The organism is Lentibacillus kimchii, assembly GCF_042666895.1.
Lineage (GTDB): Bacteria > Bacillota > Bacilli > Bacillales > Amphibacillaceae > Lentibacillus > Lentibacillus kimchii.
This window is the reverse complement of the sequence record NZ_JBHTGR010000057.1, coordinates 1-365078: the sequence shown is the minus strand read 5'-3', so window position 1 is coordinate 365078 and position 365078 is coordinate 1. Positions and strand designations below refer to the sequence as shown.

General features: G+C 42.2%; 384 protein-coding genes, 7 tRNA genes, 2 other RNA genes, 1 pseudogene, 1 riboswitch and 3 other annotated features. Of the genes and pseudogenes, 104 read left to right on the top strand and 290 right to left on the bottom strand.

Annotation, left to right across the window (positions count from 1 at the left end; translation table 11 throughout):
* The 34 genes from ACFQU8_RS14210 to ACFQU8_RS14045 all read left to right on the top strand — a co-directional run.
* A partial coding sequence (locus ACFQU8_RS14210) for an IS256 family transposase (protein WP_382361677.1) occupies positions 1-591 on the top strand: 591 nt, incomplete at its 5' end.
* A gap of 716 nt (positions 592-1307) precedes the next feature.
* Complete coding sequence (locus ACFQU8_RS14205) at positions 1308-3785, top strand: hypothetical protein (RefSeq protein ID WP_382361674.1); 2478 nt, start codon at positions 1308-1310, stop codon at positions 3783-3785.
* Between the two features lie 460 nt (positions 3786-4245).
* Positions 4246-4791: an HNH endonuclease signature motif containing protein gene (locus ACFQU8_RS14200; RefSeq protein ID WP_382361671.1), complete on the top strand. Its 546-nt coding sequence runs from the start codon at positions 4246-4248 to the stop codon at positions 4789-4791.
* A gap of 50 nt (positions 4792-4841) precedes the next feature.
* The gene (locus tag ACFQU8_RS14195; RefSeq protein WP_382361668.1) at positions 4842-5024 is read left to right on the top strand and encodes a hypothetical protein; all 183 of its coding nucleotides are present in this window, start codon (positions 4842-4844) and stop codon (positions 5022-5024) included.
* Between the two features lie 8 nt (positions 5025-5032).
* Positions 5033-5347 carry an HNH endonuclease gene (locus ACFQU8_RS14190; RefSeq protein WP_382361666.1) on the top strand — a complete coding sequence of 105 codons (315 nt, stop codon included), beginning with the start codon at positions 5033-5035 and terminating at the stop codon, positions 5345-5347.
* A gap of 4 nt (positions 5348-5351) precedes the next feature.
* On the top strand, positions 5352-5978 hold the full coding sequence (locus tag ACFQU8_RS14185) for an HNH endonuclease (protein WP_382361664.1): 627 nt from the start codon (positions 5352-5354) through the stop codon (positions 5976-5978).
* A gap of 568 nt (positions 5979-6546) precedes the next feature.
* A complete protein-coding gene (locus ACFQU8_RS14180) occupies positions 6547-6912 on the top strand; it encodes a hypothetical protein (protein WP_382361662.1) in 366 nt (121 codons plus the stop codon).
* Positions 6909-8591: a terminase large subunit gene (locus ACFQU8_RS14175; RefSeq protein ID WP_382361659.1), complete on the top strand. Its 1683-nt coding sequence runs from the start codon at positions 6909-6911 to the stop codon at positions 8589-8591. Before ACFQU8_RS14180 ends, ACFQU8_RS14175 begins: the two co-directional genes overlap by 4 nt.
* Before the next feature lie 18 nt (positions 8592-8609).
* The gene (locus ACFQU8_RS14170; protein WP_382361656.1) at positions 8610-9797 is read left to right on the top strand and encodes a phage portal protein; all 1188 of its coding nucleotides are present in this window, start codon (positions 8610-8612) and stop codon (positions 9795-9797) included.
* The gene (locus ACFQU8_RS14165) at positions 9797-10534 is read left to right on the top strand and encodes a head maturation protease, ClpP-related (protein WP_382361653.1); all 738 of its coding nucleotides are present in this window, start codon (positions 9797-9799) and stop codon (positions 10532-10534) included. The genes ACFQU8_RS14170 and ACFQU8_RS14165 overlap by 1 nt, the downstream gene beginning before the upstream one ends.
* A gap of 20 nt (positions 10535-10554) precedes the next feature.
* Positions 10555-11778, top strand: coding sequence for a phage major capsid protein (locus ACFQU8_RS14160; protein WP_382361650.1), 1224 nt, complete (start codon positions 10555-10557; stop codon positions 11776-11778).
* Between the two features lie 55 nt (positions 11779-11833).
* The gene (locus ACFQU8_RS14155; protein WP_382361647.1) at positions 11834-12121 is read left to right on the top strand and encodes a head-tail connector protein; all 288 of its coding nucleotides are present in this window, start codon (positions 11834-11836) and stop codon (positions 12119-12121) included.
* A complete protein-coding gene (locus ACFQU8_RS14150) occupies positions 12114-12446 on the top strand; it encodes a phage head closure protein (RefSeq protein ID WP_382361644.1) in 333 nt (110 codons plus the stop codon). Before ACFQU8_RS14155 ends, ACFQU8_RS14150 begins: the two co-directional genes overlap by 8 nt.
* Entirely contained in the window at positions 12446-12820 is a 375-nt protein-coding gene (locus ACFQU8_RS14145; protein WP_382361641.1) for an HK97-gp10 family putative phage morphogenesis protein, read from the top strand. Before ACFQU8_RS14150 ends, ACFQU8_RS14145 begins: the two co-directional genes overlap by 1 nt.
* Positions 12817-13209 (top strand): hypothetical protein, encoded by a 393-nt coding sequence (locus tag ACFQU8_RS14140; RefSeq protein WP_382361638.1) that lies wholly within the window; start codon positions 12817-12819, stop codon positions 13207-13209. Before ACFQU8_RS14145 ends, ACFQU8_RS14140 begins: the two co-directional genes overlap by 4 nt.
* Before the next feature lie 17 nt (positions 13210-13226).
* Entirely contained in the window at positions 13227-13802 is a 576-nt protein-coding gene (locus ACFQU8_RS14135; protein WP_382361635.1) for a major tail protein, read from the top strand.
* A 255-nt stretch (positions 13803-14057) separates the two neighbouring features.
* Positions 14058-14489, top strand: a complete 432-nt coding sequence (locus ACFQU8_RS14130) for a hypothetical protein (protein WP_382361633.1) — start codon at positions 14058-14060, stop codon at positions 14487-14489.
* 107 nt (positions 14490-14596) lie between these two features.
* Positions 14597-14929 (top strand): phage tail assembly chaperone G, encoded by a 333-nt coding sequence (gene gpG, locus ACFQU8_RS14125; RefSeq protein ID WP_382361630.1) that lies wholly within the window; start codon positions 14597-14599, stop codon positions 14927-14929.
* 252 nt (positions 14930-15181) lie between these two features.
* Positions 15182-19741: a hypothetical protein gene (locus ACFQU8_RS14120; protein WP_382361627.1), complete on the top strand. Its 4560-nt coding sequence runs from the start codon at positions 15182-15184 to the stop codon at positions 19739-19741.
* The gene (locus ACFQU8_RS14115; protein WP_382361624.1) at positions 19742-21292 is read left to right on the top strand and encodes a distal tail protein Dit; all 1551 of its coding nucleotides are present in this window, start codon (positions 19742-19744) and stop codon (positions 21290-21292) included.
* Between the two features lie 15 nt (positions 21293-21307).
* The gene (locus ACFQU8_RS14110) at positions 21308-21790 is read left to right on the top strand and encodes a hypothetical protein (protein ID WP_382361621.1); all 483 of its coding nucleotides are present in this window, start codon (positions 21308-21310) and stop codon (positions 21788-21790) included.
* A 3-nt stretch (positions 21791-21793) separates the two neighbouring features.
* Positions 21794-22012 (top strand): hypothetical protein, encoded by a 219-nt coding sequence (locus ACFQU8_RS14105; RefSeq protein WP_382361618.1) that lies wholly within the window; start codon positions 21794-21796, stop codon positions 22010-22012.
* A 101-nt stretch (positions 22013-22113) separates the two neighbouring features.
* Positions 22114-22719, top strand: coding sequence for a hypothetical protein (locus ACFQU8_RS14100; protein ID WP_382361615.1), 606 nt, complete (start codon positions 22114-22116; stop codon positions 22717-22719).
* 92 nt (positions 22720-22811) lie between these two features.
* The gene (locus ACFQU8_RS14095; protein WP_382361612.1) at positions 22812-23141 is read left to right on the top strand and encodes a YjcQ family protein; all 330 of its coding nucleotides are present in this window, start codon (positions 22812-22814) and stop codon (positions 23139-23141) included.
* Positions 23142-23227: 86 nt separating this feature from the next.
* The gene (locus ACFQU8_RS14090) at positions 23228-23614 is read left to right on the top strand and encodes a phage tail fiber protein (RefSeq protein ID WP_382361609.1); all 387 of its coding nucleotides are present in this window, start codon (positions 23228-23230) and stop codon (positions 23612-23614) included.
* Positions 23615-23632: 18 nt separating this feature from the next.
* Complete coding sequence (locus ACFQU8_RS14085) at positions 23633-25633, top strand: WD40 repeat domain-containing protein (RefSeq protein ID WP_382361606.1); 2001 nt, start codon at positions 23633-23635, stop codon at positions 25631-25633.
* 156 nt (positions 25634-25789) lie between these two features.
* Complete coding sequence (locus tag ACFQU8_RS14080; RefSeq protein WP_382361603.1) at positions 25790-29155, top strand: phage tail protein; 3366 nt, start codon at positions 25790-25792, stop codon at positions 29153-29155.
* Positions 29155-29322 carry a hypothetical protein gene (locus ACFQU8_RS14075; protein ID WP_382361600.1) on the top strand — a complete coding sequence of 56 codons (168 nt, stop codon included), beginning with the start codon at positions 29155-29157 and terminating at the stop codon, positions 29320-29322. The genes ACFQU8_RS14080 and ACFQU8_RS14075 overlap by 1 nt, the downstream gene beginning before the upstream one ends.
* Positions 29323-29388: 66 nt before the next feature.
* Positions 29389-29724 carry a hypothetical protein gene (locus ACFQU8_RS14070; RefSeq protein WP_382361597.1) on the top strand — a complete coding sequence of 112 codons (336 nt, stop codon included), beginning with the start codon at positions 29389-29391 and terminating at the stop codon, positions 29722-29724.
* Between the two features lie 20 nt (positions 29725-29744).
* On the top strand, positions 29745-30008 hold the full coding sequence (locus ACFQU8_RS14065; RefSeq protein WP_382361594.1) for a phage holin: 264 nt from the start codon (positions 29745-29747) through the stop codon (positions 30006-30008).
* Position 30009: 1 nt separating this feature from the next.
* Positions 30010-31071: a peptidoglycan recognition protein family protein gene (locus tag ACFQU8_RS14060; protein ID WP_382361591.1), complete on the top strand. Its 1062-nt coding sequence runs from the start codon at positions 30010-30012 to the stop codon at positions 31069-31071.
* A gap of 639 nt (positions 31072-31710) precedes the next feature.
* Complete coding sequence (locus ACFQU8_RS14055) at positions 31711-32418, top strand: cytochrome c biogenesis CcdA family protein (RefSeq protein ID WP_382361588.1); 708 nt, start codon at positions 31711-31713, stop codon at positions 32416-32418.
* 45 nt (positions 32419-32463) lie between these two features.
* On the top strand, positions 32464-32889 hold the full coding sequence (locus ACFQU8_RS14050; protein ID WP_382361585.1) for a Na(+)/H(+) antiporter subunit B: 426 nt from the start codon (positions 32464-32466) through the stop codon (positions 32887-32889).
* A gap of 76 nt (positions 32890-32965) precedes the next feature.
* Complete coding sequence (locus ACFQU8_RS14045) at positions 32966-33445, top strand: CcdC family protein (protein ID WP_382361582.1); 480 nt, start codon at positions 32966-32968, stop codon at positions 33443-33445.
* Between the two features lie 36 nt (positions 33446-33481).
* Here ACFQU8_RS14045 and ACFQU8_RS14040 read toward each other — a convergent pair whose 3' ends face one another.
* Positions 33482-33961 (bottom strand): DUF2621 family protein, encoded by a 480-nt coding sequence (locus ACFQU8_RS14040; protein WP_382361579.1) that lies wholly within the window; start codon positions 33959-33961, stop codon positions 33482-33484.
* A gap of 232 nt (positions 33962-34193) precedes the next feature.
* On the opposite strand from ACFQU8_RS14040, the gene ACFQU8_RS14035 reads away from it, so the two are divergent.
* The 5 genes from ACFQU8_RS14035 to ACFQU8_RS14015 all read left to right on the top strand — a co-directional run bounded on the left by ACFQU8_RS14035 (position 34194) and on the right by ACFQU8_RS14015 (position 39530).
* Positions 34194-35321: an ATP-binding protein gene (locus tag ACFQU8_RS14035; RefSeq protein WP_382361576.1), complete on the top strand. Its 1128-nt coding sequence runs from the start codon at positions 34194-34196 to the stop codon at positions 35319-35321.
* Between the two features lie 165 nt (positions 35322-35486).
* On the top strand, positions 35487-38201 hold the full coding sequence (acnA, locus tag ACFQU8_RS14030) for an aconitate hydratase AcnA (RefSeq protein WP_382361573.1): 2715 nt from the start codon (positions 35487-35489) through the stop codon (positions 38199-38201).
* 200 nt (positions 38202-38401) lie between these two features.
* Complete coding sequence (locus tag ACFQU8_RS14025; RefSeq protein WP_382361570.1) at positions 38402-38548, top strand: FbpB family small basic protein; 147 nt, start codon at positions 38402-38404, stop codon at positions 38546-38548.
* Between the two features lie 257 nt (positions 38549-38805).
* Complete coding sequence (locus tag ACFQU8_RS14020) at positions 38806-39231, top strand: acyl-CoA thioesterase (protein ID WP_382361567.1); 426 nt, start codon at positions 38806-38808, stop codon at positions 39229-39231.
* The gene (locus ACFQU8_RS14015; protein WP_382361564.1) at positions 39231-39530 is read left to right on the top strand and encodes a hypothetical protein; all 300 of its coding nucleotides are present in this window, start codon (positions 39231-39233) and stop codon (positions 39528-39530) included. Before ACFQU8_RS14020 ends, ACFQU8_RS14015 begins: the two co-directional genes overlap by 1 nt.
* 32 nt (positions 39531-39562) lie before the next feature.
* Here ACFQU8_RS14015 and yidD read toward each other — a convergent pair whose 3' ends face one another.
* The 3 genes from yidD to plsY all read right to left on the bottom strand — a co-directional run bounded on the left by yidD (position 39563) and on the right by plsY (position 41395).
* Positions 39563-39787: a membrane protein insertion efficiency factor YidD gene (gene yidD, locus ACFQU8_RS14010; protein ID WP_382361561.1), complete on the bottom strand. Its 225-nt coding sequence runs from the start codon at positions 39785-39787 to the stop codon at positions 39563-39565.
* Between the two features lie 6 nt (positions 39788-39793).
* Positions 39794-40723 (bottom strand): GTP cyclohydrolase FolE2, encoded by a 930-nt coding sequence (folE2, locus tag ACFQU8_RS14005; protein WP_382361558.1) that lies wholly within the window; start codon positions 40721-40723, stop codon positions 39794-39796.
* A gap of 90 nt (positions 40724-40813) precedes the next feature.
* Complete coding sequence (gene plsY / locus ACFQU8_RS14000) at positions 40814-41395, bottom strand: glycerol-3-phosphate 1-O-acyltransferase PlsY (protein WP_382361715.1); 582 nt, start codon at positions 41393-41395, stop codon at positions 40814-40816.
* A gap of 156 nt (positions 41396-41551) precedes the next feature.
* Between plsY and ACFQU8_RS13995 the strand changes: the two genes are divergently transcribed.
* From ACFQU8_RS13995 to ACFQU8_RS13930, 14 genes are all read left to right on the top strand, one after another.
* Positions 41552-42622: an ABC transporter ATP-binding protein gene (locus tag ACFQU8_RS13995; protein WP_382361555.1), complete on the top strand. Its 1071-nt coding sequence runs from the start codon at positions 41552-41554 to the stop codon at positions 42620-42622.
* Complete coding sequence (locus tag ACFQU8_RS13990) at positions 42619-44145, top strand: ABC transporter permease/substrate-binding protein (RefSeq protein ID WP_382361552.1); 1527 nt, start codon at positions 42619-42621, stop codon at positions 44143-44145. Before ACFQU8_RS13995 ends, ACFQU8_RS13990 begins: the two co-directional genes overlap by 4 nt.
* A gap of 176 nt (positions 44146-44321) precedes the next feature.
* Positions 44322-46274 (top strand): DNA topoisomerase IV subunit B, encoded by a 1953-nt coding sequence (parE, locus tag ACFQU8_RS13985; RefSeq protein WP_382361549.1) that lies wholly within the window; start codon positions 44322-44324, stop codon positions 46272-46274.
* A 45-nt stretch (positions 46275-46319) separates the two neighbouring features.
* Positions 46320-48761, top strand: coding sequence for a DNA topoisomerase IV subunit A (parC, locus tag ACFQU8_RS13980; protein WP_382361546.1), 2442 nt, complete (start codon positions 46320-46322; stop codon positions 48759-48761).
* A gap of 134 nt (positions 48762-48895) precedes the next feature.
* Positions 48896-49510, top strand: a complete 615-nt coding sequence (locus tag ACFQU8_RS13975; protein WP_382361543.1) for a TetR/AcrR family transcriptional regulator — start codon at positions 48896-48898, stop codon at positions 49508-49510.
* A gap of 68 nt (positions 49511-49578) precedes the next feature.
* Positions 49579-50721, top strand: a complete 1143-nt coding sequence (locus tag ACFQU8_RS13970) for an acyl-CoA dehydrogenase family protein (protein ID WP_382361540.1) — start codon at positions 49579-49581, stop codon at positions 50719-50721.
* 66 nt (positions 50722-50787) lie between these two features.
* Entirely contained in the window at positions 50788-52149 is a 1362-nt protein-coding gene (locus ACFQU8_RS13965; RefSeq protein WP_382361537.1) for an acetyl-CoA carboxylase biotin carboxylase subunit, read from the top strand.
* Positions 52150-52153: 4 nt separating this feature from the next.
* Complete coding sequence (locus ACFQU8_RS13960; RefSeq protein ID WP_382361534.1) at positions 52154-52366, top strand: acetyl-CoA carboxylase biotin carboxyl carrier protein subunit; 213 nt, start codon at positions 52154-52156, stop codon at positions 52364-52366.
* A gap of 56 nt (positions 52367-52422) precedes the next feature.
* Positions 52423-53205: an enoyl-CoA hydratase-related protein gene (locus ACFQU8_RS13955; RefSeq protein ID WP_382361531.1), complete on the top strand. Its 783-nt coding sequence runs from the start codon at positions 52423-52425 to the stop codon at positions 53203-53205.
* Between the two features lie 20 nt (positions 53206-53225).
* Complete coding sequence (locus tag ACFQU8_RS13950; RefSeq protein WP_382361527.1) at positions 53226-54755, top strand: acyl-CoA carboxylase subunit beta; 1530 nt, start codon at positions 53226-53228, stop codon at positions 54753-54755.
* 189 nt (positions 54756-54944) lie between these two features.
* Positions 54945-55415 carry a CBS domain-containing protein gene (locus ACFQU8_RS13945; protein WP_382361524.1) on the top strand — a complete coding sequence of 157 codons (471 nt, stop codon included), beginning with the start codon at positions 54945-54947 and terminating at the stop codon, positions 55413-55415.
* A 78-nt stretch (positions 55416-55493) separates the two neighbouring features.
* The gene (locus ACFQU8_RS13940; RefSeq protein ID WP_382361521.1) at positions 55494-59111 is read left to right on the top strand and encodes a dynamin family protein; all 3618 of its coding nucleotides are present in this window, start codon (positions 55494-55496) and stop codon (positions 59109-59111) included.
* Positions 59108-59974, top strand: a complete 867-nt coding sequence (locus tag ACFQU8_RS13935; RefSeq protein ID WP_382361518.1) for a 5'-3' exonuclease — start codon at positions 59108-59110, stop codon at positions 59972-59974. The genes ACFQU8_RS13940 and ACFQU8_RS13935 overlap by 4 nt, the downstream gene beginning before the upstream one ends.
* Positions 59975-60087: 113 nt before the next feature.
* The gene (locus tag ACFQU8_RS13930) at positions 60088-61395 is read left to right on the top strand and encodes a D-serine ammonia-lyase (RefSeq protein WP_382361712.1); all 1308 of its coding nucleotides are present in this window, start codon (positions 60088-60090) and stop codon (positions 61393-61395) included.
* 290 nt (positions 61396-61685) lie between these two features.
* Here ACFQU8_RS13930 and ACFQU8_RS13925 read toward each other — a convergent pair whose 3' ends face one another.
* On the bottom strand, positions 61686-63206 hold the full coding sequence (locus ACFQU8_RS13925) for an FAD-dependent oxidoreductase (protein WP_382361515.1): 1521 nt from the start codon (positions 63204-63206) through the stop codon (positions 61686-61688).
* Between the two features lie 151 nt (positions 63207-63357).
* Between ACFQU8_RS13925 and ACFQU8_RS13920 the strand changes: the two genes are divergently transcribed.
* Together ACFQU8_RS13920 and ACFQU8_RS13915 are read left to right on the top strand one after the other, a co-directional pair.
* Complete coding sequence (locus ACFQU8_RS13920) at positions 63358-63627, top strand: acylphosphatase (RefSeq protein ID WP_382361513.1); 270 nt, start codon at positions 63358-63360, stop codon at positions 63625-63627.
* 155 nt (positions 63628-63782) lie between these two features.
* Complete coding sequence (locus ACFQU8_RS13915; RefSeq protein ID WP_382361510.1) at positions 63783-64973, top strand: M14 family metallopeptidase; 1191 nt, start codon at positions 63783-63785, stop codon at positions 64971-64973.
* Positions 64974-65031: 58 nt separating this feature from the next.
* Here ACFQU8_RS13915 and ACFQU8_RS13910 read toward each other — a convergent pair whose 3' ends face one another.
* The 9 genes from ACFQU8_RS13910 to ACFQU8_RS13870 all read right to left on the bottom strand — a co-directional run bounded on the left by ACFQU8_RS13910 (position 65032) and on the right by ACFQU8_RS13870 (position 70211).
* Positions 65032-65238 (bottom strand): DUF6501 family protein, encoded by a 207-nt coding sequence (locus ACFQU8_RS13910; protein ID WP_382361507.1) that lies wholly within the window; start codon positions 65236-65238, stop codon positions 65032-65034.
* A 47-nt stretch (positions 65239-65285) separates the two neighbouring features.
* Positions 65286-66239 carry a peptide-methionine (S)-S-oxide reductase MsrA gene (gene msrA, locus ACFQU8_RS13905; RefSeq protein ID WP_382361504.1) on the bottom strand — a complete coding sequence of 318 codons (954 nt, stop codon included), beginning with the start codon at positions 66237-66239 and terminating at the stop codon, positions 65286-65288.
* An 83-nt stretch (positions 66240-66322) separates the two neighbouring features.
* Positions 66323-66826 (bottom strand): VrrA/YqfQ family protein, encoded by a 504-nt coding sequence (gene vrrA, locus ACFQU8_RS13900; RefSeq protein WP_382361501.1) that lies wholly within the window; start codon positions 66824-66826, stop codon positions 66323-66325.
* A gap of 205 nt (positions 66827-67031) precedes the next feature.
* Positions 67032-67253, bottom strand: a complete 222-nt coding sequence (locus tag ACFQU8_RS13895; RefSeq protein WP_382361498.1) for a YozE family protein — start codon at positions 67251-67253, stop codon at positions 67032-67034.
* 26 nt (positions 67254-67279) lie between these two features.
* Entirely contained in the window at positions 67280-68041 is a 762-nt protein-coding gene (tatC, locus tag ACFQU8_RS13890; RefSeq protein ID WP_382361495.1) for a twin-arginine translocase subunit TatC, read from the bottom strand.
* A gap of 86 nt (positions 68042-68127) precedes the next feature.
* Positions 68128-68298 (bottom strand): twin-arginine translocase TatA/TatE family subunit, encoded by a 171-nt coding sequence (locus tag ACFQU8_RS13885; protein ID WP_382361492.1) that lies wholly within the window; start codon positions 68296-68298, stop codon positions 68128-68130.
* A gap of 19 nt (positions 68299-68317) precedes the next feature.
* Positions 68318-68563, bottom strand: a complete 246-nt coding sequence (locus ACFQU8_RS13880) for a twin-arginine translocase TatA/TatE family subunit (protein WP_382361489.1) — start codon at positions 68561-68563, stop codon at positions 68318-68320.
* 176 nt (positions 68564-68739) lie between these two features.
* On the bottom strand, positions 68740-69234 hold the full coding sequence (locus ACFQU8_RS13875) for a dihydrofolate reductase (RefSeq protein ID WP_382361486.1): 495 nt from the start codon (positions 69232-69234) through the stop codon (positions 68740-68742).
* A gap of 20 nt (positions 69235-69254) precedes the next feature.
* Positions 69255-70211 carry a thymidylate synthase gene (locus tag ACFQU8_RS13870; protein WP_382361483.1) on the bottom strand — a complete coding sequence of 319 codons (957 nt, stop codon included), beginning with the start codon at positions 70209-70211 and terminating at the stop codon, positions 69255-69257.
* A gap of 147 nt (positions 70212-70358) precedes the next feature.
* Here ACFQU8_RS13870 and ACFQU8_RS13865 point away from each other — a divergent pair, with 147 nt between their 5' ends.
* On the top strand, positions 70359-71420 hold the full coding sequence (locus tag ACFQU8_RS13865) for a C40 family peptidase (RefSeq protein ID WP_382361480.1): 1062 nt from the start codon (positions 70359-70361) through the stop codon (positions 71418-71420).
* Between the two features lie 24 nt (positions 71421-71444).
* Here ACFQU8_RS13865 and ACFQU8_RS13860 read toward each other — a convergent pair whose 3' ends face one another.
* Positions 71445-72068, bottom strand: a complete 624-nt coding sequence (locus ACFQU8_RS13860; RefSeq protein WP_382361477.1) for an HD domain-containing protein — start codon at positions 72066-72068, stop codon at positions 71445-71447.
* Positions 72069-72438: 370 nt separating this feature from the next.
* Between ACFQU8_RS13860 and ACFQU8_RS13855 the strand changes: the two genes are divergently transcribed.
* A complete protein-coding gene (locus ACFQU8_RS13855; RefSeq protein WP_382361474.1) occupies positions 72439-72639 on the top strand; it encodes a cold-shock protein in 201 nt (66 codons plus the stop codon).
* Positions 72640-72731: 92 nt separating this feature from the next.
* Here the strand turns inward: ACFQU8_RS13855 and ACFQU8_RS13850 are convergent, their stop codons facing one another.
* The 8 genes from ACFQU8_RS13850 to ACFQU8_RS13815 all read right to left on the bottom strand — a co-directional run bounded on the left by ACFQU8_RS13850 (position 72732) and on the right by ACFQU8_RS13815 (position 77803).
* On the bottom strand, positions 72732-73238 hold the full coding sequence (locus tag ACFQU8_RS13850; protein ID WP_382361471.1) for an isoprenylcysteine carboxyl methyltransferase family protein: 507 nt from the start codon (positions 73236-73238) through the stop codon (positions 72732-72734).
* Positions 73235-74323: a type III polyketide synthase gene (locus ACFQU8_RS13845; RefSeq protein WP_382361468.1), complete on the bottom strand. Its 1089-nt coding sequence runs from the start codon at positions 74321-74323 to the stop codon at positions 73235-73237. Before ACFQU8_RS13845 ends, ACFQU8_RS13850 begins: the two co-directional genes overlap by 4 nt.
* Before the next feature lie 151 nt (positions 74324-74474).
* On the bottom strand, positions 74475-75614 hold the full coding sequence (locus ACFQU8_RS13840; protein WP_382361465.1) for a THUMP domain-containing class I SAM-dependent RNA methyltransferase: 1140 nt from the start codon (positions 75612-75614) through the stop codon (positions 74475-74477).
* Positions 75615-75738: 124 nt separating this feature from the next.
* Positions 75739-76125, bottom strand: an RNA gene (rnpB, locus tag ACFQU8_RS13835) — RNase P RNA component class B.
* A gap of 60 nt (positions 76126-76185) precedes the next feature.
* Complete coding sequence (gpsB, locus tag ACFQU8_RS13830) at positions 76186-76491, bottom strand: cell division regulator GpsB (protein ID WP_382361462.1); 306 nt, start codon at positions 76489-76491, stop codon at positions 76186-76188.
* A 169-nt stretch (positions 76492-76660) separates the two neighbouring features.
* On the bottom strand, positions 76661-77059 hold the full coding sequence (locus tag ACFQU8_RS13825) for a cytidine deaminase (protein WP_382361459.1): 399 nt from the start codon (positions 77057-77059) through the stop codon (positions 76661-76663).
* Between the two features lie 68 nt (positions 77060-77127).
* Entirely contained in the window at positions 77128-77484 is a 357-nt protein-coding gene (locus ACFQU8_RS13820; protein WP_382361456.1) for a DUF1798 family protein, read from the bottom strand.
* A 154-nt stretch (positions 77485-77638) separates the two neighbouring features.
* Positions 77639-77803 carry a hypothetical protein gene (locus ACFQU8_RS13815; protein ID WP_382361453.1) on the bottom strand — a complete coding sequence of 55 codons (165 nt, stop codon included), beginning with the start codon at positions 77801-77803 and terminating at the stop codon, positions 77639-77641.
* A gap of 153 nt (positions 77804-77956) precedes the next feature.
* On the opposite strand from ACFQU8_RS13815, the gene ACFQU8_RS13810 reads away from it, so the two are divergent.
* Positions 77957-78064 (top strand): spore protein, encoded by a 108-nt coding sequence (locus ACFQU8_RS13810; protein ID WP_382361450.1) that lies wholly within the window; start codon positions 77957-77959, stop codon positions 78062-78064.
* A gap of 86 nt (positions 78065-78150) precedes the next feature.
* Here the strand turns inward: ACFQU8_RS13810 and ACFQU8_RS13805 are convergent, their stop codons facing one another.
* A complete protein-coding gene (locus ACFQU8_RS13805) occupies positions 78151-79107 on the bottom strand; it encodes a DUF2515 family protein (RefSeq protein ID WP_382361447.1) in 957 nt (318 codons plus the stop codon).
* Between the two features lie 83 nt (positions 79108-79190).
* Here ACFQU8_RS13805 and recU point away from each other — a divergent pair, with 83 nt between their 5' ends.
* Together recU and ACFQU8_RS13795 are read left to right on the top strand one after the other, a co-directional pair.
* A complete protein-coding gene (gene recU / locus ACFQU8_RS13800) occupies positions 79191-79781 on the top strand; it encodes a Holliday junction resolvase RecU (protein WP_382361444.1) in 591 nt (196 codons plus the stop codon).
* An 18-nt stretch (positions 79782-79799) separates the two neighbouring features.
* Positions 79800-82628 (top strand): transglycosylase domain-containing protein, encoded by a 2829-nt coding sequence (locus ACFQU8_RS13795; protein ID WP_382361441.1) that lies wholly within the window; start codon positions 79800-79802, stop codon positions 82626-82628.
* 46 nt (positions 82629-82674) lie between these two features.
* Here ACFQU8_RS13795 and nth read toward each other — a convergent pair whose 3' ends face one another.
* The 11 genes from nth to ACFQU8_RS13740 all read right to left on the bottom strand — a co-directional run bounded on the left by nth (position 82675) and on the right by ACFQU8_RS13740 (position 94028).
* Complete coding sequence (gene nth, locus ACFQU8_RS13790) at positions 82675-83337, bottom strand: endonuclease III (RefSeq protein WP_382361438.1); 663 nt, start codon at positions 83335-83337, stop codon at positions 82675-82677.
* Positions 83338-83341: 4 nt separating this feature from the next.
* On the bottom strand, positions 83342-84019 hold the full coding sequence (locus tag ACFQU8_RS13785) for a DnaD domain-containing protein (RefSeq protein WP_382361435.1): 678 nt from the start codon (positions 84017-84019) through the stop codon (positions 83342-83344).
* Between the two features lie 234 nt (positions 84020-84253).
* Entirely contained in the window at positions 84254-85435 is a 1182-nt protein-coding gene (locus ACFQU8_RS13780; protein ID WP_382361432.1) for a pyridoxal phosphate-dependent aminotransferase, read from the bottom strand.
* A 4-nt stretch (positions 85436-85439) separates the two neighbouring features.
* On the bottom strand, positions 85440-85988 hold the full coding sequence (locus ACFQU8_RS13775; protein ID WP_382361429.1) for a cell wall elongation regulator TseB-like domain-containing protein: 549 nt from the start codon (positions 85986-85988) through the stop codon (positions 85440-85442).
* 295 nt (positions 85989-86283) lie between these two features.
* Positions 86284-89082, bottom strand: a complete 2799-nt coding sequence (gene dinG, locus ACFQU8_RS13770) for an ATP-dependent DNA helicase DinG (RefSeq protein WP_382361426.1) — start codon at positions 89080-89082, stop codon at positions 86284-86286.
* A gap of 54 nt (positions 89083-89136) precedes the next feature.
* Positions 89137-90126 carry a biotin--[acetyl-CoA-carboxylase] ligase gene (locus tag ACFQU8_RS13765; protein WP_382361423.1) on the bottom strand — a complete coding sequence of 330 codons (990 nt, stop codon included), beginning with the start codon at positions 90124-90126 and terminating at the stop codon, positions 89137-89139.
* Positions 90093-91301, bottom strand: coding sequence for a CCA tRNA nucleotidyltransferase (locus ACFQU8_RS13760; RefSeq protein WP_382361420.1), 1209 nt, complete (start codon positions 91299-91301; stop codon positions 90093-90095). Before ACFQU8_RS13760 ends, ACFQU8_RS13765 begins: the two co-directional genes overlap by 34 nt.
* Entirely contained in the window at positions 91282-92433 is a 1152-nt protein-coding gene (gene bshA, locus ACFQU8_RS13755) for an N-acetyl-alpha-D-glucosaminyl L-malate synthase BshA (RefSeq protein ID WP_382361417.1), read from the bottom strand. The genes ACFQU8_RS13760 and bshA overlap by 20 nt, the downstream gene beginning before the upstream one ends.
* Positions 92430-92846, bottom strand: a complete 417-nt coding sequence (gene mgsA / locus ACFQU8_RS13750) for a methylglyoxal synthase (RefSeq protein WP_382361414.1) — start codon at positions 92844-92846, stop codon at positions 92430-92432. Before mgsA ends, bshA begins: the two co-directional genes overlap by 4 nt.
* 12 nt (positions 92847-92858) lie before the next feature.
* Positions 92859-93659, bottom strand: coding sequence for a 4-hydroxy-tetrahydrodipicolinate reductase (gene dapB / locus ACFQU8_RS13745; protein ID WP_382361411.1), 801 nt, complete (start codon positions 93657-93659; stop codon positions 92859-92861).
* Between the two features lie 30 nt (positions 93660-93689).
* Positions 93690-94028: a nucleotide pyrophosphohydrolase gene (locus ACFQU8_RS13740; protein WP_382361408.1), complete on the bottom strand. Its 339-nt coding sequence runs from the start codon at positions 94026-94028 to the stop codon at positions 93690-93692.
* 151 nt (positions 94029-94179) lie between these two features.
* On the opposite strand from ACFQU8_RS13740, the gene ACFQU8_RS13735 reads away from it, so the two are divergent.
* Positions 94180-95052, top strand: a complete 873-nt coding sequence (locus ACFQU8_RS13735; RefSeq protein ID WP_382361405.1) for a YitT family protein — start codon at positions 94180-94182, stop codon at positions 95050-95052.
* Between the two features lie 98 nt (positions 95053-95150).
* Here ACFQU8_RS13735 and ACFQU8_RS13730 read toward each other — a convergent pair whose 3' ends face one another.
* The 50 genes from ACFQU8_RS13730 to ACFQU8_RS13485 form a co-directional block, all read right to left on the bottom strand.
* Positions 95151-95837 carry a zinc metallopeptidase gene (locus ACFQU8_RS13730; protein WP_382361402.1) on the bottom strand — a complete coding sequence of 229 codons (687 nt, stop codon included), beginning with the start codon at positions 95835-95837 and terminating at the stop codon, positions 95151-95153.
* A gap of 64 nt (positions 95838-95901) precedes the next feature.
* Complete coding sequence (locus ACFQU8_RS13725) at positions 95902-96147, bottom strand: sporulation protein YpjB (RefSeq protein ID WP_382361399.1); 246 nt, start codon at positions 96145-96147, stop codon at positions 95902-95904.
* A 39-nt stretch (positions 96148-96186) separates the two neighbouring features.
* Positions 96187-96786 (bottom strand): DUF1405 domain-containing protein, encoded by a 600-nt coding sequence (locus ACFQU8_RS13720; protein ID WP_382361396.1) that lies wholly within the window; start codon positions 96784-96786, stop codon positions 96187-96189.
* A gap of 74 nt (positions 96787-96860) precedes the next feature.
* A complete protein-coding gene (locus ACFQU8_RS13715) occupies positions 96861-97646 on the bottom strand; it encodes a menaquinol-cytochrome c reductase cytochrome b/c subunit (RefSeq protein ID WP_382361393.1) in 786 nt (261 codons plus the stop codon).
* Between the two features lie 18 nt (positions 97647-97664).
* Complete coding sequence (qcrB, locus tag ACFQU8_RS13710) at positions 97665-98339, bottom strand: menaquinol-cytochrome c reductase cytochrome b subunit (protein ID WP_382361390.1); 675 nt, start codon at positions 98337-98339, stop codon at positions 97665-97667.
* A 6-nt stretch (positions 98340-98345) separates the two neighbouring features.
* Positions 98346-98861, bottom strand: coding sequence for a QcrA and Rieske domain-containing protein (locus ACFQU8_RS13705; RefSeq protein ID WP_382361387.1), 516 nt, complete (start codon positions 98859-98861; stop codon positions 98346-98348).
* A gap of 185 nt (positions 98862-99046) precedes the next feature.
* Complete coding sequence (locus ACFQU8_RS13700) at positions 99047-99514, bottom strand: DUF2487 family protein (RefSeq protein WP_382361384.1); 468 nt, start codon at positions 99512-99514, stop codon at positions 99047-99049.
* Between the two features lie 184 nt (positions 99515-99698).
* Positions 99699-100250, bottom strand: coding sequence for a ReoY family proteolytic degradation factor (locus ACFQU8_RS13695; RefSeq protein WP_382361381.1), 552 nt, complete (start codon positions 100248-100250; stop codon positions 99699-99701).
* 36 nt (positions 100251-100286) lie between these two features.
* Positions 100287-101552, bottom strand: a complete 1266-nt coding sequence (locus ACFQU8_RS13690) for a tetratricopeptide repeat protein (RefSeq protein WP_382361379.1) — start codon at positions 101550-101552, stop codon at positions 100287-100289.
* Positions 101553-101650: 98 nt separating this feature from the next.
* Positions 101651-102946 carry a 3-phosphoshikimate 1-carboxyvinyltransferase gene (gene aroA, locus ACFQU8_RS13685; RefSeq protein WP_382361376.1) on the bottom strand — a complete coding sequence of 432 codons (1296 nt, stop codon included), beginning with the start codon at positions 102944-102946 and terminating at the stop codon, positions 101651-101653.
* A 23-nt stretch (positions 102947-102969) separates the two neighbouring features.
* Entirely contained in the window at positions 102970-104076 is a 1107-nt protein-coding gene (locus ACFQU8_RS13680) for a prephenate dehydrogenase (protein ID WP_382361373.1), read from the bottom strand.
* Complete coding sequence (hisC, locus tag ACFQU8_RS13675) at positions 104067-105173, bottom strand: histidinol-phosphate transaminase (protein ID WP_382361370.1); 1107 nt, start codon at positions 105171-105173, stop codon at positions 104067-104069. Before hisC ends, ACFQU8_RS13680 begins: the two co-directional genes overlap by 10 nt.
* Positions 105163-106266 (bottom strand): 3-dehydroquinate synthase, encoded by a 1104-nt coding sequence (aroB, locus tag ACFQU8_RS13670; protein WP_382361367.1) that lies wholly within the window; start codon positions 106264-106266, stop codon positions 105163-105165. The genes hisC and aroB overlap by 11 nt, the downstream gene beginning before the upstream one ends.
* A complete protein-coding gene (gene aroC / locus ACFQU8_RS13665) occupies positions 106266-107432 on the bottom strand; it encodes a chorismate synthase (protein WP_382361364.1) in 1167 nt (388 codons plus the stop codon). Before aroC ends, aroB begins: the two co-directional genes overlap by 1 nt.
* A gap of 187 nt (positions 107433-107619) precedes the next feature.
* Entirely contained in the window at positions 107620-108396 is a 777-nt protein-coding gene (locus ACFQU8_RS13660) for a CheR family methyltransferase (protein ID WP_382361362.1), read from the bottom strand.
* A gap of 115 nt (positions 108397-108511) precedes the next feature.
* Complete coding sequence (ndk, locus tag ACFQU8_RS13655; protein WP_382361359.1) at positions 108512-108958, bottom strand: nucleoside-diphosphate kinase; 447 nt, start codon at positions 108956-108958, stop codon at positions 108512-108514.
* 77 nt (positions 108959-109035) lie between these two features.
* Positions 109036-110007, bottom strand: a complete 972-nt coding sequence (gene hepT, locus ACFQU8_RS13650; RefSeq protein WP_382361356.1) for a heptaprenyl diphosphate synthase component II — start codon at positions 110005-110007, stop codon at positions 109036-109038.
* 31 nt (positions 110008-110038) lie between these two features.
* Positions 110039-110746 carry a demethylmenaquinone methyltransferase gene (locus tag ACFQU8_RS13645; protein WP_382361353.1) on the bottom strand — a complete coding sequence of 236 codons (708 nt, stop codon included), beginning with the start codon at positions 110744-110746 and terminating at the stop codon, positions 110039-110041.
* Positions 110747-110762: 16 nt separating this feature from the next.
* Entirely contained in the window at positions 110763-111530 is a 768-nt protein-coding gene (locus tag ACFQU8_RS13640) for a heptaprenyl diphosphate synthase component 1 (protein WP_382361350.1), read from the bottom strand.
* Between the two features lie 123 nt (positions 111531-111653).
* Positions 111654-111860: a trp RNA-binding attenuation protein MtrB gene (gene mtrB / locus ACFQU8_RS13635; protein ID WP_382361347.1), complete on the bottom strand. Its 207-nt coding sequence runs from the start codon at positions 111858-111860 to the stop codon at positions 111654-111656.
* Between the two features lie 123 nt (positions 111861-111983).
* Positions 111984-112256, bottom strand: coding sequence for an HU family DNA-binding protein (locus tag ACFQU8_RS13630; protein ID WP_382361344.1), 273 nt, complete (start codon positions 112254-112256; stop codon positions 111984-111986).
* 312 nt (positions 112257-112568) lie between these two features.
* Positions 112569-114047 carry a stage IV sporulation protein A gene (gene spoIVA, locus ACFQU8_RS13625; protein ID WP_382361341.1) on the bottom strand — a complete coding sequence of 493 codons (1479 nt, stop codon included), beginning with the start codon at positions 114045-114047 and terminating at the stop codon, positions 112569-112571.
* 184 nt (positions 114048-114231) lie between these two features.
* The gene (locus ACFQU8_RS13620; RefSeq protein WP_382361338.1) at positions 114232-114963 is read right to left on the bottom strand and encodes a hypothetical protein; all 732 of its coding nucleotides are present in this window, start codon (positions 114961-114963) and stop codon (positions 114232-114234) included.
* Positions 114964-114976: 13 nt separating this feature from the next.
* A complete protein-coding gene (locus tag ACFQU8_RS13615; RefSeq protein WP_382361335.1) occupies positions 114977-115174 on the bottom strand; it encodes a DUF2768 domain-containing protein in 198 nt (65 codons plus the stop codon).
* Between the two features lie 196 nt (positions 115175-115370).
* Positions 115371-115637 (bottom strand): stage VI sporulation protein F, encoded by a 267-nt coding sequence (locus ACFQU8_RS13610; RefSeq protein WP_382361332.1) that lies wholly within the window; start codon positions 115635-115637, stop codon positions 115371-115373.
* 61 nt (positions 115638-115698) lie between these two features.
* Entirely contained in the window at positions 115699-116736 is a 1038-nt protein-coding gene (locus ACFQU8_RS13605) for an NAD(P)H-dependent glycerol-3-phosphate dehydrogenase (RefSeq protein WP_382361329.1), read from the bottom strand.
* An 18-nt stretch (positions 116737-116754) separates the two neighbouring features.
* Complete coding sequence (gene der, locus ACFQU8_RS13600; protein WP_382361327.1) at positions 116755-118065, bottom strand: ribosome biogenesis GTPase Der; 1311 nt, start codon at positions 118063-118065, stop codon at positions 116755-116757.
* A gap of 217 nt (positions 118066-118282) precedes the next feature.
* Positions 118283-119419, bottom strand: a complete 1137-nt coding sequence (gene rpsA / locus ACFQU8_RS13595; RefSeq protein WP_382361324.1) for a 30S ribosomal protein S1 — start codon at positions 119417-119419, stop codon at positions 118283-118285.
* 70 nt (positions 119420-119489) lie between these two features.
* Positions 119490-120095 (bottom strand): lysophospholipid acyltransferase family protein, encoded by a 606-nt coding sequence (locus tag ACFQU8_RS13590; protein ID WP_382361321.1) that lies wholly within the window; start codon positions 120093-120095, stop codon positions 119490-119492.
* The gene (cmk, locus tag ACFQU8_RS13585; protein WP_382361318.1) at positions 120092-120787 is read right to left on the bottom strand and encodes a (d)CMP kinase; all 696 of its coding nucleotides are present in this window, start codon (positions 120785-120787) and stop codon (positions 120092-120094) included. Before cmk ends, ACFQU8_RS13590 begins: the two co-directional genes overlap by 4 nt.
* Positions 120788-120936: 149 nt before the next feature.
* Positions 120937-121584: a flagellar brake protein gene (locus ACFQU8_RS13580; protein ID WP_382361315.1), complete on the bottom strand. Its 648-nt coding sequence runs from the start codon at positions 121582-121584 to the stop codon at positions 120937-120939.
* A gap of 63 nt (positions 121585-121647) precedes the next feature.
* A complete protein-coding gene (gene ypeB / locus ACFQU8_RS13575) occupies positions 121648-122985 on the bottom strand; it encodes a germination protein YpeB (RefSeq protein ID WP_382361313.1) in 1338 nt (445 codons plus the stop codon).
* Positions 122986-123002: 17 nt separating this feature from the next.
* Positions 123003-123785, bottom strand: coding sequence for a spore cortex-lytic enzyme (sleB, locus tag ACFQU8_RS13570; protein ID WP_382361710.1), 783 nt, complete (start codon positions 123783-123785; stop codon positions 123003-123005).
* Between the two features lie 209 nt (positions 123786-123994).
* Positions 123995-124975: a YpdA family putative bacillithiol disulfide reductase gene (locus ACFQU8_RS13565; RefSeq protein WP_382361310.1), complete on the bottom strand. Its 981-nt coding sequence runs from the start codon at positions 124973-124975 to the stop codon at positions 123995-123997.
* A 150-nt stretch (positions 124976-125125) separates the two neighbouring features.
* Positions 125126-125707, bottom strand: a complete 582-nt coding sequence (locus tag ACFQU8_RS13560) for a genetic competence negative regulator (RefSeq protein ID WP_382361307.1) — start codon at positions 125705-125707, stop codon at positions 125126-125128.
* 212 nt (positions 125708-125919) lie between these two features.
* The gene (locus tag ACFQU8_RS13555) at positions 125920-126267 is read right to left on the bottom strand and encodes a hypothetical protein (protein WP_382361304.1); all 348 of its coding nucleotides are present in this window, start codon (positions 126265-126267) and stop codon (positions 125920-125922) included.
* Entirely contained in the window at positions 126248-126847 is a 600-nt protein-coding gene (locus tag ACFQU8_RS13550; RefSeq protein ID WP_382361301.1) for a CPBP family intramembrane glutamic endopeptidase, read from the bottom strand. Before ACFQU8_RS13550 ends, ACFQU8_RS13555 begins: the two co-directional genes overlap by 20 nt.
* Entirely contained in the window at positions 126834-128378 is a 1545-nt protein-coding gene (locus tag ACFQU8_RS13545; RefSeq protein ID WP_382361298.1) for a RecQ family ATP-dependent DNA helicase, read from the bottom strand. The genes ACFQU8_RS13550 and ACFQU8_RS13545 overlap by 14 nt, the downstream gene beginning before the upstream one ends.
* Positions 128379-128392: 14 nt before the next feature.
* Positions 128393-129436 carry a helix-turn-helix domain-containing protein gene (locus tag ACFQU8_RS13540; protein WP_382361295.1) on the bottom strand — a complete coding sequence of 348 codons (1044 nt, stop codon included), beginning with the start codon at positions 129434-129436 and terminating at the stop codon, positions 128393-128395.
* Positions 129437-129607: 171 nt separating this feature from the next.
* Positions 129608-131368, bottom strand: a complete 1761-nt coding sequence (locus ACFQU8_RS13535; protein WP_382361292.1) for an ATP-binding protein — start codon at positions 131366-131368, stop codon at positions 129608-129610.
* On the bottom strand, positions 131368-132084 hold the full coding sequence (locus tag ACFQU8_RS13530) for a response regulator transcription factor (RefSeq protein WP_382361289.1): 717 nt from the start codon (positions 132082-132084) through the stop codon (positions 131368-131370). The genes ACFQU8_RS13535 and ACFQU8_RS13530 overlap by 1 nt, the downstream gene beginning before the upstream one ends.
* Before the next feature lie 68 nt (positions 132085-132152).
* On the bottom strand, positions 132153-133349 hold the full coding sequence (gene ccsB / locus ACFQU8_RS13525) for a c-type cytochrome biogenesis protein CcsB (protein ID WP_382361286.1): 1197 nt from the start codon (positions 133347-133349) through the stop codon (positions 132153-132155).
* A 29-nt stretch (positions 133350-133378) separates the two neighbouring features.
* Positions 133379-135016 carry a cytochrome c biogenesis protein ResB gene (gene resB / locus ACFQU8_RS13520; RefSeq protein WP_382361283.1) on the bottom strand — a complete coding sequence of 546 codons (1638 nt, stop codon included), beginning with the start codon at positions 135014-135016 and terminating at the stop codon, positions 133379-133381.
* A gap of 26 nt (positions 135017-135042) precedes the next feature.
* Positions 135043-135618, bottom strand: a complete 576-nt coding sequence (resA, locus tag ACFQU8_RS13515) for a thiol-disulfide oxidoreductase ResA (RefSeq protein WP_382361280.1) — start codon at positions 135616-135618, stop codon at positions 135043-135045.
* A 54-nt stretch (positions 135619-135672) separates the two neighbouring features.
* Positions 135673-136416, bottom strand: coding sequence for a pseudouridine synthase (locus tag ACFQU8_RS13510; RefSeq protein ID WP_382361277.1), 744 nt, complete (start codon positions 136414-136416; stop codon positions 135673-135675).
* An 87-nt stretch (positions 136417-136503) separates the two neighbouring features.
* The gene (locus ACFQU8_RS13505) at positions 136504-137034 is read right to left on the bottom strand and encodes a spore maturation protein (RefSeq protein WP_382361274.1); all 531 of its coding nucleotides are present in this window, start codon (positions 137032-137034) and stop codon (positions 136504-136506) included.
* A 2-nt stretch (positions 137035-137036) separates the two neighbouring features.
* Positions 137037-137621 (bottom strand): nucleoside recognition domain-containing protein, encoded by a 585-nt coding sequence (locus ACFQU8_RS13500; RefSeq protein ID WP_382361271.1) that lies wholly within the window; start codon positions 137619-137621, stop codon positions 137037-137039.
* On the bottom strand, positions 137614-138717 hold the full coding sequence (locus tag ACFQU8_RS13495; protein WP_382361268.1) for a D-alanyl-D-alanine carboxypeptidase family protein: 1104 nt from the start codon (positions 138715-138717) through the stop codon (positions 137614-137616). The genes ACFQU8_RS13500 and ACFQU8_RS13495 overlap by 8 nt, the downstream gene beginning before the upstream one ends.
* Positions 138718-138843: 126 nt before the next feature.
* On the bottom strand, positions 138844-139440 hold the full coding sequence (gene scpB, locus ACFQU8_RS13490; protein ID WP_382361265.1) for an SMC-Scp complex subunit ScpB: 597 nt from the start codon (positions 139438-139440) through the stop codon (positions 138844-138846).
* A gap of 2 nt (positions 139441-139442) precedes the next feature.
* The gene (locus ACFQU8_RS13485; RefSeq protein ID WP_382361263.1) at positions 139443-140174 is read right to left on the bottom strand and encodes a segregation/condensation protein A; all 732 of its coding nucleotides are present in this window, start codon (positions 140172-140174) and stop codon (positions 139443-139445) included.
* A gap of 184 nt (positions 140175-140358) precedes the next feature.
* Between ACFQU8_RS13485 and ACFQU8_RS13480 the strand changes: the two genes are divergently transcribed.
* The gene (locus ACFQU8_RS13480; RefSeq protein WP_382361707.1) at positions 140359-140445 is read left to right on the top strand and encodes a YjcZ family sporulation protein; all 87 of its coding nucleotides are present in this window, start codon (positions 140359-140361) and stop codon (positions 140443-140445) included.
* A gap of 67 nt (positions 140446-140512) precedes the next feature.
* Here ACFQU8_RS13480 and ACFQU8_RS13475 read toward each other — a convergent pair whose 3' ends face one another.
* The 19 genes from ACFQU8_RS13475 to ACFQU8_RS13385 all read right to left on the bottom strand — a co-directional run bounded on the left by ACFQU8_RS13475 (position 140513) and on the right by ACFQU8_RS13385 (position 156659).
* Positions 140513-140893, bottom strand: coding sequence for a GNAT family N-acetyltransferase (locus tag ACFQU8_RS13475; RefSeq protein ID WP_382361260.1), 381 nt, complete (start codon positions 140891-140893; stop codon positions 140513-140515).
* Between the two features lie 317 nt (positions 140894-141210).
* Positions 141211-141666: a site-2 protease family protein gene (locus ACFQU8_RS13470; protein ID WP_382361257.1), complete on the bottom strand. Its 456-nt coding sequence runs from the start codon at positions 141664-141666 to the stop codon at positions 141211-141213.
* Positions 141667-141758: 92 nt separating this feature from the next.
* A complete protein-coding gene (gene lysA / locus ACFQU8_RS13465) occupies positions 141759-143063 on the bottom strand; it encodes a diaminopimelate decarboxylase (protein ID WP_382361254.1) in 1305 nt (434 codons plus the stop codon).
* A 143-nt stretch (positions 143064-143206) separates the two neighbouring features.
* Complete coding sequence (locus tag ACFQU8_RS13460; protein WP_382361251.1) at positions 143207-144682, bottom strand: spore germination protein; 1476 nt, start codon at positions 144680-144682, stop codon at positions 143207-143209.
* A gap of 58 nt (positions 144683-144740) precedes the next feature.
* The gene (locus ACFQU8_RS13455) at positions 144741-145169 is read right to left on the bottom strand and encodes a stage V sporulation protein AB (protein ID WP_382361248.1); all 429 of its coding nucleotides are present in this window, start codon (positions 145167-145169) and stop codon (positions 144741-144743) included.
* Positions 145159-145764, bottom strand: coding sequence for a stage V sporulation protein AA (locus tag ACFQU8_RS13450; protein WP_382361245.1), 606 nt, complete (start codon positions 145762-145764; stop codon positions 145159-145161). The genes ACFQU8_RS13455 and ACFQU8_RS13450 overlap by 11 nt, the downstream gene beginning before the upstream one ends.
* Before the next feature lie 153 nt (positions 145765-145917).
* Entirely contained in the window at positions 145918-146673 is a 756-nt protein-coding gene (gene sigF / locus ACFQU8_RS13445; protein WP_382361242.1) for an RNA polymerase sporulation sigma factor SigF, read from the bottom strand.
* Between the two features lie 8 nt (positions 146674-146681).
* Positions 146682-147119 (bottom strand): anti-sigma F factor, encoded by a 438-nt coding sequence (gene spoIIAB / locus ACFQU8_RS13440; protein ID WP_382361239.1) that lies wholly within the window; start codon positions 147117-147119, stop codon positions 146682-146684.
* Positions 147116-147469, bottom strand: a complete 354-nt coding sequence (gene spoIIAA / locus ACFQU8_RS13435) for an anti-sigma F factor antagonist (protein WP_382361236.1) — start codon at positions 147467-147469, stop codon at positions 147116-147118. The genes spoIIAB and spoIIAA overlap by 4 nt, the downstream gene beginning before the upstream one ends.
* 101 nt (positions 147470-147570) lie before the next feature.
* On the bottom strand, positions 147571-148746 hold the full coding sequence (locus ACFQU8_RS13430) for a D-alanyl-D-alanine carboxypeptidase family protein (protein WP_382361233.1): 1176 nt from the start codon (positions 148744-148746) through the stop codon (positions 147571-147573).
* A gap of 97 nt (positions 148747-148843) precedes the next feature.
* Complete coding sequence (locus tag ACFQU8_RS13425) at positions 148844-150151, bottom strand: pyrimidine-nucleoside phosphorylase (protein ID WP_382361230.1); 1308 nt, start codon at positions 150149-150151, stop codon at positions 148844-148846.
* Between the two features lie 8 nt (positions 150152-150159).
* Positions 150160-150975, bottom strand: coding sequence for a purine-nucleoside phosphorylase (locus ACFQU8_RS13420; RefSeq protein ID WP_382361704.1), 816 nt, complete (start codon positions 150973-150975; stop codon positions 150160-150162).
* Between the two features lie 25 nt (positions 150976-151000).
* Positions 151001-152179 carry a phosphopentomutase gene (deoB, locus tag ACFQU8_RS13415; RefSeq protein ID WP_382361227.1) on the bottom strand — a complete coding sequence of 393 codons (1179 nt, stop codon included), beginning with the start codon at positions 152177-152179 and terminating at the stop codon, positions 151001-151003.
* A gap of 144 nt (positions 152180-152323) precedes the next feature.
* Entirely contained in the window at positions 152324-153217 is an 894-nt protein-coding gene (gene xerD, locus ACFQU8_RS13410; RefSeq protein WP_382361701.1) for a site-specific tyrosine recombinase XerD, read from the bottom strand.
* A 5-nt stretch (positions 153218-153222) separates the two neighbouring features.
* Positions 153223-153495, bottom strand: a complete 273-nt coding sequence (locus ACFQU8_RS13405) for a DUF4227 family protein (RefSeq protein ID WP_382361224.1) — start codon at positions 153493-153495, stop codon at positions 153223-153225.
* 149 nt (positions 153496-153644) lie between these two features.
* Positions 153645-154103, bottom strand: coding sequence for a ferric iron uptake transcriptional regulator (gene fur, locus ACFQU8_RS13400; protein ID WP_382361221.1), 459 nt, complete (start codon positions 154101-154103; stop codon positions 153645-153647).
* Between the two features lie 99 nt (positions 154104-154202).
* Positions 154203-154850 carry a stage II sporulation protein M gene (gene spoIIM / locus ACFQU8_RS13395; RefSeq protein ID WP_382361218.1) on the bottom strand — a complete coding sequence of 216 codons (648 nt, stop codon included), beginning with the start codon at positions 154848-154850 and terminating at the stop codon, positions 154203-154205.
* Positions 154851-154937: 87 nt separating this feature from the next.
* Positions 154938-156110, bottom strand: coding sequence for an endonuclease Q family protein (locus ACFQU8_RS13390; protein ID WP_382361216.1), 1173 nt, complete (start codon positions 156108-156110; stop codon positions 154938-154940).
* 3 nt (positions 156111-156113) lie between these two features.
* Positions 156114-156659, bottom strand: a complete 546-nt coding sequence (locus ACFQU8_RS13385) for an NUDIX hydrolase (RefSeq protein ID WP_382361214.1) — start codon at positions 156657-156659, stop codon at positions 156114-156116.
* A 117-nt stretch (positions 156660-156776) separates the two neighbouring features.
* Here ACFQU8_RS13385 and ACFQU8_RS13380 point away from each other — a divergent pair, with 117 nt between their 5' ends.
* Complete coding sequence (locus ACFQU8_RS13380; protein WP_382361213.1) at positions 156777-157691, top strand: aldo/keto reductase; 915 nt, start codon at positions 156777-156779, stop codon at positions 157689-157691.
* 179 nt (positions 157692-157870) lie between these two features.
* Positions 157871-159121, top strand: coding sequence for a DNA polymerase IV (locus ACFQU8_RS13375; protein ID WP_382361211.1), 1251 nt, complete (start codon positions 157871-157873; stop codon positions 159119-159121).
* Between the two features lie 74 nt (positions 159122-159195).
* Here the strand turns inward: ACFQU8_RS13375 and ACFQU8_RS13370 are convergent, their stop codons facing one another.
* Complete coding sequence (locus ACFQU8_RS13370) at positions 159196-160158, bottom strand: MBL fold metallo-hydrolase (protein ID WP_382361208.1); 963 nt, start codon at positions 160156-160158, stop codon at positions 159196-159198.
* A gap of 292 nt (positions 160159-160450) precedes the next feature.
* Here ACFQU8_RS13370 and ACFQU8_RS13365 point away from each other — a divergent pair, with 292 nt between their 5' ends.
* Positions 160451-160636 carry an oxidoreductase gene (locus ACFQU8_RS13365; RefSeq protein WP_382361205.1) on the top strand — a complete coding sequence of 62 codons (186 nt, stop codon included), beginning with the start codon at positions 160451-160453 and terminating at the stop codon, positions 160634-160636.
* Entirely contained in the window at positions 160636-161559 is a 924-nt protein-coding gene (gene rnz, locus ACFQU8_RS13360) for a ribonuclease Z (protein WP_382361202.1), read from the top strand. Before ACFQU8_RS13365 ends, rnz begins: the two co-directional genes overlap by 1 nt.
* Before the next feature lie 44 nt (positions 161560-161603).
* On the opposite strand, the gene ACFQU8_RS13355 is transcribed toward rnz, so the two are convergent.
* The gene (locus ACFQU8_RS13355) at positions 161604-162848 is read right to left on the bottom strand and encodes a DNA polymerase IV (RefSeq protein WP_382361199.1); all 1245 of its coding nucleotides are present in this window, start codon (positions 162846-162848) and stop codon (positions 161604-161606) included.
* Between the two features lie 88 nt (positions 162849-162936).
* Positions 162937-164064: a M20/M25/M40 family metallo-hydrolase gene (locus ACFQU8_RS13350; protein ID WP_382361196.1), complete on the bottom strand. Its 1128-nt coding sequence runs from the start codon at positions 164062-164064 to the stop codon at positions 162937-162939.
* Between the two features lie 293 nt (positions 164065-164357).
* Between ACFQU8_RS13350 and prli42 the strand changes: the two genes are divergently transcribed.
* Positions 164358-164471 (top strand): stressosome-associated protein Prli42, encoded by a 114-nt coding sequence (gene prli42 / locus ACFQU8_RS13345; RefSeq protein WP_382361193.1) that lies wholly within the window; start codon positions 164358-164360, stop codon positions 164469-164471.
* Positions 164472-164576: 105 nt separating this feature from the next.
* Here the strand turns inward: prli42 and ACFQU8_RS13340 are convergent, their stop codons facing one another.
* The 7 genes from ACFQU8_RS13340 to ACFQU8_RS13310 all read right to left on the bottom strand — a co-directional run bounded on the left by ACFQU8_RS13340 (position 164577) and on the right by ACFQU8_RS13310 (position 172171).
* Positions 164577-165560 (bottom strand): aromatic acid exporter family protein, encoded by a 984-nt coding sequence (locus tag ACFQU8_RS13340; RefSeq protein ID WP_382361190.1) that lies wholly within the window; start codon positions 165558-165560, stop codon positions 164577-164579.
* Positions 165561-165652: 92 nt separating this feature from the next.
* Positions 165653-166084 (bottom strand): BrxA/BrxB family bacilliredoxin, encoded by a 432-nt coding sequence (locus ACFQU8_RS13335; RefSeq protein ID WP_382361187.1) that lies wholly within the window; start codon positions 166082-166084, stop codon positions 165653-165655.
* 146 nt (positions 166085-166230) lie between these two features.
* Positions 166231-167493, bottom strand: a complete 1263-nt coding sequence (locus ACFQU8_RS13330; protein ID WP_382361184.1) for a dihydrolipoamide acetyltransferase family protein — start codon at positions 167491-167493, stop codon at positions 166231-166233.
* A 25-nt stretch (positions 167494-167518) separates the two neighbouring features.
* The gene (locus ACFQU8_RS13325) at positions 167519-168502 is read right to left on the bottom strand and encodes an alpha-ketoacid dehydrogenase subunit beta (protein WP_382361181.1); all 984 of its coding nucleotides are present in this window, start codon (positions 168500-168502) and stop codon (positions 167519-167521) included.
* Between the two features lie 11 nt (positions 168503-168513).
* Positions 168514-169509, bottom strand: coding sequence for a thiamine pyrophosphate-dependent dehydrogenase E1 component subunit alpha (locus ACFQU8_RS13320; protein ID WP_382361178.1), 996 nt, complete (start codon positions 169507-169509; stop codon positions 168514-168516).
* 20 nt (positions 169510-169529) lie between these two features.
* On the bottom strand, positions 169530-170951 hold the full coding sequence (lpdA, locus tag ACFQU8_RS13315; protein WP_382361175.1) for a dihydrolipoyl dehydrogenase: 1422 nt from the start codon (positions 170949-170951) through the stop codon (positions 169530-169532).
* 119 nt (positions 170952-171070) lie between these two features.
* Entirely contained in the window at positions 171071-172171 is a 1101-nt protein-coding gene (locus tag ACFQU8_RS13310) for a Leu/Phe/Val dehydrogenase (RefSeq protein ID WP_382361173.1), read from the bottom strand.
* 360 nt (positions 172172-172531) lie between these two features.
* Between ACFQU8_RS13310 and ACFQU8_RS13305 the strand changes: the two genes are divergently transcribed.
* A complete protein-coding gene (locus ACFQU8_RS13305; RefSeq protein ID WP_382361170.1) occupies positions 172532-172762 on the top strand; it encodes a DUF2627 domain-containing protein in 231 nt (76 codons plus the stop codon).
* A gap of 32 nt (positions 172763-172794) precedes the next feature.
* Positions 172795-174144 carry an aspartate kinase gene (locus ACFQU8_RS13300; protein WP_382361166.1) on the top strand — a complete coding sequence of 450 codons (1350 nt, stop codon included), beginning with the start codon at positions 172795-172797 and terminating at the stop codon, positions 174142-174144.
* 112 nt (positions 174145-174256) lie between these two features.
* Here the strand turns inward: ACFQU8_RS13300 and spo0A are convergent, their stop codons facing one another.
* The 26 genes from spo0A to ACFQU8_RS13170 form a co-directional block, all read right to left on the bottom strand.
* Complete coding sequence (gene spo0A, locus ACFQU8_RS13295) at positions 174257-175039, bottom strand: sporulation transcription factor Spo0A (RefSeq protein ID WP_382361163.1); 783 nt, start codon at positions 175037-175039, stop codon at positions 174257-174259.
* Positions 175040-175293: 254 nt separating this feature from the next.
* Complete coding sequence (gene spoIVB, locus ACFQU8_RS13290) at positions 175294-176547, bottom strand: SpoIVB peptidase (RefSeq protein WP_382361160.1); 1254 nt, start codon at positions 176545-176547, stop codon at positions 175294-175296.
* Between the two features lie 200 nt (positions 176548-176747).
* Entirely contained in the window at positions 176748-178457 is a 1710-nt protein-coding gene (recN, locus tag ACFQU8_RS13285; protein WP_382361157.1) for a DNA repair protein RecN, read from the bottom strand.
* Between the two features lie 15 nt (positions 178458-178472).
* On the bottom strand, positions 178473-178922 hold the full coding sequence (ahrC, locus tag ACFQU8_RS13280; protein ID WP_382361154.1) for a transcriptional regulator AhrC/ArgR: 450 nt from the start codon (positions 178920-178922) through the stop codon (positions 178473-178475).
* Positions 178923-178941: 19 nt separating this feature from the next.
* Positions 178942-179766, bottom strand: coding sequence for a TlyA family RNA methyltransferase (locus ACFQU8_RS13275; RefSeq protein ID WP_382361151.1), 825 nt, complete (start codon positions 179764-179766; stop codon positions 178942-178944).
* Positions 179767-179806: 40 nt separating this feature from the next.
* Positions 179807-180400, bottom strand: coding sequence for a hypothetical protein (locus tag ACFQU8_RS13270; protein WP_382361148.1), 594 nt, complete (start codon positions 180398-180400; stop codon positions 179807-179809).
* A gap of 697 nt (positions 180401-181097) precedes the next feature.
* The gene (locus ACFQU8_RS13265) at positions 181098-181988 is read right to left on the bottom strand and encodes a polyprenyl synthetase family protein (protein ID WP_382361145.1); all 891 of its coding nucleotides are present in this window, start codon (positions 181986-181988) and stop codon (positions 181098-181100) included.
* Positions 181985-182224: an exodeoxyribonuclease VII small subunit gene (locus tag ACFQU8_RS13260; RefSeq protein WP_382361142.1), complete on the bottom strand. Its 240-nt coding sequence runs from the start codon at positions 182222-182224 to the stop codon at positions 181985-181987. Before ACFQU8_RS13260 ends, ACFQU8_RS13265 begins: the two co-directional genes overlap by 4 nt.
* Positions 182202-183566, bottom strand: a complete 1365-nt coding sequence (xseA, locus tag ACFQU8_RS13255; protein ID WP_382361139.1) for an exodeoxyribonuclease VII large subunit — start codon at positions 183564-183566, stop codon at positions 182202-182204. Before xseA ends, ACFQU8_RS13260 begins: the two co-directional genes overlap by 23 nt.
* On the bottom strand, positions 183556-184416 hold the full coding sequence (folD, locus tag ACFQU8_RS13250; protein ID WP_382361135.1) for a bifunctional methylenetetrahydrofolate dehydrogenase/methenyltetrahydrofolate cyclohydrolase FolD: 861 nt from the start codon (positions 184414-184416) through the stop codon (positions 183556-183558). Before folD ends, xseA begins: the two co-directional genes overlap by 11 nt.
* 15 nt (positions 184417-184431) lie before the next feature.
* Positions 184432-184812, bottom strand: coding sequence for a transcription antitermination factor NusB (nusB, locus tag ACFQU8_RS13245; RefSeq protein ID WP_382361132.1), 381 nt, complete (start codon positions 184810-184812; stop codon positions 184432-184434).
* A gap of 145 nt (positions 184813-184957) precedes the next feature.
* Positions 184958-185344: an Asp23/Gls24 family envelope stress response protein gene (locus tag ACFQU8_RS13240; protein WP_382361129.1), complete on the bottom strand. Its 387-nt coding sequence runs from the start codon at positions 185342-185344 to the stop codon at positions 184958-184960.
* A complete protein-coding gene (gene accC, locus ACFQU8_RS13235) occupies positions 185344-186705 on the bottom strand; it encodes an acetyl-CoA carboxylase biotin carboxylase subunit (protein WP_382361126.1) in 1362 nt (453 codons plus the stop codon). Before accC ends, ACFQU8_RS13240 begins: the two co-directional genes overlap by 1 nt.
* A 13-nt stretch (positions 186706-186718) precedes the next feature.
* Positions 186719-187228, bottom strand: a complete 510-nt coding sequence (gene accB, locus ACFQU8_RS13230; RefSeq protein WP_382361123.1) for an acetyl-CoA carboxylase biotin carboxyl carrier protein — start codon at positions 187226-187228, stop codon at positions 186719-186721.
* 259 nt (positions 187229-187487) lie between these two features.
* The gene (locus ACFQU8_RS13225; protein WP_382361120.1) at positions 187488-188087 is read right to left on the bottom strand and encodes a SpoIIIAH-like family protein; all 600 of its coding nucleotides are present in this window, start codon (positions 188085-188087) and stop codon (positions 187488-187490) included.
* A gap of 15 nt (positions 188088-188102) precedes the next feature.
* A complete protein-coding gene (gene spoIIIAG, locus ACFQU8_RS13220; protein ID WP_382361117.1) occupies positions 188103-188732 on the bottom strand; it encodes a stage III sporulation protein AG in 630 nt (209 codons plus the stop codon).
* Positions 188729-189367: a stage III sporulation protein AF gene (gene spoIIIAF / locus ACFQU8_RS13215; RefSeq protein ID WP_382361114.1), complete on the bottom strand. Its 639-nt coding sequence runs from the start codon at positions 189365-189367 to the stop codon at positions 188729-188731. The genes spoIIIAG and spoIIIAF overlap by 4 nt, the downstream gene beginning before the upstream one ends.
* A gap of 10 nt (positions 189368-189377) precedes the next feature.
* Positions 189378-190565 (bottom strand): stage III sporulation protein AE, encoded by a 1188-nt coding sequence (gene spoIIIAE / locus ACFQU8_RS13210; protein ID WP_382361698.1) that lies wholly within the window; start codon positions 190563-190565, stop codon positions 189378-189380.
* Positions 190566-190598: 33 nt separating this feature from the next.
* Complete coding sequence (spoIIIAD, locus tag ACFQU8_RS13205) at positions 190599-190991, bottom strand: stage III sporulation protein AD (protein ID WP_382361111.1); 393 nt, start codon at positions 190989-190991, stop codon at positions 190599-190601.
* A gap of 5 nt (positions 190992-190996) precedes the next feature.
* Positions 190997-191203, bottom strand: a complete 207-nt coding sequence (spoIIIAC, locus tag ACFQU8_RS13200) for a stage III sporulation protein AC (protein ID WP_382361108.1) — start codon at positions 191201-191203, stop codon at positions 190997-190999.
* 21 nt (positions 191204-191224) lie between these two features.
* On the bottom strand, positions 191225-191734 hold the full coding sequence (spoIIIAB, locus tag ACFQU8_RS13195) for a stage III sporulation protein SpoIIIAB (protein WP_382361105.1): 510 nt from the start codon (positions 191732-191734) through the stop codon (positions 191225-191227).
* Positions 191679-192656 (bottom strand): stage III sporulation protein AA, encoded by a 978-nt coding sequence (gene spoIIIAA / locus ACFQU8_RS13190; RefSeq protein WP_382361102.1) that lies wholly within the window; start codon positions 192654-192656, stop codon positions 191679-191681. Before spoIIIAA ends, spoIIIAB begins: the two co-directional genes overlap by 56 nt.
* A 122-nt stretch (positions 192657-192778) precedes the next feature.
* Positions 192779-193345 (bottom strand): elongation factor P, encoded by a 567-nt coding sequence (efp, locus tag ACFQU8_RS13185; RefSeq protein ID WP_382361099.1) that lies wholly within the window; start codon positions 193343-193345, stop codon positions 192779-192781.
* Positions 193346-193364: 19 nt separating this feature from the next.
* Complete coding sequence (locus ACFQU8_RS13180; RefSeq protein ID WP_382361096.1) at positions 193365-194426, bottom strand: M24 family metallopeptidase; 1062 nt, start codon at positions 194424-194426, stop codon at positions 193365-193367.
* A 15-nt stretch (positions 194427-194441) separates the two neighbouring features.
* The gene (aroQ, locus tag ACFQU8_RS13175) at positions 194442-194879 is read right to left on the bottom strand and encodes a type II 3-dehydroquinate dehydratase (RefSeq protein ID WP_382361093.1); all 438 of its coding nucleotides are present in this window, start codon (positions 194877-194879) and stop codon (positions 194442-194444) included.
* Between the two features lie 92 nt (positions 194880-194971).
* Positions 194972-195484 carry a YqhR family membrane protein gene (locus ACFQU8_RS13170; RefSeq protein ID WP_382361090.1) on the bottom strand — a complete coding sequence of 171 codons (513 nt, stop codon included), beginning with the start codon at positions 195482-195484 and terminating at the stop codon, positions 194972-194974.
* 260 nt (positions 195485-195744) lie between these two features.
* Here ACFQU8_RS13170 and ACFQU8_RS13165 point away from each other — a divergent pair, with 260 nt between their 5' ends.
* The gene (locus ACFQU8_RS13165; protein WP_382361087.1) at positions 195745-196119 is read left to right on the top strand and encodes an SA1362 family protein; all 375 of its coding nucleotides are present in this window, start codon (positions 195745-195747) and stop codon (positions 196117-196119) included.
* 14 nt (positions 196120-196133) lie between these two features.
* Here ACFQU8_RS13165 and ACFQU8_RS13160 read toward each other — a convergent pair whose 3' ends face one another.
* The 4 genes and pseudogenes from ACFQU8_RS13160 to ACFQU8_RS13145 all read right to left on the bottom strand — a co-directional run.
* A complete protein-coding gene (locus tag ACFQU8_RS13160) occupies positions 196134-197024 on the bottom strand; it encodes a patatin-like phospholipase family protein (protein ID WP_382361084.1) in 891 nt (296 codons plus the stop codon).
* Positions 197025-197089: 65 nt separating this feature from the next.
* Complete coding sequence (gene mntR / locus ACFQU8_RS13155; RefSeq protein ID WP_382361082.1) at positions 197090-197515, bottom strand: transcriptional regulator MntR; 426 nt, start codon at positions 197513-197515, stop codon at positions 197090-197092.
* Between the two features lie 143 nt (positions 197516-197658).
* Positions 197659-199494: a vitamin B12-dependent ribonucleotide reductase gene (locus ACFQU8_RS13150; protein ID WP_382361695.1), complete on the bottom strand. Its 1836-nt coding sequence runs from the start codon at positions 199492-199494 to the stop codon at positions 197659-197661.
* A 215-nt stretch (positions 199495-199709) separates the two neighbouring features.
* A pseudogene (locus ACFQU8_RS13145) lies at positions 199710-200528 on the bottom strand (ribonucleotide reductase N-terminal alpha domain-containing protein); the annotation flags it as partial.
* A 289-nt stretch (positions 200529-200817) separates the two neighbouring features.
* Here ACFQU8_RS13145 and ACFQU8_RS13140 point away from each other — a divergent pair.
* Complete coding sequence (locus tag ACFQU8_RS13140) at positions 200818-201201, top strand: rhodanese-like domain-containing protein (RefSeq protein ID WP_382361079.1); 384 nt, start codon at positions 200818-200820, stop codon at positions 201199-201201.
* Positions 201202-201263: 62 nt separating this feature from the next.
* On the opposite strand, the gene gcvPB is transcribed toward ACFQU8_RS13140, so the two are convergent.
* The 3 genes from gcvPB to gcvT are packed head-to-tail and all read right to left on the bottom strand — an operon-like array spanning position 201264 to position 205188.
* Positions 201264-202724, bottom strand: coding sequence for an aminomethyl-transferring glycine dehydrogenase subunit GcvPB (gene gcvPB / locus ACFQU8_RS13135; protein WP_382361076.1), 1461 nt, complete (start codon positions 202722-202724; stop codon positions 201264-201266).
* Entirely contained in the window at positions 202717-204066 is a 1350-nt protein-coding gene (gene gcvPA, locus ACFQU8_RS13130) for an aminomethyl-transferring glycine dehydrogenase subunit GcvPA (protein WP_382361073.1), read from the bottom strand. The genes gcvPB and gcvPA overlap by 8 nt, the downstream gene beginning before the upstream one ends.
* An 18-nt stretch (positions 204067-204084) precedes the next feature.
* Positions 204085-205188 (bottom strand): glycine cleavage system aminomethyltransferase GcvT, encoded by a 1104-nt coding sequence (gene gcvT, locus ACFQU8_RS13125; RefSeq protein WP_382361070.1) that lies wholly within the window; start codon positions 205186-205188, stop codon positions 204085-204087.
* Positions 205189-205356: 168 nt separating this feature from the next.
* Positions 205357-205458, bottom strand: a riboswitch (glycine riboswitch).
* Positions 205459-205596: 138 nt separating this feature from the next.
* Here gcvT and ACFQU8_RS13120 point away from each other — a divergent pair.
* The gene (locus tag ACFQU8_RS13120; RefSeq protein WP_382361067.1) at positions 205597-207240 is read left to right on the top strand and encodes a DEAD/DEAH box helicase; all 1644 of its coding nucleotides are present in this window, start codon (positions 205597-205599) and stop codon (positions 207238-207240) included.
* Position 207241: 1 nt separating this feature from the next.
* Positions 207242-208018 (top strand): YqhG family protein, encoded by a 777-nt coding sequence (locus ACFQU8_RS13115; protein ID WP_382361064.1) that lies wholly within the window; start codon positions 207242-207244, stop codon positions 208016-208018.
* A gap of 36 nt (positions 208019-208054) precedes the next feature.
* On the opposite strand, the gene ACFQU8_RS13110 is transcribed toward ACFQU8_RS13115, so the two are convergent.
* Positions 208055-208234 (bottom strand): YqzE family protein, encoded by a 180-nt coding sequence (locus tag ACFQU8_RS13110; RefSeq protein ID WP_382361061.1) that lies wholly within the window; start codon positions 208232-208234, stop codon positions 208055-208057.
* A gap of 64 nt (positions 208235-208298) precedes the next feature.
* Positions 208299-208802 (bottom strand): shikimate kinase, encoded by a 504-nt coding sequence (locus tag ACFQU8_RS13105; protein WP_382361058.1) that lies wholly within the window; start codon positions 208800-208802, stop codon positions 208299-208301.
* Between the two features lie 98 nt (positions 208803-208900).
* Between ACFQU8_RS13105 and comGA the strand changes: the two genes are divergently transcribed.
* From comGA to ACFQU8_RS13065, 8 genes are all read left to right on the top strand, one after another.
* Positions 208901-209920 (top strand): competence type IV pilus ATPase ComGA, encoded by a 1020-nt coding sequence (gene comGA / locus ACFQU8_RS13100; protein WP_382361055.1) that lies wholly within the window; start codon positions 208901-208903, stop codon positions 209918-209920.
* Positions 209877-210932, top strand: a complete 1056-nt coding sequence (gene comGB, locus ACFQU8_RS13095; RefSeq protein ID WP_382361052.1) for a competence type IV pilus assembly protein ComGB — start codon at positions 209877-209879, stop codon at positions 210930-210932. Before comGA ends, comGB begins: the two co-directional genes overlap by 44 nt.
* 15 nt (positions 210933-210947) lie before the next feature.
* A complete protein-coding gene (gene comGC, locus ACFQU8_RS13090) occupies positions 210948-211256 on the top strand; it encodes a competence type IV pilus major pilin ComGC (RefSeq protein WP_382361049.1) in 309 nt (102 codons plus the stop codon).
* Positions 211243-211665 (top strand): competence type IV pilus minor pilin ComGD, encoded by a 423-nt coding sequence (gene comGD, locus ACFQU8_RS13085; protein ID WP_382361046.1) that lies wholly within the window; start codon positions 211243-211245, stop codon positions 211663-211665. Before comGC ends, comGD begins: the two co-directional genes overlap by 14 nt.
* Positions 211652-211993: a hypothetical protein gene (locus ACFQU8_RS13080; protein ID WP_382361043.1), complete on the top strand. Its 342-nt coding sequence runs from the start codon at positions 211652-211654 to the stop codon at positions 211991-211993. Before comGD ends, ACFQU8_RS13080 begins: the two co-directional genes overlap by 14 nt.
* Positions 211974-212387, top strand: a complete 414-nt coding sequence (locus ACFQU8_RS13075; RefSeq protein ID WP_382361040.1) for a hypothetical protein — start codon at positions 211974-211976, stop codon at positions 212385-212387. Before ACFQU8_RS13080 ends, ACFQU8_RS13075 begins: the two co-directional genes overlap by 20 nt.
* Complete coding sequence (gene comGG, locus ACFQU8_RS13070; RefSeq protein ID WP_382361037.1) at positions 212359-212733, top strand: competence type IV pilus minor pilin ComGG; 375 nt, start codon at positions 212359-212361, stop codon at positions 212731-212733. The genes ACFQU8_RS13075 and comGG overlap by 29 nt, the downstream gene beginning before the upstream one ends.
* 187 nt (positions 212734-212920) lie before the next feature.
* A complete protein-coding gene (locus ACFQU8_RS13065; protein ID WP_382361034.1) occupies positions 212921-213163 on the top strand; it encodes a DUF2626 domain-containing protein in 243 nt (80 codons plus the stop codon).
* A gap of 104 nt (positions 213164-213267) precedes the next feature.
* Here ACFQU8_RS13065 and ACFQU8_RS13060 read toward each other — a convergent pair whose 3' ends face one another.
* On the bottom strand, positions 213268-213891 hold the full coding sequence (locus tag ACFQU8_RS13060) for an MBL fold metallo-hydrolase (protein ID WP_382361032.1): 624 nt from the start codon (positions 213889-213891) through the stop codon (positions 213268-213270).
* A 147-nt stretch (positions 213892-214038) separates the two neighbouring features.
* Between ACFQU8_RS13060 and ACFQU8_RS13055 the strand changes: the two genes are divergently transcribed.
* Positions 214039-214206, top strand: coding sequence for a DUF2759 family protein (locus ACFQU8_RS13055; protein ID WP_382361029.1), 168 nt, complete (start codon positions 214039-214041; stop codon positions 214204-214206).
* Positions 214207-214338: 132 nt separating this feature from the next.
* Here the strand turns inward: ACFQU8_RS13055 and ACFQU8_RS13050 are convergent, their stop codons facing one another.
* From ACFQU8_RS13050 to rpmG, 6 genes are all read right to left on the bottom strand, one after another.
* Positions 214339-215286, bottom strand: coding sequence for an ROK family glucokinase (locus tag ACFQU8_RS13050; RefSeq protein ID WP_382361026.1), 948 nt, complete (start codon positions 215284-215286; stop codon positions 214339-214341).
* Positions 215264-215497, bottom strand: a complete 234-nt coding sequence (locus tag ACFQU8_RS13045) for a YqgQ family protein (RefSeq protein WP_382361024.1) — start codon at positions 215495-215497, stop codon at positions 215264-215266. Before ACFQU8_RS13045 ends, ACFQU8_RS13050 begins: the two co-directional genes overlap by 23 nt.
* 89 nt (positions 215498-215586) lie before the next feature.
* Positions 215587-217146, bottom strand: coding sequence for a rhomboid family intramembrane serine protease (locus ACFQU8_RS13040; RefSeq protein WP_382361021.1), 1560 nt, complete (start codon positions 217144-217146; stop codon positions 215587-215589).
* A 92-nt stretch (positions 217147-217238) separates the two neighbouring features.
* A complete protein-coding gene (locus tag ACFQU8_RS13035; protein ID WP_382361018.1) occupies positions 217239-217427 on the bottom strand; it encodes a hypothetical protein in 189 nt (62 codons plus the stop codon).
* Between the two features lie 111 nt (positions 217428-217538).
* Positions 217539-218117, bottom strand: coding sequence for a 5-formyltetrahydrofolate cyclo-ligase (locus ACFQU8_RS13030; RefSeq protein ID WP_382361015.1), 579 nt, complete (start codon positions 218115-218117; stop codon positions 217539-217541).
* Between the two features lie 97 nt (positions 218118-218214).
* The gene (rpmG, locus tag ACFQU8_RS13025; protein WP_382361012.1) at positions 218215-218364 is read right to left on the bottom strand and encodes a 50S ribosomal protein L33; all 150 of its coding nucleotides are present in this window, start codon (positions 218362-218364) and stop codon (positions 218215-218217) included.
* A 175-nt stretch (positions 218365-218539) separates the two neighbouring features.
* Here rpmG and ACFQU8_RS13020 point away from each other — a divergent pair, with 175 nt between their 5' ends.
* On the top strand, positions 218540-218773 hold the full coding sequence (locus tag ACFQU8_RS13020) for a hypothetical protein (protein WP_382361009.1): 234 nt from the start codon (positions 218540-218542) through the stop codon (positions 218771-218773).
* A 9-nt stretch (positions 218774-218782) separates the two neighbouring features.
* Complete coding sequence (locus tag ACFQU8_RS13015; RefSeq protein ID WP_382361006.1) at positions 218783-219250, top strand: hypothetical protein; 468 nt, start codon at positions 218783-218785, stop codon at positions 219248-219250.
* A 118-nt stretch (positions 219251-219368) separates the two neighbouring features.
* On the opposite strand, the gene ACFQU8_RS13010 is transcribed toward ACFQU8_RS13015, so the two are convergent.
* The 10 genes from ACFQU8_RS13010 to ACFQU8_RS12965 form a co-directional block, all read right to left on the bottom strand.
* A complete protein-coding gene (locus ACFQU8_RS13010) occupies positions 219369-221426 on the bottom strand; it encodes a peptidoglycan D,D-transpeptidase FtsI family protein (RefSeq protein ID WP_382361003.1) in 2058 nt (685 codons plus the stop codon).
* 74 nt (positions 221427-221500) lie between these two features.
* Positions 221501-222772 (bottom strand): MFS transporter, encoded by a 1272-nt coding sequence (locus ACFQU8_RS13005; RefSeq protein WP_382361000.1) that lies wholly within the window; start codon positions 222770-222772, stop codon positions 221501-221503.
* A gap of 133 nt (positions 222773-222905) precedes the next feature.
* Positions 222906-223514 carry a superoxide dismutase gene (locus ACFQU8_RS13000; protein ID WP_382360997.1) on the bottom strand — a complete coding sequence of 203 codons (609 nt, stop codon included), beginning with the start codon at positions 223512-223514 and terminating at the stop codon, positions 222906-222908.
* Between the two features lie 208 nt (positions 223515-223722).
* Positions 223723-223795 (bottom strand) — tRNA-Phe (locus ACFQU8_RS12995).
* A 101-nt stretch (positions 223796-223896) separates the two neighbouring features.
* A tRNA-Ser gene (locus tag ACFQU8_RS12990) sits at positions 223897-223986 on the bottom strand.
* A 7-nt stretch (positions 223987-223993) separates the two neighbouring features.
* A tRNA-Ile gene (locus ACFQU8_RS12985) sits at positions 223994-224070 on the bottom strand.
* A gap of 38 nt (positions 224071-224108) precedes the next feature.
* Positions 224109-224184, bottom strand: a tRNA-His gene (locus ACFQU8_RS12980).
* Positions 224185-224198: 14 nt separating this feature from the next.
* A tRNA-Met gene (locus tag ACFQU8_RS12975) sits at positions 224199-224272 on the bottom strand.
* 336 nt (positions 224273-224608) lie between these two features.
* Entirely contained in the window at positions 224609-226234 is a 1626-nt protein-coding gene (locus ACFQU8_RS12970; protein WP_382360994.1) for a Na/Pi cotransporter family protein, read from the bottom strand.
* A 200-nt stretch (positions 226235-226434) separates the two neighbouring features.
* Complete coding sequence (locus ACFQU8_RS12965) at positions 226435-227094, bottom strand: NfeD family protein (protein ID WP_382360991.1); 660 nt, start codon at positions 227092-227094, stop codon at positions 226435-226437.
* A gap of 69 nt (positions 227095-227163) precedes the next feature.
* On the opposite strand from ACFQU8_RS12965, the gene ACFQU8_RS12960 reads away from it, so the two are divergent.
* A complete protein-coding gene (locus tag ACFQU8_RS12960; RefSeq protein WP_382360988.1) occupies positions 227164-227541 on the top strand; it encodes a hypothetical protein in 378 nt (125 codons plus the stop codon).
* A gap of 110 nt (positions 227542-227651) precedes the next feature.
* A complete protein-coding gene (locus tag ACFQU8_RS12955) occupies positions 227652-227936 on the top strand; it encodes a DUF2624 family protein (protein WP_382360985.1) in 285 nt (94 codons plus the stop codon).
* 56 nt (positions 227937-227992) lie between these two features.
* Here the strand turns inward: ACFQU8_RS12955 and ACFQU8_RS12950 are convergent, their stop codons facing one another.
* From ACFQU8_RS12950 to gpr, 36 genes are all read right to left on the bottom strand, one after another.
* On the bottom strand, positions 227993-228892 hold the full coding sequence (locus ACFQU8_RS12950; protein ID WP_382360982.1) for a deoxyribonuclease IV: 900 nt from the start codon (positions 228890-228892) through the stop codon (positions 227993-227995).
* Positions 228893-228907: 15 nt separating this feature from the next.
* A complete protein-coding gene (locus tag ACFQU8_RS12945) occupies positions 228908-230212 on the bottom strand; it encodes a DEAD/DEAH box helicase (protein WP_382360979.1) in 1305 nt (434 codons plus the stop codon).
* Positions 230213-230267: 55 nt separating this feature from the next.
* Positions 230268-231383 carry a Nif3-like dinuclear metal center hexameric protein gene (locus tag ACFQU8_RS12940; protein ID WP_382360976.1) on the bottom strand — a complete coding sequence of 372 codons (1116 nt, stop codon included), beginning with the start codon at positions 231381-231383 and terminating at the stop codon, positions 230268-230270.
* On the bottom strand, positions 231358-232077 hold the full coding sequence (locus tag ACFQU8_RS12935) for a tRNA (adenine(22)-N(1))-methyltransferase (RefSeq protein ID WP_382360973.1): 720 nt from the start codon (positions 232075-232077) through the stop codon (positions 231358-231360). Before ACFQU8_RS12935 ends, ACFQU8_RS12940 begins: the two co-directional genes overlap by 26 nt.
* Positions 232078-232178: 101 nt before the next feature.
* Positions 232179-232577 (bottom strand): cytochrome c550, encoded by a 399-nt coding sequence (gene cccA / locus ACFQU8_RS12930; RefSeq protein WP_382360971.1) that lies wholly within the window; start codon positions 232575-232577, stop codon positions 232179-232181.
* A gap of 201 nt (positions 232578-232778) precedes the next feature.
* Entirely contained in the window at positions 232779-233906 is a 1128-nt protein-coding gene (gene rpoD / locus ACFQU8_RS12925; protein WP_382360968.1) for an RNA polymerase sigma factor RpoD, read from the bottom strand.
* A 29-nt stretch (positions 233907-233935) separates the two neighbouring features.
* A complete protein-coding gene (gene dnaG / locus ACFQU8_RS12920; protein ID WP_382360965.1) occupies positions 233936-235756 on the bottom strand; it encodes a DNA primase in 1821 nt (606 codons plus the stop codon).
* Positions 235757-236182: 426 nt separating this feature from the next.
* Positions 236183-236989: a pyruvate, water dikinase regulatory protein gene (locus ACFQU8_RS12915; protein WP_382360962.1), complete on the bottom strand. Its 807-nt coding sequence runs from the start codon at positions 236987-236989 to the stop codon at positions 236183-236185.
* A gap of 11 nt (positions 236990-237000) precedes the next feature.
* Positions 237001-237630: a helix-turn-helix transcriptional regulator gene (locus ACFQU8_RS12910; RefSeq protein WP_382361692.1), complete on the bottom strand. Its 630-nt coding sequence runs from the start codon at positions 237628-237630 to the stop codon at positions 237001-237003.
* Between the two features lie 84 nt (positions 237631-237714).
* Positions 237715-239799, bottom strand: a complete 2085-nt coding sequence (gene glyS / locus ACFQU8_RS12905) for a glycine--tRNA ligase subunit beta (protein WP_382360959.1) — start codon at positions 239797-239799, stop codon at positions 237715-237717.
* Entirely contained in the window at positions 239799-240677 is an 879-nt protein-coding gene (glyQ, locus tag ACFQU8_RS12900; RefSeq protein WP_382360956.1) for a glycine--tRNA ligase subunit alpha, read from the bottom strand. Before glyQ ends, glyS begins: the two co-directional genes overlap by 1 nt.
* 378 nt (positions 240678-241055) lie before the next feature.
* The gene (recO, locus tag ACFQU8_RS12895; protein WP_382360953.1) at positions 241056-241799 is read right to left on the bottom strand and encodes a DNA repair protein RecO; all 744 of its coding nucleotides are present in this window, start codon (positions 241797-241799) and stop codon (positions 241056-241058) included.
* Positions 241800-241832: 33 nt separating this feature from the next.
* Entirely contained in the window at positions 241833-241973 is a 141-nt protein-coding gene (locus ACFQU8_RS12890) for a YqzL family protein (RefSeq protein ID WP_382361689.1), read from the bottom strand.
* Positions 241974-242065: 92 nt separating this feature from the next.
* Entirely contained in the window at positions 242066-242968 is a 903-nt protein-coding gene (era, locus tag ACFQU8_RS12885; RefSeq protein WP_382360950.1) for a GTPase Era, read from the bottom strand.
* Positions 242969-243120: 152 nt separating this feature from the next.
* On the bottom strand, positions 243121-243480 hold the full coding sequence (locus ACFQU8_RS12880) for a diacylglycerol kinase family protein (protein WP_382360947.1): 360 nt from the start codon (positions 243478-243480) through the stop codon (positions 243121-243123).
* Positions 243470-243934: an rRNA maturation RNase YbeY gene (gene ybeY / locus ACFQU8_RS12875; RefSeq protein ID WP_382360944.1), complete on the bottom strand. Its 465-nt coding sequence runs from the start codon at positions 243932-243934 to the stop codon at positions 243470-243472. The genes ACFQU8_RS12880 and ybeY overlap by 11 nt, the downstream gene beginning before the upstream one ends.
* Before the next feature lie 181 nt (positions 243935-244115).
* Positions 244116-245075, bottom strand: a complete 960-nt coding sequence (locus ACFQU8_RS12870) for a PhoH family protein (protein ID WP_382360941.1) — start codon at positions 245073-245075, stop codon at positions 244116-244118.
* A 2-nt stretch (positions 245076-245077) separates the two neighbouring features.
* Entirely contained in the window at positions 245078-246301 is a 1224-nt protein-coding gene (yqfD, locus tag ACFQU8_RS12865; protein ID WP_382360938.1) for a sporulation protein YqfD, read from the bottom strand.
* A 21-nt stretch (positions 246302-246322) separates the two neighbouring features.
* Positions 246323-246604: a sporulation protein YqfC gene (gene yqfC, locus ACFQU8_RS12860; protein ID WP_382360935.1), complete on the bottom strand. Its 282-nt coding sequence runs from the start codon at positions 246602-246604 to the stop codon at positions 246323-246325.
* 78 nt (positions 246605-246682) lie between these two features.
* Complete coding sequence (locus tag ACFQU8_RS12855) at positions 246683-247204, bottom strand: hypothetical protein (RefSeq protein WP_382360932.1); 522 nt, start codon at positions 247202-247204, stop codon at positions 246683-246685.
* A 30-nt stretch (positions 247205-247234) separates the two neighbouring features.
* Positions 247235-248239, bottom strand: coding sequence for a flotillin-like protein FloA (gene floA / locus ACFQU8_RS12850; RefSeq protein WP_382360929.1), 1005 nt, complete (start codon positions 248237-248239; stop codon positions 247235-247237).
* 24 nt (positions 248240-248263) lie between these two features.
* Positions 248264-249598 carry an NfeD family protein gene (locus ACFQU8_RS12845; RefSeq protein ID WP_382360926.1) on the bottom strand — a complete coding sequence of 445 codons (1335 nt, stop codon included), beginning with the start codon at positions 249596-249598 and terminating at the stop codon, positions 248264-248266.
* Positions 249599-249782: 184 nt separating this feature from the next.
* Entirely contained in the window at positions 249783-250235 is a 453-nt protein-coding gene (locus ACFQU8_RS12840) for a GatB/YqeY domain-containing protein (protein ID WP_382360923.1), read from the bottom strand.
* Positions 250236-250250: 15 nt separating this feature from the next.
* On the bottom strand, positions 250251-250424 hold the full coding sequence (gene rpsU, locus ACFQU8_RS12835) for a 30S ribosomal protein S21 (RefSeq protein WP_382360920.1): 174 nt from the start codon (positions 250422-250424) through the stop codon (positions 250251-250253).
* Between the two features lie 163 nt (positions 250425-250587).
* Positions 250588-251247 (bottom strand): deoxyribose-phosphate aldolase, encoded by a 660-nt coding sequence (deoC, locus tag ACFQU8_RS12830; protein ID WP_382360917.1) that lies wholly within the window; start codon positions 251245-251247, stop codon positions 250588-250590.
* 143 nt (positions 251248-251390) lie between these two features.
* Positions 251391-252149: a 16S rRNA (uracil(1498)-N(3))-methyltransferase gene (locus ACFQU8_RS12825; protein WP_382361686.1), complete on the bottom strand. Its 759-nt coding sequence runs from the start codon at positions 252147-252149 to the stop codon at positions 251391-251393.
* 1 nt (position 252150) lies between these two features.
* Positions 252151-253107 (bottom strand): 50S ribosomal protein L11 methyltransferase, encoded by a 957-nt coding sequence (prmA, locus tag ACFQU8_RS12820; protein ID WP_382360914.1) that lies wholly within the window; start codon positions 253105-253107, stop codon positions 252151-252153.
* A 159-nt stretch (positions 253108-253266) separates the two neighbouring features.
* The gene (dnaJ, locus tag ACFQU8_RS12815) at positions 253267-254385 is read right to left on the bottom strand and encodes a molecular chaperone DnaJ (protein WP_382360911.1); all 1119 of its coding nucleotides are present in this window, start codon (positions 254383-254385) and stop codon (positions 253267-253269) included.
* 297 nt (positions 254386-254682) lie between these two features.
* Positions 254683-256542 carry a molecular chaperone DnaK gene (dnaK, locus tag ACFQU8_RS12810; RefSeq protein ID WP_382360908.1) on the bottom strand — a complete coding sequence of 620 codons (1860 nt, stop codon included), beginning with the start codon at positions 256540-256542 and terminating at the stop codon, positions 254683-254685.
* Between the two features lie 34 nt (positions 256543-256576).
* Positions 256577-257167 carry a nucleotide exchange factor GrpE gene (gene grpE, locus ACFQU8_RS12805; protein WP_382360905.1) on the bottom strand — a complete coding sequence of 197 codons (591 nt, stop codon included), beginning with the start codon at positions 257165-257167 and terminating at the stop codon, positions 256577-256579.
* Between the two features lie 192 nt (positions 257168-257359).
* Positions 257360-258391, bottom strand: coding sequence for a heat-inducible transcriptional repressor HrcA (gene hrcA / locus ACFQU8_RS12800; RefSeq protein WP_382360902.1), 1032 nt, complete (start codon positions 258389-258391; stop codon positions 257360-257362).
* Positions 258392-258467: 76 nt separating this feature from the next.
* Entirely contained in the window at positions 258468-259628 is a 1161-nt protein-coding gene (gene hemW, locus ACFQU8_RS12795; RefSeq protein ID WP_382360899.1) for a radical SAM family heme chaperone HemW, read from the bottom strand.
* A 51-nt stretch (positions 259629-259679) separates the two neighbouring features.
* Entirely contained in the window at positions 259680-261491 is a 1812-nt protein-coding gene (lepA, locus tag ACFQU8_RS12790; RefSeq protein ID WP_382360896.1) for a translation elongation factor 4, read from the bottom strand.
* Positions 261492-261626: 135 nt separating this feature from the next.
* Positions 261627-261914, bottom strand: coding sequence for a hypothetical protein (locus ACFQU8_RS12785; protein ID WP_382360893.1), 288 nt, complete (start codon positions 261912-261914; stop codon positions 261627-261629).
* Between the two features lie 11 nt (positions 261915-261925).
* Entirely contained in the window at positions 261926-263098 is a 1173-nt protein-coding gene (gene spoIIP, locus ACFQU8_RS12780) for a stage II sporulation protein P (protein WP_382360890.1), read from the bottom strand.
* A gap of 109 nt (positions 263099-263207) precedes the next feature.
* A complete protein-coding gene (gpr, locus tag ACFQU8_RS12775; protein WP_382360887.1) occupies positions 263208-264305 on the bottom strand; it encodes a GPR endopeptidase in 1098 nt (365 codons plus the stop codon).
* Between the two features lie 183 nt (positions 264306-264488).
* On the opposite strand from gpr, the gene rpsT reads away from it, so the two are divergent.
* Entirely contained in the window at positions 264489-264755 is a 267-nt protein-coding gene (gene rpsT, locus ACFQU8_RS12770; protein ID WP_382360884.1) for a 30S ribosomal protein S20, read from the top strand.
* A 109-nt stretch (positions 264756-264864) separates the two neighbouring features.
* Here rpsT and holA read toward each other — a convergent pair whose 3' ends face one another.
* Positions 264865-265872 carry a DNA polymerase III subunit delta gene (gene holA / locus ACFQU8_RS12765; RefSeq protein WP_382361683.1) on the bottom strand — a complete coding sequence of 336 codons (1008 nt, stop codon included), beginning with the start codon at positions 265870-265872 and terminating at the stop codon, positions 264865-264867.
* A 337-nt stretch (positions 265873-266209) separates the two neighbouring features.
* Between holA and ACFQU8_RS12760 the strand changes: the two genes are divergently transcribed.
* Entirely contained in the window at positions 266210-266344 is a 135-nt protein-coding gene (locus ACFQU8_RS12760) for a YqzM family protein (RefSeq protein WP_382360881.1), read from the top strand.
* A 56-nt stretch (positions 266345-266400) separates the two neighbouring features.
* On the opposite strand, the gene ACFQU8_RS12755 is transcribed toward ACFQU8_RS12760, so the two are convergent.
* From ACFQU8_RS12755 to ACFQU8_RS12705, 11 genes are all read right to left on the bottom strand, one after another.
* The gene (locus ACFQU8_RS12755) at positions 266401-268680 is read right to left on the bottom strand and encodes a DNA internalization-related competence protein ComEC/Rec2 (protein WP_382360878.1); all 2280 of its coding nucleotides are present in this window, start codon (positions 268678-268680) and stop codon (positions 266401-266403) included.
* A gap of 4 nt (positions 268681-268684) precedes the next feature.
* The gene (locus ACFQU8_RS12750; RefSeq protein ID WP_382360875.1) at positions 268685-269248 is read right to left on the bottom strand and encodes a ComE operon protein 2; all 564 of its coding nucleotides are present in this window, start codon (positions 269246-269248) and stop codon (positions 268685-268687) included.
* A 52-nt stretch (positions 269249-269300) separates the two neighbouring features.
* Entirely contained in the window at positions 269301-269858 is a 558-nt protein-coding gene (locus tag ACFQU8_RS12745) for a helix-hairpin-helix domain-containing protein (protein WP_382360872.1), read from the bottom strand.
* Positions 269859-270056: 198 nt separating this feature from the next.
* Positions 270057-270809: a class I SAM-dependent DNA methyltransferase gene (locus ACFQU8_RS12740; protein WP_382360869.1), complete on the bottom strand. Its 753-nt coding sequence runs from the start codon at positions 270807-270809 to the stop codon at positions 270057-270059.
* A gap of 5 nt (positions 270810-270814) precedes the next feature.
* Positions 270815-271171 (bottom strand): ribosome silencing factor, encoded by a 357-nt coding sequence (gene rsfS, locus ACFQU8_RS12735; RefSeq protein WP_382360866.1) that lies wholly within the window; start codon positions 271169-271171, stop codon positions 270815-270817.
* Complete coding sequence (gene yqeK, locus ACFQU8_RS12730) at positions 271164-271748, bottom strand: bis(5'-nucleosyl)-tetraphosphatase (symmetrical) YqeK (RefSeq protein WP_382360863.1); 585 nt, start codon at positions 271746-271748, stop codon at positions 271164-271166. Before yqeK ends, rsfS begins: the two co-directional genes overlap by 8 nt.
* The gene (locus tag ACFQU8_RS12725; protein WP_382360860.1) at positions 271741-272304 is read right to left on the bottom strand and encodes a nicotinate-nucleotide adenylyltransferase; all 564 of its coding nucleotides are present in this window, start codon (positions 272302-272304) and stop codon (positions 271741-271743) included. The genes yqeK and ACFQU8_RS12725 overlap by 8 nt, the downstream gene beginning before the upstream one ends.
* A gap of 14 nt (positions 272305-272318) precedes the next feature.
* Positions 272319-272621, bottom strand: a complete 303-nt coding sequence (yhbY, locus tag ACFQU8_RS12720) for a ribosome assembly RNA-binding protein YhbY (protein WP_382360857.1) — start codon at positions 272619-272621, stop codon at positions 272319-272321.
* Positions 272622-272624: 3 nt separating this feature from the next.
* Positions 272625-273470: a shikimate dehydrogenase gene (gene aroE / locus ACFQU8_RS12715; protein ID WP_382360854.1), complete on the bottom strand. Its 846-nt coding sequence runs from the start codon at positions 273468-273470 to the stop codon at positions 272625-272627.
* Positions 273471-273482: 12 nt separating this feature from the next.
* On the bottom strand, positions 273483-274583 hold the full coding sequence (yqeH, locus tag ACFQU8_RS12710) for a ribosome biogenesis GTPase YqeH (protein ID WP_382360851.1): 1101 nt from the start codon (positions 274581-274583) through the stop codon (positions 273483-273485).
* Between the two features lie 2 nt (positions 274584-274585).
* Complete coding sequence (locus ACFQU8_RS12705; protein WP_382360848.1) at positions 274586-275101, bottom strand: YqeG family HAD IIIA-type phosphatase; 516 nt, start codon at positions 275099-275101, stop codon at positions 274586-274588.
* Positions 275102-275492: 391 nt separating this feature from the next.
* On the opposite strand from ACFQU8_RS12705, the gene ACFQU8_RS12700 reads away from it, so the two are divergent.
* The 8 genes from ACFQU8_RS12700 (at position 275493) to sigK (ending at position 281957) form a co-directional block, all read left to right on the top strand.
* Positions 275493-275633: a sporulation histidine kinase inhibitor Sda gene (locus ACFQU8_RS12700; RefSeq protein ID WP_382360845.1), complete on the top strand. Its 141-nt coding sequence runs from the start codon at positions 275493-275495 to the stop codon at positions 275631-275633.
* A gap of 171 nt (positions 275634-275804) precedes the next feature.
* Positions 275805-278141: a Na+/H+ antiporter subunit A gene (locus tag ACFQU8_RS12695; RefSeq protein WP_382360842.1), complete on the top strand. Its 2337-nt coding sequence runs from the start codon at positions 275805-275807 to the stop codon at positions 278139-278141.
* The gene (locus ACFQU8_RS12690) at positions 278142-278480 is read left to right on the top strand and encodes a Na(+)/H(+) antiporter subunit C (RefSeq protein WP_382360839.1); all 339 of its coding nucleotides are present in this window, start codon (positions 278142-278144) and stop codon (positions 278478-278480) included.
* Entirely contained in the window at positions 278473-279948 is a 1476-nt protein-coding gene (locus ACFQU8_RS12685; RefSeq protein WP_382360836.1) for a Na+/H+ antiporter subunit D, read from the top strand. The genes ACFQU8_RS12690 and ACFQU8_RS12685 overlap by 8 nt, the downstream gene beginning before the upstream one ends.
* A 6-nt stretch (positions 279949-279954) precedes the next feature.
* Entirely contained in the window at positions 279955-280431 is a 477-nt protein-coding gene (locus ACFQU8_RS12680) for a Na+/H+ antiporter subunit E (protein ID WP_382360833.1), read from the top strand.
* Positions 280428-280739 (top strand): monovalent cation/H+ antiporter complex subunit F, encoded by a 312-nt coding sequence (locus ACFQU8_RS12675; RefSeq protein ID WP_382360830.1) that lies wholly within the window; start codon positions 280428-280430, stop codon positions 280737-280739. The genes ACFQU8_RS12680 and ACFQU8_RS12675 overlap by 4 nt, the downstream gene beginning before the upstream one ends.
* Positions 280720-281097, top strand: a complete 378-nt coding sequence (mnhG, locus tag ACFQU8_RS12670) for a monovalent cation/H(+) antiporter subunit G (RefSeq protein ID WP_382360827.1) — start codon at positions 280720-280722, stop codon at positions 281095-281097. Before ACFQU8_RS12675 ends, mnhG begins: the two co-directional genes overlap by 20 nt.
* Before the next feature lie 152 nt (positions 281098-281249).
* Positions 281250-281957 (top strand): RNA polymerase sporulation sigma factor SigK, encoded by a 708-nt coding sequence (gene sigK, locus ACFQU8_RS12665; protein ID WP_382360824.1) that lies wholly within the window; start codon positions 281250-281252, stop codon positions 281955-281957.
* Between the two features lie 162 nt (positions 281958-282119).
* Here the strand turns inward: sigK and mtnN are convergent, their stop codons facing one another.
* From mtnN to cymR, 17 genes are all read right to left on the bottom strand, one after another.
* Positions 282120-282809, bottom strand: a complete 690-nt coding sequence (gene mtnN / locus ACFQU8_RS12660) for a 5'-methylthioadenosine/S-adenosylhomocysteine nucleosidase (RefSeq protein WP_382360821.1) — start codon at positions 282807-282809, stop codon at positions 282120-282122.
* Positions 282810-282843: 34 nt separating this feature from the next.
* Positions 282844-283491: a YrrS family protein gene (locus ACFQU8_RS12655; protein ID WP_382360818.1), complete on the bottom strand. Its 648-nt coding sequence runs from the start codon at positions 283489-283491 to the stop codon at positions 282844-282846.
* 98 nt (positions 283492-283589) lie between these two features.
* On the bottom strand, positions 283590-284066 hold the full coding sequence (greA, locus tag ACFQU8_RS12650) for a transcription elongation factor GreA (RefSeq protein ID WP_382360815.1): 477 nt from the start codon (positions 284064-284066) through the stop codon (positions 283590-283592).
* A gap of 99 nt (positions 284067-284165) precedes the next feature.
* Positions 284166-284807, bottom strand: coding sequence for a uridine kinase (gene udk / locus ACFQU8_RS12645; protein WP_382360812.1), 642 nt, complete (start codon positions 284805-284807; stop codon positions 284166-284168).
* A gap of 7 nt (positions 284808-284814) precedes the next feature.
* Positions 284815-285459, bottom strand: coding sequence for an O-methyltransferase (locus ACFQU8_RS12640; RefSeq protein ID WP_382360809.1), 645 nt, complete (start codon positions 285457-285459; stop codon positions 284815-284817).
* A gap of 100 nt (positions 285460-285559) precedes the next feature.
* Complete coding sequence (gene mltG / locus ACFQU8_RS12635) at positions 285560-286678, bottom strand: endolytic transglycosylase MltG (protein ID WP_382360807.1); 1119 nt, start codon at positions 286676-286678, stop codon at positions 285560-285562.
* A 165-nt stretch (positions 286679-286843) separates the two neighbouring features.
* Positions 286844-287128, bottom strand: a complete 285-nt coding sequence (locus ACFQU8_RS12630) for a DUF1292 domain-containing protein (RefSeq protein ID WP_382360804.1) — start codon at positions 287126-287128, stop codon at positions 286844-286846.
* A 2-nt stretch (positions 287129-287130) separates the two neighbouring features.
* Positions 287131-287559, bottom strand: coding sequence for a Holliday junction resolvase RuvX (gene ruvX / locus ACFQU8_RS12625; RefSeq protein WP_382360801.1), 429 nt, complete (start codon positions 287557-287559; stop codon positions 287131-287133).
* A complete protein-coding gene (locus ACFQU8_RS12620; protein ID WP_382360798.1) occupies positions 287560-287829 on the bottom strand; it encodes an IreB family regulatory phosphoprotein in 270 nt (89 codons plus the stop codon).
* 97 nt (positions 287830-287926) lie between these two features.
* Positions 287927-290569, bottom strand: coding sequence for an alanine--tRNA ligase (alaS, locus tag ACFQU8_RS12615; protein WP_382360795.1), 2643 nt, complete (start codon positions 290567-290569; stop codon positions 287927-287929).
* Between the two features lie 439 nt (positions 290570-291008).
* Positions 291009-292076, bottom strand: a complete 1068-nt coding sequence (locus ACFQU8_RS12610; RefSeq protein WP_382360792.1) for an AI-2E family transporter — start codon at positions 292074-292076, stop codon at positions 291009-291011.
* 48 nt (positions 292077-292124) lie between these two features.
* Positions 292125-292316: a hypothetical protein gene (locus ACFQU8_RS12605; protein ID WP_382360789.1), complete on the bottom strand. Its 192-nt coding sequence runs from the start codon at positions 292314-292316 to the stop codon at positions 292125-292127.
* Between the two features lie 61 nt (positions 292317-292377).
* The gene (recD2, locus tag ACFQU8_RS12600) at positions 292378-294705 is read right to left on the bottom strand and encodes an SF1B family DNA helicase RecD2 (RefSeq protein WP_382360786.1); all 2328 of its coding nucleotides are present in this window, start codon (positions 294703-294705) and stop codon (positions 292378-292380) included.
* A gap of 18 nt (positions 294706-294723) precedes the next feature.
* On the bottom strand, positions 294724-295395 hold the full coding sequence (locus ACFQU8_RS12595) for a tetratricopeptide repeat protein (protein WP_382360783.1): 672 nt from the start codon (positions 295393-295395) through the stop codon (positions 294724-294726).
* 46 nt (positions 295396-295441) lie between these two features.
* A complete protein-coding gene (gene mnmA, locus ACFQU8_RS12590; RefSeq protein WP_382360780.1) occupies positions 295442-296548 on the bottom strand; it encodes a tRNA 2-thiouridine(34) synthase MnmA in 1107 nt (368 codons plus the stop codon).
* Positions 296549-296564: 16 nt separating this feature from the next.
* Entirely contained in the window at positions 296565-297707 is a 1143-nt protein-coding gene (locus tag ACFQU8_RS12585; protein ID WP_382360777.1) for a cysteine desulfurase family protein, read from the bottom strand.
* A 29-nt stretch (positions 297708-297736) separates the two neighbouring features.
* On the bottom strand, positions 297737-298156 hold the full coding sequence (cymR, locus tag ACFQU8_RS12580) for a cysteine metabolism transcriptional regulator CymR (protein WP_382360774.1): 420 nt from the start codon (positions 298154-298156) through the stop codon (positions 297737-297739).
* Between the two features lie 154 nt (positions 298157-298310).
* Here cymR and ACFQU8_RS12575 point away from each other — a divergent pair, with 154 nt between their 5' ends.
* Together ACFQU8_RS12575 and ACFQU8_RS12570 are read left to right on the top strand one after the other, a co-directional pair.
* On the top strand, positions 298311-299597 hold the full coding sequence (locus ACFQU8_RS12575) for a replication-associated recombination protein A (protein WP_382360771.1): 1287 nt from the start codon (positions 298311-298313) through the stop codon (positions 299595-299597).
* A gap of 99 nt (positions 299598-299696) precedes the next feature.
* Positions 299697-300371: an RsfA family transcriptional regulator gene (locus ACFQU8_RS12570; RefSeq protein ID WP_382360768.1), complete on the top strand. Its 675-nt coding sequence runs from the start codon at positions 299697-299699 to the stop codon at positions 300369-300371.
* A 72-nt stretch (positions 300372-300443) separates the two neighbouring features.
* Here ACFQU8_RS12570 and ssrS read toward each other — a convergent pair.
* From ssrS to ACFQU8_RS12520, 10 genes are all read right to left on the bottom strand, one after another.
* Positions 300444-300628, bottom strand: a non-coding RNA gene (gene ssrS / locus ACFQU8_RS12565) — 6S RNA.
* Between the two features lie 113 nt (positions 300629-300741).
* Positions 300742-302505, bottom strand: a complete 1764-nt coding sequence (gene aspS / locus ACFQU8_RS12560; protein ID WP_382360765.1) for an aspartate--tRNA ligase — start codon at positions 302503-302505, stop codon at positions 300742-300744.
* Complete coding sequence (hisS, locus tag ACFQU8_RS12555; protein WP_382360762.1) at positions 302498-303787, bottom strand: histidine--tRNA ligase; 1290 nt, start codon at positions 303785-303787, stop codon at positions 302498-302500. The genes aspS and hisS overlap by 8 nt, the downstream gene beginning before the upstream one ends.
* A 101-nt stretch (positions 303788-303888) precedes the next feature.
* Positions 303889-304159 (bottom strand) — a binding site (T-box leader).
* Between the two features lie 49 nt (positions 304160-304208).
* On the bottom strand, positions 304209-304382 hold the full coding sequence (locus ACFQU8_RS12550; RefSeq protein WP_382360759.1) for a hypothetical protein: 174 nt from the start codon (positions 304380-304382) through the stop codon (positions 304209-304211).
* A 133-nt stretch (positions 304383-304515) separates the two neighbouring features.
* The gene (dtd, locus tag ACFQU8_RS12545) at positions 304516-304965 is read right to left on the bottom strand and encodes a D-aminoacyl-tRNA deacylase (protein ID WP_382360756.1); all 450 of its coding nucleotides are present in this window, start codon (positions 304963-304965) and stop codon (positions 304516-304518) included.
* A 26-nt stretch (positions 304966-304991) separates the two neighbouring features.
* A complete protein-coding gene (locus tag ACFQU8_RS12540; protein WP_382360753.1) occupies positions 304992-307193 on the bottom strand; it encodes a RelA/SpoT family protein in 2202 nt (733 codons plus the stop codon).
* A 217-nt stretch (positions 307194-307410) separates the two neighbouring features.
* A complete protein-coding gene (locus tag ACFQU8_RS12535; protein WP_382360750.1) occupies positions 307411-307923 on the bottom strand; it encodes an adenine phosphoribosyltransferase in 513 nt (170 codons plus the stop codon).
* Positions 307913-310240, bottom strand: coding sequence for a single-stranded-DNA-specific exonuclease RecJ (gene recJ / locus ACFQU8_RS12530; RefSeq protein ID WP_382360747.1), 2328 nt, complete (start codon positions 310238-310240; stop codon positions 307913-307915). The genes ACFQU8_RS12535 and recJ overlap by 11 nt, the downstream gene beginning before the upstream one ends.
* Before the next feature lie 138 nt (positions 310241-310378).
* Entirely contained in the window at positions 310379-312652 is a 2274-nt protein-coding gene (secDF, locus tag ACFQU8_RS12525; protein WP_382360744.1) for a protein translocase subunit SecDF, read from the bottom strand.
* Between the two features lie 49 nt (positions 312653-312701).
* The gene (locus ACFQU8_RS12520) at positions 312702-313010 is read right to left on the bottom strand and encodes a post-transcriptional regulator (RefSeq protein ID WP_382360741.1); all 309 of its coding nucleotides are present in this window, start codon (positions 313008-313010) and stop codon (positions 312702-312704) included.
* Between the two features lie 112 nt (positions 313011-313122).
* On the opposite strand from ACFQU8_RS12520, the gene spoVB reads away from it, so the two are divergent.
* Complete coding sequence (gene spoVB, locus ACFQU8_RS12515; protein ID WP_382360738.1) at positions 313123-314676, top strand: stage V sporulation protein B; 1554 nt, start codon at positions 313123-313125, stop codon at positions 314674-314676.
* Between the two features lie 106 nt (positions 314677-314782).
* Here the strand turns inward: spoVB and ACFQU8_RS12510 are convergent, their stop codons facing one another.
* Positions 314783-316066 carry an ArsB/NhaD family transporter gene (locus ACFQU8_RS12510; RefSeq protein ID WP_382360735.1) on the bottom strand — a complete coding sequence of 428 codons (1284 nt, stop codon included), beginning with the start codon at positions 316064-316066 and terminating at the stop codon, positions 314783-314785.
* A gap of 139 nt (positions 316067-316205) precedes the next feature.
* Here ACFQU8_RS12510 and ACFQU8_RS12505 point away from each other — a divergent pair, with 139 nt between their 5' ends.
* On the top strand, positions 316206-316583 hold the full coding sequence (locus tag ACFQU8_RS12505) for a TIGR04086 family membrane protein (RefSeq protein WP_382360732.1): 378 nt from the start codon (positions 316206-316208) through the stop codon (positions 316581-316583).
* Positions 316584-316659: 76 nt separating this feature from the next.
* Here ACFQU8_RS12505 and yajC read toward each other — a convergent pair whose 3' ends face one another.
* From yajC to ACFQU8_RS12370, 27 genes are all read right to left on the bottom strand, one after another.
* Entirely contained in the window at positions 316660-316947 is a 288-nt protein-coding gene (gene yajC / locus ACFQU8_RS12500; RefSeq protein ID WP_382360729.1) for a preprotein translocase subunit YajC, read from the bottom strand.
* A 20-nt stretch (positions 316948-316967) separates the two neighbouring features.
* The gene (gene tgt / locus ACFQU8_RS12495; protein ID WP_382361680.1) at positions 316968-318107 is read right to left on the bottom strand and encodes a tRNA guanosine(34) transglycosylase Tgt; all 1140 of its coding nucleotides are present in this window, start codon (positions 318105-318107) and stop codon (positions 316968-316970) included.
* Between the two features lie 40 nt (positions 318108-318147).
* Entirely contained in the window at positions 318148-319176 is a 1029-nt protein-coding gene (gene queA, locus ACFQU8_RS12490) for a tRNA preQ1(34) S-adenosylmethionine ribosyltransferase-isomerase QueA (protein WP_382360726.1), read from the bottom strand.
* A gap of 60 nt (positions 319177-319236) precedes the next feature.
* A complete protein-coding gene (locus ACFQU8_RS12485; protein WP_382360723.1) occupies positions 319237-319434 on the bottom strand; it encodes a DUF2905 domain-containing protein in 198 nt (65 codons plus the stop codon).
* Positions 319431-320432 carry a Holliday junction branch migration DNA helicase RuvB gene (gene ruvB, locus ACFQU8_RS12480; protein WP_382360720.1) on the bottom strand — a complete coding sequence of 334 codons (1002 nt, stop codon included), beginning with the start codon at positions 320430-320432 and terminating at the stop codon, positions 319431-319433. Before ruvB ends, ACFQU8_RS12485 begins: the two co-directional genes overlap by 4 nt.
* 12 nt (positions 320433-320444) lie before the next feature.
* Positions 320445-321050 (bottom strand): Holliday junction branch migration protein RuvA, encoded by a 606-nt coding sequence (gene ruvA / locus ACFQU8_RS12475; protein WP_382360717.1) that lies wholly within the window; start codon positions 321048-321050, stop codon positions 320445-320447.
* 106 nt (positions 321051-321156) lie between these two features.
* On the bottom strand, positions 321157-321888 hold the full coding sequence (locus ACFQU8_RS12470; RefSeq protein WP_382360714.1) for a YebC/PmpR family DNA-binding transcriptional regulator: 732 nt from the start codon (positions 321886-321888) through the stop codon (positions 321157-321159).
* 131 nt (positions 321889-322019) lie between these two features.
* The gene (locus ACFQU8_RS12465; RefSeq protein ID WP_382360711.1) at positions 322020-322547 is read right to left on the bottom strand and encodes a YhcN/YlaJ family sporulation lipoprotein; all 528 of its coding nucleotides are present in this window, start codon (positions 322545-322547) and stop codon (positions 322020-322022) included.
* Positions 322548-322613: 66 nt separating this feature from the next.
* The gene (gene nadE / locus ACFQU8_RS12460) at positions 322614-323360 is read right to left on the bottom strand and encodes an NAD(+) synthase (RefSeq protein ID WP_382360708.1); all 747 of its coding nucleotides are present in this window, start codon (positions 323358-323360) and stop codon (positions 322614-322616) included.
* A 32-nt stretch (positions 323361-323392) separates the two neighbouring features.
* Positions 323393-324343, bottom strand: a complete 951-nt coding sequence (locus ACFQU8_RS12455; protein ID WP_382360705.1) for a hypothetical protein — start codon at positions 324341-324343, stop codon at positions 323393-323395.
* The gene (gene safA, locus ACFQU8_RS12450; RefSeq protein WP_382360702.1) at positions 324336-325436 is read right to left on the bottom strand and encodes a SafA/ExsA family spore coat assembly protein; all 1101 of its coding nucleotides are present in this window, start codon (positions 325434-325436) and stop codon (positions 324336-324338) included. Before safA ends, ACFQU8_RS12455 begins: the two co-directional genes overlap by 8 nt.
* Before the next feature lie 169 nt (positions 325437-325605).
* A complete protein-coding gene (pheA, locus tag ACFQU8_RS12445) occupies positions 325606-326457 on the bottom strand; it encodes a prephenate dehydratase (RefSeq protein ID WP_382360699.1) in 852 nt (283 codons plus the stop codon).
* Positions 326458-326496: 39 nt separating this feature from the next.
* Positions 326497-327774 carry a GTPase ObgE gene (obgE, locus tag ACFQU8_RS12440; RefSeq protein ID WP_382360696.1) on the bottom strand — a complete coding sequence of 426 codons (1278 nt, stop codon included), beginning with the start codon at positions 327772-327774 and terminating at the stop codon, positions 326497-326499.
* Positions 327775-327786: 12 nt separating this feature from the next.
* Positions 327787-328311 (bottom strand): Spo0B domain-containing protein, encoded by a 525-nt coding sequence (locus tag ACFQU8_RS12435; protein ID WP_382360693.1) that lies wholly within the window; start codon positions 328309-328311, stop codon positions 327787-327789.
* Positions 328312-328417: 106 nt separating this feature from the next.
* Positions 328418-328708: a 50S ribosomal protein L27 gene (gene rpmA / locus ACFQU8_RS12430; RefSeq protein ID WP_382360690.1), complete on the bottom strand. Its 291-nt coding sequence runs from the start codon at positions 328706-328708 to the stop codon at positions 328418-328420.
* Between the two features lies 1 nt (position 328709).
* Positions 328710-329051 carry a ribosomal-processing cysteine protease Prp gene (locus tag ACFQU8_RS12425; RefSeq protein ID WP_382360687.1) on the bottom strand — a complete coding sequence of 114 codons (342 nt, stop codon included), beginning with the start codon at positions 329049-329051 and terminating at the stop codon, positions 328710-328712.
* Between the two features lie 61 nt (positions 329052-329112).
* The gene (gene rplU, locus ACFQU8_RS12420) at positions 329113-329421 is read right to left on the bottom strand and encodes a 50S ribosomal protein L21 (protein ID WP_382360685.1); all 309 of its coding nucleotides are present in this window, start codon (positions 329419-329421) and stop codon (positions 329113-329115) included.
* Positions 329422-329433: 12 nt separating this feature from the next.
* Positions 329434-329518: a sequence feature (ribosomal protein L21 leader region), on the bottom strand.
* A gap of 72 nt (positions 329519-329590) precedes the next feature.
* Positions 329591-330454 carry a site-2 protease family protein gene (locus ACFQU8_RS12415; protein WP_382360682.1) on the bottom strand — a complete coding sequence of 288 codons (864 nt, stop codon included), beginning with the start codon at positions 330452-330454 and terminating at the stop codon, positions 329591-329593.
* The gene (locus tag ACFQU8_RS12410) at positions 330441-331205 is read right to left on the bottom strand and encodes a peptidoglycan DD-metalloendopeptidase family protein (RefSeq protein ID WP_382360679.1); all 765 of its coding nucleotides are present in this window, start codon (positions 331203-331205) and stop codon (positions 330441-330443) included. The genes ACFQU8_RS12415 and ACFQU8_RS12410 overlap by 14 nt, the downstream gene beginning before the upstream one ends.
* Positions 331206-331305: 100 nt before the next feature.
* The gene (gene minD / locus ACFQU8_RS12405; protein ID WP_382360676.1) at positions 331306-332103 is read right to left on the bottom strand and encodes a septum site-determining protein MinD; all 798 of its coding nucleotides are present in this window, start codon (positions 332101-332103) and stop codon (positions 331306-331308) included.
* Complete coding sequence (gene minC / locus ACFQU8_RS12400) at positions 332096-332782, bottom strand: septum site-determining protein MinC (protein ID WP_382360673.1); 687 nt, start codon at positions 332780-332782, stop codon at positions 332096-332098. Before minC ends, minD begins: the two co-directional genes overlap by 8 nt.
* 42 nt (positions 332783-332824) lie before the next feature.
* Positions 332825-333364, bottom strand: coding sequence for a rod shape-determining protein MreD (gene mreD, locus ACFQU8_RS12395; RefSeq protein ID WP_382360670.1), 540 nt, complete (start codon positions 333362-333364; stop codon positions 332825-332827).
* A complete protein-coding gene (mreC, locus tag ACFQU8_RS12390; protein ID WP_382360667.1) occupies positions 333361-334242 on the bottom strand; it encodes a rod shape-determining protein MreC in 882 nt (293 codons plus the stop codon). The genes mreD and mreC overlap by 4 nt, the downstream gene beginning before the upstream one ends.
* A 12-nt stretch (positions 334243-334254) precedes the next feature.
* Entirely contained in the window at positions 334255-335292 is a 1038-nt protein-coding gene (locus ACFQU8_RS12385; RefSeq protein WP_382360664.1) for a rod shape-determining protein, read from the bottom strand.
* Positions 335293-335510: 218 nt separating this feature from the next.
* Positions 335511-336200: a RadC family protein gene (gene radC / locus ACFQU8_RS12380; protein WP_382360661.1), complete on the bottom strand. Its 690-nt coding sequence runs from the start codon at positions 336198-336200 to the stop codon at positions 335511-335513.
* A gap of 181 nt (positions 336201-336381) precedes the next feature.
* Positions 336382-337308 (bottom strand): hypothetical protein, encoded by a 927-nt coding sequence (locus ACFQU8_RS12375; RefSeq protein WP_382360659.1) that lies wholly within the window; start codon positions 337306-337308, stop codon positions 336382-336384.
* Between the two features lie 153 nt (positions 337309-337461).
* Positions 337462-338757, bottom strand: a complete 1296-nt coding sequence (locus tag ACFQU8_RS12370) for a bifunctional folylpolyglutamate synthase/dihydrofolate synthase (protein WP_382360656.1) — start codon at positions 338755-338757, stop codon at positions 337462-337464.
* 97 nt (positions 338758-338854) lie between these two features.
* On the opposite strand from ACFQU8_RS12370, the gene ACFQU8_RS12365 reads away from it, so the two are divergent.
* Together ACFQU8_RS12365 and ACFQU8_RS12360 are read left to right on the top strand one after the other, a co-directional pair.
* Positions 338855-339772: an ATP-grasp domain-containing protein gene (locus ACFQU8_RS12365; RefSeq protein WP_382360653.1), complete on the top strand. Its 918-nt coding sequence runs from the start codon at positions 338855-338857 to the stop codon at positions 339770-339772.
* Entirely contained in the window at positions 339747-340604 is an 858-nt protein-coding gene (locus tag ACFQU8_RS12360; protein WP_382360650.1) for an ATP-grasp domain-containing protein, read from the top strand. Before ACFQU8_RS12365 ends, ACFQU8_RS12360 begins: the two co-directional genes overlap by 26 nt.
* A 24-nt stretch (positions 340605-340628) precedes the next feature.
* On the opposite strand, the gene ACFQU8_RS12355 is transcribed toward ACFQU8_RS12360, so the two are convergent.
* Positions 340629-343274 carry a valine--tRNA ligase gene (locus ACFQU8_RS12355; RefSeq protein ID WP_382360647.1) on the bottom strand — a complete coding sequence of 882 codons (2646 nt, stop codon included), beginning with the start codon at positions 343272-343274 and terminating at the stop codon, positions 340629-340631.
* Positions 343275-343328: 54 nt separating this feature from the next.
* Positions 343329-343559, bottom strand: a binding site (T-box leader).
* A gap of 129 nt (positions 343560-343688) precedes the next feature.
* Here ACFQU8_RS12355 and ACFQU8_RS12350 point away from each other — a divergent pair.
* The gene (locus ACFQU8_RS12350; protein WP_382360644.1) at positions 343689-343877 is read left to right on the top strand and encodes a hypothetical protein; all 189 of its coding nucleotides are present in this window, start codon (positions 343689-343691) and stop codon (positions 343875-343877) included.
* Here the strand turns inward: ACFQU8_RS12350 and ACFQU8_RS12345 are convergent.
* The 13 genes from ACFQU8_RS12345 to ACFQU8_RS12285 all read right to left on the bottom strand — a co-directional run bounded on the left by ACFQU8_RS12345 (position 343874) and on the right by ACFQU8_RS12285 (position 359776).
* Complete coding sequence (locus ACFQU8_RS12345; protein WP_382360641.1) at positions 343874-344887, bottom strand: phosphotransferase; 1014 nt, start codon at positions 344885-344887, stop codon at positions 343874-343876. The two genes, ACFQU8_RS12350 and ACFQU8_RS12345, sit on opposite strands and share 4 nt — an antisense overlap.
* A gap of 120 nt (positions 344888-345007) precedes the next feature.
* Positions 345008-346084: a stage VI sporulation protein D gene (spoVID, locus tag ACFQU8_RS12340; protein WP_382360638.1), complete on the bottom strand. Its 1077-nt coding sequence runs from the start codon at positions 346082-346084 to the stop codon at positions 345008-345010.
* Positions 346085-346239: 155 nt separating this feature from the next.
* Entirely contained in the window at positions 346240-347529 is a 1290-nt protein-coding gene (gene hemL, locus ACFQU8_RS12335) for a glutamate-1-semialdehyde 2,1-aminomutase (RefSeq protein WP_382360635.1), read from the bottom strand.
* 21 nt (positions 347530-347550) lie between these two features.
* A complete protein-coding gene (hemB, locus tag ACFQU8_RS12330; RefSeq protein WP_382360632.1) occupies positions 347551-348531 on the bottom strand; it encodes a porphobilinogen synthase in 981 nt (326 codons plus the stop codon).
* 14 nt (positions 348532-348545) lie between these two features.
* Positions 348546-349316 carry a uroporphyrinogen-III synthase gene (locus ACFQU8_RS12325; protein ID WP_382360629.1) on the bottom strand — a complete coding sequence of 257 codons (771 nt, stop codon included), beginning with the start codon at positions 349314-349316 and terminating at the stop codon, positions 348546-348548.
* Complete coding sequence (gene hemC / locus ACFQU8_RS12320; protein WP_382360626.1) at positions 349316-350245, bottom strand: hydroxymethylbilane synthase; 930 nt, start codon at positions 350243-350245, stop codon at positions 349316-349318. The genes ACFQU8_RS12325 and hemC overlap by 1 nt, the downstream gene beginning before the upstream one ends.
* A gap of 21 nt (positions 350246-350266) precedes the next feature.
* Positions 350267-350983, bottom strand: coding sequence for a cytochrome c biogenesis protein CcsA (gene ccsA / locus ACFQU8_RS12315; RefSeq protein ID WP_382360623.1), 717 nt, complete (start codon positions 350981-350983; stop codon positions 350267-350269).
* A 123-nt stretch (positions 350984-351106) separates the two neighbouring features.
* Positions 351107-352471, bottom strand: coding sequence for a glutamyl-tRNA reductase (gene hemA, locus ACFQU8_RS12310; protein ID WP_382360620.1), 1365 nt, complete (start codon positions 352469-352471; stop codon positions 351107-351109).
* 207 nt (positions 352472-352678) lie between these two features.
* Entirely contained in the window at positions 352679-353260 is a 582-nt protein-coding gene (gene yihA / locus ACFQU8_RS12305) for a ribosome biogenesis GTP-binding protein YihA/YsxC (RefSeq protein ID WP_382360617.1), read from the bottom strand.
* Positions 353257-355578 (bottom strand): endopeptidase La, encoded by a 2322-nt coding sequence (gene lon / locus ACFQU8_RS12300; RefSeq protein WP_382360614.1) that lies wholly within the window; start codon positions 355576-355578, stop codon positions 353257-353259. The genes yihA and lon overlap by 4 nt, the downstream gene beginning before the upstream one ends.
* Positions 355579-355794: 216 nt before the next feature.
* Complete coding sequence (gene clpX, locus ACFQU8_RS12295; RefSeq protein WP_382360611.1) at positions 355795-357075, bottom strand: ATP-dependent protease ATP-binding subunit ClpX; 1281 nt, start codon at positions 357073-357075, stop codon at positions 355795-355797.
* A gap of 286 nt (positions 357076-357361) precedes the next feature.
* Positions 357362-358648 (bottom strand): trigger factor, encoded by a 1287-nt coding sequence (gene tig / locus ACFQU8_RS12290; RefSeq protein ID WP_382360608.1) that lies wholly within the window; start codon positions 358646-358648, stop codon positions 357362-357364.
* Between the two features lie 144 nt (positions 358649-358792).
* The gene (locus ACFQU8_RS12285) at positions 358793-359776 is read right to left on the bottom strand and encodes a tetratricopeptide repeat protein (RefSeq protein WP_382360606.1); all 984 of its coding nucleotides are present in this window, start codon (positions 359774-359776) and stop codon (positions 358793-358795) included.
* 337 nt (positions 359777-360113) lie between these two features.
* On the opposite strand from ACFQU8_RS12285, the gene ACFQU8_RS12280 reads away from it, so the two are divergent.
* A complete protein-coding gene (locus ACFQU8_RS12280; protein ID WP_382360603.1) occupies positions 360114-360347 on the top strand; it encodes a helix-turn-helix domain-containing protein in 234 nt (77 codons plus the stop codon).
* A gap of 134 nt (positions 360348-360481) precedes the next feature.
* Here the strand turns inward: ACFQU8_RS12280 and ACFQU8_RS12275 are convergent.
* The 7 genes from ACFQU8_RS12275 to racE all read right to left on the bottom strand — a co-directional run bounded on the left by ACFQU8_RS12275 (position 360482) and on the right by racE (position 364865).
* Positions 360482-360555 (bottom strand) — tRNA-Arg (locus ACFQU8_RS12275).
* A 14-nt stretch (positions 360556-360569) separates the two neighbouring features.
* A tRNA-Gly gene (locus tag ACFQU8_RS12270) sits at positions 360570-360640 on the bottom strand.
* 155 nt (positions 360641-360795) lie between these two features.
* Positions 360796-361308, bottom strand: coding sequence for a metallophosphoesterase family protein (locus tag ACFQU8_RS12265; RefSeq protein ID WP_382360600.1), 513 nt, complete (start codon positions 361306-361308; stop codon positions 360796-360798).
* A 9-nt stretch (positions 361309-361317) separates the two neighbouring features.
* Complete coding sequence (locus ACFQU8_RS12260) at positions 361318-361920, bottom strand: XTP/dITP diphosphatase (RefSeq protein WP_382360597.1); 603 nt, start codon at positions 361918-361920, stop codon at positions 361318-361320.
* Entirely contained in the window at positions 361917-362684 is a 768-nt protein-coding gene (gene rph, locus ACFQU8_RS12255; protein ID WP_382360594.1) for a ribonuclease PH, read from the bottom strand. Before rph ends, ACFQU8_RS12260 begins: the two co-directional genes overlap by 4 nt.
* 140 nt (positions 362685-362824) lie before the next feature.
* A complete protein-coding gene (locus tag ACFQU8_RS12250) occupies positions 362825-363937 on the bottom strand; it encodes a GerMN domain-containing protein (RefSeq protein ID WP_382360591.1) in 1113 nt (370 codons plus the stop codon).
* A gap of 115 nt (positions 363938-364052) precedes the next feature.
* Entirely contained in the window at positions 364053-364865 is an 813-nt protein-coding gene (gene racE / locus ACFQU8_RS12245) for a glutamate racemase (RefSeq protein WP_382360588.1), read from the bottom strand.
* Between the last annotated feature and the right edge of the window lie 213 nt (positions 364866-365078).

Here is a 365078-nt window from a genome sequence, read left to right as displayed (position 1 = left end):
GAGGTGTGGGAGGAGCTCGTTCAGCGCTTATATGATCGCGGTGTTGAACACGTCCTTCTTTTCATTTCGGACGGCTTGAACGGCATGACGGATGCGCTGCATCGCGTCTATCCCAAGGCTAAACATCAGGTGTGCTGCGTTCATGTTTCCCGCAACATCGCTAACAAAGTACGTGTGAAAGATCGTGCCGTCATTCTGGATGATTTCAGGGCTGTCTATGAGGCTGAAAGCCGCCAGGATGCTTTAAATGCCCTGGAACAATTTCAGAATAAATGGCATAAGACGTATCCACGTGCTGTCGATGCCGTGATGAAACAGGATCGCTTATTAACGTTTTATGATTTTCCGGCATCCATCCGATCCAGCATCTATACAACAAACCTCATCGAAGGATTTAACAAGGAAATCAAACGCTACGTCAAACGCAAAGAACAATTTCCAAATGAAGATGCCCTGGAACGTTTCCTGGTGACCCAGTTTTTAGATTATAACCATAAGTTCGGTATGCGGTGCCACAGAGGCTTCAAAAAAGCAAAGCCTGAATTACTGCAGATGTTTGAATCGCTGGAGGAACAAGTTTTAAACGACTAAAACACTGGCTAACTAAATTCAAAAGGGATAGGGTCATTTACACAAAATTATTGACGCCCCCTATGTTGTAGTTGAGGATGAACAAAATAGACAAGCATTAAGTATATATTTAGATAGTATTGTTGGTGTTCAATTATATAAAAGTGAACAAAATGAACTCAAAGAAGCGTTCAAATCTAATGGATTGAATGCAAGATCACTAGGAATTAATACATTAAATGGTTATTTAAAAGACAATGATATGTCGTATGTAATAAGTTCTAAAAGATCTAGTAAAAGAGAAAATGGAAAGACAAAATCATTTACATACTGGATAGTTGGTAAAATTACATATTAAAAGTGTATGCAAAAAAATGCAGTAACCCCTTAATAACAAATTGCATAAAATTGCATACAAAAATAATCGTTATAATTTTGGGGTCAAAAAGTGGAATCTCCCTATAATATAGAACATTCCATAAATTGACCCCAAAGATTAATTACATATTTATTTAAACTTTTGTCGGGTCTTAGGGTCGGGCAAAGGTAGTTTATTTTGAAACGCAGTGGAAAAATAGACTAGATGGTTAAGACCCTAACTATATAATACTTTCTTTCAAAAACCAACTTCCACAAATACAAACCATTTGTGTCAGTCGATTAAGAAAGAAACAAAGAATCGAGTATTATTAATTAAATTAAATCAAAATATATTAAAACAAAGGGAGAGAATTTAAATGTTTAACATGAATGATGCTAATCGTCAGGTACATATTTATAATCTAACAACGGATGCTTTCTATACTAATAAGGAGCAATCTATACATAATAGAAGAATGAAAACAATCAGATACAACAATTATCTTAAAAAATTAGAAAATGTAGATAATCGTATTAAATTTGCAAATAAGCGTAATCAATATCTAAAACAATATATTAAAGATACTATTGATAAAAATACAAGCGTCAGAGAGTTAGATGATAGCTTTATGACTGATAATGCTGTTATTAGTTTATTTGATAGTGTATTGACTAGGACATTGCAAATTAATGAAAATGAATTAACTACTGATTTGATTATAGTTGAGACGTATTTTGAAGGTATATTGCAAGACTTAATTAATGATGGATTTTATTATAATGGTGAGCATTACATATTTTTCAGTGCTAGTGCAGGTCAGACACGTAATAAGAGATCCATTTTTATCAAGGAATCAGTCTATAATAAGCATGAAGGTGCTTTGATGTGCGGAATGACTGAGAAGGAAATTAACGATAAAGGCGGTATTAATACAAATAAATTTTTAGCTTATAAAGCATTAACAGCTAGTAGTAGTAATGAATGGATTGATTTTGATATTAACCGTACAGTTGTTGTAGATGACTTAGAATATAACGTAAATAGTGATTTTGATCATATAGACATGGATGATTATTCAATTAATAGACAAAACATGAATGTAAATATAGAGCATACAGATGGCGCAGGAATGATCAATCCCGATATATCTGATAAAGCAATGATGGTACGTCTACCATTTATTAAAGGTTCATTGATACCCATGCCGTTCAAACAATTTGCACAAGAAAAAGCTAATACATACATTATTACAGATATCTATGGAGATCAACATGATATTCGTGATGTAGATGTAGTATTCACTAAAAGCCAGTTTAAGTTACATAAATATTATGAGAATTGGGCTGATTATCAAACTAGATTTTCTAAGTGGTCATGTCAAGCTGCTGTGATGAATGTTGAAGATACAAGTCGTACAGCAAGGTTCAACTACCAAATGCTACAAACATTAACAGATATTACAGATGATGAACTCAAAGATATCACAAAGCATACTGCAAACGATATAAAAAATATGGGTAGCAAAGATACTATGCTAAAAATTATGGGTGCTCATAAAGCTAACACACCATATCAGCAAGCCTTAAATAAATTGCCAGAGCTATTAGATGATGTATATAGTAAAGAGGTAGTTAAGGACAAGAAGAAATCATTAGTTAAAGAAGCTAGATCAGGTAAGTTTGATATTGAAGGTAAGTTTACCTACGCTCATCCAGATCTATATGCATTTTGTCAGTATTTATTCGGATTAGATGTTACTGGACTATTAGCAAATGGTGAGGTATTCACGAATCTTTATGATGAAGATAAATTAGATGTACTACGTAGCCCACATTTGTATCGTGAGCATGCTGTACGTAACAATGTAAAAGGTGATGAGTTGAGTAAATGGTTTATTACAAATGGTATATATTCGAGTATCCATGATCCGATTAGCCAGTTGTTAGCCGCTGACTGGGACGGTGATCAACTATTAGTAGTAGCAGATCAAACTATCGTAAACGCAGCTGAACGTAATACTCAAGATACAGTACCGCTGCATTATGAGATGGCAACAGCTCAACCTCAATACATAACAAAGGATAATATCTATGATAGCTTAGTTAAAGCATATCAGGCGAATATTGGTGTGATTAGTAATAACATCAGTAAGATATGGAATAGTAATAATGTTGATGTTGATGCTATAAAATGGTTGTCATTTGAAAATAATTTCGAGATTGATTATGCAAAAACCCTTGTACGTACTAAGAGACCAGATCGGATTAACGAACGTATTAAAAATCATGAGAATCAAAAATTACCATATTTCTTTACATATGCTAAAGACAAAGAAGAACATAAAGTAGTAGCAAGTAATAACAGTCCTGTTAATCGCCTGTATGACATTATTCCAGATAAAAAGATATACTTTAAAAAAGAGGTTGGTGAGTTAGATCCAGCCATGATGATGTATAATAAAAAAGTTAATCAGAATGACGAGTTAATTAAAGAGTATAAAAGGTTAAACCAAAATAAAAAATGGATGTTAAGTAATAACAGTGATGATGATCATGGTAACAGTCCATATGTCCATCAAGTTATTAAAGATGAGTTGCTCAAGTTTGGTGATCAGGAATATGTAACTGATGTATTAGTACAATATTTATATAGCAAACAGACTAAAAACAAAACAACATTATGGGAATGTTTTGGGGATCAGATTGTACATAACATAAATAACAATATAGAAAATAATGCAGGTAGTTGTGAGGATTGTAAGTCTACATATCGGATGAAGACAAAAATGCAGGTTAGATGTCCTAAGTGTCAAGGCAAAAAACGCAGCAAGAATCGTAATAAGAAGGTAAGTTAAGTAAAGGTGGTACAAATTTTGTCGAATAAAGTTAAATTTTCACTTTATTTATAGGAATATTAAGACATTAAAAGTTGTTAAAAGATAATATGCCTTTAGGGGAGAGGGCAGGTAGCTCTATTTACAAGCAAGGTGTCAACTGTCTTCTCCCTATATGATTCCTCCTATATATATTCGAATCATAAGAGATATTTAAAATTGTTTTTAAAAGGAAATGTACATACATAATTATTATTACATAGTTGATATTGAAAGTCAATGTATAAATGATAATAGTTTGTACATTTTTTGGGTTTTATCTCTTCCTTTAACCCACTAAAGTATATTTTGATTAGCCTGTCCATATCTGGGCGGGCTTTTTAATTAAGAAAATGCTTTAAGTTTATATGGAAGAATGACGCAAAAAGTGTACAAATCAGGAAAGTATACTTTAGTTAAAAAAATAAAAGGAGAGATTCAAATGAAAGGAATGGAAGTTAAAGATAAAAGTTATTTAAGTTTTGTGATAAATAAGGATAGTAAATTTAGAGAGTTAGAAAATTACAGTAACTACTTAGTAGATATTGTAAATGGTCGAGTATGGAACAAAACATCAGGTAAATATCTAATTGCTAATCCAACTAAGCAAACTGGATATGTATTAGTAGGTTTAAGAGATAATGATGGTCAAATGAGAACCATAGGCTTACACGAAGTAGTAATGGCAGCTTACTACAACGTTCAACCTAAGTCGTGGATTCCATACGATCTAGAGGTAAACCATATTGATCACGACAAATCTAATAATACCATAGATAACTTAGAGTTAGTAACTCGTAAGCAACAATATGATACATATGTTAGACAAAAGATGGGTGGTAACAAACGTCTAACCAAACCTGAAAAACAAGAGATACTACAAGCCTATCACATCTATAATGGTAAAGCAAGTGTATTTATAAATCAAGTAGCATTTGCAGTTGGTATTAGTAGGCGTAGTCTAAGTCGTATAGTTAATGGTAAATAGTCATTTCAAATTTAACATAATAACTAATCAATTTAAAGGGAGAGATATAAATGAGTGAAATCAAATTAGAAGATTACTTAACAAATGTCGATGAAGTATCAGGTGATAATACAAGTAAGTTTGTTTTAGAGTTTACAGTTACTGGTGAGCCATTGGCTAGGTATTTAGCAGAAAATGATTTAACTGAAAAGGTAAAGCAAACTGTTGAACAGATTAATATTGATAGAGGTTAGTGATGTAGATGGCACATGATTATGCTAAGAGCTTTTACAATTCTCGTGTTTGGCGCAAGACAAGAGATGCATATGCAGAGTCACAGTATTGGTTATGTGAACGTTGTTATCAGAATGGAATATTAAGTGAGGGTCAAATCGTTCACCATAAAATATATCTGACACCTGAGAATATTAATGATCCTGATGTAAGTCTTAACTGGGATAATTTAGAGCTATTAGATATTACATGCCACAACCAAGAACATTTTAAAACAGAAGATGTAGTGAGAGAAGGACTTACTTTTGATGAAAATGGTGACTTAATATCTAAGGAGAGATGAATATATGGTAGAAAGTAATAAAGAATGTATAGTTGAGTGGTGTAATAATAGTAGACATAACAGCGGAAATGGTTACTACAATAAAAGATGTAGAAGACATTATGATCAGTACAGGAAATATGGATATAACTTCAGAACTGACAATGATCCGAATGAAATAGTTGAACATGAAGAATATTCAGAACTAATCATAAGACAAGGTATAGAAATTGTTGAAACAGTTAAAGTCGATAAAGAAGATGTACCAATGATTAGTAGGTACAAGTGGTTACTACATGATAAAGGATATATCTTAACAAAAATCAATCAAACAACTAAGTATCTACATAGAATGATAATGAATCCTCCAGGGTATATGGAAGTAGACCATATTAATCTAGACAAGACAGACAACAGAAAGAGTAATATGAGAGTGTGTACACATATACAGAACACATGGAACAGACAAGGTAATGGTGTTGCTAAGATAACTGATAGACCATTGAGTAAACCTTATGTAGCAAGGATAACTATTGATGGTAAGCATATACACTTAGGATATTATAAAACATTTGAAGAAGCAAGACAACATAGAGTTGAAGCTGAACATAAGTATCATGGAGAGTATAGATATATTTACAGCGAGATTTAGTATCTAAGAAGGATGGAGACAATATGTCATGATTTTTATACTACTTATAGTAACGATGATGATAACAGCATTTGCATTGGACGATGGATATCATAAATGAAAGAGTATGATAATGGTGACTTAGTACCAACTAATGATAGGTGATTGATATAGTTTGTATCGATATGATTTGTAAGATAGATTACATAGATGTATCTGTGAGATGTTTTTATTGATATCGAGAGTGTTAGATCGTGAAATACATATAATTTATTGTGCAGCTTATGTGTAAGTTGTGCAGAGTATAGAGATATAATAAGGAAAGGAAGGTATAAATGGTAGGAATATTTTTGTTTATTCAATTAGTAATATTTTTAATTCCATTAGCTACTTATCCAATTTATTGTAAATAAAAAATAAAAAATTTAAAAAATAAAAGTCCCCCCTGAAAACTTAAGATAACCAAAGCCCGCTACACCGGCGCGGAACGTTAGCTCTGCTAGCATAGCAATTCGCGGATGGGGGGGTTAAGTATATTAAATATAAATTTAACAAAAATATAATAAAAGTTAGGAGGATCTTATGCAAAATGGTTAAACCTAGTGTTAAAAAACAAAATGAATCTATAAATGCAGAACGACAAAAGCTTATGGATATATTTACAGATATCCTTCCAGAAGATCAAATGGCAGTAGCTGAGAAATTAATTGATCGTATAGCTTTTATGTCTGAGACATTGAAGAATTTAGAGAATGATATCAAGAGTAAAGGTGCTACATATAAATTTCAAAATGGTAAACAAGAGATGATCATAGAGAATCCTTCTCAGAAATCTTATTCAACTTTAGTAAATAGATATACTGCTGCATGCAAAGAGTTATTTAATTTATTATCTAAAGAGCAACAGTCGAAAGTGGAAGATGACGGCTTTGATAGCTTCCTTGATAAGAAATGAGTAAAGTATATCTAAAAGACAATCCAATCATTACATATTATCAACAGATTAAATCAGGTGATGTAACTGTATCTAAAAAAGTTAGAAAAGTGTATGAGCATTTAGTTGAAGATATTGTTAATAATCCTGACTCTAATTATGAATATGATCATAACAAAGCTAGTCATGCTATTGAGTTTATTGAGCGATTCTGTAAACATTCAAAAGGTGCTATGGGTGGTAAGCCATTAATCTTAGAATTGTGGCAGAAAGCATTAGTAGCGTCTATGTTTGGTATCGTAAGTAAAGAAACAGGACTACGTAAATACAGACAGGTAATGTTAATCGTAGGTAGGAAGAATGGTAAGTCAGCTTTGAGTAGCGCAGTAGGATTATATCTTATGGTCGCTGATGGTGAATCTGGAAGTGAGATTGTGAGCGTGGCAACTAAACGTGAACAGGCTAAGATTATTTTTGAAGAAGCTAAGAGTATGGTTAAAAAATCACCTGTACTAAAGAGGCGTATTAAAACTAGAGTAGCAGATTTAACTAGTGGAGATCACACATTTAAACCTGTAGGTAGGGATAGCGATTCTCTTGACGGTTTAAACCTTAATGGAGCACTTATAGACGAGATACATGCTATGAAGACTAAAGAGTTATTTGATGTGATTAGTGATAGTACAACGGCTCGTGAACAACCTATGATATTTTTAACCAGTACAGCAGGTACAGTGAGAAATAGCGTGTATGACATTTTATTCGATGAAGCTTCAAGTATTATCAATGGATATGAAGACCCTGACGGATATAAAAATGAATCTATACTACCGATAATTTATGAACTTGATGAGAAAAAAGAATGGACTAATCCTGATATGTGGTACAAAGCAAATCCAGGTCTTGGTAGTATTAAACAGTATAGCCAATTACAAACTAAAGTTGAACAAGCTAAACATAATAGTATGTTAATCAAAAACTTAGTATGTAAAGAGTTTAACATACGTGAAACATCTACAGAAACATGGCTATCTTTTGAAGATCTTAATAATACAGATACATTTGATATTAATGAACTACAACCTAGATATGGTATAGCAGGTGTTGATATGTCACAATCAGTAGATTTAACTGCCGCTAGTGTACTATTTATGATACCTAATGATAATCGAATATTCGTAGAAAGTTGTTTCTTCTTGCCACGGGATCTTGTCAGTAAAAAAGAGACAGAAGATAAGATCCCTTATAGCCAATGGTATAAACAAGGATTACTAAGATTGTCTCAAGGTAATAAGATTGATTCTAATGATGTTATAAATTGGCTTATTGAGGTACAGGAAGATAAAGATATAATGTTACCTTATGTGGCTTACGATAGTTGGGGCACAGATTTATTTGTGCAAAGAGCTAAAGATACGTTTGGTGAACCTGCATTACTTCCAATCATACAGGGAAAGAAAACATTAAGCTCACCTATGCAGAACCTCGGTGCTTCTCTTCAGAAGAAACAAATAAATTATAATAACAATCCAATCATGAAATGGAATTTAAGTAACGTTAGCTATGAACAAGATAAGAATGGCAATATACAGCCGAGTAAAGGCAATAACCAAAGACGCAGAATTGATGGATTTGCTTCAATGTTAAACGCATATGTAGCTTTAGAAAATAACTATGATGAATACTTATCGTTAATCTAAACAGTCAGGAGGTGACTTATGGGATTTAAAGATATGTTTAAAAGAAAAGATGACAAAGTAAAAACAACTGAAAATTTTAAAATGATTACATCTAATCAAAATGGATTCTTTAATTGGAATGGTAACTTATATAAATCAGATATTGTACGTAGTGCTATTAGACCAAAGGTACAAGCGATAGGTAAAGCTACTGGCACTCATGTACAAGAGCGTAGTGATGGTGATAAGCATAATCCACATGCTCATATTAGATTTTTATTGGATGAACCTAATCCATACATGACAGGTCAAGTTTTGCAAGAGAAGCTTATAACGCAACTTGAGCTTAATAATAATGCTTTTGCATACATAAATAGAGATGAAAATGGTACTCCAATAGAATTATATCCTATTGTACCTATGGGTGTACAAGTTGTTACCGATGAAAATAATGTACTGTATCTAAGGTTTACACGAGATAATGGACAAGTTGTAACATTTAAATATAGTGACATTATACATTTACGTAAAGATTTTAATAGTGATGAGTTGTTTGGATCATCTAATGGTGAAGCATTAGCTAACCTGATGGAAGTAGTTAATACAACCGATCAAGGTGTTACCAAAGCTGTAAAAAATAGTAACGTTATCCAGTGGCTTTTGAAGTTCAATACAGCTATGCGACAAGAGGATATCAAAAAGAATACTAAGCAATTTATAAATGACTTTATGGATATTGATAATGAAGATGGTGCAGTAGGTGCAGCTGGGATTGATAGCAAGACAGAGGCGCATAGAGTTACAAACGATTCTTATGTTCCAGAGCATGAAAGTATAGATATATTTGTAAATCGTATCTATGCTTTTTTTAATACCAATAAAAATATTGTTACAGGTCAATATACTGAGGATCAATGGGTAGCATATAGTGAGTCTAATATTGTACCAGTATTAAAACAAATGTCAGAAGAATATACACGTAAGTTATTTAATCGTAGACAACGTGCAAGAGGACATAAGATTGTATTTAATAGTGAAAGTCTGTCATTCGCAAGCATGGAAACTAAATTAGGATTAACTGAATTAGTTGATAGAGGTGCTATGAGTATTAATGAGTTTAGAAGAATACTTAATATGCCACCTGTGGCTCATGGTGATGAATATGTCAGACGGCTGGATACAAGACCAGTTCAAGAAGATAATTCTGGAAATGGGGGTGATAACTAATGACAAAGCAAGTAAATGTTAAGGGAACAATTATTCCTAATGATGTTAAATTTATTTATGATTTATTCGATATTGATAGTACAAGTCCTAATGACATCAATGATGTGATTGATAATAATGGTGACGAAATAGAAGTTATTGTTAACTCTGGTGGTGGTGACGTATTCTCAGGTAGTGAAATTTATACTGCACTTAAAGATAGTAATCATAAAGTCACAGTTAAAGTCACAGGGATAGGTGCATCATCGGCTAGTGTAATAGCTATGGCAGGAGATGAAGTACAAATGTCTCCAACGGCTCAAATCATGATACATAATGTAAGTAGTGGTGCTCAAGGTGACTATAAAGAATTGAAACACGAATCAGATGTTATCAAAAATTATAATAAATCAATCGCTAGTGCTTATGTTAATAAGACTGGTAAAAGTGAGCAAGAGATTTTAAATCTGATGGACAAAGAAACATGGCTTACTGCACAGCAAGCTAAGGAACAAGGTTTTATTGATAAAGTTATGTTTGAAGATGATAATAATCAAAATATGAATCTTGTCGCTAGTAACAATGCAACTATTTTACCGCAAGCAGTCATTGATAAAGTTAAAAATGATAGATTAGATCAGGTCATGGAATATGGCGTGACAGATGATAAGTCACAAGAAGAAGATAATACAACAAATGATGTAACAATTGAGCAACAACAAGCTCAAGCAAAATTAAATTTACTAAAATTAAAATAATATTGAAAGGAAAGATTTAAATGGATTATAACAATTATATTGAACAACGTAACCAGCTAATGAATGAAGCAGAACAGCTTATTGGTGAGCAAAAGATTGAAGAATCTGAAGAAAAAATGAATGAGGTTAAGCAGCTTGATGATAACTATGAACAAGCTAAAGCTAAACAAGCAGATCTTAATGCTCTTAAAGATAATGAGCAAGTAGTTAATTTTGACAATAAAACAGAGAATGTAAAAGGTGGAAAAGAAATGGCTAATCTAGATAATACAAATTATGCAGGAGAGCAAGTAGATTATAAGACAGCATGGGCTAAACACATGATGAATCAAACTCTTAATGAACAAGAGCAACAAGTATTCAATGAAATGAATAATGCTTATACGCATGATACAGGAAATACTTCTACGCTTATTCCAGAGACCGTAGCGCAAGGTATATTCCAAAAAGCTCAAGAGCAATATCCTTTCCTAGAAGCAGTTAAAAAGTTTGCTGTAGAAGGTCATTTGACACTAAACAAACATGATGCTGTTAAGTCTGGTGACGCTAAGTTCTATGATGAAGATACAGAAACAGAACTTGAAGAAAATCAATTTGGTACATTGAATCTAACAGGTAAAGAGATTTCTAAAGCCGTTCAAGTATCATGGAAGCTTCAAACAATGAGTATTCAAAACTTTATGAATTTTCTCACTGATGAACTAGGTCGACGCGTAGGGATGGCTCTAGGAACAGCCGTTATTAATGGTAAAGGCGATGAAACAGAACCAGAAGGATTACTTACAAAACTTGAAGCAGAAAGTAAGACTCCACAAATTACTAAGTATACTGATGAAATTACATATCAAGACGTAACAAATGCTATCAGTAAAGTACATAGCACTTATCTAAATGATGTAGGTATCTATGCAAATAATGCTACTGTATGGAATCAACTGGCAAATATCACGGATGGCAATGGTCGTCCACTATTTATTCCTGAGCCAAGCGAATCTTCTATTGGCAGAATTTTCGGTAAGCGTGTGTTCGCAGACGCTGGAGTACCTGATAACTATATTATTATCGGATCTGCAAAAGATGGAATGGTATTTAATACTAATCGTCCATTTGAAATCGTAACTGAACAACATGCTCGTAAGCGTACTACAGATATGGTTGCGTACAGTATCGTGGACTCAGGCGTTCTTGACTCACAAGCATTTTCGGTACTGAAGAAAGGATCTGGTGGCGGTGGCAAATCCTAATAAGGACTCTTAGTAGTCCTTACCACCTATCCATTTTAAAGTAAGGTGATGATATATGGATATCGAAGATGTAAAACATTATATGCGAATAGATGGTGATGAAGATGATCAATTTATCTCATCTCTAATTGAAGCTGCTAAAATATATATACTCAATTCTACAGGTATTAAACCTGATGAGTCTGATGCTTTACACCAATTAGTTGTTAAAATTTTGTGTGTACATTGGTATGAAAATAGAGGGGCAAAGGATCTAGAGAGTCGTGCACCAATGGAATTTAGTGTTGAAAGTATTATGAATCAAATTGCACTTACAAGTAAGCCAAGTGATACTGATGGCTGAATTAAGTAGTGCAGGTAAGATGAACCAACGTATACATTTTAACAAAGTAACTCATGGCAAAAATGATTATGGTCAAGTAGTTGATAAAGAAGAAACAATATACTCATGTTGGTCTGAAATACGTTCACAATATTTACAAGACATTGAATCATCAATAGGCACTGATTTGGAAGACACTATAACCTTTATCATTCGATACACCAATAAGGACATTACAAATGATATGACAGTTAAGCATGGTGAGGATACATATAAGATCACTAAAATTACACCTGATATACAAGACAAAAAGTTTACAACTATTATTGCTAAGAAGGTGTCTTGATGGGTGTAGATATAGATAGTAAAAGTATTGAGAAAAATCTTAAACAGATGGCAGCTAAAGAAAAGAAAGTACGTAATAAAGCATTAAAAAAAGCGTCACAAGAGTTTGCAAGTAGTCTAGAGGATAATACACCTTATGATCCTGAAAGTGGAAATAAGAAGCACATGAAAGATGATGTAGTCTACAGTGGTGTAGATAGTGACGGTGAGGTAACAGTTGGATATGGTAGTGACACAGCACCTAGAGTCCATTTTGTAGAAACAGGTACTATCAATATTAGACCACAAGGATTTATGCAACAGACGCAAGAAAATTTTGAAAGTGAATTTAAGAATATTATGGAAAATGAAATTAAAGGAGGTCTAGGTCTATGACACTGCCTATTAAAATGGTCTATGACTTACTGTTAGACAGTCCAGATTTAACAAGTGTCGTAGACTCAGATCATATTTTTATGCTTGATGTACCAGAAGATAATCGAAGGGTAGATCATTTTCCTATAATTAGGATTAATGAGATCAATGATAAACAAAATGCTTTTGCATCTAACATGCCTAACTCCATTCAGATGACTGTACAAGTAGATGTATGGTCGAATGATTATAGTAAATTAGATACTATACAGTCTAAATTGGATAGCTATATGGCTGCTAATCAATGGGTGCAATATAGCGGTAGTATTGATATTGATCCAGATATTGATACTCCAAGATTATATAGACGGTACAGAGCAATACAGCAAATAAATAATAATAATAAATAGAAAAGGATGATTAAATTATGAGTACAATCGGATTTGAATCAATTGATATCGGGATCATGGACGAGGATGAAAATATTACAGATACGTATACACTAGATAAGCAGTCGGGCGGTGCAATTAACGCATCTATCTCTGGACTTGGCGCTGAGATGTCAACCGTTTATGCATCTAATGCTCCATTTTATATCTCAGCTTTAGGTACAGGGCAGCCAGAACTAGAATTACAAGTAGCAGATATCCCAGACGATGTACTATCCAAAATTAGTGGTGCAGATGAAGACGCAGACGGTATCATGAAGCTAGGGGATAAGACACAACCACCATTTGCTGCGGTTGTACTTAAAACACAAGGCATGGGCGGTGACGATATTTATGTATCGTTGCTTAAAGGTAAGTTTCAATTTCCAGACCAGTCCATGAGTACAGTTAATGATAGCGGCGCAGAGCCATCAGAAGATACAATTACATTTAATGGTGTTAGTCGTAACTCAGATGGTTATGTATATGCAAAGACGCGCTCATCTAATACAAACTTTAGTGAAAGTAGCTTTAGGGATTTTGCACTCCCAAAAAAGTCAGGGGGAACAGCTTAATAGATGATGAGACTATTATAGATGACGAGACTATTATAGATGAAAACGAGGAACTAATGAGCTTTTTTGGTAAAGTGGGATTAGATATGACGAGACATACCTAACCTTACTTTATGTTTATATACTGACATGAAGAATTTAACAAAATCTGATATAATATAACATAAGGGATAGGGTAGCTCCCGAAAGGCAGTATCCTGACTGCTTTCCCTTTAATATACATATCAGGATTAAACTTACAGGAGGTTTATTATAATGTTTAAAAAGTATAGACGAATTATATTTGTGTCTTTTACAGCACTAACATTAGCTATAATGCTTACTTTAATATTTTTTGGTGATCCAATTGCCGATACTATAAATAAAAAAGAGACTGAAGAACATAAAGCAGAAATGGCAGACATGGAAGTTGATAGCCAATTAAGAGGTAACGTAATGAGTATGGCTAATGCAGTCAAAGACGAAGTGCAAAATGATATGACTGAACAAGACACAAGAAAAAATGATAAATCTATAAATGAAAAAAGAATAGATAACTTTGACTATGATAAAAATAAGGAAATGGCAGAAAATGATCGTGAAGAAAAATTAGTTACTAATGCATACCTTCTCAAATCTAGCTATAGCTCAGGTGATGCAACAGTAGATGATGTGAAAGAAATTCACGACATAGCATACGGTGATTAAAAGAATAAGGGAAATACAGGTTAAGTCTAATAGGGCTTAACTTTTTTTATATTTGATCAAGTATAAAACTAATTAATTAATTAAAATAAAACAAAGGTGGAATATAGATGATTAAATTGACACTACGTAATCCAGAGACAGGGAAAAACAATACATATACTGAAACGTTTGTATCTTCTCGGCATTTACGTGAAGTAGTTGAATTTGGTACTAAGACAGAAAAAGGTGAATTGAACGAAGTAGAACAATTGGATGAAATGATTACCATTGTAGCTTCTGCATTTAGCAGCGAAAATGTTACATATGATTCAATCCTTGATGGACTTTCTTCAAATAAGTTAAATGAAACACTAGATGGGATTATGACTCAAATTCTTGGCGGAAGCGACGAAGACGATGAGTCGGGGAAGCAGAAAGCCGAACATACCAAGAGTCACTAGACAGTCTAGATGAGATGTACAGGGATCTTATCATAAATAATGGCTGGAAACATGTTGACATAGACAATATGGATATTAACCATTTTCTAAGGATCATGAATAATAAAGAAGATGATAAAGGTAATAGCAATAATAAGAAAAAAGATGATGTAGAAGAATGGTTTAAATCAATATAGGGTACTTCATAGCGGTATCCTATTTTTTTACGTAATAAATAATTTAAATTTTATGAAAAAAGGTAGGTGAGATGTTATGGCAACTGGCGGTAAACCTTTAGGTGAGATGACTGTTGGTATGTCTTTAGATGGTACTAATTTTAGTAAAACTTTAAAAGGTATCCAGAAACAAATCAAGACATCCCAATCAGCCATGAAAGCCAACATCTCTGTCTTAACAAGTGCTGGTGATCAATACGGTGCGTTAGAAGCTAAAGTAAATGGCTTAAATGATACTATGTCAGCCAATCGACAGAATATAGATCAACTCAGGTCTAAGTATGATGAGATGGCTAATACATATGGAGAAAACTCAGAACAAGCACAAAAATATGCCAAGCAGTTAAACGATGCTATACGTAAACAATCATCTTACCAGAAACAATTAGACAATACTAAGACTAAAATGAGTGATTTGTCTAGAGGTACTGAAGATTATAAAGAACGTATCAAACAATCGACTAGAAAAATTAATGCACAGGTTAAAGCTCATGAATCTCAGGGTGACGTTTATCAAGCAAACGCTTCTAAGTTGAAAGGTTTAAAAGAAAGCCATGAGTTGCAAGAACAAGTAGTTGAAAATGAGAAAGATAAATTAGAAGAATTAAAGCAGACATACGGTGAAAACTCATCAGAAGTAAGAGAACAAGAGACAGCATTAGAAGAAGCTCGTTCACAGTATACTCAATTAGGTAGTAGTATTGAGTCTATTCAAGATCAATATGGAAATCTTAATGAGAAGATGGCTGGAACTGCCGACAAATTAAATAAAGTCGGAGATAATATACAGAATACATCTGGTAAGGTTAAAAGTTTTGGTAGTAAGTGGACTAAAGCATCTGCTGCTGGTGTAGGTGCTATTGGTGGACTTACTGGTTCTATTGTAGGTTTAACTCAGAAAGTAATGGAAAATGCAGATAGTATCGATGAACAATCAAGAAAGATGGGTGTATCTACAGATTTTTATCAAGAGATGGACTATTGGGCACAACAGAATAGTGTATCGAATGAAAGCTTCCAGAAAGCTGTAGAACGACTTAACCAACGTATGGGTCGAGCAGCAGATGGAAATGACAAGTATTCTGATGCCTTAAAAGACTTAAATGTTGATATGGATAAGGTTAAAAAAGGTACATTAGATACTGAAGAAGCATTTGCACAGACAATTAAGACACTTAGTGAGATGGATGATGAGCAAGAGAAATCAGCCAAAGCCAGTGAATTATTTGGCACGAAACTTTCAAGAGAATTACTACCTGCGCTAAGTGATGGATCTCTTTCAATGGAAGAAGCAAAGGAACAAGCTCATGATATGGGAGTTGTCTTGTCTGATGAACAGATAGATGCTTCATCTAAATTTGAACAGTCTTTTGATAAAATCAAATCATCGATAGGTGGCGTAGCAAGTAAGATAGGCTTAGAGTTAATGCCTTATATGCAAGATGGACTGGATTGGGTACAAAATCATTTACCCGAAATAAAAGAAAAAGTAAAAGATACTACAGACAATATTATTAATGGTGTTAAAGATTTAGTAGAAGGATATAAAGACTTAAATCCTAAGACTAAAAAAGCCGTTAAATTAATTGGTGCTATATCAACTGTAGGCGGTCCCGCTGTAAGTACATTAGGACATTTAGCTTCAGGTATTGGCGGTGTAGCCAAAGTATCAGGTAGTTTAGTGTCTGGATTAGGATCTAAAGGTGGTAAAGGTCTACTCGGATCACTAACAGGACTTACACGTATGGGCGTTGTAGGTTTAGCTATTGGTGCAGTAGGTGGACTTACATATGGTATCAAAAAACTTATTGACAAAAATAAAGAATCAAAAGAAGTAAACCTTGATAACGCTAAATCATTATCTGACGAAGCATATCAATTAGAAAATGCAACAGATAAATTTGACAAATTAAAGAGTAAAGCTGATTTAACTAATGACGAATTAAAAGAAATTAATGATCTAAACCACAGAATATCTAACTCGTCTAATCCTGATGAAATAGCAGAATTAAAAGATAGGTATAATGAATTGGCTGATAAATCAGGTTTGAGTAAAGATCAACTTGATGAGTTCGTTAATGCTAATGATGACATTATTGAGCAAGCCCCAAATGTAAAAACTGCTGTATCTGAAAGTGGTAATGAGTTTGTTGAACATACAGATAAAGTACGTGATGACATAAAGGCTATGAGAGACTGGTCAGAAACTAAGCTAATTAATGAACAATCAAAGCTTCTTCAAAAAGAAAAAGATGCTCAAGATAAACTTAACAAAGCTAAAAAAGATCAGAAGCAGACGGAAAAAAGGTTAAACTTTCTTGCTGACCATAGGAATGACAGCAAAGAAGAACTTAATAATAAAATAGAAGATACTAAAGAAAAACTTAAAGATGTCAATCATCATTCAGAAAAAGGTAGAAAATTAGATGCTAAACTAAATGACCTGTTAGCTATTAAGAGAGATACTATTGGTGATACGATTGAGGATTTAGAAAAAGAACATAAAGAAAACAAGGAAATAATTCAAGACCAATATGATAGGCTTAACAAGCTACATGAAATAGACAGTCAAATGTCTAATATATATCTTAAGAATGCAGGCATCAAAGAAGAAGGTGTAGAAGGTCTAAAAGTTCTCGAAAATACTATTAAGAAACACGAAAAAGAAAGAACGAAATTACAGCAAAAGAGGAGAGAACAAGGTTATCTCAATCAGAAAGACAAAGATAGACTTCAATACTTAAATAATCAACTTAAAAAAGAAAAAGATTCTAGAAAGAATATTAAAGAAAACACAAATATGTACTCTGATATCAATTTTCTGATACAAAAAGGAAATGATAAGTTACAAGAAAGACTAAACAAACAAGCTAAATCAGTCCTTGAATCTGACAAACTAAATAATAGTGAAAAGAAAAGTATAAGGAAATCTGTTAAAAAGAATAAAGAACACGACAAAGAGATTCAAAAGCTCAAAAAGAAAAAGAAAAAAGAGGGAGCTAATAAGGACGAAATACAAAAGCAAATTAATAAGTTGAAGAATAAGAAAAAAGCCAACAATCAAAATATCCAAGATATTCTCAAAGAAAATGGTCTTTGGAATGACATTAAAAACGCAATACAAAAAGGCAAGAATAAGGAAGATAAAAAAGGCAATAGTGTCAAAAATACTAATAGTAATCTTGAAGTACAGAAATCTAAGGAACAAAAGGTTAATGATAAGACCAGAACAGGTATCGGTTTGGAACAAGACAGGACAGCCGAAGCTGGTAAAGACGTTAATAAAAATGTCGATGTGTTACCTACTCCAACTCTACTCGATTTTAATAATAAGGTTAAACAGTATCAGACTAAACCTGTAGGTATCAATAAAAGTTCTGCATTGGCAAATTTAAATGATGATGTAAGCAAACCAGTTAATAAGACTGTAAATCTAAGTGCCAAGCCTAATAATACTCAAATGGCTTTCCCTCTACTCGCACACGCTAAAGGTACAAAAGGTCATCCATACGATGGCGCAGCTTTAGTTGGTGATGGTAAGGGTAGTAACGCAGGTAGAGAACTTATTACACCACCTAAAAGTAAACCATTTTTATCACCTCCTACTGATACCCTAATGAATCTACCTAAAGGTACTCAGGTTACACCTGCAAAAGAAACTAAGCAAATGTTCCCACAGTATGCTAACGGTACTGATAATCATGTCGATGGTAGCTTTATCTTTAAGAAATTAGGCATGATGGGATTAGGTGATGGTCTTATCTCAGGTGGTATAGGTGATACCATTGCAAAAGTAACCAGAGATTCTTTAGATACGATGCGAGAAATGTTGCGTACTGGTAATAAACATTTAAATGAGTATTCACCTGCTAGCCAATCTGCATCAGCATGGAGACCACAGATAAAAGAAGCTGCAAAATTACTACATACAAGTCCAACAAGATCTGAAATTAATGGTATTATATCTCAGATTGCTTTAGAATCTGGCGGTAATCAAGACACTGTTCAGAGTTCGGATGTTTACGATATTAATATCGCGCAAGGGAATCCTGCACGCGGATTGCTCCAGTACATACCCGAAACATTTAGTGCCTATCAAGTACCTGGTCATCATGATATCTACTCAGGATTTGATCAGCTATTAGCTTTCTTTAATAATACCAATTGGCGTAAAGACTTGCCATACGGTAAGTCAGGTTGGTCACCAACAGGTGCTACTAAGTATGCAGATGGTGGCTTTTCAAGCACAGAGAAATTAGCACATATTTCAGAAAATGACAAACCTGAATCTATTATACCATTAGATAAAGGTAAACGTACACGAGCTGTGTCACTACTTAATAAAACCAAGAAAGCATTAGGTGTACCTGATGGCGGTAAAGTAGTAGTTAATAATGATAATGACGATGTAATTAAACGACAAGACAAGCAGTTAAATATGATGCAACAACAAATTAATCTACTTACACAACTACTGACTAAAGATCATGATATTGTTATTGATGGACAAGCGGTAGCAGAAACTGTTGATCCACACTTAGAAAAAATCAGAAATGAACGAGATGTAAAACAAAGTAGGGGAAGGGGTGATATGTAAATGTCTCCTAATATAAAAATAACATATGATGGTCAAGACTTAGAGAATGTCGTCACTACATCAGGTGGCGACATGTTTATCGTAGAGAATACTAAAGGCAGACAATTTGCTGATGTAGACTATGATACAACAAATATTGGTATTGGCAGAGAATATTATACAGATATGGGTATTAAGTCGAGGGAAATTAAAGTTGATGCTAATGCAGTAGACTCTAATCAATCTCTATTTAAAATATTAGAGAATTTGAACAATGCTTTATATAGAACTGAAGATGTACCTATCACATTTAGTGACGAGCCTGATCGTACATACTACGGCAGATTTACTAATGCAGATGCAAATGATGGATACAATGATGTAGCTCAGTTTACATTAACGTTCCTTTGTCTTGACCCTTACAAATATGGCAGATCAATTACACAATCTCTATCAAATACAACAATAGCCAATGGAGGTACAGTAGAAACATATCCAGTGTTTGATCTAGAAGTAACTAAGCAAACGTCACTCGTATCAATTAAAAACTATGATGATCAAGATGAAGAAGGTACGCCTAGAGAGATGGTGCTTGGTGTAGAGAGTGAAGCAGATGATAAAGAGGTAAATACAAAAAAACTTGTTATGCAAGATACTATGCAATCAACATCAGGCTGGACTCAAGCATCAAACATAGATAGTGGATCAATCTCAGGAAATATGACAACTGACGAGGATGGTTTTTATGCTGATAAGTGGGGTGATGAAAGTAGCAAATCAGATACTCATTGGAGCGATGATAATAATTTAGGTGACTGGGTTGGCCCCTCTTTAGAGCGTAGTTTAGATAATCCTATTCAAGACAGTTTCACATTAGAAGCTTTAATTGAAAACCAGAACGACAAAAATCCTGATGGAAGTCCAGTAGGTGAAGCACATACAGGTATTATGGAAATTTATATGCGTGATATTAATGATAATATGATAGCCAAGATTCAATTCGGTGATACTTACGGAAATAAAGTACAAAATAAAGCTGCGTTTGAAAAAGGTCGTGTCGATGCTTTAGGTGAAAAACGATGGGATTTTACACGTAAAGGCTGGAATGATTTTGATGGTAAGTTGTACGTCAAAAGAGATACTGATGACTTTATCGTAGAAGCATCAGTAGATAATGGTAACGGTGAATATGTTAAGCGTAAATCTTTACGCAGCAGACCAATAGCTGAAGGTGGAACACAAGATAGGAATCCACTTAAGACTATACAGGTAGCTATACGAAAATATAATGGTTCAATGCGTATGTATAATCGCATCAAACAGATTAAATTGTATGATAGTATAGGTGAGTTTGACTACTTATTAGATGATGATACAACACCTGTTCAGTTTAATCAGGGTGACAAAATTAAAATTGATATGTCTAACAACAAAATATTGCTTAATGGAGACCCTCAGCCTAACTTATTGCATTTTGATGCAGAGTATTTTTCATTAGTTGAGGGTCTTAATAATTTAAAATTATCAAATAACATTAAAGGAACAGTGACGTACAGAAACAGATATTTATAAAGGAGTGATTGATGAATGGCAACATTTAAAGTAAAAGAATTAATATCAAAATTAAAAGATGGTAGTAGAGCTATGAATACACGTCAGCCTGAAACGGAAGATCGTTTATCTAAAATTGAAAATAAATTGGACGGTATTGTGAGTGGTGATACGCCAGCAACTACTAGACTATCTGGGAGTAAAGTCGTGGAACAACTATGGAAAGAAGAGATAGTGATGGCAGGTACGTCGAAACAATCAAATGTATATATGTACAAAGATGTAGACGAAATATCAGTTTCTCTTTTTGAAGTTTTAGAAACACATCATTCTTATAGTCTAAAAGTCGACCAAGATACTCCTGCAGGTTTATTTAATCTAACTAATACAGATCACAACGGATTTAAGACCACATCTAATCGCACTAAAGTGGTAGGAGATGGTTTTAGATTTAAAGTAGATAATAAAAGCGATGGAGACCTTAAATATAATGTATCAATCACTATGTTTAGGAGGTAAATTATGAACGTAGAAAAGGTTATTAATACGTTACCAACTGACGAAGACAACAATGTAGTTATGGAATTATACAATTGTTTTATATCTCCCGAAGGTTTTATTAAACGATTTGATGGAAACGGTGCTTCTTTGTCTTATGAATGGTTATACAACCACAAAAAAACAACACCAACATGGAAAAACCAATTTGAATCATGGAAAGAACAAGGATTAATCGACTAACTGTTTGTCTAATGTGAAGTAACACCACGCCCTGACCGGCGTATTTTTTATAGAAAAATCACCTTTCTTGTCGTATTATGTGGACAGGGAGAGGTGATCGTTTGGAGATAGATGATTTAATTAGAGTTATAGTGGAACAGAACGAAGATTACAAAACAATGTTGCAATGGGCAATCAGCGGTATTATTTCGATACTTGTTATTTTTCTAGCAGCAAATTTCTTTGTGATGCAAAAGCTTAGAAAAAAGGAAATTGAAAAAGTGAAGCAAGAAATAATTACAGACTTAAAAGAAGATGATCTTAAACAAATAAAAAGTGAATTAAGTTCAGAAACTAAAAGTTTGACTCGAAATGAACTTAGTTCTGTATGGTATTCAATATATAATTTGCAAAACACTGTGGAAGATAAAAATACAGAAATAACAAGCCTTAAGATTGATCTTAAATTCTTAAAAGGTGACCTCCACGTTCAACAAGGTGTGTATGCTAATGCATATAAATCATATTTAAGCGCACTAAGAAATTGTTTGGAATTTAAGCAATGTGGATTAGTAGATGTCCTTCTTCAAAAAGTAGAGGAATCAGTTGATAATGTAGATAATTTGCTTGTCGGAGAAAAATCTGAATTCAGTTCAGTAGCTAAACTATTAAATTCTGAGCATGAAGAACAGGCTAAGAAAATTCAAGGAAAATTGAATCAATTATAAATCTTAAGCATTTTCATACGTCCACATACTTGCATATTTTTAATGGTTATAACTCCCCTTATTGTCGTATTATATAGACAAGGAGGGGTTAAATGGCAAATGATACTAATGATATTATTTTAGCTGTACTTAAATTTTTAGACGAATCTATGGATGATGAAAAAGTTGATTTTAGTAAAGTGAACGAGGAATCTTTAAATGTTACACATCCGAGATACTGTAAAGTATTATCTATGATGTTAGAAGAAAATCTAATAGCAGGATTAGCTCCTGTTAACTTTGCAGACAGGCAATATACAGAATATAAAGCTATCAATCCTAGAATAACATTAAAAGGTATTGAGTATTTAGATGAAAACACATTGACTAATAAAGGGTACAAAATATTAAAAGAGATTAAGGATTGGATTCCAATGTATTAACAACTGTATAAGTAACTTTAATTAAAATATTTAACACAAAGGCACTCACACGAGTGTCTTTTTATTATGGAAAGGAATGATGATAAATGGGAATGTCAACATATTTAGCAAAAAATATATTAGGTCACGTACTCTTAGGTGAAACGTATACACCACCAAATAAGTTATATTTAGCAGCTTACACAGCGAGTGGTGAGGTATCAGCAAGTAGTTATCAAAGACAAGAAGTTACATTTAAAAAGAAATCGAGCAATATGGCTGTAAACAATACAGACATCTATTTTCCAGTAGCGCAGGAAGATTGGGGCACAATCCATTATTATGTTCTATTAGACGATAAAGATAATGAATTAAATAGAGCATCAGCATATGTTAAAGATAGTGACGGTAATAAAGAACACCCTGTAGTCAATAAAAATGTCCAGTTTGGATTGTCTGAGGGCGACTATGAGATTGAAATACCAACAAAATAAAGAAAGGGTGATACATAGATGGCAAGACTAAATGCAAAAAACAATGTGAGTACAACATTAACATCTGACGTTAAAGCTAATGACACTAAGATAGATGTTAAATATGCATCTATCTTACCTAATGTACCTTTTAGATTAACAATAGATGAAAAAGAGGTAGTAGAAGTAACAGATATTAATGATAATACATTAACAGTTAAACGTGATGTAGAGGATGTATCAGCTAAAGATTACGATGAAGGTACTCTGGTAGAAGTAAATATGACGGCTGGAATGTATAATGAGTTAGCTACAGAACAAGATGCACAGAATAAGGCAAACAAAGCATTATCTGATGCAAAAACTTATACTGATAATAATTTACCTGATATAACATGGAGTAATATACCTAATAAGCCTAGTAAGTTTAAACCAAAAAGTCATACTCACGATATTACTGATATATCAGATTTACAAACCGAATTAGACAATAAAGAAACACCTTCTGATGCACAGAGCAAAGCTGACACTGCTTTGTCTAGTGCTAAAAGCTATGCTATCCCCTCTTCAGACAAAGGAGTTAAAAATGGTGTAGCTCAAATAAATAGTAGTGGTAAAGTTATTGATGCTAATGGCAATGAGGTAGAAGGTAAAGTAGCATCTGTAAATGGTAAGACAGGTGAAATAAGTTTAGATAAATCTGATATTGGTTTATCAAATGTAACAAACGATAAGCAAGCAACTAAAAACGAATTTGATAACCACGTAGGTGATAATACTCACGTAACATCTTCTGAAAAAAATAAGTGGAATAATAAGTCAGATTTTAGTGGTAGTTATAATGATTTAACAGACAAGCCTTCACTATTTAGTGGAGATTATAATGATTTATCAAATAAACCTTCTATTCCTAGCAAAGCTACAGATATTGATATGAATAACGGTAAAAGTGTACAAAGCGAGATGGATAATTTAAAGTCATCTGTCAGTAGTGGTAAAGACAAAATAGGCACAGCCATTACTGACAAAGATAGTAGTGTTTATGTGCCTAGTAGTCCTTCATTTCAACAACTAGCCAATGCTATTGGTAATATTGAAACAAGTAGTAGTGGTGGCAATTATGGTGTTGGCGATACTTTACCTACATCAAATATTAAACTCATTCTGAATGAAGTATGGACATTTTCAGGTCATACAGACAATGTTGAAGCAGTTGATATTGATAATAGTGGAAATGCTTATACTGCTAGTGCTGATGGGAAAGTAAAAAAGATAAATAGTTATGGTAATGAATTATGGTCATTTAGTGATTTTGAAAGTGGTCTCATTACAGATACAAGAATTGAAGATATTGTAGTAGATGATAATTCAAATATATTTGTAGGTGATAGCGAAAGTAATGTAACTAAAATCAGTAGCTTAGGTAACAAAGAATGGGAGTTTACTGGCCATTCTCTACATATAACGCATGTGGCTGCTGATAATAAAGGTAATGTTTATTCTGCCAGTCGTGACAACAGTATGAAGAAAATAGATGGATCAGGCAATGAAGTATGGTCATTTTCAGGTAATACAGGGACTATTGATGCAGTAGATGCTGATATAAATGGTAACGCTTATGAAGGCGGGCATGATGAAACAGTAAGAAAAATTGATAACTCAGGAAATGAAGTATGGAGTTATGATAACGGTGCAAGTGATATAACTGCTATAGCTGTAGACAATTTAGGTGATGTTTTTGTTGGTGATGCTAGTGGATCTGTAAAGAAACTGACATATAAAGGCAAAGAAGTTTGGGAATTTACACAACATTCGGATACTATAAATGGAATATCTATAGATAAAGATGGCAACATATATACAGCAAGTGATGATAATACAGTTAAAAAGATAGACAGCACTGGAAAACAGCAATGGACATTTAAAGGTCATGATAGTTCAGTAAATTCAGTAGCTATTGATAGCAATGATAATATTTATACAGCAAGTAGTGATAACACAGTTAAAAAAGTAGAACAAAGGTATAAAATATTAAATTAATACTAACGCCATAAGGCGTATTTTTTATGTCAAAAAAGGAGGTGACACCTTATCTTTAACAATAATAAGTTTAATGCCTTACCATTTAATGCATCAGAGGGCGGTGAAATATCTACTAATTCTAAGTGGATATTAGAAGCAAAGGTAACAACGACAATGATGTATCAAACAACTGCCAAGTCTACAATGGATTGGAAATCTCAGTCTAATTATCTATTGGTAAAGCGTACAATGACACACGATAGTTTTAATTGGCAATCATCAGTTAAACCATTATTACGTAAAACAGCAAAGGCACAATCAACATGGTTATGGAATATTGATACTAAGTCTAAAGAATTTTCAACTATTGACACATTGGCACAATCGGAATGGACTTTAAAATCTAACGAGTTATTAACTTATCTACGTAGATTTGAGCATAAACCACAACAAATAACTAAATCTGCACCTGTATTTATCTATGATAGGAATGAGACGCTACAACTTGTATTATCTGATGATACAATACCTTACAAAAAAGCGGAAGCACCAGAAGAATTAAATGGTGCAGTCACCATTAGTTTAGAGATAATAGCTAATAATCCAGATGTACAGAAAATCGAAAATGAGGGAAGATTAGTTACAAGAGATTCTGACGGTGATCTTAAAGAGTATGTTATACGTAAGGTTAAAGATAAAGATAAAGCTGGTAAGTCAACAAAAGTAATTGAAGGTGAAGGTGGAGAATACGATCTAATAGACGACTTCTTAGAGGCTTATACAGTATCATCAGCCCACCTAAAAGATGCTTTAGAGACTGTGTTACAAGGTACAAGATGGAATGTTGGTCATGTAGATGTATTCAAACAACAACGATCATTAGATCTTAAAAACATGTCTGTACGCAAAGCTGTTACTCAAATTGTCAATAAATTTGACGGTGAAGTTAAGTATCGTATCAATACTAAAGGCAGTCGTATTACAGGACGCTATATAGACGTTTATAAAAGTCGTGGTAAAGCACAGACAAGCCATAGATTTGAAGATGGTGTAGATATTGTATCATCTAGTCGTGAATTAGATTCCACACCTATCAAAACTGCTTTATATGCAAAAGGTAAAGCTGATGCAGATGGCAATAGGCTCACATTTGCAGATGTAGAATGGTCTAAAGATAATGGTGATCCAGTTGACAAACCAAAAGGACAACCATACGTAGGAGATCCCGAAGCTCTACAATTATGGGGCAGAGTACGTAAAGGTGGTAAGCAACATAAGTTTGGATTTTATGATGGACAAGAAGAAGATCCTGCAAGTTTATTGTTTAATGCTTATCAAGAATTACAAAAGAAAATCAGCCTGAACAAAACTTATGATACTGACGTACTTAATCTAGCTAAAATGTTAGGTGTCTCAGTCTATGATATACATTTAGGTGATACCGTAGAGGTAATTAATCGTAGTGTTTATCCAAATATTGTAACTAAAGCTACGATCATTGAATATATACATAATCTTAATGATAAGAGTAAATCGAAAATTAAATTAGGTCATTTTCGTAACGCTCTTGATCTAGCAGGACGAGTTAATGATGTTGAAAAAGACTACAACGAAAATAAGGGTAAATTTGAAAACAAACCTGACAAAATTAAAGAAGAAGTTGAAGCTGATATTGGTGAAGTTGGTGACAACTTAAACCATTTAGAAAAACAACTTAATGATGACCTTGAAGAAACATCAGAACGGCTTGATAAAGCTGAAGACAATTTAGATCAAGCTGAAAAAGAATTAGCTGATACGGTTGAAGATGTTGCTAAAGGCAAGAAACGAATTGATGATGCTGAAGATCAACTTGACCAGCTTGATAAAGACTTGGATAAAGCTAAAGGTAAATTATCATCAGCAGAATCAGACATATCCGACTTAAATGATAATCTATCAGATGCTAACAGAGACATAAGATCAACAAAAAGTGATTTAAATAATCTTGAACATAACTTAACAGATGCAGAAAAACGTATCAATTCAACTGAAAGCAGCATTGACGATCTTGAAAAAGACTTGGCAAACAGAGATGACGACTTTAATGATGTTTACAGTGAATTGAATGACTTAGACCGTGCACTTGATAATAAAGTCACAGTTGGAAATTCAGCCAAAGATATAAACAAGAATAATTCAAGAATACTTGGGAAAAATCTAATTATTAATGGTGATACAACTGTTACTGGAACGATAGGTGCAAAACATGCAACTATTAAAGATATAACAACTGAAAGCATGGAATCAATTGATGCGAAAATTAAGGATGCAACTATTCATGATGCCACAATAACAGGTATCCTGAATGGTAAATTAGCAACAATCAAAGACCTGAAAACACAAAACATGACTGCCATTAATGCAACAATGCGTGACACAACAATATCTGGAACATTAGACGGAAATCATGCAACACTCAAGGATATTGAAACGAAAAACATGAAAGCTGTTGATGCAACAATTGAAGATGCAACAGTTACAGGTGACTTTAATGCAGATGATGCGACATTTAATGATTTAACTGTTCGAGATATGAGGGCGTTTGATGCATTCATCAAAGATGCAACAATCATAGGTGAGTTTAAGGGTAAACTTGCAACAATTAAAGACTTGACTACAAAAAATATGAGAGCACTTAATGCAACGATTAAAGATGCAACCATTGTTGGTGACATTAAAGGCGTTGATGCTAAATTCTTAAATACGACAATTGCTAAAAGTAAAATTCTTGATGCTGACATTAGGAACGCTAAGATCACAGGACGACTTGACGGTGCAACAGGAACGTTTGATGGTACTGTTAAAGCAGGTAATATTGAAGGCGGTGAAATTGAAGGTGTCACAATCAAGACAGGCACAAAATATGATGCAAGAATGAGTGTCACTGAACAAGAAATAACACTGTATCAAGGTGAAGGTTTATTAAGTGAAGAACAAGATAAAATGCACATTGGATTCCGAGCTGAAGACGGAAGCAGAACAAATAAACCTTACATGATCTGGGGTTACGGTAACAATCTCAGCAAAGACAAAATGATAATGGAAAAAGGTTCAAAATATTTCTATATGCGTTACCTTACGAGCAGTGGCACATCAAGAATTAAATTCAACTATAACGGAAGTATTGGACTTGTAGCGAAGGGCACATTACATCTTGATGCAGATGATGGTGTTAATGCTAACACACGGATTCACGCTGAAGGATTTCATGAGAGATCATCACCTGATGTTAAGAAAGATATCAGCAAATATGATGAAGATGCACTTAACATAGTAAATAGTTCACAAGTTTACAGATTTAGATACAATCATGAAGACGAAAACCAAGACTTCAAAATTGGCTTAATGGCTAATGAAGCTAAAGCTGTTAGTGATTCAAATGAATCAAGCATTAGTATCGGCGATAAATCAAGCATACTTTGGAAAGCTGTACAGCAACTTTCAGGCAGAATAGAAACACTTGAAACAAAATTAAACAAATATCAGGAGGCTAATTAATGCAACAAAAGCAAGTAGATGCACAGCAGGTAATTGATAGCTTATCACAACAGGTATCGGAATTAACAAAAGAAAAAGCTATGCTTCAATCATTGGTATCACAATATGAAAATGAAGTTAGTCAATCAGACCAACAAAACCAAACAAATAATCAAGACAACTCATAAATTGGGTTGTCTTTTTTTATGAAATTAAAGGAGGACTAGATATACATATATGTTGGAGGTATTTAAATGTCGGATAACAACAATGATTGGTATTCAAAACGAGAAATTTTTGATCAATTGATATCCATGAAAGACGCTGTAAGTAGTTTAAGAACTGAGATGAAAGAAACACGAGCACTCATGAAACAATACAACGGTCTTAGAGATGAAGTGAATAATACAAGATCAGAAATAGATAAAACACGTAAAAAAATTGATGATGTACAAAATCAAATTGAAAATATTAAAGCCGAACAAAAGGGTAAAAAAACAGTTGGACAAGGTATACGTGATTGGGGTGCAGTTATATTTAGTCTAGTCACTCTAGGTATATTAATATCTAGATTTATAGTTAATTTATAGAAATAAAAGGAGATAATAATATGAAAAAAGCAATTATAAGATTAGTTGTATTAGCTATTTTATTAATTAATCAGATACTTACAACAATAGGATTTGATTCACTACCATTTTCACAAGATCAGATTTATGAAGGTGTATCTAGTGTAGCTACAGTTATTGGCACAATCTGGACTTGGTGGAAAAATAATAACATGACACCTGAAGCACAACACGCTGATAACTGGATGAAAGCACAGAAAAGAAAACATAAACAACAACAAAATAATATGAAAGGAAACGTTTAAAATGAATCTTAATATTGATAAAGATTTCTTAACAGGACTACCAGAAGATACATTTGAAAATGGAAAAGGTAATTATGAAATGGTTGTAGCTCATGAGACAGCCGTAGATGATGATTCAATTGAACGCAATAAAGGGGTTTTTGGTAATAATGGCTGGCAGGACATGTCGGCATATCCACATTTCTTTGTAGACCATACTGGTATATGGCAATGTGCTTCATTAGATTATCAAGCTTGGGGCGCAGGTCAACCTGCTAACAGTATGGCAGTCCATGTAGAGTTATGTAGACGGTCAAATGAAGATGAATTTGAACAGTCTATGAAATATTATACTCAATTAATAGCATGGCTACTCAATAGACGTAATCTAAAATTTAAGCATCTAGGCACATTCTATACGCATCAAGATGTGTCAGAAAATCTAGGTGGAACAAATCATCAAGACCCTGTAGCTTATCTTAAATCGCATGGTGTCTCAGTATCTGATTTGATTGATCAGGTTAAAGCATCAATGGACAGTAAAGATGTATCAGTTAAACATAGTGCATCTAAATCTAATCATCATTCAGACAATAATAATGGTGGTGCTAAAATGGTTAAGCTACCAGCTAGTGCTGATACGTGGAAAACATATAAATTAAATGTACAACCTGTATCTAAGAATAGTGACTGGAGTTTGACACCTGCAAGGTATGATGGACTAGAATATAAAATACTTGATGAGCCTTATAATAATGTCGTTACAATCGACACCAGCAAAGGTAAACGTAATATATACGTAGCTCCTGATACGAATGCAGAGATTGTAAATGGTAATGTATTATCTAATAATAGCAAATCTGGTAATGCAGGTAAGCTGAAAATTGTCGGTGTAAGTAACGCAGCTATTGTTATGGATAGTCCTAATCGTAATAATAGTAATAACTTAGGTACGGCTAGTTTAGGTAGTACATTGCCACTTAATGGATCAGTTAAAGGTAAAAATAGTTCTAGTGGCTATTGGGAAGTTAAATACGATGGTCAGTTAGGTTACATAACAGGTAAATACGGCAAGCAGGTATAATAGGGGTATATTTAGCCCCTATTTTCCTTTTATTTTAACCGTAATCCACACAGATTACACAGATCAAGCTGAGAGATTTTTTGTACTTTCACGACTAATTGGTCTAACTTAATATAAAAAAGTCTTTGAGCATGATCTATGTAACCTATAGATTAATAACAATTATTAATTATTTAATTTTCAGACGGAATTGATAATCCATGTAAGATAAACCAAAATTTTAATATGACATATCAATATTAGACAAGAATATATCATGTATGGTAAAGTTGTCACTACCAGTTAAGAGTGTTGTATATAACGGTTCAACCTTGATATGATAGGCTTATGGTTAATTTAGAAGTTAACCATCCAAGAAGAAAATTAATCAGATGATGCGTCAAATGAACAATCAGCAGCAAGGTAAATAATCGGACTTATTTATATAAGATAATAAGTTGTACAACCCCTGTGCAGGATGTTATAGCAGGGGTTTTAACCCGTATGCTTGTATATCGACAGCGACCATTCCTCTTCAATCAGCAACACAATCTTTAATTGTTTAACGTGAAAATGTTGGATTGTTGTCAAAACCAAGAACATTATGTGCGGTTGTTTTTGGTAAAATGCAAGCAGTTCCTACTGTAAGGGGGGATGGGCATGTCAGAAGAGATTAATGTCTTCATTGCATTCGGTGCAGGCTTTTTGTCGTTTATTTCGCCTTGTGTCCTGCCGTTGTATCCGGCGTTTCTTTCCTATATTACCGGTATGAGTGTTAATGAATTAACCAATGAAAATAAAATGCTGACACGGAAAAGTTTACTGCACACTGCTTTTTTTCTGCTCGGGTTTTCACTTGTGTTTATTATGCTGGGTTTCGGTTCGTCGGCTATTTCCGAGTTTCTTAAAGCGAATCAGGCTGTCATTAGGCAGATTGGTGCCGTTTTAATTGTGTTTTTTGGATTGGTTGTTGTTGGTGTCTTTAATTTCCAATTTCTTATGAAAGACCGGACAATAACCATTAAAAATCGCCCAGCTGGGTATGTAGGTTCCTTTATTATAGGTCTTGCTTTTTCGTTGGGATGGACGCCTTGCATGGGTCCTATTCTGGTCATTGTGATATCGCTGGCGGCATCCAATCCGGATATCGGCATGGTTATGATGCTTAGTTATATACTCGGTTTTTCCATTCCGTTTTTTATCCTGTCATTTTTTGTTGGTAAGATGGCATGGATTAAACGGCACAGTGCAAAGATTGTTAAAATAGGCGGTTATATTATGGTCTTCATGGGCGTCGCTTTGTACTTTGATTGGATGAGAGATCTGACGCGGTTTTTAGCCAGCTTATTTGGCTTTTCTGGATTGTAAGAGCCATTTAGTGAAGCAAATGATGGAAAAGAGGTTTTATCTGACATGTATAAGCCGAATGATTTGATTCTGAGAACAATGACATCACTTATTGCTTTCATATTATTAGGATTTTCAATTTATTTGCTGTTTGCAGGCCATAATTCACCAGGCGGTGGATTTATAGGCGGTTTAATGACATCTGCTGCCATTGTTCTTATGTATATGGCTTATGGCTCCAATATCATGAAAAAGGTATTACCGGTAAACTTTCTTAAAATGGCGCCTCTCGGCCTGTTGATTGCAGCTGTAACAGGGGTGGGATCTTTTCTGTTTAAACAGCCATTTTTATCCCATACATTTGCTGAAGTGCATATACCAGTTATTGGTGAAATGGAACTTGCGACTGCAACAATTTTTGATTTTGGTGTTTATCTGACTGTTCTAGGCGTAACAATCACCATTATTTTGACTATTGCAGACGATCGTTAACCGGCTGTAAATTTAAGTCTCTTTAGATAACTTGTCAAAGCTGAATAATTTGCCTTTAGGAAAGAGTTGATTAATCATGTTTTGGTTAATAGCAAGTACGCTGGTTGCAGCAATGATGGCAACTGCTATGATGGTTCTTCGACTTAAAGCTTCCAAGCAGCCGGCATCCGTTAAAAAAATCATATTGCCGCCGATATTTATGAGTACAGGAGCATTTATGTATCTTGTGCCAGCTTTTCGGCTGGATTTGTCCGAGATTGCTGAAGCACTCATAGTTGGCATTATCTTTTCTGTTTTCCTAATCAAGACATCCAAATTTCAAATAAAAGGTGAACAAATTTATTTGATCCCGTCAAAAGCTTTTGTTTTTGTTTTGATTGGTTTACTATTGGTTAGAATTATTATTAAAGTTATTATAGGCGCAACGATTTCGGTAGGGGAGACGAGCGGCATGTTCTTCCTTTTAGCCTTTGGTATGATTATATCATGGCGTCTGGCTATGCTCTATAAGTATAAAAAGCTGGAAAAGAAACTCAATCAACCTGAGTCGACATAAACATTTAAAAAGGCTGACCCCGTATGGTCAGCCTTTTTAAATGTTTTTGTTATAACGGTTTCGCCAATTTTTAGCGTAGTCAGATCGTGACAGAGGGAATAAATGCTCATACGGAGCAACGTTGATTTCCTTTTCTTTTAATTTTTTCCTTAAAAATTTATGATCACGTTTCGGTGTTGCTAAAATGTACCCTTCAATTAATATGTCAGACGTAATTGTATTGTATTGTTTGGCCAGCGCAACCTCACCAATCTTGCCGACAATCCTATGCCGGGCTACATCGCGGAACAGCTCAGGGACAGGACTGACTAATTCCTCTAATAGCAGTTTTTGATCTTTTCCCCACATATATTTTGTTTCATTGACATAATATGTTTCCCAGTCCATGTTAGAATGACCGTCTTGTTTTGGCAATTGCTTGAGGAATTTGCGGAACATAAAGAACCCGCCGATTCCCATCAGGATAATCAGTAAAAATCCCCATAAAACAATCAGATACTCACCAATAATACCCATATTATCACCTGTTTTTGTTTGTTAATCTGATATATAATATTATTTCCCTTTATATTTTGGTATTTGTAGGATATGATAGGAGTATGCAAATATTCCCATAAAGTGTAAAATTTCTACATTTTTATCTGTACAAAGTTTATATACATACAACTCTTTTATATTACATATTAGCATATTTTCCGTATTTTTGTCATATGAATAACTGACGAAATTCGAGAGAGGAGGCAATAGAATGACTAATCGCTACTACTGGCAATCACCAGGACACCATTCAAGAGACTATCATCATTCGGCATTATCGCCATCACCCATATTCAATAATCTGGCTTCGTTACCTGCACCAATTCTCCAGTGGATTGATCAGAATATGGGTGGGTTCATTACAGTACTTGATCAATACGGTATTATTCGATATATTTCGAAAACCGTTGAGCCGATATTGGGTCTTGCAGCAGAGGATCTGATAGGTACGACATGGCATCAATGGGTTTCGGAGGAAAATGCAACCTATTTAGAAGCAAATGTTGATAAGACACTGCAGGAACAAAAAACGTTTAATCTCGAGCTGCAGACTTGCGAAGGGAAACGTATGTCAACAGCTAACTTGCTGACGTCTGTAAAAGATGATAACCAAAAATTGTTTTATATAGTTGCAACCAAGGATAGGACCGATAAAAAAGAAGCCGAAGATATGATGGTTCACTCAGAAAAAATGTCCGTGGCTGGCCAGCTTTCGGCGGGCATTGCTCATGAAATCCGGAATCCGCTTACATCGCTGAAGGGTTTCCTGCAGCTATTGCAAGCTGGTGTAAAGAACGAAGAAGCGTTTTATCCTATTATGATTGATGAAATTGAAAAGATGGAGACTATCACATCAGAGTTATTGTTTATTTCCAAACCCATGACTGATCAGCAGGAACTACAGAATCTTTCAGAAATGATAGACGATGTTGCAACCCTTTTAAAACCACAGGCAGGGCTGAAAAATATTATTATTCTGCAAGAACAGAATCCAGGAGGCATGATCGAATGTGATCGTTCCCAGATTAAACAAGTGTTTATTAATCTATTTAAAAATGCCATTGAGGCCATGGACAATCCTGGATACATAACTGTAAAGGATCAATCGGATCAGGATAATATTATAATTGATGTTATCGATGAAGGTTCTGGCATACATGAGGATGTCATACATAAACTTGGGGACCCTTTTTTTACAACGAAACAAAATGGGACGGGCCTTGGACTGATGATTACCCAGCAGATTCTCAAAAATCATAATGGACGTCTGGATATTTTCCGAAATAACACTATTGGCAGTACATTTCGCGTCATATTCCAGAAGCTTAATAATAACTAAACGTTTGCAGATAGACTAGTAACTTATAAGGATTGCTTATCAGATATCATAATTTTTTTATATAGGTTTATTTTTCTTAAATCAATTGTCTTATAGATTGATTTCGAGTACGATATATTTAAAGGGATGGAATTGGCAAAATGGTAATGGGAAGGGGTCATCCTTATGAAAATTAATGCTAAAAAGCAGTTTGAGCTTAATGGCAAAACGTATAATTTTTATCAGCTCAAAGCAATTGAAGATGCTCAATTAGGCAGCGTATCCCGTTTGCCTTTCTCAGTTCGCGTGCTGTTGGAGTCACTCATGCGTCAGCAAGACGGGCATGTTATTAAGGACGAACATGTGGAAAGTTTATCTAAATGGGGGGCAGACACCGGTAAGGAAGCTGATGTGCCGTTTAAACCGTCACGAATAATCTTGCAGGATTTTACTGGTGTTCCGGCTGTTGTTGATCTGGCTTCGTTACGCAAAGCCATGGTTGATATGGGCGGTGAACCAGACAAAATCAATCCGGAAGTGCCTGTGGATTTAGTCATTGACCACTCAGTACAAGTGGATCAGTATGGGACACAGAACGCTTTAGCAGCTAATATGGATTTAGAATTTGAACGCAACATGGAACGTTATGAATTTCTGCACTGGGCGCAAAAGGCATTTGATAATTATCGTGCTGTCCCGCCCGCCACCGGAATTGTGCATCAGGTCAACCTGGAGTATATTGCAAACGTTGTTCACGGGATTGAAAATGCAGATGGAACGTATGATGCATTCCCTGATACACTGGTCGGTACTGATTCGCACACAACGATGATTAACGGTTTAGGTGTGCTTGGCTGGGGGGTTGGCGGCATCGAGGCTGAAGCAGGTATGCTTGGCCAGCCATCTTATTTCCCTGCACCGGAAGTGATCGGGGTTAAGTTTACCGGCAGCTTTCCGCAGGGCACCACAGCAACAGATTTGGCATTAAAAGTAACGCAAGTTTTGCGTGAAAAAAATGTGGTCGGAAAGTTTGTGGAGTATTTCGGGCCTGGATTGCAAGATATGCCGCTTGCTGATCGCGCTACAATTTCTAATATGGCTCCTGAATACGGAGCTACATGCGGTTTTTTCCCAGTTGATCAAGAATCACTGAACTATCTTCGCTTAACGGGACGAAGTGAAGAACAGATTGAACTCGTTGAAACATATTGCAAAACAAATGATCTGTGGTATTCGCCTGATCAGGCGGATCCTGAGTACAGTGAGGTTGTGGAAATTAACCTGTCAGAACTTGAACCGAATCTGTCGGGTCCCAAGCGTCCACAGGATTTAATCGCTTTATCCGATATGAAACAATCATTTAATCAAGCTGTTACAGCACCATTAGGCAACCAGGGATTAGGCCTTGATCAATCAGAATTTGCAAAAGAAGCTAAAGTGAATCATCCTGATGGCAAAACGTCGGTTATGAAAACAGGCGCTCTGGCAATTGCGGCCATTACATCGTGTACCAATACGTCAAACCCTTATGTCATGCTTGGTGCCGGACTTCTTGCGAAAGAGGCAGTCAAAAAAGGGTTAAAAGTTCCGGAATATGTCAAGACGTCGCTTGCGCCAGGTTCGAAAGTTGTGACACGGTATCTGGCTGATTCTGGGCTGCAGGAATATTTGAATCAGCTTGGTTTTAATCTGGTGGGTTATGGCTGTACGACATGTATCGGTAACTCCGGTCCGTTGCGCCCGGAAATCGAAGAAGCCATTTCAGAAAAAGATTTAACGGTTTCGTCTGTTCTATCCGGCAATCGGAACTTTGAAGGGCGTATCCATCCGCTTGTTAAAGCTAACTATCTGGCATCACCTCCATTGGTCGTAGCGTACGCACTTGCTGGAACTGTCGATATTGACTTGACAAAAGATCGTCTGGGAACCGATGGTAACGGAGAGCCAATCTATCTGAAAGACATCTGGCCTTCAATGGAGGATATTAAGAGCACGGTCCAAACTGTTGTAAAACCAGAGATCTTCCGCAAAGAATATGAATCTGTTTTTCATTCCAATGAGAAATGGAATAACATTCAAACTACCGATGAACCTTTGTTTGCGTGGGACAGTGAATCCACATATATTCAAAATCCGCCATTTTTTGAAGGATTGCCAGAAGAGGCGGGAAGCGTCAAGCCATTAAATAATCTTAGGGCAATCGGCAAGTTTGGTGATTCTGTTACAACAGACCATATTTCACCTGCCGGCGCTATCCCTAAGGATATGCCTGCTGGTCAGTACCTGCGCTCAAAAGGCGTATCGCCAAGGAACTTCAACTCTTATGGTTCACGCCGGGGGAACCATGAAGTGATGATGCGGGGAACGTTTGCTAATATCCGTATTCGCAATCTGCTGGCCCAGGGACAGGAAGGCGGTTATACGACTTACTGGCCGACTGGTGAACTGATGCCGTTTTATGATGCAGCTATGAAGTATCAGGAAGATGGCACAGATCTGCTTGTGATGGCCGGCAAAGATTATGGCATGGGATCGTCACGTGACTGGGCGGCTAAGGGTACGGATCTTTTAGGCATTAAGACAGTCATTGCAGAAAGTTTTGAACGTATCCACCGTTCCAACCTGGTTATGATGGGTGTCCTCCCATTACAATTTGAACAGGGTGACAGCGCTGATAAACTTGGCCTTACAGGCAAAGAAACGTTTAATGTTGAAGTTGATGAAAATGTCAAACCGCACGATCGCATTAAGGTCACGGCTATTGATGAAGCTGATAACAAAACTGAGTTTCATGTTATTGCGCGTTTCGATAGTGATGTGGAAGTTGATTACTATCGTCACGGGGGTATTCTGCAGATGGTATTGCGGAATAAGCTGCAATCAGATAGCATTGCCCAATAAGCGGTCATTAGAAAAGGCCAATACACCTGATATTTCTGGTGTATTGGCCTTTTTAATTTCTGAATGAATGACAAGTTTTGGCCATTCTGTCTTAATCTTTAATGCCTGCCATCTTCTGAATAAATTTTTATAAAAATGGCAACACTATTCTTAATATATGCTTTTTAACATTCAATAAAGCTTTAAGAGGAGTGGTATCAATGGCTTTAAAAAGACAATTATCCTTTGATGAACTTGTACAGGAAAATCGTCAGCAAATGTTGCAGGATGAATCAGTGCTTGAGAAGATCGAGCAAAATATGAAAGCGAACGTGAATCCCCCAATCGATGAAAGAGCGCCTGATTAGGAGCAAAAATGGCGTTTTTGTCTGTATACATATTTCCTGGGTTTTCGTAAAAAATTGAAAACGTGACATGTGGTCTTACTAACCCTGGAACAGGAGCAATTATGATGGACAAATACCCGCATAAGGACTACATGCTTGCCTCAGGTCATGCTTTAATGGCTTGGGGCTTTTAACACTTACGGGCAAAGCGCTTGATTCCTGTTTTAAAGTGATATGTGGTAATATGGCTTTAGACATCATAAAAGGGGGAAACAAGATTGCATAAAACAAATACGCCAATCGAGGTAAGATACCAGGAAACTGATCAAATGGGTGTCGTTTACCATGCTAATTACCTCATCTGGTTTGAAATTGGCCGCACCAAATATATCGAGAGTCTCGGCTTTACTTATATGGATATGGAAAACAATCATATTGTATCCCCGGTCACTGATGCGCAGGTTCAATTTAAACAGCCCGTTCGCTACGGTGAAGAAGCAGCTGTTGAAACATGGCTGGATGCTTACGATGGTGTTCGAACGGTTTATGGTTATCGAATTGTGAAGGAAAATGGTGAGACAGCTGTTACTGGAACAACCACACATGTGATTGTACATAAGGTATCCTTCCGTCCAATGCCATTGCGTAAGGCTTATCCTGAATGGCATCAAGCTTATTTAAAGCAATTGAACGGTGAAGCGTGATGGCATTTGGTATTAACAGACAGGAATTAAACAAGTGGAAAACAGCTGTTTCGCAGGATACGGTCAGCTTTTTAACGCATTACTGGATCGATGAACGATTTCCCGGCTGTGATACAGTTACAAAAGCCGGCTGCCGTGATATAGACAAACTGACAGCCTGGGGGAACCAGTATGGTTTACGGGCTGAGTGGATTGATATGGATGATGCTTATCCGCATTTTGATCTTTTTGGGGATAAGCAGGCATTTATCCTGCGGCAGGAAGCACAGTGGGACCAAATTAAACGCTTTAAATTATAGTAAAAGGCGCTGACATCAATCAGCGCCTTTTACTATTTTTCGTCCTTTTCCGGTACAGGATCAAGTCCGCCTGCGTGAAACGGATGGCATTTACTGATACGCTTGATGGTCAGATAGCCGCCTTTAAAGAAGCCAAAACGCTGAAAAGCCTCTAATCCGTATTGAGAACATGTCGGAAAAAAACGGCACGTTGGGGGCTTAATAGGACTGATAACTTTACGGTAAAACGTTATCAGTCCGATCGCAATATTTTTCATAGGCGATCAGCTTTGGCTCTGTTTGTCGAATGATACTGATGCAATGGCATCATGCATATGAATTGATTCTTCGTTGCGGCATTGAATTTGAAACCGGTTGACAAACGGCATTTCATATAAATCTGCAGCTACAAGACGTGCCAAATCCTCAACAAAACGTGGATTTTCATAGGCTTGTTCGGTTACCGTCTTTTCATCAGGCCGTTTGAGGACGGGGTGCAGTCTGGCACTGGCGTTGCTTTCTGCCGCTTCCAGAAGCTGTTCTTTCCAATCGATTGATGTTTCATCAAAGTCTTCTGCGAGTGATACAGTCATGCTTACTTCTCCGCGCTGATTGTGTGCGCCGTATTCACTAATTTCTTTAGAACACGGGCAGAGTGTCGTAACAAACGGTGCAAGGGAAACATCAATGGTATGGCCTGAGACGGCATCATAGTGTACCCGGATTGATGCGTCTGCATGATTCATGCCAGTGAGGCCTGATTGAGGACCGCGGCGTTCATAATACCAGGGAAAACTCACTTTTATCTCAGCATCATTTTGATCCAGACGTATTGCCAAGTCTCTTGCAAAATGCTTGAGCGTTTCGATATTAATACTGAAGCCACTCTCCTGAAGTGTCTGCAGCTGTTCTGTGAAACGGCTCATGTTCGTTCCCTTGCTGGATTTATCTATAGCTGAGGAAAACTCGAATGAAGCGATTGTTGTTTGGGTTTCCGGTTCCAGATTACTGGCAATGGTGATTGGGTGCTGTACATTCGCAATCCCGACAGCATCAAGGTCAAATAAAAAGTCTTTTTTTGTATTCTGTACATCAGTCATGCCGCTTTTTTCGTTTGGTTTTGTTCTGGGACCGGGCTCGACAGAACCAAATAGTTTATGACGCTGTGCTTTATCCGGCAGCTGTTTTTGAGCAAATTGTCTAGCTTTATCCATAACGATCTGTGACCCCTTCCAATTCGTAACTAAATTACAATATCAGTATACTAAACAAATGAAGCAGGATTCAATTTATCGGCTTTATCATTACATCCAGGTAATTTTCGGTTCCGTTTTATTTTTAATGCGTTTAATGTTTTCCCAGTGGCGATAAAACACAAAAACAGTTACAATGGCTGTGACGATGAACAAAGTCCAGTCGTGAAAGGCAGCGGAAGCAATAGTGGCGATAATGCCAGTAAGCATTGATGCCAGGGAAACATATTTAGAAATATATAAAGTTACAAGAAACGATCCCACCATAATAGCAAATAAAATTGGATTTATACCAAGGAAAATACCGCCGGATGTAGCAACGGCTTTTCCGCCTTTGAATCTGGCAAACAACGGATATGTATGGCCAAGCACCGCGAATAAGCCCACTCCCAGGCGAAATATCCCGGCATCGAACACTAACGGGAGTGCTGTTGCAATCGTACCTTTTAGAATATCAGCTGTTACGACAATAATTCCGGCTTTTATACCCAGGATTCGGAACGTGTTGGTAGCACCAAGATTGCCGCTCCCGTGCTGTCGGATGTCCAGATTGTAGCCCAGTTTCCCCACAATAATGCCAGAGGGTATGGACCCTAATAAGTAAGCGATAACAGCGTAAGCCAGAAATTCCATAGCAAACCTACTTTCCAAGTAATAATAACTCCAGACTATTTTACCACGAAGTCATGATACATAGAACCATTAATACGTCATAGATTCAAAATATTTCAGACAAAGACACAAAAAATTGTGCTATAATGATAAGAAAACTCTCTGAAGGAGAAATCTATGATTCAATTTGAGGATGTGCAAAAAGTTTATTCGGATGGCACGCAGGCACTTAATCATTTTTCCCTAAAAATAAATGATGGTGAACTGATGACGCTTATTGGCCCGAGCGGATGCGGCAAAACAACAGCGATGAAGATGATTAACCGTTTGAAGGAACCGTCATCAGGAAAAATATACATAAACGACGCGCCCGTAGAGGATTATCATATTCATGAACTCAGGTGGAATATTGGGTATGTGCTTCAGGAAATCGCCCTATTTCCGCATATGACGATTGAGGAAAATATCGCTGTTGTACCAGAAATGAAAAAATGGAGGCAGTCATCCATTCGGCAGCGAACAGCTGAACTGCTGGACATGGCTGGGCTGGATCCGTCTGTGTACAAACAACGCAAACCAAGTGAACTGTCCGGTGGTGAACAACAGCGTGCAGGAGTCATTCGTGCTCTGGCTGCTGACCCGGATATTATTTTAATGGACGAGCCATTCAGTGCTCTTGACCCAATCAGCCGTGAACAGCTGCAGCAGGATATCCGGCAAATACAGCAGGAAATTCAGAAAACGATTGTCTTTGTAACGCATGATATGGATGAAGCTCTGGCGCTCGGTGACCGAGTCTGTCTGATGAAAGAAGGGCAGGTGGTCCAGGTTGACACACCGCAGCAGCTGGTTCTTAATCCTCAGACCGATTTTGTGAAAACCTTTATTGGTGAACGCAAATCGCCATGGCAAACAGCGATTGATGTCATTGCCGATCGATCGGGGAACCATTCGATAACTGTTGCAGCATATGAAAACAGCGACTTTCCGCAAAAAGGAACCTATATCATATATGATACGGCTGATCAGTTTGCTGGTGCTGTCATCGATGGTCAGACAGTGAATACGATTTTAACATTGGAAAATAATATGACTCTGGATCAGGCGGCTGTAAAACTGCAGGAAAATCGGCAATCGGTATATCCCGTCCTGAAAGGCAGTGAGCTTATCGGCACCTTAACCTACTCTGATATCGTGGCATTTCTGAAACATGAAACCGCGAGAAAAGATGGGGTGGTCCGGTCATGAAAGATTTTCTTTCGGTTTTTCGCAACAGACAGGATATGCTTTTAGAGACGATCTGGGAACACCTGCAAATATCACTATTATCACTTATTATTGCCATTGTCATTGCTGTGCCGCTGGGATTGATTCTTACCCGGTATCACCGGATTGCGGAACCCATAATTGGGCTGTCAGCCATCTTGCAGACAATTCCCAGTCTGGCGGTCCTGGCGTTCTTAATTCCGTTTTTTGGAATAGGAACGACACCTGCTATCATAGCGTTAACGATCTATGGGCTGCTTCCGATTTTACGCAACACATATACGGGTATTCAAGAAGTGGATCCCGCGTTAAAAGAGGCAGCAACCGGTATGGGGATGAACTCATTTAAACGGCTGACAAAAGTAGAACTGCCGCTTGCCATGCCGGTAATTATGGCAGGCATCCGGACCTCTATGGTATTGATTGTCGGGACAACGACGCTCGCGGCACTTATTGGTGCGGGCGGTCTCGGTGAACTTATCCTGCTTGGAATTGACCGCGGTGCCGATCTGAATCTCATTTTGCTCGGCGCTATTCCAGCTGCTCTTTTGGCTATATTGCTTGATGTTATTTTGCGCGGCGTTGAACGCATTTCCAAAAGAGCGGGTTTTAAATCATTTATTATTATGCTTACTGTAGCTGGTTTAATTGTAGCTGCACCGTTTTTCTATTCACCTGCCAAACAGGCAGATATTACGATAGGCGGAAAACTTGGTGCGGAACCGGCTATTTTAATTAACATGTATAAACTGCTGATTGAAGACGAAACAGACTTAACAGTTGATTTAGAACCCGGTTTGGGAAAAACAGCCTTTGTTTTCAGTGCTCTTAAAAATAACAGTATTGATATTTATCCGGAATTTACAGGTACCGCTATTGTCACTCACCTGGAACAAGAACCGGCCAGTAATGACAAAAAGGAAGTGTATGAGCAAGCTAAGAAGGGTATGGAAGAGCAATACAATATGACACTGCTAAAACCAATGACCTATAATAACACATATGCGGTTGCAACAACTCAGGAATTGGCTAAAACGCATAATCTTGAATCTATCGGAGACTTGAAAAAGGTGGAAAGTAATATAACAGCCGGTTTTACTTTGGAATTTAACGATCGTTATGATGGCTATACAGGCATGCAGGATGTTTATAATCTTGCTATCAGTGATGTCCAGACTCTGGAACCAGGCATTCGACAGGAAGCGCTGAAGAATGGTGAAGTTGATGTGATTAATGCCTATGCTACCGACAGTTATATGGTTGATATGGATTTGACGATCCTTGACGATCCGAAAAATCTATTTCCCCCTTACCAGGGCGCCCCGTTATTACGTGATGAAACGCTGAAGAAACATCCGAAGCTTGCTGACGTTCTGAATAAACTGGGCGGACGTATGACAGATAATGAAATGCGTCAGCTGAATTACCGTGTGGATTATGAAGATAAGGACCCGGCTGATGTTGCCCGTGACTATTTGACTCAAGAAGATTTGCTGGACGATTAACGGCAGCTAGAGCGCATGGTGTGGGCTTAATGAGCATTTCGGCATAGCTGAAATGCCCGTTACTATTGGTCATAAGCTAAAATACAGTTTACAAACCGAAACGTTTGTTCTATCATTGAAATACTGATTGGATAACGTGTATGCTTGATTAAGTAAAAGAGAGGGGACAGGGCTTCATGGCAAACAAACCATTACAATATACAGATGAGTCGATCCATGTTCTGGAAGGGCTTGACGCGATTAGAAAAAGACCTGGTATGTATATCGGCAGCACTGACCAGCGTGGTCTGCATCATTTAGTATTCGAGATTGTTGATAACGCTGTTGATGAAGCACTGGCCGGCTATGGTTCGGTCATTAAAGTGACGATCCACCATGATAATAGTATTGCGGTTGAAGATACAGGCAGAGGCATTCCGACTGGTCTGCACAGCAGCGGCAGACCAACAACCGAAGTTATTTTCACCGTCTTGCATGCCGGCGGTAAATTTGGCCAGGGCGGCTATAATACAAGCGGTGGTCTGCATGGCGTTGGTGCGTCTGTCGTTAACGGGTTGTCTGAGTGGCTTGAGGTAACCATTTTTCGGGATGGCTATAGATATAAGCAGCGTTTTGAACATGGCGGCAAACCTGTCAGTTCTTTGGAAAAATTAGGCCAAACAAATAAAAAGGGAACCATCATTCACTTTAAACCGGATCCTGCGATTTTTACGACGACCACATATAACTATGAAACAATATCGGAACGGCTTAGAGAAGCGGCCTTTTTATTGAAAGGCTTAAAAATAGAACTGACAGACAAGCGGGACAATATGCAGGAAGTTTTTCAATTTCCTGATGGGTTAAAATCGTTTGTAACACACTTGAATGAAGAAAAAGATGCATTACATCCGGTTGTTTCGTTTGAAGGTGAGCAAGAAGGTATTGAGACGGACTTTGCTTTTCAGTTTAACGATGGATTTGCGGAAAATATGCTGTCGTTTGTCAACCACGTACGCACAAAAGATGGCGGCACACATGAATCCGGTGCAAAAACGGCCATTACGCGTGTCTTTAATGATTATGCCAGAAAAAATGCATTTCTGAAGGAAAAAGATAAAAATCTTGAAGGTACAGATATCAGGGAAGGAATGACGGCGCTTGTCTCTGTTCGCATTCCGGAAGAAAAGCTGCAATTTGAGGGCCAGACCAAAGATAAACTGGGTACACCAGATGCCAGGTCGGTCGCTGATGCTGTCGTATCGGAAAATCTCTCCTACTTTTTAGAAGAGAATCCGGAAGCAGCCGGCACCCTTATTCGTAAGGCTATGAAGGCAAAGGAAGCACGTGATGCTGCCAGAAAGGCACGGGAAGAGTCACGGTCAGGAAAAAGGAAAAAACGAAAAGACACACTTTTAAGCGGTAAATTAACGCCGGCTCAATCCAAAAACCCGGCGGATAATGAATTGTATCTTGTGGAGGGTGATTCGGCTGGCGGATCGGCCAAACAAGGACGTGATCGCAAATTTCAGGCCATCCTGCCATTACGCGGCAAAGTGATCAATACGGAGAAGGCGAAACTGCAGGATATTTTGAAAAATGAGGAAATTTCAACAATTATTAATACGATTGGCGCAGGTGTTGGCGGCGATTTCACATTGAGCGAGAGCCAATATGATAAAATTGTTATCATGACGGATGCTGACACGGATGGCGCCCATATTCAAGTGCTCCTCCTAACCTTTTTCTACCGGTACATGCGCCCGCTTGTAGAGGAAGGTAAGGTGTATATTGCCTTGCCGCCGCTTTATAAAATCAGCAAGGGAAAAGGAAATAAGGAGCAGACTGTTTATGCCTGGGACGATACAGAAATGCAAAAGACGATTAATGAATTCAAAAAAGGCTATACCGTGCAGCGCTATAAAGGTCTGGGTGAGATGAATGCTGATCAGCTGTGGGAAACAACGATGAATCCGGAAACACGTACATTAATCAGGGTCACCATTGACGATCTGGCCCGCGCCGAAAGACGTGTCACCACTCTGATGGGTGATAAGGTAGAACCGCGGCGAAAATGGATTGAAGGTCACGTCGAATTCGGAATGGAAGACGATGCCAACATACTGGAAAATGATCAAATTCATTCATAGAAATATAATGCAAAGGAATGGATAAAGTGCACAGGAGGAATTGGTTTGGCAAAAGCAGAAAATTTTTTGGATCTGCCGCTTGAAGAGGTGCTGGGTGACCGGTTTGGGCGCTATAGCAAATATATCATTCAAGAACGGGCGCTTCCGGATGCCCGGGATGGCTTGAAGCCTGTCCAGCGGAGAATTTTGTACGCAATGAACGAAGAAGGCAATACATACGATAAGAATTTCCGTAAGGCTGCTAAAACAGTCGGAACCGTTATTGGTAATTACCATCCGCACGGTGACAGTTCTGTTTATGAAGCAATGGTTCGCTTAAGCCAGGACTGGAAGGAACGCAGCAGTCTGGTAGAGATGCATGGCAATAACGGGAGCCTTGACGGAGATCCTCCTGCAGCCATGCGTTATACTGAAGCAAAACTATCAGAAATTGCTTCAGAAATGCTGCGGGATATTGGTAAAGAAACCGTTGATTTCATTCCTAACTTTGATGATACGATCTCAGAACCGGTCGTTCTGCCGGCAAGATTTCCTAATCTCTTAATAAATGGATCGACGGGTATATCAGCAGGCTATGCAACTGATATACCGCCCCATAATCTGGGTGAAGTAATTGACGCTGTGGTTAAAAGAATCGATAACCCGGCTGTTACCGTGGATGAATTAATGCAGGTTATGCCAGGTCCTGATTTTCCTACCGGGGGTATTATTCAAGGTGCTGATGGCATCCGGAATGCCTATGAAACAGGAAGAGGAAAGGTTGTAATCCGCGGGAGAACAGCGGTGGAGACGATTCGTGGCGGCCGCGAACAGCTAGCGATTGATGAAATTCCTTATGATGTTAATAAAGCAACCATGGTTAAAAAGATGGATGAATTGCGGATTGACCGTAAAGTGGAAGGTATAACTGAAGTACGCGATGAGACGGACCGAACTGGTCTGCGGATAGTTGTGGAGCTAAAGAAAGGTGCCGATAGTGACGGAATCCTAAATTATCTTTATAAAAACACGGATCTCCAAGTAACCTATCATTTCAATATGGTAGCCATTCATGAAAAAACGCCTGAACAGCTGTCGCTGCCGCAAATTCTTGATGCTTATATCGCACATCAAAAAGACGTTGTTACAAGACAAACTGTTTTTGATTTAAATAAGGCAAACGATCGTGCCCATATTGTAGAAGGCCTGATTAAGGCTATTTCGATTCTTGATGATGTGATTGCAACAATACGGGCATCTAAAGACAAGAAGGATGCCAAAAAACATATTATAGCTAATTATGATTTTTCTGAGAAACAAGCGGAAGCAATTGTAACCCTGCAATTATATCGATTGACGAATACAGATATTTCACAGCTTGAGGAAGAAGCAAAAACGTTAGCGAAACAAATTCAGGAGCTCGAAACATTGCTGGCCAGCGACAAAAAACTATTGCAGCATATCAAACGTGATTTGAAACAGATCAAGCGCACATTTACTGATCAGCGCCGAACCGTTATAGAAAATGAGATTGACGACTTAACCTTCGATATTGATGTTACAGTCGCGAAAGAAGATGTTGTTTTCTCGGTTACACGTGATGGTTATGTGAAACAGACGAGCACCCGTTCCTACAATGCTTCAAATGGGGAAGATCCCGGGATGAAAGACGGTGATCATCTTGCGGGGTTACTGGAGCTTAATACAACTGACCACATCCTCCTGTTCACAAACAAGGGGAAATATATTTATATTCCTGTCCATGAGTTGCCAGATATCAGATGGAAGGACCTGGGACAGCATATTTCTAACTTTGTCTCGATCGATCAGGACGAACGGATTGTCCAGGCTATTCCGGTGCGGGCATTTACAGAAAACCAGTATCTTATCTTTTTCACTCAAAACGGTATGGTTAAACGCAGTAAATTGTCTTTATATAAGGCCAGACGTTATTCTAAGGCACTGATTGCCCTTAATTTGAAGAATGATGATGAGGTTGTCAGTGTTCAGCAAACAGATGGCCGGGAACATGTTTTTGTTGCTACTGATACAGGATTTGGCCTTTGGTATGATGAATCAGAAATATCTGTCGTTGGACAGCGGGCTGCAGGTGTCAAAGCTATTAAGCTAAAAGAGAACGAAAGAGTTGTCAGCGGACAAATATTTGCAGAACAGGAAGGACCATCTATTGCAGTGATAACACAACGTGGAGCTGTTAAACGGATGAGACTGCGTGAGTTTGACAAATTCGATCGTGCCAGCCGTGGCCAGCTTATGCTTCGAGAATTAAAAACAAAGGCGCACCGTCTCAAGGGCCTTTATACAGTGACAGGTGGTGAAACGATTTATTTCCGGACAAGCCAGGACGAGATACACCATGTAGATCCGCTTGAGCTGACCGCGAGTTCCCGCTACAGCAATGGCTCCTTTGTTATTAATAGTGACAATCAAGGTGAGGTAACAGAGGTTTGGAAGGAAGCTTCGTATCAGAAACCTTTTGAAGACTGATGCTAAACAAGACAGGTTTACAAAATTCAGACCTGTCTTGTTTGTTTTTAAAACTTCTTCGTATTTTCAAAAAAATATGCTATACTAATCATGACAGTGAAGGGAGGCTGACGACGAACTTAAGACAAAAGATTATGGAAGAGGCTTTAGTCTTGTTTGATAAAAATGGTTTTCATGGGGTAACTGTTAGTGAGATTGTAGCGCAAACCGGCACGTCTAAAGGTGGCTTTTACCATCATTTTTACAGTAAAGATGAACTCCTGTTTGTCATCCATGATACGTTCATCACATATGCATTGGAACAGGCGATGATTGCCAATAAAACATACTTCGTCCCGACTCAGAAACTTCAGACCATCGTTAAGGAATTTGTTAAAACATTTGATCTTTACAAACCTTATATTTCGGTTTTTTATCAGGAAGATATCTATTTGAAATATGAGTATGAATGGCGCATAAGGGAGAAACGTGATTCGTTTAAACAAATCATTATAGAGGTTTTAAAAGAAGGACAGGAAACTGGTGAATTCAGGGATCGTATCCCCGTTGATATGACAGCTATGGCCATTCTGGGGATGGTCAACTGGACGTATAAATGGTATCAGCCATCTGGAGCGATGTCGATTGATGACATTGGTTCTGTTTATGTTGATTTAATATTACACGCTGTTTTGAAACCGGATTCACTGACAGAAAGCACCTACCAGGATCTGCTGCTTGCGAGTGTTAAAAAGGATTTAGATGGCTAATTTTTAGCGCCTGAACAGACCAACCAGTCGGTCTTATCAGAGCGAAAAATAAAGGAGAGAGAGCTGCCTTGAATTTTGAACTGACGAATGAACAGGCGATGATACGGGAAATGGTGCATGATTTTGCTCAAAACACCATAAGACCGCGTGCAATCGAAATTGATCGCGACGCTGTGTTTCCGCGTGACACATTCCGCGAGATGGGAGAACTTGGCTTATTAGGCATTCCATTCCCTGAAAGATACGGAGGGTCAGGCGGTGATACCGTTTCTTATGCGATAGCCGTTGAAGAGGTGGGAAGGGCATGCGGAAGCACTGGTCTCAGCTTTGCAGCAACTGTTTCGCTCGGTGCGAGCCCCCTTTATTATTTCGGAACAGAAGAGCAGAAGAATACGTTCCTGAAACCGATGGCTGAAGGCAAGGCGCTGGGATCCTTTGGCTTGACGGAGCCAAATGCCGGCTCGGATGCCCGTGGCACGACAACGACGGCAGCAGAAGATGGTGATGACTATATCATTAATGGTGAGAAATGTTTTATCACCAATGCAAGTTTCGCTGATACTATTATTGTAACCGCTATCACGGGAAAAACAAATGATAACAAAAATATTATCTCCGCCATTATTGTCCCTTCTGACACGGACGGTCTTAAAATTACGAGCAATTATGACAAAATGGGTGTCCGCGGATCGGATACGGCTGAAATTGTACTGGATAATGTCCGCGTGCCGAAAGCGAATTTATTGGGCGATCCGAAAAAAGGATTCAGTCAGTTTATGTATACATTGGATGGGGGTCGTATCTCGATTGCTGCACTGGGCCTGGGAATTGCGCAAGCGTCACTGGATCAGGGGCTCAATTATGCTACGGAACGCAACCAATTTGGCAAATCTATTTCTAATTTTCAAGCCATTCAATTTAAGTTGGCTGATATGGCTATGGAAGTAGAGCTTGCGCGGAATATGGTCTACAAGGCGGCTTGGCTGAAAGACCAGGATAAGCCGTTTTCTAAAGAAGCTGCCTTTGCGAAATTATATGCCACTGAGACAGCGGTCAGGGCAGCCAATCAGGCCATTCAGATTCATGGTGGTTACGGTTATATGCGCGAATATGAAGTTGAAAGGTATCTTCGAGATGCTAAATTATTGGAAATAGGCGAGGGGACATCAGAAATCCAGCGCATGGTGATTGCCAGACAATTAGGCTGCTGAATGGATGAAACTTCTGCGATCCGGTGCGAATCAGGAAGTGACGTTTATCGATTTAGGGGGGATGAGATGATTAAGAAATGCGTAATTGCCAATCGGGGCGAAATCGCCGCGCGGATTATCCGCACCTGTCATAAGCAGGGCATAACAGCGGTCGCTGTTTACTCAGAAGCTGATCGCGGGGCACCATTTGTTTCTCTGGCTGATGAAAGTTACTTCATCGGGCCATCGCGTGTTCAGGAAAGTTATCTCAATGCAGACAAAATTATGTCAGTTGCTGAAAAGAGTCATGCAGATGCTATTCACCCAGGGTACGGTTTTTTAAGTGAGAATGGTGCTTTTGCTGATAAGTGTGAGGCAGCTGGAATTCGGTTTATTGGGCCTTCAGGAAACGTTATAGAAACAATGGGTGATAAAATTGCTGCCAGAGAAGCGATGGAACAAGCAGGCGTTCCTGTTGTGCCGGGGACAGATGGCGCTGTCCAATCGGCAGAGGAAGCTATACAGGCTGCCAGCGATATTGGTTATCCTGTCATGCTGAAGGCATCAGCCGGCGGCGGTGGCATTGGAATGCAGGCTGTCGACTCTGCTGATGCATTAACAAAGGCGTTTGAGAGTAATTCCAAACGTGCCCGCACATTTTTCGGTAACGGTGCGATGTTTATGGAAAAAAAGCTGGCTAATGCGCGGCATATCGAAATACAGCTGCTGGCAGACAACTATGGAAATGCTGTCCATCTATTTGAACGTGAGTGTTCTATACAGCGCCGGAATCAAAAAGTGATTGAAGAAGCACCATCACCCGTTTTATCTGAACAGACGCGCCAAAAAATGGGGGATGCTGCTGTTAAAGCCGCTAAAACACTTGGATATGCCAGTGCCGGTACAATTGAATTTATGGTAGATGAGCAGGAAAACTTTTATTTTCTGGAGATGAATACACGCATTCAAGTAGAACATCCGGTAACTGAGGAAATAACTGGTCTGGATATTGTCAAGCTGCAGATCCTGATTGCTGAAGGCGAGCAGCTCCCGTTCACTCAAGACTCTATCACAAGGAATGGCCATGCGATTGAGGCGCGTATCTATGCGGAAGATCCGGACACTTTTTTACCTTCACCAGGCTATATATCTGAATTTAAACCTCCAGAAGGCTCGAAAATTCGTAATGAACTAACAGTTACCAAAGATTTTGATGTAACCCCTTTCTATGATCCGTTGATTGGGAAGCTGATTGCTAAGGGATCTGACCGGCAGGAAGCTATCAAACTATTACAAGAAGCGTTGCGTGACTACCGTGTCGATGGCATTAAAACGAATATTCCGCTGCTTATGGAGATTCTTGGCCACGAGCAATTTGCGAAAGGCAACACGACGACAGCATTTGTGGAAAACTATTATTTGACAAACGAAAAATCAAACCAGAGGTGATGACATGACGGAAATAAAAGCATCAATGGCAGGAAGTGTATGGAAAATTGAAATCAGTGAAGGCGCTAAGGTTGAGGCGGATCAGGATATTGTTATTCTGGAATCAATGAAAATGGAAATACCCATCCCATCTGAAGACAGTGGTATAGTCAAAGAGCTGAAGGTTGCTGAAGGTGACTTTGTCAATCAGGGTGATATTATAGCAGTTATTGAGTAAAATCCTTTCATGCGAGGACATGTTTTATCCTGTTTGCCATAGAAAGGAGAATCATTGTGGGGAAATACGTTAACTATGAGATACGGTATGATCATACAGCAGTGTTAACACTTAACCGGCCGGAAGCCATGAATGCGTTATCTGAAGAGTTGCTTTATGAATTAAACACACACATTGATAATATCAAGGCAACCGATTCAATTCGCTGCACGATTATAACAGGCTCCGGTGAAAAAGCATTCTGTGCCGGAGCAGACCTTAAAGAGCGAAAAGGTATGAGTGAACAGCAAACCATTGCGGCTGTTTCCGCGATTGGTGAAGTTGCGCGCAAAATCGAAATGATGGGAATGCCGGTTATAGCAGCTTTGAATGGATCAGCACTTGGCGGCGGTCTTGAACTGGCACTGGCTTGTGACATCAGAATTGCTGCTGACCATGCTAAACTCGGCCTTACCGAAACGTCTCTTGCTATTATACCAGGGGCTGGTGGAACGCAGCGGATGACGCGGTTAATTGGAGCAGGACAGACAAAACGGTTGATTTTTACCGCTGCTCGCATGACTGCTGCTGAGGCATTACAGCTGGGTCTGGTGGAACAAACTGCATCATCCGCTCAACTGCTTGACGAAGCTATGGAAATGGCAGGAGCCGTTGCGGCAAATGGTCCTGTTGCGGTAAAACAGGCTAAAACCGCGATTAATCAAGGCTCGCAGACGGATTTAGGAACAGCCCTTTCGATTGAACATTTATGCTACAAAGAAACCATTACGACTGACGATCGATTGGAAGGACTTCAAGCATTCCGGGACAAACGAAAACCTGTTTATCAGGGTTTCTAAGATGAGGAAGGAGGAGACAAATGGCTTATAGTGATGATTTAAATGAAAGAATCAACACAATCAGACAGGGTGGCAAAGAAAAATATCATCAAAAGAACAGTGAAAAAGGAAAATTATTTGTCCGGAAACGTCTTGAATTATTATGTGACGATGACATGGACATAGAAGATGGTTTTTTCGCCAATAATATGGACGATAATTTGCCAGCAGATGGTGTTGTCACTGGGATTGGCCGCATTAATGGTCAGGATGTCTGTGTTATGGCGAATGACTCAACGGTTAAAGCCGGTTCATGGGGCGCACGGACTGTGGAAAAAATCATCCGTATACAGGAAACAGCTTTAAGTCTCGAAATTCCAATGCTTTATTTAGTGGATTCTGCTGGGGCACGTATTACGGATCAGGTTGACATGTTCCCCGGCCGGCGGGGAGCGGGCCGCATTTTTCATAACCAGATTAAGCTGTCCGGCCGTGTACCGCAAGTATGCTTGCTCTTTGGCCCTTCCGCAGCAGGTGGTGCTTACATACCAGCGTTTTGTGATATTGTTGTTATGGTTCAGGGCAATGCTTCCATGTATTTGGGATCACCGCGAATGGCGGAAAAAGTCATCGGCGAACAGGTGAGTCTTGAAGACATGGGCGGCGCTGATATGCACTGCTCAGTTTCAGGTGTTGGTGATGTTCTCGTTAAATCTGAAAAAGAAGCCATCACCTATACACGTCGTTATCTGACTTATTTTCCAGCCAATTTTCGGCATAAACCGGCTGCTGGTGAGCCAGCGAATGCTAAGTCGTTCGAGACATCCATAACGGATTTGATCCCTGAAAATCAGAATGCTGCTTTCAATATGGCTGATTTAATCAATCAGATAATTGATGAAGATAGTTTTTGTGAAATTAAAAAGAAATTTGCTCCGGAGCTGATAACCGGTTTAGCGAGAATGAATGGAAAATCGGTAGGTATTTTAGCTAATCAGCCGCGAATGAAGGGCGGCGTATTGTTTGCTGACTCAGCGGACAAAGCAGCGAAATTCATCCAGTTGTGTGATGCGTTTAATATACCATTGTTATTTTTAATGGATATTCCAGGCTTTATGATCGGTACACAAGTTGAGCAAGCCGGCATTATCCGTCATGGGGCCAAGATGCTGGCTGCTATGAGCGAAGCTACGGTTCCCAAGATCTCTGTGGTTGTTCGCAAGGCTTATGGAGCCGGTCTGTATGCGATGGCGGGACCTGCCTTTGAACCTGACGCCTGCCTGGCTCTTCCAACAGCACAGATTGCTGTTATGGGACCGGAAGCTGCTGTAAATGCTGTATATGCCAATAAAATAGCCGAATTGCCAGAAGAAGAACGAGCTGAATTTATCAAAGACAAACAAGATGCCTATCAGGATGATATCGATATATATCGTTTGGCTTCCGAAATGGTTGTGGATGCTGTCATTAATCCTGATAATCTAAGAAATGAATTGGTCAAACGATTCCGTGTCTATGAAGCCAAAAACATCACATTCACGGACCGAAAACATAGTGTATACCCAGTCTAACGGGCTGAAAACTCTGGTTAAATTTATAGACCAGAGTTTTTTTATTCCACAGACTTAACAATAATTATATTATGTTAATTAAAAATGATAAGAGTGTAATGAAATGGTCCAAATATGATAAACTAAACAAAGGGATAAGATAAACAATCGATTCTAATTAAGAACGCAGCTAACAAGGAGTGAGCAGCCATGCTAATTAAAAATGTTATGATCACAGATGTCGTTTCAGTTAAAAAAGACTCGGCAATAAAAGAACTTCTAAAGACCTTGGTGACGAATCATATTGGTGGTGTGCCCGTTATTGATCAGGATGGCTATTTAACCGGAATGACCAGTGATGGTGACGTTATACGTTACTTGCAGCCAAAAGGGCGTAACATCTATGATGCTTTTTATATGGTGTTTTTTAATGAAAAAATGACATTCGAAGAGAGTGTTGAAACCCGCATGCAACAAGAAGTGCAGGAAATTATGAAAAAGAATATTTACACTGTTTACCCGGATGATAGTATTGAGCAGGCTTTATCAATATTTGCTGGTCACCACTTCAAAAAGATACCGGTGATTGATCACAGCAATACAGTGGTCGGTGTCGTTAGCCGCGGCGATATTATGCGCATGATCTCTAATCAAATTATTACACATGACAACGACCAATAAGGCCAGCTAACCTGTTCGCAGATACTGTTCTCTGGTATAATTAAGTATGATTGATCGTATTGAAGGGAAACGACTAGTATGATGCAAACTGAAATGAATGGAGCACAGTTAGCCGGTTTATATCAACTGATGCAAAAAAATGGTGATACAAGCAGCGCTGATAAAATTTTGCAGATTTATGAAAAATGGCGGCGCCAGGAATTTATGATCAGTTTTGCTGGTCATTTTTCTGCGGGCAAGTCATCGATGATTAATCATTTGCTGGATCGTTCACTATTGCCCAAAAGTCCAATTCCAACCAGTGCGAACATCGTCAAAATCAGATCAGGCGAAGGTAAGGTCCGCATTTATTTGAATAATGGACAGCTGCTGGAATATGAAGAGCCTTATAATATCGATATGGTTAAAGCGTATGCGACAAACAAGGGTGTGATTAAGGAACTCGAGATTGATACACCAGACACGATGCTGGTGAATGATGCTGTTGTTGTAGACACGCCCGGGATTGATGCCGCTGATGATACGGATCGAATGATCACGGAATCATCGCTGCATCTTGTAGATGCTCTGTTTTATGTCATGGACTATAATCATGTTCAGTCGGATGTTAATTTATATTTCCTGAAAAAAGTGCAAGATTATAAGATACCTGTTTATTTAATCATTAACCAGATTGATAAGCATGATGAACAGGAATTAACATTTCAGACATTTACCGAAAAAATTAAACAAACGTTTGATCAATGGGACATTAATCCAAGAGAAATCTATTATACGTCACTTATGGATTTGCATGCCTCGTACAATCAGCTTACTGATGTTAAGCAGGCATTGCAGACAATGATGGCCTCTGATTGGCATAAAGTCGATTCGGTCAGTCAATCAGTGCATTTAGTCGTTAATGAACACAAGACTTTTTTACAGGAAGCTTATGCGAGCGAGGAAAGTCCCGGTGAAGCGACGGCAGACGAATCACTCGCTAATGCTGAGGCCAGGCTGGAAGAGCTTAATGCTCAAATAAACGATTTAAACCAAAAGCCTGAAAGAATGCGCCAGGATTTTTTCGACACACTGAATAATACGCTTAAAAACGCCTACGTCATGCCGGCTGCATTACGTGACAGAGCACAAGCGTTTTTAGAATCTCAGCAGCGCGACTTTAAACGAGGTCTATTTGCCACGAAGAAAAAGACAGAGGCTGAACGGGAACAACGGACAAATACGTTCCTGACTGAATTACAGCAATCGATTGAGACATCCATTTTATGGAAAGTGCGTGATAAATGGCTGCGATTGCTGCAGGAATATGATCTGCATGACCAGGCGTTGACACAGCAAATACAGAATTTATCACTAACGTATGATGCCGATTCTCTTAAACAATTGATCAAACCCGGTGCTCAAGTAACAGGGGACTATATTCTGCATTACACTGAAGACATTAGTTCTGATGTGAAACAATCATTCAAACAAAAAGCTATACGGTTGTGGGATGACCTGTACGCTAAAATAGCTGACAAGACACAACAGGAACTGTCCGCCTATACGCCAGAGCAAGAACAGTTAGAACAAATTTGTCAGAAGAACAGGCAGGAAGAACAGCGGCAGAATACCTTGCAGGAAAAAGAGGAGGAAGTGGTTAATCTTTTAGAAGATCCTCAATCGGCAGCATACGATCCGGAACTATTGATGCGTGCATCGGCAGAAAAATATAAACGAGCTAGTACGTCTGAACAATTGTCTAACCTGGAATCACCTGAAGCTGCGGCAACTGAGACTGATGACCGTCCAGTCCAGGAGCCTGTCATAACGGGGGATCATATACTGGATGATCTGGATAAGACGATCAGAACCGTTTCCAGCTTGCCTGGTTTTCAATCATTAATCGAGGATCTGCAGCAAAAGCGTGACCGGCTTAAGAACCGCACATATACGATAGCGTTATTTGGTGCGTTCAGCGCAGGCAAATCAACCTTTGCCAATGCGCTGATTGGAGAAAATATTTTGCCATCAGCACCCAATCCGACAACAGCTGCTATCAATCGTATTCAACCGGTAACATCGACCTGCCCCCATGGGACGGTTGTCCTGCATTTAAAAGATGAAGCAGCTCTGGTGAATGATCTGAAAGCCATAACTAGTGCATTGAAACCTCAAGCAAATGATCTGCATTCCTTGTTGACATGGATCCGTGAGCAGGCTGTATATCAGGATGAGCAGCTGGCGAAGACCCAACAAGCTTATCTGAGGGCGATGCTGGATGGCTATCAGGCCAGTCAGCCATACATTGGGGAGTCTTTGACGACACACCTCGAGGAATTTGCGGATTATGTGACAGATGAGAAGAAAGCGTGTTATCTCGAATCTGTTGATCTTTATTATGACTGCTCACTGACCCGGGAAGGCATCACCCTTGTGGATACACCTGGCGCGGATTCGATCAATGCGCGGCACACAAATGTCGCATTCGATTATATTAAACAAGCTGACGCCATTTTGTATGTCACTTATTACAATCATCCGTTCTCCCGGGCAGATAAACATTTTCTGATGCAGCTTGGCCGCGTAAAGGACGCGTTCCATCTGGATAAAATGTTCTTTATTATGAATGCAGCCGATTTAGCAGAAGATGATTCGGAACAAAACATGGTGCAGCAATATATTAAAGAACAACTGACAGGCCTTGGTATTCGGATGCCGCGTATATTTCCGGTGTCGAGCAAACAATCTTTGAAAGATAAAATGAATAACGATGCCTTAAATCAGCAGATGACAGCATTTGAAGCATCCTTTAATCAATTCATTCATAATGAACTCACATCGCTGACTGTTCAGGCAGCGAACCGGGATATACGCCGGGTTAAACAAGCTGTTGATCATTATCTCCATTCAGCGCAAATGGATGCAACAGAAAAAGAACAAGCCCGTGCTGATTTATTACGTAAACAAGAATCTCTCAAGCAAGCGACTGAATCAATGGAAACGGCCATTTATGAGCAAAAAATCAGCCAGAAACTCCAAAAACAGGTGTACTATATTCTGGAACGGCTGTCCATTCGTTTTCATGACTGGTTCAAGGACTCATTTAATCCAACGACCATAACTGAATCAGGCAGTAAAGCGCAGACGCAATTAGCTGATAATTTAATGAATCTGCTTGATGACGTGGGCTATGATTTATTACAGGAATTACGCGCCGTCTCACTTCGAATAGAATCATTGATTCGCGATATGCAGCAAGAACTGTTTGAGCATTATAAATCCCAAAGCAGCTCGATTGATGAAGCATTTATACTGCCTGATGCTGAGCCGCCGGAATTGATGACACCAGAGTTTCAGCAAGCTTTTCTAGAGCTTGAGAGTTCTGATTTCGCTAAAGAACTGAAACAGTTTAATGGAACGAAAGCATTTTTTGTTAAAAACGAGAAAGAAACAATGATGACGGAGCTGTTCAATCGCTTATATCCATATGCTCAAAACTATATTGCTGTTTACGAGGAAAAAATGCGGGATGCTTACCTGCAGCAGTGGTCTCATATATTAGATGAGAGTAAACAGTTTATCTATCAGCAGATTGATAGTTACATCGCTAATCAGCTGCAAATGATCGATGATCCCTCGATAGATATTAAAACGCTGGAACAAAAGCATGATGCACTTACAACTGTCCAGGCCGAAAAGGAGGGGGAGACATGACCCGACAACATGAAAGACTTATGCTGGTTGATGGTATGGCTTTGCTTTTTCGCGGCTTCTATGCTACGGCATTCCGGGGCAGCGTTATGAAAACACCTGGTGGTATCCCGGCCAATGGGGTGTATCAGTTTATGCGTTATTTTCTTGATGCCGTTGATCGATTTTCACCAACGCATATTATTTGCTGCTGGGATATGGGAAGCAAAACATTTCGAACAGCCTTATATGAAGGATACAAAGGAAACCGGCCAGAACCGCCGGAAGACCTGCTGCCTCAATTTGACCTTGTTAAGGAAGTCGTTAACGCGTTTGGTATTCCCAACATCGGGTTGGAAAACTATGAGGCTGATGATTGCATTGGAACACTGGCAAAGCAATACGCGGAAGAACATAATGTGCTGGTCTTAACAGGGGATCAGGATCTGCTGCAGCTTGTTAATGATCGTGTCCAGGTTGCGATCATGCGAAATGGTGTGGGTAACTATGAAATGTTTGATTATCAAACATTTTTTCAGAAAAAAGGCGTCTACCCACAGCAAATTGTTGATTTAAAAGGACTAATGGGTGATACCTCGGACAACTATCCCGGTGTGAAGGGCATCGGTGAAAAAACGGCGCTTAAACTATTACAGGAATATGAAACGGTTGATCAAATGCTGGAAAATCTGGATGAGCTGCCAAAAGGCAGCCGCACAAAGATAGAGCAAAACGCAAGCATGCTGCATTTATCACGGCAGCTTGCCGCAATCAATTGTGATATTCCAGTAGCATGTGCCTCAGATCGTGCTGAGTGGTATTATGACGGGGAATCGGCGCGGCAGAAATTAGCTGATTTGTCATTTGACAGACTTATGTCAAAATAATTGAAACGCTATCATAATTTTTATAGAAAGTAAGAATTAAGTTTCATAATCGTGCATATCATGATAAACTTTTATTTAGGAATGTCTCTATTAAATTGAAGAAGGTGATTTAAATCGTTTATTCACAAGTAGAAATCGCTGAATGGCAACGGGAGTATCCGGTCTTAAAAAATGTCCTGAATTTAAAACCTGTCTTTTGGACGAATCCAAATTTCAAAGGTATAAACGAAGCATCTCTGCCTATAACGCGTGATGATATAGAAGCTGCGGAAGAACTTTGGCAGCGCTTTGCTCCTTTTATCGAAAAAGAATTCCCGGATACGCATGAGACACATGGCGTGCTTGAGTCACCTTTGCGGCCTATTCCTCATATGCAGGCAAGACGTCTGCCTGCAGTAGAAGGATCACTCTATCTGAAATGTGATAATGAATTGCCGATCGCCGGGTCAATTAAAGCGCGGGGCGGCATATATGAAGTACTGCAGCATGCGGAAAAGCTGGCACTTGATGCAGGCATTCTAAAAAAGAGTGATGATTATGCAGTTTTCAGCAGCGAACGATTTAAGACGTTTTTCAATCAGTATTCGATTGGTGTTGGTTCGACCGGAAACTTAGGTTTAAGTATCGGTATCATGAGTGCTAAACTTGGTTTTGACGTATCTGTTTATATGTCCGAAGATGCTAAACGGTGGAAAAAAGACTTGCTTCGGGAAAAAGGTGCCCATGTTCTGGAATATAAAGGTGATTTTGGTAAGGCGATTGCAGCGGGCAGGGAAGAAACAAACGCCAATCCGAAGGGCTACTTCGTTGATGATGAGGATTCCAAACATTTGTTTTTAGGATACAGTGTTGCAGCGCTGCGATTGGAAAAACAGTTACAAGAACAAAATATTCCGGTTGATGCTGAACATCCGTTATTCTTTTATCTGCCGTGTGGCGTCGGTGGTTCACCAGGCGGTCTGACATTTGGCCTAAAACAAATCTTTGGTGATCATGCGCATTGTTTTTTTGTGGAACCGACGCATTCACCATCGGTTTTGATCGGCCTTGCAACCGGGGAAATGGACCATGTCAGCGTCCAGGATTTTGGCATTGATAACAAGACTGAGGCAGACGGCATGGCAGTAGGACGTCCGTCTAAATTTGCAACCCCGATTACTGATCAGCTGGTAAGCGGCATTTATACAATTGATGACGATGAGTTATACCGTCTTCTGTCAATGCTTGCTGACAGTGAAGACATCTGGCTGGAACCATCCGCAACATCAGGTATAACCGGTCCTGAACACGTATTGGAATATTGCCGTGACCAGGAAATTGCTATGGATCAGGTAACACATGTCGCTTGGGCAACTGGCGGAGCACTTGTACCAAAAAATGATATGGAAACATTTTATGAAAAAGGCAAGCAGTTAAACTAAAATGTTCAAAAACATGTTTCATCCGAATGGGTTATAAAATTTAAATAGTATAGACTGTTGCAAAGTTATGGTGGAAGCGAGTAGAATTGGTATGGAGCGGGGCAATACACGTGTTCAGCAACGAGGATATTGCCTCGCTGAGTTTTATATCCGGGTTTACATAATATATATTATAGGAAGTAATGATTAAAATAAGTCAGCATCGTCTCAATAACAAGTATGCTTGTGATAGTGAGACAAGACAAAAAATCACGCTGGCATCTAATATGTTGCAGCGTGATTTATGTTCATTATTCCAGATTAACTTTATCTAATGATTCTTTTGCCGGACCTTCAATAACATCACCTGTAACATCATAACGTGATCCGTGGCATGGACAATCCCATGTCCGATCACCTGAATTCCAGTTAACTTCGCATCCTAAATGTTTGCAAGTCGTATCAACAGCGTACAGCTGATTATCTGAGTCTTTGTAGACGCCTGTTCGTTTTCCGCTAACTCTAGTTATGACGGCATCATCTGGTTTTAAATCCTTGACATTATCATTGGTGTATTCAAGTTTACCTTTAATGAGATGTTTAGCAACGTCCGCTGTCATTTTTGTGAATTCTCGAACAGATGGATCTGCCTCGAATCGTGACGGCGTGAAAAACTCCTGATAAGGGTTATCGTATTGAAGAATCTGATCACTAATTATTTTGGCTGCAATTGTTCCGTGTGTCATTCCCCATTTTCGGAAGCCGGTTGCAACAAATACATTTTCCTCATGTTTACTGACGGGTCCGATATATGGCAATTTATCCAATGTTGTTAAATCCTGTGCTGACCATCTGTAAACAAATTCAGATATCCCAAAATGTTTTTCAGCATAGGCTTGTAAAGCATCATAATGTTCAATTGTTGATTCGGCCTGTCCCGTCTTATGGCTGTCACCGGCAATCAGCCAGAATGTTTCGCCGTTTATGCTGGCTGACCGAATCGATCGCACCGGTGATTCAGCGCTTATATACATACCGCCTGGAAATGACTCCGGCACTTTAACAGCAATGACGTAAGAACGTTCTGGATACATGCGAACCGGATAAAAACCCTCCCCATCATAAAATGGGAAATGCGATGCCTGAATAATATAATTGGCGTTAATCCGGTGACCGTCTTGTGTCACAATAGATGGATGTTTATTGTATTCGATATCGGTTGCTGTTGTCTGTTCGTATAAAGTCAAGCCATTTTGAATGGCTTCATTTAAGAGACCTTTCAAATAATTCACAGGATGGAATTGGGCCTGATCATTCATTTTTAGCACTGATTTCACAGGAATATCCAGTTGTATGCTGTCAGTTAGTTCACCTGAGATGTTTAGCTTGTCATAAGCGTTTTTCTCGGCCTGCAGCTTAGCTGTATAATCTTCTGAATTCGTGAAAATATAAGCATCTTCCTCTTGATAATCACACGCGATGTTTTGGGCGCTGATGGTATCTGCAATAAATTGTTTGGCATCCATGCAGGCCTCATAATACAGAGATGCGTTTTCCGCGCCAAAGTGCTGGATGAGTTCATCGTAAATAACACCATGCTGAGCGGTTATTTTACCAGTTGTATGACCGGTAACACCGTTTAATACATTGCTGGCGTCAATTAACGTTACGTTCCGGCCCTCTTTAGTCAGAATATAAGCAGCTGTCAGGCCGGTGATGCCTCCCCCAACGATGGCAATGTCCGTCTGAATTGATTTATTGAGGTCTGGAAAATCAGGCAGTTCTGCAGAATCTCGCCAGAGTGCTTGTGGAAACTGCGGAAATTGAACCATCTTATATCAATCCTTCCGTGTATCACTACAATTTAGATGCTGATTTTTAGTTTTGGGCATCTAATGATAATTTATTCAGTTTAATGTGTTTTAAAAAAGGGGTTAAACGGTTATACAAAGATAGAACGTTTTTTTAAAGGAGTGACTTAAGATGCTGGCACACGCGATTGTTACCGGCCAGGTACAAGGAGTGGGCTTTCGATATACGGCACAACAGCATGCCGAACAGTATAATTTAAAAGGATGGGTGCAAAATCAGCCAGATGGTTCCGTCGAATTAGAAGTAGAAGGTGAAGATAGTCAGGTAGAATCTTTTCTGCAGAAACTCAGAAAAGGGTTCAGTCCATCTATTCATGTGCATGACATCGAGGTAACAACACAGCAGAAAGAACAGGGTTTTCGCAGATTTTCTATAAAGTAAATTTAAGCCGCTATCATATATGCCAGATAGCGGCTTAAAAAATCTGCTTTCAAAATTTTTCACTATAAGCTCCACATGCATGGCATCCCTTTTAATAAAAATTGTTTTAGTTCATATAATCGTTATGTGCCGATAAAAGCAAGGAGTGATGCTATGTGAAAATTGTCAGTCGCCCGAATGATACGCTGACCTATTACAGTAAGCTGTTTGATGTTCCTCTGATTTTGCTTGAACAAGCCAATCAGGGATTCGATGCCGAGGTGCTGCCGCGTGGCCAAACAGTTCAGATTCCTGGTTATGCCCTATTTTTTGAATCCAGTCCACGCCATACCTTAAAAACGATAGCTATTGAACGAAACATCCTCATTGATCAACTATTAGTAACCAATCAGCTGGTCAGCCCGGATGAACTGTCTCATTATGATCAGATTATTATACCAGAACCTGTCAACGATTTCATTATCACTGACTGTGATCATTATACATCGGCTAAGCTGGAGCGTGACATCCAGAAACTTATGGCGGTTTATCCTTTTATGCGTTCACAATCCGCCGGTTCTACGGTCATGGGAAAAACAATACCTGAATTAGGTATCGGTACCGGAGAAACGCATGTTCATCTCAATGGTTCGTTTCATGCTAATGAATGGATAACAACAGCTGTTATTATGCGTTTTTTAAATGAATATCTCCTAGCTTTGACAAATCAGCTCCCCATTAGGGGTATGAACCTCCACGCCTATTTTTTACAAACTCATTTATCAGTTGTCCCGATGGTGAATTTAGATGGCGTTGATCTGGTTATAGAGGGTGTTGAAGCAGCCGGTGCTTACCAGACCGAAGTCCTCACTTTAAACAATCAGAGTAACGATTTTGCAAATTGGAAAGCAAATATAACAGGCGTTGATTTGAATAATCAGTACCCGGCCTGTTGGGATACAGAAGCAAAACGAAAACCAGATTCACCCCAGCCAAGAGATTACCCTGGTTCCCATCCACTAACCGAGCCGGAAGCATTGGCAATGCAAGCGTTGACAGCGAAACGCGATTTCAAACGTGTTACGGCGCTGCATACGCAAGGCAAAGAAATTTATTGGGGATTTGCAGATTTGGAGCCCTCAGATGCGAAGGCCATAGCCCGAGAATACTGTCGTGTGAGTGGATACCGGCCAGTACAGAATTTAGACAGTTATGCAGGCTTTAAAGACTGGTTTATTCAGGAATTCAGACGTCCCGGTTATACCGTAGAGCTGGGAGCTGGTGTCAATCCCCTATCATTTGAGCAGTTTGAGAGCATTTATCAGGAAGCCTTGGGGATTATGCTGGCCAATTTATATGTATCATGACTTCGGCACGCAATCATGCCCAAGTCATGATGAGGAGTAACCGGCCTCGCGGGGCTCGTTACTCCAATTCTTTAAAATAATGTTTGTAAAATCCACCGACTCGCTGACTGTTATCAATAATAAAGTAAAATTCATCTGTTTCATTTTTCACAGCGTACTGTTTGCCTGGTGTTAGCTTATTATGAACAATGAATTTGTCAGCCGTTGCATGGACACATTCAATTGTTTTAAGGGGTTTGCTGTCTCCCCAATTCAAGTGTATCAACGCTATTCGCTCCTGTGTTGGTTTACATAATCATATTATAGTTACCCTTATTCGAACAGATACAAATAATTTCCGTACCCTTGTTCGTTCATGTCATCTTTCGGGATAAACTTCATGGCTGCCGAGTTCATGCAATAGCGCAAGCCCCCTGCTTCCTCTGGACCATCCTCGAAAACATGACCTAAGTGTGAATCGGCATCCCTGCTCCTTACTTCTGTACGAACCATGCCATGGCTTGTATCCGTATTTTCCTCAACGCGATAGGAATCTACAGGTTTCGTGAAGCTTGGCCAGCCACATGCCGCGTCAAATTTGTCACGTGAGGAAAACAGAACATCGCCTGAAATCAAATCGATGTATATCCCCTCATCCTCATTGTCCCAATAGGCATTCGCGAAAGGACGCTCAGTACCATTTTCCTGTGTGACATGATACTGAGTCGATGTGAGCTTATCTTTCAGCTCAGCCTTATCGGGGGTCTGGCGCCAATTCTTCTCGATAAAATCTTCACGGCCTGACCCCTTTTTATACAGGCGATAGTGAAATGATTGTTTCTTATAATAATCCTGATGTTCTTCTTCAGCCCGGTAAAATGGTTCAGCTGGCAGTATGGGTGTCACAATCGGTTTGGAAAATTTACCACTTGCGGCTAATCGCTCTTTTGACTTTTCGGCTAATTGACGCTGCCTGTCATTATGATAAAAAATAGCCGTTTGGTAAGATTCCCCTCTGTCATTAAATTGTCCACCGCTATCGGTCGGATCAATTTGCTGCCAGAATGTATTAAGGAGCTCATCATAAGACATTATCTCAGGGTTAAATGCAATCTGAACAGTTTCCACATGACCTGTTGTATCTGAGGCGACTTGCTCATATGTCGGATTTTCCACATGTCCGCCCGTATAACCGGAAACTATACTTTCAATTCCTGGTCTTTCATCAAACGGTTCGACCATGCACCAAAAACAGCCGCCTGCAAATGTCGCTAATTCGGTCGTCATAAAATACCTCCATAGATTCAGGATCACTCTAACCCTATTTTTTCGTTTTTAGCCAAAAAAATCAACCACTATGCCTGCTTGAATTAAATAAATAATTTAGGAGTTGATTCACCTGTTTTAATTCTGGGTGCAGCTGGTGAATCAAAAGTCTCTGCTCTATTTTCTGTGTCTGCCGTTGTTTCCAAAGGATCAATGCTGGTATTCTCCTGTTCAGGAAGATCGGGGATAACGTCATCTGCATCATCGTCCTCTGCCTCTGGATCACCTGTATCAGCGTTATTGTCGTTGCTTAATGTTCGCATCATTTTTATGAGAGGCGGCAAGTTTTTAACCATGGGCCCGTATTCCTGAATGATTGGGGCTGTTCTCTGGACCATACTTAATACTTGCTGTAGATTTCCTAATTTTTGTGAAAGACCGCTGATTCGTTCAGGCGACAAAAGACCTTGACCGCCCTGCCCCTGTGGTTTAAAAACCTGTTTTAAACCACCTTCTTCCGTTTGCGGAGGCTGAGGCATACCATTAGGAAACGCTCCTTGGTTAGGTGTCATAAAATTATTTGGCTGCTGTTGGATCGGCCAGACCATTTATATCCTCCCCTTATACTGATCACTTAGGTTATTGTACGTGTGATATAGAGGAAAGTGCAGACCAACATATATAAACATAAGCCTGAGTTTCGCTGATAAATTATTGCCCGGGAAACCGCGCAAGTCAGCATAATAAGACACTTCTGCTGCAAATGATCACGAAAAAACGACCATATTGTCTGAAAAGAATGATTTTCAGGACTTAATCCGGATTATCTAATTTATAGGCTTCCCAGAGTTGATCAAATGCTGCTAAGGCATCGGGAAAAGGACTATTAAACTCCAGATAATTACTAATTTCATAATAATCTGTAGATTGTTTTGGGAAGCTGTGATCATAAAAGAGCCACTCAGCCAAGCGGCTTTTGGCATTCGGCTCTTTTCCCCCTCGGTAAGTTAACGCATAATGATAAAATGAACGCATTTTCCATCCCCCATGCTGTTTAGATGTCAGGAATCACTATCTTCCATGAATTCCTGGTGCTGTTTCAGCTTTTTGCGATATACAAATCCGGACAGATAAATACTGATTTCATACAATAAAACGAGCGGAACAATCGCTACAAGCTGCAGGGTGAAGTCCGGCGGTGTGATCAATGCGCCGACAATCACAAGTATTAGATAGGCATACTTTCTTGATTTGCGCATAAACTGCGGTGTTAACATACCTAAACGGGTTAAAAACATCGCGAGAATCGGAATTTCAAAAAATAAAGCAAATGGAATGACAATCCTGAATAATAATTTAAAGTAACGATCATATGTAAAAATCTCATTGAACATACCGTCATTTAACGATAGAAGGAATGGGATAATCAGCTTCACAAAAATGGTGTAGCCAAAAGCCAGGCCTGCAATAAACAAAATAAAGATAACTGGAATATAAATTAAACTTGTTCGTCGCTCAGGCTTGGTTAATCCCGGTCTTATAAACAGCCATACCTGCAGACATAGGAGCGGCAGCGTCACGATCAACGCAGCAACGCCTGCCAGAGTTAAATAAACTGAGATTAAATCGGTTAAACCGGTCACACTTAATTTGAATGGCAGATCATCTTCAATGAAACCATAAATCCTGTCAATATAGATAAAGCCAACGGCAAAAAAGACAATAAAAAAAACAGCTGTAACGATCAGACGATTTCTGAGCTCGGACAGATGACCGACCACATCCATATCCTTATCTTCGCTGATTTGCTGATCCTCAGACATGCGTACACACTCCTAATATAAGCATAAAGAAGATGTAAGGCTGCCCCCTACACCTTTCTTATCTGCCCATCTCTTTTGGCTGATTGTCATTTTTTCTCGGAATCATCGGATACAATATCTTTCGCTGCATTTTTAAATTCTTTAAGTGAACTTCCGACTGCTTTTCCAATTTCAGGCAATTTAGATGGTCCGAAAACGACTAGAGCAATAACCAGAATTAATATAAGACCGGGGATACCAATACTGCCCAAACCCATTATTTATCACTCCACATGTTTATTTTTTCAGCTTATCTTTGTCTGTCTTATTTGCTCCATCAGATGTGTCACGCGTTAAGTCCTGAGCTGATGTCTTAAATTCACGCAAGGTATTGCCAGCGGCCTTGCCAATTTCCGGCAGTTTCTTCGGCCCGAAAATGACTAAAGCAATGACCAATACGAGGATCAATCCCGGAAAACCGATATTCACAAATACACACCTTCTTAAGGCAAAGTATGGACAACGTTTCACGCTTGCTGGCATACTTCTAAAAAGTTTTAATACTAGGGCAAGTTTAACATGGCAAACGACGTAAAAACAACTATTTATCAACTGTGCTCAGGATGTCATGACTGTTCACACACATAGTTTGTCCTGTTAGGAACAAAGATATTCGTACAGCCTGACCGGATTTTCTGATCAGGGAAACCAGCAGCGCTTCATGATTGATACCGGTCATACTGCAGGAAGTAATAATCATACGGGTTTCGGGCATTTTTCTCGCCAGTTTCCTGAGACGACAAGTGCCATTCCTGTTGCGAAAATTCTGGGAAATATGTATCACCAGGAAAAACATCATCAATCCACGTAATATACATACGGTCTGCATATGGCAGAAATTGTTTAAAAATCGTTTCACCGCCAATCACAAAAAACGATTCTGTCAGTGACTGTTCATGCCTGCTTAAGACAGTTTCGGGACGTCGAACAATTTCAATTCCCTCAGGAAAGGATCTCACTTGGCTGGAAAGAACGATATTGTTGCGATTGGGAAGCGGCCGACCAATGGATTCGAAGGTTTTCCGTCCCATAATAATGGTATGCCCAGTCGTGATTTGTTTAAAAAATTTCAAATCATTCGGTAAGTGCCACGGCATCTCACTCTGGTAACCAATCACATGGTTTCGGTCCATGGCTGCAAGCAGTGCTATCATCCGTTATCTCCCCTTTTTAATCAGACCGCAATCGGTGCCTTAATAGAAGGATGCGGGTTGTAATTAATAAGTGAAAAGTCATCTGTCGTGAAATCAAAAATCGATGACTTATCAGTGTTGATCGTGAGAGCCGGCATTGGTCCGGGACTGCGGCCGAGCTGTGTTTTCACTTGTTCAATATGGTTTGTATAAATATGAGCATCCCCCAACGTATGGATGAACTCACCTGGTTCCAGACCACATTCATAGGCAATTAAATACGTGAGCAATGCGTAACTCGCGATATTAAAAGGAATACCTATAAACATATCGGCACTGCGCTGATACAACTGGCATGATAAAGTTCCATTCGTGACATCAAACTGAAATAGCGTGTGACACGGTGGAAGCGCCATAGATGGCACATCTTCCGGATTCCAGGCAGAAACAATATGACGGCGTGAATCCGGATTATGCTGGATTGACTGAATAACATTATACAGCTGATCAATCGTTTCCTCTCGCGTTGTTTGCCATGCACGCCACTGTTTTCCATAAATGTTACCCAGATCGCCGAATTTTTCCGCAAAAGCCTGGTCATTCAGTATATTGTTCTTAAAGATTGCCATCTGTTCCTGATAGAGCTGTCTAAACTGATGATCCTTCTGCCTGCGATTTCCGAAATCTGTCATATCAGGTCCGTCGTATTCACTGCTTTCCACCCATTGTTTAAAAGCCCACTCGTTCCAAATATTATTGTCATGCTGGATAAGATACCGAATATTGGTATCCCCTTTCATAAACCAGAGAAGCTCGCTGGCAACAAGCCGGAAAGGTACTTTTTTGGTTGTTAATAACGGAAAACCATCGGATAGATCAAACCGCATTTGCCGGCCAAATACGGAATAGGTACCAGTATTGGTCCTGTCTGTTTTTTGTGTCCCGTGCTTCAATATATCCTGACATAAATTTAGATAACTTTGTTCACCTGTTAGCATTTTCCCACCTCACCAGTAATAATAATATAAAATACGACATTACAGCAAATTAATGTACTGTAACACAATCTTAACCCCCATGTTCCGCATAAGCACGCTGAACAGGACATAAACCTTTAAAAAGTCATACAAGAAAGGGGTTATTGCATGCTGAATGGGCCAATGCGTCATTTTGTAAAACAATCGGTCCTGTACACCTGCGTGTTAAGTCAGCCGCTCGCCTTTTATGCTGATGCATATCCTGCACTGCAACATGAGCAACTGGCTGAAGCTGAACAACTGCAATACGCTGATCATGATAAAGCAACCATAACGCTGCAGCAGAAAAGCCTCAAATCATCGTCCTCTGACCAGAAAATTGAAAGTAATGTTGTTTCTTTGACAGAACGTGCCCTGCAGAATTTCGAGGATCATCATGACCTGACAATCACCGAACAGGCAGACCAAAAAATATTAAATACGATTATTGAAAACGAAGACAACCGCTACAAAACACAGTTAGAAAACATGTCGGGATCCGTTCAGCCGAGTATGGATCAAGCCGATGTCAAAACGCTTCAGCTGGCGCTTGATCATTTTGATTATTACCAGGGTAACATTGATGGTTTATATGGACCGCTTACTCAAAAAGCAGTTAAAACAGCTGAAGAAGAACTTGATATGGATCTGATCGATCAAGAAGCTATGGAAGAGCTGTCTAAAGAAAACCAAAACAGTGAACCAGATGACAACGCGAACAACGGGAAAAAAGCAACGTCAACGCAAGACGAACAGGAACAAAAAAATCAAAAGTCAGAAAAAGCAGCAGAAACAGTGAATCAGGAACCAAAACAAGTTAAGGGACAGGATAATCAGCATCAGCAGGCTATCAAAGCGGCGCGTAACCAGATTGGGACACCGTATGACTGGGGCGGCGAATCACCAGACGGATTTGACTGCAGTGGCTTTATTCAATACATTTTTCAAATGGAGGATAAGTCTGTACCGCGCACAGTAAGCGAGATGTGGAATTTTACAGCACACGTTAACAGTCCATCAATTGGTGATCTTGTCTTTTTTGAAACATATAAACCTGGACCATCCCACATGGGCATTTACATTGGCAACGATCAGTTTATTCACGCCGGCGAATCACGTGGCGTGGAAAAAAGCAAACTAAGTAATTCTTATTGGAATGAACGGTATATAGGGGCAGGCAGCGTCCGGTAAGCTACCGTTATTGTTCGGGCAGACCTACGTCAGCTGCCCGATTCTGATATTCGATGTCTGCCACTCAGCGAAAAATTGCTGCAAAAATTGCGTCATAAACTGATGTCTCTGAGCAGCTATCGCTTCACCAGCATCCGTATTCATCATGTCTGTTAACTTGAGTAATTTATCATAGAAATGCTGAATCGTTGTGTATGGCTGCAGCGTTTCCTGATCATCCCAAAATGTTTGGCCGGTTGTTGCGCCATAAGCAAAAGCGCGGGCAATTCCAATCGCTCCGATCGCATCCAGTCTGTCTGCATCCTGAACAATTTTTCCTTCCAATGAGGCTGGTATCGCGCCTCTTGTAAACGAGACCTCTCTAATAGCCTCTTTGATTTGACTAATCTCGTTGCTTGAACAAGCAATTGATTGCAGCAGTTCCGTGATCTCCCTTTGCTGTTTTTCGCCGTCCGTAAATAACTTATGATCATCCGCGTCGTGTAGCCATGCAGCCGTTTCTGTAATGAATAAATCAGCTTGTTCCCGGACCGCAATGGATTGGGCCATTTGGGCAACCCGCTGCATGTGAAAAAAATCATGACCACTCACGTCTCGGTCAAATAAATTAAACACATAATTCCGTATAAGTAACAGTCTGTCCATCATTAAGACAACTCCTTCTCAGCTGGGATTCAACTGAGTGCTATGTGCCCTGTTAAAGTTTGTTTGAGCCATGGGCCTTTTATTGGTTCCAGTGTAACGCAATCAATGATATAAAACATCCTTTAGATTAAAAACGATGAGGCATGATTTCTTGTAATCATGGTTTAATTGCGAAAATATGGCATAATTTATTTCCATTTCTTGACTCCCCTATTTAATTGAGCTATAGTAAATATAAGCAAAGAAGATGCGGATTCATTAACGACAAACAGCTTCTATGAAACTGGATGTAAACGTGATCCAGCACTTCTGCAGGGGCTGTTTTTTATTCCGGTTATCTGCTTTGCATGAATGCTTTAGGAGGATTTCAATAATGGAAAATGGTGTTGTAAAGTGGTTTAATGCGGAAAAAGGCTATGGCTTTATTCAAGTGGAGGAAGGAAATGATGTCTTCGTCCATTATTCCGCTATCCAGGAAGAAGGTTTCAAAACACTCGAAGATGGCCAAAATGTGACGTTTGATATTGTTGAGGGTGACCGTGGCCCTCAAGCTGCAAACGTTGCTAAACAATAACTGACTGAGTCTCTGTATAACGGCGGTAATCTGACATAGATTGCCGCCGTTTTGTATTTGACTGTCTCACGTTTAAAATAAACAGACGGCCGTTAAGTTGTCCTGGTCAGCGCTTCTTCTTCATGGGGGATTCTGACGCGGACTAATAATAAATGAAGAACCGGAAACAGAAAGGCCGTTATTTGCGCTCCAACGAGCAGTGGAATAATAAACAATTCAACAGCCACGATAATATAATTTGGATGCTTAACAAATTTATAAGGACCTTTTTTAATGCGGGCGACTCCCGGGAGTACGATCACCTTTGTATTCCAAAACCGGCCAAGTGATTGAATACACCATACCCTGCTGGCCTGAACGGCCAAAAAGATACTTAGCAGGGTTAAATTAATACGCGCGGGTGACTGCGTCAGTGATATTTCAGCGATGATTGCCAGAAAAAAACTGCAATGAAGCAGAATAAACCATTTATAATGTTTTTCACCCTTTTCAATGCCTCCAAATCGCTTAAGCCATTTTTCATTGCTTCTGGCGATCAGCAGTTCTGTAATCCGCTGTCCTACTATGGCTATTAACAAAATCCACATCCATATTGTCATCTCTCATCCCACTCCAATAATAATAATTCTGAACTGAATCCCGGTCCCAGTGCTGATAAGATACTCGGGAACTTGTCACTGACCGGCTCCTGCATCCATCTGTCCAGCACATATAAAATGGTTGCAGAGGACATATTTCCATGATCCTGGAGCACACCATACGAATGCTTGAATAAATCAGAAGGCGCCTGCACGACGCCTGCCATAGCCTCAAGAACTTTCTTGCCGCCAGGATGAGCTATGTACGATTGAATGGATTGTGGTTCAATCCGTGATTTATGTAAAAATGTAGTCATATGCTGCTGCCAGAACGACCGCACGAGTGCGGGAATCTGCTTTGAAAAGATGACTTCAAGACCAGCATTGGTCACGCGCCAGCCCATGACATCATGGCTGTTCTTTTTAGTAGCTGAACTGGTATCAGCAATACGCGGCTTAGAACCTTTTCCATATGCCATTAGCGGCGAATCGTCCCCTATCACCAGTGCTGCTCCTGCACCGTCTCCGAACAGCGCCGTTCCAACAATGTTACTTTTTTGCACATCATCTTTTTGAAAGGTGAGACTGCATAATTCACAGCAGACAAGGAGCACATTCTGATCAGGGTGTGCCTTGATCCAATCATGAGCTCGCGCCAGACCGTTTGCACCTCCTGCACACCCAAGGCCCCAAAGCGGCATCCGTTTAACATCTTCCCGAAACGGGCGTTCACTCATCAAGAACGTATCCAATGATGGTGTGGCCAATCCTGTACTGGAAACAAATATAATCATATCGATTGCTTCATAGGGGACAGTCTGCTGCAAATACTGCTGGTTCGTTAAACAAGCATCAATTGCCTGCAGTGAATGTTTAACGGCAAGCTTTTGATAAAGCGTATTCTTCTCTTCGAATGAATGCGCTTGTTTGAACCAGTCTGCATCAACTGCTAACTGTCGTCTGTCAATTTGCGCATGGTCAAAGACTGGTAACAGCCGGTTAACCAATCGTTCTTCCTCACTGCTGAAAATGTTTTTAACCAAAGACTTAATAGATGCTTGAGTCATATCGTGTGGTGGGATCCCGATGCCTACTGAGCTAATCACTCGATGATCCTCCTTTATATGTTACAACCTAACCGTACCGTGTTAGATAGTTTGGCTATTTTCGGCAAAAATATAACACTTATCCAATAGATTATTTAAATAAAAAACAGGGGCGCTTTTGCCCCTGTTTTTGCGTAAAATGTACCATTTTTCATACGTTATTCTGTTTTTTTCCGAAGTACTGATAATAATCAGTCTGAATGAATCCGTTAAACAGTTTTCGTTTTTTTGTAGCTGTTTCGCCGTAGTATTTCTCAAATTCGGCAAATGCCGATAGGATATAGACACTCCATGAGGGGTGTGTGTGCATAATGCTGCCTAAATCTTGATAAAGTGAAGCAATTTCCGACTTGTCCCCAAGGCGTTCACCGTATGGCGGGTTCGTTACCAAATAGCCATTGGTCGCCGTAATTGTCAGATCACGTGCCTGCATTTGTTTCCAGGTAATCAGATCACCAAGTCCTGCCTCTTCAGCGTTACTTTTCGCAATGCCAATCAGCTTGTGATCGATATCCGATCCCCTAATGTTAAGCTTCTGATCGTAATTGGCTTTATCTTCTACTTCTTCAAAGGCTTCGTCCCAATAACGCTTCTTAATCCATTTCCACTCTTCAGAAGCAAAATCGCGATTAAAGCCAGGTGCGATATTCTGACCGATTAATGCAGCTTCGATCGGAATCGTTCCCGAACCGCTGAATGGATCAAGGAATGGTTCATCCGGTTTCCAATTCGTCAGCAGAACCAGGGCTGCTGCCATGGTTTCTTTTAATGGAGCTTCACCCTGCCCTGTGCGATAGCCCCGCTTATGTAATCCCGAACCAGATGTATCAATAGTCAATACAGCCTCATCTTTATGTATCGCTACTTCAACTTTAAATAGCGCACCCGTTTCAGCTAATTTTCCGGCTACACCGTACTTTAACTTTAAACGCTCCGCAATCGCTTTTTTGACGATAGCCTGACAATCGGGGACGCTGTGCAGCGTTGATTTCACTGACTTTCCTGAAACAGGGAATTTCCCCTCTTCAGTTATAAACTGTTCCCATGGCAATGCTTTTGTCGCTTCAAATAAGTCATCAAACGTCGCAGCTTCAAATTGTCCTATCTGCAGCTTGACGCGATCCGCACTCCGAAGCCATAAATTACTGCGAGGGATAGCTGATATGGGCGCATCATACATAACTTTGCCGTTATCAACCTGCACGTCATAACCTAATTGCTTAACTTCTTGTGCAACGACTGATTCCAGTCCCATAGCTGCTGTTGCTAGCAACCTTACTGTTTGTGCCATAACGTTTTTCCTTTCGTTTTAGAGTAAAAGCATAATCAGTTTACCACATGCTGGCGTCATTTAAAAAACCTTTCTGAACTGTATCAGAAAGGTTACCCGTTAATCGTTAAAAGACCATTGAATACTTGATAAGCCATGTTCTGTTCCGTGGTACTTTTGCGGTGGTCAGCCTTGTACATCCGGTCGTAATCATCTATCTACAGACATAAACCTATGCCTGTCCCTTTTTCGGTTCAATTCCCTAATCAAGGATGCCCCTACCAATATTTGGGTTGCTCACTCGTGGGGTTTACCGCGTTCCACCCGGACTGTTTCCAATCCAGCTGCGTCACTGTGGCACTTTCAAGTGTCATTATCCCTGTCATTTGATTTAGGATGTTCCACTGCCGTTAGCTTGTTCGGGCTACCCTGACTTATGACTTCATCAGGCACGAACACTACAGGCATCGCAGCCTGTGTGAGCATGGACTTTCCTCTGTATATGATAGATATACAGCGATTACGCAAGTACTCAATTCATTTCGTCATTCATTATAGCACAAATCTTAAACAAATACACTGGTAATTTTAATCATGATTCGGAATCTGTCGATTTTTTGCCGAAAACAGCTTTTTCAAGGTTGGACACACGTTTAAGTATATCGTAATTGACTTGGTGATTCGGTGCAGATGTGCGGCTTTTCGCCTGATCAGGCTGTTTTTTGAGCCGCTCATTCTCCTGCTGCAGTCTATCAATCTCCTGCTGGAAAGTTTCATAATCCTGTATAACTGTATCCAGAAATTCATCGACCTCTTCCTGATTGTAGCCTCGCATACCTGTTTTAAATTCTTTTTCCAGTATATCTTTTCCTGTCAGCTGAATCTGATTGGCACTCATTTCTCCGTTCACCTCAGACTGTCAATTATTCATGTATATAACAATACCTGTCCATAGGAATTTATATGACCTTATGATGTCATGTATGCCTAATTCAGTATAACATGATACCCGTTTGTTGTCTCATACCAACTTCACGCTTCACCAAATGGGGCTGAGCATGCTGGCCTCATTTGTCCATATCATCTGACTGGAATGAAAATGGCAGCAGATCATCAACTGTGACAGGCTTCGTTTCATTATTGTTGTTTGTTAAATAAATGACCGTGTCATGATCAAAAAATTCACTCATAACTTGACGGCATGAACCGCATGGCGGGACTGGCCGTTCTGTATCAGCCGCGACTGCCATCTCCGTGAACGTATACTCACCATCCGAAATAGCGTTGAAGATAGCTACACGTTCAGCACAGCAGCTGACTGGGTAGGCAGCGTTTTCAATATTGCATCCTGTATAGACCTTTCCAGATCCCGTTATTAGAGCAGCGCCAACTGGAAAACCGGAATAAGGAACATAAGCTCGTGCTTTCATTTCATTTGCATTATCCAGTAATGTCTGTGACCCCATCTTATTTCATCTCCTATAATGTGAGTGAGAGAATATTATAAGCAAAAATATGTGGTTTGTAAAGGGATTCAGACCTTTTTCAGTTCATTAAGCAGCTGATCCAGAATGAACTGGATGGAGTGATGAAATTCCATATACTGCTTGCGTCTCACGTCAACATAGTAACTGTTGAGCAGCAAAAGCTCCATATTCTCGCGTGTTGATGAGACCTGCTGCGGATGCATATTTATCTTTCGTTCTTTAACAGCCCTGAGTGCATTTTCCTCCCATTCGGCGAGTAGTGCATAAACAGGTTCTGTGCGCTTTTTAACCATTTCAAAAAAAGCTTTATCGAGTTTGCTTTCCGGTGGATTATTTGCCTCATAAATTGCTTTCAATTGATCAAGCTGTTCAACAAGCTGTCTGGTTTGCTGTTCTAACGTCATACCAATCCTATCCTCTGCTATAGTTTAATGGCCATTTCCAGTTTACCATTCAGATTGTTAAAAAACAGCCGGTATAACGACCTTTTCCTGAAATGGAGGCAAATTCAAATGAGAAGCAGTAACATGGCAGCTTCGAATATTAATGCAACTGATATTATTTATGCTGTTTAAAACGCGGCTGATAAGACTTCTCGAAACGTCCATCGCTAACTGTTGTTATTTTTTCTTCCATTAGATGTAATTGATCAGCTAGTTTGGTTAGTGCTTTTTCGGCTTCCTGCTTCTGCTTGGATTGGTGTTGTTTAAGAGGGATGGTCATTAGGAAAACATCTCCTTTTTTATAATACCTATAGTCGTATTTCGTGTTTTGCCCCCTATTCCCTTCCTGTCCGACAAAACTAGAAGAAGCATGCTAAAAACCGTGTAGATCCTTGTTTTTTAGACACACTAAAGACTGTTAGGAGGGAAGCATATGGGCAAAAAGAAACCATCTGAACAAAAAACAAACCGCCATCATCAGAAACAAGCAAACCGCAGCCGCGATAAAAAATTAGACGGCCCGAACCGCCCTTCAACCTGAAACGCATAAACATGGTACAGAAAATACGTGTCTAAATTAGGAAGAATGTCTTATAAAAAGGATTTGTGCTATCACAAATCCTTTTTTTACGTTAAAATATCTTTGACATGACTGTAAGCATACATCAGCCGTCGCCGGTTATAAAATTGCTTTTTAATTTGGGGATCTGGGGTTAAGGATACAGTGGCCAGCCACTTTGCTTGAACCCTTTTTCGTTTATTCCAGTCTCGCCGCCATTTATCCTGATGAGCAATGACCGGATAGACCGAACGCAGCAGAGGAGCGGCTTCTATCTCTATACCGCAATAGCGTTCATAATCCCGCCGTGAGCCGGTATGTTCAACTGACTGGGCAAATTCAAGCAACGGGCGGTAAACCTGCGGGTGGAACACAATCGAGGCGAGTGTTTTCCCCATTTCAATTCGTTTATTAATACTTGTAAAGTCATGAACGAATGCACCATATACATGCTGTGATGCTGTTGGCAGCAAAACAGCGTTTAAAAGGAAAAAATCCTGCAGGAAATATGCTGGACGCAGGAAAACACGGTACTTAAAATAGTCCTGCTTAATAACAGGATGCTCAATAACATTTTGCTCATTGATGATAAGCGCCAGCATTAGGCGCTCAGCATCCTGATGCTGCCAAAACACTTCCCACTCCTGTTGCATGTAGCGGGAAACCTGAAACGCCGGTAATAAATGAAACAGTGACTGCTGGGTATCTATCGAAAGCTGATAAAGCAATAATTGCGGATAGGCATCTGCAAAGATAAGCCAGTTAGAACGTTCATAAGTCATAAACATGCTCCAGCGCTGCCTGGCTGAAAGGATTGCTATAAAAGGGGACAGCCATAAGTCCGTCATATTCCAGCCTGCATTCCGGGAAACCATACTGGCCAAAAAAGCCCACTTAATTTCCGGAAAAGCGGCATAAAAACGCTGATAAGCTTTCGTACGAGCAATATTATCCACGTTGTGCTTATCGGTTTGGGATCGTATATAATGGATATAATCATGGTTGTGCCACCGGAAAGTTGTCATGCAATAACTCCTTTTTTACGTATATATAGTCAATGATTGGTTTTTTTGATATGATACTGTAATCAGGTTTAGGAGGCGTATCAGTGGATTATCCAAACGGCAAAAAAAGTCAGTATTCCCGCCGTCCATCGGCAGCAAATCAAACCATGAGCTTTAGTAATCGGGGGATGACACTGGAAGCGGATATAAACGCAACCAACACGTTTTATCGTGAAATGGATAAGGCTATGATCCATAAAAAGCCGACACCTGTTCAAATCGTTAACGTTCATTATCCCAAGCGGAGTGCCGCTGTTATTACAGAGGGCTATTTTAAGCAGCCTTCTACTACCGATTACAATGGCATATATCGTGGACAGCATATTGACTTTGAAGCCAAGGAAACAAAAAATAAGACTAGGTTCCCGCTTGGCAACATTCATGAACATCAAATAAGCCATATGAAATCGATAGCCACGCACGGCGGTATAACCTTTTTAATTATTCGTTTTTCTGTCTATAATGAAACCTATTGCATCCCTGCTGAAACATTTTTCCCATTCTGGGATAATCATTTAAATGGCGGGAAAAAGTCGATCCCGTATGAAACAATTCAGCGTCAGGGTTATCGCATTCCATTTCATTATCAGGCAAGAGTTGACTACCTGACCATTATTGATCAGCTTTACTTTTAGGTTGAAGGAGGATGCGTTATGGCGACAAATGGCCAGTCCCGCACTGCTAGAAGAAAACAGAAAAAAACGGCCAAAAAACCCACTTGGAAGAAAGTGCTTCTGATTATTGGTATTGCTGTACTCGCTATTGGTATCGGTGTTGGAGCACTGTTCACGTATTATATTGCCACAGCACCAGCAATTGATGCATCAGAACTCGAATCACCTTATTCATCTGAATTATATGATATGGACGGCGATTTTTTTGCAGATTTGGCAGGAAGCGAGCAGCGTACGAAAGTTGAATATGATGAATTGCCGCAAGTCTTGATTGATGCGGTTATTTCTACCGAAGATACACGTTTCTTTGAACACCATGGTGTTGATCTTTACCGGGTGGGCGGAGCTATCCTTGCCAACTTGAAAAATGGCTTTGGTTCTGAAGGTGCCAGTACTATCACACAGCAGCTTGTGGAAAAATCTTTTCTCTCACCGGAAAAGAAAATAAGTATTAAAGTACAGGAAATGTGGCTTGCCCTGAAGCTGGAGCGGCAATATTCCAAGGAAGAGATACTGCAATTTTACTTGAACAAGATTTATTATGGCAATCAGGCCTATGGTGTTGGAAGAGCAGCTGAGCTGTATTTTGGCAAAAGCGATCTCAGTAAACTGACATTGCCAGAGGCGGCTATTTTGGCTGGTTTACCGCAGAGACCAACGGGTTATAATCCATTTGAGCATCCAGATGTCATGAAGGATCGGATGCATACTGTGTTGGATCGCATGGTAGCTAATGACACTATAAAGGAAAGTGAAGCCAAAGAAGCCAAAGATGTGGACATCCCTTCGCTTCTGAGAGACAAAAAACCTGATCCAACGCCTTATCAGGCGTTTCTGCAGGAAGTGCGTGACGAGGTTAAAGAAAAAGTTGACGGCGCTGATATTTACACAGATGGGTTAAAGATTTATACAACGATTGATCAGGACGCCCAGGATCGTGTTGAATTCTTACTTTCTGATGATGCCGATAATCCAGTAAAATACCCTGAATCGATTGTCGATTCCCAGGATAAGGAACATAAAATGCAGGCCGGTATGACTGTTCTGGATACAAAAACCGGTGCTATACGCGCGATTGGCGGTGCCCGCGGCGGCCTTAAAAATGATGGGTATAACTATGCAACGGATATAGATCGTCAGCCAGGATCGACATTCAAACCAATCATGGATTATGGCCCAATCATCGAAAATGAAAAGTGGTCAACGTATCATCAATTAAATGATGATGGCCCCTATGATATTGCTGGAAGTGATGAAACAGTTACAACATGGGCAAGTCAGTATTATGGCTGGGTCAGCATGCGTTATGCTCTGCAGCAGTCACTGAACGTTCCAGCTGTTAAAACGTTTGATAAAGTCGGGCTTAAGCATGCTAAGTCATTTGCTCAAGGTCTTGGCATTTCAATTGGCGATACAGATATGAAACTAACCGATGGCATTGGCGGAGGCAAAATTGGCACGAATCCGCTTGAACTTGCGGGTGCGTACAGCGCGTTCGGTAATGATGGTGTCTATAACAAGCCTTATGCTGTGACAAAGGTAGAATTTCCAGACAGCGGCAGAACGGTTGAATTAACACCAGAGCCTGAGGCGGCGATGTCCGAATCAACGGCTTATATGATCACCGATATGCTGCAGACCGTCATTGAAGAAGGAACCGGCACACAAGCGAACGTACCTGGTTTGCCGGATGCTGGTAAAACAGGCACCACGACACGAGAAGGTGTGGATGGTTCACCGGATTCCTGGTTCAGTGGCTATTCGACAAATTATACCGTTTCGGTTTGGACCGGGTTTAATAATAATAATATAGCTGTCCCTGATACAAAAGTATCACAAGCGTTATATAAAAACATGATGGCGGAACTGTCGAAAGATACGGAGACAGCAGATTTCACCAAACCTGATTCAGTTGTGGAAGTACCCGTAGAAAAGGGTACAGACCCTGCCAAATTGCCTAGTGATTATACGCCGTCGTCTAAAATTGTAAACGAACTGTTTGTGAAGGGGACAGAACCAACGAAAACATCCGAACATTTTGAGGATCTTGATCCAGTCAGTGACTTGGAAGCTAACTATGATGAAGATGCCAATACGATTCAACTTGAATGGGACTACGATTCAGACGATGATGTTTCTTATGACGTCAGTGCGCGTATCGATGATGGCGACATGCAGAAACTGTCGTCAACCGATGATACGTCGATGGAAATTTCTGATGTGGAGTCAGATGCCGCATATGATATTCAAGTGGTAGCGAGAGATGATGATGGCCATACAAGTGATCCGGCTTCTGCGACCATTAAAGTGCCCGGAGACGAAGATGAAAATGAAGGAGAAGATGAAGGAGAAGATGAAGGAGATATCCCCGGTGTTAGCAATCTGAACGCTAAACGGGACAATTCAAATATAGATGTATCCTGGCAATATGATGGACCGCCAGCTCAATTTGAAGTTGCCGTGGCCGGTGGAAACAGCCAGCAGCAGACACAAACGGTCGCATCGAACGGAATCATCATTCAAGGCGTGCAGCCGGGTTCGTACACAATAACCGTGACCCCGATTGGTCAGAATGAAGGTAACAAGGGCGAATCGAACCGCACCCAGATTGAAATAGAAGATAATTCTGATAATCAGTCAGAGGGAAACCAGCAGGATAATAACAATCCTCAAAATGATAGTCAGAATGGAAATAACGATAACCAATCCGAGAATAACCAAAATAATGGTAATAATGATCAGGGAAATGGTGATGACGAAAATAACGAAAATGACGAAGATAACGAAGATGGCGGGGACGAAAATTGATCGTCCATTTAAAAAGAGACAGCTCCCAATTTTGGGAGCTGTCTCTTTAGGTTTTGGCAGCGTTTTTCTTTTTCATGCGTTTCTGCCCTTCCCTGCATAACGTCAAAAGCGGGCATTCTGAGCATTGCGGATTCTTGGCTGTACAATAATACCGGCCGAAAAAAATCATACGATGATGCGTATCCGCCCACTCGTCTTTTGTGACCTTTCGCATCAGCGTTTGCTCTACTTCCAGCACTGAATCCTTCCAGCGGCATATTCCTAAACGTTTAGCGACGCGTTCCACATGTGTATCGACGGCAATTGCTGGTTCGTTAAAGGCAACAGATGCGACGACATTAGCTGTTTTACGGCCGACACCTGCCAGTTTCATCAGTTCTTGTTTTGTCTTTGGCACCTCTCCGCCGTAATCATCAATAAGCATTTGGCAAAGCTTACGGATATTTTTGGATTTATTGCGGTATAAGCCAATCGATTTAATATCCTGCTGCAGCTCTTCTAAGGGAACAGCCAGATAATCCTCTGGTGTGGTATATTTTTGAAATAGTGAAGAGGTAACTTTATTGACTAAGTTATCTGTACACTGAGCTGATAGTACAACCGCAATCAGAAGTTCGAATGGATTCGCATGATCCAATTCACACTGTGCTTGCGGATACATCTCCTTCATTACATCCAGACAGTACTGAACCTGGGATTTGTTCAACATTCCCCTATTCCTCCTCGAGCCAATTATAATAAATCGATGTATCCCGTTCAGAGCTGCCGGAATCCTGTTTGGGCGCTTGTTTTTGATGGAAGGCTTTACTGCTTTGGCGCGCCTCTTCAACTGATTGAATACCTTTCTTCTTCCAGTCACGCAGAATACGATCAATATACTTAAAATTAAGTTTCCCCATTAATACTGATTCTCTCAAGCCAGCTTTTATAAGCTCAGGCGGCAGATTATCTTCATCAAGCCATGTATTGATCATTTCAATTTCAAAGGGTGATAAAGGCCGTCCAAACTCTTGTTCAAATAAGATAAAGATTGTTCCATCATTGTTTTCTTTCGCTTCCTGTTTTTCAGCAAATAACACTTCCCATAATGGATTAAGACTATACGCCTCAGTTATTTCGTTTTGCTCATTTCTAAATTGTTCAATGGATAAAAATTGCTGCTGAATAAGCTTGCGCAAAATATTAGCGCATTCCTTTTCAGTGATAGTTAAATGATTGGCCAAATCACCAGGCGTCGGAAAGTCATTTTTCTCATGTAAAAATCGCAGCAGCTGCAAAATAACCATGACTTCTCTTTCCGTCAGACCCAATGCGGCATATTTATCAAGTAATTGAACGGGTACAGGCACTTGGTTCAGTAAGATATCCTGATATGAAATAAATTTTGCCATACATGATACACCTCATTTCCAAGTATAGCACGATAAGGCCATGAATCTTAAACGAAGTCATTAAAAATGTGCTGTTATCATTATACGATCCCGCCGATATTTGTTAATACAGGCATTCACTTACATTCAGAACTGTCCGGCGAAAAAACCCTTGCACTTCAAGGGCAAGGGTTTTTCTGACAATGGTTGTTAAGACCCATAGGTTTCTGGTTTACAGATCGTGCGTTTCCAGTATTATGAATGCACTTCTGCAAATCGCCTGATTCGCTTGGCAGCTTCCTTCAGTGTTTCAGTTGAAACAGCATATGATAATCTTACGTTGCTCGGGGCGCCAAATCCGCTTCCCGGAACCAGAGCAACTTTTTCTTCCTCCAGCAAAGCTTTGACCCAGTCGTCAGCTGAATCAAATCCGCCTTTACGAACAGCTTCCTGTATGTTCGGGAATAGATAAAAAGCTCCTTTTGGTTTAACGCAGGAAATACCTGGTATATCCTTGAGCAAATCATACATGAGATTCAGCCGTTCATGAAATATCTCCCGCATTTGGTTAACTGGCTGATCGTCTGAACGGTAAGCGGCCAGTGCCGCATACTGAGCGATTGATGCTGGATTAGAGGTTGAATGGGATGCGAGACTGGTCATAGGCTGGATAATGTCCTTGGGCCCAGCGGCATAGCCAATTCGCCAGCCTGTCATTGCATGTGATTTGGACACGCCGTTAATAATGACTGTATTGGCTTTGAATTCATCAGATAGTGCCGCGACAGATACATGATCATCACTGGAATAAATTAATTTTTCATAAATTTCGTCAGAGATCATTAACACATTCTGCTGCACACAAACGTTTCCCAGCTGTTCCAGTTCCTGCTGATTGTACATCATACCAGTTGGATTGCTTGGTGAATTGATAATGAAAGCTTTTGTTCTCGGTGTAATAGCTTGTTTTAACTGATCAGGTGTGATTTTAAAGTCATTCTGTTCGTCAGCATTAACATAGACAGGCTGTCCTTCAGCTAATTTAACCTGTTCAGGGTAACTTACCCAGTATGGCGCGGGGACAATCACCTCATCTCCCTTATTCAGAAGCACCTGAAAAAGGGTGTACAAAGCATGCTTGGCCCCTGTTGTGACAATCACCTCATCAGAAGCATATGTCAGTTCATTATCACGTTTAAGTTTAGCTGTAATAGCCCCTTTCAATTCCGGTATACCGCCTGATGGTGTATATTTGGTTAACCCTTGACGCATCGCTTCCTCGGCTGCATCAAGAATATACGCGGGTGTATTAAAGTCCGGTTCCCCGACACCAAGTCCGATGACATCGTATCCCGCACTCTTCAGTTCGTTTGCCTTAGCTGTGATGGCCAGTGTAGCTGAAGGGGTTAATGATTTAACCCGATTTGCCAATTCCATTGAATCACTCTCCCTCGATTAGTTGATTATAACGCTGCAGCTTGATCTTTGTGCCGTCAAAAATAGAAAAAAGCGCCATAACATATCGATTTTTTGCGTCTTTATAGGTCGCTTCCCAAACCGGTTCTGGCCCATCTTCATCTTCTGCAGTGACACCCGGATCTATGCCGATCATTGTACATGATGAACATTCGCTGTTCCACTGATTTCGAATTGTTTCTTTGGAAACCATATCTGATTGTTGCACTGTGAGAGCTTCAGCCTGGTCCGTATCGAAAGGATAAAAAACGATCATTTTCCCCTTTTTCGCTTTTCCATAGACTGTGTAATAAGCTTTTTCACCATGATAACGCTGAATTTTATTAACGGTATTTAAGGACGTTTCTTTAAGAACCTGCTCCCTTACACGGTCAAAGTCGGCTGTACGGGAATCCTCGATGGTCTGATACAAATATACACCGAAAATAATACTCACTATAAGCAACAGACCTATGCTGCCGCACACCCATTTGAGCCACGCCGGAAACGTCATCCTGGTGATTTTATTAAACATTCTTCAATATATCCTGTTTGTGATATATCCGGCTTTGAATAACCATTATTTAGCCTCCGTTAATAAAGACTGTCAGCTTTATCATATTTTGCTACTTATACCGTTAATGGTGATGCAAACACTACGAGTAACGTTGAAATGAAATGAGCAGATTTGCATTTACAGCATACCGTATAACAAGCATTGCGGCAAATGTGTTTCCTTTAAATTTCAACAAAATTTCCGGCCCCATACTCTCTGGATACTGATGCAGTGCGACTGCATCAGTATTTTTCTTTGTGATCCGTCGCATTCGTTAAAACCATTCGGCTGCCTTTTTAATTAGTTCACGTGTCGAATCATACGTTTGTGGCACCGATGGGATAGAGTCGGTGAAGAACGTGCCATACTTTGCTTTTATAATACGTGCATCACAGACAAATACGATGCCCCGGTCACTGGCTGAACGTATAAGGCGTCCAAATCCCTGTTTAAACCGGATAACGGCGTTAGGCAAAGCCATGTCAAAAAAGGGATTCTTCCCCTCTTTTTGCAGCGAATTGGACTTGGCTTCATAGACAGGATGGTTTGGCGGTTCAAACGGCAATCTTACAATCACAAGACATGATAAGTCCTGTCCGGGGACATCAACACCTTCCCAAAATGAACTTGTACCTAAAAGAATGGACTGATTGAATGATTGAAAATTCTTTTTCAGTCTGGTCCTGCTGCCACTGGAAATACCCTGGGCAATTAGCATATACGTGTCAGTATCAATGGTTTCACTTAATAAAGCATAGGCTTTACGGAGCATATCATAAGATGTGAATAATACCAGCATACGCCCATCTGTTATATGCGCCAGAGAAATAATGGCTTCACATGTCGCTTGGATAAATGCCTCCTGATTTCCGTACCTTATGTCCGGAAAATCATTGGGAACCATGAGCTGCACCTGTTCCTGGTAGGGAAATGGTGACGGAATCTTGGCTGTCAGCAGATTTTCCGGAGAGAGCCCAAGTCTTTTCTGACTGTACGAAAATGAATTTCGAATCGACAGCGTTGCACTGGTTAAAACAATGCTGTCCTTTTGATTGAAAAGATCATTTTCCAGCAGTGCTGAAATATTGGTCGGTTCACTGTATAAATACACAGCATTTTTTGCGCCGTGCGCTTCAATTTCCATCCACTTCACCATCTGGTCATCCGATGTTAAGAAGAGTTGTTCCGCGCGGTCTATGATTGACTGAAGCGAATCCATGTGTTTAGGCAAGTCATTTGCATCACTGTGGTCAGCGGATCCTTCCAGTTTTTCTTTCAGCTGCGAAAGCATCTGAATCAGATCACGGAGATAAGATGTCAGCCTTGTGACCATTTCTTTTATGACTGACCAGGACGCATCGTCTTCTTTTTCTTCATAAAAGCGGTATTGTGTCCTTCCAATATCACTGAATGTTTTACGCGTCTTTTTCTGGTCGATGACATACTGAAACAGCATGCGGAACAAATCATCGAGTTCATATCTTGCCTTGCTATGAATAGCGTTCCATTTTTCTTCCGGAAAATAAACGGTTTCACTGCCTGACGCGCGCTGCAGCAGTTTGGCCAGCCAATTTTCACTCTTTGTTTCGCCAATTTGCGACAGAATATTCTGGGCATAGACATAATGAAGCCGCAGACCATAGTGTTTAGAGGCTGTTTCTTCCAAATGATGCGCCTCATCGATAATGGCTTTATCGTAGGATGGCAGCAATTGAAAGTCATTAAAGATGTCTGTGCACAGTAACGCATGATTTGTTATAACAATATCAGCCTGCTGCGCTCTTTTGCGGGCACGCTGATAAAACGAACGGGAGAACCACACTGATGACGGATCAGGCGGTCCCTCAGCGTCGGTTGAGATTTGCCGGTAGAACACATAGCCGCTGGAAGGAAGCTGAATTTCATCAATGTCCCCTGTTTCCGTTTCAGTCAGCCAGACAAGTATCATGGCTTTAGTAAGAGTGATGTCATAATTATCTGATTCCCTTGAGGCTAAAACCCGTTCAAACTTTTCCAGACTGATGTAGTGCTGTTTGCCCTTTAACAACGCGGCATCAAAAGAAAAAGGAACAAGTCTGCGAATGAATGGTATTTCCTCTTCAAGCAGCTGTGTCTGCAACTGGGTCGTATATGTGCTGATAACGACTTTTTTCTGTGTGGTTACAGCTTCATAGACAGCAGGCAGCAGATAAGCCAGCGATTTTCCAGTCCCGGTTTCTGCTTCGATCAATGCATGCTGCTTCGTTTGGAACGCATCGTATACTGTCTCGGACATGGTGCGCTGACCGGTCCGTTTTTCATAGTGCGTCATCTGCTGTTCCATTGTACCTTGCGTTTCATAAATGGCATCCAGGTATTCTCCAAAGAATGTGTCAACCTGCGGAAGGTCAGATTTGGCATTAGCCATGCTTTTAATCGCAAGTCCCCTGTAGACATCACTATCAGCACGCTTGTCAGATAAATAAGCAAGTCTCTGCCTCTGCTGGTCTAATAAATGGTATAAATCCGAGTCCAAGTCCTTTTCCAGCCACAGCAAATGATCTATTGTTTCATATGGCAGTGATCGCAGCTTCTGCAGCAAAGCTAATAATATGTGAGCTGTCATACGGGCATCGGTAATGGCACGATGCGGCTCATCATGATGAATTTGCAAGTAATCTGCCAGCTGCCCTAATTTAAATCCCGGAGCCTGGGGATAAAGAAAACGTGCAAGCTCGACTGTGTCTAACACAGCATTATGTAAAGCCGGAAAACCACTTGCAGTAAGCTCTTCGTTTAAAAAGCCGAAATCAAACGGCACATTATGAGCCACAAGGTAGCCTCCAGCAAATAAGTCAGTAATTTCTGCGGCCTTTTCCGCGAACACAGGTGCATTTTCCACGTGTTTGTCACAGATTCCTGTTAAATTGCTTATAAAGGCAGGAATTGGCATATTCGGATTTAAAAAAGTTGAAAAATCATCTGTTATGGTGCCATTTTCAATGACAACAATGCCTACTTCAATAATTTTATCTGGATTTACCGGTGAATGACCGGTTGTTTCTAAATCAATTACAACATATTTTTCATTCATTTTGCCACCTTACTCTCGTTAAACTTACCCAGGGAACATATGTATCATGCCCCGTTACGTAAGCCAGGAAATTTCACCGGAATACACGTTTTGCGTTTCACCAGCATCTGTCTGAACAAGCAATGCCCCATCATCTGCAATACCGGCCAAAACAGCTTCAAATACTGTCTGGTTTGTCTGTACTCTAATTCTTTCACCGATGCGGTATGCATATGTTTCCCATTTTGTTTTTATACCAGAAAAACCGATGTCAATGAAGGCATCGTACGTTTTCTCAAACGAGCGCAGCAGACTCTGAATCAGTGGAACAATCGGCTGGTCCTCACCTGTTTCTGACTTGATAGAAGCTGCCTGTTGTTTAAGGGGTGCAGCAAAATCGTAGAGTGTCTGATTGACATTCACGCCAATTCCTACAATGACATACTGAGTCCGGTCCTGTTCAGCCTGCATTTCAGTTAATATGCCAGCTATTTTTTTATGGTTGATAAGCAGATCATTCGGCCATTTGATAGCTGGCGCTGCTGCTGTTTGTTTTGTTATGACATCGGCAAGAACTGTTGCTGTTAAGAGTGTTAGCCGTGTTGCTGCAGCAGGCGTTATTGCTGGGCGCAAGATCAAACTCATCCATACACCCTTATTTTTGGCTGATTTCCAGGCACGGCCCATCCGTCCCCGGCCATTTGTCTGTTCGTCAGCTATGACCACCGTTCCATGTTCAGCATTGTTGCGGGCAGCTTGCTGGGCTATTTCCTGTGTTGATTCTGTCGATGTTTTATGGATAATTTTTTGGCCCAGCCATTCAGTCTCCAAACCCCATTGAATCGTATTTGGACTTACTTTATCCGGTGACTGAACAATTCGGTACCCTTTACGGGGAATACCCTCAATGACATAGCCATCCTTTTCTAATTCCTTCATATGTTTCCAGATAGCACTGCGCGAGATATGCAAACGGTCAGATAATAATTGACCGGAGATGTATGTACCCTCAGTCGTCGTTAATAGTTCAATTAAGTGATAACGGGTGGATTGCATTTTAACCATTCCTTTAAAGTTTCCTGACGGTTCGCAAGCTGTCCTGTCACAACCTGTTTTTCAAGCTGGTCAAGCGTTCTGCCAATCCAGCGGCCAGGTTCGTAAGCAGGAAAAACCCGGCGCAGTTCTGTTCCATCAATTTCCAGATCTTTCTTGGAATGGATGGGAAGTGAAGCTTCAATTTGCCTGACTGCATACGCTGACAAATCTTCAGTAAGCAGTATATTAACTAATCTGCAAAAATCACTATAAACATTCGCATCTAAACTATAGACAAGCCAGTGATCCAGCCCTTTGCTATGATAATACGACAGAGCTTCAGCTAAGGCAGAAGCGTCATGTTTAATCTGGTTAGAACATTTCCATTGCTTCACCCACTCTTGAATGGGTATGGCTGGTTCAATCCAGTGGAACAAGGCAATGACTGCCCCGAAAGACTTTAACGATTTCATATGCTGCGGTATACGCCCTGTTATAGCTGGATAATCTTTTAAAATGGGTAAATAGCCGGAGAGTGCTATTGTCTTAAAATAATGCATGCCTGTATTAATATACTGCCCTTCGAAGAATTTCGCTGTCTCCTGGGCAATCCGTTCTACAGCAATCGTTGCGATACCAGCATTCAACGTATTCATCGCTGTTAGAGTCGCTTCTTCAATCTGAAAACCAAGCTGACTGGAAAATCGGAGAGCGCGCAGAATACGGAGCGGATCTTCCCGGAAACGTTCATAGCTGTTTCCGACGGTACAAATCAAGCCCTTTTCCAAATCTTCCTTGCCATTGAATGGGTCAATCATGATCCCGTGTCGGTTCATAGCCAAAGCATTTATCGTGAAATCGCGTCTCTGCAGATCCTGATCAATTGTCTGAACAAACTGAACGGCGTCAGGATGGCGCTGATCTGAATAGTCATCTTCCACTCGGAATGTTGTGACCTCATAAGACTGCTGATCGTATCTTACAATCACTGTCCCATGCTGTAAGCCGACAGGGATGACTTTCTCAAACATTTGCTGAACTGTCTGCGGATGAGCAGATGTAGCAATATCAATGTCACCAATAGGCCGGCCAAGAAGCCAGTCTCTGAGGCAGCCACCAACAAAGTAGGCTTTGTGACCATTTAATTCCATTCGTTTCAGTATATCACATGCTTGTTCAAATTGTTTAGGTACCGGCACCTGCATCACCACTCATGTCACTGATAAGTTCATCATATAAATCAAGGTATTGTTTGACAATATCCCTTGAATAAAAGTGTTTTCGGGCATATGTCAAAGCATTTTGAGCATATTGCTTCTTTAAATCATCATCCTGAAGTAAGTAAACGGCATAGCCCGCAGCTGAATCGATATCACCGGGTTCAACAATAAACCCGGTTTCACCATGTTCGATCACTTCCGGAATACCTCCTGTGTTTGTGCCAATACAAGGTACTTCGCAAGACATAGCCTCCAGAAGAACCAGGCCAAAACTTTCTTTTTCCGACATCAGCAATTTTAAATCAGAAATTGATAGCAGATCACTGACATTTTTTTGTTTGCCTAAAAACAAAACGTGCTCGTTAAGTCCGAGTTCAGATACAAGCTGATACATTTCGGAGTATTCCGGACCATCGCCAACTAAAAGAAGTTTAGCCTTGACGTCATTTTTAATTTGCTGAAATGTGTAGATAACATCCTGGACCCGCTTAACTTTACGGAAATTGGAAATGTGAATGACAATTTTTTCATCTGCTGCAATGCCATATTGTTCACGGATTGATGGGTTGTCCGTTTTTGCATAATCGTCTTCATTGACAAAGTTATAAATGACCCGTATAGCTTTGTCAGCTTCAACAGTATTGTACGTTTGGTTGACAAGACTGTCGGAAACAGCTGTAACAGCATCAGATTGTTCGATGCCGTACTTAATCATTTTCTTGAGCGAATGATCAATGCCGAGCACCGTGATATCAGTCCCATGCAGGGTTGTAACAATCTTGACGTCATGTTTAGCGATACCTTTTGCCAGGATGGCACAGACAGCATGCGGCATAGCATAATGAACGTGCAGGACATCCAGTTTCTCCTGGTCGATGACTTCTGCCATTTTATTGGCAAGCGCAAGATCAAATGGCGGGTATTGAAACACCGGATAATGATTAAGTTCGACTTCATGGTAATAAATATTGGGATGGACCTCGTTTAGACGGAATGGCAGGCTGGACGTTATAAAATGGATTTCATGACCGTCTTTTGCCATCATCATCCCTAATTCTGTAGCGATAATACCTGAGCCACCGACTGTCGGGTAGCATGTGATACCTATTTTTTTCATGTGATAGGACCTTCCTGTTTCATTTCCTTAACACTCTGTCTTATATCATCCCGCTGTAGAGACTGGATTAGTATCTCAGCTGCTGCCGGGTTAGTTGCCAGCGGAATGAGATGAACGTCACATAAGCGCAACAGAGCACTGACATCCGGTTCATGCGGCTGTGCTGTCAGCGGATCGCGGAAAAAAATGACGATGTCCATGTCGTTATTGGCAATCTTTGCTCCTATTTGCTGATCTCCGCCAATGGGTCCGGATTGAAAACAATGTACCGATAAACCCGTCCCCTCGGCGATCTTTTCACCAGTTGTACCCGTGGCAAACAGGTTGTGTTCCTGAAGCGTGTGCCGGTATTTTTTGGAAAAATGAAGGATCTCCGGCTTCTTTTTATCGTGAGCAATCAATGCGATATTCATGGAACCACTCGCCTATTCAAGTATATTTTCCAGTCCATAAACAAGTCCGTTTAATGACATAACCGTGTTCACCGAAAGTTTAACCCCTTCCATAAACGATGCGCGGTTGTAAGAGTCATGTTTGATAGTCAGGGTCTGACCAGGGCCTCCGAAGTCAACTTCCTGATGCGCCATAAGTCCAGGCAGCCTGACACTATGAATGTGCACGCCATCCGTTTCAGCACCCCGTGCACCATCCATAACTTCTTTTTCGTCTGGATGGCCCTGCTGTTTGCTTTCTCGTGTTTCCTGCATCATCTGAGCCGTTTTAACAGCTGTACCTGAAGGCGCGTCCAGTTTCTGATCATGATGCTTTTCAATGATTTCAACATCCGGCAGGTATTTAGCAGCTGTTTTGGCAAATTGCATCATCAGGACGGCTCCAACGGCAAAATTGGGAGCGATGATACAACCAATGTTGTTTTGCGCTGCCAAATTCTCCAGTTCAGTAATTTGATCGTTCGTAAAGCCGGAGGTTCCCACAACTGGACGAATCCCCTGTAAAAGGGCTGCTTTTGTATGCTCAAAACCTGTCCCAGGCACAGTCAGATCGATCAAAACATCTGCATCCACTTTTTGAAAACATTGCTCAGGATCGTCAAAAATGGGGACATCTAAATCGGGAGCGCCATCAAGGTCGTTTAGGGTCTGGCCATTATTCTTTCGATCAATACAGGCAGCCAATTCGAACGTTTTGTTACGACTGACCATCTGTACAGCTTCGGAACCCATCTTTCCCCTGGGTCCGGCAATAACAATATTAATTGACATCATTTCATCCTCCTGTGCTGTTGAATGACGGTGTTAGTCTTTATGTGTCCAGCGATCGCTGTCACGTGTTTCGATTTTTTGCATTGACGTATCAAAAGCTTCAGATAGATCAATATCAAGTGAATTGGCGAAACAAGTTAAGACAAATAGGATATCACCAAGTTCGTCTTCGACCGTATTTACTTTTTCCGTTGTTTTTTTAGGCTTTTCACCATAATAATGATTGATTTCCCGGGCCAGTTCACCTGTTTCTTCACTTAGTCTGGCTATGAGGCTCAGCGGTGAAAAATACCCTTCTTTAAATTGGGATATGTAATCATCAACCCGTTTTTGCATTTGATCTGTCTGAAAAGCCGGGTGATCTGTCGTCATGTCCATCGCCTCTTTATTAGAAGTTAATCTGGTTTCATCTTAGCTAAAAGCAGCCATTTTGACAAATTATTGGCCTTTTTTGACTTGATTGCTTTTTACATGCAAGCTTATAATAAGCACTATCTGATTTAACAGGAAAGGAGGTTCTCGAATGCTGTTTGGGCTTAAGTTAAAAAATATCCTGTTTATTTTGCTTGGATCGGCTATTTTTGCGTTTGGTCTTGTACATTTTAATATGGAAAATAACCTTGGTGAAGGTGGTTTTACAGGGCTGACGCTGCTTTTCTATTTTCTGTGGAATTGGGATCCATCCATTTCGAATATCGTTCTTAATGTCCCGATCTTTTTCATTGGATGGAAATATCTTGGACGCAACACATTTATTTACACGATTATTGGAACCTTCGCTGTTTCCCTATTTTTGGACCTTTTTCAAATAAATCCTCTGCAGATTGATCTGCAGTCTGATATGACACTTGCATCCTTGTTTGCGGGGGTTTTTGTTGGCATCGGTCTGGGAATTATTTTTCGCTACGGCGGTACAACAGGCGGCGTTGATATTCTCGCAAGACTTGTCAATAAGTATGCCGGCTGGACAATGGGAAGAACCATGTTTTTATTTGATCTGCTGGTTATTGCAACCTCTATTATCACCTATTTGGATATGATACAGGGAATGTACACATTGCTCGCCGTTTACGTTGGCTCAAGAGTTATCGATTTTATTCAGGAAGGTGCTTACGCGGCCCGCGGGGCAACAATCATATCCGGACACAGCCAGGAGATCGCACAAGCCATTATTGAAAAAATGGACAGAGGCGTTACGGTCTTAGATGGACGTGGAAGTTACACAGGCGAAAAACGTGATGTCCTGTACTGCATTGTTGGCCGAAATGAAATCGTCCGGCTGAAAAACATGATTGATGCGATTGATCCCCAGGCATTTGTAGCTATGAGTCCCGTGCATGATGTTGTTGGAGAAGGCTTTACTCTGGACGAAAATAAAAATAAACTTCAGGACTGATGCGTCTCGTGTAACGGTTAAGCAAACAAAGAAAAATGGGCCGCAGACTCCAAATGCGCCCCATTTTTCCTGCAAGTATTATATTGTAAGCTGTGTTATCACTCACTGCTTGCGCTATAAATGAATATAAACCGAGCTAATTCAGCAACAGCGACAAGCGCAGCAGCCACATAGGTTAACGCAGCAGCATTCAGGACTTTCTTTGTCTCGCGCTCTTCATTATTGCGTATGACACCAGTTGATACGAGTTGTGTCATGGCTCGGCTGGAAGCATCAAATTCCACCGGCAGTGTCACCAGCTGGAAAAGCACAGCGGCAGACATGAAGACAATACCAAGTAAAATCATGTTGGTCATATCAAAAAATATGCCAGCCAATAAAAAGAAGATAGACAAATTGGAGCCCGTATTAGCGATTGGGACTAAAGCATGTCTGAATCTTAGAAACGCATAGTCCTGGTCATCCTGAATAGCATGTCCTACTTCGTGTGCAGCAATAGCGGAAGATGCCATCGACTGGCCATGATAGATGTCTTTGGAAAGATTGAGTGTCTTTTTTTGCGGATTGTAATTATCCGATAACGTTCCTTTTGTTTCCCGAATCTGTACATCATAGATACCATTCTCATTCATAATCTGACGAGCAACTTCAGCACCTGTCATACCAGATGATGTCGCTTTTTTGGAGTATGTTTTATACGTCTTTTTTACTTTTGATTGCGCCCATATCGGAATAATCATTAGAAGCGCTATATAAATTAAATAGCCGCCAATACCCTCGAGCATGTTCATTCCTCCATCACTTTTTATACTTCCGTAAATGTTATTCTAGGCTGTTAGTCAAAGACCGTCAACTATTTGAATTTTTATCAGATTGTTTCCGTTTTTCGGCTTTATACTTACGCCAGCTGACATACGTCAATGTAATGGCTATCGATCCGCCAACGATGCCTACTACCCAGTAAAACGGTACCATCGTCACATTGCCAGCAGCATCAGCTGGATGAGAATCTGCAAAGGCGATCATCGGTGCTGATAAAAGGCTGGCAGCCACTAAACACAGCGCAATTACCAGTAAACGCTTCAAGTCCTTCATGGTGTCACCTCACATAACATCTTCTCTACAATGTATGTGTTAATGAATCCATATATTACTTGTCATACTGCGATTTTTTGCCTTAATGGTTAAAATGTAAGCCAGCCCAATTGATACAATACTGAGCCAAAAGGTAAAATAGCCTATCTCATTCATATAAGTCATTAACGACGAGTAGACGGGCATCTGTCCAAAAACATAATCAATGATATCATTATGAAGAACCCACACAGCTGCAACAGCTATATGACGCCCTGCAATTTTATAAAACGGGGCATACAAGAGACCCTGAATTGCCATAGCGCCATGCGAGACCATCAGCATATAGCCCGGCCATCCCAGTGATCCTTCTACAGCTAATGTCAGTAAGTTCATAGCAACTGCCCAAACACCATATTTAAATAAACTTATCACGGCCAATGCTTCAATATAAGGAGCGTTCTTCCTGAAAAGAAAAAACAGCAGCACAATCGTAAAAAAGAGGGTGGCCGTCGGACTGTCAGGAACAAAAGGCAGAAAAAGGGCTGGCGTTTCAGCCATTTGATAACGATACCAATAAAATCCGTAAACTGTACCGAAAAAATTGATGATAAACAGCAACCATAATACCCGTTTATCACCCAATATGTATTTTATCATGACATATTCCTTTCTTATTAGAATAAAAACACCTTCACCAGCAGTGCTTGGCAAAGGTGTTTTTAACTGACAAGCTAGTTGTCATCCTCATCTTTATTCACGGACACTATAAATTCAGCAAGTGTCTGCAATTCTTCATCAGATCCTGAAAACTGACCTGCCGGCATAGATCCAATTCCATTTTGGGCAATGTCCTTAACCTCGTCAACAGAATGATCAACACCAATTAATGGTGGTGCCGACGCTCCTCCTTGAAGATCTTCACCGTGACAGCTCATACAATTATCCTTGAATACTTTATAGCCATCGGAATCCTTGTCAATATCTGTCTGTTCAGATGGCGGAATGGGCTGATTAGCCTCCGCCCGCTGTTCCCAATTAACTTCAGATGCCGATTCATAGGTCAGCCAAAAGACCGAAACAAGTGCCAGAAGCATCATGCCAACAGCAACGGGACGCCGATGGGGCCGTCTGCCCGGACCTTTATCCAGAAAAGGAGCTAATAGCAACCCGCCGAAAGCCAATCCGGGAATAACGATAATACCAATTAAAACGAATGGACCACTGGCAAAGTCATATTTCAGCAATTGATATAAAAATAAGAAGTACCAGTCAGGCAGTGGTATATAACCTGCATCAGTTGGATCAGCCATTCCCTCAAGCGGGGTTGGGTCGGCTATTGTGAGACAAAGAAAACCGACTAAAAATACAGATCCTGCCAGCCATTCTTTCAACAGGAAATTCGGCCAAAACGCTTCAGTCCTGCCAGGATACTCTGAGTAGTCTTTTGGTATATTCGGTTTGCGTTCAGCGGAGATACGGGAATCCCCGACAAACTTCATTCCTTTACCCTTATGCACAGCTCACCCTCCTCTTTATTATAATGGTCCGGATATTCCCTGCTTACGGATTAAGATAAAGTGTACACCCAGTAAAACGAACAATACAGCAGGCAGGAAAAAGACGTGAATCGCAAAAAATCTGGTCAATGTCTGGGCACCGACAATATCTTCATCGCCAGCAAGTAATGTTTTAAGTTCGTCCCCAATAAACGGGACGTCTGATGCAATATTTAATCCGACTTCAGTTGCAAAGTATGATTTGTTATCCCAGGGCAGAAGGTAACCGGTGAATCCCAGTCCAAGTATGCTGAAAAACAACAGGACACCAACCATCCAGTTAAGCTCACGCGGCTTTTTGTATGCGCCCTGGAAAAACACACGCAACGTATGTAGCAATAGCATGACGATTACCACACTGGCTCCCCAATGGTGCATTCCACGCACAATCTGGCCATGTGCCACTTCTGTCTGCAAATAGTAAACAGAACGCCAAGCATTTTCGATATCCGGTACATAATACATCGTCAAGAACATGCCGGAAAGTATTTGGATAACCACGACGAAAAAAGTCAGTCCGCCAAAACAATAAACAAATGCGGAAAAATGATGAGCCGGATTAACGTGTTCAGGGACTTCGTGGTCTGCCAAATCGCGCCATAATGGTGTTACATCAACGCGCTCGTCTATCCAATCATATAACTTTTGCAGCATTGCCCCTTAATCCTCCTCTCTTGGTACTGCCTTACCCAGAAACAACATACCATTTTCGACTTTTTGTTCATAAATATCTAATCCCTTTGGCGGCGGTGTTCCTGGAACATTTTCGCCATCCTTATAGTACAGCCCGCCATGGCAAGGGCAATAATACTTATCGGGATGGTCATCGCTGCCTTCCCATGAAACAACACAACCAAGATGTTTACAGATTGGCGAAAGCGCAACGATGTCGCCATTGTCATTTTTAAAAACCCACGCTGATTTAGTTACATCGGATTCATACCAGCCATCTTGCTGGCTTATCTCCCAGTCCACGCGCTGTGGTTCACTTGTAATATCATCGACGGCAATCTGAACGTTGCTGAAATCGCCATCATTTGTTTCTTTCTGCAGAACTGGATCAATTGCCATTCTTAATGGCGAAACGATTAAGCCAGCGGCCATAAATCCACCTACACCTGTAAGCGTGTAATTCAAAAACTGACGACGGGATACAGGTTGTTTGTCTTTGCTCATTAAATTTCCCCCCTCTATACATTTTTCACGGACCTTATTATATAATCAAATTACTAGGACACTGCTATCATAGCGTAAACTCTTGATCCGGTCAATATTTTCCATTTTCTGTACTGATTTGCAGTGTGCCTCTTCTTTAAGTATATCAGATGCTTGAGATGAAATCGAAAAAATATGCGTTTAATTCAAACTTTTTTCCAATAGGAACGTATTAACTTTGTTATTTCCTGCACCTGACTGCGCATAAAACTTTGCAGCTCATTTGATTTTATGGATTCGAAAGCAGCTGATTGAAGCCATAATAATGTTCCTTCCAACTCCTCTTCCCTGGTTTTCCAATCTGAATCCAGAGTGACAAAAAATATGTAGCTAAACGGCTGTGAGCGAATATCACTAACCCATGTGTGCAAACGATCCATTTCCGTTTTCTTATCTGCTGTTGCCAGATAAGCGAAATCCGGTGTTAAAACGACCCGGCCAGTCAGTTCCTTTTCAAGCTCGCGCGTGAATAAAGTGATCATATCGCGCTGAAATGCGTTGTGCTCAAGATTGGCATCATCTGACAACTGAAAGGGAAGCAATGGAATAATGGCAGTATCTACATATTCTTTAGCCTCACTATATTGCTGCAGATCTTCCTTAGTCCATTTCATAGTTTGCGTCTTTTCCTCCTGTCTATACATTTATTCTAAAATAGGTTATTTAACTTTATATTAGCCCACTGATACCAGGAAAAGCAACCTTAGAAACCCCTTTCATTGTCTGTCAGGAAACTTAAACTAAAAAATAGCCAGTATGACTGACTATTTTAATTACCTGCTGGCTATTCTGCTTTAATTAGCCATCCGTATTTTCTAACTTATGCAACTGCTTCACCCATTTATTGAAGTTTTGCTTATGACGCTTATCCAGAGCCTTATTGATGTTTTCTTGTATGGTTTTGAGCTGGTAGTCATAAATTGTTTTCTCTAATATTTTCTGTGCCCTTTCCTGATCCTCAGCGGTGATAAAATAATCATCCGGAAGAAACGGATTATCGATAAGTACGGCCGCATATAATGCATTCTGATTCTCATTCTGGAAGCTTAACTGAATATACAGAGGTGTGTTCTGATTCATACGAATATCATGAAACGCTTTTTCAGGGTCCGTCGTCACAAGCTGCTTTTTGTGAAAGCGAAAGGCTGTCTCAGTCGAACTGGTGCTGCTTATAATAAACCCTCTGGGACAGAATTTAGCTTCGCGCACAAAATGAACGTTTGACAGAAGTGTCTGGTGATTAAGGATATAATTGAGAATCCACACGCTTTCACGTTTTTTCAGTTGATAATGACTCAAAAACCATTCGATAAAACTCTTTTTATCCTGAACGGAAACAGGCGATTGCATCAGGATCGAGGCCTCCTCAAAATTAGTCCATGAACGTTAAGTATCTTGCGTATCCTTCAGACGCTCAACATACTCTTCAATGTCTGCATCCATTGGCTGGATAGCTAAATAAGCTTCAAATATTTGCAGAGCCGTTTCGATTCTTCCTTCTTCTGTCAGAAAATAGCCATATTCTTTCAGGAAATCGCTATCCTGGTTTAAATGATTGTATGCTTCCTGATAATGGGTTAATGCATTCTGATAAGATTCTAATTCATTATAGGCTCTTGCCAGTTCCCATTCATAAAGAGGATCGGTTGCCTCAGTATCCTGGACGCTGGTAATAAGCTCAACGATATCTTCGTGCTTGTCTTTTTGCTTTAGCAATTCAACCATAAATAACAGCGCCTCTTTATAATCGGGATCAAGGGCAATGGCTTCTCTAACCCACTTTTCACTTTCTTCATCTTTACCCAGCTGATGGGCTATTGACCCAGCAAAAAAGTACAGCTCTTTATTAAATTCATCAATTTGAATACCCTGTTTAGCTGTCTTAAAGGCCTCATTGATCATGCCTTCATCTTCATATGCTTTAGCCAGCTGATAATAGGCTGTATGATAATACATATCCTGTTCAATAACGCTCTGCCACGCTTTAATTGCTATATCACGGCGTCCTGCATGCAAGGCTGTGAAACCATATTTAAACATCGTATCCGGGTGTTCACTGTCAATATCCTGGTACAGTTCCAGTGCTGTTTCATATTCGCCGGATGCCGCATAGGCTTCGGCTAAACGGTCATTAACTGATATATTAGCCATTTCTTTTGTAACCTGAAGGACTTTTTCGTAATACGTAATAGCTTCCCGGTAGTCGCCATTCGAAAACAGCAGCTCGCCTAAAGCAAAATCAATAACAGGCTCAGTTGGTTCCTGCTGCTTGGCAGTTAACAGTTTTTGTTCCGCCACCTCAAACAATCCTTGAGCCTGATAGAGATCTGCCAGCTGGATAAGTGTCTGTACATAATCCGGGTCTTCTTCCGTGATCTCATTCAGCAAATTGATAGCTTCTTCGTCGTTATCCTGTTCGATATAGACATCTGCCAGCATAATTTTTATCTCGCTTTCAGCAGGAAAACGCTGCATGAGTTCTTCCAGCAAATCGGCTGCTTCAGCTAAAAAACCCCATTGCGTAAATAATTCAGCAATGGTAAATTTCTCCTCATCATCTGCCTTTGGCAAATAGTCCTCCAGCATTGAAATGGCTTCATCAGATTGTTGCGCCTCCATCAAATGAACGGCTTCCATAATGATAGGATCCATGGGGAACATCCTTTCTCTTTCACGGTAATCATATCAGTTTATCATACAGATCTGGGATGTATCTGTAAACAGAAAAGAATCTGCCTGAAACAGATTCTTTACCAATTACTTGTAAGCTTGCGCAAATCCCGAAAAAACCCGGGGTAAGAAATATCGATAGATGATGTATCATCAATCACAACGTCATGACTGGCTCTAAGTGATGCAACTGCAAGCATCATAGCAATCCGGTGGTCATTATACGCTGATGCCTTTCCACCGGTCAATCGCGAAGTTCCTCTGATTATCATACCATCTTCTGTCTGTGTAACCCGGGCACCGAGGCGGATCAATCCATCCGTGATGGCTTCAATTCGATCCGTCTCTTTCAAACGCAATTCACCCGCATCGCGGATAACTGTCTGGCCTTCAGCCTGTGTAGCAGCAAGAGCTATAATTGGCAGCTCATCAATGAGCTTCGGGATGATGTCGCCTTCAATAATGATGCCCTGAAGATTTTGCTGGGTTACCGTGACGTCACCAAACGATTCACCAGCCATCACTTGCTGGTTGGAGACTGTTATACTTGCTCCCATTTGTTTTAATACATCGATCACACCTGTACGCGTCTCGTTTAGTCCGACATTAACCAGCGTTAATTGGCTCCCCGGTACGATCGCTGCAGCTGCCATGAAAAAAGCGGCAGAGGATATATCACCGGGAACATGAACGTCTGTTCCTTTTAATGCAGTTTGATTTGTCAGCCGAATCCGGCCGTCTGTTTCACTTATGTCAGTTCCAAAAGCCCGGAGCATCTTTTCAGTGTGGTTTCGGGTGGGAGTCTTTTCGATCACTTCGGTCAGTCCATCAGCCAATAGCCCACCTAAAAGAACGGCAGATTTAACTTGAGCACTTTGGACAGGAAGTGTGTACTGCATTCCTTTGAGCCCTCCACCTCTAATTGCCATAGGTAACAATGATCCGGATGCGCAGCCGTCAATGCGGGCCCCCATTTTTTTGAGCGGCCTGACAACCCGGTCCATCGGCCGGGATGTCAGGGATGTATCACCATAAACCGTCGTGAACAGCGGGAGACCAGCCAAGACACCAAGCATCAATCTTGCCGTTGTTCCTGAATTACCAAGATTAAGCGGTGCAACAGGCTCTTTAAATGCGTCGGGACCGTTGCTGTGAATTTTCAGAGAGGTATCATTCTGTTCAATTTGTACACCCAGTTGTCTGAATGCATCAGCCGTTCGCATGCAGTCCTCGCCAGCCAAAAAATTTGTAATCACTGTTGTGCCTGTCGCAAGGCTTCCCAGTATAATGGCACGATGGGTTATTGATTTATCACCAGGTACTTGTATCTCCCCGATTAGAGGTCCTGATGCAGGGTTTAATACGGCATGTTTCAATGAGCCACCCACCTTTCATTCATTTACTCATCAAGCATCAAATCATAGCCTTGTTGCTTCAGCAGCTTATAACTTTTTAACTGTTCTTCTTTACTTGCAACACTTAAACGAAGCACGCCTGTTATCCCTTCGCGTATTTCAAGTATACGTATATTGGTAATGCTGATCTTTTCGGCTGCCAGCAGGTTAGCAACGGTTGCAATCGCTCCTGTTTGGTCACGTATGTCGACATATAGGTCATAAAAGGACGGAATCGCCCCCTGTTCCTGGGCTCCGAGTCCGTCCCGGTAATCTTTGGCCTGTTTTAAATAAGCCGTTAAGGCCGTCTTATAATCCTGCTCTAGCATTTGTTTAAGTGCTTCCATCTCCTCAATCCAATCATTAAGCAATTGAACGAGTTTTTCTTTATTGTGATAGAAAATATCCTGCCATAAATCCGGATTACCTGAAGCTATGCGGGTAACATCACGAAACCCGCCAGCGGCCAGCTGTGGAATAAATGCGTGTGTATCCCCCCATTTTTTGGCCTGCTGGACAAGGGCCGAAGCAATCAGATGTGGGAAATGGGAAATTACCCCGGTCATCTCGTCATGCTCGTTTGCCTCCAGTCTGATGATATGGCTTTTCGTTTCCTTGAGCAAATGTTCCAGTGACTTAACAGCATCTTCGGTACAATCTCTGGATGGAGCCAGTACATAAATGGCATTTTCGAACAGATGATCTTTAGCAGCTGTAATACCTTTTTTATGGGAACCGGCCATCGGATGTCCGCCTATAAACTGAATACGAGGATTCTGCAAATGATCAGAAGCATCAGCGATCGGCTGTTTAACAGAAGATACATCAGAAACGATCACATCTCGTTCAAAAGTCATTTGATCCAATTCCTGCAGATACTGAATGGTTTCTGTGATCGGCGTTCCTAAAATAATGATATCTGCTTGATATGCGCTGTCTGTCAGATCTTCACACGTTTCATCAATAACATGATTGATCAGAGCGTATGTGAGTGTCGTTTGATTACGATCATAACCAATAATATAATAATCCCCTGACTGGCGAAAACGCTTGGCCAGCGATCCCCCAATCAGTCCCAGTCCGATCATTAAAATTGTCTGTTTCACGACCATGTCCCCTCAGTAATCGCTGTATTAAGCTGGTACAAGACACGTTGGAGTTCTTGCATGTCTGTCTCGCTGCCAATCGTTATCCGTACGGTATCAGGCACACCAAGTCCTTCGCCTGCCCGGACAATAAAACCATGCTCAAGCAAATATTGGAATGTCTGCTCGCCGCTGATCGGCATGGATATAAGCAAAAAATTGGTATGAGAATCATAATAGTTCCATCCAATCGAATCGAGAAACGCTTCAAATGACCGTTTAATTGCCTGGTTGCGGGTGACGGTATCGTTAAGAAAAGCCTCGTCCTCCAGCGCAGTTATAGCCGCTTTTTGAGCAATCGTGGACGTATTAAATGGTCCTCTGACAACGTCAAGGTCCGAGATAAGGCCCGAATTCGCGATGCCATAGCCAATTCGCAAACCTGCGAGACCATACGCTTTGGAAAATGTACGCAGCACAATTACATTGTCATACTGCTGAAGATATTGTAAAATCCCCGGCTGAAATGTACTGTCGACATACTCCAAATAGGCTTCATCCAGAACGATTAGAACATCCTTTGGACATTGATCAAGAAAGTCATACAAATGATTACGAGGGATGAGGCACCCTGTTGGATTATTCGGTGAACAGAGCCAGATAACACTGGTTCTTTGATCAATGGCTTCCAGTATAGCAGAAAGATTATGATAGCCATTGACTGTTGGCACTTCTTTAACCTGAGCCCCCTCGACAAGGGCGTTATGTTTATACTGCGGAAAAGTTGGTGTTGCCATAACTGTATTCACACCCGGATACAGGAAAGCACGTGTGATAATCTGTACAATTTCATCCGTTCCACTTCCAAAAATAAGCTGATCTTCTGAAACTTTCAGCCTGTCAGCCAATACATGTCTTAATTCTCCCGTGTAGCCATCAGGATATAAATTGAAAGAGGACTGGTACCTGCTGAAATAATTAGTCACTTCCGGTGAATGGCCAAATGGATTTTCATTTGATGCCAATTTAACAATTTTATTCAGCCCGTATGTCTCTTTAACTTCTTCAATTTGTTTACCCGGCTGATAGGGTGTCATATCCTTTAATACCTGTTTACTTTTCATGTTGTTTACCCCCTTGTTCATTTGATGACAGCAGTTCGTTCTGGAATGTCCTCAAATAGCTGAGCATGTGACGATCATCTATTTCACACATAACGGGATGGCCGATTTTCTGCAACAATACCATTTGAATGGTGCCACTGACTGTTTTTTTGTCACTTTTCATTTTGGTGAAAATGGTCTCAGAATTAATTGACGGCCACTTCAGTGGGTACCCGTTAGATTTAAGCCACCTGTATATAGCGTTGTATGGCAGTTTAACGCCATATATTTTTTCACTGACCCAGATAGCAAACAGTAAGCCAATCGCAACGAGCTCGCCATGCGTCCAGCTGCCATAACCAAGTATTGTTTCCAATGCGTGTCCTAATGTATGGCCAAGATTTAAAAATTTGCGTTGATCCGTTTCATACTCGTCAGCCTCAACAATCGCTGCTTTAACATCAATGCCGCTTATCAGCTGATGGGACAGCTTTTCACTTGTCAATGCTGATAAATCATTCGCCATGACTGCTTCATACATCGCGCTGTCTGACAACAGTGCTTCCTTCAGCAATTCTGCATAACCAGATCTGATTTCCTGTTCTGTAAGAGTCGCAAGGGTTGTGACATCGTAAATGACCGCAGCGGGAGCGTGAAAGCTGCCAATCATATTTTTACCCTGTTCATGATTGATAGCTACTTTTCCTCCAACACTGCTGTCATGGGCCAGTATTGTTGTCGGCATTTGAACGTAGTCAATACCGCGCATAAATGTCGCTGCAACAAATCCGGCTACATCCCCGACAACGCCACCGCCAAGGGCAATTATGAGCGAATTTCTTTCGAGACCGAATTCAATCGCTTTAGTCTGGAGTTCATAAAAGACATCAATGCTCTTTGCGCTCTCTCCTGACTGAATTGTATGAACGGCAACATGCTTCTGTGACAAACTTCTTTTGACATCTTCTAAGTAATAGCGGGCAACTTTTTCATCCGTTACAATTAAAATAGATGGATACGTCTTAGGAAGATAGTCTGCAGTCCAGTGACGCAAATTCTCCCCGACATATACGTTATAGGTATGCGTTGCTGCCCTGACGTGCGTTACATTCACTAAAACCACCTTATTTCGTTGCGGTAGTCCTCGACGGCCTGTTTAAGTTTGGGAAATTGGTCATTTGGAAATTGTTCGGTCAGGGCATTCGCCAATTCAAAGGCAACAACATGTTCCATAACAACAGCTGCAGCAGGAACGGCACAGGCATCAGAGCGTTCAATGCTGGCGCTGAACGGCTCTTTTGTTTCAATATCAACACTCTTAAGCGGCTTATAAAGGGTTGCAATGGGTTTCATGACGCCTTTGACAACAATAGGCATGCCCGTTGTCATGCCGCCTTCGAATCCGCCAAGCCGATTCGTCTTCCGGTAGTAGCCCGTTGTTTCGTCCCAGGCGATTTCATCATGCACATCACTCCCATTTTGGCGGGCTGCCTCGAATCCCAGACCGAATTCGACACCTTTGAAGGCATTAATACTGACAACATTGCCGGCGATCCGACTGTCCAGCTTTCGATCATACTGTACGAAAGAGCCAATACCAGCAGGCATCCCTTCAACATAAACTTCCGTAACACCGCCAAGTGAATCCCCATCCTTTTTGGCTTGGTCGATGGCATCCATCATGGGCTTCTCAGCATTGTCGTCCAATGTGCGAACAGGCGATTCCTCAGAGATACGCTCCCGTTCAGCTGCCGCCAGGCTGGTATTTTCCTCTGCAGTAATACCGCCAATTTCTTTAACATAACCTGTGATATCGATTCCCAGTTGTTTCAAAAGCGTTTTGGCTATAGCACCTGCAGACACACGTGCAGCCGTCTCTCTTGCCGAAGATCGTTCCAGGACGTTTCGCATATCTCGATGACCGTACTTCAAGGCACCATTCAGGTCGGCATGTCCGGGCCTGGGACGTGAAACAGCCCGTCGTGATTTTTGCCTTTCTTCCGGAGGATCTTCGCCCATAATGTTGACCCAATGCCGAAAGTCATCATTATTTATGACGAGCGAAATGGGCGACCCCAACGTGTAACCATGCCGAACACCACTGGTGATTTCGGCTAAGTCTTTTTCAATTTGCATGCGTTTGCCACGTCCGTACCCTTTTTGCCGGCGCAGCAATGAGGCGTTGATATCTTCGCGGTGCAAAGGCATATTAGACGGTACCCCTTCTACAATGGTCGTCAGTTGCTTACCATGTGATTCACCGGCTGTTAAATAACGCATGAGACTTCCTCCTTTGCGATTTACACTATAGCATAGGAAATATAAAGGCTAATTGACCTTTCATAATCGAATAAACAAGATACAGATTAAAGTTTATCATACTATATCATAAATGATCTGTTTTTTGTTAAAATTCTCATTAAAAAACGTTTGACAAATTAGACAAACGCTTTAAATACTTTAAAGGTTATTCATTCTTTTGATAAAAAAATGTATCCTTTGAATCCAACCGATAGTTTTCTGGTTTAAATATTTGTTCGGTGCTCCCAACAAATAATACGCCGTGCTGCGTCAGAGAAGAGGCAACGTTTTTGTAGATAGTGGATTTTGCTGCTTCTGTAAAATAAATCAGGACATTTCGGCAGATAATCAAATCAACATTTGCTGGATAGGCATCCGCCAATAAATCATGCTTTTTAAATTGCACACGCCGTTTAATCGCATGATCAAGATGAAACTCATTTTCCTTTTGTATAAAATACTTTTGCCGCAAATACCAGGGCAATTCTCTTAATGATTGTTCCGGATATATCCCCTGTGCCGCTTTTTCCAGCACCCCATCGTCAATATCTGTCGCCAGAATCTGATAATCTGCCTGCGGAAAATTGTGATCAAGCATGATGGCGACGCTATAGGGTTCTTCACCAGTTGAACAAGCAGCACTCCATATGGTCAGCTTTTGCCTGCTTTTTAACAGCTGGGGCAGAATGGACGATCTTAATACATCCCACCGCTTGCTATTCCTATAAAAGTTGGAGACGTTAATCGTTATCCTATCAAGCAATTCATCAAGAAGGCTTTGGTTCTGGTCAATGGCTGATAAATAATGGTGAAATGTTTGAAAGCCGTTTTTATCCCGCAGCGATGTGAGCCGGCGTTTCATTTGTGTTTCTTTATATAAAGTTAAATCAATGCCGTGTTTCGCTTTCATTTCAGCCGCAAAATCCAGGTAGTCATCTGTCATAGTGAACGCCTCATTTATCATTTTTGCAATCGTTCTGTCCTTTTGTAAAAAGCCTCCGCAAAAAGGGAGGCTTTTTTCATCTTAAATCATGTCGCCAGGAAGCGGTCATGATGATTTAATAAATCCACTCACTGTCCTGTTTCGTATACGATACTGTGTCATCTTCCGGAAAGAACAGCTTCATTTCCTTTTCTGCGCTTTCAGCTGAATCAGATCCGTGAATAATATTTTTGCCGACGGAAATGCCATAGTCGCCACGGATTGTTCCCGGCGCAGCTTCAAGTGGCTTCGTATCGCCCATCATAGTACGTGAAGTTGTAATGACATGCTCACCTTCCCAGACCATGGCCAAAACAGGTCCAGACGTGATGAATTCAACTAATTCACCGAAAAACGGCTTGTCCGCATGTTCACCATAATGCGTTTTAGCTAGTTCAGTGGATATTTGCATCAGTTTAGCACCCACCAGCTTAAATCCTTTCCGTTCAAATCGGCTGATAATGTCCCCCGTTAAGTTGCGCTGTACGCCATCGGGTTTAATCATTAAAAATGTTTGTTCCATTGTCAACATCCTTTTTATGTATTTTGCTGCTGATTTCCCTGAAATTTTAACAAATTTTAAGGGAAATCACAATCAGTCTATGATCTGCGGCTGCCGATATACTTGGCAATGCGCTGTAATGTGAATTTCGCCTTATATTCGGGCAGACCTTCTAATTCCTGCAATGCCTTTTGTAAGTAGCGATCGCTCAAACGATATGATTGCGGGATTGCTTCACTTTCTTTCATTGTGACAAGTAATTGCTGCCATTCCTTATCGGACACCCCTGATGGTTCACTGAATGCCGCAGATAACTGCTGATAAAACGTTTCATCCTTCATGGCAAATAACATTGGCAAAGTCACATTGCCTTGAAGAAGATCATTGCCCGCAGGTTTACCTAATTCAGCCTCAGATGCGGTGATATCAAGTATATCGTCGATGATCTGATACGACATACCAATATAATAACCATAACGGAATAATTTTTCCTGATATGCTTCTGGAACATTGGCGGCGATTGCGCCCATTTTGCAGCTTGTGGCGATAAGCAGAGCTGTCTTTCGTTTAATTCGGCGCAAATAGTCACGCAAATTCTGATTCCAGTTATATTTGTCCTTAATTTGTTCAACTTCACCCGTTGAAAGTTCAACCATCGTTCTTGAAAGTGTATGATGAGCGTCAGGCTCCAAGAGAAATGTAATATACTCAAGTGCCCTGGCCAGAATGAAGTCGCCGGTATACATGGCGACACGGTTTCCGTATAATTGTTTAATGGTTGGTTTTCCACGGCGGATGGCCGCATCATCTATGACATCATCATGAACCAGTGATGCCATATGGATAAGCTCCAGCGAGACAGCAACTGTCTTAGCCCGTTCGATATCAAAACGCCCAAATTGGCCACACAACAGGACAAAAACAGGACGGATCCGTTTCCCCCCTGCCTGCAGCAATTTTGTGGAAGACTCGCGTAACAGATGATGGTCTGCTTGAATGGCTTCAATCAAGGCTTGTTCAATGGCATCAAGTTCTTTTTTTAAGTGTCCGTACGTTTTTGACAGTTTCATACATGTCACCTTTTATCATTTCATCATTTCATCATTCTTTCGTTCCCATGTGCATCGCTGCAACGCCGCCAGTATAAGACTTCACCCTGACATGTATGAAGCCAGCTGAAAGAAACATTTGTTTAAGCTTCTGCTTATCCGGAAAATGTTTAGCGGACTCCTGCAGCCAGGCGTATTCCTGATAACTTTTTGCAAGCATTTTCCCTAATAGAGGCATGATGAAACGGAAATAAAAATAATAAACCTGGCGGAAACCAATCAGGGTTGGCTGTGAGGTCTCCAGGCATACAACTGTCCCACCTGGTTTAAGAACACGATACATCTCTTTTAGGACAGCCATATAATCAGGTACATTGCGCAGACCAAAACCAATCGTCACATAGTCAAATGAGTTGGCGGCAAACGGAAGGTCCATCGCATCTGCTTGCATTAATGAGAGCTGACTGTACTGCAATGATTGATTTTTCTTTTCCGCTACCGAGAGCATATTCGAACTAAAATCGAGGCCAATGACTTCACCACTGCTTCCAACCTCTTCAGCAAGCGAAAGTGCCCAATCGCCTGTGCCGCAGCAGACATCCAGTGCACTGGCACCTTTTTCAACGTTCATGCGCTTCATGACGTCTTTTCGCCAGGCTTTATGCCGCTTAAATGAAATGATTGAATTCATGGAATCGTAATCGCCATAAATTTTTTCGAATACCTGATGGACGCGTTCTTCTTTTGTTTGCTGTTCCATGGATACCCTTCCTCCACTATTGTACTTGACTGTTTGTTGAAAGGTGCAAACGATTCCTTATGAGCGATACAGCAGACGTAAGATGTGCCGGGAACTGTGCCAGCTGTTTATCAATCACTGAGTTCTCTTTGCTGATAACAAGATCGATTGTGTCAAGAACCGTCTGATAATCTGTCACAGGGTTACTGGAAGACCAGGGGTCAAATGCCGTATCGAGACCGGAGGACATAATATGGTGTTTGATGGTCATCAACTTTTTAATAATGAGCCACTCGGCGGCGATACTGCTGAGCGCTGTTTCACCAACAAATTCAGCCATACGCATGATCAAACGCGATTCCAGTGTTTTAATAACATCAATAAATGCCTCTAGTGAATGAAACGTTTCATGATATAATTGCATTTTCAACTCATTAATTTCGGTGATCGAAGTCGCCAGAGCACGCGTCATACCAGTTTCTTCTGCTTCTGACAGAATCAAGTAATATAAACCGCTATAGTAGTCGCCGGCCAGCACAGATAATTGTTTTGTTTTTTCACTCTTATCACATGACACTGACTCATCTGTATCTGTTACCTGATCATGAGTGTCAAGCGCTATTTGAATTAGCATGGCTGTCACAATATAGTGTTGTTTTCTTTCTTCAGATACAGCTGATTGTTTCAGTATTGACGACATGACACATAATTTAGATTCATCCGGAGAGGGCGTCTTCACATACTGCTCGATATAGTCATGGTGCATTTTATCTTTTATGAGCGCTTTTAAATGGCGAATCTCCATGTCGGATGTATACAAAGCAACCACCTGAGCCCTTTCTCCTTTAATGAAATTACAAGGCTATTATAGCATAATATTGATTGGGTGCCATAATTAAAAATAAACTTGAGACAGCTGGGTTATCTTTTATTCATTGGTCATTTCACCATGGCTTGTCTGGATGACGGCTTTGCCCCTTACCTTGACAGCCGAAGTATGTTCGGTAAACTGGGCAATCATCACTTCATCCTTATCCAGTTTTTCGGAATGATGAAAACGCGTATCTGATCCTCTCGTCAATCCAATAACATTGACACCATCTTCCAGTGCTTTGACGACAACAAACTCTTCCATCACCTGCACCCCCTGCGTCCTAAAATTAAGCTCAGTCTGTGAAAACCGCAGCCAGTACGTATGTATTAAGAGAAAAAAGGGCACGCCGCCACGTGCCCTTTTCAGAACCCATGTAAGTATCGTTTATTTAACACTTTCCTTCAGGGCTTTTCCTGGTTTGAAGGCAGGAACTTTACTTGCAGGTATGTTAATTTCTTCGCCTGTTTGCGGGTTGCGTCCCTTCCGTTCAGAACGCTCACGTACTTCAAAGTTTCCGAACCCGATAAGCTGGACTTTTTCACCGTTTTTAAGTGAATCCATGACAGATTCAAATACTGCATCGACAGCCTTTGTGGCATCTTTTTTGGAAAGATCGCTTTTTTCTGCAACAGCATCAATCAAGTCTGTTTTATTCATGTCATTCACCTCCTCCCAAAAATAAACATTGATTCAGGAACAAAATACAAAAATATCTATTATCAGTTGTTCCCTATCCGTCTTTTTTATACGTCACATCACCAAATCAATTGATGACAAGGCTTATATTAACCGAGAATCGCACAAAATTCAACAATAAGTGCCTAATTCATAGGGTTTTGATTTAAAATCACTGCCTTTTTTTATGATTTAAGGGGGGGTGCCCATCAGAAAACTTATATTCATAAACGCTTGTGCTGACGTGTTTTAATAAATGCCAAAAAACAAAAAAATAGCAACTATGTATAGCTGCTATAAAATAATGGCGATAAGTCCACCCGAACCTTCGTTAATAATCCGCTCAAGTGTATCTCTTAATTTATATCGGGCATTTTCCGGCATAAGCGAAATTTTTGCTTGAATGCCTTCACGAACAATGGAACTCAGTGATCGACCAAAAATATCTGATTCCCAAATGGATAATGGGTCTTCCTCAAAATCCTGCATGAGATATCTGACTAACTCTTCACTTTGTTTTTCTGTTCCGATAATTGGTGCGAACTCAGATTCCACATCAACTTTCACCATATGAATCGATGGCGCTAAGGCTTTCAGCCGGACACCGAACCGTGATCCCTGCCGTATAATTTCCGGTTCGTCCATCTTCATATCTTCAAGGGTTGGTGCAGCAATACCATAACCTGTTTGCTTCACCATTTGTAAGGCATCTGCTACTTGGTCATACTCCCGTTTTGCATGGGCAAAAGTCTGCATGAGTTCGAGCAAATGCTCTTTGCCCCGAATCTCTTCACCGACGATTTCCTTAAGCACATCATCATACAAATATTCTGGTGCATGCAGATCGATTTCAGCTACTCCATCTCCCATATCCATTCCGGCCAGATTGGCTCTGTCAATATGATCATAAACTGTAAAATCGTTCATAATATGATCGACATCGCGCAGCCTGTGGATATTCTTAACAGTGGACTGAATGGCCCCCTGATAGTCTCGCTGCAGCCAGTGATCCTCATCAAGGACCATTACCCAGCTTGGCAGATTAACATTCACTTCAAGCACCGGAAATTCATAAAGCGCTTCACGCATGACATTATCGACATCATGTTCTGACATTGTTTCAATGTTCATTGCCAAAACCGGTATATCATACTTCTCTGTAAGATCCTGGCGCATAAGCTCTGTTTCCTGACTAGTTGGTTTGGTTGAATTGACGACCATGATAAAAGGTTTTCCAACTTGTTTCATTTCTTCCACGATCTGCTCTTCCGGCTCCCGATGATCTTCTCGTTCTATCTCGCCAAACGATCCATCAGTTGTCACAATCACACCAATTGTCGAGTGTTCCTGTATAACTTTTCGTGTGCCGATTTCAGCAGCATCATGAAAAGGTATAGGATCCTCATACCAAGGTGTGTTAATCATTCGCGGCCCATTTTCATCCTCAAATCCCTTGGCGCCGTCAACAGCATAACCGACGCAATCTACCATGCGGACATTCACATCAAGTCCTTCTTCGACATGGACTGAGACAGCCTGATTCGGAATGAACTTGGGTTCGGTGGTCATGATTGTTTTTCCACCAGCACTTTGCGGCAGCTCATCATGCGCTCGGCTGCGTTCACTTTCATCCGCGATATTAGGCAAAACCCCCAATTCCATAAAATTCTTAATGAACGTTGACTTTCCTGTACGAACAGCCCCGACGACACCAAAATAAATATCGCCATTTGTCCGTTTCGAAATATCTTTAAAAATATCAACCTTTTCCAAATGATCCCCTCCCGATCTCCTTTTGCAAAAATCAAGACAATTTTCGAATGATGACATTACAAGCCTATGACGTTGTCCTATTAAATTATGACTTCAATATGTTTAAAAAGAGAAATAATTAAGTTATAAATAATAAATCCCTTGCAACACACTATATGTCACAAGGGATTTATTATGCTATTTATCATTTATCATCCGCCAGATTGAAAACAGGGTCACCATTCTGAATCGTGTATGGAAGCGAATAAGCGGGTACAAATGGTGTGTTTTCCGCTAATATATAACGGATGTCATCACCCCGTTTATAAGCATTATCATACTCATTCAGCGCCCTTGTTAAATCAATCCGGTAATCAACGTACAAATCACCTTCTTTGTCCATGACAATAGGCAGATTCTCCTGTGAGTATGGACTCGTTACATAGGGCTTGGAATCCAGTCCCAATTTTTCATAATCCAATCGGAATACACCATCAGCAATCTCTTCACCAAAAGGCGGATAGGTATGTTCAGAACGATAGACGTTCAGTCGGGTTGCTACGTCCCTAATAGTATTGGAAATCCGCAGATCAATCAGTTTAACACGCGGATCATCATCGGGGGTAATAATCGTATATTCATAAGTGCCGCCATTCTCGTATGCTGTGCCTGGTATTTCTGTCATAATATTTTCCTGTTTTAATGGCTGAAAGTCAATCAGGTGCTTCCGGAATATAGGCGTATCCTCTGATTTGGTTCGAATTGGGAGCAATCCGTCTGTTTTTTCCTGGTACTGATTGACAGCTGATTGAACTTCTTCCAACTGAGATTCATTAGGTTTTTGATTTTTCGATAGTTCATCATCCGGGTAAAGACACCCGCTTAAAAGCAATAACATAAGACTTGAACACAAAAGCAAATAATATGTATTTCTCATGGTCTAACGCCTCCTATGCTGTTGGACCGCTGAACACGATGTATATAATGATAATCGCACCAAATATCAATGCAATATAGGCAAGAGCAGACACAATCCCGGCCAGGACACCTTTTAATTTATATCTGCTGAAAAGAATCAGTCCCATAGCCACAATCAGAAGGCCCATCCCAATGAATGAAATCCACATATTCAGCATACTTTCTGACACATTATCCACTCCTCCCATCAAAACACATTCCATATTATAACATATGACATGTCCACAAACACACAAAAATCCGGAATGAAGGGGGCTGTCTTCATTCCGGCCTGACTAAATAATACCCACCGCGGACTCTATCCAAGAATGCTTGTGCGTTTTATACTATGCGCGTGTATGGATAAATGTATACTCACTTGCCCAATCATGGCTGATTTTTAAACAGGTTATTAATCGATTGCATATCTGCCGGCATATTATTTTGGGTTATCGACTCAACAATTTTGTCCTCTTTCTCTTTTGAAACAGGGCTGTCTGCTAATGTTGCCAGACGCTGTACAAGAGACCTGATCGTCTCCTCATCTGAAAAATCTGTCTGATTAAGCGAATCCGCGACTTGGTATATCGCCTGAGAACTGATATCTGAATTTTGCTGGACCTTATCAAAAAGTTTGTCATGGAACTCACTCACACGCTCGCCTCCTTGCATTATCATCTCAAGCGCATTGTATGCAAAGATAGGCGATTAAGTGTTATGACAGATAATCTGTGCCCTGGAGAGCTGAAATGTCATCTAATTCCTCACGTTTACTCCGATTCATTAGCTGATCAACAACCTCCCTTGGCTCCTGATCAGCAAACAAAATCTTATAAAGACCTTCCGTAATCGGCATCTCAATTTCCTGCTTTTCAGCAAACTGGTAAGCCGCTTTCGTGGTCCGTGTTCCTTCAATGACCATTCCCATTTGGTCTACGACTTCATCCAGTTTATGGCCTTTGCCCAGCATATTGCCGGCACGCCAATTTCTGCTATGAGGGCTTGTACAGGTTACAATCAGATCCCCCACCCCTGGCAAGCCTAAAAACGTTAATGGGTTCGCCCCGAGTGATGCACCCAGACGGGTTATTTCGGCCAGCCCTCGTGTAATCAGTGCAGCTTTAGCATTATCACCATAGCCGAGTCCATCGGATATACCGGCGCCAAGGGCAATTATATTCTTTAAAGCGCCACCCAGTTCAAGCCCTGTGACATCGTTACTCGTGTACACCCGGAATGATTCATTGATGAACAAGTCCTGTGCAAATGCTGCATTATCTGTGTTCAGAGATGATACGGTTACCGTGGTCGGCAGACGTCTGCCGACTTCTTCCGCATGACTTGGCCCTGAGAGAACAGCTATGTCCTCCGTGTCATAATTAACCATTTCTTCGCCAATGACCTGGGATACACGTTTTAATGAACCTGGTTCGATTCCTTTTGTTGCATGGATAATAACCGGCTGCTGGATCAGGGTATTATTTAATTCCTCACAAACTTCACGAATGGCTTTGGTCGGAACAACCATAACGATGGCTGAGACGTCCTCAACAGCCTGGTCCAGTTTATGAAAAGCTCTGACTTGTTCTGGAACAGGTGCGTCCAGATACTGTTCATTCCTGTGCACTGTATTAATCGTCTCTGCTTGTTCTTTGCGGTATGTCCAAAGTCTGACGTCATGTCCCTTATCAGCCAGGACAATACTTAAAGCTGTTCCCCAACTGCCCGCACCTAATACTGCTACACGTGCCATAATGACTCCCCCTTATCATTAGTCTCGTTTTCGTGCATAGATTTTAATTGGCGTTCCAGTGAAACCAAATGCATCCCTGATACGATTTTCTAAAAATCGTCTGTAGGAAAAATGCACTGAATCGGGATCATTCACAAATACGACAAAGGTTGGCGGTTTAACAGCGACCTGTGTAGCATACAGTATTTTCAATCGCCGCCCTTTAACAGTTGGTGTTGGATTCATCGCAATGGCGTCCATAATGACATCATTTAAAATGTTGGTTGGGACCCTTTTTGCGTGATTTTCACTGACTGTTTTAACAGCAGGAATTAATGTGTGTATGCGTTTTGTGGTTTTGGCAGACAAAAAGACAATTGGAGCGTAACTCAAGTATTGAAACTGATCACGAATTTTTTGTTCAAATTCATTCATTGTTTTGTCATTTTTTTCAACCGTGTCCCATTTATTAACAACGATTACAACCCCTCGTCCTGCATCATGCGCGTAACCGGCTATTTTTTTATCCTGTTCCCTTATGCCCGTTTCGGCATCAATTAAAATAGCCACAACATCCGAGCGTTCAATTGCTTTTAAGGCTCTCATAACACTGTATTTTTCGGCGCCTTCATAGACTTTGCCACGTTTGCGCATGCCAGCCGTATCAATAATGACAAAGTCCTCACCATCCTTCCGAAAAGGTGTGTCAATCGCTTCTCTAGTCGTTCCTCCCTGCTCACTGACAATGACGCGTTCTTCGCTTAATAACGAATTGACCAGCTGTGATTTCCCTACGTTAGGTCTGCCGATTAAACTAAAATGAATGCTGTCATCATCCAATGATTCGTTCTGCATTTCCGGAAAATACGTTAGAACGGTATCCAGTAAATCACCAAGACCCAAACCATGCGTCCCCGAAATCGGGTAGGGATCTCCAAATCCGAGCGCATAAAATTCATAAATGTTTTCGCTCATTTCAGGATTATCAATTTTATTGATACCCATGACGACTGGTTTATTGGATTTATATAATAATGTCGCCACTTCCTCATCGGCAGCTGTTATGCCTTCACGTCCGTTCAATAAGAATATGACGACGTCTGATTCTTCAATAGCAATTTCGGCCTGGCTGCGCATTTGAACTATAAGCGGCTCATCGCTCATATCAATGCCACCTGTATCAATGACATTAAACGTTGTTGTCAGCCATTCGGCCTCGGCATAAATACGGTCGCGTGTCACGCCAGGTGTATCATCCACAATTGCAATACGATCTTCAACGAGACGGTTAAATATAGTGGATTTCCCCACATTTGGTCTCCCGACGATAGCTACGACTGATTTTCTCATGAAAGGAACATCCTTTCTAAATCATGTAATTCATGACTCTAATTTTTTTCATGGCTTTTATTAATTCTAGCAAAAGAACGGTTGAACCACAATCATTACAGGAAGGATATTATCTGAGGGCTGCTTTTTCTCGGAAAGAAGCGTCTTACCACAGTCTTCTAAATAACCAGGTCTGATCAAGAAAAAAGCTCTTTCCAGATGGAAAGAGCTTTTTTTCTTAATGTCTGTACTTATCTAATTTTTCGCCGATGAAATCACCAAGCTGAAACCCTGACTGGTCATCATCTTTTTCATATTGTTTTACTTCTGAAGCTTCCTGTTCCTGTTCAAGCTCTTTAATACTTAAAGAAATTCGCTCGTCCTGTTCATTGACATCAAGAACTTTAACTTGAATTTCCTGACCAACTTCAAGAACTTCCTGAGGTGTGCCAACATGCCTATTGGCAATTTGTGAAATATGAACCAGACCCTCAACGCCGGGGAGAACTTCCACAAATGCTCCAAAGTTTACCAGCCTTTTGACGGTTCCATCAAGAACATCGCCGCGGGAAATCTGATCTTCAACATTCTCCCAAGGTCCAGCGAGCGTGTTCTTACGTGAAAGAGAGATCCGTTCATTCTCCTCATCAACGGAGAGAACTTCCACATTAATCTTATCTCCTTCAGCAATAACATCAGAAGGTTTTTCGACATGCTCATGCGCTAATTGCGAAATATGAACCAGGCCATCAATGCCGCCGATGTCTATAAATGCACCAAAATTGGTTAAACGCTGGACAGTGCCTTCAATTACCTGCCCCTCACTTAAAGACTGCAGCACTTCCTGTTTTTCGGCTTCCATTTTATCAAGGACAACATCCTTATGGGATAAAATCACACGGTTCTGCTCTCTGTCAAGGTCAACAATTTTGACTGATAGTGACTGATTGATGTAATCGGAAAAATCCTCAACATAGTAAGTTTCTGCCAATGAAGCAGGCATAAAGCCCCGAACACCTACATCAGCAACGAGACCGCCTTTGACAATTTCTTTAATTTCCGTTTCGAATACGTCACCATTTTCATATTTTTCTTCCAGTGTTTCCCAGGCTTGTTCGGCATCCACTGCCTTTTTCGACAGAATAATTTCATCATCGTCATCCATTTTTTTGACGTAAAGTGTCAGCGAATCGTTTTCCTGCACAACGTCACTGGCCGTTTCAATGTGCAGACTTGACAACTCGCCAATAGGTACGATGCCTTCCGTCTTGTAGCCGATATCGACAAGAATTTGTTTATCTTCCACTTTTACAACGGTTCCTGTGACACGATCTCCTATATTTAACTGGGTTATTTCGTTACTGGATTCACTCATACCATTAGCCTCCTTAAAATACATACAACAAAAAACAAAACATCCTTTTTATAACTTCTAATATTTAGGGTTATTTGTCAAGTGATGCATCCTGAGAGCGATGATTTGTTATTAAATATCCAATCTCAGTCATAATCGCTTCTGCCGCTTCTTTAGCGGATGTTTTCTTTTCACGGTAGACATCCATATTCATTGGTTTGCCATAAACAACGGTCAACTTGCCACCTGGCTTATAAGGGCCAATAATAGCGCAGGGTACAATTGCCGCATTGGACCGTAAAGCAAAAAAACCAGCGCCGGCAAGCGGTTGACCCAGCTGGCCTGTACGGCTGCGCGTACCTTCCGGAAATAATCCAAGCGTGTGACCTTTTTCTAAAATGCTTAAACCTTCACGCAGCGCGTTTCGGTCCTTCATGCCTCTCTTGACCGGAAAGGCATTAATGCTTGTCAGCAGCCTGCCTAAAATAGGCTTTTGGAACAATTCCCCTTTAGCCATAAAATGAATATTTCTGGGGGAAGTGATACCGACAACAGGCGGATCAAGGTTGGAAATATGATTTGAACAAATGATCACCGGACCGTCCTCAGGGATATTCTCTTTCCCAATCACCTGAATGCGGTACAAAGGGTAAAACAGGTATGACACGGCCGTTTTGGCTATTGGATATAGATTCATTGTGCCGCTCCGTTATCCGCCAGCACCTTGCCGGCTTCCTGTAAAATAGCTGCTGCGACGTCATTGATCGACAAATCGGTCGTATCAAGGCTGATGGCATCTTCTGCTTTAATCAGCGGCGAGGCATCGCGTTTCGAGTCAATGGTGTCTCTCTGTTCAATGTCCTGTTTTAATCTCTCAAAATCAACGGAAAATCCTTTTTGGATATTTTCCTGATAGCGCCGTTTTGCCCGCTCCTCAACCGATGCACGCAAAAATATTTTCACTTCCGCATCAGGGATTACGTGTGTTCCGATATCCCTTCCATCCATAACCACGCCTCTTTTTTGAGCCAGTTCCTGCTGTCGTTCAACCATTTCCTGGCGCACACTTGCTTGTTTAGCTATGGAGGATACATTGTTGGTTACATTTTCTGAACGGATGGCATCGGTCACATCTTCACCATCCACGAAAACATGCTGATGGTCATGATCCTGCTCAAGTTCAATGCTGGTTTCAGACAGAAGCTGGGAAGTCATTTCTTCATCCTCAAGGGAGACCTGTCTGCGAAGTGCTTTCAATGTCAATGCACGATACATGGCACCCGTATCTATGTATATAAATGACAGCTTGTTTGCAACAATCTTGGAAACAGTGCTTTTACCTGCTGCCGCAGGGCCATCTATCGCAATTGCTATTGTATCATTTTCCATCGCTCTTTCCTTCCTCTCGAACCAAACGTGCTGCCAGAAGCAGTACCGTATCGTCTGGTTCAATTTGGGTTCATCTTCAAAGCTCCCCTTTAGTAAAAGGATAACATATTTTCTTCAAAAAGTTCTACTCTTATTTAAATTTTATTCCGTCAGGTTAGTTCCTTCTTTCGCGCATCCAATTGCTTCTCAAAACAAAACCGAATGATCGTCTGCTGATCATCTTGCTTAAGCGAAGTGAATTTCAGCGATATTTTTCTTATATCTTTGTCTAAATCAAGACGTGTGACCTCAGACAAGGCATGGATATAATGATAATCACCTGCATTCATTGGCAGAACCATCCAGACTGCGACCTCTTCACCAATGTCAAATCGCTGATGTTGCGGCACAATGACGGCCATGCCGCCGCCGCTCAAATCTGACGTCACAGTGGTGAATGAATTATTAGTTCCATGAATAGCCGCATCAACTGCAGTGTTAACGCGTATAAACTGACGACGCTGTACTGTTTTGATCGAAGCGTCTTCCGGTCGGCGAACAGCTAAAGCCGGCGGATTGTCATTAATTTTCGAAACAAGTGTCGTATCAAACATATGAACATTTTTATCTGCCCCGATATATGTGACTTTAAAAGAAGTCCCTTCAGCATAAATCATTGTTTGGCTGGACTGATCATCAATTGGAAGATCAATCATTAATTTGTTTGCTTGTTGATCAATAATACGACTGCGGCAGGTTTGTGTTTCATTTGTTTCTGGATTGATTGCCTCAAGTGTGAGTGATGTGCCGATTTCCATACCATTCCTCCTTCCGTAAACACTTAAGCCTATTATGCCAAATATAGCCATGAGAGAAAAGGTTTAGGAAGTATAATTCATTTCTGTTCCATTCAATTTTTTCACTTTTTCTTCTTTGCCATCCTTTGCGTTTATATATATCAGGTATGTTTCACCATCCATAACACCGAGAAACTCATAGACAAGCACGTCTTTATTATGATCGCTGTCAATCACTGCCATGTTTTCTTCGTTAATTGTGACATCCGGGTTAACTTTTTCTTTTGCCTCATCGATACTGAGCTCGGGCTCAAGTATATCCTGCTCTTTATGATTCGAGAAATAATTCCTTGCGCTCATCCCAAGCAAATCGCCATTATCCAGGGCTATCTTCATTTCAATGGTGTCAGAATACAGCCGTACACCATCCTGATTATAGACAAATGAATAAAAGCCGACATTATCATATTGATTACTGCTGACAGCCTCCATATTAGCAAAATCGTATTGGGCAAGATAACGCTTTGCCTTCTTTAATCCTTTATTCAAACTAATATGTTTCTTGTCTATTTCACGGTCAACGATTAGTGTCAGGGGATGCCCTCCTTTTTTTGTTATGTCAAGATGGCCTTTTTCATGGTCATTTTGATACGTTACGGTGTATAAAGGAATCTCCGCACCATCCCCGCTTTCCTTCACCGATAAATTATCCGGATTGTCGGCACCGAATAGCGTTTCCCCCGTTTTAATTGCCTTTTGCTGATCGATTGTTTCACCGTCCAGCTTCTTATAATCATGCTTTTCTGCTGACGTTTTTGTCAGGGCTGAATCAACGTTGCTTTTAGCATAGCCCTGCACCTTTTTTTCTACCGTTTCAAAACCATCAATGATACTGTTACCAGGTTTTTTATCCTGAGCAGCCAGAGCCTCTTGAACATCCATCCATTCAAGACCATCATTTAGTACGGTGTGCTGAACCTGTCTTATTTCATTCTTCAGCTCCCCCGATTGCTGATACAGATTCTGCAATGTTTTAATTTCCTTATCATTAAGCGGCTTCTTATCCAAGTCGCGTACAGCTGCCTCATAAGTGAAATCACCTATATCTGAAAGAAACGCTTTTGTTTGATTAAAGGGCATTAATGTTAATGGCAGCTGGCCAGCACTGGATGTTGCCTCCGAGGTCAAACGCCATATTTCAGCCATTTGTGGTGACAGCTGATCAACTGAGTTCATGGCTAGTGCCGTCCCTATTTTATTGTGCAGCAAATCCATATGATAGGAAAGTTCATGAAAAGCACGCTGATAATTGTTTTCCGCCTGCATCATAACGGTTTCTTTTTCTCGGTGTTCCTGATATCCCCAGAATCCTGTACCGGCAATTCCCAATGCCAAAACACCAATTAAGATCCATCGCAGCATCGTTATCTGACTCCTTTTTATTTAGCAAAGATGTGTTTTCCAATTTGTTTGATTTGTGGTCGTGACCAAATCCAGTCAGACGTTGCCGTTTTTGGGTTGAAATAGTAAATGGCATGTCCTGATGGATCCCATCCATTAGCAGCATCCAGAACAGCTTTCTTGGCTGTTTCATCTGGTTTCAGCCAGATTTGTCCGTCCGCAACCGCTGTAAAGGCTCCAGGCTGAAAAATGACACCGGAAACAGAATTGGGAAAGGATGAATTCTCCACTCGGTTTAAAATCACAGCCGCCACTGCAACTTGTCCAACAAAAGATTCACCACGTGCCTCACCGTGGACGGCATTCGCCATTAACTGAATATCATTTTGTGAATAGTCTTGCGGAACATTTGATGCATTTGGCTCCGCTTTATTATGATTATTGGTGTCTGAGTTCGTGTCAGATTGATTTGTGTTTTTTTTACCTCCGTAATATGTAAAGGCGTTTCCCTTATTTAACTGTCCGTGTACGAAATCTTTGTCATAGTCGCTCGCATCAGTCAGTTTTTCTTTGGCATGTGAGCCTGCCAGACCGTCTACTTCCATGCCAAATTCATCCTGGAAGTCACGTAAAGCCCAATATGTTCCCCAGCCAAAAACGCCGTCGATATCATCTTCATAAAATCCGAGATACTGCAGCCTTGCCTGAAGTTCAATAACATCTTCGCCAGCTGCGCCGTGTTGAATAACCTGGTCAGTGAACGCCTCGGCCGATCTGGTCATGCAGGGTAATGACAAACTGATAAACACAGCAGACAGCATTATGAAAAGAGGGATTTTTTTATAGGTCATGTTATATCCTCCTGCGTGTACCCTTGTGTATGCCATTATTTTTGTACGATATAACCTTTTTATGCATTTATTTGCAGCAAAAAAAGCCTTTGCATCGAACTGATGCAAAGGCCCTGAAAACTGTTTTTAGTCTCTGATCGTTTAATTGTCTGCAAACATGCAAAAACAACTTAAAATCGTTATGTTTTGTGTGTCATAGCTCTGGCAATTATGCCACCGTGTCTGCGGCCATTTTCAATAAAAATTTCATTATTATTATAGCCTGCCGCTACAACACCGGCAACATACATGCCAGATAAATTCGTTTCCATTGTTTCTTCATGAAAGTAAGGCCGACCCGTGGCCTTGTCGACGGTGATACCAGCATTTCTTAGAAAATGAAGGTCTGGCTGATACCCGGTCATTGCAAAAACGAAATCATTTTCGACTTCCTTTGTCTCGCTGCCGATTGTATAGAATACTTTATCAGTGGTAATTTCCTGGACATGTGCATTAAATTCCATCTGGACAATTCCTTTACGGACAAGTGAAGCAAATTCCGGCAATATCCACGGTTTTATACTTTCAGAGTATTCAGCACCACGATATAATACGGTGATATTAGCTCCGGCTTTGTGCAGTTCAAGTGTTGTATCAACAGTTGAATTTTTTCCGCCGATAACGACCACATTTTTATTATGATATGGATGAGCTTCTTTGAAGTAGTGAAAGACTTTTGGCAAATCTTCACCCGGAATACCCATATAATTTGGCTGATCATAATAGCCGGTTGCTATAATCACGTTTTCCGTTGTATACGTTCGGCTGATGCCGCTCTCATTCATCGTTATAATTCTGAAATGGTAATCATCAAGAGCATGGATGTCAGTAACGTTTTCAAATGAATGGATTCGCAGATTTTGCCGGTCAGCTACCTCTCGATAATACGCCAGTGCTTGGTTGCGAACAGGCTTTTGTTTATCGGTTATAAAGGGTATTCCACCAATTTCCAATTTATCACTTGAACTGAAAAAGGTCTGATGCGTCGGGAAACGGTGAAGCGTATTGACAATATTTTCTTTTTCGATAATAAGCGGGTTAAAGCCATGCTTCTGAAGCTCAATAGCACAGGACAGACCACAGGGTCCGCCTCCGATAATGATGGTGTGTTCTGTTTGCATGCGTATGGCACTTCCTTGTTTTATAGTACGATTTAAAACGCCTCTGCAACTATACATGATAAGCGTTTTTCCGTCATCCGTTATAATAAAAAACTCAAAAAGATAACAACCCCTCTAAAAGTGCTTTAGCAAGGACTGACAGGTTTTAGACTAACGGTGAAAGATTGTTATAATTTGCTCAACGGCAGACGAAGCCATAATCGGATCACCATATTCTTTTAAACGATAAGATGTTGCAATACTTGGCGAGGAAAATTCCGACATAATGGCGATTACATTCTCCCGATTATTATGCTGCAGATCTTTTTCGTGAAGCAGCATGTAATAAGCGTTATTCATATGATATATTTGACCGCCATTAATGTTTAATGGCTCTAAATAAGCGGCAACTTGAATGACAGCTTCAAAATCATGAAAAACGAAAATCAATTCTTTACTCTCATCCAGCATGACTTTCATCTCCACGAAATCATCATCCCAGCCGGAACTGCTTCCTTTTTGCGTCACAACAACGTGCATTCCCTGGGCCTGCATTAAATGAACCTGGATTAAAAGAACGCCCTCCAGTTCAAATCCCAGTTCAGTACTCGCCTCATGCATCATATCCGTAAACAGACTTTTTACATTTCCAGCATCATGCCATAAGTCGTCTCTCGTGAAACCGCGGTCGCTCAGGTCATCAAAGGTCAAAAAAATCGTAAATTGATTATTGGATACCCGTTCAATCCGCATTAAGCATCCCCCCCCTTCTTATAAAGGCAGTCCTGTTAAAACACTGGCGAATTCCTTCACTATATCATATGCCGCTGGTGTGATTGTTGAACATTACAATCATTATTTGTATTTCTGTCATGACTATGTTGAAAAATCATAAACTTGTGCTCTCGGCTCGTACTTGGCCAGTATGTCGTTTACGTCAGATTATGTATGGCTGCCCAAGCTGTTTACATATTGACAATGGTCGACCACAACGCTTCTCCCCAAAAATAGAACGCTGTTCCAAACAACAGCAGCAGGATAGCAATAACAGCCAGCAGTCTTGTCGACGCACGACTGATTTTTAGTTTCATAGGCGACTTTGATTTATTGTGCACATTACCACGAGGCGGTAAATCAAGGATATCAACATCATCTTCCTCATCCTCGCCAGGTAAACCCTGCAGCGTGACCTGCTCCTGCTGTTCTTCTTGTTCCTGATTAGTTTGCTGGTCTTGTTCACCTTCTTCAACGTCATTCACAAGTTTTCTTAATTCATCTGCCTGGTCGGTTGATTCACTGATCCGGTTCTCCATTATCTCCCCACCTCACTTTTTGCAAGCGAATAAACACCCCTTGCACAAAATCAATGGTAAAATGAGCGACGATCGTTACCATGATATTTTCAGTCAGCATAAACAGATAACCGACATAAAAGCTTATCAATAAAACTGAAACAAGCAAAACCGGTTTATGCAAGTAGCGAACGTGAATAAGTGCAAAAATCACACTGGCAGCCATATAACCAAATTCTGTCTGGATGACACCCCGAAATAATAATTCTTCCGCTACAGCAACTGTGACGGTTAGACCGAAAATACCTTTTATAGACCGGTTTCTAAAGATTCTATCATTAATCCCGCCGTCGTCATAGTACTTTTTTGGAAAAATAGCCATAAGGAGCCAGTCCACACAAACAATAAGCAGTCCGGGCAACAGCCCATAAAAGCCCATATCTGCTATCGACCAGCTGATATAGTCAAACCAGTCACCCATTTCGTCAAATAGCAAAAAACTCAAAACAAGACCCAGACTTAACAGCAGCAGCTGCGAAAAGAATAATTGCCTCGTTAATTCCTTATCCGTCAGCTGTTTTATAATATCACTTTGTTTCACCGCTGTATTCTCCAATAAGCAATAATTTTTTTAATTTAGTTTCCCACTTAAATGACGTGTCATCTGACTGTGTCTGCACCGGGTTCCATTGGTCAAATGAGAAACCGCAATTGCTGCAGCATCCATACAATGGCTCCTTGTAATCATCCTGAAAACGGCAGTAAAGACTCTCGCGCAAGCATGTATCTTCATGAATCCAGCTAAGCATGTCCTGAAGTTTTTGTTCTTTTAAAGTTGTCCTTTTTTCGATAAATTGTCTGATTTTCCGGATGGCCTCATCCTTATTTTCTGACTGTCTCAGTAACTGGTTCTGCTCGATCATGCTATGCTGTTCCATCTGATAACGCAAAAATCGCCATTGTGTCTCATTTATCTGTAATGCTTCCAGCAATTGTTCTTCAGAAGGCAACTGAGTCTGATCGCTGTATAAAGCATACACGTTTTTGACTAAATGGTCCAAATCCTCAATCGTTGGCAATTCGTTTTCAATAATCGATCTGGGGATGACGTCATCTCCTGGTGAATAGAGTAACAGACTGACACTTGATTGACCATCACGACCAGCCCTCCCAATCTCTTGCAGAAAAGATTCAAGCTGGAGAGGAAAATGGTAATGAATCACCAGCCGAATGTTCTGTTTATTAATCCCCATGCCAAAAGCACTTGTACAGCAAATAATATCGAGTTGTTCATTCATAAATTGCTGCTGAACCGTTACCCTGTCCAGCTGATCCATTCCGCCATGATAAAATGCAATCCGGTAAGAAGGAAAGTTATCTGATAGAAACATGGTGATTTCTTCGGTTTTCCGCCTGCTGGAAAAGTAAATTAATGTTGGTACACGATAGTGTTCAAATAAATCGGCCAGGTATTTTTGTTTTTCCCTGTCCCCATTAAGGTCTTGTACCATAAAGGCAATATTGTCCCGATCCATCGGGTAAGTATGCCTGATCATCTCAGGACGATTCAAAACGGTGGTGATATCCTGCTGGACGTCTTTCGTTGCGGTAGCACTCAGCGCTAGTACAACCGGATCTTTTAATTGCTGCAAGACATTGCTAAGCCGTAAGTAGTCCGGTCTGAATTCGTGCCCCCACTGTGAAATACAGTGCGCTTCATCAATAACAAACATATCAACTGTCACATGTTCCAAAGGTCTGATAACCTCATTCTGCTGCAAAAGCTCCGGCGACAAATAAATCAGCTTGTAGCTGTCTAATTGCTGCAAAACGCGTTTCTTTTCTATCGGATGCATAAAACTGTTCAGCGCGGCTGCCTGTTTAAACCCCATGGCTTTTAATTCTTTCACCTGATCTTCCATCAAAGAGATCAACGGTGACACCACAACTGTCAGCCCCTCGAGAAGTGTTGCAGGAAGCTGATAGCAAAGTGACTTTCCAGAACCGGTAGGCAGAATTCCAAGTACATCCCGTCCGCGTAGCACGTCAGTCATAATCTCCTCCTGACCAGTGCGGAATTCGTTCAGTCGAAATTGCTGTTTTAATTGATCCTTGAGGTTGAGATGTCCCATAATACCCTCCTTGGCTATGACAGGCTGTCTGCGGCCATAACAAGTCTTATCTGGAAATAACTGATCGTTTCTCTAACCTGTTCTTTTATCGCTTTAAGTTTAAAAGATGCTGAACCTTCAATCGCTGTACGTATTTCGGCATGTTCCTCCGGCGAAACATAATCGTCAAGCGGAAATGTGTCATCATAGAGGGCGATTTCAACCATGTGATCATAAATGGTGTTCAGCTTCAAATGGCGGACGCTGGCAATCTGCTGAGTGGTGTACTGTTTGTCCAATAGAGCTTTGGTTTTACTGGCTGAATTGGTCAAGGTTGTCGTTTGCGGCAAGTCAAAAAACAATTGACCCAACAGAGGATATGCTCGCGGATTCTGCTCGATCAATGTCATAAGATAATGCAAAATACCTGTTCTTACTAAAGGGACATCAATCTGTTCCAGCTGATAACGATCAGCCAGCTGAAATCTGCTCAAACCATAGTGACCATAACCGGTCAGACTATCAACAAATATGCCTGCGTCCCTTTTTGACAGAAACTGCAGCATGTGAAAAAGCTCTCCGTACAGCTTCTGCAAAAAAATGGACTCTTGCGCTTTCCATTGTTTATATTGCTTTTTAACCCAATCTGTCACATCACGTTTATCAATAATCGGGATAAAATGAAAATAATTCATCCGGCTATTTGTCATTGTTTGAATGATCAAGAGAAGCCGTTCCCAGAATACCAGTGTTTGTCGATGGTACGCCTGACCCCTGAAGGACTGCATAACTGAATCCGTTACGCTATCTATTTGTTCCTTGCTTTTCTTGGCTGGCAATGCCGTATTATCCGGTCTCAGTATAAGAAATCCTTCTTGGACCATTTTTCGCAGCTGGTTGTCGAATGTCTCTTTTCGCAGTGCTGGATAAATACCATAGAAGTGGTTTAATTGATAAATGTGGGCATCCTGAACTGTTTGAATGGACTTTTTGCCTGTTAATAAATGATACACAGCTGAGACGCTCCGCCCATCAAGAAATGTTTCAAAACATGTTAGGACGACCGCTTTAAACAGCACGCTGACCCCTCTCCTTTACTGACAGCAATCAAAAAAATTAAGCTACTTTCATCATAACATGTCACTGACAGATTGAAACGCTGTAACCTTTCAATTAATCGTGCACAGCAAATACCCAAGAACATCAGCATTATGTTATTTCCAAGGGAAACAGATACACAGTCATAACTGTCACGTCTGCAGCGGCAGATTGATTTCAAATGTTGTCCCTTCACCACGTTTACTTTTTACATCAATGGTTCCGCCATGGGCCTCAACAATATTTTTAGCTATTGCCAGCCCCAGACCAGTCCCTTTCTTTTCGCTATTTCGCGCTCGTGATTTATCAGCCTTATAGAACCGATCAAATACAAACGGTATATCTTCTTCAGGTATGCCACTTCCGTTATCTTCTATAGCGATATTCAGCACAGTTTCAGTCCCTTCAATTGACACTTTGACATAGCCGTTATCTTTGGTATGCCGGATGGCGTTATCAATTAAATTTGTAAGAACTTGTTCGATCCGATCAGCATCGATAATGACGGCAGTAACGCTCAAATGCTTTTCGGCAATTAATTCAACATGATTGTCATCTGCCAGGCCTTTGAATTTCTTTAAAATACGTTCAATAAAGGCATCGGTATCAATTTGTTCCTTATTCAGCTGGTTACTTCCTGCTTCCATACGGGCAAGATCGAGCAATTCATTAACGAGTCTGCCCATCCTCAGTGACTCTTCCTGGATGATCTGGGCCAATTCATTCTTTTCTTCTGTTGTCTCTGCCACATCATCGACAATCGCCTCGCTGTATCCCTGCAGCATCGAGATTGGTGTCCGCAATTCGTGGGAAACATTTGCAATAAAATCCTGGCGCATTTTATCCATCTGTCTCTCTTCCGTCATATCCCGGATAACTGCTACAGCTCCGCGTATCGTTGTATGATCATATAAAGGGGTCATGATCATTACCCATGTACGGCCTTGCGTATTGATTTCCCGAATAACTTCTTTTTCATCCTGAATAACACTGCTCAATGTTTCATTCAGTGGCTCGGGTGTGATCGGATTCTCATCAGAAGACTTGATTTCCTGTTCATAATTTAGATTTTGAATGAACTGCTGTGCCGGCGGATTTGTTAACAGCATATTACCATTACGATTTAGTGTAATAACGGCATCTGCCATGGAATTGACAATGCTCGAAATTTGTTCCTTTTCCTGCCTTAACGCATTAATATGAAAATGCAGCTGTCTGCCCATTCGATTAAAAGCCATTGCCAGCTCGCCGATCTCATCATGTGTCAAAACGGGAACTTTAGTATTAAATTCACCTCGCGTTAAATCTAACGCAGCTTCCCGCATTTTAATCAAAGGTTTTGTGATTCGGGTCGACAGGAAGAAAGCAAATACGATTGTTAAAATAATCCCAATACCTGCTGCCAGAAAAATGAGTTTCGTCGTTTCCGCTTTTGTTTTGTTAACGGTTTTCAAGGACTTATAAATATAGAGAGCTCTATCCTGTCCAATTGGCGTCCCAACAACCATTGCTTCAGTACCACTATTCGGCAGGACGGTCTCTTTTTGAATACTTTTAGTTTGACTTAATACTTTCTTCAGTTCTTCATCATTTCTCAGCCAGTCGGTGTCAGCCTCATTTAAGATAGCATCAGTACTGTCCAGGGTCTCCTCCCCTTTATCACGATTCATAATGACGATCCGGCTTGTCGAATCTTTCATGAGAGTCGCATTTTTCAAAGAAAAGCCCCTATCCTCAGATTGTTCAATCATCCGGGCCATTTTACCTGCTGACTGCATCATTTCATTTTCAGCTTCACTGACATGAAAAGATTCAAAGAATTCCAATAAAAGAATCGTTAAAATAAATAATACAAAAGAAACTAGCAATAAAATAGTTATTGCTAGCTTACCGACAACACTGCGCCAAAACATTAAGCATCAGCCACCTCAAATTTATATCCGACACCCCACACAGTTACAATCATATCGGCCGCAAGCGTGGATACGTACTTTAATTTTTCACGCAAGCGTTTGACATGTGTATCAACCGTCCGCAAATCACCAAAGAATTCATACTCCCACACTTCTTTTAGTAAAATTTCCCGACTGAACACTTTATCAGGTTCTTCAGCCAAAAAACAGAGCAATTCATATTCTTTTGGTGTCAGGCTTACTTCAGTGCCATCAGCCGTCACTTCATGAGCATCGTAATCAATCGTCAGATGCGGGAATACAAGCAGGTTCTTCGTGGGCTTTTCAGCTTCCTCATAATTATGGGCTGTGACACGACGCAATACAGCTTTAACACGCAACACCACTTCTCTTGGGCTGAAAGGTTTAACGATATAATCATCCGCACCTACCTCAAATCCCCGAACCCGATTGGATTCTTCACCTTTTGCTGTAAGCATGATAATTGGTGTATTTTTTTTCTTGCGCAGTTCTTTTGCTACATCAATTCCGTCAATTTCCGGCATCATCAGATCCAGTAAAATAACATCATAATCTGTATTTAGCGCAAGTTCGAGTGTCTGCTTGCCATCTTCTGCTTCTTCAGTCACAAAATCTTCTTTTTCCAGATACATTTTAACAAGCCGGCGTATCCGGTCTTCATCATCAGCAATTAAGATTTTTGGATTTTCATCCATTTTGACGCCTCCCTTTTCAAAAGTTTTACACGCCTTTTTTTATCGCGGATTCCGTAAAACTTTCACGATCAGGCATAGGAGTGGAGCCCTGCTAATACGAGGTTAACTGCAAGTAGATTAAACAGGATGACCACAAACCCAACGGTTGCGAGCCAGGCAGATTTTTCGCCGTGCCAGCCTCTTGATAAACGCAAATGCAAAAATGCGGCATAAAAGAACCATGTCACTAATGCCCAGACTTCTTTAGGATCCCAGCCCCAAAAACGGTCCCAGGCGATCTGTGCCCAAATAGCAGCAAATATAATACCGCCCAGTGTAAAAACAGGGAATCCGATAGCAACAGCACGATAAGAAATTTCGTCAAGCAAATCAGGTTTAACTTTTTTCAGGAAAGGCTGAATAGCGGCGCCGATTCGTTTGCGTAAAATCAATCGTACAATGCCGTATAATACCAGTCCCGTCAGAACAGACCAGATAATTGTATTTAATTTCCTTGCTGCTTCAACGCCTTGCATCCATCCAGGTGCGTCGAACACGGGTTCCATACGATCACCAGTCAGCAGTTCTCCTTCATTCGGGCCTGCAATCGGCGGCAGATGATAGTCAGTTGTGACTGTCTGTCCCTGTGCCTGTGATGAATACTCAAATTCTGCACTGTAGCCTGACAGATTAAAGGCTGTCGAGATGACGCTGAAGCCGATAAAGACAAACAAGCCAAATAAAATAATTTCCAGCCATGTTGTTCGTTTGCTCCGGACTGTTTGATCAATTTGTCTGATCAGATAAATGAGAGCTGCAACAAAACTCACGGCTAAAATCGCCTGTGCCAATGCTACTGTCGTAACATGAATATAGAGCCAGTGGCTTTGCAGAGATGGTATTAATGGTGAAATTTCAGTTGGAAACATACTTGCAAATGCTATCAGTATTAAAGCAATTGGCAAGGCGAACAGGCCTAATACATTCACCCTGTAAATAAAGTATATAACAATAAACGCGAACACCAGACACATACCAAAAAAAGTAACAAATTCAAACATATTGCTGACAGGCGCATGTCCGCTGGCCAGCCATCTTGTAATAAAATAAACGATTTGGGCAAGAAAACCGATGATCGTCAGTGTAATGCCAATTTTTCCACTGAATTCACGTCCGGTCTGCTTATTCTTTTGCCTGATGGTTGCACCAAAGAAAAAAGTAGCTATCAGATAAATGATGAACGCTGTATACAGCATCGTACTGCTGACTTCAATGTATGAACCCATTTATATCCTCCTTTGACGGGACGGTTAGGTTATTCCAGTTCCTGCTGGTCGTCAACCATATTTACATTGGTATCTTCAATAATCGATTCAATATCTTTTTTCAAACCGAACCAATTTTTGTTCGTATGACCGGCCACCATAATGCCCTCTCCTTCAGGACGCAGCCAAATCCGGCGATGCTGCCAGTACATACCCTGGCTGACACCAATCATGAAAATAAGAGCGCCTATGATAAAAAATGGAATTGTATAATCGTATTTTACACTCAAGCCGCTGGCAAAACGTGTATTAAAATTCTGGATACCTAATTTATAATCATTTTCTCCTGTGGCATCAACGTTTCTGCCTATACCAACAAAACTCATTTCCTCTTCTTGATTACCAGGTGGATCAACTGTAAATACGAAGGCTGGATTTCTAGGGTAGTTAGTCTTGGATGTAGGCTCGCCATCGTCCATTTTATAGTCAGGATAATATTGACTGACAGCTACACTGAGCCCGTTATCCAGCTGATATGTATTTTTCGGATCTGTCATATCAACCGTGAACGATCCGAGTGATTTTTCATCAGGGTCATCGGTTTCATGTACCTTGAAAGTCATACTCTGAAACTCATTTTTCTGAAAGCCTGATTGATATAATGTATATTTGTCAAACTTCATCGGCTGATTCATACGTATATCGCCTTCGTTTACCTTTTCAAGATCTGGGTCTTCACCCGCTACGTTTTCACCGGATTTTTTATAGATAACAGCATCGGTCTGGTAGTTTTCTTCCACCATTCCCCCTTGCTTGTCAATGGCCTCCTTAAAACGTTCATCATCTTCGTCATACGTTTCCACCTTAAAATTCTCATTCTTAATATAGAATTCCTCATTTGTACCGGGAATAACTGTTTGTTCGCCTTCCCGAACCCAGACGTACTCATCAAGATACATAAATGGGGTCATACGCAACAGTGCCGCGATCATAATAATAATAAGACCAATATGATTAACATAAGGCCCCCAGCGGGAGAAGCGTCCTTTTTCTGCCAGAATATGACCATTTTCCTCATATACTTTATAGCGCCGCTTTTTCAGACCTGTGACTAGTTTGTCCTTTTCCTCATCTGTTACATGCCCTGTCTCACTGTATAAACGCTGACGCTTCAAAAATTGCGTGTGTCGCTTTGGTCTTTGAGTTTTCAGTGCTTTGTGCAACGGAGCAAAGCGATCAATACTGCAGATGACAAGAGAAACCCCTATTGCTGCAATGATTAATAAGTACCACCATGAACCGTATAAATTATGGAAACCAAGCTGATAGAAAATCTTGCCCAGTATACCATACTCGGCTTCATAAAAAATCGACGGATCCTGGGAAGGTGCATCGGCTGGTATGTACTGTTCCTGGGGGAAAATCGTCCCAACACCTGAAGCAATGAGAGCAATAACAATTAACCAGACCGCCACTTTGACAGACGAGAAAAAATTCCATATCTTATCAACAATGGTTTTATTATATGTTCTGGAGCGGCGCGCACTCCCCTCATACCGCATATTAAGCAGCTTTCGCTGATCATTGCCGTCAATATGCTGATTTTCCTGTACGGGTTTACCGCACGCTTCACAAAGAACTGTTCCTTCGGGATTAACATGACCGCATTCACATTTTATTTCGTTCATTCATATCCCTCACAATTGCTTCATTCTTACTGATCAGGCTCAATATTTTTCAGATGCCCTTCGATTTTATCCAGTGTCAGTCCCCCTTCGACAACTTCTTCAATTTCTCCCTGAGGATTAATAAAGAATGTGGTTGGAAGCGGTTCAACATTATAAGCATTCATTACTTCCTCATCATCGTCGTAGGGAACTGGAAATGTTAAATCGTGTTTATCAATGAACTTATGCACGACAAATTTTGTAGCATCCAGATTGACAGCCACAATTTCAATGCCTTTATTCTTATACTCCGGATACAGTGACTCCATATAAGGCATTTCTTTTTCGCATGGTTTGCACCAAGTGCCCCAGAAATTCAGCATGACACCTTTGCCTCTCAGATCACTCAGCTGCACCGTTTCACGCTCATTATTGGCATTTATTTGGTCAAGTTTGAAATCAGGTGCCTGTTTGCCAACATCAACATCCGTTTCATCTTCACTAAGATTCGATATTAGTGCATATATAACAGCAATCAGCAACAAAATCAATACAACCGTCCGAAAAATAAGGCGATTCCTTTTTTTATGTTTTTTAGTATTGCGTGCCGGTGACTCTGCCATATTATTTCACCTCTCTGCGATTATACCATGATTTCGGACGAATGAATTTGTCTGTTATTTGACATTTTCATCATTTGCCAATAAGCGCATTTTTTTAATTTCATGCGGCGTGAGCGAGCGGCAATCTCCCGGCTTCATATGCTCCAGGGTTAACAGGCCATATTTTTCCCGTTTAAGTTTGCTGACTGCGTAGCCAAGTGCCTCCATCATCCGTCTTATATGCCGGTTTTTGCCCTCATGCAAGGTTAATTGAATAATCATCGTATTCTTACGTCTGTCTGTTTTCAGGATTTCATACCTGACCACTTTTAACCGGTCCCCCCCTGAGTCAACTCCTTTACGCAGCTTGTTCAATTCACGCTTATCCGGAATACCATCAATTTTGGCAACATAGACTTTATCAATTCCATAACTTGGATGCATCAGAAGATTAGCGAATTTGCCGTCATTTGTCAACAAAAGTATACCGGATGTGTCATAATCAAGTCTGCCAATAGGGTAAATACGCTCCGGCACGTTTCCTAAATAATCAGTTACCACCTTTCGCCCTTTGTCATCACGTAAACTTGAGATAACGCCTTTTGGTTTATAAAGCATGTAATACACCGGCTCTTCTTTCTCCAGCTGTATCCCATTCACTTCAATGTCATCTTTTGAGTGAACCTTGGTTCCCAGTTCGGTAACGCGTTTATGATTGACCCGGACTTTTCCATCAGTTATCAGTTTCTCCGCTTTTCTGCGGGATGTAACACCGCTTTGAGCAATCACCTTTTGCAATCGTTCCCATGAGTTTGTCATCATATCACCTGTATTCCCTAATACTGGATTAAACAGTCAAAAAAATGGCGTTAACTGTGTAACACATGTTAACGCTTCGCTAACAGTTCAACCAAATAGTAATGTTACCACAATAACTGAAGCAATTATACCAACAAGATCAGCTAATAGTCCAACTTTCAAGGCATAACGCATTTTACGGATGCCAACAGCTCCAAAATAAATGGTGAGAACATACAGTGTTGTATCTGTGCTGCCCTGCATAGTTGATGCAAGTCTGCCGATAAATGAATCGGGTCCATGCGTTCCGATTAGTTCGGTGGTCATACCTAGTGCCGCAGTTCCGGAAATGGGTCTGACCATTGCCAGTGGTATAATCTCCGGGGGAATGCCGATAAACAACAGAAAAGGCGAGATCAGTTCGATTAAAGCGTCCAATGCACCGGAACTTCGTAATATTGAAATGGCTACAATCATACCGACTAAAAAAGGAAGTAAAGAAAATGCCATCTGGACACCCTCTTTGCCTCCTTCGACAAATTTCTCATACGCCGGCACACGTTTCCAAACCGCAACAAACAAAACAATTAGAATAAAACTGGGAATCAGCCAGCTGCTGATGGTTGTGATAATCGCCATCGTCATTTCCTCCTGAGACTTCTGTAATAAAAAATGCGATCGATGATTAACGCACTGACTGAGGAGATACACGTTGCGATAATGGTGGTGCCAACAATTTCTGTTGGTGAAACGGAATCATATTGCATCCGTATAGAGATGATTGTCGTCGGAATAACTGTTAAACTTGACGTGTTCAAAGCTAAAAACGTGATCATAGATCGTGAAGCGGTATCCGATCCGCTTAATTCCTTCATTTGTTCCATGGCTTTTATCCCCATTGGCGTTGCGGCATTTCCCAAGCCAAAGATATTAGCCGTTATATTGGATAATATATAACCGATTGCGGGATGACCCTTTGGAATATCAGGGAAAATCCTAAGAATAACGGGCCGGAATAGCTTATCGAGAAAGGCGAGTATCCCTGCCTCTTCAGCTATTTTCATAATCCCTAGCCAAAATACAAGAATACTGATCAGGCCAATCGACAGGGTGACGGCTTCATCTGCACTCTCGAATAATGCTTCATTAACCTCGTCCATTGTTCCATTGATCATCGCGTAAATAATGCCTATACCCGCCATCAATACCCATATGATATTAACCATGCGGATCAAATCCTGTCAGTTTCTGATAAAGTGTTACGATTCCCTCCAGAATACCAGCTTTATGCCGCTCGTCATGGATAGACACCTCTTGAATCGGCACAGCATCAACAAAGTAAATGGTCTTTCCAATAACATCTTCTGTTGTTTGTGTATCTTTAGGCATGACAAACGATTGACTTTCAATCTGGCCTTGCTCCTTGTCATTAAGCGGTAATGTAACATCCTGGTGCAGATAGCCGTTAACCTGGTCACCGGTTTCTGCTATCTGATAAATGCTGGAACCTTTTTGATCAACCGGTGTCATCGTGTATTGTGAAAATCCCCAGTTAAACAGATTAATGTGATCACGCCAGTCATCAGGATCATCCAGCGTTACAGCAATCAATTCCATATCGTCTCGTTTAGCTGAACTGACCAGCGTCCGTCCGGCCGTTCTGGTGAAGCCGGTTTTGCCCCCATTCGCATCATCATACTTGCCAGTCAGCAATTTATGTTTGTTTTGCCAGGCATAAGCCCGGTCATTCGATTTATACTTGGTTGTTTCAGTTACTTGTCTGAAAATGTCATTGTCCATGGCATAACGCATTAGAAGGGCCATGTCGCGGGCTGTGGAATAATGCCCTTCTGCGTCTAGACCGTGCGGGTTTGCAAATGATGTATGCGTCATGCCCAGCCACGCCGCTTTCTGGTTCATCAAACGGACAAATCCCTCCATACTTCCGCCAATATGCTCACTTATAGCAACGGCTGCATCATTGCCGGAGCGAAGCAATAATCCATAAATAAGATCATTCAGTTTCATTTTCTCATCTTCTTCCAGATAAATGGAAGATCCCGTCGCATTAACAGCGCGATGGCTGATGGTTACCGTTTCATCCAGTTTCCCGGATTCAATCGCAACGATGGCCGTCATAATTTTTGTGATGCTGGCAATCGACTGTTCCTGATCGGCTTGTTTTTCGAATAGCACTCTCCCTGTGGATTGTTCCATTAATATGGCATTATTAGCTGATACATCTGGCTTTGCCTGTCCATGAGCCGGGCTTAAAAAAAGACTTGTGAGAAGAAAAACAAGTATTACGGCTGTATAACGCATATCCGATCCTCCTGCAAAACGCTGAATTTGTCCTTACAGTTTATGCAGATCGCATGAGATGATATGACTTTATCACTATAAACTCCCTGCATGGCCATGCAGGGAGTCAATAATTATCTATATGGTTCAAGTATGGTTGTGCTGATTTTTATGCTCTGAAAACTGTTCAAAAAATAAATCAGCTTCCTGTTCTGACTCTTCTGTGCTGATATCGTCCGGCAGAGGCGGCAATTCTTCCAGAGACGTTAAACCAAAATAAGTAAGAAATTCTTTTGTTGTGATGAATAATACCGGACGACCGGGACTCTCCTTTCTGCCCGCTTCATCAATGAGTTCCCGCGTCATCAGAGTTTGCACAGGGCGGTCACTTTTAACGCCGCGTATATCTTCAATCTCAGTTCGGGTAATGGGCTGCTTATAAGCAATAATCGCCAGTGTTTCCAATGCTGCCTGCGACATTCTGGTTGTTTGCGGTGTGTCCAAAAGCTTCTGTAAATACGAGCTGTGCCCGGGTTTCGTCGTCAAATGAAAAACGTCATGTGACTGAATCAGCAGCATACCCCGATCTGGCTGATCAAAATCGTTCTGTAACAGCCTCAGCAGATCGTTAACTGATTGTTCCTGAATATTAAGTACCTGCGCCAATTGCTTTGTCGTGACACCATCGTCTCCGCTCGCAAATAGCAATCCTTCAGCTATAGCTTTTAATTCATTGGTTTCCACGATTATTCCCCCACATAAAAAACGTACAGGTCATCAAGATGGGTTTCTTGTGTACAGGTGACCTGATTATTTTTCATAAGTTCTAAAAGCGCTATAAACGTAGCTACAATATGTGAGCGGGCCGGATAGTCAAACAATTGATCAAAGACAAGACCGTTACGGGATTGTTTCACAAGACTGAGCACGTCATTCATTCGCTGGCCTATCGGAATTTCTTCGCTTTTCACGGTTGTTTCCAGCGGCTCATCCCATTGCTTGCGTGCAAACATTTTTTCCAACGCGTGAAGCATATCATAAATGGACGTATCCCCTCTTGAAGGCGGTCTGGATTCAGCCTGTTCAGATAATACAGGCGATCTGGTGAAGAGCTGATTCGGCTCAGCCTCTTTAGTCTGCAATTGTTTGGCCGCATTTTTATATCTGCGGTATTCAATTAGACGCTGCATCAGTTCCTCACGCGGGTCTTCCATATACGCATCATCTTCCTCTGTCATTTCCTGACTCGGCAGCAGCATCTCGCTCTTTAAAGCAAGCAAAGTAGCAGCCATAACCAGGTATTCACTGGCAACGTTCAGCTCAAGACGTTGCATTGTGTGAATATAATGCATATATTGTTCCGTTATTTGCGAAACTGGAATATCGTATATATCAATTTCATACTGATTTATTAAATGCAGTAATAGATCAAGAGGACCTTCAAATGCATCGATTTTTACTTGATAAGACTGGTTCACTGCAGTTCCCCTCTTCTATCTCAAAATGCGGTTTCGTTAAGGATTGGATTAAAAAAATGGCAGGGTGACAGCTGACTTGATATAAATGCCCACACACCACAGGAATGCCAGCATAAGTTATTAATGTACGATAAATGTTATCAAAAAAACATTTATCCGTTAAGCAAAAAGGAGGAATAAGATTATGGCTAATGGCTATGGCGGCGGCAACTTTTCAATGATTGTCGTATTGTTCATTCTTCTTATCATTGTCGGTGCAGCTTGGTTCTAAATTGACTAAAGCCAACCGGCTCATCATGCAAAAGCCATCTCCAGGTTTATGTGGAGATGGCTTTTGCTTATTGTTTATCGTCATGCTGCTGCAGTTCGTTTTCATCTATACATTTATTAAGAAATGACTTTGTTAACTCATCAGCACAAACAGCGTAGTTATTGTCAAACATCGTTTCAATTTCTTTCACCATTTTCTGGCCGATTCCTGAATTGCGGTGTGAAGGGTTGACTGATACGTGCTGAACAACGGCATTAAGATCATTCTCAACACGAACACCTATCGCACCAAGCACATCCTCCTCTTTCCATAAGAAGAGATACCAATTCGGGTTGGTTTCATATTCTTTTATGGTTTGCTGTAATTTTTTAACGTCTTTTCCCTCGGGCATAAAAGATAATAATCCCATTGCAATCTTTTCATAATTTTTCTTATAACGAATTAACATACTTATCCCTCATTAAAATCATAACTTCCATATGGCACCAGCAAACCAAGTTTTAAGATACCCTGAAAATAGCCTGTCCTGTATCGTTTGCTGTCAGAATGTATTAACAGGCCTTCGATATGAAACGTAACCCTTCGGAAGTCTTCCCCGCTTTTTAAACAGTGAATCGATTAATGTTATGAGCATTGTTTTACCCTGCTCTATAAAACGAATACAAACCAGTAAACAAAAGCCCAAATGAAGCCAATACCCAGCAGTATAAACAATAACAGCAAATTTTTTTTACGCTGTTTCAAAAACATTCATCCTTTGCAAACTTAACCGTATTTTTCCCTTATCACATTAAAGATTGTATAACCATCCGATTGTTTTCCATTAAATCGGAAGGGAATCAGATTAACAAGCGCTACCCATGCGTTAAATAACAAAAACAACAGCAGATAGCGGTTTGGATAAAAAGGTAAAACGACAGAGCACAAAACAGCAGTTAAAGCACTTGTCACTGGTCCGAAAGCAGCCATTATAATCTGCTCATGCTTCCGATAGGGCGTTTGTCTTTCACTGGCTGCCATACCGCCCAAAAAGAACATAAGATGAATAAAAACGGCCATGTGCTTCAGCTTCATATGATACAGCAGATGACCTGTGCCAATTGATAAGGTGATACGATCAGCACTAAATAATCTTGCTGCCGCCGCATGCCCCAGTTCATGAAGGATGTTTCCAACTGGAGCAGCAATGAAAATAAGATAGATTAACAACTGGATGGTCATACAGCGTGCATTAGTCTGTCTTTTTTCTGCATTGTCATTCTTCCCCTTCTTCTTTTACCATTTTAGCTGACCTTTTCATAGAAAACAATCCATTACTCGTAGGAAACGTCATTTTTGACCATATCGTGATAGGTCTCACGTCTTATCACAAGCTGATCTTGGCCATTTTCCACAAAAACGGCTGCCGGATTGGGAAAACGATTGTAATGGCTTGCCATCGCATAACCATATGCTCCGGTTGAAAAAACAGCTAACGTATCAAGATGATCAACTGCGGGGACAGGTAAGTTCCAAATCAGCATATCACCTGACTCACAGCACTTCCCGGCAACTGAAACCGTATCCTCCAGAGGCTGTTCTGCCTTATTAGCAAGGACTGCATCGTATTCTGCCTGGTACAGCGCAGGACGTATGTTGTCTGTCATACCACCGTCCACTGAAATATAACGGCGCACACCAGGAATGTCTTTCATGGAACCAACCGTATATAAAGTGATGCCGGCATTCCCAGCGATAGACCGACCTGGCTCAATCCAGATCTCCGGTAAAGGAACACCGAAAGAAGCTGCCTGTTTTTTCACAGCCCCTATAATCTGTCTGACGTGCTCCGTGTAGGAAAGCGGCTGATCTTGTTTTGTATAGCGGATGCCGAATCCTCCCCCAAGGTTCAGCACTTCCGGAACAACACTGTACTGTTCCTGCCACGCAGCCAGTTTCTCAAAGAGCACGCGGGATGCCAGGACAAAACTGTCCGTTTCAAATAATTGCGATCCAATATGGCTATGCAGACCCAAAAAGTGCATGCGCGGCTGCTCCTGAAACTGCAAAAACGCCTGATCAGCCTGCCCATTTGTCAGGTTAAAACCGAATTTAGAATCGTCATTGCCAGTCTTAATGTACTGATGTGTATCAGGTTCAATACCTGGTGTGACACGCATTAAAACATTAATGTTCGTATCCTTTTCTTCAAGAAGATGTGTTATTAAATTAATTTCATGAAAATTATCAATAACGATACAGCCAATACCTTCTTCAATGGCCATAGCCAGTTCGGCATAACTTTTATTATTGCCATGCATGTGAATTCTGTCAGGAGGGAAATCTGCCTGAAGAGCTGTATAGAGCTCCCCTTGTGACACAACATCAAGACTTAAGCCTTCCTGTTTAATGACCTGAAGCATGGCGATGGAAGAAAAAGCCTTGCTTGCATAGGCTACCTGCGCCTTGACGCCATGCTCCTGAAAGGCCTTAACAAACGCACGGCAATTTTCCCGTATTAACGCTACATCATACACATATAACGGTGTTCCATATTTGCGGGAGAGTTGTATTGTATCCATGCCGCCTATAGTCAAATGGCCTGATTCGTTTATATTAAATGGATGATCCACTGTCATTTTCTCCCCCAATTCAATACTGAAAAATTAACTTACTGAAGTGTAAAATACTTTATCACACACAATCCAAAAAAAAAAGTCATGAAACCGTTTTGGGTGCATATGTAAGCAAGCCGCGCTCAATTAAAAAGCGCGGCACATCATTAAGGTTTCGGCTGTCGATAATCATTTCGCGGATGAACGATGTCTGGACGTTTGTTCGAATACGGTTTCGGAACGCGGAAGACAATGGCCTTCAGTCCAGCAGCATGAAACGGAATGAACGGCCACAGATAAGGTGTCCGAAGTGTTCTTATTTGAATCATATACAGCATATAAACCGTAACACCGGCAACAAAGCCAATCGAACCAAATAAAGCTGTTGCTGCAATTAAAAACCACCTCGCGATTTTATTGGCCACACCAAGCTCATAACTTGGCGTCACAAAGATGCCAACCGCACTAATCGATACATACAGAATGGTTTCCGGTCCGAACATACCGACATCAATCGCGATTTGCCCGATCAGTACAGCAGCAATCAGGCCCATCGACGTTGCCAGTGGTGTTGGTGTGTAAATCGCCGCCATTCGGAGAAACTCAATACCCAAATCTGCCATTATAAGCTGAAGCGCTATCGGAATATTTCCCTGTTCCTTGGGCCCAATGAATGAAAGTTCCTTAGGTAACAGTGATGGATCTGTTGCCAGTAACAGCCAAAAGGGCAGCAGAAAGATGGACAGCATAATGGCAATGAATCTTGACCAGCGGATAATCGTTCCAACTAGAGGTGTCTCACGGTATTCTTCTGCATGCTGAACATGGTGGAAAAAAGTTGCCGGCAGAATGATGACACTGGGTGATGTATCAACAATTATCAGAATATGCCCTTCCATCACATGTGTAGCTGCCACATCTGGACGTTCTGTATAACGGACTAGCGGGTATGCTTTCCATTTAGGATCAATAATAAACTCTTCTATTGTTTTATCCGTCATCGAAAGGCCGTCAACTTCAATTTTCGCGAGTCTTTCCTTGACTTCCTTGACAAGATCGGGGTCGGCAATATCAGAAATATAACTCAAACAGATATCTGTTTTAGAACGCTCGCCAACTTTCAGTATTTCCTGCCGCAGACGGGCATCGCGGATACGGCGTCGCGTTAAGGCCGTGTTTTCAATGATATTTTCTGTATAACCGTCACGCGAGCCTCTGACAACATGCTCTGTGTCAGGTTCTTTAGGCGGACGTCCTGGATAATTCCGGACATCTACAATAAACGCATAATCAATGCCATCAACAAACACTATCAATAAACCGGATAACATCTGGTCAACTGTTTCATCGAGTGATTTGGTCCGCTCCAGCTGCTCATTAATAATGCGATTTTCCACAATTTCCGGTACTTTTTTCGTATTTGTTTCAAAATCATTGATTTCAACAAGCTGGCGCATGATTTGCTGTATTGAGCTGCTGTCACAGAGCCCATTAACAAAATACAGTTGAACTTTCCGTTTTAAAATGATTATTTCCCGGAATTCAACATCATACGACTTTTCCAGACCAATATTATCACGCATGTATTGTTCATTTTTTTCAATCTTTGTGTATATAGGGTTTTTGGTTTGCTTTTGACTCATAATTTAACTACTCTCCATTTTTCTGACATTCATCGATATTCACGCAATAATCGAAAACTTATTCTGCAAAAATCAGCCATTGGAACAAAGAACCGCCTACTTTTCCAAAGACAATGGCCATTAAAAGCCATAACAATTTATCCTCCATCCGTATGCGTCTTGATAAAATCGGGAGGACATTCAGCACTTCCGTTAAAGCAGCTGCCAGCATGCCATTGAATATGCCGTGAAAACCTCCCCATACAATCAGCAGCAGAAAGGACTGATGCCAGATCATATCGGTGAACGACAAATAGATCCCAAACAGCGAACCTAAGATGATGCTGACAATATAGGCGGGAACTAAATGTTCTGTCTTACTTAACTGGATTAATCGCGGTATGATGCCCAAAAGCGTTATAAAGGCTACAAAACCACCTCCAACCGCGATCCCGGAAGCAAAACCAATCGTGATTTCCAGCAGATGACGTAACACGTTAATTATCATTTAACTTGTTCTCATAATGACTCAGGTACTGATCCATTTCCTGCTGGTAATTGAATATCTCTACTTCAAGAGGGCTTGGCTCTTCATTAAAGCGTTTTTGGAACCAGTGGTTGAAAAATAACAGCATTCCGGCACCGATTCCTAATGAATAGGGAATCTGCATCCAAAGCGGGTATGCATTCACCTCTCCAGTCAGCAGATAATGAAGCTTTTGCTGAACTTCCTGCATACTGACATCATAATGAAAGTTCATAATGGTCATAGCTGCTCCAATGAACAGAATAAGCCAGACAAACGCCACCACCAAAATGCTGGGCTTTTTAAACTGTTTCTGGACTCGGATAAGCGTATGTGTCGGTCCTACAAGCTGGAATTCGAGATCACTGCGGGTTTTGTTTAAATGATCAATAATTAAGAAACTGTCCACGATCACCACGTTTCGGTCTTTTTTAGTAACACGGTAAATGGGTGTACTTTCCAGTTCCTGCTGCAGCGGTTCAGATGCTGAAATATGCGCAATCTCTTTCAAGGTTATTTGTCCTAAGGATGTAATGCTAATATTTTTTTTCATACGTAAATAGACAACCTCTGACATATGCGGCTCATCCTTTTTACGATGTGGTATCAGCTAGTGTTTGTCATTAGAAGCAAAAGTATGTTTAAAAATGACGGTTTATCCAGCGATTCCAACCTGATGTTCAAAGGCATATAAAAAGGCTGCCCCAAACGTGTTGGAGACAGCCTTTTTTCACGAGTTCATGTTGATTTTCATGTCGTCTAATATTCTCTTTTCCAATCTTGACACCTGAACCTGGGAAATCCCCAGTCTGTCAGCCACCTCAGATTGTGTTCGGTCTTTATAGTAGCGTAAGTATAAGATTAATCGTTCACGTTCGTCCAGTCGCCTGATGGCTTCCTGCAGTGTCAACTTGTTAAACCACCCTGCGTCATCATCAGCAATTTGATCCATTAGCGTGATCGGAGCACCATCATTTTCGTACACTGTTTCATCAATTGAGTGTGGCGATTTGACAGCCTCCTCAGCATGGACGACCTCCTCAGAGGTTATATTCAGATCATCGGCGATTTCCAGGACAGTTGGCGTACGCCCAAGTTTTTTCGTCAGTTCGTCCCGTGTTTTACGTATTTTATTGCCTGTTTCCTTTAACGAACGGCTGACTTTGACACTGCCATCATCTCGAATGAATCGCTGGATCTCACCAATAATCATTGGAACGGCATATGTGGAGAATTTGACATCATATGATAAATCAAATTTATCAATCGCTTTTATCAGGCCAATACTGCCAATTTGAAACAAATCATCAGGGTCATAGCCGCGGTTAATAAACCGCTGAACAACCGACCAGACAAGTCTGACATTCGCTTCCACCAGCAGATCGCGTGCCTGTTTATCACCCTGCTGACTTTTATGAATGTTGGCTCTCACCTGTTCATCCGTTAAGGATTCCTGACGGTTATCATGTCTAACATTCACATCCATAGACATCTCTATTCAGTAACCGTTTTTTTTGATAAATGCTTCATCATATGCACCGTCGTGCCGTTTTCAGGTGACGATATAATCTCCAGATCATCCATAAAATTTTCAATAATTGTAAAGCCCATGCCGGATCTTTCTAATTCAGGTTTTGATGTGTAGAGCGGCTGCCTTGCCTCATCGACATCACCGATGCCTGTACCCCCATCTTTTATGAACAAATCCACTTCATCTTCATACAATACACAGTTTATTGAAACAAGATGCCCCGGTTCATTATTATAGCCGTGAATAATCGCATTTGTCACAGCTTCGGAAACGACTGTTTTAATTTCTGTCAGCTCATCCATCGTTGGATCCAGCTGCGCCACAAACGAAGCTACAGTTACGCGGGCAAATGATTCATTTTCACTGATACTTGTGAATTCAACATTCATTTCATTTTTCATGAAGCCACCCCCAAAGTCGATAACGCGTGTTCCTCGTTCTCCTCCAGACGAATGATTTTGAACATTCCGGACATATCAAATAACCGCTGAACCGGTGATGATATGGAACAAACAACCATTTCCCCGCCCAGCTGAAGTACTTCTTTATATCGGCCCAAAACAACACCCAGTCCTGAGCTATCCATAAATGTTACCGATTCAAGATTCAAAATGACATGTCTGACAGCGTTAGCATCCATCATGTCCTTCCACTCGTTACGCAATGGTTCTGCTTCATGATGATCCAGTTCGCCGGACATCCTCACAACAAGGACATCCTGCTTAACATCAAAGACAGTAGACAGACTCATTCCAGTTCCTCCTCCCTATTTCCGTCTGTATAATCTTTCGTCACAGGTATGATCAATTCCTGCTGTTTGACAAAAGAAGAAGAGTTTCGGCAAAAAAACCATTATTTCACCATTTGTTCCACAGTCCTCTTCAGCAGTGTAAAATAGGAAGCCTTTGGAACATCTTTATCAGCAATTAGCGGTATTTTTGATAAAGTTTCCTCCTGATTTTTAATAACTAATTCGCCAACCTCTTCACCTTTTTGAATTGGCAAACGCCAGTCAGATACGATACTGACTGATTCTGATACGTCTTTGTCTTCCTCACCCTTACGGTGGATCGTGCTGACTGATTCAGAGGTTACAACATCAATCGACTCATCCTCGGCCTTTAATGAGTCGAGCGTGGTTATAGCATCGCCCTTTTCGTACAATTTTTTTGTTTCATACTGATTAAAGGCATAATCAAGCATGCTGGTAATGCTGGCATTTCGTTTTTTGGTCGTTTCCGCTCCCATAACAACGGCAATCATTCGCATGTCGTCTCTTTCAGCTGTGGCTGTCAAACAATACTTAGCCTCGTTTGTATAGCCCGTTTTCAGTCCGTCAACATCTGGGTAAAATTTAACCAGCCGGTTTGTGTTGACCAGCCAGAATTCATTTTCTTCACCTTTTCGCAAATAATCTTCATAAATCGATGTATAATCGGTTACCGATTCATATTTTAATAACGCTTTCGCCATCACAGCCATATCTTGAGCCGTACTGTAGTGATTGTCGGCTGGCAGTCCAGTTGCGTTTTCGAAGTGTGTGTCTTTCAGCTCCAGCTTTTCAGCCTTTTCGTTCATTTGTTTAACAAAAGCGTCTTCGCTGCCGGCAATCCGCTCAGCTAAAGCCACACTTGCATCATTTCCAGAAGCCATTGCAATACCTTTAAGCAGATTGTCGACCGTCATTTCTTCTCCGGCTTCAAGAAATATTTGTGAACCTCCCATAGATGCTGCACGTTCACTAACCTGAATCGTTTCCTCCTGATCAATTTCGCCATTATCAAGAGCTTCCATAATAAGTAATAGAGTCATAATTTTAGTCATACTGGCTGGCGGCAGTTGCTCGTCCGCATTTTTATCAAACAATATTTTCCCGGTGTCACGCTCAATCATCATAGCTGACTTGGCGTCGGGTGCCAGGTCTGTTTGTTCCTCAGTGTTATCTTGTTCACTTTCCTCTGCTGAAACAGCCAGCGGCAGGCATAGAACTGAACCTATAATGCTAGTCAGTAAAACAAATTTCCTCATGGCTTAACCTCCAACACTTAATGTAGTTCTAGGATTGCCATATAACCGGGCTCTTATACAACAAAACGCATACTGTTGTTCAGTATGCGTTTAAAAATTATGATTCTGTAATCGTGTCATAGATGAGGGATGGTGCCTCAGCAGTTCCTGAAGCTATGGAAATGGTTGAATACAGCTTGTCTTTCACCTCTTCAACTTCGGGTGTGCTGGCATGAATGGTTAAAAGTGACTCCCCTTCGTCCACGTGATCACCTATTTTCTTGTTCAGCACAATACCAACTGATAAATCTATCGCGGATTCTTTTGTCGCTCTGCCTGCTCCAAGCATCATGGCAGCCTTGCCGATTTGGTCTGCTACAATCTCTGAGACTGTTCCGGATTGTTTGGCAGGCAATTCGATTCTATGGGCTGCTTGCGGCAGCAATTCAGGATGATCCACTGCATGGGCATCACCACCCTGCGAGCTCACAAAACGTTTAAATTGTTCTAAGGCTTTACCATTTGACAGGTTTTCCTTCAGACGTTCTTTCGCCTCATCGAGGGTTTCTGCTTTATTCGCCAAAACGACCATTTGACTGCCGAGCTCAAGGCACAAATCCGTTAAATCCGCCGGCCCATTGCCCTGCAATGTTTCAATAGCTTCTTCAACCTCAAGCACGTTTCCAACCGCATACCCCAGCGGCTGGCTCATATCTGAAATAACAGCCATTGTGCTGCGTCCTACGCGGTTGCCAATTGAGGCCATTGCCCGGGCTAATTCTCTGGCGTCGTTCAATTCTTTCATGAAAGCGCCATCTCCGGTCTTAACATCCAAAACAATCGCATCGCTGCCGGAAGCAATTTTTTTACTCATGATTGAACTCGCAATCAGAGGAATCGAATTGACTGTGGCTGTCACATCCCGCAAGCTATACAGTTTTTTATCAGCCGGTGCCAGATTACCAGTCTGACCCACGACAGCGAGTTTATTTTCATTCACAAGCTTGACAAATTCATCACTGGATACTTCCACGTGAAATCCTGGCACAGCCTCCAGTTTATCAAGTGTGCCCCCAGTATGTCCCAGACCACGTCCGCTCATTTTGGCCACCGGAGCCCCGAGTGATGCTACCAATGGTGCAAGAATTAATGTTGTCGTATCACCAACGCCGCCGGTTGAGTGTTTGTCAACTTTGATCCCATTAATAGCCGAAAGATCCATCTGGTCGCCGGATTCGACCATAGCAGAGGTTAGCTCCGCACGCTCTGCTTCCGTCATATCCTGGAGAAAGACAGCCATTAATAGAGCACTCACTTGGTAGTCCGGAATCTCGCCCTCGGTATAGCCATTGATAAAGAACCGAATTTCTTCGCTGGTTAAGCTTTGGCCATTACGCTTTTTTTCAATAATATCATACATTTGCATCGTATCACCTAACCCTGATTTGGTAGTGTACGGATAATTTCTTTCATGAATTTGAGAAATTCGTCCCGCACTTGTTCCGTCGTATCTATCACTTCCTGATGTGTCAGCGGCTGGTCAAGAATACCGGCCGCCATATTGGAAATACAGGAAATGCCTAATACCCGCAGTCCGGCATGTCCTGAAGCAATAACTTCAGGTACAGTTGACATACCGACAGCATCACCGCCAAGTGTCCGCAGCATCTTAACCTCAGCAGGTGTTTCATATACTGGTCCGGTATTACCGACGTAGACACCTTCCTGAATCGTCACGCCCAAGTCAGCAGCGCAAGATTTTGCATGCTGCAGATATGTTTCATCGTATACCTGTGACATGTCAGGGAAACGCTCACCTAAAGCAGCGTCATTTGGACCAATTAATGGATTGTCCCCCATATTATTGATATGATCTGTGATCAGCATTAAATTACCAGGCGTAAACGATTGGTTAATGCCGCCTGATGCATTGGTCACGATGACTGAATCAATACCAAGTTCCTTCATGACACGTACAGGAAACGTCACTTCCTGCATGGAATACCCTTCATAATAATGAAAGCGGCCCTGCATTGCTATAACACTTTGCCCTTCCAGCTCACCGGCAACGAGCTGCCCTTTATGTCCGGCTACCGTTGACTCCGGGAAATACGGAATATCTTTGTAGGAAAAGGTTACCGGATTTTCAATTTCCTCAGCCAATACACCAAGTCCTGAGCCCAATATCAGACCTAATGCGGGCTTCGCCGTTAACTGTGCACTAATATAGTCAGCCGCTTCGTTAATCATTGTCTTATCCACAGCGAACATCTCCTTATTTGATATCATTGAGAAAACTTTTTCCATGTTCAGGCATCTTAATAGCGAAATTGTCCGCTACGGTTGCTCCGATGTCAGCAAATGTCTTTCTCAGCGGCAATTCGTTTCCGGATGCAATACCTGTATGGTATATGAGAAGCGGTACATACTCCCGTGTATGATCGGTTCCGTGATGAATCGGATCATTACCGTGATCAGCTGTAATGATCAGCAAATCATCTTCGTTTAGCCGGTTTAGAACTTCAGGCAAACGTTCATCAAAAGCTTCCAGTGCCTGACCGTATCCCTCAGGGTCGCGACGATGGCCATACTTGGCATCAAAATCAACCAGATTCAAAAAGTTTAATCCAGTAAAATTCTCAGCCATCGAATCAACTAATTTTGTCATACCGTCCGCATTATCAGAAGTGCGAATAGCTTTCGTTATGCCTTCGCCGTCATAAATATCCGATATTTTACCCAGAGCGACTACATCATAATCCGCCTCTTCCAGTTCATTCATAACCGTGCGTCCAAACGGTTTCAGCGCGTAATCATGGCGATTGGCTGTTCGCTCGAAATGACCAGGTTCACCAACAAATGGACGCGCAATAACACGGCCAACCATATATTTTTCATCCAAAGTGAGTTCACGTACGATCTCACATATCTGATACAATTCATCTAATGGAACAACGTCTTCATGTGCTGCAATCTGCAAAACAGGATCAGCAGATGTATAAACAATGAGTGCTCCTGTCTTCAGCTGTTCCTGGCCCAATTCTTCAATGATAGCCGTCCCTGAGGCCGGTTTATTGCCGATAACTTTTCTGCCTGTCTTAGCTTCAATATCACTAATCAGCTCATCCGGAAAACCATCTGGAAATGTCCGGAATGGTTTCTGGATGTTCAAACCCATAATCTCCCAGTGACCGGTCATAGTATCCTTGCCGTTCGAATCCTCCTGCATTTTTGTGTAATGCGCTTTTGGCTTTTCCGCCTGTTCAACACCTTGAATTTCCCGGATATTGCTTAAGCCTAACTGGCCCATATTGGGCATATTCAGACCGTTCATCCGTTCTGCAATATGGCCCAGCGTATCGGCGCCAGCGTCATTAAATGATTTGGCATCAGGCGCTTCACCAATCCCAACAGAATCCATAACAATCAAAAAGATACGTTTAAAATCTTTCATTTTTTATACCTCCTGCTATTGTTTTCCCGATTTCATGTGTCATATGTTAACCCTTGTATGAGGTCTGACATCTAGTTAAACAGATCAGCTGTCCGACTGCCTGGTCTTGATCCACTTGTCTATTAAGCTTTCGTCAGTTAATCGTTACGCCCGTGGATGATAAGTCTGATAAATATCTTTGAGCCGGGCTTTTGTTATATGTGTATATATTTGCGTCGTTGATATGTCGGCATGACCGAGCATTTCTTGAACAGACCGTAAATCAGCCCCATTCTCCAGTAAATGGGTGGCAAAGGAATGCCTGAGTGTGTGCGGCGTAATTTGTTTTTTAATACCCGAATCTCGGGCAATTTCTTTTAAAATCTTCCAGAATCCCTGTCGTGAAAGCGGCCGGCCGTGTTGATTGACAAACAGTGCATTCTGATCCTGCCCCCGTTTGACGAGATGTCCTCTGCCGTGCTGCAGATAATAATCCATAGCATTTTTGGCTACATCTCCAAGCGGGACAATCCTTTCTTTAGACCCTTTCCCCATACACCGGACAAACCCCATTGTTAAATGCAAGTCGCTCACTTCCAGAGATACCAATTCCGTTACGCGCAATCCGGTGGCGTACATTAATTCAAGCATCGCTTTATTCCGCATCGCCAGAGGTGTGTGCCCGCTGATGGCTAATAGCGCTTCCACATCAGCCGATGATAAAGTAGCAGGCAGTTTACGTTCCTTTTTCGGTGTCTCGATATGTAGACTTGCATCATGATCCACCAGCTGTTCCCGAATGAGAAAATGATGGAATGCCCGGATTGACGAAATAGCCCTGGCAATGGTGGCGGATGATTTGCCATCATCCTTCAATTTATACAAAAAGCCAATAATATCGGAGCGTCCAATATCATTCCATTCTGATTTCCGGCTTACTTTTTCCACGTACGTTTTATAATTTTTCAAATCCCGCTGATAGGATGTTAACGTATTATCAGATACACCCCGTTCCACAAGTAAATAATGGAGAAAATCATCAAATGCGGGCTCCAGCATTGTCATTACTCCCCTAATCGCAGAAATAAATTCAGCCGATCAATAAAACTTCTGTCATCCATCTTCAAAACTTTGACAGATGGACCCTCTGGAGGATCATACCGGTGAATCTGCTCATATTCAGTATGCATATAGTGCAAACTAAAGTAAAAAAAGAATGTGCAGATTGTGAAAATAATAAATACCTTGACTATATCCCAGATTAATTGCCTCACGTGTGTCACCTCTTTTACATATCCAGTAAACAAGATATGCAGCAGAAGAATGACACTATACATAGGAACTGCGAGGCTAATACCAAAATAACCGATTACACACGAAAAGTAAATGCTTCAAAAACAGTAGACGGCCAAATGTGAGATTCAATCGATTATCGCACTATAGACAAAAAACCTTTTCCTGTGCAGAAAAGGTCATGTTTGTTCGTTTAACTTGTTGATTCAATGGCTGTCTCCTGACAATGTTTACAGATACCGTGAAATGTCAGCCGATGATCCTTTACTTGAAAATGCCAGTGATTTTCCACCAGCTTTTCCACGTCTCCCAGTAAGTCATCTGTAATTTCCTCAACCGCTCCGCATTCCGTGCAAACAAGATGATGATGAAAATGTTCAGCCCCTTCTTTACGAAGATCATAACGGGAAACACCATCACCAAAATTGATTCTATCAACAATTTTCAGTTCTGATAATAATTCCAGTGTCCGGTAAACAGTTGCCAGACCTATTTCAGGTGCCTTTTCTTTAACAAGAAGATACACGTCTTCGGCACTGAGATGATCCGTCTCACGCTCCAAAAGCACCCGTACAGTGGCTTCCCGCTGCGGTGTAAGCTTATAGCTTTGCGCATGGAGTTGTTTTTTTATCTGTTCCAGCCGGTGTTCCATGGCGACTCTCCTCCCTTTCGCCAATTATAGGACCGCACATAAAAGATGTCAAAATAAAATCATTATAATTCACTATTAATAACTGTTATTATATAATATTCATTGACTATTATAAAGGGATTTGATTAACAATTCCATAGCGCCATTCGCTACATAAGCTTCTAAAGCCGCTGCGGCCATAGAAATCACCAGCAATGAAGCGAAAACAATTGTATATTTGCCTAAGGGCTGCAGCACAGGCTGTGATATGGTCCGTGAGAAAAGCTTTCGTAATAAGGTCAGCGAAAACAGCATGGATAAACTGCCGGCAACAATATAAACTGGTATAACGAGTAAGTTCTGGGGTGCTATTGAAAGTGATGATAAAAGAAGACCGCTGCCCATGCCCAGCTGATTGACAATAAACCCGACAGAAAAACCGACGACAAGCCCTTTTAAAAACAGTAAAATCCAGACAACGGGGAGCCCAATAACTGAGAGACCTAAAACAAATAATAACAAGAGATATTTCACATGATAAAAAAAACTGCTTTTCCATATTTCATGACTGCCGATTTGTTCTCCATCTGCTATGCCGCCAAAAAAACGTTCGAGGTAGAAGAATAAATCCTGTTTTTGCACAAAGTTCATGCTGTTTACAATGATAGCTCCAAAAATGACCCCTGTTAAGAACAAGATGGTCATAAACATATAAATGGTAGCATGTTCTCGTACGTGATTCATGATAAGTGCGCGTTTGTTATACATCGGAATCCTCCATCGTTCTTATTAGTTGGCCTCTAGTAAAAACTATGAAGAATTCTGGACAAACATACCATTTTATTTTTCAGCGATTCAGGATGATGAGGTGATACGCCCGTATTGACCGCCCCCGCCGGCTTTAATTGATAATCTCCCTTCTCTCATATCAATAATAGCAGTTGCTAGTTTTTCTGGTATAATTTCGGTCAGCTCAGCAAAAGAGGCATAGTGAATCACATTCATTTCCGTCTGAAAATGATCCAGCAAGGTCCTGAATGTTTTCGGCCCAAGTTTTGGCAAATACTCCAATGGCACCTGGTACAGGTAAGGCGGACGCTCCCGCTTAACTTCAGCAGTACTGGCCAGCTCCTGAATCCGGTCTGACACACCTTTCACTAGTTTAGCTGATCCACAGCTGGGACATCTCCCGGCATCCGCGACCAATGGGGTTAGACACTGACTGCAGACGGTCGTATGATATTTCCCCAAGTATGGATTCATGCCAAAATTTCTGCTTATCTGCCGCCCTTCGACATTGTGCAGACTCCAGGCAAATTCTTTGAATGACGGCTCCTCCATTAAGACTTCCTGATACTCTCTGGCAATCTTCGGCAGTGAATGAGCATCAGAGTTGGATACAAATGGATAGTTATGCAATTCACTGATTTGATCAGCCATTGACGTATCCGAGCTGAGTCCCAGTTCAATGCCATCGATCAAGTCTGGATCAAAGACTTCTGTCAATGAGCGATGCACACCTTTCCCATACGTGCTCTTAAAAGGCGTGAACACATGGGCAGGGATAAATAAGCCGTTCAGTTCTTTCACCTTATACTGCAGCTCTTTTGCCGTGCCGTAATACCGCTGGGAACTTAACGTGATATTTTTCATGTTCGATGACAGCCACTCAGAAAAATGCTCCATGTCAGCCAGTGACGGAAGAAAGCACAGAACATGAATAGGGCCCTGACAATTGTCATCGTACACCTCGATTTCCGAACCAAGTATGAGCGTTGCATTTTCAAAACGAATACCGCCATCTGCCAGTTCCCGTGCATGACCTGCTTGTATAAGGTCCTTTATTTCCTGCTGGACAGCGGGCGCATGGCTGTCAATCACGCCAGCCATATGGATGCCTTTGTTCCGGCTTGTTTCTTTTAAAATATTGGTCAGCGTTAATGTTTTCGCCCCGGTAATTTTTACGGGATGGTTGTCCACATCCCGTCCAATATGAATATGCATATCTGCAAAAAATGACTTCAGCACTGCCTACATCCTTTCAAGTGTTTCCAAGTATAGTATGGCGTAGTTCGTTTTCGCATCATGGATCCGCTGCTCCCTAACATACTGTTTCGCCTCATCAAGCGTCAGCTCAAGTATTTCGATAAATTCATCTTCATCACCGGCAGCCGGATAATCCACAGGTTCCAGATCCTCCGCTAAATACAGATACATCATTTCATCAGCGAAACCGGGTGAGGTGTAAAACGACGTTATAAACCTCGGGGTGTTCACTGTATAACCTGTCTCTTCCTCTAATTCACGCAATGCTGTTACGGACGGTTCTTCTCCCTTCTCCAGCTTTCCGGCCGGAATTTCCACCAGCGATTTTTCCAATGGCTTTCGGAACTGTTCAACAAACACGATTTTGTTAGCCTTTGTTACCGGAATGATACCTACAGCACCCGCATGCTTAATCAGTTCCCGTTTGGATGTTTTTCCGTCCGGAAGCATCACATCGTCCACTTGAACTTTCACAATCCGGCCGTCATATATGGTTTCAGATTGTGTGGTTGTTTCCATAAATTTTTTCATAAATACCGCCCACCTTCTCGTAACGATCGTTTCTATTTTATCATATAGTTAATCATTGTACTTGCCAGGCCCCTTCTCTTACAATAGACATAACCAGAGCTCAATGGAGGTCTTATCATGAAAAAGAATCAGCTGGGACAATCAGGGATTTATGTATCAGAACTGACGCTGGGCTGCATGTCACTTGGAACAGACAGTCAGAAAGCAAAAGGAATTATTGACCGGGCTCTTGATGCCGGCATTAATCATCTTGATACAGCCGATTTATACGGTTTTGGGCGTAACGAAGAGATAGTCGGTGAAGCTATTAAAAATAAACGGGAACAGATTATTTTAACAACAAAAGTCGGTAATAACTTTGATCAAGCAAAAGAGGACTGGTTCTGGGACCCATCGCAAAAACACATTGAACAAGGCCTTAAAGATAGTTTGCACCGTCTCGGGACAGATTATATCGATTTCTATATGCTGCATGGCGGTAAAATCGATGATCCGATAGATGAAACCATTCAAGCGTTTGAAAATCTTAAAAAAGAAGGTTTGATCAGGGCTTACGGTATTTCCTCAATTCGCCCAAATGTTATCCGCGAATATGTGCAGCGTGCCAACATGGATGCGGTCATGATGCAGTATAATTTACTGGACCGCCGTCCAGAAGAGGAACTGCTGAACCTGCTGAATGAAAACGATATTAGTGTCCTGGCACGGGGGCCACTTGCCAAAGGCATGCTCAGCAACCGTGCAGACGAACAGATCAGGAAGAAGGGACAAAACGGTTTTCTCGATTATTCTTATGAAGAGCTGACCACTATTCATCAGACGCTGGAAAACATCAAAACGAGTGACTCACTGAATAGTCTTGCATTAAGCTATGTACTGAAGCACCCCGCTGTTGCGAGTGCTGTATTTGGTGCCAGTTCCGTCGAACAAGTTGACGACAATACAGCCGTTTCTCCGGTATTGACGGACGATACATACCAAACGATACAAAATAAAACAAAAGCTATTCAGTATACCAATCATCGTCAGTAATAATCGTATAACACATTAAAAAGGCGGCATCTGATATATAAGTCGATGCCGCTTTTTAATGTGTTATGACAACCGTCATTTCAAGAAAGTCGGTTGTCTGTTATGAATTGCCATTGCTTAAAGTCAGCAAGCTGATATACAATAGAGAACAAACGTTCCTTTTAATGAGGTGACCTTGCATGGATTATAGCCATTATTCGAGAAATGATGTGCTCTGTATTGATATCCGCTCCTTTTATGCAAGCATTGAAGCGGTTAAACGAGGACTTGATCCTATGACTGTGCCACTCGCTGTAGTCGGTGATGTCAACCGATCTGGAAGCATCGTTCTTGCCGCCTCGCCGCCACTGAAGCAAAAGCATGGCATAAGCAATGTCAGCCGTTTTTTTGAACTGCCTGACGATCCTGACATAATCATTGCGCCGGCGCATATGGCTGATTATTTGCAGGTATCACTGGAAATCACCAAGCTTATTCAGCAGTATGCACCGAAAGAAGCCATTCATCAATATTCCGTTGACGAAGTCTGGATAACCGTTAACGGGATGGATCAATTATTCGGCGGCCGGTGGCAAATTGCCAGGCGTATTAAACACGATATTTTAGAACACTTCGGGATGACCTGCTCTATCGGAATAGGCGATAATAAGTTCCTGGCTAAAGTTGTTATGGATCTGCATGCTAAAAGGCATGGTATCGCGGAATGCACCTATGAGGATATTCAAGAAAAATTGTGGCCATTTCCGGTGCAGGACGTGTGGGGGATTGGCAGACGAATGCAGCAGCATTTAAACCGGATGGGCATTGTAACACTCGGACAGCTGGCCCATTTTCCTCTGAAGCAGCTGACCAAACGTTTTGGTATCATGGGTGAACAGCTTTACTGGCATGCTTGGGGAATTGATTTGAGTCCGGTGTTCAGCCAATTTACCAAAACAGATCAAAAAAGCTTCGGACAAGGCATCTCCCTGCTGCGTGATTACACAGGTGACGAGGCGGCGACATGTATTCTCGATTTATGCGAGGAAGTATGCCGGCGGGCACGAAATAAACAGCAGGCTGGTAAAACCATTCACTTAGGCATCACATACGCTAAAGAAACACACGGCGGATTCAGCCGGTCACGGTCTGTTAGTATACCCACCAATATCACGATGGACGTCTATCACGTCTGCATGCAGCTTTTTCATGCGTTTTACGATGGCATAAGCAGCATACGACATGTCTATGTAACGCTTGGTAATCTGTACGAAGACGGCGAAACACAATTAAACCTTTTTGCTGATAAGTCAAAGAAAAAAGACATTGGCTATGTTATGGATGCTATTCGCGCGAAATACGGTCCCACCGCCATTCTCAGGGCAGCCAGCTACACGAACGCTGGGATCACGATCGAACGCAGCGGGAAAATCGGCGGGCACCAGGCGTGAAAGAGAACCAACTCATTACCGCAATGTCTTACTGTTTTCTGATATATGCTGCAGCACTGAATGTGCTCTTTCTATCAGGGAACAAGATGATAATGATAGATACCGTCTGTCAGCACCCTGGTGACCAATCCTCTGTCTTCAAGGTAATCCAGCTGGCCAATCGTCTCAGACATCGTCAGACTTAGCTGTTTTGTATATTTGTTCGGAAAAAGCTGCTGAGATAGAGCAAATGGTGTTTGGGCCTTTTCCTGCAACAAGTGATAAACACGCGCTGCCCGCTGCTCCTGATTCTGCAAATGGACAGGAATAATAGTGCTCACATCTGAAAAGATGTCCCCGTGTCCAGGATACACCGTTTGAATCCCGAGCGACTGGCACTTCAGCAGGTTAGAACGATACTGCAGCAAAGGCTGAGGACGCACGTCACTCGCAATTGGAGCTTCAAGCATTGGATTTGGGGAAATATGATGCAGCAAATGATCACCTCCGATAAAGGCCCCGTCACTTTCACGGAAAAACGATAAATGGCTTTGTGCATGACCTTTTGTTTCAATGACGTGCCAGTCATGATGACCAGGAAGCGTATCACCTTCATCGAGTGTCATTGTCAGCTCCCCTTTCCCGGCAAATTGCATCGTTCCGCTCAATTCACCCGAATGGACTGTCAATTCTTCAGGAACGCCACAAGCCACAAAAAGCTGTTTAAAAAAAGCCTCATGCTTCGCAAAGTACGCTTCATCACGTGATAAATAGACCCCGGTATTCCGGTGGGCTGCCAGCGTTTCAGCACGCGGAAATTGCTCGATTAAGCCTATATGATCCGGATGATGATGTGTTAAAATAATTTGTTCAATATCTTCAGGTGCATACCCTAACTGATGAAGCTGCGTTTTAAGGGCTTCCCACCCCTCTTTGGTTTTAACACCGGCATCGATGAGTGACAGTTTATCACCTTTAAGCAAGTAAACATGGACATCACCGACCGGAAATGGCGTAGGGATCGTCAGCTGACTGAGCGTATTATCAAGTATTTTCATAATCAGGCCTCCAAGTGATGAATGATGATTCAGTCATGCTGTCATTATAGCCTGTTTGCCAGAAAAAGTCACACATCGATTAGGAGCCGGACCAGGTCACGGCTTTCATAAAAAACTAAATCCTTGAATGGGAACAGGGTGAACGCTTATAGTTAACATTGCGTTAAGATATAATAAAATAAACGTTACGTTTCTTAAATAAGAACGACGTCGGTTGTCAGACTGTATAAGCTGAAGCGGCACTATCAGCTCTTAACAGGCATTTCAGTGTCATCACTCAGGAGGAATTAACGTGACGAAACTTTTTTCACCTATTACATTTAACAATGTTGAACTTAAAAACCGGATTGCCATGTCTTCAATGTGCATGTATTCCTGTGCAGATCAGGGCGGAAAAATCACGCCATTTCACATGACGCATTATATCTTCCGTGCAGCCATTTCTGGGCCAAAACAGTATGAACGGGGCTGGAAATAATGGAACTCGTTTTTCTTGGCACAGGGTCTGGTGTTCCTTCCAAAGAGCGGAATGTATCTGCCATTGCTTTAAAACTGCTGCAGGAACAAAACAGCATCTGGCTGTTTGATTGTGGTGAAGCGACCCAGCATCAGATTCTGCACACATCGATTAAACCGGGGAAAATCAGAAAAGTTTTCATTACACATTTGCATGGAGACCATATTTTTGGCTTACCGGGTTTTTTGAGCAGCCGATCATTTCAAGGAGGCAACGATCGTTTAACCGTCTATGGCCCCCGGGGAATCAGGGAATATATTGAAACAAGCCTCGCATCAAGTGGAACGACACTTACTTATCCGCTTTCGATTGTTGAATTCACAGAGGGTGATGTTTTCAAGGATGAACAGTTCCAGGTTACCTGCAAACTTTTGGATCACAATCTTCCAAGCTACGGTTTTCGGATTACGGAAAGTGATAAACCTGGCAAACTCCTCGTTGACAAATTAAAAGCGGCCGGAATTGAGCCAGGGCCGATATATCAGCAAATTAAAGAACATGAAACTGTCCAGACCGAAGAGGGGCAGATCATTCATCGTCAATCATTTATTGGCCCCGATAAAAAAGGCCGAGTGCTCACAGTTCTGGGTGATACACGCGAATCAGGCCAAAATCAGGCCTTTGTTCAGAACTCTGATGTACTGGTCCATGAAGCAACATTCGGAGACGACAAGGCAGATCTTGCTCAAGCCTATTTTCATTCCACAACAAAACAGGCTGCGGATCTTGCCCACCAAGCCAAGGTCGGAAAACTTGTACTGACACACGTCTCCTCCCGCTATCAGCAAGGTGATGATCAGCAGCTGCTCGATGAAGCGCGAACCATTTTCCCGAATACAGAACTGGCTGGCGATTTCACGTCGATAAATGTTGAATCCAAATAAGTCATATCAAAAAGGCGCTCCTGCTTGATTTACCGGCAGGAGCGCTAATGTTTATAATCATCGAGAAAATCTTTCTGGAAACTTGTCCGCGGCTCGTCTTTCCTTTCAGACGCCATCTGTATAAACGGATTTTTCCCATACTTTTGTGATAAGTAGTCAATCGCTTCATACAACGTTTCATTTTCAGCTTCCTGCTCATATGTGAACAAATCCAGCTGTTTACCAATGTTTTGTTTCTCATCAACATCCTGAACCGTAATACCCAACAAACGGATCGGCTCCAAATTCCAATGTTTTCGAAATAACTCATTAACGACGTGTAAAATATCTTCTTTGTGCTCAATAAATTGAGGCAGCTTCTGACTTCGGGTTATCGTCTGCCGATCATGATAACGAATCGTAATTTGCACACTCTTCCCTACAGCCTGCTTGCGTTTCATACGTCTCTCAACATTTTCAGCCAGCTCATGCATAAGGTTACGGATTGCCGCTTCATCAGTCGTATCTTCAGCGAGTGTCTGGGAGCTGCCAATACTTTTAAATTCATGAACAGCTTCCGGATCAACCGGACTCATATCCGCTCCATTCGCTTTGTTTTGCAGCCGTTCACCATTAATACCGAAGATTTGTTTCAATTGATAGCTGTCACTTGCAGCAAGATCACCGATTGTCGCAATATCGATGCTGCGAAGTTTATCTGCCGTTTTACTACCCACACCATGCATTTCTTCAATCGGGAGCGGCCAGAGTTTTTCATGAAGATCCCGCTTGCGCAAAATCGTGATACCCATCGGCTTTTGCATATCTGAAGCCATTTTTGCCAGAAACTTATTTGGGGCGATTCCAATACTGCATGGCAAGTCAAGTTCATCGTGAATTCGCTGCTGCAGGTTCTGAGCAACTTCAACCGGACTGCCATGCTGTTCAGTGCCGGTTATATCCATATACCCTTCATCAATCGAAACTGGCTGGATATAGGGTGTTATCTCTGCAAGCATTTGAAAAATTTCCTTTGATGCTGTCCGGTACCGGTCAAAGTTAGGACGCAGGACTATTAATTCCGGGCATAATTTCTTTGCCTGTCCAAGCGGCATTGTCGTTTTGACGCCTTTAGCCCGTGCCTCGTAACTGCTTGTTACGACAATGCCTTTGCGTTCTTCAGGATTGCCCGCAATTGCCACTGGCCTGCCCTTTAATTCTGGGTTATAGGCTGTTTCAACTGAGGCATAAAATGAGTTCATGTCCACATGAAAAATAACCCTGCCTTTTTTTGGAGACCATTGCGACATCATAAGACATCCTTTAAAAGCTGTTTCCGATAGTTATTATATCATATTCCCCAAAGAAGATGTTTTATTCTCTTAGCAGGCAAACTGACTATCGTTTGGCCGTTTCCTGTATAATCGCCGTTAGCATTTCTGTGATTTTCACAAGCTCATTAACAGGAATCCGTTCATCAGTTGTATGGATCGCCTCATAGCCAACAGCAAGATTAACAGTTGGGATGCCCAGTCCGGCTATGACGTTTGCATCACTGCCGCCGCCACTCTCTTTAAGGTGGCTGTCGCGCCCAACTGCTTCGGCAGCTTTTTTGGCTGTATCAACGACCTTATCCTCAGACTCTTGATGATAACCTGGATACATCACTTGCACATCCACTTCGGCACTGCCGCCATATTGTTCAGCAGCGGTTTCGAATGCTTCCTTCATAGCATTAACTTGCTTATCCATTTTTTCCGTACTGAGAGAACGGGCCTCAGCTACCACATCAACGCGGTCAGCTACAATATTGGTTTGCTTTCCGCCTTCAAACCGGCCGATATTAGCTGTCGTTTCCTCATCAATCCGGCCAAGCGACATTTTGGCAACAGCTTTGGCTGCCAGTGTAATCGCTGAGACACCTTCCTCTGGTGCAAGTCCGGCATGTGCTGTCTTTCCTTTCATAACAGCAAACAGCTTAGCCTGCGTCGGGGCTGTCACAACAATATCGCCGACCGGACCATTGCTGTCAATCGCATAGCCATAATCTGCCTGAATAAGTGATTTATCCAGTGCTTTAGCACCAACCAGCCCAGATTCTTCTCCAGCCGTAATGATAAATTGTATATCTCCATGCGGGATGTCTTTTTCCTGCAGTGTGCGAATGGTTTCTAAGATAGCTGCCAGCCCCGCCTTATCATCTGATCCAAGAACAGTCGTTCCATCCGAGACAATATAACCATCCTTGATGGCGGGTTTAACATCCTTGCCTGGAACGACTGTATCCATATGCGATGTGAAGTATATGGGATCTGCGTTACTGAGGCTGCCTTGCAAAATACAGCTCAGATTGCCAGCACCATGGCCAGTTGTTTCCTGACTGTTATCTTCTGTAACGTCCAACCCCAAATCGCTGAATTTTTGAATTAACTTATCAGCTATTTCTCTTTCCTGTTTTGTTTCTGAATCAATTTGTACCAGTTCAAAAAACGTGCTGATTAATCTCTCCTGGTTTATAGATATCATAATTTGCCTCCTGCTAACATTATAGACGATAACCGTGATGCTTGTTTGTATTATGCTGGATTCAAAAGTTTAATGATTCAAGTATCTGCGAAGCTGCCGGCTGTTTATTAATTATATGACACAATCTGTGGCGAAAGAATTCGCAAAAACAACTGCCCTTCATACGATCACAGACAGTTTATAGGTAGACCCCTGGTTTTAAACACCTATAAATTATATCACAGCCCTTGTTCTGTTGCATAATTAAAGTTAGAATATTAATTAAGAGACGGATTAAAGAAGGAGGCATTATAATGGCTGCAGGAAAAAAGTCCAAACGAGAACGCAGAATAAAAGTTGTTGTCTATCTTATGATTCTGGCCATGTTTGTTTCAACGTTAACAATGGGACTGTCAATGTTCATATAATAACAAATGTCTTATCTTCCGCACTGGCATAAAAATGGCCGAGGTACGGTTTAGATTACTACTGACAACACGATACCATCGGCCGTTTAAAGACTGGCATTCACGTTAACCCGGTCTTTTTTTATGCCCTTGGGCTTCATTAACATCACTCTCTTTAAACCGCTTCTTAACTAATAGATAATCTTCTATTTCATGAAGTAATTGATACAAGTTAGCCCGTGTTTCAAATTCTTTCTGCGTTGTCGGTAAGGGCTGCTGATCAAATATCTGCCGTAAACCCTCCAGTTCATTGAGATACACAACAGCCGTATTTCCGGGGTGAACAGCTTCCGCGAGCTGTTCAAAAAATCCGGAGACTTTAAAGGAAATCGTATATTGATCCGGCAGACGACTGACGAGGGGGAGCATCCTTTGTAATAATTCCAGCTGCTTTTGCCGCATCTTAAAATAATCGTAGTAGGGGTGATGCGCACGCAACAAATGATTTTCTTTGTCGAACAGTACCAGTTCCATAGCATCTTCCAGCAAATCTTCAGACTGCTGCAGTTCCTTGCCATCCCAGTTTTCATTTTTATTCCGTATGTACAGCGCAATTTCATTTAAGATAGTCTGGAAATAATGCTCCAGTTCGTCCTGTTTCTTTTTAAGCTGTTTATCCATACTTGGCATATAAAGATTCACAAGCAACGCGACGCCAATACCAACAATAATGACAAAAAACTGATCAACCAAAAATGTCACCGATAAATGCTGGGCCCCATACAAATTTAAAATAATAACTGAACTTGTTCCAATTCCCGGGGTCACCTTCAGCCAAACGAGCACCGGAATAAAACAAACGAGCATAGCACCGACAGCAATAGGGTTATACCCGAACAATTCAAAGAAAAGAACAGAAAGTACAGCAGCCACCACACAAGCCAAAAAACGCTGCCATGCCGTCATAACTGACCGTTTCCGGGAAGACTGGATGCACAGAATTGTTAATATGCCTGCCGAGATGAAATTTGAAAGCCCAAAAAGCTGCGCTAACGAGATAGAAATTGGTGTACCAATTGCTGTCTTAATCGTACGGGAGCCAATTTTCACCTTGATTCCCCTCCTGGTATGCTCAGACTGACCTTAAAACAAAATAAGGCTGACCCATTTCAATTGAGACAGCCTTATATGATCTTATACGTTTATATCTCACTGCAATGCTCATCAAATACTTGCTGTAGTTTGCTGACGACATCCATAGCACTATAACCTTCTATGTCAGAGCGCTCAAGCATTGTAACGAGCTCACCATTCTTGAGAAACGCAAAAGATGGTGACGAAGGCGGATACCCTTCAAAATACTCCCGCGCTTTTTCAGTTGCTTCTTGATCCTGTCCAGCGAAAACGGTTACCAGATGATCGGGCCGCTTATCATAATGAATCGCATTTGCTGCTGCAGGTCGTGCAACACCACCGGCACAGCCGCATGTTGAATTCACCATGACCAGCGTGGAGCCTTCGCGGTTCAAGGCCTCATCGACAGAGTCAGATGTTGTCAGTTCCTTGTATCCAGCGTCGCGGACGTCTTCCCGGGCGACATTTACGACATCGTTCATGAACAGATCGAAATCCATATGATCATCTATCCCCTTTTAAGTATTATCTTAATTGAATCTAAATTTATCCTATCAATTTTGTCCCGTGAGTTCAACGCATAAAGCTTGACGGCCTGTTGGAATGCTTCGTCTTCTGGTACCAGAAGACCAGCACACTGAATCACTTAATATAAACTGGTTGTTTCAGAGCTTATATTTTGCACAATTTCCTTCACACGCGCCAGGAATTGGCCCACAATCAATCCATCGAGCACGCGGTGGTCAAGAGACAAGCATAAGTTGACCATATCACGAGCGGCAAACATATCCCCAATCATGACCGGCCGTTTAACAATCGATTCTACTTGCAATATCGCAGCCTGAGGCGGGTTAATAATGCCCATCGACTGAACAGACCCAAAAGCACCCGTGTTATTAACTGTAAATGTACCGCCCTGCATATCTTCAGACGTTAGCTGCCCCGTGCGTGCACGATTTGCAAGATCAGTTATATCTCTTGCAATACCTTTAATGCTTTTTTCATCCGCTTGTTTGATGACTGGTACAAACAATTCATCATCCTTGGCAACCGCTATTGAAAGGTTTATATCGCGATGCTGGATAATTTGATCATCTGCCCATGAACTGTTTAGCTGTGGGTATTCCTTCAGTGCCTGAGCTACAGCTTTGACAAAAAAAGCAAAATACGTAAGATTGAAGCCCTCATTCTGTTTGAAGTTATCCTTCACCTGATCCCGGTAGCGCACTAATTCAGTCACATCCGCTTCAACAGCCATCCAGGCATGGGGTATCTCCTGAGCGGAACGTGCCATATTCTGTGCAATGGCTTTTCTGACCCCAGTAACAGGTATAGTCGAATCACCTGACTGCGTTGGCCGTTTTTGTGCAGCCGCCTGTTCTGGCTGTTGCACTTGGGCGGAACTGGATGCTTCGGTATCTTTGCCGGTTGCTGTTTGTTCCGGCTTCTTACCCGATGCAATCAACTGTTCAATATCCTTTCGAGTAATACGTCCACTCCGGCCAGAACCGCTTACTTGCTCCAAATCAATGTTATGTTCTTGTGCAAGCTTAAGGACAGCAGGCGAGTAGCGTTTTTTCATTGACTGATCGCCGGCAGATTCTTCAGATGATCCCTGTTTTTCTTCTGCTTGCCCGGAAGAAACAGCAGCCTCTTCATCCGAAGTATCCTCAGTTTCAATATAGCCCATAAGTTCACCGACTTGAAGGGTGTCACCTTCCTGAACACTAAGCTCTTGAATAACACCTGTGAACAATGATGGAACTTCAGCGTTGACTTTATCCGTCATCACTTCTGCAATTGGGTCATATTTGTTGACATGATCTCCTGAACTAATCAGCCACGAGCTGATTGTACCTTCAGTCACGCTTTCACCAAGCTGTGGCATGTTAATTTTTTCGGTTGCCATTCAAAATCGCTCCTTCTTATCCTGGTTAAAATTCAGCCAGTTCACGAATAGCTTTTTCGACCCTATCCGGATTCATCATGAAATATTTCTCCAGCTTTGGTGAGAAGGGCATGGCCGGTATCTCTGCTCCAGCCAGCCGCTGAACCGGCGCATCGAGATCAAACAGGCAGTTCTCAGCGATAATGGCGGCCACTTCACCAATAATACTGCCTTCTTTATTGTCTTCAGTAATCAATAGCACTTTGCCGGTTGCGGCTGCTGCCTGGATAATCGCTTCCTGATCAAGCGGGTAGACAGTCCGCAAATCGAGAATATGTGTGCTGATACCTTCTTCATCCAGCTTTTCAGCAGCCTGCATTGCAAAATGCACAGACAAGCCATATGTGATCACAGTAATATCAGAACCTTCACGTTTTACATCAGCCTTGCCTATGGGCAGAACATAATCATCATCCGGCACCTCATTTTTTAACAGACGATAGGCTTTTTTGTGCTCGAAGAAAAGCACTGGATCATTGTCACGGATAGACGCTTTTAAAAGCCCTTTAACATCGTATGGTGTCGAGGGCACAACAATCTTCAGACCAGGCTGATTAGCAAAGATCGATTCAAGCGATTGTGAATGATATAAGGCTCCGTTTATACCACCGCCATAAGGTGCGCGGATAGTCATGGGCACATGCCAATCATTATTGGAGCGATAGCGTGTTTTAGCTGCTTCTGAAATAATCTGATTAACAGCCGGCAGCATAAAATCAGCAAATTGCATTTCTGCAACAGGACGCTTGCCATACATAGCTGCTCCGATACCGACACCAGCGATAGCTGATTCAGCCAGGGGCGTATCAAGTACCCGCTGATTGCCAAAATCGTTATACAGTCCCTGAGTTGCTCCAAACACGCCCCCTTTTTTACCAACATCCTCACCCATAATAAAGACGTTATCATCACGTTTCATTTCTTCATGCAAAGCGGTGGTCACCGCCTGAATATAAGACATGACTGGCATTCGTTTCCCCCCTACACTTCCTCATAGACATATTTATGTGCTGACGCCGGTTCAGGATAATCTGCTTTTTCCGCATAGTCGGTTGCTTCATTTACGATGCTATCTATTTCAGTGCTGATTTTCTGTTCGGTTTCATCGCTCATAGCACCCGATTCTTTTAAATAAGCAGCATACGAAATGAGCGCATCGTTCTTTTTAGCTTCTTCGACTTCCGAACTTTCCCGGTATTGACTGTCATCGTCATCACTGGAATGTGCCGTGAAACGATACGACAGGGTTTCGATTAATGTTGGACCTTCACCATTAACGGCCTGTTCCCGCGCTTTTTTCACTTCATCATAAACCGCCAGAGGATCATTGCCGTTAACCGTTACGCCCGGCATCCCATAGCTTGCTGCACGGGCGGATATATTCTCACTGGCATACTGTTTATCGAGCGGAACCGAAATGGCATATTGATTGTTTTCCACCATTGTAATCACCGGCAATTTATGTACACCAGCGAAATTAAGACCCTCATGGAAGTCACCCTGGTTAGTAGAACCTTCTCCCAATGTGACAAATGAAGCAAACGTTTCGTCATCCATTTTAGCGGCAAGAGCAATCCCGACTGCATGCGGCACTTGTGTTGTTACAGGAGATGACTGAGTCACAATCCGGTTTTCCTTTTGTCCAAAATGACTTGGCATCTGCCGGCCACCCGAATTAGGATCATCTGCTTTAGCAAACGCTGACAGCATTAATTCTTTAGGTGTCATGCCAAATGCAAGGACTATCCCCAAATCCCGATAATAGGGTAAAACATAATCTTTAGTCCTGTCGAATGCGAATGAAGCACCAATCTGTGAAGCCTCCTGACCTTGACATGAGATAACAAACGGAATTTTTCCAGCGCGGTTTAACAGCCACATTCGCTCATCAAGTCTGCGGGCTAAAAGCATATGCCGATACATATCAACTGCCTGTTCATCTGTTAAACCTAACGATTCGTGGCGATTCTTTGCCATTGTTTTTCCTCCTCGTACCATTATCCATGAATTTGCTTGCCATCAACGGCCAATGCAGCTTCGCCTACAATTTCAGACAGGGACGGATGCGGATGAACACTTTGGCCGATTTCCCAAGGCGTTGCGTCCAGCACCTTGGCCAGACCAGCCTCAGATATCATGTCCGTAACACGCGGACCAATCATATGCACCCCGAGTAAATCATTCATACTTGAATCAGCAATCAATTTGACAAACCCCTCTGATTCCCCGTGTATCAGCGCTTTTCCGACGGCACTGAAGGGAAACTTGCCTACTCTTACATCATATCCCTGTTCCTGTGCTTGTTTTTCCGTTAAACCAACACTTGCAGCTTCCGGGTCAGCATAAATACATGATGGGATATTGTTATAGACAAGCGGCAATGGGTCTTTATCTGCCATATGTTCGACAGCAACGATGCCTTCATGCGAGGCAGCATGAGCCAGCTGCATGCCACCGATAACATCCCCGATGGCATAAATATGTGAATCCTTCGTCTGATAAACATCATTTGTGTCGATAACACCATTGCTGGTTGTTATACCGGTGTTTTGCAGTCCAATGTCCGATGTATTAGCTGAACGCCCAACAGATACGAGCATCTTATCAGCCGAAAACGTTTCTTGTGCATCATTTAGATAAGCATCAATCGTAACATGCCCATCTGTTTGCAATGTCTCTGGAAGCACTTGGGCCTCTTTTACAAACCGAACGCCTTTTTTCCCGAGCTGTTTCTCGGTTTCGTTAGCGATTGCTTCATCTTCTGTTGGCAAAATGTGTTCCAGATACTCGATAACTGTCACGTCAACATCAAAGTCGGCGAGCATCGATGCCCATTCAATTCCGATCACACCGCCGCCAACAATAATAATTGATGATGGTAGAGCCTCCATTTGCAAAGCTTCGTCGGACGTCAGCACATATTGGCCATCGATTTCCAGGCCTGGGAGTGACCTTGGCTCGGAACCAGTTGCTATCAGAACATTTTGTGCTGTAAGCATTGTATTCTCACTGCCATCGGCATACTCAACGGATATCGTACCAGGCATTGGCGAGAAAATACTTGGTCCCAAAATTCTGCCCAGTCCCTCGTATACATCAATTTTACCTTTTTTCATCAAACCTTTTACGCCCTGGTACAAGCTGTCTACAACCCGATTTTTTCGTTCCTGAACTTTGGCGAAATTAAGTGTAACATTCGTTGTATCTATTCCAAATTCGCCTGCTTCTTTCGTTTGTCTGAAGATCTCAGCACTTTGGAGCAAGGACTTGGACGGAATACAGCCGCGATGCAAACACGTTCCGCCCAGCTCACCTTTTTCGACAACGGCAACCCGCATATCCAGCTGCGATGCACGAATAGCTGCCACATAGCCACCAGTGCCGCCTCCAAGGATTATGAGATCGTATTCTTCTGACATGACCGATAAACCCCTCTCACATTGTATTGCTGGCGTTTCCTTCTCTTCCTGCATCATAAGCTGTTGCTTCGTTAAATGACAATTAAAATGTTCCAGTGGAAGCAACTGTTTTCCAATGATTAATTGCGTCTGCTCAGGATATTCTTATCAGTCGTTAAAAATTGACTGCGTGATGCATGCAATGATTGAATGCGTTCTTCTGCCATGCGATCGGCAGCAGCATAAGTTGGTATATTGTCACGTCTTGCTATCGAAAACACTTGCAATAAATTATCATAAATGGCTCCGACCTTTTTCATCGCCCGCTTTTCATTGTAGCCATTCAACTCATCTGACACATTAATGACACCGCCAGAGTTGAGAATGAAATCAGGCGTATAAACAATACCCATCTCGTGCAGTTTATCACCATGCGCATCCGCCTTAAGCTGGTTGTTGGCAGATCCTGCAATTGCCTTTGCTTTTAGCTGCGGTATCGTTTCATCATTGAGTACGCCACCCAACGCACACGGAGCAAAAATATCACAGTCTACACTGTAAATGTCATCAGGCGCAACCGCTTCAGCACCAAAATCGTCAACCACTCGCTGAACAGCCTGTTCATTAATATCTGTCACAATGATGCGGGCACCTTCCTGATGCAAATAATCACTTAAAGCATAAGCTACATTGCCGGCCCCTTGAACAGCAACTGTCCGTCCTTTCAAAGAGTCATCAGCAAATGCCTCCATTGCTGCTGCTTTCATACCTGTATAAAGCCCATAACCGGTAATAGGGGACGGATTACCTGAAGAACCTGATTCCTCAGGCGACAAACCTGCTACATAATCTGTTTCCACATGTATCAGATCCATATCCTCGACTGTTGTTCCCACATCCTCAGCTGTAATAAAACGACCATGCAAGCTTTCAATATAACGGCCAAAAGCACGAAACATTTCTGGATTTTTATCTTTATTCGGATCACCAATAATAACGGCTTTACCGCCGCCCAGATTCAAACCTGCCGCAGCATTTTTATATGTCATTCCCCTGGCCAGTCTCAGTGCATCATCTATAGCTTCTTCTTCAGAATTATATGTCCACATACGTGTACCGCCGAGTGCCGGCCCAAGTGTTGTATCATGTATAGCAATAATTGCTTTCAGCCCTGAATTTTTATCCTGGCAAAAAACGAGTTGTTCATAATCATCTGTTTCCATAGAATTCAATAGTTCCATCCTTGCATCTCCCTGCCTTCTATCTGAGTATTAGAACCAACTGCTGACAGATGCATATGTCATAATAGTACTATATCGCATATGAACACCAGTTCCAACCATTTTACTTTTGACATGCATCCCTCAACCTTATATTTAACCAAAGTTAACGCCGACTGTTCATTTTGAAAGCGCTTTATTTTAAAGTACCAAATCCTGAAACATATTGCAACCAGACAATCTGTTATACTAACAAATGATATTTATCCTGAAAAGTTAGTCAGACAGTTCATATTTTACCTAACTTTTGCTATACTGAGAGGAGTCTGTTTATACAAATTAAAAAGGTTTGGCCTTAGATGCATAAAAGGAGAACAAACTATGATTCGTATTATCGCAGTTCTGATGCTGCTCATTCCAGGCATTGTTTCAGCTTATGGTATTAAGCTGATGCGTGATGCGTTGTTCAGCGAATTTTATCCGATTTTTGTACATACAGACGTTCAGTTTGTTGTCGGCCTGCTGTTATTTCTTGGAGGAGTTGCATTTGTCGGCGGCTTCATCGTCCATCGCGACCGAAAAAAACGGGAGCAAGCGAAAAAAAATGACTAAATATGAGATTAGCCTAAACGGGGAGATGTCACATGAAAGTAGCTAAATTTGGGGGCAGTTCTGTAGCCAGCAGTGAACAAATAAAAAAAGCAGGATCGATCGTTGCAGAAGACACAGAACGTAAATTTGTCGTTGTTTCCGCTCCTGGCAAACAATTTGATACGGATACAAAGATCACAGATCGTTTAATTGAATTAAGTTATGTTGAATTTAATACGAAAGAATACAAGAGCATTTCAGATAAAATTATAGAACGTTTTGCTAAGATCGTCCATGAGCTTGATATTTCTAATGAGATTCTTACAGAAATTAGTGAAGCCATTGACACTGCAGCAAGCGTTGAAACAGCTGATCAGCAAAGAAAAACGGATATTTTAAAATCCATTGGTGAGGACAGCTGTGCTAAAATCGTCAGCAGGTATTTAAATACCATTGGTTTAAATGCGCAATATGTTAATCCAGAAGAAGCTGGTATTATTGTCAGTAATGAGCCGGGAAACGCTCAAATATTACCAGACAGCTACAAAACACTATACGAAATGCGAGAACAGAAGGGCATTATGGTTATACCTGGCTTTTTTGGCTTTACAACGGATGGTAAACTGATGACATTTTCCAGAGGCGGATCAGATATCACCGGTTCCATTGTGGCAGCAGGGGTCCAAGCTGATCTATACGAAAATTTCACCGATGTTGATTCTGTTTATGTTGTTGATCCGAGAATCATCCCAAACCCCGAAAAAGTAACGACATTGACCTATAAAGAGATGCGTGAGCTGTCATATTCCGGGTTTGGTGTTTTTCATGATGAAGCACTCATGCCTGCCTTTCAGGCGGAAATACCGGTTTGTATTAAAAATACCAACAATCCAGAAAGTGCAGGTACAATGATCGTTTCTAATAAAAATGAAGAATCAAGAGGTGTTGTCGGCATTGCCAGTGATACTGGCTTTTCCAATTTATATGTCAGTAAGTATTTAATGAACCGTGAACTCGGTTTTGGACGGCGCTTGCTGCAAATCCTCGAAGACGAAGGCATTTCATTTGAACATGCACCATCCGGAATTGACAATATGTCCGTTATTATAAGGGATGATGAGCTGACGGCGGAAAAAGAGCTCAGCGTCATCAACCGAATTCATGAGGAGTTGAATCCGGATACCATCTCAATCGATTATGGCTTTGCGATGGTTATGGTGGTTGGCGAAGGGATGATGAGTGCTGTCGGAATTGCCGAAAAATCAACAGCAGCATTTGCTGATGCCAATATCAGTATTGAGATGATCAACCAGGGATCATCTGAAGTATCGGTTATGTTTGGAATACGTAAAGATAAGCTTCATAAAGCTATAAAAGCGTTGTACAATAAATTTTTTAATTAACTGGCAGCCAGATCACAGAAAACGCCTTTCCTTATCAACTTGGCATTATTATTTGATAAAGGAAGGCGTTTTATATTTTGGTGTTATCGTTCAGTGAGTCTCTGTGAATCCGTCAGCTGGCCTTATGTTCCAGACGCAGACGATCAGCCACCATGGCGATGAACTCACTGTTGGTTGGTTTAGCTTTGGAAATATTAACGGTATAGCCAAATAACTGTGAAATTGACTCAACATTCCCCCGGCTCCAGGCCACCTCAATTGCATGCCTGATCGCCCTCTCTACGCGCGATGCCGTTGTATTGTACGCTTTTGCAATATCTGGATAAAGCACCTTCGTAATCGAACCCAAAAGTTCAATATCATTATAAACCATTGTAATGGCTTCTCTTAAGTACATATAACCTTTTATATGGGCCGGAACGCCAATTTCGTGAATAATACTTGTAATATTCGTTTCAAGATCTTTTTTATTGCGCTCCTGACTGTTTTCCCTTTTTGATATTGATGGCTTGGCTGTTTTAGCTCCCTTGACCTGGCGTATTTGCTCAGCTAAATTATCCAGTTCAAATGGTTTTAAAATGAAATAGGAAGCTCCCAGATCTCCTGCTTTTTTCATAACCTCCTCTTGCCCAAAGGCAGTAAGCATAATAACATTTGGACTATTTTTACGATTTGAATCACGAATTGTTTTTAAAACACCCAAACCATCAATATGCGGCATAATAAGGTCTAAAACGAGAACATCCGGCTCCTTTTTCTCCAGCATTTCCAGACATTCCCTACCATTATACGCAGTTCCGATAACGTTAATATCCTGAAGATCAGAAAAGTACTCTTCCATAAGTTCCACAAATTCTTTATTATCGTCCACTAAACAAACTGAAATTTCTTCCACACAAGTTTCCTCCTTTACTTCGAACCATCTCCATACAATATATTCGACATAAGATTGGAATATCCTTTTTTTATTATAAAAAAATTTCATATTTTTCCTTAATATGCATTTTTGCTCTGTATTTCTTTAAATATCGGTCTTATTTGACGAAATCTGACAAAAGTTGATATCTTTTGTTGGAAATGATTCCGATATAAAAAGGCTTGCCACAGGGTAAATCACTGCAGCAAGCCTTTGTTAAAGTTCAGCTTTCTTCAAGCCGCCTGGTTTCCTTGTTGTATTCCCTCGATACCAGCTTCTTGAAGCATCCATTCAATATGAACACCATATCCGCTTGTTGGATCATTTACAAATACATGGGTGACAGCACCGATGATCTTGTCATTCTGAATAATGGGACTGCCACTCATGCCTTGCACGATACCACCTGTTTCGTTCAGCAGTTCATCATCTGTAATCTCAATAACCATGCCTTTTTTGGCAGGATACTTCTGGGGGACACTGCTGACAACCTCAACGTCAAATTCCTGCACTTCTTCTCCTTCCAGAACAGTTAAAATCTTTGCCGGACCTTCTTCGACGTCATCTGGCGATGCAACCGGCATTGGTTCATCGTATGGACTATTCGATAATGATTTGTTAAGCTCACCAAAAACACCAAATGGCGTATTTTTTGTAATGTTTCCAATTTTTTCGTCTTCATTTGAAAATTTTGCTTGCTTTTCACCTGGGGTTCCACTGTTTCCTTTATCAATAGCCGTGACATTGGAACGCACAATGGTACCGTTATGGATCTCGATCGGCTTTTGTGTATCCATATCAGAGATAACGTGGCCAAGTGCACCATATTTTTTGGATGCAGGATCATAAAAAGACATCGTTCCAATTCCCGCGGCCGAGTCTCTTATATACAATCCAATCCGATATTTATCTTTAGCATCTTTTGCCGGTTCCATTGCTGTCTCAAAAGTTTTATTGTCCCGCTTAATGGTTATAGCCATTTCTTCATCGGATTTGCCTGCTTTTTGAACAAAAGGCTTAACATCTTCCATGTCTTCCACGTCTTTGCCATTTATCTCCAAAATCATGTCACCAACTTGAACATCGGCTTCTTCTCCAGGCGACATTTTTCCGTTTTCGCCTTCAATTTGATGATAACCGACAACAAGGACACCAAGCGTGTTAAGCTGTACACCAAGTGATTGACCACCGGGAACAATTTCTACATCTTCAAGTGCTGATTGATCGGCTTGCGTCATTGCTTCAGTCGCAGTTTGTTGAACAGGCATACGATTTTTGGATTGTTTTGCATAGAACACACTGGATCCAAATGCTTGAACATGTTCTGCAGAAGCGTCGGCCGGTCCGATATCATTGTTTGCTGAATGAGCCATAACCTGATCAGGAATGGAAAAGTAATGATTAAACGGTGAGATGAAAGGAATTGCCAAAACTGTTATGAGAAACAATATTCCTGCCATGAACCGTACTTTATTGTCATAATTCACCTAATTCACTCTCCTCCTCCTAACCCCATATCAATACTTTATCTCTGTACTTCTAATTTGACCGATCCGCTTGTGTTTTAAACAGGTCAAATTCAAGAAAAGATGTGTAACATTTCCTGTGACTGTGGGATCAGTGAACAAGGAGACAATTATTTAATTGTCTGGAAAAAAGAAGAGCCGAAAAATCCAATTCCGGCTCTTTATCCATGTTGTTTTTTGTAATTATCAGCCAGTTCGAGCAACTCTGTGGCGTGATCTTTGGCTGTATCCGTCAATTTAGTACCGGTTATCATTCTGCCCAGTTCTGTAATGGTGTCATCTGTCGATAACTCTTCCACAGTGGTTGAGGTACGGTCTTCTTCTTCATACTTTTGAATCAGCTTATGGGTATCAGCCATAGCTGCAACTTGAGGTAAATGCGTGATACACAAGACTTGTGATTGATTGGAAACTTCCTGAATTTTTTCAGCCATGGCCTGTGCAACCCTTCCGCTGACGCCGGTGTCTACCTCATCAAAAATAACACTGGTCACACCCTGATGTTTAGCGAACAATCTTTTTAATGCGAGCATAATACGGGACAATTCACCGCCAGATGCGACTTTGTGCAGCTGCTTTAGAGGTTCACCTGGATTGGTTGAAATCCGGAAGTGAATCACATCAAAGCCATTTCGATGAAGTTTTGTTGTTTCCCCAGATTTTTCAGATGTATTAAAGGAAACTGAAAAAGAGGCTTTTTCCAGATATAAATCTTTAAGTTCATGATGAATATCCTCTGTTAATGCATCAGCTGCTTTCTGACGCAAATCATGCAGCTGCTTCGCTTCCAGATAGGCATCTTCCCGTGTGTCAGCAATTTGCTGTTCCAATTTTGTTAAGTGGGTATCTTTATGTGTTATTTCTTCCAATTCCTCTTCTACCTGACCGAGGTATTCCAAAATGTCATTAACGGTTGAGCCATATTTTTTCTTGAGATGGCTGATTTCATTCAGACGCGATTCAATCTCATTCAGTCTTCCGGAATCATACTGCAGCGTTTCAGTGTAGGAACGTAGATCGTATACCAATTCCTCCATCAGGAAATAATGGTTAGACATTTCTTCAGCTTTTTCGGCAATAAAGGAATCATATTCACGGCTGTTTTGCAGTGCCTGATTAGCAGTGCTCAGCCATTCTAAGCCCCTCTGTTCACCGTAGAGAGCATTATAAGCATCCTGAAGACTGGTATAAATGCGTTCGAAATTGGCTAGCTGACTACGCTCTTCTTCAAGTTGTTTATCTTCATCCGGCACCAGATTAGCGCCTTCAATTTCGTTCTTCTGAAACGTGAGCAAGTCCAGTCGCTGTGTAATTTCCCGTTCATTTTCACTTAATTCTTTATAGCGTTTCTGCAACGTGGTTAATTTTTCATATAAATCCGTATATTCACTTTTTGTTTGGGAAATAGCTTTCTCATCGTATAGGTCGAGGAGTTGTATATGATTATCAGCATTCAGCAATGATTGCGTCTCATGTTGACTATGAATATCAATTAAGTACTTGCCAAATTCCTTCAATATAGCCAGTGTTACTAATTTGCCGTTAATTCTGCAAATACTCTTTCCTGCAGCTGTTATGGTACGATGCAGAACAACCATCCCGTCCTGGATATCGACGCCATAGATATCTGCAGTGTCCAATAAAGGCTGATTATCCGAATCAAGTGTGAAAAGTCCTTCGATTTCAGCCTTTTTTGTTCCGTGACGAACGTATTCAACAGAACCGCGTCCGCCTGACAGCAAATGGACGGCATCGATAATGATGGATTTTCCCGCACCCGTCTCACCTGATAAAACCGTTAAACCGTTTGTAAATGTGATTGAGACGTCATCAATAATAGCAAAGTCCCGAATCGCCAGCTCTGTAAGCATATAGTCACCCCGTCATTAGAGCATACTCAGGAAGCGTTGTTGGATCGCAGCTGAATCATCTTCTGTACGGCAAATAATTAAACATGTATCATCACCGCAAATCGTACCCATAATTTCATCCCACTCCAGATTATCAATCAAAGCACCAATGGCATGTGCATTTCCTGGAAGTGTTTTCAGTACAATGAAATGGCTTGTATACTCCATTTTCACAAACGCATCCTGAACCAGGCGTTTAAGTTTATCCAGTGGGTTAAAACGCTGATCGGCAGGCAAACTGTACTTATAATGGCCATTGGATGAAGGCACTTTGACAAGATGCAAATCCTTAATATCACGAGAAACGGTCGCCTGTGTCACATGATAACCAAGTGCTATCAGCTTATCCACAAGTGTATCCTGAGTTTCAATTTCGTTTTCAGTTATCAACTGACGGATTTTGATATGACGCTGAATTTTACTCATACAATATCCCCACTCCTGATTACTCTGTTGCTTTTGCCTGCAGTTCAGCATGGGCTGTTTCGACTAATGTTTCGATGTCAGTCCATTGCTTAATCGATGCCTGATCTTTTTTCCAGCCTAAATGGGCGAGAAATTCAATGTTTCCATTACCGCCTGTTATCGGTGAGTATGTCAGGTTTAACAGTTGATAACCTTCTCTTTCCGCAAAGTCAACTATCCTATTCAGCACCTCTGTATGAATCCTTTTATCATGGACAATTCCCTTTTTACCAACCTGGTCCCGTCCTGCTTCAAACTGTGGTTTAATTAGAGCGATTACATCACTGTCATACTGCAGCAGCTGCTTCAAAACGGGGAGCAGCAATCTCAGGGAAATAAATGATACATCTATCGCGGCAAAATCCGGGCAGCCGTACTGGATCATATCAGATGTAACATAACGAAAATTGGTCCGTTCCATAACAATAACCCGCTGGTCCTTACGCAGTTTCCATGCCAGTTGATTAGAACCCACATCAACAGCATAGCTGAGCACTGCGCCATGCTGCAGTGCACAATCGGTAAATCCGCCAGTAGATGAACCAACATCAATCATTGTTCTGTCCGCCAGTTCAATGGGAAACTTCTGTAATGCTTTGTCCAATTTTAATCCGCCACGTCCGACGTATGGCAATGCTTGTCCCTTAACATACAGTGGCATTGTCTCACTAACTTTTGTACCCGGTTTGTCTAAACGTTCTTCATTGTTAAAAACAAGCCCGGCCATAATGAGACGTTTAGCTTTTTCTCTTGTCTCAGCCAGATTACGTTCTACCAGCAGACTGTCTACTCGCTTTTTTATCATCTCAAAATACCCTTTTATTAATTTTTAGATTTGAAGGCAATTATTTTTTTTCATTTTTCTCAGCTCTGGGCAATATTTTGATTTTAAAATGGCTTTCGATAAAAGCAATCACGCGACCTGCGAAAAAAATCAGATCTGTTGATGAATTAATAGCAATATGCTTAGCTATAGCCTTGCCGCCTACCGTCAGAGCCGCAACAAGGCTTGTCAACACAACGGATAAGACAACCTGCAAGGAAGCACCATCATCCTGACCGTATAAATTGGCAACCTGCAGCACCACGGCAGAAGCAGCAGTTCCGCTTATAATGCCTGAGATATCGCCAATAACATCATTACAAAAACTGGCAAACTTATCAGCATTGCGGATAATGCTGACGGCCTCTTTGGCGCCAGTAATTTTTTCTGCTGCCATCGCGTGAAATGGTCTTTCAACCGCCGAAGTGGCGGCAATCCCCATCATATCAAAGATTACACCCAGAAACACTATTATAAAAACGGTGAACAATCCTATAAACCAAATAACATTACTGAGAACGGCTTCAGAAGCAATTGAAAAAATAGCCGCTAGCACAAACGTGATAACGGCAATACTAACACTGAATTTTAGTGATTTTCTAGTTCGCGGCTTCATTTTAACTCCTGTTTCATCAAATATGTATAGACAGGAATGGTCATTTAAAAGGCGAAAACTGCAGCTTAGGTCCAGTAGGTTTTCCCAGATAGGTACCCCATGTTGCCATATGGGCGGTTCCCCTTTAAACCTATCTCAGCTCCGTCGCCGGAAGCCGGACTGGATTACCACTTAGTCCACACTATAATGCCTTTTAAATGTCAATGAACAGTCTAGGAGTTTTCCTCAGCAACCTTTGGCCATTTCTTAGCCTCTTTTGCAGTGATGATTTCATAGGGGTACTGCAGCATTTCAGTGGCCACTGAAATGCCAATTAAGACCCTAATCCCCACACCACCACTCAAGGCAGGCTACGCTGTAAATAAGGTCTCCCTTCCCCTATTCCACAGGTTCATACCCCATTCCATAATGTGACCTAGGCTTAGGCCACACGACAGATATGGGCCTCCACGGTAATCGGGTCTACGCCCGCATGCCTTTGCGGATCGCCCGAAAACCTTAACTCCCAGCACCGACCCAAGGCTGGGCGCCTCAAGCCGACACAAGGAACTTCATCGATATGCCCTTTAGCGGATTTTTAGGCCCGCCTTCAGAAACGGAGGGCTGACTAGAATACTGCACCATTCCTTTACGTGTTTAATATAACATATTTACATAAAAAATACTAGTCAGGATTCTGCTCTATTTCCTGCCGGCATTAGTGATCGCGGTTACTGAAATAATCAGTCAGCGACTTCAAAAGTGATGTTTCGGCATTGGCACCATATAATGCATCATACGCTTTCTGGACATAATCCTGTTTCATGCTGGCAGCGCCCTCAAGACCCAGTAATCTGACATACGTATTCTTTTCATTCTCATTATCGCTGCCCACTGGTTTCCCTAACTTTTCCGGATCGCCGCTTACATCCAAAATATCATCCTGAACCTGAAAAATAAGTCCCAGATAATGAGCGAATTGATCCAGATAAGCCAGCTGTTCGGCTGTGGCTCCGCTAAGATAGGCTCCTGAATGTATCGCAAAACGGAACAACTCCCCCGTTTTGTTCAAATGAATGGTTTCCAGTTCTGCCAGTGTCACTGGTTTTTTTTCTGCTTCCATATCCAGCATTTGACCAGCTACCATTCCTTTAGGACCACTTGCCTCAGATAACAACTGAATTAGCTGCACTTTCTCCTCACTTGTTAAATACGCATCAGCAGCAATCACTTCAAAACCGAAAGTCAGCAGCGCATCACCAGCTAATACAGCCGTTGCATCATCATATTGTTTATGATTAGTCGGCTGCCCGCGGCGCAAATCATCATCGTCCATCGCTGGTAAATCATCGTGGATAAGTGAATACGTGTGAATCATTTCTAGTGCGAGAGCAGCAGATAGAGCTTTTTCTCTGTCATGATGGTAGGCTTCATAGCTTGCCATTAAAAGAACCGGCCGCATGCGTTTACCGCCAGCCCGTATGGAATATAGCATTGAATTTTTTAGACGCTCCGGTATATCCAAATTTTGCAAACGTTTTTGCAGTTCCTGTTGAATCAGCTGTTTCGTTGTATTGATGAAATCATTTAGTTCCTGCTGCACGATCATTCTTCCTCCTGCACATCAAAGGTCTCATATTGGCCGTGCTCATTCATGATTTTAGTCATCTTTTCCTGAACATTTGTTAATTTGTTATTGCACAGTTTAGATAACTGCATCCCTTCCTGGTAATAAGAAATAGCTTTTTCCAGCGGTACATCACCTTGTTCAAGTTTTTCCACGATTTTTTCTAATTGCTGCATAGCTTCTTCAAACGACAGATTAGCTTCTTTCTCCTCCTCCATAAGTCTCCTCCTTAATCTCTAATACACGGCAATCGAGCGTCCCATCAGCAAGTTTAACACTGATCTTAGCAGACTGTGCCGTTGATTCAACTGATCTCAGCAGCTCTCCTTCTGAGGTATAAGGAATAGCGTACCCGCGTTTCATGGTTTCCAGTGGATTCAGCAATGATAATTTTTCAAGTGTCTTTTGCAGCCTGGACGACTTTTCAGTCAGCTGTTGTGTTATTAGTCGATTGAGCTGCTTATTCAATTGGCCAACCTCTTGGGCAGTGCGATTAATTTGCTTTGTGGGGTGCGATCCCAAAAGACGCGACTTCAAATGGGTCAATGCCTCGTGTTTGCGGCGTTGTTCAAGGTTCACTGATTTGTCCAGGCGTTCGACAAGCTTATCCAGCTCTTGCTCTTTCTGCCGGATTAAATGTTCTGGATAACGAAATGCATATGACTGACTGATGCGCTGAACGTTTTGCTTAGAGGAAGTCAGCTGTTCTGTCATAGCCCGCGTTAATGATCGACGGTGCCCGTTTATACGATCCAGAAGTTCCAGCTGTGATGGCACAGCTATCTCAGCCGCTCCAGTTGGAGTTGGGGCACGCACATCGGCTACATAATCACTGATTGTGCTATCTGTTTCATGTCCGACGGCTGAAATAACAGGTATCGTACAGCGGAACAGAGCGTCCGCCACTTTTTCTTCATTGAATCCCCACAGTTCTTCAATTGAACCGCCGCCTCTACCGACAATCAGAACATCACAGTCTGTTTCCCTGTCAACCCGGCTAATGCCATCTACAATTGACTGTACTGCATTCTCGCCCTGAACAATAACAGGCAGAACAGTTGTCCGGGCAATCGGATACCGGCGCTTAATCGTCGTAATAATATCGCGCACAGCCGCACCTGTTGGTGATGTCATAATACCGATATGCTCCGGGAATGCCGGCAGTTCCTTTTTATGTTCCTGAACAAAATAGCCCTGCCGATTCAATTTCTCCTTCAATTGTTCAAATGCTAAATAGAGAGAGCCAAGGCCGTCCGGTTCCATTTGCTGAATGTATAGCTGGTATTGGCCGAATCGTTCAAACACACCGATTTCACCGCTTATCAGCACATTCATGCCATCTTCCGGACGAAATTTCAAACGGCGGTTATTGCCTGCGAACATAACGGCCTGAATCCGTGCGTTGTCATCTTTTATGGTTAAATACATATGGCCGCGGCTGTGACGTTTGAAATTGGAGATCTCGCCTTTTAGCCATATATGCTTTAAATGCGGGTCTGTCGCAAATTTCTGTTTGATATATTTTGTCAGCGCAGTGACTGTTAAATAGTTATCCTGCAAAATAGGACAGTCCTTTAGCGGCCTGAACAGTATTCTTCAGGAGCATCGTAATTGTCATGGGGCCTACGCCTTTTGGAACTGGCGTTATGTAAGATGCTTTTTCTGCTGCTGATGAGAAATCCACATCTCCGGTCAATGACCCGTCATCAAGGCGATTCATACCCACGTCAATAATAACGGCGCCTTCTTTAATCGCTTCACTGTTAATCATATTAGCCTTTCCAACTGCCGTAATAAGGATGTCAGCACTGGCTGCATAAGCTGTCAGCTGGTGTGTTTTGGAGTGGCAATACGTCACCGTTGCATCCTGGTTCAAAAGCAATTGTCCCACCGGCCTTCCGACAATACGGCTTCGTCCGATCACAACCGCATGTTTTCCCTTAACCGAAATATTATAGGCTTCGAGCATTGTCATTATGCCATAGGGCGTACAAGGCAAAAACGTAGCCTGTCCACTCATTAATTTGCCAATATTGACAGGATGAAAACCATCTACATCTTTATCAGGATGAATCGTCTGAATAACATTTTGCTCATCAATATGTTCTGGAAGAGGCAGCTGGACAAGTATGCCATGAACGGATTTGTCGTGATTTAATTCACGAATTGAATCCAGAAGTTCTTTTTCCGAAATCGCTGCTGGCATATCAATCACGTCAAATGAAATACCTGTCTGCTGGGTTGCTTTCTCTTTTCCTCTGACATAGGACTTGGAAGCGGGATCGTCACCAGCGATAATCACTGTCAAGTGTGGTATAACGCCATCCTGCCGCAATTGTGATACGTCCTCTGTTATCGTCTCCCTCAATTTGTGAGCGAGCGCTTTTCCATCGATAATATTAGCCGCCATCGTGTCAACTCCTTCCTATGCGATAACGTTTGATAACACACCATTGACGAATCTGCCGGAATTATCATCACCATATTTATGAGCAAGTTCGACCGCTTCATTAATGGCCACATTTTGCGGCACCTCATCCTGCCAGTCAAGTTCATAAACAGCAATTCGCAAAATCGTGCGTTCCACCGAGGCTATACGGTCGATGGTCCAATTTTCCAAATGCGTTATAATTGTGTTGTCAATTGCACTTTTATGTGCGGCTGCGCCTTTAACAAGATCCTGCAAATAAGGATCAATTTCAAGTGACTCAAGATAATCAGTCATAGCTTGTTCAGGGTTTTTGTCGTTTATATCCAGTTGAAATAGAATCTGCATTGCTTTTTCTCGTGCTGCATGCCGGTTCATCAGCCATAACTCCTTTAATTTATATCGTATTCAAATCATAACACGAACAGCTTTCTTAAAGCCAGACAGAGTATTATCCTATCAGAAGGCTGGTCATTTTACCAGACTTCACAAAAAAATAAGTCAAAAGATCATATCTTTTGACTTATTCCTGTTCGTCCGCACTTTCCATTTGTATGCCAACAACATGAACATTGATTTCAGCGATATCCAGATTCGTCATATTTTTTAATGTTTGACGAATGTTATCCTGAAGCTGTTTTGCCACATTTGGTATAGTGACACCAAAATTTAGGACGACGAACAAATCAATCAGAATGCCATTTTCAGTCAGATCAACTTTAACACCTTTACTATGCGCTTTTTTGCCAAACCGTTCCACAACATCAGTGGCAAAGTTACCGCGCATGGAAGATACCCCCGTTACCTCGGAGGCGGAAATCCCAGCGATTACTTCAATAACTTCCGGAGCGATCTCAACAACTCCCAAAGTTAAATCATCACTTACATTAACCAAAGGCTGTTCGCTCATCAGTCCTCATCCTTTTCTTTAATCGGATTTTCCTCAAGGAATCTCGTGTTAAAATCACCACTTATGAAAACGGGGTGTTCCATGATTTGATGATGGAATGGAATCGTTGTATCAACACCCTCAACAACAAACTCATCCAGTGAACGTCTCATCCGATCAATGGCCTCTGTACGTGTTTTGCCGTGTGTCACGAGCTTAGCAACCATTGAATCGTAAAAAGGCGGAATGCTGTAGCCCGTATAGGCTGCGGATTCAACTCTTACACCAAAACCGCCGGGTGGCAGATACAAGTCAATTTTACCTGGTGATGGCATGAAATTTTTAAATGGATTTTCCGCGTTAACCCGGCATTCCATAGCCCATCCTTCATACGTGATATCCTCCTGCGCAAAGGGGAGCGGTTCATTGTCAGCTACTCTTATCTGTTCTTTAACCAGATCAACCCCTGTTACCATCTCAGTGATCGGATGCTCAACCTGAATCCGAGTATTCATTTCCATAAAATAAAACGTCTCATCCGTCCGGTCAAAAATAAATTCAATTGTACCGGCACCAACATAATCAACAGCCTTTGCGGCCTTCACAGCAGCATCTCCCATTTTTTGGCGAATGGCAGGTGTGATCGCCGGTGATGGTGTCTCTTCAACCAATTTCTGCAGACGGCGCTGAATCGAACAATCACGCTCGCCAAGATGGATGACATGACCGTGTTTATCAGCCAAAACCTGAATCTCCACATGGCGAAAATCTTCAATATATTTCTCCAGATAAACCCCTGCGTTGCCAAAGGATTTTTCCGCTTCTTCCTGTGTAATGCGAATGCCATTCACAAGTTCTTCTTCAGTTCTCGCAACACGTATCCCTTTTCCGCCGCCTCCTGCTGTCGCTTTAATAACAACAGGATAACCAATTGTTTCGGCGACTGTTCTGGCTTCCTCTTCATTTTGAATAATACCTTCTGATCCTGGTACAATTGGGACATCAGCTGCCTTCATTGTTTCTCTGGCAACGTCTTTTACACCCATTTTTTGAATCGCTTCAGCAGATGGACCAATAAATGTAATATTGCATGCCTTGCAAATCTCAGCGAAATCAGCGTTTTCGGAAAGGAAGCCATAGCCTGGATGAATGGCATCAACTTCTGTCAGCGTAGCAACACTCATAATATTCGTCAAATTTAAGTAACTTTCAGAGGAAAGGGCTGGTCCAATACAATAAGCTTCGTCAGCCAGCTGCACGTGAAGCGCTTCTTGATCAGCTTCAGAATAAACCGCTACAGTGGTTATGTTCATTTCTTTACATGCCCGAATAATGCGAACCGCTATCTCTCCTCTATTCGCAATCAATACTTTTTTAATCAACTGAGACATCTCCTTACTTGGTCTTCACTCTGAACAATGGCTGCCCGTATTCAACCAGTTCACCATCATCCACAAGAATTTCGGTTATCTCACCGCTGACTTCCGCCTCGATTTCGTTGAATAGTTTCATGGCTTCAACGATACAAACAGTCGAATCATTTGCCACTTTCGTACCCTTTTTAACATAGGCATCACTTTCAGGTTCCGGTTTCGTGTAAAATGTACCAACCATTGGCGACACGATCTCATAATCAAAATCCGCTGCAGTTTGTGTCTCCGCATGAGCCTGATCGGTCTGCGAACTGCTTGTTGCTGGTGCAGCCTTAACTTCCGGCTCAGCTGCACTTACTGGTGCTTGCGATTCTGAAGTTGTACTGGCTGGGCTTACGTTTACAGCTGGCGGCATTTGTGCATTTGTCTTTTTCATCGTAACCGTTGTTCCGTCCGTTTCATAAGTGAATTCATCAATGGTTGATTGGTCAACAATTTTGACAAGTTCACGCAGTTCTTCAACTTTTAACATACAGGGCACTCCTTATTTACAGATTACTAATAGTGCGGATCGTTCCTTTTCATATTTTACGATAAATGGAATAAAAACTTCAAGTCGAGCAAGACACCATTTACGCAGATACTGCCTGAATTAATCATTCCCAGTATGAAGATTATACCAGTCATACGCTTATGATGCGACTATGGTGATGTGGTGGTGAAACAAAACAAAAACCGGAGGAAAAACCATCCGGTTCTCTTACATCGCTCTTTTAAGAATACAGAGACGTTTAATCTTCTGATGGCTGGACAACATCAACCGTTATCTCGCCGAATTCATCACGGACCATTTGCATAATATTCACAACTTCAGAATTACTTAACTGTTTGGTTTCTTTAACGCGAACATGGACCACATCATCGTCATGGCGCACAAGTACATCCTTATAGTCAGCTGCTGCGATAATGGAATTCTCTAAAATTGATTCCTTTTTCGATATCTCATTAAGCTGATTCATTTCATCCCTAGCCTTACTCTTTTCTTCAACGCTTGCCGTGCTGGAGGCTACTACGTCATCCAGCTGATCTTTCATTTCGCTCCGCTCATCCTGAATGTCCATACGGATGCTTGCGAACAACTGATCTTCACCTCTATTAGACATGTCCCCGACATCGGCTTCAGCTTCAGCATCCACTTCATCCTCATCTCCTTCATTTTTCGGTTTATCTGGAGATGATGCTTCATCGGATGATGCCTCCTCGGATGCCTTCTCATTCTGATCATTATAAGCCAGATCACCATCACTATCCGGCGACGTCATATAATAAACACTCAGGACGATCATCAAACTTAACATGGTCAAAAGCCAAACTGTCTGTTTTTTTAACATAATAATTCCCTCCTGTTATTTTGGCATGACAGATACTTTATGCGTTGCGACATCGAGAACACTGGAAATTGCGTCAACAACCCATTTCTCTACGGTGGCATGATCGACACCCTTTGCAACGATGAAAACCCCCCTTACATCTGGTTTTTCAGTCCGGACAAGCAGCGGCACTTCCTTATCACCACGGTTAATCAGCACCACTTCTGTTTCTTTTTGTGTATCTTCAATATCACGCGTTCCACCGTTTTCATCTGTTTCTTCAGTTACCTGCTGCCCGTTTATCAGATTTTTTTCAAATACTTTTACACTTGTTGAGTCGAGATTAACCATTACCTCTGTCTCTGAAACACCTTCAATTTGATTCAGCATGTGCTGCAAATCTTCCTCATAACTCTTTTCCACTTCATCCATTTCAGGTGAATCCGCTGCTTTATCCGATAGAGTTTCGTCTGCAGGCTGCTTGTCCGTCTCTTCCTGAACATCATCCATAGGCGTTTCCTGAGCTTCATCTGAAGACGAAAAGACATTGCCTATAATCAGCAGCAACAATCCAATTAAACCGATAATAAGAATATAGTTGAATTTTTTGGGCGGTTTGTCAGTTGAATCGGACGTCTGCAGCCACTTCTGTAAAAACTGTTTCAAGATGACCCCCCCTCCCCAATAATGGTGATTTTTTCTTTATCAATATCCCATACATTGTGCAGCAATTTTTTGATACCTTGTAAATCAATGGCGGCCTCATCTTTGTCACTTACACGATTTCCCTCTGAATCTATAACAATATCTTCAACAGCCTCCACCCCCTCCTCGTCCTGAGCTTTTTGTAATGTCACATCGACCTGCTCAAGGTGGTCGTTCAGATTTTCATATGTAAGATTCGTCTTCTGTGACATTTGCAGATCAATATCTGCTGCCTTTTGCTCATACTTCTGCTCCAGGGACTTGTTGGCCGTCTTTTTCAGTTGGACAGCCATCTCTTCTAAAATATATGCATGCTGGGAGTCTTGTATTTCATTTTTTTGTTTTTTAAGTAAATTTTCTGTCTCAGTTACCTGTTCCTGCTCTTCTTCAAGCTGCATGAAGGAACGCTCCAGAGTCTGTTTGACATCCATATCAAAAACATAAAACACAGGTTTTAAGAAGATGAGAATCAGAATCAGACCCACAGTCAATTTGACATATTTTTTCATTGATTTAGACGGAATCAGTAAATCAACAACCGATGCCAGCAGCAAAAATATGATGATCTGCGTGACCCATTCAATCAATACAGCCATTGCCTCACCCCTAACGCAAAAGAATGGTGATATTGCTTGCGATAACTAAAATGACAATTGATAAAAAGAACATTAAGGTGACTGCTAATAGACAGGCAAGAATTAACACAATGTATTTGCTGATAATATCGAGTGCTGTGATAACCGGACCATTTCCAACCGGCTGTAAAATGGCTGCTGCCAGCTTGTAAATCAGGGCAATTGTAAATATTTTAATAGCTGGGAATGCAGCAATTAAAATAATAATCACCACACCGACAATCCCGACAGCGTTCTTCAGCAATAATGAGGCACTTAAAATGGTATCAGCCGCATCTGTAAACGTTCGGCCAACAACAGGAATAAAGTTGCCGGTAACAAACTTAGTTGTTTTCATGGCCACACCATCCTGGACAGCACTGGTCGCACCCTGAACGGACATCACACCCATAAAAACCGTTAAGAAGATACCTAATGCACCTATCCCGACGTTTTTAAATAAATTAGCAAGTTTTGTAACTTTATAGGTGTCGCTCAAACTGCTTACGATCAATAAAAGAGCTGCTAGAAACAGTAAGGGCAGAATAAATTTGGAAACCAGAATACCGCTGGTGTTAATTAAAAAAATCACGATCGGGTGAAAAAAAGAAACGGTGATGACATTGCCCAGGGTGGCCATAATTCCCAAAACAAGCGGCAATAAAGCAATCATAAAACTGCTCATTGTCGAAATGGCGTCATTTGCATAAGAAACGGCTTGGTAAAAACTGTTCATAGCTAAATAAATGAGAACAATATAAACCACATAGTAGGCCACTTTGCTGACAGTGCTGTCTGCAAAAGCCGTTTGCATCGTTTGCAGGATAACGGAGAATAACGTCAGCACAAGCAGTGTTCCCAATAATTTTCCATTCAGAAGCAGTTCATGCCATAAATATTCAAACACCCCCCATAATACATTTTTAATCGAAAACGATCCGTTATCTTTTATGAACTCATAGATGCTCGTTTTCTCAAGTTCAGGAATATACCCGCCATAGTCATCAGCAAGTGTTTGCCAATAAGAGTCAACGCCATCAAGCGACATATCATCAAGAATCTGGTCTTCAGCCTTTTCCGGATCGGTATCCGTTTTATCCTGCGCAGCCGAAACGGTCCCATGACTCATCGTAAGTAACAGCAAGAGGAAGACAATGCCAGCAAATGGCTTACGTTGTATCACTTAGGGCATGACTCCTTTCCCGAACTGAATCTAAACCGAATTGACGAAGGTTAAAATAGCTTCAATGACCGCTTTAATAATGGGAACGGCTAATACTAATATAAAAATCTTCCCAGCAAGTTCAATTTTGGCTGCAACTGATTCAAGACCAGCATCTCTTGTAAGATTGGCGCCAATTTCAGTAATATAGGAGATTCCAATAATTTTTAAAATCGTGTCCATATACATGCCATCGACGTTCGCCTTAGATCCCAGTGACGTGATCATCTCAAAAATGATGCCAATTTGCTGCATGACAACCAAAAAAATCAAAATCGTCGTTATGAGAATTAAAATAAAAGCAAAAGAAGGATTGATTTCTTTTAAAACAACGTAAAGAAGACTGGCGATGATCCCAATCACAACGATTTGCACGATATCCATGAAGGCTACCCTTGGAAAAGAAAGACTGATTTAATCTGCTGAAAGAGATCGGAAATGCCGTCAATAACAATAACCAGTACAATGATAAAGCCGGCAAGCGTCGCAAATTGCGCAATTTCTTCTTTCCCCAGCTGCTTAAGTATTGTGTGAATGAGCGCAACAATAATCCCAATGCCGGCAATCTGAAACAGTATAGATGCATCCATCGCCATACGTGTACTCCTTTCCGTTGCCTAGATAAGCAGCAATACAATGAAAAGACCGCATAACAGACCTAGTGTTCGAGCCATTTTGCTGTATCTAAACTGTTGATCCCGGGCTTCATCAAGTTCCCGGTCCAGATGTTTAAGCGTCAGATAGATATGCTTTTGCTGCTGTTCAAAGTCGTGCTGCCCCAGCGTCCTGCCGAATTGTTTTAAAATTTCCCCTTCGCTGGAAGCAAACGCTGAACGCTTGATAAGGTCCTCGACATGCTTGTCCCAGATATCGTGCAAATCGGCATGCTGCCGCAAGGATGTTTCAATACCATCAAAAAATGAACCTGTCGGCTGTGGTATTTGAGTTGCAATGGTTGCAAATACATCCGGTAACGGTAACTGACTGTAAAGGATTTCGGCTTCAAGCATCTGCAAAGCGTTCTTCATTTGTCGAATGTCACGCGGTCTCTCATTCAGCCGTTTACTAATATCAAATCCAGCCAGTGTTGTCGTCCCTATGAAAAGAAGCGCGCCAATCCACTGCATCCGATACGCACCTCGATTTCTGCAAAAGATTCGTCTCATCCTGATTGTAGATTCGGTGGACATTACCCGGCCGTTTATGCCTGTCCAATATCACATAGCGTTCAAAAACATTCTGTCTAAACAATGGCTGTAACGACGGGCGCTTTTGCAAAGCCTCAAGTGAATTCCCATGAATGGTGCAGATAACAATAACCCCAGCATTCATAGCTTCCATTAAGGCCTGAACATCCGAGTCACGTCCGATCTCGTCCACAATAAGGACATCAGGAGACATCGAACGAATCATCATCATCATTCCTTCATCTTTCGGACAGGCATCCATTAAATCAGTTCGGGCACCTATATCATGCTGCGGAATCCCTTTTTTGGCACCTCCTATTTCCGACCTTTCATCGACAACGCCTACTTTATGGGCACCTGCTCCTTCCCAGCCTGTTCCAATCAAACGCGCCACATCACGAATTAACGTGGTTTTGCCTGTTTGTGGCGGTCCGATCAAAAGCGTGTTCAAGTAGTTCTCCTTATAGAGATAGGGGATGAGCGGCTGACCTGCACCCATTATTTGCTTGGCTATCCGAATATTAAAGAATGCTATGTGCTGGATTGCCTTAACATGCCCATGCAATGTATTGACTTTGCCGGATAACCCAACACGATGACCGCCTTCGATCGTGACATAGCCTTCGCGCAATTCATCTTCCATACGGTATAAAGAAAATTCACTCAGTTGGTTCAGCAAATAAATACTGTCTCTGCGATCAGGCTTAATATCAGACAGCCATTCGGTATGATCGTCAAAAATAAGTTCAACTGGTTGAGCAAGACGAAAGCGGATTTCCTGCATGCTGCCCCACCGATGTTGAAGTTTAGCCTTCATAGGAATACGAATTCTTTCGGGAAATAAACGCAAAATTTCGTCCATAACATGTCCTCACTTTTCGATAGCTTGTTATCAACTATATGTTTACAAGGCAAAATTATGACTTGCATAAACAATAAAAAAGCGATCCTGATAGACAGGACCGCTTTTAACGACTATTATTTTCATTTCTCATTAGCTCTTGATACATACTTACCTTCAGACGTATTAACCAGCAGTGTCTCGCCCTGATTAATAAAGAGGGGGACCTGGATAACGTAACCAGTTTCGAGCGTTGCCGGTTTCGAACCGCCGCTGGCTGTATCCCCCTTTAGTCCAGGTTCTGTTTCGGATACTGTTAATGCCACGTTTTTCGGAAGCTGAACACCGATCACATCTCCCTGGTACATGATGATCGACACTTCCATATTCTCTTTCATAAAGTTCAGTTCATGTTCGATTTGACTCGTTTGCAGATCCACTTGTTCGAATGTGTCAGTATCCATAAAGGCGTGTGTATCACCCGATGCATATAGATATTGCATTTTTCGGCTTTCTACGTGTGCCTGATTGACTTTTTCGCCAGCACGGAACGTTTTTTCCTGGATATTGCCAGTTCGCACATTTTTTAACTTGGACCGGACAAATGCAGCACCTTTTCCAGGCTTAACGTGCTGGAAATCAACAACCTGCCAGGCCTCACCATCAAGTTCAATGGTTAAGCCTGTTTTAAAATCATTAACTGAAACCATGTTACACACCTCCCTTAACCTATAACTGGACTAATTCTTTTTCAGCATTGGTCAGACGTTCATGACCGGTTTCTGTTATAACGATATCATCCTCAATACGGCAGCCACCCGTATTTGGAATGTAGATGCCAGGTTCTACGGTTACGACCATACCAGGTTCCAGTTTCATATCGGACCGGCTGGACAAGCTTGGACTTTCATGAACATCCATGCCGACGCCGTGCCCGGTTGAATGGCCAAAGTAATCGCCATAACCCTGTTCGTTTATATAGTCACGTGCTATGGCATCAGCTTCTTTTCCGGTTATCCCTGGCTTCAGACCTTTGACACCACGCTTTTGTGCCTCAAGCACCGTATTATAGATCTGCTTGAGCTCTGAACTAATTTCACCAACAGCAACCGTTCGGGTTGTATCTGAACAATAGCCGTTCAGAAGGGCACCATAATCCATCGTCACAAGTTCGCCGTTTTGAATCGTTTTATCTGATGCCACCCCATGCGGCAGCGCAGCACGATAGCCCGAAGCTACGATAATATCAAAACTGGATGATGTCGCCCCTTGCTGCCGCATAAAAAATTCAAGCTCATTGGAAATATCAATTTCTTTAACGCCTGGTTTTATATAGTCCTGAATATGCACAAACGCATCATCAGCTATCTTTGCGGCCTGTTTTAAGATGGTCAATTCATCATCTGATTTAATCCGGCGCAAATCCTCAACCAGTCCGCTCACAGGAACCAGTTCAGCCGTGAATATTTTCTTATACTGTTCATATTCCGAATAGGATGCATGATCCTTTTCAAACCCAACCCGTCCGACGTTCATTTGCTTCAATTGGTCATTAATTTCTTCATTCATCGACTGGGTATGTTTAACAACAGTGAAATGCGCTATTTGTTCCTTTGCCTGATCTATGTAACGGAAATCCGTAATAAACCGCGCATCGTTCTGACTGACGACAGCCGCACCTGATGTGCCCGTAAAACCGCTTATATATCTTCTATTGGCGGGGCTTGCAATCACAATTGCATCAAGCTGATTTTCTTCTAGTTTTTGACGAAGTCTGTTTAGCTTGCTCATCATTATCATTCCTTTCTATTCATTTTCCAGAAGAGCCCATGCTGCCAGACGATAACTATCCTTGCCAAAGCCAACAATCTGGCCGTAGCAGACGGCAGCAAGCATTGACTGGTGACGGAAGGCCTCCCGCTGATGCACATTCGTTATATGGACTTCAATAACCGGGATATCAATAGCTGCAATCGCATCACGCAGAGCGATACTCGTATGGGTGTAGGCACCTGGATTAAAAATAACGCCATCAAAGGCTGATGCATTGGCCTTATGCAGAGAATCAATTAATTCCCCTTCATGATTTGACTGAAAACAGTCCAATTCTCCTTCGTATTGCTGTACCAATTCTGTTAATTCCTTTTCAATGGACGCCAGTGTAACCTCTCCATAAATAGCTTTTTCCCGGCTACCCAGTAAATTAATATTAGGCCCGTTCAACAGTAAAAACCGTTGTTTCATTTAACACGCCTGCCTTCATCAAAATCAGATCAACATATTCAGTTTATCACAAATTCAGGTTTTTGAATAATACAACTCATAATGATAAGCCGTCACTCTGTTTGTTCTGTTTTGCTTTTTACAAAGGTATCATGATAATCATAAGATATGGAAAATCCAATAAACACTCCATATAAAATATACAGACAAATCGTTGAAACGATAGTGTCGGCGCTCAAATCCGTAACATAAGGTATGTTTGGAAAAATGGGTTTCAGAATATAAAATACGATAAACCACAGCACCACACCACAGAAAACGCCGATCCAAACCGAATTAATGGTTTTAAACGTGCCAAAATAGATTAATGCCACTAAAATGGAAATAATGCTAATCATTAAAATTGATATAACAGTGCCCAGCCAGCTGTCAACCCAGCCTGCTGCAGTCCATGAGCTCAGCAGATAATGCTTTGGAGCTATTTCTGAGAAGTTAAAATAGTATAAAATGACCCACATAACCCCACCGATTAAACCGCCGGCAAATCCTGTCTGCAGTGATCGGGTTAACACATTTGAACGGGACTCACGCTCAGTCTGATCAGACTTTTTTACCTGTCTTGGCATAACAACACCTCCAGTGATAGTGTTGCCCAAACGCGCGCGATTTCAATCACGCTAATTCCGTGCTTTTCGAGATTAGCCTATATGTGGTTTTTTACGCTTATTTTTAGTAAAATGCGTATAGAGAGAATTATGATTTAATAATGCATAATTTATACAAGAACGGAAACAATTAAAATAGCATTCGTTTTTTAATGCCGCATATGTTAAGTTCACTGTTTAAGTTTTTAGTATAATAAGACTAAAAAAAGGAGGACATCTCAGTGGCTAATCATAAAGGCTCCCTGGTTGTGTATGTGATAATTGGTCTAGCCGTTATCGGTGTTATTACCCAGCTTTTCAGCAACGCAGCCAGTTTTTTCACAACAGTCCTTACAATGGTTGGATTTGGGGTTGTTGTTTCCGGCCTGCTCTACTTCTTACTTTTCCGGAAAAAACAATCGTCCAACGATGCTAAAAAGTATAAACAAGCTGTGAAGCAATCAAAAGCCAAATATAGTCAGCAGCAGCAAACACCGCCAGCCACTTCCAAAGATTCACAGCGATTTGGCATAAAGAGGAAACCAACTAAACAAAAGTCACATTTACGTGTCATAGATGGCAGCAAATCAAAACGAAAAAATCGGGCCAGCTTTTAAAACTGGTCCGATTTTTAATCAGGCCAATAGGTTAAGAATTCATCGGCCCTTTCACGTCCGACCTTAACCAAATGATCTTTTGACGCATCTGTCAGAGAAAAATCAGTCGTCGCAACGTGATTCACTGGTATAAAAAGTATATTTTTTTTGTCGGTTTCTGAGATATAACGGGCATCATGCGCATTTAACATCGTCGAAAATAATGCTTGAAACATATCCAATGCATTTTTAACATCATGAGGTTCTTGCTGTCCTGGCTCATCACTTAATTTCATGCCTAAAATCGGTCGCTTATCCCGCCGCAGTTCATCCTGAAAAACCCATAACGGAAAATTGCTTAAAAGGCCGCCATCAACGATCAGACTTTTATTGTGCGTTTTCCCTGTTATTTTACTGGGTATAAAAAAATAAGGAAAACCCGCACTCATGCGCACTGCCTTTGAAATCGGAAAATTGGCTGGATTAATTCCATAAATGCGTTGCAGATCATCCGGAATAACAACAAGCTTTCCAATCGAAATATCGCTCGCCACTACTTTTAAATAGCCGGGTTTTAAATCGCCAAACGTGTAAACATTTTTTCTTGCAAGCAGCTGATAAATCCAATTTTCCAATTTTTCCCCTTTATTCAGACCAAGATGAAAGTAAAGATTCAGCCATTTCGAGAAGGGGATTAACGTCGTCCATTTAGGGGGATCTAACAGCTTGGCTGCATCCATTTCGCGAAGCCTGTCATCCATCTCCTGAATCTGGTAACCAGCTGCAATAAAGGCAGCTACAATGGCTCCAGCAGATGAACCAGCGACGCGTTCAAATGAATAATCATTCGCCGTTATTCGTTCCAATGCACCTAAGAAGGCATAGGCTTTAACTCCGCCGCCTGAAAAAACGCCATCAATTCTCATTTGTCTCTCTCCCGATTGGTCTTTATATAGTATATACTAAAAAACCGAACGGGGTGATTAAAACATTAATATGATGCATCATTTGTTTCAATATTTTTCAAGAGTTCCGTAACACGCTGATCGTCAGTCTCTAAATACTGCACCAGGTTCCCGATCCTGTCAAGGGAGTTCCAGCTGAGATGATGTTCAATTCCTTCCACATCATCATAAATTTTATCTTTATCAACACCAATAATTTCCAGAAATTCTTCCAGTAATTCATGGCGGTAAACCAATCGTTCCCCGAGTTTTTCACCTTTGGACGTTAAAACAAACCCTCTATATTTTTCATAATTCAAATAGCCATCCTTATCCAATTTTTGCACCATTTTTGTAACCGATGATGGATGCACCAGCAACGCTTCTGCTATATCAGATACCCGAGCATAGCCTTTTGTTTCCATTAAGTTATGAATTTGTTCAATATAATCTTCCATGCTCACTGTAGGCATCGAATCACTCACTTCTTTTCATAAATTTTTATCAGAGGCAACACTTTTTCTCTATTAATCAGGATACAGGATATGACTATGTATGGCAAGCCTGTTACTATGAAAATAGGAACCAGCTAAGAACTGGTCCCTTTTCATTGATCTTATAATCCGCATTTTAACTGGGCACCACAGCTTGTACATGTGTTGCAGCCGCCAATATCCTTAATACTTCCTTTTCGGCATATCGGACAAGTGTCACCGATATCCGATCCAATTGAAACATTCGTTTTGTCCAACTCTTCAATTGTATCCATCAGAACGACCTTCGATTTTTCTTCGTCAAAGAGTTCAGTTTGTTCACCTGAAGAGCTTTCTTCACCTTTCAGAGTCAGCACTTGTGTGTCACGACTGCCATCCACATAAACCGTTCCGCCTTTAGCACCGCCTTTATAAAGCCGGTGATAGACGCCTTCTACCTGATCAACGGTATAACCTCTTGGAGCATTAACGGTCTTGGAAATTGAACTGTCCACCCATTTCTGGATAACACACTGTGTATCCGCGTGTTCTTCCGGCGTCAAATCCATAGCTGATATAAACCATTGGGGCAGATGATCCGGATCCTGGTCAGGATGCTGGTCAAGATATTCCTGCACAATATCAGCATTAACCTCAATGAATTTTCCAAGACGTCCGCTTCGATAATAAGAAAAGGAAAAATAAGGCTCCAGTCCGGTGCTGACACCAGCCATTGTTCCAGTTGATCCTGTTGGCGCAACGGTTAACAAATGGGAATTACGGATCCCATATTCAAGAATGCCATTTCTAATATCAGCAGGCATGTCTTGCATATAGCCTGTATTAATAAAAGCTTTGCGCAAACGGTTTGTTTCTTCGTCCGTTTCACCTGTCAAAAATGGAAAACTTCCTTTTTCTTTGGCCAGTTCAATTGATTCGCGATAAGCTGTTTTCGCAATGGTTGCAAAAATGGCATCTATCAGCTGGTTACCCTCTTCAGAGCCATATTTTGTCTCACAATAAATCAATAAATCATGCAGTCCCATCACACCAAGTCCAACCCGGCGTTCGCCAAGTGCCTGTTTTTTATTTTCCTTAAGAAAATACGGTGTTGCATCAATCACATTATCCTGCATACGCACGCCTGTTTTGACTGTTTGCTCAAGTCTTCTATAATCAACTGTTTTCGCCTCTTTATCAACCATCTGGGCTAAGTTAACAGCTGCAAGGTTACAGACTGAGTAAGGTGCGAGTGGCTGTTCACCACACGGATTTGTTGCAACTACCTGATCACCATAGGCTGCTGCATTAGTCTTGTCGTTCGCATTATCGATAAAGAAAATGCCTGGCTCGGCGGCGTAAGTGGCGCAAATATTAATTAAATTCCACAGATCTCTTGCGTTTATACGGCGATAAACACGAACGCCATAGCCCATTTCCTTCCATTTACGAACATCACCAACCTCATGCCATTGTTCATTGTAAGCTTTCATTTCGTCACTTGTATAATTCTCGACATCGGGAAAACACAGTTCATAAACATCATCATTTTCAACAGCTTCCATGAAGTCCTGCGTGATACTCACCGAAATATTGGCGCCGGATAAAAACTCCGGGTTATGAACACTATACGTGCCGCCATTAGCCAGTTTTTGTTCCGCTTCACGCATGGCTTCCTGACTGAATCCACCCTGTCCCGGCATTGATCGGCAGTTAAGAATACCCTGATAAATATCAGCTTCTGTTTGTGTAAGCGGAGTGAACTGCAATTTTTCCGCGGCGCGATTTCGAATCTGTTCGTCTTCAGTATTTTCCAGTAAATATCTTAAAATGCGCGGATTCTGCATCTTGGAAATGATGAACTCAATAATATCGGGATGAGAATCAGCTAGCATAATCATTTGAGCCATTTTGTTGCGTCGATTCGCTGCATCAACTCTCCAGGTCACCCTGAAGTTCAGACCATATCTTACACATATAGTAATGTGTCCTCGCGCTTCGAAATCGCTTGATTTCTACTCTACTCGCTTACGTTAATACGTGCTTTCGATGGCCGTTGAACCTTCTTCCACTGGAAGCTTGGCTGCTGGTTGTCTTTGTCCGCTTGTTTGTTTTTTCGCTGTCACGCTTACCGTTTCCAGTTACGTTGTAGCCAACAAGCCATAAAAGAGTTTCCAGCAATTCACGAGGTTTAATTAGAGACGAGGCAACTCATTTTACCACGTCTGGATCCACCCTGTTCGACAAGATGAGTCAGCTTAGCGATATCATCGAGCCATGAGACCGATCCGGAAGATTTGCCATTGACTCCCCGGGCGAGTGTATTCCGTGGACGAAGTGTCGAACCGTTTGTCCCGACACCGCCGCCGCGTGACATGATTTCCATCACCTGTTTACGGTGTTCCGAAATACCCTCCCTTGAATCCTGAATATAGGGCATCACATAGCAATTGAAATACGTGACATCCGTATCTGCTCCAGCCCCATAAAGAACACGTCCTGCTGGAATGAAATTCATGCTGGTCAGTTCCTGTTTAAACTGTTCAAACCATTCCTGCTGTTTAGCCTGTGTTGTTTCCACGTTCGAAAGACCTGTCGCATTGCGCATAGCAATCTGTTCATAATAAACTTCCAAAGGCTTATCAATCACTTCGAGTGACCGTCTGACAATACCTGTGGCAGCTTCCTCTTCATCATCAAGCACAGAAACAAATTCTGAACCTATCTGGACCATAGCTGTTTGGTTGTCCCAGTTAACCGAATGAATAAATCCTAACCCCCGTGCCGGAAATTCAGGGTCGGATTTAACAGTTAATACGACAAAATCCCCTTCTTTAAGCGTCAGCTTTGCCGTATCTTTGAAAGCATACCGGTCAAGCATAACAAGCCGTGAAACACCTTTGTGTGTGAGCTTCATATCGCGGGTAATCGCATATACCTGCGGAAAACGTTTGATATCTTCATTCAGCATTCCCGTATCAATTTCGGCCCGGCTGTCGGCAGCTGTCGGCATAATGGATTTCACTCCTTCTTACTGTTATACTATAAATAAAGCATATCATCGAAACAATATCTAGTAAAGAAGATGTTTGAATGCTACGATATATGGTTTCTAAAAGCAAAAATAAGGTTATTTGTCAATCATGGAGGAAATAAACAGACGTTTTAAAAAAGAAAGTCTGAGCTCAAAAATTCTGTTAATCGAACCTGGACAGCCTTTTACAATAACAATACTTTGAAAAAAATAAGCATCCGCCATATAATAGCCAGGAGAGACTTTATGTAACAGGGGGATTCTTGGAATGGTGTTTTTAATCATACTCCTTGTAGCCATTTTTGCCTTTGGCTTGTTCCAATTTTTCAGACGGAAAACGTTTCTGAAAGTATTATCCGAACAACAATTCAAAGAAGGGTATCGAGTAGCACAGCTGATTGACGTTCGTGAACCAAACGAATTTGACAAAGGCCACATTCTTGGCGCCAGAAATATACCACTGACACAAATGAAACAACGGCTTATCGAAGTTCGAAAAGATAAACCAGTCTATGTATACTGCCAGGGAAGTTCGCGATCAGCAAGGGCTGCTCAGCTGCTTCACAAAAAAGGGTATGAAGATATCAGCCAGCTAAAAGGCGGCTTTAAGAAATGGACAGGGAAAGTGAAAACGAAAACCAAATATGACTAATTCATAAAACGTGACGAGGTTCCGAGTTCCCCGTCACGTTTTTTCATGCAGCACTGGTCCTATTAAGTTTTCTGATAACGCAAAATCGGTTTCCGGGCAGCGGTTGTTTCATCCATTCGCTTAACGGCCATCTCGTGCGGTGCTTCCTGAACTAATTCCGGATCGTCTTTGACTTCCTGCGAAATTTGTAACATCGCTTCAACAAAATCATCCAATGTTTCTTTTGATTCCGTTTCTGTTGGCTCTGTCATCATCGCTTCTTCGACGTTAAGCGGGAAATAGATGGTTGGCGGATGATGGCCGTAATCCAGCAGCCGTTTGGCAATATCCAGTGTCCGGACACCAAGCTGTTTCTGTTTTTTGCCCGATAGCACAAATTCGTGTTTGCAGTGCTGCGCATAAGGCAGTGCATATTCCGTTTCCAGCCGGCGCATCAAGTAGTTTGCATTCAGGACAGCATACTCACTGACCTTTTTCAAGCCTTCAGCGCCCATTGTACGAATGTAGGTATAAGCACGCAAATTAATGCCGAAATTGCCATAATAAGGTTTTATCCGGCCGATTGACTTCGGACGGTCGTGGTCAAACGTATAATAATCATCCGTTTTAATAAGAACCGGTTTTGGTAAATAAGGTTCGAACTCACTGGTTACGCCCACAGGTCCTGAACCGGGGCCGCCGCCGCCATGCGGTCCTGTGAATGTTTTGTGCAGATTCAGATGAACCACATCAAAACCCATATCCGCGGGTCTCGCATAGCCCATAATGGCATTTAGGTTTGCTCCGTCATAATAAAGTTTACCGCCAGCCTTATGGATAATATCTGCCATTTCCATAATGTCTGTTTCAAATAAGCCGAGCGTATTGGGATTGGTCAGCATAAATGCTGCTGTTTCGTCGTTAACCACTCGTTTTAAATCCTCAATATCTACCAGACCCTGTTCATTGGTTTTAACCGTAACAGCATCAAATCCAGCCACTGACACTGATGCAGGATTCGTACCATGTGCGGAGTCCGGAACGATCACTTTCGTACGCTTATAATCACCATTAGCTTCGTGGAATGCCCGGATCATCATCAGTCCGGTGAATTCACCTTGGGCACCAGCAGCTGACTGCAGTGAAAAAGCATGCATTCCTGTAATCTCGGCCAGCGACATCTGGAGATCATGCATCACCTCCAGAGCTCCCTGGACTGTGGACGGATCCTGCTGCGGATGAATGCTGCTGAAGCCCGGCAGTCTCGCTGCATCCTCATTAATTTTCGGATTATATTTCATCGTGCAGGAACCAAGCGGGTAAAAACCGGAATCGATTCCATAGTTGCGTTTAGAAAGCGCCGTATAATGCCGCATAATATCCAGTTCACTTACTTCGGGCAGGTCAGGTGCTTCCTGGCGGATATAAGCATCCGGGAATTCACTGTCCAAATCCACTTCCGGTACGTCCATTTCCGGCAGACTATACCCTGTTCGGCCTTCTTTACTCCGTTCAAAGATTAATGGAAAATCTGTTTTAGCCATGAATATCCCCCACTTCGTTCACAAATGTATCGATCTCTTCTTTTGTCCGGTTCTCAGTCACAGCCACCAGCATATGCTGGTTTAATTCTGGATAATCCTTGCCTAAGTCGTAGCCGCCAATAATACCATGCTGCAGCAGCTGATTATTAATAGCTGATACGTCACCTGGCACTCGGATCACCAATTCATTGAAAAATGGTCCGGAGAAAGCAACCGTCAAACCAGCAGCATTTAACTGTTGTTTAGCATAGCGGGCTTTTTGCATATTCAGGACGGCCATTTTCCTGAGCCCCTGTTTACCAATAGCACTTAGCGCCACAGAACTGGCCAGGGCGTTCAGTGCCTGATTGGAACAAATGTTGGAGGTGGCCTTATCTCTTCTTATATGCTGTTCTCTTGCCTGCAATGTCAGGACAAAACCGCGTTCACCGTCTTCATCAGTTGTCTGACCGACCAAGCGGCCGGGCACTTTTCGTTTTAGTTTATCCGTTGTCGCGAAATAGCCACAATGCGGTCCGCCAAATTGCGGCTGAATGCCAAATACTTGGGTATCGCCGACAACAATATCGGCGCCGAAATCGCCAGGCGGCGTTAAGTAGCCCAATGACAGCGGATTGCTGGATACGATAAACATTGCCTTGTTCACTTGACGAATCATGTGATTAATTTCTTCAAGCGGTTCAATTTGTCCGAAAAAGTTAGGATACTGAAAAGCGACCGCTGCCGTTTGGTCATCAATCGCGTTCTTTAACTGCTCCAGATCGGTCATGCCATTCCTGTGATCAATTTCAACAATATCAAGGTTCTGTCCTTTTGCATACGTTTGAATCACTTCCCGGTACTCGGGGTGGACTGTTTTAGAAAGAATGATTTTCTGGCGTTTTGTCTGCCCTGCAGATAATGTTACAGCTTCGGCCAGCGCTGTGCCGCCGTCATACATAGACGAGTTTGCGACTTCCATTCCGGTCAGTTCACATATCATAGATTGGTATTCAAAAATCGCCTGTAATTCACCTTGAGAAATTTCCGGCTGATAGGGTGTATATGCTGTATAAAACTCCGAACGGCTTATGACATGATCAACAACGGATGGAATAAAATGATCATAAACACCGGCACCGAGAAATGAACTGTAATCATTTAAATTAACATTGCGCTCCGCCATTCGTGTAAGATCTTTCATTAAAGCTGTTTCATCAGCTGGCTTTTTTAAATTCAGCTCGCCAGTAAACCGGACATTTTTCGGGATATCAGAAAAAAGCTCTTCAGCAGATGACACACCTATCGCAGCCAGCATTTCCTGTTTATCCGCTTCGGTCATTGGCAAATAACGAAATTCCATGACAAATTGTCCCCCTTATTAATCCCGTTTATAAAACGGTGTTTCCACAACGACTGCTTCTAATTGTTTTTTTCTCACTTCTATAGACACCACGGTTCCCAGGTCCGTATAGGCATGATTCACCAGTGCAAGTCCGATTCGTTTATGAAGAGTGGGTGACTGGGTTCCGGTTGTTACAAACCCGATCGCTTTATCACTATCGAAAACGCGGTAACCAGTACGCGGTATACCTTTATCAATCATTTCAAGACCGACAAGTTTCCGGTCCGGACCGTTATCCTTCTGACGTTTTAATACGTCTTTTCCAATGAACGCCGCTTCTTTTTTAACTTTAACCGCAAATGGCATGCCGGCTTCAACAGGTGTTATGTCTTCAGATAGCTCCTGACCGTATAAAGGCAATTTGGCTTCAAATCTTAATGTATCTCTTGCACCGAGACCAATCGGTTCGAGCCCATCTTCCCTGCCTTCTTCAAGAATCCGGTTCCATAAATCTCTTCCTTCAGCAGCATCCAGATATATTTCAAACCCATCTTCGCCTGTATAGCCTGTCCGCGACACGATTGCACTTGCTCCAACTGCTGTAAAGTGAACAGTATCTTCAAACCGAAAAGACTTTATGGCGCTTAAATCTGTATCAGTCAGCCGTTGTAAAATACGCTCGGCCTCCGGTCCCTGCAATGCCAGCTGTACATAGTTATCGGAAGAATCTTCAATCGTGACACCCGAGTCGTTATGGGATGTTAGCCAATTAAAATCCTTCTCCCTGTTGGCTGCATTAACCACGAGCATATAGAGATCTTCTTGCAGCTTATACACGATAAAGTCATCAATCGTGCCACCGTTTGTGTTACACATAAACGTATATTGACAGCGTTTTGGCGTTAACCTGGAAACGTCATTCGTCACCATTCTTTGCAAAAAATCTTCGCTGCCCATACCCTTAACCATGATTTCGCCCATATGGGACACATCAAACAATCCTGCTTTTGTCCGTGTTGTTTCATGTTCATGTTTGATGCCTGCAAATTGTACAGGCAAGTCCCACCCGCCAAAATCGATGGTTTTCGCTCCCCACTTCTCATATTCAGGATGCAGCGGTGTGCGTTTCAACTCAGTCATGCTTCTCACCTCATTTTTGAAAATTCGCTCAATTAGGGCGTAAAAATAGAGATTTTCCTGACTGGAAAATCTCTGTTCTTCAACCAGAAAGTTGCACATGGCTGTAAACGAATTCAAACCATGCTTGCTTCGTGGGTGGTTTACTTATGTAAACGCTCTCCAGAGCTGCGTCCTACAAGAGTCTTTTTTGCCTGAGAGATTCACACTGTGTGCGTGCTTGCTCCTTCGGCGTTACGGCAAGAACCCCGTAAGCTCTCCCCTTGTATTCATTCGCATTATGATATAGATTGTTTTGGTTATACTAAGTGCACAATGTCGCAAATCTCTATTTACTTGCATTATAGCACATGTATCTTCTCAACAGTAGGGCTAATCATAACTTAAATGCAACTAGGGGGCTGAAAAATAATGCAGACTGATATTCAATATGATTCGTCATTTATGGGTGAACTTATAAACCGTCTGGAATCAGAAGGGCCTTTTTCCTCATGGGAACTTTTCCAGATGAATTACCATGCAGCCCAGACGGCTATGATCCCCTCATTTAAAGGCCTAAAAGCGTTGGATTATTTACCACAAGTAACATTTCTGGATCACCAGGTATCATGTGCCAGAGATGTCATCGAAGAAATGAACGGCCGGGCTATTTTAGCTGATGAAGTAGGTTTGGGTAAAACCATAGAGGCTGGTCTGATATTGAAAGAATATATGCTCCGCGGCCTTGTCAAAAAGGCACTGATCATCGTTCCAGCTTCATTAGTCAATCAATGGTCCAGGGAACTGAATGAAAAATTCTATATTCCTGCAGTCACGTTCCAAAAAAGTCATCCATGGGACACGCATGATGTCATTATTACGTCAATCGACACAGCTAAACGTTCACCTCATCGCGAACAAATTCTCGAGCAGGATTATGATTTTCTCCTGGTCGATGAAGCTCACAAATTAAAAAACCATAAAACCAAAAACTTTGCATTTATAAAAGCTCTCAAGAAAAAATATTGCCTGCTGCTGACAGCCACCCCGGTACAAAACAAACTGGTGGAGATTTTTAATCTGGTATCTATTTTGAAACCAGGCCATCTGGGGAACTATGAGAGCTTTTTGGAACAATACGGACAAGACCGTCAAAACCTTAGCCAGGATGGTTATTTAAAGACACTGATTCAAAAAGTAATGGTGCGAAACACACGGAAGAATGCAGAATTGAATAACGTTAAACGCCATATTGAAACGGTCTGGGCTGATTTCACCGATGCCGAACGGGACGTTTATACGCAAGTCGAAAATGCAACTGAAACGCTGCCAGCTTTTGCGAGAATGACCTTGCTGCGAGAAATCTGTTCATCCCGTGAAGCCTGTTATTTATCGCTTAAAAAGATGATGACAGACGAAAACCAGGAATCGTTACTGCAACCTGTCTCAGAGGAAATTGAACAACTTCCCCAGCATGTCAAAGCTGCCAAAACGGTTGAATTAATCAGGCAAATCGGTGATGAAAAAATCATTATCTTCACAGAATACCGAGCAACGCAATTTTACCTGCAATGGTACCTGAATGAAAATGGCATTACCTCCGTTCCATATCGCGGCGGCTTTAAACGAGGCAAAAAAGACTGGATGAAGCAGCTGTTTGAGAATCATGCCCAAGTATTGATTGCCACGGAAGCTGGAGGAGAAGGGATTAACCTGCAATTCTGCAATTATATGATCAACTATGATCTCCCATGGAATCCCATGCGGCTGGAACAGCGAATAGGCAGAATTCATCGCTACGGTCAGGATAAAGACGTGCATATTTATAATTTGGCCATCCGGGACACATTGGAGGAACATATTATGACTCTTTTATATCAAAAAATTGACTTATTTGAACACCTGATCGGTCATTTGGACAGCATATTGGCTGAGCTGGATATTGGGAATCTGGAATCGGAACTTCAAACAATTTTCTCAGAGTCTGCATCGACTGGAGAAGCTAAGATCAAACTTGAAAATTTGTCTTCTGTTATCCAATCGACCGAGGATCAGGCTGCTGGAGGTGAACAATAGCATGGCTATTAACGATTTGCACCATTTTTTGACATCGTACTTTTCTGCTCACCATTGTTCTCTGTTGTATGATGACGCGAATATGCTGACCGTTCAATTAACGGAAAAAATGGATCGTGCGTTAATAAATCGCCCATTTTATTGGCATTATGTGAAACAAATGGGTTTTGCAGGAGAACCCAAACAGCTGACGGTTATCACAAACCCTGACAAACGTGACGGAAAACATGAATGGATCCATTACGGCAGTCCGCGTCTCCAGCAAATCACCAATCATTTGCTGGAACATGAAAAATTCACGAAATTGTACGAGCGCGTCAATGCAAACCAGAAAACGGCATTATATCCATGGCTTATTACCAATATCAAAATCAGCTATCAGGGAAAACAAAAGAAAGATGAGATCATATCCATCGGTCTGCACCTGATCAACGGTGCCATGAGACTGGAAATGATGGAAATGCTGCAGGAAAGATCAATGCAAAATGCCATTTCCGACTACTGTTACACCATTTCACCGATGATAAAACTGCAGAGTGGCTTTAGGCGTATCGAAAATGTGCTGATAAGTTATATACAAGATCAGGACCATGATTGGGCTGAGGCTTCACGGCAAAGAATGGATGAAGAAATGAATCTGCTTCGTCATTTTTATCAGGAAGAGGAACAACAGCAGGAGATGAATAAGGAAATCGGTGATATTAAAAAGCGCTACTCGCCCCGTATTTCCTTTGATGTTGTGAATGGCGGCATCTTTTACTTAACCGATAACCAATAAAAAACGAATTGACACGCTTCCCCTTTTAGAAGCATGTCAATTCGTCTTCTTTCTTGCCATTTTAAAAACAAAAGGAACCACGCCGAACCATCTGCTGCTGTAGGCAGATGCCTCTGTTGTATGCCTTGAACGCTTCTTTTCTTTCTCCTCTGCCGGCGTGTCCAGATAAGCTGTCATTTGCTGTGTCAAATATTTCACATAATCATTGATAGACATCGTTATCACCTAACAAATTTAGAATGTGTTTCTATACAATTAGCTTGCCAGAGTGCTTTAAGCATTATACATAACTTTGCGGTAAACGTTCCATAATGTCTGCTGCAATTATATCTGGTGTTTTCTGGTCGGTATGAACAGTCATATCAGCCAATGAACGATATACCGGGTATCTGCGTTTATACAGGTTATATCTGGCATGATCAGCCTGTCCCCACAAAGGTCTTGATACATCCTCACCCAGTCGCGTTAAAACTTCGGCAAAAGACGTATCCAGAAAGATAATCAGACCGTTGTTTTTCATAAGCATATGATTTTCCTTCCGTTCGACAATGCCGCCGCCGGTCGAAATCACATAATTTCTCTCCGGAACCCGGGCCAGCATTTCTGTCTCATAGCTGCGAAACACGCTTTCACCTTCCGCCTTAAAAATCGAAGCTATCTCCCCATATTGATCCACAATCATTTGATCTGTATCCAAATGAAACCTGGCTGACTTTTGCTTCAGCCAATCACCTACCGTACTCTTCCCGCTGCCCATAAACCCAATTAAATAAAGTGTCTTCACATTTTCAGCCTCCCTGAAAAAATTAAAAATAATCTTCGCGAAAAAAAGGATATTGCAGACGCCTGTCGAATATAGTCACTTGAAGGAGGTGAGAATGATTGGATATAGCTGCCGCAAAGTTGTCGAAAAACTTGCTGCAGTCAGCTGTTAATGCTAATGCCTCGGATATTCACTTCTACCCTTTAACCAATCACGTCAGCATTTTCTTTCGCGTGCATGGAAAACGTAACCTTCACAAAACCATTTCTGCAAGTCAATACCAATTGCTGCTCACATACTATAAGTTTACATCAGGGATGGATATAGGTGAAGTCCGTAAACCACAAAATGGCACGACCACTTACGAACAAATCAGCTGCCATTACGCACTGCGCCTCTCCACGCTTCCGATTAAGCACACTGAGAGTCTCGCTATCCGGATTTTGCCGCAGGAAAACAATCTGACGCTTGATAATCTTTTTCTATTTCCCGATCAGTTAACGCAGCTGAAAAAATGGATTACAAACAAAAGCGGCATCATACTGCTGACCGGTCCGACCGGCAGTGGCAAGACCACCACCTTATATGCCCTATTGCAAAAAATCCTCACTGAAGCATCACTTCAGACAATTACATTAGAAGATCCGATTGAAAAGGATATCGATAACATTTTACAGGTACAGGTCAATGAAAAAGCAGGTATGACTTACCAGACAGGGCTCAAAGCCGCCCTGCGTCACGATCCGGATATCCTGATGATCGGTGAAATCAGGGACAGGTTTACAGCAGAATTTGCATTTGAGGCATCCCTCACCGGCCACCTGGTTTTAAGTACACTGCATGCAAAAAATGCACGTGGCACAATCTCACGTTTACTTGACATGGGTATGAAGAAAAATGATCTGAGGCAATCATTGATAGCTGTTGCAGCACTGGAATTACTACCAGTTGACAGAAATCAGCAAACAACCAGACGGGCTGCCATTATGGAACTTTTGGAGGGCCCAGCACTGGAAAATACGATCAATGGAGGGGAACCACTATCGAATAACCAATTTCATACTTTTCAACATTTACGAAAGAAGGCGTTGGCCTATGGATTTATCACAAACGAAACCTTTTTGGAAGCCGGGCAGTAGGCCTCCGAAAAAAGATGTTCAGCTGCGCTTTTTACGTCGCCTGCTGCGGCTGTTCGATAATGGCTATCCCATTATTGAAGCACTTGAAATGCTTGAATGGGATCAGCAGCTGCAGTTCATTTCCTCATCTGTCATTCAATCCCTTAAATCCGGCAGTCAATTTGATGAAGCATTGGAACATGTCCGCTTCAACCGCATCATAACCGATTATCTGTATTTAGTCCGCCGAAACGGTGATCTGTCAGCCAATATCGAAAAGGGTATAGAGATGTTTGAACAGCGCCTGCTTTATATGAAGAAATTGCAGGAAACCACCCGCTACCCAGCTATACTGCTTATTATATTTGCGGTGCTGTTATACTTTGTCAAACAATCGGTTCTTCCTTCGTTTATCAGCTTATTCCAAAACAGCCAGGAAAATGCTTCAACCGTTATGCTGACCATGACTATCATCGATGTCGCCGGGCATATAGTTACAATCCTCGTCCTTATCGTTGCTGCTGGGCTTTTGATCTGGCGCTTCAGTCAGAAAAAAGTCGCCATTGAAAAACGCATCAAATTTTATAACAAGCTTCCTGTGTACCGGCAATATAAAAAAGTGGAAATATCTTTTTTATTTGCCGCCCACCTCAGCTCTTTACTGACAACAGGTCTCTCAATTAAGGAAATTTTAATGACGATGTCCCAGCAGAAAAAGCAGCCCATACTTGCTTACTACGCTTCACTGCTGACAGAAGAGCTATCCAAAGGTATTTATATTACCAGCCTGCTGTCCAGTTTACCTTTGATTGATAAGCAGATGGCCGCCATTTTCCAAAGAAATGCGGACAAGGACGCTCTGGAAAAAGATTTGGCCATTTATGCGGAATTTCAGATGGAGGAACTGCACCGTAAAATTATGAAAATCATCACTTATATTCAACCGATTTTCTTTTCTTTATTAGCCGGTTTTATCGTTTTTATCTACATAGCGCTTCTATGGCCTATGTTCCAATTAATCAATACTATCTAAAAGGAGATGTAAGTAATGTTTAAGAACCAACGAGGTTTCACATTAATTGAGATGCTAGTCGTTCTGATGATCATTTCTGTGCTGATTATCTTAATCATTCCGAATCTGGGGGAGAAAAGTGACGATGTTCATGATAAAGGCTGCGAAGCACTGGTCAGTCTTGTTCAGGCACAAGCCGATGCTTTCCATATTGATGAAAACCGTGATCCCTCTATGCAGGATTTATTAGATGGTAATTATATAACCAAAGACCAAAAAACATGTTCTAATGGGGCAAATTTGGCAATTGAAAATGGAACCGTCTCGTCTAATGGCACGCAATAACGGTTTCACTTTGATTGAGGTACTGTTTGTTCTGTCCATTTTATCAGTATTGGTTGTCATAAGTGCACCGCTTCACATATCGGTGTTGGACAAGCAAACTGAACAGCGTTTTCTGGAAACGCTGGATATGGATATCTTACATTTACAAAGTTTGGCTTATAACACTAGAGACTATTACAGGCTGACCTTTGAAGAAAATCGTTATTTTATTGATAAAAACAGCGCCACTATTCTTGAGCGGGAATTACCTGAAGGATGGCAAATTAAAACCCGGAAACTTAAAAATATTGCATTCAAACACACCGGAACGATACGTCAGCCGGGGAATCTTACCATTAAAACGTTATCCAATTCATATAAGCTTACCTGCCCGCTTGGAAAAGGACGGTGTTATGTTGCGAAACAATAAAGGTTTTTCATTCGTTGAATCCCTTGCAGCAGCAAGTATTCTCTTGATGGTCATCACAACACTGGTCCCGCTCTCAAGCCTGCTGTTTAGTGAAAGGATCAGCATGCAGCAGAAACAGACGATACACAACGAATTACATCATGAGCTGCAGCCTTTTGTGTGGGAGGAAGACCCGAGTCTCCCACACACCCTTTCAAAAACAATAAAAGAGACTGAAGCCTTTTTTCAATTCACAACTGAAAATGATTTAGTGAAAGGATGTGTAACCTGGGAAAATGCCAGCAAACGAACAGACCAATTTTGTTTATATGGATACCCGGAAAAATAAAAATGGGTTTTCTTTTATTTCCGTTTTTGCCATGGTGAGCATTGTGTTTATGACCATTCCTTTTGCTGCCTATCTTATTCAAACAATTGATTATAGGTCTTCCTATGATCAATTATCCGTCAATCAGTTTTTCTTATTTCTACGCGATGAAGCTGTTGAATCTGTTGGTGTGTCGGTCGAGTCACTCAGTCTAACGTTTGAACTGCGGGGCGAATCAGCGTCTATAATTGAGCAACATGATGATATGGTTGTCAGAAAAGCTGACAATGGCTTTGAAGTATTTCTCCGTCAGGTTCAGGATATCCGATTCGCCGCTGTGGAATATGGTGTTAACGTTTTTATAACAATGTTAAATGGTGATCAATTTGAAAAAACAATTATTTATTACAACTGACGGACAAGGTTTTATTTTTCCTTACGTCTTGTTTGTTGTATCATTGGCCTTGATTATTCTAACCGCAAGTATTCAGTCATATCAGAGTGAAATCAGTATTGCCTATAATCAGTCAGAGCAATTAAAAATCGAAACACTGATTCAAATGTCCAGGACACAACTTGCTAATGATCTAAGCAATCAGCCTGAATCTAACGGGGAAAAATCCTATAACTGGCCATATGGCGATGTTACAGTCAAATATACCAAACTAAACGACCAGACATACTGGCTGTACTTCCAGATAAAAACAGACAATGGCGCCAAACATAGTTTGCGCAACCAATTGACTGTCACGTCTGAATAAAATGGCCTTAAAATGGGATACTATCATTTACATTCTGTTTTGTAACGATATTAGAAAGAATAACAACAGCGCTAAAATGGCGCTAACACCATGAAAAAGGTCGTGTATACTGTATGATTCGTTTACATTATGCAAAAGGTCGTTTATAATACATTTATAAAGTTGAATTTAAAAGGAGGGGAAAAATATGGATCGTATGTTTCGCGTCCTGGCCTTTTGGACAGGTATCTTTACTGTCATGTTTTACATTGGCGACATGATCAACGTCGCATTGCTGTTTCTTATCCAAACAGCATTTTTCCTGACAGTAGGCTATTTGAAATTATCCGAACGTATGTATATGTATTTATTCGCAGCTTATTGTACCATATTTTTCGTCGGCTTCACTTGGTATTCAGAATTCATTTTAGTGCCGGGCATAGGAAGTTAACAACTCCTGACAACCCAACCGTAAAAGATAAGAAAACCCTGCTCACAGAAGCAATGCAGGGTTTTTCTTATCATGTCAGGTCTTAAGTGAAACATGCTGCCCGGCTAAACGGGAAAGAAAGGGTTATGCTGCTTTTCCTCCCCTATTGCAGTTTTCGGTCCATGTCCCGGACAGACGGTATAATCATCCGGCAATTGATAAAGTGAATGACGAATCGTCTGCTCCAGCTGTTCCAGATCGCCACCAGTCAAGTCCGTTCGCCCAATACCCTGATTAAATAACACATCGCCGCCAAGCACAAGCTTGTCATCAGAAAAAATAAAACTAACACTTCCCGGCGAATGCCCTGGCGTATGAACCACCTCAAATGGGATGCTCCCAATTCGCATATGCCCTGGAACCAAATTTTGTTCAGCTGGGCTTGCCACAATTTCACGCCCTAAAAGCAACGCGGATCCGTTAAGCTGCGGGTCCTCAAGCCAGGAGTTCTCGTCTGCATGGAGATAAACATCGATCTGAAAATCCATTCGTAATTGTTCAACCGCTCCAATATGGTCAAAATGGGCATGCGTCAGCAAAATGGCCTGTGGTTCAACACCTTCCTCAGCCAAGTAAGTTTTTAGTTTCTCGGGCTCGCCACCGGGGTCCACAATTAATGCGTCTGTACCATTATGGACCATGTAACAATTCGTACCTGCTGGACCAGCTGGTATTGTTTCTACGTTCATTGCGGTGCCTCCATTCAAAACATTCTTAAATTCATAGTGATTAACTCGACAAATCCCATTTTATAATATAGAATAAGTATAGAAAACGATTGAGTACATAATAATACAGATAGTTCTTATCGATTTGTAAGGAGGTTGGTTTTACAAATGGTTTTGGGAATTCTTTTTTTACTTGTTACAATTCTGGCAGTTATATCTGTCATCCGTCAGCTCAAGATTAAAAATTTATTCGCACTTGCCTTCTCAGGTATTTCTGTGTTGGTTTTTGGTTTCTTTTCGATTTCTACTATCATTTCCGAAATCGGTATCATCTAACAACGGTTCTCGTTTCTTCAATCCAGCGACATCCAAAGACTGATAGCCTTGTCGATTATTAAGAGAGCTGATTCCAGCGCCAATTATCTGGGTCAGCTCTCTTGATTTATCCTGTCACCAACCCGCCAGAACTTATAAATCCAGCTTTTGCTTAACCAAACCAGCAGCTCCGATCATACCGGCATCATTCTCCAGCTGAGCTGCTTTTAGATCACATATGACACTGACACGCTGCAAAGCATAATTCCGAAAGGCTGCATCAATCAGATCAATGAAATGATTTCCCGCTTTTGAAACACCACCGCCGATCAAAACCTTTTCGGGATTCATAAACGCCGCGGCGTTGGCAATTGCCATCCCTAAGGTATCAGCGGTATGCATAATAATTTCCCTTGAAGCGGCATCACCCTGATCAGCCAAATCAAAAATATCTTTTGCTGTGATGGCACCTTTTGCCTGATAGTGGCGAATAAGCTGGTTATTTGCACCTGTCTTGATTGTCTCCATAGCCTGGCGAACTATACCAGTAGCTGAAGCAACCGTTTCCAGACACCCTCTTCGCCCGCAGTTACATAAATAGCCACCAGGTTCAATGGTGGCATGCCCGATTTCACCGGCCATGCCATTTGCACCGTCAACAATATCACCATCGACAATCAAGCCACCGCCAACACCTGTCCCAATTGTTAAGGCTATAAGATTTTGTGCGTTGTCACCGGCACCCTTCCAATTTTCTCCCAAAGCAGCAACATTCGCATCATTAGCGACAAATACTGGCAAACCCGAAAGAGCACGCAGCTCCTCAGCAAGCGCCAAATCCTTCCAGCCAATATTAACAGCTTCATACACGTAACCGGTCGTACTGTCAATAAATCCGGGAGCTCCTATTCCAATTCCCTTAACAGCTGTTATATCAGATATATTTTGACTTAACGACTGCCAGATATCTGAAATAATAGATGCACCATCATTCATATGGCTGGTAGCTATTTCCCATTTATTTAAGATACGGCCATCTGTATCAACATTCCCTATTTTAATGCTTGTTCCGCCAATATCAATTCCGATTATTGATGTCATTCGTTTCTTCTCCTTTGGCACGACCAAGCCGGGAAATTTCACCTCTTAAAAGCAGCAATGCCTCCTGATACTCTTTGGTTCCGATACACTGAAGCCGGTATAATTCTTTTATTTCATCTTCCATCAATTCAAGATCAGCTAATCGGTCTCCAATATAGATAATTGTACCGAATTTCTTTAATAACTGCTGCACATCATAAATCGTCTTCACATCAATTCACCAACTCTTATTGTAATCATATCCGGATACAAGACTGCACTGCATAACCAGCACGCATCTTGCATGAGTCTGACCTATCTCTAAGACTGACGGTTATGGAGCTGTTCAAATAAACGTTGAATATCTTCATTATCAGGAGCCAGTTCATGTGCTTGTTCAATAGACTGTTTGGCTTTAGTTGTCGCATTTTGTTCATTATACAGAATGGCTAAATTATAATGCGCCTGTGCAAATGAATCATTGAGTTTAACTGATTTTTCTAAGTCTGTTTTTGCCTGATTAATCTGGTTCAGCTGGATATAAGCGAAAGATCGTTGAAATAGTAAATGACTCTCCAATTCTGTATCCAGATTATCCGACTTCTCCAGTCCGCTTGTTGCCAAATCAGCCGCTTTCTCATACTGTCCGTCTGATACCAGCTGTTGGGATTGCATCAGCTGATATGACGGATCATTCTTGTTATGATCAATGCCATAATTCACCAGACCACCTATAATCAAGACATATATAAGCAGGAATGAGATTTGGACAATCCAGTTTCGTCTGCCTGGCAAATGCATAATGGCTGAGGCAATAAAGCCAGCAATCAGCCCGCCAATATGGGCACCATTATCAACATGCGCCATACTTAATCCAAACACGATATTAATCACAATCAGGATCAATACATTCGTGCCTATCGTCCGGAAAAAGCGTTTTCCATGTATGCAGGCAAAAAACAAAAGAGCCCCGAACAACCCAAACAACGCACCGGATGCGCCCGCCGAAACAGTAGTTGTAAAGGCAAAACTTGCCAGTCCCCCGCCGATTCCTGCGAGGAAATAAATGACCAGAAATCTGAGTGATCCATATATCCGCTCCACAATCGAGCCCAAATAATAAACAGCCAGCATGTTCATTAATAGATGAACAAATCCAATATGGAGGAACATGGCAGTCACTATCCGCCACCATTCACCATTTTCAATAATCGCCGGATTATATTTAGCGCCAAAATCAATTAACGTCGCCGTCGATGTGCTATCGCCTTTTAACTCAAGCAGTAAAAAAATCAGAATATTTATAGCAAGCAGAAAATAAATCACAAAAGGCCTGCCATCGGAAAATAGCGCTTGATCATCCTTCTTTGGTTGCTTCATGCGGTCAGTTAATTTTTGCCGGGCGTTACGAATCTCAGTCTCTTTTTCCGTTTCTGAAAGGCTGGCTGATGAATCGTCATAAGCTGTTCCCAAGATCGTCTGCAGTTTTGCCAATTCCTCAGCCTGTGCATCATCAGATAAATAATAGACGCGCATCCTGATCGGGTTTTTTTCATTTAATTGCATAGGTTTTTTTAAAACATTCCAGTCATCTACGGGCGAATGCGCTGTAATATAAATATTATGTATTTCAATATGCTTGCCTTTGAGATACTGCTTCATTGTTTTCACTTTCTGAAAAACCTGACCTATATCCTGTTTTAAATGATTTTTCCAGTCATAGCCGCCATGAAACAGACGGATAACCTGCGACGTCTTCCCTTTGTGACGTTCAAGCCATAATTCTTCCGTTTGCTGATTCAAATGCAATGGTTCAAAACCTTCCTGATCTGTCAGATGACAGGCCAGTGTGTACATTATGTAGCTGTCGTCCAGGTCCATTCCCCTCTCCCCCTTAATCCATCATAACAAAAGCTTTGGTTTCTATATATGTAAAAGAAGCTGTTTCTCGACAGCTTCTTGATGGATAATTATTAACTGGACCGGCGCTGAAATAAGGCCGGTAAAAATTTGTCGCGGATCATCGGCATATTCATAGAAAGCGTTACGACTGCTTTGCGTAAAAAGCTAATGGCCAAAAGCGTATTGATGATACGATAGCGCCACCTGTAAACGAAAAACATGATGCTTGCGATTACGGTTAATACTGTGAAAATGCGCATTTCCTGACACCCTTTTCTCTCATATTGTATATATAGTCCTTCTCCAAACAAGAGAGATTATACATCAGGAGTGGCTTGAAAAGATATACTGCAAATTGAGAACCTCGCCGGTTAGCTTAAGTCCTGACTGTTCAAACCGCTTCCCTGTGACAGAAAACCGGTCTCTGTGATAATCGCGTCTACTGGTCTGTCAAATGATTCAGCCGGCAATTCATCAATAAGCTGCATATTTGCCGCCAAAGCCAGCTTGTAATTGGGAAAGTCCGACAAAAACCGATCGTAATAGCCACCGCCGAAGCCAATTCGATAACCTTTCCGGTCAAATACCATTCCAGGCACTATCAGTAAATCTATTGCCTGTTTCGTTAATTTTTCGGTTTGCTCTGGTATTGGTTCAAGCAAGCGATAATGCGCCGTTTCCAATTGATTATAATGGTGCATGATAAAAAAAGCCAGGCTTCGGTCTGAGGGATAGCTCTTAGGCACGGCTACCGTTTTCCCCTCTTTCCAGGCCGTTCGAATAATAGGCTCTGTACACCATTCAATGCCACGTGACATCGTGACACCTATAACATTGGATTGCTGCCAGAGGTCGGAAGACACAAGATGATCTGTCAGTGCGTTTTCAATTGCAGCACGTTCAGCAGACGGCATCGCTTCCAACTGCTGAATGATCTGTTTCCGCAACATGCTTTTGCCCACCTTATCACCTCACCCTGACTGATTTAAGCCCTTAAACTAAAAAGGTTCCTGCCTTGCAGTCTGGCAGGAACCCTTCACGTATGCATTATTTTGTCTCACGATGCAGTGTCTGTTTGTTTAATCTTGGGCTGTATTTCATAAGTTCTAAACGTTCCGGATTGGTTCGTTTATTTTTAGTTGTAATATAATTACGGTCGCCTGTTTCTGTGCAAGCCATTGTAATATTTACACGCATGTTTTTCCCTCCAAACTATAATAGCTATTTTAAAAAGCCATTCATCACATTTCAGACCTTTACTATAATAGCAGATGTTTGCTATATATTCAAGAACCAGGTATTGTTAAATTTTGACCATTTTGCTTTTCAATCATGTATGTTATAACAGTGATGGTAGAATGGAGGTAAAAATATGCTGTATGCTATTATTGCCATCACAGTTATGGCAGTTGTCCTGTTAATTTTGTCGTTTTTTATGAACGATAAAATGGCTGATCTGGAAAGTGAGCTGGAGCAGCTTTCAATTTCCATGATGCAGGAAAATTACCAGTTAAAGAAAAAAGTCAGTGTCTTGGAAGAGGAATTGCTTACGGACGATTTGTCCGATAAAACGCTACATAATACAGACAATGGCTCAGAAAGCTAGGTGACCTTAATGAAGCAAATTATACGCTCGTTTGCCTTGGGTCTGCTCACCGCTGGCATCATTATGCTGGGCACGTTCTATTTTGCTGGTGGTTCACAAGCTGATGCCGATGATATTGCGACAGATGATATGATTAAGCATATCAAGCAGGAAGGTTATCACGTGCTGACAGAGTCCGAGTATATCGATGCTTCAGTTAAATCAGATAATGACAGTAACGCTGATAAGCAGGATCAAGATGGAGACGCCAAGGACAAATCAAAGGATGATGCAAAAACATATACGCTAAAAGTTACATCGGGTACCGCTACCTCGGAAATCAGTGAAGAACTCGAGGAACATGGTATTATTGAGAACGCTCAGAAGTTCAGTGACTATTTGGAAGATGAAGGTTACAGTGAACAGATACAGCTGGGCAAATCCAATTTATCCGGGGACATGGATCGTAAGAAAATAGCCGAGACGCTTACAGATTAAGCTGTATTGCCACAGGCAATGCAGTTTTTTATGGACTCAATTTCACGCAGCCAAAATGCTTCTATTTAAAAAAGACCTAAACCCTTTAATAGGCGTTTAGGTCTTTTGGCGACAGTTATTAATCGTTATCCTCATGGTCTTCCTCAAAATAAGCATCTAAAATGCCATCGCCGATTTTTAAGTTGATATCGGAATCATCATTTTTTCCAACATGTGGCACGATAAGGGCAAAAGCGACTTCCGGGTCATCATATGGCGCATAGCCGACAAGAGCGGTATTATCCGTTTTCTTTCGATCACCATTTGGGTAATAAATATCATACTCAGCTGTTCCCGTCTTTCCAGCCGCATCATAGGGCTGATCAGCAAACTGTCTTGCGGCTGTTCCCTCGGATCCATTGAAGACACGATGGAATCCTTTTTGCACCCGGCTGATTTCACTGTCGCTCATTTGAATCCGATTCATGACCTCCGTATTTTTGCTTTTGTAAACCGGACCAAGACCTTCATCGTGCGGAAGGGGATTACGAATGTTCTTCATGAAATGGGGCCGTACACGATAGCCGCCATTTGCAATTGTTGAAACGTATTGCGCCATTTGCATGGTTGTATAGTTGTCATACTGTCCAATTGCCATGTCGAGCAGATTACCAGCTAACGGATTAGACCCTTCATAGCCGGTTGACTCATAAGGGAAGTCGACACCAGTTGGAACGCCTAAACCAAATTGAGCATAATAATTACGTAATTGATCAAATGTATCGTAATCAATATCAATTGCTTTGTTTCTCTGGTAGTTATATTCACCACCCATGCGCATGGCGATGTGAAACATATAAACGTTCGACGACTGTTCTAAGGCTTGCAGATCATTAACCATTCCCAAGTCCTTCCAAGAACTTTTCTCCTGTGAACCCTTGATTTTAATCCCGTCGTCATAAAATGTCTGGCCAGGTTCTATAGCTCCGGATTGGTAGCCAGCCAGGACTGTAGCCCCTTTAACAGAAGAGCCAAATGGATTCCCATCATACAGCGTTGCAGTTCCAATGTCAGAGAATTCATTTTTTTCATGGTTATACCTTTGACCGCTCGCTGCCAGAATATCACCGGTATTCGGATCCATAACTACCGCCATAGCCTTTTTTAATTCCTTATTCACACCAGGCTGATTTCTGACGGCTGTTTTCATTTCACTGCGCATAAGCTTATCAATTTTTTTCTGCAGCTCCATATCAACCGTCAATACAAGATCTTTTCCGCGTTTACCTTCAACAACGGTATCCGAGTCCACAATGTCACCGCTGCTGTCAGTTGTGTACTCAATTTTTCCTTTGCGGCCCCGCAGAGCGCTTTCATACTGTTCTTCCAGACCACTGTTGCCAACACGGTCATTCCGGCTGTATCCCCGTGTTAAGTAATAATCCTCTTTGGCCTTAGGTATGCCCTGTGACTGAGATGTGATCGATCCTGCGAAGTCACGGAATGTTTCATCATAAGGATACTTCCGGTCCCAATCAGTCGTTGCATTGACGCCGCCAAGATTATCTAAATGAGCCGAGACACGCGCAAATTCCTTAGCCGTTACATTATTATTTTTAATAACCTGTGGTGTCAAAGCCATCGCCTTATCCATTTCTTTTTTGATAGCCATCACTTCAAGCTGCCGTTCGGAGTAATCATCCAGGTTATCCTCATCAATTCGTTTAAGGATTTCTGTATAGGTTTCCCCATTATCCAGATCGTTTTTTTCTTTCTTAGACAGCAGATCTTTAGCTTTTTCAGTATTTTTTAAGTACCAATATTCCTTTTTGTCCCGCGTCGTAATACTGTCCAGATAGTTATCAGCGTCCATCGAAATGTAATCGACAAGCTTCTCAGCGGTCTCCAGCCTGTCTGCTGGCTGTGTCCCCTTTTCCGGTGTATATGTAATCGAATACTCGGCATCGTTACCGACAATCAGGTTGCCGTTACGATCATACATCTTCCCCCGGGGAACCGGCACTTTAGTATAATCACTCGTCGTCCGGTCAATCTCTGCCTGATACGCATCACCGTTGAGAATCTGAACAACGCCCAATTGAAGCACTAACACGGAAAACAATAAAAACACCGCAAAAAAAAGGATATTTAAACGAAAAGGAAGCGGTGCTTTTCGTTTCTTGTTCTTTTTTAACATATTACGCCTCTTCCTAAGCCTCTAACAGTTAGTCACCCCATTATATCATTTATTAGACCGAATTCTAAGTGTGTTCAGCGATTTTTTTCATCTGTTATGGGCTCTTTCGTTATACTTTCTTTTTTGCTTGTACTTTCCAGAGTAATATTCTTAATAAAGCCGTAAATGAACAGATGTCCCAGTCCAAATACCGCAAGCAAATAAGGTATAACCTGCTCAGCCTGAAATAAAAACATGGCTGCCAAAAATACGACGATTGCCGTGACTCTGCCAATGTTAACAAATAATTCACTGACAACAATGTATTCCACTCGCAGATCTTTTGCCTCCCGTGCTTTCCCGATAACATCATACGTTAAAGAAGCATATGGGACATTGACAATGGGATAGGCAATACCAATGAGCGCGGCATAAATCATCAATTGGACATAACTGGCATCGAAAACAATCGTGTATATAGAGAAATACAATATAAGCGCCCCCACCAGGATCGCTCTTTTTCTCATCGAGGGTTTCACCCATCTGGTTACGATGAAGTAAAGAATAAATGATGAGCCTGACAGAAGCAAATTAAACAGACCTAAAGCGAACTCGCTTTGGGTTGCAATAAAAACCAGAATGGAAATAACAAACGAAAAAATGCCTTCTCGAAGACCTTGTGAGACCTGAGCGTTAAGAATGTTTTTCCAATCCTTGTTATGACGACGTTCAAGTAAAACACGCCTGAAATGAAAAAGGCCTTCTGCTTGCCTGCGTTTCAGAAAAAAGCTGCATACAACCGCTCCAATGAATAGAATAAAGGATATGGCAAATACAGTATTATAGCCAATATTATCCTGCAGAGCAGCAATGATGGATCCTGCTAACAGCGGACCGATCATTCCCGCAAACGACTGAAGGACGCCAAGCAGACCATTAAAAAAGTCACGCGACTCAGGTTCAGTGATCTCAAAGGTAAGAACATTGAAGGCAAGCCAATAAAATCCGAGACCTACACCTAATACACTGCCAAGCAGGAAATTATAAGTGGCAGCATTATCCGCAATAAGTAAAACACTCAAAAAGAACAAGGATAAAAACGCAACCCCTAAACGCAAAACAATGATTCGATCAACCTTTTTAGCAATTTTTCCAGCCAGTATAAATGTGAGGGGCTGAAACACATAAATACCAAGGTTGTAAAAGGCAATTGTTACATAGTCCCCTGCCTGTTTCCATAAATAGACGTTAACAAAGGTATTGGAAAGGAAAATACTTAAAGAATAAAGACCGCCGATAATCAGCAATAAAATGAGGTCACGGCTTATATCAATTTTACCAGCTATATATTCCAGACTTTTGTGCATAACGATTTCTCCTTTTTGTTCAGTTGTAGTTTGAACAAATCGGTATCATATATGCACACCATAGTCCGGGCTTTGTACGGTGCTGAATTAACGCAAAAAAGACACGGGCTATTTCCCGTGTCCTTTGCGTTATTTATTTAGCTTCTTGATAATTTTTCTCAACTTGATCCCAGTTGACAACGCTCCAGAATGCAGCGACGTATTCTGGGCGTCTGTTTTGGTAATTCAAATAGTAAGCATGCTCCCAGACATCCAGTCCTAAAATAGGTGTCTTGCCTTCCATTAATGGTGAGTCCTGATTAGGTGTGCTCATAATTTCCACGTCACCATTATTCAGTACAAGCCAAGCCCAGCCGGAGCCGAAACGTCCTTTTGCTGCTGTTTCAAACTCTTCTTTAAATTCATCGAAGCTGCCATATTTTGCCTTAATTTTATCGGCAACTTCACCTGATGGCTGGCCGCCGCCATTTGGTGACATAACCTTCCAGAATAGACTGTGATTGGCATGTCCGCCACCGTTGTTGCGTACTGCCGTACGGATGTCTGCCGGAACAGCATCCAGATCACCAATCAGATCCTCAAGTGACTTGCTCTCAAGATCTGCTTTTCCTTCAATCGCAGCATTAAGCTTTGTTACATAAGTATTATGATGCTTCGTATGATGAATATTCATGGTTTCTTTATCAATCGTAGGTTCTAAAGCATCGTAAGCATACGGTAGTTCTGGTAATTCAAATGCCATTTTTAAACAGCCTCCTCTAATATTTGGACTAAAGGGATTGATAGCTACCCTTTAATTCCCAGCCTATCAAAGCGATTTAACCATTGCAAATGAAAGGTGCTGCCCCGCTCTTCCCCAATCTGCTAATCAAATAACCCAGTTTCTACCTAATATCATTTCTTTTTTGCGATAATAAAATAAAAACAAGCTTATAAGCCTGTTTAAAAGATGGCTCGGGACGGAATCGAACCGCCGACACACGGATTTTCAGTCCGTTGCTCTACCGACTGAGCTACCGAGCCATAATACTGTTATAGTCCATAAGGGGCCATAGTTTTTCATGAACAGCTGTATGCCAAGCAAATACCGCCAAGTCGCGGTCTTATCAAGCCAAATGGCAAAAAGGAGGTAGAGGGATTCGAACCCCCGCGCGGTTTGACCCGCCTGTCGGTTTTCAAGACCGATCCCTTCAGCCGTACTTGGGTATACCTCCATATGAGTGGTGGACCCTGCAGGATTCGAACCTGCGACCAATCGGTTATGAGCCGATTGCTCTGACCAGCTGAGCTAAGGGTCCGTATCATTAAGCAGCCTTGCATTTTCCTGAATCTCTTATGGGGCGACCGGTGGGGATCGAACCCACGCATGCCGGAGCCACAATCCGGTGCGTTAACCACTTCGCCACGGCCGCCGTTTAAACAATGATAGCGGCGGAGGGATTCGAACCCACGACCCTACGGGTATGAACCGTATGCTCTCGCCAGCTGAGCTACGCCGCCATATGACTTCACAGGAAAGGTTCAAACCTGTGATCAGTAGGTTAACAGCTGATAGGGTTACCCCCATAAGCTGTTAAACCATAAATGTGTATCAATAAAATGTTGTGGTCAAAAACTAATTTCAATTAAACGACGCAATATAATTTATCACATCCGACAGAATCTGTCAATCATTTTGGCCACTAAATCTTAAGAGTGCTTTTAATAATGATGTGTAATATGTAAACAACAACATTACTATAGCATCTCCAGACATAGTTTTCAATAAAAAAATCAATTACATCTTGATAAACCGCATCACCAAACTGTGTACCACAAACTCAAAACGAAGGGGATCTACTCACCTAAAACAGCATCTGCAATATTCGAAGCATGGTCACCAATCCGCTCAAGGTTACTGATAATATCAACAAATACAATGCCTGCCGAACCGGTGCACCGTCCTTCATTCATGCGAATAATATGCTTCTTGCGAAAAGTGCGCTCCATTCGGTCAATCTGATCTTCTTTCTGTATAACAGCCAATGCTTCTTCGCGGTCCATATTATCAAGAGCTTTTATGCTTTGCCTGACAGTCAGGATCGTTAAATCAAACATGTTGTTTAAATCTTGCTGAGCTTGTTCCGTCAGGTGAACCTTATTCGTAACTTTATACTCTATTAATTCAATAACATTTTCGAAATGATCACCCATACGTTCAATATCCCGCACAGAATCCATTAACACAGTATGTTTAGCACCTTCCATTTCCGACATTGATTCGCCGGATAAATCCACCAGATAATCTGTAATACGCCTGTCTAAATTATTGAGGGCCCCTTCAAATTGCATAGACATTTCCGAATGCTTCTGATTTTGTGTCGTTAGATATAAGTTCGTTTCCTCAAGCCCTTTAGAAGCAAATTCACCCATACGGATGATTTCCATTTTTGCTTGGTCCAAAGCTAATGTTGAGGACTGCTGAATAAAAATAGGGTCAAGATGTTTTGGCTTATACTCAATGACTGCATCATCACCTGGAATCATTTTTGTTACCATCCAAGCAAGTAATCCAATAAATGGAAATTGAATGATAAGGTTGACCAAATTAAAACTGCCATGGCTGAATGCAATTGTCATCTCCGGATTAAGGTCAAACACAGATTGTAAATACATAACAAATTGACTGAAAATACCGAGACACAGCAGGCCGATAGCTGCTCCGGCTAGATTGAAGATAACATGGACAAATGCGGTCCGTTTTGCAGCAACTGTTGCACCAATGGATGCGAGAACGGCTGTAATTGTGGTCCCAACATTATCACCAAATAAGACCGGTAAGGCAGCTTTCATACCAATAGCATCTTCAGCGAATAATCCCTGCAGAATACCAATTGTAGCTGATGAACTCTGAACTACAAATGTAAATAGTGTTCCAATGATGACACCTAAAATGGAGTGATCACTCATACTGACCGTCAGATCCTGAAAGGCTTGCAAATCACGCAATGGTGACATACCGCTGCTCATTAACTTCAAGCCAAAAAATAATGAGCCAAACCCGAATATAGCCTGTCCCACGTTGTTAACTTTTTGGTTTTTAAAGAAGAACAAAAGAAATGAACCAATTGCCATGATCGGAAGCGCATACTCATTTATATCAATACCAATAATAAAAGCCGTCACGGTTGTCCCAACATTCGCGCCCATAATAACACCGATCGCCTGTCTGAGCGTCATAAAACCGGCATTAACCAAACCAACGGTCAAAACCGTTGTCCCGGAACTGCTCTGTATTAAAATGGTGACAACTATACCAGCTAATACACCCATAAAGGGGTTGCTTGTCGTCTTATCTAATATATCTCTAAGCCTGTCACCAGCAGATTTCTGCAACCCCTCGCCTACGTATTTAATCCCCAGAAGGAAAATGCCGAGTCCGCCGATAAACTCAAATATCAGTGTTTGCACATCGATATTCAAAGATTATTCCACCCTTCGAATGATGCTGAAATCTGTCACATACCTCCCCTATTATTAAAGCCCATAAGCTAATTTGTAAAGGATATTTACGAAAACGCAGTATAAAATTTAGTTTCCCCTGCCACACAGTGTTTTTTACTCAAAATTTAAGGCAAAATTTTCATTATTTTCATGGCATACATTAAAAAACCTATGAATCGTCAAGAATCATAGGTGTGTTCCTGCTCATCTGTGCTTTTTTCCACCAGTATTTTTGTGCCATCAACCTGAACCACCTTGATCGCAGTATTTTTAGAAATCCACTCTGCATTAGACATGGCACTGTAATTATTGTCACTGATACGAACAGTTCCCACTGGGCGCAAATCGCTGAGTGTCTTCCCCCGCTGATTAAGCAGTTGTTTCTCATTCATATTCAGGGAATTGTATCCTCTCTCCTTTGTCAGCTGATCTTTCAACGTGATTTTTGACCACATATCCCTGCGTTTAAACACCTTTAAGAAAATAAGCGATGAAAATCCACCGATAATAACACCTATTGCCGCATATAAGCCAGCAAATATGTTGGGAGCAGCCAATGCAACAGCCAGAAGCATACATACCAGTCCAATGGCCGCAAGGGTACCGTCATTAACAGCTTTACCATCAATAACAATCAGTAATATTCCGGCAAGATAAATAATAAGCATCATGATAAAAGAGCCTGTTTCCACATAAACAGTGAAATAAACGGTCATAAAACCGATACCGAGCAGAGCAAAAAAACCGCGCATATTCACAAGCAGTTCACCAATTAAAAATAAGGTGCCAAATCCGGTTAACACAATCCCAAACCAGTCCATCGTTAAAATAGCCATCATAACACTCACCCCCTTTACCACATTTTATGGCCGTTCTGATATTACATTTCATTGTTAGGGGAAATTCATATGAAAAAAATAACAAAATTTCTTTTTATACTATGTATCATATTGTTTTTAGTAAGTATTTATAATGATTTAACCAACGGAACAGTGCTGCAGACTGATTTAAACAGTCACGATCATCAGCCAGAAAAACAATTACAACTAACAGCTGTTAAAGTCAAAGTACAAACAGGTGATACGGTATTATCAATTGTCGAACGGCTCAGTGACCAGGATCAATCAATGAATCAGCAGAATGTGTCACAGATTATGACTGATTTCAAAACATTGAATCCTGATACTTCCCCGCTCGAAGTTGAGGCAGGGGACTATTATTACTTCCCCGTATACGACACTAAGCAAGTCAGCATGTCAGTCTCCCTTGCTGCTCAAACGGTTTAAAAAGAAAAACAGGAAAAATTCGGTTCGTCATGACTTTTCAATTTAATAAGGTCATTTCACAGCCATCGTGCATATAATAAATACTAAATAACGGCAAAGGAGCCAAATCTATGTCGACATTTATCAAGCAAATGGTTCGCAGTAAGCTGCAGCAGCTTACAACAGATGAATTGCTTTACCATGCACAGAAATACCATTTTTCAATAAATCGCAAACAGGCAACCGACATAACAGCCTACCTGCAGCAAGCTTCTATCGATCCATTTGATCCGGCCAGCCGGGACAAAATGGTTCAGGAACTTGCACGTATTACAGATGATGAAACAGCTGATCAAGCTGAGACATTATTTCAGAAAATCGTAGCCGCCTATGGGCTTGACGATCTGTTTTCGTAAACAGACGAAACTTTTTCTAAATCAGTAACCATGCTGGATCTGTCCTGGCAGCATCGTTACTGATTCATGATCTTTTCCTTCAGGTTCGGATCAAATTGTCCGTGCTTAATCATGTCAATTTCAAATTGATAAGGGGGTTGTTTATGTTTCTTATCTTCACCGACAAACGGCGTTTCTAATATTTTAGGCAGTTGCTCCAGCTGTGGATGAGTAATCACATAATGCAGCGCATCAAATCCAATATAGCCAAATCCAATATTCTCATGGCGGTCTTTATGGGCGCCCCGTTCGTTTTTACTGTCATTGACATGGACTACTTTCAATCGGTCCAGACCGATCGTGTTATCAAAGTCATTCAGAATACCATCAAAGTCATTCACAACATCATAACCACCGTCATGTATGTGACATGTATCAAGGCAGATTGATAATTTTTCGTTATGGGTAACACCATCGATAATCCTCGCGAGCTCATCAAATGTTCGCCCGATTTCAGAACCCTTTCCGGCCATCGTTTCCAGTGCAATCTGGACATCGCTGCCGCCAACGTTATCCAGCACATTATTCAGGCCTTCAATAATCTTCGCAATCCCTTCATCAGCTCCAGCACCTACGTGTGATCCCGGGTGCAGTACAATTTGCTTGGCGCCAAGGGCATTGGTCCGCTCAATTTCACTGCGCAAAAAATCCACACCTAATTCAAATGTCGCGGGTTTTGTTGTGTTGGCTATATTGATGATATACGGCGCATGAACGACCACATCATCGATGCCATTCTCTTTCATGTGGGCTTTGCCGGCTTCAATATTTAAATCCTCTATCGGCTTCCGCTTTGTATTCTGTGGTGCACCGGTATATATCATAAACACGTTTTCACCATATGAAACGGCTTGTTCACTGGAACCTTTCAGCATTGTTTTCCCGTTCATTGATACGTGTGAACCAATTTTTAACATAATTTCACCCCAGCATTATTTTTTCGGATTTTGATTCATCGTCTTTTTGATTGTTTCTTTTTGTTTTTTCATCTTTTTCTTATAACCTGGTTTTACTTTTTTCGGCTTTTTCACTTTTTGCCATGCTGCCCCATCGGTTTGACTGGCAGTTTTTTGTCGGCGATTGCGTTCATTCCGTGATTTTGTTTGTTGCCATTCGCCGTTTCGAATGTCCCAGAATGTGAACGTTATTCCTTTTTGCTGCAGCTTGCCAATCAACTGATTATCAGCATCATGATAGAGGCTGATAACCGTTCCTTCCATACCGGCACGGGCTGTTCTGCCGGCGCGATGTACATAAAAGTTATCTTCTTTAGGCAACTGAGCATTTATGACATGGCTGACACCTTTGATATCAATCCCGCGGGATGCAAGGTCAGTTGCTACAATATATTGGTAATGCAGATTTTGTATCTCTTTAAAGGTCCGCTTCCGTTCCCTTGGTGATAAGCCGCCGTGAATAATGCCGACCTTCAGACCTTTTTGCTGCAAGGACGCTGCCAGCGCATCAGCTTCATCTTTTCCGTTTGTAAATATGATGGCCAAATAAGGCTGAATAGCACGAGAAATGCCATAGATCATGTCAGCGTCGTTCCGATGTTCAGCAGAAATAAGCCGATGCTCCAATGTTTCCGGCAACAAGGAATCATTGATTTTAACGCGCAAGGGATTTTCCATGTATTTACGATAAAAATGTTCCAGCTGCTCAGGAATCGTTGCGGAAAAAGCAAGAATCTGCAGGTCTTCTTTCGTCCGGATGAGTAGCTGATCAATATCTTGAATCAACCCTAATTCCAGTGAAAGATCAGCCTCATCAATAACGAAAGCCGAAGACGAATATATGGATACAGCTCCTGATTTAACAGCATCGAGAATTCTTCCAGGTGTACCCACAATGATGTGTGGCGGCTTTTTTAATTTATCCAGCATTTTCTGCCTGTCTGTCCCGCCAACAAGCAGCTTAGCTGACCATTCATCAGCCTTTTCAGCCTTTTGAATAATGGTTTTGACTTCATCGTATATTTGTGAAGCAAGTTCCCGCGTTGGTGCTGTTATAACAAACTGAACTTCCTGTTTGGCCGCATCAAGCCGGTTGAACAGCGGTAACAGGTATGTGTGCGTTTTACCAGAACCCGTCTGTGACTGGCCGATAACACTCGTCCCCTGCAAAATCGATGGCATCGCCTGTTGTTGAATCGGCGTCGGCTCATGAAAAGCCAGCTGATTAATGACTTCTTTTATGACAGGGTGAAACGATAACTGATTGAATTGGTTATCCATATAGCTGTACTCCTTTACTAGTGGTATACTGGCATATTAAAAAAACGATTTAATCTTAAATGAATTGGAATGGCTCTGTGTCAGCATGCGATACGATGATATCCACACCCCTGCCGGCAAAATAATCTGCTAAATACGACTGAGTAACATGTTTCATCACTTTTTCCACATGATGGCCCGGATCAATAACTGACAAACCTTTTTCCCAGGCTTCTTGCGCCGGATGGAATGTCATATCTCCGGTAATCAAAACATCAGCCCCCATCTGTTTTGCTTTGTGAAGATATTTTTCGCCGCTTCCGCCTAATACAGCGACCTTTTTAACTTTCTTGCTTAAGTCTCCCGTTACGCGAAGATGCGGCACCTCAAAAGCTGTCTTGACCTTTTCGCATAATGACGCGAGCGTCAGCTTATCAGCTAAGTCACCAATACGCCCAATACCATAGGCCTGACCACTGTTTTCCACAGGATAAATATCGTAGGCAGCTTCCTCATAGGGATGTGCAGCAGTCATAGCTTTCAGTACGGCAGATAATTTTGACGCCGGGAGTATCGTTTCAATCTTAACTTCATCAGCAAATGTCAATTTGCCCTGCGACCCAAGATACGGATCAGTCCCAGCCAGCGGTTTAAACATTCCCTGACCAGGGGATTGAAACATACAGTGACTGTAGGCACCTATATACCCTGCTCCTTGTTCACCCATAGCATCTCGTACAGCCGAGACATGTGTTTCGGGAACAAAAACAGCCAATTTAACCAGTTTTTCCGTGTGATTAACCTCCAGGATTGTCCGGTTTTCAATCCCCAGCTGATCACACAGCATATCATTGACGCCGCCTTGTGCAATGTCCAGATTCGTATGAGCAGCATACACCGTCATATCATGCTGAAGAAGTTTTTGGACCACGCGTCCTTTAGCTGTATCCGCATTCACTTGATTCATTGGTTTAAAAAGCAGAGGATGATGGGCTATAATCAGATCTACATCATGCTGTACAGCCTCGTCAACAGTTGACTCCAGTACGTCCAGAGTGACCATTATCTTCTTAACAGGCTTTTGAAAGGAACCGATTTGCAATCCGACATTATCCCAGTCAAAAGCCAGATGTTTCGGCGCCCATTTTTCCATTGCCGTAAAAATATCAGCGTTGCGTATGACAGCTGCCATCGTCTAAAACCTCCTCAATCCATGCTAATTCCTGTCTAACAGCCGCGAGTTTCCTTGTGTCCGGTTCTGCAGCTTGTTTCATTTGTTCAATAATCTGACGGCGTACAGCGCGTTCATAGTACCATTTCCGGTAAAACACATGCGTTTTCTGCTGCAGCAAATAAGGACCAAACAGTAATTGTTTTTCAGTCATAGGCACTGCTGCAGCATCTTTGTCAGCCACAATAATTTCATAAATATGCCCATTTTCTTCAATAATACCTTCATTTGTGATGGGATAGCCATGCTCCTCAAGCCAGTGACGAACAATCGGTACCGCTACGTTAGGCTGAGCAATAATACGACCAACATTACTGAGCCGATCCTGTCCATCATCAAGAATCGTTTTAATCAATGTTCCGCCCATACCTGCTAAAACCACTGAGTCAACTTCTCCACTCTCTAGAACGTCTAAACCATTCCCATGACGCACACTGACTCGATCCGTTAATCCGTGTTGGCTGATTGTTGCCTGAGCGCTTCTAAAAGGGGCGTCTGCCACTTCGCCAGCTACGGCTTCTGCCAGATCATCCTGCTGACATACATAGCAGGGAATATAAGCATGATCTGATCCAATATCAGCAAATCGGGATCCTCTTGTTATAAATGATGCCACATATTCTAAACGCTGAGAAAGCTGACTGGCCAAATTCATATAAACGTCCTCCGTCGACTCAACTTTAACATAAAAGAGAGTAAGCCTGCTGCCTAACCAGTAAGCTTACTCTTTTAGCACTAACATGATCCTGCTTCGTGTTACTTTTGCTTCGAAAGCCATTTTGCCACAGCTTCACGTTTGTCTCCCTTAACGACACCAGGAGGCATGTTACCAGGGCCCTCGGCAATAATGTTTTTGATGTCCTCTTTCGAATGGTCGCTGCCGATTGTATCCAGAGCAGGACCGACTTTGCCCGATAAATCCTGGCCATGACAGCTGGCGCAATTATTCTGAAAGACTTTTTCTCCATCAACAGATGTCTTTTTTCCAGAGGAATCATCGCCATTCTGATCCTCCTGGTCTCCAGCTTGCTCCTGCTGTTCATCATCTTCCTGAATGGCCTTTTGCTGATTCAACCCTACAAATGAAACAACAATAACTAATAGTATGCCTATACCAGCAATTAAAGCATAAGGAATAACGGCATTTTTTCGCATGGTAGCTCCTCCCTATGTATGTGATATGATTAGAAATGCCCAGCTAAATTCATTTTACTGCAAAACCGGGCAAGTTTAAAGGATAATGTGCAGCATTTTCCAAAAAAACAAATGACTGGAAAGAACGTCTGTCATAGGTTTGATACGTATGTATAACAGTCATTGCACACAAATCATTGTGCTCAATGACTGAACAGCGTGCTATTCCAAAAAGTCTTTCAGCCGTTTACTGCGGCTTGGATGTCTCAGCTTACGCAATGCTTTTGCTTCAATCTGCCGGATTCTTTCCCTGGTGACACCAAACACTTTTCCAACTTCTTCCAACGTCCGTGTTCTGCCATCATCCAGTCCGAACCGTAAGCGCAATACGTTCTCTTCACGGTCTGTCAGCGTATCGAGGACACCTTCCAACTGCTCCTTCAGCAGTTCATATGACGCATGGTCTGTCGGTGAAACAGCTTCCTGATCTTCAATAAAATCACCCAAATGTGAGTCATCCTCTTCACCGATCGGTGTTTCAAGCGACACAGGCTCTTGAGCAATTTTCAGGATTTCCCGGACTTTATCGGGGGAAAGTTCCATCTCCTGGCCGATTTCTTCAGGAGTTGGCTCTCTGCCATAATCTTGCAGCAACTGGCGCTGAACACGTATAAGTTTATTGATCGTTTCAACCATATGCACTGGTATCCGGATCGTTCGTGCCTGGTCAGCGATGGCGCGCGTGATCGCCTGCCGTATCCACCATGTGGCATACGTGCTGAACTTAAACCCTTTACGGTAGTCAAACTTTTCAACCGCTTTAATCAGGCCCATATTCCCCTCCTGGATTAAGTCGAGGAATAGCATGCCACGACCGACGTAGCGTTTGGCAATACTGACAACCAGACGCAAGTTCGCTTCTGAGAGGCGTTTTTTGGCCTCTTCATCGCCATCTTCAATTCTTGTTGCCAAATCGATTTCTTCAGCAGCTGATAATAAATCGACTTTGCCAATTTCTTTTAAATACATACGGACCGGATCATTGATTTTAATACCGAGCGGGACACTGATATCATTTAAATCAAATTCTTCTTCTTTGGCAATTTCCTGCATTTTAGGATCTTCCTCAGAGTCACCGATCACTTCCACACCCTGATCTGACAGGTACTCATAAAATTCATCCATCTGCTCTGAGCTCATCGAAAAACTGGACAGACGATCAGCAACTTCTTCATAAGCCAGTATGCCACGTTTCTTGCCCATCTCCAGCAATTGAGCTTTTGCTTGATCCAGTGTCATTTCATTATTAGAATTATTGTCTTTTGTTTGTGACGATTTGTTTTCGGCCATGAGTCCCCCTCCTTCCAACTACAGTCATTTTAGAGTCTCCATCGCCTCTGAATTTCAATCATTTGCATGGCAATCTCAGCCGCCTTAATGGGGTCATTTTGCTGTTCGGCAAGCTTTTGTTCCGTTTTTAACGATTGAATATCCTGTTTATTACTTTGCTCAGAACGTATAACCCGTACATAGTCATTAATTTCACTGGTTGTAATAGCCTCATGGACGGGGATCATTGCAATTTCTGTGACCATTTCCTTTAATCGACTGTCGGGCAGCATTTCCAGAAATGAGCTGACATCCGGCTGATAGCCTTCTTCGTAATAAGCATAAAGATATGTTATAATAACTTTATGATCCTCAATGGTAAAAGAGGCACCTATATCCTCCCGCACTTTTTCAGCGATGGACGCGTCCTGCAGCATGTATGCAATGAGTTGTCGTTCTGCGTTATGAAAAGCCGGACGCAGCTTCTCTGAACGATTTTTATTTTCTCCCTTACTAGTATAACTGTTCCTACTCTTTTTATCCTTGTCAAGTCCCATTTTTTCCCGATTTGCCTGAATTTCATTCAAGAGTGAGTCCATTGAGACAGAATAGGCTTCACTGACTTCTTTTAAATAATATTCCCGTTCCACGGCACTATCAATCGTTGCGAGGTGTTTCAGTACATTTTCAATATATTGTATGCGATCGGACTCAACACTAAGATTAAAGTCTCTTTTTAGATATTGCATATAGAAACTGGTAAACGTCATGCTTGAGGCAATAACGTTCTGCCGAAACGATTCTGCGCCGTATTCTGTGATGTAATCATCCGGATCCATATTTTCTGTCAAATTGGCTATTTTTACATGGCATCCGGCTTTTCGCAGAGTTTCTGAAGCTTTATAAGCAGCATCCGTCCCTGCTGCATCGGCATCATAACAAATAACAACTGTATCAACATACCGCCGCAGAAGCCTCGCCTGGGATTCAGTCAGAGATGTTCCCAGCGTCGCCACAGCATTTTCCACACCAGCCTGATGAGCAGCGATCACATCCATATATCCCTCAAATAAGACAGCTTCAGCTTGTTTGCGGATCTGTTTTTTAGCTAAATCAAAGTTGTATAGAATTTTTCCTTTATGAAACAGATCATTTTGCGGACTGTTCAGGTATTTAGGGTCCTGCTCAAATAATGTACGGCCGCCAAAAGCAATCGTTTTTCCCAAGTGATTACGGATAGGAAATATTACTCTGCCCTGAAAGTTGTCCACTAGAGTATTGTCATCATTGACAGATATTAGACCTGCCTTAGCCAAGTGCTGCTGGTGAAAACCTTTTTTCGCTAAAAACTCGGCTGTAAAATCCTTGACGTTTGGGGCAAACCCGAGTTGAAACGTCCGGATGGTCTCATCGGTAATACCACGTTCGCGTAAATAGTGATAGCCATCTTCGCCATTTTTCGTATAACGCAGAACATGGTGATAAAGTTTAGCAACCCATTCAGAGGCATCAAGGATGTTCTGATTTTCCTGCGACAGAGAAGCGCCAGGATTCTGGATGGCTTCCGGCACTTCAATCCCGCTTCTTTCCGCCAGAAACTTCAATGCTTCGCTAAACGTATAACCTTCTATTTCCATGATGAATGTCAACACATTGCCGCCTTTTCCACACCCGAAACAGTGAAAAATCTGTTTATCCTGAGTGACAGAAAATGAAGGCGTCTTTTCCCCATGAAAAGGGCAAAGGCCAAAATAATTACGCCCTTGCTTTTTTAGCTGAATATAGTCGCCAATGACATCAACTATGTCATTTGACTTGCGTACTTCCTCAATCGTATCCTCTGATACTTGGGCAGACATATGGACCACCATGCTTTTATATTTCGATAGTCATCCTGAAAATCCTTTGTTATTCGACAAATAATTTTACATATCGATAATTTTTTAACGGTCATTAACATTATGCACTAGTTTAATAGGTTTTTCTCTTGCTGTCAGACAGCAGCTATAATTCATCTGACGTGCATGTTTAGATCATACTCACCTCTATAGTTATATTCTATATGATGCTGCATTATTCCTTCTCTAATAACACGTTTACTCACAGAATGGAACTGTCACCCCAGACGTGTTCGCCAATGCTTATACTTTGAAACACAACAACCGATTATAATACAAACATCGAAAAAATGCCATAAAAATAGTTGAACAAGTTTTTTCCATTAAACAACTGGAAACAATTGAAGGTGTCTATCACTAAATTTTCGCCGCAGAGAAGGTCACGTTCTTTCGAATTCTTCAGCGCTGTCTGAACATACGCATTATCGTATTAGCCGTTTCTTCAACCGCCTTATACGACACATCAACAACCTCACAGCCTATTTTTTCAACGATCTCATCAAAATAAGCCAGCTCCTGCTGGATTCGGTCCATATTAGCATAAGTAGCCTGATCACCAAGCCCCAATGCTTTGAGCCGTTCCTTTCGGATATCATTTAATTTTTCCGCACTTATCCGTAAGCCAACGCACTTAGCAGGATCAATATCAAAAAGGACCTCGGGCGGGTCAACTTCCGGTACGATTGGGACATTAGCCACTTTCAGTCGTTTATGCGCCAAATATTGTGATAAGGGTGTTTTGGACGTGCGGGAGACACCGAGCAGTATAATATCAGCACGAGCAATCCCGCGCGGGTCCCTTCCATCGTCATATTTAACGGCAAATTCAATAGCTTCAACGCGTTTAAAGTAATCTTCATCCAATTGATGAACCAAGCCAGGCTCCAAGCGTGGTGTTTTGTTAAAGGTGCGCTTCATCGCCTTCATCATGGGTCCCATTATGTCAATGATTTCCAGCCCCATTTGACTGGCCGCCTCATTGACATACATACGCAGATCAGGATCCACGAGCGTAAAACCGATCAGCGCCTGATTTTCTGCCGCTATCTGTAATGTGTCATCAATCGTTTTTTTATCTTCCACATATGGGACGCGCTGTATTTTGTATTCCCCGTCATTGAATTGGCTTAAACCTGCCTTGATCACAAGTTCTGCCGTTTCTCCTACTGAGTCGGAAAGAACGTAAATATGTGGTTTATCTCCCATCAATATCCCCCCTACAAATGTTCATCCGTAATCAGTTCTACAAAGGCTTTAGTGATGGTTGTTTTGGTAATACGTCCGACCATTTCAGTGCCTTTCTCTGAGTCTTTGACAACAGGCAGCCCATCTATTTGCCTGTTCATTAGCTTTTTGGCAGCGTCAATCAGCTGATCATCGCCATAACAAACCGTGATATTGGGCATTCTGGTCATAATAATATGGACTGGAATAGCGTCTAATTCCTGATTGCCGATACTGGCACGCAACAGATCTTTCCTTGACACAACACCTGTCAGGCATGCATCTCTGTCGACAACAAAAATTGTTCCCACATCGTCGAGAAACATCGTCGAGATGGCATCATAGACAGTTGCTTCCTCTTTAACGACGACCGGTACTGATTGGTATTCGTAAACTTTAAATTTCTTAATCGCTTCAGTTAATAATTCAGAACCTGTTTTACCCGTATAGAAATAGCCAACCCTGGGTCTTGCTTCAAGGAAACCCGCCATTGTCAATATAGCCAGATCCGGTCTTAGAGTTGCACGCGTCAAGCTCAAATGTTCAGCTATATGTTCACTGGTGATCGGGCCATTGTCTTTCACAATCTCAATGATTTGTTTCTGTCGATTCGATAATTCCACTTTGTCACCACCTGTACGTGTCAATGTGACATACTGCTCATGACTATTATACACCTTACAATAAAGAAGAAAAAGACGCGTCAATCAAATGTGCTGTTTCCATTCGATTGCCGACAAATCCGCATAATCGTATATGAGACAAGCTATCTGATAAAGCATCGCAAGCCGGTTCTCACGTACAGTCTTCTCGTCTGTCATAACCATATTGTGGTCAAAGAAACGATGGATAGGCCCCTGGAGCCTGCTTAACTGCTCCAATGCTTCAGCAGCATCCTGATTATGAACCTTCTCATAATAATCGTCTTTAACAGCCAGATACGTGTCATACAGTTCTTGTTCGGAGTCTGTTGCCAAAAGGCTCCGGCTGACTTCTGTCCGGATAGCTTTAGCAGCAAGATTTAACACACGGACAAGCGCTTCCTGGACAGGTTTGAAATCCGGATTATTCCGTTCATGTGATAACTTTTCTGCTTTTGCTGCGATATAAGAGATGATCCCGATATCATCAGCCAGCACGGCTTGAATAACATCTGCCTCAAGCGATAATTCTTTAAGAAGGTGTGTCATACGATTTCTGATAAACTGATCGATCGCTGTTCGCGTTGCCTCAGACGCTTCCTGGCTCGAATCCATATCCATGTACTGCTGTTCAGCTAATGTCAGGAATGATTCGACAGACACATGCCAGTTCCATTCTTTTACAATTTTTAACAAGCCAGTTGTCTGCCGGCGCAGTCCATAAGGATCCTGAGAGCCGCTTGGTGTCAATCCGGCTGAAATACAGCCGACAACTGTGTCCAGTTTATCAGCCACGCTGACAAGTGCTCCTGCAGTTGTTTCCGGCAGCTTGCCGCCTGCCTGATCAGGTAAATAGTGTTCTGCTACTGCTCTTGCAACATCACTTTTTTCACCCGCATTTAACGCATATGTTTCGCCTATAATACCTTGTAAATTTGTAAATTCATTGACCATATTAGTTGGCAAGTCGAATTTACATATCTCCGCTGCTCTTATTGCGTTTGACCGTGTTTCTTCATCAAGATCAAGCCATTGCGAAAGTTTGTCGGTTATAGCTGTTACCCGTTTCACTTTATCGCCAATTGTTCCCAGTTTTTCCTGAAACACAATCCGGTTCAGTTTTTCTAAATAATAATCGATGGACTGTTTCTGGTCTTCTTCAAAAAAGAATTGCGCATCTGCGAGCCTCGCCTTAAGCACTCTTTCATTCCCTTTGACCACCGTATTCAAGGCATGTTCGTCTCCATTCCGCACGCCGGCAAAATGCGGGAGCAATTCACCATTCCCCGATTTGACCGGAAAATAGCGCTGATGTTCTTTCATCGACGTTATCAGAACATCTGGCGGGAGTCTTAAATAAGAATCGGAGAATGCCCCGATAAAAACGGTCGGGTACTCAACCAAATGAGTCACTTCCTGCAGCAATTCATCATCTTCCGGGATGGTAATTCCATTCGCCAATTCCGCATGCTGTAAACCGGAGACAATCATTTGCCGCCGCTTTTCAGGATCAGCAATAACATATTGCTGATGCAGGACTTCTTCATAGTCAGCAGGTGAGGCTAGTGTTACGGCATCGCCCAAAAAACGGTGCCCATAAGTCCGATTGCTCGTGCTCACACCGGTGATTTCAAATGGTATGACTTCTTCACCGAATAAAGCCACCAGCCAGCGTATTGGACGCGCATAGCGCAGTTTATGATCAGCCCAGCGCATCGTTTTCGAGAATTGGAGTGATGTCACAATATCACGAAACTGCGGCAATAGCTCCTCTGTCGGCCGTCCAATGACCTGTTTGGTTACAAAAATATAAGGTGTGCCTTGAACATCCTTCGTATAAATGTCGTCCACTGTTTTCCCCTGTCCTCTGGTGAAGCCGGTTGCTGCTTTCGTCCATTGTCCCTCAGCATCCTGGGCAATCTTCAATGATGGCCCTTTCACTTCTTCTTCCAGTGACGTCTGCGCCTCAGCCACATCGGTTATCTGGACAGCGAGCCTGCGCGGTGTGGAAAATGATTGAATGGATGCGTAAGCAATTCGTGAATCAGCCAGCCAGTTTTCCGCTTTTTCAAGCAGCTGTTTTTGCGCGTCAGCAACAAACCTGGCCGGAAGTTCCTCAAGCCCGATTTCTACTAAAACATTTTTCCCCATTATTGCTCCTCCTTTTTCAGCATTGGAAAGCCGAGCCGCTCCCGCTCTGCTACATAGGCTTTAGAAATTTCTCTGGCCAGATGGCGTATACGGGAAATGTAGCCGGTCCGCTCGGTAACTGAGATGACACCTTTTGCATCGAGTAAATTAAAGGTGTGTGAACATTTTAAAACGTAATCATATGCCGGGAATACCAGACCATTTTCCATCGTTCGCTTCGCTTCATTTTGATACATTGTAAATAGCTCAAAAAGCATATTTGTATCAGATTCTTCAAATGTATATTTCGAATGCTCATACTCAGGCTGGAAGAAGATGTCACTAACCGTGACACCATGCGTCCATTCTAAATCAAACACGTTATCCCGATCCTGTATATACGATGCGAGCCGTTCAATACCATACGTCAGCTCAACGGAAACAGGATCAGCATCAAGTCCGCCAACCTGCTGAAAATAGGTGAACTGTGTGATTTCCATGCCATCCAGCCACACTTCCCAGCCGAGACCTGCAGCTCCAAGGGTGGGGTTTTCCCAGTTATCTTCCACAAAACGGATATCATGTTCCAGCGGATCAATACCAAGTACCTTTAAGGAATCCAAGTACAATTCCTGAATATTTTCCGGTGATGGTTTCATAATAACCTGAAATTGGTGATGCTGGTACAAACGGTTTGGGTTCTCACCGTAACGTCCATCCGCAGGCCGACGTGACGGTTCAACGTACGCCACATTCCAGGGTTCAGGTCCAAGGCTTCTGAGCAGTGTCATCGGCGACATAGTACCTGCTCCTTTTTCCACATCATAAGCCTGCACTAATATACAATTTTGCTCTGACCAGTGTTTCTGCAGGGCTAAAATCATTTCTTGAATCGTCATTATTTGATCCCCTCCATTTCTCGCTCAAAAGTAAACACGCCTGCATTATAAAAAGCAGCTATCGAGGATCTGTTCCGATAACCTCTTAGACAGGCTGTTATATAAACATGAAAAATACCCCATCGCTATGTCAATCATTGAGACATAGGGACGGGGTATTCCGCGGTTCCACCCTATTTGCTCCTGTCAGGGAGCCACTTTATCCGCATCGCTCCGGAGTGCCATCCCTTATGGGCTGTTAATCCGGCTCTCACCATTCCGGACTCGCTTCAAAACAACTGTTCATAAAGTATTCGTCTCCATCAGCACAATTCCATACATAATAAAACTAAGTATAAATATCATACATAGCAACAGCAACATTGTCAAGTTTTCAGTCTAATAAAGTTTATCCAATTGTTTAAGAAATCGTTTTGATTTAAGGTAGTAGCCACCATACTGATCATAATACGCATCCAGGATATGTCGCAGCAGCTGTTTGTTTTCCGGCTTAACCGAAATACGGCCTACCCGCTGCAGTTCAACTTCGGAAAATATAAAAAACAGGCGTGCCAGATTATCGGAAATCTCAATTGCTTGCTGATCTTCATGATAACACCGGGAGCAAAGCAGGCCGCCTTCAGCGATGGAAAATGCAAAGGGGCCACTGGTGCCGCCACAATGGACACACTGATTAACAACAGGGGCAAATCCCCCTTTTTTGAATAACTTCAACTCATACATCATGATAGGGATACCGGCCTCATCATACGCCGCAATCCACTCCAGTGTTTGGTAAAGCTGATCAAACAGGTATGGGTCGGGTGAATAATTCTCTGTTAACTTATCGGTCAATTCAACAATATAAGCAGCATAGGCGGTTTTGATAATATCCTCGCGTATATGCCGGAATGAGTAACTAACGTCTCCCTGCTGAATTGTACTCAGCCCTGAATTAAGATAAACAAAAAAGACACCATATATGAATGGCTGCGTTATAGCAGCCATTCGACTTTTTGGTTTTTTGGCTCCTCTGGCTATTGCAGGAACTTTTCCTGATTGTTCACTAAACAGCGTCACAATTTTATGCGATTCACCATAATCTTGTGTTTTCATCACAATTGCCGGCATTTTTTCAAGCAAAACATATCACCTTCTCACAATGACAAATCGTCGTTACATGTTTGTGTTAATTGATTTATCGTTATGATATTTCTGCCCGTTTTCCTGGTAGTGCCCTTTTTCCAGCTCTTTTAACAATAAATAGGTTTCAATGTTTCCTGTTTGACTGAATAATTCCCAAGTAAAGCCGATCACAAGAAACCCGCCTTTCAATTGCATGTAATGTTTGCCTGCAGTATTAGATTCTCCATTAGTTGTTTGTACGATGAGTATTAATTTTTACCAAGTTAATATTCGTCATGGCGAAAACCGAATTCATGAAGTTGGGATTCACTGTTGCGCCAGTTTTTCTTGACTTTTATCCAAAGATCCAGATAAACCTTCGAACCGAGGAGTGCTTCAATATCTTTACGGGCTTTTTGACCAATTGTCTTCAGCATGGTTCCTTGATGCCCAATGATGATGCCTTTTTGTGATTTCCTTTCAGTAACAATTACTGCCTGAATAAAAACAGTATTCGACTGTCTTTCCTCAATGTTTTCAATAGCGACAGCAATTGAATGAGGAATTTCTTCGCGCGTTAATTCGAGCACCTTTTCACGAATTAACTCACTGATGATAAAGCGCTCGGGATGATCAGTGATGTGATCGGCTGGATAATACTGCGGGCCTTCCGGAATACGCTTTTTCAATTCGTCTTGCATTTGGGGTAAATTGTGACCTGTTAGCGCGGAAATCGGAATAATCGCTTCAAATAGATATTTGTCTTTATAATTTTCGATCAATTGTAGCAACTGGTCTGATTCAATCAGATCCGTCTTATTTATAATTAAAAACACAGGACTCGTAACCTGCTGCAGCCGGTCCAGAATGTACTGATCCCCCTTGCCATAGCCCTCTTCCGCGTTAACCATAAGCAAAACGGCATCCACTTCGTTCAAGGTATCTTCAGCAATCTTGACCATAAAGTCACCCAGACGATGCTTGGGTTTATGAATACCTGGTGTATCAATAAATACAAATTGCGCATCGTCAGTTGTGAGAACACCCTGGACACGATTCCGTGTTGTTTGTGCTTTATCACTCATAATCGCAATCTTTTCGCCAATCATTTGGTTCATAAAAGTCGATTTACCGACGTTGGGTCTGCCAATAATAGCAATAAACCCTGATTTAAATTCTTCTGACATGATGCAGCCTCCGAAATATGCCTCTTTACAGGGATGATAGTTTTTATGATACTGTAAATTTCAATATATTTCATGTGAATAGACAAAACATGCAAAAATAACGATAAGTTCTACATAAATTGCCAATCTGTGCGCCTGCGGGTTTGCGCGTCTTATCCAAGTTCAGGAAGAAAAATGATAATCCCTGCGACAGCAGCAGCAATTGCCGAGATCAAAACCGCCCCTGCTGCTATATCTTTAATCACTTTTGCTTGCGGATGTATGTTCGGCCTGAGATAATCGAGCATCTTTTCAACAGCTGTATTAAACAGTTCCGCTGTCAATACCAGACCAATAAGGAGTGAAATAAAAGCCCATTTTATAAGCGGCAGATGCAGTGCAAAGCCAGCTGCTATGACAGCTAATGCTACGATCGAGTGGATCCTGAAATTACGTTCTGTCCGGAAGGTTTCTTTAAGACCATTATAAGCTTGAAAGAGCCCAATCACAGATTTCGTGTGATTATCGTTCAAGGCCGAATTCACCCAGAATGTGCTCCTGCTTGCCGAACATCTCTTTTTCATCACGCTGATTCATATGGTCATAACCAAGCAGATGAAGAAACCCATGCACAGCCAAAAAACCCAGTTCTCTTTCCAGCGAATGACCATATTCCTCCGCTTGTTCCTTTGCTTTATCCAGCGAAACGATAATATCACCAAGGATGAGCGGAAGCTCCTTTCCGATAATTTCTGTCTCATCAGCCGTATTTTCCTGCAGAGCAAATGAAATCACATCTGTCGGCCGGTCCTGCTGGCGGTAATTCCGGTTAATTTCTGTGATTTGTTCATTGCTGACAAACGTCACAGATACTTCGGCCGCACTGGCCACACCCTCTTTTTCACCCGCGAATATTATGAGACGCTGAAGCAAATCTATATAGTCCGCTGCAACGGCTCTTGTTTGGTCCTGGAAATCAATATGCATGATTCAGCCTCCTCACATCAACACATGTAGGTCTTTTAAATATGGTCATAATAGATGCCAGGGTGCTGATTTATACGCCCTTCCAGCAGCACCATCACCAATAGGTTCGAAACCCGCATCGTTTTCATTGCCGTAAGTAACTAGCCCCCATAACAGCTGAGGTCTAATACTGCCGGCAGCACTAGGTCGTATTTTTGTAGGCTTCAATAATTTTTTGCACTAAAGGATGTCTGACAACGTCTGTTTCGTTCAAATGAACAATCGAGATGCCAGCGACGTCCGCCAATAACTGCTGAGCTGATTGTAAGCCGGATTGAGCACCATTTGGCAGATCAATTTGGGTGATATCGCCATTAACGATCATCTTTGAACCGAAACCCAGACGTGTTAAAAACATTTTCATTTGTTCCGGCGTTGTATTTTGCGCCTCATCCAGTATAACAAATGCATCATCAAGTGTCCGTCCACGCATATAAGCAAGCGGAGCAATTTCAATCGTATCACGCTCGATCAGGCGATTGGTGTGATCTCCTCCGTACACATCATGCAGGGCATCGTATAAAGGTCTTAAATACGGATCAACTTTTTCTTTCAGATCGCCTGGCAAAAAGCCCAAACTCTCACCTGCTTCGACAGTGGGGCGCGTTAAAATAATACGGTTAACTTCGCCGTTTTTTAATGCTTGAACAGCCATAACAACAGCCAGATATGTCTTGCCTGTACCGGCCGGTCCAATTCCAAAAACAAGATCGTCCGCCTTAATAGCATCAATATAACTTTTTTGACCCAATGTTTTGACGCGAATGGCTTTACCTTTTGCATTTTTTGTGATGTCATCCTCAAAAAGTGCGGCAAATTGATTAATTTTCCCTTTTTTTGCCAGATCAACAGCATAAACAACATCGCGTTCTGTAATGTCCAGCCCTTTCCTGACAATCGATAGCAGTGTAAGCAAAATATCTTCCACCAAGGCAATGTGTTCGTGATTGCCGGAAACACTGACATGTTCGCCTCTGGTGACGATTGATACGTCCAGCTGCTGTTCCAGTTGTTGTAAGTGTTTATCATTCGTACCAAACAAACCTAACGCTTCATTAGGATTTGTAAGCTCCAAATCGATTGTTTTCAGGTTATTCGGCATAATCAATCTCCTTGGTCTATTGGTTCATGTTTGACAATATCCTCTTCAACAGACATGTATAAGATTAGTTTAACTTTACCATTCTCGACTGTTTCTTGCAAAACATTATCAGACGTGATTACTGCCTCGGGCCCCAATTTTAATTGGAGTTCTTTTCGTGCCTGTTTAATGCCAGCTTCAACAGCTGCATCTTTATCTCTTTCTGTTTTATGGTATGTTTTTTCATTTAAAGTCGTTTCCATTAAACTTATAGGCAGTTTCCATTTAAACAAATAAAGATCCTTTTCCTGCCGTTCGCGTTGAACATCTGAAAAGTCCGGATCACCAAATCCCCATATAGGTATTTCTGTATGACCGATTTTTATATGGTATCTCTTTTCAGTATTCCCTGTTATCTGTTCAGAATTAACTTCTAAGGGAACGGTCACCTCTGTTTCATACCAGGTTTTAGCAGTTATCTCACCCTCGGCAGCAACGACTTCATCTGACTTGTCACTGGTTTCATCCGCCTCTTCATCGTCATTTTCTGCATCCTGCAGTTCACCAGAAACAAGCACATCTCCTGGCTCAACATAATCGTTCACCTGAACGAGTGGTCGGCCTTTTGAAACATACATTTTTTCAACAACGCCCGTTTTGGCGGCTACAAGATTGCGCGGTCCGTCAACCTCCTCCTCTTCCACAACCGTTTTTTCAACGCCTTCAAACAGAAAGCTTGTCCCTTGCTGTTCAACACCGATCCATAATAATTCAGGAATATCATTAATCAGATTTTGCTGAATGTCACTTGGGGAATCGAGTGTGAACGTCCATGTTCCCTGATAAATGCCATATTCATTCAATTGTTTACTGATCTTCTCCTCAATATCTGTTGGAACACCTGTAATACGTATTTCCCATATAATATTTGACAAACAAAAAAGCAGTATAACACTTAATAAAAGAGCAATTAAAATCTGTTTTCTGCGAATAAATTTCTTGAACAAAAAAGGAAAACCATGTCTGCCAGTAAATGATAATTGATAGCTCGTCCCCTGTTTCAAGCGTTTTATATCAGGTATAGCCTGTAACGTCACATTTCCGGAGCAGGTATTCTCAGATTTTTTTTCAATATCCCAGACGGCAATCCCCTGTTCACTGCATTTCTGAAAAAATAATTCCGGTTTGGCGCCTTTTACCAGAATGGTCACATAGCCTGTCAGTGAAGTGCCTTGTATATATTTCATGTCCTCCTCCTTAATCTGCTGTTAATCAGGCATAAATTTGACTTCTTCGATATTGCCTTCCAGCAATATTTCTTCAGGCAGCATCATTTTTAAGACAAATGCTGTCCCAGTAATTTGTATATACCCTTTGTTCGTTTTAAGCTTAAGCTCAGTTTCGGAATAAACCATTAGACCCTTATGATTTTCAATATAGATATGCAGCTGACCGATCATGGTGATCCGGGGTAACTCCATCATAACGTCAGAAGGAAGTGAAAAATGTTTAGATAGCCATGGACCAATTCGCTGTTGCCATTTTTTCACTGAAGCCTCCCCCCTTCTCTCACCATATATTTATGACTGTAAGGCTAGGATAAGAACAAAAAAAGAACCAATCCCGGACTACATCTGTCCGGAATTGGTTCTTTTGCTATATTTTTGTTTTCGTTGGGCAACTTGGCTTCGATATGGTCTAAGAGCCCGCGGCTGCCCCAGTACTTCCGACATAATCACACCGTTAACAATACCCTCTCGCGTCAAGTTATGACGCATCTCTTTTCGCATCACTTGCTGGGCTGATGTTAAACCTTCTGCCGTTTTCCTGGTATTATGCTGATCCGGCGCATGATAAGCTGGTTCCTGTGTTTGACTATTGCCAGCCGGATTCACATAGTCAGCGAATTGTTTTCGCTGCTCTTCTTGTTGTTCCTCAATAGATGCAGGCAAGTCAACTGGTTCAGGCTCACGTTCGAAATTCGCGCCTCCAGCTGTTTGCGTTTCACTGCCAGAAGAGGAAGACCGAGACGCCGTTTGATCACGGCGAGGACTCCCAGCATCTCCATCATCATGTTCCGTACTGTCTTTAAAAAAGTGGTTCGAAAAGATCGCAATGATGATGCCGATAATGGCTAAAATGATTTCCATCATAACCCTCCTATATCATCAAAGAGACCGTTATTCATTCCGATTGTTGTCATTTTTCTCGCTGTCATCGTCCGTTATTTTGCCAATCATATCACGCATATCCGTGTCAGCGTCGATATTCTTATAATTCATATAATCCATAACACCCATGTTGCCGGAACGCAGGGCTTCAGCAAGTGCACGCGGCACCTCAGCTTCAGATTCAACCACTTTAGCACGCATTTCTTGCACACGTGCCACCATTTCCTGTTCCTCTGCCACAGCCATTGCACGTCTTTCTTCAGCTTTAGCCTGCGCAATGTTTTTATCTGCTTCAGATTGGTCTGTCTGCAGATTAGCTCCAATATTTTCGCCAATGTTGACATCAGCAATATCAATTGACAGAATTTCAAACGCAGTGCCTGAATCCAGTCCTTTCCCTAAAACATTATGAGAGATAGCATCAGGATTTTCCAGAATATCTGTGTGCGCCTTAGAGCTCCCGATTGTACTGACAACGCCTTCGCCAACACGGGCGATAACCGTTTCTTCTCCGGCGCCGCCGACCAGTCGGTCAATATTTGCACGTACCGTAATCCGCGCTTTTGCTTTCACTTCAATGCCATCCATCGCGATACCCACAATAAATGGAGTCTCAATTACTTTTGGATTAACGCTCATGCCCACAGCGTCCAATACATCACGGCCAGCCAGATCAATAGCTGCCGTCCTTTCGAATGACAGTTCAATATTCGCTCTCTGGGCAGCAATCAGGGCATTGACAACTCTGTCAACATTTCCTCCTGCAAGGTAGTGACTTTCCAGCTGATTCGTGGACACACCCAGTCCTGCTTTATGAGCTTTGATCAGCGGATTGATGACTCTGGCCGGTACAACCCGGCGCAAGCGCATCCCAACGAGTGTAAATATGCCAACTTTCACCCCTGCAGCAAGGGCACTGATCCATAGAAGAACTGGAATAAATGTGAATAATATAGCCAGAGCAATTAAAATAATTGCAATAATGATAATCGGCATCAGTTGTTCCAGACCCAAATAAATCCCTCATTTCTTAATGATTTAAATTTCTCTTACAATCACACGAATCCCTTCAACTCTGACAACGCTTATTGATCTGTCTTTTTCAATAAATCCCCCCTCAGAAACAACATCAACCCGCTCATTGCCAATTAAGGCACTGCCGGACGGTCTTAGAGGTGTCAGCGTTTCGCCTGTGCAATTAAGAAGTTCTTCCCGGTTGTCTGTAGCCACATACCCGTGCTCGGTTGAGGTCTGATCAGTTAGTACAATACGGTTGAAAAAACTTTTTTCGCGGCTAATGGTTTTAAACAGGATAGCCGCGGCGATTAGCGTTACAACTAAAGCAATGCTGATACTCATCACCATTTCACCAAGATCCTGACCTGACATGATAAGCGACCCAATAACTGAAGCAACGCCCAGTATTCCAGCAATCCCACCTGACAGGAAGAATTCCGCAATGATAAGTCCAATACCCAGTATTAATAATATGACAGCTTCCATGCCAGCGAGGCCAGCGATGATATGGCCATAAAAAAATAAGATTAGTGCCAGTATACCAATACTTCCAGGAATACCAAAACCTGGTGAGAACAGCTCCACAATCAAACCAATGCTGGCTACTGATAAAAGAATCGGAACAACAACAGGACTCGTAATAAATCTTGCCAGATGTTCGGAAAAGGTCATTTCGACCTCTGTGACATCAGCATCGCTGTAGCCTAATTTATCCAAAAGTTCTGCACGGCTTTCAACTGTCCCATTTGAATAACCAATTTCTTTCGCTGTGCTTGCTTCAAGAGTCAAATATTTTCCTTCACCCGCTCCATATTTCGGCATATCGATACTTGGATCAGCCATCGCAGCAGCATACTGTGGATCGCGTCCATTCGATTCGGCAGCACTCTTCATAGCTGACAGCCACGCTGATTGGGCTTTTTTGTCAGCAGCTGTCCCGTCCTGGTTGATAACACCGCTTGCTCCCATAGTCGCCTGTGGTTTCATATAAATATTATCTGTATTCAGTGCTAAGAAAGATCCAGCAGACAGAGCTCGATTGGCTATAAAGGAAGTCGTCTCAATGTCCACCTTTTGGAAATTCTGAGCGATTTGTTCAGCGGCATTCACGGCCCCGCCTGGGGTATCAATTTTAAAAATAATATGATCCGCTTTATTCTCTTTCGCTTCATCAACCGCACGACTAAGGAATGCTTCAAGTCCCTTTTCGACCTCATCCTTAATCGGGATAACATAAACGTGCTCACTGTCATGACCACTTTCTGCGGCAAAGGACGGAAGCAGCATACCGGATAAAGCATATAATACACTAACGATCATTATCAGAAAAAATTGCCTGTATCCAGTCCCTTTCACCCAATTCCTCCTTCCTTTATACCAAATCACTCGCCATGCTTAATGATAGATGATTGTTTCAATTTAGACATTTGTTTAAAATCATAACATAAACCATTCATAATATTATAGGTTTTTTCACTAAAGAACTGATTCGACTAAACCATAGACGTTAAAAAAGTCTTACCGTAAGCCGGCAAGACTTTTAAAATGACTCTAAATGTTTTTGGACCAATTGGTTAATTTGAGCACCATCAGCTTTTCCTTTAACTTTTGGCATAACTGTGCTCATAACCTTGCCCATATCTTGTTTGGAAGTTGCCCCGACGTCTTCGATGGCTGCCTTCACAACTCGTTCCAGTTCTTCTTCGGAAAGCGGCTGGGGCATATATGTTTGAATAACATCAATTTCCGTTTCCAGTGGCTCAACAAGATCATCGCGGCCAGCTGATTTAAATTCTTGGAGGGAATCCTTCCTTTGCTTCAGCTCTTTTGAAAGTACCGTTAATTCCTCGTCTTCTGAAAGACTTTGCTTACCAAGTTTGATGGTTTCATTCTGCAATGAAGCTTTCAGCATGCGAATGACCGCAAGTCTGTCTTTTTCTTTGGCTTTCATTGCCTGTTTCATGTCCTCATTCAGCTGTTCCATCAATGCCATGGGCCTGCACCTTCTTTATTTGCGCTTTCTGGCAGCTTCAGACTTTTTCTTACGTCGCTCACTTGGTTTTTCGTAATGTTCACGCTTACGGTATTCCTTCAATGTACCACTTTTGGATACATCGCGTTTAAAGCGGCGAAGAGCATCATCAAGAGACTCGTTTTTACGAACGCGAGTTGTATTTGACATACTAATTTCCCTCCCTCCGAAGCACAAAACAAAAATAAAATAATACATGTATAACTTCAAGACTTATGTCAAACATGTCTGGATACAGTATAATATATTTAAGTCTTTAAATCAACTAAAAGTTTATAACCAAGACCGACTCAGAGGCACCTGCCTGTCGGAATCACTCTTCTGCACTGTCTATAATCGCAGCACCGGCGCTGGCACCAATCCTGGAAGCGCCAGCATCAATCATGGCTGTCATCGTTGACAGATCACGAATGCCGCCTGAAGCTTTAACACCCATAGCGTTTCCAACAGTTTTCCGCATCAATTGAACATCGCTGACAGCGGCTCCACCGCCCGAAAATCCTGTCGATGTTTTAACATAGTCGGCACCTGCCTGTTCAGCCAAGTAGCAGGCACGTACTTTTTCTGCATTCTCCAGAAGAGACGTTTCAATAATCACTTTTGTCAAAGCGTGTTCCTTTGCTGCAGCAATAACGGCCCCAATATCCTGCTGGACAGTTTCATCGTTGCCCGACTTTAATTCACCGATATTCATTACCATATCCACTTCAGTCGCACCATCTTTAAGTGCCTGATTTGTTTCAGCAACTTTGGATGCTGTCGATGTGGCTCCAAGCGGAAACCCTATAACAGTACATACTTTCACGTCTGTGTCATGTAAATAAGCATAGCAATATGGGACCCAGTAAGGATTAATGCAAACCGAGGCAAACCCGTACTCCCGTGCCTCTCTGACGACCTGGCTCATCTTGTCTTCAGTTGTATCAGGTTTTAATTGTGTATGGTCAATATATTTAGCTAGTTCCCGGCTCATTTTCTGATTCCTCCTAAATCATCAATGGTATCTCTTGAGTTTAACATATCGGTATCAGAGATGCAGGCGTTAACGCCGGCATGTACCAGATTCAGATCACAGCAAATCACGCAACGGCGAAAGAAACAGCACCTTGTTCGATATTAATAATACGCTGACTCTTCAAATTGGTAAGAGATACTTGCCAGCGCATATAAAGCAGCTGTTTCTGTGCGTAAAATACGCGGCCCCAGACGTACAGGGTAGAATGCATTTTGTTTTAACAAATCAGCCTCTTTTTCGGAAAAACCGCCTTCTGGACCAATAACAATCAGTACGCGTTCTCCCGGCCGCACGTTCTTGATATAACTGCTGAATAACTGCTGTGTTTCTTTTTTTGCCTCTTCCTCATAAGCGAACAATTTCAGATGATAGCCTGCATTCACCTCAGCCAGTTTCTTAAGATCACTGATCGGCTGAATAGACGGCATTTTATTACGCTGGCTTTGTTCACTTGCTTCTTTGACAATTTTATTAAATCGCCGCATCTTTTTGTCCATTTTTTTATCATCCCAGACAACAACTGTCCGTTCAGACCGGACAGGAATAAATGAAGCCGCACCCAGTTCTGTTCCCTTTTGCAGGACTGTTTCCATTTTATCGTTTTTTGGCAGTCCCTGGGCAATCGTCACTTCAACAGGGGATTCGGCAGATCCCTCCAGCCATTCCTTAACGACCGCGTGAACCACATTATTTGTAATGGACGTTATGGTTGAGGTGGCAGCTTGCCCGTTCGGATGGCTGCAAATAATCGTTTCACCCGTTTTAGACCTCATAACGCGGATGATGTGATGGGCATCATCACCGGTTATCACAATTTCGTTATCATTCCAATTTTCTGCTGGTACAAAATAGCGCTGCAACTCACGCACCACTCTCTTTTTGAGGCTTTTGTGCAACAATCGCGATCCAGTCTTCCATAGCACTCACACCAACAAGGTGAAAACCAGCCTCTTTCAGACCATCTTCCACCATCTGTTGCTTATCCTGAATGATGCCAGACGTGATAAAATAGCCGCCTGGTTTCAGGTTTTTCCAGGCATCAGGAATAAAAGTCACAATAATTTCCGCTAGAATGTTGGCTATAATAGTGTCAGCTTGTCTATCAACCTGATCGAGCAAATCATTCTGTTCCGCAAAAATCTTATCCTGGAGACCATTTAAATCACGATTAATCTGCGTGCTTTTAACAGCAACATCGTCGAGATCCAATGCATGAACGACCCCGGCACCGAGAAGACCGGCAGCAATACTTAGCACACCGGAACCACATCCTACATCGATGACGGTATCATTCGTATGTATATAGCACTCTGCAGCTTGAAGACTTAACAGCGTTGTCGCATGTGACCCAGTTCCAAATGCCATACCTGGATCAAGTTCAATCATAATTTCATGATCTGCTGGTTCATAGTCTTCCCAAGTCGGGACAATTGTCATTGTGTCAGATACGTTAACGGGATTATAATACTTCTTCCAAGCGTTCGCCCAATTTTCTTCGTTAACTTCGTTCAACACCTCAATTTGCGTCTTTCCGGTATCCACTTCATATGCAGGCAGTGCCTGAACAGCTGACTCAATATGCTTAATTGATTGCTGCAAGTCACTGTTTACCGGCAAATAGGCTGTAACATAAACGCCTGTTTCAGGATAATCAGCGGGATTCAATTCATATATCTCACCAAAAGAAGACCTTCGTTCCTTATTTAAATCGGCCGGATCATTAATAACCAGCCCATTAATGCCTGTCTCATATAGAATATTGCTAATTGGTTCAACAGCTTCACGGGTTGTATGTATACGTATTTCAGACCAGTTCACAATACAGCCTCCTGCTTTTCTGGCGATAGCAAACAATTAAAATTTAATCAAACCATTAGAATGAAAGGACTTCTGCCAGCACCCCCATTCTATAAAAATAATTCTTATTTAGGGGGGCGTTCAGAAGTCCCTCATAATCTTTCTTATGTCAGCCGGATGTTAATTTTTGAAGGCATTTTTGAAACGCTGGAACAACGAGCCTTGTTCGTCTGTGGCTTCATTTCCGCCAATTTCATTAAATTCTCTCAGCAATTCCTTTTGCCGATCAGACAGCTGGCTCGGTGTGACCACTTTAACTTCAACATGCTGGTCGCCTTGGCCATAGCCATGTACGTTAGGAGCACCTTTACCTTTTAATCGGAAGACTTTTCCTGTTTGTGTGCTCGCAGGAATTGTCAGCATCACTTTGCCGTGAACAGTCGGCACTTCAACTTCATCGCCAAGAGCTGCCTGTGCAAACGTAATTGGAAGTTCACAGTAGATATGGTCGCCATCACGTTCAAAAAACTCATGCGTGCGCACCTGAATAACGACAAACAAGTCTCCCGGCGGTCCGCCATTAACACCTGGCTCGCCTTTGCCGGCTACTCTGATTTGGTGACCTTCATCAATACCTTTAGGAATGGTGATGTGAATGCTTTTATTCGTCTTCACTTTGCCGTTGCCGCCACATGTATTACATTTTTCCGGAATGATTTTACCAGTACCATTACAATAATGGCATACACGGCGATTAACGACACGGCCAAATGGTGTGTTCTGCTCGGTATTTAATTGACCAGATCCCTGACAATGGGAACAAGTCTCCGTTTTCGTACCAGGTTTGGCACCGGAACCATCGCATGTGTCACATTCTTCTTCGCTTGGTATATTGATATCTGTTTCTTTCCCGAAGATGGCCTCATCAAAATCCAATGTCATGGTATACTGTAAATCAGCGCCTTGCTGCGGTGCGTTCGGATCACGTCTGCGTCCGCCGCCGAAGAACATATCAAATATATCACCAAAACCGCCAAAGTCACCGAAGCCTTGAGCACCACCAAATCCACCTTGGCTTTCAGCTCCAGCATGGCCGAACTGATCATATTGTGTTCGTTTTTGTTCATCACTCAGTACTTCATAAGCTTCTTTGACTTCTTTGAATTTTTCAGAAGCATCTTCTTCTTCACTGACATCCGGATGATATTTTCTTGCCAATTTGCGATAAGCTTTTTTTATATCGTCCTTCGAAGCATCTTTATCGACGCCGAGCACTTCATAATAGTCGCGTTTACTCACTTGTGCATCACTCTCCCGACACTATTCAATACATATTATCGTACCATTAATACCATTTTCATCGCAAATATTGGTATCATGGTCTGTTCATCAGTGAAAAAAGTCAAAGTCAAGAAAACCTGACTTTGACTTGGTTTTACTGAATAAAGGTCAGTTCGTCACCCTGTTGGAGGAGGAAATAGAAGTCTCACAGAAACGCTCATACTGCTGACAGACACGTGACGGGCACGCTTTCCTCCCCCCCTGCAGAGCTAACGTCATTGATCACGTTTTATGAAGCGACTATCATTTAGTCCCTTAACTGTTATTTTTGTTGTCTTCGTCATCATTTTCGTCATCATTGACGTCTTTATAATCCGCATCTTCGACATTGTCATCTGAATTTTGGCCATCATCTTGCTGACCTTCTTCAGATTGCTGTTCCTGAGCCATTTGTTCATACATCTTAACAGACAGCTGCTGGACTTGCTCTTGTAACGCATCTTTCTTTTCTCTGATCTGTTCAAGATCATCCGCTTCAATAGCGTCCTGCAATTCTTTTTTAGCATCTTCAGCTTTTTGTTTTTCATCATCTGTTATATTGTCGCCCAAGTCTTTGATCGTCTTATCAGTTGTGAATACTAACTGATCAGCTTCATTACGAAGATCGGCTTCTTCACGGCGTTTTTTGTCTTCTTCCGCATTCTGCTCTGCTTCTTTAACCATATCTTCGACTTCATCGTCTGACAGACCCGATGACGACTTAATGGTGATAGACTGTTCTTTATTCGTGCCTTTATCTTTAGCACTGACATTGACAATGCCATTTGCATCGATATCAAATGTTACTTCAATTTGCGGTGTGCCACGTGGTGCTGGCGGAATATCCGTCAGCTGGAAGCGGCCCAGCGTCTTATTATCGGCAGCCATTTCACGTTCACCCTGGAGCACGTGAATATCAACAGCCGTTTGATTATCAGCTGCCGTTGAGAAGACCTGAGATTCACTGGTAGGGATCGTTGTATTACGCTCAATCAGTTTTGTCGTAACACCGCCCATTGTTTCAATACCCAGTGACAGTGGTGTAACGTCCAGAAGCACAACGTCTTTGACATCGCCTTGCAGAACACCGGCTTGAATAGCAGCACCCATTGCAACTACTTCATCAGGGTTAACGCCTTTTGATGGCTCTTTGCCGATGTTTTTCTTGATAGCTTCCTGTACAGCAGGAATACGGGTTGAACCACCTACCAAGATGACCCTGTCGATATCTTTCGCTGCCATATCCGCGTCTTTAAGTGCTTGACGTGTTGGTCCCATCGTCCTCTCAACAAGATCTGTTGTGAGTTCTTCAAATTTAGCACGTGTCATGTTCATTTCAAAATGCAGCGGGCCATTTTCGCCAGCTGTAATAAACGGCAATGAAATTTGTGTTTGACTGACACCAGATAGTTCTTTCTTAGCTTTCTCGGCAGCATCTTTCATGCGTTGTTTAGCCATTTTGTCTTGTGAAAGGTCAATGCCATATTCTTTTTTGAATTCTTGAATCATATGATTCATTATCAATTCATCGAAATCATCGCCGCCCAGTTTATTGTCACCAGCTGTCGCAACAACTTCAAACGTACCTTCACCAATGTCTAGGATGGATACGTCAAATGTACCACCGCCAAGGTCAAAAACGAGAATTGTCTGATCCTGCTCTTCTTTATCAATGCCATAAGCCAGAGATGCTGCTGTCGGTTCGTTAATAATCCGTTCAACTTCCATTCCCGCTATCTTGCCTGCGTCTTTTGTTGCTTGACGTTCAGCGTCGTTGAAATATGCTGGTACTGTAATGACTGCCTTATCGACCGTATCTTCCAAATAATCTTCAGCATAAGATTTAATATGCTGCAGAATGATCGCAGAAATTTCTTGTGGCGTGTATTCTTTTTCGCCAATGGTTACTTTTTGATCAGTACCCATATATCTTTTGATAGACTCAATTGTATCAGGGTTTGTAATAGCCTGTCTCTTAGCTACTTCGCCAACCTGGCGTTCATCATTTTTGAAGGCTACAACAGATGGTACTGTACGATTACCTTCAGGTGTTGGTATAACGACTGATTCGCCGCCTTCCATCACTGCTACAACCGAGTTTGTTGTTCCTAAATCGATGCCAATTGTTTTACCCATAGTCAATCTCCTCCTTCAAAGCTTATCCAATAGATTATTTATTGACTTTGACCATAGCTGGCCGGATAACGCGATCTTTCAAATAATAACCTGTTTGCAACTCTTCTGTAACTACTTCTGAATCTGCTTGTTCATCTTCAACTTGCATAACGGCATGATGGATGTTTGGATCGAATGGCTTTCCAACCGATTCAATTTCCTCAACGCCCTGTGCCTTCAATGCGTCTTTCATCTGGTTATATACCATATTCATGCCATCAGCAAAACTTTTTGTATCATCCGGCACATCTGTCTGAAGCGCGCGTTCAAAATTGTCAAGAACTGGCAGTAATTCTTTCGCGAGATCTTCTGCCTGGTATTTGCGCTCTGACTCTTTTTCTTTTTGCGACCGTTTTTTGAAGTTGTCAAATTCTGCCTGAACACGGAGCAGCTGCTGATTTAAGTCATCCCTTTCCTGCTGGAGCTGATCCAATTCAGCCTGATTGGGCTTTTCGCCGTCTTCTGATGACTTCTCTTCAGAGCTCTCCTGATTATCAGCATCAATAACTTCTGCTGTAACGGTCTCTTCTGTTTCTTCATCCTTTTCGTCATTCTGATTCATTGTTTCCTGATTTTTATCTGCCATCCCTGCCACCTCCAGTATGAAATTTGCCAAGATAGAATATACCACGAAACATGTTGAATATAAACATATTGTTCCTAAAAAATATGACGTCATGCTAAACAGTCAATATTGGACAAAACAAGTGTTTTTGTCCATGTAAGAAGAAGACAGTTTCCTGATTTTCTTCTTTAACATTGACGGGTTGCAAGCATCTCAGTCATCAGGATGATACCACTCACCCAGTACGTCAGTCATTTCGGATGATATGGCATTCAACAAGGCAATCATCCGTTTATATTCCATCCGTGTCGGTCCGATTAATGCAATCGTTCCCGTTTGCCCATCATTCATGTCATATGTTGCTGTAATCAGACTGCATTCTTTAATCGCATCAACTTTATTTTCATGACCAATGGAAACTCTAATGCCATAAGAAGCATCTTTTAGCAAGTCTGCCAGTTTATCTTCTTCCTCAATCAGTGAATAAACCGAACGCACTTTATCAATGTCATTGAATTCAGGCTGCATCAGCAGATTTGTTTTACCGCCGAAATACAATTTGAACGTGTTTTCATTATCAAATGCCGCTTTCAGATAGGCAAGGGACGATTCGACATCTCCCATATACTTGCCCATTATATTAGCCATTTCACCATTTAGCTTATTGGGCATATTAATTAAAGGCACGTTATGCAATCGATCATTTAAAATGTTAACCATCTTTTCCAGATCTGATGCATCAATCATTTCCGGTACTGAAAACAAACGATGCTCCACATGGCCAGTATTGGTTACCAAAATAGCCACTGCAGTTGAAGGCGATAAAGAAATGATTTGCAGCTGTTTCACTCTCGTCTCAAACATTTCCGGCCCCAGAATAATGGAGGTATAGTTTGTTATCTCGGACAGAATCTCCGCAGAACTTTGGACAATCTGTTCAAATTGAAACAGCCCATTCTGCAGCCTGTTTCGGATAATCCGTCGATCGTCTTTCATTCTCAAAGGCGAAATCAGATGATCAACATAATACCGATACCCCAGTTCTGATGGAATTCGACCGGAAGATGAATGTGTTTTTTCCAGGAATCCCAATTGCTCTAAATCAGCCATTTCGTTCCGGATGGTTGCCGGGCTGTACTGAATGTCATTCTTCTTAGCAATCGAACGTGAACCAATAGGACGTGCTGATTCAACGAAATCATCAATAATGACTTGCAGAATCAGTAACTGTCTTTCTGTTAACATGAGGATCACCTCTGTTAGCACTCCGCCCTTCCGAGTGCTAATGCTAACCATAAATTATCAAATCCCGTTTTTTTTGTCAACGAACATGTTCCAGTTCCTGTTCATCCAGCAAGAATTGTTCAAAGACATCGTCACCAAACAACATACCCTTGTCAGTTAACTGAAGATTATTCCCGTTTTGCTGCAGCCAGCCTTTTTTACTGAGAAAAGCGAGAGCGTCATTGAAAAGCGTCTCCAGGGAAAATCCATATCGCGACATGAAACGGTCAGCATTAACACCTTCCGTCTTGCGCAAACCAAGAAACATCTCTTCTTCAATCATTTCCTTAAGACCTATCTCTTCAGTATGCACTACCGGCTTTCCGTCTTCCATAGCCTTCTGCACATAATCCGGAAGCGGCCCAATATTGCTCACTCGTTTGCCGGGCAGATAACCGTGGGCACCCGCTCCAAACCCGTAGTAATACTCATTATCCCAATAAACAAGATTGTGCTGGCTTTCAAAGCCTGGTTTGGCAAAATTGCTGATTTCATATTGCCTGGTTCCCAGATGGCGCATCGTTTTCTTTAAAATGTGATACATTTCAACTTCTTCTTCTTGTGGCGGACGATGCAATTTTCCTTTTTTATAACGGCGGTAAAAGGCCGTTTTGGGTTCGATCTGTAAAGCATATGCAGAATAATGCGGCAAATCAAATGCCACAGCTTCATCAAGTGTCTGCCTGAAATGCTCAACTGTCTGGTTCGGCAACGCATAAATCAGATCAAGACTTATATTATTAAAATGATGCTGCTGCAAACTATCAAGTGTCCGGTACACATCACTGACTGTATGCAACCGCCCAATCTCTTTAAGAAAAGCATCATCAAATACCTGAACACCTAATGAAATGCGGCTCACACCATAACTTTTCAGCAATTCGATCATATCACTATTAAAATCGCCGGGATTACCTTCGATCGTGAATTCAGAACAGCTGGATACATCAAATTTACTGCTGATCACCTGCAAGAGTGATCGCATCTGGTATATCGTTAAAGCAGTGGGGGTTCCGCCACCAATATAAATCGTTTTGACAGGATTATTCAGCCCGGGAACTTGTGTATTCATTTCCTGGGCAAGTGCCTCAATATAGTCTGTTGCCTGTTTTTCTTTATAAAAAGCTTTATTAAAATCACAATAGTAACAAATTTGCTGACAGAACGGTATATGAATATAAACCGATTGAGCCTCCATGATAATCTCCCTTACACAGAACAGGACAGGGCATGCCCAGTTCTGTCAAAATTAGTCGCCGTCGTCCATTCTCAATACAGCCATGAATGCTTCTTGAGGAATTTCAACTGATCCAACCATTTTCATACGTTTTTTACCCTCTTTTTGTTTTTCCAGAAGCTTGCGTTTTCGTGTCACATCGCCGCCATATAACTTCGCTGTGACATTTTTCTTCACGGCTTTAATGGTTGACCTGGCGATAATTTTATTACCGATAGCAGCCTGAACCGGCACCTCAAATTGCTGCCTGGGAATGAGGTCTTTCAGCTTATCAACGATGTGTTTTCCGCGTTCATAAGCAAAATCCCGATGAACAATAAAAGACAAGGCATCAATGGTATCGCCGTTTAAAAGAATGTCCATTTTAACCAGATCGGAAGGATGATATCCCATTATTTCGTAATCAAATGAAGCATATCCCTTAGTCTGGGATTTCAGCTGATTAAAGAAATCATAAACGATTTCCGACAATGGCATATGATAGACAATATTGACGCGGACCTCATCAAGATATTTCATGTCAGTAAACTGGCCGCGCTTTGCCTGAGCAATTTCCATGACAGAACCGACAAATTCATTCGGCACCATGATTGATGCTTCCACAAATGGCTCCCGGACTTCATAAACGAGCTGTGAATCAGGCATCATAGTTGGATTATCAACTTCAACTACATCACCATCTGTCTTTTCGACCTCGTAAATAACTGATGGAGCCGTCGTAATTAAATTAACATTAAATTCACGTTCAATCCGTTCCTGTATGACCTCCATATGCAGCATGCCCAGAAAACCACAACGAAAGCCAAATCCTAATGCTTGTGAACTTTCAGCTTCATACTGCAGTGATGAATCATTTAATTCCAGTCTCCCCAAAGCATCACGCAAATCACTGTATTGGTCAGATTCAACGGGGAACAGACCGCAAAATACCATTGGTTTCATTTGTTGATAACCAGGCAGCGGTTCACTGGCCGGATTCTTGGAACGCGTGATCGTATCACCGACTTTTGTATCGCTGACATTCTTGATGGAAGCTGTCAAATAGCCAACATTGCCAACCGTTAATTCCTCCTGGGCTATCGGATTAGGTTTAAAAACGCCCAGCTCATTAACTTGAAATTCTTTACCATTGGCCATCAGCTGGATTTTATCACCTACTTTGACTGAACCCTCTCTAATACAAATATAAGAGACAGCACCGCGATAAGAATCATACAGCGAATCAAATATTAGAGCTTTCAGCGGATTATCTGGCTTGCCAGCCGGTGCTGGTACATCGGCAACAACTCGCTGCAGAATTTCATCAACTCCTATATCATCTTTGGCTGATGCGAGTATAATCTCGTCCTTATCGATACCAATAACGTCTTCCAGTTCCTGCGCCACCCGTTCTGTATCGGCATTTGGCAAATCAATTTTATTGATAACCGGAATAATCTCCAAATCGTTATCAAGGGCGAGGTAGACGTTCGCAAGCGTCTGAGCTTCAATTCCCTGAGCTGCATCCACAACTAAAACAGCTCCCTCACATGCTGCAAGACTTCGGGAAACCTCATATGTAAAATCGACATGTCCGGGCGTATCAATTAAATGAAAGAGGTAGTCCTCGTCGTTTTTATCTTTATAATTCAGCTGCACGGCATTTAACTTAATCGTAATACCCCGCTCCTGCTCTAAGTCCATCGCATCCAAAAACTGCTCTTTCATTTCACGCTGTGTCAAGGCTTTTGTTTTTTCCAGAATGCGGTCTGCTAATGTCGATTTGCCATGATCGATATGGGCAATAATAGAAAAGTTGCGTACGTTCGCTTGTTTAATAGTCATATTGACCGTCCACTCCTACTTTATTTCCTGTTTCCTCCAACTTAACGAATCTGCACGGAAACCATGATAACTAGGTTTGATTATAGCAATAGCACGGCATACATTCAAGAAACAGCCACCTAAACAACAAGCACTTTAAAAAAATACCTGCACCAAATCATATGTCATACCAACGACTATTTCATAAAATCCCTTGACACCAGACTCTAAAAATTGAGCCGTTTTCTGTGTTAAATGGTCGGGTGAGTCAGACATCTCCGGTTCCTCTTCAGGCAATTCTTCAACAATTACCTGTTTTTCCTCAGCTTGTTCAACCGTTTTATCGGAATCAGTCTGGTTCGCCTGATTCTCACGGTCCATTCCAATGACCAGGCCTATTAAAAAAAACACGGCTAATGACAGCATGACAATAAGCGTACGCACAAGATCCCCCCCTATTCATCAGCATCCACTTTCTCAGCATCCCAGTAATAATCACTGAAAATATCAGCAACTGCATCAGCCGTCCGGTACAGCTCATCCAGATTATTTTCAATGCCTCCAATTTCCATCAGCATAGCGTTCGGTGATAGATCCTGATTATAGATTCCATTACTGCCAGCACCTTTTTTGGTAATGACACCTCTGCTGAGGCCTGGATATGTTTCTTCAATTCTCTTATGAAGCTCATTGGCGATTTCCAGATTATTATCATAATCCTCATACTTCGCCCCAACAACAAACATAATCCGGGCATAATCTTCACCGTCTATTTCTTTAGTCGTTTTGCCCCGTTTCATCGAATCCCGATGCACATCGAAAGAGTACTGCAAGTCGTCATTACCCGTGAACGCCTCCTCAACGACCTCTCTTGACGCCTGATAGGATTCATAGTATTCCAGATCCTGTTCGTTCAGTTCATGCATAATATCAGTATGATCTACTTTAGTCCCAATACCATTTGTCTCCAATTCATCAGCAAACCGCTCACTTACTTTGCCAACATTCACCTCATCGTGCTGAGCCTCATCACCATTGTCAGCATCGGGCAAATGAGGTAAAAATGATTCCCGATTATGCGTGTTGTAGATAAAGACAACATTACGATCTTTTGTGGTCGGTCCTTTTTTATCACCGTCTGTCTCTTCCTGATTTTTCTCCTCCTCAACTACTGCATCGCGTTCTTTTAAAATCTCATCCAGAGGAGGCGCTGACTCGACAGGCAAATTCGTATAATCTGTTCCTTCTCCAGCTACGATGATTTCATTCTGAAACGTTAGAAATCCCGGCAATTCCTGACCTAAAAGGCTCCGTGTATCACTTGGTTTGATATTGGTAGCCATTTCAAACAGCATATTGGAGATATCCGGCATTTCCTGATCTTCCGGATAGGCTTCTTCAAACCCTTTGTTCTCCATACGCATCAAGTATAAAAAAATCGAACTGTCCAAATCACTCGTCCAGTTGGTAATTGTGTTCGAGGAAAACCGGTAAGCCGGTGATACAGTCGTCAAAAAACCAATACCGATAAATAAAACAGCTACACAGATGATATAAAGACCGCTTTTCTGATAAAAATGCCGCAATAGTTTTTTGCGTTTTGGCTCTGATTTGTTGTTATGATCCATCGTCCCACTCCTCTTAAGAATGTCCCTTAGTAGAATCTATGACATTCATTCAGGAGATAGAACCAATTCTCTTAAATGCCAGAAATGATAGACAAATCAAAAGCGGCCTTCAACGGGAATAGTCTGCAGCATTATCAGCTGTTATGCTGCTATGCATGGCTGCATTTAATCCTTTAGCTATAACATCCGCCATATCCCTCATGAATCCGTCCACCTCTTTCGGAGTTACCATTAAATTGTAACCAGCTGGTGTTAGAACCTCCTCAATTAATGATTTTTTGTCTTGTTCAGATAACGTTCCAACGATTCCCAGAAATCGCTTCCGTTTTTCGTCATCAGGCAAATCATCATCAGTTAACTCCTTATGACCAAATGTTAATCCGGCAGGCGTTAATGAGTTGGCAGGTCTGTCTTTATCCCGCCATTCTCTGCCAAGGTGTTTTAGTATCAAATCAATGGTATCGCTTGTAATGGTGACAGCATCCACAACGGTTGGAACGCCAACAGCAAATACCGGCACGCCAAGTGTTTCCTGACTTAATTCTTTTCGTTTATTGTCCACACCCGAGCCCGGATGAATACCCGTATCAGAAATTTGAATGGTTTCATTCACACGATCAACCGAGCGGGAAGCAAGAGCATCAACAGCAATGACAAAATCCGGCTTGAATTTCTCTGCAATTCCAAAAATAATGTTGCTGGTCTCAATCCCTGTTACCCCCATCACCCCCGGTGTAACAGCAGCTACTGGCCGGTAACCGTCTGAGACTGTTTCGTGTTCCAGCTCAAACAAATGATTCGTGACAAGCACCTTTTCAACAGACATTGGTCCGAGCGCATCTGGTGTGATGTTCCAATTGCCAAGCCCGACAACTAATCCCGTACTGTCAGCTGGCACATGATGTTTCTTTAATAGTTCTTTTAATTCACTTGCAAATACATTAGCCGCGTTTTGCTGTTTTTGCGTATCCTGCTTTTTAACGCCATCAGCGTAAAGCGTAATGTAGGAACCTTCTTTTTTTCCGATCCGTTTTTCACCTTCTGCATTAATGTCAATATACGTTAGAGCGATGTCTCGCTCTTGTTTATCACGGACCGTGACACCCTTAATATCCTGCTTGTTTTCTTTGTCTTTTTCCACATACATATCACGGGACTCAACTGCCAAATCAGTTCGAACATTGAACAACTCGTCCTCTACAGTCATACAAACCCTCACTTTCATACATTTCTAAACGTGTTTATAGGTTTCACGTTTTCTGTGTAAATCATACAGACGCAAGCGATATCTATTGAAAAGGGGTAACGTGTCTGATAAAATATCCGTTGTTGTGCTAGAACTTAATGAGTTTTACAAGGTTTAAATGTATATTTTCAGGAGGTGACTTCATTGGCAAATATTAAATCAGCAAAAAAGCGTATTGACATTAATGAAAAAAACCGCATTCGGAACGCCGAATTCAAATCAGAAATGCGCACCTATATTAAACATTTGGATAAACTAATCCAGCAAAATGATGCAGAAGGAGCTAAAGAGGCCCTTCCAAACACTATCAAGAAAATCGATAAAGCTGTTCAGCACGGCGGTGTCCATAAAAATAGTGGCAATCGCGAAAAATCCCGTTTAACAAAAGAAATTAATAAACTGGGTGCCTGATGATTACAGTCAGTTCTGACTAATACAGCTAAGACTGTACATGTTACATGGTTGTTTTTAGCCATAAAAAAAGCGATCCTCCTATGGGGATCGCTTTTTTTATGGCTATTCAGCGGATTAGTTGATAGAGTAAAAGCTCAAAAGCAAGTTCTTTTTCCATTTTGCCCTGTTTGATTGCTGTATCGGTCTGTGTTAATTGATCTATAATCTTCTCCAACCCCTGAATTGTAAACTGACTCATTCGCTGGCTGGCCATTTTAATGACATACGGATGGGCACCAATTTGTTTTTGCATTTGAAATTGCGTGTATCCTTTGTGACTCATAAGCTTTACGCGCAAGATAGTCCGAAACTGAAAAGCAAGCAGTGCAATCAGCCCAATAGGATCTTCCTTCATTTTCTCCAGATCCTTATATATGGAAACAGCTCTGTGCAAATCACGATTGATAACAGCATCAACAAGCCGCAATGAAGAACCGGTTTCGGTATGTGAGATTAGATGATCAGCTATATCCTTGGTGATGACACCATTTCCGCCCGTAAAAGTCGCTAGCTTTGCCAATTCATTCTGAACCTGATACAGATTCGTTGACAGCTCTGACGCCAGCATATCCAATGCTTCTTCTTCAATTGAAACACGCATAGCACCGGCTAAATTGTTAATCCAGGATTTGAGTTCATACTCTTTGATTGGCTGACACTCAGCTGTAACAGCTGTTTGTTTCAGAACTTTACTGACTTTTTTGCGTTCATCAATTTTCTCATAGGGGGCAGAGAAGATAAGCACCGAATAGTCAACCGGTTGTTCCAAATAGTGAATTAAAGCATTTAAATCATGTTCAAAGGGGAGTTTATCCGGTTTGGGCTTTAAAAACGACGGATTGTCCGCCATAATTAGTTTAGTGCCTCCAAAAAAAGGGTAAGTTTCAGCGTCTGTTATCACATCCTGGATCGGTGTCTCCTGCAAATCGTAAACCACTAAATTCTCTTCAGATTCTTCTGTGAGAACAGCACTTTTAATGTACTTTGTTATATTTTGTATAAAATAAGATTCCGTTCCATATAATAAATAGACAGGTGCGATTTGTTCTTGCTTAACTCGTTGCAGTACATCCATATATGCCAAGATATTCACTCCAATGCGATATAAACAATCGTAAAGCTTAATGCACCGAATAGCAAACAGTTTTCACGTACGTAAGGAAAACGCTGAAGTGAGACATACATGCACTTAAAATGGCGGGGAACAGTTAATTCCCCGCCTATCATCTATAAATAAACGTTTAAAAGCCAGCCCTAGAAACGGACTTTTAAACGGTGTTTGGCCCTGCAGTTATTAGCATATCCCTGACTGATGAAAGTATAGATGTCAACTCTTGTTAATCATTTTCAGACTAAATGTGGATTTTTTTATGTATTTATTTTATACTTGGAATATATTAGGAGGGGTGACGATGAACGATTTTGAAAAAGATGTGCAGTCAAAAAATAATGATGTTGTCGACTCAATTAAAGGATTTGGATTCTCCTTCGTTTTCTTTGTTCTGATCTTTGCTATTGGTTCAGCCGTCAATTATTTCGGCTCATAATGGCAGCAAAAGAGACTGTAGATGATAAACAGTCTCTTTTTTGTTTGTATGACAGTCTATGGCTTAAAGACAGAAAAGGTTCCCTTTGACCCTGTGAAATGAAACTGAATGGCACCTTTCTGATCAGTTCTTAAAATAGTAACACCTGCCTCATCAAGTGTCTTGATAACACTCGGAGTCGGATGGCCGTATTGATTATTCTCACCGGCTGAAATCAGCCCATATGCCGGCTCTAACTGCTCGATAAAGCCGGGATCCGTAGACGTGTTACTACCATGATGTGCCACCTTCAGAACCGAGGGGTTCAAACCAGGATAATCACCCGCCAGCTGTCTTTCTGTTTCCTTTCCGATATCACCCGTAAACAACCATTCTTCTCCGCCCATTTGTGTATAGAGGACAAGTGAGTTTTGATCCTTATCATTTTTATCCGTATGGGGTGCTAATACCTGGAAGGTCTGTTTACCTACCGTCATAACGTCGTCAGTCGATGCACGGATCACCTCTGTCTCATTCCTTTCCAATGCCTTTGCAAGCTGTTTCGAAAAGACAAAATAATCACTTACAATGACACTGCCAACGGTCAGCTCATCGGCCATAAATTTCACACTGCCCATGTGGTCCATATGATCATGTGAAATAAAGACAGCATCCACCTGCGTTATACCCCGCGAATATAAATACGGACGAATAATTTGTTTGTATTCATTATCCGATGCAGCGTCATCGCCAAAAGATAACTCTGCCCCGGCATCCACAACTATCACACCTTGGCGATAAGGAAGTTCAATAACCATTGCACCCCCTTGCCCAATATTAAGCATGGTGAAATGACCTGCCGGAGAAAAATAAGGACGGAGCATAAGCAGCATTATAAGCGCGGTTATGAAACAACCGTACTTAAAGGCTTGCCACAGCTGGTTTAACGTCACTTTCTTCATAAAAATAACAAACAAAGTATAGTATACGAGCGCTCCGGCAAGCGGAAAGGAGCCAATCACCCAGGGAATGTATAAAGTCTGATCAATCCATTCAACAGATGACAGAAACATATCATGAATTGAAATAAATAATTGATCAGCATAAGAAACAAGCCACTGAGACACTGGAGCCACCAGCAGGATCCCGAACATAAAAGGAATAACAAACAGTGTGAAGTAAGGAACAACGATCAGATTTAAGGGTATAGACAGCGGATGAAATGTGTGGAAATAGGCTATCTGCAGCGGCAAAATCATCATTTGTGAGACAAAACTGATATTTAGAACGGTGAAAAAAGAACTGGTCGTTTGAGCAAGCCAGCTTCTGGATAAAAGCAGACCAAACGTGACGCAAAACGAGAATTGAAAACCGACATAATACAGCATATATGGATCAAACAGCACTAGCAGTAAAAAAACAATACTGAGAACGTCAGTCACGCTCAACGTCCACTTCCACTTATTAGCAAGCAAGAATAAAACAACCATAAAAGCTGCCCGCAGAACAGATGGCTCACCACCAGCAAGGAAGACATAGAGCGGTAAAAAGAAGATAACGATCCAGTGTGCTTTTTCTTTGGTGAGCAGATTCAATCTCACAAGCAGAAAATAGATTAAGGCGACAACGATACCAACATGGAGTCCGGAAATGGCCATCAGATGTGATAAACTCCACCGCTGAAAACGTTCCGTCATTTCCTCATCCAGCCCGGAATCATCACCAAATACAAGAGCATTTAACCATGAAGCAGTATCGGAACTAACCTTACTATCAACATACTTAATCAGATCACTACGCAGCTCATAAACCGTGTTCATCATTGAAGCCCCAGTACAGCTAATGTCCTGCGGCGAATCAAGTACCACTTGATAACGAATGTCCTGTGTCAGTAAATACCGCTGATAATCAAATTGACCGGGATTTTTGTTTGACGGCGGTATTTCGGGATCGCCCCGAATTGTACAGGTCGCACCAGATTTTAATTGCTTGCCTATATTTTTCGCATCATTAAAATGGACAACAAGAAATGTGTGGTCTGATCTGTCATCGGAGAGCTCAAAAGCAGTCCGGCTGTCAGATGTTTCTATGGGGCTGGTAATTTCTCCTGTAAAATTGGATTCATTCATGGGATACGTCTCACTGCTGCTCTGTGGTTTTTCTAACTGAGGGATATAAATTGAGGCTGACATGGCAAAGGCTAAGGAAATGAGGAGAGTAAGCTTCCCTAACCTATTGTAATAAACTAAATACAATAACCAAATAACAAATAAAGCCAGCAGCCATTTTTGGCCAAATAAGACTGTCAGAAAAGCAACCGTGACGCCCAAGGCAGGAAAATGCCAGAAACCTTTCATGCCTTCACCTATGAAACAAACCAGCAGCTTCAGCTTTTAACATTTCATAACGAGAGCGGTCATTCGTTTGCGTTTCAAGTTCCTGAAGCAGCCGGTCGACATACGCTTCTTTTTCCTGATACTCCTGATCAATCTGCAGATCCGTTAACACAACGTTATACGTTTCAACCCCGGCCTTTTTAAGCAATTCCATCGCATACGAATGGTTATTATAGTCTTCAGCATAATAAATTTTTTTGATGCCGGCCTGGATGAGTTGTTTGCAGCACTGCAGACATGGAAAATGGGTGACATAAATCTCGGAGCCATCCGTTGGGACACCGAACTTAGCACACTGCAGAAGTGCATTGGCTTCTGCATGAATAGTACGGGCACAATGCCCATCAATCATGTAGCACCCCTCGTCAATACAATGCACATCACCGGAAACACTTCCATTATATCCACCGGCAATGATGCGTTTATCTCTGACGATTGTTGCCCCCACCATAAGTCTTGTACAAGTGCTCCGCAATGCCAGAAGGTAGCTTTGCGCCATAAAATACTGATTCCAGGAAATACGTTCCATGATGATCGTCCTCCTTCTTCTAACTGAATAGATCCTCTCCATTATTGAAATACTAGGGAACTTGAATATCGTCCTTCAGAGATTCCAATGTCTTATCACCAATACCTGATACGTCCAGAATATCGTCGGCTGTTTTAAAATAACCATTCTCCTCTCGATACTGAATAATCGCTTCTGCTTTGGATGGACCAATGCCATTCAATTCTTCCAATTCTTCCTGTGATGCCTTATTAATTCGCATTTGCGACGTTTTATTGTTTGCAGATGCCGGTTTTGCATTGTCAGCACCGTCTTTCGGCACGTTCACAATCATTTCATCCTGCACTTTTTGAGCTAGATTGACCGTGGCCTGCTCAGCCTTTTCTGTGAAACCGCCGGCCATCTTAATAACGTCATTAACGCGGGTGTCAGATTCCACCTCATACACACCAGGTTCGTCCACCTCACCTTTCACATCTACCATAACACGCCCTTCTTCCGATACGTCATCTTCACTTGCTTTTGTGAGAGTACCTTCTTCCTCTGATGGCAAACTTGGGTCAGATACTGCCGTATCAGCACCCGTATTGTGGTTAAAAAGCAAAACCAGACCAATTATTAACACAATCACTAGCGGGAAACCAAACTTCTTAAGAGGGGTTAACAATGTATGCCGTCACATCCTTCGGGGAAAAGTCAGAGGTCAATCGGTTTAGCGTTTGGAAGCAGTTAATGGGGGGTTCTTCACGAGACGCTCTATACCTCTGGTTAATCTATTCGACATTCTCTGGCAAAATCCTTCTTAAACATATGAAAAGATCGGAAAAAATTATTCCGATCGTTTAACAGCCGTTATGAACAGTCTTTCAGCCTCGTTCTCATGATCATTCGGATGCAGTGAAAAATCGGCCGAAACAGATTGTATGTCAAAACCCGCTTGCTTTAACGCCTGATTATAAAAATCAATTGAAAAGGTCCTCTGATGATGCCATTCATCAAACCGGTTAAATTGCTCCTGATCTCTGACGAAAAAAGTCAGGTCATGATACATATCACCTGGCCCGTCACCTTCCTGACAAAACCATATGTATGAAATATCATCCGAAACAACAGCAAATGTCTGATTGACCAAATGGTGTTCAACATGAAAAAGGGAGTGGACATCAAAGACAAACAGCCCACCTTGTTTAAGTACGCTGGCTGCGTTTTCAAAGACCGTATAAACATCTTCTTCTTTCGTTATATAATTGATAACATCACAAAAACTGATCGCCATATCCTGATCTACAATGCCGTTCAGCTCACGTAAATCTTGCTGAAGCCACTGAACTGGGACATCAATTTGACTGGCACGCTGTTCCGCCACGCTCAGCATGGCACCTGAATTATCAACGCCCGTCATGCGATAGCCCAACTGGGAAAGCCTCGTGGTAATCTGGCCTGTGCCACACCCTAAATCGACAATTGAGTCAATATCCTTTCCACATGATCGAATTGTCTGACCTGTGAAGTCTATCCAATCATCGTATGGCGCATCTTCCATAAGCTGGTCGTAATAATAAGCCATTTGCTCATACGTCATAGCTGTCACCCATTCTGGCCGGCGTTAAGTTCAACTCGGGAAGCATCCCCCCATAAACGCTCAAGATTATAATACTGTCGTTCATCATGATGAAAAATATGACACACAATATCGCCCAGATCAACCAGGATCCAGCGGGCTTGATCAAAACCTTCCATGCGTATAACCTGGAGTTCCGCTTCGTCCATTGTGTCTTTAACAGCTCTCGCAATGGCCTGAACCTGACGTTCATTCGTTCCATGACAAATTAGAAAATAATCTGTCATCAGCGAAATATCCTCCATATCCAAAGCAATAATATCTTTTGCCTGCTTAGCATCACAGGCATCTGCAACCATTTGTATGACCGTTTGATTATCCATGACTGTTATTACCTCCGCTTAAACGTATCGTTAAATCATTATAAGCATAAAATGTATCGGGATAGACGGTTTTATGCTGACTGACTAAAAACTGAATCGTATTCCTTAAAGCCATCCAAGCTGCCTGATTTAAATCCGTTTCAGCCATCTCCCTGGCTTCCTCTACGCCGGGAAACGATCGGCCGGGTTCAATATAGTCCGCAACAAACAGAATCGTCTCCAGCAAGCTCATATCAGCTCTGCCAGTTGTATGATAATAAATAGCATTTCGTATGTCCTGATCAGCTACACCATGTTTTTGCTTAACGATCATGTAGGCTGCCGGACCATGCCACAGTTCATGATGGTAATCAAGCAGATCGGCTGGCAAATCATTATCCTGAATGATCCCGCGCAAATCTTCGAGCGGAAAATATTTAGCATAATCATGCAAAATAGCTGCTATCTCAGCTTTTTCAATTGAAGCCCCGTTTTTTTCCGCCAGTTGTTTGGCAACGTCAGCTACTCGAAGTGTATGATCGAAACGTGTCTGTTTTAAATGAGGTTTGACAATTTCAATAGCTTCATCTCTATTCATACAATCGGTTCTCCTTTATATAAGTTTCAACGCTCTCTGGGACCATGTACTTAATCGTTTTTTCGCTGCGCACACGGTTTTTTATTGCCGTTGAGGAAATTTCCATGAGCGGAACATCCATTGTCCGTATGGCATAGTGACTGTTAATCGTGTAGCCTTTGCGATTAACACCAACAAACGTCACCATCTCCAGCAGTTGCTCAATATGCCTCCAGCGCGGTAAGTTCTCCACCATATCAGCACCAATAATAAAATAAAACGATGTGTCAGGGTGAGCTTCCTGAAGCCATTTCATTGTATCAAAGGTGAAGGATTTTCCTAAACGATTCACTTCAGTCGTCTCAACTTTAAAAAGAGGATTGTCCGCCGTCACCCGTTCAAGCATCGCCACACGGTCCATTGTGTCAGCAGCAGCGCTTTCCTTATGCGGCGGTTCATACGAAGGCATAAACCATACCTCATCAAGCTGTTGAGCATGGCAGACGTCGTTAGCTATTATTAAATGACCAATATGCGGCGGATCAAATGTACCTCCCAATATCCCAATAGATTTCATACAGAAGTCACTCCTTAACCATTGCTTTTTGGAAGTACAATCTGCTTATGCTCATCCGATTCTTTATAAAGAACAATGGTGTGGCCAATGACTTGCACAACATAACTTCCGCTCCGGTCAGCAAGCTTTTCAGCTGCTGTATTTTTATCTTCCGGACAGTTCTGAAGCACACTCACTTTCACTAATTCCCGTCTCTCTAGCGCCTCGCTGATCTGGTCAGCCATATTAGCGTTGACACCTGTTTTGCCGACTTGAAAAACGGGTTTTAATGAATTTGCCTGTGAGCGCAAATAGCGTTTCTGTTTACCTGTCAGCATAGTTTATCTCCCTTCCAGTACTGTTTTTAACGTCTGTTCCATAGTTTCCGTTTTGACTTTTTCCGACGTCCATAATTCAAAGGCATACAGCGCCTGATAAAACAGCATCGTATGACCATGAAGAATGGCAGCCCCTTTCTGCTTTGCCTGCCGCAGAAATGCCGTTTCAATCGGCTGATAGACAATATCACTGACGATTGTGTCTTCCCTTAGGTTATCCAATGACAGAATAAGTGTTTTATCATTCGGTTTCATTCCGACATTCGTTGTCTGGATAATCAGATCATAATAGTGGAGTTGCTGCTCCGCCTCTTGTAATGTCAGAATAACTGAATGAACGTTATCATCGCCCAGTTCGGCAATAGGCTCGGCACGGGAATGCGTCCGGTTTGCAATATCAATCCGGGTCAGACCAGCTGTCACCAGCCCGTCAAATATACCACGGGCCGCTCCCCCCGCACCAATCAGCAAAACCCGGCTCGTCTGTTTCTGAAAAATAGCAGGATAATGCTGTTTCAAACTGGCCGTATACCCCAGTCCATCTGTATTATAGCCAACCCATTGCCCGTTTTCCTGTACGACCGTATTAACGGCTCCAACTGCTCGCGCATGAGCATCTAATTGATCCAGATATGGTATGATCTCCTGTTTGTATGGCACTGTTACATTAAAGCCGTCGAATGGTACATGTTTAATCTGCTGCAACTTTTCGGCCAGTAACTGTTCTGACGCTAGTTCGATGAGCGAATACTCACCAGGCAAGTCACTCTTTTGAAGAAATTGCCGGTGAAGCCATGGGGACATTGAATGTTCAATCGGATAGCCGATTAACCCTAATTGATAATACAACTGTCTCCCCCCCTATATCAGCGATTTCCGCAGTGATGTCTGAAAACCTTTAGGTGTATGAACCGTAACCGTGACGCCTCCGCCGGGAACAGCCACCCACCCTAAGCCAGGAAGCACAATATCTATATCCTCCTGCGGCAATTTGTGTGTCTGGGCTGTTAATTCCGGGAGTGTTTGCAATGTTTTCTCATCAGGCGGCGATAAAAGTTCTCCCTTATGTTTTGTCAGCAGATTATCGGCGTTCTCTAATTTAGTCCGATGGATCGTCAAATCATTGGCGAAATAACAAACAAACGATTGCCGCTCGCCTTTCACGAAATCAATACGGGCCAATCCGCCGAAATAAAGGGTCTGCTGGCTATTAAGCTGGTATACCCGCGGTTTCATTTCTTTTTTTGGCTTGATAATTTTCAGATCATGGTCTGAAACATAATGAGCAATCTGCTGCATGTTCACAATACCCGGCGTATCAATCATAGCTGTTTCATTATCAAGTGGCATTTCAATAAACCCAAGTGTCGTACCAGGGAAATAGGATGTTGTAATAACATTCGAATCCCCTGTCGTATTACGGATCAGCTGATTGATAAACGTGGATTTCCCCACATTTGTCGTGCCAACGATATAAACGTCCTGACCAGCCCGTTCCTCTTCAATGGCCGTGCTCAATTCAGTGATACCATAACCTTTTTGCGAGGATATTAAATAAACCCCTTCTACCGCAATACCGGCTTCTTTGGCCGCTGAACGCAGCCATTTCGTTAAACTGTTCCGGTTAACGGACTTTGGCAATAAATCCGTTTTATTCGCCGCCAGGAGAACACGCTTATTGCCGACAATACGCGGCAAACTGCTGATCATCGTTCCATCCGCGTCAAAAATATCCACCAAATGAACGACGAGACCCGGCTTGTCACGTATCTGGCTGACCATAGCCAAAAAATCGCTGTCCGTCATCGACACATCCTGTATATCATTATAGTGTTTTAAACGAAAGCAGCGTTTGCATAAAATGGTATCATTATTTAAGACTGAAGCAGGGGTATACCCGGCTTTCTCCGGATCAGTCGTTTGAATCGGCGCGCCACATCCAACACAGTATCTGTCTGTCATGATCATTCCTCCCAGCTTATCTTGCCTTTTTTCCGCATATAACTTAAAATTCGCCGCTCAATTTTTCGATTGAACCTGGTTGCTTTGCTGTCTGTCTGAGCGATCGGCGTAACTAAAATTGTCGAAAACCCTGCGAGATTCCCGCCCAGCACATCTGTTAACAGCTGATCACCAATGACTATGATGTTATCTTGACTCAGTTTCATCTCTTTGGCAGCCCGTTTAAAGGAATGGGGCAACGGTTTTCTGGCATTAAACAGAAACGGCGCGTTCAGCGGCTCGGAAAATTTTTTCACACGTTCCAGATTATTATTTGAGATAATCGTTATATGAATATGATGCTCATTCATCTGTCTGAACCACTCGGCTATTTTCGATGTTGCATGGGGTGCATCCCAAGCCACAAGGGTGTTATCCAGATCAGTAATGATACCTTTAACAGACTGTTCGTTCAAGGATTCGGGATAAATATCAAAAATGCTTTTAACATGTTTACTTGGCAAAAAATATTTTAGCAACAATCTACACCTCTTGCGAATAATAAAAACCGCTTTAATCAGGGTGAATCTTAACCAGACAACTGCAAATAACACAACAGGTACTTATTATAACGCACATCACTATGAGGTTTCCATTATAGTAAGCAATTCTCTGCCAAAAAATATATGTCATCCAGAAGTATGCCAAAAAACGTTCGACATTTTCTTTCATTTTTTGATTTGTGGATAAGTCTATCAACAAAATCCACACTGAAATATCAGCATTTTTCCCTTTAATTAGCCATTTGTGCACAAGTTATCTACAAGCGATTGTAGATAACTGCCAGCTTGTTCTAATAGCTGTTCCATGGTAAATTAATGTTAATCAATCCAGTAAAGCCCGGATAATCCAATATAAGGAGGGCTAACGATGGAGTATCTATCGAATGAACTGCTGATGGAATCCCATGACAAGGCAAACAGACTGAACTTAAGCCCCGACTTTATAAATTTGATTGAACAAGAAATTCAAAGACGAGGATTGACACACAAACTCAAAACACGCATCTGACTGTTCCAGTATATAAAACCCCCGCTGAGCGCGGGGCTTTTTATTTTCTCTTGAACAAGATTATGATAAGCTATTGATGACAACTTTTGCATGCGTATAAAACGTATATGAGATCATGCTTTCATTGATTCCGATAATGCCCTGACGATCTAGAGGAGGACGTCGATTCAGATGCTATTTACAGTATTAATTCCGCTTATACTGGCTTGTTTTATACCACTTATCAGTAAGTATAAATATACAATCCATACAGGCGTTTTCGTATTAATCATTCCACTAGCCATTTTTTTGTATTTCATCCGATTTATCGGACCTGATTTTCAGACAGTAACCAATACATATCCGTGGATTCCATCCCTTGGAATAAATCTGGACTTATACCTGGACGGTCTCAGTCTGCTATTTGCCTTATTAATAACCGGCATCGGGACACTTGTCGTGTTATATTCGATTTACTATCTCGATAAGAGTGAGCGTCTGGGTCACTTTTATGTCTATCTGCTCATATTCATGTCCGCCATGCTTGGTATTGTGTTGTCGGATAACGTGTTTGCCCTTTATACTTTTTGGGAATTAACATCAATTTCATCGTTTTTGCTGATTGGTTATTGGCATTTTAATGAACGGTCACGATATGGTGCTCTGAAATCGATGATGATAACCGTCTTTGGCGGCCTGAGCATGCTGGGCGGCTTTGCACTTTTATCCGTCATTTCTGGAACAACAAGCATTCAGGCTATGATTACAAATGCCGATACCATACTGGATAGTTCCTACATGCCGCTTGCGCTCGGTTTCATTTTGCTTGGCGCCTTTACAAAATCGGCACAGTTTCCGTTTCATATCTGGCTGCCTGATGCCATGGAAGCTCCAACGCCTGTCAGCGCGTATCTTCATTCGGCAACCATGGTTAAAGCTGGTATTTATTTAGTTGCCCGGTTTTCGCCAGTATTCGCTGATTTCGAGTGGTTCTTTATCATTGTGACCATAACGGGTATTGTCACACTGTGCTGGGCATCCTATATGGCTGTTCGCCAGACAGACTTAAAAGCCATTCTCGCATTTTCCACTATCAGCCAGCTTGGGATGATTATGGCAATGCTTGGCTTTGGAACAGGCGCAGCTATTTTCGCTGCTATGTTCCACATTTTAAACCATGCCACCTTTAAAGGCAGTCTGTTCATGGTTGCTGGTACGGTTGATCACGAAACGGGCACACGTGATATTCGAAAACTCGGGGGTTTGTATACGTTAATGCCCATCACAGCAACGCTTGCCTTATTCGGAACATTTTCTATGGCAGGCATTCCCCTGCCGTTCTTAAACGGGTTTTACAGTAAAGAATTGTTCTTTGAATCAAGTCTTGGCCTGGATGGGGGAACGCATGCTATAACGACATTTCTCGTTGAAGCTGTTCCATATTTGGCCGTTTTTGGCAGTATCTTTACATTTGTTTATGCATTGTACTTTTTATTTGGAACGTTCGGCGGCAAAACACAATTGCAAAAGCTGCCTAAAAAACCGCATGAAGCGCCGTTTGGCATGCTCTTAGCGCCCATGATTCTTGTATTGGGTGTGATTTTAATCGGTTTATTCCCAAATGCGGTGAATGGCACATTTATTGCCCATGCTGCCAAGGCTGTGTACGGGGGAGACGTAGTGGAGAATGTAAAATTCTGGCATGGATTTTTCAAGCCTGCGTTTCTTATGTCCCTTGTAGTTGTTGGGACTGGGATCGTTCTTCTTATCACAAGAACAAAATGGAACCGTATTTATCAGATATTGCCAGGCAGATGGAGTGTCACGAAGATTTACGATTGGATCATGGCTAAATTGGATAACTGGACAGAAAACGTGACGTCTTTTTACATGACTGGTTCACTCAGACAGTATATGCTTATTATCTTAAGCACCATATTTGTGGTCACAATTGGTTTCATGCTGATAACAAGCGGCTTTACGATTGATTTCAGCGACCTGGCACCAGTGTCAACCGTAGAAGTAGTTATTTCCCTGGTTATTACAGCTGCAGCGATTGGAACGATCTTTGCCAAGCGAAATGTGGCCGCTATATTAATCGCAGGTGTTGTTGGTTATGGCGTATCGCTTTTGTTCGTTATTTACCGAGCACCGGATCTCGCCTTAACGCAATTGGTCGTTGAAACAATCTCTGTGGCGTTATTCCTGCTTTGTTTTCACCACCTGCCGAATCTTAAAAAACAACATGAACCAATACGCACTAAGACGACCAATACGCTTGTGTCCGTCGGTTTTGGTGCCATGGTAACGCTTGTGGGAATTTCGGCTTACAGCAGTGACTGGTTTGAAACGATCTCAGATTACTTCGTGAAGACGGCTGATACCATTGGCGGCGGCCATAACATTGTCAATGTTATTCTCGTTGACATGCGCGGCTTTGATACATTATTTGAGATAACGGTACTGGGCATTGCTGTGCTGGCCATTTACTCGCTCATTAAATTAAAAACAGGCAAGGGAGACAAATAAATGGAGTTTATAATCTTAATTCTGGCAGGAATACTATTTGCCGCTGCTATATACAATTTATTGCAAAAACAGCTGCTTAGACTTGTTATCGGGTCTGTACTGCTTTCCCACGGCGCTCATTTATTTATACTGACAATGGGGAAATTGAAACGAGGCAGTCCGCCGATCCTGAGTGACGGAGTTGAGAACTACACCGATCCCCTGCCGCAAGCGCTGATTCTAACATCAATCGTTATCAGTTTTGGGATCACGAGCCTGCTTCTTGTTCTGGCATACCGCACAACTGAGGAGAACGATACAGATAATATGGAGCAACTAAGGGGTAACGAAAATGAGTAATTTTGCAGTTTTACCAATCATTATTCCGTTAATTTCGGGCATCATACTGGCCTTTTTTCCAAAAAAATTAGTCCTTGTCCGTCGGTTAACCAAACTATTTATTCTTATAAATCTGGCTGTTGCAGCTGGCATTGCCTGGCATGTATTTAACGAAGGAGCGCTTGTACTTGAAGTCGGGGGCTGGGCGGCACCATACGGAATTGTTATGGTCGCTGACAAACTGGCTGTTTTGCTTGTTTTAACAACAAACATTGTGGCCTCTGCCTGCGCCTTCTACGCGCCGTATTCCTTACCAAACAAAAAAGAACGCTACTATTTTTATTCGTTCTTTTTCTTTTTGATAACAGGTGTCTCGGGTGCCTTTTTGACAGGCGATCTCTTTAACTTGTTTGTGTTCTTTGAGGTCCTGTTAATGGCTTCGTATGCCCTGATTATTTTAGGCGGTGATAAAACACAGCTGCGTGAATCCATTAAATATGTATTCATTAACCTTTTCTCGTCTATGCTGTTTGTGACAGCTGTCGCGTTTATCTATGGGACGCTTGGAACTGTTAATATGGCCCAGATCGCCGATCGTGTGCAAGACGTTGATCAGCAAGGAATCCTGACAACCGTTAGTATTCTCTTATTCTTCGTGTTTGCCACAAAAGCTGCGTTGTTTCCGCTGTATTACTGGATGCCTAAATCATACGTTGTTCCGAACCCGGTCATCTCCGCATTGTTTGGAGCTTTGCTTACGAAGGTAGGTATTTATGCCATTATCCGCGTGTTTTCTCTAATCTTCATACATAAACCAGAACTCACGCACGAAACATTCATCTGGATTGCCGGCTTGTCAATGATTTTCGGAGTCATTGGGGCTCTATCTACCAATAACATCAAATTAATTATGGCTTATAATATTATTCCCGCCATTGGATTTGTCCTGATGGGTGTCGGCCTGTTTAATCAGGATGCTTTGAGTGGATCACTGTACTATTTAATTCATGATATGCTCATTAAAACAAGCTTGTTTCTCTTAGCAGGAACAATTACTTACGTTGCCGGAACATCTGATTTGCGGAAATTCAGCGGCCTGATTCACTACTATCCATTTCTGGGCTGGCTGTTATTTGTTTCAGGGTTCATTCTTGCCGGCATCCCTCCTTTCAGCGGCTTTATTGGTAAACTTCAATTAATAAGAGGAGCGCTGGCCGATAAACATATCGCAATTGTCATTATTGCCTTGTTGTCCAGTCTGCTGATACTGTATTCTATCATGAAGATTTTCATCAGAGGATTCTGGGGCGAAAAAGACACGGCATTCAAGCCGATATCAGTCAAAGCGCGGACAGCGCCAATTGTAATATTGACGGTTTTATCCGTATTTATGGGAATTGGAGCAGAATTTATTTACCCATCTGTTGAGTCGATAGCTGGGTACTTACTTGATCCGGAAGCTTATATAAATTCTGTCATGAAGGAGTAATGCTCTATGCCATTTCAAATCGTCATTAACGTGATCATTGCCGTCATGTGGATGTTTTTAAGTGAAAGTTATACGATCTCAAGTTTTATAATCGGCTACATTATCGGCATTTTCTTACTGCTGCTGCTTAACCGGTTTATTCCAGGAAACTTTTACTTAAGGCGCGTCTTTAAAATATTCAATCTGATTATACTGTTCATAAAAGAGTTAATCACATCAAATATTGATATTGTTAAACTTGTCTTTAAACGAAAACCGGAATTTGAACCAGGTATTTTTGCCCTGCCAATGGACGTCCAAACGGATTGGGAAATCACACTCCTGGCTAACTTAACAACCCTGACACCTGGGACACTGGCAGTAGCCGTTGCACAGGATAAGAGCCATTTATATGTTCATGCCATGAACATTGATGATATTGATGAGGAAATTGATGCTATTAAAAACACATTTGAAAAAGCGATCAAGGAGGTGACACGATGAACAGTGTTTTGAATTTCAGCGAAAGCGTATTAACCATTTCTGCGCTTATTAGTGTAGTGGCGATTGCTATTTCGCTGGTCCTGCTGCTTTACCGGATTATAGCAGGACCGACATCTGCTGATCGTGCTGTAGCCCTTGACGCCGTTGGAATGAGTATGATGGGCCTTACAGCTCTAATAGCCATCATTATCCCGACCACAACATTAAATGATGTCGTCTTAGTGATTGGTATCTTGTTGTTTATTGGTACAATCGGTATTGCGAAATATCTGGAAAAGGGTGTTATCATTGATCGAGACTTGGATTGAGGGAATTGCCAATATCATTATTGCTTTATTTTTGCTTTCAGGGTCATTTTTCCTGTTATCGAGCTCGATTGGAACCGTTCGATTTCCGGATGTTTATACGCGGCTCCATGCCACCACAAAAGGAGCTACATTAGGTATTGCAGGATTGCTTATTGGCGCCTTTATATTTATGTATGTTAAACATGATATTATCAGCGGAAAACTTTTGCTGGCTATTGTCTTTACGATGCTCACGTCTCCTGTTGCAGGCCATCTCATTTCACGAGCTGCTCACCGGTCTGGTATTAAACCTATTACAAAACATCAGCCAGATGAATACGAAAAAGCTATTCAGAAGCAAAAGGAACATCAGAAGTGACCCCCAGCGGGTCGCTTTTTTATTAACTTTAAACAGCTGTTTTCCCGTGCCACACATCCAAAGTTTATACTGGACAGACACAAAAACAGCACCTCCCTCATACAGTTAGTGTATGGGCCATAGCCCAGCTGACTCAAAAGGAGGTGCCTATCTTGTCGGGGATTTTAACTTTTCTTGGACTGCTGATTAAAGAAACGATTTTTTTTGTGTCCTATGTCAAAAACCATGCATTTCCTCAGCCACTTCCCCCAGAAGATGAATCCAAGTATATTCAGCAAATGCAGGAAGGTGATGAAGAAGCTCGCAACAAGCTGATTGAACACAATTTAAGATTAGTCGCACACATTGTTAAAAAGTTTGAAAACACTGGCGAAGATATGGAGGATCTTATTTCAATCGGCACTATCGGATTGATTAAAGGCATTGAAAGCTACTCGGCTGATAAAGGAACAAAGCTTGCAACGTATGCAGCACGATGTATTGAAAACGAAATTTTAATGCATCTGCGCGCACTGAAGAAAGTGAAAAAAGATGTGTCGCTGTATGATCCGATCGGGCAGGATAAAGAAGGCAATGAGATCAGTCTAGTTGATATCTTAGAAGCCGAAAACCAGAATATCATTGAATACATTCAATTAAATATGGAAATTGACAAAATGAATGATTACTTGGCCATTCTGGACACTCGTGAAAAAGAAGTTATTCTATACCGGTATGGGCTGAATAATTATCAGGAAATGACTCAAAAGGGAATTGCTAACATGCTGGATATTTCCAGAAGCTATGTATCGCGCATCGAGAAGCGTGCGCTTATGAAAGTCTTTCATGAATATTACCGCCAAGAATACCGCGAAACGTAACACCTGCTATGAACGCGTCGCCTGCTTGGAACCTAATCAGCTGGACTGAATACTAACATATGGAACTATTCTGCTACCTATGGTGTCGCTCCCTGCTATTACAATAACGAAAACGGCTGTAGGCAGGGAGTCTGAAAAATTTGCTGCAGGTGTTCAGTTTGATTATGGCGCTTTGATAATGGTCATGATCAAATTGGCTGCATTGCGTGCTGCCGTCTCTATAAACGCATCAAAGGAGATTGAGGAATCCCTTCCAGCAATATCTGATAACGCTCGAATAATAACAAATGGTGTGTCATACTGATAACATACTTGGGCAATCGCAGCTGCTTCCATTTCTGTTGCCAGTACAGAAGGGAAATTCCGCCGGACAGTATCTACTCTCGTCTGATCACTCATAAAAGAATCACCCGAGGCAATAACACCTTCATAAAAAGGTATGGCTAATTGCTTCATCGCTTGACCTGCCTGAGCTACTAAATCCGTATCAGCTTGAAACATTGCCGGCATACCAGGTACTTGACCATATGCATAGTCAAAGGCTGTGGCATTGACATCGTGATGGACAACCTGTGTCGAAACAATGACATCCCCGACCTGCATATTATCCGTAATGCCACCGGCCGAACCAGTATTAATGATCTGATCAGGTTGAAATTGTTCGTGCAAAATCGCTGTCGCCATCGCAGCATTTACTTTGCCAATGCCTGATTTCAATAATACCACGTCACGGTGATGCAGGTTTCCTCGCATAAATAAACAATTGGCAATCGTAACGGTTTCTGTGTCTATCATATTGCTTTGCAACAGAGCAACTTCCTCATCCATTGCACCAATAATCCCTATGGTCATGGTTACCTCCATCTCCTAAATATGCAGCAGACGTCTACTGCTTCTTATCGTTTTCTTTCAGCTTTTCAACTTTTGTCGGCTGCCAGCCTTCATTAGCAACCCACTTATTATACACGCGGTAAATGTCATCTTTATCTGAATCTGAAACCGTATTAATCACCTTCTGATCGTCATTCTGATTGTCATTCCGTTCAGCACACCACATGATAAGATCACTCTCATTTAAATCAGTGGCAGCTGCAGCAGCTTTTCGCATTTCCTGCCTGTCCTGTGAGCCATCATCATAATTCGTCGTATGGGATCCGGTCTGCTCGGTGCCTACGGGTTCCCAATCAGATGTATAAGCCTTTATCACATTATCATCAAAAGACTTGAGCTGTTCCCGTTCCTGTTTTTCATTCTCATTTTCGTCATCTGATTTAGAGTCGGGGTTCTCTCCCGTACTCTGTTTTTCGGATTCACTTTCGTCGTCAGCCGGATCTTTCTCCGTATCGGACGGTGAATCATCTGAAGTCTGTTCCGCAGTACCGCTTTCATTTGACTCATGTGACTCACTGTCACCACCAAAAAAGAGGAAACCCAGCAATACAATAACTAAAACTCCCGCTAATATCAGCAACAAAGACAGACGTTTTGTGTTTTTTCGTCGTTTTTCATATTTATCAACACGTGAGGATGCCACTGACTCTCCCCTCCTTGCTCTTATCGCAATTGATTAAACAACACAAGAAAAGCTCGCGGTATATCCGGGCTCTTCTTGTGTTGGATTCAGACTTGCGCCTACTCTACTTTCTCAATTTTAACAAGTATATCACCGCCGGGTGTGGAGACAGTTACTTCAGAACCGGACTCCTTCCCGATCAAGCTTTTGGCCATAGGCGAATCGTTAGAAATTTTACCTTCAAAAGGATCAGCTTCAGCACTGCCGACAATCGTATAGGTTTCCTCGTCGCCATCCGGCAGTTCTTTAAATGTAACGGATTTTCCTAATGTAACAACATCCGGATTTTCTGTATCATTTTCAATAATAACTGCATTGCGGATCATGTTTTCCACTTGCGCTATGCGGGACTCAACAAAAGCTTGCTCATCTTTCGCGGCATCATACTCGGAGTTTTCGGAAAGGTCTCCGAAATCCCGTGCAGTCTTAATGCGTTCAACGACTTCCTGCCTTTTTTCCGATTTCAGATATTCAAGCTCATTTTCCAGTTTTTCTTTCCCCTCTTGTGTCATATAGAAACTTTTCTCTGTTGCCATGAACAGTGACACTCCTTTATTGTCAAATAATTTAAACGTCATTCTGACTAATTACTAAAAACAACTATGGCAGATTTTTTTTAGATTTTCAATGCTTTTTCATTGATATTTTTCTGTATCCCGAGATAGAGACTGTTCGATTTTAGTGGCTATAATATCAATTGCCACATGGTTCTCACCGCCCTCCGGAATAATAATATCTGCATAGCGCTTGGTTGGTTCAACAAATTGCAAATGCATTGGGCGAACAATATTTTCATATTGTTCAATCACAGAATCCAGTGTTCGCCCCCTTTCTTTCATATCTCGGGACAGTCTGCGGATAATGCGGATATCAGCATCTGTATCCACAAATGTTTTAATATCCATTAAGTCTACCAGCCGCTGATCCTCTAATACTAAAATGCCTTCGAGAATGATCACTTGTTTCGGCTCAACTTTGATCACCTCATTAGACCTTGTATACAGCTTATAATCATATACAGGTTTCTGAACCGGTTCATGATTAAGCAGTTTATGAATATGACTGATTAATAAGTCATTATCAAATGCCAAGGGATGATCATAATTGGTATTCAGTCTTTCCTCAAATGGCAAATGGCTTTGATCTTTATAATAGTAATCCTGTTCAATAACCAGAATTGTTTTATCTTGAAAGCGCTGGCAGATTGACTGTGTCACAGATGTTTTCCCGCTGCCGCTTCCTCCGGCAACACCAATAACAACTGGCTTATCAGACATAAAACAGTCACTCCTTTCGTCCATCTTTGCTGCTGATCGCAATGCCATCTCCAATGGGAACAAAGGTCGTTGTAAAATCTGGATGGGATACCAGCCAGCTGTTATATGCGCGCAGTTTCTCCGCAATGGCCTGATATCTGGGATGCTGCTTCTCTTTATCAGCGACATAACCTTTAAACAAAACATTATCAGTCAGGATGAAACCATCAGAACGTAACAGTGGTGCGGCTAGTTCAAAAAAACGCTGATATTTACCCTTGGCAGCATCTATCAGTATAAGATCAAAGTAAACGTTGCTTAATGTCTCCAGCTTTTCCAGAGCATCACCATAAAGGACGTGAATATGATCCTGTTTCTGCCTGAGTTGAATATTTTGCTCTGCTCGTCTGTACCAGGCGTCATCTTTTTCAATGGTCCAAATTTCTGCTGACGGGTTGGCTTCAAGCATTCTTAATGCTGAATAACCAATTGCCGTGCCAATCTCCAGTATGCGCTCAGGCTTTGCTAGCCGGATTAACTGCATAACAAAATCCATCCCGAGAGGATCCATAATCGGTACCCTGTCACGCGCAGCTTCCTCTTCCAAATCCATCACCGATTCTGCAGGCGACGGAAGACAGCGCGTCAGGTAGTTCCTCAGCTTTTCGTCCATTCACTTTCTCTCCTTAGTCGTTTAAACGTCATCCTTAACGTGCCGCAACGGACATCTTATCTGAAACCAGGACGTGTCAACGTCCTGGTTATTCACGGAATTAATCAATATACTTTTCTTTTAATTGATTGTGCTCTTTATTTGTTTCAGAGTAATGAATGCGGCCTTTATCATCATGCAAAAAATACAAATAATCGGTATCGTCCGGTTCAACGGTGGCCTCAAGGGATGCAGCAGCGAAATTGGAAATCGGTCCGACGGGAAGTGAATGAATGCGATACGTATTATACGGCGAATCAACTTTCAGATCTTTTTTCAGCACTTTAGCTTTATGTTCGCCAAGTGCATATAATACGGTCGGATCCGTCCGCAGAGCCATTCCTTCATCCAGCCGGTTATAAAAGACACCCGCTATCTTCCGGCGCTGTTTATTCGAACCAGCTTCTTTTTGGACGAGTGAGGCCATTGTTAAAGCTTCATGGACCGATAAATCTTTTTCAGCTATATCATCCAAATAAGGCGTCACGACATTGCCTGTTTTTTCCACCATACGACTGATCACTGTTTCAACTGTTGGTTCTTTCGTGTAAAAGTCGTATGTTGCTGCAAATAAATAACCTTCCAGCGGTGTCTGGAGTTCCGGATTCAGGACATCTTCTGTCAAAATATCCGGGTACGTGTTAATTAATGATTTAATATAATCCCGGTCATTGACCTTGTCCAGGAAATCGGTTTTGCTAAATGGCAATTTATTCGCATAAATAGAAGCTATTTCCTTAATCGTTTTCCCTTCAGGTATTGTGACAGAATATATCGGGTCCTTCGCAACCCTGCCTTTATGCAGTGCCTTGATGAGCTTTTCAATATCCATAGAAGGGGAAAGCATGTAATTCCCCGCCTGAAGATTTGTCACGTTTTTCAGCTTTATGTAAAATTTGAATATCGTATCGTCCTTGATGAGCCCATTGTCTTCAAGGCGGGATGCAATATCCGATGTGGAGGAACCTGTCGGGATCTCAACCGCAATGTCCTCCTGGCTATCAGGATCAACCGGCTGTAAAGCAGATTTGACATACAAATAACCCGAGATACCACCGATAACTAATATCAGAATAGCTGAGATAATAATGATAGCGGCATACTTTCGGACGATTGTGGCATCCTTACTGCGTTGCAGCAGATTGTCTTTATAACTTCCTGACATTTTCTTTTTGGACATCCATTATCCCCCTCATCCGGCTTATGCTGCATAAATGTCAAGCATCGGCAGGGACCGGATTCAGCTTTCCGGACATTACTGATATTAATGTCTCAATTAATCGTTCACTCCGTCTTAAATAAAAGCTGATATCCCATCAAGATATCAGCCTGAAATCATTCGGCTTCATGTCTGATCCTCTTCATCAGCAATGGTATTGAGCATCTCCTCAACCATTTCCCATTCCTCATCAGACTCGATCGGGAAAAGAGAGAAATCCTCGTTCTGCTCATCCTCCTCATAGCGGAAGGCATATACTTCTACTTCGTCATTTTCCTGTTGCTCAGACGGCATAACTGCTAAATAAGAGTTGCCCGTCTCATCAACATCAAACGTGAATAACACGTCAAAAAGATGCTCTTCATCATTTTCATCAGGGATGACAATTCGTTCATTCTCTTCCAGTGCCATGACTACACTCCTTTAAATGTCTCTTGATCAAGATAAGTTTGCAAAATCATAACGGCTGCCATTTTATCAATAACTTTTTTGCGTTTTTGACGGCTCATATCCGCCTCAAGCAAAACGCGCTCTGCCGCCCGCGTCGACAAACGCTCATCCCAAAGCTGCACAGGTATATTAAACGCTTCCTTTACATGCTCAGCATAACGTTCAGAAGCTTCGCCGCGTTCACCGATCGAGCCATTCATATGCTTGGGAAGACCAACAACCGCTTTCGTTACCTCATGTTCTTTTATGATTTGTCCCAATTGACCATCGGCAGAGCAGATATCCTCTTCATCCCATTTGATAGTCGTAATACCTTGGGCAGTCACGCCTAAAGGATCACTTACTGCAACTCCGATTGTTTTGGAACCTACATCTAATCCGACAATTTTCATTTAGCTTTCCCTTTGCTGTTGTTTGAGATAAAATGTCACAACTTCCTCAATGACCTCATCCCGTTCAACTTTACGGATCAGATTCCGGGCATCCTTATATCTCGGAATATAAGCCGGATCACCGGATAATAAGTACCCTACAATCTGATTAATGGGATTATAGCCCTTTTCCTTAAGCGCCGCATGAACTGTGAGCAAGATATCATTTATATCATGATCAAAAGGCTCCTCAGAAAAATTAAACTTCATGGTTTTATCAATAGAGCTCATCGTGACACCTCATTCCGCATGTTTTACCTTTACTGGCTATTCTAACATGTCTATTTTACACATTATAGCTTTTATAGCAAATTGAATACAAGTTTGTCTAGACTTTTGAACGATTTGTAACATAATGATTCGCTGCTTTGAGAGCATCATTGATTTTTTCAGGCTGTTTGCCGCCGGCTTGGGCCATATCCGGACGGCCGCCGCCGCCACCGCCACATACTTCGGCTGCCTGTTTAATCAGATTGCCAGCATGAAAACCCTGATCAGTCAAATCATTTGTAATACCTGCAGCCAATTGCACTTTTTCTTCATTAGCTGCGGCAAGCAGGATAATCCCGGAGTCAAGCTTTTGTTTCAGGTCATCAACCATATCCCGGAGCTGATTCATATCTTTGGCATTGACTTGTTGTGCTAAAAGGGGAATGCCATTCACTGTTTCATATTGATCAACAAGGGATGATGTTTCCTGATTGGCCAATTTAGCATTGAGTGACTCATTTGTTTTATTTAGCGATTTTATGTCGTCATATAAACCTTTAACCCGTTCTGCGACTTTGTCCTCTGTGGTTTTCAGCAAATCAGCCGCTGTTTGTAATTGTATCAGCTTCTCATTGATAAATTGATAAGCCTGCTTGCTCGTAACGGCCTCCACTCTTCTTGTACCGGCACCGACGCCTGTTTCTGAAACAAGTTTAAATAAGCCAATCGTTCCTGTATTACTGACGTGACAGCCACCGCATAGTTCAATGCTGTAGTCGCCAATTTGAACAACCCGGACAACATCACCGTATTTCTCACCGAATAGTGCCATGGCGCCCATTTCTTTGGCCTCATCAAGCTTTTTGCGATCGATGACAACAGGCAGATTCTCCCAGATTTTTTCATTAACAATCTGCTCGATTTGCTGCAGTTCGTCCTGACTGACTGAACTAAAATGCGAAAAATCGAAGCGCAGACGATCAGGGGTTACAAGTGAACCCGACTGATTAACATGGTCACCAAGGACATCTTTCAGTGCCTGATGAAGCAAATGTGTCGCCGTATGATTTTTTATAATGCCTGTGCGGAAAGCATCATCGACCACTGCTGTTACCTTGTCACCCGAGCGAATGGTACCTTCTTTCACATGAATTTTATGGACATGCTGGCCTTTAGGCGCCTGCTGGACATCCTCAACCCATGCTGATGCACTGTTGGTATAAATCCAGCCATTATCACCGATTTGACCGCCACTCTCTGCGTAAAATGGTGTCTCTTTCAGAAACGTAAGTGCTTCTTCGCCCGCCTCAGCAGTATCGGCAAATGCTTGAGCCTTCACAATTGTCTCAATCGTTGTCACTGCTTCACGCTGGTCATAGCCGACAAACGCAGAGTCTATGTCCACTTCACCAAGTACGCCATCCTGAATCTGCATCGAATCCGTTTTTTGCCGAGCATTTCGAGCGCGTTCACGCTGTTTTTCCATTTCGCGTTCGAATCCTTGCTGATCAATCGTAAAATGATGCTCAGCTACATATTCTTCTGTCAATTCTTTCGGAAACCCATACGTATCGTACAACCGGAAGACTTCAGCACCCGGGAAGATGTCACTGCCCTTTTGCTGTTCTTTTTCGATAATAGCATTCAAAATATCCAAACCATCCTGCAGCGTTTCATGAAAGCGTTCTTCTTCTGCTTTAATAACATTTGCCACATGGCTGCTATCATTCAGGACATCCGGATAAAAGTCCTGCATAATGCTGCCGACTGTCGGGACGAGTTTATACATAAACGGCTCATCGATCCCCATTTGTTTAGCAAATCTGACGGAGCGACGGAGCAGACGGCGCAATACGTAGCCTCTGCCCTCATTGGAGGGAAGTGCTTTGTCACTGATAGCGAACGTAACCGTGCGAATATGATCAGCAATCACTTTAAATGCTGTATCATCCCGCTCGTTGTTGCCATATGTTTTTCCGGAGATCGTTTCTGTTTTCCGTATGAGCGGCATGAACAGATCTGTTTCAAAGTTAGTTGGCACATCCTGAATGACGGATACGATGCGTTCCAGCCCCATACCAGTATCGATGTTCTTTTTCGGCAGCGGGGTATAAGTGCCGTCAGGATTATGATTGTACTGGGAAAAGACGAGATTCCAAATTTCCAGATACCGCTCATTCTCACCGCCCGGGTACAATTCCGGATCGGATGGATCAGCCCCGTACCGTTCACCGCGATCATAAAAAATCTCTGAATTCGGGCCGCTTGGACCTTCGCCAATATCCCAAAAGTTTTCTTCAAGCCGGATGATGCGCTCTTTCGGAAGTTGGATCTGGTTAAGCCAGATATCGTAGGCTTCATCATCTTCCGGATGTACTGTCACGGCCAATCGTTCAGGATCAAAGCCAACCCATTTCTCACTTGTTAAAAACGCCCACGCAAACGCAATAGCCTCTTCTTTAAAATAGTCACCAATAGAGAAGTTCCCAAGCATTTCAAAAAATGTGTGATGTCTGGCTGTGAAACCGACATTTTCAATATCATTCGTTCGAATAGATTTTTGGGCGTTTACAAGCCGGGGATTATCCGGTACGACGCGTCCATCAAAATATTTTTTCAGGGTCGCTACACCACTGTTAATCCAGAGAAGTGTCGGATCATCCTGCGGTACAAGCGGTGCACTCGGCTCGATCTGATGGCCTTTTTCTTTAAAAAAATCCAAAAACATTTGACGCACTTGTGCTGACGTTAACTGTTTCATGCCCTTACCCTCCAGTAATCGTTAAGCTATTTTTCCGACTGAAAAACATACGCCCGCGTTATGTAACCGTTCATAAGAGTTAGCTGCTTTACAGTGGCATACAAGCTTGTACGAAATAAAAAATCTCCTCTCTAAATTTGTGTTAGAGACGAGATAACGTCGCGGTACCACCCTAATTATGAACAAAAGCATGTGCCTTCATTCATCACTCAGTCTGATAACGGTTTGGAACCGGCGGGAATTAGCCGCACTCAGGTTTAGCTTCCATGATTCAACGTCCGGGATTTCTTACAGCCTGTGGAAATCCCTCTCTATACATCACCGCTGACCTTAGCCTGGCCGGAAATGCTTTGAACGGAGGCTCATGTACTCAGAACCATCTGCGCATTAGATTATTTCGCTTATTATGCTGATAGTATAGTCAAGATTTTGCTGATTGTCAATTATTGTACCGCTCCCGCAAAAAATGCGACATGACAACTTTTAAAATGACCAGAAGCGGAACAGCTAATATCATGCCTATAACACCGCTTACCTGCCCGCCCAGCAATAGAGCAAAAATAATGGCGAGCGGATGGATCTGAATACTTCTGCCAACGATAAACGGCGACAGAAGATTGCCCTCAATCAGCTGGATAAGAAAAATACTGACTAAGACAAACAACGTTAATTTTCCGGAAATCGTTGCCGTGATCGCCACAGCTGGAGCAGCACCAATAATTGGGCCAAAGTAAGGAATAATATTCGTCAGCCCCATAATGATAGCTAGAAGCAAGGCATACGGGATGTCCCAGAATTTAAATACTGCATATGCCGCTAAAGCGACAAACAAACAAACAATAACCTGGCCCCGAATGTAATTGCCCAGTCCATTATCTATCGCCCGAATCAGTTCTCCAGCGTGCGCGTGATATTTTTGCGGAATCCACTTTTTGCCGTGTCGTTTAACAGTCGCGAAATCCTTCAGAAAGTAAAATACGATCACAGGGATCACCGTTATGACAATGATCATATCAAAAACTTTCGTAAAACGTTTCACCAAGTCCGTCAGCAAATTCTCAATATGGGCTTCAGCTTCATAAACAAGTTCATCCATTTTATCATGCACCGCTTCTGGTAAAAACGCTGTGTAGTCATATAGGTTGTAAATGAATTCGCGGTACATGCCAATCAGCTGGGGCAACTGCTCCTGCAGTTGATTCAATTGCTGAATAAAGGCAGGATAAACTCTGTAACCCAAATAGCCAAGACCCCCGAAAAAAAGGATATAAATCAGCAATATGGCCAGACTTCTTGGTATATGGCGTTCATAAAGTTTATCAATAACCGGATACAATAAATAAGCAATTAAGGCTGAAACTAAAAACGGGAGCAATAAATGCCACAAAAACGCTGCAATAGCCCCATATACCGGGAACAGTTTAACAAGCAGAAAAACGAATAAGAATACAAATATTCCTGTTACTGTCCAGAAAAGAAAATTCAATGGTTTATTGTCCTGGAACATATAAAGCACCCCCAGGAACAACATGATCAACTGATCGTGTGAGAACCGTTACCATTGAATTCTGCGCTCATTTTCCGTAAATAAATCATCCAGGGAACTTAATGACCCATCTGATTCCACCTGGTGGATTGCCAGTCGGTTATGTATTACGGACAGTTCAATAAAGCAATTCCAGCAGTAATAGTGCCGCGCCCCGATTTTTCCAATATTTTTCCCATTACAATTCGGGCAAACGAACATGGTAAAAGCTCCTTTTTATTAGGTCAGCTTTCACCAAATAACTGGTCGCTATACATCGCTGTCACATAAAATCGTAAGGCGATATAGCCGCTTCATCATTTTCTTCTGGCTGTTCATCGGATGAACCATCTACCAGCCGCTCCTGCAGTTTCTCAATTAAAGACGTATAGCGCTGATTGGTATCCTGACGTTTAACGCCATCTAAAAAAGCCTGCTTGTCGCCACAAATAACTAAGGATTGTTTGCTCCGGGTGATCGCTGTATACAGTAAGTTTTTCTTCAGCATACGCCGGTAGACAGGAAAAACCGGCAGCATAACAATCGGAAATTCGCTCCCTTGGGATTTATGAATGGAAATGCAGTAAGCGAGTGTTATATTAATATAATCTTTTCGCTCAAAGCTAATCTCCTTGCCTTCAAAGTCAATCACGAGCTGTTCAACATGATCGACATTTTCGTTTGCTGAAAATATGGCAGCAACTTCGCCAATATCCCCATTGTAAATCCCGTCTTCCGGCTGATTAACAAGCTGCAGCACTTTATCACCGACCCGGAACACAGCATCTTGTGTGCGTGCTTCACGCTTCTGCGGCGATGCTGGATTAATCAGTGCTTGCAAATGCTGATTAATCATCGTAATACCCGCCTGTGAGCGATACATGGGAGCCAGAACTTGTATATCCTTTACATCAATTCCCTTTTTTTGCGCACGATCAAAAACCGTTGTCACCACATCAATCAGCTGTTGTTCATGACAGGAAATAAAACTGAAGTCCTGAGCTTTTTCCAGAGCATGATGATCACAGGCGTCCTGTTTAATCGCATGTGCCAGCTCGATAATTTTCGATCCTTCTTTTTGCCGGTACACATCCTGCAGACTAACATAAGGAATCTGCCCACTCGTCAAAAGATCAGCCAGAACCTGGCCAGGCCCAACAGAGGGAAGCTGATCCTCATCCCCCACCAGCAGTACCTGCATATCATCGGGAATCGCCTTAAACAGGCTGTTTGCCAGCCAGATATCAACCATGGAAAACTCATCAACAATTAAATAACGGCCTTTAAGCGGATCATAGTCATCTTTTTCAAAGCCGTTTTGACCATCCCAGCCCAACAATTTGTGAATAGTCACGGCTGGAAGGCCGGTTGACTCAGTCAGGCGTTTAGCCGCCCGTCCAGTAGGCGCCGTCAAAATGAACGGGTAATCGGCATCATCACTATATGAATCAGGGTCTATCGACAAGTTATGAATCTCAGCAAAGGCGTTCAGTATGCCTTTGATAACCGTTGTCTTCCCTGTGCCTGGGCCGCCTGTTACAATCATCAGCTCAGAACTGATAGCTTCTTGGATCGCTTCAAACTGCTCTTTGCCATAACTGAGCACTTCTTGTTCCTCGACATCGCCGATGATTTTCATCAGTTCAGCCAAGGGCGTATCATGCTCAACTGATTTGCTGAGCAGCCGATCAACATTTCCAGCAAACCCGTTTTCCGCATAATAAAGCGAGGGGAGGTACACATTCCCTTCATACATGATCACAGTCTTATCACGATTCAATTCTTCCAGCCGATTTTGCACCATGTCGATTGTAAGCTCCGCGTCCGGTTGAGTTAAAAGCGTCACAACCTGATGAATACACTCCTCAACTGGCAAGTAAACATGACCATCCTGGATATTCTGCTGCAGCACATAAACGCACCCGGCTCCAATCCGGTTTGCGTGTGTTAAAGACAAACCGTTCTCCTGGGCAATCTGGTCAGCGGTATGAAACCCAAACCCTTCAATATTAAGCACAAATTGATAAGGATCTTCCTGCAGTACGCTGACGGTTTCATCCTGATATTCTTTATACATTTTTTGTGCAAGTTTTAGACCAATTCCATATTTAGCCAGATAAACGGCAGCATACTCGAAGCCCTGATTTTCTTTTAACGTTTTTACAAGCTGGTCAGCTTTATCCTGTTTCAGCCCGGGAATCTGCCTCAGAACACTGGGATCATTTAATATACTGGAAACAGCGTTAGTCCCCAGCGTTTCGACAATTTTCCGGGCCGTTTTTTGGCCGATTCCGTAAAACAGATCACTGGAAAGATAATCAATTAACCCATCTTTGGTATCGGGAATAAACGTCTTATAAGAAGTTACATTATACTGCAGTCCGAACTTGGGGTGCCGCTCAAAATCACCATAAAAATAATAGGCAGCCGAATCCTGCAGATCCGAAAAATAACCTTTAATCACGATGTCCTTTTCCTGATAATCCTCATTGGTCGCAAGAACTTTAATTTTAGCAATTGAGAAATTTTCCTGCTCATTACGAAAAATCGTATGCAGCAGCTCCCCTTTAATATAGCCATACGCCGTTTGGGTTTGTTGATCTGTTGCCATACGGATTACCTCACTATCTTACGCGTCAGAATTATGCCATACATCCATAATCTGTTTCTTGGCATTGGAAGCCAGCATGTGCTCAGGCTGGATGGCCAACGCCTGATCAAAATGGTCTAGAGCTCCCTCAAGATCCTCTTCATACAACGCAATAACCCCGAGATTATAATGCGCATCACTGTGCGACTCATCCAATTTCAGGACCTGTTTGAAAATCGGTTTGGCATCATCGATATACTCACCCTGGGCAAGTGACAACCCATACTGAAATAAATAATCTGCCTCATTTGGATCCAGCTCAGCTGCACGCATTAAATACGGAAGCGCCAGCTTGTAATCCTCCTGGTGAAAGAAAGTCATACCGAGCAAATAATAAACATCTGCTTCTTCCAGTCCGATTTCAACCGCCTGAAAAAAATGCTTTTGGGCTGTTGCAAAATCTGCCTGATCATAATACAGGCTCCCCAGCCCATAATAGGCTGTTGCTGCATTCTGATCCAGCTCAATCGCCCGGTTGTAGAAAAGCTCAGCGCGCTCTGTATCATTAATATGCAACAACAAATTGCCAAAGTTGATATAGCCGACCGGATCCTTAGGACTTTCTTCAATAATGGCATTAAACAGCCCTGCTGCTTCTTCATATTTTTGCTCTTTCATCAACTCAATCGCCTGCTGGTTTTTATCTTCCATTATGTCACCTCGTTAACTGTCTAAAGTAGCATGCTGCTGTCATGGTTCAGCCGACATAGTCAAGATACGTGTCATCTTTTAGAACCTCATCAATTGTCCCGCCGCCGAGACAAACCTCGTCATCATAAAAGACGACCGATTGTCCAGGCGTGATTGCACGCTGTGTATCATGGAAAGCAACATGAACATTGCCATCTTCCTTTTTGGTAACGGTTACCCCGCAATCCGGCTGACGGTAACGGAATTTAGCTGTGCAGGTAAATTGATCAGGCATCTCTCTAATCCAATTAACCTCTGAGGCAACTAGACTGTCAGAATACAAATTGTCATTATAAAAGCCCTGTCCGACGTACAGAATATTATCATCGAGGTTTTTCCCGACAACAAACCATGGTTCACCAGCTCCGCCGATGCCAAGTCCCTGGCGCTGTCCAAGCGTATAATACATCAGACCGTCATGAGTGCCTTTTTCGACACCGTCCAGTGTTTGCATCAGTCCTGGCTGTGCTGGCAAGTAGCTGCTTAAAAATTCCTTGAAGTTACGTTCGCCGATAAAACAGATACCGGTACTGTCCTTTTTCGATGCTGTCACCAGATCATTTTGGTGAGCAATTTCCCTGACTTCATTTTTAGTCATATCCCCTAAAGGAAACATAACCTTCTCCAGAACATCTGATGTCAGCTGATTCAGAAAGTATGTCTGATCTTTATTATCATCCACACCCCGCAGCATGTCATAATGTCCATTATTCTCTCTCACGCGGGCGAAATGGCCTGTCGCCAGGTAATCGGCACCAAGCGACATGGCATGATCCAAAAATGCTTTAAACTTAATTTCTTTGTTGCACATAACATCTGGGTTGGGTGTTCGGCCTGATTGATATTCATCAAGAAAATAAGTGAACACTTTATCCCAGTACTGTTTCTCGAAATTGACGGCAAAATAGGGGATGTCCAGCTGATTGCAGACGCGGACAACATCATCATAATCGTCGGTCGCCGTACAGACGCCATTTTCATCAGTATCATCCCAATTTTTCATAAAAATGCCAACGACATCATAGCCTTGCTGTTTCAGAAGCAGTGCCGCGACAGACGAGTCTACGCCACCGCTCATACCAACAACTACCCGTGTATCCTCATTTCGTTTCATAAATAGTCACCGCCTTTTAACTGGTTAAACGTTTAACGATCTTAGCAACACGATCAGCTGCTTCGATCACATTTTCTGTCGTATTAAACGATCCGAAACTGAAACGGATCGAATTCATGATGCGTTCATCATTGTCCTGATACATGGCCGCGAGAACATGCGAGGGTTCAATTGAGCCTGCTGTGCAAGCACTTCCGCTTGAAGCTGCTACGCCTTCCAAATCGAAATTGGTCAGCAAAGACTCAACACCAGTTCCTGGAAAACTAAGATTAACAATAGAAGCAATACTGTCATCCAGCTTGCCATTTACAGTATAAGTGATGCCATCAGCAGTCAGCCGCTCCATAAACTGTTCCCTGAACTGACTGTACTTCCCTCGTCTCTCAGCTTTGTTTGCCATCACCAGCTCAACCGCTGTCTGGAAACCGACGACACCTGCCATGTTTTCTGTTCCCGGCCGGTGCTGCCGTTCCTGCTCACCGCCGTGCTGACGTGCCTCCAGTTTAATACCATCAGCTGCATATAAGAAGCCGACCCCTTTTGGGCCATTAATTTTGTGTGAGGACGCTGACAGCAGATCAATCCCGGTCTGGTTAACATCAATATCGATTAAACCAAAAGCCTGAACAGCATCGGTGTGAAAATAGGCCTGATGATCTGATAAAATCTCAGCAGCCGCCTCAATCGGCTGAATAACGCCTGTTTCATTATTGACGTACATAATAGAAACCAGGATTGTTTCCGGCGTCAAAGCGGCTTTCAGCTCATCCGGATTGATACGGCCTGTTTCATCAACAGACAAATAAGTGACACTGAAACCGAGCTGTTCTAAATACGCAGCCGTATCCAATACAGCATGATGCTCTTGAGCCGTTGTAATAATATGATTGCCTTTTGCCTGATTAGCCAGAGAGGTCCCGATCAGTGCCAAGTTATCTGCCTCTGTGCCGCCGCTGGTGAAAACAATCTCTTTTTCATCAGCCTGAATGCTTTTAGCCATACTGCGCCGTGCTTCATCAAGATACTGGCGGGCTTTCCGGCCAAACCTATGCACACTTGATGGATTGCCGAACACAGTCGTCATAACTGGCTGCATGGCTTCAGCTACCTGGGGATCCATCGGTGTTGTGGCTGCATGATCCAAATATATATGATCCATGGTTAATGCCCTTTCTATCTTAAAATAATTTAAATGTAAAACATGTACGTATTCTGATGCTGATCGTTTTCGTGCCGACGCAAATCTTCCAAAGTCGTGGTATCCAGCACATCTTTAACAGCATCACGAATGCGTATCCATAAAGCCTGTTTCGCTGGCTCTTCGTCCTCCATTCCTTCAACAGGCGTGATTGGCCCTTCCAGCACGCGAATGATATCACCGGTTTTTATGTCGCGCGGATCCTGTGCCAGCACATAACCACCATACGCGCCACGAACACTTTTCACCAGTCCAGCGTTTTTTAAAGGGGATGCCAGCTGTTCCAGATAATGTTCGGACAGTCCCTTCTCCCGTGCAATGGTCTTTAACGAAATTGGGCCATTGCCATGGTTTCGTGCCAGTTCAAGCATAATGGTTAAGCCGTAGCGTCCTTTTGTGGAAATCTTCATTTTAAAACACCCCGCGACATCGCTAAATCTGTTAGTCATTGTTGCTCTCTAAATAACCATTATAGCATGAATCACCTGTTTCTTGCATTTTAGCATAATCCGCTTTACGCTTTTACATAGACAGCTCATATCATTTTTATAAAGGACGATCAAAATGAACCAAAAACCACTCGCTTATCGTATGCGGCCCGACCATATAAACGATATTATCGGACAGGAGCACCTGGTTAGCCAAGGGAAAATCTTAAACCGCATGGTCCAGGCCAGCCGTCTGGCGCCCATGATCCTTTTTGGGCCACCCGGCACTGGCAAAACCTCTCTTGCTTACGCTCTGGCCAGGAGCCTGAATATCCAAGTAAAAATGCTGAATGCTGTGGTTGATAAGAAAAAGGACATGGAAATTGTCGTTGAAGAAGCCAAAATGAGCGGCCAGGTTGTCCTGGTGCTCGATGAAGTGCACCGTTTGGATAAATCAAAACAGGACTTTTTGCTCCCGCATATTGAAAGCAATCTCTTGACACTGATCGGCTGTACAACGAGCAACCCTTATCATTCTATTAACCCGGCCATACGCAGCCGCTGCCATTTATTCGAGCTGCACCCATTAACGGTAGCCAATATGAAAACAGCTGTCAGCCGGGCCATTGATGACGATACAAACGGCCTTGGGTCTGAACCAGTCGTGTTAACGGATGAAGCGCTTGAGCATTTGGCATTTGCTGCCAACGGGGATATGCGTGCAGCTTTGAATGGTCTTGAACTTGCCGTCTCATCAACCCCTAAAGACGCGAAAGGTAACATTGTTTTGACACTTGAAGCTGCTGAAGAATGCATGCAGAAAAAAAGTTTCACACATGATAAAGATGGCGACGCGCATTATGATGTTTTATCCGCTTTCCAAAAATCCATACGGGGAAGCGATGCCAATGCCGCCTTACATTATCTGGGGCGCCTGATTGAAGCTGGTGATCTCGACAGCATCGCGCGCCGCATGGTGGTCTGTGCTTACGAGGATATTGGCCTTGCTAATCCGCAAGCCGGACCGCGTGCCGTTACAGCTGTTCAGGCCGCGGAGCGTGTTGGATTTCCAGAGGCGCGCATACCGCTGGCATCAGCTGTTGTCGAACTGGCTCTCTCACCTAAGTCCAATACGGCTTACAAAGCGCTTGACGAAGCTCTGAGCGATATTCGCAGCGGCAAAAGCGGTGACGTCCCAGCCCACCTGAAAGACAGCCATTATCAGGGAGCTCAAGCAATGGGGCGGGGACTCGCGTATCAGTATCCTCACAATTATGAAGGCAGCTGGGTGAACCAGCAATATCTGCCGGATACGATTAAAGACAAAACATATTACAAGCCAAAAGCCAGCAGTAAATTTGAACAGCAGTTAAAAAGGATTCATGAAAATATTCAATCTGAAAAAAATAATACTAGATTCTAGAGGTATAATTCCTTTTTCATACGGTCAAACTAAACAATACAGCTAACAATTCGCTAGAAATATTGCTTTTGATCGTAATTGAAAAAGGAGTTGACTATAATGACAAAAGTTAGACAGGATGCATGGTCCCACGAAGATGATTTATTACTGGCGGAAACCGTATTGCGGCATATCCGGGAAGGCAGCACACAATTAAATGCCTTTGAAGAAGTAGGCGATCAGTTAAACCGGACTTCTGCCGCTTGCGGCTTTCGCTGGAATGCTGAAGTACGCAATAAATACCATGATGCTATCGAACTTGCCAAACGGCAGCGAAAAGAGAAAAAGCGGGCCGCTGCTTCTCAAGAAAGACAGCCGGTTTTATCCGCGGCAGACTCAGCAGAAAGTGACAGGAATCTGCCCCAGCCAGTTCCAGTTACTACAGAAATGGAAACGGCTCAAGAGACCCTGACGCTTAAAAGCGTTATTCAATACTTGCAGCAGTTTAACGAGGACTATCATGCTTCCAGCCAGGCTCAAAAGTCATTGGAGCAAATGGAACAGGAAAATGAGCAGCTTCGTTACCAGGTGCGTGATCTGGAAAGCCAGTTAACACAAACATCCCAAAAGCTTAAAGCTGTTCAGGAAGACTATCAAGTGTTTATGCAGATTATGGACAAGGCCCGCAAAATGACTGTTTTTGATAAGCAGCAGGACAGTTCTGAAGCACCGGCATTCCGGATGGATAAGAACGGAAATCTTGAACAAGTCGCCGACAGCTCATCACACCAATAGAGATGGCCTTTCCGTTTTTAAATATAAAAGGAACCGGCAGTCTGCCGATTCCTCTTTGGGACATATGTATCTATCAATCCCAATTGTGCCGTCTGTTGTCCAGTTTTGAACCCGCTTCAGGCAGGTGGGTGCCCTGTTCCATATCTATTGTGCTTCCCCGTATCGGGGCGTGCACGCAATATGAAAACCTATGTGGGCTCCCTTGTATATAGATGTTCGGTCAAAATGAATGTAACAGACGCACACATCAGGATTGAACGTTCAGCTGATTAACTGTAAATTCATATTAACATAACGGTCATGGATGATCAATATTGAATCACCCAATAAGTAAAATGGTAACTATTACAAGTCGTTAATCACGACACCATCACTCATATTTGGTTCTAATTGACAGTTCATCCAATTGTTTATCAGCTACTTGACTTGGCGCATCTGTCAGCAAATCAGAGGCTGAGGCGGTCTTAGGGAACAGAATGGTATCCCGCAGGTTTGATCTGCCTGCCAGCAGCATAACAATCCTGTCGAGGCCAAGCGCAACGCCACCATGTGGCGGTGTTCCGTACTCAAGTGCCTCAAGCAAAAATCCAAATTGCTCCTCTGCTTCTTCCGGACTGAATCCTAAAACATCAAAAAGTTTATCCTGCTGGTCCCGTTTATAGTTACGTAACGAGCCGCCCCCCAATTCATAGCCATTCAGCACAAGATCATATGCATTGGCCCGGACACTTCCCGGATCAGTATCCAGCTTATCCATATCTTCTTCAAATGGTTTCGTGAACGGATGGTGAGCGGCATCATAGCGCTCCTCATCTTCGTCATACTCCAATAGCGGCCAGTCAGTAACCCAGAGGAAATTGAAGCGATTCTCATCAATCAGCTCCAATTCTTTACCCAGCTTAAGCCGCAGAGCACCTAAACTGTCATAAACAACTGATGCTTTGTCAGCGCCAAAAAGCAGCAAATCGCCTTCTTCAGCTTCGGCTCGGTCAATCAGGCTATTTGCCTCCTCGTCTGTCAAAAACTTAGCAATCGGACCAGTAACTTGTCCGTCCTCAATTTTTAGCCAAGGCAAACCTTTGGCACCATAGACTTTAACAAATTCGGTTAATTGATCAATATCCTTGCGGGAATAACGGGCTGCCTGACCCTTAACATTTAACAAACTGACCTTCCCGCCAGTATCCAATGCACCTTTAAATACCTTAAATGATGATTGAGCTAAAATATCCGACACATGAATTAGTTCCAGACCGAATCGCGTATCTGGCTTATCTGAACCGAATCGTTCCATTGCCTCACGATAAGGCATTTTTTGCAATGGCAGCGGCATATCCACACCTGTTGCTTCTTTTAAGACGTGCTTCATCATCTTTTCAGTCATATCCATGATCTCATCACTTGTCATAAACGAGGTTTCAATATCAATCTGTGTGAACTCCGGCTGCCGATCAGCCCGCAAGTCCTCATCACGGAAGCAGCGAGCGATTTGATAATATTTTTCAAAGCCGCTCATCATGATCAGTTGTTTAAACAACTGCGGTGATTGCGGAAGTGCATAAAATTCACCTTGATGGACACGGCTCGGCACCAGATAATCCCGGGCACCCTCTGGCGTGCTTTTTGTAAGAATTGGTGTTTCCATTTCAATAAACCCGTCATCATTCAAAAAGTTCCGGACAGCCTGGGTTATACGGTGACGCATTTTAAACGTTTCCTGCAGTGATGAACGACGCAGATCAATATAGCGATATTTCAAGCGCAAGTCTTCACTGACCTCTGTTTCGTCTTCAATCAGAAACGGAGGTGTTTTAGCCTTATTTAAAACGCTGGCTTCTGACGCCAAAACTTCAACGCGTCCTGTTCCGATAGCCGGATTTACTGTACTTGGATCACGCTCAACGACTTTACCTTTCACTTCCAAAACATATTCCGATCTGACTTCCTCAGCGGTTTTCAGAGCTTCCTGGGAATGATCCGGGTTAAACACAATTTGGACGATACCGGATTTGTCACGCAAATCAATAAAGATAAGGCCGCCCAAATCACGGCGCGTTTGTACCCAGCCTTTTAATGAGATTGTCTGTTCAACATCTTTAACTTCCAATGTACCTGCTAATGTTCGTTCACTCATCAACATTTCCTCCTGACAGCTTGCCTTGCAAGTAGTTTGCGAGTTGTGCTAAAGGCACTTCTTGTTGCTCGCCTGTACGCATATCTTTCACATTAATCACTTGCTGCTCAATTTCACTCTCACCTAATACAAGCACAAATTTGGCTTGGTATCGATCTGCTGCTTTGAACTGTGCTTTCATTTTGCGGTCCTGGTAGTCTCTGTCAACCTGAATGCCTTTACGGCGCAATTCATGGGCAATTTGGACTGAGGCCTCATCCGCCTCATCACCAACCGTCACCAGAAAACAATCCAGCTCCTCATCAGTCGGTATGGTGATGTTTTCAGCTTCCAGCGCCATCAGCAGACGTTCCAGTCCCATGCCGAACCCGATGCCTGGCGTACTCGGTCCGCCCAATTCTTCGACCAATCCATTATATCTGCCGCCGCCGGCCAGGGTAGTGATCGCTCCGAATCCTTCTGCCTCGCTCATAATTTCAAAAGCAGTATGGTTATAATAGTCAAGGCCCCGGACAAGCGTAGGATCAACTTCATAGTCAATTCCCATTGCGGTGAGATAGTTCTTAACTTTTTCAAAATACATGGTCGAAGCGTCATTCAAGTAATCGAGAACGGAAGGTGCTGTCTTCATAGCAGGATGGTCCTGATCTGTCTTACAATCCAAAATACGCAGCGGATTTTGCGTTAAACGTGTTTGGCAATCACTGCATAATTCATCTTTATAAGGCGTAAAATGATTCACAAGTGCCTCCCGGTGATTTACCCGGCTTTCTTGATCACCGAGTGAGTTAATGACGAGTTTCAGAGATGAAAGGCCAAGTTCCTTATATACTGACATCGCCAGGTCGATAATTTCTGCATCAATTGCCGGATCAGCACTGCCCATTGCCTCGACCCCGAATTGGTTCATTTGCCGCATCCGCCCTTTTTGCGGCCGCTCATACCGGAACATTTCGGCAAAATAATATAATTTAACCGGCTGAGTCGGATAACCATGCATTTTATGCTCGATAAACGAGCGGACAACCGATGCCGTTCCTTCGGGGCGCAGTGTCAGACTGCGGCCGCCGCGGTCTTCGAATGTATACATTTCCTTCTGAACAATGTCAGTTGAATCACCGACGCCTCGCTGAAACACCTCTGTATGCTCAAACAATGGTGTTCTTATTTCATCAAAATGATATCTGCGGCAAATATCTTTGATTGTATTTTCAATAAACTGCCATTTGGCAGCCTCTTCGGGTAAAATATCAAACGTTCCCCGTGGAGCCTTCATGCTCATTGTCCATACCTCCAACTCGATTGTGATTGTTACACAGTTTTTAACCCGGGCGGTTTTGCCCCTGCCGTCTACAACATATAAAAAGCCCCCTCCCCTTATAAATAAGGGACGGGAGCTTACCCGCGTTGCCACCCTGGTTGATGTCTCTAACATCCGCTCACAGCAGTTAACGCCTGCACACGTCTGCAACTACTTCGAAAACAGCTGACATTGTCGGAGCGCTTCCGATAATGCTTTTGCTGCAGCTGCTCCTGTTCGATACAGAGCCCAAGGAATGTCGTTCATCAGGACTTATGCAAAAATGTTCTCAGCCTCTGACATCTTCTCTCTTGGCATAAGGAATCTGACTACTCTTTCCTTCGTTGGCTTTACTATTAGCGCTCTTGAATGATTACTATATTAAGATGTCACATCCCCGTTGTCAAGTACGAGTTACTTTTTTCCTCAGTCTTTGCACCGCACCCAGTGAGATGCCTAATTCTTCTGATATCTCCATATGCTGAAAGCTGTCTTCAATTTCCATGAACCGATGAAAGTCAACCCCGTAAATATCATTACTAACGTTTGAGCGCGATTGCTTGTCCTGAAAACGCATAGCAGATTCCTCCCTTGTTACCGTTAGTCTTACCGATTCAGTCACTTTTAATCATCGGTGGCAGGAATCTGATGCAATCAGAATTTATGATGTCACTGACAAGACACAGCGTATCTATCGTTCCCTAATGTCGTTACTTTGTTTCAGCACTGTCCAATATAATCGTTACAGGTCCGTCATTCGTGAGCTGAATCTGCATTTCTTCACCAAATTCACCTGTCTTCACATCAACATGATGCGCTTTGATTTGTTCATTAAAATAGTCATAAAGAGCCCTTGCTTGTTCAGGTTTTGCAGCTTGCAAATAATTAGGGCGCCTTCCTTTACGCGTATCCGCATACAGTGTGAATTGAGATATTGACAATACGTCGTAAGATATATCCTTTAAAGAATGGTTCATTTTACCATCTTCGTCTGAGAAAATCCGTAGATTGACAAGCTTATTGACAAGATAATCCGCATCTGTTTCTGTATCCTCATGCGTAACACCAAGCAGAACAACCAGACCGTGGTTGATTGCCCCAACAACTGATTCATTTACTGTTACGCTCGCATCTCTCGCCCGCTGAATAACTGCCTTCATGCTTCAACCCCTTATTCTCTAATGGTTTATTGAATAATCCGTGTCACAGTATAAATATCTTTTATCTGTTTAATTCGCTTCACAACCCGTTTCAAATGACTTTTATCATGAATCAGAATGGTGATATGAATCACAGCCATTCGCTTCCGGTCTGAGCGGCCATTAACGTAAGTAATATTTGTTTTGGTTTCGTTGACTGCCTGTAGCACTTCATTCACCAGGCCGCGACGGTCATACCCGGAAATTTCCAGATCAACATGATACTGTTTCTTATTTGACTGATTAGTTTCCCACTCAACATGCAGTCGCCGCTGATCATCCTCATCTGACTGGACATTAGGGCAATCCGTACGATGAACAGATACGCCCCGTCCTTTGGTAATATAGCCAGTAATTGGATCACCGGGCACCGGGTTACAGCATTTGGCTAACCGAATCAGTAAGTTGTCGACACCTTCTACTTTGACACCTGAATCCCCTTTTTGCACTTCTTGCGTTAATTTATCTGGTTTAATGTCTTCGATGGATTCTTCCAGGTGCTGTTTTTTCTGTTTAGCCTGGCGTACCTTATCTGTTAAACGATTCGCAATTAAGGCGGCGGTAATACCCTGATAACCAACTGCAGCATACATGTCGTTCTCAGTTGAAAAACTATATTTTTCATATACACGTTTTAAATTGTCCTGAGTCAGAACCTGTTTTGGCTCGATGCCAAGAGCGCGGATTTCTTTATCAACCGCCTCTTTTCCTTTGCTGATATTTTCATCACGTCGCTGTTTTTTAAAAAACTGTTTAATTTTGGTTTTCGCCTGAGATGTCTGGGTGATCGCCAGCCAATCCTGTGATGGACCGTAGGAATGCTGAGAGGTCATAACATCAACAATATCACCATTCCTCAGCTGATAATCCAGCGGTTCCATTTTACCGTTCACTTTAGCGCCAACCGTCTTGTTGCCGACTTCCGTATGAATTTTGTAGGCAAAATCAAGCGGCACTGAGCCAGAGGGCAATTCAATAACGTCCCCTTTGGGTGTAAAAACATACACCATATCCGAAAACAAATCAATTTTTAATGTTTCCATAAATTCTTCGGCATCATGGGTTTCACTTTGCCAATCAAGAATTTCCCGAAACCAGGTCAATCTATCCTCAAATGACTGACTTCCCTTCGACAGCTGTTTTCCTTCCTTATAAGCCCAGTGTGCAGCTATCCCATATTCAGCAATTTCATGCATTTCTTGGGTCCGTATCTGTACTTCAAGCGGGTCACCTTGTGGACCAATAACCGTTGTATGCAATGACTGATAGAGATTCAGTTTCGGCATAGCAATATAATCTTTGAATCTGCCCGGCATCGGTTTCCAACGTGTATGAATAATGCCAAGTACGGCGTAGCAATCTTTTACACTGTTAACAATAATCCGAATGGCCAGTAAATCATAAATCTCATTGAATTGTTTGCTTTGCTTAACCATTTTCCGATAAATACTGTACAAATGTTTGGGTCTGCCGGAAACATCAGCCTCGATGCTGAAATCATTTAATTGATCATTCAATTCATTCATCACATCATCAATATAGGATTCCCGTTCATTGCGTTTTTGTTTCATAAGCTGAACAATCCGGTAATATTGCTGCGGGTTCAGGTAACGCAATGCGGTATCTTCAAGTTCCCATTTGATTGTTGATATTCCCAGCCGGTGAGCTAAAGGGGCGAATATTTCAAGCGTTTCATTGGATATACTGCGCTGTTTTTCAGGCCGCAAATACTTCAGTGTCCGCATGTTGTGCAGCCGATCAGCAAGTTTAATCAGGATGACCCGGATGTCTTTTGCCATCGCCACAAACATTTTGCGGTGATTTTCCGCCTGGATAGCTTCTTTTGATTTATATTTGATTTTGCCGAGCTTCGTCACACCATCAACCAGCATGGCCAGTTCATGACCGAATGAATCTTCCAATTCATTCAATGTCACCGGTGTATCCTCCACAACGTCATGCAAAAAACCGCCTGCAATGGTCACCGGGTCCAGCTCAAGTTCAACCAGAATCCCGGCAACCTGAATCGGATGAATAATATAAGCTTCACCTGATTTCCGGAACTGATCCTTATGGGCATTCTCCGCAAACGTATAAACACGGCGCAGGTAATCTGCATCCTCTTCCGTCAAATAACGGCGGGCTTCATTAATCACGTCGTCACTTGTCAGCGTCGTTTCCTTAGCCATTAACATCACCTGATTTCACTTTCACTGTACTTTCTGATTGTTCAGCCCAGTGCTAAATCTCTTGTACCGTTCACATATCGATACGAAGGACTTCAATGTCTGTTCTTACAGTATTGAAAAAATTTGCTGAAATGTAAAGAAAAAACGTTTATTATGTCTGTTTTCGCACGCTTCGAGTCAGCTTAATGCGTTAAAACAAACACACCTTAGGCAGCCGCTAGTAATGGATTAATGTCAATACATCATAGCCATCCAATTTAGCTGAACCATTTAAATAGGACAGTTCAACCAGAAAGGCACAGCCGACGACAATACCCCCCAGCTGCTCGACTAATTTAATCGTTGCTTCAATCGTACCGCCCGTTGCCAGAAGGTCATCTGTGATAAGAACACGCTGGCCAGGCTGAATAGCATCCTGATGAATCGTCAGGACATTCTGACCGTATTCAAGTCCGTAATCGACTTTTATCACATCACGCGGCAATTTCCCTTCTTTCCTGACAGGGGCAAAGCCAACTTCCATTGCATAAGAAACAGGACAGCCAATAATAAATCCGCGCGCTTCAGGTCCCACAACAAGATCAATTTCTTTTTCACGAGCAAAGGTGACAATTTCATCTGTAGCTGATTTAAAAGCTTTCCCGTTATTCATCAAAGGTGTGATATCTTTAAATTGAACGCCGTCTTTAGGCCAATCTTCCACAATTTCGACATAATTTTTATAGTCCATAAGCCATTTCCTCCCCAGACGCTTGTACGTCTTTCATACATGCTATTAGCCACGATTGCAATTCATCATAAGTTGAGTAGTATAACGTTTTCTCAATTTTGGCCTGTTCCAGTCGTTCCTGGTAAATCGCCGATTCTGTTAAATCCCGTTTAACAGGCTCCATATTTAACTCAATCGTGCCATCCGTCATTTTAACAAAACCGAGGTCAAAAAACACATCTGCCATAAACTGCAAATGATCCTTTGTCCATCCTTTAGCGTCCATGATCATAGGAAAATCATGACGCATATCCAATTGCTTTCGTTGCAGCAGATGCTTATAGAGCCATTTAAAGTCCTCTTTTGACGGGAAAACATTCATAAATGCACTGTTCGTCACTTGGAAACAGACATGAATATTCTCAGGCTGCAGCTTTTGCAGCATCATGTGCAATGTTCGCAAGTCAGTTGGCAAATCAAACAAAAATAGTGTATCGCCACCCACCAGGCTGTCTATGGCCGCATCATATGTCATCCGCGTAACATGATCCGGCAGCTGATCTTCATCCGGCAATGATCTGTAAACAGCTATCTGCTTCCTTTGAGGATTTACGAAACGTGTCATATCAACGTTTCTTTGTCCCCGGTGGTCAAACAATTGCCATTCATCAATTTTCATATCCTGCATGATAATCTGAACTTTGCGAAAGCCATTCCATTCATTAATGCCGAGTTCTCCGACCACCGATACCTGCGTTTGCGGTGTCATATAATCGTATAAATCGCCTAATCCAAAACCAATAGCATCAAGTGTCTTTTGCTGGTTATGAAATTGCAGTTTCAAATGATTTTTACGCTGACCGACCTGCTTAGCAGCAGCCGGCAGTTCTTTTATATGAAAAACTGGCTTGGGATTCGCCATCCCAAATGGTGCCAGCTGGGCCATTTCCTCAACCAATTCCTGATTAGCTTCCGGCAGAGCAATCGACTTTGTAACAGCTATCTCCTGTGTAAAATCTGCTGAATCCAGCTGCTCATAAATCAAATGATGCAATTCTGATTTAAGGGTGTCAAAGTTGTCCAAAGGCATCGTCATCCCAGCTGCCTGGGCATGGCCGCCAAAATGGGTGAAAAGCTCTTTTACTCGCATACAATTGCTGAATAAATCAAAAGCTGGAATACTTCTAGCGGATCCTTTCATAGTGCCTTCTTCCGGGAATATGGACATCACAATGGCCGGCCTGTCGTATTTCCGGACCAGATTGGCAGCTACAATGCCCAGCACACCCTGATTCCAACCTTCTTTGGCTGCCACAATAACACCTTGATCACCGACTGGCGCTATCATGTCCTCTGCTTCTTTAACAATAGTATTAACGATTTCCTGCCGTTTTTGATTAATCGACTGGACGGTCTCAGCCATCTGACTGGCTTCCTCCTGATTATCGCTCAACAGCAGCTGAACAGCTAAATTGGCATCCTGCAAACGGCCGACAGCATTAATTCTGGGCCCAAGTGAAAAGCCTATGTCCTCTTCATCAACACTTCCTTCAATACCAGACACTTTCTTAAGAGCGATTAAACCTGGTTTCGTCGCAGCGGACAAAGCTTTTAAACCAAGTGAGGCAAAAACCCGGTTCTCACCTCTTAATGGAACCATATCAGCAATTGTCCCAATCGCAAGCCAGTCGAGAAATTGTTCAGGAAAGTACCCGAGCAGTCTCTCCGCAAACTTGACCGCGACGCCTGCTCCCGCCAGATCTTTAAATGGATAAGACGGTGAACAGTTTGGATGGATCGTCGCATAAGCATCCGGCAGCACTTCCTGCGGCTCGTGATGGTCGGTGATGATCAAATCAATGCCCAGCTGTTTGGCAACCTCAGCTTCGTGAACAGCCGCAATCCCGGTATCCACAGTTATGATTAGCCGACAGCCATTCGCAGACGCTGCTTTAAATGCTTCTTCATTCGGACCATAGCCTTCTGTGAATCGATTAGGAATATAATAATCACAATTCGCTCCCAGTTCCTTCAGCGTTTGAATCATGATCGCTGTGGACGTTACGCCATCAGCATCGTAATCCCCGTATACAAGAATCTTTTCACCTGTATTTATACTTTGATAGACACGTTCTGCCGCTTCATCGATCATCGACAACAACTGCACAGAATTAATATGAGCCAATTCTGGCGACAAAAACCTAGCAGCCTCTTCATCTGATGTAATGCCCAGCTTTATAAGCATTTCTTTCATAAACGGTGAGAAACGACGGGATTCCCACTGTGCTGTATCGTGATATTCATCGGCAAAGTTCCATTTCATTTTGCTTTCTAACATAAGCTCACCTCTGACGCCCATCAGTATACAAGAGATCAGCTTTGGGGGCAATCGCGGGTTTATTCCAAGCCGGTATTCATCCGTTAAATTTAACCTAAAAACCCCCTGATGCCAATCAAAGCATCAGGGGGTGGTTGTTTATACTTGCGGTCCTTCTGTCTGTTTCTTTTTCTCAAAGACAACTGGTTTTTCTTTAACATTTCTGCCGCGCCATACAAGCCACAGCAGAGATGCCAGAAATAGCGAGGAGTAGGTCCCTGCCAGCAGCCCGACTCCAAGAGCCACAGCAAAGCCTGTTATGGACTGTGCACCAAGGATCAAAAACGCCAGAACAGCAAGCAATGTCGTAACAGTGGTGTTAATACTGCGTGTCATCGTTTGCACCAGACTGCGATTGACAACTTTAGCGAGTTCTTTAAACGATTTGATCTGTTTTTTGGCCCGCAGATTTTCACGTATTCGGTCAAACGTCACAATCGTATCATTAATGGAATAACCAATGATTGTCAATATCGCGGCGACAATGGTCACGTCAAATTCCATCCTCGTCAGACTGAAAATCACCAGAATGAAAAACGCATCGTGAAGCAGCGCAATAATTGATGTGACAGCAAAGAATAACTCAAATCTGAGAGCCACATAGATAACCATTCCAAGCGATGCTATCCCGACTGCATAAAGCGCGTTTTTCACAAGTTCCTCGCCGACAATCGATGATACAACGCTGACACTTGTTTTGGCATCCATGTTCTCTTTGAAATAGTCCTGCACGTCCGCAATCTGATCTTTATTAAGGACCCGGTCATAACGGATAGCGGCCCCATTATCATCACCTGTCAGAACAATCGATTGGGCTTCAAGACCAAGCTCGTCCAATCCCTGTTCGATTTTATCAGTTGTTATACTGTGGTCTGTCTCCAGCTGAACTCTTGAACCGCTGGTGAAATCAATACCCGGGTTCAGCTGGAACAGCCCCAGTGAAACGGCACCAAGTGCTACCATGATAACCGAAGCCAGCAGAAACTTCTTCCGGTGGCGAACAATGTCCAGTTTACGGTTCAGAACTTTCGGCTCCCGCTCACTGGTATCAGAGATATCCTGAATATCCTGCTGCTTAACACCAAACCAAGCTGGGCGATTTCTCAGGAATTTGGCTTTAATCCAGAGTTTCATCAATAATCTTGTGCCATAAACAGATGTTATAAAACTGACAACAATACTCAGAATCAACATAGTCGCAAACCCTTTGACTGAGCTGGTGCCAAATATAAATAACACAGCGGCTGCAAGCAGCGTCGTAATATTGGCGTCAACGATAGCACGCAGGGAGCTTTTCGAACCGGCTCTGAATGCCGCCTGCAGTGATTTTCCTGACCTCAATTCTTCTTTAATGCGTTCAAAGGTGATGACATTCGCGTCCACTGCCATACCAACACCAAGTATTAATGCGGCAATTCCCTGCAATGTGAGAACACCATTCATCAAATCAAAGATTAATAATACCAGGTATATGTAAACACCCAGGTTAATCGATGCAATAATGCCCGGAAAGCGGTATACAGCCATGATGAACAAGAACACCAGACCCATACCAATAATCCCTGCAAACACCGTTTTATCAAGAGCTTGTTCACCAAAATGAGCTCCTACGGTATTGGAATAAAGTTCAGTCATATTAACGGGGAGCGAACCCGCATTGATAACATCCGCCAGCCTTTGTGCAGAATCAACGGTAAAATTGCCTTGAATCATAACATCTGTCGTATTCAATGTTTTTGTGACGCCAGCTGCGGATACATACTTCGGATCGTCTTTCTGAACCTCTTTAGCGAATGAATCATCGTCCTGATAGTCCATCCAAATAACTAATAAATCCTCACGGTCCGGAAAAGGAACGCCCCGTTCAAATTTATCTGACAGATTGCTGGTGATGTTCCGGAATTCATCAGCATCTTTTAACTTCAGCGTAACGATCGGTTCATTGGTCTTCTGAGAGAAGTCCTGGCTGGCCGCGCCTTCAACAACATCATTGCCATCCATCAGCTTCTCATCTTCCACATTTCTGAAGCTCAGCCTTGCAGACGTTGACAATAAATTACGGGCCTCTTCCGGATTATCAACACCGGCAAGCTGTACCCGAATCCGGTTGTCGCCTTCTATGTTAATATTCGCTTCACTGATCCCTAACCGGTTAACACGCTCGTTCAGGATCCTGACAGTAGACTCAAGCAGATCTCTGTCTGTTTGCTGGTCTTCGTCCACAGGTTTAACTTTATACAGTACTTCAAAGCCGCCCTGCAAATCCAGACCTAAGTTTATGTCTTTTGCAACACTTGTTACCGTTGTTCCAATCGTTCCTGCCAAAACCAGGACGATCAGAAAAAAGGCAACAATTCTGCCTCTTGTTTTCATCGTTCGTTTTCCTCCCTACTGTGTCACGCTTCGTCTGATATGCAGGTCATTAATGAGAATCCATTTGACTGTCCTCAGTCAATGCAGCGATCGAGGCTGCCAAATCACTCGTTTGTTGAGCGCTAACGGTTAAGTAACTCATATAAACATTGGAGGACAGATGAAAAATATCCTGAACGACTTCATATAAGCGTTTGGATGCATCATCTTTCCAAACTTTCACAAGTAAGCAGTTCCAAACATTATCACTTGTCGTTCTATGATAACCCATTAATTTTAGTTCAGTCGCCTTACTTTTCAGGGCTGGTTCAATCTCCGGTCGCCATTCATGCACATTCTTAATCATTTCCAGAAACATTCCTCCATACCTTTATCAACTTGTTTGCGATGCTTGTCATGCTTGGCCAGCTTCGTTGCATATATATCATTGTAGCTGAAATTTTAATTTTTGAGAAGGTAGGTCGGCTACATTGGCCAAACAAACATTTTTGCAAGGTACGTTAATCCTGATCACAGCGGGTATGATAACACGTTTTCTTGGTTTCATAAACCGTCTGGTCATTGCCAGGGTCATGGGAGAAGAAGGTGTTGGCCTTTACATGATGGCTCTTCCGACTCTGTTTTTAGTGATTACACTGACACAGCTGGGTCTTCCGGTAGCTATTTCCAAACGGGTGTCGGAAGCAGAGGCTAAAAATAACTTTGTTAAAGTAAAGCAAATACTTGTTATATCGCTTCTCATTACTGGCTTAACAAGCGTCATCTTTACGCTTGGCATGATTAGTGCTGCTCCGTTCATCGCTGATACGCTGCTGACTGATGGACGAACTGTCTATCCTTTGATCGCTATAAGTCCGATCATTCCGATCATTGCCGTGTCTGGAGTGCTGAAAGGATATTTCCAGGGACGTCAAAATATGAAGCCGCAAAGCATAGCGCTGGTAATCGAACAAGTTATTCGGATTAGTTTCGTCGCCCTTTTTGTCAAACTGCTGATACCTTATGGCATCGAATTTGCAGCATCGGGAGCCATGTTCAGTGTCATACTCGGCGAATTTGCTTCCATGCTCTATTTAACAGGTACATTTAAATCAAAAAAAGTGATACACGTGCGTCACCAGTTTTTCAAGTACATTAAATCCGGGAAAAAGACATTAAAAGAATTATTCTCTATTTCTCTGCCCAGCACTGGAAGCCGGATTATCGGCAATATAACGAACTTTCTTGAGCCCATATTGGTAGCACAGAGTCTTGCAATTGCGGGAATATCAAGTTCCATGGCAACGAAACAATACGGCGAGCTGACAGGTTACGCTATGCCCCTGTTATTTCTGCCAACATTTATCACAAATTCATTGTCCATTACACTGGTACCGTCCATTTCCGATGCAGATGCGCGGCAAAATAAATCAATGATCAATTACCGGATTCATCAAGCCATCAGAATTTCATTTGCTTCCGGAGCAATTGCGACTGTTGTACTGACCCTATTTGCCGAACCCATCCTAACCTATATGTATGGATCAGCTGATGCCGGTCATTTTTTAGTACTCATGGCACCTTTCTTCCTTCTCCTCTATATTCAATCACCGCTACAGGCAGCGTTACAAGCACTTGACCTGGCAAGACCAGCGATGTGGAACAGTTTAATTGGGGCAGTTGCAAAACTGACAATTCTGGTTTTACTCGCGTCAAACGCGAACTTTGGCATAAATGGTGCTGCCATAGCCATGTGTGTCGGTGTTGTACTTGTAACATTGCTGCATTTGACAAGCCTTTATAAGGAGATTGGATTTATGATACCCGGCAGTGACCTTGTTAAAATGACAGCACTTGTTACGTTAACATGGCTCAGCGGAACATTTTTAAAAGGACTGATGACCTCTCAAGTGCCAAACCTGTTCACCTTTATTCTGATACTCCTAAGTTTATCAGTCGTCTATATTATGCTGCTATTTGCATTAAAGTTTTTAACAAAGGACGAATTAAAACAGTTGCCGGTACTGCAAAAATGGGTTTCCTGATGACACAGGGCCTAACGAAAAAACGACGCTGCGAGATGCAGCGTCGTTTTTTTATGAGAATCGATTTGTCTGGTCCACGTTCAGCTCCTTGTCCATCATCAAACTATTAAGGAGACAGATAGCGAATATAAATATATACCGTAGCGACTGCAAGTGATAAGATAACAAAAGGAATCCCATAAAACATAAACCGTATGAATGACAATTTCGCGTTTTCTCTTTCCGCCAGACCCGCTACAACAACATTAGCTGAGGCACCAATAAGCGTTGCATTTCCGCCTAAGCAGGCCCCTAACGCAAGTGACCACCAGATAGCATTGATATCTTTCATGCCATACCCCTGGAGTTGTTCAACGACTGGAATCATAGCCGCCACAAAGGGAATGTTATCCACTATCCCAGAAAAAAGACCCGATACCCATAGAATCAGAATGGCCGTTGCAGCAAAATGACCATCTGTTGCAGCTACAATAGCCTGTGCTAAGTCATCAATGATGCCGGCAGATTTCAGCCCGCCCACCAGGGCAAACAGACCAATAAAGAAAAATAGAGTGATCCACTCAACCTGGGAAAATACCTGTTCCGCAGCGAGCTCTTTTTCCGTTAAAAGCAACAGCAGGACCGCACCACTCAAAGCGATTGCCGTCAAGTCAATTTGGAGAAACACCTGCAGTAAAAAGCCTGTTAACGTCAGCAAAAGAACGGCTATCGACTGATAGAGCATCGGTGTACGTACAAGATAAAGCGACGCGTCCGTTTCCATCAATGATTCGATATGGCTGCTTTTAGAAGGCAAATGGCGCCGGAACAATGGCACTAACAGCCCCAGCATAATCAGCAGCATGATGCCAGCTACCGGCGCCAGATGACTGATAAACGATAGAAATGTTAACTGTTCAACCGCTTGTCCAATCATAATATTTGGCGGATCACCGATAAGCGTTGCCGTACCGCCGATATTTGAACTAAAAATTGTCACCAGTAAATAAGGAAACGCTGGCAAAGATAGCTGTTTTGTAATTTTTAAAATAATGGGGACTAAAATTAGAACCGTTGTCACATTGTCCAATAAAGCCGACCCAACAGCCGTCAGAATACTGATACCGATAAACAATGGTATAGGTGATCCCTTCACCATTTGCGCAAATCGTATAGCAATAAATGAGAATAAACCCGTTTTCTCAGTAATTGAAATGAGAACCATCATCGAAAACAGTAAAGCAATCGTACGCCAGTCAATATAATTCGTAAACATGTCGGCAGTACTGTAAACCCCCGTTAATAACAGCAATACACCACCTGTCAGCGCTACGACGGCCCGGTTTATTTTTTCGGTCATAATAAAAATATAGCTTATAACAAAAACTGTCCCCGCCACAATGACGTCCATATAACATCCTCTTTCACCATGGGTTGTCGTCTTCTCTTATCACTATATGCGGCAGAACACAAAATATTTAAGTCTATTTTTTTATTCAGCTGAATAGGATCATAGTACATGGACAATCAGTGAAAAGGAGGGGGACAGCTTGCGTCAACAACAATTTGCTGCTCTGTTATATGGATGGATTATCGTGCTTGGGCTGATTCTTGCAACAAGTGTTATTCTCGCCTTGCTTCTGGAAGTGACCGTCCTGACCGAAACAGCATTATCGTGGATAACGCTTGCAGTCGGCTTTATCAGTTTATTTATTGGCGGCCTATCGGCAGGTATTAAAGGTCAGAAGAAAGGGTGGCTCATCGGAGCTGCTACAGGGGGTGGCTTTACTCTTTTCACATTTCTCGTCCAATATATTGGCTATCAGCAAGGATTTTCACTGGAGCAGTCACTTTACCATGCTGGACTGATTCTGGCAGCACTTCTGGGGGGATCTGTCGGAGTCAATATGCTGAAATCGGAAAATTGAATTGAATCGAACAAGGCACAGACAGCCAGTTATAAAAACTGACTTCTGCGCCTTTTTATGTACGATTCAAAAAGCTTTACTGTGTCTGGTCGCTTTGGTCAATTTGTTCATTTATAACTTTGCTAATAGCGGACCGGTCATAGGTTAACTTTGGACCGTCTCCAGGCTGAAGAACAACCGTTTCCTCATCAAGCGCATGAACTTTTGCATGAAAGCCTCCGATGGTAACGATTTGATCTCCTTTTTGCAAATCAGCCTGCATCTGTTTAACTTGCTTTTGTCGTTTCTGCTGTGGACGAATAAGCAGAAAGTAGAAAATAACAAACATTAAAATAATCGGTAACAGTGATACGATCATTTCCATCTATCTATCCCTCCTTACGGTTAAAAGTTTTTCGCATTCTGTTTATCAAATCCATATTGATGAAAGAATGCGTCTCTAAAATCACCAAGCCGGTCTTCTTTAATAGAATCACGTACTTGCTTCATTAATTCTAACAGAAAATACAAGTTATGATAAGTTGTAAGTCTGAATCCAAATGTTTCGTTACATTTGATCAAATGACGAATGTAAGCCCGGGTATAATTCCGGCACACATAACAGTGGCAATTATCATCAACAGGACGGAAATCGCGTTTATATTGAGCATTGCGAACGACCAGTCTCCCATGTGACGTCATACATGTTCCATTTCGGGCAATGCGTGTCGGCAATACACAATCAAACATGTCAATTCCGCGTATTGACGCGTCAATCAGAGAATCCGGTGATCCTACTCCCATCAGATAGCGGGGTTTATCTGCAGGCAAGAGCGGCGTCGTAAACTCAAGCATCCGGTTCATAACATTTTTCGGTTCGCCGACAGACAAACCGCCGACAGCATACCCAGGGAAGTCCAGTGACACAAGATCACGAGCACTCTGTTTTCGCAAATCCTCGTATTCGCCGCCCTGAACAATACCAAACAATCCCTGCTCAGATGGCCGCGCATGAGCGTTAAGTGCGCGCTCTGCCCAGCGTGACGTCCGTTCAACAGACGCCTGCATATAGTCATGTGACGCAGGATAAGGAGGGCATTCATCAAGCGCCATCATGATATCTGAACCCAGCGCATTTTGAATGTTCATAGCCTTCTCAGGTGAGAGAAACATTTTTTCCCCACTAATATGATTGCGAAAATGGACCCCTTCTTCCTTAATATCGCGCAGATTGCTCAAGCTGAACACCTGATAGCCGCCCGAATCTGTCAATATAGCCCCGTCCCAGTTCATAAATTGATGAAGACCGCCTGCTTCAGCAATAATGTCTTCACCTGGACGAAGCCATAAGTGATACGTATTGGATAAAATAATATTCGCATTCATATTGTTTAATTCTTCCGGACTCATTGTTTTAACCGTTGCCATTGTTCCAACAGGCATGAAAGCCGGCGTATCAAAGGACCCGTGTGGTGTGTGGACTTTTCCAAGACGGGCTCCGGTCTGTTTGCATGTTTTAATAGGCTCATACGTTATAGCTGGCATCATATATCGTTCCTTTATCATCACATTTTTAACAGTTCCATTACAAAATAAACATCGCGTCACCGAAACTAAAAAAGCGGTAGCGTTTAGCGACGGCCTCCTGATAAGCCTGCATAATCGTTTCCCTTCCAGCCAAAGCACTGACCATCATAATCAGCGTCGATTTTGGAAGATGGAAATTGGTGATCAGCCCATCAATAGCCTGAAATTCAAAAGACGGATAAATGAAAATATCTGTCCAGCCGCTCGACTCAGTAAATTCGCCATCATTATCCCGGGCAATTGTCTCGAGCGTCCGTGTTGATGTTGTACCTACCGAAATAATCCGGCCGCCTTTTTCTCTTACAGCCGTCAGCCTGTCTGCTGTTTCCTGTGACATGCGATAAAATTCAGCATGCATGTCATGTTCCTCGATATTAGCTTCATCGACCGGTCTGAATGTGCCCAGTCCAACATGAAGTGTAATAAACTCAATGGAAACCCCCATTGCTCTTATATCGCTGAGCAGATCATTCGTAAAATGCAAACCGGCAGTGGGGGCTGCAGCTGATCCTTCTTCACTGGCATAAACCGTCTGATAGCGTTCGCGCTCAGGCAGCTGTTCTTTAATATATGGCGGCAGCGGCATTTCACCGAGCTCATCCAGCCGCTCATAAAAGATTCCTTCATAAGAGAGCTTCAAGATTCTGCCGCCATGCTCTTTAAGGCCTGTACAGTCTGCGCGGATCTCGCCATTGCCAAAATTAATCACGGTACCAACTTTAACCTTCTTGGCAGGCTTGACTAATACCTCCCAAGTATCCTCTTCTTGCTGATGCAAAAGCAGTACTTCAATTTTAGCGCCGGTATCCTCTTTAATACCATATAATCGGGCTGGCATCACCCGCGTATCATTCAGAACAAGACAATCACCTTCGTGCAAATACTGTTTGATATCCGGAAACTGTTTATGCTCCATTTCCTGTGTATCCTTATGCAAGACGAGCAGCCGCGATGCATCGCGCTGCTCGAGCGGTGTCTGAGCAATTAATTCTTCCGGCAGTTCATAATCAAAGTCTTCAAGATTCATGCTGGTTCTCCTATCGTCGTTATGAAAGTTTTACAAAACGTTTTTTGTGAACAAATTCAATCAGCTGAGTTTTTCAACGATCAGTAAAATCAATGACACTGCAATGCTCACGATAATGGATGTCATGATTGGCAAATGAATCGTTATGTTCTCGCGTTTAATTGTAATGTCTCCCGGCAATTTCCCAATAAAGGTCCAGATAAGGCCGATAGCTACAAAAATAATGCCAAGCGTGATAAACCATTTACCCATGTTCATTCATCTTTCAGCTCCCGGCCAAAGTGCCGGCAGGCTTTCGCTGTGACGACGCGGCCTCTAGGGGTGCGCTGAATAAAGCCTACTTGCAGTAAATACGGTTCATACACATCTTCAATTGTTTGTGGTTCCTCCCCAATTGTCGCGGCAATTGCATCGAGTCCAACTGGTCCGCCCTGAAAACTGTCCATAATACTCGTCAGCAATTTATGGTCAATGTAATCCAGTCCTTCCCGATCAACCTGCAGCATGTCCAAAGCCTCTTCCGTTGTCTGCAAGCTGATTTCATCTTCGCCTCGAACCTGTGAAATGTCGCGAATGCGTTTCAGCAGTCTGTTGGCAATCCGGGGTGTCCCTCTGGACCGGCGCGCAACCTCAATAGCTGCCTCATGGGTTATCGTTGTGGCAAAAATATCTGAGGTCCGCTCCACAATATCACACAGGGCTTCAATGCCGTAAAATTCCAAACGGCTCATGACACCGAACCGGTCACGCAGCGGTGCGGTTAACAGTCCCGCTCTTGTTGTAGCTCCTACCAGGGTGAATGGCGGCAGGTCAATCTGAACCGACCGGGCACTCGGTCCGCTGCCAATCACAATATCCAGGAAGAAATCCTCCATCGCCGGGTATAATATCTCTTCGACTGATTTTGGCAGACGATGAACCTCGTCAATAAATAAAACATCACCAGGCTCAAGTGATGACAAAATAGCCGCCAAGTCGCCAGATCGTTCAATGGCCGGGCCTGACGTCGATCGGAACTGTACACCCATTTCATTGGCAATGATAGATGCCATCGTTGTTTTGCCAAGCCCTGGCGGACCATACAGTAATACATGATCCAAGGCTTCATCACGCATTTTGGCTGCTTGAATGAAAATGCGTAAATTCTCTTTTACATTTTGCTGGCCGATATACTGGTTCAGCGTTGTGGGCCGGAGACTAAGTTCAGCAGCTGAATCTTCCTGTTGCCATTCACCTGTGACCATGCGATCTTCCATCAGTATCCCACCTTATTGATTGTTCGTGAGCAAAGAGAGTGCTTTACGGATTAAAACATCCGTTGTCTGGTCATCTTCCTTCTGCAGATCGGGAACAACTGCTTTTATTTCCTGATCAGTATAGCCTAACGACTTCAGCGCTTCCTGTGCCTCCTGCAATTCGGCTGGAACTGCTTTGGCAGCAGAATTCGCCGGATTCTGTTCAGAAATAGATACCATCGCAGATAATTCACCTTTTAAATCCAGAATCATTTGTCGGGCCGTTTTCTTACCGATTCCCGGAAGGTTTGTCAGAAACGCATCGTCCTCCCATTCAACGGCTTCAATAAGACGACTGACATCAGCACTTCCCATTATGGCTAACGCACCTTTAGGCCCAATACCGGAAACAGAAATAAGTTTTGTGAATAAAACCTTCTCATCTTCAGTGCGGAACCCATAGAGAACCTCAGCATCTTCACGGATATGATGATATGTATATATCGTAACCTGCTGGTGTAATGAGTCCTGAAAAGAGAATGGATTGGAATGAATAATCTCATAGCCAACCCCCTGGACATCAACAATCACAGCCTCTTCCTGTATCATGGCAAGCGTCCCTTTGATATAGAAAATCATTTAACCTTCTCCTTTGACTCCCTGCACCATTCTAACATACTTGCCCCTAAACATTGCATAAAAGAAAACTTCCATTCTCATTGAGAGAAATAGAAGTCCCACACAGTTAATCTGATATTTCCATATTGTGATGAATATCCTGCGTATCCTCGTTATCCTCGAGTGCATCAATCAAATTCGTCATTTTTTGTTCATTATCCTCTGAGAGCGGGGTATACGTTTGCGGGAAGTATGTGACCTCGGCCTCAGCCAGTTCATAGCCCTGGTCACGCAGATCATCGCGGACAGACTGAAAGTTCTCCGGATCAGTATAAATTTCGTAGACACCTTCTCCAGCTACAATATCGTTCGCTCCGGCTTCAATCGCTTCCATGCTCATCGCATCTTCATCGATTGAGCCATCTTCGTTTGAGACAACGATATAGCCTAAACGATCAAACATGAAGGTCACGCTTCCGTTTTCCCCAAGGTTGCCGTTATATTTTCGAAACGCATGTCTGATTTCACCAGCTGCGCGATTTTTACTATCTGTCAAAACGTTCACAATGACAGCGACACCGCCAGGACCATAACCTTCATAGGTGATCTCTTCATAATGAACCCCATCTAAACCACCCGTAGCTTTTTTGATGGCCCGGTCAATATTATCACTGGGCATATTGTCTGATTTTGCATTATCAACCGCTGTTCTCAGTCCAGGATTCATCTCAAAGTCCGCACCGCCTTCTTTAGCGGCCGTGTAGATATTTTTAGCATGGCGCATGAATATTTTTCCTTTTTTCGCATCCTGCGCGTTCTTTCTCTTTTGTATATTATGCCATTTAGAATGACCAGACATAGGACACTCTCCTCTCTCCTGGAATTCCTTTATAACTATATCAAAAAACACCTGTTGGATAAAGTGAAACTTCATTCAGCAGGGTGGTTTATCCTGCTGAATGTTAGTTGAACCGAATCGGCCGGCGTTTTTTAAAAATGCTCTCTGTCCCGTCTGAAGAATTCTTGCAGATACTCACGCATATCCCCGTTCAGCTGATCAAGCTCCGCATCCTTATTACGCATCCGGTCCCAGTAGCTATCATCGGTATAAACCTGCACGTCACGCTTCGGCACCATTTCCTGTACGTCCTGTTCAACGTTATCCCGGATATCAGGCGATGCATTATTGTTGAGCATGATACCCACAACCACCTTGTCATCCCCTGCCGCGACTTGCGCTTGTCGAATAGCCTGGCGTCCCTTTAAAGAATCAGCAATTGACATTGATAACTCATTTGTGAATTTATCACTTTGACCTTCTTGATCACCTTCATTCACATTTTGATACGTATCATCCGGGTACTTTTTCTGTTCACCATCATTCTGTTCTTGTTCTGTTTCATATTTGATCGGCTGAGAATTCGAATTTTCCTGTTCAGATTCCTGCGTATCATTTTGCATACAGCCGGCAAGCAGAATAGTCAAAATCGGTATTATGAGACGTTTGCCTGCGAACATAAAACAACCTCCCTTACCCTTTAGGATGGATAAGACAAGCTATTCTAATCAGTGAAAATGAAAGGATTATTTATCCATGCGCTGATATTGTTTCACTGCTCCACGCTTATGAGCTGTTCGCTGATGTTTTTGCTCTATCAGCTCTTTATCGTCTGCCGAAATTTCCTGACCCTCCAAATACGCATCAATGGTATCATAAGTCATGCCGATCTCGCTTTCATCTGTCTGACCTTCCCAAAGACCAGCACTTGGCTTTTTCGTCAGAATAGCCCCAGGTACACCCAGGTATTCACCCATTGCGTAGACTTCCTGCTTCGTATACGTTACTAAAGGATGGAGGTCGACGCCACCGTCTCCGTATTTTGTGAAATAACCGATATACCATTCTGCCGCATTGTCTGTTCCCACCACTAAATAATTGTAATGGGCAGCAACGGTGTACAGGGCACTCATACGCAAACGCGCTTGGAGATTGGCATTTGCCAGCTGATCACTGGTCTGCTCAAACGCATTCGTTTCCTTAAGCTGCTGCGATATGGTCGTATACATTTGATTGTGCGCTTCACTTAAGTCGAGCGTTAAACCATGAATCCCCGAACCATCCATGACTTCCCTGGCATGTGCCAAATCGTTTGAATTCGTGTGGACCGGCATGATCACACCGAGCGAGTTGTCCGGAAACGCGCGTTGAATCAAGTATGCGACAACGGCTGAATCCAGACCACCACTAACCCCGACCAGCAGGCCATTGACACCAGCTTCCTTTGTCTGCTCCTGCAACCATGCAATAATGTTTTGAATTGTCTTCTCCATCTAATCACTCCGTTATGTTCTAGATCCTTAGGTTAGTTTAGCACGTTCTGTACATGTTTTAAAAATGATCGTTGTTTGCTCCAATTTGCATCCATTTTTATTAAATAATTTTGTGTATGACTGGAATAGCGCTGGATATAATACAACCAATCGCGCATAACATCACTGGGAATGCATAGCGCATACAGCCAGGCTCTTACACGCGATTCATCTACCATATGATATGCTAAAAGACGATCAATATCCCAGTTCAAATAAGGCAGAAATCGCTGCCCAAGCTGTACATAATCATGCAGCGTGGAACTGCAGGACAACAAATCATAATCAATCAAATAAACATCATTATCATATTGCAAAAAGTTGTGAGCTGCAACATCACCATGACTCCAGGTCCCGGTTCGCAATGCGTCTATTTCCCCGGTCTCCCAGTCCAGCGTTCTGATTAGCTGTAAATACATTTTAGCAGTCCGGACAATGTCATAAAACAGCGTTTCATACCCGTATTTGTGAAATATCATTTCTGTTGTCTGGAATCTGTACAATCGCTTGGACCATCGTTCATAGAATATCTCCGGTCTGCGCGGGTAACTGAGCTTAACGCCCTTTGTATCCTTATGAAATTGCCTGATTGTTTGCAGCGCGACTTTACGGTCCGCCTCAGTGCGATAATTCAGTTTACGGCCGGCGATAAACGGCGAAAGTGTCCAATAATAATGACCATCATATAAATAACGCCTTTTATTAGGAAACATTTGAAAAGAAATAACCACTGACGAACTCTGTCTCACAAAAAAAGCCCATTGCTGCTCCATCCGCAACTTCTGGCTATGCCGCTTCAACAGGAAATGCTCATGAGAGACCGTTTTGAGATGATAGACATGTTTTTGTATTTGCAAAAGGCTTGCTGGCTTCACCTCACCCTCTTGATACAAAAAAGAAGAGAGACGATTGATACTCATCTCTCCTTCTGTCAGATTACTCACTGGCCCAATCTTCCTCGTCATCGCGGTACATGTTTCCATAACCTGGAGGCATTGGCATATACTGTTGATTGCCTGTGTCAGGATACATCGCTGGCGGCATTTGCGGATTAGGATACCCCTGGTGCATGCCCGCTGGTGAGTAATAGCCACCGCTTCCTGCCATATTAGGATAAGGCGTTGGGGCTGTTGATGCCTCAAACATATCAGAGCTCTCAGACGATTCCATATAACCAGCATATGATGAATAATTCGGATTGACTGGATATTGGGACATTGGCTGGCTAATCGGCATTGGCTGCTGAGCATTCGGCGGCTGCTGATACATCGGCATCGACTGATAGCCCCCACAGCCGCAGTCCTGTTGCTGCATGCCGTAATGCTGATTCATAGGGGGCATAGCTGATCCGGGATACGGGGTTTGCTGATTTTGATAAGACATTTCCTGATAAGGCTGGTGATACATACCACTTTGCATGCCGTATGGTCCCTGTTGTGGTTGCGGTTGTGGTTGCGGTTGCGGATATACCGGCATTTGTGGAAAACAGTACGTCATATTGTAAATGATAGGCTGGGTATGAAGCTGGCTGGGCATGTGCGGTTGAGTCATATTTTCCGGCCACGGTGTTATGTTTGTTTCAGGGGGTGCCGGATGCTGTGACATGCTTGGATGTTCCGGCATCGCTGGCTTTCCGGACGTGCTAGGTGCTTCGGCCTTTGACTGGTGTGGCACATTGGATGTGCTTGGCATCTGCGGGTAGGCAGGCATGCTGGACTGCTTTTGTGGCATTTTCGGTTTCATCTCCTTAGGTGACTCTGAATCATCTTCCTGAATAAACGGCATCGGCTTCGGTGATGAATCCTGATAAAGCTCTTCCGCTGCCGGTTTTGGTTCAGCTTTTGATACGTTCTTTTGCTGGGCACCTTCATTCTTCACTGGTTTTGAGGAGGCTGGGATTTTGATTTTCATGCCCGGCATGATCATATCCGGACTGGATATTTGCGGGTTAAGCTGTTTCAACTCGTTAAAGTCGACACCGTATTGCTGTGCTATCTCCCACAATGTATCCCCTTTTTGGACAATATGAATTTTCAACTCAAACATACTCCTTTCCTTCAGCATTCAAAACTTGGGCTGATCACACATTAACACCATATGCAGCGAATGAAGAAATGTTGAGCTGAAAATAAAAAAACGCTTATCCAATTTTAAAAAACCACGTATGGATACGAAACCAGTTAAGGCAGTCCATGCAGTTATCCTGTTATACATCCATCTGATAGACCGGATAAGTTCCTAAAACAGTGACGCCACACCCAAGTGCTTCTAATTCAGCTCTAACGCCTGGAAATAATACAGCGTCATAGGGCTGATTCACATCAACAATAAAGAAATAATTTCCTAAACCTGTTTTCATTGGACGTGATTCAATCTTGGACAGATTCATCTTGCGCCAGGCAAATGCTGACAGAACCTGGTGCAATGCCCCTGCATAATCACTGGGAAGCGTGATTAAAAGACTCGTCTTTTCAGAATCCGCTTCCTGACTAAGGTTGACGGGCTGCTTATCCTTCGCCAGAACCGCAAAACGGGTGTGATTGTGTGGATAGTCATGAATGTTCTCCTGATAAATGCGCAATCCATATTCGTGAGCTGCCAGTCTATTGCCAATAGCCGCGACTGCTTCATCACTGCTGCTAACAATGTCGGCTGCTTTTCCGGTTGAAGACGAAAAGCTAAACGCGGCAGCGGGCATATGTTTATGCAGAAACTGATGACACTGGGCAATAGCATGACTGTGTGAATAAACAGTCCTCACCTTCGTTAAATCACCAGAGAAGTCCGGCGCGACCAGCAAATGCTGCTTGATAGGCACAACAATCTCCGCAACGATCGGCAGCCTGACTTCATGGACCAGATAATCCAGCGTTAATTGGACAGTGCCTTCGATCGCATTTTCCAGCGGCACCACCCCAATGTCGATTTGCTGATTCTGAACAGCATCGATACAATTTGGAATGGTGGTAAAACTCTGCTTTTCTCCCCCATTAAACGCCGTATCAACAGCCATTTTCGTAAATGTGCCGCGCGGTCCTAAATAGCCAATTGCCGCCATGTTATCCCCCCTGTTATGAAGTCATTTCAAATCGAATGGTTACTCAATAAATTCAAATTCATAATCCAGCAGCCGGATAATATCACCATCTTCAGCTCCTTGTTTGCGCAGTGCATCATCCACACCCATGCCGCGCAGCTGCCGGGAAAATCGCTGTACGCCTTCATCTTTTGTGAAATCTGTCATTTTGAATAATTTTTCAAGTCTGCCACCTGACAGCACAAAAGCACCATCCGAATCACGGGTGATCTCAAATGGTGTCTCCTCAGGCTCGAAGCGGTACACAACTTGTTTTTCCGAATTAACAGCATTCGTTTCTTTTGGAATACGGTCCAGCAGATCAGCTGTTGCAAATATGACATCCCGAATACCCGTTTTCGTTAATGCCGAAATGGGATAAATGGGCGTATCGTTCGTTAATTTAGCTTTAAAAGCCTGCAGATTCTCTTCTGCTCCAGGCATGTCTATTTTATTAGCAGCAATGATCTGTGGCCGTTCCATTAGTGATGAATCATAGGCTTTCAATTCCTTGTTGATGGTAACAAAATCATCATATGGGTCCCGTCCTTCACTGCTGGCCATATCAATGACATGCACGATGACACGTGTTCGTTCAACATGCCGCAAAAATTGCTCACCAAGTCCCACACCTTCGTGCGCACCTTCAATCAACCCAGGCAGATCAGCTACGACAAAACTTCGGTGATCGCCGGTATCCGTCACCCCAAGATTAGGAGAAAGCGTCGTGAAATGATAATCAGCCGTTTTGGGTTTGGCAGCACTAATGACTGACAGGAGTGTTGATTTACCCGCACTTGGGAACCCGACAAGACCAACATCCGCGAGTAATTTCAATTCAACTCGAATACGACGTTCATATACCGGTTCACCATTCTCAGAAAGTTCCGGAGCAGGATTCTTTGATGAGACAAATCGGCTATTTCCACGACCGCCGCGACCGCCTTTAGCGATAAGTGCCTGCTGTCCTTCTTCAGTCAAGTCAGCCAGCACTTCATTTGTATTCTCATCAATAAGGGTTGTGCCTGGAGGGACGGCGACCATTAAAGGATCTGCATTCCGGCCATGCTTATTTTTGCTCATGCCATCTTCACCGCGTTTGGCTTTATAATGACGGTTGTAACGAAAATCCATAAGTGTGTTCAATCCTTCATCAACTTGAAACATAACATCACCGCCGTTACCGCCGTCCCCGCCAGCTGGACCGCCTTTAGGCACATACTTTTCCCGCCGGTAACCGACCATTCCATCTCCGCCATCACCGGCTTTAACATAGATACTTACTTGATCAACAAACATGTTTCTTCCACCTCATTCATACGGAATTGTCACGATATATTTCATACTGTTTTTCTCCTGATAGACGGTGATAAGCTTATCTCTATCTTCCAGGTTCTGTATTGACACATTTGGCGGCAAATAACCACTGACAGTAAAGGCCAGCTCGATAATGTCATCCGAGACATGGTCTAATTGCATCGTTAAATCATAGACGTCCAGGTTATTTGTCGTCCTTTCGATTTTGGCCATGACTTCCTCACTGCGTTCTGCAAGCAGCTGATCCACTGTTCGCAAATCAGCGTTCTCCATACCGATACGATAAGCTAAGTGAAAGCGTGGATGTAATATCATCAATTGCAGGATATATAAACTAAATGCTGGTGCATTTAAATTAATCAGTTTGCTTTCCTCCTGCAAATCTGTCAGATAATCCTTTAATTTATGCTGCAATTTATCTGTTTTTCCCATACTTGCATACCCATCGATGACTTGTAAATGATTCATTAAATCATGACGGTAATGACGGAACAGCTCGATAACATCGTCGTCCCCCATGCTTTTCCCCTCCCGAATAATAAGCAAAGTATAGCAAACAATGACATATGATAGCAAAAGAACCCCAGCCAAAGACTGGCTGGGGTTCTTTTGCTGATTCAGCAGCTTATGCTTCTTGAGCCGCTGGGTGCACATTAACACGTTTACGATGACGGCCCATACGTTCAAATTGAACGACACCGTCAATTTTGGAAAACAATGTGTCATCACCGCCGCGGCCAACATTTAAGCCCGGATAGACTTTCGTACCGCGCTGACGGTAAAGAATAGAACCGCCATTAACAAATTGACCATCGGCACGTTTAGCACCAAGGTATTTTGGGTGTGAATCACGTCCGTTCTTCGTGCTTCCGGCACCTTTTTTCTGGGAAAAGAATTGCAAATCCAAACGCAGCATACTACAGCACCTCCTCATGTTCTGTAATTCGTATAAATGTGTTGTAATCCCGTTCAATCGTTCTCAGGGAGACAAGCATACCCTCAAGCAAGAGCTGGACTTTGTTCATAACGTCCTCTGATAGGCCGGAAGGGACTGTCACCCGGAGAAATCCGCCATCTGAGTCCTGTTCAATCGCCAGCTCTGTACCAGCTATTGTCATGACCGCATTAATTGAACCAAATGAGACAGCTGAAACGCCTGCGCATACGAGGTCATAGCCATACGGTCCGCTTTCGGCATGACCTGACATTTCAAATTGACTAATCCGACTGTCCTGCCGGTCTATTGTGACTTGGATCATATGATTACCCTCTTAAGATGTTACAAGCTGCGTAACGTCCAGCACACTTATATCATTTGCTTTACGCATTGATTTTATCTATCGTCAACTTAGTATAAGGCTGACGATGACCTTGTTTGCGATGATAATTGTTCTTGGGCTTATAAGTGAATACATTGATTTTTTTCTGACGGCCATGTTTTGCAACTTTTGCCGTAACAGTTGCCCCATCAACATATGGAGCTCCGACTTTCACATCATCTCCGCCAACAAACAGAACTTTATCAAACGTAACCGATTCTTCGGCGTCAGCCGCTACCTTTTCGACATAAACTTCCTGTCCTTCAGTAACCTTAATCTGTTTGCCGCCTGTTTCGATAACAGCGTACATAGTTGCACCTCCTAATATCCTAAGACTCGCCATACAGGCCCTCCGTTAAAAAATCAACGGATGTTAACCAGCCTGTTCTGAGCGGTTGTAGCACTGGTGCTACGTAATCTAGCATATAAATATTACCATGATCCAAATTTGCTTGTCAATGTTTGATTATCTCTACATATCAGGATACATGACTGACAAGCTCACCGATCGTTTTCTGATGCTGGCGGTCATGAAAGTAGTAGTGCAGACATTCCATTTCATGAAATGACCGCCGGCTGCCTCCGGGAAATGTCACATAGATGGTATGTGTCTTGTCACGGCGAAACGTGTTAAAAACATCCAGAAGCCTGTAATCACAAGGGACTTCAACCGACTGAACCCGTTTAAAATAGACTCTGCCCTGATAACGCTGCAACAAAAATCGGATAAATACATAATAACGCTGTTTCCAATCATTTCGGTTTTCAACTGCCAAAAACAAAAATAACATAAAGGCACTGAACGTAAATGGAACTGCAAACAATAAGACAGGCACTAAGGCCGCATTACACAATAACGAAAACAAAATGACGGCATTGTATGCATAACGATATGGGTGATATTCTGAGAATAACAACAGTAACAATTTGCCCCCATCCAGCGGCCAGACAGGCAGCAGATTAAACACCAAAATGACTGTATTATAAAAATAAGCTGTTTCAATAACAGGCTGAAATTCCCCCTGGCTGTTTGACAGAAGAAATAACAGCAAATAAATAAAACCATGCTGCAGCGGACCCGAAAGTGTCACAATAACTTCTTCATGGACTGGCCTTGTTCCTTGTTCATCTGTATCCATCACGCCGCCAAATACCCATAGTGTGACACCGCGCACCCGCCATCCAAACCATTTTGCTGCCGTAAAATGCCCCAGTTCATGTATTAATACAATAGACACTATCGTCATCAGTTCAACAAACGTTCCTGTCAAAAACGAGATGAGGATAAAGATTAATAGAATGGGATGGATTCGGACTGGCGGCAGCCATTTATGGCGTGTCATCAACTTGGATCACCTGAACAGGATCAACATATGCATCACCTTGTTCAATAGCAAAATACACGTTTTGGCTATCATCATCCGGGCTGAATGTTCCAAGGCTTTGACCGCTGTCAATAAATTGATATAAGTGAACATCAATCGAACTTAAAAGGCCGTACACCGTTTCACTGTTATCCGGGTGCTGAACAACAACCGTTTTGTTCGTATCGCGGTCATTCCCCGCAAAAGTGACGACACCACTCTGCAGTGCTGAAACATCCGTTTCTTTCTCAGGTGCAAGCATAACGCCTGTTCCATTTGCCTGAAACGATTCCGAAACACTCCCATTGACCGGTAAAGCTTGTCCGCTATCACCCTTATTAGCTGATTGTGAAGATAAAGCCATTGGTTCACCAAACGTTTCCTGATACCACTGATTAACGCGAGCGAATGGGAATTCATTTGTCAATGCCGTTTCAGTCCATTCTTTAGTCCCGGATAGCACATCTGAATCCGTCTGTAATAACAGGGCAGCCGCAAAGAAAAGCATCACAGATAACATACCTTTAATGACCATGCCAGACAGCCGCCTGCTTGTCTTGCCGCCCGGAAACGTCTGCTTTGTTACAACAGGAGGAAACCCGTGCTTTTCTTCCTCCTGCGGCATAGAAGATGGCGTGATCTGTTTTGACGATGCAGACCCGGATGTTAAGTCGCGCATTCTTTTCCGCTGATTAATGGACTTTCTGATTTTATTGACACCTTTACTCATATTGGCTCACAACCCTTATAATACTTTGATAAAAGTGTATGAGCCATATGCTGACATTATGACATATAAGGCTATTATCAAAACGCACATGCTTCACATATTACGAACGAATTCCAAAGAACTTTTTCACCTTCTGCACCATTCCTTTTTCTTCTTCCAATGATTGCAGCGGAACTGTTTCGCCCAATATTCGCCGTGCGATATTGCGATAGGATGTAGAAGCCCTGGAATGACTCTGAAGTGCTATCGGTTCACCGTTATTGGAAGCTTTAATAACCTCATCATCATCAATAACAATACCAAGCAGGTCAATTGAAAGAATCTGGATAATATCGTCAATATCCAGCATGTCACCATTTTTCATCATATGATTGCGGATCCGGTTAATCACAAGCTTTGGTGATTCGATTGCCTCGTTTTCCAGCAGTCCAATAATACGATCAGCATCCCGGACACTGGATTTTTCGGGCGTGGTTATCGCAATAGCTTTATCTGCCCCGGCAATTGCATTTTGAAATCCCTGTTCAATACCTGCTGGACAATCAATAATAATATAGTCATAGGTTAATTTTAATTCTTCTATAATGCTTGTCATGCCTTCCATCGTAACAGCTGTTTTGTCGCTTGTCTGAGCTGCGGGTAAAAGTGTTAAATCATCAAATCGCTTATCTTTAATTAGAGCTTGCCCAAGTTTACAGCGTTCTTCAATGACATCTACAATATCATAAATGATACGGTTTTCGAGCCCCATAATCACATCAAGGTTCCGCAGGCCAATATCTGTATCGATCAGGCAAACTTTTTTATCCATTAAGGCAAGCGACGTCCCAATATTGGCAGTGGTAGTCGTTTTGCCTACCCCGCCTTTACCGGACGTCACAACGATTGCTTCACCCATTCAGCATTCTCCTTTCAAACCCGCTGATATCTTTGCGTTTCTGGGAAAGAACATGCAGCCGGTCAATAACGATTTTATCCTCTTCATCATCAATCAGACCGCATTCCATATAAACACCTTCAGAATCATAGTCTGGTGCGCGGCTGATGTAATCCGCTATTCTGAGCTGGTTCGGCCTCATATAAGATGCAGCTATTACGGCATCCTGATCGCCGTTTGCTCCGGCATGCGCGATCCCAAGTAAATTTCCCATGATGAATACATTCCCGGTTGACGTAACTTTTCCGCCTGGATTGACATCTCCAATCAGCAGCAAGTCACCAGTGTTTTCCAGTACCTGACCGGATCGAACGATTCGATTAAGGATTTTTACATCACTTTCCTCTTTCCATGTTAAAGCCTCATCTTTATGTATAACATTCGAATCAAACGAATCAATTGTAAAACGTTTGTGATTGCCTATCAGCTCATGCAATTGCTGTTTTTGCTGGTCATTGACATACCGCTCACCCAGCTTAACAGTAACCGGGACGATCGGTTCATCCTGACGGGGATGATAGTCTGATAGTTTTGCTGCAAGCTCATCCATAACGTCATCAAATGATTCTCGATCATCAATAAATAATGTTAATCCGTCTTTTGTACCCTTGATAGTTATTGTTTGGTTCTTTTCAAGCACGCTTTGTTCACCTCAATATTTCACCTTAAAACTTGCGCATGATTAGAATCCGCTTTTTCCCGAAGAACGTTCTTTCTTCCACTTGGTTAGCGGGTTAACCGCAATCGGATAAGCGGCCAGTAAAAATACCATGTTGGCACCAACAGTCGGCAGAAGCCGTTTAATGACATAATCCCACCAGCTAATATCAGCCAGCGACGTAACAGAGAATATGACATTAATGAATATATCAGCCATCAGAAGGCCAGCTATAGCCAGGATGATGGTAACCACAAAATTGGCGTGCAGCAGTTTAATCAATCCATGCACCATATAAGCGCTCAAAGCATAGCTGAACATGTAAGGACCCAGCACACCGGTATACACGATATCTGTCATAAGTCCAAACAGCAGGCCATAAAAAACAGAAAAATAGGTGTCCTCCCTGTCATAAAAAATTGCTATGAGGATAATGAACACAAAATCCCAATGCGGAACAAAAATAAGGTCGCTCTTAATAAGAGAGACTGGCAGTATGTCCAAAGCAACACCTTCAACGGTAAGAAGGATAAATAGGATGAACGGAATCAGCAATCGCTTCATGATGATTCATCCTTCCCTTTTTCCTTCTGATCATCAGAGGCAGTCTGCTCGCGCTCGACAACAATCACATTGTCAATATCGTACATATCAGCAACAGGGTCAACAAAGGCCATACGTGTCAGTCCGTACTGATCAGGCTTGACTTCCTGGACCTCGCCGATAGGCAAACCTGATGGGAAAACGCCCCCCATGCCAGAAGAGTACACCTTTTCCCCTTCTTTTAAATCCTGATCAGATTCTTCAATAATTCGAAATAGCAAATGGCCTGCTTCTGTATCATAGCCCTCGATCATACCAAAGACATCATCACTGTCTTCTCTGGAAACAGTAGCCGATATACGATTATACTCGTCAAAGCCGGTTAAAAGTTTCACCGTTGAGGTAAATTTTGAGGGACTTTCAACTTTACCTACCATTCCCTCGGCTGTTATAACCGCCATATTTTCCTCAACACCATCTTGCTTCCCTTTATTAATTGTAATCTGATCGACCCATCGTTCAGGTGATCGGGCTATCACAGATGCCTGAACCGGGTTATATTTACGAATCGTTTCCGTTTTTTCCAATGTTTTCCTAAGTTGCTCATTTTCCTCTTTCAATTCCTGTGCATCATATTTCAAGCTTTCATACTCAGCAACTTTTTCGCGTAAAACTTTGTTTTCTTCATAAGTGTCTTGTATATCGCCAATATTTTTAAAGATACCTGCCACATAATCAATTGGTATATAGATGACATTCTGAACCCATCCAGCTGCATCATTAATAAATTGTTCAGCTGTTGTCTTCTCCCGGTCCTGTAATGAATAACCGATCAATGCAACAAGTACAATAATCCCGATTAATAAAATAAACAGTCTTCTTCTGCGCAGAAATTTCATGATAACACCCGCTTACTCGACTGGACGAGACGATACATTCGGGCGGGAGCGGAAACGCTGAATGTATTCCAGAGATTTACCTGTCCCGATGACCACACTCTCCAGTGCCTCTTCTGCAACGAAGACAGGCATTTGTGTTTCCTCGCTGATAACTTTATCCAGATTCTTTAAAAGGGAACCTCCGCCAGTAAGAACGATTCCACGGTCAACAATGTCAGCAGCCAGTTCCGGCGGCGTCTTTTCGAGTGTCTGCTTAACGGCCTGAGTAATTCCAGCGACCGTGTCCTCTAAAGACGCGGCCACTTCCCTTGAAGTCAACGTGATGGTCTTTGGCAAGCCAGTAAGCAAATCACGTCCCCGAATATCCATATCTACGTTTTCCAGCTCTTCACCCGCTGCACCTATATCCATTTTAATAGATTCGGCTGACCGTTCACCAATCATCAAACTGTATTCTTTACGAATATAGTTTGTAATGGCCTCATCCATGTTATCCCCAGCCGTACGGATAGAACGGCTTGTTACGATACCGCCCAGTGAAATAACCGCTACTTCTGTTGTTCCACCGCCAATATCGACAATCATGCTTCCCATTGGTTCCCATACAGGCAAGCCCACTCCTATAGCTGCAGCAAATGGTTCTGCAATCGGAAAAGCCTCTTTAGCACCGGCCTGTTTAGTTGCGTCAATAACAGCACGCTCCTCAACCATCGTAATACCTGAAGGGACACATATCATAACATTTGGCTTCCGCGCAAAAAGTGACCTTTTCCGCATCGCTTGCTTAATAAAATACGTCATCATAACAGCTGTCGTATCATAATCAGCAATGACGCCGTCCTTCATCGGGCGGACTACTGAAATACTGCCGGGAGTCCGGCCTATCATGTGCTTAGCTGACTCTCCAACTGCTTGGATGTCACCTGTTTGGACATTTGTGGCAACAACTGTCGGCTCCTTGACGACAACACCCTGCCCCTTAACAAAAACAAGCGTGTTGGCCGTCCCCAAGTCTACTCCTAAGTCCTGTGACAAACTGAATTTCCCCAAAACGAATCTTCCTTTCCCGCAGCTGATTCATTGATGTCTCACCATATTATTCGACCATTCCATAAGCAGTTATTTTACCATACAGCATGGAAGCGATCAGCCATCCGATATGTACTGTAAAAATACACTGAGCGCCAATTTCAATCCTGCATCTGAAACTGGCGCAACATTAAACGTCCCTTTAATTATACGAAAAAAATAATAAAATAGATAGTGTTTTATAAGTATCCTTTTTCTTTTAATGAAATAAATTTTCGATCACCAATAATTAAATGATCCAAAAGTTCGATACCGATCATTTTACCTGAATCCACTAAACGCCTGGTTACGTGAATATCCTCTTGAGAAGGTGCCGGATCGCCGGAGGGGTGATTATGTGCGCATACAATTGAAGCAGCTGACCGTTTAACAGCTTCACGGTAAATTTCACGTGGATGGACAATGGAGGCATTGAGACTTCCAATAAAAATGGTTTGCCTGTGAATGATTTGATTTTTAGTGTTTAAGAATAACGTGACAAAATGTTCCTGATTCAAATGCCGCATTTCTTCCATGACGTAATCAGCACCGTCTTCCGGTGAATGAATAACATACAGCTCATCCGGTCTGTATTGGTGCAGGCGCCTGCCCAGTTCGAGAGCTGACAAAAGCAAAACACCTTTAGCAGTGCCGATGCCTTTTATTGCCGTTAATTCTTCAATCGTAGCATCCTGTAATAGACGGATGCCCTCAAAATGCATCAAAATCCGATTGGCTAAGATCATGACAGATTCGTCTTTCGTACCGCTGCCAATCAAGATCGCAAGCAGTTCCTGATTAGACAGGTGGTCTGGTCCAAACGTTAACAACCGTTCACGAGGGCGATCCTCTTTTGGCACATCTTTTAACATAATGGTCGGTAAGTTCATCAGCAATCCTCCTATACAAATATATCTTTAGCATATATGTTTTGGATCTGGTGGACAAACACACAAGAATTGCTTTCCACGAACAGAAGCCCATCCATTATTCAAAAATGTGCCAGATAAAATCACCAAGTGTATCCTGCTCAGCCTGTTAAAACATAAAATTACATCTGACACCTTATTGTCAGTGCAGGATTTGATTCCCTTTTTGCCACAGGCTTAAAAGTATTTGCTGATCGTGCCATTCATCTCCTTCACCCATGCGTGGCTGCTGATCTGTCAAAGACGCTGTAAGTTCAGACAATTGATCTGTATCTGCAGGGACAGCATTGACAACTTCTGACCACGCTTTTTTAGAGATAGACTCACCTGCGCTCACTTGTTTAAGTGATGCCTGCCATTGCTCTGTGAATGTTTGCAGCCATTTTTTGTCAGATTGTGCCAATTCTTTTTCTACAGATGCTGTTTTCCATTTTTTAACGTAAACTGTCATGTCGTTGTCGTCCAGTTCACTTGCCATTTTTTCAGTTTTTTGAGCTGAGCCGGCAATGCCTGATAACACAAAAAAGAATCCATCTTTTTCCCAGACAACGCCTGGATAACCTGCTGCACGATACGCGTCCGCTTTGCTGCGGGCATTAGACTGGTCACTGAATTTGCCAGCCTGCAGAACGAAAGCCGACTCAGGCTGGACAGAGGAACCAGTTGTACCTTGCCCCTCCGAATCAGCTTGAGCTGTACCGTCTCCTTTTTCATCGGCACCAGCTGCAGAAGGACGATTGCTTTCATGGCCGTTCATGTCCGCATTGATGTCGACAAACATATTCAATAGAAAAAAACCTAATAGAGAGCCAATCACAATCGCTGAAAACGCTGCAAGGAAAAAGGGTTTAAGGTCTTTAACTTTTGAGTTGCGGGTAAAAGCACTGCCAGTATGTCTACTCGTTTGATCTTGTTCAGTTGTCTTGACGATCTCAGTATCGTCGACTGCAGCAGCATGTTCATCACTGGAATCTTTCTGGTCGCGCTTTTTAGTCGGGGCTTTATCGTTTTGTGTCTGCTTGATCTTTTTACCGTTTATCCAAATATCAACTTTGTTAGTTTTACGCACATATCTCCCTCCCCTCCATATATGCCAGTTTGTCCAACTTTAGCATATGGACGGTTCAAATTAAGGCGAAACGTGTCTTCCTATCAGAAAAACTTTCAGCATCATTCAACATAATAAGCTATTTAAAGCGCTTCACATAACTGCTCCTGTTTTTCATTCAGGACAAGGACCATCATGCATATACGCTCGAACCATTCCTATGAACTGCATGGACCCGGTTATACAGCAGCAGTCATTCTCCCTGGCAGAAGACATATCCCTGATAGCCTTTCGCCAGTCCTGCACGGCTTGTTGAGCCTGATGATGACTGTTGTTCTGAAGCTGTTCAAGGCTGGCAGCCCGTGGATGATCAAATGTTGTCAGGGTTACTGATGAAAAGTACGGTTCCAGTTCGTCCAGCATATTTTTTAAATCTTTATCATGAAATGCGGCAAAAATCAGATGTTTATCTGCGTCAGCATAATGATACTGTAAAGCAGTGGTGAAAGCCCGCACGCCACCCAGATTATGGGCGCCATCCAGAATGATTGCTGGTCTGGTATGCATTTGTTCAAACCGGCCGGGTATACGGGTCTCAGCTAACCCACGGGCGCTCACCTGCATGTCCAGCTGAAAACCGATATCTTTAAGCAATACAAGAGCCATGACAGCCAGTGACGCATTGTTTATCTGATAAACACCAGCTGTCGGCAGTGTTATCTCCAATTGGTCACCCGCGTTTGACAGCCAGTTAAAGGCCAGCTCTGATCCATTACTGTTAGCGGTTTTGTAATGAAACGCCTCATCTGCTAAATACAGCGGAGCATTTTGGGAAGAAGCCTCCTGTTCAATAACAGAACGTGCATCCTGGTTCATTTCCCCGGCAATAATCGGCTTATTCCCTTTAATAATCCCAGCCTTGTGCCAGGCAATCGCGTCCAGTGTCTTACCCAAAAATGCCGTATGATCCCAGGATACGTTTGTTATAATGGACAGAAGAGGCATGAAGCAATTGGTCGTATCCGCCCGCCCCCCCATACCGGCTTCTATTAATGCGATATCCGTCGTGTCGGCAAAATATAAAAACGCCATAGCAGTTATGATTTCAAACTCCGTTGGATGATGATTAACAGCATCAAGCCTTTCCACGACAGGATAAATTATATTAGCATAGTATACAAAAGCCGTTTCTGGTATGCTGGTATCATTAAGCGTTATATGACCTGTATAGCCTGTTAGACTGGGAGACTGAAACGCACCAACATGAAAACCATTTGCCATTAGAGCTTTTTTTAAATAATGAACTGTGGATCCTTTTCCGTTTGTGCCGGCAATGTGGATGGCCTGTATGTTATTTTCCGGGTCGCCGAGTAAGTACAGCAGCTTATTAATCCGCTCCAGACCAGGTTTCACACCATATTGCCGCCGTTTTTGCAGAAACTGTTCCACTTGCTGATACTGGTCAAACATACGAACACCTCTCTTCGTTTAAGTCAGGTGCAGTTTCAAACAACATCATTATAGCAGTAGACCCTTGCAATTTGCATGAAGAAAGGAACATAATCCCATGAATCTTACTGGTTGGATTGTCTACAACGGCTACCTGCCGGGAACGAAATTCCGTGATTTTGCTGAATGGATCCAGCGCGCCGCCGCTAATCAGGGCATTCGAACAACAATTTACAAAAATAATCATCTGCTGAGCTGCCTGACATCTGATTCAGTCGGTCTGGTTGATACAGAAACCAGGCCTGATTTTGTTGTCTTTCTCGATAAAGATATTTATTTGGCCAGGCAGCTGGAATTGATGGGAATTCGTGTTTTCAATCATGCAGAAGCGATTGCCGCAAGCGACGATAAAATCGCCTCCTATCAAGTGCTGGCAGCTCATAATTTCCCGGTTCCCAAAACCGTTATCGCACCTAAAGCTTTTTATAATACCGGGGCTGATACGATCGATGACTATCAGAAAGCTGTACAGCTGTTAGGTTTTCCCCTGATTGTTAAAGAAGCATTCGGTTCATTTGGTGAACAAGTGCATCTTATTCATAATCAACAGGAACTGACTGATACGATACAACAGCTGCAAGGGCGTTCATTTATGATGCAGGAATTTATCGCGTCCAGCTATGGACAAGATAAACGTCTGCATATCGTTGGCAATAAGGTTGTTGCTGCCATGAGGCGGCATTCGGCCAGTGATTTTCGCTCTAATATTACAACAGGCGGAACAATGGAGGCTTATCAGCCGACACAAGAAGAAGAACGTCTCGCAATTGCCACGGCAAAAGTCATTGGTGCCGATTTTGCAGGTGTGGATTTATTAATTGGCCCTGATGGTACGCCGATTATTTGTGAAATCAATTCAAATGCTCATATCCGTAATCTCTTTGATTGTACCGGTATCAACGCAGCAGATGCGATGATGGCTTATATCCAACAAGAAATGAGGCATAACCATGGAAGGCTGGCTGATCTACCGTAAAACAGACGCTGAAACCAATAAACATTTTATCCGCTGGTTCCAGACTGAGGCAGCTCATGAACAAGTAAACCTCCGGCTGATACTGCGAGAGAATTTAACCATTGGCATCAGCGATGGTGAGCCAGCTATACACCTTAACGGCGGGGTTGTGACCCGGCCTGATTTTGCGGTTGTCCGTACCATTGAGCCGCTTTTGAACCAGCATCTTGAAAGCCTGGGCATCAGCGTGTATAACAACGCTGATACAGCTCGTATCTGCAATCATAAAGGTCTGACGCACAGTCATGTGAGTTCGCTGGGGATTCCCACAAATGATACATTGTTTGTCGATCCAAACAGCGGGCTCACAGAACAGGCTCCGATGGCATATCCCTTTGTTATGAAAGAAGCTGGCGGCAGAGGCGGTCAGAATGTTTATTTAGTTACAAACACCCCTGAATGGGAACAGTTAAAAGATATATGCTTCCCGGATGACTTAATTATTCAGTCAGCGCAGCATATTCAGCTAGGCCGTGACGTGCGTGTATTTGTTGTCGGCTCCACGATTATTGGAGCCGTTCTGCGAAAAAGCGACCATGATTTCCGGGCCAACTACAAATTAGGCGGTTCGGCGGTTTGGTATCGGCTTAGCAGTCAGGAAGTTGCTATCGTCAGCCGAATTACAGCTTCTTTTCAATTTGGGATGGTGGGAATCGACTTTCTGCTTGATCAGAACGGAAGGTTTATCTTCAACGAAATAGAAGATGTTGTTGGATCCCGGACGTTGAGCGCAGTCAGTGATGTTAATATTCTCAGACACTATATTCAGCATATTAAAAGCGAGAATCCCTGACTAGAGAGGATTCCCGCTTGTTTTTCAATTCTTTAGTTCTTCCAGTCGTTCCTGCACTTTAGCTTGTTTTTCAAGGTAGTCTTGTTCCTTTTGCCGTTCGCTGTCAACCACTTGCTGTGGTGCCTTATTTACAAACCCTTCATTGGCCAGCTTTTTCTGGACACGCTCCACTTCATTCGTCCATTTGGTTAATTCTTTGTCCAGCCGTGCAATTTCCTGATTAATATCGATCAAACCTTCCAGAGGCAGGAATAATTCTGCTCCTGTGACAACGGCTGACATGGCTTTCTCCGGCGCTTCCACATCCGTGGCAATAATGAGATCACTCGGATTGCAGAAACGTTCTAAATAATGACGGTTGTTTTCCAGTTCAGCACGAATCGCATCATTTTCCGGCTTGATATACAATTGAATCTGTTTCGACAGAGGCGTGTCTGCCTCCGCGCGGCTATTGCGCACTGATTTAATTATCGCTACAAGCCGTTTCATATCACTGGCAGCCTTATCATCATGAAATTCAGCCCGGGGCTCCGGCCATTTGGCAACTGTAATCGATGCCCCTTTATGAGGAAGTTTCTGCCATATTTCTTCCGTAACAAATGGCATATACGGATGCAGCATACGCATCGTCTGATCAAGAACATAGGCAAGCACCGAACGTGTTGTCTGTTTGTGTTCTTCATCATCCCCGTATAAAGGTAATTTTGCCATTTCAATGTACCAGTCGCACAAATCATCCCAGATAAAGTTGTAGAGGTGGCGCCCTGCTTCACCAAACTCATATTTATCCGTGTTTTTGGTAACGTGTTCAATCGTCTCGTTCAGGCGTGTTAAAATCCATTTATCTGCGAGTGATTTTTCACCTGTTAAATCAATAGCATCGTAAGATAAGTCACCCATATTCATTAAGGAAAAACGGGACGCATTCCAAACTTTGTTGGCAAAATTCCATGTTGCTTCAACCTTTTCCCAATGAAATCGCAAATCCTGTCCAGGTGTTGAGCCTGTCAGCAAAAAGTATCGCAGTGAATCGGCACCATACTGGTCAATCACGTCCATTGGGTCAACACCGTTTCCAAGTGACTTGCTCATTTTACGGCCTTCGGAATCACGAATAAGACCATGGATCAGCACATCTTTGAACGGACGTTCGCCCGTGAATTGTTTTGATTGAAAAATCATGCGGCTTACCCAGAAGAAGATGATATCATAGCCTGTAACCAACACATTTGTCGGGAAGTACCGGTTGAAATCAGACGCTTCTTCATCTGGCCAGCCCATGGTTGAAAATGGCCATAATGCGGAAGAGAACCATGTATCAAGAACATCAGCGTCCTGCTCCCAGTTTTCAATATCAGCCGGCGCCTCTTTGCCGACATATACCTCGCCAGTTTCTTTATGATACCACGCGGGAATCCGGTGGCCCCACCAAAGCTGCCGGGATATACACCAATCACGAATATTCTCCATCCAATGCAGATAAGTCTGTTCAAACCTATCAGGAACAAAATTAACTTTTTCTTCTCCATTTTGAAGTTTAATAGCAGCATCAGCAAGCGGCTGCATATTAACAAACCATTGGGTAGAAAGATACGGTTCAACAATAGCTCCGCTTCGTTCTGAATGACCGACTTGATGAACATGATCTTCAATTTCAAATAAGACGCCCTGCTCCTGCAGGTCACTGACAATTTGTTTCCGGCATGTGAATCGGTCCATACCCTGATACTGGCCGGCGTTTTCATTCATAGAACCATCTTCATGCATGACAAGGATCCGTTCAAGGCCGTGGCGATTCCCAATTTCAAAGTCATTCGGATCATGAGCGGGGGTTATTTTCACCGCACCTGAGCCCATTTCCATATCAACATAAGAATCGGCGACAATGTCCATTTCCCGGCCGACAATAGGCAGGACAACTGTTTGACCAATCAGATGCTGGTATCGTTCATCATCGGGGTGAACTGCCACCGCTGTGTCACCAAGCATTGTTTCCGGACGGGTTGTGGCAATGTCAATCATTTCATCACTATTTTTAATCGGATACCGCATATGATAGAACTTGCCTTCGATTTCTGCATATTCCACCTCAATATCCGACAGAGCTGTCTGGGTATCCGGATCCCAGTTGATAATATACTCACCACGGTAGATTAAGCCTTGTTCATACAGACTGACAAACACCTCACGGACAGCATCAGACAAGCCTTCATCCAGTGTGAACCGCTCCCGGGAATAAGTCAGACCGAGCCCCAGTTTTTCCCACTGTGAGCGGATGAACGCAGCATAATCCTCTTTCCAGTCCCAGGCGGCCTCCAGGAATTTCTCCCGGCCCAGATCGTAACGGCTTTGCCCCTGTTCTTGTAATTGTGCTTCAATTTTAGCCTGTGTTGCAATTCCAGCATGATCCATACCAGGCATCCATAACACATCATAGCCTTGCATCCGTTTCATTCTGGCAATGGTATCCTGCATTGTCGTATCCCAGGCATGTCCCAAATGCAGACGTCCTGTGACGTTTGGCGGCGGGATGACGATCGAAAACGGCTCTTTTGTCTTATCGTCAGCCGGCTCAAAAAAATCACCATCCACCCAGAATTTATAAAGACCCTGTTCAATGTCATGTGGGTTATACTTCGATGGCATCGACGTTTCATTAGCTTTTCCCATCCTAATTCCTCCTTATGTCAGTCGTTAAGACCATTAAAAAAACCTTTCCATCCATAAAAGGACGAAAAGGATCTTCTCCGTGGTACCACCTTCATTCATGGGCATACCAAACCCATGCACTCTCGCAGGAACATGATAACGGACTCAGCCGGCTCCCTCTACTGAATTCAAAGAAGCAGCATCCTGGGCGACCTTCCAAAATGATTGCGCCCGGGAGGTTCCCACCATACACGCTCCCTCTCTTCAGAGCCTTCATTCTGTACTCTTCCCATTCTAAGCTTTTCACACAATATAAGTCTTTTAGTTTTTTCATTTTATCATGTCTGCCGAGAAAATCAACTATATCCCATAAGATTAGCACAGAACCAACCTATTTATACATAGTATAATACAAAACGGAAGAGGTGAACAAGAATGTCCCGTCATTACCGATACCGGCTGCCGTCCTGGGCTAGAAATTGCATAACCGTTGTCGAAAAAGTCACCTTGCCTGTCTTAATCTTTCAGCTCATTCGCACGCTTCTCTTTCCAACTTCACTGGATGTTTTCCTGCTTGGTGCACTTGTTGGTTTATTCATCGCCTTTTATTTAGAATGGATTTAAGTTTCTGTTCCCGCTGAATCTTCATAGCTGTTCTCAGCATGAGCCATAAAATCTGACCAGGCAAGTCCCGCATTAAGCTGCCGAAATGCGATCTCCAGCTGCTGGGTTCGTTCTATCATTGTTTGCTGCCTCGGACTCTGCACATAGTCATCAACCAACGATATGTAAGCTGCTGGATCCAGCAGATGAATGGCCAGCAGATGTTGTTCACTTGTCATCAACGGATTTTGCTGATTATAGACCGGGAATAGGCTGACCACCTGACCCAAATTCTCGTCGAAGGTCTTAGCCATCCCATGAAACAGCATCGCTAGATCAACGACGGGATGATCATAGGCAGCATACTCCCAATTCAAAAACAGGGTATCCCTGTTATGACGTACATGGGGTAACGTTAAGTGCCTATGACATAAACTGCAATGCCAATCTGAATTCAATTCCAGCTCTTCGATAAAATGATCAATGTGGTAATTAAGTTCTGTGAATACCTTTACCAATACACGGTAATGCGTACACACTTGCAATTCAAATGGTGACATATAACGGCTTTGCTCAAATTGATCAATGCTGCGAATTAATTCATGACGGCGTTCAGTATTTATTTTCTGATAATCATTAAAATAATGCTTAACCGAATTGATATCAATTGAAATAGGGGTTTTTGTCCTGGCATGCAGATCCCCAATCGCCTCAAATGTGTGACGTACACTCTTCTCATGCGTTAATTCAGCATCAGGGACCCAAGGCGTCAAATAATAGTAAGCATCGTCGTCTGCTGCATATAAGCGTGATTGCTGGGTTAAAAAGACAGGCAGAATCGCTGACAGCTGCCTGGCATGAGCCTGATGATAGACCTGTTCCCATGCCTCGACCGTATTCTTGGTGAGCCGGCTCTTTTTTAAGGCATAGACATCCTGGCCAACACTCACTTTATACAAACGTGGTGACACTTGTTCTGTCTGATCCAGCATAATTCCATATTCTTTCATTATGCTCCTGATTGCCTCCATTATGCTTGCCACCCCTTATAGAACGTATTCTGGATATCCTGAACATCGTCAGTCAGTTTGAGTGCTATATTCCGAAAACAGACACCCCTTACCGGAAAAAAGCAAGGGGTGTATTAATAACTATGAATTCTTTTTATGTGGAATATAAAGGAGCTGTCCCTCTTCCAGATCTTCTTCTTCCGCAAACCGATTTTGCCTTAATAGATGAATAGCCGAAATCTCATACCGCTCCGCAATGGACTCGATCGTATCATCTCTTTGCACAATACATAACCGCATTTTACTATGCGTTTCTTCCTCATCATCGCCGAACATATCGGCCAAATAACGTATCTCTTCCAGAGACGAAGAGCTTTCGTCACTGTCGTTCTCGTAGTCTTCTTCCGTTAGTTCTATAGCCGCTGAAGCCGGTTCCGCATAATCCTCCGATGATGTCGTCCCTAAGCTTGACTCTTGCTCCAGCGTTTCTGGATTGGCTTTTTCTTCTGTTCCGAAAAACTCAGACAGTGTCTGGGATTTTTTATGTTTCAATCGTTCCTTTTCAGGTGAAGGTGATGTCTGTTTCGGATCCTCATCTTCCAGTGGGGCTGTCTCCTGTGACAATGCCGGAGGAGGTGTCATATCAGCTGCGTTCTGTTCGTCAGTGCTTTCGTCTTCCTGATCCATTTTCAAATCAAAAGCAAACGAATCCCCGCTGCCCCTAAGCAACTCTGGTGAATCCGCTGTTTCCAAATTACTGTCGGGCGGTTGAGACGATTCAGCACTGACCCCCCGTATTTCAACAGTTGACTGTAATTTCAGCTGATTCGGATTGAGGAGCTCATAATCGAACGCGCCAATATTGACTGTTACATCATCTGTATTGTGCACGCGATGCGTCGGAACTGAAATTTCAATTGGAAAACGATGCGAGAATTCAGCCTGATCCTCATCAACGCTCACCACATTTTCGATATAACGTTTGGCTTGATCTTCCGCAAATTCCGATAGTTCTTCTTCTTTCGGCTCCCGGGCAGCATCTTTCAAATAAGAACCCCGAAGTTCCATCACGCCTTTTATGGATACATAATCATTAAGGGGGTGTATCGAAATTTCCGGATCCAGTGAAATGCCAGTCATTTCACCAACTTCCTGTCCTGTCTCAAAATAAAGTGATTCATCCAGATCAAAACGAAAGATTTCCTGATTGCTTTCCACTAAGATTTCCTCCCTTCTGCCTATGCGTCATATACTTGACGGCCTCAATGCAACTATATGCGAATGTGACTGGTGATATGATTTTTGGACAAAAAACAGGCACATTCCCGATAATAATAAAAGCTATTCCTGTTTCGGAATAGCTTTTATCAGTGTTATTTTTCAATTTTAGAGAATGCTCTACGTGCGGCTTCAATCGTTTGCTCGATATCATTATCTGTGTGAGCCGTTGACAGGAAAACACCCTCAAACTGTGATGGCGGTAAAAAGATGCCTTCTTCAATCATCATCCGGTAATATTGAGCAAAATAATCGACATTAGCCCTTTGCGCTGTTTCAAAATTAATCACTGGCTCATTTGTAAAGAAGAAGCCAACCATTGATCCAGCCCGATTGACCTGAAGCGGGATATCATAATCAATCGATGCTTGCTCATATCCTTCAATAAGTCTGTCCACTTTACGATTAATGGCTTCATAAGCTGTTTGATCCAGCGCATTTAATGTTTCATAACCAGCTGTCATGGCCAAAGGATTTCCTGATAAGGTACCACCCTGATAAACCGAACCAGTCGGGGCAACCTTCTCAATAATCTCACGTCTGCCCCCATAAGCAGCAACCGGCAGACCACCACCGATCACTTTTCCTAAACAAGTCATATCAGGTGTTACGCCAAAATACCCCTGAGCACAATTATAATCAACGCGAAAGCCGGTCATAACCTCATCAAATATAAGAAGTGAACCATTATCGTCCGTTATGTCCCGAAGATCATGCAAGAAATTAGCCTGTGGCGGCACAACACCCATATTTCCTGAAACCGGCTCAACAATCACAGCTGCAATATCATCACCGTATTCGGAAAATGCATAACGTACACTGTCCATATCATTATAGGGAACTGTAATAGTATGTTGTACAATTGACTCTGGAACGCCCGGGCTGTCAGGCAGTCCAAGCGTTGCTACTCCAGATCCAGCCTTAATCAGCAGAGAATCACTGTGGCCATGATAGTTCCCTTCAAATTTCAGGATTTTATTGCGACCAGTATAACCGCGGGCAACTCTTAAGGCGCTCATGGTTGCTTCCGTCCCTGAGTTAACCATTCTCAGCATTTCTATGGACGGCACACGCTCCTTGATAAGCTCAGCCAGTTGATTTTCTTTTAAAGTCGGCATACCAAAACTTGTTCCTTTTTGAACAGCTTCCTGAAGACCAGAGACAACACGATCATCAGCATGTCCCAAAATGAGCGGCCCAAAGCTAAGCGTATAATCGATGTAAGTATTGCCATCAATATCGTATATCTTAGAACCTTTCCCCTGATCCATGAATATCGGTGTCATATCTACTGATTTAAATGCTCTTGGAGGCGAATTGACACCGCCGGGCATTAAATTCACGGCTTGTTTATATGCTTCCTTTGATCTGTCAAACTGACGCAATATGATCACCTCAAGAAAAATTTAGTTTTGAAGCCATGCCGCAGCATCTTTAGCAAAATACGTAATAATGATATCAGCACCCGCACGTTTCATGGCTGTTAATTTCTCCAGAACCAATTGCTGTTCATCAATCCAGCCATTCAATGCAGCTGCTTTTATCATAGCATATTCACCACTTACATTGTAAGCAACAACCGGCGTATCAAAATGATTGCGCACGTCACGAACGATATCCAGGAATGATAAAGCAGGTTTAACGATTAAAAAGTCTGCACCCTCGTCGACGTCTGTCCCTGCTTCTCTTAATGCTTCACGGCGGTTGGACGGATCCATTTGATACGTCTTGCGATCACCAAATTGCGGCGCGCTGCCCGCTGCCTCCCGGAATGGACCGAAGAATGCCGAGGCATATTTGACCGCATAAGACATAATTGGAATATTTTCAAATCCTGCTTCATCCAGTGCCTGCCGAATCACCGTTACAAATCCGTCCATCATGCTGGATGGGGCAATAACATCTGCACCCGCTTCTGCTTGTGAAACAGCTGTTTTGGCATGCAGTTCCAGTGATTTATCATTATCAACATCACCATTGTGAATCACGCCGCAATGGCCGTGTGATGTATACTCACATAAACACGTGTCAACGAGGACGAGCATGTCCGGTGCCTCTTGTTTAATAAGCCGTGTGGCCTTTTGAACAATGCCATCTTCCGCGTAAGCTCCACTGCCCTGTTCATCTTTTTCATCCGGAACACCAAACAGCATCACCGACTTGATACCGAGTGCTTGCAATTCATCCATTTCCTGTTTCAGCTGATCAAGCGATAGTTGATAAACGCCTGGCATTGAGGGAACTTCATGTTTGATAGCGTCGCCCTCTGTAATAAATAGCGGATAAACCAAATCATCTGTAGTCAAGTGATTTTCACGGACAAGCGATCGCATTGCTGCGGATGAACGCAGACGACGATGCCTTTTAAATTCCCATGTCTGTTGCATGATTATCGGTCCTTTCAATTCTTTGTAAAATAAGTTTCCAGTCTCCTCACCATACCACCGATTGTAAATTCCTCCGGGACAAGCAGATTGCGAAATCCAAATGACGCTGCCCTTTGTTCGGTTGTTGTCCCAATACAACAGATAGGCGTCGCATCTGCAAGCGGAACGTTTTTCATCTCCATGAAGGCATTAACTGACGACGGACTGGTAAATGTTATGGCATCAAATCTCTGCTGGGTGATTGTAGCATTGAGCTGGTCTTTCATCTCATGATGAACGTCTGTTCTGTACACCTCCATGGTATTATAACGAATCCCCTGTTCGTTGAACCATACAGGCAGTATACGCCGGGATAAGTTGCCCTGGATAAGCAATACGGGTTCTTCCAGTTGTGTGTGTTCAGAGAAAAACTCACGCGTCATCGTCTCGGCATTATAGGTTGTTGGTATGAAATCAGCCTGATACCCATAGCTTTCCAGCACACGTGCCGTTTTACGGCCTACAGCCGCAAACTTGCTGCCGGCTGTAAAATCCTGCACTGCCTGTTCCTCGCTTAGAAAGTTAAAAAAACAGGACACGCCATTAGCACTCGTGAAAAACAGCCATTTGTATGTGCCTGGGCTGCGGAGAAGCTCTTTGTTGGACGTATGATGCTGACAAGTGATTTTCAGCAGCGGCACTTGAACGGGCACACCGCCATACTGCGAAATCTGATCGGCAAAAACACTGGCTTGTTTTTCCTCACGGGTGATCAGAATCTGTTTTCCTTGTAACCCGGAGACCATTAACTGTCAAGCTCCTCTTTTATCTGCTCAATAATGTCTTTAGCACCGCGACCGATTAATTTATTCGCTGCTTCTGCGCCAACCTCTTCCGGATCCGTTCCCTGCACATTTTCCCGTAACAGCGTTTCACCATCGGTTGTGCCAACAAACGCCGTCATATGAATATCACCATTTTCCAGCCGTGCGTGACCGCCAACCGGTACCGAGCAGCTGCCTTCAAGTATTTTGAGGAGTGTTCTTTCCGCCGTCACCGTTTGTGCTGTTTCCTGATCATGAATGAGAGCTAAAAGGTCGCGCAGCTCGTAATCTTCTTCCCGGCACTCAATCGCCAGTGCACCCTGTCCGACAGAAGGAACACATACGTCAGGCTCCAAATACTCAGTAATCAGTTCCTCGCTTAAACCAACACGTTTTAACCCGGAAACAGCCAGTACAATAGCATCATAGTCTTCTTCATACAATTTCCGGATGCGTGACTCAATATTTCCCCTGATCCAGCTGATCTCCAGGTCAGGGCGTTCCGCCAGTATTTGAGCCTTACGCCTTAAACTGCTGGTACCAACAATGGATCCTGCCGGTAAGTCTTTCAATGGAATGTCATCTTTGGCAATCCAGGCATCACGGTGATCCTCTCTGACCGGAATCGTTGTGATAACGAGCCCTTCAGGCATTTCTGATGGGACGTCCTTCATACTATGGACAGCCATATCAATTTCCTTGTTGAACATGGCCTTTTCAATTTCCTTAACAAACAGCGCTTTGCCGCCAACTTTAGACAAGGTTACATTCAAAATCCGGTCACCTTGTGTGACAATTTTTTCAACCTGAATATCGTTCGTAATACCAGCTTGTTTCAATTGATCAATAACCCAATCTGTCTGGGTCAGGGCAAGATTGCTCTTTCTCGTTCCTGCGACAATTTGACGCATCCGGAATCCTCCTTACGTCTTCTACGGCAGATGAAAGTTCGATAAACTGCTAAACAGAAAGAAATTAATTAATAAAAGCAGAAAGGCTGCCGAATTATAGCTGGAAATAGCTTTTCCCTGATAGCCTTTACCTAATCTCAGCACAAGATATAGGACATAGAGTCCGAGAACAAGCAGTGATCCGAGCGTTTTCAGATCAAACCAGTAAAATTCAGCGCCGGCAAAATACGCCCAGGTTACCCCGAGTACGATTGCAATCGTTAGTAATGGAACCCCGAGCGTTATAGCTTTAAACGAGTACGTATCGAGCTGAGACAGATCACCAATCTGCCATACCCAGCGAAAACCTTTTTTCCGTTTCAAAAGCCTGTATTGAATAAGATACATGAGAGAAAAAATAAACGAAACGGTGAAAAAACCATACGCAGCGAAGGCCAGAGTGATATGCGCTATCAGCATCTCATGAATCAGGCCAGCCCCTTGTTCAGGCGCTTGCTCTGACATTTTGGCTGAGATCGAGAATAAAAGCGTAAAAAACCCAAGCAAGTTCAAAAAGAACAGCGTTAACTGAGCACGTGAAAATTTACTGATAACAAGTGAAAAAGAAATAAGAATCCAGGAATAAAACAAAAGCCCGTCATTCAGCGTTAAGACCGGAAAGCCTTTTTCTACAAAAACTTGCTGCAATAAAAACACCGTTTGCAAGAGCCAAACCACACACAGGAGCCAGAAGGCCATTCTGCTGACCCTCCGGTCGGGTTGTATAAAATCGATAAAATACCCTACGAGACTCAAACTATAAATGACCAGTATTATTTCCTGAAACCATTTAACTGCGTCCATAACAGCAACCCTTTCCTGTTAAGGCGATGATAAACTGTTCGTAGCCGGAGAAGGCGTATGTTCATTTAAATTCGTACTGCTGTATTTTTCCGCCTGTCTCTCTGATTCCTCATTAACTTCATCTTCTATTCCAAAAGTCGCAATAAATTGCTGGAGCGCTTCCTCTTTTCTATCAGCTGCAGCTAACTCTTTTGCTTGTGTTACCGGCTGTTTTAACAGCTGGTTGATAATGCTTTTTGTATGTTTATTCAAGACCTTTTTTTCACGTTCAGTTAAGTCAGGCATTTTCCGCTCAATGCTTTTCATCGTTTCCGTTTGAATGGCCAGTGCTTTCTTTCGAAGTCCCGATATAACTGGAACAACGCCCAGTGTCTGGACCCATTCATTAAAAGCAGCAATCTCATCATCAAGCATTGTTTCAACACCTTCTGCAGCTGCTTTTCTGGATGCCAGATTTTCGTCAACGACATGCTGCAGATCATCAATATCATACAAAAATACATCATCGAGCTCGCCAATTTTTGGATCCATGTCTCTTGGAACAGCAATATCAACCATGAAAAGTGGCCGCCCTTTGCGTTTTCGCTGCACGGTTTCCATAAAGTCTCTGGTTAATACAACAGAATCAGAAGCTGTTGAGCTAATCAGAATATCCGCATTCTGCAGTTGTTCCTGCAGTTGTTCAATCGGTTTCGCCTGACCCTGAAAAGTTTGTGCCAGAGACTCGGCCTTGGCAAATGTCCGGTTAACAACAGTGATGTCAGAAGCTCCTGATCCATGCATGTTTTTCGCGGCTAGTTCGCCCATTTCACCAGCACCGTGAATAACGACATGCCGTTTCTGTAAATCACCAAATATCTTCCTGGCAAGTTCCACCGCGGCATAACTGACCGATACTGCCTGCTGGCCAATGGTTGTGTCTTTATGAACTTTTTTGGCAAACGTAACTGCTCGTTTGAACAATTCATTAAAAATCGTTCCAGTCGTTTGTTGTTTTTGTGCCGTAGAAAAAGCAGCCTTCATTTGGCCTATTATCTGGGTCTCGCCTAAGACTATTGAGTCCAGTCCGGTTGTCACACGGAACAAGTGATCAACTGCTTCGTCACCTTCAGCTATACGCAGATAAGATGACAAAAAACTCAAGTCAACCTGAAACCAATCAGCCAAAAACTGTTTAATATAATAACGCCCTGTATGAGCCTGATCAACTACAGCAAAAACTTCCGTCCGATTGCACGTGGAGATAATCACATCTTCAAGAATACTTTTTTGTCTCTTGAGCTGCACCATTGCCTGATCGAGCTTATCTTCAGAAATCACATACCGTTCTCTGATTTCCAGAGGGGCTGATTTATAATCAAAACCAACTTTAAGTAAATCCATTGCTATACCCCCAACAAAACATCAGTTAATCTTTATTATAACATGAATAGACGTCGAACGTTATTTAAAATGTGAACGGACTTTGAAACCCAAACACGTGTTGAATAAAGCATTCCGTCACTAGCCCATAGAAATTTCAAAATATCAGCTTAAATACTATTAGGTTAGATACGAATCCTTCCGGTATACCGGAAGGATCATATCTAATCAGATATATTGTCTGATTCTGCGCCAGACGTCATCCTTTCCCTCACCCGTTTCAGCGGAAAAGGGTATAATCGCATCCTCAGGTTCAATATTGAATGCTTGAGTTGTCTGGCTCAAATGTTTAGCGCGCTTGCCTTTTGAGATTTTGTCAAGCTTCGTTGCAACGATCAAAACCGGCAGTTCAAAGTATTTCAAGTAATCATACATCTGCACATCTCCATCAGTCGGTTCATGTCGTATATCCGTTATCAGCATACCAGCCTTCAGCACATCACGCGTCGCAAAATATTCCTCCATCATGACACCCCACTTTTGACGCTCCTGTTTCGATACTTTGGCATAACCATAACCAGGAGCATCAACAAAGTAGAATAGGTCATTGATTTTATAAAAATTCAACGTTTGTGTTTTGCCAGGCTTTGAGGAGGTACGGGCCAGATTTTTTCGCTGAATAAGCTTATTGATAAATGACGATTTCCCGACATTGGAACGGCCGGCCAGAGCGATCTCAGGAAGCTTGTCAGCCGGGTACTGTTTTTGGCTCACGGCACTTATGACGATTTCAGCATTTGTTACTTTCATGTTTTCTCCTCCGTCAGTGCATGTGTTAACACTTGGTCTAAGTGATTAACTTTGATAAAGGTTAACGCGTCACGCACACTTGTGGGTATGTCTTCGATATCTTTGGCGTTGTCTTCTGGAATAATAATGGTCGTGAGCCCAGCACGATGGGCACTCAATGATTTCTCTTTCAATCCGCCTATCGGTAATACACGACCACGCAGTGTTATTTCTCCCGTCATGCCTACTTCTTTCTTAACAACCCGTCCTGTCAGAGCCGATATAAGAGCTGTAGCCATCGTGATGCCAGCTGAAGGTCCGTCTTTGGGCGTGGCACCTTCGGGAACATGAATATGAATATCATATTTGTCATGAAAGTCCGGGTCAATTTCGAGTTCTTCTGCACGCGCCCGGATATAGCTGAAGGCAGCCTGGGCAGATTCTTGCATGACATCACCTAGTTTCCCGGTGAGAGTTAATTTGCCCTTCCCGGGATAATGTGATACTTCAATCGATAACGTGTCACCGCCAGCCGTCGTATAAGCGAGCCCTGTTGCTGCTCCAATTTGATTCTCTTCTTCCATTTGTCCATATCGGAAAAGCGGTTTACCCAGAAGTTCCTCTAATTTCTTCTCCGTGACAATAACGCGCTTTTTTTCACCGGAAATCATGATTCTCGCCGCTTTCCGGCAGAGATTAGCCAGCTGCCGTTCCAAGCCGCGAACACCTGCTTCACGTGTGTACATTCGAATTAACTTCAACAGTGCTTCTTCACGGATCTGCAGGTCACTTTTGCCCAATCCATTTTCCATCAGCTGCTTCGGCAATAAGTGATCTTTAGCGATGTGTAATTTCTCAATTTCAGTATAGCCGGAAATGGTAATCAGTTCCATACGATCCCGCAGTGGTTCCGGTATGCTGCCTGCATCGTTAGCCGTCGTAATAAACATGACATTGGATAAATCGTACGTTTCTTCAATGTAGTGGTCGCTGAACTGATTGTTCTGTTCCGGATCCAGCACTTCAAGCATCGCAGACGACGGATCACCATTGAAATGACTGGCCATTTTATCCACTTCATCGAGCAAAAACACGGGGTTAACCGTTTCTGCTTTTTTCATTCCTTGTATAATACGACCGGGCATCGCACCAATATAAGTACGTCTGTGTCCACGAATTTCAGCTTCGTCACGAACACCCCCGAGCGACATGCGAACAAAATGCCGGTTAATCGTGCGGGCGATCGATTGAGCCAGTGATGTCTTACCAACACCAGGCGGACCGACCAGACACAGAATCGGACCCTTAATCGATTGAGTCAGTTTTCGAACGGACAGATACTCAAGCACACGTTCCTTTACTTTTTCAAGTCCATAATGATCCTCATGGAGCGTTGCTTCAGCTCGATCAATTTCAAACGTATCTTCGGTCTGAACTGTCCATGGCAATGCCACCAGCCACTCAATATAATTTTGAATGATCGAACTCTCCCCTGAGCTTTGGGGGACTTTTTCAAATCGTGCGAGTTCTTTTCTGGCCGCATCAGCTACCCGGCCGGGCATATCAGAAGCCTCAATTTTTTCACGGAGCTCTTCAGCGTCTCCGGATTTGCCGTCTTTCTCACCCAATTCCGTCTGGATAGCTTTTAGCTGTTCCCGCAAATAATATTCCTTTTGCGTTTTTTCCATCGACTGTTTGACACGCTGTCCAATCTGTTTTTCGAGATCCAGTACATTTTTCTCGTTTGAAAGCAACTCCAGCAAATGGTTCAAACGTTCTTTGACATTCACCATTCCCAAAAGATTTTCCTTGTCTGGTATTTTCAGAGACAAATGTGAGGTTACAATATCGGCCAGTCTGCCTGGTTCTTGAATATCAGAAACAGCAGCCAGTGTTTCGTTTGTCAGTTTTTCTGAGACATTTATGTATCGCTCAAATTGGTTGAGCAAGGAACGCTTTAATGCTTCCTCTTCATCCGCATCATCGTGTTCATCTGTCAGTTCATTGATGTCAACTGCGAGCATTTTATCGTCATCTGTAAATTGGTTGACTTCCGCGCGATAAAGACCTTCCACCAGGATTCTTATCGTTCCATTGGGAAGTGTCATCATCTGTTTAATATACGCGACTGTTCCCACTGGATAAACATCGCTGGGTCCAGGCTCCTTAACACTCACTTGCTTCTGGGCCGCAAGGAAAATCGTCTTATCTTCCATCTTAGCCTTTTCCAGAGCAGCGACTGATTTATCACGGCCAGCATCGATATGCAGCACCATGGAAGGGAAAACAAGCAGCCCGCGCAATGGTAGAAGAGGAAGTTGTATCGATTCTTTAGTCATTTTGTAAGGTACCTCCATCAAGACTGGGTTTCAAGCTCTAATCTGCAGGCAGCCATTTATCATTCGAAATATGTGAGAGCTGACGTTAGCTCATGTATTCAGCATACAACATAGAAAGAGACTGACACCAACTATTGGACTTCTGCTCCTGAAATGCCATCTTGAGCGAAGTCAAATAAATGCCAGTCTCTGACTCATTTCAGTTAATTTGTTGACTTAAGCACTTTCTTTGGGAAGTTTTTCGTTTTCATCCTGAACCGTGCCGTCCTGGAATACGACCTTAGGACGCCCGTTCTTTTTCTCGACCGTATCTTTTGTGATGATACATTTACTAAGATCCTCGCGTGTCGGTATCTCAAACATAACATCAAGCATGATACTTTCAATGATGGAACGCAGCCCGCGTGCACCCGTTTTCCGTTCGATTGACCGATTCGCTATTGACCGGAGAGCCTCATCTTCAAACTCGAGATCAACATTATCGATTTCAAACAGTTTTTCATATTGCTTAACAAGAGCGTTCTTCGGCTGTGTCAGAATGTCGACCAGTGCATTCTCATCCAGCTGTGCCAGACTGGCAACAACCGGAATTCTTCCGATGAACTCAGGTATCAGCCCATATTGCAAGAGATCTTCCGGCAGGATTTGCTGCAGCAATTCACTGTCATCCATATCCTGCTGGGCATCATCCGAACCGAAACCAATAACCTTTTTCCCAAGACGGCGTTTAATGATCTGGTCAATACCATCAAAAGCACCACCGACAATAAACAGAACATTCGTTGTATCAATCTGAATGAATTCCTGATGCGGATGCTTACGACCACCCTGTGGCGGCACACTGGCAACTGTACCTTCCAGTATCTTCAAGAGAGCCTGCTGAACACCTTCACCGGATACGTCACGTGTGATGGACGTATTTTCCGATTTACGGGCAACTTTGTCAATTTCATCGATATAAATAATACCTTTTTCAGCTTTTTCAACATCATAATCAGCCGTCTGGAGCAGCTTCAGCAGAATGTTTTCCACATCCTCACCGACATAGCCAGCTTCTGTCAGCGAAGTAGCATCTGCCATGGTAAAAGGAACATTCAAAATCCGTGCCAAAGTTTGCGCCAGCAGTGTCTTACCGGAGCCGGTCGGGCCAAGCATAGCAATGTTACTCTTTGACAGTTCAACATCATCGGCATTATTTTTGGGTGCATTGATTCGTTTATAATGATTATAAACCGCTACAGACAGGTTCTTTTTAGCTTCATCCTGACCGATGACATATTCATTCAGCATCCCGTTAATCTCATTCGGCTTAGGCAATTCTTCAAATTCCGTTGCCTCTTCCGTTCCCAGTTCTTCTTCTACAATTTCAGTGCAAAGTTCAATACATTCATCACATATATAAACACCTGGGCCAGCTACTAACTTGCGAACCTGGTCTTGACCCTTTCCGCAAAATGAGCATTTCAATTGCCCTTTTTCTTCATTAAATTTAAACATGCATTTCACTCCTAAAGTTTAAATCTGCTACTTGTCATATGACCTTCATTAACTTATCGTCATCATATCAAATGACTATGCGAAAACAAAATAATAACGCTTTTTCAAACGTCGTTTTACTTAAATTGGCAGCAGATCCAGAAAGACTGGCATATCGTTGGCTGTTTCATTCTTTCATTAGCGTATGCCAAGAGTACAGGATAGATAACAAAAATAACCTAACAGTTTAAAACAAGGTGCGTAACACCGCACCTTGTTTTAACATCTTATTAACTTAAAGTCAGGGTTAGACCGTTTGACTATGGTCAACTAAAAACTCAATCGATTTTGTTCCCTTCAATTCTTCTTTAAGTGCATCGGTATTTCCGCCGAGCATTTGTTTCAGCTGATCAGCATCTGTACCATACATCGAGGCCATTTTGTCGATTTCTTTATCAACATCTTCATCGGTGACTTCCAGGTTTTCCTGATAATAAACAGCTTCCAGCGTCAAATTCGTTTTGACACGTTTCTGAGCATCCTCACGCATCTGGTCTTTCAGAGCTTCTTTATCCTGCCCAGAGAATTGGTAGTACATATCCAAAGTCATGCCCTGTGATTGGAGCTGCTGTTCAAATTCCTGCAGCATACGGTCCAATTCCGTTTCGACCATTGCATCCGGAATCGTCACGTCAGCGTTATCAGTGGCTTGCTGGATCAAACTTTCACGCTTTTGATTCTCAGCATCCTGTTCGCGCTGGCTCTGCAATTCTTCTTTTTTCTTCTCTCGCAGCTCGTCCAGCGTTTCAATGTTCTCATCAACGTCTTTAGCGAACTCGTCATCCAAATCTGGCAGTTCTTTTGTTTTAATATCATGTATTTTAACCTCGAACACCGCTTCTTTGCCTGCCAGATTCTCAGCATGATAATCTTCAGGGAACGTCAGCTGAAGTTCGGTTTCCTCGCCTGACTGCTTTCCGACTAAAGCTTCTTCAAAACCTGGAACTAACTGGCCTGAACCAATCTCCAATGAGAAATCCTGGGCTTCTCCGCCTTCAAATGCCTCACCATCGGCATAGCCTTTGAAGTCGATTACCGCGGTATCGCCTTGCTCAATACTGCCTTCTTCTTTAACGACCAGCTCAGCTTGCTGTTCACGCTGCTGTTCAATGTCATCTTCAACATCCTGGTCTGTAACCTCAACGGACTGTTCTTCTACTTCCAGTCCTTTATAATCACCTAATGTCACTTCGGGTTTGACGTTAACAGTAGCCTTGAAGATAAGGTCTTTTCCTTTTTCAATCTGGTCAATATCAACATCCGGCTGTTCTATTGGTTCAATACCCGTTTCGTCCACAGCTTTGGAATAAGCATCAGGCAGCACGATATCCACAGCATCCTGATACAGGGACTCAACACCGAATCGTGATTCAAACAATTTACGAGGTACTTTCCCTTTACGGAAACCCGGGATCTCCACATCTTTGACAACTTTTTTAAACGCCTGGTCCAGTGCTTTATCGAACTCATCTGCACTGACGTCAAATGTCAGGACACCCTGATTCCCTTCCTGTTTTTCCCAATTTGCTGACATAACATACCCTCCAAAATCTATTAGTCCTTACATAACATAATAAAAGTCCTCAATATTTCATTCAAATGGTTATGCGTCATTTTGCACCAACTCATTATAACATAAATAGACCGCCTTTCAAGTATGGCAGACCTTTGATTAAGTCTAGGCCTCATCTATAACAGTCGAATAGATTGCTTCGCATGTTTTGATCTCATCAACGTATTTAGATACAGGCTTCCCTTCATTTGTGCGGGTGTTTGCAGGTTTTTGCAAATAATCTTTCCCAATTGCCATCAGGGCGTCCGCAATCGATCCGCCATCAGCTTCATGTGGCATAAATGGATAGCGCACATAAAGATAATGCCGCAACAGCTGAGCCATAAATTGAAAAAGAGTTGGATTTTCCTGTTCCTGATCATCGATGATCCTGGATACCTCCTGCATCACAGGATGGGTACGCAGCGGCGGTACTTGTTCTGGGGCAACCGTCAGATCTGCCCCTAATTTATGTATATGAATTTTTTCCGAAACCCCTGTTTCCTGAAACCAAACAAAAATGGCTGTCTTGGTCACTGGATTCACACGGTCATCAGCGAGCAATGGCTGCACTTGATCTGTTGGTTCAATGGACAGCTTGCGGAGCTGTTCAACAAGTGCATATTGCCGAACATGATTTGCTTCTTCGACGGACCGGAATAAATCGTTTATGTATTCGGTCGTCTTTTCCGCCCGGATCTCTTCGCGCAGTCTTCTGCTGACAGCATGCAGCTGCCTGAACTGTTTGGTCATATCGTCCGGGACTTTTCCTGAAGCCAGTTCCCGGTCAGCTTGATTCATCAGTAATTCATATTGATTTGTCTGGAATAATATCGTCAAGTAGATATGAATGTAGTCATAGTAATGATCGTCATGCCAAGTTAAAAGCGTTTCACAAAAGTCTTGTGCTTCCTGGTAACGATTCAATTCCATCAAGCATATCAGCCGGCCAATATTAATTTCCTGATTATAGATGCCGAAGTCAATTAACTCATTAAGCTTTTCCAGGGCGTCTTCATATCTTTTCTCCTTGATAGCCAAAAGACTCTCATCTTCTAAACGCCAGCGCCACTTTGGAAAAAGAATAACATTTTCCGGCGGATTCGCCATAAATTCACTCCTTTCAGCAGGAATCTGGAAGATCCAATCTCCTTATAACTGGTCAGCAGTTGCAGCATGCTGGCTATATAGTACCATATATAAGTGCTGCGTTAAAATGAATATTATTATACCTGACTATTTCTAAAGTATTAAGCCGCATTTAGCGTCGACGCCATGGGTATAATTTGTTTTGAAATCCCCCTAACTTTGCGAGCGAAATAAGTGGTGGTATCCGCAGACAAGTCGATGCCATCTTTCATTTAGATAGAAAGCCTAATAAACTAGAGTCAGTCATTTTTAGTATTGACTTTCTGACTGACGAAAACGAGTCGAAGGCAAAATAGACATGAACTTAAACTTAAAAGGAGAAACAACCATGATCAAATCGAACTTGAAGGAATTATTACACTCCAGAGATATTTCCATCCGGGAATTTTCAAGAAGAATAGGCTACCGGTACGAAAGTGTACGCCAATTATACCAAGGAAACAACGACCGTATTCCAGTTCCTTTAGTTGAGCGCATTTGTAAGGAGTTGAACTGTGATGTAGGCGATCTCTTCACCTACATACCTTCATAAAAGATAGTGAAAGCACGGACTGATGCCATGTATAACTGACCGTCAGTTACTTGACTGATATGGATTGGATATCTCAGTATATAAAAGAGCCTGAACCCTTATATGGCAAGAGATTCAGGCTCTTTTTAATGAAGTGTCCCAGGCAGGACTCGAACCTGCGGCCTATAGCTTAGAAGGCTATTGCTCTATCCACCTGAGCTACTGGGACATTTTGATACATAGAGCGGGTGATAGGAATCGAACCCACGACATCAGCTTGGAAGGCTGAGGTTTTACCACTAAACTACACTCGCATGTAACCTTTTACAGACAACGTTAATTATATTTATTTCCTGGCAATTTGTCAATAGATATCTGTATATAACATTTCTTTTTATATGCTGAAACGGATGGCTGCAGAAATCGACAAGACTGCCGATTTCTTCACTTCATCTCGCCGGCCAGCCGATTATGATAAAGAGACTGTCATTGATAAGTCTTGAACAAGGTCACCATCCGCTGTATAGAAATAGATATCAATGCTGTCCGGCTTGTCCCAGTCCATTAGCACATATGTTTTCTCGCTTCGTCCCCGGGGCAGAAGAATACTTCCTGGATTAATAAGGATTTGATTGCCAATTTTCTCTGCACCTGCCATATGTGTATGGCCAAAACAAACGACTTGCGCATGTTCTTCTTCAGCCCGGTACGCAATTGCAATCGGGTTTGTTTTGACCTCATGGAGATGTCCGTGTGCGATAAAAAATGTTATATCCTCAATAGTGCTGACTTGTTCCTCTGGGTATCTAGCATCTATATCACAATTGCCGCCTACTTTAATGAATCCTTTCAGTGCTGGATCATCCATTTCCAATTCCGAATCACCGCAGTGAATTTGATAATCAGGGCGGTGCCGTTGCACAATCGTTTTCAATTCCTCTGTTGAACCGTGGCTGTCACTGACAATTAAAACGCTTGTCATTGTATCACCTCAGTTGGCTGCATATGTCTGAACCCATGTTTCCAATTGATCCATGGCCTTACGACGATGGCTGATCCGGTTTTTTTCATCTGAAGAAAGCTCTGCCATTGTTTGCGTATAACCATCAGGAATAAACACCGAATCATAACCAAAACCGTTGACACCTGCTTGCTCAGTATTTATTATCCCCTCACAGAAGCCTGTTTTAAAAATGGTTGCGTCACCAGGGATGGCCACGGCCAGTACACAAACAAAGTGAGCGGTCCGGTCAGGCATGTCGATTCCGTCCAGTTCGTGCAGTACTTTATCAATATTTGTTTGATCATTTTTTGGTTCTCCGGCGTATCTCGCTGAAAAAATGCCAGGACGTCCATCCAACGCATCGATGACAAGTCCTGAGTCGTCAGCCAAGACAGGTTTCTGCAGCCATTCAGCAATCTGTTCTGCCTTTAAAGCTGCATTTTCCGCAAAAGTTGTACCCGTTTCCTCAATATCGGCGATTTCCTGAGACAATTCCGGAAGCGAGATGGCATTTATTGAATACCTGGAAAAAAAGGTTTTAAATTCATTTGCTTTACCTGCATTTTTTGTGGCAATTATAATCTCGTTCAAGGCGTATCTTCCTTTGTTTGTTTTGTTTCACCAATTCGTTCAGCAGACGTCCCAAGTATCGTTTTCTGCACAGCATTCAATTCTTGCATACCATTTTCGGCAAGTCCGAGCATGGTTTGCAGCTGTCCGCCTGTGAAAGTCGCTTCCTCGCCGGTTCCCTGTATTTCAATGAACTCATTCGCCCCTGTCATCACAATGTTCATATCAACAGCTGCTTCAGAGTCCTCTTCATAGTCTAAATCAAGCAAAGCTGTCCCATCGGGCGCAATACCAACCGAAACAGCTGCCATAAATTCTGTCACGGGCATTTTTTTAATGGTCCCATTCTGCAGAAGCTTATCAAATGCCAATACCACAGCAACAAAAGCACCGGTAATGGATGCGGTTCTCGTGCCGCCATCTGCCTGCAGGACATCACAATCCACCCAGACAGTACGTTCACCAATTTGTTTCAGATCGACAACTGATCTTAATGCACGTCCGATTAAACGCTGGATTTCCATTGTGCGTCCGCTTACCTTGCCTTTGGACGATTCACGTACATTACGCTGCTGTGTTGCTCTTGGAAGCATGGCATATTCTGCTGTGATCCAGCCTTTTTTCTGACCCCGCATAAAAGGAGGCACCCGATCTTCAATACTTGCATTACAAATAACTTTCGTATCACCACATTCAATCATAACGGAACCTTCCGGATGTTTAATATACCCTGGCGTTATGGTGATCGGTCGTAATTCATTATAGTCTCGCTGATCATGTCTCACTGACCCTAACCTCCTTCATAATGCGTCAGTTTATATATTAACATATTTTTTACCCGTAAACATAAATTATGAATTGCTCTGCCAGAAAAAGAAAAAAGACTGCTGAGCACAGTCTTTAGTAACGCTAAGCAATATACATACTAGAGTTTTTCTATGCCTGTAAATGATTGCACTGTAACCGGCTCTGTATAGGCCTTTCCATTTTCATTAAATAATGTTTCAACATCTTCAACTTTGACATCAATCGCTTCAATTTCCTTATCCTGTGTTAAAGTACGAACAAGCGTCCCCATGACATCATTCGAAATGATGGCATCATCGTTGTCCTCCAGCACTTCCTGATTGAATACCATTTCTAATACACCATCATCATCTAATTCCGGATGGCTCGTTAATTCCACAGACTGGTTGAAAACATGCTGCAAATTCGTATCCATTGCGGGTCCCTGCATTAATGCCTGCACTGCTGATTCATAAACATGGTCACTATCCACATTGATATGTTCCGTTACTGGTACGAAATACTTATTATCACCTTGGGCGGACGGATAATACAAAGTTACAGATTCACTGCCCAGCAAGTCAACAGTACCGTTCTGAACCAGATTAATGCCATTAGCCCTTGAATAACCGTCCGCAATAGGCGTTCCATCAACTGGCATGGACTCTTGTGGATTCCCATCAATGCGCAGTTTCATTTCATCGACAGTATCATATTGTGTTAACGTATATGTCATCGCTTCAAGAACTTCCAATTCATCTTCTGCCTTATAATTTTCGAACTCCTTGGAAACATCAACAATCATTGTGCCATTCTCTTCTAAATTAAGCCCCAGAATCTCAGTCCCTGCCGGCAGTACAGCTTCAAACCCGTTTGGCAGGAGCGACGTAACCGGGCCATCTTTCACAAGATACTCCAGTGATTGCTCAGCCACTGCTTTTGAATCCGGTTCAGGTATTTCCAGTTTTTGGGGTGCTACCATTCCATTGGCATCAAATAGATAGAGTTGTCTTTCGACTGTTTCCGATGTCTTATTATCTTGATTTTCTGATTTCTTTTCCTTTCCTTCACCATCTTTATTTTCATCCGATTCACCCTCATCAGTTTTCTCCTTTTTATCATCAGTTGCTTCGGCATCTGGCGGCGGATCCATTTCTTCATTATCCAATGATTGTTCCCCTTGAAAACAGCCCGTTAATATAATCATCATCAGCACTGCCAGGCTCAATGGCAATAATGTGCGCTTCAGCATGTTTTACCCTCCTACGATGGTTTGTACTATTATATATACGAGCCAATACAGATTTTAGACCAATTTAAGCACAAAAAAATTAGAACCCTGTTTGAAAGATAATATCAAAAGGGCTCTAAATAATGGCTTGCTCAATGGTCACAGCCTGGAATCGGTCAACTGATGTTTTGAAAATGGATTCAGTCATTTTGGCGAAGTGACCAATATCGCCTGTTGTGTAAAAACGATGAGCTGGCGGTACTGTTCCTGAAACTAACTGATCATAAAATTCCAGAATGGTACTGGCCTCACGCGCAGTCTCCTCACTCGATGAAATAACGGCTATGTTATGACCCATAACCTCTTGAATCGTTTGCTTAATTAAAGGATAATGCGTGCAGCCAAGAATTAACGTATCAATACGATTATTTCTCTGCAGAGGCTGCAAGGACTGAGATACAATATTGTCAGCGTTGTCTCCTGACATGACACCCTGCTCAACCATTGGAACAAATGACGGACAAGCCAGGGAATCGACGGAGACTTCAGGATTAATTTGCTTCAGTGCCGATGCATAAGCCTGACTTCTGATTGTCCCTTCTGTTCCAATCACGCCAATATGACTGTTTTCAGTATACTTAATAGCCGCTCGTGCTCCAGGCTTAATAACACCAATCACTGGAATCGGTAATTGTTCTTGAAGTTCTTTTAATGTAAACGCTGTCGCAGTATTGCACGCAACGACGAGCATTTTAATAGATTTAGGCAGTAAAAAACGTACCATTTCCCAAGTGAAGCGTTTGATTTCCGTTTCGGACCTCGGCCCATATGGACATCGCAGCGTATCACCTAAGTAGATTAAACTTTCACCCGGCAGCTGGCGCATCAACTCATGTACGACGGTTAGGCCGCCAACCCCGGAATCGACGACACCTATATTCTGACTCACATAATCGCCTCTTCATGCTGTTATGGTTGTTTCAATCATACATTCACTCAGACTTAATAGAGTATAACACAGCCGAATACACATCGCAGTTATTAAGACAAACTATCAGGTGAGCGAATTTCATAATTCATAGCCCTTGCGGCGCAAGGACTTAAAAACGTAAAAAAGGAAGTACCTCCCCAAATCTTGTATAATGGTAGTTGAACTAAAACA

Excerpts from the sequence above, each read along its gene's own strand:
- glyQ (WP_382360956.1), bottom strand. The coding sequence starts at position 240,677 with ATGACGATTCAAGAAATGATTTTAGCCCTGCAGAAACACTGGTCAGAG.
- ACFQU8_RS13120 (WP_382361067.1), top strand. The coding sequence starts at position 205,597 with ATGCAGACTGATATTCAATATGATTCGTCATTTATGGGTGAACTTATA.
- nth (WP_382361438.1), bottom strand. The coding sequence starts at position 83,337 with ATGTTGAACAAATCCCAGGTTCAGTACTGTCTGGATGTAATGAAGGAG.
- ACFQU8_RS13640 (WP_382361350.1), bottom strand. The coding sequence starts at position 111,530 with ATGGAGATTCGCCATTTAAAAGCGCTCATAAAAGATAAAATGCACCAT.
- gpG (WP_382361630.1), top strand. The coding sequence starts at position 14,597 with ATGATTAAATTGACACTACGTAATCCAGAGACAGGGAAAAACAATACA.
- ACFQU8_RS12750 (WP_382360875.1), bottom strand. The coding sequence starts at position 269,248 with ATGGAACGTATTTCCTGGAATCAGTATTTTATGGCGCAAAGCTACCTT.
- ACFQU8_RS12325 (WP_382360629.1), bottom strand. The coding sequence starts at position 349,316 with ATGGTCTCCGGGTTACAAGGAAAACAGATTCTGATCACCCGTGAGGAA.
- hepT (WP_382361356.1), bottom strand. The coding sequence starts at position 110,007 with ATGAAACTGTCAAAAACGTACGGACACTTAAAAAAAGAACTTGATGCC.
- aspS (WP_382360765.1), bottom strand. The coding sequence starts at position 302,505 with ATGAGTGAACGAACATTAGCAGGTACATTGGAAGTTAAAGATGTTGAA.
- ACFQU8_RS14070 (WP_382361597.1), top strand. The coding sequence starts at position 29,389 with ATGTCGGATAACAACAATGATTGGTATTCAAAACGAGAAATTTTTGAT.
- ACFQU8_RS13945 (WP_382361524.1), top strand. The coding sequence starts at position 54,945 with ATGCTAATTAAAAATGTTATGATCACAGATGTCGTTTCAGTTAAAAAA.
- spoIIP (WP_382360890.1), bottom strand. The coding sequence starts at position 263,098 with ATGGATCATAACAACAAATCAGAGCCAAAACGCAAAAAACTATTGCGG.
- ACFQU8_RS13330 (WP_382361184.1), bottom strand. The coding sequence starts at position 167,493 with ATGGCAACCGAAAAAATTAACATGCCACAGCTTGGTGAAAGCGTGACT.
- ruvB (WP_382360720.1), bottom strand. The coding sequence starts at position 320,432 with ATGGAAGATCGCATGGTCACAGGTGAATGGCAACAGGAAGATTCAGCT.
- ACFQU8_RS13815 (WP_382361453.1), bottom strand. The coding sequence starts at position 77,803 with ATGACCATCCCTCTTAAACAACACCAATCCAAGCAGAAGCAGGAAGCC.
- ACFQU8_RS13885 (WP_382361492.1), bottom strand. The coding sequence starts at position 68,298 with ATGGGTTTGGGCAGTATTGGTATCCCCGGTCTTATATTAATTCTGGTT.
- ACFQU8_RS12840 (WP_382360923.1), bottom strand. The coding sequence starts at position 250,235 with ATGGCATTGATGGAACAGCTGAATGAGGACATGAAACAGGCAATGAAA.
- ACFQU8_RS12425 (WP_382360687.1), bottom strand. The coding sequence starts at position 329,051 with ATGATCCAAGTCACAATAGACCGGCAGGACAGTCGGATTAGTCAATTT.
- ACFQU8_RS12620 (WP_382360798.1), bottom strand. The coding sequence starts at position 287,829 with ATGAGCTCTATTGATAAAACCATGAAGTTTAATTTTTCTGAGGAGCCT.
- spoIIM (WP_382361218.1), bottom strand. The coding sequence starts at position 154,850 with ATGTATAACAAACGCGCACTTATCATGAATCACGTACGAGAACATGCT.
- hemA (WP_382360620.1), bottom strand. The coding sequence starts at position 352,471 with ATGGATTTACTTAAAGTTGGTTTTGATTATAAATCAGCCCCTCTGGAA.
- ACFQU8_RS12945 (WP_382360979.1), bottom strand. The coding sequence starts at position 230,212 with ATGGATAACCAATTCAATCAGTTATCGTTTCACCCTGTCATAAAAGAA.
- hrcA (WP_382360902.1), bottom strand. The coding sequence starts at position 258,391 with ATGTTAACAGAAAGACAGTTACTGATTCTGCAAGTCATTATTGATGAT.
- mltG (WP_382360807.1), bottom strand. The coding sequence starts at position 286,678 with ATGTCCAAAAAGAAAATGTCAGGAAGTTATAAAGACAATCTGCTGCAA.
- rsfS (WP_382360866.1), bottom strand. The coding sequence starts at position 271,171 with ATGGATAATCAAACGGTCATACAAATGGTTGCAGATGCCTGTGATGCT.
- holA (WP_382361683.1), bottom strand. The coding sequence starts at position 265,872 with ATGGATGTACTGCAACGAGTTAAGCAAGAACAAATCGCACCTGTCTAT.
- ACFQU8_RS13430 (WP_382361233.1), bottom strand. The coding sequence starts at position 148,746 with ATGAGGAAATTTGTTTTACTGACTAGCATTATAGGTTCAGTTCTATGC.
- ACFQU8_RS13460 (WP_382361251.1), bottom strand. The coding sequence starts at position 144,682 with ATGAGTCAAAAGCAAACCAAAAACCCTATATACACAAAGATTGAAAAA.
- ACFQU8_RS12585 (WP_382360777.1), bottom strand. The coding sequence starts at position 297,707 with ATGGATCATATATATTTGGATCATGCAGCCACAACACCGATGGATCCC.
- ACFQU8_RS13555 (WP_382361304.1), bottom strand. The coding sequence starts at position 126,267 with ATGGAGAACCGGATCAGTGAATCAACCGACCAGGCAGATGAATTAAGA.
- ACFQU8_RS14150 (WP_382361644.1), top strand. The coding sequence starts at position 12,114 with ATGGCTGAATTAAGTAGTGCAGGTAAGATGAACCAACGTATACATTTT.
- tatC (WP_382361495.1), bottom strand. The coding sequence starts at position 68,041 with ATGTCTGAGGATCAGCAAATCAGCGAAGATAAGGATATGGATGTGGTC.
- ACFQU8_RS14140 (WP_382361638.1), top strand. The coding sequence starts at position 12,817 with ATGACACTGCCTATTAAAATGGTCTATGACTTACTGTTAGACAGTCCA.
- gcvPB (WP_382361076.1), bottom strand. The coding sequence starts at position 202,724 with ATGGCTAAAACAGATTTTCCATTAATCTTTGAACGGAGTAAAGAAGGC.
- ACFQU8_RS14060 (WP_382361591.1), top strand. The coding sequence starts at position 30,010 with ATGAATCTTAATATTGATAAAGATTTCTTAACAGGACTACCAGAAGAT.
- greA (WP_382360815.1), bottom strand. The coding sequence starts at position 284,066 with ATGGCAACAGAGAAAAGTTTCTATATGACACAAGAGGGGAAAGAAAAA.
- ACFQU8_RS12605 (WP_382360789.1), bottom strand. The coding sequence starts at position 292,316 with ATGTTCGTTTGCCCGAATTGTAATGGGAAAAATATTGGAAAAATCGGG.
- hemW (WP_382360899.1), bottom strand. The coding sequence starts at position 259,628 with ATGGAGGCTCAATCGGTTTATATTCATATACCGTTCTGTCAGCAAATT.
- queA (WP_382360726.1), bottom strand. The coding sequence starts at position 319,176 with ATGAATCTTGAAGACTTTGATTATGAACTGCCGGAAGAATTAATTGCT.
- spoIIIAB (WP_382361105.1), bottom strand. The coding sequence starts at position 191,734 with ATGCAGTGGATTGGCGCGCTTCTTTTCATAGGGACGACAACACTGGCT.
- spoIIIAA (WP_382361102.1), bottom strand. The coding sequence starts at position 192,656 with ATGGACGAAATTTTGCGTTTATTTCCCGAAAGAATTCGTATTCCTATG.
- mtrB (WP_382361347.1), bottom strand. The coding sequence starts at position 111,860 with ATGGAAGAGTTTGTTGTCGTCAAAGCACTGGAAGATGGTGTCAATGTT.
- mgsA (WP_382361414.1), bottom strand. The coding sequence starts at position 92,846 with ATGAATATCGCATTGATTGCTCACGATAAAAAGAAGCCGGAGATCCTT.
- ACFQU8_RS12755 (WP_382360878.1), bottom strand. The coding sequence starts at position 268,680 with ATGAAAGGTTTCTGGCATTTTCCTGCCTTGGGCGTCACGGTTGCTTTT.
- ACFQU8_RS13005 (WP_382361000.1), bottom strand. The coding sequence starts at position 222,772 with ATGCACAAAAGTCTGGAATATATAGCTGGTAAAATTGATATAAGCCGT.
- yajC (WP_382360729.1), bottom strand. The coding sequence starts at position 316,947 with ATGGAAATGATCGTATCACTGTTACCGATTATTTTAATGTTTGTTATT.
- ACFQU8_RS13240 (WP_382361129.1), bottom strand. The coding sequence starts at position 185,344 with ATGAGCGAACAGCCTTTGGTTAATGTAAGTGATGATTTAACTTTGGGA.
- mntR (WP_382361082.1), bottom strand. The coding sequence starts at position 197,515 with ATGCCTACAGTGAGCATGGAAGATTATATTGAACAAATTCATAACTTA.
- ACFQU8_RS13505 (WP_382361274.1), bottom strand. The coding sequence starts at position 137,034 with ATGGCGATTATCACAACCATCAGCAGCTGGCTGATTCCCAGTTTTATT.
- ACFQU8_RS14170 (WP_382361656.1), top strand. The coding sequence starts at position 8,610 with ATGGGATTTAAAGATATGTTTAAAAGAAAAGATGACAAAGTAAAAACA.
- spoIIIAD (WP_382361111.1), bottom strand. The coding sequence starts at position 190,991 with ATGGATATCGTGCAAATCGTTGTGATTGGGATCATCGCCAGTCTTCTT.
- ACFQU8_RS13810 (WP_382361450.1), top strand. The coding sequence starts at position 77,957 with ATGGGCAAAAAGAAACCATCTGAACAAAAAACAAACCGCCATCATCAG.
- yqeK (WP_382360863.1), bottom strand. The coding sequence starts at position 271,748 with ATGAATAGAGATGAAGCTATTGAAATTGTCAAACCTCATTTAAAACAG.
- ACFQU8_RS13895 (WP_382361498.1), bottom strand. The coding sequence starts at position 67,253 with ATGCGTTCATTTTATCATTATGCGTTAACTTACCGAGGGGGAAAAGAG.
- tig (WP_382360608.1), bottom strand. The coding sequence starts at position 358,648 with ATGTCAGCAAATTGGGAAAAACAGGAAGGGAATCAGGGTGTCCTGACA.
- ruvX (WP_382360801.1), bottom strand. The coding sequence starts at position 287,559 with ATGAAAATTGTCGGATTAGATGTAGGTTCCAAAACAATCGGAGTTGCA.
- ACFQU8_RS12280 (WP_382360603.1), top strand. The coding sequence starts at position 360,114 with ATGAACTTAAACTTAAAAGGAGAAACAACCATGATCAAATCGAACTTG.
- ACFQU8_RS13620 (WP_382361338.1), bottom strand. The coding sequence starts at position 114,963 with ATGAGAAATACATATTATTTGCTTTTGTGTTCAAGTCTTATGTTATTG.
- era (WP_382360950.1), bottom strand. The coding sequence starts at position 242,968 with ATGTCAGAAGAATTTAAATCAGGGTTTATTGCTATTATTGGCAGACCC.
- ACFQU8_RS12465 (WP_382360711.1), bottom strand. The coding sequence starts at position 322,547 with ATGTTCGCAGGCAAACGTCTCATAATACCGATTTTGACTATTCTGCTT.
- ACFQU8_RS12540 (WP_382360753.1), bottom strand. The coding sequence starts at position 307,193 with ATGGCTAAGGAAACGACGCTGACAAGTGACGACGTGATTAATGAAGCC.
- ACFQU8_RS12940 (WP_382360976.1), bottom strand. The coding sequence starts at position 231,383 with ATGGCAGCTGTCATACGCAACGCTGATATTTTTACGGCAATGGAAAAA.
- ACFQU8_RS12550 (WP_382360759.1), bottom strand. The coding sequence starts at position 304,382 with ATGCGTTTTCAGGACAAGCAATCGCGCTCAAACGTTAGTAATGATATT.
- ACFQU8_RS13940 (WP_382361521.1), top strand. The coding sequence starts at position 55,494 with ATGATGCAAACTGAAATGAATGGAGCACAGTTAGCCGGTTTATATCAA.
- vrrA (WP_382361501.1), bottom strand. The coding sequence starts at position 66,826 with ATGGTCTGGCCGATCCAACAGCAGCCAAATAATTTTATGACACCTAAC.
- ACFQU8_RS13040 (WP_382361021.1), bottom strand. The coding sequence starts at position 217,146 with ATGGACCTGGACGACAGCTACATAATGTACACACTGGCCTGTCATCTG.
- hisS (WP_382360762.1), bottom strand. The coding sequence starts at position 303,787 with ATGAGCATGAAGGCTCCACGGGGAACGTTTGATATTTTACCCGAAGAG.
- ACFQU8_RS12955 (WP_382360985.1), top strand. The coding sequence starts at position 227,652 with ATGTCGACATTTATCAAGCAAATGGTTCGCAGTAAGCTGCAGCAGCTT.
- ACFQU8_RS14045 (WP_382361582.1), top strand. The coding sequence starts at position 32,966 with ATGTTTTGGTTAATAGCAAGTACGCTGGTTGCAGCAATGATGGCAACT.
- ACFQU8_RS14110 (WP_382361621.1), top strand. The coding sequence starts at position 21,308 with ATGGCAACATTTAAAGTAAAAGAATTAATATCAAAATTAAAAGATGGT.
- ACFQU8_RS12285 (WP_382360606.1), bottom strand. The coding sequence starts at position 359,776 with ATGGCGAATCCGCCGGAAAATGTTATTCTTTTTCCAAAGTGGCGCTGG.
- ypeB (WP_382361313.1), bottom strand. The coding sequence starts at position 122,985 with ATGCTGCGATGGATCTTAATTGGTGTTTTGGCATTGGGAATTGCCGGT.
- ACFQU8_RS14050 (WP_382361585.1), top strand. The coding sequence starts at position 32,464 with ATGTATAAGCCGAATGATTTGATTCTGAGAACAATGACATCACTTATT.
- ACFQU8_RS14015 (WP_382361564.1), top strand. The coding sequence starts at position 39,231 with ATGGCATTTGGTATTAACAGACAGGAATTAAACAAGTGGAAAACAGCT.
- ACFQU8_RS12410 (WP_382360679.1), bottom strand. The coding sequence starts at position 331,205 with ATGAGTAAAGGTGTCAATAAAATCAGAAAGTCCATTAATCAGCGGAAA.
- ACFQU8_RS14025 (WP_382361570.1), top strand. The coding sequence starts at position 38,402 with ATGGCTTTAAAAAGACAATTATCCTTTGATGAACTTGTACAGGAAAAT.
- folE2 (WP_382361558.1), bottom strand. The coding sequence starts at position 40,723 with ATGGATAAAGCTAGACAATTTGCTCAAAAACAGCTGCCGGATAAAGCA.
- ACFQU8_RS14200 (WP_382361671.1), top strand. The coding sequence starts at position 4,246 with ATGAAAGGAATGGAAGTTAAAGATAAAAGTTATTTAAGTTTTGTGATA.
- hisC (WP_382361370.1), bottom strand. The coding sequence starts at position 105,173 with ATGAAAAGTAAACAGGTATTAAAGGATATGACACCCTATCAGCCGGGT.
- ACFQU8_RS13115 (WP_382361064.1), top strand. The coding sequence starts at position 207,242 with ATGGCTATTAACGATTTGCACCATTTTTTGACATCGTACTTTTCTGCT.
- ACFQU8_RS13140 (WP_382361079.1), top strand. The coding sequence starts at position 200,818 with ATGGTGTTTTTAATCATACTCCTTGTAGCCATTTTTGCCTTTGGCTTG.
- ACFQU8_RS14040 (WP_382361579.1), bottom strand. The coding sequence starts at position 33,961 with ATGGGTATTATTGGTGAGTATCTGATTGTTTTATGGGGATTTTTACTG.
- ruvA (WP_382360717.1), bottom strand. The coding sequence starts at position 321,050 with ATGATTTTCTATATCAAAGGGACGCTTGCCATGATACAGGAAGAGGCT.
- ACFQU8_RS12630 (WP_382360804.1), bottom strand. The coding sequence starts at position 287,128 with ATGGCACTGGAAGAGAATGAACGAATTGTCATCCCTGATGAAAATGAT.
- ACFQU8_RS12935 (WP_382360973.1), bottom strand. The coding sequence starts at position 232,077 with ATGAATTTGGCCAGTCAGCTTTCTCAGCGTTTAGAATATGTGGCATCA.
- ACFQU8_RS13510 (WP_382361277.1), bottom strand. The coding sequence starts at position 136,416 with ATGACAAACTCATGGGAACGATTGCAAAAGGTGATTGCTCAAAGCGGT.
- alaS (WP_382360795.1), bottom strand. The coding sequence starts at position 290,569 with ATGAAACAGTTAACGTCAGCACAAGTGCGTCAAATGTTTTTGGATTTT.
- ACFQU8_RS13975 (WP_382361543.1), top strand. The coding sequence starts at position 48,896 with ATGGAAGAGGCTTTAGTCTTGTTTGATAAAAATGGTTTTCATGGGGTA.
- ACFQU8_RS13470 (WP_382361257.1), bottom strand. The coding sequence starts at position 141,666 with ATGACCATCCAGTTGTTAATCTATCTTATTTTCATTGCTGCTCCAGTT.
- ACFQU8_RS13015 (WP_382361006.1), top strand. The coding sequence starts at position 218,783 with ATGAAGCAAATTATACGCTCGTTTGCCTTGGGTCTGCTCACCGCTGGC.
- ACFQU8_RS13275 (WP_382361151.1), bottom strand. The coding sequence starts at position 179,766 with ATGATAAAAAAGCGAGTAGACAGTCTGCTGGTAGAACGTAATCTGGCT.
- gpsB (WP_382361462.1), bottom strand. The coding sequence starts at position 76,491 with ATGAGTGCCAATCAGATTCAGCTGACAGGAAAAGATATACTGGAAAAA.
- acnA (WP_382361573.1), top strand. The coding sequence starts at position 35,487 with ATGAAAATTAATGCTAAAAAGCAGTTTGAGCTTAATGGCAAAACGTAT.
- ACFQU8_RS14145 (WP_382361641.1), top strand. The coding sequence starts at position 12,446 with ATGGGTGTAGATATAGATAGTAAAAGTATTGAGAAAAATCTTAAACAG.
- comGB (WP_382361052.1), top strand. The coding sequence starts at position 209,877 with ATGGATTTATCACAAACGAAACCTTTTTGGAAGCCGGGCAGTAGGCCT.
- ACFQU8_RS14130 (WP_382361633.1), top strand. The coding sequence starts at position 14,058 with ATGTTTAAAAAGTATAGACGAATTATATTTGTGTCTTTTACAGCACTA.
- ACFQU8_RS12535 (WP_382360750.1), bottom strand. The coding sequence starts at position 307,923 with ATGGACTATAAAAATTATGTCGAAATTGTGGAAGATTGGCCTAAAGAC.
- ACFQU8_RS13880 (WP_382361489.1), bottom strand. The coding sequence starts at position 68,563 with ATGCCAGCAAGCGTGAAACGTTGTCCATACTTTGCCTTAAGAAGGTGT.
- ACFQU8_RS13335 (WP_382361187.1), bottom strand. The coding sequence starts at position 166,084 with ATGGATTTCGATCTGTTCATGAACGATGTCGTAAATGTCGCCCGGGAA.
- ACFQU8_RS12675 (WP_382360830.1), top strand. The coding sequence starts at position 280,428 with ATGAACAGTGTTTTGAATTTCAGCGAAAGCGTATTAACCATTTCTGCG.
- ACFQU8_RS13305 (WP_382361170.1), top strand. The coding sequence starts at position 172,532 with ATGATTCGTATTATCGCAGTTCTGATGCTGCTCATTCCAGGCATTGTT.
- ACFQU8_RS12575 (WP_382360771.1), top strand. The coding sequence starts at position 298,311 with ATGAACCAAAAACCACTCGCTTATCGTATGCGGCCCGACCATATAAAC.
- ACFQU8_RS13825 (WP_382361459.1), bottom strand. The coding sequence starts at position 77,059 with ATGGGGTCACAGACATTACTGGATAATGCAAATGAAATGAAAGCACGA.
- ACFQU8_RS14165 (WP_382361653.1), top strand. The coding sequence starts at position 9,797 with ATGACAAAGCAAGTAAATGTTAAGGGAACAATTATTCCTAATGATGTT.
- ACFQU8_RS14065 (WP_382361594.1), top strand. The coding sequence starts at position 29,745 with ATGAAAAAAGCAATTATAAGATTAGTTGTATTAGCTATTTTATTAATT.
- dnaG (WP_382360965.1), bottom strand. The coding sequence starts at position 235,756 with ATGGTGGTCCATATGTCTGCCCAAGTATCAGAGGATACGATTGAGGAA.
- ACFQU8_RS13375 (WP_382361211.1), top strand. The coding sequence starts at position 157,871 with ATGGATTATAGCCATTATTCGAGAAATGATGTGCTCTGTATTGATATC.
- ACFQU8_RS13000 (WP_382360997.1), bottom strand. The coding sequence starts at position 223,514 with ATGGCATTTGAATTACCAGAACTACCGTATGCTTACGATGCTTTAGAA.
- sigF (WP_382361242.1), bottom strand. The coding sequence starts at position 146,673 with ATGGATGTGAATGTTAGACATGATAACCGTCAGGAATCCTTAACGGAT.
- dtd (WP_382360756.1), bottom strand. The coding sequence starts at position 304,965 with ATGAAGGCAGTTATTCAGCGGGCGAGAGATGCGAGCGTAACAGTAAAT.
- ccsA (WP_382360623.1), bottom strand. The coding sequence starts at position 350,983 with ATGGCCTTCTGGCTCCTGTGTGTGGTTTGGCTCTTGCAAACGGTGTTT.
- ACFQU8_RS13010 (WP_382361003.1), bottom strand. The coding sequence starts at position 221,426 with ATGTTAAAAAAGAACAAGAAACGAAAAGCACCGCTTCCTTTTCGTTTA.
- qcrB (WP_382361390.1), bottom strand. The coding sequence starts at position 98,339 with ATGCTGCAAAAGTTATATGATTGGATAGACGAGCGCGTTGATGTAACA.
- ACFQU8_RS13950 (WP_382361527.1), top strand. The coding sequence starts at position 53,226 with ATGGCTTATAGTGATGATTTAAATGAAAGAATCAACACAATCAGACAG.
- lepA (WP_382360896.1), bottom strand. The coding sequence starts at position 261,491 with ATGACTATTAAACAAGCGAACGTACGCAACTTTTCTATTATTGCCCAT.
- ACFQU8_RS12570 (WP_382360768.1), top strand. The coding sequence starts at position 299,697 with ATGACAAAAGTTAGACAGGATGCATGGTCCCACGAAGATGATTTATTA.
- ACFQU8_RS12360 (WP_382360650.1), top strand. The coding sequence starts at position 339,747 with ATGGAAGGCTGGCTGATCTACCGTAAAACAGACGCTGAAACCAATAAA.
- recJ (WP_382360747.1), bottom strand. The coding sequence starts at position 310,240 with ATGTTAGAAAGCAAAATGAAATGGAACTTTGCCGATGAATATCACGAT.
- ACFQU8_RS14075 (WP_382361600.1), top strand. The coding sequence starts at position 29,155 with ATGCAACAAAAGCAAGTAGATGCACAGCAGGTAATTGATAGCTTATCA.
- dapB (WP_382361411.1), bottom strand. The coding sequence starts at position 93,659 with ATGATGTCAATTAATATTGTTATTGCCGGACCCAGGGGAAAGATGGGT.
- ACFQU8_RS12725 (WP_382360860.1), bottom strand. The coding sequence starts at position 272,304 with ATGAAATCTATTGGGATATTGGGAGGTACATTTGATCCGCCGCATATT.
- ACFQU8_RS13995 (WP_382361555.1), top strand. The coding sequence starts at position 41,552 with ATGATTCAATTTGAGGATGTGCAAAAAGTTTATTCGGATGGCACGCAG.
- ACFQU8_RS12960 (WP_382360988.1), top strand. The coding sequence starts at position 227,164 with ATGAAAAAAATAACAAAATTTCTTTTTATACTATGTATCATATTGTTT.
- ACFQU8_RS13870 (WP_382361483.1), bottom strand. The coding sequence starts at position 70,211 with ATGCTAACAGGTGAACAAAGTTATCTAAATTTATGTCAGGATATATTG.
- yqeH (WP_382360851.1), bottom strand. The coding sequence starts at position 274,583 with ATGACAGACAGATACTGTGTTGGATGTGGCGCGCCGATTCAAACGACT.
- ACFQU8_RS12520 (WP_382360741.1), bottom strand. The coding sequence starts at position 313,010 with ATGTTTCTGGAAATGATTAAGAATGTGCATGAATGGCGACCGGAGATT.
- ACFQU8_RS13695 (WP_382361381.1), bottom strand. The coding sequence starts at position 100,250 with ATGCAATCGCCTGTTTCCGTTCAGGATAAAAAGAGTTTTATCGAATGG.
- ccsB (WP_382361286.1), bottom strand. The coding sequence starts at position 133,349 with ATGGGTTCATACATTGAAGTCAGCAGTACGATGCTGTATACAGCGTTC.
- ACFQU8_RS13370 (WP_382361208.1), bottom strand. The coding sequence starts at position 160,158 with ATGAAAATACTTGATAATACGCTCAGTCAGCTGACGATCCCTACGCCA.
- ACFQU8_RS13565 (WP_382361310.1), bottom strand. The coding sequence starts at position 124,975 with ATGCAAACAGAACACACCATCATTATCGGAGGCGGACCCTGTGGTCTG.
- ACFQU8_RS13050 (WP_382361026.1), bottom strand. The coding sequence starts at position 215,286 with ATGACATCAATAATCGGAATTGATATTGGCGGAACAAGCATTAAAATA.
- ACFQU8_RS13405 (WP_382361224.1), bottom strand. The coding sequence starts at position 153,495 with ATGTATAGTGTCATTCTTCTGCTGCATATCTTGTTTACTGGATATGTA.
- ACFQU8_RS13645 (WP_382361353.1), bottom strand. The coding sequence starts at position 110,746 with ATGGAACAGCAAACAAAAGAAGAACGCGTCCATCAGGTATTCGAAAAA.
- ACFQU8_RS13260 (WP_382361142.1), bottom strand. The coding sequence starts at position 182,224 with ATGGAGGAGGAGAAAGAAGCTAATCTGTCGTTTGAAGAAGCTATGCAG.
- ACFQU8_RS13475 (WP_382361260.1), bottom strand. The coding sequence starts at position 140,893 with ATGTTAATTCGTTATAAGAAAAATTATGAAAAGATTGCAATGGGATTA.
- folD (WP_382361135.1), bottom strand. The coding sequence starts at position 184,416 with ATGGCGGCTAATATTATCGATGGAAAAGCGCTCGCTCACAAATTGAGG.
- gcvT (WP_382361070.1), bottom strand. The coding sequence starts at position 205,188 with ATGACTGAGTTGAAACGCACACCGCTGCATCCTGAATATGAGAAGTGG.
- ACFQU8_RS12855 (WP_382360932.1), bottom strand. The coding sequence starts at position 247,204 with ATGGAAATCATTTTAGCCATTATCGGCATCATCATTGCGATCTTTTCG.
- ACFQU8_RS13545 (WP_382361298.1), bottom strand. The coding sequence starts at position 128,378 with ATGGGACATCTCAACCTCAAGGATCAATTAAAACAGCAATTTCGACTG.
- ACFQU8_RS13270 (WP_382361148.1), bottom strand. The coding sequence starts at position 180,400 with ATGAAGCCGCGAACTAGAAAATCACTAAAATTCAGTGTTAGTATTGCC.
- ACFQU8_RS13660 (WP_382361362.1), bottom strand. The coding sequence starts at position 108,396 with ATGACAGATGACTACCTGGATTTTGCGGCTGAAATGAAAGCGAAACAC.
- ACFQU8_RS13690 (WP_382361379.1), bottom strand. The coding sequence starts at position 101,552 with ATGGATCCTATCATTATGGAAGCCGTTCATTTGATGGAGGCGCAACAA.
- mreD (WP_382360670.1), bottom strand. The coding sequence starts at position 333,364 with ATGAAGCGATTGCTGATTCCGTTCATCCTATTTATCCTTCTTACCGTT.
- ACFQU8_RS12595 (WP_382360783.1), bottom strand. The coding sequence starts at position 295,395 with ATGGAAGATAAAAACCAGCAGGCGATTGAGTTGATGAAAGAGCAAAAA.
- dinG (WP_382361426.1), bottom strand. The coding sequence starts at position 89,082 with ATGAATGAAAAATATGTTGTAATTGATTTAGAAACAACCGGTCATTCA.
- rpoD (WP_382360968.1), bottom strand. The coding sequence starts at position 233,906 with ATGGCCGAAAACAAATCGTCACAAACAAAAGACAATAATTCTAATAAT.
- radC (WP_382360661.1), bottom strand. The coding sequence starts at position 336,200 with ATGAACTTACCGACCATTATGTTAAAAGATGTGCCAAAAGAGGATCGC.
- cmk (WP_382361318.1), bottom strand. The coding sequence starts at position 120,787 with ATGGAAAATGATACAATAGCAATTGCGATAGATGGCCCTGCGGCAGCA.
- recD2 (WP_382360786.1), bottom strand. The coding sequence starts at position 294,705 with ATGGCAACAGATCAACAAACCCAAACGGCGTATGGCTATATTAAAGGG.
- ACFQU8_RS13560 (WP_382361307.1), bottom strand. The coding sequence starts at position 125,707 with ATGCGGATTGAACGGGTATCCAATAATCAATTTACGATTTTTTTGACC.
- ACFQU8_RS14095 (WP_382361612.1), top strand. The coding sequence starts at position 22,812 with ATGGCAAATGATACTAATGATATTATTTTAGCTGTACTTAAATTTTTA.
- ACFQU8_RS12470 (WP_382360714.1), bottom strand. The coding sequence starts at position 321,888 with ATGTCTGGTCATTCTAAATGGCATAATATACAAAAGAGAAAGAACGCG.
- recN (WP_382361157.1), bottom strand. The coding sequence starts at position 178,457 with ATGCTTACAGAGCTGGCGATTCGGGACTTTGCTATTATTGATGACGTC.
- msrA (WP_382361504.1), bottom strand. The coding sequence starts at position 66,239 with ATGACGACCGAATTAGCGACATTTGCAGGCGGCTGTTTTTGGTGCATG.
- ACFQU8_RS12685 (WP_382360836.1), top strand. The coding sequence starts at position 278,473 with ATGAGTAATTTTGCAGTTTTACCAATCATTATTCCGTTAATTTCGGGC.
- ACFQU8_RS13495 (WP_382361268.1), bottom strand. The coding sequence starts at position 138,717 with ATGCGTTATACAGCCGTAATACTTGTTTTTCTTCTCACAAGTCTTTTT.
- comGC (WP_382361049.1), top strand. The coding sequence starts at position 210,948 with ATGTTTAAGAACCAACGAGGTTTCACATTAATTGAGATGCTAGTCGTT.
- ACFQU8_RS12370 (WP_382360656.1), bottom strand. The coding sequence starts at position 338,757 with ATGTTTGACCAGTATCAGCAAGTGGAACAGTTTCTGCAAAAACGGCGG.
- yidD (WP_382361561.1), bottom strand. The coding sequence starts at position 39,787 with ATGAAAAATATTGCGATCGGACTGATAACGTTTTACCGTAAAGTTATC.
- ACFQU8_RS13875 (WP_382361486.1), bottom strand. The coding sequence starts at position 69,234 with ATGATAGCACTGCTTGCAGCCATGGACCGAAACCATGTGATTGGTTAC.
- der (WP_382361327.1), bottom strand. The coding sequence starts at position 118,065 with ATGAGAAAATCAGTCGTAGCTATCGTCGGGAGACCAAATGTGGGGAAA.
- mreC (WP_382360667.1), bottom strand. The coding sequence starts at position 334,242 with ATGAAATTTCTGCGCAGAAGAAGACTGTTTATTTTATTAATCGGGATT.
- ACFQU8_RS12435 (WP_382360693.1), bottom strand. The coding sequence starts at position 328,311 with ATGGGGGACGACGATGTTATCGAGCTGTTCCGTCATTACCGTCATGAT.
- ACFQU8_RS13380 (WP_382361213.1), top strand. The coding sequence starts at position 156,777 with ATGAAAAAGAATCAGCTGGGACAATCAGGGATTTATGTATCAGAACTG.
- ACFQU8_RS14085 (WP_382361606.1), top strand. The coding sequence starts at position 23,633 with ATGGCAAGACTAAATGCAAAAAACAATGTGAGTACAACATTAACATCT.
- ACFQU8_RS13580 (WP_382361315.1), bottom strand. The coding sequence starts at position 121,584 with ATGGAAATCGGCACATCACTCACACTTGAGGCAATCAATCCAGAAACA.
- ACFQU8_RS14195 (WP_382361668.1), top strand. The coding sequence starts at position 4,842 with ATGAGTGAAATCAAATTAGAAGATTACTTAACAAATGTCGATGAAGTA.
- ACFQU8_RS13960 (WP_382361534.1), top strand. The coding sequence starts at position 52,154 with ATGACGGAAATAAAAGCATCAATGGCAGGAAGTGTATGGAAAATTGAA.
- ACFQU8_RS12680 (WP_382360833.1), top strand. The coding sequence starts at position 279,955 with ATGCCATTTCAAATCGTCATTAACGTGATCATTGCCGTCATGTGGATG.
- rpsA (WP_382361324.1), bottom strand. The coding sequence starts at position 119,419 with ATGAGTGAATCCAGTAACGAAATAACCCAGTTAAATATAGGAGATCGT.
- spoIIIAF (WP_382361114.1), bottom strand. The coding sequence starts at position 189,367 with ATGGCTGTATTGATTGAATGGGTCACGCAGATCATCATATTTTTGCTG.
- ACFQU8_RS13500 (WP_382361271.1), bottom strand. The coding sequence starts at position 137,621 with ATGGTTAATATCATATGGGTATTGATGGCGGGTATAGGCATTATTTAC.
- ACFQU8_RS13700 (WP_382361384.1), bottom strand. The coding sequence starts at position 99,514 with ATGAAATGGACTAAGGAAGATCTGCAGCAATATAGTGAGGCTAAAGAA.
- deoB (WP_382361227.1), bottom strand. The coding sequence starts at position 152,179 with ATGAAAGATTTTAAACGTATCTTTTTGATTGTTATGGATTCTGTTGGG.
- minD (WP_382360676.1), bottom strand. The coding sequence starts at position 332,103 with ATGGGTGAAGCAATCGTTGTGACGTCCGGTAAAGGCGGGGTAGGCAAA.
- ACFQU8_RS13320 (WP_382361178.1), bottom strand. The coding sequence starts at position 169,509 with ATGGCAAAGAATCGCCACGAATCGTTAGGTTTAACAGATGAACAGGCA.
- fur (WP_382361221.1), bottom strand. The coding sequence starts at position 154,103 with ATGGAACACCGGCTGGAACAGATAAAAAAACAACTCCATGCGCAAAGC.
- ACFQU8_RS13735 (WP_382361405.1), top strand. The coding sequence starts at position 94,180 with ATGCTGTTTGGGCTTAAGTTAAAAAATATCCTGTTTATTTTGCTTGGA.
- ACFQU8_RS14190 (WP_382361666.1), top strand. The coding sequence starts at position 5,033 with ATGGCACATGATTATGCTAAGAGCTTTTACAATTCTCGTGTTTGGCGC.
- efp (WP_382361099.1), bottom strand. The coding sequence starts at position 193,345 with ATGGTTTCAGTTAATGATTTTAAAACAGGCTTAACCATTGAACTTGAT.
- ACFQU8_RS12760 (WP_382360881.1), top strand. The coding sequence starts at position 266,210 with ATGAACGATTTTGAAAAAGATGTGCAGTCAAAAAATAATGATGTTGTC.
- lon (WP_382360614.1), bottom strand. The coding sequence starts at position 355,578 with ATGACTAAAGAATCGATACAACTTCCTCTTCTACCATTGCGCGGGCTG.
- ACFQU8_RS13680 (WP_382361373.1), bottom strand. The coding sequence starts at position 104,076 with ATGGTCGTGAAACAGACAATTTTAATGATCGGACTGGGACTGATTGGG.
- aroQ (WP_382361093.1), bottom strand. The coding sequence starts at position 194,879 with ATGAAACAACGGTTTTTACTGTTGAACGGGCCTAATATTAATTTACTG.
- hemB (WP_382360632.1), bottom strand. The coding sequence starts at position 348,531 with ATGCAACAGACATGGGAATTTAAAAGGCATCGTCGTCTGCGTTCATCC.
- parE (WP_382361549.1), top strand. The coding sequence starts at position 44,322 with ATGGCAAACAAACCATTACAATATACAGATGAGTCGATCCATGTTCTG.
- ACFQU8_RS12415 (WP_382360682.1), bottom strand. The coding sequence starts at position 330,454 with ATGACACGCCATAAATGGCTGCCGCCAGTCCGAATCCATCCCATTCTA.
- ACFQU8_RS12510 (WP_382360735.1), bottom strand. The coding sequence starts at position 316,066 with ATGGACGTCATTGTGGCGGGGACAGTTTTTGTTATAAGCTATATTTTT.
- ACFQU8_RS14175 (WP_382361659.1), top strand. The coding sequence starts at position 6,909 with ATGAGTAAAGTATATCTAAAAGACAATCCAATCATTACATATTATCAA.
- ACFQU8_RS13030 (WP_382361015.1), bottom strand. The coding sequence starts at position 218,117 with ATGTTGCGGAAACAGATCATTCAGCAGTTGGAAGCGATGCCGTCTGCT.
- ACFQU8_RS12350 (WP_382360644.1), top strand. The coding sequence starts at position 343,689 with ATGTCCCGTCATTACCGATACCGGCTGCCGTCCTGGGCTAGAAATTGC.
- ACFQU8_RS13160 (WP_382361084.1), bottom strand. The coding sequence starts at position 197,024 with ATGAGAATTGATGGCGTTTTTTCAGGCGGCGGAGTTAAAGCCTATGCC.
- ACFQU8_RS14115 (WP_382361624.1), top strand. The coding sequence starts at position 19,742 with ATGTCTCCTAATATAAAAATAACATATGATGGTCAAGACTTAGAGAAT.
- bshA (WP_382361417.1), bottom strand. The coding sequence starts at position 92,433 with ATGAAAAAAATAGGTATCACATGCTACCCGACAGTCGGTGGCTCAGGT.
- ACFQU8_RS13760 (WP_382361420.1), bottom strand. The coding sequence starts at position 91,301 with ATGCAGGTGCCGGTACCTAAACAATTTGAACAAGCATGTGATATACTG.
- rpmA (WP_382360690.1), bottom strand. The coding sequence starts at position 328,708 with ATGCTGCGTTTGGATTTGCAATTCTTTTCCCAGAAAAAAGGTGCCGGA.
- lpdA (WP_382361175.1), bottom strand. The coding sequence starts at position 170,951 with ATGTCAGAAGAATACGATCTCATAATCCTTGGAGGCGGCACTGGTGGC.
- ACFQU8_RS13775 (WP_382361429.1), bottom strand. The coding sequence starts at position 85,988 with ATGTTTAATAAAATCACCAGGATGACGTTTCCGGCGTGGCTCAAATGG.
- ACFQU8_RS13740 (WP_382361408.1), bottom strand. The coding sequence starts at position 94,028 with ATGACGACAGATCACCCGGCTTTTCAGACAGATCAAATGCAAAAACGG.
- rnz (WP_382361202.1), top strand. The coding sequence starts at position 160,636 with ATGGAACTCGTTTTTCTTGGCACAGGGTCTGGTGTTCCTTCCAAAGAG.
- rplU (WP_382360685.1), bottom strand. The coding sequence starts at position 329,421 with ATGTACGCTGTTATCGAAACAGGCGGCAAACAGATTAAGGTTACTGAA.
- ACFQU8_RS13480 (WP_382361707.1), top strand. The coding sequence starts at position 140,359 with ATGGCTAATGGCTATGGCGGCGGCAACTTTTCAATGATTGTCGTATTG.
- ACFQU8_RS12610 (WP_382360792.1), bottom strand. The coding sequence starts at position 292,076 with ATGTTCCAGGACAATAAACCATTGAATTTTCTTTTCTGGACAGTAACA.
- ACFQU8_RS12365 (WP_382360653.1), top strand. The coding sequence starts at position 338,855 with ATGAATCTTACTGGTTGGATTGTCTACAACGGCTACCTGCCGGGAACG.
- ACFQU8_RS13450 (WP_382361245.1), bottom strand. The coding sequence starts at position 145,764 with ATGTCAGAGGTTGTCTATTTACGTATGAAAAAAAATATTAGCATTACA.
- ACFQU8_RS13935 (WP_382361518.1), top strand. The coding sequence starts at position 59,108 with ATGACCCGACAACATGAAAGACTTATGCTGGTTGATGGTATGGCTTTG.
- ACFQU8_RS13965 (WP_382361537.1), top strand. The coding sequence starts at position 50,788 with ATGATTAAGAAATGCGTAATTGCCAATCGGGGCGAAATCGCCGCGCGG.
- resB (WP_382361283.1), bottom strand. The coding sequence starts at position 135,016 with ATGAACGAAATAAAATGTGAATGCGGTCATGTTAATCCCGAAGGAACA.
- ACFQU8_RS13630 (WP_382361344.1), bottom strand. The coding sequence starts at position 112,256 with ATGAATAAAACAGACTTGATTGATGCTGTTGCAGAAAAAAGCGATCTT.
- ACFQU8_RS13420 (WP_382361704.1), bottom strand. The coding sequence starts at position 150,975 with ATGATTAACGAAGCGGCTGACTATATTAGTGCACAGTTAACGGCGAAG.
- ACFQU8_RS13795 (WP_382361441.1), top strand. The coding sequence starts at position 79,800 with ATGGCGACAAATGGCCAGTCCCGCACTGCTAGAAGAAAACAGAAAAAA.
- ACFQU8_RS12485 (WP_382360723.1), bottom strand. The coding sequence starts at position 319,434 with ATGAACATGGGTAAATGGTTTATCACGCTTGGCATTATTTTTGTAGCT.
- ACFQU8_RS13065 (WP_382361034.1), top strand. The coding sequence starts at position 212,921 with ATGGATCGTATGTTTCGCGTCCTGGCCTTTTGGACAGGTATCTTTACT.
- ACFQU8_RS12740 (WP_382360869.1), bottom strand. The coding sequence starts at position 270,809 with ATGACGTATGAGCAAATGGCTTATTATTACGACCAGCTTATGGAAGAT.
- ACFQU8_RS13590 (WP_382361321.1), bottom strand. The coding sequence starts at position 120,095 with ATGAATCTATATCCAATAGCCAAAACGGCCGTGTCATACCTGTTTTAC.
- ACFQU8_RS13730 (WP_382361402.1), bottom strand. The coding sequence starts at position 95,837 with ATGCTCGAGGGTATTGGCGGCTATTTAATTTATATAGCGCTTCTAATG.
- ACFQU8_RS14135 (WP_382361635.1), top strand. The coding sequence starts at position 13,227 with ATGAGTACAATCGGATTTGAATCAATTGATATCGGGATCATGGACGAG.
- ACFQU8_RS13855 (WP_382361474.1), top strand. The coding sequence starts at position 72,439 with ATGGAAAATGGTGTTGTAAAGTGGTTTAATGCGGAAAAAGGCTATGGC.
- comGD (WP_382361046.1), top strand. The coding sequence starts at position 211,243 with ATGGCACGCAATAACGGTTTCACTTTGATTGAGGTACTGTTTGTTCTG.
- mtnN (WP_382360821.1), bottom strand. The coding sequence starts at position 282,809 with ATGACCATAGGGATTATTGGTGCAATGGATGAGGAAGTTGCTCTGTTG.
- ACFQU8_RS13020 (WP_382361009.1), top strand. The coding sequence starts at position 218,540 with ATGCTGTATGCTATTATTGCCATCACAGTTATGGCAGTTGTCCTGTTA.
- ACFQU8_RS12265 (WP_382360600.1), bottom strand. The coding sequence starts at position 361,308 with ATGACAAGCGTTTTAATTGTCAGTGACAGCCACGGTTCAACAGAGGAA.
- yihA (WP_382360617.1), bottom strand. The coding sequence starts at position 353,260 with ATGAAAGTAACAAATGCTGAAATCGTCATAAGTGCCGTGAGCCAAAAA.
- spoIIAA (WP_382361236.1), bottom strand. The coding sequence starts at position 147,469 with ATGAGTCTGTCTACTGTCTTTGATGTTAAGCAGGATGTCCTTGTTGTG.
- ACFQU8_RS14080 (WP_382361603.1), top strand. The coding sequence starts at position 25,790 with ATGATGTATCAAACAACTGCCAAGTCTACAATGGATTGGAAATCTCAG.
- accB (WP_382361123.1), bottom strand. The coding sequence starts at position 187,228 with ATGTTAAAAGTTGAAGAACTGCGTGAACTTGTCAAAATTGTTGACCAA.
- ACFQU8_RS13170 (WP_382361090.1), bottom strand. The coding sequence starts at position 195,484 with ATGCCAAGACAGGTAAAAAAGTCTGATCAGACTGAGCGTGAGTCCCGT.
- ACFQU8_RS14155 (WP_382361647.1), top strand. The coding sequence starts at position 11,834 with ATGGATATCGAAGATGTAAAACATTATATGCGAATAGATGGTGATGAA.
- secDF (WP_382360744.1), bottom strand. The coding sequence starts at position 312,652 with ATGAAAACAAGAGGCAGAATTGTTGCCTTTTTTCTGATCGTCCTGGTT.
- ACFQU8_RS13325 (WP_382361181.1), bottom strand. The coding sequence starts at position 168,502 with ATGCCAGTCATGTCTTATATTCAGGCGGTGACCACCGCTTTGCATGAA.
- lysA (WP_382361254.1), bottom strand. The coding sequence starts at position 143,063 with ATGACAGTGGATCATCCATTTAATATAAACGAATCAGGCCATTTGACT.
- ahrC (WP_382361154.1), bottom strand. The coding sequence starts at position 178,922 with ATGAGTAAAATTCAGCGTCATATCAAAATCCGTCAGTTGATAACTGAA.
- gpr (WP_382360887.1), bottom strand. The coding sequence starts at position 264,305 with ATGACTGTAGAGGACGAGTTGTTCAATGTTCGAACTGATTTGGCAGTT.
- ndk (WP_382361359.1), bottom strand. The coding sequence starts at position 108,958 with ATGGAACAAACATTTTTAATGATTAAACCCGATGGCGTACAGCGCAAC.
- mnmA (WP_382360780.1), bottom strand. The coding sequence starts at position 296,548 with ATGAAACGAAATGAGGATACACGGGTAGTTGTTGGTATGAGCGGTGGC.
- hemC (WP_382360626.1), bottom strand. The coding sequence starts at position 350,245 with ATGCGTCAAATTGTCGCAGGAACGAGAAAGAGCAATCTTGCCCTGACC.
- ACFQU8_RS13840 (WP_382361465.1), bottom strand. The coding sequence starts at position 75,614 with ATGGCACAAACAGTAAGGTTGCTAGCAACAGCAGCTATGGGACTGGAA.
- rpsU (WP_382360920.1), bottom strand. The coding sequence starts at position 250,424 with ATGTCAAATACAACTCGCGTTCGTAAAAACGAGTCTCTTGATGATGCT.
- ACFQU8_RS13925 (WP_382361515.1), bottom strand. The coding sequence starts at position 63,206 with ATGGTTCAATTTCCGCAGTTTCCACAAGCACTCTGGCGAGATTCTGCA.
- ACFQU8_RS12355 (WP_382360647.1), bottom strand. The coding sequence starts at position 343,274 with ATGGGAAAAGCTAATGAAACGTCGATGCCATCGAAGTATAACCCACAT.
- ACFQU8_RS13225 (WP_382361120.1), bottom strand. The coding sequence starts at position 188,087 with ATGTTAAAAAAACAGACAGTTTGGCTTTTGACCATGTTAAGTTTGATG.
- spoIIIAC (WP_382361108.1), bottom strand. The coding sequence starts at position 191,203 with ATGGCGATGGATGCATCTATACTGTTTCAGATTGCCGGCATTGGGATT.
- ACFQU8_RS13310 (WP_382361173.1), bottom strand. The coding sequence starts at position 172,171 with ATGGAACTATTGAATTCTATGGAAACAGATGATTATGAACAACTCGTT.
- ACFQU8_RS13860 (WP_382361477.1), bottom strand. The coding sequence starts at position 72,068 with ATGATGGACAGACTGTTACTTATACGGAATTATGTGTTTAATTTATTT.
- ACFQU8_RS13920 (WP_382361513.1), top strand. The coding sequence starts at position 63,358 with ATGCTGGCACACGCGATTGTTACCGGCCAGGTACAAGGAGTGGGCTTT.
- ACFQU8_RS13110 (WP_382361061.1), bottom strand. The coding sequence starts at position 208,234 with ATGTCTATCAATGATTATGTGAAATATTTGACACAGCAAATGACAGCT.
- ACFQU8_RS14185 (WP_382361664.1), top strand. The coding sequence starts at position 5,352 with ATGGTAGAAAGTAATAAAGAATGTATAGTTGAGTGGTGTAATAATAGT.
- ACFQU8_RS13425 (WP_382361230.1), bottom strand. The coding sequence starts at position 150,151 with ATGCAAATGTATGATATTATTGAAAAAAAGCGTAATGGCCAAAGCTTA.
- grpE (WP_382360905.1), bottom strand. The coding sequence starts at position 257,167 with ATGGCAGATAAAAATCAGGAAACAATGAATCAGAATGACGAAAAGGAT.
- ACFQU8_RS13355 (WP_382361199.1), bottom strand. The coding sequence starts at position 162,848 with ATGTCGCAATGGTCTCCAAAAAAAGGCAGGGTTATTTTTCATGTGGAC.
- ACFQU8_RS12640 (WP_382360809.1), bottom strand. The coding sequence starts at position 285,459 with ATGGACGAAAAGCTGAGGAACTACCTGACGCGCTGTCTTCCGTCGCCT.
- ACFQU8_RS13805 (WP_382361447.1), bottom strand. The coding sequence starts at position 79,107 with ATGACAACTTTCCGGTGGCACAACCATGATTATATCCATTATATACGA.
- ACFQU8_RS14090 (WP_382361609.1), top strand. The coding sequence starts at position 23,228 with ATGGGAATGTCAACATATTTAGCAAAAAATATATTAGGTCACGTACTC.
- ACFQU8_RS13780 (WP_382361432.1), bottom strand. The coding sequence starts at position 85,435 with ATGGAATTGGCAAATCGGGTTAAATCATTAACCCCTTCAGCTACACTG.
- nusB (WP_382361132.1), bottom strand. The coding sequence starts at position 184,812 with ATGAACCGGCATGCAGCACGAGAAAAAGCAATGCAGATTCTATTTCAA.
- ACFQU8_RS12250 (WP_382360591.1), bottom strand. The coding sequence starts at position 363,937 with ATGCTGAAGCGCACATTATTGCCATTGAGCCTGGCAGTGCTGATGATG.
- pheA (WP_382360699.1), bottom strand. The coding sequence starts at position 326,457 with ATGGCGGCAATTGGCTATTTAGGACCGCGCGGCACATTTACGAAAATG.
- udk (WP_382360812.1), bottom strand. The coding sequence starts at position 284,807 with ATGTCTGATAAGCCAGTTGTTATTGGTGTTGCCGGAGGAAGCGGCAGC.
- dnaK (WP_382360908.1), bottom strand. The coding sequence starts at position 256,542 with ATGGGTAAAACAATTGGCATCGATTTAGGAACAACAAACTCGGTTGTA.
- ACFQU8_RS12950 (WP_382360982.1), bottom strand. The coding sequence starts at position 228,892 with ATGTTAAAAATTGGTTCACACGTATCAATGAACGGGAAAACAATGCTG.
- ACFQU8_RS13725 (WP_382361399.1), bottom strand. The coding sequence starts at position 96,147 with ATGAAGGACTTGAAGCGTTTACTGGTAATTGCGCTGTGTTTAGTGGCT.
- ACFQU8_RS13990 (WP_382361552.1), top strand. The coding sequence starts at position 42,619 with ATGAAAGATTTTCTTTCGGTTTTTCGCAACAGACAGGATATGCTTTTA.
- ACFQU8_RS13075 (WP_382361040.1), top strand. The coding sequence starts at position 211,974 with ATGGATACCCGGAAAAATAAAAATGGGTTTTCTTTTATTTCCGTTTTT.
- resA (WP_382361280.1), bottom strand. The coding sequence starts at position 135,618 with ATGGCAGAGTCACCGGCACGCAATACTAAAAAACATAAAAAAAGGAAT.
- nadE (WP_382360708.1), bottom strand. The coding sequence starts at position 323,360 with ATGGAGAAGACAATTCAAAACATTATTGCATGGTTGCAGGAGCAGACA.
- clpX (WP_382360611.1), bottom strand. The coding sequence starts at position 357,075 with ATGTTTAAATTTAATGAAGAAAAAGGGCAATTGAAATGCTCATTTTGC.
- ACFQU8_RS14205 (WP_382361674.1), top strand. The coding sequence starts at position 1,308 with ATGTTTAACATGAATGATGCTAATCGTCAGGTACATATTTATAATCTA.
- ACFQU8_RS12965 (WP_382360991.1), bottom strand. The coding sequence starts at position 227,094 with ATGATGGCTATTTTAACGATGGACTGGTTTGGGATTGTGTTAACCGGA.
- cccA (WP_382360971.1), bottom strand. The coding sequence starts at position 232,577 with ATGCGAAAAAATGCCGTTATTCCTTATGCTTTAATTGCTGGTATAGGC.
- ACFQU8_RS14160 (WP_382361650.1), top strand. The coding sequence starts at position 10,555 with ATGGATTATAACAATTATATTGAACAACGTAACCAGCTAATGAATGAA.
- sleB (WP_382361710.1), bottom strand. The coding sequence starts at position 123,785 with ATGCTGTCTGCTGTGTTTATCAGTTTGTCATTACCCTGCATGACCAGA.
- ACFQU8_RS13865 (WP_382361480.1), top strand. The coding sequence starts at position 70,359 with ATGCTGAATGGGCCAATGCGTCATTTTGTAAAACAATCGGTCCTGTAC.
- ACFQU8_RS13455 (WP_382361248.1), bottom strand. The coding sequence starts at position 145,169 with ATGATAATTAACGTGTTACGTCATCTGCTGGAAATCACGATTGGTTTT.
- ACFQU8_RS12700 (WP_382360845.1), top strand. The coding sequence starts at position 275,493 with ATGGAGTATCTATCGAATGAACTGCTGATGGAATCCCATGACAAGGCA.
- ACFQU8_RS14180 (WP_382361662.1), top strand. The coding sequence starts at position 6,547 with ATGGTTAAACCTAGTGTTAAAAAACAAAATGAATCTATAAATGCAGAA.
- rpmG (WP_382361012.1), bottom strand. The coding sequence starts at position 218,364 with ATGCGTGTAAATATTACAATGGCTTGCACAGAAACAGGCGACCGTAAT.
- ACFQU8_RS13060 (WP_382361032.1), bottom strand. The coding sequence starts at position 213,891 with ATGAACGTAGAAACAATACCAGCTGGTCCAGCAGGTACGAATTGTTAC.
- deoC (WP_382360917.1), bottom strand. The coding sequence starts at position 251,247 with ATGAGCCGGGAACTAGCTAAATATATTGACCATACACAATTAAAACCT.
- ACFQU8_RS14120 (WP_382361627.1), top strand. The coding sequence starts at position 15,182 with ATGGCAACTGGCGGTAAACCTTTAGGTGAGATGACTGTTGGTATGTCT.
- ACFQU8_RS13605 (WP_382361329.1), bottom strand. The coding sequence starts at position 116,736 with ATGGCACGTGTAGCAGTATTAGGTGCGGGCAGTTGGGGAACAGCTTTA.
- ACFQU8_RS13530 (WP_382361289.1), bottom strand. The coding sequence starts at position 132,084 with ATGGATGAAAATCCAAAAATCTTAATTGCTGATGATGAAGACCGGATA.
- ACFQU8_RS13720 (WP_382361396.1), bottom strand. The coding sequence starts at position 96,786 with ATGATAAAATACATATTGGGTGATAAACGGGTATTATGGTTGCTGTTT.
- aroC (WP_382361364.1), bottom strand. The coding sequence starts at position 107,432 with ATGCGTTATTTAACAGCCGGTGAATCACATGGTAAGCAACTGACGACC.
- ACFQU8_RS12345 (WP_382360641.1), bottom strand. The coding sequence starts at position 344,887 with ATGGAGGCAATCAGGAGCATAATGAAAGAATATGGAATTATGCTGGAT.
- ACFQU8_RS13705 (WP_382361387.1), bottom strand. The coding sequence starts at position 98,861 with ATGAGCAAAGACAAACAACCTGTATCCCGTCGTCAGTTTTTGAATTAC.
- ACFQU8_RS13035 (WP_382361018.1), bottom strand. The coding sequence starts at position 217,427 with ATGCGCATTTTCACAGTATTAACCGTAATCGCAAGCATCATGTTTTTC.
- cymR (WP_382360774.1), bottom strand. The coding sequence starts at position 298,156 with ATGAAGATTTCCACAAAAGGACGCTACGGCTTAACCATTATGCTTGAA.
- yhbY (WP_382360857.1), bottom strand. The coding sequence starts at position 272,621 with ATGCTGACAGGTAAACAGAAACGCTATTTGCGCTCACAGGCAAATTCA.
- glyS (WP_382360959.1), bottom strand. The coding sequence starts at position 239,799 with ATGGGGAAAAATGTTTTAGTAGAAATCGGGCTTGAGGAACTTCCGGCC.
- xerD (WP_382361701.1), bottom strand. The coding sequence starts at position 153,217 with ATGCTGGAGCCCGCATTTGATGATTTTCTCCATTATTTACTTGTGGAA.
- ACFQU8_RS13350 (WP_382361196.1), bottom strand. The coding sequence starts at position 164,064 with ATGATATCTATAAACCAGGAGAGATTAATCAGCACGTTTTTTGAACTG.
- ybeY (WP_382360944.1), bottom strand. The coding sequence starts at position 243,934 with ATGCATATTGATTTCCAGGACCAAACAAGAGCCGTTGCAGCGGACTAT.
- ACFQU8_RS13300 (WP_382361166.1), top strand. The coding sequence starts at position 172,795 with ATGAAAGTAGCTAAATTTGGGGGCAGTTCTGTAGCCAGCAGTGAACAA.
- ACFQU8_RS13055 (WP_382361029.1), top strand. The coding sequence starts at position 214,039 with ATGGTTTTGGGAATTCTTTTTTTACTTGTTACAATTCTGGCAGTTATA.
- ACFQU8_RS13385 (WP_382361214.1), bottom strand. The coding sequence starts at position 156,659 with ATGAAAAAATTTATGGAAACAACCACACAATCTGAAACCATATATGAC.
- gcvPA (WP_382361073.1), bottom strand. The coding sequence starts at position 204,066 with ATGGAATTTCGTTATTTGCCAATGACCGAAGCGGATAAACAGGAAATG.
- ACFQU8_RS13180 (WP_382361096.1), bottom strand. The coding sequence starts at position 194,426 with ATGAGCAAGCTAAACAGACTTCGTCAAAAACTAGAAGAAAATCAGCTT.
- ACFQU8_RS12695 (WP_382360842.1), top strand. The coding sequence starts at position 275,805 with ATGCTATTTACAGTATTAATTCCGCTTATACTGGCTTGTTTTATACCA.
- prli42 (WP_382361193.1), top strand. The coding sequence starts at position 164,358 with ATGGCTGCAGGAAAAAAGTCCAAACGAGAACGCAGAATAAAAGTTGTT.
- tgt (WP_382361680.1), bottom strand. The coding sequence starts at position 318,107 with ATGCCAGCTATAACGTATGAGCCTATTAAAACATGCAAACAGACCGGA.
- obgE (WP_382360696.1), bottom strand. The coding sequence starts at position 327,774 with ATGTTTGTTGATCAAGTAAGTATCTATGTTAAAGCCGGTGATGGCGGA.
- ACFQU8_RS12690 (WP_382360839.1), top strand. The coding sequence starts at position 278,142 with ATGGAGTTTATAATCTTAATTCTGGCAGGAATACTATTTGCCGCTGCT.
- ACFQU8_RS13820 (WP_382361456.1), bottom strand. The coding sequence starts at position 77,484 with ATGACGTTAGAACAGCAAACCAGACAGCTTGTTGAACAGCTTGATCAA.
- yqfD (WP_382360938.1), bottom strand. The coding sequence starts at position 246,301 with ATGAAATATATACAAGGCACTTCACTGACAGGCTATGTGACCATTCTG.
- plsY (WP_382361715.1), bottom strand. The coding sequence starts at position 41,395 with ATGGAATTTCTGGCTTACGCTGTTATCGCTTACTTATTAGGGTCCATA.
- ACFQU8_RS13850 (WP_382361471.1), bottom strand. The coding sequence starts at position 73,238 with ATGACAATATGGATGTGGATTTTGTTAATAGCCATAGTAGGACAGCGG.
- ACFQU8_RS12915 (WP_382360962.1), bottom strand. The coding sequence starts at position 236,989 with ATGGGAGATAAACCACATATTTACGTTCTTTCCGACTCAGTAGGAGAA.
- ACFQU8_RS13265 (WP_382361145.1), bottom strand. The coding sequence starts at position 181,988 with ATGATCGTGCAGCAGGAACTAAATGATTTCATCAATACAACGAAACAG.
- ACFQU8_RS14035 (WP_382361576.1), top strand. The coding sequence starts at position 34,194 with ATGACTAATCGCTACTACTGGCAATCACCAGGACACCATTCAAGAGAC.
- ACFQU8_RS13535 (WP_382361292.1), bottom strand. The coding sequence starts at position 131,368 with ATGTTTTGGCGCAGTGTTGTCGGTAAGCTAGCAATAACTATTTTATTG.
- ACFQU8_RS13765 (WP_382361423.1), bottom strand. The coding sequence starts at position 90,126 with ATGGTTAAAATGCAATCCACCCGTTATCACTTAATTGAACTATTAACG.
- spoIIAB (WP_382361239.1), bottom strand. The coding sequence starts at position 147,119 with ATGAAAAATGAAATGAATGTTGAATTCACAAGTATCAGTGAAAATGAA.
- ACFQU8_RS14055 (WP_382361588.1), top strand. The coding sequence starts at position 31,711 with ATGTCAGAAGAGATTAATGTCTTCATTGCATTCGGTGCAGGCTTTTTG.
- ACFQU8_RS13785 (WP_382361435.1), bottom strand. The coding sequence starts at position 84,019 with ATGGCAAAATTTATTTCATATCAGGATATCTTACTGAACCAAGTGCCT.
- ACFQU8_RS14105 (WP_382361618.1), top strand. The coding sequence starts at position 21,794 with ATGAACGTAGAAAAGGTTATTAATACGTTACCAACTGACGAAGACAAC.
- ACFQU8_RS12870 (WP_382360941.1), bottom strand. The coding sequence starts at position 245,075 with ATGCCGAATAACCTGAAAACAATCGATTTGGAGCTTACAAATCCTAAT.